This is a genomic window from Nostoc sp. DSM 114160 (assembly GCF_053470305.1).
This window is the reverse complement of sequence record NZ_JBPFGO010000003.1, coordinates 57,672-519,044: the sequence shown is the minus strand read 5'-3', so window position 1 is coordinate 519,044 and position 461,373 is coordinate 57,672. Positions and strand designations below refer to the sequence as shown.

Sequence of the window (461,373 nt, the reverse complement as noted above, 5' to 3'; positions counted from 1 at the left end):
CTTTCCAACAAAATATTTCGGATTTTCTGATAACTTACTGTATTGTGGGATATCCTACCTTGTGGAAAGCCAAATAATGACTATGAATATGCAACGACTCATCAAAAAAACTTCTAATCCAATTCGCAAGATAACAGAAGTAACTCCACCATCGACTGAACCCATTGAGATGCCTGAGAGTCAAGATATTCTTGAATCGGTGGTTGAACCAAATCCACCTGTGTACATTGAAGCATCCGAATCGGACTACATCTGGGAACAGTATCGCCCTTTACGCTCCGTAGGTAACTCTGGCTGGCAACCGTCTGATGTGTGGCGCGAGTTGAGGGTTGATAATTTCTGTGGGTAAGTAATATGAACGCAGAGAGCCATTCGATTTATGGCTGAATAAAATTATACGTTTGTGTAAGTCCTGCTGAAATGTAATTTCTCAGCTACAGCAATAAAGTAGCTCAAATTTCGTAGTCTCATATTTTTGATACTTTATACGTCTCAATTTTAAATAAATATATATTGGACATCTCAAAAAAGGCTACATATCATACTCGTACAGAGATTTGATTGAGGCCTGAGCAATGAGTGAAAAAACAACGTCAGAGAATTTTAGAAGTAAAGCTGTTACACAAGGAGTACAGCGATCGCCAAATCGGGCTATGCTGCGTGCAGTAGGTTTTCAGGATGAAGACTTTAAGAAAGCAATTGTCGGTGTAGCTAATGCCTACAGCACCATCACTCCCTGTAACATGGGAATTAATCAACTAGCACTCATAGCTGAAGCTGGAATTAAACTAGCCGGGGCAATGCCGCAAATGTTCGGCACAATTACTATTAGTGATGGGATTTCGATGGGAACTGAGGGAATGAAATATTCCCTAGTGTCACGAGAAGTAATTGCTGACTCCATTGAAACCGTCTGTAATGGTCAAAGTATGGATGGTGTCATTGCCATCGGTGGCTGTGATAAAAATATGCCAGGGGCAATGATTGCGATCGCACGGATGAATATCCCGGCTATCTTTGTTTATGGTGGGACAATTAAACCCGGACACTACAACAGCCGTGACTTGACTATTGTGAGTTCCTTTGAGGCTGTGGGTGAATACAGTGCTGGAAAAATTGACGACACCGAACTGATGGAAGTAGAACGCCACGCTTGTCCTGGTGCTGGTTCTTGCGGTGGGATGTACACAGCCAATACTATGTCCTCGGCCTTTGAAGCGATGGGTATGAGTTTACCCTATTCTTCCACAATGGCGGCGGAAGATGACGAAAAAGCCGATAGCACTGAAGAATCAGCCAAGGTATTAGTAGAAGCAATTCGCAATCAACTGTTACCCAGGCAGATTATCACGCGCAAATCTATAGAAAATGCTATTTCTGTAATTATGGCTGTGGGTGGTTCAACTAACGCCGTGTTACATTTTCTGGCGATCGCTCGTGCAGCTGGTGTAGAACTTAATCTAGATGATTTTGAAACTATCCGCGATCGTGTCCCGGTTTTATGCGATTTAAAACCTAGTGGTAGATATGTTGCCACAGACTTACATCAAGCTGGTGGGATTCCCCAAGTAATGAAAATGCTATTGGTGCATGGATTACTTTACGGTGACTGTATCACCATCACAGGTAAAACCATCGCCGAAATTTTAGCAGATGTTCCCGATGAACCACCAAGCAATCAAGATGTAATTCGTCCTTGGAATAACCCGATGTATGCCCAAGGGTCACTTAGCCATCCTGAAAGGGAATCTCGCTCCAGAGGGAGCAGTAGCAAAAATTACCGGGGTAAAAAATCCCAACATTACTGGTTCTGCAAGGGTATTTGATTCCGAGGAAGAATGCTTAGATGCCATCCTTGCAGGTAAGATTAAAGCCGGTGATGTAATTATCGTCCGCTACGAAGGGCCGAAAGGCGGCCCTGGTATGCGGGAAATGCTAGCACCTACCTCAGCACTTATTGGTGCGGGTTTAGGTGATGCAGTCGGGTTAATTACTGATGGACGCTTTTCAGGCGGTACTTATGGGATGGTAGTCGGACACGTTGCTCCCGAAGCTGCCGTTGGTGGTGCGATCGCTCTAGTCGAAGAAGGTGATAGCATCACTATTGATGCTAATTCTCGCTTGTTACAAATCAACATTTCTGATGCAGAATTAGCCCGTCGCCGCGCCAAATGGCAACCCCGCCCACCCCGTTATACAAAAGGCATCTTAGCAAAATATGCTAAGTTAGTTTCCTCTAGTAGTGTTGGTGCTGTCACAGACTTGGATTTATTTTATGAGTAGGGAGTAAGGGTAGAGACGCGATATACCGCGTCTCTCTACAAGAGTATAGTTTCTACCTTTTGCCTGGTTATTGAGCGTAGCGATGCACTGCCTCCTACCTCAAAATCCGTAACTTTGTACTTCATGCAAAAGAAAACTGCTGTATGTTTTAAAGTAGAAAGTAGTTGATTGAAAGTGTTTGTTACTACCAATGAAAGTTTTAGGATCAGTCTTGCCAATCCTGCTACTGCTATGCAGTCCTGCTATGGCAGTTGAGCTTAAAGGACAAAATATTGACGGTCAAAAGCTACCTGCTACAGCTTATTACTATGCAACTGGTGGGGTCTACAAAGTTCAGGTGCGCTTTCACAACAAACGAGCCACAATTTACTTTGACGACGGCAACCAAACAACTATACAGTTGAACCAGCGAGCGATCGCTGACTCAAAGAATATTGAAGGTTTTGGAAAACTAGGACAATATCCTCTAAATAGAATATTCAGTGTGGGGTTGGTGTATGACAATAATTGGCTTGGTAGCAATGATAGTCAATTCCAACTGTCTAATCCGCTAGACGGGTTGTGGAAAATTAGTTTGGAGTGAATACTCATTAAATTTTAAAACATTTCTTACTTCTGACAGGCCAACTCAACAATATGTCCTCTGCTAGACTCGAAGTAACTACTTAATTCCTAAAGTAACATATATCTAGGATTCTATTTAATTTTTGAATAACTAAGCCGCTTAAAACCTTACCTGACAAAGATTTACTTTTCAGTATGCGATCGTAATTCAAGTAGGATTACTATATGTATATGAACATAATAATTACATAAATGAAAGTTGGCATTCAAAATACAGTAGAAATTCTAGAGCAAATTCACCAATTAGAGTCCGCACTAGGTCTTAAAAATGAACCCTGCCGTTCTAAATTTTTGATTCATCCTGACTTCACGTCAAAAGTTTTTTTGTTTTTGCATGGTTTTACAGCAGGGCCTTACCAATTCGAGCCGCTTGGTAAAGCCTTCTTTAACAAGGGATATAACGTTCTAATTCCTTTACAACCCGGTCATGGACGCTCAGGTGACTGGAAGTCGCAAAATCCTCCACCCTTGCCAACAGATATTGAGATTTATCAACAATTTGTCATCAAATGGTTGCAGATTGCCAAAACGCTAGGGCAACAAGTTGTGATTGGTGGATTATCAACAGGTGGAACTTTAGCTGCTTGGTTAGCTTTGGAGCATCCTGAAGACATTGACCGCACTTTATTGTTTACGCCTTTTTTAGGTAGCCGCTATTTACTATTCGATCGACTCATCAAAATTCTGCCAATTTACTTTGAATGGTTCAACAAAGATGCACCTGGAAATTTTGGTTATAAAGGTTTTCGTCTCAAGGCTTTACGGATATTTCTCGAATTGGGATATCAGGTTTTAGACAAGGCTCAAGACTGTGTATCTGCCCCAATCTTAATGGCATGTAGTGAGGCAGATCGTGCTGTTAGTCGCTCGAAACAGCAGGATTTTTTCCGAAGAATACTTCAGCAGCAACCGAAATCCTGGTATTACTGTTTCGATGATTCGCTTCACATTGAACACCGAATGATGACAAAATTGGAAGACAATGATTATGAAGAACTGGTAATTATCCTTGCTAAAGCATTTGTTGAGAGTAATTTAACTTGGGTAGAGTTTCAGGAAATGGCAAAGCGGATAGCGCAGGGGCAACCTTATGACCAAATCATCCGAGAACTCAACTTTGATGAACAAGTTTTTCCACAGCTATCTGCAATGATGACTCAAGGTTTTGGCTGTGAGCATCTTAAATGTATCAATCCAGATTCCTAATGAGCATCCCTATTTTGCAAAAAATAGAGAGGTAAAAAATATTTGCAATTTAAAAATATAGTTTAATTATCCATAGATTCAGTTAACAGCTATTAGTGTAGATAATTGGTTTTTCAAGACGCGATGAATCGCGTCTCTACAAACGGTCTTGTCGCATTCTTTTTTTTAATTGGTATTAATTTTGAGTCTGAGCCAGAATCGGTAAGGTAATTACAAATTCTGTTCCAACGCCCAGGGTAGAATTCACAACCAGTGAACCACCATGTTTTTCTACAACAATAGACTGAGCGATCGCTAATCCTAATCCTGTTCCTTTACCTACACCTTTCGTAGTAAATAAGTGGTCAAATATCTTTTGTTTGACTGATTCACTCATGCCTTGAGCATTATCAGCAATACTCACCTCGACTTGTTTATTTTTTAAAGAGGTGGTAATTTTAATCCGATTGGGATTGGCTTGAATCTTTTCAAAACTCTTACCTATATTTGATTCATCTAAGGCATCAATAGCATTCGCTAAGATATTCATAAATACTTGGTTTAATTGCCCAGGAAAGCATTCAATTTTGGGTAAATTTCCGTACTCATTCATTACTTCAATAGCTGGACGTTCTTCGTTAGCTTTCAGACGATGTTTGAGAATTAAAATCGTACTATCAATGCCTTCATGAATGTTAAACGGTACTTTGTAATCTCTATCAGCACGAGAAAAAGTACGCAGACTGGTGCTAATATTCTTGAGCCTATCACACGCTATTGTCATCGAATCAATTATTTTGAGCAAATCTTCTAAGCTATATTCCAAATCGATTTCTTCAGCATGGGTAAAAATTTCATCTCCGGGAGTAGGAAACTTTTGTTCATATAGTTTCAAGTGTTCGATTACATCAATAAATGTTGGTTTAGCTTGTTGGAGACTGGCAGAAATAAAACCAAGAGGATTGTTCATTTCATGAGCGACGCCAGCAACTAAGTTGCCCAACGCAGACATCTTTTCACTTTGGACGATTTGTAGTTGAGCTTGTTGTAAATCTTCTAAAGCTTGCCCAGCTTGCTGATATAGCCGAGCATTTTCTAAAGCAATTGCTGCTTGAGAGGAAAGTAGGTTAATCACCTGTAAACGGTTACTAGTAAATACTCCTTGATTCAATTGATTTTCTAGGTAGAGAATCCCTACCAAATTACCTTGGTTAATAATGGGCGTACATAATACGCTTTGAGGTTGATGTAGGAGCATATATTCTCCAATTACACCAGGAATACTCGTTTCACAATTGTCTATGATGACGGTTTCTTGAGTATTTTTAACGTAATTTATTAGCTTTCGGGGAATATATTGGCAAGCATCTATTAGTTGTGAATCTAGAATGGTTTTGACATCAGTCTGGGAATTTAACTGTTCATCGATAAAAGTAATTGCCCGCACTTGCCAAGTATCTTTTTGAGGAAGAATTAATACAGATGTTTTCGCACCAGAATTTTCTAAGATAATGCGAGTGAGACTGCTAATAAGTGCGTCTAATTCGATACAACTGGAGATAGTTTGAGCTGCTTTGAGAATGCAGGTTAAATCTAGAGCATCAGAAATATTAGTACTGCTAGTAGTGTAACTAGATGTACGAGCAATGCTGGCTATGGTTTCTAAGGGATTTAAGTTGAATTCTTGCTGTTGCAAAACGGGTTTGAGTAATTTGGGATAGCGTTTTTCCAAGTCATCAGTTTTGGCTTTTGCTCCCCAACGGGCATAACTGTAATATGCTTGTTGCAGATATCCTTCTGCGGCTTTTTCTTTACCCCATTCTAGGTAAAATTTGGCAGCAAGTTCGTTAGCGATCGCGGCTTCCTGAACATACTCATTAGCGATCGCTTCTTGGATCGCTATTTCATAATAATCTGCGGCTTGTAAGCGATCGCCAGTTACACGAGCTTGTTCAGCTAAAATTAAATTGTACTTATGCTGATAATTGACTGGCGCATGAGCCGCCCATTCTTGCATTTTTGACTGATTTTCGGCTACTTTCTGAAGATAAAGCTGTTGCTGTGCTTCATTTACCTGAGAACAAAGAGCTAGCAAACTCAAAGATTGATAGAAATTCCGCAAGGGAACAATTAATAAACCTGCTGCTCCCTGCTCATACTGCTCAAATTTTTGGGAATATTCCCAAGCAGATTCATACTCACCAAAAAGATAAGCTAGGAGCGTTTTTGCTAGATAGACATAACAAATACCATTGATATTGTTTGTTTCAATTAAAGTCGGTAACATTTTAACTTCGTGAAAATGCTTACCAATTAAACAACAGGGATTAGCCGCTTCTCCTTGTAAATTTAGCACCGTCTGCCGCCAGATATTTCCCCAAACCAGAGACACCTCTTGTTTGATTTGCTGCATGAGATCGCAATATTTATCAGCCTCCAGCACAGCATTTTCTAGGTTTTCTCCACTCCAAAAGAGAAATTGACAATAGCAATTGGCACAATAGCCTACATATTCTAAATTTCCGGTTTCTAATCCACTCTGCAATCCCTCTAAAAAGAGATTCAATGTGGATTTAATTGAATCTTTCCAATGTTTAATAAACAAACTAAATGTTAAATAAACCCTACTTTTAAGTTCTTTAGTTTGAAATTTTTCTAAAAGTTGTACTGCCAGTTTACCAAACTGATACCCATCTTCAATTGCACCAATACTGCACAAAAATAATCCATAGAGACTATAAGCGACAGCTGCCTGTGGTGAGTTGCCGTACTTAATACAAATTTCGATCATTGTAAAAATTTTGAGCGGCAATAACATCGGTTTGGCTATATAAACTGGAGCAAATAAACCTGATAATATGCGGAGTGCAACTAATTTTTGGGGATCAATGATTTCTGGCATATCTGCCAATGCTGCAATCGATTGATGAACCAACATTTGTTTTAATTGGTCATATTCCTCAAAAATAATTTGAGTGCTACCATCTTCAGGTAACGTCAAATCTAGTAATTGCAGTGCTTCTCTACCTGTGGCTATTGCTTCAATGAATTTATTTTGCGCTGTATAAGATTGGATTTGAATCTCATAGGTACGAACTTTTTCTAATGGAGATTTAGCATTTTTGAGGATAATTTCTACTAATGATTTTGATGACTCAAAGTTTGTATTCAGATATTCAGCCTCAGCCGCAGATTCGTAAACAGCAAGGGACAAATCGTAGCTGCTTTGCCAAGCATTTATCGGTAATAGAAGCATTGCCACTTTTAAATACTCAACTGCTGTTGCATAAGCTGTCGAGTTTTTGGCTTTACAACCCGCTATCAGATTTAACCGGGATAAATGTTCTCGTTCGTCAGCTTTCTCTAATAATTCCAGTCCGTAATTGAATTGGTTAACGATCGCAAAAATTCCTGACTCTTGCTGCTCTTTAGGTGTATTCTGCAACAACAATTGCCCAATTTGCAAGTGTGTTGATTGTTTTTGCGCTTCTGGAATGAGTGAATAGGCAGCTTGCTGGACGCGATCGTGTAAAAATTTATATACAACCATCTCAGACTGTTCTTGAGTAGCTGCTTGATTTTCGGAACCTACAAAAAACTTATAAACCTCACTTTGTGGCAAAATCAACCCTTCTTGCAAAGCCTTCCACAAGCAATCTGCGGTTTCTACCTCCGATTGTTTAGAAACAATCGCTAATGTTTTTAAATCGAACTGATTACCAATACAAGCGGCTAGCTTCAATTGTTGTTGAGTTGATTCTGGTAATCTGCGTAATTGGAAAACCATAAAATCAACAACATTGTCTGCTAGAGTTTGCTGATTTATTTGAGAAATGTCGCATTGCCAACATCCCTCTACATAATTAAATTGAATGAGTCGATCTTGATGTAATGATTTCAGAATTTGAGTTGCAAAAAATGGGTTCCCTTGAGCTTTACGGTAAATCAACTGTGAAAGAGATAATGCCACATTTTCTGCACAATTTAATGTATCGGCTACAAGTTGATTCAATTGTAATTGGTTGAGTGGTTTCAGGGTAATATTATTCACCTTTACGCCTGTTTTGCGAATTTCATCCAACATTACCATCAACGGATGGGCTGGAAATACTTCATTGTCTCTATACGCACCAATTAACAATAAATATCCCTGATTAGCTTCATTCATTAATAATTGCATCAGTTTCAATGAAGCTGAATCTACCCACTGCAAGTCATCTAAGAATATGACTAAGGGATGTTCTTTAGTTGTAAATACTTGGAGAAATTTCTGAAATAATAAATTAAATCGGTTTTGTGCTGCGTTACCTGATAATTCTGGCGCAGGTGGTTGTTTACCAATAATTTTTTCTAATTCGGGAATGACTTCAATAATTACCTGTCCGTCTTCACCTAATGCTTGAATAATTTGATTTTGCCATTTTTGTATTTGGACATCACTTTCTGCTAGTAATTGCTCCATGAAGTTACGGAAAGCTTGGACAAATGCAGAAAAAGGAATATTCCGATTAAATTGGTCAAATTTGCCTTTGATAAAATAACCGTGTTGGCGAACAATAGGTTTATGAACTTCGTTAACAACCGCAGTTTTACCAATCCCTGAAAACCCAGCTACCAGGATTATTTCTGTTGCTCCCAGGCTGACATTTTCAAATGCTTCTAACAGAGTTTCTACTTCTGCTTCTCGTCCATAGAGTTTATCAGGGATAATAAATCTATCGCACACATCCCTTTGAGCAATTGGGAAACTTTCAATTTTACCTGTTGTTTTCAGTTGAGCTAAACAATTTTCTAAATCATACTTTAATCCTAATACACTCTGATAGCGGTCTTCAGAATTTTTTGACATTAATTTGCTAACGACATCCGAAATTACCGCCGGAATTTGTAAGTTAATTACATCTATTGATGAGGCTACCTTAGCAATATGTGAATGCACCAACTCCATTGGATCGTTTGATTGAAAAGGTAACTCACCTGTGAGTAATTCGTAAAAAGTTACACCAAGTGAATAAAAATCAGTCCGATAGTCAATTCCCCGATTCATTCTCCCTGTTTGTTCTGGAGAAATATAAGCTAGTGTTCCTTCTAACACATTAGGACTGATTAGCGTATGCGTTTCTCTTGGTAATAGAGAGGCAATACTAAAGTCGATTAATTTAACTTCTTTGGAATCAGGATTAATTAAAATATTGCTCGGTTTGATATCTTTATGAATGATGCGCTGACTATAGAGTATCTCTAAGGTATTACAGAGTGCGATCGCTATTTGTAAAAACTCTTGTAAAAACCTAATGTCTCGTGTTTGATCGCGAGGAAAATAATTTTTTAGAGAAATGCCACCAAAATCTTCCATCACCAATGCATAGGTATTTTGATACACTTCCAGGCTATAGGTTTGGACGATTAAAGATGAGTTGAGATTTTTGGCAATGGTGTACTGATTGCGAAACTGCACTAGTTCGTTGAAGGAGGGATATGGATTTTTCAGTAGTTTGATCGCTACAGGTAATGAGTCACTTTCTCGATACCCTCGATAAACTATAGTTCTCGAACCATTGTAGATTTCTTCAATGATTTGGTATCCAGAAATATTAACATGAGTGCTAAACATACTGTTAAATCCGAGTAATTTATAAGTTGATTATTCCCAAATTCATAACGGCAGTTTAATGTTAATTAATAAAGATTACTATGGCTTTACTTTTCAGACCATTTATGAAGATAAGCTTTAAATTTTAGTGTACATTACACGCTGCCTTAGCTTTAAAGCATTCAATGCAGAGATAGAATATCTGGCACAAAGCGTCAACGTTCTCAATAGTAAATTAAGAATCTACAAAGGTAAAGTAGGAATTTTTTAACTCAAAAATATGCTTGTAAGGGCTAGGGAAAGTTTAAAGGGAAAAGGTTAAAAACTTTCACCTTTTCCCTTTAAACTTTAAAGAACCAAGTTAACAAGAGCAAACTACTATAGGACTACTATTTGATTTTTGAACAAAATTAGGTATTGTAGTGGCGTGGCAAGCAAAAAAATTGTGCATTAACAAAGTCTTGTGGGATGGGCGTCTCGCCCGTCCGGTGCGGGCTTTTCGGCCCACACCACAAAAAAATTTATTGCAACATTTTAGCCTTGCCGCGCCACTACGTATCTTTTCAGAAATCAAACCGGATTCCTATAGTACTTGCTGGGATTTTTAGTTAGGTTTCGTAGTCTGACTAAAGGCAATTACTTACTCAAATAGGAGAGCCTATTATTGATTGACAGTAGCGGAAGTTTGTTATTCCGCCGACTGTGATTGATAGAATTTTGAAACCAGTCTTCAACTACGGTTATCTGGAATTACCGCATAAGCATCAATTTCAAACAACATACCGTCAAGTGCAAGTCTAGGAACGGGAATAAGAGTGTTTGCTGGTGGTTGATTCCCCCATAAATTTATAATTTCACGTCCTAACGGGATCAATTTATTTTGGTTGTGATCCACTATCAGAACAGTAGTTTTTGCGACATCTTGTGGTTGTGCCCCAACCGCTGCTAAGGCATAACGGAGGTTTTTAAAAGCCTGTATTAACTGCTTTTCAAATTCATTGGAGACAAGATTCCCTTGCAAATCGGAACCAAATTGACCAGAAATATAGACAGTTCTCGCCCTTGATGGTGTCACAGCTATATGGCTATAGCCATTTTGGGTTGGATTATATAATGTTGGTGGGTTCACCAATTTCAACTCTTTGTTGTCTTTAGCGCTCACTTCCTTTTGTGTTCCCACCATCAAGGCGGTTGTTATTCCACTACCTCCAAGCCACAAAAGTGCATTTCGTCGCGAGAAGTTTGCTACTAGCGAATTTACAGCACTGGTAATACATTTAGTCATTAAAGCTCCTTAAATGTGAGTTCTCTATTTTTGCTCATACTTAGTTCTATTATCTATCCAATCATGATAAAAAGCACTAAAAATGTAACATAGTGCAGTGTAATCACTTAATAAATACCTCCTAATAGCTTTCAGGTCGTTTAGCTTTAGATATGGATACAGTTAATACTTATACCAAATCAGGTTGTTAACCCTCCAAAAGCGCATTAGGCGATCGCAGTGCGTAGTATTTTCGTAATAACTTCAGAGCGCAAACAACAGTCGTAGGGGCGCAAGTCCTTACGCCCCTACTTCTTGCTAGGCTTTGTCTTCCTTCCCCTTTTTAAGCTTCTGCGCAAGTTTCTTTTGCAGCCCTCAATATTATGTCTGCTTGATTAGGGATTACCAAGAAATAAATTATTCAATCTTGTGGGGTGGACATCTTGTCCGCCTTAACCATTGGGTGGGCGTCTCGTCCGCCCGCCCCACAAGAAAAATTGAATGTTTTTTTCTTTGGAAGTCCCTTACTTATTAAACTAGTGAGATTTTATATAAGGATATCTAAGTTTCCCGGCTTAGATATCCACTAGCAACATAACCTACATTTAATAGATTGTTAATTCTATTCTAATTACTAATGTCTGTTTTTAAATGTTTCCTTGGGACAGTTATAAATTCGTCCTTAAGTTAGATGTCAAAATGATATATATTTTTTAGCTCGATCCACTTTGCAAATTTAATTAAGATTTTTGTTGTATATGAGAATATTACTTGTTAATAATAACTTCTTAAAAATTCATTAAATAATTTTTTTGATTTTTCCCTTAAGCTTTTATATTGAGACTAACTTCTCAAGCCGATTATCGATCGCAAATATAAATATAAGCTATATGCAGGTGCGTTACACTGTGTGAACGCACCCGAATTTCTAAGAGAAGTTAGGAATACTAGACTTTTCTAAACTCGCTACTAATCTCACTCCAAATTCTTCCTCAAACACTCCTTTTTTATAATTTAAGCTCCAAAGTTCTAAATCACAATTATCATCTGATTGAGTTGGAAAAATTAGCAGATTGACCTGCTTAAGTTGTGGATAATACTTACATTGCACTTGAGCGACTGCACCAATTTGTCGTCTATCTAATGCTACTGCCAATCTTAAAATGGCACTTAATTGACTAACAATTTGTCGCTGTTGTTTAGTCAGCAAACTCTGGTAGTTTTCATGTTTTTTCTTAGGCGGCGATTTGCGATGATAACGCGCTAAATTAGCAATAATTTCAATTTCGGTTTCTGTATAACCGAGTAATTCTCCATTGCGAATTAAATAGTAAGAGTGCTTGTGGTGAGACGAATGGCTGATATAATGACCGCAATTGTGTAATATGGCGGCTGCCCAAAGCATTTGTCGTTCATCAGTTCCCCAATGATGTAGAGTACCTTGAGTTTGGTCAAATAAACTCTCGGCAAATTTTGCCACGCGATCGCTGTATTCTAAATTGATATGGTATTTATCTGCGAGTTTGAGGACATTCCGTTCCCGAATTGAACTTTGGTAGCGTAGTTTATCTTCAATTAAACCGTGGGTTAGCATCCAGTCTACGATTACGCCTTCCCTCAGAGAACGCTCACAAACTGTTACCGATTCACTACCCAAAAGGGTCATTGCTTCTTGTAATATGACTGCGCCAGCGAGGATAACTTCAGGGCGCTTCTCTGGCATACCAGGAATTTCAGCCCTTTCGGAATTACTCAGTTTCCGCAGGCGATTTACCAACTCTTGCAAGTCTTTCAAACTAAATTGGTAGCCATTGAGAGTGGAAGGAATGACACCCGACTTTTCCCGTGCATGAATCATCGCCAGGGTTTCAATTGTACCCGCCGTACCCACCAAACGCGGAGATTCCCCAGACTCTAGGTTTGCTAAAATTTCTTCTACAGAACGTTCCAACATCCCGCGTGCATAAGCTTGCAGATATTGAAACTCAGTGGTGCTGATGGGATCAGTAGTGATTAACTCGCTAGTGAGTCGCACTGCACCAACTTTGGTACTGGTGAGAATCCGGGCTTGCTGACTATCGCCTAAAATTAATTCTGTGGAACCACCGCCAATATCAATAATGGTGTGGGGCTGGTTGTTAAATTCCATCCCCGACAGCACACCAAGATAAATTCGCCGCGCTTCTTCTTGACCAGAAATCAAGTTAACGCTTAAACCCAACTCCGTTTCTATTGTGTGCAAAAAATCTTTACCGTTGGGCGCTTCTCGCACAGCACTAGTTGCCACAGCGATGATTGTTTCAGCGTTGATAGTTTTGGCAACTTCTTGAAAGCGTCTTAAAGCAGCGATCGCCTTTTCAATTATCTCTGGTTTGAGTTCTCCAGTGGTAAGATTGCGATCGCCAAGCCTTACGGTTTCCTTTTCTTTAGCAATAATGCTGAAAGCTGGTAGTGTAGGGTCAATCTTGACTACTACCATGTGTAGAGAATTTGTTCCCAGGTCAATGGCAGCAATAATCCGATGTTGCTTAGATGGTTGAGTAGGACTACTCTCCCAGCTAGAAACTAAATTCAGCATCTAGTTTTCTCTCTTTATAAGAAATGATCGCAAACGGTGATATGTCGGGGTAGCTAGCACTGATATTTATGACAACACACTTGCTCAGGCTGAGTGCTGTTAGTAGATAGCTAGGGTTTAACCCATACTAGCTATGTATATTTACCCTACTACTTATAACCTCAGTGACTATTTAAAGATATTTAAAGTTGCCACTTTCAGTTATGTTTTTACAAATAACAAATAACGTTATTCTATAGATGTAAAGAAGTGTGAATTAAAAAATAAGGCATAGGGAATAGGGAATGGGGCATTGGGAAAAGACAAGGAAGACAAGGAAGAAGGGGGAGACAAGGAAGAAACTGGTTCAATAATTCTCCCTTGTCCCCCTTGTCCCCCTTGTCCCCCTCATCTCCCCCTGCTCCCCTGCCCCCTGCCTCCTGCCTCCTGCCTCCTGCCTCCTGCCCCATGCCCCCTGCCCCCTCAATCCTATGCTAACGACGCCAGAACGCCCCCAGTCACCAATTTGGCTTGTAATTATCCGGCTTTTACGCTGGCATAAACCAGAAGGGCGGTTAATTTTAATGATTCCTGCCCTTTGGGCTGTGTTTTTGGCAGCTTCAGGAAAACCGCCTTTACCTCTGGTTGGTGTGATTATATTGGGTACTCTGGCCACGAGTGCGGTTGGGTGTGTTGTCAACGATTTGTGGGATCGGGATATCGATCCAGAAGTGGAGAGAACACGCGATCGCCCCCTTGCTTCTCGCGCCTTATCTGTGAAAGTTGGAATTGTAGTTGCGATCGTCTCTTTAGCGTGTGCAGCAGTCTTGGCCTTTTATCTTAACCCCCTGAGTTTCTGGTTATGCGTGGCAGCAGTGCCTGTAATTTTGCTTTATCCAGGTGCAAAGCGGGTGTTTCCCGTACCGCAACTGGTGCTTTCCATCGCTTGGGGTTTTGGGGTCTTGATTAGCTGGAGTGCAGTCACGCAAAATCTTTCTCAACCAACTTGGTTACTTTGGGGCGCGACAGTACTGTGGACATTGGGATTTGATACAGTTTACGCCATGAGCGATAAAGAAGACGATCACCGCATTGGTGTTAATTCTAGCGCCCTATTTTTTGGTAATTATGCCCCTCTAGCCATTGGAATTTTCTTTGCTGGCACAATTTTGTTATTGTCTTGGTTAGGCGTAGTTATACATCTACACTTAGCCTTCTGGATTAGCCTTGCAATTGCTACTATCGGATGGGTTTGGCAGTCTCTGCGATTAAGAAAGGGAAACTTACCTAATTCTGCTTATGGTAAGATGTTTCAGCAAAACGTGTGGATTGGTTTTATTTTACTTGCTGGGATGATTGCTGGATCTTTATAAGTAGGCAAGAGGCAGGTGGCAGGTGGTTCAGTTGGAATCTGCGTTTCAAAATGTTGGATTATGCGTTAAAAATTTCCCATGCTATTTGATGCGTTTAAAAATCGTAAATCTCCTAAAATCGAATTCATCAAAACTAATCCAACCTGGCGCGTAGCATGGGGAAACATTAATCCAAATTATGAAGATATAGCTTGGCGAGATGAAAAAATTTCTGTAATTTTACCACACACAACTTCGGAATTTCCGGCAGAGAAATTAGCAATCAGTTCTAGAGGAAGATTTGTTGTGATTGGTGATGTTTGGTTAACTAACCGAGTGCAGTTGCTGCAAAAGTTGGGAATTGAACCGGATAGCTTTCAAGCAAGTTCTCTGCAACTGGTGGCCAATCTTTGGGAACAATGGGGTAATGAAAGTCTCAGCCAACTTGTAGGGATGTTTGCGTTGGTGGTTTGGGATAGAGACAAACAGGTGTTGAGATTGATTCGCGATCGCATCGGTGTTCGTACTCTCTATTATACTACCAGTGGTTCAGTTCGTTGGATTGCGCCTCAACTGAGAACTTTATCACCCCATCGTTCATCCGATTTAGATTTGGTGGCGTTGCGAGATTATCTTTGTTGTGCTTTTATTCCCGGCGAACGAACCCTTTGGGAACAGGTGCGGGAACTACGACCTGGAACCGTTTTAGAATTTCCCGACCACAAAGTTACAGCTTATTGGCAACTTCAAGAACAGATTATCGCAAGCGATCGACCTTTAGCATGGCATGGCGATCGCTTGCGAGAACTTCTAGAGCAAGTTGTTCAAGAATATTTACCACCAGCAAATGAACCCGTTGGCGTTTTTCTTTCTGGTGGTTTGGACTCTAGTAGTATCACAGCTTTAGTAGCAAAATTCCACAAAGCACCAGTCCACACCTTCTCGATTCATTTTGGTTCGGAATGTCCCAATGAATTAGAATTTTCCAGTCTCGTTGCATCCCATTGTCAGACGCAGCACCACATTTTAGAAATTACTTTTCAGGATATGTGGTCGCGTTTGCCGGAAACAATGGCTTATTTAGACGATCCTATTGGCGACCCCACTGACTGTTCCCAACTTTTTGCTAGGACGACTGGCGAGAGAAAGTGTAGAAGTAGTTTTAAATGGTGAAGGTGGCGACCCCTGTTTTGGCGGGCCAAAAAATCAGCCCATGCTAATTAATAGTTTATATGGCTCCGTCACCAATCAAGATGCATTGTATGCTTATTTAATTTCCTTTCAAAAGTGTGCTGTTGACTTACCGCAACTTTTAAAACCAGAAGTTTGGACAGCAGTACAAACAGCGCCTTGGGTTTTTACAGAAGATTTATATTCCCAAGCTAGCTATTTGAATCGTTTGATGGCAATGAATATCAAATTTAAAGGCGCTGACCAAATTCTGACCAAAGTTAGTAACTTGACTCAAGCTGCTCTTTTGCAAGGTCGTTCTCCTCTGTTCGACCAACGAATAGTAGAGTTAAGCATGGAGATACCTCCAGAGTATAAGCTTTCTGGAGTAGAAGAAAAAGCAGTTTTAAAGCAAGCAATTACCTACGGTACATCTTTGGCGATCGCAGATATCTTACCAGACACAATTATTCATCGTCCCAAAAGTGGCATGATGGTACCAGTGCAGTTAGGATTTCGGAAATATTGGCAGCAAGAAGCCAGAGATTTATTGCTCAATCGAAATGCATGTATTACTCCTTACTTAAACCAGTTGCCAATTCGTAATTGGTTAAACTATCAAGGAGATACTTGGAGCCGGTATGGAGTAAAGCTGTGGTTGCTTGCTAGTTTAGAAATTTGGTTACAAGTAAATCAAAAAGCACAGTAGTGAAAGCAACAAAAAGATACGCCATAACTAAGTTGAGTTATGCCTTCGCTATCAATCCTGAGTGAGGGTAAGTACTCAGTAATAATAAAAGTTTTGAATCTTACAGCAGTTTTCATGTATTTGAACCACATCTGTTGGAGGAGCGCAAGACCTTGCGCCCCTACCGCGTGGTCTATTTACCTGAAAATAGTTGTAACTTATCCCAAGGCTTTTCATAAAAGCCGTGAGAAAATCGAAGTCATCTGTCATTTGCCATTAGTACAAATGACTGCGACCGTATCAATATTTCCTGACTTATGTCAGCATTTTTTGTTTTAGAAACCACTGAAAAAACGCATTTTCAAGTGATTGCCGATTTTCTTTTAATTTATTTTTGATTATTTACTGAGCTAATCTCCGTTTGCGGTGTACTCTCAATATACGGTAACTACCAATACTTCTCGGTTAAGGGGAAAGAAAAAACCTTTAACCCAAACCCAGTAACCTTTTGCCAAAACCCGATTCCGAATTAAAAATGCCTAACCGAGAAGTATTGCGATAACTAGCACACTCAACCTTTGAGATCAATTACACCCAGAGGTGAATACCATGAACAATTATGCTCAACAACAGGAATTTATTTTAAGTCAAATCACAAATAAACATTTTCAGCGCCGAGATTTCAGTGGATGTGATTTGAGGGGAATCGACCTGAAAGGAATTAATTTAAATGGTATTAACTTTATCGGAGCAGATTTGCGTGATGCAAATTTGTCTGGCTGTGTTCTAACTCGTGCTAATTTAAGTGGCGCAAATTTGATGCAAGCTAGCTTACGTGAAGCCAATTTGTATGAAGCATCTTTATGTGAAGCCAATTTGACTAATGCTGATTTAACACGAGCAAATTTGTGCGGAACATTCTTATGGCGAGTTAAATTCATAGGTAGTAATCTTTGGGGTGCTTCTTTATGTGATGTAGATTTGAGAGAAGCAGACTTAAGTGAAGCCCAATTAATTGAAGCATCCCTGATTGAAGCTAACTTAAGTTTTGCAAATCTCACACGAGCAAAGCTATGTGGAGCAAAATTACTCGAAGCTAATTTGACTGAGGCTAACTTAACTAGTGCAGATTTGACATGGGCAAATTTAACTAAAGCAAACTTGAATAAGGCAAACCTTTGGAAGACAAATTTGATTTATGCGAAGTTGCGAGATACTATCATGCCTGATGGCACAATTGAGCAACCTCAGATAAACCTCATCTATGTTGAAACCTAGAGTTTTTTAAAAAATATTAAAAGATATACAGCACTTTGCGCGACTAACTGGTACAGTAGCAGCAGTGAGAAAAGATGTTCTGCTACCATTTCCTCTATCTGTTGAGAATAACCAGATAGTTGGCTCGGTTTTCCTCCAGTTGCTACACTTGGCTCTAGTGTCCCTTTTTCTCGTTTTCGGTTCACGAGGTCTTGTACTGTATTTTTATTTACCTTGAATCTTTCTGCTACTTTGCGAATAGATGTATTTCCCGCTTCGTAAACACTAATCATTTTCTCCCGCAGGTCTACTGAGTAGGGTTTCATCTGATTTTTTACTTTTATCTTCTCAACTACTGTACCAAACCGTTACACAAAGTGCTGTATTTATGTAGGTTGGGTGGAATGAAACGCAACCCAACATTACTACCTGATTTATGTTGGGTTACGCTATCGCTGCACCCAACCTACAAAACTACTACCATCGGGGGTAAGGGTGGCGGTGAAGTTGTCGCCTCGGAAGAATTTGGAGCCGTTGACGGTTTGGATGTGGCGGTCAAATTAGCTGTAGCCGTTGATGATGCCTGCTAGGTGTCCTATTTCGTGCAGGATGCTGGTGAGCAGGTCGTATTTGCCGAATGCATCGCCTGTAGTGGCGCAGAAGGCTGTGTCGGTGAGGGTTTGGGTGAATTCGCTGTTGTCTAGGGGGGGGTGGGGTCGATGAACCATCCGATACCGTTGGCGTCGTCGTCGATGAGGATTGTGCCGCCGTTAGGGCGACCAAAGGAGTCGAATTTGGTGATTTGAGCTTCGGCTAGTTGTCCTGTAGGGAGGTCTTCGATTTGGAAGGTTAGCGATTTATTGACGGTGGTGCAGACTTGTCGTCGTTAAGGCAAGTCTATTATTGATTTTTTTGTACAAGCACTACTGGCTGATTCTAATAATTATCTGTCTCCCCCATCTCTACTTTCTAAATATTAGACCTGAATCTTTACGAATTAATAACCAATGACAAATGACAAATGACCAATGCCCAATGACAAATGCCCAATGCCCAATGTCTAAAATTCACGTTGTGAAAAGATCGCAATAGCGATCGCTAACAACATGGCACTATAAAGTAAGCCATAACTAGCATTCATAATCAGTGCAGTAGTGTCAGGTAGTGCTTGCAGACCATAAACGGCATCATTTTTCAAATCTAATCGAGATAAATCTGGCAAGAAAAGGAACAAAGCTTGAGTTAGACGTTCCATACCAGGGTTACGGCTCAGACGACCAAGTTGTACTAAATCTTGAGTAATATTTCCGATTAAATATACCGCAAAGGTTAAAATAGTCGCTAGCAGAGAAGCAGTAAAAACACCAAAGGTAATAGCCACAGCAGTAATTAATGACAACTGCAAAAATAAGAAAATTGCAGCAATTAGAATGCTTCCTGTAGGATGAGGAATATTACCAATTTGCAGAAATAGCAGATAAATTACTGTCATCGTGGCGACAAGCACAGCTAGGACTGCGGATAAACCCAAGTATTTGCCAACGATAATTTCGCTGCGACTAACGGGTTTAGCAATTAATACTAAAATAGTACGTTTTTCAATTTCTTTATTAATTAGTCCCGTACCAATAAATATCGTAATAATTAACCCGATGGCATTCATCGCCGTCATCCCAAAGTCTAAAAACATTTTATCTTCAGCTGTAGCTGCAAATTCAGGAAGGACGCGGAAGGCAGTAGCGAGTACTAGCGCATAAAAACCAATAATATATAGAATGCGATCGCGTACCACTTCCTGAAACACATTCTTTGCCAATACAAAAATTCTGTTAATAGTCATTTGTCATTTGTCATTCGTCATTTGTCATTCGTCATTAGTTATTCTCCCTGCCCCCTGCCCCCTTTCAAGGGCAGGCTTTTAGGCTTTCGATAAATAGTTGAGAATGTTCTCAATTATTGAACGTAGTTTTAAGTTCTCAGACAATGGTTTTGGTTTTAAAATCCCAAAAATTTGTCTAATCAAAAAAACCTGCCCCAGAAAGCCCCCTGCCCCCTGCCCCCTGCCCCCTACTCCGCTACCCCACTCGTCACTGCTGCGGAGGCGGTGAACCAGAAATTAATTTACTGGCGCGATCGCATTCGATTTCTGCAACTGTAATCTTATTCTCGGAATTAGTAGCTGTTGCAACTGGTTCAATGCGACAAGATTTTTTTAAGTAATAGCCCCGTGGGTTAGAACTTGGGCCTATCCAAATACTTAATAAATCTAATATATATCCAGACTTTGTATTAGCTACACGCGGCTCAACGCGCCATAGTTCCTTTTCTTCATATTTACTCAGGTTCTTTTTAATGATTTCCCTACCCAGATTTCCTACCCGCTGTTTCGCATCTAGCAACCATTTTTCTACTTCTGACCAAGGTCTTTGGGCTATTTGATCTACTACTATTGGTTGAAGTCTCTGGAGAATGACAACGCCGTTTCGGGGAATTTTTACTAATTCTTCTGTTCTAGGAACAAAGGTACTATGTTTAAAAGTATCTGCCTGCAAACTGGGATATTGTCGTAACCAATTATCCGTCACAAAGTGAAACTGAATCCAGCAACTTAGCAGCATACTACTAGCAACCAAAATTATGATTCTTTGGCGATCTTGTGGTTTAGGAATGCGAGCTTTTGCATCAGTATCATTTCCTTCAATAAACTCTGGTATTGCCGTAATTAGTGCTGAAATTGTCGGCCAAAAAACGATTGTTCTGGGTGTAATTACATCTCGTTGATCTCCAAATGCAAAAACACTCACTAAGAATCCAGTGATTACTGCCCCGACTGGCATAAAAGTACCAGGAACCCTCAAAGGATCTTCAGTTGTATACCAAGCTGTGCCGGCAATTAAAAATAACCAACCGAAAAAGGCAATTATATCTTTGATATAACCTGTAGCACAATATGAAAGTACCCAAGAAAAAATACTCAAATAAATAAATGTCTGCCAAGAATAAGCTTTGGGTGGAACTAATATTTTTCTAATTCCTGCATAAAGCCCTTCAACAAATTTAAAAGCCCCAAAGAAATCTTTTAGTAGCGTATTCATATTCCTCCGTACACCTGATTAATCAATATTTTTCCTCTGAAATAAACAAGTAGTTTATTGCTATTTTGAACGAAATAATAAAATAATAGTTATTGCAGTATAGCTTAGAGAATTTGCTATTAGTACAGTAGTAACCAAATTAGTATTTTGGAAATTCAGAGTGATAAAACGACGCCGTTGCAAGCGCTGAGATGTTTTAGGTTCTTCTTCCTTTGTCACAAATGATTCATTTAATGAGAATAACAAGACCCTTAAAATGAAAAATTTCATCAAAAACGTAGTAAAAAAAATTATACAAGCAGTTAAAATAATAAAAGGTTGTGTGTTCGTCGATTTGAAATTATTAAAAAATACATAGTTAATTAATTCTGATTTCACCTGTATTGGTAACATTGGTTCTGATACAAAAAATATGAACCAACCAATTACGCTAGAAAACAGATTGATAGAAATTGCATAAAAAGTACTGGTTTTTTTGTCAAATTTTAGTCGAGAATGCAAAACATAAGCTTCGATGGGGATAGCAATCAGTACAAATAAAAAGTCAAACAGAAATCCACCAATGGGAAAAACCCTGGGAAGCATCCAATTGTCAAGCATAAATGTTTAAGGGTAAGGGTTAACTGTAGTGAGTATAACTGGGATAGTAAGGGTGATGGGGGAAATTATCCCATTGTTCTTGTCCTTTACTATGCGAGTGTGCCAGTATTCCTCTATTGAGATTGTTAATAGATCGAACTAACCCTTGTACAGAGGCGTTAGAGGGGCAGTTTCTCTACCTGAGAGTACAAGAGGTTAGGTAAGATTAAAGACTGCCATAGTTATAGCTTTTCCAGAGATGACAAGGAACGGTATTGGAATTCGGACGGCGCAAGTGCGTCAAGAACGGCTTATTGGTCAAATTCACGTCTACGATGGTCTGGGTAAAGGTAAATCTCAAGCGGCTTTGGGGGTGGTTTTGCGCTCCATTGGCTTGGGAATAAATACGCCTAGCAATTCTAATCGTGTTTTACTGCTGCGATTTTTAAAAGGGCCAGAACGTGATTATGACGAAGATGGCGCGATCGCAGCTTTACAACGCGGGTTTCCCCATTTAATTGACCAAGTTCGCACCGGGAGAGCCGAATTTTTTGGCCCAGAAGAAATTACCACTTTTGACCGAGACGAAGCAATGCGGGGTTGGGATGTGGCCAAAGGTGCGATCGCTAGTGGTTTATATTCAGTTGTCGTCTTAGATGAAATTAACCCAGTTCTGGATTTGGGTTTGCTACCAGTGGATGAAGTCGTAAAGACATTAAAATCTAAACCCCAAGAGTTGGAAATCATCGCTACCGGACGCGCCGCACCGCAAAAATTGCTTGATATTGCAGATTTGCACTCAGAAATGAAACCTCATCACCACCCAACAGCCAAAGCCCTCTTCCTGGAAGGGATTGAAATTTATACTGGTGCTGGTAAAGGTAAATCTACTAGTGCTTTGGGCAAAGCCTTACAGGCAATTGGTAGAGGAATTAACCATCCAGGGTCTACCCGTGTATTGATTATGCAGTGGCTTAAAGGTGGTACTGGCTACACAGAAGACGCTGCGATCGCCGCTTTGCAGCAGTCATATCCAGAAGTGGTAGATCATCAGCGTTGCGGTGGAGATGCGATCGTCTGGCGAAATTCCCGGCAAGAATTAGATTATGTAGAAGCCGAACGAGGTTGGGAAATTGCCAAAGTTGCGATCGCCTCTGGATTGTATAAAACTATTATTCTCGATGAACTCAATCCCACCGTTGACTTAGAATTACTCCCCGTAGAACCCATTGTCCAAGCTTTACTCCGCAAACCCCGCGACACCGAAATTATTATCACTGGCCGCTGCCAAAATCCACCCGCGTACTTTGATTTGGCTAGCGTCCACTCAGAGGTTTATTGCCACAAACACTATGCTAATCAAGGTGTAGAACTTAAACGAGGTGTAGATTTTTAAATGGGGAATGAGGGAATGGGGAATGGGGAATGGGGAATGGGGAATGGGGAATGGGGAATGGGGCATTGGGCGAAACAGTTGCGAGTTCCGAGTAAATAAGTGAGTGAGATTCACAACTCAGCACGGGCTAAACGCCCCGCTTCCGCTAACAGCACTGAGCACTCCTGAAGGGCATTGGGCAGATAACTGAATGTTGACACATTAGCGTAAATTTGTACTTTCGGGTAGTAGAATATTTTGCACAAAGCGATCGCGTCCTGTTGCCTTTGCTTGATATAACGCTCGATCGGCTGCGGCAATCATTTCTTCTAAATCAGAATCTGGCTGAGGAATTTCTGTTGTAAACCCAACACTAATAGTTACATGAGAACTAACTTGGGAATTTTGATGAGGAATTGCTAATGTTTGGACAGCACGACAAATTTGGTCGGCAACATGAGTCGCCCCCTCGGTGTCTGTGTTTGGTAAAATCACAGCAAATTCTTCCCCACCATAACGGGCAACTAAATCTCCGGGACGTTTAATAATGTCTTTGATAGCTTGGGCAATTTTCTGAAGACAGCGATCGCCTACCCGATGACCATAGGTATCATTATATAATTTGAAAAAATCAACATCGCAAAGAATCAGAGAAAGCGGACGTTGCTCGCGTTTTAGACGCTGCCACTCTTGGGAAAAATACTCTTCAAACCGTCGGCGATTGGCTACTTGAGTTAATCCATCGATAGTAACTAATCGCTGCAATTCCAGATTTACGGCTTCTAGTTTTTGCTGTAACTGAGATTGCTGAATCAAGCGTTTTACCCGTTGTCGCAAAACTGGCCAGTGAATCGGTTTGGTAACAAAATCCATTGCTCCCACTGCAAATGCACGGTCAACTGACTCTTGATCTTCAAGTCCTGTAATCATTAAAACTGGAGTATGCTTGTTATAATCCAGAAGTTCCAACTGAGTGCAACACTCGAATCCATCCATATCCGGCATTATGGCATCAAGGAGTACTATATCAGGGTGCAGTTGGTTAAAAAGATTTATTGCCTCTATGCCATTTTGAGCTTCCACTATTTGATAGCCTTCCCGCTCTAAGAAATGCCGCAGTATCAAGCGAATAAAAGGTTCATCATCAACAATTAAAACTAAAGATTGGCTTTCTTGAGCAGTGGCTTTCATAGTGCTTCCTTCGCGAGTTCTTTTTCTAAGGCAGTTTTAACTTGTTCATATTCCTGATACAGTAGTGAAAGTAATTCTAAATTGTTTTCTAAGTTACTGCTGCGTGCCTGTACTTCTAACACCTTGCAAACTTGTGCCAAGGCGATCGCTCCAATAGAAGCGCTGCTGGACTTGAGTTTGTGTGCTGTCTTCCATATAGTTTGGATATCCTGACTTGCGATCGCTGTGCTGATATGTTGCACTAGTCTGGCTGTCTCTGTAAGATAACACTCAATTAGTTCAGCAAATGCCACACGATCTCCTCTAAGCATAAGCTGCAAGGATTGGAGGATTTTGGCATCAATTTTGGTACTTTTTAATGTCTGGTTTTGCCCTGACTGTAAGATATTTAACGAAGGTTGCAATTCTGGGCGCATTACTTCCCCTTGTTGTTCGATGGAAGTGAATTCAAAATTTCTTTGGGGTGGACATTTGCTGAGTGCCTGAGCTAACTCTTGTAGTTGAATGGGTTTGCTAATGTAGTCATCCATACCAGCGGCAAGACAAAGTTGGCGATCGCCCCGCATGGCATTGGCAGTTATGGCGATGATATGGGGACGAAAACCTATCCCCCATTCTTGACAGATTCTCCGAGTTGCTTCTAAACCATCCATTTTGGGCATCTGAACATCCATCAACACTACGTCAAATCGCTGTTTTTGCAGAGCTGCGATCGCTTCTAGCCCATTACTGACGACCTCTGCGCCATAACCTATTTTCTGTAGCATCAATAGAGCAACTTTCTGATTAACAACCGTGTCCTCTGCCAAAAGAATTCGCAGTGGCAGTCGATGACCCAAATGCCGATCTACCAAAGGAAAATGAGAAATACTGTTGAGGATCGGCTGATTTCCCAAAACACGAGTCATAACATCGTAGAGTTGAGAGTGTTTGATGGGTTTACTCAAAGAAGCAGCAAACTCGACATCATTAAAGTCAGAAGAAGTTTCTACTTTCGCTAAAGAGGTCATAATTACCAAAGGCAGATTTTGACAACCAGATTGCTTGCGGATTTGACGAGCTAGGTTTATGCCATCCATTTCTGGCATCTGCATATCTAAAATAGCTATATCAAACTGCGTTCCCTGAGCAAGTTTAACTAAAGCTTCTTTTCCAGATTTGGCAGCATAAGTTTCCATCTTCCAAGACTCAGCTTGCAAGCTAAGAATTTGGCGATTGGTTAGATTATCATCCACAATCAATAGTCGCTTGGATGCAAGCAGGGTTGAAGTGCTTACAGCTTGTTCTGGTTGAGCAGCCACTTTGGTAATAATGGTGAAATAAAATGTTGAACCTGGTGAAGAGTCAGGAAATGATAATAATTTTCTCTTATCCCATCTAGGGCTAGAATTACCACCAACAAACCCCTGGCTTTCTACCCAAAGAGTGCCGCCCATCATCTTACTGAGCCGCTTACTAATCGCCAATCCTAGCCCTGTGCCACCGTATCGTCGAGTCATGGAGACATCAGCCTGAGTGAAAGGTTGAAATAATCGCTCTATTTTCTCTGGTGCGATGCCAATACCTGTATCTTTGATTGCAAATTGAATTTCGTAGAGAAGTTGTTCTTTTTCAACAGGTATCGGGGATTGGGCATAAGAGGCAGAGGGGCAGAGGGGCAGAGGAGCAGAGGGGAAAGACTTACTGCTACTTCTTCTCCTGTGCTCCCCTGCTCCCCTGCTCCCCTGCTCCCCTGCTCCCCTGCTCCCCTGCTCCCCTGCTCCCCTGCTCCCCTGCTCCCCTGCTCCCCTGCTCCCCTGCTCCCCTGCCTCCCCTGCTCCCCTGCTCCCCAGTTCAACAGAGAGTAATACTTCTCCAGTTTCGGTAAACTTGATAGCATTATTGAGAAGATTCATCAAAACTTGGCGCAGACGAGTCAAATCACCGACGATCTCAATGGGAACTTGGGGCTGGATCAGATAAACTAGTTCGATATCCTTTTGGGCAGCTTTCGGAGCTAAAAAGGAAATAGCCTCCTCCACACAAGCTCTCAAATTAAAAGGCTGTTCTTCTAATTCCAGTTTGCCCGATTCAATTTTGGAGAAATCTAGAATATCGTTAATGATGGTAAGTAAAGTATCTCCGCTACTGTGAACTATTTCCAGAAAGTCTTGCTGTTGAGGTGTAAGGTCAGTATCCAGCAATAGACCTGTCATGGCAATAACAGCATTCATTGGAGTCCGAATTTCATGGCTCATCATTGCCAAAAACTCACTTTTTGCCCGATTTGCAGCTTCTGCTTGACGTTTTGCCTGCTCCAAGGCAAAGTTTTTCAAAGTAAGTTCTTCACGTTGGCGTGTTTCTTGTTCCAGTAAGTGAGCTTGTGCTAGAGCAATACCTAGTTGAGCCGCCACCGCTTCTAGTAATTCGATTTCGTCTTGTGTCCATTGGCGAAAATAGCTGCATTGATGTAAACCGATCGCTCCATTGGGTTCTCCTTGATAGGAAGTGCGGATTGACAGCATAGACTTCAGCCCAATTTCTCGGCAGATAGGCTGAACCATTTGCAGTAAAGGCTCAACGTAGACATTTGGAGAAGCGATCGCATTTTCTTGGGCGATCATCTGCTCGGCATGAGGATTGTTAGTCATAGGAACTTCCAATTTCAATACAGAGCAGTAACCAGGGAGTGTATTATATTCTGCTACTAAAGGGATTTGTGGTGTGGGGTTACTAATGTAAGAGTGGATTAGACAGCGATCGGCTGCAAATGCTTGTCCAATTTGGGTAGCAGCCGTCTTAAAGATTTTGGTGGTGTCAAGACTTTGACGAATTTCTTGAGTAATTTGTTCAAGTAGTAGGGTGCGATGCAATTGCCGTTGCAGTGCCTCTTTAGCTCGTTTGTGTTCGGTAATGTCGTGATTGATGCCGACAGTCGCAACAGTTTCCCCCTGTTCATCCTGTAGAGGGACTACGGTTGTTTCGCAAATTCCTTCACTGCCATCTTTGCGAATAAAGTGTATTTCCCCTGACCCAGCGTCCTTGCTGGGTGACTGTTGACAAAATGTTGGCGCTTAATGTTGCGGCTACTTCCGGCTGATGCAAAATACTGGGATGTTTAGCTAAAACCTCAGCTTTGGTATAGCCAAACATACCTTCGGCAGCAGGATTCCAATCAATAATACTTCCAGTTAAATCTGTGATAATTACGCCATCATGCATATTTTCAAAGGTGAGGGCTTGCCGACGTAGATTGGCTTCGGCTTGCTTGCGTAAACAAAGCTCATTGTAGACATCGCTAATATCTCTCTGAATACCAATGAAGTGGCTTAACTCACCATTGTCATCATGAATCGGAGAAATACTCAATTCATTCCAAAACAAAGTACCGTCTTTGCGATAGTTGCGAAGAACAACTTTGCAACTTGTTCCAGTTTGAATAGATGAGCGCAATTCATTAAGTGCTGGTTGCTGGGTATCTGTGCGTTGCAAGAATCTACAGTTTTGTCCAATTACATCAGTAGCACTGTAGCCTGTTATTTGCTCAAAGGCAGGGTTGACGTAAATAATGGGATTGTAGGCGATTCTGGCATCGGCAATCATAATTCCATTACTGGTAGCGGCTAGTGCCCTCTCCCTCAGCCTCAAGGTTTCTTCAACCAGTTTCAAATCAGTAATGTCAAACATAAATCCCCTCAGCCCGATCGCAGTTCCGGCTTCCTCAACGACACTAACAATGTCTCGCAGCCAAACAACTCGCCCATCAGCAGCTAACATCCGATATTCCAATTCGTGATTTTCGCACCTAGCAGTTGCTTCTTGACAAAAACGAACAGAGTTTTCCAAGTCATCTGGATGCAGATGATTAACCCAAAAATTTTCCTCGTACCACTCTGCGATCGGATAATTTAACAAGTCTACCGCTTGCGGCCCTACGTAAATAAATCGCCAAGTTTTCAAATCCAATTCCCAAGGGATGACTTTGACAGTTTCTAGCAGCTGTCGCAAACGATTTTCACTGGCGATCAGGGCAATTTCTACCTGTTTCTGTTCAAAAATTCTGTGAGTTAACTCCTGATTGATTGCTGTTATTTGTTGGTTTCTTGCATTCATTGCCAAGCCAAAATAGATTGATAATGTCAACGTGACAACAACTAATAACCATGCAATCAATTCTACTTGTGTTAATAACCCCGGATTTTGGATTAAAAGTCTCTGCCAGAGTAGGAATACAGAGATTGAGAAGAAAATCCCCAGCAACAGGGCAAGTAATTCTTGTTGACGAAAAAATCTCACAGCTTTGAACCAGTAATATCGGTGCTGTTTTTCCACTTATTAACTCTCTAGAATTTTCAGGGCTTATTGCACTAACTTTTACTTTTAAGTAATCTAAAATATCAGTAGCAAGGGGGAATTTACGGAATTTATTTTTAGTTAATATATCAAGATATTTATGTATTGCCCGAAAAACTTAATTATTTCTAATTATAATTACATTTATTTTGATACTAATTATTTATGAATACGCATAGTAAAAAATCCCACCACCTGCGGCACATCTCTCAATACGGTTCGGATAAGCATTTTGAACTCAAAATAGGGTTTGGGGAAAAGGGAAAAGGTTAAGGGTTAAAGGTTTTTTATTCACCTTTCCCCTTTACCCTTTCCCCTTTAACCGAACCGTATTGGCACATCTCCTTGGTAAGGTGAGGTTGGCAGGGGTTAAAACAATGTCCAGCTTCACCAAGAATTAGTATGAGAACTGCTAATTTTTTGTAGTATGACCTCACGTTAATTGAGATGGTAGAAGGTACTAGAAACCAAAAGATCCCCAACTTCTTGAAGTAAGTCGGGGATCTAAGCCTCTGCCTGGAGAGCAAATTAAATATAGTGGTTCGCACAAATTTTAATTAGACTACGCCTGCGATCGCAAGAAAAGGATAATGGAAATTCAAAACCAGATTGTAGAGACGCGATTTATCGCGTCTTGATTTATCGCGTCTTGATTTATCGCGTCTTGATTTATCGCGTCTTGATTTATCGCGTCTTGATTTATCGCGTCTTGATTTATCGCGTTTTGAAAGACCAATAACCCTTAAACCAAGCATATTGGATTAAAAACAAGGGTTAATGCCATTTGCTTGTACTTTAAATTGCAGCTTCTTGGCGTTGACAATCAAAAACAACCATGTAGGAAGCATCTGGTATTTCTTGAGGAAGGTGCCGCATATAGCCATCGGCATCAGAACGGCTGCGGAAGCGAGCAACAATTTCCCGTTGCGTATTAGGAAGTTGACGAGCGATCGCCCAAGAATTCAGGCGTTCTTTATACGCAATAGTTTGATTGTCTGATTGGGAAGTTTTGTTATCCGTATTTTCTGGCATAATTATCTTAACCGTATGAAGTTTAATGAAGGGCCTTAATTAGTTTCTAGGTAGGAATGCACCAACGCTTTTTTTAATGCTGCTGCCACCTTGTTATTCGATTATTAATAAATTGTCAACACTGAGCGCTATATTTTAGACCAATTAAGTTGAAATTTTCAGGTGGCAGTGAGTCTCAAAGCCTTAATTTGCAATTGTTTCCAGGACACAACAATGTTCAAACAGAAAGTTTGGCAATTTTTGGGTTTGCATTATTTGTATGTATACACATAAGTAAAGTCCGCATCAGTGGTAAAACAAACATTAATGTCTGAAAACATACTATTTACAAGTTGAAGAGAAAATAAATAATGTACGCACTCTTAATTTTTCTATAGTCTGATTAGTAAAGCTACATTGCAGGCATTTACATTTTTTATAGTTAGTTGAAAATAATTAAATTTTCAGAGTTTATTGAAATATTCAAAAATTAATTTTCCTTCAGTTTTTGACTAGAGTTTTAGGGACAAACAATAGTGCAATTGTTAAAATTGAAAATTCTTGACTAATTGTCACAAAATAGTTAAAATTTTTTCGACGAAATTCTAGTTATCGATAATGAAAACACCATTTTTAACATCAATAATTAAAAAAATAGCAACAGAAATAGAAGCAGCAGTTTTAATAGACCCAGAATGCACTTTTATGGGATTGATTACATTTAAAAACGGCAATAAAACATTTTTTCGTAATACCAGGTTTAGTATTAATTCTTTTGGTTCAGTAGCAATAGCTAAAGATAAAGCAGTTTCAAACTTTTTTCTGAATAAATTTGGCTATAAGGTTACTGAAGGGAAAACGTTTTTTAGTGACGAATTATGCGAAGAAATAGCTAATCCTAGAAATATAGATGCAGGATTTTATTATGCTCATGAGTTGGGATTTCCTGTAATTGTCAAGCCGATTAACCTTAGCCAAGGAATGTTTGTTACCAAGGTTCACAATAAGCAAGAATATTATCAAGTAGCTAAGAAAATCTTGCGAAAAGCCTCAGGATTTATTGTTGAGCGATTCTATAATGGCAATGATTATAGAATTGTAGTACTTGATGATAAAGTAGTTTCGGCATATCAAAGAATTCCTTTATTTATCATCGGAGATGGTCAATCTACTGTTTTGCAACTTATGGAACAGAAGCAAGAAACTTTTATCAAAAATGGTAGAAAAGAAATTATAGATTTTGAAGATTACAGAATCAAAAAAAACTTGCGAAGACGGAAGCTAAATTTTAGTAATGTTATACCTAAAAATAATATAGTCTATCTTTTAGAGAATGCAAATTTATCAACTGGAGGTGAGGCAATAGATTTCACTGACAATATCCATCCTGATTTTAAAAAATTAGCAGTAAATATTACAAAAGATATGGAATTGAGATTATCAGGTGTGGATATTCTTGCTAATGATATAACCTCACCAATGGAAGATTATACAATTATTGAAGTAAATGGCGCTCCTAGCTTAACTCACTATGCGTCATTTGGTGAAGTTCAGACGAAAAGAGTCGAAAATTTATATCTCCAAGTTCTCAAAATACTTGAAAACGAGAATAACAGAATAAATAATTGATTTTGATTGGAGGCGAAGCAGAGATTGCTCCCCTCCGGAATTCTTTTGCAATTCTAACGATTTCTTCACCACTCCTTATTTAATAGGGATTCAAATTCAGCTTGTAAGGCGGTTATATCCGCCAACCTTGTGACTAGTAAATTATCTTTACCAGCATCATTTAAACGCATTTTCCAATAACGAATACTGTCTGAGTTATTCAACCAAAACTTAATCACGGTATCTACCACTTGATCCAAATTCCAATCCCACTTGGCTGGAACTGATTCTACCGATTCTAAAAACGTATCTAACGTACACGTATGCATTCCCAAGTATTCCACACCTTGGTGGGGTGGTTTTTGCCCGTTTTGTTGTTGCTGATTAAAAAACTGCAAAAGTGGAGATATTCCTACAATATCAAAAGTGTATTTCATGCCACTACTCCCAATTTTATATTACTTACAGAAAATATTTAGTTTTTTCTATTTCTAAAATAATATCTGGAAAGGAACTAATGCATCTACAGAAAGTGCAGTTTTGGGCTATATCATAGGCGTTAAACTTCAGCGATAAATTAGCACTTACAAGCATTGAGTGCTAATATTTATTTGAGAGTTTGATTGATTACTAAAAAGTTTCAGGCATTAATTAAAGGATGCATATATCTTTAATAATTATTTAATTAGTTATGTTACGACTTGTAAAGCCTAGATTCTCCCTAACTCACCTTTTGAGGGCTGGTGATTAGCAATAAAGCGGCTGTGTAATGAAATCAGTAAGCCAACAGATAACCTGGACGCCATCGAGTCTGTCAAGCAAACTGCCATAATTTGAGCGATCGCACCCTAAATGCAGATGGGGTCAATTCAGCAGTCAGTTCTAAAAGTGTCACTTACTAGACTCGGCTTTTGATTGAAGCAGTGATACTATTTAGTTGTGTGAGGAGCAAGTTAAAAATAAAAAGCGCCTGGGGTGGAAACACGGCAACACTCCCAGGCGCTTTTTAATTGGTACACAGAAAAAAGTTTTTGCAGATTCTCCCAAACCGGATTGCTAGACATCGGATGTAGCAATAGCCCAATCAAAATCTAAAATTCCTTAAGCCGCACCAAATTCAGCTTGTAAGGCTTCATCGTTATTATCAGCGATCGTTGCCACAATGGTAATTAGCCGAGACACTTCGCCAGGAGATAACTCTGCTAAGGTGCGTGTCGATATTACAACCACTCGGTTTTCAATAATACCGAAACGCGCTTCAAAAGTACTAGAGCAGTTCAACTCCAAAAGATACCGCATCAACTTAGGTTCATCTTTGGCAGGTAAATTTAGCACCGCAGACCAAACCGTTATTGTGTCTTCATCGGTTGTCCCGTTGAGTTGGACAAATACTTCCACGCTTCCATACTTAAACTTCCAGAGATAACCACCCTCTGGAGTGTGGCTAACCATAGCACTATCATCTTGTTCCAAAGAGTCGATGACATTTTCAATTACCTCAACATGGTTAATGCTTGTCGTCTCGGCGATTAAATCACTAACGGATTCGTTATTACTAGTTAGGGTTTCTGGGTAGCTGGTCATACAGATTTTTTCTCAACATACTCGCTCTACACATACTTTATAACTTGTAGACGTAGTTGTAAGGGCAATCCATGAATTGCCCCTACTGATTGCATGGTTCTTCCGGCTACCATCTGGTACTATTTTGCAAAAATGAGAATGACGATCGCGCTCAACCTACGTCATCATGGGCAAAGCGGTTAAAGAGAAAGTCTAGGGCATAGTTACGCAATTGGTAGTATTGGGGATCTTCCATGATGCGGCTGCGATCGCGCGGACGAGAAAAGGGAATTTCCATAACTTCACCTATTTTCGCGTGGGGGCCGTTGGTCATCATCACCAATTTGTCTGCTAAAAATAGTGCCTCGTCGATGTCGTGGGTAATCATTAGCACTGTACAACGGTTATCGCCCCAAATTTTGAGCAATTCTTCCTGTAATTCTTCTTTGGTGATGGCATCTAGCGCCCCAAAAGGTTCATCTAAAATTAAGACTTTCGGACGAATCGCCAAAGCACGGGCGATAGAAACTCTTTGTCTCATCCCGCCGGACATTTGCATTGGTTTCTTTTCCATTGCATCAGCCAGTCCCACCATTGCTAGATGATCGCGGACGATCGCTCTTTTTTCAGCTTGTGGTTTATTTGGATAAACGGCGTTGACAGCTAAGTAGATATTTTCAAAAGCAGTTCGCCAAGGTAACAGGGCATAGTTTTGGAAGACAACCATTCTGTCTGGGCCTGGCTTAGTAATGGGTTCTCCTTCGAGTAACACTTGCCCGGAGGTGGGAAAGTTAAAACCGGATACCATATTTAACAGCGTCGATTTGCCACAGCCAGAGTGGCCGATGACACAAATAAACTCGCCCTGTTCGACGTTGAGGTTAACGCCGTCGAGTACAGTGAAGGGGCCTTTCTTTGTCGGATAAACTTTGGTAACGTCTTTAATTTCTAGGAAAGGTCTGCGGTTGGTGGTTGCACTGACGAATGGTTTTCCTAGTGTGCTTGTAGCTGTTGAGTTACGGTTTTGCATGGTATTTGGTATTTGGGGATTAAAAAGCAAATGTACGCGATGTGCAAATGAATATTCTGACTTCTCTCTAAATCTCTCTCCTAAAAGGAGAGAGACTTTGAATTTTCCCCCTACCCCTACAAGGGAAGGGGGTTAGGTCTTTTGTTGGTTTTTATACATGACGTGAAAAGTTAGATCGTTAATGGAGTTCAAAGCCTCATTAATGGAGTTCAGAGGTTCATTAATGGAGTTCAAAGCCTCATTAATGGAGTGCAAAGCCTCATTAACGGAGTTCAGAGGTTCATTAATGGAGTTCAAAGCCTCATTAATGGAGTTCAGAGGTTCATTAATGGAGTTCAAAGCCTCATTAACGGAGTCCAAAGCCTCATTAACTGAGTTCAGAGGTTCATTAATGGAGTTCAAAGCCTCATTAACGGAGTCCAAAGACTCGCACGTGATGTTTTACTTCTCCCACTCCCTCTTTCTCTCGCGATTTTTTTATGAGGCGAGTCTCCTTCTTGGTGCATCGAGAACAACTTCCGCGACTGAAAAATCACGTTTAATTTTCAAGCTGTTGAGATATGCGATCGGATCGTCGGCGTTAAAGGGAGTACCATCGAACAGTTGAATCGGTTGGCGAATATAGCTAATATCCAAACCTAATTCTCGTGCGGCGGTGCTGAAAACACGCACGCGACACACCCGTTCCACAACTTCTACCCAATTTCTGGGGAAGGGAGTGTCACCCCAACGCGCCAATTGACTCATAATCCAAATTTGTTCGGTACGGCTGGGGCGGTTAATGGCAGACTCAGAATAAAACTGGTGATGGGCATAGTCCCGCAACGGATGGTCTAAGTCACAGGTGAGATTATCTGGATCTTCGAGTTGAATGTATTCTAAATCAGTGCTGACATACTCTCGCCCTGCTAAAATTTGCCGAATTTCTTGGGCATTTTCGGGATTTGCACAATACACGCAAGCTTCTAACAAAGCTTTGGTTAAGGCAATATGCGTATTTGGATAATTTTCTGCCCAATCTTCCCGCACACCAAGAACTTTACCGGGGTGTCCCAGCCAAACTTCTAAATCGGTAGCAATAGTAAAGCCGACATTTTCCACAGCAGCGCGGTAGTTCCAAGGTTCGCCGACGCAGTAACCATCAATGCTTGCGGCTTTTAAGTCAGCTACCATCTGCGCTGGCGGAATGGTCTTCATGTCCACATCGCTATCGGGGTCAATTCCTCCAGCCGCTAGCCAGTAACGCAACAGCAAGTTGTGCATAGAAGCGGGATGCACTACCCCCATTGTGTGCCGTTGGTCGTGGGTAAGAATCAGGTGATTTCTGAAATCGGATAAGGTTTGTATGCCTTGGTCGTAAAAGCGTTTTGCTAAGGTGATGGCGTTACCGTTGCGAGTCATGGTGAGGGCGGTGACAACGGGCAAAGGTTGGTTATTATGTCCTCCCAAAGAAAGCCACATCGGCATCCCTGAAGGCATTTGAGCCGCATCCAAATAACCACCACTGATGCCATCTTCTATACCCCGCCAGCTACTTTCCCGCACCAGGTTAACTTCATCTAAACCATGTTTGAGAAAGAAGCCTTTTTCTTTAGCAACTGCTAAGGGGGCGCAAGCTGTCAGAGGTAAAAAGCCAATTTCTAAGTTAACTTTTTCTAATCCATGACGGGCAATGTCAGCAGTTTTCCGCGCCCGAATTTTCTTAATCCGTTTCTGCTGATTGAGGAAGTAAATCATCTCACTCCGCAAGCTGTAGTAGCTGGGATGTTCTACTACTTCCATCCGCTTGCGGGGTCTGGGAATATCCACTTCTAGAATGTCGCCGATTTTAGATTCGGGGCCGTTGGTTAACATCACGATTCTGTCAGATAACAGCACGGCTTCATCGACATCATGTGTCACCATCACCGCAGTGACTTCATTTTCTTCGCAAATTTGCATCAATTGTTCTTGCAAATTGCCGCGTGTGAGTGCATCCAATGCACCAAAGGGTTCATCTAGCAAGAGTAATTTGGGACGAATCGCTAAGGCGCGGGCGATCGCAACTCGCTGCTTTTGTCCGCCTGATAACATTCCCGGCTGTTTGTCAGCATGGGGACGCAAACCCACCATATTAATATGTTTTTCGACAATGGCGTTGCGTTCGGCTGCGGGTGAACCTTTCATTACTGAGTCCACAGCGAGGGCAATATTTTCTCTTACCGTCCGCCAAGGTAATAGCGAATAGTTTTGGAACACCACCATCCTGTCTGGGCCGGGTTTGGTGATTCTTTGCCCTTCAAGAGTGACAATACCTTCAGTTGGCAAATCCAAACCTGCAATCATATTTAAGAGTGTGGATTTACCGCAACCGGAGTGACCAATTAGAGAGACAAATTCTCCTTTTTTAATTTGGAGGTCGATTCCTTTGAGGGCGATATATTTGCCACCACCAGTTAATTCAAAAACTTTATCAATTTGGTCAACAGCTACAAACATAAGATATTTGGTATTTGGTATTTGGTATTTGGGCATTGGGCATTGGGCATTGGGCATTGGGCATTGGGCATTGGGCATTGAAGATTAGAGATGATTGGGGATTAAGGATTGGAAAAATCTTTCTTAGTTCCCATTCCCCATGCCCTATGCCCCATTCACTATTTCTGTTCTGCTGGTAAAATCTTGTTTTGTAGCCAAGCCATTGCTTTATCTAGCACTAAGCCAACAACACCGATGTAAACTAGAGCTAAAATTACTTCGCTGACGTTGTTATTTTGATAAGCGTCCCAGATAAAAAATCCGATGCCGACAATACCGGACATGACAATTTCAGCAGCAATAATCGCTAACCAAGCTAAACCGATCGCAATTCTCAAGCCGGTAAAAATATAGGGTAATGCCGCCGGAATCAAAATATTAATGAAATATTCTTTGCGGCTAAGTTGCAGAACTTTGGCGACGTTGTTGTAATCTTGAGGAATTTGGGTAACGCCAACAGCAGTGTTAATTAAGATGGGCCAAATTGCCGTAATGAAAATTACGAATAAGGCGGCTGGTTCGTTTTGCCGTAAAGCTGCTAAAGAAATGGGAACCCAAGCTAGAGGTGGTACAGTCCGCAGTAATTGAAAGATGGGGTCTAATGCTTTGGACATGGTTTTATTCACCCCAATCAAAATACCCAAAGCAATACCAACGATCGCAGCTAGGGTATAACTGATGGCAACTCGTTGTAAACTAGCGAGAATCTGCCAGAATAAACCTTTATCAATGCCACCTCGGTCATAAAAGGGCCAGAAAATCAAAACCCAAGTGTCTTGGATAACCTGTATTGGCCCTGGTAATGTTGCGCCGGGAGTGAAAGCGAAGAGTTGCCAGAGAATGAGGAAGATGGCGATCGCGATCGCTGGTGGTATCAGGTCAGGAAATTGCTTTTGCAGACTTGCTATAAAGCTATTATTAAATCTAGGGCTTGCAGGGCGTTTTTGGGCGAGTGTCATGATGCTGTGTTCTCCGCAAATTTTATTTTTTATTTGTTCTAGACGCGATGAATCTTTAGACGCGATGAATCGCGTCTCTACAAGAGATGAATCGCGTCTCTAAATACTGACTTTTTTGATTTTCAAACTCTTCAAATATTCTTCTGGCTTTTCGGGGTCAAATTTGATGCCATCAAAAAACTCTTCTACACCACGGGATGTATTTGTGGGAATATCAGCAGCGGCAATTCCAGCTTCTTTAGCAGCTTCTTTCCAAATATCTTCGCGGTTGACTTTGTTGACCAGTTCCTTAGCTTTAGCAGCATTATTGGCAATGTAATCTTTTGGCAAGAATCCCCAACGAACATTTTCAGTGATAAACCATAAATCGTGACTCTTGTAAGGATAAGAAACATTACCTTTTTCATCTTTCCAGTAGTAAGCAGCCATTGATTTATCATCAATTTTGCGACCATCGCCCATGTCATATTTGCCTTGGTATGGATCTGCTAGAATTTCGGGTGAAGGAAGGTTGAAATAATTTCGTCCAGCGAGAAGTTCAGCCGCTTCTTTGCGATTATCAAAATTATCTAGCCATTGTTGGGCTTCCATAATTCCTTTTAAAATTGCTTTGGTAGCCTTGGGATTTTTATCAACCCAATCGCCTCTCATCGCGAGGTATTCTTCAGGATGATTTTTCCAAATTTCTGCGGTTAATGCTGCTAGGTAGCCAATTTTGTCTTGCACCAGGCGATAAGGCCAGGGGTCGCCTGTACTAAAGGCATCCATTGTTCCGGTTTTCATGTTGGCTACAGTTTGCGCTGCTGGTACTGTGAGCAATTTGACATCTGCATCTGGGTCTAAGCCACCTGCTGCTAACCAGTAGCGAATCCATAAATCTTGGTTGACGTGGGGAAAGGTAAATGCAGCTGTGAAGGGAGTTGAAGATTTTAATTCCTTGAATAAAGACTTAGCGCTGGCGAGTTGTAAACTAATACCTTTGCCTTGGTGCTTGCTGGCGATCGCAATTCCATTTCCATGCGTAATTAACTGACATAATACATACATGGGAATTTTTTGATTGCCCTTGGTAATTAAACCTTCTGTAATTAAATGTGGCATTGGCATCTGCCATTGACCGCCATCTATACCACCACCGGCAGAACCAATTTCTACGTTATCTCTGGCTGCACCCCAAGAAGCTTGTTTGGAAAGGTCAACATTAGTCATGCCATACTTGGCAAAAAATCCTTTTTCTTTAGCAATAATTAAAGGAGCCGCTTCTACAATGGGAATATATCCTAACTTGACTGTAGTAGTTTCTGGTGTTTGTTCGGGACTAATATTAGCAACCGTTTGAGCAGTTGGCTGTACTTGGGTGCTTCCACCAGTCAGGTTTTCAGGAGGATTACCCAAACAGCCTTTGAGCAATACAGCACTCGCAGATACTCCGGCTGTGAAGATAAATTTGCGGCGAGAAATTTGATTAAAAAATTCTGTCATAAATATCTCCTGAAAACGTAAATGTTATTTTTTATAGCTATGACAATTTAGGCAAAAAACCTTGTGTTTCTTGCATCATTAATGATTAATCAAGCTATATTTGGCCAAGCGATCGCAGCCATTTCATGAATGAAATAGCTACCTATATAAGAACTCGGTTAAATTATTGGCTCTGCTTTTCTAGTGTGATGCAGAGGTATCATTCACCTTGTTGAAATCAGTTTACAGCCTTTGAAGCCGAAATTGTTAACTTGGAATCGAGATTATTAAACAAATATTAGATTGGATGTATAAGTAAAAATTTATCTATTATCCTCAACTATAGGAATAATTTTTAAGATATAAATTCTTATTTATGAAGACTATTGTGTTTACTTGATGATTGATTATCTTCACTTCTTTTGTAACTTAAATTTTAGTAGTAAATTGTCATCTATAAATTTTGATCTATCACAACCATTATGTTATCCCTATAATTTAGGAGCGCAGCGAGATGGTAAGGCTGGGGAAGTTGAAGACCTAAGTAAAGACTCTAAATAGATGTATTTATTATCTAGCGATCGCAATTATCTGCCGTTTCCATACCACGAATAAACCCCGTCTCTTTAAGCAGCAGCCGTAGTTCTGGGTGACGAAGTTTAGTGTTCTTGTTGTTTTCCCACATATCAGAAAAGAAGTCTTACATCAGCGCAATGATGCCACGGTACTTGACGATGCTGGCAAGATAAAACTTATCTAACTACATCCTTGGGGAAAGACGCGATTCATCGCGTCTCTACAACGCAAACAATACAACGCAAACAATACAACGCAAATAATTGGGAGTAGTTCAGGTAGTGTATTCGGCGTTAATTTTTACGTAGTCATAACTCAAATCACAACCCCAAGCTTTACCTACACCATAACCATTGCCAACATTAACGGAGATTAACACCGTATCCTGTTGCAGATAAGCACCCGCAGCTGCTTTTTTCAGATAAGTACTTGCGGCTGCACGGTCAAATTGCAGAGGTTGTCCATTTTCTAACATTAAGAAATCCCCTAGCTTAATTTGCAGGTTTTCTTGCTCAAATGGCACACCTGCACGTCCCGGCAGCGGCGGCGATGCGTCCCCAATTTGGATCGCGTCCAAAGATTGCAGATTTAACTAAGGATGAACCAGCGATGGTTTTGGCTATTTGTCGGGCTGAAAGTTCATTCTGCGCCCCTGTCACTTCCACTTCAATTAGACAGGTTGCGCCTTCACCATCACGAGCGATCGCTTTGGCTAAATGCTGACAAACTGCTGTTAACATCGCCTCTAATTTTTCTGCTTCTGCGCCCCATTCTATAATTGCTGGGGTGCGGGATTGACCATTTGCCAAAGCAATTAAGCTATCGTTGGTGCTGGTATCACCATCCACGGTAATGGAATTAAAACTTCTATCAGCTGCCCTTGCTAACATCTGCTGCCAAAGATGAGGCGAAACCACGGCATCACAAGTAACAAATGCCAACATGGTTGCCATATTGGGGTGAATCATGCCGGAACCTTTGGCAATGCCGCCAATTCGTACCGGGCGTTGGCGCAGCCCGCCGGAGGCATCGCTTATAGTTGTCTCTAAAGCAATAGATTTTGTCACCAAGTCTGTAGTGATAATCGCCCCAGCAGCAGCATCCGAACCTGTTGCTGATAGTGCCGCTACTACCTTGGGAATCCCACTTCGCAAAGCATCCATCTTAATTCTTTGACCAATTACACCAGTAGAAGCCAATAACACAGATTCAGACGAGATGTTCAGGGCTTGGGCTACTGCCAGAGCAGATTCTAGGGTATCAAGGTTGCCTTGAGTTCCTGTGGCGGCGTTTGCTTGTCCAGCGTTGCAGAGGATGGCACGAGCGCTTTGTTTGGCTTGCAAGCGTTGGCGACAATATTCTACACAGGCAGCTTTAACTTGGCTGGTGGTAAATACACCTGCTGCGATCGCTTCCACCTCTGAGAATATCAAAGCTAAATCTGGCAACCCCGAAGGTTTCAACCCTGCGGTAATTCCTGCCGCCTGATACCCCCTTGGTGCTGTGATGCCACCTGTGATTTTTTGCCAATCTGCCATCATTCTTCCTTACAACTATCTGGTTGGATAGGTCAATTTGTACTTTACAAAAGTGCTGAGTTAGGAGTTACGAGTTAAGAGTTATTAGTTTCCCCACTCCCCACTCCCTTTTATTGTGAGTTTATTTGCTGATGGCAATAATAATGCACCAATTGGCGATTGGCATAATTGTTTTTACCTTTCTTATGACGAAAAACAAAAACAAAAAAAGGAGAGTTACTTGGGTTGCTCTGTAGATCGTTAGGATACATCTACTTACTAATCTCTCTAATTTACTTTTTAAGGGTTAATACTTATTTATTGAGATTATTTCTAAAAATTTTTGAACTTTATCCGTAAATACCACGAAAATAAAATAAAAAAGAGAGCTACTTAGGCAGCTCTCCAGATCATCAGGGTGCATCTACTTACCACAGCATATCATTTTACGTATGAGGGTTGTCACCAGTTTTTATATGAAGATTGTGTGAAGCAAGACCGGGAAAATACTTAGTTGGGGAATTGGGCATTGGGTGTGGAGAAGAGACAAGGTAGACAAGGAAGAAAGGGGAGACAAGGGAGAGAATTGTTCAATAATTCCCCCTTGTCCCCCTTGTCCCCCTTGTCTCCTCTGCCCCTCCTGCTTCCTCACCCAGCGAAGCTAGCTTGATAGATCGCTAGGCGTTCAGTTTTTTCTCGACCAATTCATTAGTCAGCTTAGGATCGGCACGTTTGTCTGTTTTTTTGAGAACTTGTCCGACAAAGAAGCCTTTGAGGTTAGTGTTACCGTTGCGATACTTTTCTACTTCTTTGGAGTTGGCGGCGATGACTTCATCGACAATCGGTTCTAGTACACTAGGATCGGTAATTAACTCTTGTCCTGCAAAGGCTTTTTCAGGAGAAATACCACTGAGCAAATCTGGCAACTTTTGTTTAGCTTGAGCATTGCTAATTTTGCCCGTTTCAATGCGAGTGATAATATCTGCTAAATTGGTGGGAGTCAGTCCGATTTGAGTAATAGTGAGTTTTTGCTTATTCAAGTGGGCGGCAATATCTTGAGTAATCCAGTTGGCAGCAGCTTTGGCATTTGCTCCAGATGCGATCGCAGTTTCAAAATATTCGGCTATTGAACGATCTTCTGTCAACACTCGCGCATCGTAAGCCGAAAGTCCCAACTCGCTTTCATAATGATGGCGTTTTTGAGCTGGTAATTCTGGTAATTCGCTACGCCACTTCTCTAATTGTTCATTTGACACCTCAATTGGTGCTAAATCTGGTTCGGGGAAGTAGCGGTAATCGCTAGAACCTTCTTTTACCCGCATACTACTTGTACATTGAGCGCCTTCTTGCCACAGCCGAGTTTCTTGAATGATGCGATCGCCTGCTTCGATGGCGGCGATTTGGCGTTCAATTTCGTAGTCAATCGCCCGTTGGATGGCGCTAAAGGAGTTCATGTTTTTAATTTCTACCTTGGTGCCAAACTCCTTTCGTCCCACAGGACGCACGGAAATGTTGACATCGCACCGCAGAGATCCTTGTTCCATATTGCCGTCACTCACGCCGAGATACCGGACAATCCGACGCAACTCTTCGGCATATTCAGCCGCTTCTAGTCCAGAACGCAAATCGGGTTCGGAAACAATTTCTACTAATGGGATACCTGCGCGATTGTAATCTACCAAAGAATAGGAAGAACCAGAAAGGCGATCGCTACCTGCGTGTACCAATTTTCCCGCATCTTCTTCCATGTGCAGACGCGTAATCCCAATGCGTTTGCGAGTGGGATTACCCTCAGCATCTACCAACTCAATTTCTAGCCAACCGTGTTCTGCGATCGGTAGATCGTATTGAGAAATTTGGTAATTTTTGGGTAAATCTGGATAAAAATACTGTTTCCGGTCAAATTTGCTATATTTAGCGATTTGACAATTTAGTGCCAAACCAGCTTTGACGGCGTATTCTAATACTTTTTGATTGAGTACAGGTAAGACCCCAGGTAAACCCATACAAACCGGGTCAATGTTAGTATTGGGGTCAGAGCCGAATGCCGTAGAGCTATTAGAGAAAATCTTGGTATTGGTACTCAGTTGACAATGGGTTTCTAGACCAATAATCGCTTCATACTCAGTTTTTACAGTGCTAGCAGTCGTCATAATATCACTATTTCGGCATAATCCTTCTTAGGGTACTATTGTAGCGGCGTATTGAGTTGCCCTGAAGACGGTTATTTGGGTGAGCAATGCTTACCTATTGAGCTTAAAAAGGGAGATGCATATCTAAGGTGAAGAAAATCTTAATCATTGGTTCTGGAGGTGCTGGTAAATCTACCCTAGCCCGCGAACTGGGAACCATCTTAGGTTTAGAAGTGATTCACTTGGATGCTTGGTACTGGAATCCTGGTTGGATTGAGACTCCAAAAACTGAATGGCAAAGCATAATTCAAGACCTAACCCGACGAGAATCTTGGATTATGGATGGTAAATATGGCGGTACTCTCGACCTTCGTTTGTCGGTTGCAGACACAGTAATTTTTTTGGATTTTCCCCGGCTTTTATGTTTATCGCGAGTGATTAAACGTCGCTTTATGTATGCAGGACAATCGAGACCAGATATGGCGCGATTAACTTTAACAATATTCCTGTCTTTAACTGGAAGTAAAAATATGAAATTATTTTGGAAGCATTAATTTCTATAATTTCTATATACAAATTAAAAAATGCCTGGGAGTGTTGCCGTGTTTCCACCCCAGACATTTTTTATTCTTAACTTGCTCCTCACACACAAATAAACCATATCACTACTTCTATCAAATGGCAAGTATTTTGAGTGATATTTTCAAAACTGCACAAGCAATCCAATTTTTGACAAATTAAAAAGCGCTTGGGAGTGTTGCCGTGTTTCCACCCCAAACGCTTTTTATTTTTAACTTGCTCCTCACACACCATTAGATAATATCATTGCTTCAATTATAAAGAAAGTATTTAGTGTGACACTTTGTAAACCGCACACTCAATAAGCAATGATTTAGTGTAAAAAGTGACGTACACCAGTTAAGACCATCAGTAAACCCAGTTCGTTAGCAGCAATGATAGAATCTTTATCGCGCAAACTTCCCCCTGGTTGGACAATGGCTGTAATTCCTGCGGCGGCGGCTGTTTTGACTGAATCATCAAAGGGGAAAAATCCATCGCTGGCGAGAGTTGCACCTTTAGCTTTATCTCCAGCTTGTTCTAGAGCTATTTTAACTGAGCCAACGCGGTTCATTTGACCAGCGCCTACTCCTAGTGTAGTGCGATCGCTAGTTACAACAATGGCATTAGATTTAACGTGTTTGCAAACTTTCCAAGCAAACAGCAACTCGGCTAATTCGTCGTCACTGGGTTGACGTTCAGTCACAACTTGCCATTGACTAGTATCAGCAATGATATCATCGCTAGTTTGGACAAGGAAACCACCTGCGATCGCTTTCACTGTATCCTTAGGGCCACTGCTCAAATCAGCTAGAGTCAAAACCCGCACGTTAGATTTCTTAGCCAGGATTTCTTGCGCTTCCGCGTCACAACTTGGTGCAACCACACACTCTAAAAATGTTTTCGTTAACTCGCTAGCCGTAGCCGCATCAATCGGGACGGTTGAGTGCGACAATTCCACCGAAGGCAGAAGTAGAGTCAGCGTTAAAAGCTTTTTGATACGCTTCTGAAATAGTGTTTCCCAGTGCCGTACCACAGGGATTTGTATGTTTGATAATCGTTGCTGCTGGGGTATCAGTGAATTCAGCAATGATTCGGCGTGCGGCTTCTAAATCAACTAAGTTATTGTAACTAAGTTCTTTACCTTGCAGTTTCGTCGCGGCTGCCCATCCCGTTGGAGTAGTACCAGTTTGATACCAGGTGGCGGGTTGATGAGGATTCTCGCCGTAACGCAGAGATTGTAATTGTGTACCGCTAAGAGTGTACTGCTGTGCTTCTGCAAGGTAAGATGCGATCGCTTGGTCATAACTAGCAGTGTGCGAAAATCCTTTTAATGCCGCCTTTTGCCGAAACTCTAGGGAAGCTACGCCGTTATTTTGGCGCAATTCCTGCAAATACTCGTCATACTGTGCTGGATCGCATAATACAGCGAGATGGGCGAAGTTTTTCGATGAAGCCCGTAGCATTGCTGGCCCACCGATATCAATCTGTTCAACAGCTTCAGCTAATGTTACCCCAGGTTTAGCGATCGTTTCCTCAAAAGGATAAAGATTCACTACCACTAAATCAATCGGGCGAATTTGGTTATTTTCCAAATCTGTAATATCTTGGGGAACATCTCGCCGCGCCAAAATTCCACCGTGAATCCGGGGATGTAGGGTTTTGACTCGACCACCTAAAATTTCTGGTGAGCCTGTATAATCTGCAACCTTCGTAACAGGGAGTCCCGCATCTTTGAGTGCTTGGGCAGTTCCCCCACTGCTGATTAAATCAAAGTCGAATTCTTCAACCAAGCTACGGGCTAGGTCAATTAAACCAGTTTTGTTAGATACACTCAGCAGGGCTAGACGCGCCATTGATCGATTCCTTAAAAGTAGGCTAGAAGCGAAGGATCTCAAGTTTTGCATAAGCCTTGGTTCACTTCAAGACCATGAGGAATAATATTGTTGACTCGTGTAATTTATATGCTTACATCCCCCATCAGCACTGTCGGAAATGCTGGAAATAAGGACTAACTAGGCTTAGTCTCTCATATTTGCGATCGCCTAAACTAAAAGTAAGCATCTTTTACCCACATAACATCTATGGTTCAGTCTTCTAATCAACGCCTAACCCTAGAAGAATTTCTCGCACTTCCCGAAGGAGATATTACATACGAGTTTGTTAACGGTGAAGCTGTACCCAAGTATAAAGATAATGAAATGTCACCAAAATTTTTTCATAGCTCGACTACTGGTGCTTTATTTATACTATTGTCTGCATGTGCACAAGCAAAAGGTCGAGTTGTGATTGAATGGGTAATTAAACTAACACGAAATCAACAAGATTGGATGCCTGTGGCCGATCTGACCTATATTTCTTATAACCGTCTTCCTGCTGATTGGCTATTAGACGAAGCTTGTCCTGTCGCACCTGAATTAGTCATCGAAATCATTTCACCTGGTCAAACTTTTGGTGAAATTGCAGAAATTGCGACTGATTATCTGAAAGCTGGGGTTTCTCGTGTTTGGATGGTTGATACAAAAGCTAGAACTGTAACTGTATTTGCGCCATCTTCTTTGCCGATTACTTATCGATCTCATCAAGTAATTACTGATAATTTGCTACCAGAATTAGAAATTACCCCTCATACAATCTTTGAACGGGCTGGATTACTCTAAAATTTCATTAAGAATCAGAATAATTATAGGACTGAGTTGCTTGTGTAATAGTTCTTAAAAAATATTATAAACTCAAGAAGCTTTCAAACTATCAGGAAAACCAGACCATAACTTAGTCAACCGAGGCCAACCAACTAGAGCCAATTTTATTTTATAGCTATCTAACGAATCTAGTCTGCACAGAAGCATTCATCGATTAAGCGTGCATAAGCGATATACATTTATCAGTAAATAATATGAAGAGTATGCGAAGATTTTTATTCGGATATAGACATATAAGTAAATATTCGGTATTTAGTTATTATCAGGTTATTTAGATACTTTCGATTTTCAAGCTAAACACCCACGGACAATAACCCACAACGAGGACATAAAGATTCCTTCTTCTATGCTCTGTCAAGTGTTCCCTATTTTTAAGCTAGTAAGACTTATGCATTGACAAACCAACTAAATTATGGTCTGTGCTTTGTTTTTTTGTGAATCGAATCCACACGCTCATGAATTTGTAAAGTGCCTAAGACTTAGATAGTTCTAGATAGTTAGATAAGTGCTACGTAAAAGCCAATCAAAGGGGAAATCTTCAAAGAAAAATTCGTAACCATCAAGGGTTACATGAAAGAATGTCGAAACGTCAACATTTGGCGGATTTTTGCGCGTTCAAACAGCGCTAACTGCAACTTAAGAACTTAATTTACTCAAAAAATCGATTCAGGTAGGAAAAAATTATGGCAAATATCATTGGAAGCAACCAGAATGATACCCTAGTGGGCACTAACAGCGCAGATACGATTAATGGTAATGGTGACAATACATTTTCATCTCAGGACAATGATTTTCTAACTGGTGGCGGTGGTAAGGATAAATTTGTTTACATAGACAAAACCTCTGTTCAGAACACCGATACTATTAGTGATTTCGGTGGCGTAGGTAAAGGTGTAACTCCCTCAGCAGCAGTCATTGCCGAAGTGGATACCATCCAATTTGAAGGCTATTATTATACTGCCAAAAATCTGCTGCTTACTCAGAATGGCAGCAATCTAGAAATCACCTTTGAAGATGAAGATTATGTGTTAGGTGCAAAAGTCATCCTTCAAAACTTCAAATTAGAAAACCTGGATAATCTGCCAGCAACTTCTTCACGACCTGCTATTGGCAATATCCTGTTTAATGGACAAACCAGTATCACTGACAGTTTTGATGTGTTTAATGCCAACTCCACTCAAACTAACCTATTCAATAAGAACACAGTGACATTTCTCAATGACCTCGACAACAACATTACAGGTTTAGACAACTCAAATGATCTGGTGAATGGTCAGGGGGGTAATGACAAAATCGATGGCAAGAGTGGTAATGACCTGCTACGCGGTGGTACGGGTAATGATACTCTCATTGGTGGTGAAGGGGATGACTCCCTCAACGGTGGTACTGGTAACGATTTGTTGTGGGGTGGTGCGGGCAATGACACGCTTCTTGGTGGTACGGACAATGACACCCTTTTTGGTGGTACTGGTAACGATAGCTTGAATGTTGGTTCTCTGAGTGTTAATTCTTTAGTAGTAGCAGGCGATCAGCTGCTCTGTGGGGGTGATGGCAACGATACTCTCTCTGCGTCAGGCTACGACATTCGTGGCGGAGACTCTTATTACCCTTCTGGCAATAACACCCTCAACGGTGGTGCTGGTGACGATTACTTTATTGTTAACCTTTCACAAGGCAATAACTTGCTGAATGGTGGTGATGGCAATGATACTTTCACCGAGTCCTACAGTCGCAATGATACGGTAGATGGAGGTAAAGGTGATGATTTCTTGTCTTATAACCCCAGTTATTTTGTTACCGAGGGAATCACTTCGACTTTCAATCCTACTACTAACATTGGCTCAATTACGGCAGGTACAAATCAGTTTAGCTATAAAAATATCGAACGATTAGAGATTACAGGTACATCCTACGATGATTTGATTGTGGGGAGCAACGGCAACGATACACTTGACGCAGGCAATAGTGGCAATGATACGGTCGATGGGGGAACTGGTGACGATTTGTTGAGGGTTGATGAGAACAACGGTAAAATCACTTCGAGTTTCAATCCTACTACTAACATTGGCTTAATTACGGCGGGCACAAGACTGGTTAGCTACAAGAATATCGAACGATTAGATATCACAGGTACAATCTACGATGACTTGATTGTAGGGAACAATGGCAACGATACGCTCGACCCGGGATATAGTGGCAATGATACGGTAGATGGGGGAACTGGTGACGATTTGTTGAGGGTTTCTAACCTCGGTGGCACTGAGGGAATCACAACGACATTTGATGCTACAAGCAATACTGGCTTAATTAGGGCGGGTAGCAATCGAGTTAACTACAAGAATATCGAACAATTAGATATCACAGGTACAAACTACGATGACTTGATTGTGGGAAACAATGGCAATGATACGCTTTCTGGGGGAAGTTATGGGAATGATACGATAGATGGGGGCGGAGGTGACGATTTGTTGTCTTATGGCTCCGATGACGGGGGAAAAATAACTTCGACTTTCGATGCTACCACTAATACTGGCTTAATTACGACGGGCAGCAATCGGGTTAGCTACAAGAATATCGAACGATTATATATTGGAGGTTCATTCCAGGATGACAATATTGTTGGGAGCAATGGCAACGATACGATAATAGGAAACGCTGTATATACCTTTTATAACAGTAGCTTTATTAGTGGCAATGACACAATAGATGGGGGTGGCGGTGACGATTTGTTGATCGTCAATGACAGCGGTGGTAGCGATGTAATCACTTCAACTTTCAATGCCACCACTAACCAAGGATCGATTACATCTGGCACGTATCAGATTAGCTACAAGAATATCGAACGATTAGATATCACAGGTACATCCTACGATGACATCCTAACAGGTGGCAACGGTAATGATACCCTCAAAGGTGGTGGTGGTACTGATACCTTTGCTTTCAATAGTTTCAATGAAGGTATTGATGAACTTGATGACTTCAACACTACTAATGAACTGATTCGGGTATCGGCTACTGGTTTTGGTGGCGGGTTATCACCAGGTTCACTTTCAGCTAATCAGTTTAGGATCGGAGCATCTGCAACCACTAGCACTCAGCGATTTATTTACAACGATGTTACAGGTGCATTGTTTTTTGACCAAGATGGCAGTGCGAATGCCTTTACTCAGGTACAATTTGCACAACTATCTGCTGGTTTGTCACTAACCAAAAACAATTTTGTGGTTGTCTAATCGTGATTAGCGCTTTATCACTCTAAGCAGAGAAAATAGGAAATTGTCGGATTGCGAGGTGTCTGAAATAGCAACTCGCATCCGATTTATCAGTGCAATTATAGCCAGCGATCGCGCATAGAATTTTTTACCAGAGGGAGTTTATAAACAATAGATAAACTTTTCTTAGCAAAATCGGTGTGATTCGCATTTTTATTTATCATAAATTACCTTGACGGCGATCGCATTCTTTAGACAAGCAGCAAATGCCGTAAAATACTAAGTCTCCTTGAAGAGATAGGATCTATGTATAAAAGTAGAATTTTAGGAGCAAACCTCTGTCTTTACAAGCTATTACCGTTCCCACAGCGACTTCTCAACCCCCAGCAGGCTTAATTGTCACTTTGCATGGTTGGGGAGCCAATGCTCAGGATGTAGCATCTTTGTTACCCTTGCTCAACTTACCCGATTACCAGTTTGTATTGCCCAATGCACCTTATCCTTATCCCTATTCCCCGATAGGGAGGGCATGGTATGACCTGCGGGGGGAAAATATGTATCAAGGGTTGCCAGAAAGTCGGCAACTGCTAACGGATTTCTTGGAATCTTTAGAAAGTACCACTGGCATACCTTTGTCACGTACCATTTTGAGTGGATTTTCTCAAGGTGGAGCAATGACTTTAGATGTCGGCTCAAAATTACCCTTAGCAGGTTTAGTTGTCATGAGCGGGTATTTACATCCTGACGCACTAACGGCAGCTAAAAGTGCGATTCCGCCGACTTTAATCACTCACGGTAAATATGATGAAGTTGTTCCCCTGCAAGCTGCTTTGAAGGCACGAGAAACTCTAAAGTCTTTAGGAGTGGCGGTAGAATACCACGAATTTGATATGGGGCATGAAATAGATCCAAAAACGTTAGAAGTGCTACGAAATTTCGTTGTAAATACAATTGCTTAGTCAGGATTACGAATTTTTTATAAATTCTGGTACAAATTCTGACAATTTTCACGAACTTAATGACTTCTAATGAGTAATATATATTGGGTGGCTGCGAAAGAGCGCAACTTAACCCATGCTGAAGGCGAGTGCTGCATAAGGGAGGGGCAAGTATTATGACAACTCTAAGCATTTCCCAAAAAGAAATTGCTGCCATGAGTGCAGTGGAAGTAGAAAAACTAGCTACACGTCTGGAACTGGATAATTATAGTAATGCTTTTGAGGGTTTAAATGATTGGCATCTATTGCGAGCGATCGCATTTCAGCGTCCGGAGTTAGTTGAACCCTATATCTACCTCTTAGACTTGGAACCCTACGATGAAGCGTAACAATTTTGGATTTTAGATTTTAGATTGGGGTCAACTGGCTACAATCAGAGATTATCAGGGGTTAATGTATCACTTGCTTAATCCGAAAGTACCAATGCAATCTCCTTTAAATCCAAAATCCAAAATCCAAAATCTAAAATTGAACAGGGTTCTTATTGCTGTAGGTGGCGGTATCGCCGCCTACAAAATCTGTGAATTGGTTTCGACGCTGTTTAAAAGTGGGGTAGAGGTTCGAGTTATCCTCACCCGTTCGGCGCAAAAATTTATCACGCCTCTGACAATATCCACCTTATCTCGTCATCCCGCCTACACAGATGATGATTTCTGGCAATCAACTCACTCTCGTCCGTTACATATTGAGTTGGGTGAATGGGCAGATGTGATGGTAATTGCCCCTTTAACAGCTAATACATTAGCCAAATTAGCCTACGGGATGGCTGATAATTTACTCACAAATACTGTGCTGGCTTCTACTTGTCCCGTGCTGTTAGCACCGGCAATGAATACTGATATGTGGGAACAGCAATCGGTGCAACGGAATTGGCAACAGTTATTAATCGATAGCCGATATCATGGGATGAATACAGCATCAGGATTATTAGCGTGCGATCGCATCGGTGCTGGTAGATTAGCAGAACCTCCAGAAATATTCGCTCACATCCAATCGCTGTTACACACTCAAGGCAAACGAGATTTAGTTGATAAACGAGTCTTAATTAGTGCTGGGGGAACGCGAGAATTTCTTGACCCAGTGAGGTTTATTGGTAATCCTTCCACAGGTAAAATGGGATTAGCTTTAGCGCAAGCATCATTTCACCGAGGCGCAAACGTCACTCTGGTACATGGCCCAGCTAGTTGGGATGTACCATTGGGAGTACAAGCGATTCCCGTTGTTAGTGCCGCCCAAATGCAGCACGTGATGGTGGAATGTTTACCCAACGCTGATATCATTGTCATGTCAGCAGCCGTGGCCGATGTGAAGCCAAAAGATTATAGTACAGAAAAATTACCCAAGCGATCGCTCCCCCAAGCTTTACCCTTGGAACCCGTACCAGATATAGTCGCCCAATTAGCAAAACTCAAACAGCCGCATCAAAGATTAATTGGTTTTGCAGCACAAAGTGGAGATATTGTCAAGCCTGCATTAGAGAAATTACAGAATAAAAAACTCGATGTTATTGTTGCCAATCCCATCGATCGGCCGGATAGTGGTTTTGGTAGCGATAATAATCAAGCGATATTTTTAGATATACAAGGAAATCAAGTAGAAATTGCACCTTGTTCTAAATTAGAAATGGCGCATCAATTATTTGATTTTCTTTCTATAGTCTGAAACCTATGAGACAACTAGCAACCGAATCACCATCCACCTGGCGTTTCATCCCAATGCTTCAGACATCAGGGGGAGTGCAAATGGCGATCGATGCTTGGTTGTTCAACCAATGTGAAAACGGACAGCATCCGCCTACCCTGCGTTTTTATACCTGGTGTCCTTATGCTCTTTCCTTGGGACATCTGCAAAAACAATGGCCTGCCGAGTGGCATAATTTGATTTACCAAGGAAAGGCACTCGATCTAGTTCGTCGGCCAACGGGAGGTAGAGCTGTTCTCCACCAAGGAGACTTAAGCTACGCCCTGATTACCTCAGCGACTACTGGAAAAAGCTGGGGTACTTATGAAAAAATCTGTAACTTTTTGATCCAAGGCTGGCAAACCTTGAATATTGAGTTAAATTATGGTTCGGCTGGACGAGGTTACATTCACAATCCCAGTTGCTTCAACACAGCAACAGCAGCCGACTTAGTTACTGCCGATGGAAGTAAATTTATTGGTAGCGCCCAACGCAAGGGAAGAAATACAATTCTGCAACACGGCTCGATGATTTTATCTACAGACAAAGGTTTATTTCAAGAAATCTTTGAACAACCTGCTCCGTGGAATACCTCACTTTGCAATACACAGGAACAAGATGACTGGATTGCAAAGATTGTGGAGACATTGATAGAAACGGCAAAACAGTACTTTGGCATAGAACTAGTTAGCCAACCATTTACCGATCTCGAATGGCAAGATATCCTCAAATTGCGATCGCTTTATGAAGTGCGCTCGCCTATTCCCAAACTTGAGGTTATGTAAGAAACACGTAGAAAGCTAAAGTTTTTTTGGAGTAATCACACCTTTGAGAGCGATCGCAGATGAGGACATTGAATCTGAGCAAGATTAAACAATCCTGCCAGTTTAGAAAGAGGCTACTAATTTATTTACAATCAAACTCCCACAAAGATGACTGTTAGAATGTATCCCGACGCATTGGCATTGCAAGGGCACACATTAACAATGCGGCCGATGTATTATACCAATTGGAAAAAAGAATGCGACAAATAGACCATTTGTAGAGACGTGATTCATCGCGTCTTTACCCAAGGATATGTTGCAATTATTAATTGAATTGGTATTAGCATTGCAAGGGGACGCATTGCCATTACAAGGGATTACCAAATTTAATTCGCTACGAATTAATGAAATGCTGTACTTAACAAGCCAAGGTTAAGACTGCAACCTTAAACTTGAGTTTATTGAGCTTGCTAAAACCCAGAACAAGCCCGAAAGCTGGCAAAAATAGTGTGATTGACATAGAGATATCAAGCAGCAATTGGGAAAGGAAACTACTACCTTGAATTGAGTATAACCCGTATGCTCTATAGCTTCAAGTCACTTTTATAAATTTTACAATATAAGTAAGACATAAAAATAACGCTTCAATTATATGAAAATCCTCTCATCAGAACTAGTCCATTTAGGATTTGGCAAATATGTGCGTTCTGACCAAGTAACAGCAGTTATACCAATAGAAGAGGAGCGAGGCCCAGGGCGACGAACTTTTGTTCACGTTCAAGGGCAAAACGATCCCATTATCGCCTCTCGCGCTGAAGATACCATTGTGCGTGATTTAGTACAGGAACCACGCGAAGTTACTCAAGCCCGTCAGCAGCAGGAAATTCTTCAAGATTTATTGGTTAATTTGGCCAATGTTAATTCCACTGTGCGCCGAATTAACCGTGATGAAGGCAGTTTGGATCTCGATTTGTTAGAACGACGAATTAAGCAAGTCCTGGAAAATTAATTGCAGAAATCAGCAAACTAAACAACGGAGAAAGATATTGCTGAATACCATTACAGACCAAGTTTCAGTATCAGATACACAAACAAGATCGCCAAGGTTGTGGATACCTGAACGGGTACTGTTTACACCTGCTGCCCTAGATGAAGATTGGGGGCAGCAGATTCTTAAACGTGTGCAGTCACTCAACTTACCAATAGAAGAACTATCACAGAACCGCCTGAAGGGACTGCGCGGTGAATCTGAGCGGGATACTTACAATATCGCCAAGCGTACCTTAGCGGTGGTTACTGCACCCCCTAGTTCTTTTAAACTGAGTCCGATCCCACCTTCTGCGGATTGGCAGTTTCACCTTGCCGAAGGTTGTCCGGCTCATTGTCAATACTGCTACTTAGCAGGTAGCTTGTCGGGACCACCTGTCATCCGCGCTTTTGCCAACTTACCGCAGATATTAGAAAACTTAGCTAACTACGAGCAACAGGGTAAAACTACAAGTTTTGAAGTTAGCTGTTACACTGACCCATTGGGTATTGAGCATTTAACTGGAAGTCTTGCTGAATGTATCCGTCACTTTGGCACTCGTAGCAATGCGCATCTACGTTGGGTATCGAAGTTTGATGCTGTGGATGGATTACTCGATTTACCACACAATGGGCATACTCGCTGTCGAATGAGCGTTAATGCCGCACCGATTTCTGGTAAGTTTGAAGGTGGCACGGCATCCGTAGCATCCAGACTAAATGCATTGCGACGGTTGGCGCTACCACGAGAGCGTGGCGGTGGCGGTTATCCAGTAGGCTTGGTCATTGCGCCAATTATGCCGATAGACGATTGGCAGATGCACTATAGTCGTTTGTTTGACCAAATAAACGAGGCACTGGATTTTGATTGTAACCTTACCTTTGAGTTGATCTCGCATCGGTTCACACCTGGATCAAAAGAAGTGTTACAAACTTGGTATCCGCAATCAAAATTAGAAATGGATGAGGCAAAACGCAGTGTCAAGCGTAATAAGTTTGGTGGGACGAAATACGTTTATGAGAAGGACACAATGAAGACGTTGCGTAGCTTTTTTGAGAGTGAGATTAGTAGGCGCTTTCCAAATGCTGAAATTCTTTATTGGACTTAGAAGAATATTTCGCTCATATAGAGTTTGAGCAAATTAATTATTGCACGAGAGAGCGATTGATATATGATGCGATCGCTCTTTTTTCCGGTTGCTCAGGCACAAAGCGTGCTTAAAAATCTAGGACTAAAGTTTTGACTACGAACTTTTTTACCCCTGACCCTGGGTTTGGCTACGCCCACGCAAAGCGGGATAATTTGGGCAGACGACAGGCGGCGTTATACATTAATAAGTGTATCTGCAATACCGGACTTGTTCTGGCTTAGTCTCAATAGCAAAGGTTTGGAGATGTTTACTTTATCAGAAACTTCTATCCTGGCGGCAATCCTACTGGTAGCTTTAGGCATTTTGGGCTGGGGCTTTTATCGCGCCAGACCTTTTGGTAAACTGGGAATCTTAGCCTGGTTACAGTCGGTGGTGTTGATGACTCCCTGGCTCCTGTTTTTTGGATTGTTTGCCGCAGGGATTTACATCAATATAGCGGGTATATTGTTCTTAGTGGTCACATCCGCCGGATTGTACGTCTACTTGGGCAGACAGTTACGCCAAGCTGGGCAAGATGCCATCCTCAAGCAACGCGCCACAGAAAGACTCGCTGCTGCTTCCTCACTTGAAGCAAATTCCCCACAACCAAAAGTAGCAGAACTGAAACCAGAGATTCCGCCGATACCAGAAGAAGACTTGAATGCAGTTAAAGGTATTTTCGGTATCGATACATTTTTTGCTACAGAAACGATCGCCTACCAAGATGGAGCCATTTTTAAAGGCAATCTACGGGGAGAACCAGAAGAGACTCACAACCGTCTAACTGCAAGTTTACAACAACGCCTTGGCGATAAATATCGTCTGTTTTTAGTGGAAAATACAGACGGTAGACCTGTAGTGATTGTCCTACCGAGCCGTAACGATCCCCGGCCGATGTTGTTATCGCAAAAAGCCTTTGCAGGTGTTCTGTTGATAGCGACCATTGCTACAAGTTTAGAAGCTGCGGGATTACTGCTAAATTTTGATTTTTTTGCCAATCCAGGGCGGTTTCAAGAAGCTTTGCCCATAGGCGCGGGAATATTTGCGATTTTAGTAGCTCACGAAATTGGTCATTGGTTACTTGCCCAGCGTCACCAAATTCGCCTTAGCTGGCCCTTTTTTCTCCCCGCAGTGCAAATTGGTTCTTTTGGTGCAATTACCCGCTTTGAATCTCTGTTGCCCAACCGCAAGGTATTATTTGATATTGCCTTAGCAGGGCCAGCCGCAGGTGGTATTGTCTCTTTGTTAATGTTGGTGACGGGCTTGCTGCTTTCTCATCCAGGTAGTTTATTTCAATTGCCCAATCAGTTTTTCCAAGGGTCGATTTTGGTGGGAAGTTTGGCGCGAGTTGTCCTTGGTTCGGCGTTGCAGTCATCCCTGGTAAGCGTTCATCCCTTAGTAGTGATTGGTTGGTTGGGGTTAGTAATTAACGCTTTGAACTTAATGCCCGCAGGACAACTAGATGGTGGGCGGATTATTCAGGCGATTTATGGACGCAAAACCGCAGGACGAGCAACGATCGCAACTTTAATTTTACTAGCGCTAGTGTCTCTCGGTAATACTCTTGCCATGTATTGGGCGATCGTGATTTTCTTTTTGCAACGAGATCAAGAACGCCCCAGCTTAAATGAAATCACTGAACCTGATGATGCTAGAGCCGCTTTGGGTCTTTTGGCTCTATTCTTGATGATTACTACGCTTCTACCCCTGACTCCCGGCTTGGCTGGGCGTTTAGGAATAGGATAGTGGTGAGTTAAGAATACAGACGCGATTAATCGCGTCTGTACAGGAGTTAGAAGTGAAGTACATGCGATATTTAGAAAAGTTAAACCTGATTTGTAATTATAGTAATCAATTTATTTACCTTTATCTAAAATTATTATTTTTTAGTATTATTTCTCTAAACTTCCTTCTTGGTGGGTGTGAGAAAGAAGATGAAAATAAGGCGCAGCAAAAACAAATATCAAGACTGGAGAAAGAAGCAGAAAAAAATATTATATCTAAAGTTAAGACTCAAAATAACTACTTCTTAAAGCACAAAATTTTTTTTAAACATCCTGACGAACAAGCAACTAAGTATGGCTCATTTCCACCAATTTTTGGAACACAAAAATGCTATCGTTACTATACTCAAACAGATACTAAAGTTTTCTCTCAGACAAGTATTGATGCTGTTTATAGCTATGCCGTTCAAGAGGACTGCGGTGGTATGTTCGGCTTTGAAATTAGGTCGTATGTTGGAGCAGTCTTTGCTGTTTGCATGAATGGGGACAAGCAACTTAAAATGATAAGTATTGTCTGTCGAAACAAAGAAAGTTATGAGCTACCCTCTCAACCAGAATATATAAACAGTGTAGTAAAGTGCCCTGCCAACACAATACAAGTATTACCAATTTAACTAACTCTGAAATTAAAAAATAGAAATATTCTCCAATCAGTTGCTTTTTTACTAAAAAACTTAGTTCATTTCAAGATAAATTATTAAGTTCTTGTCAGTGAACCTTCACTGTAATTAAGTGATATGTTCACCGACAGCTTATGAAGAAAATTAACTGAATGGTTTCCAACCTGCTAGCAAATTCGGGTAAGCTGTTGGTGTGGGGAAAATTTTCTGGAAGGCAGTTTGACGCTCTTGAGGCTTTTCTTTGCTCATGTTCCAGAGGGTTTCATAGAAAAAGAAGGAGACTCCAGCAAAATTGCGATCGCGTACTTTTTGCACTTGTGTTTGAATCTGCTGGATTGGTATGGATCGGTTTTTCAAACCAGCCAAAATGCCTACACTGACTGGAATATGGCTCTTTGCCGCTTTCACTTCTGGATACTCTAATTCGCTGATAAAAACATTCAAATCATCCCGATATATTTGCAAAACTAAGTCTTCAACAATTCCCAGCCGTTCCCACTTCTGCCAGTCTGCTAAAAAGAAGTCGTAGGAAAGACGCTGAGGATTAGGAGCAACGGAAACCAGGCAATTTTTTTTAGTAGCTTTGATAGCTGTAAATACCCGTTTCATAAACTCGGTGATTTTGTTAGCTCTCCAGCGTACCCATTCTGGATCTTTGAAGTTTTTGGAGGGAGCTTTACCACTGTGTTCTTTTTTGTAAAGTGCCACTGTATAGGTATCGTATCCTAATTCTGATGGTAAGCCAAAATGGTCATCAAATTGAATACCATCGATATTGTAGTTTCTAACAATTTCAACGATTAAATCTTGAATAAATTGTTGTACTTCTGGACGAAAGGGATTTAGCCAAACGCGATTATGTGTCCCTTCTTTGACAATCCGAGTCCCATCGCTGCGACTAGTGAGCCATTGGGGACGATTTTTAGCTAATAGAGAATCCGCTGGTGCCATAAAGCCAAATTCAAACCAGGGAATCACTGTTAACCCTTTTTGATGTCCCACATCAACAATTTCTTTGAGGATATCTCGCCCTTGCAATCCGGGTGTGGGATCGAGCGATCGCCCAATAACTTTTTGGGCAACTTTGCTAGGATACAATGTATATCCCCAATTCCAAACCGCCGGATATACGGTGTTAAAATTGAGTTCATCAAGCCGTTGCAAAGATCCCTTGAGGCGATCGCGCTCAAATAACACATCACTATCAATATTTGTTAACCACACTCCCCTTAACTCAGATTTTGGCGTTGACGGCAGATTAATTTGAGCGTTCAAAGGGAACGACAAAATCAGCGTCGCGATCGCACTCAAGGTAAGCATAACGATAAACAAAAAAGACTTTCTACTCTGGCGAATATTCCACCAAGAAGAAAACTCAACACACCACTCTACAAACCTTTTCATCATTATTTAAAATGTCTGTGTCATTGAAGAAAACATTGGCATGATAAATAATATTAATGCTTAACCTTTGTTTCCTGCTCTAAAAACAGATTGCCAATATCAAATAAAAGTTGCATAGTACCTCGATAACCAACTTTGCAGAACTGACCACTATCTAAGCGGTCAAAAATCGGAATCCCTTGACGGTAGAGAGGAATTTTTAAGCGTTGAGCGATCGCCACTCCATGAGAGTTGGTAATTAGCAAATCAGATCCAACCGCCAGTTGCTCAAAGTCTTCCAAATCGCCGATAGTGATGCTTTTAATTGGAAGTTTTTCTAACAGAGGAAAGCGTGTTGTTGTCACTGCTGCGTAAATTTCAACTCCTAGCGATCGTAAAAAAGCAACTGTTGACCAAAGCAAATCAGGTTCTAGCGCCAAAGAAACTCGCTTGCACCCAAAGTAAAAGTGATTTTCCAACATCACATGTTGTAACTGACGGCGTTGACGGCGATATTTCTGTGGTACGCTGACACCACTAATATCCGCCAAAGCTTGCAGAAATTTATCTACTGCTGCTAGTCCCGTCAGTTCACCAAATACCTCATAAGGTATATTGAATCTTTGCTCCAAAATTTGTGCTGCACCCCGCATACTATCACCTAGTACCAAAGTGAATACAGAACTACCAATTGAGCGCAACTGTACTACATTTGTGCCATTAGCTGTTATGGCACTAGAAGAATCTTCTATATGACTATCTAGTACGCTAGAAAGATCGGGTACAACAATAGGTACAAGTCCAAAAGAGGTGACAATCTCTTTGATTTCTTGTACATCCCCTGGTGTGAAGGCAGAACTCGCCAAAATAGTGATTTGTGTGGGACAAGGGTCTTGTTTGAAGCCTTTTTGAGGAATTTCCCTGACTATACTCTCAACTGCACCAGCAAAGCCATCCTGTAATGTACCTTTGAAATCCGGTGTAGAGACAAGCACAATTGGTAAATAATCCAGTTCTGGATGACGGTGACGAATCTCCTTCACAAAACGCCCCATATCATCGCCTCTGGTTTCCACCAGCCCAGTGCTACAAAGACCAATAATTTCTGGTTTGGATCTCTGCACCAAAGTCAAGATTGCTTGTTCAACTCTTTCCTCGCCCCCCAAAATAGTTGCAACTTCGGTCATCGCTGTACTGGAAAGAGGAATTGTCTGACGGAAATGTTGTACTAATACTGCTTTAGTCAAAGCAGTACAGCCTTGAGAACCGTGTAATAAAGGCATGATTCCCTTCAACCCCAAAAAGGCTAAAACTGCACCCACAGTTTGGCTTTGCTTCAGGGGATTAACTGCAACAGATGTACTCGTAACGCTAATAATCGCCATCAAATTTTCTCCTCAGAAGAATTTTCTGCTGACCACGGGGCTGGCTGGTATACTTGCTCCCATACAGGGTTGTAAAAAGCGGCATACAGTTCTCGTGCTATTTCTAAAATTCCTATATAGCCCGCATAGGCATGATTGCGTTCAGTATTAATATCTAAGAATGGAATCCTAGCAGTGAGAGAGGTGTCTTGATGGCGTTTATCAGCAATTAACATATCAACGTGATTTTCGTTAATTATCTGTAGGATTTCTTCAGGACTATTTTGTTCTAAAATTATGCCATCTTGACCCAGCAAACTTTTGACTCTAATTTGATCCTCATCAGTATTATTCTTAGTCAGAATAGCAATAACTTCCATCCCCAATTTTTTAGCAGCAAAGATAATCAACCAACTCTTGAAACTTCCAATAGAAAGGATAATGCGCTTACCCTGTAATCGGGTAATATACAGAGCAAGTTTTTCATCTATTGCAGCAGTTTCTTCTACAATTAGCTTTTCTGTACGTTCCTGCAAATCAGGATTATCCAACTTTGCAGCAATATTCCTTAAACATTGATTGATTGACTCTATACCATAGATAGACTCTTCAATATAGGGAATGCCATATTTTTTCTCCATTCCTTTTGCCACGTTGATGAGTGCTTTGGAAGAGAGTATGACGTTAAGTTGGGCACGATGAGCGTAGCAAACTTCTTTGTACACAGCATCGCCTGTAATTTTTGCCAAAACTCTGATACCTAATTTCTCCAATAACGGTAGAACATTCCATATTGCACCTGCGATGTTATGTTCACCAATCAAGTTGATGTTGTATGGTGTACTAGTCTCTGGTTCAGATGTTCCAATAACGTGTTCTAGCAATGCTTCACCAGCAACACGATTGCCCAAATTTTGGTTCCCAATAAAGCCAGGACAATGTACAGGGATAGTAAGTATTCCTGTTTTCTCGGTGGCATCTTTGCAAACTCCTTCGATATCATCTCCAATCAAAGCGGTGATGCAAGTGGAGTAAACAAATACCGCCGATGGTTTGTAGCGTCTTGCTAATTCTAAAATGCCTTTGTACAGTTTTTTGGCTCCACCGAAGATGATATCGTTCTCATCGATATCGCTGGTAAAGCGTATTTTGTACAGCATCGAACCAGAAGAGAGACTGCTGTAACTTCCCCAAATACTGGCAGCACAGCCGCTTGGCCCGTGAACTACGTGAGCAGCATCGGTGATTGGTACTAGGGTAATCATTGCACTATCAAAAGCACAACTCCCTTGAGTAGTTCCAGGTTGGGGTAATTGTGTGGAGGACTTTTTTTTATGCAGTTTCTGCTGTTGACGAGTATCTTCAGAAGTGGAGTCACTGAGTGAATCGTTGATTTTTTCTGGGGTAGGATTCATTTGTTTGGTGACAATAGGTAGAAGTTATTAGGTGTTAAGTAAATTTTAAATTTTCATAAATTTTTAAGTTATTAACCGTGTATTTAAAATATGCAATAAAAGGGAATGATAAAGAGAATTTTACATCCCCTAAAACATAAACACCAACTAGGTTAGAGAAAGAGAAAACAAAAACACGAATTAGACTATTCAAGTATTAATGTTGCTGTGTAAACCTTGAGAAATTAGTGTTAGCACGGTGAAGTTGAAACAAACAAAATTTAAGATTGGCTATTCGATTACCTCCATTTTAAAAGATTTTTCAGGAGTGATGAGTGCTGAGTCCTGAGTAAGAAGTAATGAATAAGTAATATTAATGAATCTTCCTACTTTTAGCCGAGGCATTCGCTACTCAAAACTAATTTGATGCTTAGTCGGTCTAATTTTACTTTTTACTCAGCACGCACTAAACCTTAGCTATCCGCTAATGTTACTTAGCACTCAGAACTGTTTCGGTGAGAGGGTGGGCTATTTTTTGCCCACCTAATACTTACTTTGTATTTAGCACCGGAGTCTAAACAAGAACCTTACTTTTTCTCGCTACCGGAAACTATTTCTACATTGCCTTTTTTCAGTGCTTCTAAGGCTTCACCTTCAGCATCTTCTTGCTTCTTAACAGCATCGGCTTGGCTAATTAGTTTCGCAGCATTTTCTTCACTTTCAAGGATACCGAATTCAATCAACAAATCTTCTAGCTCATCCATTTCGATGGGTGTGGGAACGGCGAGATTTGTATTGTTGATAATCTTGTCTGCTAGTGTGCGATATTCATTAGCTTGGTTGCTGTCGGGTGCGTACTCGTTCACCGTCATCCGACGCAATTCGGCGTGTTGCACGATATTGTCACGGGGGACGAAGTGAATCATCTGAGTACTTAATCTAGCTGCAAGAGTGCTAATCAGTTCGTCTTCCCGGTCAGTTTTCCGGCTGTTACAAATTAGCCCACCCAAACGTACACCACCAGTGTGAGCATATTTGAGAACGCCACGAGCAATGTTGTTAGCTGCAAACATCGCCATCATTTCACCAGAAGTAACGATGTAGATTTCTTGGGCTTTACCTTCACGAATTGGCATCGCAAAACCACCGCATACAACGTCGCCCAAAACGTCGTAGGATACGAAGTCTACATCTGAGTAAGCGCCGTTTTCTTCAAGGAAGTTAATAGCGGTGATGATACCCCGGCCGGCGCAACCTACACCAGGTTCTGGCCCACCTGATTCTACGCATCTGATATCGCGGAAACCAGTGATTACCACTTCTTCGAGTTCGATATCTTCCACAGCACCCCGTTCAGCAGCTAAATGCAGCACGGTAGTTTGAGCTTTACAGTGCAAAATCAAACGAGTGGAGTCAGCTTTGGGGGTCACATCCGACAATCAAGATGCGTTTACCCACTTCTGCCATTGCAGCAAGGGTGTTTTGGGAAGTGGTAGATTTGCCAATACCACCTTTACCGTAAAAAGCAATTTGTCTAATTTTGTCGTCGGACATGATAATTTATCCTGCAATTGTTTGTTTGGTGGGTCTGTCAGTTGATGAGGCGTTGGCACAAAGTAGTGCTTACCAGAGTGCTGTCAAGTTACAGCAGTAACCTGATGTAGAACGTTGTTGGAGGTGCTCGTTCTACAGCAAAAAGAGTCTGTATCCAGAACATAATTAAGTTTTGGTCAGTTTTCATTGGCCACTAGTCATTGTTTTTTCTCACTAATGACTAGAGCGATAAGACATCACTCAAGGAATATTGCAAGTATTACCATCCACTCATCCAAATGATTTCTCTGACGGTAGTAATACCACGTGAGTTCGACAGACCTCTCCCGGACAGCCTGCCTCTCCTAAAAGGCGAACGCGAGTGCGTCTGGGTAAGGAGAGGGAGGAGTAACCAGTAAGGAGAGTTTTTGCTCCCCTCTCCTGGTAGGAGAGGGGCTGGGGGAGAGGTCAAAATAGCACTCGTCGAACTCACGTTAATACCAATTGGAAAAAAGAAAGCGACAAATAGACCATTTGTAGAGACGCGATTCATCGCGTCTTTACCCAAGGATGTATTGCTATAGATTCCAAACTGGAAACTCAAATTGAAATCCGAATTACGAATTGAGCATCATCAGTTGTTGTAATCTCCTGAAGGTTGCTCATACCTAAAGAGTGGTTGCAGCAGGATTTAAATTTACGCCAAGTTTTCCCTAAACCACACAACCAACCATTGCAATCCACTCTAAACAGTCGCTACAACTTCCCCGATTTTGCTGATATCGTAACCGCCGAGAATTTCAAATTGAGAGTGAACCATGCGATGTCCCAAAGTACTGAGCAACTGTTGTACAGATGCTTCTTCCAAATATTCTTTGAGAATCACCAAATCATATCGTGACTGATGTAGAGGGATAAATCCCAGTCCAAAGGCGGTAGCTACAGATGCCGTACTCATACCAGCATCGGCAACTCCTCTGACTACAGCTTGGGCGACATCTTGGTGAGTTTTGAGTACATTATCAAAGCCCTGAACAGCATCGAACGGTATCTGCTCTTTTTGGAGTGTTTGTTCCAAAAGCATCCGACTACCAGAACCTATTTCGCGGTTGACAATAGTCGCCCCTGCAACTAAATCACTAACTGTTCTAATTCCCATTGGGTTCCCTGACTTTAACAAAAGTCCTTCCTCCCAGACACCAAGGGTAATCAGAACTGCTTCCCTCCCAGCCAGAACATCTCGAACAAAGGGAGTATTATACTCACCAGTCTCAGGATCGTAGAGATGCATCCCAGCGATGTGCGCCTCACCTCTGCATAGACTGTGCAATGCAGCCATGCTATTGGCAAAGTTATATTGAACTCGCAGTTGGGGATGCCAGCGTTCGGTGGCTCTTGCCCATAGTGAAATTACAGGGGCACAACCAGCAATCACAACGGTGTTGTGAAGTGTGTCGAGATTATCGTCTAAAAGACGGACTCGAACTTTATTTGTACCTGTAAGGCTTGTACTTTCTCCGTCAGCCGGAATCATATCTTGGCGAAAAGCATCCTTACCAATCAACGGATAAGCTATCCATTGTCCTCCGACACGAGCCATGCTAACTCGCAGTTGCTGACCGTTAGGAACGGGTTTGGCAAGAACGGCTTCAATTTCAGGTAAATCCCGCTCTAACCAGAATAGATCCTCAACTTGACAGCCAAGCGCTTTGGCCAAGCGAAGTGTTATGGCTACTGAGGGAGCATATTGTCCCGACTCTACACCACTAATAGTCTGACGAGTCACATTAGCGATGTTAGCCAAATCTTGTTGGCTCATGCCTAAGCGAGTTCTAATTGACTTCAAGTTATTACGGAGGGTCACTATCCTGCTTCATTGGCTTTATCTCTTAGTTTCAAAAAGCCGTAGCGGATTTAAACATTGCATCTGCCAAGGCGAAAGTCTGGTCTTTGAGTTTATATCATTTCTCTTGGAAGACTTTTTGTGCTTTCGCTGTCTTGATTCCCCATATAAAAAGACTATCACAGAAATTGCCAATTTGCTTGCGAAGCGCAAATTATTTTTGCAGATGGTTGTTTTTTACCTGCTAGTTTGGCTTAAAAGCGCCAAACTCCAATAAACAGAGCATTTATTTTGCAGTAAATTTTTACCAATTAAATTGGTAAATAGTAGTATTCAATACAGTTTTAGGGATTAGTTTCAGCTTTGATGCTTGATAGACGAGTAACACAAACAGTAGAAAACATACCAACCAATTTCGCTTTTTAGGGTAAATTTTGCCCTGACGAAAAATTACCTATTTGACTAAAGTGAATATGCACATGGCATCAGCAAATAATTGCTGTTTGAAGTTTTTGCACAATCAATTAGGTATTTACCAAAGTATGCAACAGATGGCAACAAAGTAGTGGAGAAAGTAATGATTACCGAAGAAGACTTAGCCCAGCAATTTAACGTAATTATTGAACACACTCACCCACAGGTATGGAACCTGTTAAACCAATGTTATGTGAAGATAATCAATCCTCATCCTCATTTAACAAGAATGAATATAAAAACATGCATCCGCCATACAAAATACATTGGTATTTATTGCCCTGATAGACTAATTAATGCTGTCGTAGAACAAAAAAACCTACTCAAAGAAGTAGCAGAATACTTAGGGCTAGTTGAAGTTGTTTGCTTTAATGCCAATAACTTGATGCGCGATCCACTCTCAAACCTCAAGCAAGCTTATCCCCAGTTGTGGTTAGACTTGCTGTGGATTGTTACTCAAGAACAATAACCTAGTAAACCTGATTTTTTTGCAATATTCAATCTGCAAAAAATCAAAAGTACCAATCTTCATCGCAGCTTCGTTACTTTTGAAGCTTGCCAAAACCTTATGAATCAACCATGCCTACATCCAGATGATTTGCCTTCACCTCAAACAATCAAGCTGAGTGAAATACTATTTCGACAACTTGAAGAAGCAACGAAAAAAAGCTTTTTCCTAGCGTGCGATCGCATGACACGGATTTTGTTATCGAGTTGTCATTGGTATTTCCAAATCAATAGTGGCGTTTTGACGTTGATCCTGATTTGTAATAACATGGAAAGTTATCGCAATATCATGAAAACTGTTCCCCAATTTGCCGATCGCTTAAAACAGTTTGCTAACAGAGCTAAAATTACTGTCAGTTCTCCAATTGACAAGGGTATACCGTGGGTACTCAGCATCGATAATGTCTTACCGGAAGGAGACTTGCCCAGTACTTGATAGATATACCAGAAAAATCGCGATCGCCCCTTTTGCCGGATATTGGCGATCGCGCCAAAATATCAAACCACGGCAAGGTGTGTAAGCGCTTTGTATCTGCTTATTTAACTGATTGAGAGGATAGGGATGAAAATAAAAACAACTTGAGCTAGAAAAAGCCATATTCATTGGTATCTAAATTCCTTGCGATTCCAGTTGGGAGATGTTGGGGAAATATTTGGGGTAAAACTGGGGTAATGTAAAAGGGTCAAGATGTTTACAAAGTAGCTGTGTTAAACAAAAATTATGTCGTCCGCCCGAAGTAGATTTTATCCCAAGACGACGATGGTCTTCTAAATAAGCATTAGCTTCTATAATTGCCATTTGACACACGGGTGTAGATCCGTTTAACGGATTTTGCGTTCCTTTATACCCTATATTGTCAAGTTAGGCACTTATATCTCGCATATAGATAACTTTTACCCTCACCACTGGAGAGCAAAATCTTGGGCATAGAATTACGCAGTTTCGTATTTCTCGACAGCCTGCAACCTCAACATGCAGCATATATGGGAACAGTAGCCCAAGGCTTCTTACCATTACCAGGAGATACATCACTGTGGATTGAAATATCTCCTGGTATCGAAATTAATAAAATTACGGATATCGCCCTAAAATCTGCCTCTGTCCGTCCGGGAGTACAGGTAGTTGAACGACTATACGGACTACTAGAAGTTCATTCTAGCTCCCAAGGCGAAACCAGAGCTGCTGGTCAAGCTATTTTGGCGTTCCTGGGAGTCCGAAGAGAGGAATGTCTGAAACCGCGGGTTATTTCTAGTCAGATTATCCGCAACATCGATGCTTATCAAACCCAATTGATTAATCGCACGCGCCGAGGACAGCTACTACTAGCAGGTCAAACGCTGTATGTATTAGAAGTGGAGCCTGCTGCTTACGCCGCACTAGCTGCCAATGAAGCGGAAAAAGCAGCGAGGATTAACATTTTAGAAGTTCAAGCTGTAGGTAGTTTTGGACGGCTTTACTTAGGTGGACAAGAACAGGATATCCTAGCAGGAGCAGCGGGAGCATTAACGGCTATTGAAAGTGTCGCTGGTCGGGTAAATTCTCTGGGTGGGCGTCAGGAGTAAAGGAGAGAAAATGGCAAATCGAGAGCATCTAACTTTACTCAAAGCAGGTGCAGTTAAATGGATTGAATGGAGAAAGAAAAATCCCCAGATTGAACCAGACCCTGAGCGCCGCGAATTTGCAAGGCGATAACCTTAGAGGTGCAAACCTCCAAGGGGTAAACTTGAGAAGAGTTGATTTGGGTAATGCTTTACTTGTGCGGGCAAACCTCAGTGGTGCTGACCTCAGTAGTGCCAACCTTTATAAAGCCCTCCTGAATGAAGCTAACTTGAATGCGGCTAACTTCAGTGTTGCTAACTTGAGTGGTGCTATACTTACGCAGGCAGATTTGAGTTATGCCAATTTGATTGGAGCTGACTTAAGCGGGGTGGATCTTAGAGATGCTGCGATCGCATCTGCTAATCTAATTGGCACTGACTTAAAAAGCGCTAACTTGAGAGATGCCGATTTAGGTGCAGCAAAGTTGATCAGGGCTAACCTCTCTTTTGCCAACCTGATTGAAGCTAACTTGATTGCGGCTGACCTTAGCGAGGCGAGTTTGTACGAAGCAGAGGTTTTAGGAGCTTATCTTTACAAAGCTGACCTATACAAAGCTAATCTGACCAAGGCTCACCTCAGTGGTGCATACTTGTTGCGGGCTAACCTAAGTCAAGCTAATTTGAGTCAAGCTGACTTGAGTTGGACTAACCTTAGAAATGCGAATTTGGCAGGGGCGAATCTTAGAGGAACTAACCTTAGAGGAGCCGACATTCGAGGAGCTAACCTCAGCGGCGTAAATCTTCAAGAAACAATTATGCCTAATAATAGCGCGATCGCTTTCTAATTTTCTAGCCAATTGAGAACTGTTGTAGGTGCGTGGTTCTTGTTTTAGACATTCTTCCAAAAACACTATGACAAGATTGTTTCCACTTTGCCTTCCCCCCGCGTCCTGGTCGTTCCCAAAGCCCTTCCATACCAAGTTTCTGCCATTTATGCAAAACATCTCTGACTGTTTGCAGAGAAAATCGCAGCGCATCCTCCCTCAACCCCACACAAGGATTATTTGGTTACATTTAGCTTGCCTAATGCGTGAGCTATCTAGGATGGCATTGACACACAGCGATCGCCCGATGGTGTCGTCTACTCACGGATAAAACCCCTTCACTGTGGCCTCGTTGCTGGATAATGGTCTGTGGTATTGTCAAGAGCCATTTCATGTACCGTAAGAATTAAGAAATTTTCAGGCTTCCATCCTTCCCTATAGCGATATCACAGTTTCAGTAGATTCGCCCTGCGCGTGACGAGGGCGAAGATGTAAAGTGATTTCCGTATCGAGTCGCTTGAGGAAAATGAGCAGTTTGCCCTCGCTGAATCTTTGAAACTCTCCTTTCATCAAACGAGATACTTCTGGCTGCGGAATGCCAAGAAGTTCGCTGATTTCACGCTGTTTCAGGTTGCGTTGTTTCAAAAGGCGGAGTACCTGAATCCCTATTTTGCCCCGTGTAAAAAGTTCATCCGCATTCTCCAAACCGAGGTCAGCGAATACGTTGCCACTGCTTTGTTCAAAAATCGGTTCCTGTGTCATTGTTGTTTCTCCCTGGCTATCGCATCCTTATAGCGTTGTTTAATGAGGTCAACATCAGCCTGTGGAGTTTTAATCCCCTGCTTTGATTTCTTTTGAAAAGCGTGCAGGACATAAATTCTCTCTGCAATCTTTACCGCATAGACTGCCCTGTAAGTATCGGTATCGTAGCGTTTGACAATTTCATACACGCCGCTTCCAACCCCTTTAAAAGGCTTGGCATCCATTGGTGTTTCCCCTGCTTGCACCAATTGCAGTGCATAGCCTACTGATGCACGTACCTCTTCTGGAAATGAACGGATATTTTTGAGAGAGTCTCCCATCCAAACCAGAGGTCGTAAAGGAATTTCTATAATATCCTCATCTTCATCCATTTTATATGAAATTTCCTATAAAACCAGTCAGACAATAGCATGAAATGTCCCCCGCACCACCAGAGAGCTAAATTTTATTTACAGTTTTTTCTTTCCCTTTTCCCCAAAACCTGACAAGTATTGCCCTGCCGCCTACTCCTTGCTCTTTAACTCCCCTTCTTCTCTTGCCGTTCTTTGAGTTTCAGCATAATTTGGGCGTGCATCTCGCGGGTAATTGGGTAAAAATACGTTAAAACTAAGCCAAAAATCAGACAAACTGTTGGTATGGGGCCAACGGCAACACGAATAGCAAACAGTGCTGATTCCGGTTGGATGGGTAGTGGACTTCCAGCTACAGATTCTTTGAAACCAGATGCTTGCAAAGCATTTCCCACCAAAAATAGTCCCAAAGCTAAACCAAATTTTTGCAGCAAAACCATGAAGCCATAAAAAATGCCTTCTCTGCGTTGTCCGGTTTGCAGTTCATCTAATTCAATCACATCTGGAATCATTGACCAGGGAATTAGATAAGCTGTGGAGACACCAATACCTGCCATCACAGCCATCACATACATCAAAACTATTTGACCAGGTTGTAAGAAAAATAGCCCGGCTGCTGCTATAATCCACAAACTCATTCCCAGAAAATAAACAACTTTTTTGCCGATTTTTTTACTCAACGCTCCCCAGACAAATAGCATTAACAGAGCAGTTCCTTGGACTGCAATCATGACTGTGGGCACATCTGATTCTTTGAGTCCCATACAATCAACTACAAAATAGGGAATAATGCTGGCTGTTACCTGTACGCCTAGCCAAGAACAAAGATATATACCAATAACAAATAAAAAAGGTCGGTTACTAAAGACAATTTTTAGCTGTTCAAAGAAGGGGAGAGATGCAGGTTCCTCGGTTTGGCTGCGTTTAGCCTCAAAAGCCAAGATGCGATCGCGGACTCCAAAAACGCACCAATATAATCCTAAAATCGAAATTACCGTACAAATGGCTGCTAAAACGAGATATTGTTGTTGGCGATCGCTAATTTGAGAAAAAACAATTTGCGTTAAAATCAACGATAAAATGCTGCCACCAATGGAAAATGTAAACCGATAGCTGTTAAGGCTGGTACGTTCGTCGTAATCTTGAGTTAATTCTGGAGTCATTGCTGTATAAGGCAAATTCACAACTGTGTAAAACGCCTGAGATATCACCCCAATCGCTACGTAATACAAAAACAGCGGCCAAATATTATCACTCTGATTTGCACTAAATCGCGGTACAATCCACTGCAAGAAGAAGAAAACTCCAAAGGGAATAGCCCCATAAAACATCCAAGGAAGACGACGACCCCAACGACGAGATTTCGTTTTATCAGTCAGAAACCCGACAACCGGATCGTTTACCCCATCCCAAATTTTGCCAATCATCAAAATACTCCCAGCTAAACCCGCAGGGATACCAGCGACGTTGGTAAAGAAAACCAGCAGAAAAAAGACGGAGATATTTGCAGTAATTGCTGGGCCTAAATCCCCTGCACCGTAAGCCAGCTTTGTTTTAAGGTCAAGTTTTTCACTGAGAGGATTTCGTTGAACATCACCATCAGCAGCAGAATCATTCATAAAACTTTGCACTCATACTAAAATAAAAAATCTGCAATCGCCTTGAATACTAGCCATCTACCACTCCCGTTAGACTTATGCCAGACCTTTATGTTTCTTGGTCAGATTATCACCAAAAAATTGAACAACTGGCTATTCAGATTTATCAATCGGGTTGGGAATTCAACCAGATTATCTGTCTTGCCAGAGGAGGACTAAGAGTCGGAGATATTCTTTCCCGTATATATCAGCAGCCGCTAGCAATTTTAGCAACCTCATCTTATTACAGTGGCACTGGTAAGCAAGAAAGAAGTAATTTAATTTTCTCCCGTCATTTGACAATGACTGCCGAAAAGTTAGGTTCGCGCATTCTCCTAGTGGATGACTTAGTAGACTCTGGGGTAACACTCCAGCAAACTATACCTTGGCTCAAGCAAAATACTGATTTCCCCATTGAGGAAATTCGCACCGCCGTTCTTTGGTATAAAGCTTGTTCAGTTATAGCACCCAATTATTATGTTAATTATCTACCTGATAACCCCTGGATTCATCAACCTTTTGAATACTACGAGCAGATGAACATCGCAGAACTTGCGGCTAAGGTAAATAAAGTTAGGAGTTAGGAGTTAGGAGTGATGAGTTAACGCGATGTGCAACTTATTCTTAGAACCCCACTTCCATTCCTCTCCCCGAAAGGTCGATAGGCTTTGATTCTTGCTCCCCAACCCTGGCTCTTAAGGGGCTGGGGGTTAGTGGGGGTTAGGTTTGAAAAAAAGTCGCACACGGCGCGAGTTATTAATTCAAAACTCCTAATTTCTAACTCTTAACTTCTAACTCTTAACTTCTAACTCTCCAAACTTAGGACTCCACCACCCTTTTTGTGTGCTGAAATAAGCCACATCTTTATGTTTGGTATCCTTACGAAATTGGGCATTAGAACATCGCAACATGGTCTTACTCTGCCCCTCTTTGATATAACTGTACTCCTCTAGAGGTTTTTTACATACTGGGCAAGGATATGCTGTCGTTTTGACAGGAGGCTTTTGTTGATTTTCAGCTTGGGCTGTTTTAGCTTGTGGTGGCTGCCAAGTTTTGTTAAAGTCGCTCCAAAATAGCACGACATTTTCACAACCTTTTGTGCATTTGAGGAAATATTTCTTTTTTACCTTACTACTCGGAATTTTGGCGAGAAAATTTTTGCATTCAGGGCATCGAGTCTTGGAAGTTTCATATTTGCGCTCAGTTATCACATTAGCTTTACCTTTTGGGGAACTCGCAACTACAGTTTTAGCTTTGGAAAGTGCTGGTACAAAGTAATTCTGATTCCAACTAGTTAAATAATGCTGCCAAGAATTCTTTCCTTCAGAAATGGCATCAAGGGCATCTTCCATTTTCGCAGTGAATTCTGCCTCTAGTAAATCCGGCAGTGCTTTGAGCAAAAAGGCATCAACTTCTAACCCTAACGCTGTCGGTTGCAGATGGTCTTTTTTCAACTCCACATAATTTCGTTTTTTTAAGGTAGCAACAGTAGGAGCATAAGTACTTGGGCGACCAATTCCTTTACGTTCCATCAATTGCACTAATTTTGGTTCGCTATAACGAGGTGGTGGCTGCGTCTGCTTTTTCTCATGTCCAGCATTCTCTAGTTTCAATCCTTGCCCCTGTTGTAGTGAAGGTAAAACACTATCCTTGCTGAGATTGTTCCAGTACCGTGCATAACCATAAAATTCAATCACTTGCCCTCTGGCTGACCACAGTAGAGAACCAGACTGAGTAATCACCAAAGTTTTACGCAATTGGGCAGCACGACACTGAGAGGCAATTGACCGTTTCCAAATCATCACATACAGATTAAACTGATCGTCAGGAAGTTCTAAGCGCAACTGAGCTGAGGGACGAAATACATCCGTGGGGCGAATCGCTTCATGTGCTTCTTGAGCCGATTTGCTACTGCGATGCTTGGCGACTTGCGGCGGTACATTCTGCGGGTCGTTTTGCTCTAACCATTTACGGGCGCTGGCACAAAATTCTGGACTCAGCATCACTGAGTCTGTTCGCATATATGTGATCAGCCCTGCCTCATAGAGCTTTTGGGCAACAACCATAGTTTTATCGGGAGCAAACCTCAGCTTTGAACCGGCTGCTTGCTGAAGGCTCGAAGTTGTAAATGGTGGCGGTGGCTGGCGGTTAACGATTTTTCCTTCAAAATGAATCACCTGATGAGGATGTCGCTGTGCTTCTTCTACTAAACGTGTCGCCTCTGCTTCGGAAAGAACACGCTTAGACTCTGGTGTTTCTGGACTATTACCCACTTTCGCATCATCATGAGTTTCAGTTTCTTGTTCTGCTGCATCTTTTGCAGAATCGACCGTACCTTTGTAAAAAGCCCGAAATCCTTCCGCATAATCTACCCAGACACTCCAGTAATCTTGGGGGACAAACGTCAAAATTTCGTTTTCTCGCTGACAAATCAAGTGCAACGTGGCGCTTTGGACTCTACCAACACTCTTAGCGCCGTTATTCAATGCCCAAACTAAAGGACTACCCTTATAACCCACCAACTTATCTAGACAATCTCGGCACAGCCCAGCCCCAATCAAGTTTTGGTCTAGCTTTCTGGGATTAGCGATCGCACTTTGTACCGCCGATGCTGTAATCTCAGTATAAATTACTCGTTTTGGTTCCCTTAGACCCAGCGTTTCTTTGAGATGCCAAGCAATGGTTTCGCCTTCCCGGTCTGGGTCAGTTGCTAAGACAACTTCATCAACCTGCCTCACCGCAGACTTGAGCTTCTGAATTGTTTCCTTCGCTCGTTGGTCACGCGGGACGTAATTGCACCGAACATTACTACCGTCCATGACGAAGCCCAAGGAATCGTCTCCTTCATTGCTGAGTTCTCGGATATGGCCACAACTGGCTAGAACTTTCCAATCCGAACCCAGAATTTGACTGAGTTTTTTGACTTTTCCGGGAGACTCGACTACAAGCAGGCGTTTGATCATAGCAACTGCGTTCTAGATTTTGAGCAATAAACTGGCAATTGCTTTTGAGCGATCGCCTATTCTCGTTATGTGGATTTTCTAAGAATACTAAACCATAAACGAAGCAAACACATATAACTGAATACGTAATTAAAATGAATTCATTCTATAATTTTTTGTAACACAGTTTTATCAAAGAAGTAAGCATCATGAGATTCCCTAGTTATTTGTTTAACTAAGGATACTTTAAGAGAAATACATCTAGCTTGGAATTTATTATTTTCCATAGCAGGGGATATAGGTACTTTAGTACATAGCCAATCTTGATTTGAATAAAAGTCATACCACTTTTCTAGAGATTCACTGTTCAAGCATTTAACAACTTCTTCAGGTATCCAGTTTGAAAGATAAGCTAATGTTTTTAAAGGACTACCTAAAGTAATAAAGTTTATTTTTTTCAAGCTTGAATGTTTATAATCTGCTAATAAATCAGTAGCTAAAACTGTCCCTAAGCTATGAGATAAAACTGTAATTTTTTCATATTTAGATTCAGTTAATATATCATTTAACACTGAAATTAATCTATGTCTAAGCTTATCTCTTAGACCTCCTAACTCTTTTTGTGTTTCATCTTCAGCATAACGAACTATAAAATCAAGTAAATTAATTAGTGAGTTCGCAGATGTTGGTAACATACTAAGTAAAGCGCTAGTAATTAACCAAACCGGCCAGCTACCAAAAGTTTTACCTAAGTTGCTTAACGTATCAGCCATATCTTTTGGCAGATTAAATCCGAGTGCATTGGGATCATTTCCAATAGCGGTAAGTGCTATAGTCAATGTGCTATATTCCCAAGCTATTATTAAAAATAAAATAGTCAGTATTTGTAAAAAAAATAATTTAGACGTTTTTCCAATTTTAAATAAGGCAAAAAACCAATAAAAAAATAAATAAATTCCTCTCAAAACTCTTTGCCTTATGTTTTTGTCATTTAGATCGTCAATTAAATCTCTCCAATAAATTTCATAAATATCTATATTGTTATTCATGCCAACGGTGTCTTGATAAGTAAATCTTCTTCCAGTTTGACCTGAAATTTTAACCTCTTCTGGCTCTAAATAAATTCGTTGATCTAATCTGTTTGTTAGACCAATTGCTAAATAATGATTGATATAGTAATCCTTTTCCTTGGAAGTGAATGCAGGGACAAAAATGATCGCTTTTTGAGTTTCTTTATCAGTTTCCATATAGTTTTTATAAAAACTTCATTAATCTTTATTTTTTAACTTGACTTAACAATCTTATAATACCCTAAAATCAAGCTGTAAGTAGTTACCATTACTTAAATCTTTACGGTCAAACTGTTAACTAAGCATAACTTAGACTACTTGTCTCTATGAGAAATCTATATATATCAGAGTGTTCGTTAATTGGTATAAAAGGGATGGGGAATTTTGCACAAGTAGTTAAATTAAAGAGTAAAAACCCGGTTTTTTATCAAAACCAGGTTTGTAAGTAATTGTTAATTTATTTCTGAGCAGTACAACAGGGCAATAAAGACTTGTTTACAACATCTTTTATATCCACTGAATTCAATAAATCTTCCCAATATTTTTGAACTTCAGGATCGTTAGGACGCTGGCGGCGTAAATTAGCTAAAGTTCTCAAGGCATCTTCCCAAAATCCGGCTGTGGCAAATAAAACTGCCCGATCTAAGTCTGTGTTTGGTTGATTTAGCTGAAGAGACAAGTTTTCATCTTGCGATCGCACAATTGTACCTTCTACATACGAGTCTTTATCGCGGTTATTAGAATCGCAAATCATCGAAAAAGTCCAATTATATTCTTTACCTATTTGTAGAGATGGCCGATCGACAGGTACATTTACGCTAACAATACCATTCTGCCCAACAGGTTTGAAAGTTCCTTTATATAACGGGTCAATGCTATCACCATCCCGCAAAACAAATTCTAGTGCTTGCACTGTTGTCGAGGTTTGAGGAAGGTAGAAAAAGAATGTGGGACGTTCTGCTGTGGTGCGTTGAGCTTCCTTATCTGTTGGTGTCAGGGGAATAATATATTGTCCAGTTTGAAAGCAACTTCCCCGTGTTCCTGCTGACCTTACTCTACCAGGTCTACCTGGCACAAAGGCGATACGATTTCTACTGCTACCGCGTTGAATGTAACTTGTAACATTTCTAATTGCAGCAGTAGCATATCTATCTCCAGGACGTAGCCGCTCTGCTTGCTGAAAATTCAATAAAGCTTTTCTATAGTTTCTGCGTTTGGTTTCATTATAGCCAGCCAGCATATATTGGGTGTAAGCAGATTTTGCTTGTGCGAGTTGGTATGATGTTGCCAAAACCTGAGTAATGCTTACAGGCTCGAAGGGCAGAAATGCTAAAGCAGCAAGCAGATAGCTTGCCCAAAATCTATGTTTCATAATTGTTTATGTTTACTTGTAGTACATTATTTCGGTATATATAATACAATAGCCTAAGCTTTACAGTGACAAGACTTTATGTGTGCTACTTTCTGGGAAGGCTGAGGTAGTATTGTAATTTTTTTTCACAACAAAATTCCCAACTTTTTTCAGAAGTTGGGAATCTTAACCTTTGGATTTTCAGTAGTCTAAAGTTGATAGACTATTAGCTTTTGCCTATTCCTTAATAGACATCCGGTGAAATTAAAGATGCGCTATCCAGAACCTTTGTAGAGACGTAGTAGTGCTACTTCTCTACATTATTTCTCACTCATATTTTTAATGAGGTACAGCCAATTGTTCATCGGCTACCTGAACATGATCGGTAACAATTTTGCGGAATACATCACCTTCAATTGTTTCCTGTTCTGCTAGCAAATCTACTAAACGCTCTAAAACTACGCGGTTTTCTTCCAAAAGTTCTTTGGCCTTAATGTAGGAATTGCTAACAATTTCGCGCACTTGTGAATCAATTTTGGCAGCAATTTCTTCAGAATAGTCTGATTTATTCATCCAGTCGCGTCCTAAAAATACCTCTCCACTCTGATTTTCTAGTGACAATGGGCCTAATTCTGACATCCCAAAGCGTGTCACCATCTGCCGCGCCATCCCTGTCACGTGTTGCAAGTCATTGCTTGCACCTGTGGTCACTTCTGGCTTCCCAAAAACGATTTCCTCGGCGGCGCGACCACCCAAAGTAGCAGTAATCCTCGATTTGAGTTGGGAACGGGAAATTAACCCCTGTTCTTCGTTGGGAGTAAACCAAGTTAATCCCAGTGCTTGTCCCCGTGGAATCAATGTAACTTTCTGCACAGGATCGTGCTCTTTGAGCAATGTGCCTACTAAAGCGTGTCCAACTTCATGATAGGCAATTAAGCGCTTGCTCTTGCTGTCTACTAAGGCGGTACCTTCCATACCTGCAACAACTCGGTCTACAGCAGCATCAATTTCTAAAAGAGTGACGGCTTCTTTACGTCTTCTAGCGGTGAGAATGGCGGCTTCGTTGAGTAAGTTAGCTAAATCTGCGCCAGTAAAACCAGGAGTGCGGCGAGCGATCGCTTCTAATGATACGCTAGGATCGATTTTCTTATTCCGCGCGTGGACTTTCAAAATTTCTAGTCGCCCTTTGAGATCGGGTGGATCGACCATCACTTGTCTATCAAAACGTCCCGGTCTGAGCAATGCTGTATCTAAAACATCTGGACGGTTTGTGGCAGCAATAATAATGATACCTGTGTTACCTTCAAAACCATCCATTTCGGTGAGCAGTTGGTTCAAGGTTTGTTCGCGCTCGTCGTTACCGCCACCGATTCCAGCGCCCCGTTGTCTGCCTACTGCGTCAATTTCATCGATAAATATTAGACAAGGGGCATTGTCTTTGGCTTTCTTGAAAAGGTCGCGCACGCGAGATGCACCCACACCAACGAACATTTCTACAAATTCTGAACCGGAAATACTGAAGAATGGTACACCGGCTTCACCTGCGATCGCTTTTGCTAGTAAAGTTTTACCAGTACCAGGAGGGCCAATTAACAGCACTCCTTTGGGAATCCGTGCGCCTACAGCCGTAAATCTTTCTGGCTGTTTCAGGAAAGTCACAACTTCTTCGAGTTCTTCTTTCGCTTCTTCAACCCCGGCGACATCTTCAAATTTCACTCCAGTTTTTGCCTCCATTTGGAAGCGAGCTTTGGATTTGCCGAAATTCATCGCTTGGCTAGAAGCATTAGTAGAGCGTCGGAGGAACAATAGCATTAAAGCTACCAGTGGCAAAATCCACATCAAATTTATCAACAGCCCAACAGCAGCTCGACTGTTAGCAGAGGAAACTTCGCCAAAATCAACATTCTTGTCTTTGAGAATATTGACTAACTCTGTGTTTTGTGCTAGGAGTCTTACCTGTTGCGGTGGTGTATTATCTTTTTGCCCCTTGAGATAAACCTTTGCTAGCTGTTCGGTTTCGTCAAGCTCTACTTTCTCGACTTCTCCCGCCTTCACTTTCTTGATCAAATCACCATAATTTAGCGAGGCGGTTTCTGCTTTTTGTGCCATGACAGGAGTATTTCCGAAAATTCCTGGCAACATAATCAAACTAGCAGCAATTGCACCAACCCAAGCAACGCGCTTTGAGGACTGCCTTTTTATCAATGCTTTTTTTCCCGAATTTGTCATAATAATTACCCTTTGTCTGCTGGCACAAGTTAAGCGCTGGTTTTATGCCTATTCTTCTATCAAAAATTGTAATAACTGGAAATTACACTTTTCTTATCTAGTCTAACTTCCACATAAAAGCATTCCCAAGTTTCTTCAGGCTATTACATAAAGTTGAGCGATCGTTATCTAGATTTATGTAGTTGTTAAGACTAGACATTGGCCACAAAAGGCAGAGGTGCAAAGGGGACTTACTGCTCCCCTGCTCCCTTCCTTCCCCAATCTCCAGTAGATATTAATTTGACACATTCTGGCACAAATCGCTAAGATAAACATAGTCATAACGATTCCGTTTTTTAAGAAATCTGATGATAGTAGCTAGTTAATAGTTTGTGGGTTAATTATGGTGAAAATTATTGGCATTGGTGGTAGTTTAAGACCTAACTCTTATACCCAGCTTGCTTTAGAAGTCGCAGCGCAAAGGGTTGAAGCTGTAGGCGCAGAGGTAGAAATTCTCGATTTACGAGAGTTGCAGCTACCATTTTGCACTGGCGCAAAGGAGTATCCAGAGTATCCAGATGTTCAGCGGTTGCAAAATACAGTTAGTCAGGCTGATGGGTTAATTTTAGCGACACCTGAGTATCATGGTGGCGTTAGTGGTGTCCTGAAAAATGCCCTGGATTTGATGAGTTTTGACCAACTGTCTGATAAAGTGACGGGATTGATTAGTGTCTTGGGTGGTCAGTCTAATAGCAACGCTCTAAATGACCTACGGCTAATTATTCGTTGGGTACACGGTTGGGTGATTCCCGAACAAATTGCGATCGGACAAGCTTGGGGTGCTTTCAGTCCTGAAGGCAAACTAGTAGATGAGAAACTCTCTCAAAGATTCGATCAATTTGCTCAGAGTTTAGTTGATAACACTCGCAAGCTGCGGGGTGTGAATTAATTGTAGGGTGGGTCTAGCTTTGCCCACCCTCGTAAACTCAAAACTTAATGATGATGGTGGTGATGATGGCGATCGCCAGCTAGTTGAGGTTTAACTGCTAAAGGTTGCTCTGACAACAACTCTGCTATATGAGCGTCAGCCCATTGCGCCGCCATTGCCAAAAATTCTGGGCGATCGTTGACGCAAGCCATTTGCACGTAGTTCGTACCAGGATGCTGTTTCTCTAAAGCATGGATGATATGGTGTACATCCAATAGAGTTTCGTGGTTTTCTGTGGCAAAGCCAATTGGCATAAAGATTACCACTTTCGCACCCAATTGGATCAGGTTATTTGCCGCTTGCTCGGCATTTGGCTGTGTCCAATCAATTAAGGGCGTGTCATGATTGAGCCAACCTACTGAGATTAACGGATAGCGGTTAATCAACTTATCCCGAACTAAATCGTACATTGCTTCACTTTCGGCAATCCCAGAAGTAAAGCCTTTAGCTTTATGGGGACAGCCGTGATTCATTAAGACAATACCGATTTGAGAAGGTAGATAAGCTCCCGCTAACTCAGCAATTTTCTCTTCAACCAGATGAGCCATTAAATCGATGTAAGCTGGTTCGTTGAAGAAAGAAGGAATGTAGCGCTGTGCTTTAACCCAGTGTTCCTCACCATCAGTCAACTCAACGAGAGCATTGTTAACTTGCTCGATCGCAATCCCACTAGTAAAGATAGAATCAACAACCAGCAGTGGGTAAATTAGCAGCTTCTCGAAGCCTTGGTTTTTGATTTCTGCCAAAACTTGATTGGGTAGGAAAGGCGCACAGAAGTTAAAAGCCTTGAAAACTTGAACCTTATCGCCCCATTTTTCTTGTAAATTCTTCTCGATCCCAGCACGCTGCTGTTCAAAGATGGCATTGTGTGGGGAGATAAAATCGTGGTGTGTGTGTCCCCATTCATGGCGGTCAAATAGCGCCAAAAGCTTTGCCAGAGGCGGATAAATCCAGGTTGGCACCGGTGCAAATTTTGCTGTCAGTAGATTTAAAGCCTGTTCGTTATAGTTGGCGAAATCTTCGTAGCTTTCGACTTCGCCGTAGCCCATAAGCAGTACGGCTACACGGTCTTTACCTGATAGATGCTCGTGGGTGTGTTGTACTTTTTCCGGCGTGGCAACCACAATTAATTCCTCAATATAACCAGAGTGCAGAGAAATATAACGTTAGGGAATAGTTTGCACATTTTCCCTACTTGTAACTTATTATCCCATCCAGGGGGATAGGATAGGTGAGAAAATCAAAATAATACATCAAAAGTAAGATTTTTGTGCGGCATTGGGTATGGCAAATTGAATCAAAGGTACAGTTTTGACCTCTCTCCTAAAAGGAGAGAGGCTTTGAATTTTTCCCCCTTCCCGCGACGAGTTGGGGGTTAGGGGGTTAGGTCTGCGTACCTTATTCAATTAAAAATGTCTATATCCTAGAATAACGAAAGCGTTTAAGATGCTGAAAAGCTGCATTCTCCCTGAAACTTATTTGGTGAAACTTTGTTTCAAATATGTCTATCTAGATTTAAGTCTTCAACAATTCCCAACATCAAGTTGAGACTTTCAAAATATTCTCTTAAAGGCGCAAAGCTTAACACAATTTTATATAAATTAGGGTCAAATATATTATTTTCTACCGCTTCTTCAATGGCTATATATATCATGTCATCAACAAAGGAAATATAAATATTTCTATTGGTTTTCTTGCGAAAGTTAACTATTTTATCCATTAAACTAGTAGACAAAACATAACGTGCTTCTATTTGGTCATCACCATAAACAGTGAACATTTTGGAAAATTCTGGATCTTCTAATTTAATTACCTGTTTCTTAGCATGATTAAGAGCATGAATGTTCGCGTTGATAACCTTTGGTTGAACAATTGTAACAGTTTGCAGACTTTTGTGAAACTTAACTTTACAAAATAATCCTTTAAAGATTGTACTTGTTCGGGTAAATTGATTTTTTAAAACTTCAGATTCAAATTTTTTATATTCAATTTTTCTGCCGCGCAAAATATGATTAATTATATATGGAATTATTTTTAATAATCTAAATATTAAAGCACTAAATGTAAATGGTAAAATCAAAATAAACAAGGATATAACACGTAAAATTGAAAATATAAATATATAAATTATATGAGATTGAATTATTGTTTCATATCTCCTACTCATAAAAAAGATAATATCTAAAAAATTAGTCCAATCATGTTTTAATTCTAATTCTGCACGAATATTCGAGAAACAGATATCAAGACCATTGATTTTACCATAAATATAAACATCATGCTCAATCTTGTTTGGATTGATAAGTCCTTTAAATAGTTGGCTATGTTGAAAAAAATTAATACTATCTTCTTTTGAGTAAGAACTAAGATATTTTAAATTCTTATTTTGATTGACAAAATTAAATATTCTCTCAGATATTTTGTATGTAAAACCCGCGGAAAACCCTTGAAAAATTGCCGAGTAAAAAAATATCCAAGTCCAAAAAATTAAAAAAAAGCACAATAAATAATAGCCAGATGAAAAAAGGAAAATTATAATTATACATATAAATACTACGGCTATTGGTGTAGAGTGATTTTCAAATAACGAAGGTTCTTCAATATAAATATAATCTTTAATATCAAAAGATATCATGGAGAGAAGCTTGAACGTTGTAATTAAAAAAAATAAAAAAAGTAGATGAATAATAATAGATAATAAAGCTTGTTTTCTACGAGATTCAAATACTTTTAATTCGCCCAATAAATTTTTTTGACAAAATATTTTGAATTCTTTTAATGTTTTTGGTGTAAATTTTTCAATAACTGGTTCGGTTTCTCCTGACAAGGTTTCGCTTGATGGTTGTAGCTTAACTTCTGATTCAGTGGGGTTTGATGAAGTTGCAGACACATTAATATCATCTGTAAATAGCTCTGTAAATAAAACTTGCCTTGCCCATTTTCTCGTTGCTTCGTCTTCATTAATCAGGAGTTGCTGACAAAGAGCGATCGCTTGATTAATTTGTCCATTCTCGTAATATGCTTTTATCAGCCATTTGTGTGCTTGCAAATATTGTTTTGTAGCTGGAGAAGCAGCTTGACAAAAAATTTTAAATGCTCGAATTGCTTCTTTATAGCGTTTTTTGGTCAAAGCTTCATATCCAGTATTTATAAGTTCAGTCTCTTGTGCAGGAGTGAGTGAACCTTTAGTTGAATTTAGTGATGATTTTGACTCTGTAACTTTAGCTTCTGGAAGAATTTCGGCAAGATAGTACTGTGCTAATATCTGAGTAGTCTTATGTTTACTGTTACTCAATTCTTTGCATAAGTTAATTGCTTTATCAAAGTGTCCATTATAAAGGTATACGTCTAAAAGTAATACTCGTGCATACAAATATTCTTTTGTATTGGTTTCTAGATTATTTTGGAAAAACTTTTCCAATGTCTGAAGCGCCAAATTGTAATTTTGATATTGTAATAACTTAGCTATTCCATTTAATAATTCTTGATTTGGTGCAGAATTAGATTTTGGCATATTTAAACTTACTTATGGTTTATTTCAATATTTACATTGTTTCTTGCTTGTGGATTAGCTTTAAACTGAAATTTTGATTCATATTTCATTAATAAAGCCATAATATTTGTTGGAAACATTTCTACAGCGTTATTATATTCAGTCACGGCAGAGTTATAAAATCTTCTAGCGGCAGAAAGTTGTTCTTCTACTTCACTTAATGAATATTGTAATTGGATAAAATGGTCGTTTGTTTTTAATTCGGGATAGGCTTCAAATATTACTATAATTTGGCTTAACATTCTCGAAATTTGGTCTTCTACAACAACTCGGCTATTGTCACTTAAATTTTTTGAAGTTACCGTACTTCTGAGCCTGCTAATTTCTATCAATGTTTTTTGCTCAAATTGCATATATATTTGAGCTAAGGTAACAAGTCTAGGTATCAAATCGCTTCTTTTTTGCAGAATCACATTAATCGTAGAAAATGCATTATTAACTTGATTCTTTTTTTGAATTAAACTATTATATGAAACAATACAAACTATTACTAAAATTATAAAACTAATTAAAAAACAAATAAACATTTAATTTAGGAGATTAATCTAATATTATTTATAATCAAGAATAAGAAGCTTTTAGAATAGTATTATTTCGGAAAAATATGTGAAAAAGCTATAATTTACTCAGTAAAAACAAGGTAATATATATCAAAAACACTTGATTTGTGAAAAAGCTCTTTACATCGGAAGAGTCAAAAAATCAAAGGTAGTGTAAAAGATGAGTATAATTATTTGCCCTGGAATTCATGAGCCAGAGTTAACTGAAAGCTTTAGAGTCGAATTGTTAGATTTAGTTTCTCATGGCGCGATACCTGCGGTGAGCTACGCTAACGCACCTAACCCCATAAATATACTCGTTTATCCGGGTAAAGATGTTTTGGTTTTATCACCATTGCACATTTTGCGGTTTTTGCGCGATTGCTTGACCGACTCTTTAGAATCACCAATTATATTCATAAGCTTTAGTGCTGGCGTAGTTGGGGCAATAGGGGCAGCACATTTGTGGCAACTCTTGGGTGGTCGTGTGAAAGCGTTTATTGCTATAGATGGATGGGGAGTACCACTACAGGGAAATTTCCCGATTCATCGAATAAGTCATGATTATTTCACTCATTGGAGTTCATGTTTACTTGGTAGCGGGCAAAATAACTTTTATGCAGAACCAGCAGTCGATCATTTGTCCATCTGGAAATCTCCCCAAACTGTACAAGGTTGCTGGGTAGATTCATCCATCGAGATTATTCCACCCAAAGGTCGTCTGACAGCAAGTGAATTTTTGCTTATGCTGTTAAAGCACTATGAAGCGAATTAATCCGGACAATGGAGTAAGTAAACAGGAGTTAAGAGTGAGGAGTTAGGAGTTAGGAGTTAGGAGTGAGGTGTTAGCGTTTATTCTACCCTCTGCCCCATGCCCAATGCCCAATGCCCCATGCCCAATGCCCCATACCCCATGCCCCATCTACCCAAAGTATCTAATGTTTCCAACTGAACCAGCTGCTGTTAATAACGGGTTTAGCGCACTGCTAAAAAACCGTGGTTTTATGCTCCTGTGGATTGGGCAACTTCTGTCCCAATTAGCAGATAAGGTCTTCTTCGTTTTGCTGATTGCTCTTTTAGAGAACTACCCACCGCTTCCTGGGTTGGCACAAAACTCAATGTACTCAACCTTGATGCTGTCCTTTACAATCCCAGCAATTTTGTTCGGTTCTGCTGGTGGTATCTTTGTTGACCGTTTGCCAAAAAAGCTGATTATGGTCGGCTCAGATGTCGTGCGGGGAATATTAACGCTGTGTCTTCCCTTGTTACCACGACAATTCCTGATTTTGTTAATCCTGACTTTTGCCATTTCCACGGTGACGCAGTTTTTTGCACCAGCCGAGCAAGCAGCAATTCCCTTGTTAGTGAAGCGAGAAAATTTGTTGGCAGCTAATGCACTATTTAGCAGCACCATGATGGGAGCTTTAATTGTTGGTTTTGCCATTGGAGAGCCGATTTTGAGTTTGGCGAAAAGCTGGATGGGAGAAGAATACGGTCAAGAGCTTGTAGTTGGTGGATTATACATATTATCGGCTGCAATTATGCAGCCAATTAAGTTTAAAGAAGACAAACCTCACCGGGAACATCGAGTATCAAATCACCTTTGGGCTGAATTCACAGAGAGCCTGCGCTATCTTAAGAAAAACCCTTTGATCTTGAATGCTATGCTGCAACTGACAACTTTATATTGTGTGTTTGCAGCCTTAACAGTGCTGACGATTCGATTAGCTGAGGAGTTTGGTCTAAAAGAAAAACAGTTTGGCTTTTTTTTGGCAGCAGCAGGAGTAGGTATGGTCTTTGGTGCGGCAATTTTAGGTCACTGGGGTGACAAATTGCATCGTAAGCCTCTACCTTTGATTGGATTTTTGATGATGGCACTAGTTTTAGGAGTGTTCACTTTTACGCACAACTTGTTGCTGGCGCTAGGACTCTGTGCATTTTTGGGTATAGGTGCTGCCTTCATTGGTGTCCCCATGCAAACTTTAATTCAACAGCAAACACCACCGACCATGCACGGTAAAGTATTTGGCTTTCAAAATCATGCCGTCAACATCGCTCTGGCATTACCTCTGGCGATTACTGGGCCATTAACTGATGCTCTGGGCTTGCGATTTGTACTAGTAGGAATCAGTATTGTTGTCGTGGTTGTCGGTGTTTGGGCTTGGAAAAATACCCGCAATGTCTTGCAAGACGTAATTTAATTAATGTAGGCTAATAATCTAGCTTTATATCTAATATATAAAATTCTCAGAATTTAATTGGACTTTTCCATTAAAATGAAATCTTAACTACAGAATTCAGCATTAACTTTAGCTATAGTCTGAGGTTTGACCGTGCGATCGCTTTCCCCAATTAGTCTCCCACAAATCGAGAATCACAAACAGTCTCGTGCTTCTAGTCCGCCAGTCGTGCCCAAACGTGCATCTGGCGGTTTTGCTCTGCTTGACAGCCTTCATCGCCACGGCGTTGATTATATTTTTGGTTATCCTGGTGGGGCAATTCTCCCAATTTACGATGACCTGTATAAGGTGGAAGCAACTGGTGCTATGAAGCACATTCTCGTGAGACACGAGCAAGGCGCAGCCCACGCTGCTGATGGTTATGCCCGTGCTACAGGCAAAGTAGGAGTATGCTTTGGTACTTCTGGGCCAGGAGCAACTAACTTGGTGACAGGCATCGCCACCGCCTACATGGATTCAATCCCGATGATTGTGGTTACAGGACAGGTAGCACGTCCGTCGATTGGTACAGATGCGTTTCAGGAAACTGATATTTACGGAATTACCCTCCCAATCGTCAAGCACTCCTATGTGGTGCGCGATCCCAAAGATATGGCGCGAATTGTCGCTGAAGCGTTCCACATCGCTAGCACTGGGCGTCCGGGGCCAGTTTTGATTGATGTCCCCAAAGATGTGGCTTTAGAAGAATTTGACTATGTACCTGTAAAACCAGGTTCAGTCAAGTTACGCGGTTATCGTCCCACTGTGAAGGGAAATCCCCGACAAATTCATGCCGCGATTCAGTTGATTACTGAAAGTCGCCGTCCGCTATTGTATGTGGGTGGTGGTGCGATCGCAGCTGGTGCTCATGAAGAAATCAAACAACTAGCTGAATTATTCGATATCCCTGTCACCACAACCTTAATGGGGATCGGTGCATTTGACGAACATCATCCCCTTGCTTTGGGAATGTTGGGGATGCACGGCACCGCATACGCTAACTTCGCTGTTAGTGATTGTGACTTACTGATTTGCGTTGGCGCTAGATTTGACGATCGCGTTACAGGTAAATTAGACGAATTCGCTTCCCGCGCCAAAGTAATTCACATCGACATCGATCCGGCAGAAGTCGGCAAAAACCGCATTCCCGAAGTGCCCATCGTCGGCGATGTACGGAACGTCTTAGTAGACTTGTTGCGTCGCTGCAAAGAAGCAGGAATTAAGGCTACACCAAATCAAAACCAAGAGTGGCTGAATCTAGTTAACCGTTGGCGCGAAGAGTATCCTCTGGTAGTGCCGCAGCATCCCGACAGCATTTCACCCCAAGAAGTAATTGTAGAAGTCAATCGCCAAGCACCCCACGCTTTCTACACTACAGATGTCGGACAACATCAAATGTGGGCAGCACAATTCCTCAAGAATGGCCCAAGGCGCTGGATTTCTAGCGCTGGTTTGGGAACTATGGGTTTTGGCTTACCTGCGGCAATTGGCGCGAAAGTGGCGTTTCCTGATGAAGAAGTCATCTGTATTAGTGGTGATGCTAGTTTCCAAATGTGTTTACAGGAACTAGGAACAGCAGCACAGTATGGAATAAATGTCAAGACAATAATTATCAACAACGGCTGGCAAGGGATGGTGCGCCAGTGGCAGCAAGCCTTCTATGGTGAACGCTACTCATGCTCCGACATGGAAATAGGGATGCCAGATGTAGAGTTATTGGCAAAAGCTTATGGCATTAAGGGTATGGTAATCAGCGATCGCAGTCAATTAAAAGATGCGATCGCCGAAATGCTGGCACACAAAGGCCCAGTAATCTTAAATGTCCACGTCACCAGAGACGAAAACTGCTATCCAATGGTAGCCCCTGGTAAGAGCAACGCTCAAATGGTCGGCTTACAGAAGCAAGCACCGAAAGCCGCAGCCGAGCCAGTGTATTGTAGCCATTGCAATGCCAAAAATGCTCCCACTCACAATTTTTGCGCTGAGTGTGGCACAAAGCTGTAACGCTTTTTGATAATTCAGACTAGAGAGGTAGGGGAGCAAGGAGAAGGGGAGCAAGATGCAGGAATTCCCCTAATTCTTGCCCCCTTTCCTCTTACGTAGGTATCCTTTAATCTTCCTAATGATGTTATATTTCTGTTTTAATTGCAGCAAAGCGTTCTGAAAACTACTTTATCAAACTTAGATTTTATTAAAAATTCATATACTTTTTGCTTTAGTTAGTTAAATATGCGAGTGAAAGCTGATTTTATATAAATCAGTTTTCTTTTAAAATTCAGTAACATTCCTCTTTTATTAAAAAGTTAAATATAAATACAATATTAAAAGTTGTGCTGGCTTAGTTGATTAAAAAACGTCAATTATTCCAGGTGTATCTATTTGCTAACTTTTTTCAGACAGATTCAATAGTCTTAAAATAACTGCTCTCTTTCTTTTACAAAAGAGAGTTTAGCTTTCTATTGATTGAGAAAAGTAGATTGTTGTTATCGAATTAATGTACTAAGCATTAATAGTCTGTTCATTTGAAATCGCTGTGTTCAAGTTTATTGGACAACAGCGTTATGACTCTATGGGAAAATTGCAGTTTTCTTTCTAACTGAGAACAAACACAACTTCTTTAAGCTTTGAATACTTCTGAACGCATATAATCAATCGCAATCCCTATGCACCAATATATTTCTCATTTGCTCGTACTGGTATTAGGAACAAGTTCAACTTTCCTTGTTACTCCATCTCAAGCTCAAACTCCGGTAAAAACCAAGAATCAAAATCCTGAAAATGTTACTTCCATATCTTCAAATTCACTTCAGGCTACCCAATTAAGTGATTTTACCAATTCTACTAATAGCAAACCACCTCTTCTTTCTGAGGTAACTAATAACTCTTCTGCTACTAATACCAATATAATAGCAAATAAACCTCGTCCACGAGTTCCTATATTTAGCAGAATTTTTCCTACACCTTCGATGCAGCAATAATTAGCGATTAAACATTTAGTTTACACCAATTTGAAAAAAGAATGCGACAGATAGGCAGCCCTAAACCCTTGTCCTGTCTGAATTCTTAATTTTGAATTTTGAATTTTGAATTTTGAATTGGTATTACTTGCTTGGGTCGATCAAAATTTGCATTCATACATTTTGACCTCTCTCCTTTAAGGAGAGAGGCTTTGAATTATGACTCCCTAATGCTTGTAGGGAAGGGCTGTTTTTGTTAGCTATATATTGGACTCAACTGAGAACCACTATATATATCACGCATACTCTGATTTGCTTTATGCTTGCAGCTGACAGAGCATTAAGCCAAACCATTGATTTGGATCTCTCCACACATGAAGAGGTAATAAACCTTGTGCAGTTAGTTGCTGTTTGATAATATTAAGGTCAAATTTGCGAGAAATTTCGGTGAGGATAGTCTCACCTAGTGCAAAATTAACCTTAAGATTAAGAGCGCGTAATTCTACAATTTGCGATCGCAAGCTGCGTAAATGCATTTCTATTTGATGCTCGCTTTCATTGTAAAATGCTCGGTGTTCAAACTGGGTGGTGTCAAAGTTACCCTCAAACCGCTGATTTAAATGTTCCAGCATATTCAGGTTAAATGCAGCTGTCACTCCCTGGCTGTCGTTATAAGCTGGTTCTAAAATCTGTTTTGGCTTTCGTAAATCTATCCCCAATAAAAAATACTCACCTACTTGTAGAGCATTAGTTATTTGAGAGAAGAACACATCACATTCATCAGGGGTAAGATTACCTAAACTGCTACCAATAAAACAAATCATCCGACTGGGTAATTGCGTCGGTAGGAGTTTTGCAAGGGCTAATTCATAGGTTCCCGCTAGTGCATAAACTTGGAGTAAAGGATAATCTCCCAATAACTGCTTGGCACTATTTTCCAACATACCTGCACTCACATCAATTGGTAGGTAATGCAGAGGATAGCCTAGTTGCTGGTAGGCATCTAGTAAAATGCGGGTTTTACTAGAACTACCACTGCCAAGTTCTACCAATTCACAAACGCCAGTTATCTTGGCAATTTCACCAGCATACTGCTGTAAAATCGTTGTTTCTGTGCGTGTAAGATAATATTCTGGTAAATCGCAGATTTGCTCAAACAGATCGGAACCACGGTCATCATAAAAGTAACAAGGGGGTAGAGATTTAGGTGTTTGAGTTAATCCCTTCACTACATCACTCCCAGCACTAGATGCAACTATTTGAGTCGCTCCTATCAAACGCTCTATCTGCAAGCGTTTTTCAACGCTGCTTTGAGAAATAACCTTGCTATTAACAGCTTTAGATATCGACATGAAACCTCCGTTTGCTTGGCGTAATAGGTTACTTTGATAGCAGACCTTTATTCCAATCAGTGAAACACATAGCCATAGTTAATAAAATCATGTTTGAGCAATATAGCTCAAGCTTTCAAGCTATTTTTCCGCATTTTCCCATTAAAATAGTAGCAAGTAAGTGCCTAAGTGCTATGTTCTTGCAACGATAAAGATTTGATATAGGCAATATACCCTAAGTACCAGCAAATAGCAGATCGTGTCAGAATGAGGTTGACTAAAGAATATGGCTTAGTCATATCCTGGAATAGCGCCAAAGTTTTCGAGCGATATTCATCGTAGGCTGGAGAAATAGCCTTTTTCACACTAAATTTACTCAATTTGAATTTCATAGTCTGCTCCCACACTAATGAAACTCTGGACGATGAGTGAGTGTTCTGGTTTATATAGAATATCTTTTAAAGAAATAGGCGAACCGAGGTAAGCAAGTAAACGGCACATTATGAATATTCCAACTTCTCTTAACACAATTATTAGGCAACAGCCTTACCCGTTTTTATTCGCCATCATTAGTGGTTCCCATTTATATGGCTTTCCCTCACCCGATTCTGATTATGACTTGCGTGGTGTCCATATTTTACCAGTTCAAGAAGTAGTGGGATTACAGACTAAAAATGAAACTATTGAAGTTTCAGAAGTTCGCGAATCTTTAGAGATTGATTTAGTAACTCATGATGTCAAAAAATTCTTTTTGATGCTACTTAAAAAGAATGGTTATGTATTAGAACAATTGTATTCTCCTTTAATATTAATAACCTCACCTGAGCATGAGGAATTGAAAATTATTGCTAAAAATTGTATTACCCGTCATTATAGTTACCATTATATTGGTTTTGCCGCAACACAATGGAAACTTTTTGAGAAAGAAAATGCGCATCGAATTAAACCATTACTTTATGTTTATCGAGTTCTATTAACTGGGATCTATCTGATGCAAACAGGAATAGTTGAGTCTAATTTAATTAAGCTAAATGAGGTTTTTAATTTGCCATATATTTCTGATTTGATCGCCCAAAAATTAGCAGGTACAGAAAAGTCTGTTTTGTCAGATATTAATGTAGCTTTTCATCAAAGAGAATATGAACGTCTGCATAATAATTTACAGGAGGCATATCAATCTAGCTCATTACCTGAAGCACCTTCATGTAATGCAGATTTGGATAATTTGTTAATACGCCTGAGAACAAAGAGCTATAAATTATAAGCTTTTAACTCCTCACTACTAGCATTTTAAAAAAGATAAATTTAAACATTGAAAATTCTGCGTTATTTATAAATAACGGGGTTAATTGATTTGTATGCACCTTGTTGAAATTATGATTGATGAATTGACCAATTTTATTTTTTGGAAAATATTTTTGTTGAAAATATGCTGTAAAGACAAGATAAATGAGCCTCTAAAAAATGAAGTTAAGAGTTAAAAACTCCTAACTCCTAACTTTTTTACAACTTCAAATTCCAAGCAGCAAAAGCTAAAGCACCCCAACCTGCGAGAAAGGCTGTGCCGCCTAGTGGTGCGATCGCTCCCAAGGATTTAATACCGGTTATGCCAAGGGCGTACAAGCTACCTGAGAAAATAGCAATGCCAATGATAAATAGCCATCCACTGGCTACGAGTGTGGGTTGAGGCGACTCGGTACGACTAATTAGTATGGCTACTAAAAAAAGTGCCAGAGCATGATACATTTGGTAACGAGCGCCAGTCTCAAAAATTTCTAGCGATCGCTCACTAATCTTTTCCCGCAGGGCATGGGAAGCAAAAGCACCAGCAGCAACCGACAAACCACCTAAAATGGCAGCTACGCTCAAAAAAATCTGCGTCATTAGACCTAGCTGTAAGTTGAGTATTGTAGTCATTAGTCATTAATCATTGGTCATTAATGAATAACAAATAACAAAGGACGAAAGACAAAGGACAAATGACTAATGACAATTAGACATCAAAATGATATGATACAGCCCCTTCTTCGTTCACTTTAAAATTTGCATTGAATTCTTTAGCTTTTTCATCTAAATATTGTCTGGCGTGGGCTGCGGGTAATTGTGACTGGATGGCAAAGCCTAAAACAGTTACGCGCCCGTGATTTTCTTGTAGCATCTCATAAAAAATCGATTGCAGGCGATCGCTAACTTGTTGATTAATTGCCTTTTTCTCCTGCCGACTTTGACGGTACAATCCCAATGCTAACCACGTGCCCAGTGTTAGGGTAGGGACACCAAAAATTAGACCGCCAACAGCAGCATTATTATCTTCATAAGTGGCATTCGGTGCGTTAAAGTCATACTCACCCGCCGGTATTGAGATGGCTTTAGGTGTAGCGAATTTTTCTAGTGCCGCTGTTGCTGATAGAGTTACAAACATGAATCCGAGTGTCAGTAGCCAACCGGCAGCTAATTTTTCAGCAGTTTTCATAGTTTCACTTCAGATTTACACTTTGCTTGCGATTTTAACCTGACTTTCATAAAGGTTCCAATATATCAATTAACCTGACTTTTCACGTTATGTGGAAAAATCTACCAAAAACCTAACCCCCTAATATCGTTTCCGGTTAAAGACTTATCATTAAGACGGCAGGGGAGCAGAGGGTAGGGGGAAAGAGGGTTTCCTGGTTTTTGCACAAATGCGGGAATTATAACTAATTAGGCGGACATGATATAACTCCCTTCCCGCGTCGGGAAAGGGGAAAATTCAAAGTCTCTCTCCTTTTAGGAGAGAGATTTAGAGAGAGGTTTTCCAGATACCGTGAAAAGTCAGATCAATTAACTCCCAGTTACAGTTTTTTAGCTTTTACACAATATTTTTTGCCTACGCAGACTATGCTCACCACTTATGATTGGAATGGAGTGGCGAGGACGGCGTAAGATTTAATAAAAGCTGAGTTCGGGATAAGCTGAAACTCTACATTAAACTGACTTTTCCCGAACTCAGGTCAATCTTAAGATGTAATTGGATTGTGGTGCACGTTAATACGATCCTTCTGGTGGGGAAATATCAGATCCGACAACCACACCAGTATTATTAGTGGATTTAATCCCCGGTTTAACAGTAGGGGATTGTTGTTTTAACGATTGTAAAACAGAAGAAGAGTTATCTTGCTCAGTTGATATATTGGTATTTGCTTGTTGCTGGGACATCAAAGCTAATCCTCCCATTGCACCTGCAAGAAGAGCTGTATAACCTACATATAAATGCGTCGGACGAATTTCCAATCCCATTCCTTTTTTAGATTGGGACGAAAGAGGCTGAGTTACTGGTATAGCTGCTTGTACTGGCAAAGAAGCAGCTAAAGCAACACCATTAAGTCCTAAAGCATCTCCATAACGTCGGATAAATCCACGTAAAAAAATGTCATCTGGCAATTCTTTTGAGTTGCCGTTTTCTAATGCATCTATCAACTCGGTTCGGATATGAGTGGAAAGCTGGATGTGGTCCAAAGAAAGCCCTTTGGACAAACGGGTTTTCTGGAGTTGTTGCCCGATTTGACGTAAGCACACCATGCGTTGTTGGTCTGCTTGCAAGGCAAGTTCTGCTTGAGAAATTCTCTGATGATTCAGCAATTGCAGTGGTTTTTTCCACAGCGAATTTTCTGCTGCATTTTTAGAGGATTGCTCCTGTTGAGTGCAACACTCTTGCTGTATCTCTGATGAATAATTGACTGTTTCCGTCGCTTGCTTTGTATCTGTAGCTGTTTCAACTTTTTGATGTTGTTGGGCAAATTGTCGAAATGCTAAACCGATCGCTTCTCGACCTACGGCTTTTAATAAATCTTGAGCCTGATCTGTTTCTGAACCTATTAACTTCTGCACAATCGCTAAAGCACGTCGATAAACTCGGCTACGATGCAGTTGTACTTCTATTTCTCCTAAAAGCGATCGCAACTCATCTTGAGAAATTTCAATATTTGGATTGCCCAGAATTTGCAGATAGTGTACAGGAGTAGTAACCATTGTCAAAGCCTTTTATATTAACTCAATCAAAGAAATTTACAATTATATCTTCACTATTTTTCCTCACTTCACCTTGGTTTTCCGGATGTTAATTGTATAATTTAAATTTTTTAATTCATCATCAACACTGGAACAAAGCCATAATAAACGCAGTCACGATCGTAAAAATGATACTGGCATCTCTGTGAGAAAAAACCTTGGATGCCTACCATTTACAAGTAACCGGAATCTCAAGGTAGACTGAGCCTGCCCTGAGTCTAGTCTAATTGAATGCGATCGCGGTAACTAAGTACTGTAAAAATCATCTAGTGCTTTATGACCGTATGGTATGCTCGTGCAGTAAATAATTACTGTTAGCATTAGCCATGAACCCTGAAGCAGTTGATCGCAGCTTTCTCACACCTCTAACTTTTATTCAACGTAATGCTAAAGTTTATAGTCAGAAAGTTTCTATTATATATAATCAAAAACGCTTCACTTACAGGGAATTTGCAGAGCGGATCAATTGTCTAGCCTCAGCACTGCATCATGCTGGACTTGAAAAAGGCGATCGCGTCGCTTTTTTTTGTTTCAATACTCCACCCATGCTAGAAGCCCATTTTGCTGTGCCTTTAATAGGTGGTATTTTAGTATCTATTAATACTCGTTTGGCTTCCCAGGAGGTTGCTTATATCTTAAATGATTGCGGTGCTAAATTTCTTTTTATTGATACAGAGTTAACAAATATAATTCGACCTATTCAAAATAGTCTCAAAACTGTTAAGTATATAATCAATATCAGCGATAATCAAGGATTTGAACCAATAAATGGAGAGGATTATGAAGCATTTATCCAAACTGGTAATCCTACTCCTTTGCCTTGGGTAATTACAGATGAAATGGATACGATTTCTATTAATTACACTAGTGGAACTTCTGGTAAACCCAAAGGTGTAATGTATTCTCATCGCGGTGCATATATTAACTCTTTAGGAGAAATAATTGAAACAACACTAACACCTAACTCGGTTTATTTATGGACTCTGCCGATGTTTCACTGCAATGGTTGGTGTTTTACTTGGGCGGTAACTGCTATTGGTGGTACTCATATTTGTTTGCGTAAGTTTAACCCTGGTAATATCTGGAAGTTAATTCAACAAGAAGGAGTAACTCATTTAAATGCTGCACCTGTAATTTTAATTTCTCTCCTCAATCATCCAGACTGTCCGCAATTATTAGCAAAACCTCTAACTATCACTACAGCAGGCGCACCACCATCACCAATATTAATTGAAAAACTTACTAAAATTGGCGCAAAAATTATTCACGTTTATGGTTTAACAGAAGTTTATGGTCCATATAGTGTTTGTGAATATCAATCAGATTGGAATAATTTAAATATTGAAAAACAAGCAAAACTTGTAGCACGCCAAGGCGTACCTTATATCGGTGCAGATGGTTTGCGAGTTATAGATCGAAATATGAATGATGTCCCGGCGGACGGTGAAACAATGGGGGAAGTGGTGATGCGGGGAAATATGGTGATGACAGGCTATTATAATGACCCAGAAGCAACTGAAAGGGTATTTAGAGGAGGATGGTTTCATAGCGGTGATTTAGCAGTAATGCACCCTGACGGTTATATTGAGGTGCGCGATCGCATGAAAGATATCATCATTACAAATGGGGAAAATGTCTCTAGTATTGAAGTTGAACAATGTCTTTACCGCCATGAAGCCGTGTTAGAATGTGCAGTTATTGCTGTACCTCATGCCAAGCGTGGTGAAGTGCCAAAAGCTTTTGTTACCCTCAAAGAAAACGCGCAAGTTACAGCACAAGAATTAATCCAATTCTGCCGCGATCAAATTGCTGCTTTTAAATGCCCTACGACAATTGAATTTACTACTCTGCCAAAAACTAGTACTGGTAAAATTCAAAAGTATCTTTTACGAGAAAAAGAATGGATAGGTTATGAAAAGAGGATTTATGGCAGTTAGTTGCGATATCTAAATTCACTGCCAAGTTTACCTGATATTGTTATTGAAGGATATAAGCGGCTGAAGTTGCGAATCAGGCAAGGATTCGACAGCGCTAGTCTGTTCTAGATTGAGATTGAGTTAGTCAGTCTCATGCTGGGATGGTTGTTGCTAGATGTTTTTTCAGCTTCCCTGTAACCAACACCAATTAGACAGCTAGGGTCTGCAAAGGCAATTTTATAAAGAATTTTTAAGAAATTAACATTTTTCAGAAAACGAAAGACCTAATGCTGAAGTAATCCCCAAAAGTTCAGAATCATAGATTTTGTAGTTTACACACACCCTAGTGTCTGAAAACCTTACATGGTAAAGTCTCTGATGTACTTCATCCATGTCGAAACCTAATTATTAGTTTTTCAATTTTTTGGAGGAGAGAAAAATGAAGAAGTTCAGCTGTTTGATGATTGTGGGGGCAATATTGTCGATTAGTGCGCCGGCTGTGGCTGAAAGTCGTGCCGTTAATATCAGTATTGGCAGTATTGGTGGTTCCTTAGATAATGCTGCTTTGCGAACAGTTCGTCAGGTTATCGGGTCTGCTGTCGGCACTAGTACCGTCGATAAATTCATTGTATATAGTCCCAGAGCTGGATCTATTCCCATCGAAGGAGGTTTATCTGCTTGTGCTGAAGCTGGCTTCGGGATCAGCAATACAACATTTAATGCTTTTATCCAGCAGTTGCGTTCAATTAATCCCAAACCAGGGACTTTCTACAATCTAGAACTTACCGCAAGCTGCAAACTCAAATAAGACGTTTGTACTCAAGCACGGTAGATGGGCTTCGCACCTCAGCCCATCCATCAAGTTAGGCTCTACGCGATAAACGCAAAACTTCATATTTTTAAATTGGAGATGTAACATCAATGTTGATTTAAATCAGCGTCAAGAAGCGACTAGATTAGTTGTATCAGCCTCTAAACTCAATAGTGCAGATACTTCCAGCATCAAACAAAAAAGAATGTCAAATTGAAGCGCATTTTTGGGAGCAGAGAAAAAATATGTCTAATGTAAGCATTGCAAAAGGTAGCTGTCTGTGCGGAGTAGTAAACGTTTCTACAACCCGTATGAGTAATCAGGTAGAAGCATGTCATTGTAGTATGTGTCGCAACTGGGGTGGAGGACCTTTGTTAGTAGTTGAGTGTGAAAGTGATGATGTTAGCTTCTCTGGTGAAGAATATATCGAAGTTTATCAATCTTCAGAATGGGCAGAGCGTGGATTCTGTAAGAAGTGTGGTAGCCATCTATTTTACAAATTTAAACAAAATAACCAGTATTTCATACCCGTTGGACTATTCGATAGCTGTGAAGGTCTTGTTTTCCATCGTCAGATATTCATAGATGAAAAGCCCAAATATTACTGTTTTGCCAATGAAACCAAGAACCTAACAGGGGCGGAGGTATTTGCACAGTTTGCACCGCAATCAGAGCGCTAAAGATTGGAGTTACTTTTTAGCATATCTGTGATTGTCTGAGCAATTATTGTCAGGAAAGCCTTGGTAAATGCCTTACAGCTATTTTCAGGTAAATAGACCACGCGCTAGGGGCGCAAGGCCTTGCGCCCGACAGGTGTGGTTCAAATACATGAAAACTGTTGTAAGGTCACTTTTACGCAGACATCAAGTCAATTGGAGTACAAAAGAGACCTCTTGGCATTTGTGCTTTTTACAAGAAGGGGAAAAGGGTAAAGGTTAAAGGGAAAAAGGACAATAGACCTCTTGCAAAAGTAACTTTTGCAAGAGGGGAGAAAGGAAAAGGGTTTTTATGAGCCGCTTTCCCCTTTTCCCCACTTCTGCAAGAAGTCTAATACAGAGCCTTTTCCCGACAAATGCCAAGAAGTCTAAGGATTTCTGCTAGTGTATTCCAGGACTCTCCCAAGCTGGCAGCGACACAGGATTTCTACCAATATTTCTTTGTCGCTGCTAAAAATTTAAAACATTTATTGGCTTGTATGCTTTAGCCCAAAATTGAGTCTGAATCCAGTTCCCACTGATGTTTGAGCAATTCTTGATAAGTCGTTTCCCGGATTATCATCTGCTTATAGAGCATAAGCAAAAACTCTTGAGCTTGTTCGCGGGACATTTGTTGCACAACGTCTGCAAAAGTTCTAAGGCGAAATTCTTGTTCTAAAGATAATGTAATGGGTTGATTCATCGCAGGATCAATCGCCCAACTAGGCGAAAACTAAAGGGTCAATGTTGACAATCTTGAGAAGAAGGTTTCATACCTAGCTGCTGTTAGCAGTAATACACTCATCAAGCGACCTACTGGGTATTGCCTTAGTTAGCGGTATCAAACTAAATATGAACTTCTGTTAACTAGTATAACAAAATATTCACAAATCTGAGATGATGGCATATTAATGCTTTAGTACATCCTGTGTCACTGATACCCTAAATATCCGAGTAATCATTTGTAATGAATCCTTACACTATCCTTAATCAGACAGGACTTCAGCGTGTTAGTGATGGCATGACCCGCCCCCTACTAGAAAATTGCGAACCTGCCTCATATATCCTTGTTTTAGTCTGGCCCCAACTTGGGGATTTTGATAGTCTTGAATATGCGTGGTGGTTACAGCGCGAAGCTAAAAAATTGTCAGATGAAAAACTCGCTATTCGTGCAGTGGGAATTGGTAATCGCGCCTCTGGAATAAGATTTTGTGAATATACAGGATTTCCACCGGAAAATTTATTTGTTGAACCTAATGGAGAACTACATCACCAACTCAAACTTTATTCAGGTCTCAATGTTTCTTTCCCTGGACTTTCTCCTGCTCAGAAAGCTTGGCTAAATCTAGTGTTAATGTGTGCAGGCTTTGGAAGTCCTGGAACACTAAGAGAAGTTTTTCGGGGATACAGGGGAGATCGTCAAGCTCCTCAACTCATTGAAGATGATGAAATTATTCAAGGTACTCCTCTACCTGCTTTTAAAGGCTCGTTTTTCCAATTAGCTGGCGGAAGTGGGTTTCAACGTCCCTTTGAATTGGCTACTCTACGGCTACGGAATATGGTTGAAGTTCTCAGCAATTGGCATACTTATGTACCTAATTCTGCTTACTTAACTCAGCGTGGTGGAACTTTTCTGTTTGATACCAAAGGCCAGTTACTTTACGAACATCGAGATCCAGGAATTCTAGGTTTTGCTAGTAATATGAGTCGTCCCCTATCATTTTTATCCTCGATCGAAACGGAATTAGCTGGGCTTGGGAATCAATTTTAATCTCTGCTGTAGTTTTACAGTATCAACATATTTGAAAACCTCTTCAATAAGATTATTGGCTTTTTTTGTATGCTTAAATAAAGTGTTCTATCCCGATCAATCGTAACCTCACTATTTTATCCTGAGCTTGCATCTATTCCCCAATATGATTTTCCTGACGATAGTTACAGAGCCAAAGAAGAACTGATAAACCAGTTAGTTTTAGTTATTGGCGTCAGACATCCATTTGTTACCATCTCTAAACGCTTTGTGAAATCGTCTAAATATGCAAAGACAAAGACAAATCGGTTTCTCCTAATTGCTGGTGGGAGGTCACAATCGTCGGATGCAAGGCATCGCAAAATCAAATAAGGAAATATTATTATCAGGCGATTGATGCTGAATCGAGAAGACTGATAACCCAATCTTCGGTTAAAGAAGACAAGTAGTTTGTTGGGATACAAACCGACTGTAGTATGGGGCATCGGTGAGAGTATAATAAGATAAAGCGCATTTTGTCAATCAGTATTCAGAATGAGTTTTGACTCATTAATTCTGAATTATGCTGAAAATTGAGATAAGTAAAGACTTTCTAAAGACGCTTGAATTTCATTTGTACGAAGTGGTCTTCCAGTAGGAAAATAGATAAAGGAGTAGTAACCATCAAGCTATATGTTTGAAATCATGGTGTTAAATCATTTCTTATTAAAAGAGCCTGCTTCGGTATCTCATCAACATTCCGAGCATATCAATCTACTTTTGTAAATCTAAAATCTGCTCTAAAAGAAGCTCTAATGGGTGTAAAAAATAATTCGTAATTGATAATGACGCTTACGGACTCGCTAACGTAATTCGTAGTTGTAATCACTGCTTGCTCTGTACTCTCTTAATTACGAATTACGCATATAGCAAGTAAGGATAGATAAAATGTCATTTATTATGCAAACTTCTGGAACTCTTACTGGTTTAGATATCTTAGTCGTTGAGGATGATGACGATACTCGCTTTTTTATCACTACTGTCTTGGAAATGGATGGAGCAACAGTTATAGCAGTGATATCAGCAGCAGATGCACGCAATGTATTGTCTGAATTGCAACCCGATGTTTTAATTAGTGATATCGGGTTGCCTGGGGAGGATGGCTACACTTTCATCTCCAAATTTCGTGCGCTTAAAGCAAATAAATGTGGACGAGTCCCGGCTATTGCTTTAACAGCCTTTGCTGATAGTGAGGCTCGTATCCGTGCTTTGGAAGCTGGCTTTGACACTCATGTATCTAAACCGATCGCTCCAGAAGAACTAGTTGAGATAGTGGCTAATTTGGTTGCTTCTTGTAATTGGTAATTATTCTCTTCGGTCTTGATAATCTTCAGAAGATTTTGGATCTAACTCCCAGCGATCGCCATCACGATCCTCTAAAATATCGTTGGTATGCAGAAATTCCGAATCAGCCATTTCTAGCCCTACTGCTGCTTCTAAGTCCTCTGTGACATTTTGATCGGGAGTGGAAGTACTACCACCAACAGCTTCATCTCCAACTGCATCTGCATCTTGCCAATAAGCATCAACATCCCCACCAGTCAGTTCAGGACTAGTTTCTGTGTACTCGTCTCTTTCTACTTTTATTGAGCGTCCGCCAATATTGTATCCTGGCAAGTCTTTCACACCAGTACCGTAGGATTCAGTAATTTCTTGTGGCAAATCATTGGTTTTAATTTTGTCAGGATGATTTTTTTCTGCCATAATACTAGCCATTTTCTGCATTCTCACAATAACGTTTTTCTGTTACAAATTTGTCTAACTAGAGGTGTATAGCTAAGAAAATAATCTATCCCCTGGGTACGACGCTAAACTAGCGATCGCACCATAAGATTGTAGCTATGAATTCATGGTCAAGGAACTTGTAGTTGAAGTTATGAGTGAAAAGTTATCAAACCGAAATTATTCATTGGCGAACTTTTCACTCATAACTATTTCTTGTTTGGCAAAAATAGGCAAACAAAAATTAAATTTTGATGACTAAGTTTAGCATTTAACTCGTGTTCATACTTTTTAAATACATATAATGCTAAACAAACAATTAAACACTCAAACTTATTTGAGTAGTGAAGGCAGATAATATGATTGATAAGTAATTCAAAATTATTTATTAAAAAACTAATCTGTCTGTTTAACTTTTGTTGTAGTTAGTTGAAAGACTAGAGAAGTAAAAACCTAATCCCATTTTATGACTGAACAAAACAATAACTCCGGCAAGAAAAAAGTTGCTATCCTCATTGAACAAGCAGTAGAGGATGCAGAATTTACAGTTCCATATAATGGATTAAAACAAGCAGGAATAGAGGTAGTAGTCCTTGGTTCCCGAATGAATGAAAAATATAAGGGTAAACAAGGCAAACTTAGTATAGAAGCCGACGGTACCACAACGGAAGCGATCGCAGCCGAATTCGACGCAGTGGTGATTCCCGGTGGGATGGCTCCCGATAGAATGCGGCGGAACATCAACACAGTACGTTTTGTGCAAGAAGCTATCCAACAAGGAAAATTAGTCGCTGCTGTTTGTCACGGGCCACAAGTTTTAATTGAAGGCGACTTGCTCAAAGGTAAACAAGCCACTGGCTTTAGCGCTATTGCCAAAGACATGATTAACGCAGGCGCAAAATATCTAGATGAGCCATTGGTAGTTGATGGGAATTTGATTACATCTCGCGAACCTGGAGACTTGCCAATTTTCACCACAGCTATTTTGAGTCGTTTGGGTTATGGTGGCAAAGATGCGGCATTACCAAATGAAAAAGACACAAGTGCTGAATGGTGGAAGCTGGCTGATGCTTGGGGTGGCTCAACTAAAGGTGAGATCGTCAAAGGTTTAAATACTGCCCTTACTGGTGAACGTTATTCGCTAGAAACATTTGAAAACTACTTTGAAAAGGAATCAGATAGCGAAGTAAAATCAGTATTTCAAGAAATAATTGCTAATAAACAGCGCCACATTCAAAAACTGGAAACTTATCTTCAGTTATTGGGTGAAAAACCGTCTTTAGGAGCAAATATTGCTAATCAGTATGCCAAGGTAAAAACTGCCTTGACAGGAAGTGACGATATATATCAGTTACGTTCTGCATTGGGGGATGTGCAAACTGGTATCGGCGATATTGGCAATTTGTGTGCAATGTACACTGACCCAGTAGCAACAGCTATTTTCAAAGAAATTTACCACGATTTATCGAAATACGAACAGCGATTAGTAGAGTTGTATCGGACGCGGATAAGCACTCAGATTCAGCCTCCTAAGCCGACTACAGGAGCTGCTGTGTCAATGTAAGGTTTTTGAATGTAGACGGCTACCGAAGAGGCGCAAATAACACACAGATAGAAAGAAGAGGGTATTTGCGTCTTGATGGTGAATTTACAGTAATGGAGATATAAAAAGTGACTTCAACATCAGGGGATAAATCAAGTACAAACCAGCCAGAAGCTAGTGAAGTAGAGCGTTGGGCATCCCTTATCGGTGGCGGTGCGATGGTGCTGATGGGTTTAAGGCAAGGTTCATTGCGAGGAGCGCTGACAGCTTTAGCTGGTGGCGGTTTGCTTTATCAAGGTGCAACCAAGCAAAGCACAATCCAGAAAGCACAGGAAGCAATAGGTCTAAACCAGCCCATCAAAGTTGAAAAGACGGTAACTATCAATAAATCGGCAGAAGAATTGTATCGCTTTTGGCACGACTTTGAGAATTTGCCTACATTTATGAAGCATCTTAAATCTGTCAAGGTGTACAACGAAAAACGTTCTCATTGGATTGCCAATGCACCTTTGGATAATACAGTAGAATGGGATGCAGATATTCTCGAAGATCGAGAAAATGAATTTATTTCTTGGGCATCTGTAGAAGGTGCAGATGTTGATAATTCTGGTTTTGTTCGCTTTAAAAAAGCACCAGGCGATCGCGGCACGGAAGTCAAGGTTGTTTTGGAGTATAACCCACCAGGCGGAGCATTAGCAGCTACCGTAGCTAAACTTTTTGGCGAAGAACCAGAACAGCAAATTGGTGATGAATTGCGCCGCTTCAAAATGCTAATGGAAGCAGGCGAAATTGCCACCACCGAAGGTCAACCTTCTGGACGCAGCTAGTTATTTGTTCTTTGTCCTTTGTCATTTGTCCTTTGCCTAAAGCGAATGACCAATGACTAATAATTCGGCTTTGCCCTTCGACTACGCTCAGGACAAGCTCAGTACAAGTGACTAATGACCAATGACTAAGGACTAATAATTATGAAAGCAGTCTGCTGGAACGGTGCTAATGATGTGCGGGTGCAGTCGGTACCAGATCCGACAATTCTTAACCCGCGTGATGCGATTATTAAAATTACTTCCACGGCGATTTGTGGCTCCGATCTACATATTTATGGCGGCTATATTCCCACAGTGCAACAGGGTGACATTATTGGTCACGAATTCATGGGAGAAGTCGTGGAAGTTGGTAGAGGAGTCAACAATTTAAAAATAGGCGATCGCGTTGTTGTTCCTTCCACAATTGGCTGTGGTAATTGCCATTATTGCCAACGTGATATGTGGTCATTGTGCGATAATTCCAATCCCAACGGTTGGATTCAAGAAAAATTATTTGGCAATATCACCTCAGCTATTTATGGCTACTCCCATATGTTAGGTGGTTATGCAGGGGCACAAGCAGAATATATCCGTGTACCCTTTGCTGATGTGGGTGTTGTCAAAGTTCCGCCAGATTTGCCGGATGAGATGTTGTTATTCATCTCCGACGCTATCCCCACAGGTTATATGGGTGCAGAGTTATGCGATATCCAACCGGGTGATACTGTAGCCGTTTGGGGTTGCGGTGCTGTTGGACAGTTTGCGATGATTAGCGCCTACATGATGGGAGCCGAAAAAGTGATCGCTATAGATCGCTTTCCCGAACGCCTGGAAATGGCGAAAAAGTTTGCCAAAGCAGAAGTGATTAACTACGAAGAAGTTAATGCTGGCGAAGCGTTGAAAGAGATGACTGGTGGTCGTGGCCCCGATGCTTGCATCGATGCAGTGGGTTTAGAAGCACACGGTGTTGGTTTAGAAGACTTCTACGACCAGACAAAACAAAAGCTCAGATTGGAAACCGACCGTCCCCATGTTTTGCGGGAAATGATGGTCGCCTGTCGTAAAGGCGGGACTCTTTCAATTATGGGTGTTTATGGTGGTTTTGTAGACAAAATACCATTGGGTGCAGCCTTTAATAAGGGTCTAACCTTTAGGATGGGACAAATGCATGGACAAAAATATATGCATTCGTTATTGCAAATGATTTTGGATGGAAAACTCGATCCATCCTTTGTTGTCACCCATCAATTGCCTCTAGAACAAGCACCCCACGCCTACCACATCTTTCAACAAAAAAAGGATAACTGTATCAAAGTTGTTCTTAAACCCTGAATGGGGAATAGTCATTCAGTGTTTTGAATTGTACACCCAAGATAATCTAATTGAGGTTTTTTATGAATCGAGTAATTTCATGGCTGCGGAATATTCGCATTTCCCAAATCGTTGTAGTTTTCCTCGTAGGATTTATGTTCTTACTGGGTCAGGCTTTTAGCTACGTTGATGTAGCACAAGCTGATGTTAAAAGTCCAGAGGGTACTTATTACAAAGGAGCACCAAATGGGCAAGGTGAAATTAGAAACGATACCCAAATCAATAATACCCAAAAATCACAAAATCCAATAAAAGGCGCTGTTGATAATATCCGCGAAAAATTAAACTTGGATGAAAAAACTCCTGAAGCTACAAAAGAGTTTTTCGATCCTAGTACAAATAGAAGCGCAGATAAAACTTCATCATATGAAGGAAGTAGAGAAGGTTATTATCGCACTCCTTCTAGTAACTAACTCAGAGATAGCAGCTAAACGGTTAGCAAATCTTGAGTCGAATACTTGAATAACTTTTTAGCGGTTACTGAGACGCGATAACTATCGCGTCTCAAAATTAAGATAAATCCAGGATTTATCTTAATACGAACGAGCCAGAAATTATAAATAAGGACTAAATATTATGAAAGCAGTTTGCTGGCATGGAGCAAACGATGTGCGGGTTGATACAGTTCCCGATCCCAAAATTCTTAACCCACGCGATGCCATTGTTAAAATTACTTCGACGGCAATTTGTGGTTCAGATTTGCATATTTATGACGGCTACATTCCTACCATGCAAAAGGGCGATATCCTTGGTCATGAATTCATGGGGGAAGTCGTAGAACTGGGAAGTGCGGTTAAAAATGTGAATATAGGCGATCGCGTCGTTGTTCCCTTCACCATCTCTTGCGGTAGCTGCTTTTTCTGCAATCGGGATTTATGGTCACTGTGCGATAACTCTAACCCCAATGCTTGGTTAGTAGAAAAGCAAATGGGACATTCGCCAGCAGGTCTATTTGGCTACTCTCATTTATTCGGCGGTTACGCTGGCGGTCAAGCAGAGTATGCAAGAGTACCTTTTGCCGATGTAGGCTTGTTCAAAATTCCCGATGGTTTAACGGATGAGCAAGTGCTATTTCTAACAGATATTTTTCCCACAGGCTACATGGCAGCCGAGAACTGCAATATTAAACCCGGTGATATTGTCGCCGTTTGGGGTTGTGGGCCAGTCGGACAATTCGCCATTAAAAGCGCATATATGCTAGGTGCAGAACGGGTAATCGCTTTTGACCGGGTTCCCGAACGTTTGCAAATGGCTAAAGAATACGGCAAAGCTGAAGTTCTCAACTACGAAGAAGTGAATATTGGCGAAGCACTCAAAGAAATGACTGGCGGTCGCGGCCCCGATGCTTGCATTGATGCAGTAGGAATGGAGGCACACGGCACAGATTTTATGGCGATGTACGACCAGGTAAAGCAAGCAGTACGTTTAGAAACAGATCGACCGACGGCATTACGGCAAGTAATAGTATCTGCTGCTAAAGGTGGTCACGTATCACTTGCGGGTGTGTACGGTGGCTTTTTAGATAAAATCCCAATGGGTGCTGCCATGAACAAGGGATTAACCTTCAAAATGGGACAAACGAATGTCCACAAGTATCTAAAACCTTTGCTAGAACACATCCAAAACGGTGAAATCGATCCAACTTTTATTATCACCCATACTTTACCTCTAGAACAAGCGCCCCACGGTTACGAGATTTTTAAGCACAAGAAAGATAACTGTATCAAAGTTGTACTCAAACCGTAATGGGGAATAGGGAATAGTTTTTCAATGTCTAATGCTTAATCTTTACTCTCCAATAGCTAATACCTAACCTTCGATGTTTGATTAAATAATCAAAGTTTAAAAGTAGAAAGAGGCAGAAAATATGTCTGATACAACCGTTATCAAAGTAGACTCTAGCCATTCCCCTAAAGGCCAACTCGGTCAGAAATATCTTGCATCTGGCAAAACCATTTCTATGCGCCTATGGGAAAATGAGGAACCGAACGAACCTAAAGAGCCAACAGCACGGGAATATGAAACTGTTGGTTATGTAATTGCTGGTCGTGCAGAATTGCATATTGAAGGGCAAACGATTTTACTAGAACCTGGGAGTTCTTGGGTAGTAGCAAAAGGAGCTAGTCACACCTATAAAATTTTAGAATCATTTACTGCTGTTGAAGCAACTAGTCCACCTGCTCAAGTTCACGGGCGAGACGAAAACTGATTTGCGATCGCTCCCTAAAAACCTATAGCCGCTTTCAATGACATGGAATATAAAGCATTCGTAGGGGAACAATATTCTTGTTCTCCTTTTTACTGTGCTTTGCAGCTTAGAGGTTGTTTTAAAAGTGTTTGGCTGAACCTCCCCTTTATAAGGCTACGGTGTACACACAAGTCTCTCGACCTGCACCTTTGATGCATCGACCTGCACCTTTGATGCATTGACCTGCACCTTTGATGCATCGACCTGCACCTTTGATGCATTGACCTGCACCTTTGATGCATTGACCTGCACCTTTGTTGCATTGACCTGCAAAAATTAACCCACCCTACGTTACATAGCAACTTTAAAAGATTTGTGTGTACGCTGTAGCTTTTATAAGCAAAGGGTTAGAGTGGGGTGCAATGACTGGGGGAATCATAACTAATTACCCGGACTTGATATCTATTTTGAGAATTCTAGATAATACTTATGGCATAAATCTTCTGATAGAGAGACATAATCAGATGAAATTGTATTCTATTAACAATGTCTTTTTAGAGAAAATGCTTCTCAGAAAATCTGGTTTTCTATCAATAATTTTAGTAATAATTACTCAATATTTTTAACAAAAACAAAATGGAGCGAACTAAATGAGGTTTGTCTTAAGACGCCGCAAGCTGGGTCAATTGATGGTCTTCAGCACAGTAGCGGCGACGATCGCTAATTTTGTAGAGAAAGCGGTAGCAGAAACTCAAGTAAAAAAAACTACTCCTATGTTGGCAACTTCCACTTCTGAAACTGTGAAGGTGACGCTACAAGTGAATGGAACACCACATAGTTTACAGATTGAACCGCGTGTTACCTTACTTGATGCACTTCGGGAATATCTAGGATTAATTGGTACTAAAAAAGGTTGCGATCATGGTCAGTGTGGTGCTTGCACGGTACTGGTTGATGGACAACGAATTAATTCGTGCCTGACATTTGCAATTATGCACACCGACGCAAAAATCACAACTATTGAAGGGTTGGAACAAGGAAATAATCTGCATCCGATGCAAGCCGCGTTTCTGTCCCGCGATGCGTTTCAATGCGGCTACTGCACGCCAGGACAGATTTGTTCGGCAGTGGGTTTGGTGAATGAGGGACACGCCAAGTCAGATGCCGACATTCGCGAACTCATGAGCGGCAATATCTGCCGTTGCGGTGCTTATCCAAATATCGTGGCTGCTGTCCGCGATGTCTTAGAGGGAAAAAAAGATGCAGCCGTTTAGCTATAAAAGAGCGGGACAAGCAGAGAATGCCGTGGCTTTGGTTACTCCAGAGGTGGAAGCTGCTTACTTGGCAGGGGGTACGAGCTTAATTGATTTAATGAAGCTGAATGTACAAACGCCAAAACAGTTAGTTGACATTAACCCACTACCGTTAACCAAGATAGAAGTACAGGGTAATGGCGTGCGGATTGGAGCAATGGCAAGCAATAGCGACGTTGCTTATAATCCGATAATTCAGGAGCGTTACCCGGTGCTGTCGGAGGCGTTGCTGTCTGGGGCATCACCGCAACTGCGAAATATGGCAAGTGTAGGCGGAAATTTACTACAACGTACCCGTTGTTATTATTTCCGCGATACTTCAATGCCCTGCAATAAGCGCGTTCCTGGTTCAGGTTGTCCGGCAATTGAGGGTTATAACCGGATTCACGCGATTCTTGGCGGTAGCGATCGCTGTATTGCCACCCATCCTTCTGATATGGCGGTGGCAATGGTGGCACTCGATGCCGTTGTGCAAACACGCGGGCCGAGAGGAGAGCGCAGTATTCCGTTGGTAGATTTTCATCTTCTACCTGGCGAAACTCCAGAAAGAGAAACGGTTCTAGAACACGGAGAGTTAATTGTTGCCGTTGATTTACCTGCTTTAAACTTCGCAAGGCGATCGCACTATTTAAAAGTCCGCGATCGCGCCTCTTATGCCTTTGCGATGACATCGGTTGCGGCAGCATTAGATATTCAAAATGGAATTATTCGCTCGGTACGCATTGCACTAGGTGGCGTGGGCACAAAGCCTTGGCGTGCCTTGGAAGCAGAAAAAGCACTTTTGAACAAGCCAGCCAATCAGGCAACATTTCAAGCAGCCGCGGACGCTGCGATCGCCGGCGCTAAACCTCAAAAATACAACGGCTTTAAAGTCGAACTGACTAAACGCACAATTGTGAAGGCGCTGACAACGGTGGGAGGGATGGCATGAATACAGGGGATAAAAATACAGTTGTCGGCAAACCGCTCAATCGAGTTGATGGATATCTGAAGGTAACAGGCGGCGCACGTTACGCGGCTGAGTTTCCAGTAGCAAAAATGACTTATGGCGTGACAATTCAAAGTGCGATCGCCAAAGGTAAAATTGCCCAAATCGATACCAAGGCGGCGGAACAAGTACCGGGTGTATTAGCAGTAATTACCCACCTCAACGCGCCCAAAGCTGATGGAGAAAAGGGTGGCGGTCGCAAGCTGCAAGTGCTACAAGATAACATTGTCCTGTATAGCGGTCAGCATATTGGTGTTGTGGTTGCCGATACCTTTGAACGAGCGATGTATGCTGCTTCGCTAGTGCAAGTCCGCTATGACCAAGAGAAACCAACCATTAATATGCGGGAAAACCTCACTAAGGCATACTTGCCTAAAGGTAAAATCCCTAGAGAGGAACCGCCCGATTTAGCGCACGGCAATGTCAACCAGGGACTAGCGGCGGCGGCTGTCCGCGTCGAGCAAACCTATACCACCCCAGTAGAAAATCACAATCCGATGGAGCCTCATGCCACAACAGCAGTTTGGCAAGGCGATGAACTGCTGCTGTATGACGCAACTCAGGGAATCTTTCAGGCTCAACAAAAAGTTGCAGGGGTATTAGGAATTGAGCCTGAGAAAGTCCGCATTATGTCTTACTTTGTGGGCGGTGGCTTCGGTTGCAAAGGATCGGCTTGGTCGCATGTGCCAATAGCGGCGATGGCAGCACGGCAGGTTAATCGCCCAGTGAAATTAGTTTTGGGACGCATACAGATGTATGGGCCTGTGGGCTTTCGACCGGAGACAATTCAACAGGTTTCTTTAGGTGCAACCCGCGATGGCAAATTGACTGCTCTGCGACACGCCGGGATTTCGCAAACTTCAACTTTCGATGAATTTATCGAACCTGTTGGTAAAAGCGCCCGGATGCTTTACGCTAGCCCAAATATCGAAACTAGCCACCATCTGGTTGAGATCGATCAAGGAACACCTACCTTTATGCGCGCCCCAGGCGAAGCTTCTGGGTCGTTCGCTTTAGAATCGGCAATGGACGAACTAGCTTATGCACTTAATATCGATCCGGTGGAACTGCGTTTGCGTAACCATGCTGATGTCGATCCTAGTAAAGGACTGCCTTGGTCGAGCAAGTCACTGATCCAGTGCTACAGATTAGGAGCAGAAAAGTTTGGCTGGCAAAAGCGCAATCCTCAGCCTCGTTCGATGCGAGATGGCAACTATTTAATTGGTTGGGGGATGGCGACAGCTACTTATCCTACTAACCGTTCTCCAGCATCAGCGATCGCCCGAATTATGGCAGACGGTACAGCCGTTGTACAGAGCGGTTCGCAAGATATTGGTACGGGAACTTATACTGTGATGACTCAAGTTGCAGCTGAAGCACTCGGTTTACCAGTTGAGAAAGTTCGGTTTGAACTAGGCGATACCAAGATGCCACAAACCCCCGTTTCTGGTGGTTCGCAAACCGCCGCCAGTGTCAGTTCAGCCGTGCATCTAGCGGGAAATCAAGCACGCAGTCAGCTTTTGCAACTAGCACTTGCCGATCGAAAATCACCCCTTTATAGTTCAAAGGCTGAGGATGTGATTGCCGAAAATGGCAGCTTTTTCTTAAAGAATAAATCCTCTGCCAGCGAAACATATCAGGCAATCTTGGCACGGCATGGAAAGAAAATGATTGAAGCGCGTGCAGATGCCAAGCTGGGAGAAGAACAAGAAAAGTTCTCAATGCACTCATTTGGAGCGCAGTTTGCCGAAGTACGCGTTGAGCCTGATTTGGGCGAAGTGCGAATATCGCGCTGGGTGGGAACTTTTGGCGTTGGACGCATCCTCAATGCTAAAACAGCCAACAGTCAGCTGATTGGTGGGATTATTTATGGTATTGGCATGGCGCTAATGGAACACACAGTAACAGACCCCAATCTAGGACGCGTTGTCAACCATGATTTAGCTGAGTATCACGTACCAGTGAATGCAGACGTTCCCGATATTCAGGTGTTGTTTGTCGATGAACGCGATCCACATATCAACCCGCTTGGTGTCAAAGGAATTGGTGAAATTGGCATTACCGGCACTGCGGCAGCGATCGCTAACGCTGTCTATCATGCCACAGGTAAGCGCATCCGCGATTTGCCAATTACCTTAGACAAACTGCTGTAAATATGGCGATCGCAACACTTGTAGAGACGCGATTTATCGCGTCTTGAATTTATAGCGTATTAAAATACCAATCAGTAGAATACTCAAGATTGATGACCAGTCAAGTAAAATTTGGTACTCTTATCTCGGAATCACTGTAATTACGTCCGCGACCGAGATGAGTAGTCGAACAGCCCGATCCTACGCTTTCTTATCGATTGCAGCAGCAATCATCACTATTGCCCTAAAATTTGGCGCTTACCTGCTAACCGGGTCAATAGGTTTGCTCTCAGATGCTATTGAGTCAATTGTAAATCTCGTGGCAGCATTGGTTGCTCTCTGGGCATTGACCTATGCTGATAAACCAGCCGATGCCGAACACGCCTTTGGGCATTCTAAAGCCGAATACTTCTCCAGTGGTGCAGAAGGTGCGTTGATTATAGTGGCAGCCATTAGCATTGCTGTTGAAGCTTGGGGACGCTTGCTGCATCCAGAACCATTAACACAACTGGGATTAGGGTTGGCACTCTCCCTCTTTGCAACCGCAATCAACGGCGTTGTTGCCTTTATTTTGCTACGAGCAGGGCGACGGTTGCGTTCCATTACACTGAGGGCTGATGCTCACCATCTGTTTACCGATGTAGTAACTTCGGCTGGTGTAGTAGTTGGAATCTTTCTCGTCAAAGTAACAGGCACTCTCGTACTCGATCCAATTGTTGCGCTGATAGTAGCAGCAAATATTACTTGGACAGGATTTCGTTTGCTGCGGGAAACCGGTAGCGCCTTACTGGATGCAGCTTTGCCTAAAAAAGAAATTGACGCAATTAAGAGCATCCTTAACGAGTACAAAGGTCAAGACATCCAGTTTCATGCCTTGCGAACCCGTACTGCTGGAACCCGTCGCTTTGTTTCCTTTCATGTTCTCGTGCCTGGATCTTGGACAGTGCAACAAGGACATGATTTGTGTGAGGCAATTGAGCTGGCTATTGTTCGGGTGCTGCCTTCAACCCACGTTACAACTCATCTAGAACCTGTAGAAGATCCAGTTTCTTGGGAAGATTTGGAGTTGGAGCGTTTGAGCAATCAGCAAATGCAAGATATGAAATAAGAGATTAATTGCTAGCGATCGCACTCATAAATTACAACACATAATACTGCAAATGCGATCGCTTCCAATAGGGGGTTACGCCATCGCAACTTGCTTTTTCCGCGAAGGACGCTTGCGGTCTGATTTTTTCTTCAATCCCACAGCTTGGGCTTGATCGCTATCTGAGCCATATTGCCCGCGTACAACTTCTTTCATCGCTAATACGGCATTATGAAATTCCCACTCTGCTAATCGCGCAGCATCAGCAGCAGCACGGTATAAAGCTAGTTTCTCGGTTTCGGTTTGTTGAGAAATCAACATTGCTTGATAAGCTTCCTGTAAATTAGCAGCCGAGGCATCAGCACGAGTTGTATTGTAAGTGCTGACGGTTTGTAAACCGTGGAATGAGTCAATATCTTGACTAATCAGTTGAGGACGCAAACGGTTTGTTGTATTTTGGGGAGGCATATCTGCATACTTAGTAAGTTATACATTTAATGTACCCATTACAACAAAAAAAGCTATCAGTAAGATGAACTTTTCAGATAGGGCAAGGTTAGAAAGGATAGTTTAAGATAACAGGTCGATGTATTGGCATAACAGACCGATGTATTAACATAACAGACCGATGTATTGGCATAACAGACCGATGTATTGGCATAACAGACCGATGTATTAACATAACAGACCGATGTATTGGCATAACAGACCGATGTATTAACATAACAGACCGATGTATTGGCATTGCAGACCGATGCAATTACAAAACCGTAAGACGACACTAAAAACCACGAGGAGCATTAAAATTTCTAACACTCTAAAGCTGAAGTGTCACTAGTGGGAATACAATCAAAAAATTATACAGTTTTTGACCCTGTTGAACAGGGACACCTGTTTGGTGATGTTCCAGCATTGTTCTTGGTAGCGATCGTCCTTGGCTTTTTAGCGCCCCGCAAAGTAGTGTCAAGTACATAAACAGGCTACCCCTACGCTCTATTCTTTACTGTACTTTAGATATGAGGGGGCATGAAAATCGAACCGCAAAGAGCGCAAAGAAAGATAGAAGAAGGAGCGATCGCATCTCTCATAAACTGCAACACCGAATACTGCGAATGCGTAAGCGTAGCCAGCACTTCTCTACGAGACGCTGCGCGAACGACTACGCTCTGTTACCACCGTAGGCATCGCCGAAACGATGAAACCTCAATCATGCGATTGGCGATCGCTAATTTCTAAACTCAATTAAGTTGATTAACTTGCGATCCCTTCCAGCAGGCGGTTACGCCATCGCAACTGACTTTTTGCTTTGGTGACTATTGCTCTAACCAGTTAAGCAGCCCAAGTGAAGTAGCGCCTCCGACAAAGTGAGCGCCAATCAGATTGACATTGGCCAAAACCACAAAAATATCTAGAGACCGAATGACATTTTCAGGTCTATAGACTCCTATTGTTTGAGGCAGAGCTAGCGTTTTCGCTAATACAGCAATAACAGTCACTTCAGATGCTAGAAAAGCTAAAAATAGCCCTATAAAACTAACAATTAGCCCAATTTGTAATACTTGAATTACATCCTGTTTACTTGGATGTAATTCTCGATTAGGCAACTGTAAAAGTTTGTTTAAACGCCTGTAGCGGTTCATCCAGTAGAGCCGGAAACACAGCACTAAAATTCCAATAATGCCCAAAAATACTCCAAAACCCATAACCGAATTTGTCGTTGTTTGGGCAGCGACGTTACGGCTAAATATAGCCAGTAACAAAGCCAAGATAGAAACAGTGCCTAATGCTAACTGTACCCAAAAACTAATTGGTCTTACTACACCGAAAGTGGCTGCAAATTTTCGTTTGGTTGGTACAGGTAAGTATGAATTTAGGTCATTTGTCATCTTTCTTCTCCTAAAACTTACGCCAATTGATCGTTGCAATCGAAACCTCTACGCGCTGCCTACGTAGATACTTATCGAAGAAGGCTTTTACCCGGATTTCTCACCGATGCTCAAGGTCTTTGCTTGTGCATGGGAGCATACTTCGACTCCTTTCGACTTCGCTCAAGGCAAGTCGCTCAGTAACCGGGGGAGCAGAGGAGAGTTATTGTACAAGTTCTTTCCCCTCTGCCCCTTCCCTCTAGCTTGTGAGAAATGCGGGTTTTGCTCTATTGTCTGCGGCAGTGCCAAAGTCACTATACCCAGCACCTTGAGCATAGTTAGCGGATAACGCCCACTAACTATTCTCCCACACCTTTTTTCGTTCACCCTTGTAAATGCATTGGCTTGCATTAGGAATACATCAACTTGCATTATGAATGCATCTATTTGCATTAAGAATGCATCGGCTTGTATTGTGAATGCATCTTGCGGAATATATTTAAAAGCACACCTTAGCTAGAGTCTCTGCATCAGCTAGCAGTGATAATATACGGCTCATTCCTGTTGGTGCTTGTAGGAGACAATTATGGAAATCAGTAGACGCAGCTTGTTAAAAACTGCTTCTGCTTCGGGATTAGTGGCAGCAGGACTTGCAGTTTCGGAAGGATTTTTGCAACCACTCCTCGCCCAAACAGAACTCAACCAGATAATATCCCTGCATTCAATCGAGAAATCTTGAATCCATTTACACAATTTGCACCAGCGGCATCTGCTTCACATTAATCGGCTTTGTTTGTAGTTTACTCAACTGTGCGATCGCGCTTAGTTTTCATTCAACGTTTCAAAAAAATATAGCTTTATCCAAGGAGAACACTAATTATGTCCAATTTCAAAATATTTTCTACTGGTATAGTAGCGATCGCTTTATCTCTGGCGACTGGTTGCACACCGACTACTCCGCACGACCAGACTACATCTGAAGTTCCAGCTGCTGTACCTGTACAAGGAACTGAGAGTCCATCCCCAACTGTATCACCAACTACCTCACCAACTCCATCAGGGCAAAATAACCTCAGTTCGGCAGACAGAAAGTTCATAACTGAAGCCGCTCAAGGTGGTTTAGCAGAAGTCCAACTAGGACAACTAGCATCACAACGTGGAACTAGCGATGCGGTAAAACAGTATGGACAGCGTATGGTTCAAGATCATACCCTGGCAAATAATCAACTCAAACAGTTAGCGACTCAAAAAGGTATCACGCTGCCAACTACTATTGGCGCCAAAAATCAGCAAGTAAAGCAACGTTTATCCAAACTTTCTGGTGCTAGGTTCGATCGCCAATATTTGAATCAGATGCTTCAAGATCATGAAAAAGATGTCTCTCTATTTCAAACTGAAGCTGAACAAGGACAAGATGCAGACGTGAAAACATTTGCCGGTCAAACTCTACCAATTCTCCAAGACCACCTGCAAGAAGTTCGTTCCCTTATTAATCCTGGAAGTTCAACTAGCACCCCAACTCCAACTAGCACCCCAACTCCAACCACTACCCCGTAAGGCAATAGAGTTCAGTTAAGCATTTCTTCTTTCTCTTTATATCGGCTGCGCGTACTCTTGCAAAGAAGCAAGCTACGCGTAGCGTTTTGTAGAGCAGGAGTGGCGTAAAGCGTATGTGGGACAAACGTTTGAGCTTAAATTGACCAATGAGCAATGATGTGCAACGACGAGAGATGTGGTTCAAATACATGAAAACTGCTGTCAGCCCAAAATTTAATTATTAAGAAGAATTTTAAGGAACCACGATGTCTAAATTGTTTAAAGGAAAAATTTCTCGTCGTCAGATTCTGACTACAACTGGATTAGGAGCCGTTTCAGCCGCCGCAATTGGTAGTATGGGCGAAGAGGTTACTGCCCAACAGCCAACAGCACAAGCCACTCCCCGCGGAGGCGAGTTGCCGCCTCAGATTAAGTTTGCGCCCATCTCAGAAAAAACTGAGGTTGATACAGGTGGCCCACCAACTGCATTACCTCCAGAGCGACGTTTGGGATTTGCGATCGTTGGACTTGGCAGACTGACATTAGAAGAAATCATGCCTGCGTTTGCAGAATGTAAACTAGCAAAGCCAACTGCATTAGTTAGTGGTGATGCTGCCAAAGCAAATCTTGTTGCCCAGCAGTATGGCATTAAACCGCAGAACGTTTACAACTATCAGAATTACGACAATCTCCGCAACAATCCAGACGTTGATGTGATTTATATTGTACTGCCTAACAGTATGCACCGGGAATATACGGTGCGGGGTGCAAAAGCTGGAAAGCATATTCTGTGTGAAAAGCCAATGGCAACCACAGTCGAAGATGCTCAACAGATGATCGACGCGTGCAAACAAGCCAATCGCAAGCTAATGATTGCTTATCGCTGCCAATATGAGCCGCACCATCGCGCCATGATTGGGATGATCCGTAACAAAGAATTGGGAACTGTGAAGGTGATTCAGGCAGATAACGGACAAAACCAGGGAGGTGACTTAAATCAGTGGCGATTGAAACGCGCCTTAGCTGGAGGTGGCTCTTTACCGGATGTGGGAATTTATTGCTTGAATGCAACTCGCTATTTAACAGGAGAGGAACCGATCGCAATTAGCGCCCAAATCTTCAGTACTCCCGGCGATCCGCGCTTTAAAGAAGTTGAAGAAAGTGTCACCTTCCAGTTGCGCTTTCCCAGTGGCATACTAGGAATTTGCTCCACTAGCTACGGCTTTCACGAAGGGCGTCGGTTTCGCGTTTTCGGCTCTGATGCTTGGGGACAACTCGATCCGGCGTTCTCCTACAACGGTTTGCGAATGATGATTTCGCGCAAATCGCCAACCAACAGCATGGCAGAAAATATTAGCGAAGTGCGCATAGGCGAGAAGAATCAGTTTGCCTTAGAAATCGATCACATGGCAGATTGTGTGATTCAGAATAAACAACCCCATACGCCTGGTGAAGAAGGTTTGCAAGACCAAAAACTAATGGCGTTGATTTACGAAGCGGCACAAACAGGTAAAACGATTACCTTACCTCGTGTGTCAGGATTAGATACCACTCGTGGCCCCGCTCCTCGAATGCTGAAGTAATATGTGCATACCCCCGCATTTCTCACAAGCTTGAGTGCAGAGGTGCTTCAGAGGCTCAAAGGCAGAGGGGAAAGAACTTGTACACTCTCCTCTGCTCCCCTGCTCCCCTGCTCCCCTGCTCAAGAGCACAAGGTTTTGAGAGATGTGGTGATAAATCCGAGATACCGCAGTCATGACAAACTCTGCTTGGAGTCCGCTTCGTAAATCTTTGTTTCGCGATCGCTGGATTGCCTCGATTGTCTCCAACATTGGCGGTTGGATGGAGGACACAGCGGGAGCTTGGTTAATGACTTCTCTCACCACCTCTCCTCTGTTGGTGGCACTGATGCAAACAGCCGCAACTTTGCCAGTGCTGTTGTTAGGACTACCAGCCGGAGCAACGGCAGATATTTTCGATCGCCGTCGGTTACTGCTGTTTTGGCAAGTCTGGATGCTGGTTGCTGCACTGATCTTGAGTGGATTGATTTTTGCAGGTAAGATTACACCGTGGTCACTGCTGGCGCTGACGTTTTTGCTCAACGTGGGAGCGGCAATGAATGGCCCAGCTTGGCAAGCAATTGTACCAGAATTAGTACCGCGATCGGAACTGATGGCTGCCATTGCTTTAAATAGTGCTGGGTTTAACATTGCCAGAGCAGTTGGGCCTGCGATCGCAGGTTTTATACTGGTGGCGGCAAATGCAGGAGTCGTCTTTTTGATTGATGCCCTCTCCTTTATCGGGGTGATTTACATCCTCTATCGTTGGCAGCGCCAACCGCTTTATGAAAGCGCCCTGCCCGCAGAGCGAGTCTTGGGTTCTGTGCGGGCTGGTATTCGTTATGTCCGTTTTTCTCCCGCCCTGCAAGCCGTGTTAATTCGTGCGGCTGTTTTGACTAGTTGCACGAGTGCGTTGTTAGCCTTGCTGCCTTTGGTAGCACAACAAGATTTGCGACAAGGAGCAGGTGGGTATGGTTTACTACTCGGTTGCTTTGGATTGGGGGCGATTTTCGGTGCAATTTTGTTGCCACGAGTGCGTCAACATCTCACAGCCGATGGAGTTGTGATTGCCGGAACTCTGGTGTTTGCAGTTGCGACATTAATTCTGGCATTCATTCACAACGTACCTTTGGTGTTGCTGGCTTTGCTGGCGGCTGGGATTGCCTGGACAAGTATGACATCCAGTTTGAATATTACAGTGCAGCTTGCGGTTCCCGCTTGGGTGCAGGCGCGGGCACTAGGAACTTATCAGATGGTATTTCAAGGAGGTTCAGCAATTGGTAGTATTGTTTGGGGTGCAGCGGCAGAGCATTGGGGTATGCAGACTGCCTTATTCGTTGCTGCGATCGGCTTAGTCGGGGGAACCTTCACAGCCCAGCGTTATCGTTTGCTATCAGGAAAACTGGATTTAGGCCCAGCATTACGGCGAGCAGAACCGCTAGTAGTAATTGAATTGCAACCAGAAGAAGGGCCGGTTTTAGTCACACTTGAATATTGTATTGACCCAGTTCAAGCAGAGGAATTCATTACAGCAATTCATGCCCTACGGGTGGTGCGGCTACGAGATGGTGCGATTCGCTGGGGCATCTTTCATGATACATCTGTGCCGCATCGCTACTTAGAGACGTTTATCGTCGAGTCTTGGGTAGATCATTTACGTCAATATGAGCGGTTTACGGTGGCAGATCGAGAAATTCGCGAAAAGGTTTTTGCCTTTCATCAAGGCGATGAACCCCCAGTTATTTCTCACATGATTTATGCTCGCTAATCCCAAGAAGCACGAGCTTAAAAAAGACTGAAAACAGGATATTCTTAAACAAACGTGAGTTCGACAGACCTCTCCCTCTCAGCCTCCCTTTCCTAAAAGGCGCTACGGTGTATACACAAATCTGAAATAGAGTACACGTAAGGAGAGTTTTTGCTCCCCTCTCCTTGTAGGCTACCGTGTATACACAACTCCTAAAAACCTAGCTTGATAAGACTTTCCTCGTTCCCAGTCTTCGACTGGGAATGCATTCATTGAGTCTCTGACTCAATGCTAAATTGGAGGCAGAGCCTCAACGAGGAGCATTCCCATGCTCTTCATGAGAACGAGACAAACGAAAGAACAATGGAAAATCAAACTTTTTTTGACTTGTGTATACACCGTAGCTCCTTGTAGGAGAGGGGCTGGGGGAGAGGTCAAAATAGCACTCGTCGAACTCACGTTAAACAAGTTGAATGTCCAGATTGGCTTGAAAACCAATAGGCTTATTTTCAACAATGGCGAATCTAGAATATAAGTTAAGGGTGAATTTTACAAGCTACAAAAAACCTACGCGCAACCCCTGTTAATTAACATCCGCTCATACCTTTGGAGTTGTCATCTCAAATAGTTTCCCAATCTTTGTATACTCAACTGGCCCACCTAAGCGCGTAATCGGCCGCATCCTTACAGTATCAACTAACCCCAAATCTTGGCGGTATAGGTCTTCACGCACATGAAATCGTAACACTCGACCCAATACCATCACATTATTGGTTCCTTCCACTGGAACTATTTGTGTGACTTTACACTCCATTGCCACTGGTGAGCTTTCAATCCGCAATGGTCGGACATCTGTAGCAGGAATAGCTTTTAAGTTTGCTTTTTCAAACTCGTTAACTCCATAGGGAAATTCTGTTCCGGTTTGAGCCATTGCCTGAGACAGTGTTTCATCCACCACATGACACACAAATTCATCAACTTCATGAATATTGCGTAACGTGTCCTTTTCTTTTGGCTCATGTCTACGATATGCAATTGAAAACATAATAGTTGGTGGAAAACCTGCTACTGCATTGAAAAAGGAATACGGGGCAAGATTGGAAATTCCAGAGGCACTAATTGTAGACACCCAGGCAATTGGGCGAGGAGCAACGATGCTTGTCAATAGATGATAAGGAGCAGGGTCTTTCATTTCCTGCGGCACAAATGATAACATAAAATTCTCTATTTCTATATTTTTCAAATCAACCCCTTGCACCTGTGACATAAGCTGCTGTCAAGGGATGTTGGGGGTACTCAAAAATTTGCTCTACTGAACCTGACTCAATCAATTGCCCAACACCTGACTGCACCCAGAACAAAGCAACTCGATCCGCGATGCGCTTGGCTTGCGCTAGGTTATGCGTCACAATCAGCAAGGTATAACGCTGACGCAAACTAGTAATTAAATCTTCAACTATTCCACTGGCAATTGGATCGAGGGCGCTACAAGGTTCATCCAATAACAGGATTTCTGGTTGCAAAGCCAAGGCTCTAGCTATGCACAACCTCTGCTGCTGTCCGCCAGAAAGTGCTAAGGCAGAGGTTTGCAGTCGGTCTTTGACTTCATCCCAAAGTCCAACATCTTTCAGGCTTGTCTCAACGATCGCATCGATTTGTTCTTTACGGATACCATGTTCTCGCAAAGGTAATTCCAGATTTTTCCAAATTGATAAAGGAAAAGGATTAGGCTTTTGGAAAATCATCCCAACTTGCCGCCGCAGCGCGTTCGCATTAGTTTTGGCATTTAGCACGTCTAAACTACCTATACGAATCCGCCCTTGGACTCGACACTGAGGAATCATGTCTGTCAACCGATTTAGACAGCTCAAAAAGCTAGTTTTTCCACAACCAGAAGGCCCCACCAATGCCAAAATTTCCCCCAGATTCACACTCAAATTGACATTAGCAAATGCAGTTTTTTGACCGTATTGCAGAGTTAAGTTCTCCGTTTCAATCAACGGTGCAACAATTTCAGTAGCGATATTTGCCGATTTCATCCAGAAAAAATTCTCCTGTGCAACCAACGATCTGCAATCCATGCTGCTGTACCATTAATCAGCAGCAGTGATACCAGCAAGACTAATGCTGAGGCGTAAGCATTGGCATCTCCGCCAGAGACGTTCATTGATAAATCAAAAATATGAATCGAGAGGGCACGCCCGGAATCCAGCAGTGATTCTGGCATTCTATCTACGTAACCACTAGTAAAAATTAAAGCTGCCGTCTCTGCGATCGCTCGACCAATACCCAGCACCAATCCCACAACCAAACCAGGGACAGCAGCAGGTAACAATAGTTGAAATAACGTTGTCGTGCGAGAAAAACCAAGGGCTGCGGCTCCTAATCTATACTCATTGGGAACAGCGCGAAATCCTTCTTCTGTAGAGCGAATCAAGATTGGTAACACCATACATCCCAAGGTCAATCCTCCCGACAAAATAGAAAATCCCAGCCCCAAAACTTGACAAAAGAAGATGTTGCCAAACAACCCAAAGACTATAGAAGGAACTCCTGCCAGTACATCTAAACTACGCCGCACCAACCCACCAAACCAATTATCCACGGGGGTGAATTCTGCCAGTAAAACGGCTGTACCAACACCAATGGGGATAGAAACCGCCATACACACTGCCATAATCAGAAAAGTGGAAACAAGAATGCTGGCAATTCCCCCTTCTCTGCCAGCATTTTCTGGCTCAGTTGTCAGAAATTCCCACGTCAAGTGTCCTATCCCATGCCAAAGGATATCACTGAGTATCCAAAGGAAGATACCAGTAACTAGGGCAGCAGTTGTCCAAACAATGATTGTTGGCAACCAATCTTTAGGACTTACAACAGGTTCACCCATATATTTTTCCTTGACTGATGATTTCCGCAACAGCAACTAACAGCACAATCATTCCCATCAAGACTAAACCGCTAACAAACAACGCCGACCGATGGTCTCCTGTGGCATAAGCCATTTCCAGAGCAATATTAGCCGTCAACGTGCGGATGGGGTCAAATATACTTTTTGGCATTTGTACCACATTGCCACACACCATCAAAATAGCCATTGTTTCGCCAATTGCTCGACCTGTTTCTAAAATTAAGCCTGTGAATAATCCAGATTTGGCAGCAGGAAGCACGACTCTAGAAATAGTTGCCCATCGGGATAATCCTAAAGCTGCTGCTCCCTGAAGGTAAGAAATTGGGACTTTCGCTAAACTGGCATCGGCTACAAGCGCTATTGTTGGCAAAATCATCACCGTGAGAATGGCAATACCCGCTAGTAGACTTGGCCCCGGTGGATGTATCCTACCAATCATCGGCACCAGCACCACCAATCCCCAAAAACCGTAGACTACAGAAGGAATCCCGGCTAATAGTTCAATTAAGCGACGGTATAACCGAGCCATTACTGGTGGGGCGTAAAATTGACAAAAAACCGCAGATAGAATTCCTATCGGTGTCGCGATCGCTACTGAGCCAACCATTGCCAAAAATGTACCCAATAACATCGGGAAGAGATTATATAATCCGGCGGTTGGGTTCCAAGAAGAGTCTGTAAAAAAACGTGTTATTCCGACATGATTGAGGACTGGTAGAGACTCCAGAATCAGAAAGACGATAATTAAAAGTGCGATCGCTCCGGCGATCGCCGCTAAAAAACGCAGTATCCAAATTAACCAAAAGTCATTTGGAGACGACGACAAAGTTTTGCTTTTGAACAATGTCACTTACCTGTTGTGATTGCGCGAAATCAAGAAATGCTTTTGTCAATCCTTGAGGTTGGGTTTTAGTTACTAAATTAAGTGGACGAGAAATCGGAAAAGTCCCATTCTGGACGTTGGCTGTTGTTGCAGCTATCCCATTTACAGGTAGCAACTTAATAGCTACTCCATTGGCTGCACTATTTTCTGCTGACCCGATCGATACATAACCAATTGCATTCGGGTTTCCTGCTACTGTCTTAATTCCCTGCTGATTGTCACCAATTACTACTTGGGCTTTGATGTCTGTATTTTTCAGTTTGAAATAATGGGTAAATAATTCTAAAGTGGAACGTCCTTCGGCTTTGTTAACAACTGTAATTGCTCCATCTTTACCTCCGACTTGTTTCCAGTTCGTCACCTTCCCTGTGTAAATATCTACAACTTGCTTGTCGTTGAGCGATTTTACTGGATTGTCTTTGTGGAGAATTACCGTCACTCCATCACGAGCGATAGAAAATGTTTTTAAATCGTTTTCTTCTGGCTTTAAGGCACGAGAAACCATACCAACATTAGCGACACCTTGACGAGCATCAGAAACCCCACGCGAAGACCCCCCTGATTGCACATCAACTCGCGCACCTGGATGTTGAGATTCAAAACGCTTGCCAATTTCAGCCGCTAAAGGTGCAATTGTACTGGAGCCTGTGAGTACTAGTTTTCCCTGAAGCTGATTTGTATTATTTGCATCTCGATTTGCTGATGAACAGCCTTGTAACCAAATACAGGTAGCCAACCCAATCGCCAGAGGTAAAATTTGAGAATTTTTCATTATTGCTTTTCAACCCGAAATTGGGTTTTTAGTTAAAACAGAGGACACAACAGCCAAGGTTCAAAGCTTTGCCAGTAGTTACTTCCACTTCTGGAGCCAAGCGGTAGAGAACTGCTTTCCCATCACGCGAGGGCACAACCAACTGGGAGCGACGCAGAACTTGTAAATGATGGGAGAGCAGGCTTTGTTCCAAGCCCAAAATTGCGTTCATCTCCCCCACGTGTTTGGGACTGTCGATCAGAAGTTCTAATACTGCTAGACGAGTTTCATCTGCCAGTACCTTCAGCTTTTCTACGCAGTTAACCTGCTTCTTGCTGCTGTTTTTCATTGCTCTAAAGGAATAGGTTTTTCTTGTTTCCGAAGTTACTTGGCAGCGAATACTCTCGTGTTCAGCGAAAATTAACAACTGCTGCGATCGCAAATAAATAGCAATTCATATGAAATTCGATTCATATTTTAAGGTAGAAAGTGTCACGCTCTACAATTAAAATTAAATTTTTTAACCAAAGCTTGATGTTTACCCCATCTCGTGAGGTTTACTGAGTTTTTATTGGTATAAACTAGAATCACTCGTAAGGGTTTCACTTTTTCTTGATGACACGCTACGCGAACGGGCATCCTACGGCAGGCGTTGGCAAAGCTATCGCTTTTGTGTTTAATAAAAGCAAGTTTGCTAAGTTCCTATATTGAATTTGGACAGTCGTTTATTGAATTCGGGCAGTCGTTTATTGAATTCGGGCAGTCGTTTATTGAATTCGGGCAGTCGTTTATTGAATTCGGGCAGTCGTTTATTGAATTCGGGCAGTCGTTTATTGAATTCGGGCAGCCGTTTATTGAATTCGGGCAGTCGTTGATTGAATTCGGGCAGCCGTTGATTGAATTCGGGCAGCCGTTGATTGAATTCGGGCAGCCGTTGATTGAATTCGGGCAGCCGTTGATTGAATTCGGGCAGTCGTTTATTGAATTCGGGCAGCCGTTGATTGAATTCGGGCAGCCGTTGATTGAATTCGGGCAGTCGTTTATTGAATTCGGGCAGTCGTTTATTGAATTCGGGCAGTCGTTTATTGACCTCTCTCCTAAAACGAGAGAGGCTTTGAATCTTACTCCCCTTCTCTATAAGGGAAGAGGCTGGGGGTTAGGTCTAACAGCCTAACTTCAAAAAGCTAGTAAAGTATCAGGTTTAAATAATCGTGAAGTTGGGAAAAATTTTGTCAGTATTATTGACGAAGTATTTAAGATTTACACCTTATTCAAGGATGCGATTTAAATGACTAAATCGAAAACAACCCGTAAATCTATTCGCGATCGCATCCTAAGTACAGCATCATGTTTGTTTTATCGAGAGGAAATTCGCAATGTCGGTATTGACAAAATCGTTGCTGAATCTGGCGTTGCTAAAATGTCGTTTTACAATCATTTAAAGTCATTGCCAAAACTGTAAGTTAGGGAAAATCAGTATTCCGTGCTAACTTTCATGATAGATAAATGATTAAAGTTGGCAACTATCCTGTGGGGCATGATTTCAGTGGTGTTTTCGCTTATCTTGGATAGCAGAACACCGCGATGCCTGTGGCGGTAAACAACGCACCTCAATCTAACCTATATACTGTAATCGCTAAAAGGCAGCAAATCTAAGGAGTGTTTGACACTAGCAGCGATGCACAATGGCACAGTCATCACATTAGACCCTCTTGCAAAAGTGCTTTTTGCAAGAGGGGGGAAGGGTAAAGGTTAAAGGGGAAGGGGACAATACAGAACCTTTTCCCGACTTATGCAATAAGTCTATTGTTTCCATTGAGACTGCCTACTCAAGTTTAGAAACTGCTAAAAACAGAAACAAATGAACGAATTACAAGCAATTTTAGAAGGCTTCCAGTCAAGTCAAAAAAATGGTGAAATTACTTTTCTTGCTACTGTAGTCAAAACTCAAGGTTCAACCTATCGCCGACCGGGTGCTAAAATGCTGATGACAGATACAGGTCGGACGATCGGAACAATCAGCGCTGGTTGCTTGGAAAATGACGTATTTGAGCATACTCAACAACGAATGTCGGACGGCGAACCAATTGTTGTTACTTACGATAACACCGCCTCGGAAGATATTCTTTGGGGTTTTGGTTTAGGATGCAATGGGACAGTGCAAGTTCTCATCGAACGTCTTGAAAAAGAAAGTTTACCGAATGCGATCGCTTTTATGCAGGAGTGCTTCGATCGAAAACATTTGGGTATTATTGCTACAGTCTTTGCCTTTGAAGGCGAGGTAGATGTGAAACTTGGGTCGCGTTTACTGTTGTATCCTGATGGGAAAACGATCGCTGACATCAAAGATCCACATTTAATTCAATCTCTGCAAATAGATATTCAAGCAGCTTTTACTAATCAAAAGTCTAGTGTAAAAAACTATCAGTTACCTTTAGGCAGTGCAGAAGTTTTTATTGAAGTCATCCAACCACCCACACCTTTAGTAATATTTGGTGCAGGTTATGATGCTGTACCCGTAGCACAGTTTGCTCAAGCATTGGGTTGGGATGTTACTGTAGTCGATTGTCGAGCTAATGAGGCAACTAAAGCGCGATTTCCAATAGCTTGTGACGTGATTCTGACTCGGCGAGAAATTGTCCAAAAACAGGTATTTATAGATGTCAACACAGTTGTTGTAGTGATGACGCATAATTATCTTGATGACCTGGAAATTTTGAAAACGTTGCTGCCATCTCCCGCACGCTACATAGGGGTTTTAGGGCCAAAGGCGCGTACTGAAAGATTGCTTGAAGATTTAGGTTCGCAAGGAATAGTTTATACTACTGAACAATTAACCAGATTGCATGGCCCGATTGGGATTGATATTGGAGCAGATACACCTGAAGAAATAGCGATCGCGATTATTGCAGAAATTCAAGCAGTGCTAACAAACCGCAATGGTAATTTTTTAAGAAATCGCAATCAACCGATTCACCAATGTGATGAAAGCAACTCAAACTTGCTACTTACCACTTAGTTTTTATGACTCCTATAGACAAAGAGAAATCAACCATAGCTATTATGATTCTTGCTGCTGGTGCATCTACTAGGATGGGTACACCAAAACAACTATTGCTTTACCAAGGGCGTAGTTTGCTGCAATATATTATAGACATGGCGATCGCTTCAGTTTGTCAACCTGTGGTAGTAGTACTTGGAGCCAACGCAGAACAGATTCATCCCCAAATTAAACAACTTCCCGTTAAAGTAGTTAAAAACTCGGATTGGGTTTGTGGAATGAGTACCTCAATCAAGAGTGGTATTGAATTGTTAAATAATCTTCCGCAAAAAATAGAAGCAGTAGTTATTACACTTTGCGACCAGCCATTTGTTTCTACCCAAATTATCAATCAACTTGTTGATACATATTATTCGACAAAAAAACCGATCGTTGCTTGTAAATATGGAGATACATTAGGTGTACCTGCTCTATTCAGTCAGACATTTTTTTCAGAACTTGCCACTTTAAAAGAAACTTCAGGAGCAAAAAAAGTTATTAATCATAACCTTAATGAAGTGTTTTCTATTCCGTTTCCATTAGGGGATATCGATATTGATACACCAAAGGATTACGAACAATTGCTATCAATTACTAAAGGAATTTTTGAAGTATCTTGAACAAAAATGCTAAAAGCGAACAAGTAGAGAAGACTGCGCTGACTCCACAATGCAGTGGTTCTCCGACCCAATACTTTTCGGATAAGCCTAACAATCTCTCTTTTGGTCTGGGAAAAGGTTAAAGGGCAAAGGGGAAAAGGTAAATTCAAACCCTTTCCCTTTCCCCTTTCCCCCAAAACCCGAAAAGTATTGTTCCCCGACCTACACAGATAGAAAAATAAAAAAAGTTGGTTTAGTATTTTAAGGCTAGAATTTCTTTCCTAGCCTTTTGTCTTTAAAACATTTTAGCGATGAAGATATAGGACTCCTATTTGATTTTGGAACAAGACTCAGTAGGGATCTATACCTTCTTTCCTGTTCCCTATTCTCTATTCCTTGCGCTGCACTGAAGCTCAAGAAGTGTTCCCTGCCCACGCAAGTAAATTCTCCGAATCAAACCGGATTCCTATATTAGGAAACAATGTTATTTAAGAGCGGCTAAAGTTCGATGTCCAATTATTCCGTCTGCTCTTAATCCCTTAGACTTCTGAAATTTGATCACAGCTGCACGAGTCTTATTATCAAACACACCATTCACACTTGCTGTATAGAATCCTTGCTGTTTTAAAGAATTCTGAACAGTTTTCACTGTCTCTCCTTTGCTGCCTACTGTTAGTACAGTACCAGTACTACGCTTTGCCACACGATTAGACTTGTGCTTGGCACTAAGCTTTGGTACAGCATTAGGCTTTTTCATGGTGTTGCCTTGCTGAGTACTTTGGGCAATGTGCGTAGCAGTAGCCGAATTTTGGCTTTTATTATTAGTTAAAGAGTAAGCAGGTACAGCAGTAGCTAGAGTCAACGCAGGGAGCAAAGCAAGTACTTTCCAATTCATTTTCTTGTTCCTTACAACTGTATGAGATTTTGCAATTTCTATTTGAAGAATCATCTTCATAAGGTACTGTGCCTTAAGTGATTCTCTTCTGTAGATTCTGGTGTGTGGATTTAGTCTGAGACTATTTCCGAAGCCAGAGCTATAGCATCACACGTCGTATTGACAAAGCTATTGCGAAATTGTGACAAAACCATGACTAAATGTATTAAAATTTATGTCGCACGAAATTGCGCTAGTACCGCAAGGCGGAATTCAAAATTAAAAATTAAAAATTAATACGGCGTAAGCATTTCATTGATTTTGAATGGAATGGCACGCTTGTTAAGATACAGCCTTTGCCCCAACTGGTTAAAAGCCTGGATGCTGGGAACGAGGATACAATAAGTCTTTGGGCTTTACAAGCGTGCCATTCGGTTTTGAATGCGTGGTTTATTTCCGCCGCTTTGTACTAGTCTCTTTTATCCTCAGAACCCAACATTTTCAATAATTTTCTAGCAGCTAAAACGCCCATAACTCCTGCGCCAACCACCTCCACTGCTTGAACAACTTTTTTGCCCACATCATGAGGATCGAGATGGTGATGAAAAATCTCTTCATCCACCCATTCAGTTGTTGCTTTAAAGTCATGAATTGGTGTTGGTAATAGTGTTAAATAAGTTCCTTGACGAATTAAATGCCCGGATTCTCCTGCAACTTCAAAAACATTGAATAAGTTAGCAGCAGCATCATTTAACCCTAATTTCAAGAGAGTTCCGCGTATATTTACCTTTAATGGTTTGAAGTCTCCACCTAAAGCTAATGCTTTTAAATTTTGGGCAATATTGGCTCCTTGCTGATAAGCAACTTGGGCTGTTGGCGGTAGTGAATTATCTTGAACTGCGACACAATCCCCGCCTGCAAATACTTCTGGAAAGTCGAGTAGTTGCATTGTGGGAGTAACTAAGAGGCGGTTGTGGCGATCGCGATGTTCTTGAGAAATTGGTAAATCTTTAATTAGTGGGTGAATAGAAGTGCCAGCTGTCCAGATTGCGGTGTATGTTGGCAATGTTTCAATTTGCTCATTGCGCTTATATTCAATCGCATTGGCATGAATAGTAGTAGCTTCTGCTCCCGTAAGTATTTCAATTGGAATCGTGCGTTTTTGTAATTCTTTTTCAGCAATTGGGCGCAGAGGATTGTTAATATCACCATTGAGAATTTCTTGACCGTGATTGAGCAATACCACCCGGATTTCACTAGAATTTCCTCCCATAGCGCTATACCAATGTGGGAGTAAATCAGCTAAGGTAGCTGCCATTTCTACACCACTTGCACCACCACCAACTATAACTATTGTTAGCAGTTGACGACGTTGTTCTGGATCTTCAGTTTTGATTGCTTTTTGCAAACAATCGCCTAAATGCCGGTCGAGAGCGATCGCATCTGCTTCTGTCCAAAAAGGAAAAGCGTGTTCTTTAGCACCTTCCAGATGATGATAAGCAGTAACACTACCTAAAGCTAAGACTAAGTTACTGTAGTTGTATGAGTTTCCCGAAGCTAATTTGACTTGTTGTTGGTGCAAGTCAATCGATTCCACTACATCTTGAACAAAAATTACACCACTACCTTTAAGCAATTCTACAAAACGCGGTACGACTTGAAAAGCATCCATCTCGCCACTGAAATATTCGTAGAGTAAGGGCTTAAAGCAAAAACTTTCATTTCGATCGATCAAAATTACAGAGCGAGGATAATGTTCGTGAGCTAGGTGTAAGGCTGTAAATAAGCCAGTGAAGCCACCACCAAGAATCACAGTTTGATAAACTGGGTTGTTCATAAAATATCTCTTTTACCAAATTCATAACTCACTTTTATATAATTACTCCTTTTGTTAAGGTAAAACTTAAAAAAGTCTAAACTTTTACCAATAGAAAAAGCGATCGACTATGGCGACCACTTTCTCTATAGATTAAAAAATTATTTCTTATTTAGCTATATTGCATCTACGTTTCAGCTACCGAGAGAAGCATTTCCAGACAAATCTGGTATGTTAACTAATCCTAATGGATTTGCCAGGGGTTGATTTCCTTGCGCTTGTGTGTTGAAGTTCAAATTTCCTTGAATCAATCCCGACTGAGGAGATAAGTCGCCGTTATTAACTTGAATGTTGAATATTTCACTGGCTCCATTACCGATCACAGTGTTTATACCATTATCATTACCAATTCCTCCTACTACTAGCATTGATTGTGCATCACTCAATTCTTCTAACAAGCTAGTTTCCAAGTCGGCAATTTTGTTGTTTGTCATAACTTCCTTCGTTCATTAATTCCCAATATTTGAATTTAACCATCTACTACCTACTAATTTAAATCTTATTAACAGGATAATGAAGGTTTACTGCAAAATATACTACTTTTCCTACTTTTCCTACTTTTCCTGCTTGACTAAATAACTACTGTTATAGCTAAAGATGCTATTGCTAGAAAGATTACCCCATATTCGTTTCAGCATTAGCGTACAATTGAAGTGAATGGCACTAAGAAATGTGGTTTAAATTTGCAATTGCTTTTGTAATTCGTGCCGGGGTTTCGTCATTAAGGGGTAAGCTTAAGTGCGAATTTATAAGACTTACGCAAAACTACACGTTGTAGGGACAATTCATGAATTGCCGTTACCTAAAAATCAGGATTTTGGCTATTGTTTGCGTAAGTCATGATTTATTTTTACTTATACCTCTATTAGTTCTTTGTCTTTACAAATGACTAATTCACTATATAAATAAAAATAAGGCAATTAAAAAGACGCTGAGGAACAAAGCGAAAGCAATAGCGTATTCGACTCTACGACTAAAAAATCCCACAGCAGCAATTAGAGCGATCGCTAATCCAATAATGCCAATATATTGCTCTTTTTGTAACCCACGTGCAATGAGTGGGTCTTTACCTGGTGCGGGAGTTTCTTGAACTGCTTTTGGCGCGAGTTCTGAGGCTGGTAATTCTTGAATGAATAAATTCATAAAGTTACTCCTGTAAATACTTGGTAAACTGAAAATTTTTATGCCCGCCAAAGATAGAGAAGCGAGAAAAGGAAGACCCAAACTACATCAACAAAGTGCCAAAATAGAGTTGTCGCACTTGTACCGAAGTGAGTTTTATTATAATTGCCTGGAATGAATGAGCGAATCAGCATAATTATCTGAAGCACTACACCCGCCAAAACGTGTAAACCGTGGAAACCTGTTAGCAAATAGAATGTGGAACCAACTAATCCCGTAGTCAGCTTGAAATCGAGATTTTTCCACTCAATTAATAGACCAATTAAAAAGTAGATTCCCATTGCGATCGTTATCAACCAGAGCCAGCGAAATTTACTCAATTGATTTCGTTTGAGGGCATTTTCTGCTGGTTGAATTACAAAGCTACTAGAAAGTAAAACTACCGTATTAATAATCACGAGCTTAGACAATTCTGGCCCAGAAACCCCAGGTGGTAGCCAGTTATTGGTATTCAGTCGTAAAGCAACATAAGTAAAGATAAAACTCAAAAAAATGATACTTTCCGACAACAGGAATACAGTAAACCCAAACATCCCTTTGCCATGATGATCTTCATGACTTCCGCCACCACTTGGCAGAAAGCGCTGTAACCAATTCGGTAAGCGTCGCCGCCACCGATCGAAACGGATCGGACTTTCATCTATATGGATTCTGGGACGTTGCATGATTTTGGTCATTGGAAATTAAGAATTGGGCATTGGGCATTAGGATTGAATCTTCAATTTTGAATGCGTGAATTTTGAATTTTGAATTGATTTCTCCCCTGCTCCCCATTTTCTAGTGAGACTCATCATTATCAGAATTTTCCACGAATGAATATTTGGGATCGCCATAGTCGTAAGGAGGTCTGTTGACAACAGGAATCTCTTCAAAGTTATCTCGCGGAGGTGGTGAAGAAGTTGTCCATTCCAATCCTGTCGCGTGCCAGGGATTATCAACTGCTCTGGCTCCATATAGCCAAGAACCGACAATGTTAGCAATAAAGGGCAGTGTGGAGACTCCCAGCAAGAACGATCCCAGGCTAGCGATAACATTCCAACCTTGATACTGGGGATCGTAGGAGGATATTCGGCGTAACATCCCCTGCAAACCTAATGGATGCATAGAGAAAAAGGTGATATTGGCAGGAATAAAGGTCAACCAGAAATGCAGTTTACCCCAACCCTCCGCGTACATCCTGCCAGTGATTTTGGGAAACCAATAGTAAATTCCGGCAAAGATTGCCATTGTGATGGTATTAAAAACAATGTAATGGAAGTGACCCACAACAAAGTAAGTATTATTGACGTGGATATCAAATGGCGTGGCGGCAAGCATCACACCAGTGACACCGCCAAAAATAAACATCGCTGCACCTCCCATTGCAAATAGCATTGGTGTCTCTAAGTGCAACTTGCTCCTCCAGATTGTGGCAGTCCAAGCAAATGCCTTAACACCCGTGGGTATGGCAACTAACATTGATGTGGCCATGAAGGTCATCCGCATCCAGCCGGGGGTAGCACTGGCGAACATGTGATGCGCCCAAACGAAGATGCTGACTACAGCAATACCTAAAGAAGCAAGAGCAACTGATCGATAGCCAAATAGAGGATTGCGAGAAAAGGCTGGGAGAACTTCCGCAATAATACCGAAGGCTGGTAGCGCCATGATATACACTGCGGGATGAGAGTAGAACCAAAATAAATGTTGGTAAATGATCGGATCGCCACTTCCTTCAGGTTTAAAAAATTGTGTCCCGAAGGAAAGGTCAAGCAACAGGAGTATCAATGCACCTGTCAAGGAAGGTAAGTTAATCAGCTGTAACAACTGGGCGCTAAAAACTGACCACACAAAGACGGGCATTCTAAAAAATGTCATCCCTGGCGATCGCATCCAAAAGATAGTGGTAACAAAATTGACAGCCCCCATAATTGAAGAGATGCCGATTAGTACTAGGCTAACTATCCAAATAAACTGACCGTTAATCAACTGGCCGGCTGGAGCTTGCAGACTAACTGGTGGATAAGACCACCAACCAGCTTGTGCAGTCCCGCTTGGTAGTAAGAAACTAGACAGTAGTAGAAGACCGGCTGGTGGCAAAATCCAAAAAGAAATAGCGTTGAGCAGGGGAAAAGCCATATCCCGCGCTCCAATCATCAACGGTACTAGGTAGTTAGCAAGACCTGCATTGAAGGGAATAACCCACAGGAAAATCATGATTGTCCCGTGCATGGTGAATAAACCATTGTAGAGGGGGCGGTCAACTAAGTTTGCTTCCGGGGTGAGCAATTCAGCCCGGATAATCATCGCCAACAGCCCGCCAAGAAGAAAGAAAATGAAGGTCATCACCATGTACTGAACACCGATTACCTTATGATCGGTGCTGAAGCTGAAATATTCCCGCCAGTTATTCTCAGGTTCTCTATTGTTGGCTATAGCTTCACTCAAATCATGTGTCATTATTTATCTTCCTTTGATTGGCTACAGCAGGTTGAGCAGGTGCAACGGTGTACCAGCCGCTTTTGAATAATGTCTTTGGTGGTTGAATATTTTCGGCAATTGCCTGATTTTGAGGGTTCGTTTCGCTAGAGACTGTTTGCGCGAGCCACTGATTATACTTATCGAGGGATTCAACGTATACATCTGCCTCCATCAAGGCAAAATAAGCACCACTGAATTGAGAATCTTTCAGTCGATATTTACCTGGGCGAGTGGGTGTAATCACAATGTCAATGTTGCGTCCTGGAACAATATCTTGCTTTAAGCGAAACTCAGGAACGTAGAAGCCGTGGATTACTTTCTCTGCTTGCATATTTAAGCGAGTGCTGCGATCGCTCGGTAAGTGTAATTCCTTACTGGTAAGATTATTTGGATAGTGGAAAGACCAATCCCACTGCCTAGCGAAAACATCAATTGTTTCAGACGCAGGTTTGGGGACATCGCTAACGGTTGCGGCGTAGGCGGGTGCAGATTCTAGGGGCGCGTGCAAATGCACAATTTGGTTTAGACCAAGAATATTTAATTGCTGATAAATATTGAAGCTTTGAAAGGCAATCCATATTACTAACAAAGTTGGCGTCGCTGTCCACAATATTTCTAACTTTCCATTACCTCTAGAAGGGTGTCCCTCAGTGTAGTCTTCCGGGGGGGCGCGGTGAAAGGCGATCGCATACACAATAACACCAACCAGCCCCAGCAAGATAAATGCTCCAATTGAGACTAAAAAGCTGAATAAATCATCTACCCGTTGTGCTTCTGCTGTCGCCTGGGGAGGCATCCAAGAAAATGCCTGTTGTCCAATCCACCGACTGACAATTAGCAGCCCTGCGACATAAAACGCTATCAGTACATATTCAAAAACACTAAACATCACAATTTCATCTAAGAGTACTTCCCACTTGATTATTTGAGTAGTAAATTTGGGTTTTTACCTTCTTGGAGTAACTTCGCAGCCGTAACGTGAATTCCAAACTCTTCTCCCAATTGCGCCCCCAAAGTTCCGTGGACAAATAAGATGCCCAATATTGCAATACCTGCTAATAAGTAACTCCATTGCACCTGCCTAGAAGCATCCTTGCGCCAGCGATAACGTTGTAAACCTCTCCATACTGTCATGGCAACAATGATCCCCAACAATGAAATGCCACCCAAGCCATGCAAAAGCATCGTCCAACCAGCAGTTAACCCCCAAACGCTCTTTTGATCGATTGGTGGATTTGCTAGCAGTAACTCGAAAAAACCAGCTGCAACAGTGAAAAAGGTGATAAAAGCTGCTCCTATGAGGTTATACCAGCCGACATCAAAGAAACCAGAACGCAGGGCAGGCAGACCTAAAAATTTGAAGATTGGTTTTTCTAAAGCAAACAGCGCTCCCGCAATATCAAAAATAATCGCAAGAATGAACAAACCCAATGTAAAATGCACCAGTTGCGGATGTATGGGAATCTCATAAGGTAATCCGTTAGCATTCAGCCTTAATCTCAACTGGTCAATCAGTTGCCAGTTCATGGTGCAACTCCCTGCTTCATTGCTTGCACAACTGGCTCGATATGTAACCCATACACCCAAACCAGCTTGCTTCCTAGATAGACTTGCAAGCACACCAAGCAGACTAAAAACGTTGCTGCACCAAGGTAAGCCGGTGGTACTTTCCGGGGAGTGCGTTTGCGAATCACGAAACGCCAAGCTGTAATGCCAACAACAATAGCCGCCAGCGACCAACCCATCACCGTATGAAAATTCAGTGTTGGTTGGACTGCTGGGTAGATGTTCGCCAGACCCTGCTTCAAACTGACCAAGAATCACCGCTAAAAAAATAGCTGCTGAGGCCACAAACATATTCCAGAAACTCACCTCAAATAACCGCACATTGCGGGTAAAATAACCCAGCACGTCGCACACGAAAGAAAAAAGCACCATCGCAATTACGAAGTGAACAACGATCGGATGTAGAGGGTCAGGGTATGGTAAATTTTGGTTATTCAGAGACAGAGCAGGCATCGCTTTCTCCTTCATGGGTCAAATATATATGCGTTGCATGGAATTGCCATCCGCTTAACGCACCATTCATATTTTCCAGAATACTGCGCTAACGTCACAGTTCGACCAATTAAAAAACATTGACAATTTCCGATATACTGCAATTTTTCAAGTAGCTTTTGAAATAAAATACATAATTACTATTTTTCAGTAATTATTTTCTCCAAAGGTCAAAACTAACTAAAACAACTACATTTTTGATTGGTATCATATCTTGATTAATATTTCCAAAAACTAAAAATTTTCTTTTTGATTAGATGGGATTGCTAATAGCAAGTTTAATCAGACGCTTGAGAGTCGCCTAAAAAATGTTTAACGTTTTATGTAGTTCTCTGATTAACTAAAAAATTTACTCTCATCAATAATCAAACTTGCTTTGAATATACCATAAATCTTTCTTGAGATTGACATAAGCTTGAAAACCACATTTTTACAAATCTTAAAAAGAAAAACATACAATTGTCACAGAAATGACAAAGTATTTCAATATTTTTTACTAAAAAATATGCTGGTTATCTTTCTCTAGATAGATTAGAAAAATCCTAAAGCTTTTTAAAATCATTTAAGAAAGCAAAACTTTTTTGAGCCATAATTTCCTGATTAAAAAATTAAAATTGTCAGGATAATACTACGCGCAAAAAGCAAAAATATTATGAAGGTCTTGGAAATATTGAGATATTCACAACGAATACAAGTTTTAAAAACATCGAAAGCATTATGAGCTATTCCCCTTACCTGCTCAAAGGTCAAAAAGCACTTGTGACGGGTGCTAGTTCTGGTATTGGTCAAGCGATCGCTCGCTATTTAGCTTTATCGGGTGCAGCAGTCGCCGTCAACTATCGTTCGGAAGCTGAATCAGCCCAAAAACTTGTTGATGACATCAAAGCGGCTAATGGTGAAGCATTTGCTATCCAAGCTGATGTTAGCAAAGAAGACGAAATAAAGGCGATGTTTAGCCAGACAATCGAGCAATTCGGCACTATTGATATTTTGGTAAACAATGCAGGTCTTCAAAAAGATTCACCGTTTGTAGATATGACCCTCGAGCAATGGAATAGAGTTATTGAGGTGAATCTGACAGGACAATTCTTATGTGCTAGAGAAGCTGCAAAGGAATTCTTACGTCGGGGTGTCCAGCCTGATATTTCATCTGCCGCAGGTAAGATTATTTGTATAAGTTCAGTACATCAGGTAATTCCTTGGGCGGGTCATGTTAATTATGCTGCAAGTAAGGGCGGTATAAATATGATGATGCAAAGTATTGCTCAAGAACTTGCACCCCATAAAATTCGCGTTAATAGTATTGCGCCTGGTGCAATCAAAACCCCCATTAATAAATCAGCTTGGGATACTCCAGAAGCAGAAGCAAAGTTATTAAAACTGATTCCAGCAAAACGTGTGGGTGATGTAGAAGATATCGCTAAAGCAGCAGTTTGGTTAGCTTCTGATGACTCTGATTATGTCTATGGTACAACTCTATTTGTAGATGGCGGTATGACCTTATATCCAGGTTTTGCAGACAATGGTTAATTGATAATGCCTAAAAAAGTTACTGTTAACCCTGGTTTGATAACAATCAACGATTAAATTTAGCTGGAGGAGACGTTTTGGCACAAGGTCAAACCAACCCAATGGGAAATTACCCATCCAGATGGTGAATTAGAAGTTTCTGCATAATTATTATTGACTCTCATGGCATCTGATTCATCTCATAAAACTATATTTGCAGCGATGGGCGCTAACTTAGCGATCGCTATTACTAAATTTATCGCCGCCTCCATTACTGGTAGTTCCGCCATGATCTCTGAAGGAATTCATTCGCTGGTAGATACTGGCGATCAACTAGTACTTTTGCTGGGAATTAGAAGAAGCCAAAAGCCAGCAGACGATAGGCATCCCTTTGGTTACGGTCTAGAACTTTATTTCTGGACTTTTATTGTTGCTATCCTGATCTTTGCCCTTGGCGGCGGGATGTCAATTTATGAAGGAATCACTCATTTAATTCATCCCAGCCCTTTAGAAAACCCAATGTGGAATTATATTGTATTAGGTATTGCAATATTATTGGAGGGATTTTCTTGGACTGTAGCATTAAAAGAGTTTTTGCCGACTAAGGGGAAACAAAATTTCTGGCAAGCAATCAAAAATAGTAAAGATCCCACAGTATTTACAGTATTATTTGAGGATTCGGCGGCAATTTTAGGCTTATTCGTAGCCTTAATCGGAATCTTCTTCGGACATTTATTTAACAATGTTTATTTGGATGGCATTGCTTCGATTATTATTGGCATTATCTTGGCTATAGTAGCAGTGGTATTAGCCAGAGAAAGTAAAGGATTATTAGTTGGTGAAAGTGCCGATCCTCAAACTATAGCCAATATCCGGTCTTTGTCCAAAACAGAACCAGGAGTGAAAGAAGTTATCCGGGTGCTAACAATGCAGCTTGCTCCCAAAGAAGTGCTACTTAACTTAGAAATCCAATTTGCTCAAAATCTTACAGGTGAGGAAATAGCCTTAACTGTAGAAAGTTTAGAAGTAAAAATTCGCCAAAAGCATCCGGAAATCAAACAAATTTTTATTGAAGCAAAATCTTTAACTGCCGCTCGGAAATTTTCACCAAATTCTCAATAAATTTTTAATCGCATAAATATCAAATACAGCATTTTCTAAATGCACTCAAAGCTTATCGGCACAACAATGCACTATGGTAAAGTTTATTGATCGAGCAAAAGCTTTTGGCTCACCAGGTATTGAGCCGCGATGGACTCATGCGAATAAAGATGGAGTCGGAACAGCTTACTCTACCTCTAGTAACATTTGGTTTACTCTTTGGAGCGGTATTGTCACTGAAATCTACCATCCCACAGTAGACAAACCTCAAATTCGGGATTTGCAGTATTTAATTTCTGATGGGAAAAGCTTTTTCCACGAAGAGAAACGCCATCTCGAATCCAAAGTGGAACCGATGTGGACTCATGGTTTAGGATACCGCATCACTAATTCCGATCCCCAAGGACGTTATGCCGTAATCAAAGAAGTGATTGCCGACCCGCATTTTCCCTGTATCTTACAGCACACCACATTAACAGGAGAGAGCGATTTTATTTCCCAACTCCATTTATATGCTTTGTGTGCGCCGCATCTGGATGTTGAAGGTATGGGTAATAATGGTTACGCTGTGGAGGTTGCTGGACATCGTATTTTGATAGCCGAGAAACAAGGAACATGGCTAGCGCTGGGTGCAACAGTTCCCTTTAGCCGTCTTTCTTGTGGTTACGTTGGTGAAAGCGATGGTTGGACAGATTTAGCTGATAATTTCCAGATGGATTGGGAGTTTGATAGTGCTGTAGATGGCAATCTTGCTTTGACTGGAAAACTAAATTTAGATCGCACTAAAGAGTTTACTTTAGGATTGGCGTTTGGTACAAACTTGCATAATGCAATTTCTACACTATTTCAGTCGCTGAATATTCCTTTTGAACAGCAGAAGCAGCAATACAACGAACAGTGGAAGCGATCGCGCCGCAATATCCGACCGCTAGAAGATGTTTCATACAATGATGGGAAGTTGTATCACAACAGCATTAGTTTGTTGTTAGCACATGAAGACAAACTTTACCCAGGTGCATTGATTGCATCCCTGGCGATCCCTTGGGGTGAAGCCAAAAACGACCAAGACGAAGGCGGATATCACCTTGTCTGGACGCGGGATATGGTTAGCAGTGTATCAGGTTTAGTGGCTGCTGGTGAAACAGAAACAGCAGTGCGATCGCTAATTTATCTTGCAACCAGCCAGCAGGAAGATGGCGGTTTTGCTCAAAATTTCTGGGTTGATGGCGAACCTTACTGGAAAGGTATTCAACTAGATGAAGTGGCATTTCCGATTCTTCTAGCATGGCTATTGCACCAGCAGAAGACTTGTTTAAAATTCGATATTTATCCAATGGTTCTGCGGGCAGCGGGTTATTTAATTCGTAACGGCCCGGTTACTCAACAAGAACGCTGGGAAGAAAATAGCGGTTATTCACCATCAACCCTAGCATCCAGTATTGCCGCCTTAATCTGTGCTGCTCAATTTGTTCGTCAACGTGGCGATGAAGCAACAGCAAAGTTTATCGAAGAATACGCAGATTTTTTAGAATGTCACATTGAAGCTTGGACAGTAACTACTGAAGGAACTTTAGTTCCTGGGATCAAACGGCATTATATCCGAATTACTCCCTCAGATATTAATAATCCTCAAGCCGACGAAAATCCTAACCAAGGAACTCTTTTCATCAGCAGTCAACCTCCTGGTGAACCAGCAGAATTTCCGGCCAAGGAAATTGTCGATGGCGGATTTCTCCAATTAGTACGCTATGGAATTCGCAAACCAGACGATCCGATTATTGTTGATTCTGTCAAAGTAATTGATGCAGTTTTAAAAGTAGATACACCCGTTGGGCCTTGTTGGCATCGTTACAACCACGACGGCTACGGACAGCAAAAAGACGGCAGTCCTTATACTAGTTGGGGTAAGGGACGCGCTTGGCCTCTCTTGACAGGAGAACGAGGACATTATGAACTAGCTGCTGGCGGCGATGTCAAAACATATATTAAGGCGATGGAAGGATTTGCTTCAGATACTTGTTTGCTACCAGAACAGGTTTGGGATGAGGCAGATATACCTGATGTCTATATGTTTTTAGGAAAACCAACAGGTTCAGCGATGCCTTTAATGTGGGCACACGCAGAGTATATCAAGCTGCTACGGTCAACTGATGACGGACAGGTGTTTGATTTTATTCCAGAAGTGGCAAATCGCTATCTAGGCGAAAGAAAGCAGTGTAAATCATTGGAAATTTGGAAGTTTAACCGACAAATCAGCCAAGTAAAAAAAGGTCAGACATTGCGAATTGACGCTTTAGCATCTTTTCAATTGCACTGGTCAGATGATGATTGGCAAACTACACAAGATATGCTTTCTACTTCTACAAAGTTAGGAGTGAATTTTGTAGATATTTCTATTTCTGATAATCAGCAACAGGCAATCAACTTTACCTTTTTCTGGATTGAAAGCAGCAAATGGGAAGGACACAATTATACGGTTAGAATTTCGTAATTCTTAATTTCTAATTTGCCTTTCAATACATTTCGGATCAAAAAGAGCCATTATTATGCAGAATAACTCATCATCCAAACCAACAATTGAATACTGGCACGTCTGGACTGACAACGACGGTATAAGTCATCAATCCCGTTGTCAAATTGAAGACTTTATCGAAAAAGGCATAGCCCCGGATACCTCACCGCAGTGGCTTTCTAATTTGAAGCAGTCCGGTGCTACAATTAGCTTTACTGTGCTACCTGTGGGATGGGTTGGTAACTGGCATGAAAACCCAAAACCCCAATGGATCGTACCTTTGTCGGGACGCTGGTTTGTGGAGACTATGGACGGTCAGCGAGTCGAGATGGGGGAAGGCGAAATTTCCTTTGGAGAAGATCAGGGTACGAAAACAGACGCGCAAGGTCATAAAGGTCACTTATCTGGAACAGTAGGCGATGCGCCAGCTGTTTTAATAATGGTGCAATTTGAAAAGACTCCGACTGTAGAGCAATCTTGTCGATTTAGGTAAGTAAGTTATACCAATTCAAAATTCACGCATTAAGAAAGCCAGACACAACAAAGCCAGTTTTGTAGGTTGGGTGCAGCGATAGCGTAACCCAACATAAAATTTGATGGTAATGTTGGGTTGCGTTTCACTCCACCCAACCTACATAAATATATCTTTAGGACTTACGCATTGACAAAAAAGATTATCTATGTTGTCTAGAAAATGCGATCGCTGCTAAGGTTTGCAAAAATATGCTCACGTACAACTAATGTGAACATATTTCGTTGTACTTCGTACCAATTGCTAATTATTTTTTCAGACCGCATAAACTCCAATCTAACAAAAGCTTGAAGGGAACAAAATATGTGAGTCTTGATTGCATAGGTATCCCTAACCATGAACCGACAAATTCCACATACTTGTTTTATGGCTCGATGAAAGGTTTCTATTCCCCAATGGATATCATGAATTGTGATAAATTCATTTCTGGTTATATCCTTGATTCTTTCCTCATCTGGAACATACAAAATATAGTGCCTAGAGTCTTCTTTCTTGAAGTCTTTCCTAAACAACTTTATAAATCCAAATTCTTTCAGATGAGTTCTTAATCCTGACTCTGGAATCATCAGAGTACTTACCTGGCAATACTTATGCGGCTCAATTGAGACAGTTCTGTTTTTTTCAATCCCGTGAAGTCACCCAAAAAAACCTGGCAGCCTAATTCGTGACTGTTGATGAGATGTGGTCATTTGTTGGCTCAAAAGCGAATAAACAGTGGATTTGGCTTGCAATTGATGCTGTGAGCCGAGAAATTGTTGGAGTTTATATTGGAGACCGTTCCGCTCAAGCGGCAAAACAATTATGGCGATCGCTCCCACCAGTTTACCGTCAGTGTGCAGTTTGTTACACGGATTTTTGGGAGGCATACGAACAAGTGTTACCAAGTAAACGCCCGAAGTGCAGTCAGTAAAGATAGCGGTAAGACTTGTTATATCGAACGATTCAATAATACCGTTAGGCAACGAGTTGCACGCTTAGTCCGTAAAACATTGTCATTCTCAAAATCAATAGACAACCACATTGGGGCAGTCTGGTATTTCGTTCATCACTATAATGCCTCTCTACGACAATAAATCATTACTATGCATCACTACCAAAATATGGATAAACTTTCACTTTGTATTCGGCAATTTGGAGAAGCGGCGAGATTGCATCTTGACGAAGCTATTTTGTTAGGAGAAATGTGCTTGCTCCCAAACTTTTGCCATGAGCCAAATACATATGAAGTTATTAGTGCGTTTGTAAATAGTGTGAATAGCCGAACTTTATACTGGGGTCGTAGCAGCATGGGCGAGATAACAGTGTTTGCTAAACCCATAAATAACAGCTACGATAAAGACCGAATTAGCACTCTTTATATTGCAAACTTATTGAAATTTAGCAGACGTTTATATCCAGAGATGGAACACTATTCATTCGGCAAATTTTGGGATGAACTGGATGTTTATCGCCACTCTGAATTTTTAAATCAAGATGCATTTGAGATGTGGATGAGTAACTTTGGGCATGAGCCAAATTTGGAAATATTTCTTAAGAGAATAATACCTAAAATGTTCGGTCAGCCTAATCAAAATATTTCTTTCTACTGTCTTGTAAATGATGAAAATGAAAACACAGACTTTGCACCATACATTTTTATTGGCAATAGCTGCATTTTAACCATTGCCAGACGATGGATACTATAGTTGTAGCGGCTTGTAAACAGTCAATAACCGTGACTGTGGCGGTATATTCTTCACTTTCAGTAAAGATGTGGGTAACATTCGTTAATAATTAAGGGGAGATAAGGAGTTGTTTTTTGCCTTGATTTTTGGGTACGCGCACTTGTGTGGTAGAGATAGTAACGTTACCAGCGCTATCAGTTGCACTGTAGGTCAAGGTGTAGATACGACCGTTGCCATTACCTGAACGTTCCGCACGTAGGAAGATGCGTCCATCAGAGCGAATCTCAATTTAAAAAACTAAAGTCACAGCGAAACACTTTTCAAACAACCTCTTAGTATACTTTTTTGGTGAAGTAAACTATGCATAAGCTAATCGTCATTTAAATTGCACCATATTCATGGTAATAAAAGCTGCAAACCTCCCTTGCGCTTACGCCATTTGTCGTGCCATCAGATTAGCAAATAAGCCCTTTTGATTCACTAATTCTTCAAACTTACCTTGTTGAACAACTCGACCGGCTTCAATCACATAAATTCGGTCGGCGTTGCGGATGGTGCTGAGGCGATGGGCGATAATTATGCGCGTTACTCCTAACTGGTCTAAGCTGCTACTAACTATCGCTTGAGTACGATTATCTAAAGCACTGGTAGCTTCATCAAAAATTATAATTCTCGGTTTTAAGACTAAAGCACGAGCAATTAATAACCTTTGACGTTGCCCACCAGAAAGATTTGTACCCCCCTCCGAAATAACTGTGTGCATTTCCATTGGCATTGACTTAATATCATCGGCAAACCCAGCCATACGTACTGCTTCCCAGGCTTCTTCCATTGTCACCAATGCGCCACTAGAAATATTTTCAAAAATTGAAGCGCTATTGATGCGGCCATTTTGCAGCACTACACCAATTTGTCTACGCACTGCCGATATATCTAACCCTGATAAGTCCTGACCATCATAGTAAATCGTGCCATCTTTTGGCGTTTCAAATCCCAATAACAGCCTAATAATCGTTGATTTGCCACTACCAGAAGGCCCTACTAAAGCAATCAACTCTCCTGGTTCTGCCTGAATTGTCAGAGCGTCTAAATTAAGGGGACCATCTTCGCGGTAGCGGAAAGTCACGCGATCGACTTTTACTTTACCCGTTAATCGTCCTGGATCGCTTTTGCTCAGGTCGATTTCTGGTTGCGCCTGAAAGATGGGCTTTGCACGTTCCCAAAAAATGCTGATATCTAATATGCTGACTATGGTATTACTCAGCTGAGTTGCCCCAGCGATAAATATGGCAAAGGCGGAATTAAATGCTAAAAATGTACCTGTAGATAATCCTGTTCCGCTTTCAGATGGGGCTTGTGCGATTAACGTAACTGCCAGCCAAAAGATAATTATCGAGCTGACGGTTGGCATGGCAGTGTTAAATATCGCTAAGATATCTTCAATTACCTCTGTACTCAGCTTGAATTGTAGCTGCTGACTATACTTTTTTGCCCAATAGGCAAAAGCACGGTCTTCTGCATTGGTGACTCGAAGTTTGGACACACCAGCAACCATCTGTACAGTAAAACCAAAAATTTCTCCCTCTATTTCTTCTAAAGAACGCAACTTTTGGCGGCTAAGTAAGCCTGAGATGGTAGTGAAGGCGATCGCTACCAACGCTACTGCTACTACAACTAAAGCTAGACTGGAACTGTAGATAAACAGTAGCGCCAGATTTAGTAGAGAGAAGAAGCTGGTAAAAATTGTGCGTAGCACTGTGTCGTTGAGTTTCTGGCGGATTTGAGTGATTGCAGAAACACGAGATTGCAAATCCCCAATTGAATATTCACGAAAGAAAGATACGCGCAGATTAAACAATCTATCCCATAAGGCTGCTTGGGAGTCTAAACTGGCTTTACTTTCTAATCTCAGACCGGCAAAACCTTGGGCAATTTGAAAAATTATCGTTCCAAAGCTGGCAGCTATCAAGCCCAAGCCGATTTGCACTAATAACTCTCTATCTGCATCAGGAATGACGGAATCGATCAGGATAGCAGTTGCCAAGGGGGTTAACATTCCCAACAATGCGCCTACAACGCCTGTAAGGAAGATAACAATCAGTTCTCGAATTTTCCCCTTAAAGGCAAACAGAAGTAAGGCGATCGCAGTTAAATTGTTTTCGGGTACGGGACGATAAAATACATAGGCAAAGGGAGCTAGTTGTTGAGCAGTACGATTGTTTACAGGTATGCGGACGTGCTTCTCTGGGTCAAAGATTTCGTACTTTCCTACCCCTGCTGGTAGCAATGCAACAGGAAAATTATCTTGATTAGTATATGCTAATAGAGGGCCGCTATCTTTTTGCCACCATCGGTCATTGAGCAATACCCGTCGGATGCGTATTCGGGATGCACGGGCGATCGCTTCTAATGGTTCTTTAATCCGCTTCATGTCTTCAGAACGCACAGGTGGCAAAATCTTAATTCCTAATGCCCTTCCCACTGCACCCGCGGCAATCAGCAACGGTGTACCTGACTGCATCAGTTCGGCTTGCTTGGGTTTGAGAACTGAGGCTAACTCTCCTAAAGCATTAACTTTTACCTGAGAGTTAAGTTGTTGCCGTGCTTGGAATTGAGTCCATTTTGCTGCCAATTCTTCCTGTTCTATTTGAGTCAGAATTTCGCAAAAATCGCTGTGTAATTCGCCGAGAGTAACTTGGATCTCGTTCCAGTTGGGAAGTTTTTCAGTGTGGGAAAAAACTGGCACAATCGAAAAGCGTTCGCGTTCGCGCAGCTTATCGTAGAGTCTTGTAGAGAAGGTATCGCCTAAACAACTTTGAATATTTTGCTCCCAAGTCTGCACTAACTTAATAAAACTTTCTGCCTCGTCTTTCTCCTGACTTATCCATTGCTCGCATTCTTGTGTAGGTATTTGCAACAACACAGTATCTTCTATGGATACCGCCAAAAGTTTATGATTATTAGCCGATATCCCAAACAATGCTTCTTTCGCATTGACACTAAATAGATAACGGCGAGTACCCTCAATACCTTGCTCAATCAGAATAGCAAAAACAGCGATCGCACCGGATTCAATTTGCCAAACTGTTAGGGGATTATCTAATACTAGGAATTGATTATCTGTAAGCAGTAACTTGGAATTACTCATCTGGAGTTAAAGGTGCAATGGTTCTTTGGCAAAGGCGTAGGGCATTAAATTGCTCTTCTACTTCTAATGGAATGTTAGTAAAACGAATATAAAAATTATCTGGTTCTGTCGTTTTGTCTAAGACTTTAGCATAGATATCTTCACTTATTTCGGCATTACCTTGCATCAATAAGTTCAGTTTTAGATTAGTAAAGGGCTGTAAAGCTAGATAATTTACTTGAGAGTCATAACATACTTGCGCTCCCTTAGCTGACAGCTTTACTAACTTTCCCTCCATGATAGTGTTATTTACATTTTTTCCATCCAAAACTGTATATTTTAAGGGAATTGCTTCTGGCAGTTCCAAGAATACTTTATCTTCGTCTTCAGCAAGATATAAATTGTATTCTCCAGTAATTCCACCTACTTCATAAATTTTTATCGGTTGTTTCACTCCTTTTGCTTGCACTTCTTTATGTCCAATAATTTTCACAATATAACCAGTCTCATTAATAGTTGATTGCGAAGCAAAAATTTGTCCGCCGACTGTATACGATTCAATGCGATAGGTTAAATTAACTTGATCGCCGATAATTCCATATTTAGTTCGTTTTTCCGAACCAATATTACCGACAACTACTTCTGCTGTATTAATGCCAATACCCATTTCTAGCTTTGGAAATCCCATTTGCTGGATTTTTTTGTTCACTGATTCCATTGCTAATTGCATTGCCACTGCACAAGCGATCGCTCTTGTCGCATCATCTTTTCTAGCGATGGGAGCGCCGAACAAAACTAAAATTCCATCACCCATAAATTCATCAATCGTGCCTTGGTACTGAGTAATAACATCTGCCATATATCCTAAATAAAGGTTAATTATTTTAATTACTTCTTCAGCAGGTAATTTCTCAGATATAGCTGTAAAACCTCTTAAATCAGAAGTGAGAATAGTAATTTTCTTACGTTCGCCACCAAGTTTTAAACCTTCAGGGTTTTCTAATAAATTAGCGACGACTTCATCGGTGAGATAACGACCAAAGGTCTTGCGAATTGCTCCCGCAGTTCTGGCAATATAAGCAGTCACAGCAATTGCCGAACCAATTAATGTCAGTAATGGTGGGACAATAGGAATCCACCAACCTGCTATAAAAGCTAGATAACTACTACCTACAAGACAGCATCCAGCTAGCAAAATACTAATCAAAGGTAATAATGATTTTATTTTATAACTGCCGCTATATCTTTGTTGCCAGATTAGTATTGCACCAATCAGTGACCAAAGAAAAATCCACAACCATTCCTCTAATTTAGTCCATGTTCTGATTAACGGGCGGTCATCTAAAGTAGCACTTAAAATTTGACTGATAGCATGAGCGTGAATAGTTACACCAGCCATTCGTTTAGGCGCTGTTAATATAGTACTGCTGTATGGTGTATAGAATAGGTCTTTGAGACTTTCGGCTGTGGAACCAATCAAGACAATTCGCCCTTTTACTAAGTCCTTGGGTATTCGATTATCTAACACATCCATAATCGATATGTGCTGAAATTCTTCTTGAGAACTCCGATAATTTATTATTACTTGATAACCTTGGTCTTCAGCCCGAATATAACCACCATCATTACCTTGAAATAATGGGTAAACAACGTTACCTGTTTTTACCAAATAATCTTTTGTTTGTCCGACATCAATTTGGCGATCGCTCAAATAAAGATAGGCAAGTTTAAAAGCAAAACTAAACACATTTTCGCCATTTTTGTCTGACAAATACATTAAACTGCGGCGAATTTTTCCATCCCCATCTAAAGGAAAATCATTTGCACCGACTCGATCGAGTTTTTTCAGGGCTGGTGGTGGTGCTACCGCCGAGCTATCTTCACTCTCAGCTACTTTTTGTACGCCAACTAAATTTGGTGTAGATTCAAACACCTTAACTAATGATTGATGTCCAAAACCTACTGGGAAATCTCGATATAAATCCAAACCAATAGCACTGGGTTTTTGCTGTTTTAAATTCTCTAAAACTTGTGCCAGCAACTTGTCAGGCAAAGGCCAATAACTGCGCTTACCAAGTTTTTGCACATCAGATTCATTAATTTCTACAATGACAATCCGCGTATCAACAGGTTCTGGAGAACGTAACAGAAACATTTGATCCAACGCTGCCAATTCCAACATCTGCAATAATCCACTCAAGCGCAGGATAAACACTAATGCTCCCACACTGGGAGCAGCAATAAAGATACCGCGATATTGCCAAAGTTGTTGCTTGATATGACTCCACATAAATTATTTAGTCTTGGGATTCCAGATATCTACTTAAAGGTTTGGAAACTAAATCTTTTAACCCCACTGACTCCAATAATGCTTGCCAATTAGCCATGACTGTGCGATCGCGCGGATCGCTAAGACGTTGCTGTACTAATGTATGTAGCACTTCATACCAAATTCCAGATGCAGCATACACTTGGGAAAGCTGCTTGGGATTTGTTCTCGCTAGCTGCTTTGATAAATCATTAGTAGGTTGGATTCGTTTCTACCCAACCATCGACAGTGATTCCCTCTCCTACTTCCTCTGAATTGTCAGCGATTGACATATACCAGTGATATTTATTACCTACTTTCAGACTTGGTGCTTTTGTTGGCAGAGTAAAACCAATAATTCCTAATTGTTTAGGAAGTTTAAAAGTCGTCTCATAGACTATATCCTCACCATCTAGAAGTGAAAAGCGAGCAGTTTCTACTGGTATCTGCGGTATAAACCAGTAAAATGTGGGACGTTCTGCAAGGGTTAAACCTATTTTATTTAGAGGCATTAAGGCAGTTAAAGTTTCTTTACTTTCTAAATACCGAGAACCGCGACGAGTCGCCCCACCAGAGGTAGTTTGTGGCGCATTTCGATTTGGTGGGATAAACTTTTGACTGATTTGCCAATTCTGAAATTTTTGGAATTTGAGTGCTACTGGTGATTCAGCGATCGCCATTCTGGGCAAACTAGACATTACCAATACTGTCATAGATATAGGAACTGCTGCCATGTTTACAAATTTTTGTATCCAACTCATATTAAGTCCTATTAATTTTCAAGTATCTAACAAAGATAAATATTTGTGATAGCACGAAAAGGCGATATTTAGTTAAATTAACTACCAATGATAAAATCTATATTAACTTTTGTCTAAATACTTTGTTAAAGATTTTACCAAAAATGGAAGTAAGTATAACTTAGCACGCTATTCTATGAATTCATAGCGAATTAACCGAAACAAGCTTCGCGCGCCGATATGCGAAACTCTGTACCCCTAACCTGGAGGAAGTAAAGCGTCTATGCCTTGAAATTTCAAACCTAAATTGGCTACCAATTTGCGAAATTGTGTACTTAGTATAAGTAAGAAGCTAGTTGTCTAGTAACTTTACCCTTTCACAGAAGTCCACCTCTTTTTTGAAAAACCTTGTTTTTACTGACTTTTTACTACTTCTGTCAGCCAGGTTAAAAACTTCTATAAAACTAATAAAAGGCTGGATTTTGCTGTAAAAAATGAATTTCACTCCTAATCAAGCTTAAATTGTATGTTTAAAGAAATGCTGGTTAATACTCCCAATTTTTCTGCCTTTAGGGAAAGTGATATTGATTGGATGTTCAGTGTAGGCAGATGTAAAGAGTATCTTCCTAATCAAATTCTCATTCAAGAGGGTGAAGAGATTATTGATACAGTAGAAATTTTGTTAGAGGGAGCATTAAGCATTTGTGTCTCTCTCACAGGTAATGTCAAAGACGCACAAGAAATCGATCGCGTATCGCCAGGGGAATTTGTAGAAACTTTATCTTTTATAGATAATCGTCCTCCGTCTACTACTTTTATCGCTCTAGAACCCTCACGGATATTAGCAGTGCCAAGAGAATTATTACTCAAAAAACTGGAGCAAGATACAGAATTCGCCGCGCATTTTTATCAAAAAATGGCTGTTTTGCTATCACAGCAGTTGCGGGGACTCACTGATTTTCTTGCCAAAAACAAAGTAGTTCCAGGAGAATCACTGCGAAAGGTTTTGTTTGTGTTTGCTATTTTGAACGATAGCGATATTGATTGGATGATTTCCCAAGGAGTAAGAACTAAAGTTAATCCAGGTAAAGTAATAATTGAAGAAGGGAAACCTGTTGAAGCATTATATATATTATTAGATGGGAAGTTAGGGATTTTTGTTTCCACCCCACAGAATCAAGTTGCCGAAAAAGAAATTGCTCAATCTGTAAAAGGCGAAATTTTAGGGGAAATGTCTTTTGTAGAAGCAACAACTGCCTCTGCCACAGTCAAGGCGATAGAATCTTCTATATTACTAGCTTTACCACAAGAGAAACTAGCTAAACAATTAAAGCAAAATACAGGATTCACAGCCCGTTTTTATCGAGCGATCGCTGTAGTTTTAGTAGATCGGATTCGCGATCGCCTGTTCCGCCGTGGATTTGGAAAATTGGCTTACCAACTAGATCGACTCTTAGCAGAAGATATCGAAGTTGAAGATGAACTCAACTTAGATACATTAGACAACACCGCCTTAGCAGGTGCTAGATTTGACTGGATGATTAAGCGTCTGAATCGACAATCTTGAAGAAGGCAGGAGGCAGGAGGCAGAAGGCAGGAGGCAGAAAGTAGGTAGAAAATAGCTTCATTAGTCTCCAATTCCAGTCTTAATTACGAACTTGTACTGAGCGCAGTCGAAGTATTACGAATTAACAAATGAATGGCTGAAGAACAAGATAGTATATTTCGCAAAGAATCGCTGGAGCGTTTATCTTCTCCAGAAAGATTGGATCGGTTAATGCAAGTAGTCAATCCTGTAGATTGGCTGCCTTTGGCGACGCTGGGTACTTTTGTGTTGTTGGGGTTAATTTGGAGTATTTTTGGACGTATTCCCGTCACAGTCACAGGAAAGGGAATACTTATTCAACCCAATCAAGTTGTCACTTTTGAGTCGCCAATCTCAGGACAGTTAAAAAGTCTAAATGTGAAAACAGGACAATGTATAGATCGAGGATATGTCATAGCAACGATCGATCCGACGGATCTCAAACAGCAATTGCAACTGCAACGCTCAAAACTGGGGCAATTACAAACACAAGAACAAAATTCATCCCTGCTTCAGCGACAACGTACCGCTAAAGAAAAAGAGGCGATCGCTTCTGCTAAAGCTAGTTATATTCAACGTTTGCGGGATACTCAAACTCTCACGCCTGCATTTTATGAAAAAGGTTTAAATGCCATTCGCGAACAGCGCCTTAGTTTGCAGCAACGCCTGAATGATGCTGTAACTGTCGTACCTATACTCAAAGATCGATTACAGAAGCGCCAGCAACTCGTAGATGCGGGAGCCATTGCCAAAGATACATATTTACAAGCAGAGCAAGAATATAAACAGGCAACGCAAACCGTTTCTGATATCAAAGTGCAGCTCAAGCAATTAGATGTACAAGAAACAGAAGCCCAGCAAAGATACTTACAAAATTTGAGTTCTGTAGGCGAACTGCAAGCGCAGTTAAAAGACTTAGAGACTAAGAGCCAACGTATCGATCAAGAAAACGTAGAAAATCTTAATACCAAAATTAATCAAATTCAAGAAGTGAATCGAGCGATCGCGCAACTAGAAAAACAAATATTAGAAAATAGTCAAATTCTTAGCCCTAGTAGCGGCTGTGTATTAGAAGTGGCTGGTTTTGTCGGACAAGTTACTAGTCCGAAAACTCCGCTCGTCACCTTGAACGTCGGTGACAAAAAGACTTCACTAATTGCCGTCTCCTACTTTCGTGTCGAAGATGGTAAACAAATTCAACCAGGAATGCTCGTGCAAATTACCCCCACTTCCGTAAAAAGAGAACGCTTTGGCGGTATTGTCGGTAAAGTTACCTCTGTTTCCCCCTTACCTGTGACTAAAGAAGGCGCAAAGTCTGTGATTGGCAATCCCGATCTAGTCACAAACATCTTGCTAACTGGGGGCGGAGACATAGAAGTGCGAACAGAAATGGAACTAGCTCCATCCAACTTTAGCGGTTATCGCTGGTCTTCTTCCCAAGGGCCAAAATTAAACATTTCTCCCGGAACAACTACCAGTGTCCGGGTTAAAGTAGCAGAGCAAGCACCAATTACTTATGTCTTGCCTATTCTTAGAGAATTTACTGGCATTAACTAAAGTGTTATACCAATTATGTATGAAGATGCACATAATAATACCCCCCTTAATCCTCCCTTTCCAAGGGGGGAAAAAGAAATCTAGTTCCCTCCCCTTTATAAGGAGAGGGTTAGGGTGGGGTAAAACTACGGTATTAGGGGAATGGTCTTGTGCAATTGATTCAGCAGTTAATATCTTTAATTCAAAACCTTAATCCCTTCCGCCAAAAAGCCCCATTATTAGATTCAGAAACGGCAGAAACTCACATCTTTTCTCGCGTCAAAACTCCCACTCTATTGCAAATGGAAGCTGTAGAGTGTGGAGCAGCAGCTTTCGGGATTATTTTAGCCTACCATCGTAAAATTGTGCCTTTAGCAGAACTGCGGCAAAATTGCGGTGTTTCTCGCGATGGTAGCAAAGCCTCTAACATGATCAAAGCTGCGAGAAACTATGGAATGCAAGCCAAAGGTTTTAAAAAGCAATTGGCGCAATTACAAGAACTTCGTCCGCCATATATTGTTTTCTGGAATTTTAATCATTTCTTAGTAGTAGAGGGATTTAAAAAAAATTGGGTTTATCTCAATGACCCAGCTACCGGGCCGAGACGAATTTCCTTTAAAGAATTTGATGAAGCCTATACAGGGGTTGTTCTGGTAATGGAACCAGGCCCAGAATTTCAACGCGGAGGTCGCAAACCGAGCTTAATAGGCGCACTCTTTGACCGTTTACGGGGTTCTTGGGGAGCCATTCTCTATTGTTTATTAGCAGGATTTTTTCTAGTCATTCCAGGGTTAGTTTTACCAGTCTTTAATCAAATTTTTGTTGATAATATTTTGGTAGAAAATCGCACAGACTGGTTGCGTCCATTGGTTTTGGGAATGACAATTACAGTGATTATTCAGGTGTTACTGACATTACTACAAAGACGTTTTTTGAGAAAACTAAATATTAAATTATCGGTGGAAATGTCAGGGCAATTCATCCACCATATTCTTCGCTTGCCAGTGGCGTTTTATGCCCAAAGATTTGCCGGAGAAATTAGCAGCCGAATCAATATCAATACTAAAGTTGCCGAAGTGCTATCCGGACAGTTAGCCAGGACTGTAATTGATACCGTCATGGTAGTATTTTATGCCTTAGTCATGTTTGCTTATGATGGAGTGCTGACTGCGATCGGTATCTGTTTTGCTGCGATTAATATTTTGACTTTGCAGTGGATTTCCCGACAGCGCACAGATATTTATATGCGAATCATCCAAGATAGAGGCAAAGTTGCCGGAACAGAAATTGCTGCCCTTCAAAGTATGGAAACTCTGAAAGCATCAGCGTTGGAATCTGATTTTTTCTCCCGTTGGTCGGGTTACTATACAAAATTTATTAACGGTCAGCAAGAGTTAGGTATTACTAATCAAGTACTAGGTGTTTTACCTGTTTTCTTAACTAGTTTAAGCTCCTTAGCAGTTTTAGTTATTGGTGGTCTACGAGTCATGGATGGGCATCTCAGCATTGGGATGTTGATTGCTTTCCAAAGTTTAATGACTAGCTTTTTGACTCCAGTCAACTCTCTAGTCAATTTCGGCAGTACCTTACAGGAACTAGAAGGAGACTTAAATCGCCTCGATGATGTATTGCAAAACGCAACCGATTCCGAATTGGATAATCATAATTTACATACCTCACAGTATGCTTCAGCTTGCGAACTTAAGGGATATGTCGAATTAAAAAATGTCACATTTGGCTACTCACGGACAGATGGGCCTCTAATTCAAGACCTGAGTCTTCAACTGAAACCAGGACAGAGGGTAGCCCTAGTTGGTAGTAGTGGTTCTGGTAAATCAACAGTTGCCAAATTGGTAGCGGGGCTATATCAACCTTGGTCGGGAGAAATTCTCTTTGATGGTATCCCTAGAGAGCAAATTACTAGGGCGATACTTTCTAATTCTTTGGCAATGGTAGAACAGGAAATTTTTCTGTTCGCTGGCAGTGTCCGAGATAATTTGACTTTGTGGGATGATACAGTGTCTAATTCTCAATTAGTCCGAGCTTGTAAAGATGCAGTTATTCATGAAGTGATTTTAGCTTTATCTGGAGGGTATGAAGGTAACTTACTTGAGGGTGCTGCTAATTTCAGTGGCGGGACAGCGCCAGCGTTTAGAAATTGCCCGTGCATTAGTCAACGATCCCACAATTCTGATCATGGATGAAGCAACCAGTGCCTTAGATGCTGATACGGAAAAAATTATTGACCGAAATCTGCGCTATCGGGGCTGTTCTTGCATTATTGTGGCTCACCGTCTCAGTACCATCCGCGACTGTGATGAAATTATTGTTCTAGAAAAGGGTAAAGTAGTGCAACGCGGTACGCACAATGAAATGTTGCAGCTTGATGGTTCCTATGCACGATTGATTCGGTCAGAGCAGGCAAGTGTTTAAGTAGGTCGGCGCAATTAAAGCTAACTGGCGGAGGCTGTCATTAGTAAGGGTTTTAAGCCCATTTACGTTTCCCAACATATTTTGGTTTATTTCACCGACTTACTTAGCATGGCTTCACGTCTTCTCAACTCTCGAATATTCTTGATCGGCTCAAGACCAAGATATTGCCCCCGAATTCTTAGGCAAAGGTAGTTTAAAGTGTCCCTGCGATCGCTTTCACTCCCCGACCATGAATCGCTTATAGCCTCTAGTTTATTTAACCATTCTAGATGATGCGATCGCGCTTGTGTCTCGTCTTGCAGCAACAGCGATAAAGACTGAACATCAACCGAGGGGGCTGGAAAAAGTTTAGCCAATCGCCGATTATAAGCGTTGCGTCCCAAACGATAAGCAATTGACATGGCTGGTTCCAAGTACTCTATGTAGTGCCAGATCATCATCGGCATGAAAATAGTTTCACCAGGATAAAGTACCGCATCATAAGCGTTGGTATATCGGAGAAAATCCGTTTTCTCGGCTTCTGAGAAATTTTCCAGGAAGATACCACTGGTACGGCAGAGATTAAGCCGATCGATCGCATCTAGCTTTTGAGTTTCACGCGGATGAATCAATACAAATCGCTTTGTGCCAAAAACTTGAAACAACAAAACATTACGTTGATCGGCATCATAGTGCAAATGAGCATAATTATTGCTGGCAGCGACAAACATATTGGAGTACAAGTCGCTTTCATCATTTAAATGTTGGTATGAATTCAGGGGCAATAACTGAAGTAACTTTTGGGGCGTAGGATATTCAACACAGATATCAAGAGTTGTGGGTTGTGCTTGTAGGAAATCAAGATATTCACCTAAATTCATCATTCGGGGAATATCAGCGGATGTCGAATTTAGCAGATTGGCGATGTAATTTGCACAGATTTCAAGTGGGATGTCAGTCAGCCCTGTTTTTACCTTTTCAAGGGTATCCATTGGACGCAGTGGTGAATTTTCAAAGAGATTGGTGATAATTACTGGACGCTGGGGCAGAATATACTCTCGGTAAAAGACATCTGCTGGAGGTGCTTCGATACGGTCGATGTTGTCGAGAACCACGTTTTTTGATTGCTAATATGCCGTAATGCTGCTTTAGGCCAGCTTCTATTGTCAACCTTTCTTTTCTTGATTTAACATCAGTGAACTGTGGTAAAAGTCATTTCATGGCCGACGAATCAACTTCAACTACACAAGCTAGTAGTTCGCCAAGCGAACTTGGCGGGGGAAAGGGTTTAAATCCCTTACCCTTTTCCCTTTTCCCTTTCCCCAGCCCTCACCCAGCATTTTTGGGTTGCCAGACTGCTAGTAGTCAGGACTGGGAAAATGGGAATTGGGTGCAACTTAATGTGGGACTCGTCAGGCATCAGGGTAATGCACTATCGAGTGCCCGTGCCCTGTTTGCCCGACTCGAACCGTTAGTTACTCACTGGCAAAGTAATGATTTGTTGCGCTGTTTCTTCTTTATGAGAAAACCGCCAGATGTCCGGGCGCGCTTTTTTACAACAGTGGATCGGCAACAAGCGATCGCCGATATCTCCGATCTCATGTATGCACTTCGGCGTGAGAATTTGATTAATTTATTTTTCTTTAGTGACTATGAGCCTGAAACTGACCGATTTGGCGGACTAGAAGCCATGAAGTTGGTTCATCAGCACTTCGACGCAGACACTTCATTGTGGCTCATGCTTGACCATCTCGATCGACATAACCTTGGTGTTATCTCCAAAGATTTACTTGTGCCAACTGTGTTACACGATCTCTTTACCCGTACTCTGTCAGATCCGGTAGCTATTCTCGCAACCTGGCACAGTTTAGCGGCTTTAATTTCCACACCTCCTGAAGGCACAATTCCAACAGTTGAACTACTTTCTCTCGAAACTTTGTATGAGTCAAAAGAAGCAGAGATATTGCAAAAATATGCCACAGCTAACGACATACTTGCAGAGGAATTACTTAATCTCCAGCATCTTGGTCAATTGACTCAGGATCTAGTTGACATCTTGGCCGCAGTTGCGATGTTCAATTTTCACCGCCACGGGTTTGATTCGCATCGTTCAGGAAGGCTAATTGAAGCTATAATCCGAAGCCTTGAGGAAAAGAATGCGAAAAGATGAAATTCCTACAATAGACCCTCTTGCAAAATGCAATAAATATATTGAATTCGGGCGGTCGTTTATTGAATTCGGGCGATCGTTTGTTGAATTCGGGCGATCGTTTGTTGAATTTGGGCGGTCGTTTATTGAATTCGGGCGATCGTTTGTTGAATTCGGGCGATCGTTTATTGAATTTAAGCAGTGGTTAGGGTGGGTAAAACCTGTGTGTACACCGTAGCCTGGTAGGAGAGGGGCTGGGGGAGAGGTCAAAATAGCACTCGTCGAACTCACGTTAAAATAACGTGAGTTCGACGGCTCTAAAAACCCCACTTCCATTCCTCTCCCCCACTCTTCGAGAGGCTTTGAAACCCTAATTTTTTCGTTGTCAACTAAGAATATTTCTGCCCCTCTCCGCCTCGGAGAGGGGTTGGGGAGAGGTTCATCGAACTCACGTTATTTTAAGGTTCAAGCGGCACTAACTTGTCAATTTCAATGTTAATTTTTGTATTTTTCTATACAAAAAGGATGTTTTATTAGTTACAAAATTTGACTTAAGCGATCTGGACATTAGCCTATACTTCAAGCAATTATTGTATTGAACAATACTAAAATTTAAGTGATTGTTCTGTTGCCTAGCGATTGGGGAACAATACTTTTGAAGTTAATCACCCAGCTTTCAGATTTAGTTACCTACTTCAAGGGAAAGGCTAAGTATCTTATCTTAAGGAGAGTTGATAATGTCTCAGCAAAGTTTTGTCGAATACTATGAAAATTTTTTAGCTCAACCAGCCAATTCGCCGCTACGTGAAGCGTTGGATGCTACGGAAGCAGGTGAGTTTGCAAGAATCGCTGTTGAACAAGGACAGACAAACGGTTTTGATTTTAACGCTGATGATGTGAAAGCCGTGATGGTTTCGGCTGAAAGAAAGGTTCTAGGTTTGTCAACTACTTCTCCATCTGTGAATATCCGTTCTATTAATAGCGTTAACGGTATTAAAGCAAGACCAGCTAACCGAGAATTGTCAGAAGATGAGTTAGAAAGTGTAGCTGGTGGACTGGCTTCATCCACAGTTAAAGAGACAGTTATGTGTTGCTGGTAGCCTTGGTTTAAAGCTTGCGGTATCTGTGAAGGGAAGGCGTTGCAATTTAGCAACGCTAACCTTTTACTTTAATAGACCTCTTGCAAAAGTAACTTTTGCACTCTTGCGGGAAAAGGGACTCATCTTTATTGGGGAAAGGTTTTTTTATTCCTTTTCCCTTTCTCCCAAACCCAATTTCATACAAATGCCAAGAAGTCTAATGATTGTGATATCGCAATTTTCAAAGGCGCTAATTATAACTTCATGCGTCGCGTGCTTAATAGAACACACCGCTCGACACTTAAGTGCGTTAGAAAATCAGTATCTATTAGTACTCTCAGCAATGGTTGGGAAAGAAACAAGCGAATGTGGCAAAATCTGAATGCTCCTAAGCTGAATCTTAATGGCACATTTCGGACAGAAGAACCTAATTCTACTTGGGAGAAGCTACAAGAATTTCTGATTGCTTTTGGCATCACGCGGGTTGCAGACATTACTGGTCTTGACTGCATTGGTATTCCTGTTGCTCAAGCGATTCGTCCTAACGGAAAAGCCTTTTCTGGTTCTCAAGGGAAGGGAATTTCACTTCAGCTGGCGATGATCTCGGCAGTGATGGAATCTGTGGAGTCTTATCATGCAGAAAACCTCCCCCAACCAGAGATGGTTGCCTCTTATGAGGAAGTCTGCCGACATCACCAGGCAATCGATCCTAGCGTTTTAGAGCCAGGTAAGCGATCGCAGTCCTATCATCCTGCTATACCGCTAGATTGGATTTGTGGAACCGATTTATTTACGGGCGAACCTGTTTACGTACCACAGGCATATCTTGATTTAGACACCACAACTGAAAAACGCGATACTCATCTGTTCAGCACTTCTAGCAATGGACTAGCATCAGGAAACCATTTACTAGAAGCGATCGCTCATGGATTGTTTGAAGTCATTGAGCGCGAAGCTGAGTGGCGTTGGTGGCGCTTACCTTTGGAGGAACGGATTAACTGCTTGGTTGATATTCAAACCATCCAGTCTCCGCTTTTGCAATCTTTACTCTATCAAGTTGAACTTGCCAAGGCAACAGCCGTGATTACTGATTTAACCTCGACTATGGGGATACCTACCTATAAATGCTTGATTAGCGATCGGGAAAACTGGCATGGGACGACCGACAGCAGCAGGGTGGGGATGCCACAGTTCCAAAGAAATTGCTTTAGCACGGGCGATTACTGAAGCGGCTCAATCACGAGTAACGGTGATTGCGGGTAGCCGGGATGACATTCATCCAGAGAGTTATGCCCTTGGACGCATCAGAATGCCAGGTAGCCCAGCGATCGAGTCTAGCAGCAAAAGACCGATCGCCACCCTAATTGATTTTGAAACTCAGCCTGAGCTAGCCTTTACCCCAACGTTTGCAGAAGAAATTCAACAAATTCTAACTTGTCTGAGTACTCAGGGATTTAAGCAAGCTGTCTTTGTCAATCATACGCGACCGGAGTATGGCATTCCAGTGGTGCATGTGATTGTACCGGGTATGCATCTCCCTTCGTCTTTGTAAAATTCAATATGCACTGGAATTCTTTGGAACCTAGTCAAATTCTCGTTTTTCTTGGCCCCACCCTATCTGTTACCCAAGCCACTCAAATCTTACCGGCCCGTTACCTCGATCCTGTCCGTTGTGGTGATATTCTTGCCTATCTGCGGTTACAGCCGCGTGTAATTGCCATTATTGACGGTTTTTTTGACCGTAGCGCTTCCGTTTGGCATAAAGAGATTCTCTGGGCATTAGAAGCAGGAGTGCGAGTATTTGGGGCAAGTAGCATGGGTGCGCTTCGAGCCGCTGAACTTGAAGCCTTTGGCATGGAGGGATTTGGAGCTATTTTTGCAGCCTACCGAGAAAGACACTACATCGGGGATGATGAAGTGGCAATTTTGCACAGTAGCCCTCAATTCCAATACCAACCCTTAACTGATGCCTTAGTAAATATCCGCGCTACAGTTCAGCTGGCGGTAGACAAAAATATTATTGAGCCAGCGATCGCTAGTTTAATTATCAGTTGTGCCAAACGGCAGTTCTTCACTCAACGACATTTGAGCCAAGCAGTGGCTGATGCAGAGGTACAGGGAGGCGATCGCCAGGTTTTAGCCCAGTTTTGGCAATTTGTGCAAAATGGCGGCTATGTGGATCAAAAACAGTCAGATGCCATTGAACTGCTGAAACATCTGGCCGCTATGGTTGGAGAAAGTGGTGGTACTGCTGCTAATCAGCAAGTAAAGTTTCAACTCAACAAGTCCATTTTCATAGAGGAACTTCAGGCTAGAGTTGCTATTCGTCCCTTACGGACAGCATATTCCTGGTTGCCTCTGACTGAAAAATTAAGCCAAGAAGCCCGATTTCTGGGCAGAGTTTACATTCAATTGCGTAATCTCGCTGGGTTAATTCGTTGGTGTGATGCTGTAGCCCAACAACAGAACTTGCAACCTGAAGAAGGCAGGAGGCAGGAGGTAGGGGGTTCGAGTTCTGAAGGTAATGAACTAGAGTTAGATGTGGATGCCTCAGCAATACCAGTTTTAGTTGAACGTTTGGGTCGGATTCAAGCATTGCTCAAACTTCATAGTGCAGACGATACCTTTGCCAAAAAGGTTGAGCAATTGCATCAATTTGTCTTGATAATTGTTGGTAAGGATATCTCCTCAGTTCAGCAAGAGACAATTAACGCAGATGCAGATATTGTAACTGCATTAGCGAGTTGTGAACGTAGATTGTATCGTCAGGTTGCTATTCTCTGGGCTTTAGCCGAACAGACAAACAGCCAATCAAAAGCGAGTTTGAGAAGCAGCATTACTCAAAAAATTACGCAACATTTTTTCCAAGAAAGGGGAGTTACTAACGAGGCTGAATTTCCGGCTTGGTTATCGAGCAATTCCTTCACTCCAGGGGAATTTTCTGAGATGATGGAAGCGATCGCGCGGCTAGAGGGATTTGTCAATGTACCCCGATGGTGGGGGCGAGGCATGAGCAACTATTTCTCAGTTACTGAGTGCTTTCTTCCCGATGCCTTAAGGCTGTCTGGGTTTTATCCAATTTTAAGCAAAAGAGTCCAGTTATCTGAACAAACACAAAGCTGGGAAACCGATCTGAAAAACTGGCGTCAGGTAAATGCCTTTCCCCAGGCATGTAACATTACCCAAGTGGCTTTTTGGCTAGATTTTAGCGAACCAGAAGAATTTGTGAAAGAACTAAGTAAACCTCGTCTATCTTGAAAACCGTAGTTTTGTAGGTTGGGTGCAGCGATAGCGTAACCCAACATAAAATTTGGTGGTAATGTTGGGTTGCGTTTCACTCCACCCAACCTACAAAAATATATTTTTTAAAAACTGAGCGTAGCCGAAGAATTCAAAATTCAAAATTAAAGAAATTTTCATCCGTTTTCAAGGAAACTCCAAAAATGTTTAGCACTAACTTTGATTTTGAGAAATTAATTCAGCCTATCGATACCGTAACCTTTTTCAAAGAATACTGGGAGCGGCAGTGCCTTGTTGTTTCGCGAAAAGAAACAGATTACTATTCAGGTCTGTTTTCCATGAAAGATGTTGACTCACTCATTCGCTTTAGTAATATTCGCTATTCTGACTTTAATGTATCGAAAGTGGCAGATGATTTGTCCAATCAAGCGAATAAATTAGGGGGGAAAGGCTCTATCGATCCCAATGCATCACCTAGTATTTATCAATTTTATGATGCCTATAATCAAGGCAATACCTTGTGTATATTTCATCTGCAACAGCATTGGGAAGCGATCGCCACACTTTGCAGAAATCTGGAACAATATCTCAATCATCCAGCGAATGTCAATCTTTACCTGACCCCTAAAACTGCTCAAGGCTTTCCTCCGCACTTTGATACACACGATGTTTTCGTTCTCCAGCTTTCGGGAACTAAACTCTGGCGCACCTATGATTCCTACTGGGATTTGCCAATGCTAGAAGATGCTCGGCGATTACCACAAGAAGTATTACGGGAGCAACTAAAGGCTCCTAATCATGAAGTTGAACTCAAGCCAGGTGATATGTTATATATCCCGCGTGGTTTTGTGCATGAAGCCAAGACGTTGGATACTTCCTCACTTCATATCACCGTCGGCATCCCTGTTTATCGCTGGGTTGATCTGATTCAAGAAGCTTTCACATCGATTGTGCAGCAAAATGTTGAATTTCGCAAAGCAGTTCCCGTTAGCTTTTTGCGTGACGATGATGCCAGGACGCAGACCAAAAATCAATTGAAAGATTTACTCAAAACCTTCGCTAGTAGCGTTGATATTGATGATGCAGTTGAACGACTAACTATTAAGTTCATTGGCTCACTGTCCCCACTCGCAGATAGCCATTTCAGTAAATTGGACGAGTTGCAACAGATTGACTTGGATACTCACGTTGTCAAACGCCAAGGAATGATTTGCACAACCGTCAGAAAAGGAGATGTGGTGATGATTCAATTTCCCCAAAACAGAGTTGAAGGGCCAGCATACGTTGAGCCAGCTTTCCGCTTCATTGCTGAGTCAGAAGCTGCATTTGAGATCAAATCGCTGCCCGATTTTGCCAGCGACAATAGCAAGATCGTGTTGGTACGCCGTTTGCTCAAAGAAGGATTGTTAACGATTGTTTGAAAATAAAAATAGTCAGGACTTACGCTATTGCATTAGACTTCTTGCAGAAGTGGGGAAAAGCGTAAGGGGTAAAGGGAAAAGCGGCTCATAAAAACCCTTTTCCCTTTAACATGCATCCCTTTCCCCCCTCTTGCAAAAGTAACTTTTGCAAGAGGGTCTATTAGTTCTGAAGGGTAAAAAAGTTCGTAGTAAGGACTTTAGTCCTGGATTTTTAAGCACTGAAGTGCTTACTACAAACTCAGAAATACAGCGTCCTCATATCAAGCCCCATTATTTAGTTCTGAAGTTCCCTTTTCCCTTTCCCCTTTAACCTTTTCCCTACCCGAAGGGTTTGACCACTACGCAGGAAGCCAGGTGTGTAACCAACTATCTCGGCGCTTTGCGAAGTCGTAAAGTAAATCTTGCCGTTGCTCGCGCAAGCAGGAGAGGGCTTGATGTTGGGGCATGGCAGTGCTAGCCAGCCCTTTGAGTATTGCGAGTTGGCGTTGCCAAGTGGCTAAATCTTCCACGGGTTCCACAAAGCGGGCGGATACCTGTTGCCCAGCTAATAATGTGTCATAGGAGTGATCGTCAGAGAAAAACTCTGGCGGATGCAGTGTATAAAATAGGGAATTTCGATAAGATAAGGGCGCTCGCTCGCTAAACAATGCTAATCGCTCTACTGCGCCAGAGATATCTGTGTTTCTATTGGCTGCTTGCCAGAAGGGAGTAGATAAACGGTGATTGAACTTGTAGTGAATTCCGAGAAACCAACGCAGGGCATCCCAACGATCGCCGATTTTGCGGTTGAGTACAGATTTCACGCCCTCATCTTGCTTTGATGCTGGAAAGTTGGTAAGTAGGAGTTCCAATTCGAGAACGATCATGTGGATTGCTGTGGATTCTAAGGGTTCGACAAACCCGTAAGAATTGCCGATCGCCACAACGTTGCCTTTCCAAAAATCCTCATGCCGCCCGGAACGAAACTTTACAAGCCAAGGATCGCCCATCCCCGGATTTTTGGCACGCATTTCCTCTAGGGCTTGATCGGCACTACAAAATGCTGAAGAAAACACATATCCCCGATGATCGGCATCTTCAAAAGGGATATTCCAGCACCAACCATTGTTCATGGTTTCGGCGAGAGTATAAGGTTTAATAGTGCCATTATGAGGGACGGTAGCAGCGATCGCTCGATCGGTGCTGAGGGTATCTTGGTAACTTATGAATTTTGAGCCAAGTTTTTCTAGCAACAACGAGCGAAAGCCGGAACAATCAATATATAAATCGTAAGTTAGTTTACGCCCATCCTCAGCGATCAAATGGGTAATGGTTTCACCATCGGCAGAGATCTGGGCATCAGAAATTTGCACGTCAATATGTTGTATCCCGGCAGCGATCGCTTCCTCTTGTAGGTAACGAACAAACCGCCGATTATCGAGGTGATACGCCCAGCGAATCTGATGAAGTAAAGATAACGGCGTCCCATCGCCCCGATCGAAAATCGGAGCGCGATCGCCACTCATCAGCATTGCCCCTAATGACTGATTGTTCAACGTTGAATCATAGAGAAGCGATTCTAGCAAGCGTCCGCGCTGAAACGGAAATGTAAATTCATAATCACCGGGCAGTCCCCACTGAAACTTAATCCCCAACTTCCATGTAGGAAGCACGCGCTGATAAAAATCAACGATGTCTAGCCCTAAAAAGCGGGGACTATGGAGAAACTTAACCAGTTCTGGAGTAGTTGCTTCGCCGACGCCGATCACCGGGATAGCACTTGATTCTAGCAAAGTTACCTTGATGTCTGGTCTGAGAGCGCGAAAGGCTAAAGCCGTGAGATAACCAGCTGTACCACCACCCAAAATTCCTACCGTTTTACAAGGATCGGCTGCTGCACGGATTGTAGCATTGGGTGAGTTCGGCCAGATGCGACCGATTTCTTGGGCAGCCGCAGCGATCGCATTTCGTTGCAGCACTCCCAATGGTTCATCTAATTGCGATGTACACTGCTGACATTCACCGCTAGGAAGCAGCCGCTTAACAGTTCCATCGCCTTGCCGATTAATTTTTACAACGCTGGTGGCGCGAGTTGCTGTTAAGTTCAAACCTAAGATCGAAATTGCTTCTTCAATACATACCTGCGCTATGGAAGGCAAAAGTGGACTATTTGGCTGGTTAAGGATGGGGGTTGACAGTTGCGGCAAAATATCCTGTAAAACCGATGGAATACCTTCTAAGGTGATGACTCGACAACTAAAACAAGCAGTTGCACCCCGAATCACTGTTGGCCCGATGAGTGCTGTTTCTGGGGAAGCAGTGACAAATAAACACGGTGTGCCACTGGCTAGGGCTGACTTGTTGACATCGAATAGGGCTTGATACGGTACACCTTCCAAAGCGCAGATTACAAAGTCGAATTCTTGAAATTCAAGCCCAGAAACACTCACAGCCTCTAGACTATTTGCAGACACTTTCCAAGAGCCATTGAGAAGTATCCGTTCTTGCTGGAGAGCGAGAAATTCCGGCGTTTGACAGGAAGCAAAATCTGTGAATGAGAAAGCGCGGTGATTTTGAAAACCATGTTTAGCAAAGGCTTGATTGAGAGTATCGAGTAACTGGTGATTGCCGATGATAGCGATCGCCTTTTGGCGTACTTGCTCAGGAACGATTGGCAATTTCCAGTCAGAATTTACGAGTGCAGTTTCAGTTACTACTTCCTCTAAGATATGCAACTGAGTTAAAGCCAAGACAATCTCATGTAAGTAGTTGCGATCGTATGAATTTGCAAGTTCAGCATAAATTGCCTCAAGCGATCGCACCCCATCGATTAGCGCCAGTAGTTCGCGGATGGTGCTGGGGCTAATGCCTTCGAGGGCGAACACTTCGCCGTCCACCCAGCTACAAACCTCACCCGTCTCACTGAGGATTAAATGGGCATTGGGGTTAACGCGAGGCACCTGGGGAATGGTATTTATGAAGTCAGCCATTGACATTTTCTTTCTTTAACAACCTGAATCGCCTCATGGATTGATAAGGCGTTAGTACACTGCTTCGTGAAATAATTTTGGATTTGTCGCCAACGATCTAAATCTAAGCTGTCATTGTGGCTTTGATACTTCGTAGCCACTCGTTGACCCATGAGTAGATTCAGATAACCGTTGTATCCAAAAACACTATTGGGACGGAGCAGAATTTGACCAAGGCTTGATGGGCCATTGCTTTGAAAAAAGTCTACTATTGCTCGTGCATCACCAATATCAGTTTGATGCCAGCAGTGTTGCCAGAATTCTGATTCTATTCGGTGATTGAATTTGAAGTGAATCGACAAAAAATCACGAATATCATCCCACTTTTGGGCGATCGCTCGATTCGCAAGATTAATTAAGGCTGGGGTGGGTTGCTGGTCGGAATCAATCAACACATCGCACACACATTTAATGGTTTCACCAATCATATGTAACCCTGTTGATTCTAGAGGTTCTACGAAACCGGAAGCATTGCCCACCGCGACGACATTATTTACCCAAAATCGTTGATGTCGCCCTGACTTGAACCTCACAATACTATGGCGATCGCTCATCAAAGGATTGTGCCGTTTCATCTCTTGCAGAGCATCATCATCATTGATAAAAGCGGATGAATATACATAGCCACGGTTGACTTTATCCGGCAAATCAATTTGCCAACACCACCCACTCTGCATGGTTTGGGCAGTTGTGAAAGGGTTGATTGCATCATCTCGCATCCATGTGCCTGTGACACCAGAATCGCAAAACAAGCTGCTGGCAAAACTGCAAAAGGGTTCTTGCAGAATCTCTCCTAGCAACGTCGAGCGAAAACCAGAACAATCGACAAATAGATCGCCAGCCAGCATTGTGCCATCATCAAACTTGAGTTGGCGAACATAGCCATTTTCGGCGACTTCAATATTTACAACAGGTTTATCAATAATCTTGATATCAATTTCTGTTGCTCTTCTTTCTAAATAAGAAACGAAACTAACATTTTCAATATGGTATCCAAAGCGTTCATCAACTACGAAATCGCCATTTTCTCTGCGGAAGCAAGGTGACTTGCACTGCTCCATCAACAGTGAATAAAGGCTGGATTCTGTGGTGGAATCAAGGCAATAGTAAGCAGTGCTTTTGCTCAAAACACTGAGTTTATCTGCCAGATGAGTCACAAAAGGATAGTTGAAGTGAGACTGACTAGAATCTCCCCAAATAAACTTAATTCCTAGTTTCCAAATAGGTTGTGTTTCTTCATAAAATTGCTCTCGATTTAATTCTAGATACTTATGCAGAAACCAAGGTATCCAAGCGGTAGTCGCTTCACCCACTCCAATAATCGGAATGGTTGTGGAATGGACGACGACCACGTTCAAAGCTGGCATCTTCACCTTCAACGCTAAGGCAGAAAGAAATCCAGCACTCCCCCCGCCAAAAACTACAACATTGTGTATTGTCTTTTCCACACCTATGGCCAGAAATGTTAATGAGAACTTTAGCGCTTCTGGGTTGAGTTCAATACAGACCCTAACCCCCAACCCCTTCCCTATAAGGGAAGGGGAGTAACATTCAAAGCCTCTCCAATAATAAAAGCTGCTCCTTTTCCCTCTCCTAAGAGGAGAGGGCTAGGGAGAGGTAGGAGAGAAAGTGAGGTCAAAGTGTATTGCATACAAACGAGAAGTGTTATATCTAATCTCAGTAATGCTCTATATTAGAGTATGCAAGCTTAATGGAATTTAGGAATTATTTGCTACCAATCTTAGCAATTGATATTTAGTTCTTAACTTCTTTAAACATTTCCATCTTTTGCTGTTTAAATCGGCTAGGATTTTTTGACAGTACCAGCTACGGAAACAATTCTCATGCGTGTCACTATCTGTGGTCATGCTGCTTTATACATCGAAACGATCGATCAACGCATCTTGCTCGATCCATGCTTTTCGGATACACTCGTCAAGGGTACGCTTACGTACTATCCTGGTCGAGTATTTGAGTTAGACAAACTGCCAAACTTAACAGCTTTGGTGGTAACTCATGGACACTTCGATCACTTTCACCTAGAAACACTCCAGAAACTGCCGCGCGAACTGCCCGTAATTACTGCGGATGAACCGGCATTAGTCGAACAGCTGCAAAAAATTGGGTTCTCAAAAATAATTATCTGTCAGCCTTGGCAAGCGATCGCCCTTGGACAAACTTACTTGCTCCCCACGCCTTCAGACCACGAAGAACCGGAGTTTGGGCTGTTAGTTCGAGATGCAACTGGCACATTCTGGCACATGGCAGATGCAGAAGTAACGGCGGAAATTGGCGAACGAATCACCCAAGAATACGGTGCGATCGATCTAATTTCAACCAAGTATCAGCCAGTAGTGCGTGCCAGCATGGGCTATCAGCACGGTATGGGAGCAACCTTCGATAGACAAGGGGTAGTTAGTTGGTTGGAAGCAGCGTGTGCTTGCAACCCTGGTTTGGTTTTCCCTTATGCTTCCGGTTTGTGCTTTAGTGGTCGCCACGCCTGGTTTAACCGCTATGCCTTTCCCTTAAGTTCAGAAGAAACAGTTCGCTTGTTGCAGCGTCGGCTTGGTTCCCCAGAGCGAGCAATAACGGTGCGTCCTGGTGATGCGATCGAACTGCGATCTGGGCAATCCCCGCAACGACACGAACAATCATCTCATTTTGTTCGGGCAAAGCCATCTTTTGAGTTGCGTTGGGAACCAATCGATATCAGCACTCTTACAGGATTGTCCACACCTGAAGAACGGCGTACTTTGCAACGAAAACTGGATGCATTGCTAGCAGGATCTTTTATTTCATGGCTCAAACAAAAAGTCAAACAAGCTGATAGCAGTTGGGCTAGTTTCCCCGCCGAGCAAGTTGTTTGGCAGTTGGTGGTTCATGCTGGAGATGGAGAACGGCTAAATTATGCCATTGATTTCCGCTTAGAGGATTTTTCCGTGTTAGCGGGTGAGCATCCAGAAGCAAACTTCTTTACCCACATCGCCGGACAAGCTGTTGACGATGTGATGACGGGTAAAATGCCGGGGCTAATTTTTTGGCTGGCGGGTGAAGCTCGTAGTTATGAAAAGGTCGTCTGTGTACGCAATAATCGTTTCGAGTCTCCTAAGTGGCCGAAAACACCCGAAGATTTCCCATCAGACCCACTTACTTATTATCTGCGTCATTTTGGTACTGGAGAAACTTCTCTCGTTGAGTCGGAATTGGCTGATGGTGAGTTGGAGAAAGCATCAAATTCCCTTGAAAGTACCAATGATATTCAGATTCTCACCCGCTTAGGTGAGAACGAAGAAGTGATGAGCAAAAAAGTCCTACTGGCTTATTTAGCAGTTCAAGAAGCAGAGCGTTTGGGGCTGAAGATTTCTGATGCGGAAATTCAAACAATGTCTGACTCTTTTCGAGAGCAGTTTGATTTGCTCGATGGCGAAGATACAGAGCAATGGTTAAAGGAAGCAGGATTGAGTCTTGAAGGATACTCAGCTGTAATGCGAGATTTTACCGCAGTACTGAAGTTGGAGCAACATTACACTAGGGCGATCGCGCCACTGCTCGCCAATCATCGCCGGGTGGCTACAGCTCGCTCGCGGAATTTTAGATTTTAAATTTTGGATTTTGGATTCAAAATCTAAAATTTAAAAAGGTTTGAGAGCAAGATAATTTAAACGCGAGAACAAATCTAAAATCCAAAATCTAAAATTAATTGACAGCAGCCCTGACTTGATTGCTGGGGTCAATCTAAAATCTAAAATCCAAAATCCAAAATTTAAAAAGGTCTCAGAGCAAGGTAATTTCAACGCGAGAACAAATCTAAAATCCAAAATCTAAAATCCAAAATTCTTGATTGATGAATCATCCCAGTAAACAATTTGAGTTTGCCCCTGTTGGCATCTTGCGGGCTGCTGCTTGGCCAATTGAGAGTATTCAAGGTTTTGGCAATCAAGAACTCGCAAGTCTAGCGTTAGCAGCCAGCCGTACAAAGGATGCTGATATCTGGAAAGAATATGCAACAGCCTATCAACAGGTACATGAAGACGATCGCCAGCAGCTTTGGCAGATGACCGCAGCAGATTCATGGTTTATGAAAGCCCTGCTATTATCTAATCCCTCCCTCGTCACGGAGGTGCAGCGTGTAGCTTTCCCAAGGCAGGGAAAACGCACTAAAAAAATTCGCCATCTGGAGACGGCGCTGTATCGTTACCTAGCGCGGGCTGCGGGACGAACTACACCTTATGGTTTATGGGCTGGTGTGAGTTTAGTTGAGTTTACCAAGACAGCACAGCATAATCAAGCAGCGGCTCAGTATTCATTTACACCTGACCTCCGTGCTTTTCAAACAATATTGCGATCGCTAGCTCAACGTTCAATTTATCGTCAACGTGCAACTTGGCGATTGAATCCTACCTTGAAGCGACAAGCAGATGGTTCCTGGCGGTTTTGGGGACGCACTCCAGATGGGTTAGTTGAGCAGCGGGAAATCGAGTCTCAGGAAATTGTAGACATCCTCTTGGAAGAACTGACCAAATTGGAGCTAGGGACATTAGACGAACTAAGCAAAACAGTGGCAGCCTCACCTGGTTGGAACTATACAGCCGGAATACAAGATATTCTACATCTCTTCATTGATGGAGGTGTGCTTTTAGGCGGACTTGACCTACCCCAGCGATTTGAAAATTGTTGGGAAGCATTAGCAGTTGCAGCAGACAAGCTGATTGAGCCGGATCGCGGTCTTTGGAACAGCGCTATCCAAGAATTGCATTCCCTTTGCGATACTCTGGCAGCAAAACTTGATTTCCTGTCTCTAGATGCACTTGCAGATAATTTACAACAAGCAAAGACTTATATTCAAGAACTCGCCCAAGCCCTTGGTGTTTCACTCGTTCAGCTATCCGATCTAGTGCTGCACTGTGATTTAGGGCTACCGTTTCGCATTGCCATCGATGAGGCGCAGCAAAACATTTTACTGGAAACACTCGCAGACTACGAGCGTTGCTGGATTCAGGGCGCGAGTCCAGCTTCAGCAATGCGGATGGCGTTTCGTGAGCGACTGAAACAGGAATTTGCGGCGGGTATTGCACTTGGAAATCTCAAATCTACCTTGGTTTCCGAAATGAGAACAGCTCATCGCCATCCTGAAGTCATCACCCGGTTGGAGGCGTGGGAGCGATCGCTGTTGCAAAATCAAGAGGTAGTCGTTCTCCAATCCAGCAGTAATTCGCCAAAGTCGGCTTTGTCCACAGCTCCTTTTGGTTGCTTGTTCGCGGGTGTATTTGAGTCTTTCCAACTGGTAGTTCACGGGATTAGTGACGATCCGGTGCCAATCTTTGCCCGATTTCAAGACTTACTTAATGGAAATAATTTATTATATTCTTGGTTTCAACAGAAGCTTGACTGTTTAGCCAGCCAACATCAAATTCAGGTTGCAGAATTACAAAGTCCCTTTGAGCCAAACCCAAATGTTTTAGCTCGTCCCAATTTCAACATTCTTCCTATTGAATTGTGGGGCGCGAGTCAAGATAGTTTATCCCTAGTCGATGCAGAAATCTTTCTAGATCCCAAAACACAGTTGCCTTTTTTAAAATTGCGATCGGCTTCACTAAAACCTGTTGCAGTGTTTTGGTTTTCCTTGGCTGCGGTTAATGCTCGCGACCCCATCTCTGAGCAGTTACTTTGGACTACCTTTCAAGATAACCCGATGGCAATCTTTCGCGCTGCCACAGTGCCGATGCAGATTGAACTGACTGTACCTCGTTTTACTCCTCGTATTCAGTTACCAAAAGAAGCGATCGTCCGTCCTCGGCGGACAGTTTTGAGTGGGCAAGTCTTAGCAGAACTCGCCCAATTGACTGAAATAGAGCGCTTTGCCAGATGGCAGCAATTAGCTGCTGAGTATGGCTGGCCGATGCTGCTTAATCTGCAAATAGAGGATAAGCCTTCACTGCTTTTACATCGGGACAGCCCTTTAGCCCTAGAGTCCTTTTTCAAAAAAGACTTACAAAAACACACCCGATGGTTAATTGTAGAAGAGTTAGTCAATCAACCTTGGCTACTTGATTCTAAAGGGCAGCATTATATGGCAGAACTTGCCTTACCCTTTGCTCGTGCCGAACATGGGTGGTCATCGCGTAGAGATGAAATGTCGATTATGAAGGTGGCTGGCTGAAAAAGAAACAGGACTTAGGAAAATCGAACCGCAGAGGACGCAGAGGACACGGAGGAGAATAAGAGTTTTAGAGATGTCTTGCGTAAGTTCTAAGAAAGGAGGAACAGGCGTACAGCTTGGTATTTCGTGCTTTAGACCTAGCGTGTACACACAAATCTTTTAGAGTTACTGTGTAACGTAGGGTAAATTAATTTTTGCAGGTCGATGCAATTAAGGTGCAGGGCGATGCATTAAAGGTGCAGGGCGATGCATTAAAGGTGCAGGGCGATGCATTAAAGGTGCAGGGCAATGCATCAAAGGTGCAGGGCAATGCAACTACGGTGCAGGGCGATGCCAATACAGTTTGGTTAAGGTTTTTTGATTGAGATTCTACATGACAAAGACGCGATAAATCGCCGTCTCTACAACAATCAATTCTTTGTAGAGACGGCGATTTATCGCGTCTCTTGCTTAACCGAACAGGTCGATGCAACTAAGGTACTTGTGTGTACACCTAAGGTACTTTAGATCAGGGCTAATCTTAAATTGTAGACTTTTAATTTTTAATTATTAACTTGCTTATGATACGTCAAAGATTAAGCAGTAACATTAAATTTCAACTCATCTATCAGGACGAAACCAAGTTTGGTAGTGCTGTGACTGGACAATGTGACATCACCATCCGTCGCTACTGCGCCAGCATCACAGCACACCGTAGTCGATATGGTCTTGCAAATGTGGTGGCTCATGCACGTGAATTACTGGCACAGACAATGGTTCCGGGTGGTCTGGCGGATTTGTATCAGCGTCCTAATATCCTCTTGGAAGATTGGCTATATCCCGATCCCAAAGCCGTTAAACCCGTAGCCCTTGAGCTAGAACGCAATATTGGCGAAACTATCGTCATCCCAAAATTATCTTCCAATCTCCTATCTGAGCTTGCTTTGTATCTGGGAGAATGGCAACAAGGAAGTAATGCTCCAACTACAACCATTGCTCGCGAGTTATGGAACGCATTGGGTGATTATGGCGCACTGGTTGAAGTCAACGAATTATCCGTCAAGCCGCAACTAGGCCATGCCACTTTTGTCGGTCACTCCACCCTCCGGCTCAGTGATGGCAACTTTAGCATTCTCTTCGATCCATTTCTGTTGCCCAAGTCTGAAGTTTATCCGCCAAACTACCAACCCCTCAGCTTAGAGGAAATGGGACAACCCGATGCAATATTTATCACCCATTCTCACCCCGATCATTTTGATTTAGGAACCTTGCTGCGAGTTGTTGCTAACACACCAATCTTTGTTCCCGAAGTGAAGCGAGAATCTGTACTGGCAATTGATATGGCGTTGCGGCTGCGTCAGCTTGGATTTGAGAATATTCACACATTACGCTGGTTTGACGAAACTCGAATTGGTGGAATGCGAGTGATTGCCCTGCCCTTCTACGGGGAACAGCCAACGGTTGCTCAAGCCCTCCACCCAGAGATTCGCAATGCGGGCAACACTTACCTCATTGAATACTGCGATCGCCGTGTTGCGCTCACCGCAGATTCAGGGAGTGACTGTCTAGGAGATGTCAAAAAACTCGCAGCCGTAGCCTTAGAGCGTTATGGTTTTCTTGATACTTTATTTGGTGGATATCGAGGTTTCGGACTGTATCCGATTCAGTATCTCTTTTCATCAGTCGCTCGCTATCTTCCTTTTGTGCCGGAGAACAGCTGGCAAGTCCGCCAAAAGATGATGTGCGATGCCGATGATTTAATTGATGTAGCGGAAATTTGGAATGCTAAACGAATTGTACCGTACTCTGATGGCGGTGCGCCTTGGTATTGGCAGCGCGGTCTTGGCCCTTGTCTTGATGGATCGCAAGCACACATTATGGCAGTCGATCCAACCCCAGAGCATGTTTGCCAGGTAGCAAGTGTGCGCTCTGGAACCCGCAAAGATGGAGCGATCGTTTCTCCTGTACCGATTTGCTTGCTTCGCCCTGGAGATGCCCTTGCGTTTGCCCAAGAGGATACGCAAGTAATTCAAAACCAATCTTGGCCATATTCTATGATTATTGACAACTAAAGTTATTCCAAAAATCGATTCAGGTAGGAAAAACTTATGGCAATTATCATTGGAACCAGCGGTAACGACACCCTACAGGGCGCTTCAGATTACTACGATGACACCCTAACTGGTGGCGGTGGCAACGATAACCACTCTTCTCCAACGATTTATTTATAACTCCACTACAGGTGCATTGTTCTTTGACTCTGATGGTAGTGCAGGCGCATTTACTCAAGTACAATTTGCCGAATTATCTCCTGGGTTGTCACTAACGAACATTAATTTTGTGGTTGTTTAATCGTTATCCTTGATGTAATGCGATGTCTGGCGACAAGCCGCTTCTCTACGAGAGGCTTTGCCAACACGTCTGTGCCAATATTTAAAATGTGAGCTAGTTATGGATACCGTAATTACACCAGAAAGAATCGAGTTACCACCTGGCGCAGTGTTGAAGCTTTTGGGAGATTGGAAAGACTATCAAGTATTGAGTCAGCAACTAGGCGATCGCTCCTCGCCTCGCATTAAATATCGCAAAGGAGAAATTTTACTGATGGCACCGCTACCAGAGCATGGAAGAGATGCGAGTTTGCTAGCAGATATTGCTAAGGTTTTGCTGGATCATTTAAACCGTGCATACGAATCATTTACGCCCATTACCATGAGCTTGCCAGAAATTAGTGGTATTGAACCAGACTTTTGCTTTTATATTGAAAATTCCAGAGCAGTAGTAGGCAAAAAAAGAATTAATTGGGAGTCAGATCCACCACCAGATTTAGCAATTGAAATAGATGTGACAAGCTACACTGACGTTAATGATTTCTTGCCTTATCGAGTGCCAGAAGTTTGGATATTAAAGAATAATCAGTTATTAATTTATCGATTGCAGGGAGAAAGTTATGCACTTACAGAAAGCAGCTACTTTCCTAACGTTAGAGAAATTGTGCAGCAATGTCTCCAAAGAGCTAATGAACAAACAACAAGTGAAGTCATTAAGTGGTTAAGAAACTATTTACATGGACAACAGTAGTACAATAGACTTCTTGGCATTTGTCGGGAAAAGGGGAAAAGGTTCTGCAAAAGTCCCTTTCCCCTTTAACCTTTACCCTTTTTCCCAAGAGTGCAAAAAGCACAAATGCCAAAATTACCAATTACGAATTATTATAATCCCTTCGATTTCCGAAACTCCTGGACAACATCTTTAACATTACGTAATTCTCCCTCAACTAAATAGTTTAATTGCCGCATTTCATCTGCTGAAATCTTGCCAGCGAGGGAAGCGATCGCTGTTCTTAATTCGGGATATTTTTTTAAAGTTTCTTGTCGAACAATTGGTGCAGCTTCATAAGGAGGAAAATATTTTTTATCGTCCTTTAGCACCACTACATCCAAGCGGGAAATCTGCCCATCTGTGGAACTACCCGCCACCATATCTACTTGTTTTTGAATCAAAGCACGATACACTAAACCCAAGTCCATAATTTGGGGAGGTTTAGCAAAAAGTAACCCATAGGTTTTAGCTAATCCCGGAAAACCATCTTCCCTTTCCAAAAATTCATAGCCAAAACCGCCGCGCCACTGAGGTGTATATTGAGAAGCTTGGGAGAGAGTTTGAATATTGTTACGCTTGGCATCTTCACCCCGGATAATCATCGCAAAAGTGTTTTCAAAACCCAAGGTTGGCATGACTTCTAAATTAAATCGTTGGGCATAAATTTGTTTTAACTTCTGATAAAGTTCTTTAGGGTCATTAATTGCTTTTTGCTTTAAAATTCCAGTAAAAGATGTGCCTGTGTACTCAATATATGCATCAATTTTTCCAGAAGTAATCGCACTATGACAGATAAAAGAACCACCCAAACGGAAGCGACGATCTACTTTTAAATTAGTTGTCGCCTCAATTTGCTGTGCTAATAGTTCACCTAAAATATCTTGCTCAGTAAAATCTTTGGAAGCAACAACTATATTACCACTGCTACTACTATTTAAATTCGGCGTGCAGGCAGCGATTGCCAATAACAAGGCAAAACTCAAAAAGCAAAGTGTGAAAAATCTCTTCATTAATTTTTAATTTTTAATTTATTCTCTATCCAGCCAATTACAAAGTCAGCCAATAATGCAATTACTGCCGCCGGAACTGCACCAGCTAAAATTAACTGATCGTTCACTACTGATATGCCGCGAAAAATAAATACTCCCAAACCACCAGCCCCAATTGCGGCGGCAATAGTTGCAATACCGATGGCAATTACTGTTGCGACTCGCACACCTGCTAAAATTACTCCCATTGCCAAGGGAATCTCAACTTGCAATAACAATTGTCTATCTGTCATTCCCATACCTCTCCCAGCTTCTCGAATAGCTGGATCGATGCTAGTTATACCTGTGTAAGTGTTACGAATTATCGGCAGCAAAGAATATACAATCAGGGCAACAATTGCTGGTACTGCACCAATGCCGCCAATTATGGGAATAGGAATGAGTAAGCCAAACAGCGCCAAACTGGGAATAGTTTGGAAAATATTCGCGATGCCAAGAATTGGTTGACGGAGATAAGTTTTACGTGTAATTAAAATACCTAATGGAATGCCTACAAGGATGGCAATTCCAATGGCGATGCCTACTAAAAATAGGTGTTCTAGAGTATGCTGAAGAATTTCTGGTGCATACTTAACCAGGAAGAAATTTTTCATAAAGTATCTTGCAGAGAACGCAGACATTCGAGAAAGGCGAGGCTTTCTGGGTGTTGCGATCGCATAAATTCATCTTTTGTCCCCAATACTATCAATTTTCCGCCAGACATTAAACCAATTCTCGATGCCAACACAAAGGCTTCTTGAATATCGTGGGTGACGAAAACAACTGTTTTGCCTAACTCTTGCTGCAAATGCCGAAACTCTTGTTGCAGTTCGAGGCGCGTAATTGGATCGAGTGCGCCAAAGGGTTCATCCATCAACAACACTGGCGGATCTGCTGCTAAAGCCCTGGCTACACCGACTCTTTGCCTTTGTCCTCCCGAAAGTTCGTGCGGATAACGTGTGGCGAATTGTGCTGGTTCTAAGCCTACCAATTGCAACAGTTCATAAACCCGCATTTTAATTTGTTTCGGTTGCCACTTTTCTAAAGACGGGACTAAACCCACATTGCGTTCGACAGTGAAATGGGGAAATAAACCAATTTCTTGAATGACATAACCAATTTTTCGCCGCAGTTTAATTTCATCCCATTGAGTTGTGGGAATACCATCAAATAAAACTTCGCCTTGTGTAGGTGTAAATAGGCGATTGATTAACTTCATTGTCGTGGTTTTACCGCTACCACTGCGCCCAAGTAATACCAGTGCTTCTCCTTGGCGAATGGTAAAATTGAGGTTTGACACCAATGGGCGATGATTGCGGCTAAGGGTGACATCGCGGAATTCGATGGCGGTTTGGTTATTTTGCGGCATGAGTGGCTTTTGGGGGACGCTAGCTATTAGACTTCTTGCAGAAGTGGGTAAAAGGTTAAGGGTAAAAGGGTAAAGGTTTAGAATTTTCCCAAACCCAGTAACCTTTAATATGCACCCCAATATCTTGGCATTTGTTACTTTTGCAAGATGTCTATTGTATTATGTGCTGATTTTGCTAGCGTGCTAACGCCCATTTGCTTTTCCTAATATTAGTCTGAGTGGCGATTTTCTCCAAAGTAGGGAGTACCTAAAGCTTTCGGGGGTGTAGATTTCCCCAGCTTACCTACTAATGCCAATAAAGCGATCGCATAAGGTAGCATGACTAAAAATTGGTAAGGAATATTTACCCCTAATGCCTGAATTCGCAGTTGTAAAGCTTCTGTAGCCCCAAACAGCAAACAAGCCAAAGCACTACCTATAGGATGCCATCTGCCAAAAATTAATGCGGCGATCGCAATAAATCCTTTACCTGCACTCATCCCCTCGGCAAAAAATCTTACTTGTACCAGAGTTAAATAAGCACCTCCGAAACTTGCAAGAGTGCCACTGATCGCTACAGCGATATAACGAACAAATGGTACGGAAATTCCTGCCGTGTCAGCAGCTTTCGGAGATTCACCCACTGCCCGCAATGTCAGCCCAAAGCTAGTTTTAAATAAAAGGTATGTAGTTAAAATAACTAAGATAAATAAGAAATATACTAAAATATCTTGCTGAAATAGTAGCGGCCCAATCAGGGGAATATTGGCTAAACCAGGAATCATAATTGTCCCAATTCCAGGTAACTGCTGCGTACTACTGCCATTAAACACTAATCGAGCTAAAAACGATGTTAACCCAGCTGCGACAAGATTAATTGCTAGCCCAGATACCAATTGATCGACACGCAAAGTTACACACAAAACAGCATGGAGTAGTCCGACTAATCCCCCCGCAATCAAGGATGCCAGGATACCAAGCCAGGGATTATTTGTGTAGAAAGTGGCAGCAGCACTAGTAAAAGCACCTGTAAGCAACATTCCTTCTAAAGCGATATTTAACACCCCCGATCGTTCCGAGTACAATCCTCCAAGGGCTGCAAATGCTAAGGGGACGGCTAGACGTAAGGTAGCTATTAAATAATCAGAGAAGAAGTTGAGATTATCCATAGAGTTATACCATTGTAGAGACGCGATTCATCGCGTCTTTACCCAAGGATATGTTGCAATCATTAATTGAATTGGTAGTATTTTTTTTAAACGCAGAGGAACGCAGAGGGAAGCGCAAAGTATCGCAGAGTTTTCTTTGTGTTCCTCTGCGTTAAACCTTTGCGTCCCCTTTGCGTTTTTACTCTTATTTCTCTTTCGACTGCCAAACCGATCGCAATAAATAACACCATAAACCCCTGAATCGCGTAAACTACAGTTACCGGGACACCTGCACTACGCTGCATCACATTTGCACCACTGCGAAGCGCTGCAAAAAACAAAGAAGTTAAGACTACACCGACTACACTACCACGACTTAAAAAAGCGATCGCAATGGCATCAAATCCATAACCTGGGGAAACTTGTTCAAATAGCCGATATTTCAACCCCATCACCTCGCAACTTCCAGCTAACCCAGCGAAACCACCCGCAGCAGCCATCACCAGCATAATGGTACGTTCAACAGATATGTGGGCATAACGGGCGGCAATCGGGTTAAATCCTACTGCTGTAATTTGATAACCTAGTGGCGATCGCACTAACAATACCCATAAAATACCTGCGGCAATTAAACCGAATAAAATACCAGCATGGGCCAGGCTTTGTGGTAAGATAATCGGCAAACGCGATGTTTTAGCAATTAATGGCGAATAAGGACTAGGCGCACCTGTTGCCATTAATGGATTTTGGACGAGGTAGCTAACTAAATTCACGGCGATATAGTTAAGCAACAATGTAGTAATTACCTCATTCACTCCCCGCATTGCTTTGAGATAACCAGGAATCCAACCCCAAACTGCACCAAAGAAAAATCCTGCTAAAAGTGCTAAGGGAATATGAATCACCGCAGGTAATCCTTGCACGTATAACCCAATTAAAGTACTTCCCAATGCACCCAGATAAATTTGTCCTTCTCCACCGATATTAAATTGCCCAGCCCGCAATGCTATTAATACGCCTAAACTGGTAAACAATAGCGGTGTCATTTTGGTGAGGGTGTTACCAAATCCAAAGTAGGTAGAGAGAGATTCTTGAAATAAGATGCTGTATGCAGTGATGGGATTTGCCCCAGCAATTAGCATCAGGATAGCACCGACGATCAGGGCGGAGGCAATGGCAATTAGCGGTGATAGGATTGGTAACAGGAATTTCATGCAATTAGTTGCGATCTTTAGGTTTGGAGATATGATTTTTTATGCAGTTCATTCACTCCTCAAAGTTGAATCAAATTGAACAATTCATCAGACATCTATCAGGTTAATTTTGTTTTGAGTGTTCTGCTGATTTTGAAATGCTGCAATCTCATCAGCAGTTAAAGTCACAACCTTACCATTTTGCATAATACTAATTGATTGCCCAAGCTTACGATGTCTTTCAATCGCTGCTGCAATTGCGGCTTTGACTCCAGCATCAATTTTGCTTGATAAAAGCTCTAATTCTTGTTCAGCCATTTTCCTGTCCTCTGATTTGATTCCAAATTGCATTTTCATAAACAACAAGTTGTTGACCACGACGATACTCAGCTACTAACCTAGTATCATTGTTAGAGTTATCATAGATAATCCAGCGATCGCACAAAGGTAAGTATAAAGAAATCAAATTTATTCGCCCTTGTTGGTAGCGTCTACGAATAACATCTTCTGGAATCGAGTGTCCACCACTAGCAACCCTTGCTGCTACTCGTTCTACTGCCAAGTCAACGCTTTGTAACCAAAAGTATATCAAGTTAATTGTGTAGCCTTTTGCTCTACAATCAATAATAAAAGGTGCAAAACTTCTAGCTGCTAGCGTCGTTTCAAAAGCAAAATCACTACCGGAATTAGATAACGTCCGCAGTCGCATAATCATTAATCTTCCTGCTTCCATAGCCATTGAATCGGGATTTAATGGAGATAGTCCAGCAGCAATAGCATCTGCATTTACGTATTCAAAACAGTCTAGAAAATTTGGTAACAAACTCATCGATACGGTGGTTTTTCCCGAACCATTTGCACCACCGATGATATAAAGACTCGGCATTTTACTCTCTGGGTGTTCCCCCAGCCATCAACAAACCAATTTCTGCTACCTTCGCCGTGGCTGCATCCAAAATAGCCACAAACTCACCTCTGTAGATTACGGCAATGCGATCGCTCATTGCCATCACTTCTTCTAACTCAGTAGAAATATACAAAATTGCGGCACCGCGATCGCGTTCTGTTAAGATTCGAGACTGCACGGCTACTGTCGCGCCGACATCTAACCCCCTGGTGGGTTGCATGGCAATAATTAAAGCTGGTGTTTGCGCCAGTTCTCGCGCTAACACCACTTTTTGTTGATTTCCTCCCGAAAGCTGACTTACCTTGATATCAATGCTATTCGCCCGAATGTCAAACTCTTGCATTGCAGCTTGGGCACGATTTGCGATCGCTTCTGGTTGTAACAAAAAACGGCGACAAAATGGCAGATATTTAAAAGCTTTTAAAATCAAATTTTGGGCGATGCTAAATTGCAACACCAATCCCATTGTCTGCCTATCTTCTGGGATATAGCCCACTGAAGAATGTTTGGACTTAAACTCAATTTTACCCTGTTTAATAGTTCGCACAAGAGCGATGTCTGCGACGGGCTTTGCCAACGCATCAGCTAATTCTCGCTGTCCATTGCCTTCGACACCAGCAATTCCTAAAATTTCTCCCGCCCGCAGTTCAAAAGATACGTTATTTACAGCAAGAATATTTCTTTCATCAACAACTTGTAAATTTTGCACCGATAAGATGATTTCTCCTGGTAATGTCGGACTTTTATTTAACTGGAAAGCTACTTCCCGTCCTACCATTAATGTTGCTAACTGCTGAGGTGTCGCCGCTTCAGTTGATGTTGTTCCTACTACTTTTCCCTGACGCAAAACTGTGACTGAATCACAGAGATTCATTACCTCTTCTAATTTATGACTGATAAAAATGATTGTATTGCCTGCGGCTGCTAATTGGCGCAAAATAGCAATCAATGATTCTACTTCTGGCGGTGTCAAAACTGCTGTAGGTTCATCAAGAATCAACAACTTTGCTCGACGGTAGAGAACTTTCAGAATTTCTACCCGTTGTTGTGCCCCAACAGATAAATTTTCAACTTTGGCAGTGGGGTCAATTTCTAATTTATAAGCTTGGGATAAGGCGGCGATTTCTTGCTGTTTATCTTCTAGATTTAGCCGCCAAGTTTTCTCCATTCCTAAGATGATATTTTCTGTAACAGTCAATTTTGGTACAAGCATGAAATGTTGGTGAATCATGCCAATCCCTAATTTAATTGCCTCATTTGGTGAAGTGATTTTTATTGGTTGTTCTTGGAGATAAATCTCACCAGCATCAGGTTGATAGAGTCCACTAATAATATTCATTAAAGTACTCTTGCCTGCACCATTTTCGCCTAGTATTGCATGAATGGTTCCAGATGCAACAGAGAGGTTGATGTTGTCGTTTGCAACAAAAGACCCAAAGCGTTTGGTAATATTGTTTAAGCGTAAATAGTTCATATTCGCAAAACTGATAGCTCGTTGAGGACTGTAGTATACCTCTTGCAAAATTTCCTAACATCCACCCCCAACCCCACCCCTTTGTAAAGCTAAGGTGTACACACAAGTCAGATCCAGTTTTTGGGGATAAGCCCCCATTGTAGAGACGCGATTCATCGCGTCTAAAATACTGGCGCATTAGACAGACGCGATAAATCGCCGTCTCTACAAAGACAATTATTCCTGTTTTTAATATAGTCTGCTAAACCTACGTTGTTGCTTTCTTCACACAGCGCGTATCCTTACCAGCCTCTTTGCAATCTTCAAAAACGATTTTTTTATTAACAATCTCTTGCTTTGCATTCAATACCTTTTGCTTAACTGCTTCCGGTATGATTGCTCCGAATTGCCCTAAAAATAATATCTCTGCTCTTTCTAAACCAATTGTATATATTTGTCCTTTGATTTGTTTTTGTTTAGCTAATTCTGCTATGTAAGCAATAGCTAAATCTAAGCGTTTGACAGCGCTGGTTAAAACAGCTTTTGGTGCAACATCTAATTGATCCTTGGTGTTACCAAAAGCATATACTCCTTTTTCACCTGCTGTTTGTAAAACTGCGGCTGAGGCATTATCTAACCATTGATAGATGACATCAGCCCCGGAAGAAATTATTGCCAGAGTCGCTTCTTTAGCTTTAGCAACATCATTCCAATCACCTGTAAAAGTAGAGGTAATTTGGATATTTGGTTTAACAGACTTTGCGCCTAATTCAAATCCCCGCAGTTCTCCCTCAGTAGCGGGAAACTTCTCTCCGGCTATATAAGCTAATTTATTAGATTTAGTCACAGAAGCACCGATAATGCCGCACAAATAACTAGCTTGTAAGTGATCTATTCGTAAAGAAGCAATATTCTCAGTCTTGAGATTACCATTTACTCCCACAAAAAATGTGTTGGGGAACTGTGAAGCGACTTGTTCAATTGCGGCATCAAATTGTCCGCCATGCGCAAAGATCGGATTGTAGCCTTTACGAGCAAAATCTGTTAATACTTCTGTTTGATCTGCTTGTGCTACTTTTTCGACATAGGCGGTTTGGGCGCCTAACTTTTGTTTTGCGAGATTGATTCCTTCATAACCAGATTGATTCCAGCCTTTATCGGTAATCACTCCAGGGAGAGCGATCGCTATTTTAAATCCTTCAGCACCACCCTTTGTTATCGCTGTTGGTGGCGTTTGATTACTACAAGCTTGCAGCAGGAAGCTGGTACCAAACCCTGCTGAACCAAGCAAGATAAATTCACGCCGACTAAAGTTTGTTGTCATATCTCGCCTTCAGATAGCTATTTGAGTTATTTCAACACTCTAAAATCGGAGGTGGTACTTTGGAAACAATTTCTCTGGGATTTATTAAAGACGCGATAAATCGCCGTCTCTACAATAATTAGTCTTTTGTACACACGGCGATTCATCGCGTCTATTGCATTTTATGCAGTTTTAGCATTTTCATCAGATGCTTGTTCTGCAACATTTTTCAAGCGGCTCGATCTGATTTTGCGGATGCGATCGCTATAGCGAACACCACCCGCCATTTCATATTCGCGGCTGTCTTTGCCGTATTTGATCCCAACCACCATCAGCATTTTTTCAGAAAGCTGACTCAAGTTTTTTTCCATCTCTTCAATTTCAGTTTTAGAAGAGTCAACTACAGACAGAGCAGTATTATAAACATCAATTTTGTTGCGTAACTGGTCGATTGACTCGACTAATTTTTCTAGACTATAATCTTCATCAAATTTGACGCTTGGAACAATCGATTTCAGTCCGGCGGATCTTAACTGAGCTTTTTCTAAAATGCGGGATGTGCGTTTTTTACGAGACATAAAACTACTCCTTTAAAATTATTATAGAGCTAGCTTGCCTCAATTAAACTGCATTCTGGTTCAGCAAAACTCGCAGTTTTTGTAATAAATTTTTCAAGTTATAGCAGTAGATTTTCGGAATTTTATTACTAGATATTGGTATTTATATAGATAATTGTCTAAGCTTCATCAAAACTTTAAGGGACACTGCTCCCACAAGTTCTGTAGCTGCTCCCACAAGTTCTGTAGCTGCTCCCACAAGTTCTGTAGCTGCTCCCATAAGTTCTGTAGCTACTCCCGTAAGTTCTGTAGCTGCTCCCACAAGTTCTGTAGCTGCTTCCATAAGTTCTGTAGCTGCTCCCATAAGTTCTGTAGCTGCTCCCATAAGTTCTGTAGCTGCTCCCGTAAATTCTGTAGCTGCTTCCGTAAGTTGGGGAGTGCGTAGGCAAAAATCTTGTAAGCGATCGCTTTATTCTGTCAGAAAAACCGATATAGGCGATGCCTACGGCGGTAAACTACGCAGTCTGTAGAAGGGCGATCGCCATCACAATATAGTTTGAACAAGATATTGTGTAATTTGCCGATCGATTGTCACAATTGGCAAATTCTCTACTTGGCTTTGAGCAATCAAAATCCGATCGAATGGATCTCGGTGGATATTTGGTAAATTAGCAACTTGCAAAACATGGCTCATTTGAATAGGTAAACTTTCAAAGCGATTCATTGCCAGATGAGTTGGAATATATTGTTCTACAGGTTCAGGTAAAGTCAGTTTCCCTAATTTATTTTTGATGACAATTTCCCATGCACTTACCACGCTCAAAAATAGGATGTTACCTGAATCAGCAATTACATTACGAGCATTAGCAGATAACTGAGGGTCATTTGTTACTCACCAAATGAATGCATGGGTATCCAGTAAAGCTCTCATTACTAAGCGAGGTTAGAATTTTCAAAATCACTCAAGATTTCTTCTGGTAAAGGATCGTTGAAATCTGCTGCAATAAATACTTTACCTTTATCTAAGCCTGGAATGCGAGGAGAACTGGTATTCGTAAGGGCGACTAGACGTGCAACTGGAATCCCCTGTTCAGCAATCACGACTTCTTCACCGAGCAATACCTGACTCAGAAGTTCACTAAATTTGGCAGTTGCTTGGGCGACGTTGACAGTAATAGTCATCTGCCTTGGTAGTTAATTCCTAATATTCTTTACGATAACACTAGATGTGTGGGCGATCGCGATCGCAGGTTAGGCAAATCCGCTGCGTTGCACCCCACAAGCGTGGAATTGCATTTGCTCTGAAACACAATCCAAAGACTTTGGGCTTGACAAAAATATAACTGTTAAAATCAGCATAATTTTAGTGTGAGATATTTAGGAGAACAAGTTTTGGCAATTATTACTGATATTGGTACATTAATTAACCATCAGCCTGGAATACACGGCGGTTGTCCGATTATTGCTGGTACAGGTGTGACAGTCCGACGTATAGCTATTTGGTATAAACAAGGTTACAGCGCCGAAGAGATTGCAGAGCAAATTAGTCATTTGACCTTAGCGCAGGTTTATGCAGCTTTAGCTTATTATCATGCTAACCGTGACCAAATTGACGCTGACATTGCAGCAGAAGAGGCAGAGGGAGACAGATTAGAGAAACTGCATAAAATTCAAAAACTTTCATGAGCCGAATTCGTTTGTATATGGATGAGGATTCTACCGCACGTTCTCTAGTTCTGGCTCTACAAAATCGTGGTGTAGATGTGACTACAAGTCTAAATTTGAATAGGCTGGGATATACCGATGAAGAACAGCTAAGATGGGCAACTGAGCAAAGTCTTGTTTTATATAGTTCTAATATCAGAGATTTCTACCGTTTGCACACTGATTTTTTGACCAAAGAACAATCTCATGCAGGAATGATTTTGGTACAGCAGCAACGTTACTCAGTGGGGGAACTAATGCGCGGTATTTTGAGATTAATTGCAGCTAAGTCAGCAGAAGAAATGCACAACCAGGTAGAATTTCTGAGTAGTTGGATTGATGAATAGTATTTAATACGGCTTGGCGATCGCTCATTGAGAGTCTAGACAATTTCTTTGATGATTTTATGATTAACTGCGATCGCTCACTCATGGACACCAAAGAGAGTTTGTAAATTCGATACCTGCTTGATGTTGAGTAGCTGCAAATAGGCGATCGCACTTCGCTTAAAACTATAGATCCCGCATCCCCTTATACCAATTGACCAAAATCAGGCTACAGATGCAAGTTAAATCTAACTCTCTTAAATTACGAATTACGAATTACGAATTACGAATTACAAATTATTTCCACCATCGCCCCACATCCACAATTACACGGGCAATTTCTACCGTTGCTGCTTCGCCACTTAATGCAAAGATAACTGGAAACAATGCTTTAATATCTTGCAGCAAATTAAGGCGAGTGCGAAGGGATAGCTCATGAAGTGTATCTTGCCAAAGGGGGAAAAGTTCCGTAGATGGCATTTGTGACAAACCGGAAGCTAAGACACTCAAGGCATCGGCACGATAATCCTCATCCTGAATCGCCCTGGCAGCAGCAAGGGCTTCTGGCAACAACTCTGGTGGCAGTTTGTCAGTTAAGGCACTCAAGGCATAGGCACGATAATCCTTATCCTGAATCGCCCTGGCAGCAGCAAGGGCTTCTGGCAATAACTCTGGTGGCAGTTTGTCAGCTAAGGCACTCAAGGCATAGGCACGATACTTCTCAAACTGAATCGCCCTGGCAGCAGCAAGGGCTTCTGGCAATAACTCTGGTGGCAGTTTGTTAGCTAAGGCACTCAAGGCATAGGCACGATACTCCTCAAACTGAATCGCCCTGGCAGCAGCAAGGTCGGTCTTATTACGTCCCCGTATAGAATCACAAGACTCCTCATCCTGAATCGCCTTGGCAGCAGCAAGGGCTTCTGGCAATAATTCTGGCGGTAGTTTGTCAGCTAAGACTTTCAAGGCACTGGCACGATTCAACTCATTCTGAATCGCCCTGGCAGCAGCAAGGGCTTCTGGCAATAACTCTGGTAGTTTGTCAGCTAAGGTACTCAAGGCATAGGCACGAAAAAACTCATCCTGAATCGCCCTGGTAGCAGCAAGGGCTTCTGGCAAAACTTCTGGCAGTTTGTCAGCTAAGGCACTCAAGGCATAGGCACGATAATCCTTATCCTGAATCGCCCTGGCAGCAGCAAGGGCTTCTGGCAAAACTTCTGGCAGTTTGTCAGCTAAGGCACTCAAGGCATAGGCACGATTCGACTTATCCTGAATCGCCCTGGCAGCAGCAAGGGCTTCTGGCAATAACTCTGGTGGCAGTTTGTCAGCTAAGGCACTCAAGGCATCAGCACGATTCGACTCATCCTGAATCGCCCTGGCAGCAGCAAGGGCTTCTGGCAATAACTCTGATGGCAGTTTGTCAGCTAAGGCACTCAAGGCATCAGCACGATTCGACTCATCCTGAATCGCCCTGGCAACAGCAAGGGCTTCTGGCAATAACTCTGGCGGTAGTTTGTCAGCTAAGACTTTCAAGGCACTGGCACGATTCCACTCATTCTGAATCGCCCTAGCAGTAAGGGCTTCTGACAATAACTCTGGTGGCAGTTTGTCAGCTAAGGCTCTCAAGGCATTGGCACGATTCCACTCATCCTGAATCGCCCTGGCAGCAGCAAGGGCTTCTGACAATAACTCTGGTAGTTTGTCAGCTAAGGCTCTCAAGGCACTGGCACGATTCCACTCATCCTGAATCGCCCTGGCAGCAGCAAGGGCTTCTGGCAATAACTCTGGTAGTTTGTCAGCTAAGGCTCTCAAGGCTTTAACACGATATTCCTCAGACTGAATCGCCCTGGCAGCAGCAAGGGCTTCTGGCAATAACTCTGGTAGTTTGTCAGCTAAGGCACTCAAGGCTTTAACACGATATTCCTCAGACTGAATCGCCCTGGCAGCAGCAAGGGCTTCTGGCAATAACTCTGGTGGCAGTTTGTCAGCTAAGGCACTCAAGGCTTTAACACGATATTCCTCAGACTGAATCGCCCTGGCAGCAGCAAGGGCTTCTGGCAATAACTCTGGTAGTTTGTCAGCTAAGGCACTCAAGGCACTGGCACGATTCCACTCATCCTGAATCGCCCTGGCAGCAGCAAGGGCTTCTGGCAATAACTCTGGTAGTTTGTCAGCTAAGGCACTCAAGGCTTTAGCACGAAAAAACTCATCCTGAATCGCCCTGGCAGCAGCAAGGGCTTCTGGCAATAACTCTGGTAGTTTGTCAGCTAAGGCACTCAAGGCTTTAGCACGAAAAAACTCATCCTGAATCGCCCTGGCAGCAGCAAGGGCTTCTGACAATAACTCTGGTGGCAGTTTGTCAGCTAAGGCACTCAAGGCTTTAGCACGATATTCCTCAGACTGAATCGCCCTGGCAGCAGCAAGGGCTTCTGGCAATAACTCTGGTGGCAGTTTGTCAGCTAAGGCTCTCAAGGCACTGGCACGATTCCACTCATCCTGAATCGCCCTGGCAGCAGCAAGGGCTTCTGGCAATAACTCTGGTAGTTTGTCAGCTAAGGCACTCAAGGCTTTAGCACGATATTCCTCAGACTGAATCGCCCTGGCAGCAGCAAGGGCTTCTGGCAACAACTCTGGTGGCAGTTTGTCAGCTAAGGCACTCAAGGCTTTAGCACGAAACTCCTCATGCTGAATTGCCCTGGCAGCAGTAAGGGCTTTTTGCAGTGCTAATTGTTGAAGACTTGGTGTTAAATAATTGACTAATTCTGTCAGCGAGTAGATTTTCTCTTGTAGTTCTGGTTTTTGCAGAGCATAAGCTAGTCCTTGTTCGGGAGTCCACATCTTGTTTTTGACCAATGCTACCAGCAGATTTGCTGGTAGATTAGCTGCCAAACTATTCATCGATGCAGTTATCAAAGCATAACGACACTGCAAGCTTAGTGTTGATTCAGTCCGATTCGCTTCTGCTAGTTCCCAGGCACGAGAAATATCTGTGATATAACCGCCAGTTTGTGCCAATTTCTCCCGTACTTCATACCAGCCATTGCTTCCAGTTGCAGACTCTTCCCGTAATAACTTGTGAATCTCTTCTAACTGTCCAGCCTTTTCTAAATGCCAAACTAAATACTGATGAATGTAACCATCATCAAGTAAAGTATGCCATAAACCATTCTGGGTTTTCTGCCGATACTTCTTTAAAAAAGCAGTGTGAACATCAGCAAGGTTTAAACCCAACCCAGCCAAATCTCCTGGGCGCTTTGGTACAGAGGGAGCAGTTAACAAATTACAAGCTAAATCGTGGAATAAGTCATGTAAGCGATAGGTAGGCATACCATCAGCAAGCGGTACTCCTGTTAATAGCAATGCTTTATTCCGTAAATATTGCAACATCTTGGCAGCATCACGCTTATCCATCTGCCACAGCGTTGCTGCCATCATTTTATTAATGTTGACATCCTCCGGCAACACCCCCAACCAAGAGAAATGCTGCTGCTTTTCTGGTGGCATTCTCTTGACACTCAAATTTAAAGATGCGGTTAAACTCAGGCGTTTTAAACTAGCCTCATCAGTAATTTCTTCCGCTTCTGGTCGGTCAAAACTTGTTAATCTGGCTACTTCTTGCTGAATATCCGCCAACAGTTCATTCCAAGTCGTACCACAGGCAACTTCGGCGGCTGCAAGTTCCAATGCTAGGGGAAGATAACCAACGCCTTTGGCTAAATTTTCTGCTGAGTGACGTTCTGTGCCTGTAATCTTGCGTCTTAATTTCTTCGTCAGCAATTCCATTGCCTGGTCTGGTTTCATTATATCCAGACTGTAGGTGCTGGCTGCTAAGGCATCGGCAATAGAACCTTCACGAGTAGTTACTAAAACTTGACAACGTGCCCCACCAAAATTAAATGCTCGTGCATCTTCGGTATTCCAAGCATCATCAACCACCAGCAACACAGCTTTGTCATAAAGCAGAGTCCGCAAATGCATAGAAGTTGCTTCTACACTGGTAGGCTTAAAGCTATAATCTCCTAATGCTTGCACCCAGCCACTAAGTAAGGCCAGCACATTGGGTTGTTGACCTAATGTTGCCCAAAGAATGCCATCACCAAAACGAGATTGTATTTCTGCATTATGGGCTAAAGCCGCAGCTAAAGTAGATTTGCCCACCGAACCCAAACCGTGAATCGCAGTAATTACTAAAGTGCGACTATCAGACGATGAACCATTTAAAAGACGAGTCTTTAAATCATCGCTGTATTCTGGGCGTTCTACAAAGTATGTGGGTAAAGGTGGCGCTTGAAATATACTTGTGTGACCTAACCCCCTAACCCCCTTCCCTACAAGAGAAGGGGGAACATTCAAAGCCTCTCTCCCTGTGGGGGAGAGGTTTGGAGCGGGGTTATTTAATTTCGATTTCTCTGGTCTACTACTTTCCCAAGCTTCATCAAACCGTTTTAAGTTCTTTCCCCTATCTCTTGACCATAGCTTGAGTGTAAAGTGCCATTCCTCAACACCCTTGGTTTGCAGACGGTTATCTTCCAGAATCTTCAAAAAATCCTTGAGCATATTCAGCGCTTCTCGAATTTGCGCTTTAGTTAACTTGCCAGAATATTTATCTTTTTGCGTCAGCAACTCCAATGTGACTAAGGTAGTCTGCACAGTCAGCTTGGGGTTAGCACTGTCTGCTTCTTTCCAGTCAAACTCAATTTTAAAGTTATCCTCCTCAAATTCTCCATCGGCAAAACAAAGCAACGCCTCTAAGAGACGCTTGACTCGCTTTTGAATTTCAGGCCCATAGGTAATTCGTGGCATTACATCCAAAAAATTGAGTAAGAAGTTTGGGGCTACCCCAGATTGAAACTACCACCCCAAACTCATGTAATCCAGATTCTAAGCCATTTTCAGCAAGTTTAGGGTATTTGCATCAGGGCACAACCCCAAAGAGAACCTATATCTATCAACTCTTTGGGGCATAATCAAATGCAAGTCCGTCAAATTCTCGGTAAAACCATTGGTTTGTTGCTGGCAATGCAAGTATTCTTAATTGGTCTACAAGCTAAAAGCCGAATTGACCAAGGTAACTCATCCATTGAGGCGTTGATTTGGATGACTCAACAATATATTTCAGTACTGGTTAAAATTCGCAGCTTGCAAGATAAAAAGGAGAAAAATGGGGAAAGGGGAAAGGGAAAAGGGTAAGGGATTTAAACCCTTTCCACCTTCCCCCTTACCCTTTACCCCGCTTGCGTTTCCTTGATGTACTACTAGTAGTCTGTCAAGCCAAAATTGCTATGTTTGGACTGGGAAAAGGGGAAAGGGGAAAGGGGAAAGGGAAAAGGGGAAGGAATTAAAACATGAGTCCCTTTACCCCTTACCCTTTACCCCGCTTGCGTTTCCTTGACGTACTACTAGCAAACTAGCCAACAAATACTCAGTCTATGTATTTGGCTCTTAAGGCTTGGCTACACTAGTAACATCCTTGTTAAGAACCCCTAAAGCTGTTGACAATTTCGGTTTATTTGGTGCGGAAGCTTTCAGTCCTGCCTTAATCTCATCAGCTTTATCTTCAATTTCTTTGTAGGTAGTGGGAGATTTAGCTTTCACTCCATCCTCAACCTTTGACCAGAAATCTTCAAATTTATCAAATTCCCCTTTAGCTTTGGTAAAATCTCCCGCCTGAACTGCGGTCTTAGTATTGGTCACAACACCCTGTAGACCTTGAAATTCAGTTGTTGTAGCGGGAGTGGCTGCTGCACTAGGGGTGGTTGTCGCAGCCGGAGTGGCTACTGCATTAGGGGTAGTTGTCGCAGCCGGAGTGGCTGTTGTATCAGAGATAGAACTCCCAGCAGGTGGCGTTTGTGCAGTAGGTTCTTCAGCCTTATTGCATCCAACCAAAGTCATCATGCTGATTGCAGCAACTATTAGTACTGGATTAAAACGATTCATTCTAAACTCCTCATCAAAACTCGTTTGTGTAGACTAGTAGTTCGCCAAGTGAACTTGGCGGGGTAAAGGGCAAAGGGGAAAGGGGAAAGGTTTTAAATCCCTTACCCTTTCCCCAGCCCTCACAAGCGCATTTTTGGGTTGCCATACTACTAGTACCGCAAAGCGGAAATCAAGGCTTCTCTGCGAGAGGCTGCGCCACCGGCTTCGCTCAGCCTTGACTTGAGCGCAGTCGAAGGGTCAAAAGTCTTTCATTTTGGGCTTTCTAGCTGTAATGAAATAGTAGGTTTGTTTCCGCCGACTGGTACTAGCGTTCATATTTTACGCTGACTATCAACAAAAATATTACCTAATATTTTTGTCATTCAAATATTAATGCTATCAAGGTAAAAAACTCGATTTTTCTCATTTCATTTGCATTTCAGGTGATATTGAGCCTACATTAGCGTATTGGGAAAAAGTTTCTACTACCGGAAAAATACCATGAAACGTTCATTTCGTAAGTATCATCGTATCCTTGGCATTATCCTATCTGTGCCACTGATGTTAACCGTGCTGACTGGAATATTAACAACCTTTGTCCGCGAGTGGTCTATTGGTATAGGAGTTCCAGCTAGTTTCCTGTTAAGTATCCATACAGGCGAAATCTTTCATCTGCAAGGAATCTACCCAATTTTGAATGGATTAGGACTTTTGGGATTGTTGGTGACAGGATTAAATATGTCTGGTTTATTTGGTAAAAAAACTCGGCAAAACCCTAATAATTAAACTAAGAGTTCGTAATTCGTAATTCCTATTGTGTAAGGGTTTTAGACATTTCAAATGGGTAACTAATTTACGCCGAACTGTACTAGCGAGTAATTTCAAGACTCTATTTCAGCTAATTCTAACCAGCGTTCAGTCGCCACATCGATGGCGTGCTTGAGATTTTCCACCTGATTATAGAGTTTTTGCACTTCGCTATAATTCCCCGGTGAGACATTCGCCAGTCTTTTCTCGGTTTCTGCTTTCTGGTCCTCTAACTCGGCAATTTTAACTTCCAACTGCTCAAATTCTTTTTTCTCCCAATTCGATAATCTCCGCCGCTTGGTATTCTCTACCTGTTTGGGTGAAGCCGCACCATTTGGGATTTCGGCATTTTTGGGCTTCTCTTTAGTAGTAGCAGCTTGTTGCTGTGCTTCTTCAGCTTTCTTATAGTCCAGATAAATCGAGTAATTACCTGGATATTGCCGCAGATTACCGCCTTCTTCAAAGGAAAATACTGTGTCGATGGTGCGATCTAAAAAGTAGCGATCGTGAGAAACTACAATTACACACCCGACAAAATCTTCTAAATAATCTTCTAATACTGCCAAGGTCTGAACATCTAAATCATTTGTCGGTTCATCTAAAATTAAGACATTGGGCGCACTCATCAAAACCCGCAACAGAAATAAACGGCGTTTTTCTCCACCCGAAAGTTTACTAATTGGGGCATACTGCTGATTACCAGGAAACAAAAACCGCTCCAACATTTGGGAAGCGGTAATTTGAGTACCATCAGTAATTTTGACAAATTCTCCTTCTTCTTTGATGTAGTCAATCACGCGCTGATTTTCGTTTAAGGCTGTGAGCAATTCTTCCGAATGCTGGTCAAAATAACCGATGTGAACGGTACTACCAATTTCTGCAATGCCGGAATCTGGCTTAACCCGTCCAGTAATGATATCCATTAAAGTGGATTTACCAGCACCGTTAGCGCCAATAATGCCGATGCGGTCTTCTGGACTAAATTCGTAGGTAAAATTATTAATCAGGGTGCGTCCATTGTATGCCTTAGAAATGTTATCTAACTCAATAACCTTTTTCCCAATGCGACGACCAACTGTCGAAATATCAACTTTACCCTGAACTTGTTTAAATTCAGTATCCCGCAGAGCGTGAGCGCGGTCAATTCTCGCTTTTTGCTTGGTACTTCTAGCTTTTGGCCCTTTTTTGAGCCATTCCAACTCGCGGCGCAATAAGCCTTGATGTTTGCGTTGACTGCTGACGGCAGATTCTTCCGCTAAAGCTTTCTTTTCCAGGTAATATGAATAGTTACCTGTATAGGTGTAAATGTCGCCTCGGTCGATTTCAATAATCCGATTGGTAACGCGATCTAGAAAGTAGCGATCGTGGGTAATCAGAAACAATGCGCCGCGATAACGATTTAAATAACTTTGTAACCATTCTACAGAAAGAGCATCCAAATGGTTTGTCGGTTCATCCATGAGCAAAGCATCTGGTTCTGATAGCAAGGCTGATGCTAAAGCAATGCGTTTGCGATAACCTCCAGATAAAGTACTTATCTTGGCATCAAAGTCAGAAATTCCTAATTTTGTCAGAATGATTTTGGCATTAGTTTCTAATTCCCAAGCACCAGTCGTATCCATCTGTTGCATGACCACAGAAAGGCGAGACATCAGTTGACTATCATCTGGATAGTGAACCAATTTATCAGAAAGTTCTTCATACTCGTGTACTAAAGCCATGTGTTCGCCACTGTCGGCAAAAACTTGCTCTAAAACTGTGTGATTTTCATCTAAATCTGGCTGCTGGGGTAAGTAGATAATTTTAGAACCGGAGTTAATTAAAATTTGACCGCTATCAATGGATTCTAACCCAGCGATCATTTTTAATAGAGTTGATTTACCTGAACCGTTAGTACCAATTAATCCAACTTTATCGGTAGCATCAAGGCTAAAGCTAGCATCTTTTAAAATTTCCTTGATCCCAAAGTCTTTTTTTACTGATTGTAGTGTAATAATACTCATAAGATTGAAGTCATTAATTATTTTTCATTAGTGAGTAGGTAAGGTATTTGCCTTACCTACATTCGCAAAACTCTATACAAATAAGTCCAAGGGAAGGTGTCCATACATTTCGTTGATTCCATCTTCGTCATAAGACTGGCAAGATACTAATACACCACGATGATGTCCATCATAGGAATCAAGATAACACAAGCCGTTTTTGCCATTTAATTTGATATAAACTGGCCCTTCGGGTGTAAGTAAATTGTTTGGTGGTTCGTAACCCAAAGCCAGAGAATAGGTTTTCATTGCCAATATTCCTTCTTCTGCGGTATCAGCACAAATTCCCAAAATTTGGTAATCAGTAAGCTTGGTGAGCAAAATTAAGGCATTACGAATTACTATTTTTTCTGATGAGTTGAGGATAGGGGCAATGTCTAGACAGTTGAATTTGTTCAGGAATTTTTTCGCTTCTTCGGCAGTGAGATTTTGAGGATTGGAGGTTGACATAAACTTCGACTATTTTCTGGTTAGTTTTTCTGTGGTGTTTGAGTTGGGACTAGTACCGCAAGGCAAAAGTCAAAAGTCATACCATTTTGGATTTTAGATTTTAGACTTCGGCTCCTTTCGACTTCGCTCAAGGCAAGTCGCTCAGTCGAACGATTTTGGATTGTGAAACATCTATTGGATAAATGTTTCAGTTTTCCATCTGTCGCAATCATTTTTCAAATTGGTATCACTCATGCTTAAATTTTGTGCTTTCTGGCTGTAATGAAATGGAACGTTTCCACTGACCTGTACTAACCCAACTTATACCATTCTGGATTTTAGGTTTTTAATTGGAAATAGTCCAATGTATTGTAGAATTTGTCTGAGGTCAGAGCAAATTCCATAATTTTAGACCTTGCGATCTCATGCCCACTTCCCTTTTATGGTTGATTTTGGACATTCCCAAGGTTGAATATAAAGGGTACGCCATTTTTTGAGTCATTACCCATAACCAAGACTTTCGGCATCTGAGCGCCACCCGTCTTCCAAGCTTCAATGGCTTCTTTTTGCAGAACCAACTGCCCTCCTTGAGCTTTGAGTGTCTCTGCTAAGAGTCTTTGAGCTTCTGCCCTACCTTTGGCACGATTAATGTCTGCTTGCGCTTCTTGTTCGGCTTCTCGTGCTACATAAACGGCTCTTTGCGCCCGTTGTTCAGCAATTTGTTTTTCTTCGACTGCTCTGGCAAATTCTGGTGAGAATGCTAAATCAACTACGCTAGTATCTAATACAATTATCCCATATTTGTCTAAGCGATCGCCTAAGGCATTATCGAAGTCTTCTTTTAACTCACTTCGTTTGGTAATCGCTTCTTCTACTGTTCTTCTAGCTGCGGCAATTTTAAATGCTTCTTGTGTCTGAGGGGCAATGATTTTTGAGACAATATTCTCTAATGTTCCTTGTTTTCTTCTAACTTCAACTACCTGTATCGGATCGAGGCGAAAGTTAATTGCAAATCTTGCAGATAAATTTTGCAAATCTTTAGTAGAACTCTCCGCTGGCACTTCAAACTTTTGCACCGTCAAATCATACACATCTATTACGGAAATAAAAGGTGGTTTTAGGTGAATGCCTTCTAATAAAGCGCCATCTCTGGCTTTACCCAAGATGCTGATTACTCCTGCTTGTCCTGGGTTAATAATAATAAAGGAATTTAGCCCAATAATCACCAGTATTGCTAACACAATTCCCAAAACTGTGGTTTGCCAATTTCCCAATTGCTGATTTTTCAAATTCCTTTCTCCAATATTTAGTTAGTCATTTGTCATTTGTCACTTGTCATTGGTCATTGGTCATTGGTTATTAATTCTTCTCCCTCACTCCCCCATCTCCCCCATCTCCCCCGGTTACTGAGCGTCTTGCCTTGAGCGAAGTCGAAAGGAGTCGAAGTATGCTCCCCTGCTCCCTAGTCCTTGAATAAACTCAGTTACTAGTTTCTCATTAGTCTGTTTGAATCAATCTTCAGCCTCAGGACTTAAGACTCAAGACTTTGTTCCGTGGTAATATCAGTCACACGAAACCGCAAAAAACCGTGGCTACTGTATTAAAATCTCATCGGGTATCAAGAAGGCGTAAACATTCAACGTATCCTCTCCTGCGTTTGCTGGAGTATGGACACGAGTATCGCAAACAAATTTGGCTGGCGACTATTTATTCTATCCTCAATAAATTTTTCGATTTGGCACCACCTGGCTTAATTGGTGTGGCGGTGGATGTGGTAGTTAAGCAACAGGATTCCATAATTGCACAGTTAGGGGTGCGGGATGTCTTTGGACAATTTTTGATTATTTCCTTCCTGACTGTGGTCATTTGGATACTAGAATCGGTTTTTGAGTACGCCTACGCTCGACTTTGGCGGAATTTGGCTCAGAATATTCAGCATGACTTGCGTTTGGATGCATACAAACATTTGCAAGAGTTGGAATTGGCTTATTTTGAAGAACGCAGCACTGGCGGTTTAATGTCTATCCTCAGTGATGATATTAACCAATTAGAGCGGTTTTTGGATGGAGGAGCGAATGATATTATCCAAGTTTCTGCAACGGTTCTAATTATTGGCGCTGCTTTCTTTATTCTGGCTCCTAGTGTAGCGTGGATGGCCTTGTCACCAATGCCATTTATTCTCTGGGGTTCTTTTGCTTATCAACGACTACTTGCGCCTCGCTATGCTGATGTCCGCGAAAAGGTAGGTTTTCTCAATTCGCGGTTGTCAAACAATATCAGCGGAATTACTACTATTAAAAGTTTCACATCTGAAGCTTATGAAGCTTATCGTTTGGAATTAGATAGTGACGCTTATCGTCGTAGTAATAGGAGAGCAATTACTCTTTCTGCTGCTTTTGTGCCGTTAATTCGGATGCTAATTTTGGTGGGTTTCACAGCATTACTTTTATATGGCGGAATGGCAGCGGTTACTGGAGCTATGTCTGTAGGTACTTACAGCGTATTAGTGTTTTTAATCCAGCGATTGCTGTGGCCTTTAACTAGATTAGGCGAAACATTTGACCAATATCAAAGGGCAATGGCTTCTACTAATCGAGTTATGAATTTATTGGATACTCCTATTGCCATTCATACAGGTAATGTATCTTTACCTATAAATGAAGTGCGCGGGGAAGTGCAATTTAAAAATGTTTATTTTGCCTATAAAGATAGATTCCCAGTAATTAAAAATCTGTCTTTAAACGTTCCGGCGGGGAAAACCATTGCGATTGTCGGTTCAACTGGTTCTGGTAAAAGCACTTTAGTCAAACTTTTGTTGCGGTTGTATGAGGTGCAAGCTGGAAGCATTACTCTCGATGGCATTGATTTGCAAAATTTGAATTTGCAAGATTTACGTCGCTGCATTGGTTTGGTGAGTCAAGATGTCTTTCTATTTCATGGCACTGTAGCGGAGAATATTGCTTATGGTAGTTTTGAGACTAGAGAGCAAGAGATTATCACAGCGGCAAAGATAGCCGAGGCGCACGACTTTATTATCGAATTGCCCCAAGGTTATGAGACAATTGTGGGGGAAAGAGGACAAAAGTTATCTGGTGGACAAAGACAACGGATTGCGATCGCCCGTGCAGTTCTCAAAAATCCCCCGATTCTGATTTTAGATGAAGCGACCTCGGCAGTGGATAATGAAACAGAAGCAGCAATCCAGCGATCGCTAGAACGGATTACAGTAGATAGAACTACAATTGCGATCGCTCATCGTCTTTCCACTATTCGTAATGCTGATTGCATTTATGTCATGGAACATGGGAAATTAGTAGAGTCGGGAACCCACGAGCAATTGCTAGAGAAAGACGGTATTTATTCCGGCCTCTGGCGCGTACAGTCGGGTTTGAAATAAGTTGCGCCTATTGTCTGTGTCTTCATTACGAATTATTTATGTTTTTTGGTAATAGTCAACCAGAATCAGGTGATAACAAGTGGCGTCGCCAGTTGGATAAGTTTGTGAAAGCAAATCAGCAAGAATTGGCGGCGCTGTTTTGGGGATTGTGGTTAGCAAATGGTGACAGTCAGGGTACTGTTGGTATTGATTTGCAACCAACGCCGCATTTTGTTTATTGTCCGAAAGAGCAGATAGAGAATTTAAATAATAAGGTTGAGAATCGGCTTCAGGAAATTTTGGGAATTGTCGAGAATCACAAGCCGGAAGTGGAAGTTGTGATGATTGGGATTGGGAAGGGAGAAATTAAGTTAATTCAGTTTGCACCGGAACCAGCACCACCGATTTGTTTTGAGCAAGTTGGGAAGGATGTAGAGGGGTTATTGGATGTGCTGGAAGAGAGGATGAGGGAGGAGATTGTTTTTTAACGCAGAACATCACGATTCAAGTATTTGTCTCACTTCCTCTAGAGTTTCAGCTATGAGAATAGAACGTTGAATTGCCTTGAGTTCTTCGATATCAGATTTTTGAGAAATTTTTGGCATAAAATTCAATCCTTCATTGCCGAATTTTACTTCTAAGGTTAATTCGATGCTCGATAGCCTATCTTCTCGTTGTGCACCCTGGAATATTTCTTCATACCAGGGCGAAGAACGTAATACTGTCATATCCCACCTCATAATTTGTTGGACTAAGGCACTATCTAATACAAACGTAGCAAAAAATGCTAAGACCGTTTCAAGTTGATTTAATTGTTCATCTGTTTGCAGTAAATGCAATGCTTCTCGGATTGTAGACTCGTTTCGACCACCTTTAAGAATTGGAACAAACGGAAGTAACGAAGGTAAAGGTTGTTCAAAGGCGATGCTAACATCTACTTCCCAGAGATTAATAACGCGGTAATCTTGGCGTACTTGTAACCCAGCAATATTAGACTCGTATTGTGTGGGTATTTCTACATCACTCGTTTTGAGGATATTGATGAGTACGGGATAAGTTGGTAATTTATATTTTTCTTCTGCCAACCCTGCGTATGCACGCATCCGTCTTGGCATTTCGGGTTTATAGCGCAATTGCAATTCATTGAGAACGAGATTTTTTTAAACGTCATCTCGAACAAGCAAATTTAAAAAATCCGCAGCGTTGAGAATATAAATATCCTGGTATTTATTTAATGAAAGTAAGTGTTTATCACCTGTAATAATATGTGTTGCTTGACCGACAACTGCACACTCGACCACCATATCATCATCAGGATCGTCAACAACAACTTTCAGGCTGTTGGGAATTTCTACCAAGCGTGAAAAAGCAAGAATTTGCTCAATATCAATAGCTGCATCTGTCGGAGAACGATTTTGCTTTGTCTGCAACTTTTCGCGTAATTCTAATAAAATCTCTCGACAAGTTACAGATTCAATCTGCCCGTTTCTCGCAAGTTCTAAACAACGATAGGGACTACCTCGCCAACCTAACCCCGAAAAGAGCGTGTTTGTATCGAAAACAACTACATAAGAAATCATTACTTTTCATGCATCAGATTGTCTATGAATTCTTCTCGCTCTTGTTCAGTCATAATATCCCAGTTAAGACCGCGTGTTGTACTCAAAGAGCGCATCTGTAGCTCTCCGTAATCAAGTCTATTTTGCCACCAAGTATCTTGCTCTGCTTTGATGGCTTGCAATATCATACGCTGCTCTGGAATTGCTAGTTGCTTCACCAGTGTTATGACTTGCTCAACATTGAGATTAAGGGTTGCCATCTCTATAGCGCCTCAAGTGGGGAAATTTAAGGCTATTTTAACTAAATTAAAGCGATCGCAATCATCTCTCAACTATCAAAGGCGATCGCTTGTCGGTTTACAATCTAAATAAGAGCAATGTCTTCTCTACGAGACGCTACGCGAATGACGGGCTACGCCTACGCCCTCAAAACACCATCATTCCACCTCAAAACAAGAATATTCTCGTTTGGAACAAGAACGTTCTCACTTCAAACAGAAATGTTCTCGTTTGGAACAAGAACATTTTCGCTTCAAACAGAAACGTTCTCATTTGGAACAAGAACATTCTCACTTCAAACAAGAACGTTCTCGTTTAGAACAAAAACATTCTCATTTGAAACAGAAACGTTCTCGCTAAAAACAGGAATGTTCTCGTTTAGAACGCGAAACTTGCTGATAAAAGCTTGATTGATGGGGTTGGGAACAGGAATTTTGCTATTGTGAGGTGAGGCGATCGCGCAAATTTGCTAAATTTCCACGACAACCAATAGTATGGGGATGATTCGTCCCTAACCCTCGCTCAAAAATATCTAAAGCTTGTTGGTAGAGAGGTTCAGCTTCGCTGAATCTACCTTGGGAAGAGTACAGTCTTGCTAAGTTATTGAGGCTAGCGGCAACATCTGGATGTTTTTTTCCCAGTAATTTACGCCTGAGTCCTAAAGCTTGTCGGTAGAGGGGTTCAGCTTCGCTGTATCTGCCTTGGGAGTTGTAAAGTAACGCTAGGTTATTGAGGCTAGTAGCAACAGATGGATGTTCTTCTCCTAGCAATTGACGCCACATTGCCAATGCTTGGATGTAAAGGGGTTCAGCTTCGCTGTATCTGCCTTGGGAGTTGTAAAGTAACGCTAGGTTGTTAAGGCTAGTGGCGACATTTGGATGTTTTTCTCCCAGCAGTTGATGCCAGAGTGCCAATGCTTGGATAAAAAGGGGTTCGGCTTTGCTGTATCTGCTTTGGGAGTTGTAAAGTAACGCTAGGTTGTTGAGGCTAGTGGCGACATCTAGATGTTCTTCTCCCAGCAGCTTGCGCTTGAGTGCTAATGCTTGGATGTAAAGGGGTTCAGCTTCGCTGTATCTGCCTTGGGAGTCGTAGAGATACGCTAGGTTATTAAGGCTAGCGGCAACATATGGATGTTCTTCTCCCAGCAGTTGACGCCACAGTGCCAATGCTTGCATAAAAAGGGGTTCGGCTTCGCTGTATCTGCCTTGGGAGTCGTAGAGATACGCTAGGTTGTTGAGGCTAGTGGCGACATCTAGATGTTCTTCTCCCAGCAGCTTGCGCCTGAGTGCTAATGCTTGGATGTAAAGGGGTTCAGCTTCAGTGTATCTGCCTTGGGAGTTGTAGAGATACGCTAGGTTGTTGAGGCTAGCGGTGACATTTGGATGTTCTTCTCCCAAGCGCTTTTTAGTGACTTCTAGACATTGTTCATACCAGGGTAAAGCTTGGTTATATAAACCTTGACCATTATAAAATGTACCGATGCCGAAGAAAGGCCAAAATAAATCATCATTACTGAGGTATTGAATAAGATGATTTACTACTTCAGCTATATGGGGAATGCCGGGAGAAAGGGCGTTGATTTGCTTAAGGGTGGGGGTCTTCAGGAATATCTTTAGCAACTGCTACCATTACCTTGCAAAAATTTCGCTTTAATTCCTCTGCCTGTTCTAAACCTGTAAGCTTATATTGGAAAAACTCGCGCAACAGTGGATGTAATTGGTAAACTCCCTCATTTTTACGCTGGAGTAGATGTAAATTCAACAACTTATCATCCCGAATTTCCTCTAACTTTTCCTCGTCTTTCTCCGGTAAACACTGTTCCACTAAATCCCAAGGTATAGGCGCGGGTGCAAATAAACTCAATAAACAGCCCAACTGCTTATCATCGTCGTTTAATTCTTGCCAACTCAACTCAAAGGCTGCTAACACACCCCGTTGTGCTGTCATGTCGCCTTCTGGTTTAACAAGTGCGGGTTGTTCTAATCGCTTTTTCTCCAACCGTTGCAACATTTCTGTTAAAGAAAGGTCTACTTTGCGCTTCAAATATCGCCCCACTAATTCCAAACCCAAAGGCAAATATCCCAACCACTCACACAACTGATTTGCCACAGCTAATTCTTGCTCAATTCGCTGTGGTGTTTCTTTAAAAAATGACTTTAATAACTCCAGCGCCGCTTCTGGTTGCAATACATCCAGAGATAATTGCTTAATAGATGCTCCCAAGTATTGCCGTGTGGTAATCAACACTTTAAACCGGGAAGATGACGAGGGTAAATAAGGCTTAACCTGCTGATATTCCCCAACATCGTCTAACACTAGCAGCACATCGCCCTCACGCCAATGCCGCCAGCAGTATTGCACTTGGGCGAAGACATCCAAACCTTCTGGTAAGTTTAAATCAAGCACACTTCTGGCAAACCGCACAACTTCAATGCCCACATCACCAGATTTTGCCAACAACCAGCAAATTCCACCCTTGTAAGTTTCCCGGTGATTCCTGGCATATTGTAGGGCAAGTTCTGTTTTACCAACTCCACCCATGCCAGCAACAGCAGCTATTACAACCTGTTCATTTTCTTGCAAAAGCTGGTGGAGGTTTTCGAGGTCTTTTTCACGTCCAACAAACTCCACCACCCCACTCAAGGGAATATTTTCGTAAAACGTCGGCTTGGGTTTAGCTTTTCTCGCTTCAGCACGCTGGACACCAGGCTTTTGTTCTCTGAGGCGTTGCCATTCTGCATCGAATTGCTTTAAATTTCCATCTTTATCGCCTTTATCGCACCAAAGCGTCAGCTTAAAATGCCAGTTCTCTGAACCTCGCTTGTGTTCCCGCAAATCTTCTAGAACACCCAAAAACTCAGCAAGTGCTTTCAGTGCTTCTCGAACTTGTTCTTTCTCTAAACCACCAAGTAACGCCAAATCTCTTAGCTGTGTCCTCACAAGTAATTGCTTTGGTGTTTGCCAATTAAAGTCAATTTTAAAACGCTCACGGTTCTCTATCTCATCATTGGCATAAGCCAGCAACCTTTCTAACAGCTGCCTTACCCGCGCTTTAAGAGCTAATTTGTAAACTCAAGTAAAGTACTTGTCTTGCAAGGATTTCAGGAATTTGAGTCAAAAAAATACTTATTCGCTGAAACTCAGACCTAGTAACGAGTTGAGTATCCTTCAGATTTTCTTTACGAATCAGCTCTAACATCATCGCCATAGCTAACACGCGCCATCGGTTACTTTTGCTCAAATTTAGACAAAGTTTCGGGAATCCCCAAACTTAATCTAGCATCCCCAAACTCAAATCTTTGGGTATTCACCCATTACAGCCAACAAACAACTGTATTTGCTTTCACTGACTACCCCAAATCTACCGTTGCTTCAGTATTCCAGGTGAAACAAATGCAAAAAGCAACGAAATCTATCAATATTAAAAAGCTGGTGACAGTTTTACTATTTGTAATTCCCTTAATTGCAGACTGGTTAATCCCAGGTTCGGGTATTTTGATTGAAATTACCTTTCTAATTTGGGAATTGCTGGAACCAGAGGAGACACAAGGGGATGATTTGAAGTAAAAGTAATATGTAGAGTCGAATGTCACTTACTTAAACTGGATTTAGATCCCCGACTTCTTGAAGAAGTCGGGGATCTGGGCAGCTAATAACGCTAAAGTCATACTATGACTACAAAAATCACAACCCAAATGCAAACTGATAAATACCCTTTTGCTCAAGAACTGATTACCGATATGGAAGGTAATATCCGTAAAGTAGTCATAGATTTTGATGACTATCTACGCTTGCTAGAAGCTATTGAAGATGAAGGACTTATCTTAGCAATGAAGGCAGTAGAACATGAAATACCTCTAAATATTGATGAAGCATTAGCACAACTAGAACAAGAGTGATTACCCAATATCTACCCAGCTTTATCAAGGATCTCAAAGCTCTGAAAAGTACACCTTACTATGAGACTATTAGAACCCTTGCTTTTGAAGAAATACCACAAATATTAACCTTTGAAGAAATTACTAACCTCAAAAAACTTCAGGGTTATGAAAATGCTTATCGCATCCGCGTCGGTGATTATCGTATAGGACTTATTTTTGATGGAGAAACAGTCCTATTTCAGCGAGTGCTGCACCGGAAAGATATTTATCGTTATTTCCCGAAATAAAACCATCTCAATTACGAATTACCTTAGCGTAGCGGGGCGTAGCCCATTACGAATTACAAATGCAATTTAATACCCAACTACTACCTCGAATTAATAGTAAATCCCTGAGAGAAAATGGCAAACAATATTATGTAGATGCCAAGGGGAACCGCTTCCCTAGCGTCACCACAATACTTAATGTCACCAAACCCCAAGCAGACAGAGACAGATTATTAAATTGGAAAGCGCGTGTTGGAACAGAAGAAGCCACCCGCATATCTACAAACGCCAGTCGTCGGGGAACCCAAACACACAAACAAATTGAGCGCTACCTCCTGGGGCAAAATCCTGTTTGTCCCGAAGCCAGTCGCCCTTACTGGGAAAGTATTCAGCCAGTTTTAGCAGAAATCGACACAGTAAAACTCGTAGAAGGCTCCGTTTTTCATTACGATTTGAGCTATTCTGGCAAAGTCGATTGTATTGCCAGCTATCAAGGCATTCCCTGTATTTGCGAGTGGAAAACAGCAGACAAACCTAAAGGTTCAATCGAGCATTTATACGAACATCCACTACAACTTACAGCATACATTGGAGCAATTAACAACTATTATCGAGATTATGGCATTCAGCTAAATCATGCTTTGTTGGTAGTCGCAATTCCAGAGATGCCAGCCGAGGTATTTTGGTTTGAACCAGCAGCGATTAAAGATTACTGGCAGCAATGGGAAAAAAGAGTCGCCGAATATTGGGAACGCAGAAGTGTTTGGAGTTGATGAGTGGGATTCTGGTTCAAAGATGCAGTAAGTGCTTTGATTTAAATTGGTGCGATCGCATGATTTTGTAATTCGAGTTTTGTCATAGTTATTACCCCATAGTATGGGTGGGCATTTTAATTCCCACCCTAGTTACCTAAACTAACGCTGGTGTATTTGCACGCTTAACTTGAGGTGTTGCAACCATCCGCATTCCGGCTGGTGCAGCTAAAGTTAACCCACGGCGCACAGGACGCACGGGGACGTTTATTCACTAGCGAAACTTGGAATTCTGACAAAACAGTTGCCAAAACAATTTTCATTTCATACTGAGCAAATGCCATTCCAATACAGCGACGATTACCGCCACCAAAGGGTAAATATTCATAAGGTGAATATTGTCTTCCTAAAAAGCGTTCTGGTTTGAACTGCTTGGATTGTGGGTAAACTTCTTCCCGATGATGCGCTAAATAAATGCTGGGGATTATTACCGTTCCCTCTCGCAGTTCGTAGCCCATAATTGTAATTGGGGTTTTCACAATCCGGGGGAAAGCAGTCATGACAATTGGGTAAAGTCGCAATGTCTCTTGGCAAACTGCTGTCAAATAGGGCAATTTACCTACACTACTCAAATCGGAGTTAACTCCAATGGTGTTGAGTTCCTTTAGTAATTTCTCACGCACTTCTGGTAAACGATCGATCCAGTAAAAAGCCCATGTCAATGCTGAAGCAGTAGTTTCATGTCCCGCAACTAGCAGCGTCATTAACTCATCATGTAATTCTTCATCTGACATCCCTTGACCATCGTCGTAACGAGCCGCCATCATCAAACTGAGGATATCTTGGCGATTTTGATCTAGTTCAGCCCGACGTTCTCGAAGTAAAGCATAAATAAGTTGATCGATTTTTTGCCGTTGTTGCAGAACCCAACCCCAAGGACTCCACGCACCAAAATCTTTTTGCATGAACTGGAAGAAGAAGGCGCTGGACATTACAGGCGAACTAATGAAGTCTAATAAGTCACTTAGCGATCGCCTCAGTTCTTCAAACAGCTGTCCATCATTCAAACCAAATACAACCCGCAGAATAACACGCAAGGTAATTTCTTGCATCGACTCACGGATCTTAAAAGGTTTACCAATTTGCCATTCATGAGTCACCTGTCGGGTTATTTCCCGAATTTCCTCGCCATAAGCGCGCATTCTTTCGCCATGAAAGGGAGGAGCTAATAATTGCCGTTGCCTCTGGTGGCGATCGCCATCCGTTAACATGAAGGAGCGATCGCCAAGCAAAAATTTTAGTCCTATGTTCCCCCTCCCAACCTCAAAATGCCTAGAATCAGCAGTAAAAATCTGCTCAAGTGCTTTAGGTTGACTAAAATACACAAGATGGTTATCAGAGCTACTACTCCTGATCGTGAAAGTGTCACCGTAGATTTGGGCAAAATCATCCACATATTTCACTGGCTGAGTAATAAACTTGATCATTCTTAGCCAGCGCGGCATTTGAGGCCCATTGGGCAGATTGTAAGTTGTTGTCATAGAATTTTAGGGAGTTAATGGCTTCTAAATTTTATTGTTACGACTTTTCATGTTACTTAGGGTTACAGAAAGCGGTATATTCATCATTGGGGACTAGGGACTGGAAACTGGGAACTGAAAAAGAAGACAAAGAGGATAATAATAACTCTTGTACAGACGCGATTAATCGCTCCTGTACAGACGCGATTAATCGCGTCTCTACTCTTAACTCAGCACTCAGCACTCCTAACTCAGCACGGGCTAAACGCCCCGCTACCGCTAACAAAAGGCAGCATCGGAAGTAAGCAGTGCCAAAAATCATCGCTATTCTCAACGGTAAAGGAGGAGTCGGTAAAACGACTACCGCAGTCAATCTGGCTGCAAACTTTGCGAAGAAAAAAAAGGTGCTGCTGATTGATGCAGATATTCAAGGTTCTGCCAGTTGGTGGTTTGGGCGCAGTCAGCAGGGAATGGGATTTGATTTATCTCAAGAAACAGATCCCGCACTTTTAGGTGATTTAGCAAAGATAACAGGTTACGATTTAGTAGTGGTGGATACACCTCCCGCGCTACGCTCTGAAGCATTAGTGGCGGTAGTTGCGATCGCAGATTATCTAGTTTTGCCGACACCCCCATCTGCAATGGATTTAGCAATCCTCGTGGAAACAGTCAAGGAAGCCGTCATCCCTGTGGGAACCCCCCATCGGGTATTGCTCACCAAAGTCGATACTCGCAGTTTGGGGGAAGCACAAGAAGCAAAAAACACTCTAACTCGCTTAGGTATTCCTACTTGTAATACCTTCATCCGTGCCTATAAAGCTCATGAACGAGCAGCACTAGAAGGTGTAGCGATTACTCAATGGCGAGGCGGAAACGCACGGGAGGCGGAATTAGACTACCGCCGTGCAGCTGATGAATTACAGCGTGATTGGAGAAAATAATAATGGCTAGGAAACAAAGTCTCTCTGACTTACTACAAGAAGAGGCGCAAAAATTTACACCCCCAGAAGGTGAATCTGCGATTGAAGTTACAGCAGAAAAAATAGCCGAAGAACAGGCTGCATCTGATGAGGAATCGTTAGGACAACCACTTGAGCCAACTTCTACTAAACGCAGTCCCACTAAAGCTGATTTAGAAGCAACTGTCAAAGAATTGACAAGTAATCTAGAAGCAAGCCATAAAAAGGAAGCATCTCTTGGACAAGAAGTTGCTGATTTGCAATCAAAATTATCTAAACAAAAAACATTTGTATCAGAACAAAAATCATTACTAGAACAGCTAACAAAAGAACTTGATGAAACCAAAAAAACAGCACTGCAACTTGCAGAAGCAAATTCCCAGCTTATAGAAGAAATTAATTCTTTCAAACAAAAAGTAGAACAAAAAGCAATACAAAAAGCAGAAGAGAAATCTAAACTTGTTGTCAAAGAAACTAGCGCGATCAAACCAGTAAAAGACCATTACAATCCACTTAACTACAAAAAATCACATCGCTCATCGGAAACGCTAGCTCAAAATCAACCTCAAAATCAACCGAATGAGTATCCCGATAGTTCTAATGAGATGTGGTTACTTGACTAGAATCAGTTAAAGATTAATGGTACAAATCAAAATCTATGGCACTGCTTCATTTATTCGTCATTCTCGCAGTGCCATTTCTGACGCAATTCATTCTTGTGTTACTGAAGCTTTAATATATCCTCAAGACAAGCGTGCCCATCGGTTCTTTCCTCTCGAACCCGATGATTTTATCTATCCTTTAGGACGTTCAGAGAAATACATCATCATTGAGATTAGTATGTTTGAGGGACGCACTATTGAAACGAAAAAGAAACTAATTAGGTTGTTGTTTTCCCGCTTATCTGAACAAGTTGCAATTGCACCTATAGATATAGAAATCACGATTACAGAAACCCCAAAACACAACTGGGGTATCCGAGGAACAACAGGAGATGAATTAAACCTAAATTACCAAGTGCAAGTGTAAATCTTTGGAGCTTGTAAGGTGGGCATTGTAATGGCATTATAATGCCCACCTAAATGCAAGACAGGTTTGCGTTAGCGTTCGCGCAGCGTTCCGCAGGAAAGCTCACCGTACTCCTTTGGAGAAGCAAGCTACGCGTAGCGTCTCGTAGAGAAGGTATCGCTCTAGCTACATTCCCTAAAATTATGTGAAACATAATTAAAGACAAAAATAGTAGCTATATCACAGAAGCCATTAGCAACAGATACAACACTTTCCAGATCGCCGTTACAGAAAAATTATTGAGATTTGAGCTATCTTTCAACTCGAAAGTCTAAAATATGCTGCGCGGTGATTTGTGGTTGTTCCAAGTGTGGGAGATGACCACAATCTTGAATCCACGTAAGAGTATTGTGTGGAATTGCCCTTTTAAATCTTATGGCATCTTTAGTACCCAAAATTTTATCGGAATCGCCCCACAAAATTAGCGTTTGTTGCAAAATTTTTGATATGGTTGTGAATCTAAAAGCACTGTAACCGCCACTTTTAGTAAAAGAAATCAGAGCTTGATGCCAACTCGGCATTTGTAAATGTAATGCTCCACAACATAACGCATCGATAGAGGCAAGAGTTTGATTTTTATATCCAATGCGAGAAACGCGATCGCGCACTTTCATATTACTCAAAAACTGAGTTGCTAAATAATCTAATGGGGGAAACATGAATTTGCTCAATGGCGAACCACCCGCCAATCCCGCACTGTCAATTAAAACCAGCTTTTTGACTACTTCTGGGTAAGCCAATGTAAAATCAATCGCCGTCGCACCACCCATCGAAGCGCCCACTAAAATTACAGGTTGGTTAATTAAGCTTTTCCAAAAATAATAAAGATGGGTTTTAATTGCAGTTGGGCTATAAGCAATTCCTGAGAGTCTATCTGTAAACCCAAAACCCAACAAATCCACCGCCCAAGTTTCATTATCTTCAGAAAGTAGTGGCAAAAGCCGCCGAAATTCTAACACAGAACTGTCAAAGCCGTGAATTAATAAAATTGGAGTTCCACCACTCCCTTGCTTGACAAATGTTGTAGTTACTGCTTCATTAGTTAAAGGAGTAGCGATCGCAGTTGTTTGAATACTCCGAGCTAGTGCGATCGAAGTAGGTTCTGTGAGTTGCTCAACTGCTGTAGGAAGAAAATTCGGAAACATAAATTTCAGTCGATCGTACTAGTACAGGTCGGCAAAAATAAATCACCCATTCCAAATCAATGAAATGCTTATGCTGTATTCATTTTTAATTTTTAATTCCACCTTGCGCTACTAGCTTGCTTCCACCCATAACTAATTTTGTTAAACAATAAAGTTACACAACCTAAGATACTGAAGTATTATTTGTAATATTATATATAAAACATAAGCTAGGGACTATCAAAATATTCTAACTCCCAACAGACATGATTAATCGCGTCTCTACTCCCCAAAAAAATATGGCATCAAAGAAAGTTTTCCAAAATGTCAAAATGGGGACTAAAGCCACGTACAATTAAAATCGCTTATCCTTAATCCAGGAGCTAATGCCATGCCAATGGCGGTTGGCGTAATTGAAACTTTAGGTTTTCCGAGTGTCTTAGCAGCAGCAGATGCAATGGTCAAAGCTGCCGCAGTTACAATTGTGTATTATGGTCAAGCGGAGAGCGCTCGCTTGTTAGTCGCCGTCCGGGGACAGGTTTCTGAAGTAAATAGAGCTGTTGAAGCCGGAATCGTAGCTGGAGAGGAAGTAAAGGTTGGTACAGTAATTACCCACTACATCGTTCCCAATCCCCCAGAAAATGTCGAAACCATATTACCAATCCATTTCACTGAAGAATCAGAACCTTTCCGCATCTTCTAAGCAATTTTGCTATTCATTATCTGTAGCGAAGCTTCGTACAATTAACTTGTAGCCCCCAGTTTGTTCATACAGGAGATTAATAATGTCATTACAGGCAGTTGGAGCACTTGAAACTAAAGGTTTTCCTGCCGTGCTAGCAGCAGCAGATGCTATGGTAAAAGCTGGTCGAGTTACCCTCGTTGGTTATATCAGAGTGGGTAGCGCCCGTTTTACAGTTAATATTCGTGGCGATGTTTCTGAGGTAAAGACAGCTATGGCTGCTGGTGTTGAAGCCGCAGAAAATGTTTATGGCGGTACACTTGAATCCTGGGTGATTATTCCTCGTCCCCATGAAAACGTTGAAGCTGTTCTACCAATTGGTTACACAGAACAAGTCCAAAGGTATCGAGAATCTGTAGAAAATCCCATTGTTAGATCGAACAATCGATAGATTTAACCTCCTGCGGGGGAATTCAAAACAAAAACTTCCCATAAATGAATTTAAAGAGAAGTTTTTTGTCAGGCTTCTGACTATCAAAACTTTAGAGGATTACATTTCTTCTGTTTTTAGATTTTGCATAAGTTGAATTTGGAAGCAGAGGAAAAGCAACAGTCAGGGGTCAATAGTCAAAACCAATATTGACTGTTGACTGTTCATTTTTATAAATATAAAAGCTTTAAGAATAACTTACTAAGATGAAAGGTGTAGTTGTGACTGAAGCTAGTTTAAAAAAGATAAATTTGCCTATCAATCCTTACTATTATTTTATACAACGACTTCCCAAACATCTTTTGAAACCACAATTACCGTATATACACTTAATTAAATCAATAAATATCACAAAACATAACTTAATGCAATTCAGTGAAAGCCCGATCCTATTTCAAAAGCAGGGAATTTAGCCAATTTCTTCAGGAGAATTAGGGAATCTTCCAGGGCAAAATCTTATGAACACTAAGTATATGGAGATTAAACTAAATATTATACGACGCAAGGGTTTGTACAGAGTTGAAACTTATACTAGTGAAATAACGTCCAATTTTGAGTTAAATTAGATTCGTTCCTCGGATCTGTTACAAAATGTTAGATTTACCCGATCCATTTTGTGAAAAGTGTATCCTCCACACTTTAAGCAGATTTCTGTTCTCAACTAAAAAAACATAACTTTACAAAAAATTTAAATTGGCAGAATGCCCCAAATGCTTGATATATATTGATTTTGGACTTTTTAAAGTAAAAGCGAAACATCAATGTAGAAATTTCTGCATAATTTTAGTGAATTCAGACGTAATAAAAGTAGAATCACTGAGCTATTTTCATGAAACTCATGAAATCTGGGGCAGCTGCCAGTTAAACAATTAGGTGGGACGAATGGGGGTTGTAATGCAAACTTCAAAATTGAGTTTCGAGGAATGCAATCTCATTATGACAATAGATGTGGAAAAACTGGCTCTAGATTGGCAAAAGCGCTTGGCTGTGGAATGTCCAGACCAAAATGAAGCCACAAGGCAAAGCATTATTCTCTGGCTGTTGGGATCTGACTCAAAACGGTTCGATCTGTATAATCCTAAAGAACTAGATATCGCCAAGCAAGCGATGGAATATCGCTGGAGGATTTTACGTCAACGCTACTTGGGGTTGGGGCGAGAACGTGCTTATCGCAACTTGATAACCCGATTGGGGAGTTTAGTAACATTACGGAATAAAATTCAGACTTGGGTTTCCCTCAGCCGCGATCGACAGCGTAGTGTAATGGATGTGTTACAAGAAGTACTCCAAGAGTTACTCCAAAACGACAGCCAGATGCAACAGCAAATGGCTGATATTGCCAAATATACAACCGATAGACGATTGGGAGATGCTCTGCTATTTGCCAGTTTAGAAGAATATTGTCTGCGACCAGTAAGGAATCAACCCCTATTAGCTTACCGATTTGTGAATTATTTGCGTCGCACTCAGCGCGGTGGTTTAACCCAAGTGCCGGGACGTGATTTGGTTCGCCTAGTCTCAGAAGAAGTTCTCACAGACGACAGTGACAATCGAGTTAACTTAGTCGATAATCAGGCGATCGCAGAATATATTGAAGCACAACAACTAGAAGAACAACAAGGGCTGCGCCAGTCAGTACAAAAAGAATTTGAAAATTATTTACAAGAAAATCTCGGCACAGAAGCAGTGGAATGGCTGCGGCTGTATCTGCAAGGGAAGTCCCAAGAAGAGATCGCCAAAAAACTGAATAAGCCAACTAAAGAAGTCTACCGTCTGCGAGAAAAAATTAGTTACCATGCTGTACGTGTTTTTGCCCTCAAAGGCAATCCAGAACTCGTAGACAACTGGCTCTCAATTTCCTTGCAAGAACATAACTTGGGATTAACCCAAAACCAATGGCAGCAACTTGATGAAAAATTGACTCCTCTAGGGCGACAAATCTTAGATTTGCGCAGAGCAGGTAATTCAATAGAAGCTATAGCCGAACAGTTAAAACTCAAAACCCATCAAGTGCTAGGTGAATGGACAAAAGTCTATCTTGCAGCTCAAGCTTTAAGAACGCAAGAGTAGCCTGTAGTGAAAAATGGAGCATAGGGAAGTCGGGAGTGGGAAGCAGGGAAAGAGGGGAGAATAATTAATGCCCAATGCCCAATGCCCAATTTTCAGTATTATCCCCAGCCCCTAATCTAAAATTCATACTTTACTTACATTGACTTAAGTATATATAATTGGAATTTTAACAATTTAACAAAGTATCTTTATTAACTACCTATTGAATTAGAGGCAAAATATAAGTAAACACCAACGAATCAAATCTATGTTGTCTTCAAAGGGCGAACTAAATGATACCGTAGCAAATGGACAGCAAATGCTAACTGCCGCTCAAACTAGGTGGGAGCAAGAAGGCGATCGCGAACAAATATTCCACCTAATCGATCATCTTTTGTCCTTTGAAGCTTGCCTCTACCACCAGATTTTACCCTTTAGATTAGAAGACAAAAGCCTCTTGCTAGGCATGGTTTATCCAGAAGAGAGCGAAGCCCTAGATTACGTTGGTCGCATTTTGTCTTCTATCAATTGCACAATGGTGATTGAGGCGATCGCAGCCGATGCTCACCGCAGAATACTATCAGCCTACCTCAACCACAAGAATATATCCCAGCTAGATGCCCAACAAGTGCATCAGCCAACAGTGGACTTCCCCCCAACAAATAGCCCAGCTACGATTACTGACATACCTAGTCCTTCTTTAGATGCCGACTCAGAATCAAATCAACAACCTGTATTGATGGCGTTTCAGACACAAAAGCGTCAAAATTCTGGACAGCGGGTAGACTTGCCTCCGATCCCAGAGCTAGACCAATCATCTCAAACTACGACGTTCTTCACCCCTATTTCCACAACTCAGTCGGGAGAGGATTTTGAACCCACATCATCAAACAATTTACCTATTTTTCCCACACAAGCTTCCGAACTACTGAATCCCATTGAGTTGCTAACAACACTGCCACCAAAAAAATTATTAGAAGAATTACTAGGGCGAATTTTTGCTGGGGGAATTGGTCGGCTGTACTTAGAAAGACAAGCTTACGAAGGCAGAATACTGTGGAGTGACAATGGAGTTTTACAGTCTGTATTAGACAAACTGCCACTCTCAGTTTTTCAAGGAGTATTGAATGAATTAAAGCGGTTTGCTTCCCTGCCTGTAACCACGCTTACAGAACCAAAACAGGTAGAAAAGGAATACGTGTATCAAAAAAATCGCTTATTATTACGCTTGCGAGTCATGCCGGGAATCTACGGCGAAGAAGCAACACTCCAAGTATTGCGGGGAGCAGCATTAAAATTCTATCAACAACAACAATTGACGCGTATAGGCCGCGATGCTTTAGGAATTTCTCAGCAACTAAGCATTAAGTTACATGAACTACAAGAACAACTTTTACTGAATCCTAGCCTTGATTCTCAGCAATTAGAGGCTTTAGTTACCCTGAATCAATTAGTGAAAAATTTAGACCAACAGATCAAAATATTGGCACTAGATAGCAATCCACCAACAAAGAGTAAATCATCAGTCAGTAAGTGAAAACGCTGATTTCGTTAGCATACATAATTGTTATGTTGTAATGGAATCTCAGACTGATAAAGCTTAGAGATTCATCTTCAAATAAATACAAATTTTGCGAGCGTATTCTGAGTAAGATTACGGTTTAAACAAACTTAAATAGTAGCAAAGTTAGTTTTCCCTCTTAAATCCTATTGTTGCAAATATTTCATGCTAACTGAGGTTTTTAGTGAACTTTTTCCCTTAATGAGTACAGCCAATCCACAGACTTTGGAATGGCTACTCAACGTTGCAATTGAACATGAATATCCATCTGGACGAGCCGTTGTGATGGAAGATGCCTGGGGTAACGCCGTTTATTTAGTGGTTTCTGGTTGGGTCAAAGTCCGGCGTACCGTCGGGGAAGATTCAGTAGCTTTGGCAATTTTTGGGCGTGGCGATTTTTTTGGAGAAATGGCAATTTTGGATGAATCTCCACGCTCAACTGATGTCATTGCCCTTTCACCCGTGAAATTGCTTAGTATCTCCAGAGAGCGGTTTATTCAAATATTGTTTAAAGACCCGCAGTTACATCACCGGATGTTGCAATTAATGGTGCGGCGATTGCGACAAATTAACCAGCGCCTACAAATGCGGTCTTCACCACCAGCAGTCAAACTCGCGCATACTCTAGTGACTTTGGGTGAAAGCTATGGTCAGGAATCAAACTTAGGAAGAGAAATTTTTAACGTTCCCTTTAAAGATTTAGCAGAGGTGACAGAAATCGGCGTTGAAGAAACCACCAAAATTATGGAAAAGCTGCATGAAAAAGGGTGGATAAAAATTGATAGCGTCAACAACATTACTTATCTTGTGAACTTCAAACAGTTGATGAACTTGGCTGGCAAAGTGTGATTGTTTTATTTATTCAACGATACAAATTTTGGCATTAAGAAAGTCAACCGACAAGATGCTTCGGTTGACTTTCTTATTACAGGTGTAAATACTTCACAAATTGAAACTTCATAATGGATGACACCACTCCACCCCTGACAAAAAACGTCACACAGGCACAATTAGCAGCAGCAGAACCTAGTACTGACCCTGAACTGTTGCGGGAACTGGCATTATCTACTGACCAAAAAACCCGTCAGTCCGTTGCAGGTAATCCTAATACTCCTGCTGATGTCCTGTTGAAACTGGGAGCAGAATTTCCGTCTCAATTGCTAGATAATCCAGTGTTTCCATTACTGCTTTTGGAAAATCTCAATTTAGTTGCAGAAATTCCCTTAAATACTTTGCGAAGCATTCTTAGGCTGGAAAATGTTCCTGTGTCTATTCTAGAGAAATTAGCCGATAAATCAGATTACAAAGTACAACTACTAGCGCTAGCCGAAAACCCCAAAAATGAAAAAGTAGTGTTCAATCGGATAAATCAAATCAATGATTCTCTGATTGTCGAATCTGCTCGTCTACACATCAATTTGGCTGGAGAATTAACAGAGGGATACGAGCAAAAAGTTAAAGAGGTAATTCAAGGAGCTATATTTTCTGATCGCAATGTTGATGCTTACGATCTTGTTGTCCCCGCTCAAATTTGCTTTATCCCAGAATTTATTGTTGAATGTTGGGTAAGGGAGCCAATATATGAACATTATTTGTGTAGGAAGATTGCTGATTCTCCTGCTACCTCTGCCAGTATTCTCAAACATTTAGCCAACCATACTGATGGTTATACACGAGATAGAGTAGCCGAAAATCCCAATACTCCCCCAGAGGCTTTACGAAAATTGGCAAGCAAACAGGAAGCAGGAGAACCTCGAATTTTTCTTGGTCGCAATCTAAATACACCTAGTGATGTTTTGGAGAGTTTGAGCAAAGATCGAGATAAAAAAGTTCGTATTAGCGTCGCGGAAAATCCCAACACGCCCCTAACTATACTTCAATATTTAGCAAACGATACAGAGAGAAATGTTGCTGAGGCTGCTACTAGAGCAATACGAGAACAACAAGGAGAATATACTGCTGAAGCAGTCAGAAAAAACCCGAAAACTCCCCCCCATGTGTTAGAAAAGTTAGCACAAAAAGACCCCCAAACTGTCTGCCAACACCCAAATACACCGTCCGAACTGTTTTTAGAATTCTCCAAAAGCCTTAACTCACAAGTTCGTGAATGGGTAGCTAAAAACCCCAACGCACCAGTGAATATTTTAGAACAGTTGGCTGATGATGACTCTTCTACAGTTCGGCAGGAGGTTGCCCGAAATCCGAATACACCATTAAGTCTTCTGTTTAAGCTATTTGCTAGAGACGCATCGTTAAGCGATACAATAGCTTATCAAATGTCAAGAGAACAATATCACTCCCCCCAGGCGAAGAGTATCTTAAATATCCTAACTGAAGAAAGTACCAGCCCCCTAGAAACTATTTTGCAGAGATTAGTAAGGGAAGGAGTAGAGGCGACTCGTCTGTTTTTAGCTCGTCGCGTTGATTTACCTGCTCATATATTGGCACAACTTGCTGAAGCAACAGAGGTTGAGGTGCGCCAAGCTGTAGCTCAAAATCCGAATACACCAATCAGCGTCTTGGAAAAATTAGCCAGAGACGAAGATTGGCGTATTCGGATGCATACCGCTTCAAAAATCAACTTGTCGCCTGAGATTTTAGAAGAACTAGCGGTTGAGAAATCATCTAGTGCAGTGCATGAAAAGGCGATGGTGAATCCCAGTTTACCAAAAGAAGCGGTGGAACGTATTCTTTGCGGACAATATGCAACAGATTACTTGAAACTGAATCCTGATTTTCTATCTCGTCATCCTGATAGCAAGGCTAGGGTAATCAATTACTATGCCAAGTCCGAGTCTTTTTGGGTTCGCTTTATTGCCCTACTTCAACCCCAGATTTCTCAGGAATTACTACACGAAAAAAGCCTTTCTATTTACTGGTTGGAACGATTAGCTGTGGCTCAAAATCCACAAGCCGATCAAAAAATCCTCAATCAGCTGGCAAAAGACGGCAATCAGTTGGTTCGAGCAGCAGCAAAAGCTACATTGCGGGATCTCTCTTAATCCTATATTCGCAGTAGAAGATTTAGGGACTTCCAAATAAAAAAACATCCCAAAATTGAGGCAAAAATTCTCTCTATTTCTTTTCTCTCTGTGTTCTCTGTGTCTCTGTGGTAGCCTACAGCAAGCCACTCTGCGTCTACGTTTATTTAAATAATTTATTTATTGGAAGTCCCTTATTTTTCAAACCGACAATAACCGTACTGCTTCCCCAAAAGGAAACTCCGCCAAAGTTAAACCACCAGGAGTTACCACCCACAACACAGGTAATTCCGGTACTTTATCGGGTAAAATACCATAACCATCTGTTAAATAAATACAAACACCTTGAGTTTGCCCATCCCAACTTTCTGCGACTTTCTCAAAAAACGGTACAAATGATGTGCCACCACCACCTTGAGGTTTTGGCAGGGTCAAATCGAGATTGAGTTTGTATGGCCCGTAAGCTTCTGCATCAACGTAATAAAGCTCACATTTTAAATGAGGATAAGCACTCAAAATTCCCTGCACCTCGCTTAAAAACATCCACATTTGTTCATTATCAATAGAACCGCTAGTATCTACAGCTACATATACCTCGACATTTTCTGCTTGGAGAGTTTCCAAATACAGTCTCCGCCCAATAAAGCGGCGGTCAAATCCTGCAAAGTCAGTAGGAGTCTGTACTAAATAACGCCAAAGGTAACTACGCCAATTAATTTGAGCAGTGGTTAACGCTCCCAATTCTCGTTCTATCCCTGCTGGTAGTAAACCTTGATTAACTGTCCGAGCAATAACAGCAGCTTGTTGCAAAGCATTGCGCCAGTGTGCTTCTAATGCTGCTTTTCTGGCTTCTGACAGACTATCGCTGTTTGTGGAAGAAGTTTCAGCAGTCGGAGGGGCAAAGTCGTTAGGGTGTGCTGTCTTTCCTGCCTGATTTTTGGTGTCATTGTTAGTTACATCTGAAAAGGATGAGGCATCAAAAGGGGCTTGATTGAGTAAATCAGGATGCAGTAATTTTACGGTATCATTAGTATTTTTTAACAGCAACTCATAAATTTCTTCTACACTCAAATGCTCCAGTTTAGCTTCTCGCAGTCTTCCCGGAGGCAGTTCAAATACACCCTGTTGGCTAATAATGCCATTGACTACAATATCTGCGGCAATATTCCACAATTCGGCTTCGCGCACACCCCGACGCGGCACATGCAGCAGTGCAGCGTGTAAAACTTCGTGCAGTAGCAGTCCATCCTGTTGAGTGGTGGGTAAAGAAAGCAAATACTCTGGATTAAAAAATATATCTTTGCCGTCAGTGGCAGCAGTTGGTAGTTGCTGCGAAGGAACGAAGCGAGCAAACAATGCCAGGGTAGCGAAAAATGGCGACTTCATCCGCAAACGCAGCACTGAAGCACTGATAATCTGGGAGCTTTTTTCATAATTCATAATTCGTAATTCGTAATTCGTAATTCGTAATTAAGCCGGAATTGTTGAAGGTGAGTTATCTCTTCGACTTAGCTTATAAACCCATTAGCTGTTGAAAATCTTTCATAAACTGCTGCAATTTTGGGTCTTTCTGGACTAATTGCGCCAAAACGCCCAGATGTCCTTTACTCCGCATGACTCGAAATAAATCTACTGCAAATAACTGCACCCATTCGGCTGTTGCAACTTGACTGAGCCAAATAAAAGCGTTGTAGGCTTGGTTTGCGTCAGCAGCCCGCACTGTTAAACCAATTGCTGTGGCATACTTAGTACTTGGTTCTTCAGGCCAGGGAATGCGATCGCCTTTACCTGCCAAAATAGGTGTCAGATTCGGTAGTGTTTTGTAAAGTTGAATAAAAGCCTGAAACTCAGTCGCAGTAGCCACCCCCACCGCCGGAGTAATATCTAATTCTGCGTGGTGTAGCGCACTTGCCATTTCCCAAGAACGAGGCGAAGGCCAAGCGGGTTGCTGGGGATCGATTTTATGCAACAATGTAGGACGAAAGGAAAGAAAGGCTATTATTTGCTCGTGTACGCCTGTTTCTAAGGCATAAGCTTTAAAGCTGTTAAAATCAGCTTGTGCCTCCAGATGTAAAAACCTATTTGCTAAAGGTGCGGGCATATCAAATACAGCTGCACGGTCTTCTTTTCGGTTGCCAGCAGCCCAGACAAACCAACCTGATGGTACAACATAAGAGCCGATTTTTCGATCTAAAATCAACTGTTGAGCGACTCCCTGCATTGCTGGCGGTGCCATATTTAATTCATCTAAAAACAGGATGCCTTTACCGTTACGAGGCAGGAATTCTGGCGGATACCACTTGGAGATACCATCTTCGGCAACGGGTAAACCGCGCAAATCGGTAGGCGCAAGTTGACTAAGGCGGACATCCACAAAGTCGATATCATACTCTTGAGCTATCTGTCCAACGATGCTGGATTTGCCAATGCCAGGAGGCCCCCAAATCATCGTACTAATTTGCAAGTTTTTACGGATAAGGTTGTTTAAATATGCTTTGAGATCGGCAGGTGTCATGTATTTTTTATTTTCGCTAAACGCTCAGTAGATGGAACCTAGACTTCTGTTGAGAAGTCAAGAATACGGGTATTATATTTGAACATTTATAGGTTCTACCTGAAAACTATATTTTCAAAATGGGGTTTTCCGATCGGGAAATTGGCGCCATCTCACTTACTTTTGACTTGGCCTCATACCGATTTTTGGTGCGTTGGCGTAGTCCGTCGTAGACATCGCAGACAGCTAAATATGGTTGAAATACCCAAATTTTGTCTAGTATTTATGTATTAAAGAAAGCCCTATAACTTTTAGTTATGGAAAAGAAATAAAGTGTAATCTTTATTTGAGAGCAAAGCCCATTAACAATTACCTCAGCAAACAAGATGACTGAAGCAACAGCAATTCGTCCTAATACCTACGTCGAGGAAACTGGGCCAATGATTCATTACCTGGTGGCTATGCCTCAACCAGAAACCCATCTGTTTGAGGTGACTTTACACCTTGTCGATTATCCCTCACCGATTCTTGATTTAAAATTGCCCGTTTGGACACCAGGTTCCTATTTAGTCCGGGAATACGCCAAGAATTTACAGAATTTTGAGGCTTTTGCAGAGGATAAGCCTTTACCTTGGCGTAAGCTTGGTAAAAATCACTGGCAGATAGACAAAATAAATGTTTCAGAATTAACTGTACGTTACCGCATTTTTGCCAATGAGCTATCGGTACGAACCAATCACTTAGATACCACTCACGGTTATTTTAACGGTGCGGCACTATTTTTTAGAATACCTAGCTGGGATAAGCAACCCATTCGCGTCACTATCGTACCACCACAGCCAAAATGGCAGGTAACTACTGCCTTACCACCCGTTGCCGAGGAAACAAATACTTTCTTGGCTAGCGATTTTGATACTTTGGTGGATACTCCTTTTGAGATTGGTTCCCACCAATTGTATAAATTTGAGGTATTAGGAAAACCTCATGAATTGGCAATCTGGGGACAGGGAAATTTCCAAGCCCAGCAGATGATTGCTGATATCCAAAAAATTATTCAAGTAGAAGCGCAGATGTTCGGCGGTTTGCCATATAAACGATATGTGTTTCTGCTACATTTATTTAGCCAAGCTTTTGGCGGTTTGGAGCATAAAGACTCTTGCTCCTTAATTTACCAGCGTTTTGGATTTCGCGCTCAAGAAAAATACGATCGCTTTCTGCAATTAGTTGCACACGAATTTTTTCACTTGTGGAATGTCAAGCGAATTCGCCCAAAAGCATTAGAGGTTTTTGATTACGACCAAGAAAATTACACACCATCATTATGGTTTTGTGAAGGTACTACTAGTTACTATGACTTGTTAATTCCTTTGCGGGCGGGAATTTTTGATGTTCAGTCGTATTTAAATAACTTGGGTAAGGAAATTACCAGATATGAAATGACACCGGGGCGGAAGGTACAACCCGTTTCCGAGTCGAGTTTTGATGCCTGGATAAAACTTTATCGCCCGGATGCCAATAGCGGTAATTCCCAAATTTCTTACTATTTAAAAGGAGAAATGGTATCGTTGCTGCTGGATTTGCTGATTCGCTCTACTCACAACAATCAGCGCTCCCTTGATGATGTGATGCTAAAAATGTGGCAGCAATTTGGGCAAGATGAAATTGGTTATACTCCAGAACAGTTGCAGGAAGTTATCGAATCTGTTGCCGGAATCGATTTGGCTGATTTCTTTAAACGCTACATTGATAGTACTGATGATTTGCCTTTCAATCAGTATTTAGAACCCTTTGGCTTGCAGTTGGTAGCCGAACAGCAGGAAGAACCTTACCTGGGTGTGAGAATAAATACAGAGAATGGGCGGGAGATCGTTAAGTTTGTGGAGACTGGTTCACCTGCACAAGTAGGGGGAATCGATGCAGGTGATGAGTTGTTAGCAATTGATGGGATTAAGATAACAGCAGGTAGCTTAAGCGATCGCCTGAAAGATTACCAACCAAACGATACCATCAAAGTCGCAGTTTTCCACCAAGACGAACTGCGTACTTATTCCATCACCCTGGCGTTACCACATCCAACTCGATATCAAGTAAAGCCTGTTGACCATCCTAACTCCACACAGCAGCAAAACTTTGCTGGGTGGCTTGGGGCTGCGATCGCTACTGTTTAAAAGGGGCATGGGGCATTGGGGATTGGGTATGGGGAAAGGGAAAGGGGTAAGGGGAAAAGGGGAAAGATTAAATTTATTCCTTTTCCCTTTAACCTTTAACCTTTTCCCCTGCTCCCTGCCCCCTGCCCCCTGCTCCCTGCCCCCCTACCCCTCTGCTCCCCAATCCTAAGCCGTTCTCACCGCTCCAGAGTAAATCAAACCCCGTTGCAGATCCAGCGTTATAATCGCCCCATCTCGAATTACCTGCGTTGCCTGCTTCACACCAACAATGACTGGTACACCGAGACGCAAGCCAATTACTGCTGCGTGACTTGTGAGAGTTTCATCTTCGGTAATAATTCCGGCAGCTTTCCGAATTGCCTCAACAAAATCGGCACTAGTGCGGGGTGCAACCAAAATATCTCCAGGATTAAAGTTACTCACATCCATACCAGTATTAGCTACCCGTGCGCGACCACTCACTGAACCTTGCCCCAGCCCAATTCCGTGACCGAGTACTGCTGTTACCACCTCTACCTTAATCAAATCTGTAGAGCCAGAAATCCCCTGGAGTGTGCCAGCGGTCATCACTACTAAATCTCCTTGGGACAGTAACTGAAGTTCCTGAGCCACGTTAATCGCAGCCTGAAATGTCTGACCAGTGGAAGGTAATCCTAGCACCAACAACGGTTTGACTCCCCACACCATTTGTAGCTGCCGCGCCACATTTACATGGGGTGTCACTGCCAAAATCGGTGTTTGGGGACGGAACTTAGAGACATTGCGAGCTGTTGCTCCGGTTTGGGTTAGGGTCATAATTGCCGCTGCCCCTAGTTGTTCGGCAATTTGACCAACAGCTTGACTAATCGCATTGGGAATGGAGCGCCGGGAATCTCTTAAAGAACGTAAGTTTAAGTGTTGGGCTTGTTCCTGCTCCATACGTTCGGCAATTCGTGCCATCGTCGCCACTGCTTCTACAGGGAAGCTACCCACAGCAGTTTCATTGGAGAGCATTACCGCGTCCGTGCCGTCTAAAATCGCGTTTGCCACATCCGAAACTTCAGCGCGAGTGGGACGGGGATTGCTCACCATGCTATCTAACATTTGAGTAGCGGTGATGATTGGAATTCCCAAGCGATTTGCTGTGGCAATTAGTCGCTTTTGGAGTACGGGAACATCTTCTGCTGGCAATTCCACCCCTAAGTCGCCTCTGGCAACCATCACGCCATCACACAAAGCCAGAACCGCTTCCATTTGTTCAATGGCTTCATGCTTTTCAATTTTGGCAACCACTGGCACTAGCTTGCCTGTACTAGAAATTAGTTCTTTAATTTCGATCATGTCCTGGGGATTGCGGACAAAGGAAAGTGCCACCCAATCGACACCCTGATCTAGACCAAACATTAGATCCTCTCGATCTTTTTCGGTCATTGCCTTAATTGACAGGTAAACGCCGGGAAAGTTTACGCCTTTGTTGTTAGAAAGTTTACCAGGTACGGTGACGCGACAATGCAAATCACCTTTGTCCCGGTTTATTTCCTCCACCAGCATTTCTACTCGTCCATCATCGAGGAGAATTTTTGCCCCAACTGGGACTTCTTCGGCTAAATAATCGTAGGTGACGCAACTAATTTCTTGCGTTCCTACCACTGGACGATTTGTCAAGGTGAAGCGATCGCCTTTTGCTAAAACTATAGACCCATTGTCAAACTTCCCCAAGCGAATTTTTGGGCCCTGCAAGTCTTGGAGAATAGCCACTGGCTGATTTAATTCAAAAGCGGTTTGCCGAATTAAGCGAATACTACGCTGATGGGTCGGCATGAGTTCCGTGGGAGAAGTTTAGCCGTAGCGTCGTGGCTCCCGCTTCAATAATCGCCTTGAGCATTTCAGGACTGCTAGTGGCGGGGCCAATAGTAGCGACAATTTTTGTCCGGCGCAGAGAATCTCGTAATTGCATAGGGGCTGAAGTTAGGGAGCTATCTGGGAAGTCATCGTAACTTAAGTGGCATCTCCTTTTCAGTCACTGCTATATCAATCAGATATAAGCAGTTAGATGAGGGTTTATGGGAGAGTGGGGGCTGTGGGATAGACTAGATATAGTACATCAATCTTGTATCCATCCTCCCAACGAAGAAGTTGATTCCATCAACTTCTTGCTGATTGTCATACCCCACTTATCAGTAAAGACTAGGCTTCGTCTGGAATCATAGCGTTATTCATCTGCTGATATGCAAAGCTGTGGATAAATCTTGCTATACAAAAATTTGCAAAACTTTATTATTCAATAATATTTATCGTATATTCGTAATGTCTGCTCAAAAAGGAGTCAATATTAGAGATGATCGCATCGGAGGCACAAAAGCCACTGACAATCCCACCCAAGGAATTTTTAGCGCCTCCTGGTGATTTCAATCCGACGCTGCTGCTGTTTTGTGTTGCTGTATCCATGCTGGTGTTATCCAACTTTGGTTACTGGCTCTGGGAATGGCCGCACTGGCTATGCTTTTGCGTTAATACGATCGCATTACATTGTGCTGGAACCGTAATTCATGATGCTTGTCACCAATCTGCCCATCGCAATCGGGTGATAAATGCGATGTTAGGACATGGCAGTGCGTTGATGCTAGCTTTTGCTTTTCCTGTATTTACGCGGGTGCATTTACAGCATCATGGTCATGTCAATCATCCCAAAGACGATCCAGATCATTATGTCTCTACAGGTGGGCCGTTGTGGTTGATTGCAGTGCGCTTTTTGTACCACGAGGTGTTTTTCTTTCAACGGCGACTGTGGCGTAAATATGAACTATTAGAATGGTTCATTAGCCGCTTAATTGTCGGTGCGATTGTTTATATTTCAGTACAGTACCACTTTTTGGGTTACATTCTCAATTTTTGGTTTATACCGGCTTTTGTGGTCGGCATAGCACTAGGATTATTTTTTGACTATTTACCCCATCGTCCTTTTGCGGAGCGCGATCGCTGGAAAAATGCTCGCGTTTATCCTAACCCAATTCTCAATATCTTGATTATGGGACAGAATTACCACTTAATTCATCATTTGTGGCCTTCTATTCCTTGGTATAATTATCAACCTGCATACTATGTAATGAAACCGCTTTTAGATGAAAAAGGATGTTATCAAACTTCAGGATTGTTGCAGAAAAAAGACTTTTTTGAGTTTGTTTATGACATTTTTTTAGGAATTCGGTTTCATCATCAAAAAGAATAGAGTTGTTCTATGAAGCTCAGTCAAAAATCTGCTATTTCAACAACCACACCTGGAACGATCGTAGCTAGAATACTACGAACACTGGGTATCAAAGGAAGTAAATCAGGCAGGCGATTACTAAACGCGATGAGAACAACAGCAACTCCAGCCTGTTGCAAGTTTTGCTGATACCGTAAGTTTTTGTCTGTTGTAAGGAGAATTGTGAAATTCTCCTTCGCCATTAGTTGCAATAGCTCACCATTCTTTTTGCCTGACCATCCCATCTCCACAACCGTGCGTACCTCATAATCAGTGAGTTCGCGTTTTAAGGTCGTGGAACACATTCATCAAGCAGAATTCGCATAAGCGGTCAGCATTTCCTTTGCTAATTCGAGAGCGGCGATCGCTTGCTCGCGGCTGACACTGGGAAAGTGCTCTAAAAACTCATCAAGTGAGTCACCCGCTTCCAGATAATCGACTAAGGTTTTTAGCGGCACACGAGTATCAACAAAAACAGGGGTTCCCCCCAATATATCAGGGTCGCTATGAACAACACGCGATGTGGATGTCATATAGTTAGTATGCGTGCGACAAATTACCTTCCGATCCTAGCTCTGATTCTCTCGTAAATCTCATCATATATTCCATTGTCACTTCTTACGACTTTATTCTTGAAGCCTTATTTAGCGCAGCCTCATAAAAATTAGTATTACAATTAAATATAAAGGATGGCAATGTATTATCAAATAAATATGCCATCAAATCTGCTCGTGCGTGCTTGTCAACATTCTCTAGTACTTCCTAATATTATTTATTTTTGTCCCAACAATTGATTGCTCTTTATCTTTTATGAGAAATTTAGAGCTATTAATTCTAATAACCTCATACATTTCTGCCACAAACACTGAACCTAAAGTAGCTACCATATCTGCAATAGAAATCTTAAAAACTAATGGAATTTTAAAATTAAAAAATGATTTGGGCATAGTTTTAACATTTAAATACAACTTTTTTTGACTAACGTACCATACTCCAGTAAATTTATTACCTGTTAGAAGTTCTTTAGGTTTAGATAAAAGTAATGTTTGAATCCTGGTTTGTTCATAAGTCATATCATCTTTAAATTCAATAGTTATTTTTTCCGAACCAGTATTAAAACGCCATTTCCCCAAAAGTAAAATCTCTATTTCTAAATCGGAATGCTTACTAATATTCATATATTATCTATCCACAGAATAATTATTTAATTTTTTTCTTAACTTAGGTGAACAGTTGCATGTATCAAAAATGCTTTGATTTCTTACTATCCAAAGATATGGATAGATTTTGTCTAAAAAATTTTTGAATATCATGAATGCAAACTCCTACATTATTAAGATACTCTCACTTAGCAAAGTGCATATGCATAAACTTTCGTAACGAGCGTCTGTTCATCCTCACGCCACAACTGAACTTTTGCATCCGGGTAGGTGACTTAGAGTGCTTCTACTTGTAAGCATCCCCTAATCCTTCCACGCCTGATTCGTTATTAATGCGTATATCGATGTTCTGCTGTAGCTTGTTATTTCCCCTACTTCTCTGTGTGCCAATAACCAGATAATAGACCTCTTGCAAAAATATATTTTTGCACTCTTAGGGAAAAGGGTAAAGGTAAAAGGGAAGAAGGAACAGGACTCTTGTGTTATCCCTTTCCCCCACCCCTTATCCCCTTCTTGGTACCCCACCCTCCCCTTATCCCCTTCTTGAGACCCCACCTTCCCCTTTACCCCAAACCCTTGCGAAGCGTTTTTACTTCAAGCCCATAACTAAAGTTATGGGCTTCCCTTTCCCCTTTCCCCTTTCCCCTTTAACCTTTTCCCTGCCCGAAGGGCGTTGACGCCAATGGCTTTTCGGCCCACCCCACAAAATTGGATAAGGCTACCAATTACCTACAGGTTGAGCAGTTGGAGAAAACATTGAGGGATCGATTGAAATGCCCAATCCTTCAGCTACACGACGACCATAAGAAATATCTGCCCGGAAGAAGTGGCAAAGTTGGCGCATTTGGATGTCTTCCCTTGCTTGAGAGAGACTACCGACAATATTTTTAGCCAGACGCTCTTGCTGTTCAGGAGTTAGTAACCGATACAAATTACCTGCTTGGGTGTAATCGTCGTTTCCTTCACGATGACTGTAACGATCGACTGTGACATCGCCCAAATGACTAGGTGGTTCTGCATAAGCTGGATTTTCTTTGGGCGTACCCTCAGCACTATTCGGTTCATAGTTAGGAACGCTACCGTGGTTGTTTCCCGATGCCATAAAGCCATCTCGCTGATAATGCATCACTGGACATTTGGGCTGGTTGACAGGTAGTTGCTGATAGTTACCACCCAAGCGATACCGTTGAGCATCTGGGTAAGAAAAGATCCGAGCTTGCAGCATTTTGTCTGGAGAGAAACTAACGCCCCCGACCACTGCACTAGGGCTAAAAGCAGCTTGCTCGACTTCGGCGAAATAATTCTCTGGGTTACGATTTAGCTCTAATATCCCGACTTCGATTAAAGGATAATCTGAGTGTTTCCAAACTTTGGTCAAGTCAAAAGGATTATCAGGATGTTTTGCTGCTTGCTCTTCGGTCATCACCTGAATACACATCCGCCACTTAGGATAATCACCTTGAGCGATCGCTTCAAACAGATCGTGAGTCGCATGATCGGGATCTTCACCCTTAATCTTAGCTGATTCTTCCTCCGTCAAGGTTTGATGCCCTTGCAGAGTCTTAAAGTGAAATTTACACCAAACGCGATCGCCATCAGCGTTAATCAAACTGAAGGTATGACTACCAAAGCCGTCCATGTGTCGATAGGTTTTGGGTATTCCCCGGTCTGAAAACAGAATCGTCACTTGGTGAAGCGATTCTGGACTGAGTGACCAAAAATCCCATCTTGCATTATGGTCTTTGCAATTAGTTTGGGGATTGCGCTTTTGGGTGTGGATAAAATCAGGAAATTTCAGGGGGTCGCGGATGAAGAAAATTGGGGTATTGTTACCTGTGATATCCCAGTTGCCCTCTTCAGTGTAAAACTTGATCGCAAAGCCTCTAGGGTCGCGCTCGGCATCTGCTGAACCTTTTTCTCCTCCGACTGTAGAAAAGCGCAAGAGAACTTCCGTTTTCTTGCCAATTTCAGAAAAAAGTTTGGCTTTACTGTAGCGGCTGATGTCATTGGTGACAGTAAAAGTACCGAAAGCAGCCGCACCTTTAGCGTGGACAACTCTTTCAGGAATACGTTCTCTGTTGAAATGAGCCAGCTTTTCTAAGAGGTGGAAATCCTGGATTAATACAGGGCCGCGCGCTCCAGCCGTGAGTGAGTTCTGGTTATCAGCAACAGGAATACCGTCAGCAGTTGTCAAGTTTTGGGGTTCAGTCATGGTTCAAGAAGCTCTCCATGTAAGTTACTTAGATTGCCCACAGTACATTTTACTCAGTAGATTGACGGATGCCTACTGATAGAACAACTAATTCATAGTCATAACGAGTTTATATATAAAACATACTCGATATGATTATGAATTATAAGGAATTTTTTTGTATCTTTGGGAGTAATATTTAGGCTTCCATTCCGAACGAGGACGGGTGAGCATCCTCGTTTGGCTTATGAAAAATTTTTCAACAAGTGGTTAAGCGTCAGGTGGTTTTGGGCTTTATAAATACAAGCTGTTGAAAAATAGTTAAATGAATTCACAAAGCATACTAGCTCTTGCAAAACAAGGTGACGCAAACGCAATCGCGGCGCTGATAAATAACTCTTTAAAAGAAAAACGTATTGTTGCTAAAGTCGCCAAAAAAGACGACTGCTTACAAATCATCTTGGAATCGTCACAAGTCCCGAACCAAGAATTGCTAGTCAGTACTATCCGCAAAGGCTTAATGTCGTTAGCTCCTGAATCTGTTAATCACATCAAGATATATGCGCGTCAATCAGAAGCTAGTCCAGTACTCTGGAGCGAAAGATTTAGCTTAACTAATACAGAAACCCCAACGATACCTGACTTTAGTCCACCAATGAGTGCAGAAGCATCTCAGGATCTCAAAAAAGAGGCTCGAAAGACAGAAAAAGAAATTAGTTTGGTAGTTTGGGGCTTCTTAATTTTCTTGTTTGGCGGATGCACAATTATAGGAGCTTTGTCTAGCAACTCAACCAGTAGCTCTGGTAATTGCTACGAGCAAGCAGGACAGGACATACTCAAACGAGAAAGTAATAAAGCGTTAAACCGTTCTGATGTTGAACGGTATTACGGCGAAATGAGAGGTCGCTGTGGATGAAGGAAATTTGTTATTTTGTTAAACATCCTGAAAAATTTTTCAGGATGTTTGTCGCTATCTTTGAAACGGCAACTGAAGACATCTCACAGGGCAGCTGTGCCTTGAAAAGGCGTACTGATTAATGAGACAGCAGCACACCGTTTTCGATCCTCTGGCTTGGGTGGGTGCGATCGCGTGCGAGTCGTGATTTACTTTAGCACTACCATAGAAATCCGATTTGATTTTTGAATTCAGCCGTTATGGCGCAATCACCCTGACCAGAATTTCTCCACTTGCTACTACTGATTTAAATGTTTGAGAATCAACGAGCAAACATCTGTCGCTTCAATTTGATGTTCATTAACTAGGTGAGTTTGATGGGTGATAAATAGAGGCCCATTCGCAACAGAACTGGTAATATTACCGTGAGAACCACGCACCAGGGAAGCATCCAGAGGGATCACATCCATTAAGTAGCGAAAACCCAGTTGTTTTTTAAGTAACTTGAGAGCAATTTTTCCTTGAGGAAATTTTATTTGCGGATCGAGGAAAAGTTCTACAGGATCGTAACCAGGCTTGCGGTGGATATCTACAGTTCTAGCAAAATCAGGGGCTTTAGCATCATCGAGCCAATAATAATAGGTAAACCAAGCGTCAGACCCCAGCGATCGCCACCAACTCTCCCGATCTCGGATGATCGAGATGGTAGGCTTGTTTTCCCTCTTCATCCAATACCTGCGCTACGCCTTCAGTCGCTTCTAAAAGCGATCGCACTTTCGGGATATACGCCGGATCGTTGACATATACATGAGCAATTTGGTGATCGGCAACGGCAAAGGCAATGCTAGCACCAAAATCGAGTAGTTCTCGCCCTAATTCCTCGCGCACAGCAATTAAACCATTTTCCCGTAGTACCCGGTTCAAATCCACAGCTTTAGAAACTGGGGTAATACCATACTCAGAAAGAATAATTACCTGAGTATTACGTGCTTGAAAATATTCAATTAAATCGCCACAAACAGCATCAATTTCTCGCAAATCTGCTTGAATCTGTGTTTGATTGTTACCAAACTTTTGCAGACAGTAATCTAAATGTGGTAGATAAACTAGTGATAATGTCGGGCTGTAACGTTCCTCAATCCATTTTGCGGAATTGGCAATCCATTGACTAGAACTAATGGTAGTTTTTGGCCCCCAGAAATCGAACAAAGGGAAATTTCCTAAATCAGATTGAATTTGCGATCGCACATCACTAGGATGGGTATAAATATCAGGTAATTTTCTCCCATCTGCGGGATACATCGGGCGCGGCGTAATCGCATAATCTACTGAAGAATACATGTTGTACCACCAAAAAAGGTTGGCACAAGTGAAATTTGGATCGATTGATTTAGCTATTTCCCAAACTTTGGGAGCTTGCACTAGTTTATTAGATTGCCGCCAAAACTTCACTTCACATTCATCGCGAAAATACCAGCCATTAGCGACAATACCATGTTCATTAGGCAATTTTCCTGTTAAATAAGTAGCCTGAACCGAACAAGTTACAGCAGGTAGCACTTTTCCAATAGACGCTACCTGCCCCTTAGCAGCCCAAGAAGATAAAAACGGCGTATTTTCTCCTAGTAAGCTAGGCGTTAATCCCACTACATTTAGAACAACCGTTTTTTGCATAAACTTAATCCTCTCTTATAAGAACTTTAAAAAATAACTAGAGATGCGCTATAGTGCATCTCTACAGATTTCAATCAAAAAACCCAGTTAAAATCCTAATTTACGAATTACGAACTTGTACTGAGCGTCTTGCCCTGACTTGTGCCGAGCGGAGTCGAGGTAGCGAAGTCGTAAAGCCTGCGGCATAGCTACGCTTCGGGCGCAGCCTCTCCAAGAGTTGGGAGCCGAAGTATTACGAATTACGAATTACGAATTAATTTTAATACCCACTCATACTCACGCTGAATAGAAGTTAGCAAATCTATCTTCATTTCTGACGGCAATACATCCCAAGTGTAAGTTTCAATTTCTAAATGGGAGCAAGCGTTGTTTGTTTTAAGTAGCTGTAAAACAGTAGCAATGTCATCTTGTGTAGATCGCAAAATTTGATAATCATGAATAAAAATTGGCACATGAAAGTGAGTGCGCCATTCTTCAGCTAGAGATTGCTCTAAATTTGGTAATGCAGTTATTAAATCAGGATAATGATGGAGTGTACCATCGCTGCGACGTTCTATTACCTGATGAAGATAGGTAGATTCTGCAAAAGGACGTAAGCGTTCAACTATCAAACTCCGCTTCTCAATCTCAGCAGGTATTTTTACTTTAATTGCAGCGCTAATTTGAATTTTACCAATCTTAATTCCTGCTGATTGCAAACGCGTAAATACAGATTGTGGCTGCTCATATTCAACTGAAAAATGGCAGGTATCATAGCAAATCCGAATGTGTTCTAGCAATTTAGTCTCTGCTAAATCCTGCTCAATATTTAACTTATCTGATAAATAACTACCACCTATTGGCAATAACCAATTTTGATAAAAATCAATTACTTCTGAAGTATTTTCAATTAAACCATCAGGCTCAGGTTCTAAATCAATATGAAGGATCTTGCCCGTTTCTTCATAGATGCGAATCATTTCTATAACAACTGATGCTATATTCAAACAACTCTTTTTTATAACTGTCTCAAAAGTTGCTTGGTCTTTTATCCACCAAGGTTTATAGGATAATGGTAGTGTAGAAATTCCGCCATCAAGTCCTTGGGGTAATAGACTAGCTAAAATGTGTGCCAAGTTTAATGTATAATCAGCCCGTTCTTGTGTAGACCAATCTGGTGCATAAACGTGGTCTTTTACTACCTGTCGATGAAATCCGCCATAAGGGAATCCGTTTAAGGTGAAAACATATAAATCTTCTTGAGTCAGCCAAGCTTGAAATTGAGCTAAGTTATTACTTTCTAAAAGTTCTTTTGCAGCAACATCTGCTAACCTCAAGCCAATACCAAAAGGTTCTGTAGGCGATAAACGTGATTTGAGTTCGGGAATATACTTCTTTAAATTGGCAAAAACCTCTAGCCAACTTTCACCAGGATGAATATTACTGCAATAAGTTAAGTGAAAATTATTGTTGTTTGTAATTTTCATTTTCTACCTCTATTCTTTGTATATGTAATCTGTTAAGCTGTTACGCAAATAAAATTGCACATTAACTAGTGAGGGTTGTCCTTTGTCCTTAGAAACACAAATGACTAATGACGGTCTATACTGAAAATATTGGATGCAATATAGAGGCGCATTAACTTATCTTTGGCTTAAACTATTTCGCAAACTACTTGCTACATATTCATAATGAGGGGCGCATAGATGTGCGCCCCTAGAGCCAATTAATGGTATTACTGGGTGTATACATTATGGTATTACTGGGTGTATACATTCAAATTTAAGTAACAGCAAATACTTTTGCTAACTTCATCGAAAATGGTAGCAAAATTAAAACGAATAAACCGTAATACAAACCAGCAAAACCAGATGCAACGGTTGCATCTAAAACTATTAGAGATAAAACGCCTATTTTTACAGCATTGCGGATATTTTCGGCTATTGGTTCCCGCGCCGCTTTGATAAAGTTAGGCAAGATTCTGATAGCTAAGAAAATAGCGAATGGTAGGGCTGCGATCGCTGTATACTCTTCTAATAATCCTAAAGCTAAAACTGCTGTCAAAACTATTGCAATTAGCAGCAGCGCGAGTACTCCCGTAATCTTCTTACCACCGTGAACTTCACCCTGACTAATTGCGGTGATAGCAGCAATATAAAGAACAGGAATCAGCGCTAAATACCAACGTTCTCCGATTATTTCTGGTACAGCACTTACACCTAATAATAAGTTACTGCCACGACACAAACCCATATTTAAAGGGCCGAAAAAAGGATGATGTTTGGCAAATGAGTTATAGAGGAGGCATGAAAGAGTGATAAAAATAGCGATCGCAGCACTCAACAACGATACTTGAAAAGCAGCTATAATCCCAATTGCAAACAGTATACTACCCAATAAAGTAGCATTTTGACGAGATACGCGACCACTAGGAATTGCTCTCTTTGGTCGCTCTTTGGCATCTAATTCAGCATCGAAAACATCGTTAAAAACTATCCCACCACCGTATAAACCAGTTGTAGCTAATAACAACCAAGCTAATGGAATTAAGATGGCAAAAGTTGCTTCGCCATTAATTAATTTGGTAAAAATAATTCCAGAGCCGGAAGCAGCAAAACCTAGAAGAATATCCGCCCAAGCAGTAACAATATTAGCAGGACGCATCAATTCCAGATAACCCCGCCAACTTTGAAAATTTAAGCTTGCAACATTCACTTATCTGCCTCCGTGCCTACTATTTCTCAAAATAAACCGCATATTACAAATCAATTAGATATTTATGCAATTTCTCTTCTTTTGTACAGACGCGATTAATCGCGTCTCTCCCCAATTTTCTATTCAATCAACACAAAATCTGAAACTGATTTGATTCCTGGTTCTTGTCCGCGTAGCACAGAATTCCCACTGAACATTTGACGTTGATCGATAGATTGCGGATTGAGCCAATCTGAAGCTTTCATCTGCCCAGTTTGACTATAAGCAGCTAGGGCATTTTCATAACAAACTGCTCGCACATGTTCTTCAGGAATGCCCCTATCTAACATCAACTGAGCCGTTTTTGGGACTGCCAAAGGATCGCTAATACCCCAATCAGCACTACTATCTACAATGATGCGATCGCATCCATATTTACGGACAACTTCTACCATTCGGGCGTTACCCATCTTCGTCTGTGGGTAAATCGTGAAAGCTGCCCAAAAACCTCGTCCTAATACTTCTTCAACAGTTTCTTCGTTGTTGTGATCGATAACTACTTGTGAAGGATCTAAGCCATATTCAATACAGCGATCCATACTCCGACTAGCACCTGCCTTCTTATTACGGTGAGGAGTATGAATTAGTACCAACATATCGAGTTCTTTGGCTAATTCTAACTGTTGACAAAAGTACTTATCTTCTGCTTCCGTCATATCGTCATAGCCAATTTCACCAATGGCAACAACTCCTTCTTTACAGGCATAAAGTGGTAGCAGTTCCATAACTTCAGCTGCTAGCGCTTCATTATTAGCTTCTTTCGGATTTAGGCCGATTGTGCAGTAGTGTTGGATGCCAAACTGACTAGCACGAAACCGTTCCCAGCCCACAAGACTACTGAAATAGTCTTTAAATGAGCCAGCGTTAGTTCGGGGTTGTCCTAACCAAAAAGCTGGTTCAATAACGGCGACAATTCCATATTCCCGCATTACTAAGTAATCGTAAGTAGTACGGGAACACATGTGAATGTGAGGATCGATATACATCATGGTTTTAATAATTGGGAATTGGGCATTGGGCATGGGGCATTGGGCATTGGGCATTGGGCATGGGGCATTTTCCTTGTCCTTCCTCCTCGTCTCCCTTGTACAGACGCGATTAATCGCGTCTCTCCCCACTCCCTTTTATTTGTAAACAAAGAGGCGTTAGCGTAGCTCGCCGCAGGCATCGCGGCTAAAACTGCTCCAAGTCAGATTACCTTGTTGAATGGATGACTGTAAATCTGGGTAATGAGAAAGTAATGCTTGCGCTTGGGGTAAAGGAGATTCAGCACAAGCTAACGCTGCTGCTTCTTGCTCGTGTATATCCCCATTAGTTAGTACTTTTTCTAAATCTGTGATGATGGCGCTATCGGCAAACCGTCCTACAGGTCGCCAAAGTTCTGGCGTAACTGAGCGTTTAGCTGCCCAACGTTCATGGGCATAGTCTGCCAACATCCTCGCCAATTCTGGGTTAGCACGCCGATCTAGACCCCAAATTAGATGCAACGGACTGCCGACAAACACAGCCTTTAGCACCATCTGATTCCAAGCAGCATTATCTAAGTAATTTGCTGGATAAGGGTTACGTAGTGCTATAGCTTGAAATACATTACTCATATTGCTGCGAATTCCCTCAGCAGTACGATGGCGATGTAACTCTGGGTGTGGTAAAAGTGGCAAACTTTGATAAAGGGCAACTAACTCCCCCATATCGGCAGTGGAGAAGACTCGATCGAGCGATCGCACATAGACTTCAGCATCATCGTGGGGCAAAGCTAAAAGCAAAAGTGTGCGACCCGCTCGATCTACACTCCAATTACCAGGATACCAGCCGGGAATCAGATCCTCTGCTGCTTCCAAGTCCTGGAATGTTAGCTGCAAATCCTGTTTACCTAGATAACGCGGCACAGCACTAAAAGCCGTAAAAAACACTCTCTCAGCAGCGCCGCTAGCAATCTGTGCTTGCTTCTGTTCCAACCAAGTAAAAGCTTTCTCTGAAACAGACTTTAACAGCCAGTGATGCAGTAATTTGTTTACTTTACTCATGAGAAATTTAGGATAAGTTGTCCAACTTCTTTGTGACAACCAAGTATAAAATATAGCACTAAACTCGATTTTTTGGGTTTGAAGCAGTTAGATAATATCTTAACTGGGATCGTAACTTCACTGAATCTATAAAAATCTCCTGACTTTAAAGAAGATACTGTAAAGATACCATTTTGATTAGATAAATTCTCAAATTATCTTACGGAAAAAAATTAGAATTTTATGTAATAACGATCCGCATTACTAACCTCAGATATAAAATAGAAATATTAATATAAATTTAAATTCATGTTATTTTAAAATTTATCTACTAAATGAAATACTTCCAAAGTATGACTAATTTAATAAATAAATTTATTTAGTATTTCATGTAAATCGTGATGACGCGATCGAGTTATCCTGTTGATATTATTGTTAATTTTAATTGAATTGCAATATTCTATCTATTTAAAGTTACCTAAAAAGTAATAATATTCAAATGGCTATTCAACAAAAAAGCGCTCTTAGTCTACAACCAATTAACCAATGTGTCCGTGTTACCTTCAATTATGATGTTCACTTCACTAGAGGTTTATTTGAATTAGATAATCCTTTACTTGCACAAGCGATCGCCGCAGATGGAGAGACAACCCCGAAACAAGTGCTAGCTGTGGTAGATGGAGGCTTTTTACAGTATCAAGATGGGCTGTTAAAAAAATTATCAGCCTATGCCCAATGTTATGAAGATGTATTAACACTGAGCGGTGAGCCGATAGTAGTTCCCGGTGGAGAAGCAGTCAAAAACGATTCTAGATTTATAGAGCAAATTCATCAGCAGATCGATGCAGCTGGATTGTGCCGTCACTCTTACGTTTTAGCAATTGGAGGTGGAGCCGTCCTAGACATGGCAGGATACGCAGCAACAACAGCTCACCGAGGAATTCGGCTACTACGAGTACCGACAACAGTATTAGGGCAAAATGATTCGGGTGTAGGAGTAAAGAACGGAATCAACGCCTTCGGTAAGAAAAACTTTTTGGGTACATTCATGCCACCTTATGCTGTCTTGAATGACTTTGATTTTCTTACTAGCCTCGACGATCGAGATTGGCGATCGGGTATTGCAGAAGCGGTAAAAGTAGCGCTGATTAAAGATGCAGATTTCTTCGATTTCATTATGACTAATGCCGATAAATTGGCTAATCGAGACATGGACATAATGGAAAGGTTAATCTATCGTTGTTCTCAGTTGCACTTAGAGCATATTGCTGGTAGTGGCGATCCCTTTGAAATGGGTTCATCGCGTCCTTTAGACTTTGGACACTGGGCTGCTCACAAATTAGAGCATTTAACTAATTACAGCCTACGTCATGGTGAAGCTGTTGCGATCGGCATCGCTTTAGATACAACCTATTCATATTTAACAGGGCAACTTTTGCAATCAGAGTGGCAAAGGGTTTTAACTACACTCAAAAAATTAGGCTTTACTTTGTACGTATCGGCATTGACAGAGCAGTTAGATCGACTAGATCATCCGCATTGTCTATTTAGGGGACTTACGGAATTCCGCGAACATTTGGGAGGAAAATTGACAATTACCCTTCTCCAAGGAATCGGAGAGGGAATAGAAGTTAACCAGGCGGATTTATCTTTGTATAGAGATGCTATTTTGATGCTGCAAGATTGGGAACTTTTGCATTGATTATCTATTAGATGCAATTAGCAGAAGCGATGTTTAACAACAAGCCCGGAGGTGGAGAGTAAGATTTTCTTCACCTTTGCCCAATTGCGATTATTTTATGCAAATATACCGATCGCTACTTCGTGGTTCCAAATTGCAAAATACTTTTTAGTTCCTCTTCTTCTTCCTTAAGAACGTGGTAAAGTTTCCAAGTTTGTTGGACGTTTAACCAAAACTCTGAGCTATTTCCGAAAAATTTTGATAACCTTATTGCCGTACTAGGTGTAATACCTCGCTTTTGATTCACAAGCAACCTTTTCCCCCAAGAGTGCAAAAAGCACAAATGCCAAGAGGGTCTATTGCCATCAAAAATATCTTCGGTTCCTCGATCCTTAAATGATACGAATCATAATTAGCATGATGACACGGTTATCATGCTACCAAAAACTGAGTCGCATTATAGTCCTCTGATAAATCCTCTCCCTTATCTCCTCAACCCTCCTTGGTGTTCGCAATGAAAACCTCGATGCTCCCAAGCTTGCATATCTACATCAGTAAGTTTTGTCACATTTGAGCATTGCGGTTGAATAATTTGACTTAAAATCGCCCAAAATAGGCTGCGCGTTACATCTAATCCAGTTTTAGTCCAGGATTCCCGATTACCAGGAACACCCAATTCTTGAACAATTTCTGGCTCTAACCAAATACCATGAGCGCCAAAAAGAACCTGTGCCATCCATTTAGCTCTGGGTAAATGACTTGGCGAGGTAATCAACATGACTTTATGCACTCCCCAACGGCGCAAAATTGGAATACCATAATAAAAATTTTCAAAGGTAGAATTCGCACAGTTTTCTAACCAAACGTTTTGTAACTCTGCTAATTCCGCCTCAAAAATTAACCGTATACAGGGATCTGGGGAACCATGAGAAATTAAAATTGGGGTTTGTGGGTATTGTTTTGCTAGTTGGGCAACATAAGTTTCTCGACGAATACTGCCACCTAGCACAAAGAAGGCATCTATCGGCTGCGAAGAAGCAAAAACTAAGGTTATAGTAGTAAAAATCAGCCAAACACCCAGGACAACATACAATCCACCACTGAGTTTTTGTAACAATTGCCACAGATTAGCAGATTTTTTTTTAATAGAAATTAATGATTTGTTGGTAAATTTGCGTTTCATGACTTAAGTAAGAAAAACTGCTTTTATTGCTGTATAACAGTACTGCAATTCAGTGAGCAAAGTGCTATCTTATAAAAGTATTCTAGAATGCAAAGATGACGCTAATAAAAGTGTCACACGCTCAGTATAGCCTTCCGGAGTAGACTAACAAACTGAGAAATGATTGTTAATAACTAATGCGGCATTTTGGGCATCATTTGAGGATAAAAATGATGAAGAACCATAGTTGATTCTGGGGTATAAAAACTTAAAAATTTCTGGAAAGCCTGATTGCTAAACTGTCAACAACACAATTATTCCAGCTAAGTATACATGAACCAATCTGCGAAAAGTTACTCACCGCTCCAAGTAGCCTTGATTGGTGGAGCGATCGCCACAACTGCTACCATATCCGTGTTCGGTCCTGCTTGGACTCGTGGTGTCCGTGCTGCTCTAGCCCTACAAGACAGCCCAAAAGTGATAGTTGACCAAGTTTGGCAACTGGTAAATCATGAATATGTTGATGGCAAATTTAATCAACAAGATTGGCAAGCAACCAGGCAAAGCCTGTTGAGCAAAGATTACTCTTCTAAGGAAGAAGCATACACTGCCATCCGCGAAGCTTTACAAAAATTGGGAGATCCTTACACTCGGTTCATGGACCCCCCAACAATTTGAAGCTCTAACTAGCCAAACATCTGGGGAAGTCTCTGGTATCGGCATTCGGATGGAAGTGAACGAAAAAACTCAGCAGCTCACCGTTGTCGAAGCCATAGAAAATTCTCCGGCGCTGAAAGCTGGAATCAAAGCAGGCGATCAAATTTTGGCAATTGATGGCAAATCCACTCTCAAAATGACGGTGGATGATGCTTCTAAGCTTATCCGTGGCAAAGCGGGTACTCCGATTAAGCTACGATTGGGACGCACAGGCCAAAATGCCTTTGATTTGAAGCTGACAAGGGCAAGTATTGAAGTCCCAACGGTACGCTATACCCTCAAGCAAGAAGGGAATCGCCGCGTTGGCTATATCCGTTTGCGGGAATTTAGCGCCCACGCCGCAGACCAAATGCAACGAGCCATCCGCGATTTGAACACTAAGAAAGTTGATTCTTATGTCTTGGATTTGCGGGGAAATCCTGGCGGTTTGTTGCAGGCAAGCATTGAAATTGCTCGGATGTGGTATGACAACGGCGGAATTGTCAAGACAATAGACCGTGTAGGCAGCAGCGAAGAAACTAAAGCCAATCGCACTGCTCTAACAAATCGTCCTTTGGCAGTCTTAGTGGATGGCAATTCAGCTAGTGCTAGTGAAATCCTTACAGGGGCACTCAAGGATAATAAACGGGCGGTAGTCGTGGGGGGTCAAACCTTTGGCAAAGCCTTAGTTCAGTCAGTTCATGAACTCGCAGATGGTTCCGGCTTGGCTGTCACCATTGCTCATTACTACACCCCAGCAGGAACGGATATTAACCATAAAGGAATTACACCAGATATCAAGCTAGACTTGACAGAGGCACAAGAGCGTCAATTGGCTTCTAATCCCAATTTAATCGGAACTAAGAGCGATCCCCAATATGCTCGCGCGATCGCAATTCTATCAAATAACAACTTTGCCCAACCGCCAGCAAATCAACCGACTCGACCTATGAGCCGCGCCGATAACTTGAAATTTTAAATTGATGCGAATGATTTGTTGCCAGGTGTTTATATAGTAGTATTCCCAAATCCAGATTTTTGGAGTTATGAAAACTGCTTGATATGCCGTTCCAGGATTTTGGTTTGGGAATACTAGCTATTAATCCGATCTCCAAAATCTTAGATTTATGAATCATCAGCCAGTTGATGCAACCACCGCCATTAGCTTTTTACCAATGGTGTCGGTGGTTGTTCCTATTTATAACGGTGAGGCAGATTTACCAGAGTTAATCAATTGTCTGTTGTCTCAAACTTACCCAAAAAACCGGGTAGAATACTTGTTGGTGGACAACAACAGTAGCGATCGCACTCTTACCATCCTAAAAACATCTGCCGAAAATTGCCCAATTACCATTCACCCGTTGAGCGAAACCCAAATTCAAAGCTCTTACGCTGCTCGTAATACTGGGATTCGCGCCGCTACGGCTGAAATTATGGTTTTTACCGATGCAGATTGTCGCCCACAACCGCAATGGTTAAACTCACTAATTCAGCCTTTTGTCAACCCAGAAGTAGTAATTGTTGCTGGTGAAATTTTGGCACTACCAGGCACAACTTTGCTAGAACAACACGCAGACCGTCAAGAAACTTTATCGCAAAAGCATACTCTCAACCATTCCTTTCGTCCTTATGGTCAAACAGCTAATTTGGCGATTCGACGCATTGCCTTTGAAAAAGTGGGTTTATTTCGTCCCTATCTAACTACTGGTGGTGATGCTGATATTTGTTGGCGGATTTTGGAGGAAAACATCGGGCGTTTGGAATTTGCCCCAAATGCGATCGTTCAACACCGCCATCGCGCTACACTTCAAGAACTGCAAAGTCAATGGCGGCGTTATGGACGTTCAAATCGCTATCTGCACGAACTGTACGGTGTAGATTTAATGCGAGAGATGACACCCAGAGAATACGGCTATCGCTTGGCACGTTGGTTATTGAAGGAAGTACCAAGAGATATTAAAAAAGCTTTGGCGAAGCCCGCCCCAGCCATCGCTAGTCAAGCCACTCTTGTAGATTTATTAACTACCCCCATTGGTTTATTCACAGCTAGGGCGCGTACTGCTGGGCAAAGAGACGCCAAGCTACCAGAGAATGCCAAGATAATTGCTCGACTGTAATGAAGAAAAAGGGCGTTGCTGATTTAGATGTGTAAATCTTGGTATAGAAACGTTGCAATTGCTAGTCTCTACAAAGGTTTTGAAATTACGCAAAATCATTTTCATACCTAAATTCAGTAACACCTAAGCAAAAACGTTCTTGTCAATCTAGAAGCATTGAGTGAGAACCTTATACTTTCTTTAGCTCACAAAAGCGAATGTATCTTAAGAAGTATTTTCAAAAGTAGGTAAAGCAAATATGCTGTTATTAATCTTTGAACTTTAGTACTTGATATTTAATAAAATAAAAATTTCAGTAGGTAGGGCTTGTTGCCACTCAGCACTTTGGTTGGCACTAAATAGGGCTAAAATTTGATTGAAGCTACACCAATTTGATTGCTTCGTGATTATTGAAAGATAAATTAGTAAATCAAAAAACCAACTTCTTTAATATTTATAGAGTGTCCGCTCTTTCAAGTAACCTTCTCTCCTTGCCTGCTCAATAGCGTCTGAAGTCTTGAAAAAAGCATGAGGTTTGCTTCCACTGCTTTCTTCATTCACAGTTACGCTTTATAGTTTTGTGAGTTGAGCAACATGAAAGTGGATGGATTCGATCGACAGATAGATAAATTGTGCTCACAGATACAGGAACTATTAAAATACTATGGAACTAAGCTGAATTCACAACAGGAGATGATAACAGAGGCTTTCGAGGAACTTAACACCGCAATGGAAGAATTATTGACAGCTTCCGAAGAGTTAAAGGTAACACGAGCAGCAGTAGAGAAAGAGCGCCAGCGTTACCAAGACTTGTTCGAGTTTGCTCCAGATGGTTACTTGGTAACTGATACCAACGGGATAATCCAAGAGGCTAACCATGTAGCAGCAGCTTTGCTCGGTGTGCAACAAAAATATTTAGTAGGTAAACCATTAATTCTTTTTATTGCTCAACAAGACCGCCAGTCCTTTAACTCTCAAATAAACAATTTGCAAGAGATACGGAACTGGGAAATTCACCTAGAGCCACGGAAAGGAAAGCCTTTCCCTGCTAATGTGAAAGCGTCTGTAGTATACGACCTTGAGAAGAAGCACCTTGGCTGGCGTTGGCTATTGTGCAACATTAGTGAACGCCAACAAGCTGAAGAAATGTTGTACCGAGCTTACAGTGAGTTAGAAATACGGGTGGCGGAACGGACAGCGGAACTGGTAAAAGCAAATCAGAAATTGCTAAATGAAATTACAGAACGTAAAAGAGTCGAGTCACAACTACTGCACCTTGCTTTTCACGATACACTGACGGGTCTGGCAAACCGCGTTGCATTTATGAACCGCCTAAAACATGCGATAAATTATTCAAAACGGCATTCTGATTATCTATATGCTGTGCTATTTATCGACCTAGATCGGTTTAAGGTGATCAATGACAGCCTTGGACACCTAAATGGAGACCAATTGCTGCTTGCTATTGCAAGTAGACTACAAATATGTGTACGCTCCATAGATACAGCGGCACGGCTTGGAGGAGACGAATTTACAATCCTGCTTGAGGGAATCCAGGATGTGTCAGACGCCATCAAAGTAGCTGAACGGATTCAGAAGGAACTGGCATTACCCTTTGAACTTGACGGACAAGAAGTCTTCATTACGGCAAGTATTGGCATCGCGTTGAGTTCGACAGTAGACTATCAACACCCAGAAGAACTGTTGAGGGATGCAGATACAGCAATGTATCGAGCCAAGATGATAGGCAGAGCGCGTTATGAGCTATTCAACTCAGATATGTATGCTGATGCTCTAGCGAGATTGCAGTTAGAGACTGATTTGCGGCGAGCAATTGAACGCGAAGAATTTCGGGTTTATTATCAACCGATTGTTTCGCTCGCTAGTGGCTCTATTTTAGGTTTTGAGGCTCTATTGCGCTGGCAGCACCCAGAGCGTGGTCTACTGAATCCAGCAGATTTTATTTCCCTAGCAGAGGAAACTGGACTAATTTTCTCCATTGGCAAATGGGCTTTGCATGAAGCTTGCCGCCAGATGCAAGTTTGGCGGGTATGTCATCATTCTAAATTACTAGAGAAAATTAGTGTTAATCTCTCCGTCAAGCAATTTTCTCAGCCGGATTTGATAGAGCAGATTGGACAAATTTTGCACTCAACTGGCCTTGATGCTGGCGCTCTAATCCTAGAGATTACTGAAAAGGCAATTGTGGAAAATGGCGATCGAGTAACTACCGCAATTTTACAACTTCGAGAGATGGGCATTGAGTTATCAATTGATGACTTTGGTACAGGCTACTCTTCATTAGGTGGTCTTTATAACTTTCCGATTAGTGTGTTGAAAATTGACCGTTCTTTCATCAGCCTAATGGGCACTAGTAGTAAGAATTTAGAAATTATTGAGATAATTGTCACTTTGGCACACAAGCTAGGTGTGGATGTGCTTGCCGAAGGTGTAGAGACAAAAGAGCAACTATTACTTCTAAGAAAGTTAAACTGTCAATATGCCCAGGGACATTTTTTCTCAGTTCCGTTAAATAGCTCGGCAGCAGAAGCATTAATTATGGAAAATCCTCAATGGTAAGGGTTATTAACAAATTCGTAATTGATAAGAACGCTGTTTTTATTCTCATAGCAATCATGAATCATAGCTACTGAAGACTGCCTTACTATATGGTCTCTTAGTTTGATTCAAGACGAGCCAACTTTCCTTAACGTGAGTTCGACAAGCCCTTTTTTGACCTTTCCCCCAACCCCTCTTGGACACCCAGAGGAAAGCCAAAACCCTAATTTCTCGTTGCTCCTCCCTTGGCCTTAGGACTTACGCATTGACAGAAAAGCGAAAATAACAGGTATCGTTTTCAAGGCTTCTGGCTAGGTTTTTCAATCATATTTTGGCGATGCCTGCGGCGGGCTGCGCCTACGCCAGCAATCAAAAGCGCCCTTCAAAAGCCTAAAACGACCTATTTACGTTAATACACAAGATGCTTCTTTTGTACAGTGCGTAAGTCCTAGACCTGTGGGAGAAGTTCATCGAACTCACGTTTCCTTAGTGGTAGCCAACATGAAACCATCAACTGTTGGGATCTTGCTATAGGGAAATGTTGAAAAACTTTGCGGCCACCCCGTCCCGATGAAGGCACAATCGTTAATGCAGCAACAGAGTTGATGGAGGCACAGATGTGAACTTTAAAAGCTTTTGAGGCGGTAGAGGTGAATTCAAGTTGCTCAATGCCTACCAACTTTCGCTAAATTGGAAAAAGGAAAACTCAAGGGAATTTTAAATGTCAGCACAATTGTTACTGGTGGATGATGAACCAGGGATACGGGAAGCCGTGAAAGACTATTTGCAAGAGAGCGGTTTCAGCGTTCAAGTCGCCAGTAACGCCGTTGAAGCTTGGGAATGGATGCAGCTGAATACACCTGATTTAGTGATTTCTGATGTGATGATGCCTCAAGTGGATGGCTATCAGTTCCTGAAGCAATTACGGGAAGACCCGCGTTTCCAAGCACTCCCAGTAGTATTTTTAACTGCTAAAGGTATGACAGGCGATCGCATTCAAGGCTATCACGCTGGTGTTGATGCCTATCTACCCAAACCCTTCGATCCAGACGAGTTAGTGGCTATAGTCGAAAATTTGCTAGCCCGTCGCGCCGCTAAGGCTGCGAGTTCGGGAGATGACGCTGAAACCCCCGATCTTGCAGAACTAGCCAATCAGATTTCCCAAATTAAAGCATTGTTAACTCAAAGAAATGCTATTTCCCAATCGCCAGCCCCTTTTAAAATTGATTTGACTCCCAGAGAACAAAGTGTTTTAAATTTGGTCGCAGAAGGGTTAATGAACAAAGAAATCGCCCGTCGCTTAGAAACCAGCGTCCGCAATGTAGAAAAATACGTCAGCCGTTTATTTAGTAAAACCGGTACCAATAGCCGTACAGAGTTAGTTCGTTTTGCTCTAGAACACGGTCTTGCTAAATAGGCATTATTGGTCATTTGTCACTTGTACTGAACGAAGTCGTTGGCGCAGCCTCTCTAAGAGTTGTATTTGTCATTGGTCACTTGTACTGAGTTTCGACTGCGCGGTAATCGAGCGAAGTCGAGATTCAACTACCGCATAGTCGTTGGCGCAGCCTCTCTAAGAGTTGTATTGGTCATTGGTCATTGGGAAAGAGGAGGCAGGAGGCAGAAGTTGTTTAATTTTGAATTTTGAATACTTCGACAAGCTCAGTACAAGTTTTGAATTTTGAATTGATTTCTCTCCTACTCCTGGGTAATCGGTAATAGGTAACTGGCTGCTAAACCGTGACCTATTACCAGTAATAGATAAAACATAAGTCTTTTAGCAAATCAGGCACTTAGCTTAAGCAAAAAGCTAAAAGAAAGGTTATTATTTTTACTTTTATCTTTTAGGTTTTCATTTGATTTGCGCCTGTTGTCTAATTCCCCATCTGTAAAGACACAGGGTTTTATTATTCTGCAATGTTTTGATAAAAACTCGGTAAAATGCACCCGGCTGAATTTGCTTTCAGATTCTACCAGTATTCTTTGCTACAAAGTTTTTAATAGCGGAAACTGTTCCTGGGACTTTCTGTTGCTAAATAAGACTTTTACAAGGTAGAAATCAAAATATTTGATGAAATCTACTGACTGCTTAGTTTTTATGGCAACGGGGGTATGGGATCAACATTTGATTTGATGCCCAATTCACGTTTTTCACTACTTAAATTACACCTTTAGGTTGGAGAATTTTCCGCGACATTACGCAAGCGCATTAGCTGACGCCGCATTTGAGGCGAGGCTTTAAACTCAGATACTTCTTGGGCTTTAACGGACGCTTGTAGCGTTTCTAGAAAGTCATCAGAACCTTCGGTTAAAGCATCAAGTAGCACCTGTAAGAGTTGCTCGCGATCGCTCAATAGACTCTTTTCCTCAATCAACCGAAATTTGAGATGTATTTCACACTCATAAACACCTACTTCGAGATTATTTATCTGGCGTGGTAATGCTTTGGAGTTCATAACTATTGAGATTCCTTTACTTGGTTGTCATGAGGGTAAGGAGGTAGATGTCCAGCAAAATTCTTTATATCTCTTTTGAATCCAAAGTGCTTGAATTAAGAATTTTTCTTCATCAATCACCTTTGTATTCCATTTCACTCTCCTGTGGTGTATTTTCAAGCTAGATTTTCAGTGTCTAGATTTTAAGGTTTCTGTGCCAGATGTAGCTTATGGTAAGCCATAACTATTATTCAGTTTTTAAGATTCTACACAATAAAGTTTCTGTAAGAAGTTGTTCAACCTTTTTAAAGGTTTTTACATCAACTTTATCTGAACGTCAATAATAGTTTGACTTGTTACTCAAATTTTAGTGTTTATACGTAAGTAAAACCGCTGAAATTTTTGAAATTTCTTACAGCCAGCGGTCGGTGTAGCGCTATTGCGTGAAATTACTTGATGTACGTTTTTTGCAATAGAAAATTCAGGATAAATTGCTCGGCATAATTATTAATGTCAAAACTTTTGTTCTCCATAAAAAAAGCACACAGATCGAATTATTCTTGCTGAGTACCTTGTTTTACCGCCATTTGGGATTGATTGAGTCTAAAAATCTTAGCAGTAAGTCAGATTTCTAGATTAAATGAAAATACTCTACCAATTAATTTTTACAGAAAAATAATTCAACTACTGTCAGTACTAGCAGTTAAATATATCTTCAACTCATAACAGTAGTAGCAAACTCATCTCTAAAGGTGATATTTTTACTTATGACCATTCAATGTACCCTTTGAAAACAGCATTCAAAGCTTTTAAATTGAGAGCATTCAAGCTCGGATATAACGTCTACAATAATTTCAGTGTAATTCACGCAAATCTTACACCTTTTTATGGATAACCCGATGCTGCTCAAGTCCACAACCCGACATATCCGCATTTTTGCAGGTGAAATTGACCGGGATGGCGATCTAGTTCCTAGTCAACAAGTCTTAACGTTAGATGTTGACCCAGATAACGAATTTAATTGGAATGAAGATGCACTGCAAAAAATTTATCGAAAATTTGATGAACTAGTAGAAGCATCTAGTGGCGCAGACCTCACAGACTATAACTTGCGCCGTGTAGGGTCAGATTTAGAGCATTATCTGCGATCGCTTCTGCAACTCGGCGAAATCAGCTACAATCTTTCTGGCCGTGTTACTAATTACAGCATGGGAATCCCTCAAGTTGCCATTGACGACAAGCAATAAGCCAATGAGTTGGTAGCAGGCTGCCTGAACCCTTGTGTAAAAAGAGTGCTGAGTTCCGAGTTTTGAGTGCTGAGTGGGGCAGAGGGGAGAATAACTCAAAACTCAGCACTCAGCACTATTGAATGCATTGATCGGGTACTTTTGCCAAAATTAATATTTGCTATTCTTTATTCTTAAATTAAAGTTAATTCTTGCTATCCTACTTATAAACTAAATAAATACCAATATTATCTGCCTGTTGATGATGGGGTAATTTAGCAAAAGCAAATCGTGCAGTTATGCTTGGGTTATGCTGTGGTGACAGGGTTGGAGTTAGTTGCTTTGGCGATGGAGAGTCACAGGGCAATAGAAGCTATGATTAGGCTGTAGGGTTGAGTTAGGAGCGTATTTTTTGGATAAGTTTTGTATTAGCACCTGCTGATATCCGCCAGCTAAAATCATCATCTAAAGTCTGGGTATGTCAAGTTTAAGAAAGATGAGCGGTCTAGATTGTCCCTACTAATGCTATTAAAGAAACTGCCAATCGCTGATCGGTGCGAAAACTATGGAAAATGACGCGGCAACGCTCTACTGTCCAAACGAAAATTGTCAGGCTGCCAACCCCCTGACTCACAAGTTTTGCCAGCGATGTTCTACGCCCCTACCCAAAAATTATCTCTGGGCTGTGGTAGATAGCCCAAGTGTGGGTAGCCCTGGAGAAATATTAGCCGATCGCTATTTAATCCTTGATAAATTTGTTCTTTTAGATACGAAGCCTGGTTTATTAGCGCTAACGCCTGAGTTAGATAATTTGCAGCCTCTAAAAGCGTACCTGAGACTAATTCCCTACCGTTTACACGTACCGCAGGTATATGGAGTGCTTTTTGTTGCTGACGGGTCTTCCCACCGAGAAATATTACTCTTAGAAAAACCGCCACTATTAGTAGATGACACTATCCAACAAGTTCATTTGGGCAGCGAGTTAACCACCGCTTGGCGTGATGCAACATCAATGCGCCAACTAAATTGGTTGTGGCAAATAGCTCATCTGTGGCAACCTCTAGTAAGTGAAGGTGTCGCTTCTAGCTTACTTGACTCTTATGTATTACGGGTAGAAGGATCGTTAGTCCGGTTGTTGGAATTGCGTTTTGATGGCGCTATATCACCAGAATTGCCGCAATTAGGTGAATTTTGGCAGCAGTTGGTTAGCAATGCCAAACCAGCGATCGCGGAATTTGTCGATCGCGTTAGCCTTGCTTTAATTCAGGGAGAGATTAATTCAACCGATCAATTAATCGGAGTTTTAGATCGGGGACTGGCTGGGTTAGGGCGATCGCAAACACCCACGATCCAAATTATCACCAAAACCGACACCGGGCCAAGTCGTCAACGTAACGAAGATGCCTGTAGCCCTCCCAGTGGAACTCTAGTGAGCAAACCACCCCAGCCAACAGCCTTAGCAATTGTCTGTGATGGGATCGGCGGACACGAGGGCGGCAATGTCGCCTCAAATTTAGCCATTGAAACTATCCAGCAGCAGGTACAACAACTAACAAAGGTTCCCTACGACCACATAGACCCCTTCACTACTGCTGAATGACCTAGATAAGGCAGTGGCAATGGCCAATGACAAAATCAGTCAGCGCAATGACGGTGAAAATCGCCAAGGGCGTCAACGTATGGGCACAACTTTAGTCATGGCATTGCCTGTTGCTCATGAAATGTATATTACCCACGTCGGCGATAGTCGTGCTTACTGGATTACACGCCACGGCTGTTATCAAGTTACCCTTGATGATGATGTCGCCTCCCGTGAAGTCCGACTAGGTTATGCCATTTACCGCGAGGCAGTACAACAGAGTGCGGCTGGATCTCTGGTTCAAGCTTTGGGGATGGGTTCTAGCACTTCATTGCATCCCACATCGGGAAGATTTATGCTCGATGAAGATGCTGTTTTTCTGCTCACATCCGATGGTTTGAGTGACTTCGATCGGGTAGAGGAGTACTGGGAAACAGAAATTTTGCCGATTTTAGCTGGGGAAGCAAATATAGCAACTGTTGCCGATCGATTAGTCGAAATTGCTAATACTAAAAATGGACACGATAATGTTACCGTCGCTTTAGTTCACTATCAAGTCCAATATTGGGAACCAGAAATCACCATCCAAGCAGTGATTCCCCAGAGCTATTCTGCCAAAACTGTTGATTTAGCATCCAGGGCGACAGATGCGACACTTTTAGGCAGCCCAAACCACAAAACTCAGGTGATCCCAGACACTGAACAGGCTAAAACTCGTCAATTTCCCCTACAGTGGATAGTTCCATTAATATTTGTGGTAGCAGCAGGTTTTTTAGGATTGTTCGTCAAGCAACTGCGAGGAACCTCTCCAATTTTTTCCAATCCCTTACAAACTCAAAATCCTAGCATTGAAACGACACCCGCACCGCCGCGATCGCTAGCTAATCTTTCTCCTGGTTGGGTAATTAAAACCAATAATGACATATCCTTGGGAAACAACCAATCACTCCCCCGTGGGACTTTTTTAGAAGTTATTGAGAAAAAATCAAATCCAAATCCTGCTTCTGGCAGTTTTTTGGTGTCTATGCGAGTCTGTGCCAATAAAAGTACCCAAACTCCAGCTAATCCTAATAACCCAGCTGTAACTACCTCAGTTCCCCCAAATTCAAAACCTTTGCCAGCAACAGTATTGCTAAACTCCTCCCAAGTCAACCGTTTTGGTGTTGTTTTACAATCAGATGCACCAAATCCATGTAGAACTGTGACGCAACCGCCAGTTACCGAACCACCTGACACCAGTCCAACTTAATCAAATACTCGATAAACTGGTAAAAACCTGGAATAATAACAGGTAACAATCACAGTAAAAAACTTACAAGGTCAAAAAAATAGAAAATTTTCACCTTGGAGAATTGTTATCAAAACAGAATAAAGGCGTCAGTCGTCAGAATTCAGAATGAATTATGTACTACTGATGGATGAATAACCGAGTTCAAAACCCTTACCATCTCTCTAATTTGGTGCAACACAATTAATGTCGGGTTTAAATCCCCTACTCATTTATTCTGAATTCTGAATTCTGGCGTATCTGTTTTCTTCTCTTGAAATTATTTTTTTTAGCTTTTAGTTTAATGAATCCATGCCATCCCTGAATTTGGCGATCGCCCGTCTCGTAAATACTGGCACTGACAACTTCGCCATTTGGGTGGTCAAGGCTCCGTATCCCAGTGGCTACGTTTTACGTGACTGTGTATGGCCTGTTGAACTTACCCAAGTCTGGCAAGAATGGCAGCAGATGTTTGCTGGTCATGGCCGCCTAGATATTTCCCCTAACTCAACATCTCAAAAGAGCAATCCATTCCCCATAGATTGGATTTCACCTCCTTCAGGGTCAACCTACTGGCCCCTACAGCAGTCGTCTGATGCAATACTTGGGAATGAATTTATGGCGCTGGGTATTCGACGGGCAAATTCTTGGTAGTCTAGAACGCAGCCGCGGTATTGCTATGGGTCAGCATACACGTTTGCGCTTTCGACTAGAAATTCGCGACCCGGATCTGATCGCTTTCCCTTGGGAAATTATGCAGCGTGAACCTGGTCAATCGGCGATGTCTCTCTCCCAAGATTTGCTATTTAGTCGCACCACCACAGAAGTTGACGCTTTGCCGTATTTGCGAACTGACCAAGCTTTGAGTATTCTGCTGGTTTTAGGCCATGATGACAAGCTGCAACTAGAACAAGAAGCCGCTATCTTACAGCAAGCTCTTGCAGATACGCCTGGTAATTCCCAAAGATATGCACCTTGTGTAGTGAATCAACTCATTCAACCAACTCCACAACAGTTGATTGATGAATTAGAAACCAAAGAATACAATGTTTTCTTTTACGCTGGACATGGTTTGCCAGACCCAGACGGAGGGTTACTGTTTTTGCGACCAGATATGCCCCTCAATGGCATAGAATTGGCGCAAGTATTGACTCGTACAGGTGTGAAACTAGCAGTTTTCAACGCCTGTTGGGGCGCACAACCAGCTGCGATCGATCGTCAAGCTATCCCTGCCAGCAGTTTAGCAGAAGTATTGATTCGTCATGGTGTGCCTGCGGTTTTGGGGATGCGCGATGAAATCGCTGACCACGAAAGCCATAGTTTTATTCAGGCCTTTACCGAAGCTTTGCGATCGCACAAGCCAATTGATGAAGCCGTAGCACAGGCTAGGCAAGAGTTGTTAACACTGTATAAATTTAATCAACCTGCTTGGACTTTGCCTGTTCTCTACCTGCATCCAGATTTTAATGGCGAACTCATTAAGAATCTGGATGAAGGTATTACCGAACTTCCAGATACAGCCATTCCTGATGTCGGTTCCTCGCTTCCGATTGCCAGTTTACGATCGCTGACTCCAAAAGGTAAAACCTGGTTACTGCGTTATGGAGTTACCCGCATCGGCCGCACGAAAGATAATGATATTGTCATTCCCGAACCATCTGTATCCAAACGCCACGCCGAAATCTTCTGCCGCAACACTCTTACAGATGCTACACTAATGCGAACTTATTACTTGCAAGATTTTTCCACCTACGGGACAACCTGGTTTTTAGGCCCTAATGGCTGGCAACAAATCCTCCGAGAGGAAGTCCCTTTGAAATCGGGGATGCAGTTAAAGTTTGGAAGTGCTAGAGGTGAAACCTGGGAGTTTGTGATTGAAGACTCCTAGCAAAGCTATTGCATAAATGAATTTGAGCCTTTAGCATTAACTTTTAAAATCTGTTTTTTTTGGAGAAAAAATCAACAGTTTTTGCGGAAATCTCTTCTTAGAACTTGTAGCTGTCAATACCACCAAATAATCATGAGGGAAGAAAATATGGCTCACAAAATTAACGGCTCAGACACTTTCTCATCTTTGCCATCTCAAGTAGATTTAGAGTTATTAGAAGCGTTACTAGAACCAGAGGATGCTAACTATCCCTGGAATCCATGTGATGAAGAATCAGAAGCTTATTTTCAAGAACTAGAACAACAGTTCGGAATGGAAGATTTGCAGGGTGTTGAACTAATGAGGCGATCGCAAGATTTTTACGGACATCTAGATACACTTTGGTCTAGCATTACTCCGACACCTGAACGCAATAATAACCTACAACAGGCAGTAGTGTTTAACCTTCAAGAAACATTACGTACAAATTTTTCTGCCTGTGTCCCTCAAATATTGCTCAACACCATCGCCACCAAAGCTGCTGAGATATTTGCCGCTCGCCAATTAATCAGCGAGCAACTGGTTGAGTGCGTTCAGACAGTACTACCAGCTTGGGGAACAGAGGATCTGATCGTTTTGGCTCGTCCTTTTGCTTACGCTATGCGAAGTAGGGAATCGCAAAATGTGGCATCTGCACTCGGTAGTCTTCAAAATAGCGAGTGGACAGCTTTATCAGAAGTAGATAAAGCAAAAGTTAGTTTAGCGATCGCTTCTTATGCTTTTACTGAACTTAACAAGTCTCAGCCAGAACTATGAATGGGGAATAGGGAGTAGGAAAAGTTTTCATTCTGCATTGTGTTCGTGTAACCCGCGCTTTGCGTTCACTCGATTCAGAGGTGTCTTTTGCAAAGATGTTGGTTTCCCTTACGCAAGGATATCGAGTCGAAAATCAAGACTTTTTGCAAGAAGTTTAATGATTTTTATTTTTATAGGTATATTTACCCCAGAATAAATTAACAGTACGCTGATTTTCAAATGAGGCCATCTATCCCAAGAGGTAGATACTCAAGCATTGGTTGTTCTCCTCCATCTTCCCCATCTCCCCCTGCCCCCTGCTCCCTGCTCCCCCTACTTTGGGCCAAGAAAACGGGTAGCAAAATTTTGCGATCGCGTTGGTGACAGCGCCCGTGCCTTGAGAATTGCCGCCATCAAAAAGGCGTAAGATAACACTCCAACAACTACCAATAGTAAGGCATTGATTGACCCTGTAGCATTCCAGAGAGCGTGGAGCGCCGAAGCACTCAGATAACCAATAGATAGAATTTGCCAACTTCTACTAGGTTTGAGGACAGCCAACCCGATAAAATAACCCAAATAGCCACTATAAGCCATGTGTCCGGCTACAGAGCCTAAAATTCGCGGAATTAGCAGTTGTAAACCTGCCAGTTGACCGGCAGCCCCTATACCCACCTGTTGCGTGACATTTTGAGTGATATCAGGCACATACTGACCGAGGGTTTCCAAGAGAGTAAAACCAACAGCAGAAGCCGTACCCAAGAGGATACCATCTAGAGGTTCCCAAATGCCGATACGTTCTCGCCAAGGTGAAGACAACATTCTACCGATGGCAAAAGCCCCTAGTACAGGTAATGCCTTGAGTAATTCCTCCATCAACCCAGCGCCAAAAAACATCCGCACCAGTAACTCTGTGAAGGTGATAGATTCTTGGGGTGTGGGCAAGCTTCCAGGTAAAATGCCGCGAAATACAAAAATAAATAGATCCAACAGGGGACTGAGCAAAATCAGGATTGTACCCAATGACGTAGCCATTAGCACCCACCAAGGCTTTTGTTTGCCGCAAAGTTGGTAAACAAAATAGTAGGCAGCGAAGGCGATATAACTTGCGACAATCACTTGATTAGCTTGTGGGCGACCGACTGTAGCGAACATCAGTACCACAAAAATTACGGTCAGTATTCCCGGTACGAGGTAAGCTTTAGTAGTTAAATCTTTACCAGTGGAAATAATTGGAAAAAGCTGGGTGAAGCTAACAGAATCTGGCTGCTTTAATTGTGTGTGGTTGTGGTAGTCCGTCGCCGAAGGCAGTGGTGTAACTTGGTTCACTGTCGTCGCCGGAGTCAGTGAGGTATACTCGTATTCAAAAATGTATTGCGGCCCATCAGCACCTAGAGAAATGCGATCGCCTGGGTGCAATTCCTGACATTCATATAAGCGTTGTCCATTCAAATAAGTGCCATTAGCACTATTCAAGTCACAAAGCACCCAGCTAAATTTGCTATCTGGGGATAGAGAGAGGGGACGAACCACTGCATGACGACGAGATACCATTCGGTACATCATGGCATCCAAGACAACTTGGCAGCTGGGGGTCGCGTCCAATTACCATCTCTTTACTGGGGGGCAGCGAGTAGCGAGATTCTGCTCCCAAAGCTGCCCCATTACCAGACACTAGCCGCAGAAATGCATTATGTCTTGCGTTTTTGCCTGTCATCGATAAGAAGTGCGTTTCTAAACTAATTCTTCACATAATTTGGCAGCAGGACTAACCTTAGCCACATTAGCAGCAGCATTGCTAAATCCACTATAGCTTCACTTCTTGCTAAGAAATTTAAAATTATTGGTGCAAGATTTCAAATTGTTTCACCTCATGTAAAGAAGTATTCCATCTGCTGAGAGTTTGCCCTAAAACTGGCTTGTTCGGCGGCTCAATCAGATTGTCTCGATGCTGTACTTTTGACATCGTAGCTGCAAATTAAACCCACTGCAATTTATTAAAAAATAGTATTTTTTACTGCATTTAGTTCCATTTCAAAAATATATAATTTTTAGTCGTCTGTTGTCAGTTGTTTTTGCCAAAGCTCTTTTGGAGTAGGGAGTAGGGAAAGAAACTGTTATGAAGTGAACCAAAAGATTTCTAGTATCTTGTCTCAAACAACTGTAGTCAATTCTGGGTGTTCAATCTTAGTTCCAAGTACTGTGAGGAATTCTGCTAGCCAATGTGGGTGAGCAGGCCAAGCTGGTGCTGTCACTAAGTTACCATCAACTATTGCCCGATCGACAGGGATATCAACATAGATTCCTCCAGCACTCTTGATATCTGGGCTACAAGCAGGGTAGCCAGTACATCTCTTGCCTTGCAGTACATCAGCAGCTGCTAATAACTGCAAGGCGTGGCAAATGGCAGCAATCGGTTTATTGGCTTGGGCAAAGTGACGGGTGATTTCTAGCACCTGCTGATTGAGGCGGAGATATTCTGGTGCCCTTCCTCCAGGAATGACTAAGGCATCGTAGGTTGTGGCTTCTACTTCTGCAAACGTTGCGTTTAAAGTAAAATTGTGTCCGGGTTTTTCGCTGTAAGTCTGGTCTCCTTCAAAGTCATGAACTGCTGTCCGCACCCGATCGCCAGCTTTTTTATCGGGGCAAACTGCATGGACAGTGTGTCCCACCACTTGCAATGTCTGGAAAGGAACCATCACTTCATAGTCTTCTACATAGTCGCCAACAAGCATCAAAAGTTTCTTTGCGGCCATATATTTGTTACCCTCACCTATTAGTCATCAATAGTTGTTTATAAAGTAAATATTAATTTAGAGTCAGCTTTTTTCGGCGTTAGTTTATGTACGAGTTTTTGATACCTAACATCAATCACTGTGCTGTCATGTATCATTTCAGAGTGGCAACTTAACAAAAATTAATACATCTTCTAGGAACACGACGATAATTCAACGATTACGATCGAATGGTAAATTAAAGCAGATTAAATTCTGCGATCGCTCTCGGAAAATTTTTGTTTTCATGTCCTGGCTGGCTGAGTTTAATCAAAGCAAAACGCTGTAAGGGTGTTAAAGCTGCCCAACGTTGCTGTGTCAGGGTTACACCTATTTCTTGAGCTTTTTCTTGAACCCTAGCTGGTACAGTGGCATCTAGCCATGCAGGATGAGGCTCGATGGGCAATTTTGTCGCTGGTACACCTGTGCGTTGTATGATTAATTGCTCGATATGCTCGCGGTAAGACTGAATTTCTGTTTCTGTAGTGCAAGGTAATTCCACTAAAGCTTGCCGTTCACCTGTCGTCATTTGATTCCAATCAGACAATTTTAGCTTGATACCACAGGTATCTAATTTACAACGCACCTGCATAGGGATGCAACGCAGAGAATCAACAAAGTCTGCTTCAAATTGAAAGAAATCTGTCACGTCGCTTCGCTCCGAATTCAAAATTTAAAATTCAAAATTAATAATTGATCCTGTTGCTTAACAAACCCAAAATTGCTGTACTTTAAAAGTGGTCTGTATTCCATACAATTGAGAACCACTATAGTTTGTTACGCATTTTATTTAGCTTGGATCTTTGGAATTACTGAGACGAATTATTAAATAACTAATTGATAAAGCAAGAATAGCTATACCTAAGCCAATTATATCAATTCCTGGAACTTTTTCTAAGTCAAGAATAATAATTTTTCTGGCAACAGCTATTAAAGAAGTGACAATCACTAATTCAACCTGAAAAACATGTCGTCGGAGATAGGCGGTAATATTTTCTAATATTTCTAAAGCAATTAAAATATTTAAAAATAAACCAAAAATTTTATACAAAGTGGAGTTAAATTGTCCATAAGGAACTGTAAATAACTCTTTAAAAATAAAAATTCCTAAATCTCCGATCGTTACCAAAATTACGACCACCATAAAAATAGATAGAACTTTAGAAACTAGCACTTCTATATTTTCAATAATGTGCATGAAGTTCTCATCTGTGGTAGCTCTTAGAATTCGCCTCATTAGCTTTTTCATCTGCTGCACCCAATTCTCAAATAAAAGAAAATCCCATAGATAAATCTAAAGGATTGAAAAAAATTGACAATTTTTTGTAAGTTTCTATGCTTTTTTATTCTTTATCCATAGCGAAAATAAACTCTAGTAAAATCCCTTGTTACTAAAAATTTACCTCTTTAGATATAGTAATTGGTAACAGTCAAAATTAGAGAGTTATAAAAAATGATAATAACTATTGACTATTGATTATTGACGAAATTACCTGTTGCTGGTTATGAATTACCACTTCTGAGCTACACTTTGCAGCTTACTATTGTGAGGACTGGAGTTGATAATCTTTGATGGGAACTTCCACCGAAATTGGTATCAACTGCACAGCACAGGCTTTTAATTCTGGTTGTAGCGAATCGGGGCAAGATTCTGGATGGGTGAGGGCGTTGGCTTCGGCATTATCTGCCCACAGCGAACCCCAGTGCATAGGGACAAAAACTGTACCAGGTGCGATCGCTTTTGTGACTTTAGCAGGAAACTTCGCTTTACCACGACGCGATCGCACTTCTATATACATACTATCGGCAATACCTAACCGAGCAGCATCACGGGGATGAATTTCGATAAACGGTTCGGGATGCATTTTGCAAATTTTTTCAATTCGACCAGTGCGTGTCTGCGTATGCCAATGTCCGTAAAGTCTTCCAGTAGTTAGTACAAACGGATAATTTGGGTCTGGTGGTTCCGCCAATCCCTTGGAGTAATATGCCCCAAATCGAGCGCGTCCGTCAGGGGTGTGGAAGCGGAGATTGGTGTAGAGGCGTTTGGAGTTAGGAGTAGAGACGCGATTAATCGCGTCTGTACAAGAGTCAGAAGATTCTAATTCATAACTTTTTTCTGGGTGAGGCCATTGAGTCGGCCCTTTTGCTTGTAATTGCGGGTGACTGACACCTGTCATATCGCAGGGGCGATTTTTAGTTAGTTTGACAAACTCAGCATAAACATCAGCAGAGTTAGCAAAGGCAAATTCTTTCTCAAAACCTAATCTCCGTCCAACTTCGGCAAAAATTTCCCAATCGGCTTTAGCTTCTCTTGGTGGTTGGCGAAATGCTTGACACAGAGTTACCGTCCGTTCGGAGTTTGTCATCACGCCAGTTTTTTCACCCCACTGAGCTGCTGGTAGTAGAACGTGAGCGTAGGCAGAAGTTTCTGTGGGATAATATGCGTCTTGGTAAATAGTGAAAGGCGATCGCAACAATGCCTTTTTAGTCCGCTCTAAATCTGGCATACTCACAGCGGGATTAGTAGCTGCAATCCACAGTAATCCGACAGCGCCATTTTCCAACCCAGTAATCATGTCCCAAGCAGTCAAACCGGGATTGGGTGAAATTTGTCCTGGCTTGAGTCCCCAAAACTCTTCAACTTCTGCACGGTGCTGCGGATTTTTCACTACTCGATAACCCGGTAATAAATGCGCCAAACCTCCGGCTTCCCGTCCTCCCATCGCGTTCGGTTGACCAGTGAGGGAAAAAGGGCCGGCCCCAGGTTTGCCAATCTGTCCAGTCATCAGGTGCAGGTTAATAATCGTTCTTACCTTAGCCGTCCCTTCGGAGGATTGATTCACACCCATTGACCACAAAGACAGTACCCGCTCAGATTTACCCCAGTAACGTGCTGCTGTTTCTAAATCTTCAATACTGATTCCACATTGACGAGCTACCACTTCTGGCGGATAGTGGCGAATCACCTCAGCATAAGCCGGAAAGTTGCTGGTGCAGTCGTCCATGAACATCGTATCAATATAGTTCCAGCGCATCAACAAATGGGCAATGCCGTTCAACAAGTCGATATCTGTACCGGGACGAATGGCTAAATGTAAATCAGCGGCTTCTGCGGTTGGTGTGCGACGGGGATCGACCACAATCATTTTGACTTTGCGGTTCTTTTTGTGATATTTCTCCAGTCGATTGAAAACGATGGGGTGACATTCAGCCGTATTAGTACCAATTAAAAATGCACAGTCGGTTAACTCCAAGTCATCGTAACAGCATGGGGGCCCATCTGAACCAAAGCTTTGAATGTACCCAGCCACAGCACTAGACATACATAAGCGAGAGTTGGCATCAAAATTATTAGTACCCAGACAGCCTTTCATAAGTTTCTGGGCTATGTAGTAATCCTCAGTTTGAAACTGACCGGAACCATACATACATAAGGCTTCTGGCCCTTGAGTGAAACGCACGGTTTGAATGCGTTTGGCGATCAGATCGAAAGCTTCATCCCAGCTAACGCGGCGAAACTCTCGCTCTAAGGAGTCTCGCACCATTGGGTAATGTAATCTATTTTTATCTAAAGATTCTGCGATCGTTGCACCTTTGACGCAAACCATACCCTGACTGGATGGATGGGCTTTATCACCCCGCACCCGCCAAGTCGGATTTCCTTGACTATCTCGATTAGTTGCTTTGCCAAGTTGAGCTGGGGGTGAAACTTCTAAACCACAGCCAACACCACAGTAGGGGCAGAGAGTTTTGGTAAATTCACTCATGGCAGTTGTACCATTTTGTTATTTTGATTTTGCAACCTCAGATGTAGCGGCAGTTTGAGAAATTTGTTTGTTATGCAAACTCTTTGAAACGAATGGCACGCTTGTAAAGTCCAAAGGCTTTTGTCGTCTTGTTCCCAGCCTGGAGGCTGGGAATATATTTAAAGTGGGCTTCTGCCTCTTATCAAGCTACTGGAGGCAGAGCCTCCCAGAATGGGTTCCCAGCCTAGAGGCTGGGAACCAGTTATGTATCTTTTTTTAGTGTCATTCGACTAAAGTCTTTAGTACGAACTATGAGAATTTATTTGCCTTATTGCTTACTCTCTGTTTTCAAGACAGGTCTATTCTTCAGTTAAGAAGATAGGGTTTTTCGTTGCGGTTTCTGGTAATTCACCTTCAAATGCAGGGGCAAAGGAACCTTTTGGTTCTTTGAGGAAGAAGGCACACATGAAAGCACAAACTAGTGCAGCTAAACCCATTGTGGAAAATAGTGTGGGAGCGTCGGTTAAGCTGAAAATTGTCAGGTAAACTACGCCGCCAAAATTACCGTAAGCTCCGACATTACCGGCAATTTGTCCAGTGGCTTCTTTTTTAATTAGGGGAACGATGCTATAGGTTGCGCCGCAGCCAGCTTGGGCAAAGTAAGCGGCAATCATTGTCACTGCGATCGCTACTGGAATCGGCCAGTTACTATTAATAAAATGTGCCATCAAATAACTAACACCAATGCCAGCGCTGATAATTGTCATTGTCCATTTTCGGGAGTTAAATTTATCAGAAATTAAGCCACCACTAGGACGAGAAATCAAATTTAAGAATGGATAGGTAGCAGCAATCATTCCAGCGACAACATGTTCTAAAGCAAAGGTTTTTTCAAAGAATGCTGGAAGCATGGAAACGGCTGCCAGTTCGCTACCAAAGTTAGTGATATAAGTGAATTCGAGTAAGGCTACTTGACCAAATTGGAAGCGTTCGGATGGAGCGTAAGTTTTCTTGCCAATTAAAAGTTCTCGGTTTACTTGCCAAGCTTTGTAACTTTGGTAAGCAAATAATCCTGCTAATAGTAACCAAATCAAATACATTTGGCTCAAAGTTAGGAAGTGAATGTTCTTTTGTTCCAAACGCCAAGCCAATAAACCCAAGGCGAAAATTAAACCAAAATTCGAGACAATCATCGCCCAAAAGCTTTTAACACTGGTCACTTCCAGAGAACCATTTTTCTTAGGTTTTTTGTAAATTTTACCTGGGGGCGTATCTTGGACGTTGTTGTAATAAATTACGCCGTAGATAGCTGCAATAATCCCTGTAAATGCGATCGCAAATCGCCAGTTAGAAGCACCACCAGCGAAAAAGTTCGTAGAAACTGCAATTATCGGTAAGGCAAATTCTGCGCCAAAAGCCCCAAAGTTACCCCAACCGCCATAAATACCTTGAGCAATTCCCATCTCCTTCGGCTGGAACCATTCGGACACCATACGGATACCCACAACGAATCCAGATCCGACAATTCCCATCAGCAAACGGCTGATGACTAGTTGATTAAAGTCTTGCGCTAGCGCCGTCGCTAAACAAGGAACAACCGCAAACATTAGCAGCATTGAGTAAGTGATTCTGGGACCAAAACGATCCAGAAGCATCCCAATAATTAGGCGTGCGGGAATTGTAAGAGCAAGGTTACAAATGCCTAAAGTTTTGATTTGTTCTGGTGCTAAATGTAGTTCTCTGCCAATGGTTGTAGCGAAGGGGGCAAAGTTAAACCAACAAACAAAAGTCAGAAAGAAAGCAAACCAAGTCTGATGTAAGATGCGGTAGCGATCGCTAAATGAAAATAAGTTTTTAAGCATTGCAATCTTTCTAATTGAATAAAATACGGAAAAGATGAGCCTTTGAACTCGGAAGTTGCGCCTTTGAACTCGGAAGTTGCACCTTTGAACTCGGAAGTTGCACCTTTGAACTCGGAAGTTGCGCCTTTGAACTCGGAAGTTGCGCCTTTGAACTCGGAAGTTGCGCCTTTGAACTCGGAAGTTGCGCCTTTGAACTCGGAAGTTGCGCCTTTGAACTCGGAAGTTGCGCCTTTGAACTCGGAAGTTGCATCTTTGAACTCGGAAGTTGCACCTTTGAACTCGGAAGTTGCGCCTTTAAGGTTAAAATCTGAGTTTTAACCAATGACAAATGACAAATACTTCGGCTTACCTCGGCTTTGCTACCTCGACTTCGCTCGGCACAAGTCGGTACGAGTCGCTCAGTACAAGTGACAAATGACAAATCCCCAATCAGTTACTAACCACTAAGGCTTCTTTGTTGAGTTTTGCCCCAAACTTTTGGATGAGTAAATCTTGCAATATTGGCTGCAAATCTTCGCATGGGATACCTTTGATGATGCAAGTTCCCAAATGGGCATCTTTGCCAACTTTGCCGCCCATATATATGTCAACACCTTCCAAGGTTTTGCCATTTTTGCGAGTTTTAGTTCCCATCAAGCCGATGTCTGCAACTTGGGGTTGTCCGCAAGAGTTGGGACAACCTGTCCAATGAATTCGCACTGGTTTGGTGAAAGTTAACTCTTCTTCTAAGGCTTTAATCATTGCCAGGGCGCGGTTTTTGGTTTCGATCAGGGCAAAATTGCAAAATTGCGCGCCTGTGCAAGATACTAGCGATCGCGTCAGCAAACCTGGATTGATAGAAAATCTTTCCAGCAAAGGCTCAGTTAAAAATGTTGCTAAACGCGAGTCAGCAATATTGGGTATAACAATGTTTTGCTCAACTGTGAAACGGATTTCGCCAGTACCGTAAACTTCGGCCAGACGGGCAATTTCAAACATATCTTCGGCATACAACCGACCGACAGGAATGTGTAAGCCTGCGTAATTTAATCCTGATTGCTTTTGTTTATATACCCCGATGTGGTCGCGTTTTTCCCAGTCGATCTCGTCTTTAGGTGCTGCGGATATTAATGATTTACCCAAACGGTTTTCTACTTCTGCTCGAAACTTATCTAAACCCCATTCATCGATTAGCCACATCAAACGCGATTTTTGGCGATTAGCACGCGGCCCATTGTCGCGAAAGACTTCCAAAACCGCTCTACATACAGCTACCACATCTTCTGGAGCCACCCAAGCATTCAGCGGAATCGCCGCCTCACAACGTTTAGCTGAGAAAAAGCCACCGACTAAAACGTTAAACCCGAAAATTTTGTGGTGAGAATGGATAGAGGAGAAATTTTGCTCCCCTGCTCCTCGGTCACTGAGCGTAGTCGAAGTGCTGCTCCCCTGCTCCCCTGCTTCCTTAAATGCTGGCACAAAAGCTAAATCGTTAATTTCAGCGTGAACTGAATTGTCTCGTCCACCTGCGATCGCAATATTAAACTTCCGTGGTAAGTTGCTAAATTCTGGGTTTCCTTCCCCTTTATTGGTGAGCATATCTTGAATTTGCTGTACCAACTCTCGCGTGTCGTACAACTCATCTGCATCTAACCCCGCCACAGGATCGCCTGTGATATTGCGGACGTTATCCATCCCTGACTGAACGCTGGTTAAACCAACTGCGTGAAATCTATTAAAGATGTCTGGTAAATCTTCAATTCTGATCCCCCGTAATTGAATATTCTGTCTAGTAGTAATATCAGCGCAACCATCATCACCGTAACGCTGCACTACTTGCGCTAAAACACGCATCTGGCTGCTGGTAAGAATACCGTTAGGCATCCGCAACCGCATCATAAACTTACCTGGGGTAACTGGGCGAAAAAACACGCCTACCCATTTAAGTCGATGATCGCGATCTGTTTCGTTCATCGCCTCCCAACCCAAGGCGGCAAATTTCTCTATTTCACTCTTGATGGCGAGTCCATCTTTTTCTGCTTTTAATTTCTCAAACTTATTAAGGCTAGTGGTAGTTGCTGTGTCTGTCATGAGTTTGAATCTCGTTGCAAATTACTGATACGATCGGTAACTGTGGTCATAATTTCCCAATTCCAATCAGTCCGTAGTTACATCAGGTGTTGTATCTACGAGATTTAGGGAATAAAAACTTAATATTTAACTACGGCTGATTATTTTTACTCAAGAACATTCCAACGCAAAACTTCAAATCCGTGGTTAGTTAAGGAAAATTTGTGACCATTTACATCTTGGGAATTTGTCAAGCAGGTTTAGATAATGTTCATGTAACAATTTCGATACTCATAACTTAAGGTGACTTTTGTGTTAAAATCGTATAAATTGTTACGATTTTTGGAAAAATTTTTCAAAAAATGCATGAATAGTATGCATTACTTGCATTAAAGTCACCCATAAGCGATGCAGCGCCCTTAATCAACGGTATTTGAGAAAACTGAAGTAATTTTGGATCGCCATAGACTAATCTAAAATCCAAAATGGAATGGGAGATGTTAGCTAAAACTTAGATATTATTTCAGCAGTTATGAAACGTCGTGACTTTATTAATTGGGTAGGTTTGGGCTGGATTGCGAGTTCTCTACCTGTAGCGATCGCAGCTTGTTCTTCTCAAACAACTCCAGCATCTAAAGATTGGCAAACAGTAGGTACATCGGCAGATTTAGATAAGACAGGTCAATTGCTGGCAAAAAACTCACCTGCTGGGCCTGTGCTGGTAGTCGGCACATCTAAAGCCGGAAATCTAACTGCTGTTGACCCTACTTGTACTCATGCAGGTTGCACTGTAGCATGGAAAGCAGATGCCAAAAAATTCGCTTGTCCCTGTCATGGTTCGGAATATGGAGCCGATGGTAAAGTGCAAAAAGGCCCAGCAACCGACCCCCTAAAAACTTACGCCGCTAAGATTGAGGGCAATTCTGTTTTAGTTAAGCCAAGCTAGTGGAGGCAGGGGACAGGAGGTAGAAAATTGATAATTCAAGCAAGATATTGTGAGTAATATCAAACAGCTTTTGGTACAAGCCGAGGCAGCACATAATGCCGCTGATTGGTCATCACTAATTCAATATTTGCAACAATTAGTTTTAGGGGTAGATTCGGAAGATCCAGAGATAGTTAAAAATCGAGAATATCTTCTAAAATTAACACTTTCCATCTTAGAAATGGGCGATTTTCAGCAACGCTGGGAAATTACCAAAGTGTTGACTCACTTTGGCAATATTGCTATCCCACCACTCGTTGAAATATTAGAAGATGAAAACGCAGAAGACGAATTGCGCTGGTATGCAGCAAGGACTTTGGGCGAATTTAAACACCCAGAAGCCATCGCGTCAATAGTTGAATTGTTGAAAAATGATGAGGATGAAGAACTCAAAGCGATCGCAGCTACAGCACTGGGGGACAAATGGGTACTGTTGCGATTGCTTCACTAACTGAACTTCTTTTAGACGAAAATACACGATTGTTAGCAGTGCGATCGCTTTGTTGTATTCGGCAACCAGAAACCATCACGCCGCTGTTGAGTATAGTGCAAGATCCACAAGCAGCAATCCGCGCCGCCGCAATTGAAGCCCTCAGCAGTTTTCATGACGAACGCATACCGCCAGTATTGTTGAAAGCTTTGGACGATCCAGCCGCCACAGTGAGGCGTGCAGCAGTGCTTGGTTTGGGTTTTCGCCCCGATTTACATCAAGCATTAGATTTAATAACGAAACTGCAACCCAAACTTTACGACTTTAACCTTGATGTTTGTTGTGCAGCCGCAGTTACCCTTTCTCGAATTGGTAGTGATGACGCTGCTAAATACTTATTTGATTTGCTGATTTCACCTCAGACACCGATAACGCTGCAATTAGAAACCATCCGCGCTTTAAGTTGGGTGGGAACGTTATCGAGTTTGGAATATTTGCAAACAGCACTGAATCAAAGTACATCAGCAACAGTGTGGCAAGAAATTGTCACAGTTTTGGGACGAGTGCAAAAACCGGAGTTAACTACACCAGCGGTAGAAATATTACTGCAAATACTGCGATCCCTTCTCTACGAGACGCTACGCGAACAGCAAGCTTCTCTACGAGATGCTCCGCGAATGCTAACGCAGCATCCGGCCACAGAGGTTGCTAGCATCAAAAGTGCGATCGCTTTATCTTTAGGACAGTTAGGCGAAATGCAGGCAATTGAACCATTGATTTCCCTGTTAGCCGATCCGAATGCATCGGTGAGACTACATGCGATCGCAGCACTGAAAAATCTGGATGGAGAAGCCACACATCAACAATTGCAGCAGTTAGCGAATAATGACGCAATCACACCAGATTTAAAACAAGCAATAGCGATCGCTTTAGCGGAATGGTAAATTTCAGTGTCAACTTTTAATCGCGTAGCGTCTCGTAAAGTCTGCGGCATAGCTACGCTTAGGGCGCAGCCTCTCCTAGATAAGAGAGGATTAAAATCCTGATTACAAACCTTTAATTATTTATGCCGTTCTACTGAACTGGCAAGAAAAGTATTCCTTAAGTCTAAAGTAAGACACATCTGGAGTATGAAGTTATAAGTTTTCAGGTGAAATAAGATTGTGAAGTATTCTTAATAGAGTCTCAACTGCTAGCAGCATCCGGCTGTATAGAGTTTTTAGTTCATTTAGATCGAAATAACTAAAAGCTAATGTCAATAAAGTAATTATATAGGACTCGTATTTGATTTTTGAAAAAAACTCAGTATACATTTATTCCTTCTTCCCTATTCCCTCCCTACGCAAATAATTTCTCCGAATCAAAGCGGATTCCTATATAAACTAACCTAACTTGAATGCCAAATTAATTCTTGGGATATAAGTGGTTTTACTCTTATGGTAGAAGTCTGATGAAAAACTAACACTTATGCTATCTAACAGTAACAAAATGATTCACAATAAGTAATGAATAAAAATAGGATAGATAGAAATAAGTGTAACAATAGTTATTTTCTATTTTGAACAAGCGATTTTGTTCGTAAGTTCTTAATCCTAAATTAGTAATTACTGATTATGAGTTATTTTGCTTAATGTGACAAAGAAAGAACGAGTTGTTAGTAGTATTTTCAAATACTTTCAACTTTTCCAGAAGAAGTTAAGTAAAATACTCTGCAATCTGCCTCGTCATAATTTACCTAATTTAGTAGTGGATTGAAGAGACAATATTGCTTTTGTAAATCAATCAACGATACAAATCTAGAAAATAAAAGGAACCATAAGCATGAAGCCTTTCAATTTATCTAAAGCTGTTTTAGCTACTGTATTTGCCATCAGTTTCGCTTCTGTATCCTTACCTACTTTAGTTTCCGCCCAAAGTGGAGGTTCCGGCAGTGGAGGCTCCGGTAGCGGAAGCTCCGGTAGTAGCACTGGCTCAGGTACTGGAACTGGAACTACAGGGACTGGAACCGGGACAACAGGCACTGGAACTGGGACTGGAACCGGGACTGGCTTAGGTACTGGAACTGGAACTACAGGCACTGGAACTGGGACAACGGGCAGTGGAACCGGGACAACAGGCACTGGCTTAGGTACTGGAACTGGAACTACAGGCACTGGGACAACAGGCACTGGCTTAGGTACTGGAACTGGAACTACAGGCACTGGAACTGGAACTACAGGCACTGGCTTAGGTACTGGAACTGGAACTACAGGCACTGGAACTGGCACAACGGGCGCTGGAACTGGAACTACAGGCACTGGCACAACAGGTGGTGGAACAACGGGCAGTGGAACAACAGGCACTGGTACTGATACCACAGGTGGAACAACGGGCAGTGGAACAACAGGCACTGGCACTGATACCACAGGTGGAACAACAGGTACTGGCACTGATACCACAGGTAGTGGAACAACAGGCACTGGCACTGATGCCACAGGTACTAACAGAAATACAGGTGTCGCAGCTTCCGAAAGAACTAGCGATCGCGGTTTCAATTTTGGTTGGCTAGGTTTACTTGGTCTAGCTGGTTTAGCTGGACTGCGTAATCGCGAAAAAGTTCGGGCTTATAGAGATCCCGATGAAGTAACAGGTTCTCGCTCTAGATAGCATTCACCACATTTTAGGAGGGCACAGCTATAGTTTGTGCCCTCTATGTCTTTTGCAAATCTGATGCGATCGCAGCTGTATCCCTAAGTTGTACAAAAACAACCTGACCTACGGTAACATTCAGGTAATTGAGATGCGAAGTTCAAATGATTACTTTATCTCAATTAGAAACCGCTATATAATCCGTCGCATAACGATCGAGTGAAACACTGATAGTTCGCTACAGTTCAACTATTAGCTTCTGTAATCACAAGAGAATGGCTCAGAACGATACCGTTAAAAATATTATCTAAAAATTCATATATTTCAGCAGAAAATAGTTAATTATTTTTTGGGCGAAATTTACCGAAAAAATCGGTGCAAAGCGCATCATTGACAATAAAGGCGGTCAAATCTGATTTACTTAAATGTTAATCAGAGAAAAAAAGCTGTAACAAACTCTACTAAATTGTGGATAAAAATCCGTTAACTTTATAAAACTGATCAATGTAATTCAGGCTACATAAAAATGCGCCTAGAGCAGTTGCAAGCCTTTCTAGCGATCGCCCAAACCGGCAGCTTTCAACAAGCAGCGCGAACATCTGGTGTCACCCAATCGACGATTAGTCGCCAAATCCAAGCATTAGAAGCAGATTTGGGGATAGAACTGTTTCACAGAAGCACTCATGCCAAACTGACACTAGGAGGCGAACGTTTGTTACCCCGCGTTCGTAAAATTTGTCAAGAGTGGCAGACTGCTACAGAAGAATTAGCCGATTTAATCGCCGGAAAGCAACCAGAACTTTGCATTGCCGTGATTCACTCTCTCTGTGGATCTTACTTACCACCAGTGTTGCAAAAATTTTGTTATGATTATCCAGATGTGCAATTGCGGGTGACTTCATTGGGAAGCGATCGCGCCCTGAAAGTCCTCAAAGATGGATTGGTAGATTTAGCAATTGTAATGAATAATCGCTTTTTAACCACCAGTAGAGAAATGGTGGTAGAAGTACTTTATGATGAACCTATAGAAGTTTTAACCGCAGCCAATCATCCCCTGGCACAATATGAATGCGTCCCTTGGTCGGAGCTAATTCGTTATCCCCAAGTGGTTTTTAAAGATGGTTATGGGATGCAACGCTTAATACAAGATAAATTTGAGCGGATGGAAGCTACACTCCAGTCGGCTTTAGAGGTAAATACCCTAGATGCCTTCCGGGGAGTTGTGCGCCAAGGGAAATTGATAGCTTTGCTACCTCAATCAGCATTACTGGAAGCACGTCTTGACCCTACCCTGGCGATTCGTTCTTTAGCCAGTAATAATACTAGTGGTTTAGCAGATGGTTCCAGTTTGACTCGACGGGTAGTTATGGTGACAACTCAAGATCGTCTGCAAATTCCTCCCATTAAACATTTTTGGCAACTCGTGCAAGAAAATATCCCACTGCAAATTAACCAGCAGCGATCGCCTTCCTCAACTGCGATTTTATTGGACAACGTAAGTTAATTAAAGCAACGCGATCCCAATTTTAAAAATTCCAGCGAAAAAAATAATCTATCGTAGGGGGCACAGCTAGCTGTACGCCCCTACTTCAGTTTAATAAGCATCCATTGGCAGACAAGAACAAACAAAATTGCGATCGCCAAAGGCTGCATCAATGCGACCGACAGCTGGCCAGAATTTATATTCACGAGTCCAAGGCGCAGGATAGGCAGCTTGTTCGCGAGAATAGGAATGCTGCCATTCTCCAGTAATTAAACTTTCGGCAGTGTGGGGTGCGTTCTTCAAAAGATTATCTTGGATATCCACTTTGCCAACTTCTATTTCGGCAATTTCTTGACGAATAGAAATCAACGCATCACAGAAACGATCCAACTCTTGCTTAGATTCACTTTCTGTAGGTTCCACCATGATTGTACCCCCTACAGGCCAGGAGACAGTCGGCGCATGGAAACCGTAATCTATGAGACGCTTGGCAACATCATCGATTTCGATCGCAGCTGATTTTTTGAGCGATCGTAAATCTAAAATACACTCATGGGCAACTAGACCATTTTTCCCCTGATACAAAACCGGATAGTACGATTCCAGTTTCTTGGCAATGTAATTAGCGTTGAGAATCGCCACCTTAGTCGCATGGGTTAAACCATCTGCACCCATCATGGCGATGTACATCCAAGAAATCACCAGAATACTAGCACTACCCCAAGGCGCAGCCGCCACAGCACCAATATGTGAGTGCTGAGTTGAGTCGTTGATAGTAACAACAGGATGTCCGGGGAGGAAGGGCACAAGATGAGATGCAACGCCAATAGGCCCCATACCAGGGCCACCACCACCATGAGGAATACAGAAGGTTTTGTGCAGATTCAAGTGACAGACATCCGCGCCAATATCCCCAGGACGGCAAATTCCCACTTGGGCGTTCATATTTGCCCCATCCATGTAAACTTGTCCGCCATAACTATGGACAACAGCGCAGATTTCCTGAATTGGCTCCTCAAAGACACCGTGAGTTGAGGGATATGTCACCATTAAGGCGGCTAATTCATTGCTGTGTTTTTCTGCCTTCGCCTTCAGGTCAGCAACATCAATATTACCTTGTGAGTCACAGGCAACCGCTACTACCTTCATCCCGCACATCACCGCACTTGCTGGGTTTGTCCCGTGTGCGGAGGTGGGAATCAAACAAACATTACGGTGTGCTTCGCCCCGATTTTCGTGATATTGACGAATTACTAAAAGTCCAGCATATTCGCCCTGAGAACCAGCATTTGGTTGTAGAGAAATTCCCGCAAACCCAGTAATTTCAGCTAACCATGCCTCAAGTTGCTGGAATAGGATTTGATAGCCTTGCGTTTGCGACGCCGGGGCAAATGGATGAATCTTGCCAAATTCCTCCCAACTTACCGGAATCATCTCAGCTGTTGCATTCAACTTCATTGTGCAAGAACCCAAAGGAATCATTGATGTCGTTAGCGACAAATCCTTGCTTTCTAGCTTGTGCAGATAACGCAACAATTCCGTTTCTGAGTGATAGCGGTTAAAAACTGGGTGAGTGAGATAGGTGCTTGTACGGGCAAGGCTTGAGTTTTGTAGAGGTGATTTGCGCTGTGCTGCAATTAAGTCTCCAATTTCTTTAAAACCGAGAAATAGACTATCAGGCGCTGCAAAAATCTCCAAGACCCTCTACCAAATCATCTACTGTAGTTGTTTCATCTAGAGAAATACCAACAGCAGTGTCATCAAAAATTCGCAGGTTAATATTCCTTGCTTGACAAGCTTCAAGAATTACTTCTAGGCTGCGTGTTCCCAATTCCACCCGCAGTGTATCAAAGAAATCTTCAGAACTAATTTTGTAACCTAGATGCTTAAGCCCTGCTGCCAACATTAAAGTTAGCTGATGGATATTCTCAGCAATTCGTTTCAATCCAGCAGGGCCATGATAGACGGCGTACATACTCGCCATCACCGCCAGCAGCACCTGTGCAGTACAAATATTACTAGTAGCTTTTTCGCGGCGGATATGCTGTTCGCGGGTTTGCAATGCGAGACGTAATGCAGGCTTACCTTGGGCATCTTTTGAGACCCCCACAATTCGCCCTGGAACTAGCCGCTTATACTCTTCCTTCGTAGCGAAATATGCCGCATGAGGCCCCCCAAACCCCAAAGGAATACCGAATCGCTGAGTGCTTCCGACAGCAATATCAGCGCCAAATTCCCCAGGAGGGGTCAGTAAAGTTAAACTTAGAGGATCTGCTGCTACCGTCACCAATGCACCCTTAGCATGGGCTTTTTCGATAAAAGCGCGGTAGTCATAAATAGTGCCATCACTTGCAGGGTATTGCAGAACAGCCCCAAAAATTGCTCGCTCAAAATCAAATGTTTGATGATCCCCAACAACGATCTTAATCCCCAATGGTTTAGCACGTGTTTGCAACACATCAATGGTTTGGGGATGGCAATCGCGAGAGACAAAATAGGCATCTGCCTGATTTTTAGAGACACCATAGCTTAGGCTCATCGCTTCTGCTGCTGCTGTGGCTTCATCAAGTAACGAAGCATTGGCAATTTCTAAACCTGTAAGGTCAATAATCAGAGTTTGAAAATTCAGCAGCGCTTCTAGTCGCCCTTGAGCAATTTCTGGCTGATAAGGAGTGTAGGCAGTATACCAACCGGGGTTTTCTAGGATATTACGCCCAATCACAGGTGGGGTAATACTGTCGTAATAGCCCATACCAATGTATGAACGGAAAACCTGATTTTTGGCAGCAACTTTTTTTAACGATGCCAGTGCTGCATACTCGCTTTCTGCTTCAGGTAACTTTAGCGGTTGCTTCAGCCGAATTGCCTGTGGAACTGTTTGGTCGATTAGGGCATCCAGGCTGGAAAACCCCAAAACCTTAAGCATTTGCTGAATATCATTGGAGTTAGGGCCAATGTGTCTTGGCACAAAACTACTTAAATTTTTACTTTTTTCGTCCAGCACTTGCTGCTCATGAGACTTGAGAATAGGGGCGTTCAATACCACAAATTACTCTCCAGACGGTACTATTTCATATTTTGCAATAAATACTCTTAAACTGGGGGCTGGGGACTGGGGATTCGGAAGATATTGGATAGGTGAATAAGAGTAATTATTAATTACCTTCTCCATTCACCTAGTCCCTTACTCTTCCACTCAACACTCAGCACTCAGCACGGGCTAAACGCCCCGCTGACGCTAACAGCACTATTACTCCCCTTCTACTTGGGCGCGATACTCATCTGCTGTCAAGGCATCTTCAACTTCGCCAGGGTCATTGACGCGCACTTTTAAAAACCACCCTTCCCCGTAAGGGTCTTCTGACACTTCTTCGGGAGAACTAATTAAGGCTTCATTCCGTTCTATAACTGTGCCTGTTACTGGTGAATTCAGTTCTTCAACGGCTTTCACTGATTCAATTGTGCCAAAGTTTTCTCCCCTGGTAAGAGCATCGCCAATTTCTGGCAGTTCCAAAAAGACGATATCACCTAATTCATGTACTGCAAACTCAGTAATGCCAATGGTGGCAATTTCACCATCGATTCGCACATATTCATGAGAATCTAAGTATCTGAAATCTTGAGGATATTCAAAAGACATATCACTTCCTCTCCCTTATCAAAAAAACTATTTCCCTAACAGTCATCCAAGTCATATCTGGTAATGAACCTTAGTGTAGTTGAATAACTCACAACACATTATTCCTCAAAAACCTCGACGCTTATCAGTTGGTAACACGATTTTTTGACCGATAAAAGGGACGTTTAACTACAACTGCTGGATAAGTTTTGCCGCGAATTTCGACTTCTAGCTGCTGACCGACAGTTGCTAGCTGGGTGGAAATGTAAGCTAAGGCAATAGGATAACCAAGTGTCGGTGACAGGGTGCCACTAGTAACTTCTCCCACAACTTTACCTGTGGATAACACTTGATAGCCATGACGGGCAATGTTGCGTCCTTGGGTTTGCAAACCTACCAATCGGCGCTTTACTCCAGTGGCTTTTTGTTGTGCTAAAACTTCCCGACCAATAAAATCGCCTTTGGTATCTAAGTGAACTAGCCATCCCAAACCTGCTTCTAAAGGTGTGGTGATGTCATCGATATCTTGTCCGTACAGTGCCATCGCTGCTTCTAAGCGCAGAGTGTCTCTCGCACCGAGTCCACAGGGGATAACACCATTTTTATGGAGAGTTTGCCACAATTCTACTCCCACATTCGGGTCTACCATCACCTCAAAGCCATCTTCTCCGGTGTAACCTGTGCGGGCTAGGAAGGCAGGTTTACCTAGTAGAGTTGCTTCTAAATGTCCAAAGGCTTTGATTGGTTGCAAGTCTTCTTGCACTAATGGCTGGAGATATTTAATCGCTTTTGGCCCTTGGACGGCAATTAAGACTTTATCTGGTGAAAGGGTCTTGGAATTGCACCTTATCCAAGTCAAGGTGTTGCAATAGCCATGCTTTATCTTTACCAGAAGTTGCCGCATTGACTATGATGAATGCTTTTTGTGTACCACTGGTGTCTTCACCTTGATAATAAACAATGATGTCGTCAATAATTCCCGCTTGGGGATTTAACAATACGGTGTATTGTGCTTGACCGGGTTGCAAACGACTCAAATCGGAAGGTACTAGTGGCTGGAGTTGGGAAATCAGGTTTTTACCTTGGAGGGTAAATTTGCCCATGTGGGAAATATCGAACATTCCGGCTGTATTTCTTACAGCCTCGTGTTCGCGGCTAATTCCACTAAATTGCACGGGCATTTCCCAACCGCCAAAGCTGGTAAGGCGTGCTTTGAGTTCTACACCCAATTGATATAAAGGGGTTCGCGCCAGAGATTGGGCGTTGTCTTCTTGATTAGCCACAGGTAATTATTGCGTAGATGCGGAGCAACTTGCCGTTAGGCATCGCACCTCAACATCTATCATCCTACGAGAGATTAGGGAAGAGGTGACAGGGGATAGGGGACAGGAGACAGGTGACAGGGAACAGGTGATAGGAAATAATCTGTACCCTATAACCTGCACCCTATTCCCTTCTGTGAGGTTTAATAGTTAATGGTGGCAATGTTGAGATTTATTAAGAAGAGATTATGAAATATTGGCAACTGTTAGCTAGCTTTGTCTTAGCTATGGTTCTTTTTTTGTTTCCCCTATCGGCGCAAGCAGCAAGTTCTTCCAGTATTACTCGTTCTGTGGGTAATGATGAACTCAAGGCCAAGGATTACTCTGGCCAAAGTTTAATTGGTACTGAGTTTACCAATCTCAAATTAGAGAATGCTAATTTTAGCAATGCTGACTTACGTGGTGGCGTATTTAACAGTAGCGTATTGCAGGGGGTAAATCTGCATGGTGCTGATTTTAGTGAAGGCATAGCCTATCTAACCAAGTTTAAGGATGCTGATTTAAGTGATGCTGTGTTGACTGATGCGATGATGCTGCGTTCTACTTTTGATGGCGTGGATATCACAGGTACCGATTTTACGAATGCAATTTTAGATGGAATACAAGTGAAAAAGCTTTGTGTTAACGCAAGTGGTGTGAATTCTAAAACTGGTGTGGAAACTCGCAAGTCTCTAGGATGTAAGTAAATCCTAACCCCCCTTCGCTAGTGGAGAGGGGGATATTTTTTTAACGAATTACGAACTTGTACTGAGCGTCTTGCCCTGAGCGAAGTCGTAAAGCCTGCCGCATAGCTACGCTTCGGGCGCAGCCTCTCGTAGAGAAGGGAGCCGAAGTATTACGAATTACGAATTACGCGCAGCGATCGCGTAGCGTGCCGGAGGCGATCGCTAATGATATGCTTCTCTTAAAAAGCTGGCATAATTTGCCCGAACCGTCATAGTTGTTGGATGACTTATACCTAAAGTCCGTTCGCAAATTTTCAAAGCTTTCTCAAATAAGGGTTTGGCTTTTCTGTAGCGTCTTGTATGACGGTAAAGCGCTGCTAGATTGTTCAGGCTAATGGCAACATCGGGATGGTTATTTCCCAACAGGCGTTTACTCAGTTCTAAAGCTTGCTCATACAAAGGTTCGGCTTGTTTGTAACTTCCTGTAGATTCGTAAAGTTGTGCTAAATTGTTCAAGCTAGTGGCAACATCGGGATGTGCATCTCCAAGCAGGCGTTTTCTCAGTTTTAATGCTTGCTTGAACAAGGGTTCGGCTTCTCTGTAGCGTCTTGTATAGCAGTACAATGCCCCTAAATTGTTCAGACTCGTGGCAACATGGGGATGTTCTTCTCCCACTAGGCGTTTCCACAGTTCTAAAGCTTGCTGATACAAAGGTTCGGCTTCGCTATAGCGTCCTGTATATTCGTAGATTAATGCCAAATAGCTCAGGCTTGTGGCGATATCGGTATGTTCTTCTCCTAACAGACGTTTTCTCAGTGCTAAAGCTTGTTCAAGCAAGGGTTCGGCTTCCCTGTAGCGTCCTGTAGTTTCGTAGAGTACTGCTAAATTGTTTAGACTAGTGGCGACATGGATATGTTCTGAACCAAGACGATTTTGAGTCAGTTCTACACACCGTTGCAACCAAGGTTCTGCTTGTTGATAAAGTCCTTGACTTTGATAAAACCAGGCTAATTTGGTAAACAAAGTGATTAAATTGTCATCACCTAAATATTCGGATAGGTGAGTTGCAACTTCTGTAATATGCGGGATATGTGGAGTGAAGTTGAGAATATCTTCTGGGTTAAGCTGTTGCGGAATTAGCTTTGCTACCTCTAACATCATGGCTGCAAATTTAGTTTTTGCTTCATCCGCCTCACTTGACTTATCCAACTTCATTCGGAAAAGTTGTCGAATCTGTGGATTTAGAAGATAAATTTCTTTACTTTTCTGTTGTAATAAATGTAATTCTAGTAAATCGGCTATGGCTTTCTCGTTGAGTTCTTGTTTTTTGTCATCCTCTATTGTCTCAACAGATAGAGGAATGTCAGCTAAAGCACACAAACTTAGCAAACAGCCGAAGCTTTGAGCATTTTCATCCAACTGTTCCCAACTCAATTCAAAAGCTTCAACTATACCGTATTCATCAGGCATCAATGAGTTAGCATTGACTACTGGTTCATGTTCCACTCGTTTCTTCTCTAGCCGCTTCAGCAGTGTTTCCAGAGACAAATCTGGCATTTTATCCAAATATCGTCCCACTAACTCTAACGCTAAAGGTAAATATCCTAAAAATTTACAAATTCTTCTTGCAACCCAAGCTTCTTGTTGCAGTCGTTCCCGAACCACTAGCGATTTGAATAATTTCATCGCCGCCAATGGTTTGAGGACAGCCAATTCGCTATTATTATATTTTACGCTCAGGTAAGCTTGTAACTTTTCTAGTTTGTCTTGATTGTTGAAAGTCGCTAACTCAGGATTCTTCTGGGCAAACTTGTTATATACCTCACCCACCCATTTTGTGAAAGCGGCAATATCAACGTTTAATTCGCTGGCAAGTTTAGCTTTAGTTTTACCTAAGTTTTCTGTCTGAAAATATTTTGTAAAAGCTGCCGTTTGCTCCAGAGATAAGCCATTTGTAGCAGCTTCTTTTGCTAGAAAATTAGCCCATTGCATAAACAGCTTGTAAAGTTTATTTTTATTGTAGCTTTGTCTTTATTAGAAAATCTTCTCTGCTTGGGGTAAAAGTACCATTTATATAAAAATATTTAAATTTAGTGGCTACGTACTTTGTGATTTAGGATGAGAATCAAACCACAGAGTCGCAGAGGGCAAGAAGAAAGAGAGAAAAGGAAGCAAAAGCTATTTGAAGTTACAATTGATAGCGATCGCTATTCTTTTGTTTGTTGCTTGAGTAAATTGACCAAACTATCGGATAACCTCAAACCAGCGTCACACCAAGCTGGAATTTTAGGAGATATGCTTGGGATTAGTCCACGTCTTTTCGCTAATATCAGCAAGCCTCCGGTTCCGATAGTATTAATACCTAAAGCTTGACCACAACGCCATGCTACTCTATCGTCAACAATAGCAGGACAGTCGGAATTTTTTAGTGTCAAACTCAATTCATTTAACTGCTGCGGCAATTGGCATTTCTTGGATAAATTCTTTTGGATTTTTACAAAATGCTGAAAATACTGTTTCCTACTTGAAGCGACGCGAACATTTAACTCAACCTACAAATATTATTAACTGAATCAGATTGCGAGTTAAGGGATAATTGGTAATTGGTTTTCCAAAAGAATTCATTTCAGAAATTAGACCGGCTCTAGCGGTATCTAGCAGTTCCGGTGAGTACTATAGTTTGATATGACTGTAATTGTCCAAATAGGGGAGTACGAATAAATCCTGATGTTCTTTGAGTAGTTAAAATGGCTTCGGTTTGGACAGCAGTTTCTCGTGTTCCGATCGCTAGGTTGATAATTGGTATGAGTAAGCTCAGTTTAACTATATTTCCTCCCAAATCAGGGTTTAGTGGTTTGCTAATAATTATCGTCACTAGCGTACCGATATCAGTAGCTAATGTCTGAATTTGATCGCCACTAAAATGCTCAGAAATTTTTTGAGTTTTGTAATCAAGCTGTGGAACTCCATTGATAATTGAATACTTGATGTTAGTATCTTTACCTTCAAGTTCAAATTCATTTGGTCGTTGTACAACAATTGCTTGTGCTGGCTTGGTGGATTTGGCGATCGCAAAAGATAATAGTGATGTCGTGGTTAAGCCAGTCACAAAAGTGAGAGCAGTTTTGAGAACTTGACGACGGGGAAATTTTGAGGATATGTCTTTAAGGTTCATAATCGTTAATTTCAACCATTGATAAAGATATATTTCTCTTTTTAGAAAGAGAAAAAAATTGCGCTATCCGGTATAGAGCGCGACGAGCGCTAATATGATTCTAGATTATTCAGTCAGCAAGATAGCGAAACTATAGGCTTACACCATAGGTACTACCCGACTCGATTCTCGCTAGCACCTCGTTGAGCGACACATTGAACTTGATCGCTCCTAAATCTGGATTTTCTTTAAAGTTGATGTGACAAAGTATTAGGATGAGAAGTTCCCATGAAAAATCAGGTTAATTCTCACAACTTAGACCGATGATTAAGCAATTGTCTAAAAAATCTTGCCAATAATCTTCTGTGTACTGTTCTATTGCTTGTTTTGGAATTTCTATAGGATGCCATGAAAACTTCTTAAACCCAGCTTTTGTTACAGCCCATTCATAAATAGATTGACTCCAGCCAAAGTATTTAATCATAAATGGTGGATTTGTGTGAAGTTCAGTTTCAGAATAAAAGCCTTCTGACAAAGGTTCTTGTTTGAGTACCGTAAGTCCATACTTTGTCGAATTTGATTTCTTACAAGAGAAATTCGGATTAACCGTTATGGCAACAAAACGCCCGTTTGACGCTAGATTTTTGCGAATATTAGAAAGCATCTGTAGTAGACACTCTTTGTTTTCTGCATAATTAAGAAGATAAACCGCAGTAACTAAATCAAAACTGCCAATTTTGTGGAGTTTGGCAATATCTAACACTTGATATTCATTTCCAAGTGGATTTTTCATCTCTTGCTGGCGTGCAACGTTTACCATTTCCTCTGATATGTCTACACCAACAACTTTTGCAGCTCCTTGTTCTTTCAACAATCTGCTATAAAAGCCAGTACCGCAGGCTAAGTCTAGAATGGTTTTTCCTTGAAAATTACCAAGAATTTTAAATAGTGTAAATTTTTCGGCGATCGGCAATGTGGCTACAGTTTTAAACTGCTCGTAAAGACCGCCAATAGTATCATATAGCTCAGTCATTTGATCCTCAATCAATAGTAAATTAGAGTAATTATCTCATTCTCCCTATTCGATGCTGAGGTGCTATGCATTAGTCACATCTTTCTTAATAAAAAAGTGAAATACTAGAAATTAAAATACCAGTTGTTGATTTTTAACTGTTCAGTTAAATAAAAATAAATTTCTGATGACAATATTAAGTGGTGTTGCAGTTCGTAAGCGATCGCACTGGAGCCTTTGAACCTCGAAGTTGCACCTTTGAACTCAAAATGGCTATACAATGTCTACGACGGGCTACGCCTACGCACTTTATTGACTGTACTATTTGGTGTGTAGAAGGCGATCGCTCCTAAAATTTAAACTACAACTGTTGTTTAGCATCAATTTGGTGTGGTTTTGGGAAAAGGGTGCGATCGCTAGCGATATGCTTCTCTTAAAAACCTGGCATAATTCCCCCGAACCATTATTGTATCGGGATGACCTACACCTAAAGTGCGTTCACAAATTGCTAAAGCTTGCTCAAATAAAGGTTTGCCTTCACTGAAGCGTCCTGTAGAACAGTAGAGTCCTGCTAGATTGTTCAGGCTAGTGGCAACATCGGGATGGTTATCTCCCAGTACGCGTTTGTGGAGTTCCAAAGCTTCCTGATACAGACATTCGCCTTCTTTGAAGCGTCCTGTAGAACAGTAAAGTGAAGCTAGATTGTTTAAGCTATTAGCCACATCGGGATGGTTATCTCCCAGCAGGCGTTGTTTCATCTCTAAAGCTTGCTGAAATAAAAGTTCAGCTTGGCTGTAGCGTCCTGTAGATTTATAAAGTGCTGCTAGATTGTTCAAGTTAATTGCAATATCAGGATGGTTGTCTCCCAGTAAGTGCTTTTTTAGTTCTAAAGCTTGCTGATACAGAGGTTCAGCTTCACTGTAGCGTCTTGTAGAACTGTAGAGTAATGCTAAATTGTTCAAGCTATTGGCAACATCAGGATGGTTATATCCCAGCAGGCGTTGTCTCATTTCTAAAGCTTGCTGATAAAGGGGTTCGGCTTCGCTGTAACGTCCTTGATAACGATAGAGTTCTGCCAGATTGTTCAAGCTAGTGGCGAGAATAGGATCATCGTCTCCCAGCAAGTGTTTTATCAATTCTAAAGCTTGCTGATACAGGGGTTCGGCTTCGCTGTAACGTCCTGTAGATTTATGAAGTGCTGCTAGATTGTTCAGGCTAGTGGCAATATCGGGATGTTCCAAACCAAGACGATTTTCAGCTACCTTTAAACACTGCTGCAACCAAGGTTCTGCTTGTTGATAAAGCCCTTGGCCTTGATAAAACCAGCCTAAGCCTGTGAACGGTCTGATTAAATCTTCGTCGCTGAGATATTGGTATAGATGGGTTCCAACTTCTGCAAGATGAGGGATAAACGGATTGAGGTTGAAAATATCTTCACGATTAAGCTGTTGAGGAATTAGCTTTGCCACCTCTACCATCTGCGCTACAAAAGCAGTTTTCACCTCATCTGCATTACTTGACTTATCCAATTTCATTTGGAAAAATTGCCGAATCAGTGGATGTAGACGATAAATTCCTTTATCCTGCCATTGTATTAAATGCAGTTTCCGCAAATCAGCTATAGCTTTCTCCCAAAGTTCTTGTTCATCGTCATCTTTTATCCACTCAACAAAAAAAGGAATATCAGCCAAAGCATACAAACTCAGCCAACAGCCTAAGCTTTGTGCATTCTCATCCAATTGTTCCCAACTCAATGCAAAAGCTTCAGCCACACCATATTCGTACCGCATCAATGGATTAGCCTTGGCGATTGCTTCGTGTTCCAATCGCTTTTTCTCTAGCCGCTTCAGCAGTTTTTCCAGAGACAAATCTGGCATTGTATCCAGATATCGCCTCACTAACTCTAACGCTAAAGGCAAATATCCCAAGAATTTACAAATTTCTCTCGCAACCCAAGGTTCGCTTTTCAGTCGTTCTCTATCAACTAGCGATTTTAATAATTTCATCGCCGCCAATGGTTTGAGAACATCCAAAGGTAATTGTGGCAAAGTTCTATCAAACCCCAGACGGGTTGTCAGCAATACTTTAAATCGGCGTGATTCTGGTGGTAGATAAGGCTTAACCTGTTTTTTGTAGTTGGTGACATCATCAAACACCAACAGCACTTCACCTTTTTCCCAATTCTGCCAGCAGTATCTCAGCCTATCTGCTAATTCCCAGTCATCTGGTGCAATAAGTTTAAATTTTAATTCAGCAAATCTGAGAATCTGAATTCCGACATCTATTCCCTGTGCAGATAACCAGCAAACCCCACCTTGATAATTCTGCAAGCGCTGTTTTGCATATTGGGTAGCGAGTTCAGTTTTCCCGACTCCACTCATACCCGCCACAGCTACAATGGCAACTTGCCGAGATGTTTGTAATGAGGAGTGCAGTTCTTCTAGTTCCGCCTCACGTCCCACAAATTTTTCAAATGGGACAGCAGGGGGAATATTTTGATGAATTTCTTTAATTGTTGATTGGGCATTTTGCCCGCCATTATATTTCGCTGTCAGGCAAGCCCGTAACTTTTCTAATTTTCCCCGACTGTTAGAAGTGGCTAATTCAGGATAACTCTTGGCGAACTTGTCATACACCTCAGCCATCCGCTTTTTAACAGCAGCAACACCGATGTTCAAGTCGCTGGCAACTTTTGCCTCACTAATAGTTGAGTTTTTAGTCTTCAAACGCTCTACAAAAGCTGCCGTTTGCTCTGGAGATAAGCTATTAATAGCAGCTTCATTGGCTAGAAAATCAGCCCATTCCATAGACAGCTTGTGAGATTTCTTCTCGATTCTACTTAATTTCTACCTTCTCTCTACTTTGTCTCGATTTCTAGGGAATCTCCTCTTCTTCTGGCAGAAATACGATTTGCATAGAAACATTTAGAAGAGGTTCAGCCATGAAAACTGCCTTAACAACTCCAGTCAACTCCAATCAAACCACCCAAACTTCGCAATTAATCCCCGCGTCGCCAACATCGGTAGAAAATCCATCTACCTGGATGCGAGATGGATACAGCCCGACTGAAATTATTCTGGCGGCGGCAATTTTAACTTCATTGTCGATTGGGGGAATTGCCTCTGTGATTGTGGCGATTACGGGTTTAGTTAAAACTTTAGTACGCCCGACAAGCGAAAAAACAAAGTAGGGGTACTGGCAAAGGGAAATTCTTCGCTTCGTTGCTATCCCGCCTCGGAATCAATTCCGGGGCTAATGGCCTAAGTCCGTTCAAACGGACTAAATTTTAGTTAATTTGAGTCAGTTTTAACTGACTTATCCTGTTAGCCTGCGATTTGAATCGTAGGTGGGCTGAAGGTTTCGCCCGTAACTTGAGCCTTTGAGCCTTTTAACCTCAACGTTGCACCTTTTATCCTCAACGTTGCGCCTTTTATCCTCGAAGTTGCGCCTTTTATCCTCAACGTTGCGCCTTTTATCCTCGAAGTTGCACCTTTTATCCTCAACGTTGCGCCTTTTATCCCCAACGTTGCGCCTTTTATCCTCAACGTTGCACCTTTTATTCTCGAAGTTGCACCTTTTATCCTCGAAGTTGCGCCTTTTATCCTCGAAGTTGCACCTTTTATCCTCGAAGTTGGGATTTGCTATTCAAAACAACCAGATAAATACTCCATCTCCCCTGCCCCCTGCTCCCTGCCCCCTGCCCCCTGCTCCCTGCCTCCTGCCTCCTGCCTCCTAATACTAAGGTGACTGATTTAACACCCACTTCAACCACTGTTTAAAGGAACTTAAAATATTCAACCTTTGAACTCCAGGCGCACGCGCGGCGGCGAGTCCATCAACGGCGACTAATGCGGCGTATTGCAAGCCCAAAAAACTATCAACTGCGGCATAAGGGCCACCTAAAGTAATCGCTCCCGCAGCATACATTTGACCTTTGTCACTACGCATTTCTACCAATTCAAAATTGTTCGCTACAGTCAATCGCCCCAAGTGATTTACTGGCAGATTGTAATGCTTCACCAAATCTGCTAGTAGGGGATTGGCATCTACTTTGGCATCCAGTCCAGTAGCATCAACAATAAAGTCAGCTAACAATTTCTTTTCCCCAAAGCTTTGTTCTCGGATACGGGTAATAGTCCGGTTTTGGGCATCTCGTTCTACATCCAACACCTCACCGAAGGTAATTTGATACCAGCCTTCGCTTAACCCTTGGGCAGTAATTTGCTGCCAATCTCGGCGGTCGGCGGTGGTAGTTCCACCCCAGTCTGCTAGTAAACGCTTGCGTTCATCGGGGGTGGCTTTTTCTAACATTGCCCGGAGTTCGCCGCCCCAACAAGCTTTCGGCCAGTTAAAAGGTTGAAATTCGTAATGATTTTTGACTAGGCGTTGGGTATTTTGAAATTTGTTACCTTGAGGTTTAGGCGATCGCATTAAATGCAAAACTGCAATATTCCGATTTCGTTTTCTAGCTTCATAAATCCGCTGCACAATCCGCGAAGCCACAATTCCCCGCCCCCGAATCAACACCGTACCACCATGTTGCTCTAGTTGCTCATAAACGCGATCGTGAGCTTCATAAGCATTGACGACATATGTAAAATCTTGATATTTTTCCCTATAAGCTTGCAAATCTGGGAGAAACTGAATTGCTGGATATCCAGTAGCTAAATGTAAATAACGACTAACTAAAAAAGCATAATTTCCCGGGCCGCGAGAATAGGCGACGCAATATCTGCCATCATCGGTTTTGCGAATTACCCTAACTCGCCCATACCGATAAATTTGATTCCAACCAATGCGCTTCGCTTCTCGGTCTATGGAATCAAAGACATTACCCGCACGAGGAGTATAAGTTTCTGCAAATGTTGGTTCAGCAAACACTTGCCATAAATACTTGAATGCTGACTTTATCTCTCCCTTAGCTAAGTCTCCCCAAGCTTCACGCAAGGCATAACTAGGCCAACCCCAAATATTATCGGGACAAGAATCAGAATTAGAACGCAGTCTTTCATATAAAGGAATTTGCGAATTCAGACAGAGGCGCTTGTAACGGGCATAAGGTTCCGCCTCTAATCCCAAAGCCACAATTTTGTCAGCACGTACACCACTAATTCGCAGCAAATCGGCCCAAACAAAGCTACCCAATCCCGCCCCGATCGCTAGATAATCAGATTCATCTACTGGTAATCCCGTAGCATGAAGTGCTTGCACAGAGACTTTTTGTGCCTGAAACGCCAATGGTGGGAAATTACTTGCCACGGGCGTTAGCGGCTGAACTACAGGTAAGCTGGGGTCTGGGCGATTGGTATTTGCGTTGAAGTGAATCGTTGAAGGGGGGCTAGTATCTGGTGCAGAGGCGCTAGCACCAAATGTCACTGCGATTAGATAGGGGCCAATTTGCAACGTATCGCCATTAACTAGAACACTGCGCGTTTGTGGTTGACCATTGACATAGACACCGTTAACGCTACCTTGGTCAATCACTACTAAATGGTCTTGTTCCCAGTCAATGAGGGCATGGTAGCGAGAAACTTCGTTACTGTTAAGCAGCATCCGAGAAACGCGCACTCCCCTGAGTTCAGCAGGTAAGCGAGCAAATTCTCGACCAAAAGCGATCGGCACATTTAATAATGGTTCTCGCCGTTCACCCGTCGCTGGTTCTTCCCAACTCAATTGGATTTGTTCATTAGTCATTTGTCATTGGTCATTAGTCATTTGTCATTGGTCATTGGATATAGGGCATTGGGCATGGGGCATTGGGCATTGGGAAAGAGGAGGCAGGAGGCAGAAGTTCTTTAATTTTGAATTTTGAATTTTGAATTTTGAATTTTGAATTGATTTCTCCCCTGCTCAACTACCCCGTGCTACCAACACACTCACAGCCGCAGCTAAAGATGTTCCACACCAATGACAGCCAATTTGTAGATTCTCTCCTGGGGAAACTTTATGACATTTGGGGCATTCTAAGCCATAAACTCCTGGCGGTGGTGCGGGGGGTGTTTGTGGGTGATGGTGATGTCCGAGATTTACTGCTGGATTGGGTGGTAGCAAAATTGTTGCTGGAATGCTACCTGTGGAAACGCTTCTAACGTTGAGTTTTATTTGTCCTAAAGTGATAGTAGTGTTTTCAGTTAACGGCATTTCACCTTGGACTAATTGCCGTCCATCAACAACGGGGGGATTTTGCGATCGCAAATTCCTGATATAAAAACGCTGTTGTTGGTGATGAAAAAAGATTTCAACGTGCAGTCCAGACACAGTAGGATGACTCAGAACAATATCGCACCGGAGAGGGTCGCGACCAATGCGGACAGTACCAGGATTATGACTTGGCTGTTGTTCGTAAATATTCTGAGTTTTATCTTGGCCTGCATCGTGCCAATGTAAAGTTAGTGCGTTCATTGTTCTAACTTCGTAAGTGGTATTTAGTTACATCAACTTCTTTCTGTGCGATTCCTAACACGATTGAGTAGGTGCAAGCAAGTATTTAGAAAAAACTTCAACAAGCTTTATCTATCCGATGCTAATTTATCAGCAATACGTGTAGTTTCTGGCAGTCGATATTTTGGCGTGCAGCGCAATACATAGTCAATTGCTGTCGGTAAACTAATTCTATGACCACTGGAAATGTACAGAGGTTTTACTCCTGTGCGCGATCGCAAAACTGCCCCAATAGTTTCACCGTTATATATTAGTGGTTGCGTGCTGCCTTTGATTTCTGCCAATTCTTCATGCTTACCTATCAACCTGGACTTAGCTACACCAATTGTCGGCATATCTATAAGTAACCCTAAATGGCTAGCTATACCTAATCTCCGGGGATGAGCAATTCCTTGACCATCACACAGGATAATATTTGGTGTTGTTTGAATTTTCTCCAAGGCATCGAGAACAGCTGGAATTTCCCGAAATGAGAGGAACCCAGGAACATAAGGAAACGTTGTAGGACGATGTGCTAGGCTGGTCTCGATTACTTGCAAATCAGGAAAACTTAGGACTGCGACAGCAGCACGGCTAATTGTCCCATCAGCTTCAAAACCCATATCCACTCCAGCAACGTACTGGATAGGTTCTTGCAGTCGATCCTCAGTAATTACTTGATTTTGCAGCGTTTCTTGGATAACTATGGCTTCTTCTAGCGTCGAAGGCCAAGCACGATCTCGGTAAAACTTCATAATATTGAAAATTGGAATTTAACTGATTAATATTAATTTTGTTAATTTAGCAAGTACAAAAACAAAAGTTTTTGATGGTGAGACAGGGAAAATATATTTTTGTAAAAGTCTGTGAAAGACTATCTTTATATTAAATATTTTAGCCCAGGTTAGCTGATATCTTGCATCACAATGTTACTTAAGGCTGTCAAGAGGGAATCCTAAGAATATAAGCTTATTTTCCTAGATTTTCTCTTTTACTGGTTATGATACAGCCAAATATTCTAAAACTTGCAAAGCAGGGAGATGCAGAAGCGATCGCCTCTCTGATGAACCGCCACTTACACCCCAAAGGGATCAAAGCAAAAGTTGCTTTACAAGATGCTTGCTTGGAGGTAACGCTAGAATCTGCCCAAGTACCAAATCAGCAAATTTTAGTTGCATTTATCCGCAAAGGGTTAACAGCTTTAGGGGCTGCATCTGTTGAAAGAGTCAAAATTTATGGACAACAAACAGGTAAGGGTTTTCCGGCTTGGAGTAAAGAGTTTGATTTGGGCATGGTAGAAGCTGATTTAGAACCAGTAGATAATGAAGAGTCTTATAACAATCCTCAAACTCTAACTATTTGTATTAACTTCAGTGGTGATAATGCACAGGGAATAACAAACCATGATTTTGAATTTATTGCTAATCAAATCAGCACTGATATTTTATCATCTTCTACTAATGTTTTTATTCAAAAAGTAAGTATTAGTAATGGTAGTTCTGTGATTACAAAGGAACGTTAGGATTTAATTTTTCTCACGCATAGATACAGAGATAGAGCATAAAATTCGGGCTTTTATGAAAATTATCATAAATCTATATAAATTTTAAATATAGGACTATAAAGATTTTGAAGATGTTGCTTTCACCTGTAAATGGGGAATTCTGAGATAGAAGAATATTATCTTAGTTGTTTGGATTTATTTATTGGTTATGAAACAGCCGAATACTCAGGAACTTACTAAGCAAAAGCAACAAACGTTTTCCTGGCCTTTATGGTTTCCTTATCCTACTTCTTGGTTAAAAGCATTGATTTTAACTCTATTTTTGAGAGTTATTATATTTATACTAAAGAATCCTGGAAAGTTAGGCTACCGTATCGCATATTTTGTAAACAGTCCTGACTTATTTGCTATATTTACAATACTGTTAATCCTATCTCCAATTCCTATAATTTCTTTTACTCATCACTGTTTACACTTGCTCATTAGTCGATTTATCTCAGAAATTCAAGCACCGGAAATAGGTAGAACACAAGGATTATTACCAGGAATAATGAGTTGGTGGGAAGGATTGTACGCTTGGCTTGTAATTGCAATTTCTACACTGATAGCAGCTTTGTTTTCTACAATACTTCTACCATTCTTTAATCTTAGCCACACCAGACAAATTGAATACTACGTACAAATGCAAAATTTTAATAATAATACAACATTAATATTTGGGTTATTTTATGTTTCTACTGGGGCACTAACTTATCAAATTGAATGTTTGGTAAAACAACGAATAATATCTGCTTATTCTGGTAATCAAAGAACAGATGCAAGTGAAGTAAACCCTGATTTGAATACAGATAAGAAAATAAAAATATTGCCCGAAGAAATGGGGATGCACAAAAGAAAATCAGATGTTTTATCAAATGATAAAAAAACTACAATCATCAATAATCGACGAAAGTATCGTAATTTAAATAAAATTTGGCTGCTCCTTTCTGTGATAGTTTCAATTGCTGTAGGAATATACTTTTCTTCAAAGTTTGTAGAAATACTTCCTCTAACCTCTAAGATTCCAACACAAGTACCATCAAAGTCTGTATTAGTTACACCATCACCAGTGACTTCAGAATCGCCTACTGTGTTACTTGAAACTGATAGATTTCGAGAGGCAGTAAATCAAGCAATTAATGCAGCTAACCTGACTCAATCAGCAAAATCTCCAGATGAGTGGAAGACAGTTGTGAGTCATTGGAAAGGTGCGATCGCACTTATGAAAACTGTGCCATCTTCTAGCCCAAATTATGTAGTAGCCCAGCAAAAAAGTAAAGAATATCAAATAAATCTCAACTACGCTGAGAAAAATTCCCTTGAGAACAAGTAATGCGATTTCGTGCCAGTATTAACATCAAATTACCAGATGCGCTCCATGCATCCACAGCACTGTTGACTCAATGCTTTACTTTTCTAACCAACGATCGGCGCTTTCGTAGTGTTCCTAAACTATCAGTAATTTTGCTTTCTGAGATTAATCCCCCCTAGTTAGAATTTATAATAAAAGTAATTTCGCCCCCGAACCCAATCATGACAGAAGGAAAAACGCGGCGTAATTTCCTAATTACTAGCATTGCTGTGACTGGAGGTATTGTGGCAACTAATGCTTTTGAGCAAAATACTACCAACACTGCAACACCGCCAGCAAATATGCCGGAACGGGTACTAGGACGCACGAAAGTAAATCTGCCTATCTTCGGGTTTGGAGCAGGACAAGTGCCACTATCCGGCGGCGAAGGAAAAGAGGATGATGCTACGGCAATTATTCAAAGAGCGCTGGAACTTGGCATTCGCTACTTTGATACAGCCGCTAGTTATGGGCCGAGTGAAGATTATTTAGGCAAAGTGCTACCACCCCATCGCTCAAAGCTGTTTCTAGCAAGCAAGACCGATCAAAGAGATCGGGATGGTGCATGGCGAGAATTGGAGCGATCGCTTAAACGTCTCAATACAGATTATCTCGATTTGTGGCAGTTGCATCACGTTTCTTTTTCGGAAGAACTCGACACCATCTTTAGTCCATCTGGCGCAATTAAAGCTTTAGAAGAAGCCATAGAACAAAAATTGGTGCGTTTTGCTGGGATCACCGGACATCACGACCCTGAAATAATTGCTGAAGGGTTACGTCGCTATCCTTTCCACACTACACTGATTCCTGTAAATGCTGCCGATAAACATCACCCACGTCCATTTATCCCAGTAGTTCTACCAGTTGCTCAAGAAAAAAATGTCGGTGTGATTGCGATGAAAGTCCTAGCTTATGGTCGGTTGTTTAAATCAGGTGCGTTGACAGGTATGGAGGAAGCTTTAGGTTACACACTGTCTCAGCCTGGGGTTCATTGTTGCGCGATCGCAGCACAGACAGTTCCACAATTAGAAAATAATGTCAAGATAGCGCGGGCTTTTGTACCCCTGAAGGAACCAGAATTAACAGCGATCGCAGGGCGGGCTGCTAATGTCTGGGAAGATAGTACATTCTTCCGTGCTTGGACTTAACCTAACTTGCACATATTACAAAGTGTATTCTTACTAATCACACTGATAATATTGTGCCGCTTGCGACATATTAAATTGTAATAGCTTCTCCTCTGGTAACTTGTATTCCAAACTTGGCTTAAAAGGCGAAATATTCAAACTGCGAATAATTTCTGACGCCACAGCCTTGGCTAATAACGGTGGTACAGAGTTACCAACTTGTCGAAATCCGTGCCATTTGGTTACATGAAATCTAAACCAATCGGGGTAAGAATGCAATCTCGCCGCTTCCCTGACAGTGATACAGCGCGGCGTAGATGGATGAATCGGTCTCGGAGATGTGAAAGAACCTCTATACTTATCTGTTCCGGCTCTTAAAGTATTACAGACACCATCACGATGTAGCTTATGAAAACGACTAATTTTTTCTCTCTCGCCTTGTTGAGTCTCCTGAAAACGTTTAACAGTTTCTGCGGAATGTTTGGTTCTTAAACTTGAAGAAAGTATTCGCAAATCATATTCTCGTTTGTAAGAATAATCATCATCTAGGCATTTGATCCCGCGAAGTATAAGAGCATAGTTACTAGGCTTTTCATAGTCTGCAACAACCCAATCTCTTGTTAGTAACTCTGGATATTTTTCTATTTCAGGTAAATCTCCAATTGCATCCCATACTGTAGGACTCAATGGAATGTCAGATATTTTTTGAGAATTTAAATTATTTGGTAAAGCTTGTTTAGTAATCGGCTGAGGATATTTCGGTAATTCTATATCCTCCCTTGCACCTATCAGAAATAATCTCTCACGTGACTGTGGTACTCCGTAATTTGCAGCGTTAAGAACTTTATAATTTTCTTCTACTTTATAGCCATGAATTCTAAAATCGCTAATTAATGTTTTGAGGATTTGTTTATGTTCGCCAACTGTAATTCCTCGAACATTTTCCATCACAAAGAATTTCGGTTTTAGTTCAAAAACCAGTCGATGAAAGTGAAATACCAAAGAGTTTCGAGGATCGTCAACAGCCCGTTTACCAATTAGGGAAAATCCTTGACATGGTGAGCCACAAATAACCACATCAATTTCGCGATCGCCAACACGAGACTGATTCCTAATTTCTTTCCCGGTTGTATCCACAACACTTTTGCATAACACAGAGCAATAAGGGAAGTTAAACTCATGTGTTGCACAGTGGATCGGGTCGATTTCCACAGACGCTAGCACATCAAAACCAGCTTGCTCAAAGCCAAGAGTCATACCGCCCGCACCAGCAAATAAATCAACTGCGATCGCTCTTTGTTTTTTCATCTCATAAGCCATGACACCTCAATATATTTGGTCGCATTTGCAAAATTTCTTGAGCAGCGCGATCGCAAACCCCAACTTCTCCCAAACTTTGCCGCATTTCTTCATAATCTAGCAAAGTTTGCTCTCTGCGACTGGGATTGAGTAGCAGTTCCATTGCTGCTTGGGTAATATTTTCTGCTGTGGCTTGCTCTTGTAAAAATTCTGGCACAATCGGCTTCATTACGATTAAATTAGGTGGCGATGCGAAGGTTATAGAACCTTTGAGGATTTTCCGAGCTATCCACGCAGTCAAACGACTGAGGCGATAAACTACAACCTGTGGCACATTTAACAGAGCGAGTTCTAGATTGACAGTACCAGATTTGCTAATGGCTAAATCAGCCGCAGCAAAAACTTCCATTTGTTGACTTGATAGAACTGTCGCCCGTAAACCGTAACGCTTAATAGCCTCTTCGATTGGCTGTCTATAGACTTCTAGCGATAGGGGAATCCAGAAACGAACTTCAGGTAATTTAGCTTGAATAGTTTGGGCAGCTTGAAAAATAATTGGTAAAAGATATTTTAGTTCTTGACGGCGAGAGGCGGGGAGGAGTGCGATCGCAATTTCTTCTGGTGCAATCCCCAGCGTTGCACGAGCTGCTTTTCTACTAGGAGCATCTTGCATTCGGTCAACCAAAGGATGTCCTACCCAACTAACTTTTGCGCCTTTCTCGCGAAAGTAACGGGCTTCTTGTGGGAAGATTGCCAACAGCTTATCTGTAAAACCAACAATCCGGTTAGTTCTTCGCAAACTTATTGACCAAGCCCACTCTTGGGGAGCAATGTAATACACCACAGGTAGATCTGGCAGATGCTGTTTCATATAAGTCCCAATTTCCAGATTGGGAGTCATATAATCGATCAGCACTACCAAGTCAGGTGGATTTTGCTTTAGGGAAGCGATCGCCTGACGTTGCACCTGAAGAGTCGGTAAAATATAAGGCAGCCCTTCTAGAATACCCATTGAGCCAATACTACTGGTATTTCCCAGCAGAGTTGCCCCAGCCTCTACCATTTTTTCGCCACCCAGCGCCACAATCTCTAATTCCAACCCAATCGCCGCAGCTTGACGCTTCAGCGCTGAAATTAGTAGCGATCCTTGTAAATCGCCAGATACTTCGCCAGTGCTGATAAATATCCGCATTTGATAATTAAAGTTAGGAGTTAGCTGTTAGAGAAGCAATTAACCCAAGTCTTTCCAGGAGTTAGCAGTTAGGAGTTAGGAATGAAGAGTGAAGAGTTAAAAAATTTAATTTATCAACTCATAACTCATAATTCCTAACTCCTAACTTTTAATTCACGATTCATCACTTGCGCCTTTTTTCCCTTTACTAGGAATCAAGCCACGTCTTCCAGGCATCTGAGAAAGTAGAAGGAAGCGCCGCAGATGCTGCAATTCTTCGCTATCCCCTAATAATTCCAACTGTTCCAAGGCATCCTTAAAAGACAAATCAGAACGGTAGAGAATGCGGAAGGCTTTTTTCAGCAAAAGCAAATCTGCTGAGTCCATACCAGACCGTTTGAGTCCGACAAGATTGAGAGTTCGCACCCGCGCTGGATTTCCCTCCACCAGCATATATGGGGCCACATCTCGATCGATACGTGCCATACCTCCCACCATTGCTTGTCTACCAATATGCACAAATTGATGGACACCTAAAACGCCACTTAGCCTAGCGCGTGACTCTATATGGACATGACCAGCCAACGCCACAGAGTTAGCAATCACTACTTGGTCTTCAATCACGCAGTTATGAGCCACATGGACATAAGCCATCAAAAGATTACCGTCACCAATTATTGTCGCTTCACCAGCACCAGTGGCGCGGTTAATAGTAACGTACTCACGAATCAAGTTGTTATCACCAATTTTGACCCAGGTTGGTTCTCCTACAAACTTCAGATCCTGGGGTTCCATGCCGATGGCCGCACCTGTAAAAATCTGATTTTGCGCCCCAATTTCACAAGGCCCCTCTAGCACTGCATGAGCGCCGATTATTGTTTCAGGGCCCACTTTGACATGCGCTCCAATCACAGCATAGGCACCGACTTGCACTGTATGGTGGAGTTCCGATTTCGGATGAATTACAGCAGTTGGATGAATTAGCGTTTTCAAGGGTGAATCTCCAGAACTGTCTTAATAATCCAGCGCCAGGCGGGGTTTTTGAGGCAGCGCGTTACTCTGGTTAAAAGAGTTATACCGACTACCGCCCCATTGAGGCGACTGGCGTTGTTGAGCGTGAAATATTTCAGTGAACGAAAGTGTCGGTCAAAGCAAGTTAAATGTGTTTGTGAGTGCGTCTCGTAGAGAGGGCGGCGAAAATCAAGAAATTATTCAGATGCTGTTGTGGATTTTTTAACTGTTATCCTGAAACAGGATTCAGTAGGGGCATTTCACGGCTATACCCATACCACGAAAGCAAACTTTTAGCTAACTAAAGAAAACATTAATTCTCCTTCACAAGCAAGTTGACCATCAACTTCGGCACGACCTTGCATCTTACCGAAACGACGTTGTTTTACCCATAACAGTTCCACCGTCATGACTAGTTGATCCCCCGGCACGACCTGGCGACGAAAGCGAACTTTATCGATACCAGCGAAGACGAACAGCCCGCCTTCTACCGAAGACATTTGAGTTAGGACAATGCCTCCAACTTGTGCCATTGATTCAACAATTAGCACCCCTGGCATCAGTGGACGTTCAGGGAAATGTCCTTGAAAATGGGGTTCATTAATAGTGACATTTTTAACCCCAATAGCTTTTTTACCTGGCACGTAGTCAATGATTTTGTCTACAAGTAAAAATGGGTAGCGATGGGGTAGCAATTTCTGAATTTCTTCAGATGTGAAAGTTGTTTTAATCTCCGAACTGATTGTAATCTCATTTATACCCTGTGGTTCGGTAGATGTAGGTGTAGTCGTATCGATGGTATTCACTTCAGTGAGGATTGACATTGGCCGTGTAGTTGATTTTTTATCTAAAAGTTGAGTAGGCAAGCGTATATCCAAAGCCTTAATAATCCTGGATGCAAACTTTAGATCGAATCTAAAATCTAAAATCGTTCGACTGAGCGAAGCCGAAGTCCAAAATCTAAAATTTTCTGAGCCAGTTGAATGTGTAAATTATGACTGGCTTTATACGCTAAAAAATGAGCACGAGGAAAAGTTCCTAGTAAACTCAAATCTCCTACTAAATCCAAGATTTTATGACGGACTGGCTCATTTGCAAATCTCAACGGTGGATTTAGCCAGCCTTCTGGGCCACAAACGAGTGCATTATCCAAACTGCCACCTTTAATTAACCCTGTTTTTTGTAAGTGTTCAATTTGATGTAGTAACCCAAAAGTACGAGCAGGAGCAATTTCCGCAGCAAAGCTAGCAGAAGTTTTTTCTAGTTCAGCGGTTAGCGACCAACTATGCCATTGATTACCAATAGCGGGCAGGTCAAAATCAATACCGTAACTAAACCAGGTTTCTGCTGCTGGAAGGGCAGATACAAAGGCATCCCCTTCATAGACCCCATAAGGGTTCTGTAATAGCCAAGGGAACTTGGTTGTTAGCGGGTTGTGAGACTAAGCCAACTTGGGCAATATTGGCTGTCCACACACTTGCTGAACCATCTAAAAGTGGGACTTCTGGGCCATCAATTTCAATTCGGGCATTATCCACACCCATACTCGAAAGTGCTGCCAACAAATGCTCTACCGTGCGAACATATACCTCACCTTTACCCAACTGAGTTGAAAGAACAGTGTGACTAACTGCTGCAACTTGGGCTGGAATTATTGGCAAATCCGGTAAATCCACCCGCACAAAGTAGCGTCCACTTCCCGCCTCGGCTGGTAATATCCGCACCTGGGTATTTACACCGCTATGCAGTCCCACCCCTCTTTGGGTGATTTGGGCTGCTAGAGTGTGCTGTCGCATAGCCGAAAAGTCAATATATTTCCTTTAGTATTGTTCATCGTCTGTTTTGGTAAAATCCCTGATATTCCCTGAAAAATGTCATTAATCCCTTTATCGGAACAGTATTGAGGTAAATGTAACAATTAGCAAGCTAATCCAGAAAAGTTATGAGTTAACAGTGAAAAGTGAGGAATTAAAACTCATAACTCCTAACTTCTGACTCCTAACTAATTAAAATCTTTCGCCAATACCGAAATTAATCCGGCTATCACCATCATCGTTGATACCGTAGTCAATCCGAATCGGCCCCAGTGGAGATTGGACGCGAACGCCAAGGCCATAACCATAGCCACTGCCATTTTTGTTCAACACTTCAGCAGCCCTAGTACTAGTTCCCAAGTCACTGCCGAGATCAAAAAATAATGCGCCACTAACTACTGAAAAAACTGGAAACCGATACTCAACTGATGCTTGCACATAAGAGCGTCCACTACCTAATGCTCCTTCTTCATAACCCCGGACGGAGTTGCTACCCCCAAGAGTAAAAGCTTCGTAGGGAGGCAAGTCACCAACGATGGTTCCTGCTTGCAGGTTAAATGCTAAGGTTTGTGCCCCTTTGCTAAGGCTAATCAGCTTAATGGGTAAATATTGGCTGTAGCTACCCCGGAATCTGGTCAGGAAGATGTTGCCTAGCCCCACAGGGACTGACTGATCGACTCCAAAGCGCAGATAAGAACCACTAGTGGGTTGCAGGGGGTTATTACGGAGATCGCGCTGTACCCCTACTTGAAACAGTAGTAAATCGTCTTGACCGCCGCTAGAGAGAGTCAATGGAATTTCATCACTGAGGCGGTTTCCAGTATTATCATCAAATACCGCTCCTGTTTTTCTCAGATTGCCATCAGCATCACGGGCGGAAACTCGTTGATACTGTAAACCCGCTGAGGCAGTCCAGACAGAAGTTTTATAAGGGTTGGCAGACAAGGGACGAGTAAAGGTGACACCACCACCTAGACGGAGAATCCGGGGGCGATCCTGAGAATCTACATCGGTGGGATTACCCGGATCAAACGTCCTAATATCTTCATCTTTACCATCGAAAATCAACGAAATAGAACTGCGACGGAAAATATTGGTTGTGTAGGAAGTCCGGTAAGGATCTCCTGCGATCCAGGGATCAGTAAACCGCACGTCAAACAGCAGTTCCCGTTCTCCTACCTGGATTTCTGTCCCCAGTTTTTGGTTCCTACCGTTCAGGTTTTGCTGTTGATAGCTAACTGTTCCAAAAAGTCCGCTAGCAGAACTAATCCCTGCCCCAGCCGCAATAGAGCCGCTGCTGCGTTCAGCTACATTCACTACTACATCCACCTTGCTGGGGTCGGTACCAGGGTCTAGAGACACATTCACATCTTCAAACAGTCCCAGTCCATACACGCGCTGTAGGTCTTTTTGTACTGTGTTGCGATTGAATACTTGTCCTGGCTTTAACTCCACTTCTCGGGTAATAATGTAATCTTGTGTTTTTCCCCGAATTGGTTGTCCTTTCTCGTCTGTCTCCTGTCCATCTTTGTTGCGGAACCGGACTCTAATATTTTCTACTACCCCTTCTGCTACTTGTAAGGTAACAACTCCGCTTTCAGAGACTTGTGGCGCTCCAATCACGTTAGCTAGGACGTAACCTTGGTCTTGATACCGCTTGTTTAACTGCTTGATGCCTTCTTGCAAGTCACGCAAATTGAGAATTTTGCCATACTGCTCCCGAAACACTTCATCCACAGTGTTAGCTGGTAGTACAGAAGGGACACCAGTGCCAGGATTGGCTTGCACTTCTACTTTACTGAGGACGGGATTAGGCTGGACAACAAAGCTTACCCGCACTCCCAAAGGGGTATCTTCTGGCGCTGCTTGGACGTTGGAGAAGAAGCCAGTACCAAAGATAGCGTTAATATCTTCTTGCAGTTGGCTGCGGGTGGTTGTTTGTCCTGGTTGGGTACGAATTACTCTGTAAACTTGGCTTTCCAGTTCTGGTGATAGTTGGCCAGTCTGGGATCTAACTACTACTTCCGATACCAGTACGCGGGGATCATTGGCTTCTGGGGCTGTGTTGGGTTGAGTATTGTCCGGAGTTGTCGGTGGATTAACATTCTGCGGACTGGGAGTAGCGCCTGGAGTTGTCGGTGGATTTACATTTTGCGGACTGGGAGTAGCGCCTGGAGTTGTCGGTGGATTTACATTTTGCGGACTGGGAGTAGCGCCTGGGAATGGAGTATTGCCCGGAGTTGTCGGTGGATTAACATTCTGCGGACTGGGAGTAGCACCTGGGAATAACGTAGGTGTTCTTTGTTGACTAGCTGGGGGGGGAATATCTGGAGTAGCTGATGGTTCTGGAGTTGTGGGTAATAAAGGTTCTGTTGTCGGTGGATTTACATTTTCTGGGACTGGAGTGGTCTCAGGAGTTGGGGAAGGCGTTGGTTGTTGAATTTCTGGCGGTGGAATGTCTGGAGCCGGAGACGGCTGTTGAGTAGGACTGGAATTAATTTCAGGGGTTTGTGCAGTTGTTGGCGTTGTGGAGGTTGGCACAATTACCTTTGGGGTCGCGCTTGCTGCTGGGTTGGCAGGGTAAATTGCGACGACGCGGGATTGGGGACGCTCTGCCTCTATAGTTGCTGTAGATTTAGGTTGAGATTCTAGACTTTTACTAGAGTTAACCTGACCAGTGTCCTTTTCTGAGTGTTGATTTTTTTCTAGTGTCAAAACTTCTGTTGTCTGTTTGGAATTGTTGGCGGTTTCTGCATTCGCACTCAATGAGCCACCCAAAGGGGCTGCAATTGCTACTGCTGCCAGCAATACGGGAGATAAACGCATTTTACTTATATTCCTCTTCACGACCACACACACACCATCACAAGGCAATAATGCCCTTATGCCAAAGGTAAAATTTCAAAACATAATTTTTTTCTTTTGCTTTTTTACTTTACAAGGCAAAAGGCAAAAGGCAAAAGTTAAATATAATTCCTTCTCACCTTTTGGTTTTTACCTGGTTAACTTATAGTTTCTACTGCTTTTAGCACTCTTTGTAAGACCTCCTGGTAGGCATCCTCTACATTTCCTAAGTCTCGGCGAAAGCGATCTTTGTCCATTACCCGGCGGTTTGAGTCCTTTTCTGCGGTATCCCATAAACGACAGGTGTCGGGGCTAATTTCATCTGCCAAGAGTAACTGCTGTTGTGAGTCCAAACCAAACTCTAGTTTGAAGTCTACTAGGGTAATGCCACACCGCTGCCAAAAGTTATTGAGAAATTCATTGATTTGCAATGCAAGATGTGTAATTGCGTCTACTTGTTCCGCAGTCGCCAGTTCTAGCAGGTACAGGCGATCGCGTGTCAACAAAGGATCTCCTAATGAATCGTTTTTATAATAGAACTCAACCAAAGGCTGTTTCAGAATTGTACCCACTGGTAAACCAGTTTGCTGACACAAACTGCCAGCAGCAATATTTCTGATCACTACTTCTAAGGGTAAAATCTTTACTGCTTTCACCCGCATTTGATTCGGGGCAGGACTATCGATAAAGTGAGTCTTTATACCATAAGCCTCCAACTGTTTAAAAAGCTGGCTAGAAATGCTACAATTAATTTTTCCTTTCCCTTCGATGTTGCCACGCTTTTGGGCGTTAAACGCTGTAGCATCGTCTTTAAAATCAGCCAACAAGACTTCTGGATCGTCCGTTGTATAAAGAATTTTTGCTTTGCCTTCGTATAACTTGGAATTAACAGACATGGTGGCAGGTAGTGTTTTAGGCGATGGACAAAAATTGCCCTTTGAGGCTTCACCATTTTATCTTTAGTTATTAACTATTAGCTATTGGTGATTATTTAAGAGGAAGCAGAGGCAGGTTAAAATAAGTAATAACTAATACCAAGACCAATTTTCTCTTCTGCGTCGCTGCTTAATAGCCAGTTGCCAAATATTTATAACTAAATATCTAACTTTTAACAGAGGACAATTTGCTTTCGGATATACTATGTTCGCCTAAGTAGTTTTACGATCGGGATTTTCATGAGTTTTGATAAAATAAGTTACTTAGACATACTAGTATGTGATAATAATTTGTACCTAAAGGTTTCGACTGAAGCTAATTACAATTTCAACTTCATAAATTAAGATGAGATAAATTGATAACCAGGAGGAAAATAAAATATTCTCTCTAGTTACTTTGGCGGAATTTTTTTGTAAGATTTGGAGTACAGAATATTACAAGCTTTATCCTCTAGCCTTAAAATCTGAATCAACTAATTCCTGCATCAACAATTGGAAAAGGAATTGAACAATCTAATTTAACCCAATCTGACAAAAGAAAGATTAGGTTAGCTAGTAATTCAGCTTCAGAAACCCCAAGATAAGGTGAATTGAATAAATGGAAAAAAAAATAGTGAACAAGGATGATTTTCTCTTCCCTCGCGGTCGCTACTACGGTCAAGTGAAGCCAGAAAACTTGGTTTTTAATGCAAATCTCCAGGAATTTGCCCAACGGGTAAGTTACATTTGCAACTTAGAAACAGGCGGAAAAGTGCCTCCAGGTGTAGCTTACGAACAAATAAGGGATCTGTGGAAACAGTTGAAACGTTCAAAAAAAGAGCTAGGAATTGGCGAAGATCCCTTTCAAGATGACCAGGGAGAGACTAAAGATTGAATGGGGTACGGGGCATTGGGAACTGATAAATTACAAATGACCAATGACCAATACTTCGACTTACCTCGGCTCCGCTACCTCGACTTCGCTCGGCACAAGTCGGTACGAGTCGCTCAGTACAAGTGACCCAATGACAAATGACCAATGACTACTTAGTAAGCATTGTCCAAATACCATCCCAGGACTCTGGAGGCGGCGTTTGTTGGTAATTACGCGCACGCTCTAGGTGGATATCAACAGCTTGGTCTTGGGGTTGGATAGATTTGGCGGCTTCAAAACAGGCGATCGCTTGTGAGAAGTTGCGCGATAAATAGGCATCGCGTCCAGTATGATAATGAAACAAAAACTCTTGAGTGTTGGCATCTAGGGGAGTAGTGCGATCGCCAATTAACTCGTAGATATTTACGGCCTGGTGTTTCCCTTTGACTCGGATTTTATCTAACTGGCGCACCCAAATGCGATCGCTGCACAATTGATAAGTAAATTCGCTTAAAACAATATCACAACCGTAATCTTTAGTTACCGCTTCCAAACGCGAACTTAAATTTACACCATCTCCAATGACGGTGTAATCCATTCGTTTGCGGGAACCAATATTACCCGAAACCACATCCCCAGAACTAATCCCAATGCCAATACGAATTTGCGGCTGCGCCTGGATAATTCGCCGTTGGTTAAATTCCTCTAAGCGGCGTCTCATATCTAACGCTGACTGCACAGCCCTCCAAGCATGATTCTCTGTCAATGGTAGCGGCGCACCAAATACCGCCATTAAGGCATCACCAATAAATTTATCGAGAGTGCCTTCGTGGTTAAAAACCGCCTCTACCATCGTTTCAAAATACTGATTGAGCAGCAATACCACCTCAGCTGCACCGAGATTTTCCGTAAGTGTTGTGTAGCCACGGATATCAGAAAACAAGATAGTTACTTCCTTGCGTTCGCCTACCATTAAAGCATCTTCCCCTAGAGCCATAACTTGTTCAGCGACATGGGGCGTCAGGTAGCGGGACATGGTAGTTTTCATCCGTTTTTCCTGAGTAATGTCTTCTAAAACCACCAAACCACCGCGCACACCGCCTTCTGGGTTAGTCAAGGGATTAACAGTAAGATTGATATTGCGCTCTAATGTTTGTACTTGATTAGAAGTGAGAAACTCAGATTTGGGAGTCAGAGGTTGATTCCAAGGAATAAAAAGATCGGGGTTGGTGCGATCGCGCACTGCTAAAATTGAGTGCTGAGTACTGAATGCTAAGTATTGAGTTTCACTTTTAACTCCTAACTCCTCACTCATAACTTGATGCATTCCCAGCATCAAACTTTGCTCTGGCACATAATGTTTAGCTCCAGTTTTTAGACTATCTTCTAGTCGCATTTGGAGATTTTCAATTGGGACAACTTCCCAAACTAGGCGACCAATCAAATTTTGTTCCCACAAAAGCTTGTTGTTTTTACTATTAGCGTCTCCTATCGGACAACCCAGCAACTCTAGGGCTGCATCATTAATCGTGACAATCTGTCCTGCCATATCTGTAGAAATCACGGCATCTGACAGACTTTGCAAAATATCTTTTTGATACTGTTTTTCTAACAGCACATTTTCAAACAGCCGAGCATTTTCTAAGGCAATTCCTGCCTGATTATTAAAAGCCCGCATAAACTCTTCATCAGAAGCAGTAAAACTGCTTTGTTGCTTATTAATTAATTGTGTAACGCCAATCAATTCATTTGCAGAATTAAACACTGGTAAACATAAGATATTGCGAGTTATATAACCAGTTTTTTTATCTGTAGTCGGGTCAAAGCGGGGGTCTTTATAAGCATCAGAAATATTTAAGGCTTCACCAGTGGAAGCTACATATCCAGCAATGCCACGGTTAGCAGGAATGCGAATTTCTATCAAGTTTGTGCCATCTGCTGCTGCTGCAACTTTCGTCCAGAGTTCGTTTAGCTCTTTACGATATAAAAACAGTGTGCTGCGGTCTGCTTGCATTAAAATTCGAGCTTGTTCCATGACTATCTGCAAAGTCGCTTCTAAATCTAAACTTTGCCCCAGTGTCTGAGTTGCCCGCAATAAAGCCGTTGCGCCTCTTTGATTGCGAGCCGCTACATAAAAAGATTGGCAGCTTTCTAGGATAATACCAATCGAAGCGGCAAAGTCTCGAAAACGTTCTTCATCATCATGATTAAACGGAACATTCCCGGTTTTATTAGCTAGTTGCACTACCGCTACAGTCTGGTTTTTGCTACTGATAACGGGCATACATAAAATATTACGGATTTTGTAGCCCATTTGTTTTTCAAGTTCTGGGCTAAATAGGGGATGAGTATAAGTTTCAGATATATTGAGATATTGGCCTGTACTAGCAACATGACCAGGGATACCTACTGTAATGGGAGTGCGAATTTCTAAGAATTTTTGGGTATTATCTTGAGGAACTTTTGACCACAGTTGACCTTTGTCGTAATCAACTAAAAAAATGGCTGTATGTTCTGCTTGGAGAATTTGACCAATTTTGAGTGTGATAGCTTCTAATACTTTCTCCAACATAGTTTCTAGAGCTTCATTATTGATTAGTTCAATAGCTCTCAGAAATTGTTGGAACTCAGCAGTTATAAAGTCGAGTAAGCAAACAAATTCATTAACAGATAAGTCTTTGACGCGACGCAGTAGGGCATGAGCGCGATTAACTTGAGTCAATTCAGTTAATGTAGCCAAGACGCTGCCAGAGTTAGGGAGTGTCACGTTGCTTCGCTCCGAATTAAAAATTCACGCATTCAAAATTAATAATCCCCATAAATAAATGGGCTTGTATCATGAGTCTGTTTTGGTCATCGGAATTTTAGATTTTAGATTTTGGGCATAGGGCGTTAGAGTGCTGTTAGCGATAGCGGGGCGTTTAGCCCGTGCTGAGTTAGGAGTTAAAAGTAGAGACGCGATTAATCGCGTCTGTACAAGAGTTAGGAGTTTTGTTTATCTTCCTCATCTCCCTCATGCCCCATGCCCCATACCCCAATACCCTATTTTGCCAACTGTTCAGAAAATATCACCTTTTGATAGTAATCTTGTAGCTGCCTGGTAGCAGCTGCCCAACCCCAACTTTCTGCTTCCTGGCGGGCATTTTGACGGATGATATCTCGCTGTTGTTTTTGTTCTAAGAGGCGAACAGTAGCAGCGATGGCTCCTTGAATATCTGCTGTTGGCTCAAAAAGATATCCATTTACCCCATCTGTCACAATATCAGGAATTCCCCCGGAACGGGCTGCTACCACGGGACAGCCAGCAGCCATCGCTTCTAGTAGCACTAAGCCTAGTGTTTCTGTGCGGGAAGGAAAGATGAAGGCATCAGCACTCGCAAAGGCAGAACCTAACTCTTGCCCTATAAGATAGCCAACAAAATAAGTGTTTGTGCCAGCAAAGTGTTTTTGCAATGCTTGACGGTGCGGCCCATCTCCAACCAATGCTAACCGTGCTTGGGGAATTGCTTCTAAGATTGGTTTGATGCGCTCAATTTCTTTTTCAGCCGAAAGTCGCCCAACGTAAAGTAATAATGGACTTTCTGGATGATTTTGTGATAGACGCGATCGCATCTCTACACTAGCTAAATCGGGGTGAAATAATTCTGTATCTACCCCACGCTGCCATAAATCTACACGTTCAATACCATGTGCTCTCAGTTCCTCCACCATTGCTGTGGAGGTACATAGATTCAAAGCTGCTTGATTATGAGCGCCTTTTAGCAGTTCCCAAAGAAAACCTTCCAGCATCCCTAAGCCGTAATGCTGGAGATATTGGGGTAAATGCGTATGGTAAGACGCTACTAAGGGTATTTTGAGGATTTTGCTATAAAATATGCCAGATAAACCTAAAACTGCTGGATTTACGACATGAATAATATCTGGCTTAAACTCTTCTAAAGCGTACCCAATGGCTGGGCGGGGAAGTGCCATTTTTAATTCTGGATACAATGGCAGAGGAAAACCAGTAACGCCGTAAACTTTAGCGCCTTTGTGTTCTGTGATGCCTCCATCAGGGGCAATCACCAGCACTTGATTACCACTGCGCTGGAGATGATCGACAGTATGGCGCAGGCGCGTTACAATGCCGTCAACCTTGGGTAAAAAGGTTTCGGTAAATAGGGCAATTCTCATAAAAAACTATTCAGTCCAGGCAGATAATCTCAGCTTTGCTTGCGTTTCGGTATCAAACACAGAATAGACTCTCTCGCGTGGTGTAATCAACTCTGCACAGTCAGAATAACTATAGTCAACGGCAAATTTAGTAGTAGCTGGATGATACGCCTGATAAATAATAACTGGTTAGTCGTCATATTGTGCTAAAATATGACGACTAATTTTAAACCCACGATTTACTGGGGTTTATTCTAATTTCTGTGCCAAGAGACTTTAGGCAAAATTTGTTTGCGATCGACTCGCGTCTGATACTTGATGGCAAAGTTTAACAGAGAATCGAGGAGAGAATCAGAGAGCAAGTGAGGCTGTAAACCTAAATCGAGCAATTTAGTGTTTTTAGCATTGAAATAATGTTCTTCTTTTTCAACTCTGGGATTATCTAAATGATTGATTTCTACCTTCAATCCCATAGCGTTACCAGCTTTTTTCACCATCAATGCCAAGTCACCGACGCTAAATTGTTCGGTAAATTGGTTAAATACGCGGAATTCACCAGCTTCAGCAGGGTTAGCGATCGCTAATTCCACACATCTAACTGTATCCCGAATATCCAAAAATCCGCGAGTTTGTCCACCTTTACCGTAGACAGTTAACGGATGTCCAATTGCTGCTTGAATACAAAAGCGGTTCAGTGCAGTACCAAACACACCATCGTAATCCAGCCGATTAATCAATAGTTCGTCCATCCCCGTTTCTTCGGTTAAGACGCCATAAACTACACCCTGATTTAAATCAGTTGCCCGCAATCCCCAAATCCGGCAAGCAAAGTGGATGTTATGACTATCATGCACTTTGCTTAAATGGTACATTGAACCGGGCTGCTTGGGATAAGGTAGGGTATCCTTGCGTCCATTGTGTTCAATGGTGATATACCCTTCTTCGATATCAATATTGGGTGTACCATATTCGCCCATCGTCCCTAGCTTCACCAAATGACAGTCGGGGAAATCTTCCCGCATAGCGTACAGCAAGTTCAACGTCCCAACTACATTATTGACCTGGGTAACAACTGCATGTTCTCGGTCAATCATGGAAAATGGGGCCGAACGCTGTTCGCCAAAATGCACCAAAGCATTTGGCTGAAATTGCTGTAATGTTTTATGGAGAAACTCGTAATTCGTAATATCGCCGATGAACAAGTCAATCGATTTACCCGTCAAATCTTGCCAGCGCTGGAGACGTTGTTGAATTAGTGCGATCGGAGTGAGAGTTTCGACACCAAGTTCATTATCCCAGTGCCGCCGCACCAAACTATCTAAAATTCCAACTTCATAACCTCGATTGGAAAGGTAAAGAGCAGTTGCCCAACCGCAATATCCATCACCACCAATAACCAGGACTTTCATCTTCACCAGTTTTTACTCGCTGATAGCTAAATCTATCAGGTTTCTGTACCCTCTCAATCATCATTCTGAAAGAGATGTGGATTTTGGGGAAAGTGGGGAGCAAGGGAGCAGGGGAGGCAGGGGAGCAGGGAGCAGGGAGCAGGGGGAAAATTCCTCTCCTCTGCACCCTTCCCCCTGCCCCTCTGCCTCTTCTCAATACCCAATGCCCAATGTTTATCTTTCAAGATTTCGGAATGCGATACTGCTGGGCAATGTAATAAAAGAAACGATAGTAATTTTGAAATTCTTGGCTCTTGCTTCGTCCCTGCCAGTTGTATTTCACTTGACTCTGAGTTAGTGTCAGTGTCATTGAACCTAGTTGTCGATCGACTTCTACAACCAGCACTCCAGAGACTCCTTGGGCAGTTTGAAAGTTGGGTTTTATCTTTTTCACAGATTCTTGCTCTGTAACAATAGAATTTGGTAACTGCTGACTTGCCCACCCTCGAATTTCTACTGAGTTATCCTGTGGTGAAAGAAACGCAACTCCATCATCATTTGCTGGTGCTGCTAAAGAAGTCCAATTACTCGGATATGGAAATTCAAAGCCATAACGGGAGTTGCTATAAGTTTTCCAGGCGATCGCTCCAGCGTTAAAATCATTTGCAGTACAACCCCACAGCATGATTAACAGGGCAATGACTCCGCTAACGCTGGCGGCAAACCGATAAATTTTTCGCCCCAAACTAGAGATTTTATTAGCAGTAGCCATTTACATCACACATTTTGCCAAAGTCACTGATTTCATAGAAATACCAGAAACTCTGATATTGCACTATTCTCAATCAGCTAACTAGTAATCTGCCAGATCAATTTTAAGAGATTCGTAGTGAGCGATTTATCGCTCAATTTCAAGGGCTAGAGCCAATACGGTTCGGTTAAAGGGGAAAGGGTAAAGGGGAAAGGGGAATAAAAAACCTTTAACCGCAAACCCATTTCCCTTTTCCCCAAACCCTATTTTGAGTTCAAAATGCTTATCCGAACCGTATTGGGACTAGAGCCACTAATGATGATGCCAGCAACCTAAAATATAAATAAATGTAACGAAATAGACGCTAAAACGTTTTACTGTCTTGACAACCAATAAAAGAACCGATAACTTGATATACATACCCGGGTAAGACCGTTAAAGAGTTATATGCAAACGCAAACTAAGCAAAAGGTCACTTTGTATTTATCGCCAGAGTTGCACAGAAAACTGAAGATTCGTTCAGCAGTTGATTCCGAGCCAATGTCAGAACTTGCCGAACGTGCCCTTGGTTTTTACCTATCCAATCAAGAATTGGTTGATGAGTTAGAAGATTCTTCTTATGGGCGGACTCATAGAGTTTATTCATGTCCAACTTGTGATAGCTCACTAGTCTTACGTGATGGGGAACTGGTTACTTTAGGCAATCAACCAGGAGTAGTTGGTCAAGAGCATCTTTCTCTTAACGAGATGGATGAAGATGAAACCAATCCCAAGAGTGAGGAAGAGTTAGTTCCTTGCTAACTTGCTAAATAGATATTCACAGATGCGGTTGTCTTTACCAGAAGCAATGTCTCTACTGTCTCTATAAGGTCTCAAGTAGGTCGAAGTATGAACGAAGAGCTCAAGATCCTAATTCAAGCTCAATACCCTTTAATCTACCTTGTTACCTCCGAGGAAGAGCGGGCCGAGCAAGCAATTTCCACTATCGCCCAGTTGTTAAAGCCCCAACGTCGGGTATTTGTTTGGACAGTAACACACGGGATTGTTGAGTACGGTCAACCCCGGAATGTTACCCAACATAATACCGTGTCTCCAGAAGCGGCGATTGAGTGGATTATCCGACAGAAAGAAGCTAGTATATTTATTCTTAAAGATTTACATCCCTTTATAGATGCGCCTGCAACTAACCGATCGCTGCGTGATGCGATCGCTAGTTTCAAAGGTATGCAAAAGAACATCGTTTTGATGTCTCCGATGCAACAAGTACCTATAGAACTGGAAAAAGAAGTTGTCGTTCTCGACTTTACATTGCCAGATATGGCTGAGTTGAATAAAGTCTTAACTCACCATATAGAGCAAAATCGCGGTCGGCGACTGACAACAGAAGCCAGAGAAAAACTTCTCAGAGCTGCTTTGGGTCTAACTAAAGATGAAGCGGAGAAAGTCTACCGTAAGGCACAGGTAACTAAAGAGCGTTTAACGGAAGATGAAGTAGACATAGTTTTATCTGAGAAAAAGCAACTAATTCGGCGCAATGGCATCTTAGAATACATTGAAGAAGATGAAACTATTGATGCTGTAGGTGGCTTAGAAGAGTTAAAAAGATGGCTCAAGCAACGCTCTAACGCTTTCACAGAAAGAGCGAGAGAGTACGGTTTGCCTCAACCAAAGGGGATGTTAATTCTAGGAGTTCCCGGTTGCGGTAAGTCATTGATTGCTAAAACTACTTCCCGGCTGTGGGGTTTACCACTGTTGCGGTTAGATATGGGGCGAGTCTACGACGGCTCAATGGTGGGACGAAGTGAGGCAAATCTGCGAAACGCCCTGAAAACAGCAGAATCTATTTCCCCAGCGATTTTGTTTATCGATGAATTAGATAAATCCTTTGCTGGTAGTGGAGGTTCATCTGATTCTGATGGGGGGACTTCAAGTAGAATCTTCGGCTCTTTCCTGACTTGGATGCAAGATAAGAAATCACCAGTGTTCGTGATGGCAACAGCCAACAGAGTAGAACGCTTACCTGGCGAGTTCTTGAGGAAAGGACGATTTGATGAAATTTTCTTTGTCGATCTGCCCACACCAGAAGAACGGCAGCAGATTTTCAATATTCATCTGACCAAGCGCCGTGAAGACATCTCTCGATTTGATCTTGAGCAACTAGCCAAGATGTCTGATGGCTTTTCTGGGGCAGAAATAGAGCAAGCGATCGTTGCGGCAATGTATGAAGCTTTTGCCCAAGATCGGGAGTTCACCCAACTAGATATTATTGCTGCACTGAAGGCAACCTTGCCGCTGTCTCGAACGATGCAAGAACAAGTAACGGCTCTGAGAGATTGGGCCAGACAGCGCGCACGCCCCGCAGCATCCTCCGTAGCTGAATATCAGCGAATGGAGTTTTAAAAGCTTTCCTCTGCCATCCCAGGGGGAAAGGCTAGCAGAAGATGCTAGCAGTTATAACAAAAGCCGCATCCTGTTAAGCGCGGCTTCGCCCAAAACAAACCGTTGTCGTTTTTCTCAATCTTCTCATTGGAGGAAACCCAAATGTCTCACTTTAGCACCCTGCGTACCAAAATCACCGATGCCGAAATCCTCAAGGCTTCCTTGCGCGACCTCGGTATCAGCGTAAAGACTGAAGCTGATGTCCGTGGTTATAACGGTCAGCGTGTCCGTTCGGACATCGTTGCCGTGTTGGAAGGCGAATATGACCTCGGCTGGTCTCGCAATGGCGATGGTTCTTTTGACCTAATCGCTGACCTGTGGGGCGTTGCTAAGAAGCACAACCAAACCGAGTTGATCAACTCAATCAACCAAAAGTATGCCGTTAACAAAACTTTGGCTGAAGTGAAACAGCGCGGTCTGCAAAACGCCAATGTGAAGTTGGTATTGCAATAACAATTTCTCTGCGCGTTCCCAAAGCTGCACGGGTTAACCATATAAATAGCGGTTAGCCCGCTTTTTTATCGGGACTGAGTGTATTTCTCAGTCCCGATTTTTGATGAGTCTTGGCACAGATAATAAGCTTGGCTGACCTGTTGCATCTATTGAATCTGTATGGCGTATATATACAAAGCACTCAAAGAATAAATGGGGCTTCCTAAAAAAGGAACACGGACAATCTCTGTACATGAAACAACTTATAAGTGGGTTGTTTCACCTGATAGTGGCTATATGTGGCTAAAATACTTACGTTCATGATGAAGCTGGAAATTGGCGTTGTTTCATACAGCAACGTTCAATCAGTCCTTCTCTAGTCAAATCAGTTATTTTGTTAGCTTTAAAACGCGGGTGGAAACCAACACTGCGTGGGTTAGGAGCTTTTAGCTTTTGGGCTGACGAAGAGTTCCCGATTGCTCAATTATCAATATCACCAGGTATCCCCCTTCAAGAAATTGCCTGGGAGATTGTCAGTGAGCTGAGATACGACATCAGCATGGACACGAATTGGCGTTATCGATTATTCCATGCTTCTATTAAGCAACGATTTGAGATTCCTTTTGAAAATGAATATGGGCTAAAGTTTGCAGCATTTCTTGATGGTTGGACAGAAAATGGTTTTTGGATCATCGGTATTGAATCAATAAATTTTCCACATATTGTCATGTACACAACTAATGGTGTTTTATAGATATTGTTTCCGGTTAGCTCACTTTTTTATGACTTCAAATCTTCACGCCATGTAAAAATAATTTGCTCGTCAGCTTGCCTAAATTCAATATTAAATTTATCAAATACAACTTCTCGCCCTAAAAGCAATTGTTCTCCGCCTGTATTGGTTTGTAACCATGCTACAGGAGTAATAAAATTGTGTTCATCAATTGTCATTTCGACATTACGTAAAACGTACTCAACTCTGCCACCTATAGTTTCTGCCAACAAAGTTGATTCTGAATCAGCTAAAGCATAGCTCAAATCTTGACCAACTTTTAATGAAATTAAACTTAATTCAGCGCCTGAATCTACTAACATTGTTGTATTAGATTCTATATCTCTGTGTTTTAAAATAACACTATAATTTGGTTGCCAATCATGACGAGCGACGCTGCGGAAGCGAATTGGCAAAATTTATATAGAAGCAGTGCGACGAGGAACTAGGTAAATTAAAAAAGGTTGTTTTGTAGCATTAGCTAATGCTAAAACTTCGCGTAAGTTTTCGCTGTGAGTAATTATTCCATTTGCATTGTAAGCAATATATTGATTTTTATATAAATCTAATAACATCTGGCGGTTACGATTTAACCACTTGAACATTTCATCTGTTTCTCTTTTAGAGGGAGTTGTGTTCATATATTTAATGTTGTCCGTGGATGTAGAATATCTCTGGCAGTATTTTAATTGTCTGGTGCAAGAGGTGAGCTACCAAACCTGACTTAAATCTAAATCTAAAATCAACTCACCACTAGAACTAAATCCTACACCTGTATAATTTTGCTTGTTTCTGGTAATGTCAGATCGCACCACCGAAGATCCACTTTTGCACCTATAGCTTAGACTTAAATAAAAGCTTAGTATCGATGAATCAAAGTCTAAGTGCTACTCCCAGCCTGGAAAAACACACTCATAAAAATCTTGTTGTTACCAAACAGCAGCTATTTGGGAAGCAACTAATTGTCCTTGTCTTGGAAATGCTTCTGGCATTACCTCTGGGTTTACTCCTCGCAAAGTTCCAAATTGGTAGGATTGCCTGGATATTTGGCGGAATTGCCGCGGGTACAGTGGTTCTCCAAGGGTGTCGAATTTTTTATCAATATTCTCCCCAACCTAATCGCACTGCTAGAAAAGTGGGAATGGCACTTGTCGGCTTAACTGTCGGCGCTTCCAATGCCCACGCTAATCTAGCGAGTGTTGCTTCCGGTATTCCTATATTTATTTTTCTTACCCTGTTTTTGCTGCTGAGTGGAGGCTGTATCGGTTACATTTACTCCCGCGCCAGCAAAACCAACCTATTTACAGCAATGCTGGCTACAGTTCCTGGTGGTGTAGGAATTATGGCTGCGATCGCAGCCGATTACAATAAAAATGTGAGCTTGGTTGCCTTAGTTCAGGCGATTCGCGTCACCTGTGTAGTTGTTCTAATTCCCTTCATCGCTAGGACATCAGTTGGTAATGATTATCCGCAAACACTTCCAATCAAAGCTGCTTGGCTCAATCTCGATCCGTCTCAACTAGAATTACTCTTGTTAGTACTGGTAATTACTGGATTAGTAGTTTATCCAGCTATATTATTTAAAATACCTGCTGGCGATTTCTTTGGTGCATTGTTGATTGGTATTGGGTTTAATCCTTTGCTACATTGGCTGCCTTTTGTAGGTGATATTAGCTTTAGTCCGCCGCCAATAATAAATTTATTGGGTCAAATGCTCCTGGGAATTACAATTGGTGAATATTGGGGAGACAAACCTAACTTGAGAAAGCGGACTGTTGCCTATGCCTTGATGTCTGTGGGGATGACTCTCGTAGCTGGAGCGATCGCTGCTATACTTGCAATGCAATTAACTTCTTGGGACTGGTTAACCTGTCTTTTAGTCACAGCGCCAGGAGGATCGGCAGAAATGATCTTGGTTTCCCTGGCATTAAATCATAATGTTGAAATTGTCACAACTGGTCATTTAGTACGACTAATCGCGATTAATAGTTCTCTACCGCTTTGGCTATTTTTGTTTCGCCGTCTGGATAAGCAACTTTCTGAACCAGTTTAATTTTATGAAAAATAAAGGTCAAATCACCCAATTTTGCTCTATTGGAACTTTCCTTGCTCAAATCTAGGACTATCTAATCTATTTAGGAAAAACGAGTTTCTTCAATAAAGGAGATGCCATCAAAAATACCATCTTTAAAAATTTGGGTACTACGAACTCGGTGATTTTCATCAAGTAAAGTCATTGTTTCTATAAATCTAATCAGCACGTTATCTTGAGTTTTCGTTACCCGAAAGCAAATTGTGTCCTGACCAGCATCCCAAGCGATGGACGAAAAGTCAGAATAATTGCTAGAAAACAATTTCAGAATTCTATCTTCAAAGTATCCTTCAAAATTAAGCTGGAGGTGAGAGCCATCTGAATATTCATAATTGTTAACCTGTCGGTACTGGCTTCCCTCAATCAAGATGGTAAAACTACCGAAAAAGCTGCGGGAAAAATGTCCGCCTTTATCAGTTTTGATATACTCACCTTTCCAAGTGCCAATATGACGTGTAAAAATTTCTGGAACTTTCTCCAGATCGACAGATATCGCCGAGGTGATGGTATTTTCGCTCATTACAGGATCGTTACTCATTAATTTTAGATAAAAACTAATTTTACTTTAAGTTTCGCCTTGGCTAACGACGACCAATTTTCTGGCTCATTTCCCGACTGGTGCGTTGATATTCATGGACAATGGGTAATCTTTCCGTCTGATAATTTTCCAAAGCTTCGGCAATACTACCACTAGACTTGATATGTTGCGTTAAAGCCAAACCATCTTCCCAACCTGAAGTCATGCCTCTAGCGCGAGTCGGACTTTTGGCGTGAGCCGCGTCACCAATTAAAATAACGCGACCATCATACAATTGAGGCAGGGGATCGATGTCATAGGAATAACGACAGATAATATTTTCCACAGGAGTTAACTCAATTACATTTCGTGCATCCTCTGGGAGTTTGGCTAATTCTTCGGGAGGAATAGATATATCAGTCGGTTGTAGTGCGCCTATTTCAGAACCCGTTTGCTCTTTTTCTATAAAGAAACCCCAATGAGTCAGATTTCCCCCAATATGAAAGAAATTTGCATAAATTCCCCGACCGCGTACATAAACAAAAAAGTTTCCTTCTGGACAGAAGCTATTATCTGTCACAATCCCTCGCCAAACTAGATCGCCTAAATAGCATAGTTTTACATTCGGAACCACAAACTGCCGAACCTTAGAAAGAATGCCATCAGCACCCACGATCAAATCCCCTTCCCAGTGACTTCCATCTTTAAAGTGTGCGATCGCACTATTCTTAGTCTGCGTTATCGAAGCTAATTGAGCGTTAAAATGAATATTATTAAGGGGTAAAGTATCAATAATTGCTTCTAAAATCGCTTTCCGGTGTACGAGCATTCCTGGTAATTCATCTTCAGCATAGGTGACGGTTTCTGAATTGATGAATCCACCTTTAAGGTTGCGAAACTCAAAGTATTTTACAGGATCGCCTGAGTTAATAATTTTTTGGCTGATTTGAGGATTTCCTTGATGAAGTGCTTGCATACCTGATTGGACAATAAGAATACCACATCCATCGGTACGAACTACGGGCGCTTTTTCAAACAAGTCAACTTGAAACCCTTCTTGAATAAGCAAACTGGCAAGATAAGCTCCTGATGTCCCTGCGCCGATAATACCTATCTTGCTGTTGGAAGAAACCATCTGTGACTCTCTTGATTTAATCTTGTTTAGATGATACTTGATTGAGATATTATCTTAAATAGTAAGCCAAAAAGTTGTTTATGAAGGGCGATGCCTGCGGTGGTCACTGAGCTTCTTGCCTTGAGTTTCGACTGCGCTCAACTACCGCGAAGCCGAAAGGTGTCGAAGTGCGGGCTACGCTTACGCTAATAATCAGATGTATTTAACTGAAATGATAAGGCTCCTTATAACAAGCTCAATAATACATCCAGCTAAAAGCAAATAAATTTCATATTTAATTAATATCTCATTTAAGCTGGCGGTTGTATCTTTTGAAATTCTTTAATTGCTTCGATATGGGCTTGATTTACCTTCGTATGCTCCTCTACTGCTTCTGAATATACATCTGTTGAAGGTTCTTCTATTAGTCTGTGCGCCAAATCTTGAAATTTCTGCGCGTGTTCGTGCATGGTTTTTCCATAGGCTTCGATACGTTCTTTTTGTTCGGGATCGATTTGGTCATCTGTTTCTAAACTCTTACCCAACTCTTGTATCTCTTTGCTATGCTCAATTGCTTTTTGAGCATGTTTTTGTGCTGCCTTTATAGTCTGCTTTGAAATTTCATGCATAATATTAATCCCAACTTTCGTCTTAAAAGAACTATAAAATACTCTAAAATAAAATTCCTCTACCCCTTTGCTTGTTTCAAGCAAATTTCGCCTCTCGATCTGAACAATCAAATAGATGTAAACCTAACCGTTGGGAAAGTTCTTCACACACCTTTACCCCCCGCACACTATTACCACGCACATCCAGCAGTGGCGAAAAAACTCCAATGCCCATCTTATTGGGTACAACGGCAATAATACCACCAGAAATACCGCTTTTCGCCGGAATCCCAATTTTATAAGCCCACTCACCTGCAAAGTTGTACATCCCGCAGGTATACATCACACTCAGAATATCTTTAATATAACGCTTATCTACCGCCTGTTCTTTGGTAATCGGGTTAATACCTCTGTTAGCCAGAGTAGCCGCCATCACTGCTAAGTCTTGACAATTCACCATCACAGCACACTGCTGGAAATAAAGATCCAGCGCCTCTTCAATATTCCGGTCAATCATGCCAAAGTTGAGCATCAAATGCGCCATTGCACGGTTGCGATGTCCTGTACTTCGTTCTGAGGTAAAAACTGAAATGTCAACGAATACGTCGCGGCCAATATATCGGCGAAACATATCCAGCATCCGGTTGAGGCGTTCGGTGGGGCCGGAACCTTTGATTAAGCTAGTGGTGGCGATCGCACCTGCATTTACCATTGGATTATAAGGTCGCTTTGATTGCTCATCCAAAACAATCGCGTTGAATGCATCTCCCGTCGGTTCAACGCCAACTCTAGTTAAAACATAATCCAGTCCATGATCTTCTAAGGCAAGTCCATAAGCAAACACCTTAGAAATTGACTGAATGGTAAAAAGTTGCTCGTAGTCCCCAACTTTATAAACCTGACCGTCTACTGTCACAATGCAAATGCTGAACAAATCCGGGTTTGCCTTTGCCAGTTCGGGAATGTATTTCGCTACTGCACCCTCTTGCACACACTTGTACTGGGAATGTAACTCGTTGAGAACAGCTTTTAATGGCGATGGTTCTATTTCTATATCTCCTGGATGTGCTTGGTTTGTCATTAGGCTGATGGCATTTCCCAAAATACCTACTATATATAGAAGAGGTGCAGCTGTACATCCCTACAGTTACAAAGATTTTGTCAAAAACAGCTTGCTCTAAAAAATCATACTTGAGCAATTACTGAAGATAAACAAGATAAGATGTGATTTATGCTACATGCAACATCTGTTGTTTAAGCGATCGCAAAGTTTTCTTAATTTTTAAGTCATTAATCCTGAAAAATATTTCTTTGGGTATTGTCCTTTTTTTTATACTCAGTAATACGGTCATGTAAAGTTATATTTATCACTAGTATCAGTTTAGTCATGGAGAATAAAAGTAATGATTGATGTAAGTAGAAAAAACTTTGAAAAAAGATATCAGACTCAAACTAATTTGCATAATTTTTTAAGATGTAACTGAGATCGTGACTTATTCATAGTGAAATCTAAATATTTCATTAAATAAATTATTTTAGGTATTTATGCCGATGCCATTTAATTAAAGTTATATTACCTTCTTATAGGAAATAGCCAAAAACAATGTGATCTAGAATACACGAATAGTTGCGAGCCTTTAGAAGTGATGTGAATAGGGTATCGCTACTTTAGTGTGAAATAAGCGTAAAGTTTTTTTAAGAAATTTTTGACTTACACAAAAAAGCGTTACATAGCCGAAGTCCGCTTTTGAGAAAGGTTTCGACCTTCAAATTGGAATGGGAATTTGAGAAAGTGGCCCATAGTTACGCTAAAACCCTGATCCCCAAGCTAAAAGGTTCGTGTTAGTCTGTTGCAGTTATAAAGAACAAAGTGAAAACGGAACGAGTTCGAGTTTTTCAAAAGGGAAATCACTTTCATTAGCGATAAATCCCGCAAGTTATAAAACTTTAAGTTCTACAGTCGCTTTCAAAAACGGACGCATGAATCAAAGACATTTGTGGACTATTGTTGCCCTGTTTATGGCTGTTTTGGGAGTACCCTCAGTCGGTTGCACTCAAACCACCAAAGGAAATGCGCTAGCATCCCAAAAATCACCTGCCCCTGATGTGGTTAAGGTGGGAGAGTACCAATCAACAGCAGGGAAACAAACCTTGGATGCTGTGATTACAGAAATTCATCCTCACAACATTAAAGGACGTAAGGCGGCAACCCTTTTTATCAAAAATATACCTGTTCTCACCTTTTTGAGTTCTGTATCAAATACAAATCTTGAGACTAAAAAAGTTGGTGCAATTGGCAATACTGGGGGCGTACAAGGGTACGCCCTTATTGCTAGCAATTCATCAAATGCATTGAATACTGGGAACGCAACAGATGCGAGTAACCAGATTAGCTCCACTGACGATGACCCGGTTCAGATAGCTGGTGTAGTAGCAGCTAAGATCAACCAGTTGAATCGAGAAAACGTGGACGGGAGTAAAATTACCGTCAGTTGGAAAGCAGGGGAAAAATCTACTGCCAATCAAGCGCAAAACAAAAGCGTCCCTGCCCAGCAAAATGGCGATCGCTATGTAATTAAAATTAATGACGAAGAGTTGGTCGAAATCAGCGAAGGTACGCGATTAGCAGGTACTACCAACGATCTAGCGCAAGATGCATTGCAAGCAACCAATCGCTTGCGGAGACTACTAGGCAATGCATCTCCCCTAAAAGAGATTGCAAATTTACCAGTTCGTCAACAAATATCAATATCAAAACTGCCTCAACAGGTTGCCGTTGGAGTAGTGCGAGCCACCCTGAGAGGCATGGCTTCTTATTACGGCTATGACGGTTCTGGTAATCGCACTGCTAGCGGTCAGAGATTTAATCCCGAAGCAATGACTGCCGCTCATCGTAGTTTACCCTTTGGTACGCAAGTTCGTGTAACTAACACTCGCAACGGTCGTTCCGTAGTGCTGCGGATTAACGATCGAGGCCCATACATTCGGGGTCGAGTCATTGACGTGTCTGCCGGCGCGGCTCGAATTTTGGGAATGATGGGCAGTGGCGTAGCGCCAGTGCATATTGAGGTATTGGGGAAATAATCTAGGGACTGGGGACTGGGGATTAGGGGCTGGGAACTAGGAAAAAGTATTTTCAATCCCCAATACCCAATACCCAATCCCCAATCCCCATTACCCCTTATCCCCAGAGGGGGCCCCCGCCTTCCCCAATCCCAGTTCCGTATCACTTAATTCCCCTAGTTCAATCAATTCCCTCTATTTCGGATATAAACTAACGGGGGAGGGATCGATAAGAACTAGGGGTATTTTTGTGCGCCTGCTGACAACAGTCGCAGCTTTACGCTGCTATTTAACTAAACGCTGCTCAGAAAACAAGCTAATTGCAGTTACTGAGGATCTGAGACTAGATGAGATGACTGGCTGGTATCAGACGGCAGTCGGTCTGGTGCCAACGATGGGAAATTTGCATCAAGGTCATTTAAGCTTGATCCAACGGGCGCGGCACGAAAATTCTACGGTGATTGTGAGTATTTTCGTTAATCCCCTGCAATTTGCTCCTAATGAGGATTATCAACGCTATCCCCGCACTTTAGAGCAAGACCAACAACTTTGCGAACAAGCTGGGGTAGATGCCATTTTTGCACCGACTCCGGAAGCAATGGCTGTTCCCCAGAAGAGTATACAAGAATCAAAGGTTACACAAGTTATCCCCCCATCTGCTATGGTCGCAGGTTTGTGTGGTCGTTCTCGGCAAGGTCACTTTCAGGGTGTCGCTACGATTGTTACCAAACTTTTCAATTTGGTACAGCCTGACCCGTGCCTACTTTGGTGAAAAGGATGGTCAGCAACTAGCAATTATTAAACGCTTAGTGGCTGACTTAAATTTGCCAGTAGAAATTGTTGCTTGTCCAACAGTACGGGAAGCGTCGGGTCTGGCCTTCAGTTCTCGCAATCAATATTTGACGGCAACGGCAAAAGAGCAAGCAGCGGTATTATATCGGGGTTTGCGACAAGCTCAAGCTGCATTTATTGCAGGCGATCGCAATAGTAACAAGTTGATAGCAGTGGTACAGCAAGAAGTGGCAATGGTCAGCACGGCCTGTGTGGAATATATTGAATTGGTTGAACCGACTACGTTGATGTCTTTAGAAAAAGTTGAGGAGGAAGGAATGTTGGCGATCGCAGCTCGTTTTGGTGCTACACGTTTGATTGACAATATTATATTGCGCGATCGTCAACCCATTATCGCCATTGATGGTCCAGCCGGGGCTGGAAAATCCACAGTGGCGCGGCAAGTGGCAGCAAACCTGAATTTAGTGTATTTAGATACAGGAGCGATGTACCGTGCTGTCACTTGGTTAGTACTGCAAAAGGGTATTGCTATTGACGATGAGTGTGCGATCGCCGAATTAGCTAATCAGTGTAAAATTGAACTGATTCCCACCCAGGATTTACATTCGTCCGTGCAGGTTTGGATTGATGGTGCTGATGTTACCCAGGCAATTCGCACGATTGAGGTAACATCAAAAGTATCGGCGATCGCAGCACAAAGCGCTGTCCGTCAAGCACTGGTTAAACAACAGCAAAGCTGGGGTAAAAGAGGTGGTTTAGTTGCTGAAGGTCGGGATATCGGTACTCACGTATTTCCCGATGCCGAAGTTAAAATCTTCTTAACCGCTTCTGTAAGCGAACGCGCCCGTCGCCGCCAACAAGACTTTAACACCCAAGGTCAACCTGAAGTGAGTTTAGAGCAGTTGGAACACGACATCGCCGAACGTGACTGGAAAGATAGTACACGCAAGGTTTCTCCTTTGCAGAAAGCAGCAGATGCGATCGAACTTCAAACTGATGGTTTGGACGTGTCTGAAGTCACGGCACAAATCGTTAACTATTACCAACAGCGTTTATCTCAGTATTAATTGCTGCTATTTGCTGTTAGTTTTTTAGTGTTCAAAGGATGGTGAGTGATTATTCACTTACCATCCTTAAAACTGTATTTAAAAATAAATATAGATAAGTTAACTATCGGTTATTTTAATTTGAAAATTAACACTATAGTAAGTGTAAATATTTATTAAATAAATTTAAACTTCTTTAATTACTAAATCATCTCGCTTTCGACTGATTTTTCAAATCGTAATTAATCTTACTAAAGATAGAAGTATTAAAGTTTTAATTGCTAAATGCTATTTAGTTATTAGCCTTTAGTTATAAAATATTAGTCATTTTTATTTATAATCAGGAATTGCTAGCGATTTGACTTATCAACCAAGTACTTTGTTTCTGTCTTCACTTTGGTAGTAGAATGACGATGTTAAGTTTTATGTTTCACTAATCAAAGGCATAAAACCCCTAAAAATAAAAGCTATTAATTTCCCAAACTTCTGCAATAGCTTACAAACTAGAAACCGGTAAAGAGAGGATTTGACACAATGGCATTTGTACAGCCCCCACTACCCTTTGAAAAAGATGCTCTAGAGCCTTTTGGCATGAAAGCTGAAACTTTTGAGTATCACTATGGCAAGCATCACAAAGCTTATGTAGACAACCTCAACAAGCTCACTGAAGGTACAGAACTTGCTGATAAGTCCCTAGAAGAAGTAATCAAAATTTCTTTCCAAGACTCCTCTAAGGTGGGAATCTTCAACAACGCTGCCCAAGTTTGGAACCACACCTTCTTCTGGAATTCTTTGAAACCACAAGGTGGTGGTACACCCACAGGTGAACTCGCAGCCAAAATCGATAAAGATTTTGGTAGCTTTGACAAATTCAAGGAAGAGTTCTCTAACGCGGCTGCAACTCAATTCGGCAGCGGGTGGTCTTGGCTGATCGATGATGGTGGTACGCTAAAGGTGATCAAAACACCAAATGCAGAAAATCCCCTAGCTCATGGTAAGAAGGCACTCTTAACCTTGGATGTTTGGGAACACGCCTACTACATTGACTATAAAAACGCCCGTCCAGCTTTCATCAAGAATTTTCTAGATAACTTGGTCAACTGGGACTTTGCTGCTGAAAACTTGGCTAAAGCTTAATTACTTGCCTAAAGAAAGGCAGAGGGCAGGAGGCGGGAGGCAGGAGGAAAGAATTTATTCTGAATTCTGACTCCTGACTCCTGAATTCTGTTAGATAAATCAAAATATATGGATAGCAAAGAACTAGCGCAATACATCGAAGCAACGAATAGCATCTCTAAACCTTGGGTATTGATACAACTGCGTCTCAAAAAATTGCAAGAACGTCGAGCCACTCTGACAAACGATGTTTATACCAAAGAATTAGAAGATATTTACCAAGACTTGATGAAATTAGGTGAATGGTGGCGCGGTATTGAAGATGAGGTATTTTAAAGTGAGGAGTTATGAGTTATGAGTTTTCCTAACTTTTAACTCCTAACTCTTAACTTAAAACACAACCTGATGGCTCAAGCTCTCGATCAAGTCGATTACGATACTCTCGATGCTGCAAAACGACGCTTCATCGATGCTGCAAAACGCACACTTGGCTTTGCAAGCTCTTATGGCATCGTCCCCGCGTCAGGGTCTAGGAGCAAGTGCTAATGCTTTCAGCTTCAATCTCGCTCCGTTTCTAGAGGCGGGGGCTAGAGAACTTTCGATGACACTTGTGCCGGAAGGACTAGGCACCGCAGACGATACCCGCCCTGACGATCTTTCCGAAGAAGAACTTCGACGATTCTGGTGGAATATTGGAATCAAGATTATCTCGTGTCTGACGAATGATGCCGCAACTTCAGGTATGCAGACTATACTTCTCGGTCTTTATCTGCCTTCGAGTACTCCTGAAACAATTTTTACTCCCGCTTTCCTTGATGGGTTTCTTGATGGCGTAGTTGAGGGCTGCAAACGAGTCGGGTGTGTGTATCTCTCAGGGGAAACTCCTCAACTAAAAACCAAGATGATTCCAGGGCGGCTCGATATCGCCGGCTCGGTTTTTGGGGTTATGCCCGCTGGTGTTGCTCCCATTAATAGCTCGCGTCTGGATGCCGGAAATACTATTGTTCTCGTGGAAAGTTCAGGCCCCCATGAGAACGGTTTTACCCCACTGCGAAAGCTTGCCGAGTCGCTTCCTGATGGCTACAGAACAAAACTTCCGAGTGGGCAGGAGTTCTGGGAAGCGATGAATGCTGCTTCCTATCTCTACACGCCCCTTGTACAGGCAGTGCTTGGCGAAGGAATTCGTCCCACAGCGATGGAGAATATCACTGGTCATGGCTGGCAAAAGCTGATGCGGTCGGTGAAGCCGCTTCGGTACGTTATCAAAACAATGCTCCCAGTACCAGAGATATTTACATTTGTTGAGAGTCATCTTGAGGGCGGGGCCGAGATGATGCTTTCGGTGTTCAATTACGGTGCAGGATTCGCATTCTATACAGAGTCTGAACAGGATGCAGAAAGAATTGTCCTGCTTGCAAGAGAACATCAACTTTCGGCTGCGATCGCTGGAAGAGTTGAAGCGTCTCTTTCCCGCGAGGTAGTGATAGAACCTCTTGGAGTCACCTTGAAGGGAGATTCTTTTGGAATTGCGCGAGGGGTATGATACAACCCAAATGTAGGCATAGCCCGTCGTAGACATCTTAGTTTTCTCGAAGCTATTTTAGACTCACTTATGCGATGCCTGCGGTGGTCACTGACTTGTACTGAGTTTCGACTGCGCTCAACTACCGCGCAGCCGAAGTAGCTTTGTCGTACCCCTCCTCTTAAGCAAGCTACGCGCAGCGTCTCGTAGAGAAGTGCTGGCTACACCTACGCTAAAATCATTATTGGTTAGAAAAAAGCTGTAATTACTGATAAAAGTAATATTTTTTACACACTAAATCAATTTGCATTTTCGGCTTATTTGAGATAATTACTCTACTAAACCTTTATTTTTTAAGCCATTTAACACAGATGTTATAGGCGCATTGATGAATTTTGAATGTAATATTTAGTACTGCTTAAGAATAAAGTAGTTTGTATTACCCATGACTACTGAGATTAAGATTTGCTAACGTAGTCTTAACATATTGAAAAATTTGCTGAGAAAGCTGAGAAAGTAGCAGCCGATACTAATTTTTAGTGTTGGTTCTTTCTCATCCAGAGATGTGGCATTTTGGTGTGTTAACGATAGATATTTTTCTTCAGAGGGGGTTATGGTTGTAAATTTGGCCCGTACTACAACTTCGGCAGAGCTTTTAAAGCAAGTATTCCGTAACATTGATGCATATAGTTGTCCAAAGTTATTCAACTTTCATATGCACACTGTCTACTCAGATGGTAAGTTGCAGCCGAGTGCATTGATGGAGCAGGCGATCGCTATTGGGTTAAAAGGGTTAGCTATCACCGATCATCATGGTATTATCGGCTATCAAGCGGCCCTTGCTTGGTTAGAAGATTGGAAGTGGAATAATCCTCATGTAACCACTCCTCACCTGTGGAGTGGCGTGGAAATCAATGCCAGCCTTTTGAATATAGAAGTTCACATTTTGGCTTACGCTTTTGCCATAGAACACCCTAGTATGAAACCCTATCTGCAAAGAAGGCCGACTACAGGGCAAGAATATCAGGCAAGTAACGTGATTGCCGCTATTCATGAAGCTGGGGGATTGGCAGTTCTGGCTCATCCAGCTCGTTACAAGCGATCGCATTTTGACTTAATTCCAGCTGCGGCCCAAAAGGGCATCGATGGTGTGGAAACTTTCTACGCCTACAATAACCCTAACCCTTGGAAACCCAGCGTATTGGAATCAGAACAAGTGCAAAAGTTGGCTGATGAATACTTTCTTTTCAATACCTGTGGTACTGATAGCCACGGTTTGAGTCTGCTACAACGCTTGTAAAGATGAATCAATTTTTTTGAATCTCCTGGTTCAATCTGCCAGGAGATTATCTTTTTTTAGATGCTCAATAGTCAATTTGTTTTAAAGTTAACGTGAGTTCGATGAACCTCTCCCGGACAACTTCCCTCTCCCACGGGGGTCAAGGGAGGAGCAACGAAAAATTAGGGTTTTGGCTCTGCTCTCTGTGTCCAAGAGGGGTTGGGGGAGAGGTCAAAAAAGGGCTTGTCGAACTCACGTTAAAGTTAATTTCAAGAGACGCAATAGCAAAGTAAATTTGTAAAGTTATTCTCAGAAACAAGGCAGGAAGCAGAAGGGAAGAGGATTTGACTTGTTTCTTTGGTCCATAACGGAAGCGATCGCCTCCGTAAACAGCTTCTATCACATCGACAACGCGATCGCAGGAAAGCGAATCCTTCATAGTCCCGTCTTCATTAAACTCCTGATATGCTTTAGCCACTGACGATTGATTGGGGATCGCGAACATCCGCACTACAAATAATAGACCTCTTGGCATTTGTGCTTTTTGCACTCTTGGGGAAAAGGGTAAAGGTTAAAGGGAAAAGGGACTTTTGCAGAACCTTTTTCTTTTCCCGACTTATGCAAGAAGTCTAATATTTATCGAGCAGTTGTAAATTCTTTATTTACAGACTCAATTAATTGAGTGACCCGTTCTTTGATTTCATCGCGGACTCTCGGAAAAATTTCTGGTTGTTCTGCTGGATCGTCTAACTGCCAGTCTTCAAATACTTCCCGCACAACCCATTCAGGCGGCAAATTCACACCACAGCCACACAAAGAAATTACTACATCAAAGTCTTTCGCTTGGAAATCACTTAGGGGTTTAGAGTGTTGATCGGTAATGTCGATACCGATTTCTTTCATAGTTGCAATCGCTTCTGGTCTGACCTGACTTGCTTCTAACCCAGAGCTAATCACTGCAATCTTTCCCTTACCAAGAGTTTTAGCAAAACCTTCCGCCATTTGGGAACGGGCAGAATTCTTTTTGCAGACAAACATCACACGTTTCATGGTTCAACTCCTTTGAATAATTTGGCTAAATTTAAAAGCTTCTCGATTCAGATGGCAAAAAATAACGTTTTTCAAACCAGAAAGCCACATTAACCAGACCAATCAATACAGGCACTTCCACCAGAGGCCCGACGACGGCGGCAAAAGCAACACCCGAATTAATGCCAAATACTGCGATCGCAGTGGCGATCGCTAATTCAAAATTATTTCCTGCCGATGTAAAGGCGACACTTGCGGCTCTAGAATAGTCTGTTTTAACGCGCCTAGCCATGTAAAAGCTGACCAAAAACATGATGATGAAGTAGACGATCAACGGAATTGCAATCTTCACTACATCAAAGGGGATTTGAACAATCAAATTCCCTTTCAAGCTGAACATAACCACGATTGTAAATAATAAAGCAATCAGTGCGATGGGGCTGATTTTAGGCACAAATTCCTCGTGATACCACTGCTTACTTTTCACCTTTACTAAGAAGTAACGAGTGAAAAATCCAGCTAAAAACGGAATACCAAGATAGATAAACACACTTTGGGCAATCTCAGCAATACTGACATGAACAACACTACCTTGTAAGCCAAATAGTGGCGGCAGTACAGTAATGAAAAACCAGGCATAAGGACTATAAAAGATGACTTGAAAGATGCTGTTAAAGGCAACCAATCCAGCCGTGTACTCTGTATTAGCTCGTGCCAAGTCACTCCATACAACTACCATTGCAATACACCGGGCTAATCCAATCAAAATCAATCCCGTCATGTATTCTGGATAACTGTGTAAGAAGATAGCTGCCAGAGCAAACATCAAAATTGGCCCAACGATCCAATTCTGAATTAGTGAAACACCAAGAATTTTTCCGTTGCGAAATACATCGCCTAATTCTTCATACCGCACCTTGGCTAAGGGCGGATACATCATCAGAATTAACCCGATGGCGATCGGTATATTGGTTGCTTCCACCTGGAACTGATTGATAAAGGCTTCTACTCCAGGAAAGAAATAGCCTAGACCAACGCCGATCGCCATTGCTAAAAAAATCCACAAGGTTAGAAAGCGGTCAATAAAGGAGAGGCGTTTTGAAGTTTTTTTGTTCATTACAATTAACCCCATACATGAATGCAGGAGCTTTCAGCAGGAATTTCAGATTATTCAATCCAACATCCAAAATTGAAAATCTAAAATTCGTGAGTTATATCAAGAGTATATCTCCATCATTTCAAAAAAAATTGATTTATCAATGCCTATAAAACTAAAATTAAACAAAATATGACAAAAAAAATTGATGAATATTTAAGGTTCGCAGGGGGGACGAATAGGTAATATGGGGCTAAAACGGCGGAATTCTGCTAAATATAGCTCTAAGGCAGCAAACTGCGGTAGATTGAGGCTGTAGTAAATCCAGCGCCCTTCTTGACGAGCGCGAACTAAACCCGCTTCTTTCAGGGTTTTGAGGTGAAAAGACAGTTTAGATTGAGTGGTTCCCAGGTGGTCGCATAGGTCACAGACGCATAGTTCTTGAGAGCGCAGCAGTTCTAATACCTGAATCCGTAGAGGGTCAGACAGGGCATGAAAGCCAGCAGCGATCGTATCAGGAGTGAAGGTGCTATTAAAAGCCATCAACTTTTCTTGAAGTATTTCTTTATGGTAAAGTCTCAATCATCGGTTAAATAATACCTTAACTAAAAAGAAAAGGTCAGTCTATAGTCGATTCTTGGTGGGAATCACAATCATTGAGAAATAGGGTACCTCGGCTGGATCGACTTCATCTAGGGGGATGATGCGTTGCTGTGATGTTGATGCCCGCTCAATATATCTTGCCCGTGATGCTAGGCCTAATTTATGCAAGATATCTCGTACTTTGGTAAAGTGACGACCTAGTTTCATAATTGCGGCGGCGTCGGTCATCAGCAGATGTGTAGTCAGTTCTTCTGCTGGCAACGGGGCGGGTAAGACTGTGAGAATATCAGTATAGTATGTGAAAGGTACACCCAAGGCTACCGGACAAGCCATCAGCGAGGAAACTCCGGGGACAACTTCTGTTTCGTACTGGTCGCATAACCGCGTGAACACGTACATGAACGAACCATAGAAAAATGGATCGCCCTCGCATAATACTACAACATCTCGACCTGCTGCTAAATGGTCAGCGATTGGTTGAATTTCCTGGTCATAAATAGACTGGGCCTTTTCTGGTTCCAAAGCGCGGGGGAGGTGAAATAGTACTTCGATTTGATTGCCAGGAAGATACTGCGCCACGATCGCTCTAGCAATACTTTCTTTATCTGTGGCTGATTGATAGGCTACCACAGGAGCCGCACGTAATAGCCGCAGTGCTTTGATGGTCAATAGTTCGGGATCGCCTGGACCGATACCAATTCCATAAAGACGACCTTTGGGTTGCATATTCATTCTTCCTCCGTTGCCAGGGCGTTAACTGCTGCTGCCGCGATCGCACTTCCACCGCGCCGACCGTGTAAGGTTAAAAATGGTACATTTCTGCTATCTGCTGCCAGTGCGGCTTTTGATTCTGCTGCACCGACAAACCCCACTGGAAAGCCTAAGATAATTGCAGGTTTGGGCGCTCCTTCATCGAGCATTTCTAACAATCGGAACAGGGCTGTGGGCGCATTTCCAATTGCGATTACCGAGCCTTTTAGGTGCGATCGCCATAATTCAAGAGCTGCCGCCGACCTGGTAGTACCCATACGCTGGGCAAGTTCTGGTACTTCTGGCTCGTTGAGGGTACAGATAACTTGATTGTTTGCAGACAACCGCCGTCTGGTAACGCCATCGGCAACCATGCGGCAATCGCACAGTATTGGCGCTCCATTTGCCAGTGCTGCTCTTGCGGATTGTACTGCTGTTGGTGAATATCCCAAGTCAGTGACAATATCCGTCATCCCACAGGCATGAATTAGACGTACAGCAACTTTTGCTACATCGGGTGGCAACACATCTAAGTTCGCTTCTGACCGGATGATTGCAAAAGAATTACGGTAAATTTCGTTGGCATCTCGGATATAGTCGGGCATTCAATTTGGGATTTTAAATTTGGGATTAATATATAAAAATCAAAAGGCTTAGATTGCCGACTTCTCTAAAAAGTTGGGAATCTTTTTGTTCGCAATTGATTGAGGGATTATATTAAATAATTGCTGTAATTGTTCCAGTGCAAATCGATTAGCAAATTCTCCAAAGGACTCATTAGAATTTAAGCGTTGAATTTTATATACATATAGCATCCGCCCTATTAATGCAGGTAGTTCGGCAAAAGTTACATATTGATATAGTTCGCGTCCGAATTTCTGATTGCTGTCACCAACATAAACGTGATAGCCTTCCACAGTTCTATTTTCAGCCTCAATGGTGACGCCGAGGAGAGTAATATCACTTTTGCTGTGCTGGGCACAAGATTTTTCGCAGCCAGTGAAGTGGATATTAACTGGGTAATCGAGAGTAACGCGAGTTTTAAGATACTCTGCCAATGCCAACGCATGACTTTTAGTGTCAGTGGCAGAAGCAGCGCAACCTTTTTTTCCCGAACAGGCAACTAATCCACCCTTGATGTTGTTTGCAGAGGAATCTAATTCTAATAAAGCAATTTCACTTTGGACATCAGCAACCCATTGCTGAGGAATATCTGTAAGGAGCAAATTTTGCCAAGGGGTTAGCCTAAGAGTTCCACTACCGTATTTTGCCGCTAAATCTGCTAAACCCCGCATCTGTCTACTTTCCAATCGACCAAGGGGCAAGACGACACCAATGTAAAATAAGCCTTGCTGACGTTGGGGATGAATGCCAATATGCTGATATTTCTCCCCCTTCCCTTGTAGGGAAGGGGGTTGGGGGGTTAGGTCTTTTCTGATTTCAGTGTACAAAAGAGAAAAAGGTAAACGCTGCTCAACTTCTTGGAGATAATTTTCACAACCCAAAGTATTCAATAACTCTCTCAAACGTGGCCGGCGCTTACTCGTAGTATGACTATAAGCTAGATAGACATCTGCCAAAGCTGCTAAGACGGGCAAACATTTTTCTGGTGGTAGTAAAATTCCTGTATCGCTGGGGGGTTGACCCTTCTCACCAACACTGAGAGAGAGCCGAAAATAAACATTATCGTTAAGTAAGACAGCTGCAAAGGCGATATCATTCAAGCGATCGCCCACCTGAATTATCCCACCACCATCAAAGCAAACGCTAAATTTGGCCGACAGTCTCGAAAGCGCCGGATGTGCAGCAATATAATCATCCCAACCTTGAACAAAAGGGCGAGTATCGATTAATTCCTGGGGGTCGATACCAGCAGTTGGACTGGTCATAATATTGCGGATTTGGTCTACAACAGTATTGTCAGAACCCAATCCCATATTTTGGAGGTATTTCAGAACCTCAGCATTTATCCCCGTGCGGATTTCACGGACTTGCAGGTTAGCTCGATTAGTCACATCTAGATAGCCGCCACCGTACTGTTCTGCTATATCTGCGATCGCACGGCACTGCTGACTAGTAATAATTCCACCTGGTATTCTAACGCGAGATAATATCCCATCTGCGGCAGGAGTAGCATAAAACAAGCCGGGACAAGTGGCAAATCCAGAAACCAATTTTAGAACTCCTTCCCCGTGCAACGCAGGGAGTAGACGGTGAGTGTGTCTTGAGGACATCCTGAGAGTTGGCATTCTGACTTGGGTCATCCCATCACAGCTGCGGCACAGTCCCGGAATTTCACCGGAGTTTCCCAACTCTCAGCTTTAGTAATTTAGACTTTGTTGAGGTTATAGATATCAACCAGACATCATCCAGATAATCATTTTACATTACTATGGCGATAAATTTTAACTGAGCTTATCCACTACCGATCGCAAGATATAGTTCTTGAAGCTAATCTATAAATTGAATTTAGTCATGGCTCAGGCAGGAATGCTTGCAATACGGTTCGGTTAAAGGGGAAAGGGGAAAGGGGAATAAAAAACCTTTAACCGCAAACCCATTTCCCTTTTCCCCAAAGCTAATTCTGAGTTCAAAATGCTTATCCTAACTGTATTGGGAATGCTTGAGCCTTTTTGCTGAAAAACTTGCTTTAGAAAAAGTTAGGCGATCGCCGCTTCACGAGTAGCAACTTTGCTAAACTGATTTACTGGACGAGGTAAACCAAGATTTTCGCGCAGGGTTCGTGCTTCATACTCTGTACGGAACAGACCGCGACGTTGCAATTCAGGAATTACCAAGTCTACAAACTCATCCAATCCTCCCGGCAACCAGGGCGGCATAATATTAAAGCCATCTGCCCCGCCATTGACAAACCAATCTTCTAGCTGATCGGCAATTTGTTCTGGTGTGCCTAGAATCTGACGATGCCCACGCGCTCCAGCTATCGACAAATACAGTTGTCGAATCGTGAAATTTTCTCTCTTAGCTAGGTCAATCAGAAGTTGCTGACGGCTTTTACCCCCGTTAGTCTCTGGTAGCTCTGGCAACGGCCCGTCCAATGGATAGCCGGATAGGTCAAATCCACCGATCATTGAGCCAAGCAAATTTAAGCCGACCACCGGATCGATCAACTCCTGAATTCGATCGAATTTGTCCTTAGCTTCTTGCTCAGTTTTGCCGATAACTGGGAATACACCTGGCATAATCTTAAGATGCTCAGGTGAGCGCCCGTATTCAGCCAGTCTCCCCTTCACATCTTGATAAAAAGCCTGAGCTTCTGCCAAGGGTCTGCTGGGCAGTGAAAATTACCTCCGCCGTTTGTGCAGCCAGATTCTTACCATCCTCGGAAGACCCAGCTTGAATAATCACCGGATAACCCTGGATAGGACGCGCCACATTTAGGGGACCGCGTACTGAAAAATGTTCGCCTTTGTGGTTGGGAACGTGCAGTTTATTTGGATCGAAGTAAATACCCGATTCCTTATCATGTAAGAAGGCGTCGTCCTCCCAACTATCCCAGAGTTTCGTGACTACATCCACAAACTCTTTCGCACGCTGATAACGTAGGGTATGTTCCATGTGCTTTTCCCGATTGAAGTTCAGCGCTTCAGCTTCAGTAGCAGAAGTTACAAGATTCCAACCTGCACGGCCACCGCTAAGATAATCTAATGATGCAAACTTGCGGGCGAGGTGATAAGGCTCGTTGTATGTAGTCGATACTGTCGCTGTCAAACCAATGTTTTCCGTTACTACAGATAAAGCCGACAACAGGGTGAGAGGTTCAAAGTGGACGAGTTTGCCATTTCGGCTCAAAAGGTCGGCGCTTTGATTGCGGTCGCGCACAGCCACACCGTCGGCAAAGAAAATCATGTCAAATTTGCCGCGTTCTGCCGTCTGTGCCAGCTTTTTATAATGCTGAAAGTTCAAACCAGCATTAGCTTGCGCTTCGGGGTGTCGCCATGATGCTACGTGATGACCAGTACTGGGCAAGAATGCGCCTAGTCTAAGTTGAGGTTTTTTCGTACTCATGCTTTTTTCTGTAAAATCGTTGTGTTTTTAAACGCATAGGCACGCAAAGTTAAGCCAGTGCGTTGCGCGGGTTCCCCGCGTTGTAGCAACTGGCGTAGCGCAGAGGAATGCAGAGTTTTGCCGAATTTATGCAATGTTGTACTAAGGTGTTATGAGTTAAATCACGTTAGTTTTTGGATTTTGAATTGCTTACACTGGCTGGGGTTTGAGTAAATCTGTTTTGGTAACAAATTCACTGAATGTACTTGCAACCTGCTGCGGTAATGCGATGCCTGGTGTTTGCACTGGTAAGCGAGGAAACAGTAATTCTGCGACTCGATAGGCTTCTTCGAGATGGGGATAACCTGAGAAAACGAAGGTATCAATTCCTAAATCGGCATATTCCAGCATCCGCGCTGCAACTGTGTCTGGATCTCCGACTAAGGCAGTCCCAGCGCCGCCACGTACTAAGCCAACACCTGCCCATAAGTTGGGGCTAATTTCTAGGTTTTGGCGTTCGCCTTTATGCAGTTGAGCCATCCGGCGTTGTCCTTCTGATTCCGATTCAGAAAACCGCTGATGTGCAGCTGCTATGGTTTCATCATCGACATACTGAATCAGTTCATTAGCTGCATCCCAAGCTTTTTGCGTAGTTTCGCGGACTATGACGTGCATCCGAATCCCAAAACGTACCGTTCTACCTTGTTCTGCTGCTAATCGGCGTACTTTTGCAATCTTTTCGGCAACTCGATCTGGTGGTTCACCCCAAGTTAAATACACATCAATGTGTTTGGCAGCAACTTGGAGCGCCGCATCTGAAGAACCGCCAAAATACAAGGTGGGATAAGGCTTTTGTACGGGAGGAAATTGGAGTTTTGCGCCTTGAACTTTGAGATGGCGACCACTATAGGTTACTTCTTCACCTTGCATGAGCGATCGCCAAATTGTCAAAAACTCATCTGTCAGTTCATAACGCTGGTCACGATCTAAGAAAATCCCATCTTTTGCAAGTTCTTTGGTGTCGCCACCAGTGACAACATTCAGAATAATTCGACCATTAGAAATCTGGTCAAAAGTCGCAGCCATTCTCACTGCTAAAGAAGGCGACATAATTGCCGGACGAAAGGCTACAAGAAACCGTAAGCGTTCTGTAACTGAAATTAATGAAGTAGCGACAATCCAAGTATCTTGTTTTTGTCCGGTACCAATCAACATCCCGCCATAGCCCAATTTATCAACAGCTTGGGCGATTTGCTGCATATAGGGGTAAGTGGCTGCTCGTCTGCCAATTGTAGTACCTAAATAACGTTCATCTCCCTGGGTCGGCAAATACCAAAAAACTTCCATTTTCTTATCTCCTGGCGCTATTTCTGGCTAATGGTTTCCGGTGTTATCGCTGCATATTGTTCGCTAGTCAGCATCGCTTCCTTAATATTGATGGGTTTAGGAATCACTTTTTCTTTGGCAAATAAATCTGCAATTTTCTGTTGTTTTTCCATAATTTCAGGCGTAATTGGTCTTATACCGTAAGTTCGCCTTTCAACCATTGTTGTTAAAATATCTTCATCAATTTTGAGGTGAGGAATAGTCAGTTTTACAACTTGCGATCGGTTTTTTTCAGCCCATTGACCTGTGTTATCTATCTCCTCAAGAACTAATCGCACTAATTTCGGGTTTTCTGTGGCAAATTTTCGCGCTGCCATGTAATATCCGCCCTGAGTAGAAATGCCACTAGCATCTCTCAAAACACGAGCATTTGCTTTTTTTTGGGCCACGGCTAAATAAGGGTCCCAAGTTACCCAGGCATCAATTTTGCCTTGAATAAAAGCATCACGGGCTTCTGAAGGAGGGAGGCTAATAGCTTGAATATCACTATATTTCAAACCAGCCTCTTCCAAAGCTTTTATTAATAAGTAATGGGAAGCAGAACCCTTTTGAAAAACTACTTTTTTACCTTTGAGATCGGCTAAACTCCGAATCGGTGAATTCTTTTGAACGATAATTCCGCTTCCTTTACCAGTACTGGGTTTATTACTAGCAATATAAACTAAAGATGTGCCAGCCGCTTGGGCAAATATCGGGGGAGTCTCGCCTACAGAGCCAATATCAACCCTGCCTACATTCATTGCTTCCATCAGTTGTGGCCCGGCGGCAAATTGCGCCCATTCCACAGAAATACCTAAAGGCTTTAGACGTTTTTCAATCGATCCTTTAAGTCTGAAAATATCCCCAGAACTTTGATATCCCATTCGGACAACTTTGGTTTTCAAACTAGTGGTTTGATTTGCTGAATTTGGGTTTTGGACTGAGCAACTAATTAAGGTTGTTGAGATTGTTAATAATCCAGGTAAAAGGAATAATGAAAAACGTTGAAAAATCTTAACTTGTGGCTGTTTGAAAACGGGAATCATGGACGTGATACTTTGTTTTTTAATTTGCTTTTGGACTTATTTGGCTATGCCTATGTTCGGTTGTAGAGGCGCACATCTCATAGGTGTCAACTTAAGCTAAAAGCTTTGTCAAATCTCGTTTCTAGCCTCTGGGCTGGAAATGCTCTTCAATTGCGGCTCTGCCGCCAGCAAGGGAGGCGGAGCGTCTAGGACAGCATTCCCAGTCTCAGACTGGGAACGAGACAATATCTAAAAGCTTTTTTTCGGCTGGCTTTCACGTTAAGTTAACACCTATGCGCACATCTGTACGCCTCTAGTGTTGTATTGCTCGTAACCTCAAGATTTAAACTTTTTGAAGCTGAAGGTTCTTTTGGAACAGTTCTTGAACATTTTTCCAAGCATCGGCAGCAGCTTCGGCATTGTAGCTGGCGCGATGATTGCAGAAAAAGCCATGTCCTGCACCGGGATAACGGAAGATAGCATGAGTAATCTGATTTTTCTTCAATTCAGCCTCAATCTGTTCTGTATGTTCTAAGGGGATTCCCTGGTCATCAAGACCAAAGAAGGCGTAAATGGGGCCTTTAATCTCTGGAGTGCGGGTGATGGTTGGTTCTCCACCGCCGGGAGTTGAGTTGGGAATCCCGCCACCATAGAAGGAAGCTGTAACTTTAATATCTGGTAAGGTGGCAGCTAGATAAACAACATGACCACCAAAGCAAAAACCAATAGAGCCGATCGCATCTCCTTGCACATTTGGTAAAGTTCTTAGATAGGCGATCGCAGCTTTAATATCACTCAATATTTCCTCGGCTGTTGTCTGCTCTTTATACCCTCTCCCTTGTTGGACATCTTCAGGAGTGTATCCCCCCTCAAAACCGGGAGCGGTGCGTTGAAATAAAGTCGGTGCGATCGCCACATACCCCTCTTTGGCAAATTTCTCAGCAACTTCTCGAATGTGAATATTAACCCCAAAAATTTCCTGAATCACGATAACGGCTGGGAAGGTTCTTTTTTGTGCTGGTTCAGCCAAGTAAGCATCAATTTGCAAATCTCCGTTAGGAACTTTAACTTGAGCAGTGCGAATTTCTGTGTTTGTCATCTTAGGATTAGCCTGTAATTGCTTTCAGGACGCGATGTTTTATGGTAATTTTTGTACAATACTACTTAAAATATATCGATTTGCCGTAGTTTTAAGAGTAGTATTTCACAAACAATGTGCAAAGGCAAGTCCTTTGATTTAGAGATGTAGATGAATATAAGACCATACCAAGAATCTGATGCTGAATTAGTCAGTGCTTTGTGGGATGAGGTGTTTCCTAATAACCCGTCGCACAGCAGCCCAAAATTGGTAATCAGTCAGAAGCTTGCTGTACAGCCAGAGTTGTTTTTCGTTACTGAGATTAACTCTGTGATTGTAGGGACTATCATGGCAGGATATGACGGGCATCGCGGTTGGCTATATACAGTTGCAGTCAGTCCTCAGTATCAACGGCAGGGTATTGGTAGCAAGCTAGTGCAGCACGCAGAGAAGGTATTAATAGCGATGGGATGCCTCAAAATCAATCTCCAAGTTCGTGTCTCCAACGCAGAAGTAGTTGAGTTTTATAGAAAACTTGGCTATCTCATTGAAGAACGCATCAGTATGGGAAAGCTTGTCGTATAGATGTTTGGTGAGTTTGAACAGAAAAACTTTAAAAATACGCCAGGATTACAGCAAAAGGTGATTGTAGGCATACCAAATTTAACCCAAATTAGGAGAAAAATTTATGAAGCTTAATGCAGTTCATCATATTCAAGTAACCTATCCTCTGGAAGTGGAGGATGCAATGCTGTTTTTTTATAGTAAAGTTTTAGGATTGACTGAAATTGCCAGACCTGATGTCATCAAAAATGATTCAGGAGCGTGGTACAAATTGGGAGATATTGAACTGCACGTTAGTAGAGAGAAAAACGCCAATAACCAAGCATCAAGACGGCATTTTTGTTTCCAAGTCGATAACTTGAACGCCTTTGAAGAACACCTAAAAGAGTATGGGATAGAAATTATTCCCGATCGACGACCACTTCCAGGATGCGTGCGGTTTTTCCTCCGAGATCCCGGTGGGAATCGTATAGAGATTGCAGAGTTCGTTAAGAGTACTTTTGCACAGCGACAAACAATCGATTTGATAGCCTGAAATTCTTACTGTGAAAACAATCGACACCATTTAACGTTCGCGCAGCGTCTCGTAGAGAAGTTACGATGGTTTTCAAGGTTCTGGCGAGTGGTGTCGATGAGTTCAACAAATTTGGAAAAAAAATATAGCATCTTATACCAATTCTGTATGAAGATGCGCTAAACCATATTAGGAGTGAAGTATAAGAAAAAAAACGAACCGCATTGCGCAGCGTCTCGTTAGAAAAGGGCGCAAAGTACACAAAGAAAAAAAATTTGGCGCAGCCTCGCAAAGAAATGGTACTATCTGACTTGTCAAAATTTTGTCAATCTAAATTCTGATTTCTGAATTCTTTTTCAAATCAACAATTTTCTCCTGATGTTTCACACGCACCAATACTCACCCAGGTGCTAGAACCATCTTGCCAATGTTCTTTCTTCCATATAGGGGCATTGTGTTTGAGCGTATCAATAGCATATTGGCAAGCTTCAAACGCCTCACTCCGATGAGGAGAACCCACAGCTACTAAAACGCTGATTTCCCCAACTTGCAAACGTCCAACACGATGATAAATCGCGACTCGATTCACATCAGACATAGATAAGCGAATATCAGCAGCAATTTGATAAAATATCCGCAACGCCATCGGTTCATAAGCTTGATACTCTAGAGCAATCACAGGTTTACCATCGGTTTGATTGCGAACCATACCACTCATCACAACCACAGCACCACTGGCTGGATCGTCGGATTTGGCGTAGATTTCTTCCAGAGACAATGGTGCAAAGGTAATGGCAAAACTATCTTCGGCTCTTGGTTTAACAGCAGAGGTAAGTGTAGTTGTCATAACTGCGTTGATATTATATGGGTTTTTTCTATTGTCTCTGAAGAAAAGACTTCTTGGCATTTGTTGGGAAAAGGGGAAAGTGGGGTCCCAAGAAGGGGAAAAGGGGAAAGGGGAAGGGGAAGGGGAAAAGGTTCTGCAAAAGTCCCTTTCCCCTTTAACCTTTACCCTTTTCCCCAAGAGTGCAAAAGTGCTTTTTGCAAGAGGTCTATTAATCTGCACCATCTAGACGATCGCAGTCATATCTACCTTTAATTTCTTGATTGAAAAAGCTGCCAATTGAATCCGAGGAATGTAAATCTTCCCAAGTATCCTCGTCTACGCCTAAGTACTGATAAACCGCTCCACTTTGAAACTCAACTTGCAAAATCTGTTCGTTGCGATCGTAGCCTACAGCCATAGCCATTGATGAGACAACTGGTAGCATGACAATAGGTTCTTCTTCAAAAGGTAATGCAGTCGTTTCGGCAATCGCTTCGTTTAGTTCTTGCAATCCTTCATAAGCTTGTATCGGTGCCGGAATTTCCAAAAACTCTAGTTCGTTGCCTCGGTCGAGCAACAACTGCAAATATCCATCAGAATGAGCGATCGCTACTAAACTGCTCAAGTCTACCTTAGATAGCTTCATTTATTTTGTACTCTCCTATTAGCGTAGTCGGGAGTGGTAAAGTTTTATGCAATATCAAGCGCTTTTATAGTACATTTATACTAAACAAGCGCTTAAGTGTCAAGTTTTTCCTTCTAAGAAAGAATTTTAGGTATGTAGAGACGCTTTAGCAAAGCGGCACGCAGTGTTTTTCTCTGACATCCGGGTAAATACCCATGATATCAAGTCCGGTTAATTACTTATGATTACCGCATCTGTGCAAAATTCCGAAAAGCCTCTTTTCACTCGCTCTCTGGTCTAAAAGGATGTTTGAAAAGTCTGTAGTAGTGTATGCTCGTGAATTCTGAATTCTGCTGTAAGTACTTGACAATTTCAACCAATCTTTGTTGTATCTAGACTCAACTGAGTTTCCATTGCTGTTTGTATCACTCAATGAGCTCACCCTTTTGGGTGAGTCATATATCAACCGATCAGATGACCTGACTGAAGGAAGTTGAGATTAATAATAAAGAGGACTCTATTACTAAGGAACACCGATCGCATTTTACCTAAATATAACTTATGAAACTTGCTACCTTAATAAATTCTGCACTGATTTTTGCTTCTATCACTCTTGTACCTGGAATTGCTGGCGCTCAAACAGCTACTACGAACAACAATGAAACAATAGCTGTTAACTCTAATAATTTATCCACGAACTCGACTTCTGCGAATTACCTCCAGCCTTTGAATCTAGTTCATTTTGCTTATCAAGGAGGTCTGCAACAACACGGTATTCCTAGTGGAGAAGCGCTAGTACTTAAAACTTTGAATAGAAATATTCTTGCGAAAGATTTGGTTAAAGCTGCTGTGAATGCAAATAAATTACCATCACAAGTTTTAAACGATCAAAATTATTTAAGTGCTGTTAATTCAGAACTCAACGTATTGCCAGATTATGCTGCTGCTGATTAATTTGGTTTTTCTCATATCTTTTGAGAAAGCTAAGTTTTTCAGTATGGTATATTTGTATGCTTGTTACTAAGGATAGATAAAAGCTTTTTATACATAGCGATCGCTGTGTATGAAAACTATATAAGAAAGCTTGATATTCAAGAATAATTTCTAAATTTTGACATAAGTTGCACTTATCCTGTGCTAAAGCCACAGAAAATTGTATAATCGTCAGCTTATGGAGCAAAAATTTCTATAGAGAATGACAGAAGTAATAAGATCCGGGGGACTAAATAATATTGAGTCCATTGAGTATGAAGAGCGGTGTTTAGAAAAAGCCAGAGAAACAGGCGATCGCAATCGGGAAGTGATTTCTTTGGCAAGTTTGGGCAATGCTTACCAGTCGCTAGGCGAGTACCACCTAGCAATTGAGTTTTATCAACAATGGTTAGATATAGCGAAAGAAATAGGCGATCGCTTAGAAGAAGCCAAATCTTTATCTGGGTTGGGTAACGCTTACCAATCACTGGGCAAATACCAGCGAGCGATTGAATATTATCACCAGTGGTTGAGTATTACCAGGAAAATAGGCGATCGCACTGGGGAAGGTCTTTGCTTGGCAAGCTTGGGTAATACTTATGAATACCTGGGTAAGTACGAGCAAGCGATAGAGCTTTACCAACAATGGTTGAGTATAACGAAGAAAACAGGCGATTGGACAGGGGAATGCATCTGCCTGGGAAGTTTGGGCAACATTTATGAATCGTTGGGATCTTACCAACTCGCAATTGAATTTTACCAACAATGGTTAGGGCTGGCGAAATTCATCAGCGATCGCAATGCTGAAGGCATGGCCTTGAGTGGATTGGGCAGTGCTTATAAGGCTTTAGGAAAGTACCAAAGGGCGTTGGAGTTTTATCAGCATTCATTAGAGATTAGAAGCGATCTTAATGACCCAAACGGAGAAGCAAATGCCTGGTTTAATTTGGGTTTGGTGTTAGAAAAAATCAATCGAGAATCAGAAGCGATGGATGCCTTTTGCAATGCTCGTGAAATTTATCGTGCAATGGGACTCGATGCCAGCCTGCAAGATTGTAACCATGCCATTGAGTTTCTTTCTCAAAATATTGCAAGCGCATCATCTACTTTCTGGTTGAGGAGATGGTTAAGTCATTTGTCGCAGTCGATCAAAACTGGTTCTAAATAAAGAGTGCTGAGTTTTGAGTTAAAAGATTCTTTCTATTGACTCAGAACTCACCAGGATACTTATTGAATACTGCAACTGAGTTCTTGCGATCGAAAGAAAGCACAGAAAACGGGTCTTTTCGATTCCCCATTTCCATCCCAGGAGTGCCTACAGGCATTTGCGGAACAGATAAACCAACAACATTTGGCTTTTCTTGAAGCAGACGTTTGATGTCGTCTGCTGGGACGTGTCCTTCAATAACATATCCATTAACAATTGCCGTGTGGCAAGATGACAAGTCATCCGGCACGTTGTACTTTTGTTTGACTGTTTCGATGTCAGGCTCAGAAAAATCTGTGATTTTAAAACCCTGTGTCTTTAAGTGCTCAATCCACCCGCCACAACAGTTACAATCGGGACTGCGATATACAGTGGCATTTAGCACTGTTGATTTTGATTGTGTCTGTTGCTCCTGGATGTGACTACTGCTGAAAACAGCTTGAGCATGACTTATAGGAGCAGTGCTTCCCAAAATGCTCAACACCCCTAATGTTAGAACCACTATTTGCACAATGGCAGGCATCAAAATGGGAAGTAACCATTTTTGCCAGCAATAAATCAATTGTTTGTGTGACATCTGATACTTCCTAAATATATATTGCTATTGTATCTATCCCGCCTCGGAATAAATTCCGAGTCTCATAACGAAAGTCCTCTTTTAGAGGACTAAACAAGAAATTTAGTTTAGTCCTCTAAAAGAGGACTTTCGCTTATCAGCCCGGAACTTTAGTTCTGGGCGGGATATTTGCTCAATGTGGGACTTTCACGTGACATACTCACGCTTACCTGATTACAGGTAAGCGTGAGTATGTCACTATGGAACGAATCCAGGCAATCTATAAGTAAATATTATAGCTATGATAGTTTTTTTTCTATGTAATATATGCTTTATTGAAAAATTTCTAAGATCCTTTAATGGTAGAATGTTATAAAATCATGACATTAGGCAATATTTTATTAGACTTGTTAATTTAGCGTTAGTAGGTCTATGTAAATGTTGCTCTTAATGTCTTGAATAAATAATCTAGTCGATGCCTTATCTACAATTTGGAAAGGTACTACTGTGTGCATTGTTATCTTTAAGTATATCAACCGAAAGATACTATTTTTGCTAACAAACTTGAGATAGATGTGTTTGTTTATTTCGGTATTGATAACTAGCTACAGTATAATGTCACAACTCATATTTTCTAAGTTGATGCTTATTTATTATTGTGGAGTTTATGAAAGGAAATTGCCCAAAAAAACGAACTAATTCTACTTATTTAAGATTATTCCATTACAAAAATCTTCACTTGAAATTGAATAATTACTGGTTTAAGGTAAGTGGAACCTGGCGCTCGTGTCCTCTAACATATCCTATAGAGAAACCTCATCACAAACATATTTTTTGGAGTTGGCTTGGTAGTTTCTTAGCAATCGCAGCAACGGCTTACCTGTCTGTGAAAACACATTCTCCTCTGCTTATGGCTCCGTTTGGTGCTACCAGTGTATTGATATTTGGTGTACCAGACAGTCCTTTGGCTCAACCCCGTAATGTGATTGGTGGTAATCTCGTAGCTGCCTTAGTCAGCCTAATTATTTTACATCTTTTTGGTTCGTCACCTTGGACAATGGGAATGGCAGTAGCAACAGCCATTGGGATGATGCAGCTGACTAGAACTGTACACCCACCTTCAGGAGCAGTTGCCTTAGTCGTGATGATGACAAAAGCTCCTTGGCAATTTCTATTAACACCTGCTTTACAAGGTTCTATTATTTTGGTGCTTTGTGCTGTGGTTTTTAATAATCTGGCACAAGAGAGGACTTATCCCAAGCACTGGCTGTAAGAAAACCTTAATCGAACCGTATTGAATTCTATTCTGGTTTTTTGTGCCAATGCCCATCATCGCCTTTTTCGTAATCGCGCTTTACCGCACTCCAAGCGACTCGAAAGGCACGTTCTTCTCCACCATATTGTTCTTGAGCGCTGTTAAATGCAGCTCGGAAAATTTCTTGGGCGTGTTTGGGTAAGTTTTCTTTGACTGAATCTGGTAAGTCTGCAATTTGTTTGTAAGGCATAACTTTTATTTCTCCAGTTTCATGTTTGTGCTTTGCTTTAGGGTGGAAAACCATGTTTGATTCTGCCTTCATCAGCAGCATATGGCTGACAGCGATACCTGCGGTGAGCTACGCTAACGCACACCACTTGCATTAGTTAAAAGCCAGCCACGGGCGATCGCTGAATTTCAATGCAGTGCTTTCAGTTACTCAATACCGCTAACAACTGCCGCAATTTCGGACAATAATTACACGTTTTAAATAATTCCTCATTGAATTCTTAACTACGAATTATTAATTACTTAAAGGCGTGATGTTGTCAAAAAACTAATTGTTTGTGGCTTGAAACTCGATACACTATCCCAATAATTAACCTGGTTAATATTTACCTTCAGCAAAGCAATACCAGGTTCATCTAGTCCCTTAGGAAACCAGGTTTGAAGTTCCGGCTTCCATAGCTGTCGCATTTTGTTGCGCTCTTTCACAAGTTGTGCTGTACCTGAGATAGAAACGTATCGCTGCTGTTCGGGTGAAGAGAAACTAATATTGACTTGCTCGTGATGTTCTATTTCAGTCACCTTATGGGAATCAGAATAAGTAAAGAACCAGAGTATGCTATCAGAGTTAATCTCACCACTCTTTGACATCGGGTAACTATGCAAGCTGCCATCATCATCGACTGTAGTAAACATCCCATAATCAATATCTTTGATGAGTTCACGCAGTTTTTGAATCTGTTGCTCGCGGTCAGTAGAAGTTGCCATTGTTTGTACTTTTTTCTCTATTTATCTATTTGTTTGTTGTCTAGGTTGCAATTTTTGATTACAACCATATTTAATTTTGATAATGTTATTTTTTAGTATTACCCTTTTTAGTTTAAATTGCGTGAGCCTAAAGGTGGAATTATAATAAAAGTAGCTTTTTTAGTTATATCTATAGAGATATTTGTTGAGAATGACTATTCTGTGCATACACAACTTTTAGGTATAGTCAGGTTAATTTTGCGCTTATTTCTTTAGACATAAATTTAATAAATTTTCTACTAAATTCAAAGTGCTTCTGTAACTTTGGCTGATAAAGTCATAATTTAGCAGACATATAGGAATCCGGTTTAATTCGGAGAATTTACTTGCGTGGGTAGGGAACAGGAAAGAAGGCATAGATCCGTTTGAAAAAGTCAAATGCCATTTAGCTTGTGGAAAACACTGAAATGAGTAACTAAACTGGTGTTTGAGAAAGCATTTAAGCCTTTTGCTTCCGGAAAACACCAAAATGAGAAAGCATTTAAGCCTTTTGCTTGCGGAAAACACCAAAATGAGAAAGCATTTAAGCCTTTTGATAAAGCATTTAAGCCTTTTGCTTGCTGAAAACACCGAAATGAGAAAGCATTCGAGTATTTTGAGAAAGCATTGAAACCTTTTGAGAAAGCATTTCGGTATTTTGAGAAAGTATTTTAATATTTTGATAAAGCAATTAGGCTTTTTGATAAAGCAATCAGCAAATATACCTGACGATTAAAAATCACGGCTGTACATAGCCTGCTTCCGGTTCGCCTTTAGAGGTTGTTTGAAAAGTTGCAAAGTATACTATAAAACCCACTTCTATTCCTCTCCCCGTTGGCGTCAACCTGCCGTTAGCCAAGCGGAGAGAGGCTTTGAAACCCCCATTCCCTTGTGAGTGTTGGGGGGCTAGGGGGGTTAGGTTTCCGAGGCTTCAGATGTGATGAAAAATACTTGTTCATTTTAATCCTAATAACCCAGCTGTAACTACCTCATACCATTTCACAAAAAATATGATACAGATGCAAACGCCCAAACCTATGCTACTTCTTACTTTCTTAATTTTGAATACTTCGACTACGCTCAGTACAAGTTTTGAATTTTGAATTGGTATCAGTTCCCCCAAATTCAAAACCTTTGCCAGCAACAGTATTGCTAAACTCCTCCCAAGTCAACCGTTTTGGCGTTGTTTTACAATCAAACGCACCAAATCTATGTAGGTAGAACTGTGACGCAACCGCCAGTTACCGAACCACCTGACACCAGTCCAACTTAATTAAATACTGGATACAACTACGGGTTTGAGTACTGTATAATTTCAATAATTTTATTAATAACCTCTGTTAATTTTTCAAGTTTTATTTGACCTGCTTGATATAAAATAATTTGTTTATCAGCAGTAAAAACTCGATTTGGTCTAATATTACTTGGCTGATTTAATTAACCGTAGCTAAAATCACTATTATCTAATTGAATGGCATAGATATCGCCAACAGCTTGGCTAGTAATTTGGCAAAGTATCAGATCGTCTCTCTGAAAAGTAGCAATAACTAAAGCAGGTCTGCGTTTTGTACCAGTTAAGTCTGAAAATGGAAATGGAACAATAACAACATCTCCTTTTACAAATCCTGCCATGCTGTATCTTCTTCTGGTCTTAACCAATCTTTTCGCAGTGATGATTCACTCATAATAGTGATTTCTAAGATTTTATCTTTTTGATACTTTGCTTGTAAGAATTGAACAAAATCTAAAATTTCCTGTAACAGAGGTTCAGGTAATTTTTCTAGTTCTTGTGTAATCTGTTCTTTAAGCATAATTGTCTGATTCTGTATTTGGGCAATATCTAAAATAATATTTATCATATCTGTTTTTGAATAAAAATATAAAATCAAACAAATCCTGCAACTGTAAAATGTTATATAACACCAGTAGCGATCGCAGCTAGTGACAATCGTTATTACATTTGCGATCGCAACTCATAATTGCCTTAAAATTAGGGTAATAGAGTATTACTACTTTAAGATGATGTTAAATTTATACCTTCTGAATGAGCCTCTTCAACCCATAGCAGGAGTATCACTTTCCATTCAGCGTCTAATATAAGCAACTAGGAAATCAAATTGCAGTATATCTGCCTTTTAAACTATGGACTGGAAGTATAGGTGGAAAAATGGTTATCGACCAAGCCGAGACGAAGCAGCAAAAAATCCTCATTTGTTAGATGAGAGCCAGTTCGAGAACGAACAAGACCGAAAGCTTGCTGAAGAAACTGCAAGGAAGCATTTGGGCGTACCTGCACCAACTTTAGACGAAGATCAATCAATACTACCTCATGCAGCTTTGCCTAATGACAAAATTTAATCCAAAGACATAGGCATTTTTTGCTTATGTCTGTTCCATACCATTATCAAGTTTAACAAAATGCAGATTTCGCAACTTCTCAATCGATTAAATAATAAATTTACTCAGTTACTCACTCAGACTGTAGCTTTAGGTGTAGGTGCTATTGTTCTATTCTCAACTACTAATGCTAATGCTGCCGAGCAAGTTATTTTAAAGTATGGTACTTTTCAGGGGCAAGTATCTGTTGAAGAATTAAGTCAGTTTACAGAAACTGGCAAGACTACCCCAACATTAAGAGCTTATTTACAGGCGGCGCAACAAGACCCCGCAGTAGCTCGTAAGGCATTGAAAGCCCCAATAAAAGCTGATGCTGCTTTTTTGAATAGTTTACTAGCTAGTTGGGCAGGGCCAATTTTAGTTAACCAAATTGGTGAGGTAGTTCATCCTCCCGCAGGACAATTAGACCAGCAAGCATTGCGAAGTGCTTTAAGTACATCTATTCAACAAAATGGTGAAGTGACATTACTTGGAGCCATTCAGAATTATCCAAATACTTCTGTTGAACTTGAAGGAGATCGTCTTATTTCTGTTTATGAACGTCTCAGCAATCTTGCAGAACTATTATAGGGTAATTTAGAGACAATACAGTTGCGATCTGATGATTGATTTAGTATCTCAATAGTCGTAAATTTTAATCACGATCGCAACGAAGTTAATACTGATGAGTCTATCTTAGGGTTCATACTGTGTTAATTAAAAATTCCCTAACCTAAATGTAGAGTTTAGTCTAAAAATAGGAAAGGGATTTTTATGACAACCGATGTTTCTAAAAATACTAACAAAAATGTGAATGGGTCACTGATAACAGGTGTTCTCTTGAGTATTTTAGGGGTGATTGCGATCGCAGCGCCTAATCTATCGACCATATTCGCCGAAACTTGGATTGCGGTGATTTTGATTTTCGCCGGATTTACAAAACTAGTTTATGCCACTCAAACCCGCCAGCAGGGAGGTTTTATTTGGAAACTTCTATTGAGCGGACTCTATATTGCAACCGGCATAATGTTGTTTGTTTATCCTTTTACAGGTGTACTCACACTAACTTTGTTGCTTGGCAGCTTTTTACTGGCTGAAGGTACATTCGAGTTAATTCTGGCATTCCGGTTACGTCCCCAAGAAAACTGGACGTGGATACTCGGTGATGGGATTATTACATTGGTCTTAGGCGCAATGATTTGGTTCCAGTGGCCCTTCAACGCACCCTGGCTTCTGGGTACACTAGTTGGCGTCAGCATTATTTTCACTGGCGTTTCGCGCGTCATGCTATCTTTGAATGCGCGTTCTACCTCAAATCCTACTAATGAAGCTGCAAATCCTACTTAGTAGATAGGAGTGGGGAGTGGGGGGCAATACTGCTCGGTTAAAGGGGAAAGGGTAAGGGGAAAAGGATTGGAAGGCTCGATATATTAAGATAAGGTTTTTTCCCCTTCCCCATTTCCCATTCCCCCTTCCCCATTTCCCATTCTCAAACTTAAGTAGTTAAAGTTTACAAGACGACATTGCAGCAGCGATGCCTATGGCTGGCTATGCCTACGCCAACAAAATTGCTAAATTAACAAAGGAAATCAAAATCAAGGCCAGCTAGCTGCAATCAACAATGGTATCTATTGCTACTCCATTCTCGGATATTCAAAACCATTGGGCACGCTCATTTATAACAGCCTTAGCCCAACGCGGTATTGTCAGTGGGTTGCCTAATGGCACTTATCGCCCTGATAATTCACTTACCCGTGCTGAATTTGCCGCAATTATTGCCAACGCATTTGGGACAGTTTCCAAGAAGCGGCAGTATGTTTCCTTTGTTGATGTACCCACGAATTATTGGGCAGCAGCAGCCATTAAAACAGCTTACGAAAAAGCATTTATTAGCGGTTTCCCTGATAAAACTTTCCGTTCAGCTAACCGAATTACTAGGGTAGAAGTCTTAGTTTCCTTGGTAGCAGGCTTAGAAATTGCTACCAAGGTAAAACCTGACCTGCTCTCAAAACTTTCACAGATTTATCAGGATTCTGTACAGATTCCTGAGTATGGTAGAAATCATGTAGCTATTGCCACCAGCGCTGGATTGGTAGTTAGTTTCCCAAATATTAAATTACTCAATCCTAATCTCGCAGCTACTCGTGCAGATGTGGCAGTGATTATTTATCAAGCTTTGGTGTATTTAGGTCAGGCAGAAAAAATTGCCTCTAGTTACTTAGTACAGCCGCCAATCTTAACACCAACTCCAACTCCAACACCAACTCCAACTCCAACTCCAACGCCAACTCCAATACCAACTCCAATTCCAACACCGACACCAATACCAACTCCAACGCCCACACCTATCGGTAGCGTTAGGGTAAATCATAGCCGGGAATTCCGGGGAGCATGGGTAGTATCTGTGTGGAATGGTGATTGGCCTTCCAAACCGGGGCTTTCTGTTGCTCAACAAAAAGCAGAACTTACCGAGATTATTACTAAATTACAAGCGCTAAACTTCAATGCTCTGATTTTCCAGGTGCGACCAGAGGGAGACGCTTTGTATGAATCTCGATTAGAGCCTTGGAGTGCTTGGATTACAGGAACTCAAGGTAAAGCACCAGAACCATTTTACGATCCTTTAGCGTTTGCGATCGCAGAATGTCATAAGCATAATCTTGAACTCCATGCTTGGTTTAACCCTTACCGCGCTAGCACTTCCACCGACCCAGCGAAAACAGTCCGTCCCCACATCGCAGCTACTAATCCAGAAAGCGTTTATTTGTGGAAAACACAACGCTGGATGGACCCCAGGACTAAAAATAGTTCAGGATAGGGCGTATAACGTAATTCTCGATGTAGTGAAGCGCTACGATGTTGATGGCATTCACTTAGATGATTATTTCTATCCATATCCTATTGAGGGACAGTCTTTCCCCGATGATAAAACCTATGCTGCATATAAAGCAGCTGGTGGTACACTCAGCCTTGGCGACTGGCGACGGGACAATGTTAACAAAATGGTACAGCGCCTCTGGCAAGGGATTAAAACAACCAAACCCGACGTTAAATTTGGTATCAGTCCTTTTGGGATTTATCGCCCCGGTCAACCCGCGGGTATCACTGGATTGGATGCTTACAATGTGCTGTATGCCGACTCAAAAAAATGGTTAGAAGAAGGTTGGATTGATTATATTGCTCCTCAACTTTACTGGCGCACAGACCAACCACAACAAAGTTATCCAGCGTTGCTACAGTGGTGGACACAAGTAAACACAAAGCAAAGACACGTTTATGCTGGTAACAATTTGACAGAACCAAGCAACAAGAGTCGCGAAAGTGATGAGATTGAAAAGCAGGTGAAAATTAGTCGTAGCCAAGCTGGACGGTTGTCACTAGGGAATATCTTCTTTAATCTCAGTGTTTTGACAGAAAATAGTCAGGGTATTGCTGATAAATTTCAAAGTCTGCTGTATAACAAACCTGCCTTACCGCCAACTTTGCCTTGGCAAGATACAACACCACCATCTCCACCCATTGGACTACAAGTCAATAACCGCAAATTAAGTTGGCAGCCTGGAGATAATCAGCCAGTTCGTTCCTGGACACTTTATCGGCTGAGTGGCGATACTTGGACAATTCAACGAATTTTATCTGCTGGCACAACCTTCGCTACCGTCCAACAAGCCGGAACCTATGCCGTGTGTGCAGTGGATAGATTAGCCAACGAGAGTGCGGGAACAGTTATTACAGTTAGTTGAACAACAGTGTTGCCCAGATTCCTGATAACTTTTGTGGAGACAAGTAACGAATAGGGGTCTGACTCTTCAAGATAAAACCAGTCTGACAATAATACTGTAACTGCGGCATTAAAACCATCATCACCCGCTTAAACACTGATGCTGGAAATTTTTTGAATAATTAACTCTTATAAGCAAAAAATAGTTTTAACCTTTTCATAACTTAAGATTAACCCAAATTTATCCGGTATCAGCTCTAGAATTTCTGAAGTAAACATTGTACAAAAAAGCTAGGACGTACAGGATGTAAATTACATGACTCGAAAAGCCAGTAAAGTGTTTATACAGTCTGGGGTAATTCCTTACAGAGTGAACAATGGTAAAGTTGAAATCTTGCTAATTACAACTCGTGACTTTCAACACTGGGTGATTCCCAAAGGAGATATTCCTAATGGCATGAGTCCACCTGATTCCGCAGCCAAAGAGGCGTGGGAAGAAGCAGGGATAATTGGGCAAGTGGATGCAAATGAACTAGGAACTTACAAGTACCGCAAACAAGGCAAAATTTACTGCGTCAAGATGTATTTACTATCAGTTGATATGCTGAGTGAAGATTATCCAGAAGCAACTAAAAGAAAACGGCAGTGGGTAGAAGTGAAGAAAGCTATTAGGCGAGTTAAGTTTAATTCACTCAAACGAATCTTGAAAGGTTTTTTCCAGGTCGAATCTCAATTTTGTTCGTTACGATGTTAAGTAATAACCACAATAAATCAAACTACATTATACAATATAAAATTAATTAAAGGTTTGGAGCCGTTGACCACAAACCTTTGCTTATTCACACCTACTTACTTAAATCCATAGTAAAGCTATCCAAGTTTTTATACCGACAATTCCATCAGCTTGCAATTTTTTAGATGTTTGAAAACTAACAATTGCATTCTTAACTGACTCAGAAAAACGCCCATCGATGGCATCAGTATATAAGCCAATATCTTTTAATTGCTGTTGTAATTGTTTTACTCTTAGCCCAGAATCTCCTAGCTGCAATCCATTAAATCTATTCAAATCGGCTCGACCACTAACACCAGTTACACCAGATATATCACCTTCATATTGATGGATTAAGTATTGTCCTTGCCAAGCACCAGGAATAGTTGGGTTTCGAGTTCCGTAGTGGGCAATCCATAACGGATAAGTAGCAAAATCAGATGGATTACCAAGTTGTTCCCAAAAACTGGGGAAGGTATAAATAATTGGTTTGATTGGTTTTTTTGTTTGTTGCAAAAGGGCTTTTTCCACCTCTGCTAACCACAACTTCGCTCCATTAATTACAGCTTGGCTACTTCCTTTGTCAGTTACCTCTACATCCAGAACTGGTGGTAAGTCTCCCGGTTCTAATTTGCCCAAAGTTTTTAAGAATTCCTTTGCTTGCTGCACCGGATCGGATGTATGAGGGTGAAAAAAATGATAAGCACCGCGAATCAGACCAACAGCTTTCATAGTTTGCCAGTGATGAGCAAAAAGAGAGTCTTTGATGCTAGCTCCTTCTGTGGCTTTGACAAACGCAAAAGTTTTACCAGAGTTTTTTACTGCCGTCCAATCTACTCTGCCATCTTGATCGGCAACATCAATTCCTTCCATAAAATTTTTTAACCTTTTTGATCAGTACAATCCTGAACTTATCAGAGGCTTTGATTAAATTTATGCTTTTTTTGGGTATTTGAGTAAATTACAGAAATTTACTAGGGTTGGGTGTTAACGGCTCGTACTGGAGTCACTCTAACTTTGCCTGTACAAGGCTTGATTTGTTCTGTAAGGGTCAAGTGCTCGTAAGCATTAGGAGGTGTGATTTGAATTTTACTAGACATTGGGCAGTTTTGATCTGGGGAATTAATGTGGTTGTATGCTATCTGAAATGAGGCTTGTTTTCCAGGAGCCAGAATTACTTGTTGTCGAGGTTGCTTACTCGAAAAGTAAGTATCCTTGGAGCGAATAACTTTAATCCCCTGCAAAGGTTGATCTTTTGCATCCAGTAGTCCCAGTCCCGGATAACCATAGAGGGTGCAAGGGGATGAGCCGTTATTGGTGAAGGCGTAGGTGAGTGCAACATTCCCAACGCCAGCATCTTCGGAAATTCGGCGCACTGATAATTGGCTAGTTTCACAGCGCGTCGGATTTGTGGCAGTAGTGGCTTCAGGGGTAGAATGCTCTATAGGTTTTGCAGTCGGTGTAGGTGTTGAGTTCAACACAGCTTCTTTCGTCGGCTGTTCAGTGATTGTTGGCAAAGCTTGCGGCTGTTTTGTAACAGAGGAAGAACCGACACAGCCAGTTGTCATTGCAGTTAGGAGCAATAACAGACTGCTTTCCACAATTAGAATTCGCATATCTTCTTTTTTTGTAGTGAACTACTTACACTGATGCTTCATATACAGTATAAGTTTCCAAATTTACAAGGGTTATGCACGTCTGCTCCAATGACTTGTTCTGCTGCATCATTAGACCTCTTGCAAAAATATATTTTTGCAAGAGAGGGAAAAGGGAAAAGGTTAAAGGGAAAAGGTTTTGAATTTCTTTACTCTTTTACCCTTTTCCCCCGCCCCTTATCCCCAGAGCAGGGTGGTTTCATACAACGAGAGAAAAACTAAAAATAGATTTCAAAGCCTCTCTCCGCTTGCCTAACGGCAGGCTGACGCCAACGGGGAGAGGAATGGAAGTGGGGTCAAAATCTATGGTTATATATGAGAAATCAAGACTTATGTATTTTTCTTTTTTCGTATGAAACCACCCTGGCCCCTTATCCCCTTCAGGGGCCCCACCTTCCCCTTTACCCCGACAAATGCCAAGAAGTCTATTACATAACAAATTCAACAGCTTATCCATCTTTTCGGGCAACGTGAACAGCAGAAAGAAACGAGAGGTTTACACTGTCTCCAAAGTTCCTCAGCTTTTCTTGCAATTGTGCAAATAGCAACTCCTTCGCCTTTGGCTCCAGTGTACTCATGGTACTTAATAGCTTAAAGAAGTCATCAATGCTGTACGTCACCTCACACGCGATTTGCTCAGTTACCAACTCCTTAAAATAACCAGAGTCTAGAATGTCTTGTTCAAACCCTCTCAAAATTTCTGCTTGAGTTTCTGCACCTTCATAGCGGACAAGTGAAGGAGCATAAACTTGATACACTTGCTCGATCGCTTGGTAAACTTCATATTTCAGTTCAGGTCTCAGATTCCATAGTAGGATGAGAAACCCGTTGTCGCGTAATGCTGTCGCTGCCTTGGCATAGCGAATTTCTGACGGTATCCAGTGAAAGGCATTAGCAGATAGAACGGCATTGAACTGTTTTGCTTTTAGTTCCCACTCCTCAAATGAGGTGTTGTGGATTGCAACGTTTGGATAGGTTGCACAATGGCGTTGTGCCAAACGACAAAAATCTTGGTTTGGCTCAATACACGTCATTGAAAAACCAAATTGAGCGTAAGCTACTGTCGCATTTCCTGGACCACAACCGACCTCAAGAATCGATGCATCTGAGTCAAGTTGGGCTAAAACGACAGACCGCTCGATCAGTTCCTTTGGATATTTTGGTCTAGCGTTGTAATAAATATCAGCTACGGGAGAATACCAATTCCTTCGCTGTTCTAAATCTATAGAAGCTCTGGCATTTATTTCTTGTTTAGAGTCTTGCATAATTATCTGTTGCTTCAATCAAAACGCTATACTGCTTTTCACAATTAGAATTCCCATATTTTCTTTTTTTGTAGTGAACTAGTTACACTGATACATCATATACATTGTAAGTTTCCAAATTTACAAGGGTTAGCGTTGCTGTTCATATATATGTATTGGAAGATGCAAGAGGTAAATTATGAAAGATGAAAGAAAGTTTATCGAGCGTAGAAAGTTGCTTAAGAGATATGCTGCTGGCGAGAGAGATTTTGCTGGAATTAGAATCAGTTCCTCCGGGCTGGATGGAGAAGATTTGCGGGAAATTGACTTGAGCGGAGCCGATTTGATAGGTGTTGATTTGAGTGGCTCCAACCTGAGCTATGCTAACTTGAGTGGAGCCAAAATGCTTTGTGTTAACCTCACTAATGCCAATCTCAGTTATGCGAATCTGCGAGGAGTTGACTTAAGTGGTGCTGATTGCATAGGGACTGACTTTTCCAATGCCAGTTTGAATGATGCTATCTTTACTGCTGCTGTATTTGATGGGGCTAATCTCTACAGGGCGGCGATTGGTGGTACTGCCAAATTCATAAAAACTGATTTTAGAGGAGCCAAAAATTTCCCCCCTCTCGGAGAAGGTGTTTTGGTGTATAAAACTTTTAGAGAAGATGGAAGTTTCTTCAAAGCCCCTAATTGGATTGAGTGAGGTGGAGAGAGTAATAATTAAGTGCAAGCTTATAGGGAAACATATTGACAAAACGCGATCTTTGCTTTCGACTTTTGAATAATGTAGGGAAATAGATTTATGCTTCGTTCAGATCGCCCATTTACATAACTAGCAACTTGAGTTAGTAACAGAAATTCTACGAATGTATGATTAACTGTACTTAGTAAGTATGATTGTTTGAGCTAAAAAATTATGAGATTTTTCAATTTTTGTCAGATCAGTCTTCCACTGGTCGGTTTTGCCTTACTAGGATGGATAGCGCCAAGAGCTAATGCAGCGCTTTTAGTCGGGAGTTATTATAATAACTCCGTTCTGCGCTACGACGAAAAAACGGGAGAATTCATTGATGACTTCGTTCCTTCCGGTAGTGGCGGACTAAAGGGAGCAACTGGTTTAACTTTTGGACCCGATAAAAATCTCTATGTTAGTAGTATTTTGAGCGGTAGTATCCAACGTTACGATGGTAAAACAGGGAATTTCATTAGTACCTTTGTTCCTTCAGGTAGTGGTGGACTAGATTCACCTGAAGACTTAGTTTTTGGACCTGACAACAACCTCTACGTTACCAGTATTAACAGCCGCACTAGTAATAATGTTCTACGCTACAATGGGCAAACAGGAGAATTTATCAATGCCTTTGTCCCCTCCGGTAGCGGCGGACTCACTGCACCTTTTGGTTTGAGCTTTGGTTCAGACGGGAACCTTTACGTAAGTAGTAGTCTGACTGATAGTGTTTTAAGGTATAACGGGCAAACAGGAGCTTTTATTGATACTTTTGCTACAGAGGAAAAAGGGTCGGAACCTGATGGCTTGAGCTTTGGACCAGACGGTAATCTCTACGTCGCTAACTTTCGGACTAATAATATCTTGCGCTATAACGGTAAGACGGGAGCTTTTATCGATACTTTTGTCCCATCTGGTAGTGGCGGACTTAACGGCCCTGTAAAGCCAATCTTTGGTACTGACGGCAACCTCTACGTTAGTGGTTTAAATAGTAACAATGTATTACGTTACGACGGCAAGACAGGAGCTTTTATTGATACCTTTGTCCCTGTCGGTAGAGGTGGGTTGAATGGGGCTGGCTTTTTGGCTTTCACTGAAAATAGCACTGTTGTTCCTGAACCTAGAATGGATCTAGCTGTATTGGCACTTGGTGCTATGCTAGGAGCAAGCAAGGTACTTAGCCGTAAGCAGAAAGCCACATCATAAAAATCCAGCAATTACTAAAGCTTGAGTAGGAACCCCAGGCGATTTGAGCATTTTGATTCCAAATACCCAAAAATTTAAATCTAAATTGAATTTACTACAATTTGGAGAGGAAGTAGCAGCTAATGGCTGTACTTACCCTCCAAATAATGATTATTTTTACTATTTTTGGTGATTTTATTTTTTTTAATTCCTTGATACAAATTAAATATTATCTGTTGCCTCAATCAAAGCACTGCAAATTCCTGGTTCACTCATCGAATGTCCGGCATCAGGAACCACTATAAATTCGGCTTCTGGCCAAGCTCGATGTAATTCCCAAGCTGATATCATTGGGCAGACTACATCATAGCGTCCCTGAACAATTACAGCCGGAATATGGCGGATGCGGTCTACATTTAAGAGTAATTGATCTTCTGTTTCCAAAAATCCTTTATTCATAAAGTAATGGCATTCAATACGTGCGAAAGCTGAAGCAAATTCACTTTCGCCAAACTTTTGCATAAGTTCTGGATCGAAGAAAAGTCTACTGGTACTAGCTTCCCAAATTGACCAAGCACGCGCTGCTGTTAATTGAATTTCTAAATCTGGATTGGTCAAGCGTTTGTAATATGCTGCGATTAAATCGTCACGTTCATCTATGGGAATTGGTTTGAGATATTCTTCCCAAGCATCAGGAAAAATATAGCTAGCACCCTCTTGGTAGAACCAGCGCAACTCTTTTTGTCTCAGCATGAAGATCCCACGCAGAATTAATCCTGTGCATCGAGAGGGATGGGTTTGACTGTAGGCTAATGATAAAGTGCTACCCCAACTACCACCGAAAACCGCCCACTTTTCTATACCTAAATGTTGGCGCAGTTTTTCAATATCACTGACTAAATCCCAAGTGGTGTTTTCTCGTAATTCTGCATGGGGTGTACTTTGACCACAACCACGCTGGTCAAACATGACTAACCGCCATTTTTCTGGGTGGAAATATTGCCGATAAAAAGCTGGACATCCACCACCAGGGCCTCCATGCAGCAAAACGATGGGTTGACCCTTGCGGGTTTCCTGACTCTTCAAAATGGATAGTATGAAGGTCGGAAACTTGTAAACTACCTTCTAAGTAAGGCTCGATCGCTGGGTAAAGTTCTCGCATTTTCGATATTTTATCAGTAATGTTGTGATGGCGATCGCTATGTATCAATACGGTTCAGATAAGCATTTTGAACTCAAAATAGGGTTTGGGGAAAAGGGAAATGGGTTTGCGGTTAAAGGTTTTTTATTCCCCTTTCCCCTTTACCCTTTCCCCTTTAACCGAACCGTATTGCGCTATGTCTTGGTGAAACAACATTTTTTACCTTGGAACTGGTACTTGATTAATTACCGACGCAATTACCGCATCCATTTGTAAACCATCCAGCATCGCTTCTGGTTTCAATATGAGACGATGACGTAGTAACGGTGATGCAACTGCTTTTACATCATCTGGCGTTACAAAATCCCTTCCCGCTAACCATGCTATGGCTTGAGATGTCTGCAACCAAGCACCGCTAGCGCGGGGTGATGCACCCAAAGTTAGATCGGGATATTGACGCGATATTGTCACCAATGCCAACAAATAATCAACGATCGCTTCTGATACTTTAACTTCTTTGACTGCTTGTCGTGCTTGCAAAATGTCGGCTACTGTTGCGATTGGTTTCAAACGGCTAATATCTAAACGTCGTGCTGCAAAACCCGCCTGACGATTGAGTAACATTTGCTTTTCAGCAGCTCGATCGGGGTAATCTACCATCAGCTTAAATAAAAATCTGTCTAACTGGGCCTCTGGTAAAGGATAAGTACCCTCAAATTCTAGGGGGTTTTGGGTTGCAATTACCCAAAATAAATCTGGTAAAGGCAAACTTTCACCATCCAGTGTTACCTGCATCTCTTCCATTGCTTCTAGCAGCGCCGCTTGTGTCTTAGGCGGAGTACGGTTGATTTCGTCTGCTAGCAATACTTCAGTAAATATTGGCCCTTTTTTCAAAGTGAAATTGCGGCTATTCAAGTCAAAAATATTTGTACCAGTAATATCTGAAGGTAAAACATCTGGTGTTAATTGAATTCGGCGAAACTCCCCTTGAATTAACTGCGCCAACACTTTTACGAGTAGGGTTTTCCCAGTTCCCGGTACTCCTTCTAAAATTACGTGCCCACCCGCTAGCAGTGCTACTAAGAGTTGCTGTATTAAACTAGATTGTCCGACAATTACTTGATTAAGACCTTGACCAAGCCGAATTAAAATAGGATGCGTTTCACTCATATTTTTTATTGATAAATAACCAACGCAGAGTACAATTCCAAAAAAAGATGTTGCATATTTGCGGGATGATTTTACTATTTTTGTGGGATGAGCCGAAAAGCCCGTCCTTTGTATTTTCGGGCGGGCAGGATGCCCACCCCACAAGAATCATCCCTTAATTCAGCAACGCCCAAAAAAATAATTACGAATTACGAATTAATCTAATGGTTCGCCATTTTCCCAACCAGCTTAACAGGTCTCGTTCACTGATGGGTTGTTTGCGAGATTGTAGCTTTAAAACTGCATCTAGTTCTGCTGCACTTGCACCTGTTTTTTCCACCCAGAAATCGATCAAGGCTTGACGTTCTAAAAGTACTTGCCCTAATCCCAAGACTTTTTGGAGTTGTAGTTGTTCTTGTTTACCTACCATTTCAACAACAAAGTCGGTGGTATCAGCTTTCTGCAACACTCCAGCTAAAGCTTGGATGTATGCTTCGCTATTATCTACAACTGGTGTATCTAAAGCTACTGGCTTACCAAAGCGGCGATTCTGCGCCCAAACTAGCACTAATAGCAGGATACCTACCTGTATCAATATTGGAAGTAAGGGAGTTTTGGCAAAAAAGCTAGATAAATCTCCTTCGCTTTCTTTCTTCCTGATATCGGCATCTTTATAGCCGTGCATATATTCATCGACAAAGACTGTGTTACTTTTTTCAGTAACTAAACTAGCTAAATACTTGAAATTACTTAAATAATCTTGGTAGGCGTTGGCAGCTAAATAAGGAGTAGTAGAAAAAATCACCTTTCCTTTTTTGTAATTTTGTTTCCAGACAACAGCACCAAAGCGATCGCCTAAATTAACTTGCTGAGAGTTAGCTTTTTTATATCGTCTACGTGTATCAATTTTAATATGACCTTCAGGAGATTTTTGCATAGTGCTAAACTCCGCTTCTGTAACCCGCGCCTTTGCACCCAAAATTACCAAAGTATTCCCTTTCTCTACCCATTCCCGCTCTTGACTATCTAGTGTGGTTTCTCTGGGATAGCCGCCTACTTGTAGGAAGGTAACTGGGCTGTTCTCTGGCTGAATATCACTAAAAGGCTTTTGCCAACGCTTGATAGAAATTCCCTGTTGTTGCATAAAAGCGTACCAAGCACCATAGCCATCAGAGTTACGGTTATAGGTAGAGCCAGCGTTAATTTTAGTATTATTGGGAGCCGCGAACAAACTAAGTAAAACGATCGCCGCGAGTGCGATCGCTCCCATCCAAGCAAGGCGATTTGGACGTTTCATTTTCGACTTTCATAGCCTTTGAATATCACTGTTAATACTTACTTATTTTTCAGTTAAAGTCAAAATATACTTTCTTTAACTTCTTGCAGCGATCGCATGTTTGATGAATGCTTCTAAATTTTGGGTAGCAGTGGGATTGTCAAACAGAACGTTGCTTGAGAGTTTTAGGGCTTCACGAACTGAGTATCGCCAATCAATATCTTTGGCTAATCGCACTGCAATCTGAATATATTGCGAGGGATCATCTGCAATTGTTTGTGTTACAGCGATCGCTTGCAAAAAACCATAGGAATGACGCCCCCGCATAAACTCACCAGGACAAGTGACAATTGGTAAATGACAGGCGATCGCATCCAGTGTTGTGTTACCACCCGCCCAGTCGAAGGTATCTAAATAAATGTCTGCCAAAGAAAGCAAGTCAAAGTAATCATCACGCGGTAGGGGGGACAGGAGAGAATACACAATAGTCAAGACTATCTAACCCGACAGCCGCGAATGCTCGTTTTAGACGTTCTTGAGAAATCCCAGAGCGAAGGAACATAAACTGAGCATTGGGAACTTGACGGGCAATTTCTGCATAAACGTAATCGTACTGTGGTAGATATTTATAAGCAGCTTGACTAGAGATGTAGACGATCGCATCTTCTCGTAATCCAAAAAATAATCGGTTGCGGCTAACTAAGTCAACTTCGATCGTAGGATAGGAAATCCCAACACCAGGCAAACGTACAAGGCTTTCGCTATAGTGATATTGGCCATTCACAGGCTCCATCAGTTCGCTAGATAAAAAATAATCAATGGTGGGTAATCCAGAAGTGACAGGTTGCCCCCAAGCCATACATTGAATCGGCGCTAAACGCAGTCCAGCAATGCATAGTGTTGTGGCATCCATTCCTAATTCTGGAAAAATTAACACATCAAGGCGATCGTCAATAACTTGTTGACAAATCTGTTCTAAATTATTCGGCAAATGATAAAACTTCGTACTATGAGACTGAAATAATTGAGTAGCAGCATCAATTTGATGCCCGATGTGATATGAATAAATTTCAAAATTTTGATTATCTGCATATTTAAGCCAGTTTAAGAACAAAACTGTTCCACTCCAGCTACATAAAAAATAGGAAAGATAGCCAATTTTAATTCTGCGATTGTTACTAATAGAAGAAATCGGAGATACCTGACTCCATTGCGGATAATTTGCCGCCATAATTTGGTGAACTAGCTGTCCATATTGCTGCTGTAATATCAGGTCATTTTTTGCCTGATATGCAAGAAAAAAGTTTGTATGATGGCTGATTCCGATAAAAGCTTTTTTCTGTTCATCTGGGCTATTCATGGTTATTTCTTGAATCAATTTTGCTAGCCCATCTTGAAACCATACTCGATAGGTATCAATCTCTTGAGGAGTATGATAAGTTTCTGGCAGCATAAGATAGCTCAACATCTTAAATACATAGTTTTCAGGAAACTTTTCTGTAACCTGTTGAGCGAAGTTACGAGCTTCCAGATAGTTCTGGCTTTGCTTTAGACGAATAATCAGCCAGTAATAGAGTTCTTCTGCTTGAGGGCAATTGCTAATACCATTTTGCAATGTTGCGATCGCCGCTGGCATCTGACCAGTTTTATAAAAAACATCACTTAACTTCAGATAATAGTTAATCTGGTGCGGACAAGTAGATAAATACTTGCTGTAATATGAGATAGCGTTTTCAGGCAATTCACTATCTGCGAAATAATCACCCCATCTTTGCCAAGATTCTAGCCGAGCCGCTTCATAAATAGTTGGCTGTTCAATTTCTGACAAATCACATTTAGGAATTTGTGCAATTTCTGGCTGCTGAATAATGTAGCGATCTTCATTATTAATTGGGATACGAAAATTAATTAATGATTTAATAATAGACCATTCTTGGGTGGTTAACTGACCCGTAAGCCCTACATTTAGGTCTTCCGAGACAGCTTCTTCTAAACTAAGTTTCAAAACTGTCTCAAAAAGTAATGAGTTAGCATTATCTTGTAGTTCATCCGATAAACTTTGGCTGTAAATTAGCAGTGTTATATCTTGTCTCGCTGGATGTGTGAAAAGAGTTCTGAGAACATTCGTCAAATCTTCTGCGAGCGCAGTTTCTAAATTAGACCAGTCAGGAAAGATAATCAAGTTAATATTTCTTAATTCATTAATTAACATAGCGTTGCAATTACTAATGATACGATCGCCTTCGCCTATTAAACTCGAAAAACCCTTTGAGCGGTGTCTATGGACGAGAATGAAAAACGAATCCTTGACTCATGGCAGATGAATGCTAACAGGACTTACGCAACTGGCACAAAAAGGGGGTAAGGTGCAGCCCTAGCCAGCGACAATTCAACTCAAACCAAGCACATAAGAATACTTGGGCGTTTTAGTTGCTGAATTAAATAATTAGAAAGCAAATTATGCTTGATTTGATAAATAGTTTGACCAGTTTGATAGGCTAAATTCTTTAATCTAATCCAAACCAACATTGCACAAGCAATATGATTTCTTTGAAGCCTAGCTTTACGACATTGACAAGATTCAATGCCTGTTAGTTGTTTAATCTCTCGGTGAAACTCCTCGATTTTCCAACGAATTTTACACACCTCTTGTACAACATCCGTGGAGCTTTGAGATAAATCGTTAGTGGCGATATAATCCGTTCTGTTGGTAGAAACAGTAACCCGGAATAGTTTCACTTTTTTCTTAGCTGGGAACCCTTTAATTTTAATTATCTTACCACAGTCTAGTTCTTCAGGACTCCATTCTAATAATTCAATACGTTTATATTTGTCTTGTCCAAATGTATCATCAACTAACCGATTATTTTTTAAAGGGCAATAATATATTTTCTCGATTGCATCAATATAAAGCATTAAACTATGTACGGCATACCATGTGTCCATCAAAACAGTATCGAATGGTAAAAGCTTATGATATACAAGGTTTTGCAGCATGTCTTTCACATGGTCTATCTTGGTTTTACCATCGACATCAGGATTAAAAATGCGGTAATCGATTACCCAAAATTTTTGAAGAGTAGGGTTGACATACACACAGCTAACTACACCAATACCTTTGAGGACACCATGTTCATTACCACTATATTGTTTTCTGACTGTTTCTATTTCTTTAGAATACCTTTTATCTAAAACGCTATCATCAAATATTATGTAACCATTAGCATCAGGTTCAATTACCTCTTTCACGTTATCCCATAATAACCGAGGTGTTAATTTTTCTCTGTTTAAATAATAGTTAATTGCATCATGGCTAATACTTTCTAAATGCTCTGCCAAATTAGTCATTGTATAATTAATCTGACTACTTAATAAGTATTGGCAGTAATCAAGCTTAGTAAATTTCATTACCGTAAGCAACATTTATCTAATACAACCTCTACCTATTTTCTCATGAATCTTTCATGCTTTGCCTCCAATACACCTGCCTCTATTACGAATACAAGGCTTTCGGAATTAAATTCAAATAATACTCATGTACTAGCTAGCGGCGATCGCTCTGTGCCAGTTGCGTAAGTCCTGGCTAAATTATGGACACAAGCAGTTCGTAATCAACAAATTGAAAGCCGTGCGATCGCCACAGATGCCGCTATAGTTAAAGCGATAACCCAACTTAATCCCAGAACATTCTTAGATATTGGATGCGGTGAGGGATGGTTGTCTCGACAGCTATTTTCTTTAGGAATTGATGGCTGGGGTGTTGATTTTTGCGCCGATCTCATCGAGACAGCAAAGGATAGTGGTGATTCTCGCTTTGTTGTCTGTTCGTACTCGGATCTTGCATCACAAAGATTTAGCACCATTAACTATTTCTCTTGCTTGATTTGCAACTTTTCAATTTTAGGCGAATGTGCTGTTGATGAGATCGCTAAGGCAGGTCATAGCCTGTTAGAAGACAAAGGCAAAATAATCATTCAAACACTTCATCCGATAATTGCTTGCGGTGACTCTCCATACTCCAATGGGTGGCGCGAAACTTCATGGCAACCAAATGCAGATCGGCCATTCTACCCTACTCCTTGGTATTTCCGAACCCTAGAATCATGGATTAACGAATTCCATGCTTTGAATTACCGATTGCTAAATTTATATGAGCCATTCGATCCCAAGACAAATAAACCGATTTCCATTATTTTTGTCTTTGAACGAGAGTAAAGTATTAATTAACCGGACTTGATATTAAAACGACTGCCCGAATTCAATAAACGATCGCCCGAATTCAACAAACGACCGCCCGAATTCAATAAATGATCGCCCGAATTCAATAAACGACCGCCCGAATTCAATAAACGATCGCCCGAATTCAATAAACGATCGCCCGAATTCAATAAACGATCGCCCGAATTCAATAAACGATCGCCCGAATTCAACAAACGACCGCCCGAATTCAATATATTTATTGCATCTAGCTTTAGTTTTACCCCACCCTAACCCTCCCCTTGCAAAGGGGAGGGAACTAGATTTCCGATTTCCCCCCAATGCATCGGGGGGATTAAGGGGGGTAATTTGAGTTGTGTATACACGGTAGCCGCCTCGGAAAGGGGTTGGGCAGAGGTTCATCGAACTCACGTCAAGTTACTAATTCCATGCTGAAGCAAAACTAAAGCTCCCCTTCTAACTGTTGAGCTACCAGTCTGGCAAATAACCCTGGTTGAGTAATCAATTCCGAAAAAGTACCTACCTGTACGACATGACCAGCGTCAATCACATAGATGCGATCAGCATTACGAATTGTGCTGAGGCGATGGGCAATCACCACTCTAGTAGCGTTTAACTTGGCTAAACTTTCAGTCACAATTGCCTGGGTACGGTTGTCTAAAGCACTGGTCGCCTCATCCATCAAGATAATTTTAGGCTTGGAAACCAGCGATCGCGCAATCAATAATCTTTGCCGTTGTCCACCGGAAAGATTACTACCACCCTCGGCGACGATCGTATGCATCCCCATTGGCATTTGCTTGATATCATCAGCAAAGCCTGCCATTTGTGCGGCTGACCAAGCTTCTTCTAGGGAAACTAAAGCTCCGGCGGTGATATTATCAAAAACCGATCCTGTACCGATTTTACCATTTTGCAGTACCACTCCTAACTGTCTTCGCACAGCTTGGAGTTCCATCTCTGCTAAATCTTTGCGATCGTAATAAATGTTCCCTGTTAATGGAGTTTCAAAGCCCAATAACAACCGCAATATCGTTGATTTTCCACTTCCAGAAGACCCAACGATCGCGATAAATTCCCCTGGTTCGGCATGGAGGCTGACATCATTGAGGATTAAGCTGCCATTTTCCGAGTAGCGAAAGCTGACACGATTTAGGGCAATGCGACCGCTTAATTGACCGGGATTAACCTTGGTTGAGTCATATTCCGGCTGCGATCGCCAAATCGGTTTTGCTCGTTCCCAGATTGGTACAATACTCCAAATTTCCGATACAGTATTGCTCAGGTCAATTACTCCTTTGATAAAAATCGCCAAAGCATAGTTAAAAGCAACGAATGTACCCAGTGTTAGGCGTGTCTGCATCAACAACATGGCAAACCCAAACAGCAGTATAGAACTTACCAAAGGAAGTGCTTCGTTAAATATAGAAATACCATCTTTAATCTCTTGCCAACTTGCCTTCAGCCGGATTTGCTGGCTATACTTTTTTGCCCAAGCGGCAAATGCGCGTTCTTCCGCCATTGTGACTCGCAGTTTGGCAACACCGTTGATTAGTTGTACCGTGAGTCCCTGAATTGCGCCATTGAGTTCTTGCTCTTTTTGCGATTTCTTCACCAAAAGGAAACTTGCAACAGTCGTAACCACAGCGGCAAATAGTGCTAAACCCACGCCCACAAGCGCTAGTTGCCAACTGTAAATAAACATCAGCACCAAGTTGAATAAGGCAAAAACTCCACTCAACAACGTTCTTTGGGTAGCACCGCTAAGTTTTTGATGAATTTCCCTCACCGCCATAACGCGGTTGACCAAATCTCCAGAAGTATACTGACGAAAAAAGCTAGGACTTAATCTGAGTAACCGATCCCAAATGGCTGGCTGTAATATGCTATCAGTGGCGCTTTCAACTCGCAGAGTAATAATGCTTTGGGCAACTTGAAAAGCTAACTGTCCAAAGGCGACTGCAAACATCACCAATCCAATCTGCCAAAGCATTGCGCGATCGCTATCGGGAATGGCATGATTGATTAAAATTGCTGTTGCTTGCGGTGCAACCATCCCCAATATTGTGCCTAGTAGCCCTACCACTAAAATACTGGCAATGTCTTTTTCATAACCCTTGACCCCAAAGCGCAGCAGGTCGATGGCGTTGAGGGCAACTTGGGGTAATGGCCGATAGAGAACGTAGGCTAATGGTGAGAGTGTTTTTGCTACTGATTCATTAACAGGTGTGCGAGTCCGCGCTACGGGGTCAAAGATTACATAATCCCGATTATCTGTAGGTAATAACGCCACTGGGCGTTCCAACTGAGTATAAGCTAACATCGCTCCTTGGTCTTGACGCCACCAGCCATCTGCTAAAGTTATCCGCCGAATCCGAATTTGCGATGCTTGTGCGATCGCAGCTACAGGGTCTTTAATAGAATTCAAATCCTCTGCTGGTGGACGAATCTCTATCCCCAGCGTCCGTCCAACTGCCCCAAATGCTACCAATAAGGGCGGCCCTTCCTGAGAAAAAACCGCCTCCTGTTGTGGCTGCAATACCGTTGCTAAATCAGAAAGTGCCCCCTCTATTACTTGCTGATTAAATTGTTCGCGTTCCTGAAACTGCCGAAATTCTGCTTCTGCTTCTTTGTTTGCCAGCAAACTGAAGTAGTGAAAGAAATAAGTCTGCAAACTGGCTAAACCTGCCAAAAGTTCCTCGGAATTTTCTAAATCTGCCGTTGGCAACATTTCTCCGATAACTGCATCTTCTGCCTCCAGCCACATATCACTCGTGAGTGGAAACGCTGGTGAAGCAGAATTCAACGTTAATTCCTCAACTCCCATCCAGTGAGTATTGCCTTGCTGCAACTTCACCCATACAAGTGTTTGTTGCGTCCACTGTAGCGTTTCATCGGGCGATAATGAAAAATCTCGCCCTAATGTCTGCACAAGGTTTAATGGCGTAGTCAAAACTGTCTGCTGGGCGCTAAGAGATTGTCCTAAATGATTTACCCAACCTTCTAAAAGTTCTATGGATTGAGAGTCAGCCGCCGTGATTCCCTTAACCAAATCAACCATTGACATCTGGCATAATTGGGTAGGTTCAATTGCGATCACGACAAAACTCCATTGGCTTTGTGCTATTACTTCCGGTAACAAGACTTCACCAGCGTTGACATGAAACAAATAGCGGCGATGCTCCTTTGGTAAACTGTTCTGAATAGTCGCAAACACTGCCAATGTTCCAGACTGCACTATCCAGAATGTTTCTGGATCGTTCAACGGTACTGGTTCGTTTGCTTGAAAGGAGTACAGTTTAGAAGAAGGATTTACTTGCCGACTATTCATTGATCAACTAATAGAATATTTGATGGGCTAGAAGTCTTTTCCTATAGGCTTTACAATTTAAAAAATGCTATTGATGTAATTTGATACTCCCTGATGACCATCTCCAAAGTCTTGTATAAATTCATCAGTTACTCTATTTGCACAACTATCTATTTCTTCAGAAAGTGAATTTTGATGCAGTATTTGATGCGCTGATTTACGTAAAACCTCAAATAATTTAGAACTGTAATCAGAGTCTTCGCTCAAGAAAGTCCACAGTTCTTTACCAATCAAAGTTTGCATTTCCCAATCAGGCAGTATTTGTTTTAATAGTCCAATTGTTACTGTTTTGCTTGTCCTTTTACCATAAGTAAATCCTATATACGCTTTATCTCCTTCTTTAACCTTTTCTTGAATTTTTTCAGCCCAGTAAACTACTTGGTCTTTATCCATATTGTTTGGTCCGCTTTTTATTTGCAGCCAAAATTTTTCGCCATCACTCGTAGTTTTAACCAAATCCCATCCTGATTTATTAGGAGCTTTTTCAACAGTATCAGAACTAGTAAGTAACAGGTCTTCTATAAAAAATCCCATAGATGTAACGATTGAGCGAGTAGCCGCCATATAAACATTTAATCTGACAACTGCATCTGGAGTATCTAAATTAAGCGCTCTAATTAAAAATGGGTTAGGATTTAAGTTTTTTAAAGATAGGTTTCTAACCATATTTAGTTGTTTTTGAGTGAATCCCCTACTAATAATGGCTAAATAATTTTCGGCAATTGTAAGTTCTGCCAATAAAGAGCCTGATTCCCTATATCTAGACAAATTAGTAATTTCTGCGTCTGTTAACTTTAAAACGTCTTTATCAGATATACTCTTGATGTTTTTGATATTTTCTTCTTGAAATTCTAAGAAATCTTTGATATCTGCAAAATATGAGGCAAGAGAATGTGCTTTGTTGAATGTTAAACCTACCTCATTTTTTAGAGCGTATGCTAACATTTCATGAAACTGTTCGGACACTTTATTTTATCCCAAATCTAATAATCTAATAAAACTAAATCTTGAAAAAGCTAAGTTAAAAAATTGAAAGCTGTTCAAAAATATTTTTTGATTCTGGTTTTTCATTTTTGATTATTTTAGATAAATATTGTCCGATTGCGTGAGACAATTTAACCGGAACAGAATTACCTATTTGTCTATATCTAGACGCTAGAGAACCATAAAATACCCAAGTATCAGGAAAAGTTTGAATTCTTGCATATTCTCGTACACTCAGAGGTCGTAATTCAACAGGATGACACATATCCGTAGCTTTCTGATGTGGGCTTGTTGTCACCGTAGGAGAGGGTTTATCCCAAGACAATCTTCTATAAAATCCAACTTTGCCACCTCCAGATTTGTAAGCACCTCCCATTGCTTCAGGCTTTAATTCATCTGGTAAATGTCTCCAGTTTTGACCTTCTTTCAATAAAGCAAGATATTTTAGACGTTGTTTTGAATAAGGGATGTATTCTGGATGTGGGTCGGATAAATTAGACAGAGCATCTCTAAGAGTTCGCCATTTCCGAAGTCCTTTTAAGCCATTTTTATCATGAGTGGGTTTAGGAAAAGTTAAAAGTTCACCATTTTTTTAACCAATAAATATTACTCTTGCTCTCGTTTGCGGTACACCATAATCAGCAGCTTGCACTAGCATAGGAGGAGCAACTTCATAACCGATTGCTTTCATTTGGGCTAATACAACCTTAAGGGCTGCACCCTCAATTTCATCTGGTTCTAAAGGAGGGTATCCAACACCTCTTTGATTATGAGGGGTCTATGGCGAATCGGAGATGAAAGTAATCCTTTGACGTTCTCCATTAAAAAAAAGCGAGGTTGAATTTCTTTCACAATGCGAATGAAATCCATAAATAAACTTCCTTGTGGATCTATAACAGAACCACGCTTACCCGCAGTGCTGAATGGCTGACAGGGCGGGCCTCCTGTTACTAGGTCTACTTCAGCAGGTAAAAGAGGTCTACCAAGTTTTAAAACACGTCCTCCCTCTTCTAGCAATGTTTGTGCTGAAATCTGCCTAATATCTCTTGGTACAGCACTTTCTCTAAGGTGAGGGCGGTTCAATATAATAGTTTTTGTTGCATCAGCATCTATTTCAACTACGCTGACAGTATAAAAACCTGCTTCTTCTATACCCAAATCAAGACCGAAAGCTCCTGCAAACAGAGCAATGGATATTAATTGGTTATTAATCACTTTTTCCTCAGATTTTCAAAATCAATTTTACTCACATTTAAACCTAATAGATTTTTATAATTCCCACAAACAAAATTGTCTGAGTGGGTATTTATTACATTGTCGTCTAAGTTTTTTACAAATACTACCTTGCCTCTGCTGCGTGAAGTAAGCGAATATAAGTTCCGCCTTGCTGCCATAATTCCTCATGGGTGCCACGCTGCACGATTTTACCTTGCTCTAGCACAATAATTTCATCACAATCGCGAATTGTGCTGAGGCGGTGGGCTACTACAATACACGAACAACCACGCTGTTGCAAGTTACGGTTAATAATCAACTCGGTTTCTGCATCTAGGGCGCTGGTTGCTTCATCCAATACTAAGACTGTGGGATTTCTCACTAAAGCGCGGGCAATTTCTAAACGCTGGCGTTGTCCACCACTGATATTCATACCGCCTTCAATCAACTCAAAGTCATATTTTCCAGGCATAGATGCGATCGCATCATGAATCGCTGCATCTTGGCAAGCCTGCACCAAATCGGCTTCTGGTATAGTTGAATCCCAAAGAGTGATGTTTTCTCGCACAGTCCCAGCAAATAAAAAGATATCCTGTTCAACCATTGCCAACCAGTTAGCCAGAACAGAACGCTTAATTTGCGATCGCTCTACACCATCAAAGCAGATTTCTCCATCCCAAGGTTGATAAAGCCCGCAAATTAATTTAGCAACTGTCGATTTACCAGAACCACTCCCCCCCACAAGCGCTATTCTTTGCCCTGGCTTGACAGTCAAACTCAAATTCTCAATCAACGGAGATTCCACACGACTATAGCCAAAAGTAACATTTCGTAACTCAACATTACCCTGTAATTGCCAGAGTGATGAAGAAATAATTTCTCCCCCTGCTCCCTGCTCCCTGCTCCCTGCTCCCTGCTCCCTGCCCCCTGCTCCCTGCTCCCTGCTCCCTGCCCCCTGCTCCCTGCCCCCTGCTCCCTGCCCTGAGCGAAGTCGAAGGGCTGCCACCTGCTTCCCCTCTACTTCCAAATCAATGGGATTTTGCAATACATCATCAAGGCGGTTTAAATCAGCTTCTAAAGTTTGGAGTGTACTGCCAAAATTGACGAGGCTATTGACTGGCTCTAAGAAACTCAGTGTTAAACTTTGGTAGGCAACCAGCATCCCAATACTGAGATTGTTTTTCATTACCTGTAAACCACCAACCAGCAAAATAGAAGCTGTGGTTAAGGCTGTCAAAATTGTGGGTAATGTGGTGAGAATTTGAGTTTGTAAACCTAATTGTTGTTGGGCGTTGAGCGCTTTAGCATAATAACCCGCAAACCGAGCAAATAAATCTGACTCTAGCCCAGAAGCTTTGATGGTTTCTATTGTTTGGATGCCGCTAATCGTTACTCCACCCACCTTGCCATATTCCTGAGCTAGGCGCATATTTGCATCTACACGAGTTTGCGATAAAAATAAGAGGGCGAGAATGTTGATTAAAGCAAAACCGACTGCGATCGCACTCAGCAATTGGTCATACTGAATCATAATCAGCAGGTAAAAGACCATCATCACCGCATCAATTACTGTAGTTGCCAAAGGCCCTGAGAGTACTTCTGCCACCCGGCCATTCAGTTGCACTCGGTTACTGATTTCCCCAGCAAAGCGTTGATCGTAAAACCCAATGGGCAATCGCAGAATATGCCAGAGAAACTGTCCAGATGTGCTGACTGACAGCTTAACCATTAATCGCCGCAAGTAGGTAAGCCGCAGTCTGGCAAGGAATGCCCGTAATAAACTAGTTAACAGCATTCCTAACAGCAAAGGTCGTAACCAATCTTGTCGATCTTGGATTAAAATCTCATCGATAAATACTTGAGAAAAGGCTGGCACAGCTAACCGAGGCAATGTTAGCAATAAACCAGCTAGCAAGCAAAATAAGATAGTAACTTGTGAGTTTTGTAAGCGGCTACTTAAGGCTGAGACAATGTGATTTTTTTTGCCTCCCTTCTGAAAATCCGCTCCTGGTTCCATTGTCAGCACAACACCCGTGTATGCGCGATCGAACTCTTCCCAACTCACTGTTCTGCGACCATTGGCAGGATCGTTGAGGTAGACACGTTTTTTGCTGTATCCTTCTACCACGAGAAAATGGTTAAAATTCCAAAAGGCAATGTAGGGGAGGCGGGTAGTTTTGACGTTTTCCAGAGACAGTTTTAAACCTTTAGCATTGAGTCCATAATTTTTTGCAGCTTTGACAATATTAAAAGCTTTACTCCCATCCCGCGAAACACCGCATTCTTCACGCAGTTTAGCCAGTGGCACAATCCGCCCGTAATAGCTCAGAATTATTCCCAAAGCAGCCGCACCACATTCGACCGCTTCCATTTGCAAAAGTGTAGAAGTGCGGACACGATTTGGTTTAAATTTTGGGATTGGGAATGGGGCATTAGGCATGGGGCATGGGGCATTGGGCATTGGGCATTGGTATTAGATAGAACTTGAACGTTGAGCTTTTGAGGGTGGAAGTTGAGCTTCTGAGGGTGGAAGTTGAGCTTCTGAGGGTGGAAGTTGAGCTTCTGAGGGTGAAAGTTGAGCTTCTGAGGGTGAAAGTTGACCTTCTGAGGGTGGAAGTTGAGCTTCTGAGGGTGAAAGTTGACCTTCTGAGGGTGGAAGTTGAGCTTCTGATGGTGAAAGTTGACCTTCTGAGGGTGAACCTTCAAGTTTTAACCTCAATGCCCAAATTAACGCGATGTGCAACTTATCCTTAGAACCTCTCCCCCACAGGGAGCAGGGAGCTACGGTGTACACACATCTTGGTAATGAAGCTCAAACCCTGGATTTACCCCCCTTAATCCCCCCTTGCTAAGGGGGGAAATATCTGCTTCTCCCTTTTGCTAAAGGGGAAATATCCGGTTCTCCCCCTTACCAAGGGGGAGTTAGAGGGGGTGAAAAGGACTTGTGTGTACATCTTAGGCACAGGGAGGAGAGGCTTTGATTCTTGCTCCCCTTCCCTTGTAGGGAAGGGGTTGGGGGTTAGGTCTGAAAGAAAGTTGCATACGGCGTAAACTAATAAATTCCCGTCCAAGAGCGCAGCATAGGAATAATATAAGAAATCGGTGCTTTTTCTCCAACCTTTACTTGAACTGATGTAGTTGTCCCAGAAGATATTTTTAAGGCTGGGCCATCAGAGGATGACCATTTGTAGCCACTGACTGATGTAGGGTTTTCTTGGAGTTGGATAAAAGCTTGCACCTGATTTTCACCTTTACCTGCAAGACTGGCGGCAATTTCTTTGTTACCAACGATCGCTGTAATATCTTGTGTACTTACCGGAAATGAAGAAATATTTGCAACGGTTCCGACAATACCACCTTCGCGCTCGCGTTTAGCAAAGCTGGGAGTCACTTGTACAGCCATCCCTGGCTTGATTTGCTTACCATCTTTATTCGCAAAGTAAACAAGACTCATAAGTTTTGAATTTGGCTGTTCAGCTTCAATTGACCCCAAGCGACTACCCGGATTCATCATTTGTCCAGGGACAGCGCTCAGTTCGAGAATGTGACCATTATATTTGCTAATAATTCTACTTTCTTGAGATAGTTGCAGTTGTAATTGGGCAATTCGCCGCTTTACTTCCCGAATTTGATTTGTTTTATCAATTGATTGCTTTAAGTCTTGTTCGCGTAGTTTAGTATTTTGAGTATTAATATCTTTAATTTTGGTTTTAATTTCGTCAATTCTATTAAGATTTTCCAGATATTCGCGTTGCGTGGTAGTTTCTTGGATTTCCAGATCCTTGAGTTGCACGTCAATATCTGACAGTTCGCTTTGAGTATTAAAATATTCTTGTTCGGCTTGCACCAGCATATCTTGGCTGATTACATGCTGCTCAAAAAGGTGACGACGGTTATCAACCCGTTTTTTAAGAGTTTTGAGTAAGTAATTAATTTGTTGTTTGCGGGAATTAATGCTTTGGCGTTTTTGAGCGATCGCTCTCAATGTTTGATCGCGTAGTTTCGGCGCACTTTGCTCTCGATGCAAATTATTTTCCAAATCCATTCTCTGTTGTCCAAGAGTAATGATTTGTTGGTCAATCAGCAGCTTTTGTAACCTGTCAGTCTCTTGATTCTGGGTTTGCAGTTGTTGCAATTTTACTTGCTCTTGCTGCAACTGCTGTTTCAAAGCTGATTGGTCGATAATACCCAGTACATCACCTTGTTTAATAATATCCCCCGCCTTTACCTTCAGAGTTAGTAACGGGCCAGAACTGGGTGCTTGAAATTCCACAACATGGTGCGGTTTAATCAAGATACCTTGACCTGTCACCGTGAGCGGAATTCTGCCGAACACACTCCAAAGGCCAGCTACAGCAACCACAAAACTCAAAGTAGATAAAGTTAACCAAGCTTGAGGCTTGACAACTTGTATTGCTCGATCCAGTTGTTCTGGTGAAGATAAGCGCTCTAAGGCTTCTTGGCGATATATGTGGCTGTGTTTTAGTTGCATTGTTCTCCTTTTTCCTGAGAGCGCTTAGAGCTTCAAGTCTTCTAGACTTCTAAGATTAAAGTGCGATCGGGGAGAACTAGGGGAGAATTAAGAGAGGCGATCGCTTATATTACTTCAACAAAGCACAAACATCACCAATACCTTGCTTCTCTACCAGAGGCTACGCCAACGCTCGTAATGAAGTAAAATCCTAGTACTTACGTAAGTCCTGATATTATTGGCAAGCCAGGTTTACAAAGTTTGCTCCGGACGCGACGTTGCATAATCCGGAAGACCATACGCTCAAAATCACGATATTCATGAAGCAGTTTACGGTAGTCTTCCCCCCTTTACCTCATAAATGTTCTGTCTTCGCTGTATAACCAGTAGTTGCACTGGAACAGAGGTTTACACTATTATTTATGATAAAAAGTGCAATGCTGTCCGGTGAACTCCAAGCCGTTATGTCATATGTACCACAGCTAAATTTGTTCGCTAAACTTTTCAGTGAAGAGGTCGTGTTCATATGTCATTAGAGTATGGTGTTCTAGCTGGCAAAGTTGATGTATTCAAGCGTGAAGATAACCAAGATACGCCACATCTCCAAATTCGGGTTATTGATCGCAATAATCAGGCATGGCGGGTTCCTGTTAACGTCTTATCTGGAGATCGATCACTTTTGATATTCCATCGTGTAGATCCGCTCCAGGGACACCCAATTTTAGCGAGTCTATCGGATCTTGAGCCTGGATTTATTTCCCTACCATCCAATTCTCGTTCTGTATCCCGCGCCTTAGATTTTTTCCGCTCTCCATTATTTGATTGGCCTACAGGTGTAGAAGTAATACCTTCTGGACCAGGTGAGAATGACGATTTACAAGATAGTCTGATTACTGATTTAAAAAGTCTCAAGTCACAAAATGGTGATATTTTTGTCTTCGGTGCTAAATTTCCTGAACAAGGTCAACCGTTTAATCCTAGACCGATCGATCAAGAATTTGGCACCAACCAAGGCATTCATGATGTCCACATGAATCAAGGTAATCCTCCTGGTCGTTTCGAGAGAGACAACGGTGTCTTCCAAGATGGTGGAATAATTTTAAAATTCTCCAATCGATATGTTGGTCTGTTTCTCCGTTTTCAGACCCAATGGTTGCCCACAGATGATCGTACTGGAAATCGTATACCCAACAACTCCAGACCTATTCCAGCCGGATCGAATATTCCCCCAAACCAAAATGAGAATGGCACACCCTCAAACGTATCAAACCCAGATATTTACGTTGAGCGGGCATTAGTAAACCCAATTGGCAGCGATCCAGGCAAAGAAGTGGTTGTCATCGGCAATGCTTCATCTTCAGATGTTGATTTAACCGGATGGAGTATTGTCGATCGCAATAATCTTGCAGAAACGCTTTCTGGTGTATTGGGATCGGGTGAATCACGACGCATCCTGCTATCTGGAAACACGGCTCAACTCGGTAACAAAGGCGGCACAATCCGCCTAAAGGATGCCTCTGGTCATCAAGTCCATGCCGTTAGCTACTCCAAAGAAGATGGCAGCACCGAAGGTCGCTATGTGAGATTTATCACGTAGTTTGAGTCCCTTAACTCCTTCAATCCAAATTGCCATGAGAGTAAAACTTACTAATCAAGGACTCACCGTTTAGGGCATTGCCGGAACCTATTAACTAATTGGGAAGCTGGAGTCCTTTCAGTGATGATTTGCCTTGTAGTCTTTTGTCTGTCTGCTATTAACTGGTTAGGAGCTAGACGTGAATTCAGTTACTCGTTAGATAGAGCAACAAGTTTTTTAATGGAGGAAGGGGTCAAATGAGCAGTCGCACGTACGCTTGCTCATTTACCCCCATAAGGTAAGAACATTTTGGGCAATAATTTACTCTAGACCAATTGCTCTCGTCACCAGTCTTTCCTCCAGTCCCATCATTTCAAGTCTAAATCCAACTGCCTCAGTCACACAAAAACCAACATAGCGTTAAAAATTTTGAGATGACTAGCTTTTGTAAAAAAGTTCGCCTAACGCCTTCAAAAGCTTAATTATCCCTTTGCTTAAGAAACTACTTAAAGTTTTTGTTTTAAGTCGTAGCCTTTATCAGCAGCCAACACCTTGAGAGGGCTAGTTCTGACCCTATTAGCGTAAACTAATAGGGTGTAGTCAAAAACGGTTTTTGGATACGAACAACAAGCTCAATCCCACAATAATATTGAAGGCAAATCATTGTTAGCCAGACGCAGCAATTGATAACCAATTCCAGATATACCGGGTAAAAAGCCAGGATTAAATACAGAATTGGGTAAGTTGGGGAACAGTTGATAAGCTCCAGTTCGCTTGGCTCTAGCCACAACATTTGTTGCATTCTGGTGAGCAATTTGATGCCAATCAGGACGGGAACAGATTTTTGCACCGACTAACAGCACTTCCGCTCGACCGAAGTTACCACAGCACAAGTGATCGATCGCCTGTAAGCCAAAATTTTGAGTAGTTTGGAGAGCAATTTCAATTTCTTGTTGAATTTCCGGCGTTTCCACGATTCTCAAACTGCCTAAGCGTCCCAAACCAATGCCGGCTGCACCATGACACCACTTATTTGCAAAGTCGGGTTGTCCTGGTTGTCCCATTCTGCGGAAGTCGGGCCAGTTGGCGGTGGACTGGCAAAAGACGCTACGCTCATACTCAATTCCTGCTAAACCTGCTGCTAAGTACTTGTCCTCTGAGGTGGCGGCATAAAGTCTGAGCAAGGCATAGGAGATGCCTGCGGCTCCATGAGAGAAGCCAGTTAAAGGCTTGTCCCAATAAGTATGCCAAGCTTTGGGCGCACCATTGTGGCTAACTTGACGGTTGATTAAATGTTGTCCACAGGCGATCGCTTTTTCTAAAACGGTTGCTTCTCCTGTGGCTTGATGCAGGGATAATAGCCCTAAAATTGCCCCTGCTGCTCCACTCATAATATCCAAGTGTTCGTCGGCAGCAATTAGTTCTGGTGTCATCAAATCGGCTAATACTTGAGCCTCTGATAACAGCGTTGCATCGTTGAGAAATTGACTAATTTTCACCAGGCTATAGATCATTGACCCTAAACCTGTTGCACCCCCAACGCCCATGAAACGAGCCATGCGTTCCCAAGTTTCGGGATCGATGGTGTGGATTTGGCGACGCAGAGATTGCACTGTCCTCAATGCTAAATCGCGGTAACGGGAATCTCCAGTTACTTGACTTAGTGCGGCTAAAAACAGGGCAACTCCAGAGCGTCCGTCAGAGAGACAATTATTCAATACTTGCAGTTGATATCGTTCAGCGCGAGGCACAAAGTCTAAACCAATCCAGTTAACGCTGCCATCAGGGTCAGAAATGGCTCTAGTTTCCAGTTGAGTGGCGATTTCTTTGGCTTGGGCAATCAATTGTTCCGAATTCAGCAACGGTAACGATTCGCTTTGCCATTGCCCACCTTGGCGGCTGTAGGTGGTTGCAATCTTAGCATCGAAGGAGCCTTGAATAATCGCTACTTGTCGAGCTAAGTCGGTTTCATCTAGAGATTGTAACTGGTTGAGCAGGTCTTGATAACTGGATTGCTTGAAGTAGTTGGGAATGGTTGATGAACCGTTTAAACTCAGTTCATCAACCACCGCGCTAGCCGTGAAGAAAGGAATATCCAATTGTTCCATTGCTCGGAGTTCTGCGCTCAAAACAGGGAAGGCGTTCGGTCTATTTTGAGCAACTAGAAAAGCACGACTGAGAACATCGAGTTGAATACTGTAATCTACGCCGTGTTTGAGGTAATCGGGTGCTAAAGCTTTTTGGAGGATGATGCCATAGATGCGGGTGTTGCGGAAGATAAAGCGCACCTGCTGATTTTGCATAGCAGATAGCAAACTTTGGCGTGAAATTAAGAAATCTTTGTGCGCCATCAAAAAGCGATACATCTGCTCAAACCCAGTGGTGATTTGCTGCTGATAATCGTTTGGAGATAGAACAACTTCACCCAAAAACGGCACATTTTTTCCCATCGGCAAGGTTACAGACTCAGAGGACAGATGCATATTATCTGTATTAATATTCTGCCAGCGCGGCACTTTCCGGCGAGATAGTCGGGGATCTGTGCTGCCTAGACCGCTAATATCATAAGCGACACTGCGATCGCCACTAAAGTCCCAACGCGGTAAAAGTCCGGTGCGGAGTACGGAATCCCAAAATTGTTGTGTGGCGGTTGTTTCTAAATCTTGGGTAAGCGGTGAGTCTTCAATGAGATTCGGTTCGTGGTGCAGCAACGTTTCCATATCAATCAGCACCAGATGTTCGCCATTGGCAATTAAGTTTTCGTAATGGCAATCTGTGGCTCTGAGGGCATAAAGCACACACAATAACATCCCAGAACGCTGATAGAATCGTTTCGCAGCTGCTTCATCCACACAAGGCAACTGTTCAACATGTTCTACCCAACCGTAGCCGTTGCGTTCCAGTACTTGAATTATTTTAAAATCTAAAAGATTGCTGTGTTGATTGCACCAATCCAAAAATTGGTTAAAGACAACTTCTAATCCTAAATCTTTGGGTTTATAAACAAGTTTAAGTCCAGACTCAAAGGTGAGCAAAATCACCGTTCGTCCGCGTTTGTGTGGATCGGAAATGGATGTTTGAATTTCAGCAACTTTGTTTTGAGAAAATGGGACAATTCTTTCATCAAAAGTTCGTTGAATATCTGTCCTATCTGCAACTAAACGTTCGAGAAATTCAGCAGTAAACTCAACCCAAAAATTGACTGCTGTTGCCACTAACCGACCGAGAACTGGATACTTCTGGAAGAAGGTCAGCATTCCATCTTCTAGGAGTTGATTGACGAACTTAATGTAGTGAGTATTATTATTTTCTGTTTCCAGCCCCAGCAAACCGAGCAAGTTTTGACCAAAGGGACGCACCTGAGAAAATTCAAAATCTAATGTCTTTATGCATAGTCCTGCTAATCGTTGCAATAGACCACGTTCTAAAGAACTGTAAGCGTCGTGGGAAAGAATCGATAAGGGAAGAGACTCGTGGGTGAATTGACTGCCGCACCGAGTTAGTAATTGCTGTCTGGCTACTAAGATAGCAGGCAAAAGGATATCTTCAAAGGCGATCGGATTTTGTGAATCGATTGGTAGAAATACTTCGGTTGCAGAATTGAATCCTGTAGCGGTTTGGATGATTTGCTGTAAGGTTTCTGCCCACTCAGGCAAAGGTCGATCGCCAAGCAACTCGATAGTTCCCAATTTGGAACTAACAGTATCGAGGTCTAGCCCTTCCCACTGTAAGCGTTTGTGCAATGTATCCAATTTACCTTCTGCTGCAACTTCGCACCAGCGATCTCTACGACGGTTAATTTCTTGTTCGTTGACTCGATCGCCATTAATTGCAAATCTGCTTTCATCAAGGCGTTCCCAGATAAAGCTAGCATTGGCTGCGATCGCCCTGAAATTGTCTGATATTTTCTGTTGAGATAAGCGAACAACTTGTTGAACCATAGCTAGATTTCTGATATTGGGAGTTAAAACAGAAGAATCAATGGGATAAGGCAGAAGGTAGGAGTCAGAATTATATTTTCTTAAAGTTACGTGAGTTCGATGAACCTCTCCCTCCCAACCTCCCTCTCCCACGGGGAAAGGGAGGAGCAACGAGAAATTACGGTTTTGGCTCCCCTCTCCGTGTCCAAGAGGGGTTGGGGGAGAGGTCAAAAAAGGTCTTGTCGAACTCACGTTAAAGTTGGTAAGAATTATGAATTAAATTTCCTCTTTACCTTCATAAAAAAGTAAAGAAGCAATTCAATACTTGTCAGATTTTGAGGAAAAGGAAAGGGAAAATAAAAAACCTTTACCCTTTAACCTTTACCCTTTCCCCCCTCTTGTAAAAAGCACAAATGCCAAGAGGTCTATACTTTTTTTAACAGCAACCACCGTGTCCACCACCGCAGGAATCGGTATGACATAGTTTGGGCGCACTTTCAGCCATCATCCCGCCGCTAACACTGAGTAATTCTTCTTCGCTCAATTCGTTGGAGTCCACAAAGGTCAACTCTGCCAGTATTTGAGCTATGCTTTCGGCTGTGAAAGTATAACCTTTTTCTGCACTGGCAATTAGCAACAGTTTGATGGCTTCTGTTTGAGTAACTGCTGCTTGCATATTCTCGCGTAGTTGGCTATTTTGGAGTAAGCTTTGAATTTGTGACAACATAATTGTATTTTCTCCGAGTTGGTGATAGTAATTGTTAATGGAATTCCCTCATTTTCTTGATTAAAAAAGTAAAGAGGGAACTGTTATGCAGTATCTCTTTGGGCATTGAACCTCAGTATTAGATATGGAAATTATCCAAATTAAAATATTGGAGATGTTGAATCTAAAAAACTCTTTTAGAGAAGCAACCTGACCTGTGGTGGTTACAATGCCAAAGAAAAACAGAAGCCGTTTTTAGCAGCAGCCTGCGTGTCCGCCACCACAGCTAGCTGTATGACATAGCTTGGCTGCACTATCAGCCATCATTCCACCACTAACACTAAGTAATTCTTCTTCACTCAGTTCGTTGGAATCCACAAAGGTTAATTCTGCCAGCATTTGAGAAATAGTTTCAACTGTGAAGTTATAACCTTTTTCTGCACTCGCGATCGCTATCACTCTGATAGCTTCTGCTTGGTTAGCTGCTGCTTTTACTTGCTGTTGTAATTGTGCGTTTTGCAGCAATTCTTTAATTTGGTGTAGCATAGGTTTGTTCTCCATTTTTATTGACTTATTTATACGGCAGAGATTGCGCGCTTGTTTGGGGCGGTGTTCTCTGCTTTTCTGATTTGAATTTAGAAAGAAATAGGGGAGAACTAGGGGAAATAGTTACGATTGCGAAAAAATTTTTCAGCACAGATTAATTCGGGAATGACATCGATATCCATCGAAATGCGCTGTGTATTTCTGCCTGACAATTGATTGTCCAGGTTTTACTGTAGATCCTCCCCTTTGGAGTCAACGCCCTTCGGGCAGGGAAAAGGTTAAAGGTTAAAGGGGAAAGGGAACACCATAACTTTAGTTATGGACTTGAAGTAAAAACGCTTCGCAAGGGTTTGGGGTAAAGGGAAAGGTGGGGTTCCAAGAAGGGGATAAGGGGCAGGGGGTACTGGGTTTGGGATTTAAAACCTTTCCCCTTTCCCCTTTCCCCTTTACCCCGCTTGCGTCACGAAAGCGAACTACTAGATCCATCCAAATTAGTGTTGTAACTGATCCGTTGCGGTCTGCCGATCTCGATATTGTTTGCTTCAAAGGCTAGCCGCACCCGTAAACGGAACTCTCGCCCAACGCGCCATTGTTCCATCGCTGCCGTTTTAATCCAGACGCGCACTAACATACCTGTGTGGGAGAGGTCATCAATGCCTAGCACTTCAGGCAATTCTGGTAGGCGATCGCGCCATTCTGGTTCGCTATACAATTGCTGGGATACTTGCCTGAGAATCTCTAAAACCTGCTTCGGGTCGTTTTCATAGGCCACCACAATCGAAAAGTCTACCCGCGACCCAAAGGCGGGTTAAGTTGTTGACATCAGTGATATTGCTATTAGGAATGGTAATTAGCTTACCTTCGCCATTGCGTAGTTGAGTCACGCGCAGGTTGAGATTTTCCACCAGGCCGCTTTTATTCCCAATCTCAATCACATCTCCCACAGCAAATTGATCCTCCAGCAAAATCAAGCAGCCATTGACCAAATCTTTCATCAAACTTTGGGAACCAAGGGAAATTGCAATACCGATTACAGCACCCCCTGCCAAAATTGAACTAGTGGGTACATTAAAAATGTCTAGAGTCCGCAAGATACCGAAGGTAATGAAAACAAAGGTGATTAATCCTTTTAGTGCCCCGGAAACTGTTGCAGCTCGCAGGGCAATCCGTTGCATTTCACTCAAGGGTAGAGAGGGATGGGTTGTCCAGACATCGGTGATGTAGTCAATTAAGCTTTTGCCAATACGAATGACAACACTGATGAAAAACCAAATAATCAGCAGCGCCAGGGGACGGGCTAAAGCGTCAGTCGACCATCTCATCAAGTAGGGGACGCGAGATATGATGACCACAATCCCGATGTACCATACGAGAATAAACGCCCAAAACAGGAGCAAGGTAAGAAAAGAATAGATCCCCAGTTGGCGCTTGAGAGTGAACTGTCGCTGGATGATTTCCAGAAATTGCGATCGCCCATCGGTGATGGTGTGTACTTCTGGTTCGCTGGTGTCGATTGCCTGAGAGCGTTTGACCGCAGACTGTTTTGCCTCAGCTATATGCTCTTGATAACGAGCTTGCAATACCGTCTGTTTGCGAATTAGAGTTCGCCGCAGGAACCAGAACACAACACTACCCAACACCAAGCCGATGCTGATTTGTAGTGCTTGCCCAACCCGTTGAGACAATACCTGAGGTGAGAAGAGTCGCTCGATGCGTTCCACTTCTGCTTGTAATATCTTTTGCCACTCCTGGGCCAATTCCTCCAGTGTTTTCCCATAGTAGTCTGCATCTGGCTCTGTCACTGTCACCAGCCTTAAAGAATGGGTCGTTTGATCGTCATTGAGCTGGAGGATTAGGCGATTATTCAGGGTGGCAACAGAAATTATGGGAGTTTGTTTGGCTTTGTTGGCTCTATCGAGCGCTCGCATCAGCCGTTGGGTAATTTCTTCAGCACGTACTTCCACAGGAAGACTTCCCTCTGGCGGTTCGTCGCGATTAAAAACAGTGGGAGAGACAACCTTAAACAAAAGGTTTTTGTCTAGTGGTGAATTCACGTCGGCAATTTCATATTCACCGAGACGGGTGACGCCTTTAGGGGGTTTGTGCGGATTGTTAGAAGCGGCGGTGGGTAACGAGGGCAGTTGACTGTGGGCGATCGCACCCCAGCCAAACACCATTGCGATCGTCACCACAATGATTAGCACAAACCGAATTGTTAGACGCTGCAAGCGATTAAACGAGAGTATAACCATAGAGAACTATTGCCCAACTGAATATTAGTTTCTCAGGAGGGGTTTGAATCCTATAAGTGAAAAAACCTCCTGCCTCCTGCCTCTCTCTGTGCAGGGGTTTTCGGACTTAACGGGAAAAGTCAGATTTAGCAACAACTCCAGACAATCTCAAGGATATCAGCGATCGCTTCGCTCTTTGTCAGGAGGAATAAAACATTGAACCAAACTCAGTCATAGAGGCACGACCCTAGTGGATGGAGAAACTCATGCTGGGTGAATATGGGTGGATATATTAAGCAAAATAAGCTACTAAGTAGGTAGACATAATTAAATATAAAATAAACTCCTAGTTTGTAGTGAGCGATTTATCGTTCAATGCAAGGATTATCAGGACTAAAGTCCTTACTACAAACTTTAAATTTATTTATGCCTGGATACTTAACTACAATAAGCCAGATTGCTTAATCCCGGAGTATTCGCTAAGTCAGTATTGACTATCCAACCATTACCAGATAATTCTCCAGGGAAACTTCTGGAAAGGTCGATTTCTACCCAAATATAATTCTCAGATTTGTATGACTTAACTATATTACCTGTAACCAAGTTCACAAACACAACTGTATTTGGCGAAAGTGTTGTAATAAAAGGTTCTCTTGTACTTGGTTGGCGACGTATAGTTTCCTGTCGTACAATTTGCCGACATACACTGCCAATAGTAGGTTTATTCCATAGATTTTGAGCGTTGTTATTCGGCTGACAAAATTTCAGTACAGCAGTTTGAATAAACCCTGAAGTCGGAGCTTTAATTCTGACAAATCTATCTCCACTAACTGGTATATATGCTAAAGTAATCTTTGTTTTTGGCGACAATATTCTGATAGCGTTGGATGATGTTGAAGGTTCTTTGAAAACTGGAGTACTTATTTTAGTTACACGACAACTTGACTGTGAAGAATTAAAGGGAGCCTGTGTGATTTGAGCAAATACAGGTACACTCAGAGCAAACGTAGCAATATTTACTAGAGTAAAAATATACAAGAACTTCTGAAATTCCACGTTTTTTCCTCAACATCACTTACGAAAAACTGTACATTAAATTCGGAACTTCTAAACTCTGATATTAAAAGAGCCTAACCAAATTATTTTTAACTATTAGAATATCATATAATGACTTATTACTACTAATTACCAACTATCTGCCATTTCTTAATTATGAATAAATCCAAGAATAGTAAAATATTTGAACAGTTTGTGAATACAGTGATGGGGGTAAAACCTGAGAATAAACCACAGTCTCTAAACACATCAATAGCTACTACACAAGAACTAGATATCAAGGCAGTTTTAGTTTATACACTAGGGACTATCCTACAAATATTAGTTATGATTTTGGTGTTGTTGGGAATGGAAAAATTAGTAATGCTCATCGATAATTCTTCTTTTCCCAGTTGGTTTAGCACTTTATTGACTGGATTATTTTTTGCTCTATTAAGTATCCGTTCTCGAATTTTTTCTCTTTTAGATAATACCCGTTCTCGTCAGACTTATGACCAGGTAATCAGACCAAGATGGTCTCCTCCACCTTTAGCATTCCCCATAGTTTGGATGATAATTGCTGTTTTGCGGGTAATTTCTTCTGTATTGATTTGGCAGCAAATGAATCACCAGTTTTTAGTGTTGCCTTTAATTTTGTTTGTGGTACATCTGGCTTTAGGGGATACTTGGAATACGATTTTTACTGTCGAACGGAGATTAGGTGCTGCTGTACCTGTAGTTATTTTAGGCCCTTGGTTATCTGCTGTAGTGGTGACGGCAATTTATTGGCAAACTAATCCTATAGCAGGAATGACTTTATCATTTTCTTGTGTGTGGTTAACTGTAGCTGCTGTCTTGGTATTTAGAATTTGGCAATTAAATGGCTCTGAGCCATTGTATCCTTTAAAACTAACAATTTTGGATCGATAAATATCTAAAATTAACCATGAGATGAAAGCTAGTACCGCTTTGCGTAATTCGTAATACTTCGGCTCCCAACTCTTGGAGAGGCTGCGCCCGAAGCGTAGCTATGCCGCAGGCTTTACGACTTCGCTACCTCGACTCCGCTCGGCACAAGTCAGGGCAAGACGCTCAGTACAAGTTCGTAATTCGTAATTACCATTTTGTAAGGGTTTTAGAGGATGTCTGAAAACTTTTTGGTGTTGTATTCGAGACTTGTAGATCCCCCTAAATCCCCCTTAAAAAGGGGGACTTTGATTCCAGTTCCCCCCTTTTGAAGGGGGGGGTAGGGGGGATCAAGCGAAATATTTAATACTTCTCAGACATCCTTTTAAACAGTTCAAACGGGTAGCTAATTTACGCCGAACTGTATTAGCAAAAATATTACTTGACTTTGGATTACCGCATTCAACATTCTCTAAAACAATTTTATCTAGATATTTTTTCTTAATCATAAATAATGACAAGCATCGCCAGTTCTAAATAGTGCCGAAAGTAACACCTTGTTGTTTGAGCCACTTTCGGTATGCTATAGAATAGCGATCGCTCGATAAATGCACTTCTGCTTGCAAATCTAAAGGTAAGCGTCGGGGTTGCTGGGACTCGACAATGGCAATATCTTGACTAGCAACTTGATTTTGAATATCTAGATACACTTCCACTTTTAATTCGCGATCGCTGTTTACCATTAACCAATATTGCGCTACGCACTCATCTTCATCGACTGGCGTAATTGTATAGAAGATATTTAAACGCCGATCTCCAGGCCCAAGTTTAAAGTATGCCACGAGCGGACGGAAAATGCGGTAATCGTAAGTGTTAAAAATCAGTGGTGCTGACAGAGGATTACCGGAATTAAAATCTAGTTCCCACAAACCACATTTGAAACTAATCCCATCTGGAAGAGACTCTAATTCATAGTGCGTCAACTCAGGATGACTGGCGTGGGCAAATAATCCCGAATGCAAAATTGGGAAGTGTGCCGGATCGATGAAATTTTCCAGTACCCGCAAAGGGCTAGAGTGATAGTAGTAAGGGCCACAGAAAATCTTTTGATAGACCGGATCGTACCACTCAGAAAACAAAGCTATATCTTGTTTTGGTGTCCCTAAACAAACCCAGAGCAGATCGTAACGCTCTTGAATTTGGTAAGTTTTAACACAAGCTTGAGCGGGGGGCGATTGTTCGGGATTAGCGGGAACTAGTACACATTTTCCCTCGCTATTAAAGGCTAAACCGTGGTAAGGACAAACAAGAGTTTCTTTATTAACATATCCTAGAGAAAGACGAGCACCACGATGAGGGCAAAGGTCTTGCCAAGCTAAAACTTTGTCCCCATTATGCCAAAGCACTATATTTGAGCCTAATAAGCGCTTGTGCAGAACTGTTCCAGGTTGGAGGTCTTGCGATCGCGCTATTACATGCCAATCATTCAGCAAAATCTGGTCTTGCACCATGAGTATCGACACCGATTAGACAATTTTGGATTTGAGATTTTGGACTTCGACTTCGCTCAGTCGAACGATTTTGGATTGACTCCATAGATAAATCTAGGGACTTGGGAATTTTAGTGAATCTAGATAAGCGTGTTGGGTTTCGTTCCTCAAACGCCACGTGCTTCAAGTCGGGGAACCCGCCCAACGCAGTGGCTCCCCAACCTACAAATATCATAAGTGTTTAACCGAACATGATATAAGTCCTAAAAGAACGTGAGTTCGACGAGTGCTATTTTGACCTCTCCCCCAGCCCCTCTCCTACCAGGAGAGGGGAGCAAAAACCCTCCTTACTCGTTACTCCTCCCTCGCCTTTTAGGAGAGGGAGGCCGGGAGGGAGAGGTCTGTCGAACTCACGTTAAAAGATATGCCAACCGAGAATTAGCTCGGAAAAACTTAGGCGATCGCACCTTGCCGATCGCAGATTTGCAAATAACAACATTTATTTTTATAAATCACGGTGAAAGAGGAAGTCGAACGGTAAATGTACTACCTAGCCCAGGTTGACTTTGAACGTGAATATTACCTTTGTGTGCTTGGGCGATCGCGATCGCAATGGCTAATCCCAATCCCGAACCGCCAGAGGTGCGAGAGCGTAGGCGCAGCCCGCCGTAAGCATCGCGATCTACTCGGTAGAAGCGATCGAAAATTCGCTGTTGATGTTCTGGGGCAATACCAATTCCTGTATCTTGAACTTTAATTATGGCGTAAAGCTCGTTTTTTTCCCAAAAAACCGTGACTTTTCCACCGCTAGATGTCGCTTGAATTGCATTGACAATTAAGTTAGAAATTAAACGATAAAGCTGATCTTCATTTCCCATCACATACAATTTTTCTGAGACTTGCACCTGCTTAGAGAGATTGACCTGAGTCTCTACCGCCAAAAATGCTAATTCCTCAATTAAATCGCTAATGATATCATTCAAACAGCAAGGCTGATATTCTCCTGTTAGTTGTTTCTGGTCTATCTTCGTTAATAACAGCAAATCTCCAACTAATTGTGATAAGCGCCGATTTTGACGTTTGAGTACATCTAAAATTCCATCATTGGCTTTTGGTTCTTGCTGTAACTTGATAGCAGCTTCAATAGTAGAGTACATTGCTGCTAAAGGTGTGCGAAACTCATGGGCAGCATCAGCAGTAAATTGTTGCATTTGTTGGTAAGAAAGATATACAGGTTGCATTGCCCTTCCTGCCAACCACCAACTAGACAAACCAACGAAAATCATGGAAATTGGCAATCCCAATACCAAAGTTAATCTTAAATAAGTAAGATGTTGGTCTAAATCAGTGATGCTACGCGCTACTTGTAGATAACCCGAAACCTGATTTTGAGTATACAAAGGTAAAGTGATTTCGCGGTATCGAGTGCCAGATGAATCTGTTAATATCTGCCAATTATGTAATGTTGAGGCAATCGGTAACTTGTCAAATTCCATGCCGCCACTGGCAAAAAGTTTTCCTGAGCGATCCAATAAACGGATATAGTAATTAACTGGATTTGCTGCTTCTGCGATTGATTTGTTAATGGATGTTTTTTTAGGCAAACAATTAGTCTGAGCCACACATAATTCTAAATAAAATTCTTTATTCAGGCGTTGTAATTGTCCGGGTTGTCGCCAAGCTGGTTCAATACTTTTATGAAGTGCATTTGCGACTGATTGCAATCCCTGGTCTATGGTTTCATAGTAGGTATGGGCAACCACACTATAAACTCCCAAACTAGATAGCCCTAAAATACCGCCCATGACAAGAGTATACCAAGCCGCAAGCCGCAACCGAGTTTGGTGGAAAATGGGATTGCTTTCCATATTTTTAAACCCTTGCTGAAAGTATTGCTGTCAAGTTAGCAAAAATCAGCAGCATGAATAGATCCGCCGATATATTGGCTACGGTATACACACAAATCCTGGATTTACCCCCCTTAGTCCCCCCTTGTAAAGCTACGGTGTACACACAAGTCCTAAAAACCTACCTTGATAAGACTTTCCTCGTTCCCAGTCTCCGACTGGGAATGCATTCATTGAGTCTCTGACTCAATGTCAGATTGGAGGCAGAGCCTCAACGCGGGGCATTCCCATGCTCTGCATGGGAACGAGACAAAACGAACGAGACAAAACGAGACAAACGAGCTGCGTAGGTTGGGTTGAGGAACGAAACCCAACATTTCCGGGGCTTTGTTGGGTTGCGCTTTGCTTAACCCAACCTACAAATTTTCTTAACTTATAAAGGGGGGAAATAAGAAATCTTGTTCCTTTATAAGGGGAGCCACTGCGGTCTTGGGGTTTCCCCAAGTGGAGGAGGCAGTGCGGTCTTGGGGTCTCCCCAAGTGGAGCAACTGCCGTCAAGTGGCGTGAGGGTTAGGGTAGGGTAAAACCCTCAAGAGGTCTAATGTTTAGGCGATAGCCTACACCATAAATAGTTTCAATTAAAGATTCGCTGTCTTCTTCTCCTAATTTGCGTCTCAATAAGCGAATTTGTGCTGCTACTACATTGCTAACTGGTTCTGCACCAATTTCCCAAAGTTGATTGATAATTTGGTCGCGGCTGATAATTTGGTTAGGATGCCTGATAAAATATTCCAATAATTGAAATTCTTTGGTGGTTAGTGAAAATACTTGCTTTTCACCATGAGCATACTCACGAATAAGTTGATGAGTGCTGTAATTGAGCGTCAGACAACCTACTTGTAAGCGTCGGGGTTGGACTTGAGGTGTCAGCGTTGCTCCGACATAAGAGGCTCGCCGTTGTAATGCTCGCAATCTTGCCAACAGTTCTGCCATATCAAACGGTTTAACTAAATAATCATCCGCACCGCTATCTAGACCAATTATCTTTTCTTCCATCCGGTCTTTAGCTGTTAGCATTAATATCGGTAGAGTTAATTGGCGATCGCGCAACCATTTACACAACTCTATCCCCGATACTCCAGGCAGCATCCAATCAAAAATCGCCAGTGTATATTCAGTCCAGCCAGTTTCTAGATATTGCCATGCCTGATTACCATCTAGAAACCAGTCAACTATATATGCCTCATGGCTCAGAACTTGTTTGATTGCTGCACCTAAATCTGCTTCATCTTCAACTAATATAAGCCTCATTGTCAACCCATTGCTAAGAGGTTGTTTGAAAAATAGTTGGCTGTAATTTTAATTACATTATTACCCCCCTTAATCCCCCCTTGTAAAGGGGGGAAACAAGAAAAATCTGGTTCCCTTATCTCAAATATCCGCCGAGTTGACAGCTTATGCCCTTGCAAAGGGGGGAAACAAGAAAAATCTGGTTCCCTCCCCTTTACAAGGGGAGGGTTAGGGTGGGGTAAAGGATGTACTTCATTTAGATGCAAAATGCTGTATGCCATCATTATTAATTTGGAATAGGTTTTAATCGCCCCTGGAGTGAGAAAAGTCTATTTACCAGAGGGAAGCTTTAGTTCGATATTTAATTTGTTTCCTATTTCCATAACATTGTTTGCAAAGTCTGTCATACCTGCGATCGCGCCAGCAGCTACACTAGCAGCAGTTAGTAAAGCTACTAAACGCTTTTTGAGTTTGGGTACATTGCGTTCTTTTTCTGGCTTTTGAATTTCTGCTTCTACATCATCAATATCAATGATAATGTCTTCGCGGGTAATGTCTTTGCTGATTACTTCCGGGAATTGGGCGGCAGTTTGGCGCAGGTTGCCGATTAGTTGCAGAATTTCGCTGATGTTTGCGCCGCTTGTTTGGTTGAAGTTAGAGGCTTGCTGTCTGGCGTTGTCTTTGACTTGGTTGGCAACGTTGCCGATGTTTGCGCCTTGAAAGTTGTTTGTGAATTGAGGATTTTCTGACACAGCATTTGCCTCGGCTTTATTATTATTATTAATTTTAATTTTTCTGCTGACAGCTAGTTTAGCAATATCTCGCATATCTTCGTATGCAGTCCTATCATCTAAATCATTATCTCTTTTTTGTGATTTGCGACGCGATTCTAATGATTCATAGCCATCTAAAAGTTGACGCAAATCGAGTTTTAATCTTAGTTTGCCAATGGTGATTGTGCTTTCACCCATTGATTCTTGTCCCAAAAGTTCTTGGTAGTCGAGGGGTGGATGTTTGGGATGGTTGGGGACGGGAACCCATTCGGTGATTTCGAGATTGGGAAGACTTTTGTGGATTTTTTGAAAGATATCGCGGAGAATGCCGAGAAATAAGCGGCGGGTTTCTTTACGTCCGCTAATGGTGATGAAGATTTTTTTGTCTTCGGGATCGGCTTTGATGCGAGCGATGTTGTAGATTTCGTTGTTTTCTTGATATTGCAGCATTACGCCACTGCGCCAATAGATTTGGTTATGAATTTTTTCGTGGCTGATGACGATGAACCGGGAAATGATGCTTTCGGGGAGAACTTTGTAATGGTATTGAAATTCCAGGGTTTCGCCGTGGAGTTCTGTTTTGTCTGGTTGGTCTTTAGGCAGAAGTCCCGGAATCAGGAATTGTGGTGGTTTACAATCTAGTGCAAAGCAAAGCTCAAATTCTTTCATCAGCCCGATCAGATAGCCGTGACGCTCGGTGGGATATCGCTCTGGATTGAGGATGCGGATGAGATCGGCGGGGGTGAAAATGCCTTTGGTTTGAGTTTTGAGGTTTTCATCGCTCAGGAGCGTGTAAATACCTTCTGTCACCCAGTTGGGTTTAAGGACGTTGGTATCTTTGAGGATGGGATGATCGCGGAAGTTGAGAACTAAGCCGAGTCGGTGCAGCAAGTCGATTAGTTGCTCTTGGTTTTGTTCTTCGGGAATCTCTTTTTGGTGGCAGATGCCGATATAGCGGTTGTAGGTGATGAAGTCTTCAGTCATGGATTCGAGTTTTTGTTTAACCTCAAACCATGTCAGGGGTAAAAGGTCGTAGACTTCTTTGAGGTTGGCGACTTGCTGCAAAATGGCGGTGCGGAGTTCATCAATGCCGCTATTATCCTGGCAGGAAGTTTCGATAATCGCTTGGATGTTAGGATATTTTTCGCGTAATGCTTTACGGTTGATGTCGAGGGGTTGTTCGTCCTTTTTGTTGCCAACGATAATCACGGGGGACTGTCCGCCGAAGCTTTCGATTAGTTTCAGCCAATATTCGATGCGATTTTCTTCTTCGCTGGTGCGACAATTACAAACGAGGAGATAGAGGCTACGCTTAGTCAGAAAAAACTGATGGGTGGCATGATAAATTTCCTGTCCGCCAAAGTCCCAAACATTGAGGCGGATATCTTTGCTATTAACCTGCACGTTCCAAGTTTCTACATTGAGTCCGTCGGTTTGGGATTGATTTTTGTCATATTTATTGCGGATTAGTTGCTCGATAAGGGATGTTTTACCGACGCTGCCTTGTCCGATGAGCAAGAGTTTGGCTTCGTTGAGTGGACGCACTTCACCGCTTCGGAGTAATCGCAAGTAATTGAAAATGTCTTCAACTGAACCAATATTATGAGAAAATCCTAAAATCTCTGGTATAAAAATACGATGATCAGAAGATCCTAAAATCTCTGGTGAAATAGGAAGCGGATTTCTCCGTAAATCTAGTTTTTTCAATTTCGGCAAACTTTCGATCGCCTCTGGAATCTGGGTTATTTGGTTGCCACTGAGGTAAAGGTGCATCAGATTGGTTAAATTAGCGATCGCCTCTGGAATCTGGGTTATTTGGTTGTCACTGAGGTAAAGGTGCGTCAGATTGGTTAATTTAGCGATCGCCTCTGGAATCTGGGTTATTTGGTTGGAATAGAGGACAAGCTCTCTCAGATTGGTTAAATTAGCAATCTCCTCTGGAATCTGTGTTATTTGGTTGGAATGGAGGTAAAGCTGCGTCAGATTGGTTAAATTAGTGAGCGCCTCTGGAATCTCGGTAATTTGGTTGTCAATGAGGTAAAGCTCCCTCAGATTGGTTAAATTAGCAATCTCCTCTGGAATCTGGGTTATTTGGTTGCTACCGAGGACAAGCTCCCTCAGATTGGTTAAATTAGCGATCGCCTCTGGAATCTCGGTAATTTTGTTGTCACGGAGGTGAAGCTGCGTCAGATTGGTTAATTTAGCAAGCGCCTCTGGAATCTGGGTTATTTGGTTGTAACTGAGGTCAAGCTGCGTCAGATTGGTTAATTTAGCAAGCGCCTCTGGAATCTGGGTTATTTGGTTGTAACTGAGGTGAAGCTGCGTCAGATTGGTTAAATTAGCAAGCGCCTCTGGAATCTGGGTGATTTGGTTGCGATCAAGGTGAAGCTGCGTCAGATTGGTTAAATTAGCAAGCGCCTCTGGAATCTGGGTGATTTGGTTGCGATCAAGGTGAAGCTGCGTCAGATTGGTTAAATTAGCAAGCGCCTCTGGAATCTCGGTTATTTGGTTGTCACGGAGGTGAAGCTGCGTCAGATTGGTTAAATTAGCGATCGCCTCTGGAATCTCGGTTATTTGGTTGTCACTGAGGTAAAGGTGCGTCAGATTGGTTAATTTAGCGATCGCCTCTGGAATCTCGGTTATTTGGTTGTCACTGAGGTAAAGGTGCGTCAGATTGGTTAATTTAGCGATCGCCTCTGGAATCTCGGTTATTTGGTTGTCACTGAGGTAAAGGTGCGTCAGATTGGTTAATTTAGCGATCGCCTCTGGAATCTCGGTTATTTGGTTGTCACTGAGGTAAAGGTGCGTCAGATTGGTTAATTTAGCGATCGCATCAGGTATTTCAGTTAGCTCTACTCGAATTAAGATAAGTTCCTCTAAATGTATTATTTGCGTTACCACATCGGGAATGCTCTCTAAAGGATTGCCACTAATATCCAACTTATGCAAATTAGGCAAACTCAATAGTTCGAGTGGAAGCGTTTTTAAATTATTGCCTGAAACCCTTTTGAGATAGCGGTTTCCTACGTATTCATAACCTTCAACCTGCTTTCCCAAAATCAAAGACTCAAGCTGCTGCAACTTACCAATTTCTACAGGTAAATGAGTCAACTCCTGCCCCGACAAGTCTAACTCTTGCCAACCCTCAGCCACAGCGCGATCTATCAGTACCAACAACTCATCCTGCGTCATAATTCCAAGGAAAAGGGTGAGGAAAGAAGATTGATAAAGATTATCTTAACTGATTAGGGAAAAATGCTACATTATCACTTGTTAGCGATCGCGCTGACTATCAGTTTGAATTGCTTTCTGTAAATCAGCCGCTTCATCATCACTCAAAATACCCACAAATTTTGCTAGAGGATGATGACTACGCGTTGTCTGAACCCGATGCAAAAAATCTAACATTACTTTGACTAACTCATCTGGAAGCTCTGCAATTTCTTGGATAAGCTGCTCGCGGCTAGTCATACATTTGCCCTCTTTAGCAAAGTTTATCGTCAATATTATAACGAATAGAGATGTGGCGATCGCACATCTCTAAATTTGGTTTCTAGCTATCTCTGTGATTATACCTGCAATCAATTATTTGGCATTGTTTACAAAATCGAGCGATCGCTAAGTCAGAAAAACTTCATCCACCAAAGATTTGCGGTGCGTTAGGCTGGCGTGACAAAGCTAAATTGTGGCAATCATGGCGATGCCTACGGTGGGTCACTGAGCGCAGCCGAAGTGTTGGCTACGCTTACGCATTTGTTGATTTGGAGTTCGCAATTGTTGATTTGGAGTTCGCAATTGCTGATTTGGCGATCGCAATTGTTGATTTGGAGTTCGCAATTGCTGATTTGGAGTTCGCAATTGTTGATTTGGCGATCGCAATTGTTGATTTGGAGTTCGCAATTGCTGATTTGGCGTACGCAATTGCTGATTTGGCGTACGCAATTGTTGATTTGGCGTACGCAATTGCTGATTTGGAGTTCGCAATTGTTATTTTTGAGTCAAGCAAACGCTCCCCTTACCAAGGGTACGGTGTATATACAAGTCTGAAATAGCCGATCGACGAGGGTTTTACCCCACCCTAACCCTCCCCTTTACAAGGGGAGGGAACTGGATTTTCCGGTTTTCCCCCTTTACAAGGGGGGACTAAGGGGGGTAAAAGGTTACGGTGTTATATACAAGTCTGAAATAGCCGATCGACGAGGGTTTTACCCCACCCTAACCCTCCCCTTGCAAAGGGGAGGGAACTAGATTTTCCGGTTTCCCCCCTTTGCAAGGGGGGATTAAGGGGGGTAATTCAATATTAAGTTTTAACCATGATAACCGTACAGTTACTCTTGCGAGAAATATTCTCGGCAATATTTCCTTGAATCGCTTGTTGCAGTAAACTTTCACGGCTAGCTCCCAGGACAATCACATCACTGTTGTCAAGTTTTGCACAATTAAGAACAGCATCAGAAACCGAATTGGCACGAACGGGAGTAGTCATCACTTTACCACTAACTCGGCGTTGCAGAAAGCGAGCAGATTTATCTAGTAATGTTGTGTCAGGAATCGAGTTAGTCGGCTGGAAAACTTGACATAGCTTGATTTGGGGTGATGTACTTAAAGAAGCAAGAGCAGGTAATAACTTAATTGCTTGACTGGAGTTAGGGCCCCCTGCCATTGGCAACAACCAACGGTCGAAGGATCTTTTATCATCTAATTTAGCCAAGATCACATCACAACCTGCCTGTCGAATTATGGTATCCACCACTCGGCTAAAAACTCTACCAGGAGTTGATGTACTGCCTTTCCATCCCATCAGCACCAAGTCAATGTGTCGTTCTTTGACAGTCTCCAAAATTGCCCCAGCAACATTATGGGCAACTCTGATCTGGGTGTGAACGGGAATCCGCAAATTCTCTCCTAAAGTTATTGCCCGTTGCAAAAGTTGAAGACTTTTGCTGATTTGCACTGGTGTTTCCGATGGGATGCGGCTAGACGAAACGATAATCACTTGTAGGCATTCTATTTCGTAATTGCGATCTTTGGCGATCGCAACTGCCATGTCTAGTAAAGTCTCGGCTGTTTGCGGATGTGAAAGTGGTACTAACAACCTTCCTTTGCCTGTAGCCGGAGCGTGAGTTTGGTAAACTACATAAGAAGGTGCTGATTTACGTTCTATTTTTTCGTTACCACTGAGTCGCTCTGCTTCTACACGGATAATATCACTACGAGTAATAATTCCTATGAGCTTGCGATTTTCGGTAACGGGTAAGCAGCTGAGGTGATAATGATTGAGTATATGCAGTACATGAGCCAGTGTTGCTGTGGGATTTACTGTCACTGGCTCTGGTGTCATAATCTCGCCGATAGTTGTATCTTTGCCTGACTGTTGGGAAGCAATATTAATTAAATCTTGCTGAGTCACAATACCCACAACTTTACCTTTTTCTAAAACTGGAAAGTTGCGATGGTGAGAGTTGGAAAATGCCTGTACTGCTTCATCAGTACTCATTTGGCTAGAGAGAGTTTCCACCCGCCGTTGCATCACATCTACAGCACTCAGTTGTGCCAGAAGCCCCTCTGTGCTAGGCTCTTTGGTAATGTGAATCCCTTTCCACTCTAGTAAAAGGTCGTAGAGCGATCGCCGATCGATTTTTTCTGCTACTAAATAGGCAACCACAGACGCAATCATCAGCGGTAGCACCAGATTGAAATCTGTTGTCATCTCAAACACAATGACAACTGCGGTAATTGGTACTTTGGAGACGGCGCTAAAAAAGGCAGCCATGCCCACATGAGCATAAACTGTGGCAGCACTCATTCCCAGTAAACTGTGTTCCACAGCACCCACTAAGTAACCAAGGGCAGCTCCCAAGGCTAAGGTAGGAACTAGTAAACCCCCTGGCGCTCCAGAGCCGTAGGTAAAAATAATTAAGGTAAACTGAACTAAAAAAGCGATCGCGGCAAATGACCAATTAGCACTACCCACAAGCAAAATTTCTCTCAGTCCAGCATGATCGCGAAAGACAGCAGGTAAAAAGGCGATCGCCACACTACTGACTAACCCAGCAATTCCAATTCGCCAGGATAAACTCAACCTTACCAGACGGCGGTTAATTGCTAGACTCTCAAGAATACCTTTATTAAACAGAATGCCTAAAAGTCCCGCCAGCACTCCCAAAATCAAGTAGAAAGGGATTTCTTGAGCGAAAAAAGTTGTATCGGGAAGACCTAAATTTGCATGATTCAGATCCAGGCTGTGACTACCATAGAGCCGAGAAATGACTGAAGCGATGAAAGAAGCCAAAATCGCAGTACCAAGAGTAATACCTGAGACATCTTGGAGTAATTCTTCCACGACAAATAGTACACCTGCGATCGGTGCATTAAAAGCCGCAGCTAACCCAGCCCCCGCTCCGGCGGCGATTAGTTGGCGACGATGCTCTGGTGAAGTCGGTGCCCAGTTACTAAGTTGATTTGCCAAGGCTGCCCCAATTTGGACAGTTGGCCCTTCTCGTCCTAAAGGCATTCCCGAACCCAAGACTAATGTAGCGCCAATCAACTTGACCAAAGCAATCCGTAGATTTAATGGCATTGGCACGCGAGCCAATACGGCTTTGACTTCAGACATCCCACTACCTGATGCTTCCGGTGCGAAGCGCTCTACTAGCCAACCAGCTAAAAGTCCCCCTATTAATCCAATACCTGGTAGCACCAAGTAAGCAGGTAAAAGGTAAGAAAAACGCACTCGCAATGCGCCTGCCCAATCCACTGCCTGTCCTAACAGAACTGCCGCTAACCCAGAAACTAGACCAATCAGGCAAGCTTCCACGAAAGCCAACCGTTTGGGTCGAAGCAACTGACGCCAAAGCCTCAACCAGAGAATTTTACCCTTGACTAACATATTTTTAGCGATCGCTTGTCATCAATGAAGGTAGCATAAACGTCTGAAATGTCTTACCGTTCACTCTATTCATAGCTTTTCGTAAAAAAATGAAATCAGAATGAAATTTTTCTCTGCCTAAAGATAGATATGCTTTTTGCACTCTTGGGGGAAAAGGGTAAAGGGACTTTTGCAGAACCTTTTCCCCTTCCCTTTTCCCGACAAATGCCAAGAAGTCTAGTTAAACCTCATCTATGTTGAAACCTAGAGTTTTTTAAAAAATATATTTTTGTAGGTTGGGTGGAGTGAAACGCAACCCAACATTACCACCAAATTTTATGTTGGGTTACGCTATCGCTGCACCCAACCTACAAAACTACGGTTTTCAAGGTAGACGAGGTTTATTATAATATTTTATATAAAATTGACCATGAGTTTATTAATATCACAGATATTTTGCCAATCCGTGAGATGATTCAAAACTGGGTAAAGTCTTTCGGGTTTGCGTTAGGATTTACGCATAAAGATTTTCTAAAAAAATTGAGTGTAAATTTACTATTAACGCTGCCAATCATACATTAATCGTCCATAGCGATCGCGCACAAGTTCCCATTCCCCATGACGATATCGTGGTCCGTGATAACGTATAGAGCGATAGTGTCGTCGATAATAATGTCGTCGATTCCACTGGCGTTGATAATAATATTTTCCAGTCCGATGCCGTCTATGATAACGTCGTCGAGTCCGTCGGTGAGCTAACAAAAACTCTTCATTTTGCTCTCCAATTAATTTTTTTTGTGCGTCAATACTCTGTTCATTTAGAACTGTGTTGAGAGTGTTCTCTTTGGCTTCAACCAAAGTAGGTGGATAAATGAAGGCTAATAACAGGAAGACAATTGAGGATAGCTTTTTGAAACGGTTCACGTCTTTGCTTTTCCTAAACTATTGGTAATAATTTTATTTAATACTTAAGTTTAGTAATTATATAGTTCAGAATTTACAAACTTGAGTTACGCAAACGTAATTAAAGGTACATTTATAGGACTAGTATTTGATTTCTGAAAACATACTGAGACTGAAAGCACATATCTCAATCCCAAAAATCAAACCGTAACTTTTACTTATAGAGGCTTACGGCATCTCGATGTGATTCATGATGAATTAGAACATGGTGCTGAACTGATGTTTGAAGAAAAAATTGGTATACATGAAAGCGAGTTACAACAAATGTTGACTCCAAAATCTCAGCTAGCTATCTTTCATCCGTTAAAACCAATAGATCCATCTAAGCCAGACTATAGCAGTAAAGAAATTATGGATGAAGTCACAAAAATGATGAGTGGCGATGGTGTTATTGAAAGACTTTAAATGCTTCAACCCAACAATGTATTCGCCATCCTAAACTTTTATAGAGCTAATGTCATAAATACGCTGTTCGGATCGTCAATAGACATCTTGCAAAAGTAAATTTTGGAAGATGTCGGAGAAAGGTTAAAGGTTAAAGGGTAAATGGAAATTAATTCTATCCCCTTTCCCCTTGACCCCTTCCCCTTTCCCCCACTTTTGCAAGAAGTCTAATGCTCTCCTTAGCCATAATTAATTAGTTTTTTGCAGATTGCTAATTGTCAAAAATATTTCATCATCAGCGATCTGGCTATTATAATCAATGTTAATTTGAGTTGGATAACCAAGTACTGGATCGTATTGTACAGTCAAGTTTGCGGCTTTACGAATCAGCGCATCCCTGATGATATTAAAGAGTTTAGTAATTGTATTATATTGTTGAAATAATTCTGCCTCAGCCGGCTTTTGAGTTGCTTTATAAGTAATAGAACTTGTGACTCGATTACGTACTTTAATAATCACTGGTTCTGTGGCTTTAGGTAAACAATTGCAACTTCTAGTGAATTCATAGCGGTAATTAGAGATTTTTTGCCGTTTCCATAATCGGTAATTAATCTTAAATTGTTCTAAGGTTAAACTACTAGGCGCGGGGGTTTTGGCTACCTGTATAGAAGGAGGTTGAGATATTACAGGTGCACTAAAACCCAAAGATGCCACTAAAACAGCACTAATTGCAATTGGGAAGCGCATATAAATCCATTTTTAACTCCAACTGCTCACTTTAACCTAGCTTCAACATGATTGCCAAAACATTGAAATTATTTGTGACACTCAAAGCTAGTATGGTATTACGCAAAGAAAATTGCATATTGTTTTTAGAAACACAAATGACTAATAACTAATGACTAATGACAGTCTATATGGAAAATAGGGCAATATATAGGCGCATTAGCTTATCAGCTGTATATGTTTTCTGAAGTTAAAAAATGTCTCATGTTAGCCGTACCTTTGGCAGTGGCACAACTGGCTCAATCTGCAACTGGTTTTGTCGATACGGTAATGATGGGCTGGTTGGGAAGTCAAACCATTGCATCTGGAGGTTTGGGAACTGCGATCTTTACTTTTTGTCTGTTGATTGTTGCTGGTATCGTTTCTGCTGTCAGTCCGTTAGCTGCCCAAGCATACGGAGCCGGAAATAGAGAAAAAGTTGGCACAATTGTCCGGCTTGGACTAGGGATATCTCTGGTGCTAGGAATACCAATTACATTGCTGCTTTACAATGGAGGTGCTTTACTACTTTTACTAGGACAGGATGCTAACACAGTAGCACTAGCAGAGATTTTTTTAAGAGCGATCGCACTGGGTTTTATTCCTGGTTTGGGCTTTGCAGTACTTAAAAGTTTTCTTTCTGCTCTGTTGCAACCGCAATTAGTGATAGTGACTGTGGTTTTGGGTACTCTGTTCAACATCACAGCTAACTATGTACTGATGTTTGGCAAACTGGGATTCCCGGCGCTGGGTTTAGCTGGTATCGGTTGGGCAAGCACGTTTTCACTTTGGAGTATGTTTGTTGGTTTGACAGTTTATATATGTAATCAGCCTCGCTTTGCAGTTTACGGTATTTTTCGACCTTCGTCTCACGAAGCCTTTCCTCTAGAGCATCGCCGGATCGTTGGCGAGATTTTTCAGGTTGGATTGCCCATCGGGGGGCTGATTGCGGTCGAAGCCGGACTGTTTACCGTTGTCACTTTATTGATTGGACAATTGGGAACAAATGCCCTGGCTGCCCATCAAATTGCTTTACAAACAATTTCGATGTCATTCCAGATGGCACTAGGCATTTCTCTAGCGACAACAATTCGTGTTGGACTGTTAGCCGGACAGAATGACCTAGTTGGCACTCGTCTAGCTGGATATGTAGGCATTGCCATTGCAGCTTTAGCTATGGGTGTAGTAGCCATTGCATTTTGGCTAGTACCAAAGTCGATTATTTCTCTTTATATTGACATCAACAATCAGAACAATGCAGATGTGGTTGCCCTCGCAGTGAAATTGCTAGCAGTCGCGGCAATTTTTCAAATAGTTGACGGCGTACAAGTTACTGCCGCAGGAGCATTACGCGGACTCAAAGACACTCGAATCCCAATGTTAATTGGCATTTTTGCTTATTGGTGTGTTGGTTTATGCACTGGTTATACTTTTGGGATCTCGTTGGGGTCTGGAGCTATTGGTCTTTGGTGGGGATTGGCTATTGGTTTAGCCAGCGCTGCAATCATCCTAACTTGGCGGTTTAGCACCAGGAAAACTAATAACTATTGAAGAAGTTAGGAGTTAGGAGTTAGGAGTTAGGAGTCAGGAGTCAGAATTCTGTTTTGATAAACACAGATTAAGTTAAAGGCAAAAGTCCTCAAGCAACTAAATTATAGTAAATTAGGTTGAATGAAACAACAAATCTCAGGTAACGGATTAACTAAATTTCAAGTACTGATTATGGCGATCGCATCTGGAGTGTGTGTTGCTAACGTTTATTATAATCAGCCAATTCTCAAAGATATTGCATCTTCCTTTCAAGTTAGCGAAAGTGAAGCGGGTAGCATATCTGTGCTTTCGCAAGTTGGTTACGGTTTTGGGCTTTTCTTTTTAATCCCCTTGGGCGATAAAATCAACAAAAAAACATTAATTCTTTCCTTGCTTATATGTTTGTTTTGTTTGTTGATAGCCATGACGTTTTCACAAAATATCGTCCAGGTTTGGATATTGAGCATAGCAATTGGAATTACAACAGTCTCCGCTCAGGTTATTCTGCCCTTAGCAGCAAGTATCGATAGAGTAACTACAGGACAAACTGTCGGCAGTATTTTTACTGGTATATTGATTGGAGTTTTAGGAGCAAGGGTTTTTAGTGGATATATTGCTGAAAGTTTGAGTTGGCGTTATGTATATGGATTTTCAGGAGTAATGATTTTAATTGTTACTGTCTTGCTAAAGATTTACTTGCCTTATGTAAATAATGAGTACACTGGAGATTATTTTGATTTATTAAAATCAACGCTGCAACAATTAAAACGTTTTTCTTTATTGAGAGAAGCATCTTTAATTGGGGGATTAATGTTTGGTGTTTTTTGCTCATTTTGGACAACGTTGACTTTCCATTTAAGCGGAGCGCCTTTTAATTTTCAATCTGACACAATTGGGATGTATGGCTTTGTGGCGATCGCTGGTGCATTAATGGCACCAATTTTTGGTAAATTAGCCGATAGAGGTAATTCCCAACGTTCCTTAACTATTTCTGCATCTCTGGTGATTGCAAGTTTAGTAATTGCTAAAATTGCTTCTAGTTCAGCGCTGGCGATCGCAGTTGCTGTATTGTTACTAGATGTAGGCGTACAGGCAATTCAAGTCACCAATGTGGCAAGAATATACACTCTTGATGCTCAATCGAATAGTCGCATCAACACAGTGTACATGACTACCTATTTTATCGGTGGTGCTGTAGGTACTAGCATTGGTCTATTATGCTGGCATTTTGGGGGCTGGAATTTGGTGACTTGGCAGATGTTAGTTTTTACTTTGCTTGGATTTATTGTTATAGTCAGACCCAAAATCACTACAGCAAGCATAAATAAAAAATAATCATGGCGATGCTGTAAAATCTGCGATTCAAGACTCAGATTTTACCCTAGCATTGCTTTTTGCCAAATTTTCTAGTGGGATGGGTGTCCCCACCCGTCCCAGATTTAGGGCGCTCATGTTGCCCACCCCACAAGATGGGTAATTTATTTCTTGTAATTCCCGATAACAACGTAGATTACGGAGTCACCTTGTTTTCTCTTCACCACTTTAGAGTGTCAAGAAAGGTTGTGATTTTAGTCTACATAATCTGTTGGTAATTGCGAATCAGGAGTGTTATTTGAAACTATTGGACGGCTACCATCTATCTCTAGGGAATCCTGAACTTTAAATTTACTCTTGGCGATCGGACGTTGACCATCTATGTCAAGAATTTCCTCAACTTCTATATCACTAGGGTCAATTGGACGCTCACCGTCTACAGGTAGCGTCTCATGTTCTTCAAAATTACTCTTAGCGATCGGGCGTTGACCGTCTATATTAATTGTTCGATCGCTATGATTTTTATCTTTCGCAATTGGGCGTTGACCATCTATATCAATTGTTTCCTCAATCTGAATGTTACTTGGATCGACTGGACGATGACCATCTACATTAATTGTTTTAGTTGACTTTTGAGATTCATTAGATAATGAAGTTATATTAGTTTTATCCACTTTTTTATCTCGATTTAAATTATTATTACTCTCAGTTTTGTTTTTGTTATCCATGTTTTTTATTGTTATTTTAGACTATTTATCTGCTATAGATATCATTTTAAAACCTGTTTATTTCTCTAGCTAAAGAGACTAATTTGAGTAAATAGCAGGAAAATTTGTTTCTATAAAAATATACTGAAGTAGAATCAAAAAATCCTCTACCACAGCACAGAATATATCTCTAACTTTAGAGGTATTTTTCATCTTTCAAAAAATACTTAATTAAATTGCTGGAGGAATGTGAGATTCTATAACTGGTAGGAGCCATCTTTTAGGGTCTTTTTTGTGCTTTCACGCAAACATCTAAATATTTTTATGCAAGTCGTCTAGTACAACAAAGCAAAAGTAAAAAGTCAAAAGTAAAAAGAAAGAATTCTTATGCTGCAAGCTTTTTACCTATTTCAAACGGTATCCCTATTTCCGCCGCTTTGTACTAGTTTCATTTTCATTCCAAATCAATATCGGTGCTATAACAACCCAGGAAACTTATTCTTATAGTGTAAATACAAAGCAGTTTTTTGTATTTTTTTATACTATTAAGTAGCAGTAAAAACCTTCGTATTGAATCATATAAAATTCTCAGTAGTTATAACAAATTATACATAAACTTTATAAAAATATTGACAAAATATTTTTATTTTGCCAAAACATTTATATCAACAATCAGCTATTAGCAATCATTACGTCATTTTCTAACTAAGGGAGAATGCATACCGCATTTTCACTTAATTTTATACTGCTTAGTTTTATTTACTAAGTATTATCTCTAAATTTATTCCTTTACCAATGAGACTATATGAGCATTCGTTTTTTCCATATTCCTTTAAAGAAAATAATCCACTTTTCTATGCTCGCTCTAGCTACGACTGTAGCACTTACAACCGTTGAACCTAGTCGCAGTAGTACTACATCTGGGTATCAATGGAATCAAGTCTCTATAGGAGGAGGAGGCTATGTTACCAATATTTATCTGCATCCTTTAGAGAAGAATTTAGCCTACATTAGAACCGATATAGGTGGCTTCTATCGTTGGAATTCGTTAGAGAAGAGATGGATTCCATTAATAGATCACTTTGGTTCTGATAAAAGTAACTACTATGGCGGAGAAGGATTAGCGCTTGACCCGAACAATCCAAATGTTGTCTATATTGCAGCAGGCAAATATACTGGGGCTGGCTTAGGAACAATCTTCAAATCGACCAATAAAGGTCAAACCTGGAACAAACTGAACATAGATTTGCCAATGGGTGGCAACGAAACTAAGCGATGGACGGGGGAAAGACTGGGAGTTAATCCATTTAATTCTAATATCATCTTCTTTGGTTCGCGTTTGGATGGGCTATGGAAGTCGGTGAATGCTGGTCAAACATGGAAAAAAGTAAGTTCTTTCTCTGGAAAACCTAATGCATCCATTGGTATTACAGGAATTTTGTTTAGCAAAAAGAATGCTGGCTTGGTTTATGCAAATGCCTATGGAGACGGAATATATAAGTCTAGCGATACAGGTGTTACCTGGAGCAGAATAGCCGGAAGCCCATCAAAAGTAAATCGAATGGTGCTTAATAGCAATGGAGTGCTGTATGTAACGCACACTTCAGGAGTTAGCAAATATGCAAATGGGGCTTGGAGCAATATTACACCGACTAACATCAAAACTATTTCATTTAATGGCCTTTCTGTAGATCCTAATAACTCCGATCGCGTTTTAGTTACTTATGACCAATACCATGAAAGTACTAATTACTCTAGAGTCTTTCAATCTACTGATGGTGGCGCTACATGGCAACAGAAAAGCCATTCATTGAATCCTCAAGTACCTTGGTGGCCAAACTGGTATTTTGCTTCTGCGGCCTCAGCGATTGAATTTGACCCAAATATTGCTGGCAAAATTTGGTTAACAGACTGGTATGGAACTTGGCAGACAGACAATATCAATGCTAACAAGCCTATGTGGTCTAACTATGAAAAAGGACATGAGGAAACAGTTGCTTTTGAACTTATCTCACCTCCAAAAGGCTCACTATTGTTAAGCGGTTTGGCTGATGTAGAAGGCTTTAACCACGGCCAGAAATTAGATACTTACCCATCTACTCAATTGGGTGGTAGTAACGGCCCTTGGTATCAAGAAACATACAGCATTGCCTACAGTGAAAAAGATCCCTTACGTATGGTACGTGTTGGCGGACATCGAGGGTTCAACACCTTTACAGGAGGAACTTCCACAGATGGCGGACATACCTGGAAGAACTTTTCCTCATTTCCGCAGAACATTATGCCACTACGGGTAGCTATGTCTGCAACTAATCCAAGTTTGTTTGTAGCGATCGCCAGCGAGAAACAACCTATACGTACAACTAACGGTGGAGTTTCTTGGAGTGGAGTATCAGGTTTACCCAACGGGCCCAAGGGACCGTGGTATTGGGGTCAACCATTGGCATCAGACAAAGTAAATGGCAATATTTTTTACTACTACAACGATGGCAAAGTCTACCGCAGTCAGGATGGAGCTGCATACTTCAGTCTTGTCAACTCAACACTTCCTAGCGAAGATTGGTCAATGCTCAAAACAGTTCCAGGGGTGAGTAACGAAGTTTGGATAAGTCTCAATTCAAATGGACTTTATCGTTCAACCAACGGTGGTACGAAGTTTGCCAAAATAGCTAGTGTGGAGAAAGCTTATTTATTTGCCTTTGGCAAACCACAAACAGGAAGTACAATTCCAGCACTATATTTATATGGCAAAATCATTGGTATGGGAGGAGGAATTTTCCGTTCTTTGGATAGAGGGCAAACATGGACAAACATTTCTAATCCTCTATATCCCATCGGCAATGTCCCGAACGTGATGGAAGCTAGCAAACAGCAATTTGGACTAGTCTTCATTGGCACCGACGGTAAAGGAATCTACTATGGAAAACCAAATTAATATAGATACATTGCATTCCCTACAGAATTGGATGTCACTACCTGGGTATCGCTGTTGTCGCAAGAAGTTATAAGTTTAAGATAACGTAGACGCTTTGGCTTGCCGCAGGCTACCGCAAAGGAAGAGAGATGAGAAGAGAAGAGTTTGATGTGGGTGAGTATGTCGATCTGATGGGGTTGTTGTTGGATTTAAAGATCGAAGATGAGTATCGTGATGGTGTGGTGGCAAATTTTGAGAGAATTAGAGCGATCGCTAATCTGGTAAATTCTTTCGCTTTACCAGAGGAAATTGAAGTTGCACCAGTTTTTGAACCATAATTGCTTCGAGAATAGCTATGTTGATGTTTTAGTGAAGCAAAAATTATTGCTGACTGCTATTACTCAAAAAGCTAAACGTGCTATCTCTTAATATTTCAGCATGAATTTTGATTCAGCCGATGCCATAACCATATCAACTGCTGTACGCGAAGGTAAAACTAGCGCTGTGGAGGTTACGAAAGCTGCGTTAGCACGAATAGCAACGCGAAATCATCTATTCAACTGTTTTACCACTATAACTGCTGAGACAGCTTTAACAGATGCAGCACTAATTGACAGGGAAATTGCCCAAGGGAATAATCCGGGAATGCTGGCTGGTGTGCCTTTTGCGGTGAAAAATCTCTTTGATATCGCTGGTTTAACAACTCTGGCGGGATCGAAAATTAATGCAAAAAATCCAGCCGCAAGCCTTGATGCAACAGCTATAGCGAAGTTGAAGCAAGCGGGTGCTATTTTGCTTGGTGCTTTGAATATGGATGAGTACGCTTATGGGTTTGTAACAGAAAACTCCCATTACGGTGCTACTCACAACCCCCATGATTTACAGCGAGTTGCTGGTGGTTCATCGGGTGGTTCGGCGGCGGCGGTTGCGGCTGGGTTAGTACCGCTGACGCTGGGTTCTGATACTAATGGTTCAATTCGCGTTCCGGCGGCGTTGTGTGGCGTTTTTGGTTTCAAGCCAACTTATGGAAGATTATCTCGTGCTGGAGTAGCTTTATTTTCTAGTAGTTTTGACCATGTTGGCCCTTTTGCGCGTTCGGTGCAGGATATCGCTACGGTGTTTGATGTGCTTCAGGGAGAAGACGATCGCGATCCCATTTGTACAAAGCGTCTACCTGAATTATGTTTACCACAACTCAAACAAGATATTTCTGGTATCAGAATTGCCATTGCAGCTGATTATTTCACCAAAGGTGCAGAACCGGCAGCTTTAGCAGCAGTACAAAAAGTAGCTGATGCAATAGAAGTTACTGAATACGTAATCATACCAGAAGCACATCGCGCCCGTGCCGCAGCCTTTGTAATTACAGCTAGCGAGGGCGCAAATCTGCATTTGGATAAGTTGCGATTGCATCCTGAAGATTTTGATCCAGCAACACGCGATCGTTTTTTGGCTGGGGCGTTAATTCCTAGTAGCTGGTATCTCCAAGCACAACGGTTTAGAAGATGGTATCGCGATCGCGTTCGGGAAGTTTTTCAAAATGTCGATGTCATTATTGCCCCAACTACACCAATTTCTGCACCATTAATTGGTCAACAAACCATGATTTTGGATGGCGAAGAAATTCTTGTCCGTCCTCATTTAGGGCTATTTACTCAACCATTATCTTTTATTGGTTTACCCGTTTTATCAGTACCAATTCAGTGCCAAAATGCATTACCTTTAGGTGTGCAATTGATTGCAGCACCATATAATGAAGCGTTAATTTTACGGGTTGCGGCTGCGTTAGAGGCAAAGGGTGTAGTTTCAGCACCAGTAATTTTAAACGCTCTTAACTCAGAGGTTGTTTGAAAAATCTAATTTATTACATACAAAAACGCGATAAATCCATCACAAAGACGCGATAAATCGCCGTCTCTACAATTATTAGTGCGCTGCTAATTCTTTGAAAATAATTGTTTTGTTTTCACGCCCTACTTAATCCTGGTTATATCCCCGAAAAGACTTAGTATCAAACATCCTCTAACTTAATTGATTGCGAAACTTACTAATACTAATAGTTAATAAGACAACAGCAATACTAAGCAATGCCAGAATGTGCATCCATAACACATCTAAACCAACTCCTTTAAGTAAAATTCCTCGAACAATGGCAATGTAATGACGTAAGGGATTTAGTAGAGATAGGACTTGAAAAAAGGGGGGCATGGCTTCAATAGGGGCAAGCACACCAGAAGTCTGCAATATCGGCATATTGACGAAAAATGACATCAATACCACCTGTTGTTGCGAACTGGAAAACATCGCCAACATAATACCTATACTGATCCCAACCAGCAAATAGATAATTGACAGCCCAAAAAATAGTAGAAAATTTCCACGCAACGGTAAACCAAAGACCAGTTGTCCTAAAGTCAAAGCTAGCAGAATATCTCCCATGAGCAAAAACGCTAAAGGCAAAATTTTGGAAAGCAAAATTTCCCAGTTTGCGGCTGGTGTCATAAGTAATTGCTCCAAAGTTCCGCTATCTTTCTCTCGTACAACAACGACTGATGAAACTAGTGTTCCAACAAGCGTTAACACTAAACCCATGACTCCTGGCACAAAATACCAGCTACTTATTAGTCCTGGATTATATAAAAATACCACTTGGAATGATATCGGAAAATTCAGTTGGGTTTGCCCAAAGTTACGATTATAATTTTGAATAATCTGAGTCATGTAGCCATTGGCAATGCCTGCTGCGTTTGCATCCACTCCATCAATGAATACTTGAATTTCAGCTTCTTTTGTTGCCAGCTTTCTAGGAAATTCTGGTGGAATAATCACCCCTAGATTGAGTTTACCTTCTTCTACTTGACGGCTCAAATCTTTCTCAGATGTTGGTACAGATTCGATGTTAAAAATACTATTAGAGGTCATTGCCTGAACAAGTTCCCGACTAGCACTTACATTCGCATAATCAATGACACCCAATTTTAAATTATGTACATCGGGATTTAGTGCAAATCCATAAAGTAATAATTGCATCGTTGGTGGTACAATCAACAGAATAATTAACTGCTTATCTCGTAAGATTTGATTGATTTCTTTGCGAAGTAATGCCCAAAACGAGCTATTAAATAGTCGAAAAAAAAACATATTGGTTAGTAGCTGCAACATTTGAGAATAATAAGTTTAATAAGGTAATTGCATCTTACCTAAAGCACGGCGTGTTATATTAAAAAACACCAATCCAAAAACAATTAGTACGATTAAATCAAACCAAACTCCTGCCCATCCAATACCCCTAACAAATGAATCACGAGTGATATCTATAAAATAGCGGGCGGGAATTATGTTAGGCATAAGTGACAGGGGAAAGGGAATGTTGCTAATAGGATAAATAAAACCAGAGAGTAATAGAGAGGTAACAAAACCGATCACAGAGACACTTTGTACAGCAGCATTTTGGTTACTGCTTCGTACTCCAAATAGCAAACCAAATAAAACACTGTCTGTAAGAAAAAGGAGAGTTCCTATTAACAAGGTAATAGAATTGCCTACTAAGCTAACCTGGAAAATTAGCGAACCTAGACCCATGACTGTGAATGCTTGAAGGATAGCTATCACTAGGTAAGCTAGTCCTTTACCAAGTAACAGTTCAGTTGCACTTATACTAGAAGCGTAAAGTTGTAAGATGGTGCCTTTCTCCTTTTCTCTCACCATTGAAATCGCTGTCAGTAAAGAGGGAAAGATCCATAAAACCACAGCGTAGACTCCCGGTACAATATACAGAGACTCTAACCGACCGGGGTTAAACCATAAACGAATTCGAGGTGTGACGCTGTTATTAGATGTTATCAGTCCTTGCTCCTGCATAAAAAAATTCGTCACTCTCTGAATGCTATTTTTTATGACACGAGCATTATTGACATCTGTACCATCAATCAGTACTTGCAGCGTAGTATTTTTACCAGCTTGCACATCTCGGCTGAATTGAGGAGGGATAATGACTGCTGCCTTGGCAATGCCACGGTCGATAGCATCCCGCACCGGATCGTTTCCCGACCATTGGGTGGGCATAAACTGATTGGTGGCGTATAGTCGCTCAATATAGCTATTGCTAATGTTTGTGCGGTTAAAATCTTGCACGATTAAGGGAATATTTTTACTTTCTAACCGGATTGCAAACCCAAAAATGAGTAACGTTATAAATGGCAGTATAAATGCTAACGCTAATGTCAGGCGATCGCGCTGAAACTGTACTAGTTCTTTGGTAAACTGAGCAAAAATCCGTTTCATAAAAGCTATGCTAATTTCATTCTGAATTCTGACTCCTGACTCCTGAATTCTTACATTATCCCTAACTAAGACAATACGATATGTGTTGTCACCAGAGCTAAGATAAATACAAAATCAACTGCCGAACCAACTAGAGAACCAAAAAACTTTGTCGGTAAAGCATTGCCAAACAACATTACCACTGTTCCCACAAACATCCAAGGCCATTGGATTTCACGCCAAATGTAGAATCCTGCCACACCAACTAACAAAGCGATTAAAATTGTCAAAAATCGTTCAATTAAAACTTTAGACCAGGGTTTGAAAGATTTAATCGAAGAAACTTCTAAATACAACAAAGATTAGTAGTGGGTTTACGAATAATGTACCCGCGAACTACTCTCGCTTCTTATATCCTGTGAAAAGTCAGGAGTAATAACGAATAGCGTACTCCTACGGTGAAACAAGCTACGCACAGCATCTCGTTGGCGCAGCCTTTCATAGAGAAGAGAAGAAAGAAATATTTAACTAAACTGTATTGTACTATACTTCATCAAAAGCACCTGGATAAACAACCTTGCCTTGATACTGCTTTTGATAGTTTTGCAGTGCTTTCACCATGAAAAATTCCTCTGGTACTGGAAAGGGAGACTCGATTTCATAAACAACAGAAGGCTGAAAACCAAAGCGAGTATAGAAGTGGGGATGACCTAGTACAATTACTATGGCTTCTTTGTTTGCCTCTGCTATTTCTAACCCTGCTTTTATGAGTGCGCTGCCAATTCCTTGTCTTTGAAACTGTGGACGAACTGCTAAAGGCGCTAAACCAAGTACCTGGAGTGTTTCTTCACCCACTAGATCGATGTAGCTGAATAAAATATGACCGACTACAATATTTTCAACCTCTGCAACTAGAGAAAGTTCTGAAATATAACGGTCAGAATTGCGAATTTTCTCTACAAGTTTAGCTTCGTTTTCCTGCCCAAAGGCTAATGTATTTACCTCAGCTATTGCTGTGTAATCTGACAGAGTTTCACAACGAATATCAATCATTTTAAGAGGTTGTTTTAAAAGTGGTATGTTGTGATTTTAATCGAATTATTATCCCCTTATAAATCTATCGTGTATACACAAGTTGAATTACCCCCCTTAATCCCCCCGATATATTGGGGGGAAAAAGAAATCTGGTTCCCTCGCCAATATATTGGGGAGTTACTGCGGTTTTGGGGTTTCCCCAAGTGGAGCAACTGCCGTCAAGTGGCGTGAGGGTTAGGGTGGGGGAAAAAATATTTAATACATCAATTATGACTTTTTAAACATCCTCTAAAACTAATTCCATAAAAATCCAGTCGGCTCGATGTTCTAGGGGAATCTCGGTTTTTTCCAAATACGGCTCAATATTCTGAAAGCCAAATACACGATGAAGTGCATGTGCTTATTTTGCCAACGGGGCACTGTCTAAACGTATCCTTGAGTAACCAATGTAGGCGGCTTAAAAGTTGGGTGTAAATGTCTCAATTTTATCAAAAGATTATAAGTTCATTTGAGGGATTTGCTAATGCGATCGCAGAATTGTTTGCTCAGGCTCCAAAATGAACAATTCTATTTTTACTTTATGTCAATAGGCTATCAGAAGGAATGCAAAAACGCCTTTAGAGAGAATCGGCAAACAATGAGAGTGTGGTAATCTCCAGTTCAATATTTCTTTGGCTGCATAGTATCACTTCACTGAAAAACTGGAGGTAGGGAACAGAATGGAAATTGATTTTACAACTATTTTAGGGCTAGTAGCAGGAGTACTGACTACACTCGCATATCTCCCTCAACTTATTAAAACTTGGCAGTCCAAATCAGCCAATGACCTTTCTTGGAGTATGTTAATTATTCTTTGTGTAGGTATTATTTTATGGTTGATTTATGGTTTTTCTGTTCATGATATTCCTTTGATTGCTGCTAACATTGTTACCTTACTTATTGCATCGGTGATTTTAGTGCTGAAGATTAGGTACAGCTCAGGTACAGATGAAGAAGGCAAGAAACAGGAAGCACAAGGCAGAACCGAAACTACATAGATTAAGAGTTGAAGGCAGGAAACAAAAGTCAAATGCCAAAGGTAGAGACGCGATTAATCGCGTCTCACAAGAGTCATCTTGGCATTTGTGGGGAAAAGGGTAAGGGGTAAAGGGGAAAGCGGCTCATAGAAACCCTTTTCCCTCTCTTGCAAAAGTTACTTTTGCAAGAGGTGTAGTCTCTATCTGGATAATTTTAAGCAAAGTTTATACCTCCGCTAAATAATTGCATAAAAATGCACAAGTTATGACAATTACTAAAGTTGATTTCGCGCTTTGAGTTGCAGATATCGCTCAACTAACCGATCGGCAATTTGATTTGCTGGTGCATCTAGAACCAATACACCTTTTTGTTTCAATTGGGCATAAGCTACTTGTCTTTGCATTAATAAATCTAGTGCTACTGCACGGGTATAAGCACCTGCAACATCATCTGTAAAGGTGTGTGCTAGACGATCGATTTGTGGATCTCGCAAAGTCACGCAAAATGGCAGGTAGCGGGGTGCTAACTTGGAGAGTGCAGCTAGGAGTTCTGTAGAGGCAGTAACATCAACTAAATCGGTAATCACTACTACCAGCGCCCTCCGAGTTTGTCGCTGCACAACATTTGTTACCGCCCCCAAATAATCAGATTCAAATAATACCGGTTGAATTGGAGTTAAACGATCGATTAACTGATTCAAATGATGTTGACCGCGTTCTGGGGGAATCCACGTATGCATTTGGCGGTCAAATACACCAATACCGACGCGATCGCCTCGATGTAAACCTGCTAAAGCTAAGGATAAAGTTGCATTCAATCCCCAATCAAATCGCTGCAAATTCTGCACTTTTGCCGTCATCAGCCGACCGCGATCGAGTAATATCAGTAATGTTTGTTCCTGTTCTGGTTCTAGAACCCTGACCAGTGGCATGGCATTACCATAAGCCCCAACCCGACGGGCAGTAGCTTTCCAATCAATAAACCGCAAATCGTCACCTGTGCGATAGTTTCGCAGTTCGGCAAACTCTGTACCAATACCAGTTTTGCGAGATTGGCGCATCGATCCCGATGATTGCAGTGTCAGACGAATGGTGAGCGATCGCAATCCCACTAAATCAGGATAAACTTTCACTGGCAGACTTTGGGGAATTTGCCAATCATCCCAAGCTAGTCCCCAAAACCCCAACTGTCGGACTTGAATATTTCCCCAAGGAAACTCTCCCCGTTGTGTTGGGTGGACAGTATACGTTAATTCCTCAGTGCTGTTACTGGGAACAATAGCGCCCAGTGCAGGTGCAGACACGCCAAATCCTGTTGGGTAATAGTCGCGGATTTCAATTTGGGCGTCGGTATTTTGTGATGTCACCTTTAGCACTACGGGATTATCTCGCCCAATGGATAATCGTGACGGTAATTCGCGGGTAATTTGCACGCGAGAACGCCGCACCCGCAAACCATCTGCAACCATCAGTCCGAGAATGATGGCATTAAATAGCACAGCGATCGCGATGGTTGCTTTAATGCTGATAAATAAGGATAGAATCGGGGCGATTGCTATACCCAAAACTAATAATAAATAAACTCGTTTGGAAGGAACCATTTTTTAGAGTGAGAAGTTAAGAGTTAGGAGTTAGGAGTTAAGTATCTGACTTTTCACGCGATGTGGAAAAACCAACGCGAAACCTAACCCCTCAACCCCCTTCCCTACTAGCGTTGGGGGAGAATTCAAAGCCTCTCTCCTACAAGGAGAGAGGAATGGAAGTGAGGTTTTCCAGATCCCGTGAAAAGTCAGGTTAAGTATAAGGTGAATTCAATGTAACCGAAATAAGAAGACTTGCTAAATTATTTTATTTTTTTCTTGTAGAAAAATAACTACCTAATGTACTATTTTTTTGGGGTAAAGTAGCAAATTATATTTTGGACGGGTGTATGAGAATCTTGCTAATCGAAGATGAAGAAATTTTAGCAAGTGTCTTGTTGAAGTCTCTAACTAAGCAACACTATGTTGTTGATGTCGTACAAGACGGACAAATGGGTTGGGAATACACGCAAAGTACGAACTATGACCTGTTATTAATAGATGTAGGATTACCAAAACTAGACGGAATTACATTGTGTCAGCGATTGCGTTCTGGTGGTTGCTTCACTCCGATTCTTTTGATGACGGCGAGAGATGGTAGTAAAGAGCGAATTCAGGGGCTTGATGCAGGTGCAGACGATTATCTGATCAAACCTTTAGATTTAGAAGAACTGCAAGCACGGATACGAGCGCTGATCCGTCGAGGCGATCGCCCCTGTACTCCTATACTGGAAGTAGGCGCGCTACGACTAGATCCCAGTAGTTGCGAAGTCACATATAACAACAAACTCCTGGAATTAACAGCCAAAGAATATAGTTTGCTGGAGCTATTTTTACGGAATCCGTCGCGTGTTTTTAGTCGGGGGGATATCATTGAGCATTTGTGGACTTTTGACGATCCACCCCAAGAGGAAACTGTAAAATCTCACATCAAATACTTACGACAAAAGTTAAAAGCAGCCGGAGCAGTAGATTGGATTGAAAATGTTTATGGTTTGGGATATCGGCTGAATCCTGGAAGAGTGGCAGGGGGGCAGGGAGGCAGAGGGGCAGAGGGGCAGGGGAGCAGAGGGGCAGGGGAGCGGGGGGAGGAAGAAAAATCTCGAATTTCTAATCGTGATGTTGAACAGCAGTTTCAGCAAGCGATGGGTGGCTTGTGGAAGCAATATCAGGGATTGATGGTGCAGCGGTTGACGGTATTGCAAGAATTGGCGACTGCATTATCTGGTAAAACGCTGACTGGGGAGTTACGTAAATCGGGAGAACGAGAGGCGCACAAATTAGCTGGTGTCTTGGGAATGTTTGAACAAGACAATGGCACTCTGCTAGCGCGGGAAATTGAACAGATTTTAGGGAAAGATGGTGATTTGTCAGTAAGTGAAAAGCGGCAATTGCTGGGGCTGATTGAAGGTTTGGGTAACATCATTAATCTGATGGGGCAAAATGTAGACGATCAAACTTCAGCTGCGATCGCACCTGAAATTAGTACCCGATTGATATTAATTGACCCGAATCTGCAATTAGGTTCTCAGTTGCAACAACTGGTTGAGTGCATGGGAATATGCTGGCAGCAAATTAGCAACTTAGAGGATGCAAAAAACTTTCTACAAACCACATCACCAGATTTAGTAGTGCTAAATATAGATGATATCGGCTGGCGTAAAGAAAGTTTAGCACTACTAAGGGACTTAGCAACGCGTACCCCACCCGTACCCGTTCTGGTGCTGGCTACAACTGATGAGTTAGTAGAACGCGTAACTTTTGCTCAGTACGGGGCACGGGGTTTTTTGGTCAAGCCTGTAACAGCTGCTCAAGTTTGGGATGTGTCGTCCCAAATATTACAACGTACTCGTTCTTTGCGGGTAAATATACTGGCAGTAGATGACGACCCGCTGATTTTAGCAGCACTGCGCCCAATGTTAGAGCCGTGGGGTATGCGGATGACAGGATTAGAAAATCCGCTACGTTTCTGGGAAGTATTGCAATCTACTAAACCGGATTTGTTGATTTTGGATGTGGAAATGCCTCATATAAATGGTATCGAACTTTGCCGAGCGGTTCGCACCGATCCTCAATGGCAGGAATTACCGATTGTGTTTCTGACTGCTCACCGAGAAATGGAAACTGTGCAGCAAGTGTTTGCTGTTGGGGGAGATGATTATGTGATTAAACCTGTTGTCGGTGCAGAACTGTTGGCACGCATTACCCATCGCTTAGAACGCAGTCGTTTACTACAATCGCTTTCTACTAAAGATCCCTTAACTGGACTAGCAAATCAGTTTCAGTCTAACCGCGACTTGCAGCACCTAATTGCTCAAGCCGAGAAAAATCAGCAATCTGTTTGTTTGGCGATTTTAAGCGTGACTGATTTGCGTCAAATTAATATTAAGTATGGTCATCAGGCTGGAAATCAGGTATTGCAAAGATGGAGTCGTTTATTCCAATCGGCATTTTGCAGTGGTGAAGTACTAGGTTATTGGGGTAATGGTGAATTTGTCGTGGGAGTTTCTGGGTTAACAAAAACAGAAGTAAACCATCGCCTCAGTGAGATTTTAACTACTCTGCGCCAGCAAATATTCACAGCCTTCGATGGCGATCGCTTTCAGGTAATATGTAATTTCACTGTAGCCGAATACCCGAATGATGGACTAACGATACAATCTTTATACCAAGTAGCCGCTAGGCGTAATATCGTGTTCGGTTAAAGATTTATCATTAAGACGCCAGGGAGCAGGGAGCAGGGAGCATCTCGTTCCCATGCTCTGCATGGGAATGCCCCTCCTTGAGGCTCTGCCTCCAGTATGGTATTGAGTCAGAGACTCAATGAATGCATTCCCAGTCTGAGACTGGGAACGAGGAAACTGAAAACCGCTATATTTTGAAATGCCTACACATTTGTTACTTTGGCGCTCGCATTTGTTACTTTTGCGAACGCAATTGCTGATTTGGCGATCGCATTTGTTACTTTTGCGAACGCAATTGCTGATTTGGCGATCGCAATTGCTGATTTGGCGATCGCATTTGTTACTTTTGCGAACGCAATTGCTGATTTGGCGTTCGCAATTGCTGATTTGGTGTTCGCAATTGTTGATTTGGCGTTCGCAATTGTTGATTTGGCGATCGCAATTGCTGATTTGGCGATCGCAATTGTTAATTTGGCGTTCGCAATTGCTGATTTGGCGTTCGCAATTTTGTAAAATGAAGAAAATATGTAGTTTTGCTGTAGTCGAATATTTCAGTCAGAGACTAACGATACAATCACTATACAGATTTATTAGTATCATCTTTAGCACATGATTATTAATTTGTACAGTAGTTAATTAATAAAAATTACGAATTACGAACTTGTACTGAGTTTCAACTACGCTCAACTACCGCATAGCCGAAGTATTACGTAGCTTGCTTCTCGCATGAAGGCGAGTATTACGAATTATTTAACAGGAGTCTTGATGAATACACTACAGCTAGAGCAGGTAGAGCAATTGCAAGCCACTGCGAAGAAGATGGAAGTAACGCTGGGTACGATCGCTGATGCTGTAGTCTGGGTAGGAGAAGACGGACTCATTCAATGGTGCAATTCTCGCTTTGAGTCTATAGTAAACCAATCTCACGCTACTGTCTGCGGTGCGAAGTTAACTGACTTATTACCCCTGACACAATTAGGACAACCAGTTGCTTTATCATGCTATCCTGATGCGCAAATACTCAATGGCGAGTATGAAACAACAAATTATCAGTTGCAGCAAGACGAGCAAATAACACTACAAATTTCTGGTAGCTCTACCGGAATGACTGGCGATCGCTGTGCCATACTGGTGATTCGGGATATCACGCTGACGCAACGAACTCAAGAATCCTTGCAAGAGATTGAGGAGCGATTGCAGACATTAATTAACGCAACACCCGATATTATCTGTTTAAAAGACGGTGAAGGAAAATGGCTGCTGTCAAACCAGGCTAACCTAGAATTTTTAGAGCTACAAGGCGTTGATTATCAAGGCAAAACAGACTCAGAACTGGCAGAATTTAGCAATTTTTATCACGATGCTTTGCTCAACTGCAATAAAACAGATGAACGAGCTTGGCAATTGGGATGTGTGCATCGAGTAGAAGAAGTTGTTCCTCGTCCTGATGGGACAGTGAGCAGTTTAGACATGATTAAAGCTCCCCTATTTCACCAAGATGGTAGACGCAAAGCTCTGGTGGTTTTAGGGCGGGATCTGAGCGAACGCAAACAAACCCAAGTAGCTTTAGAAAATTCTCTGTCTTTATTAAGCGCTATCTTTGAATCGATTCAAGATGGTATATTAGTAGTTGATAGCTCAAGTAAAATTGCTAGTTATAATCAAAAGTTCTTAGAAATGTGGTCAATTCCACCAGAACTTTTGACGGAACCAGATCGTACTCTGCGACTAGCGTATCTGGCAAACCAATTAAAAGATCCTGATGGATTTTTGCAACGAGTCCGAGAATTATATTCACAGCCGGAATTAGTTAGTTACGACTGGCTAGAACTAGAAGATGGCAGAGTATTTGAGCGCTACTCTTGTCCTCAGCGCATCGGCGAACAAATTATTGGTAGAGTGTGGAGTTTCCGCGACATCACCCAGCGCCAAAGGGCAGAAGCAGCACTGCGACAAAGTGAATTACAATACCGCAGTATTTTTGAAGCAATTAATGATGGACTATTTATTACTGAAATAGAGACTGAAAAAGTCGCCGAAGTTAATCCGGCGGCTTGTCAGATGCACGGTTACTCTTATGAGGAATTTCTCACTTTACATCCATCTGCTTATATTCATCCAGACTCGCATTCTGTTTTTCTAGAGTTTGTCGAGAAAACCCGATGTGGCGAGCAATTTTATGGACAAGCTGTTGATATCTGCAAAGATGGCAGTTTAATAGATGTAGAAGTCAAAGGAACGACTTGCATTTATAATGGCAAGCGACATATTTTAGCAATAGTCCGGGATATCACAGATCGCAAACGCACCGAAGAGGCGTTACGCCAAAGCGAAGCTCAGTACCGCGATTTGGTGCAAACAGCCAACTGTATCATTCTGCGTTGGGATGGCAATGGTGACATTATATTTTTAAATGACTACGGTCAAAGGCTTTTTGGTTTCGATATAGATGAAATTATCGGAAGCAATGTTATCGGTACAATCGTTCCCGAAACGGAAACTTCTGGGCGCGATTTGCAGACATTAATGGTTGATATTTGTCAGCACCCAGAAAATTATCTATTTAACGAAAACGAGAACTTATGTAAAAATGGCGATCGCGTCTGGATTGTCTGGGCGAATAAACCCATTTTAGATGCCCAAGGAAACTTAATCGAAATTCTTTCAGTCGGTACAGATGCCACAGAACGCAAACGCGCCGAAGCAGCTCTCCAGGAAAGCGAGTTAAAATTCCGTAGCATTGTGGAAAATGCCAACGATCTGATATTTGTGCTTTCGCCAGAGGGAATTTTTACTTATCACTCGCCAAATGTGACTGCAATCATGGGCTACAGCCTAGAGGAAATCGAAGGTCATTCTGTGGTGGAGTTTACCAAACCGGAAGACTTAGCAACTAGTGCCAGTGCCTTACAAAGGGCGATAACTGGTGAAAAGCTGACTAATATAGAAGTGCGATTGCGACACCAAGATGGTAGCTGGCGATGGTTCAACTTTAACACTTCCACAATTAACACTCCTAGCGGTGTTGCGATCGCCGGCGTGGGACGCGACATCACAGAACGCAAGCAAGCAGAAGAAGCCTTGCGTCGTAGTGAAATGAAATACCGCAACATCTTTGAAAATTCTCAAGTGGGGATTTTTCGCACCTGCCAAAAAGATGGATTGATTATCGATGCGAATCAACGTAGTGCTGAGATATTAGGTTTTACCTCTGCTGCTGACTTAATTGGCAAGTATTTCACAACGGATTTATATGTCAATCCAGAAGATCGGGTGCAAATGTTAGCAGAGTTAGAACACTCCGGCGAAGTTCGCAATTTTGAAGTAGCACTGCGACGCTTGGACGGATCTGTTGTTTGGGTACTGTTATCACTTCGTCTCAACGCCGAAGAATCCTGTTTGGATTCTGTTTTTACAGATATTAGCCAACGCAAACAGCAAGAACAAGCTTTACGCTTAATTGTTGAGGGTACAGCCGCGAAAACAGGCAATGAATTTTTCAATTCTTGCGTTCGTTACCTTGCCGAAGTCTTGCAGGTTCAATATGCCTTAGTAACTGAGTTTGATGACGAGCCAAAAACAAGAGTCCGCACTTTGGCATTTTGGTGTAATGGGGCTATTAACGATAACTTGGAATATGATTTACAGGGTACTCCTTGCGAACACACCTTGCGAGGGAAGATGTGTCACTACCCGCAAGCAGTGCAAACTAGTTTCCCAGAAGATGCCGATTTAGTAAGGATGAATGCCGAGAGTTTTTTTGGCGTTCCTCTCACCAGTTCATCCGGCGAAATCATCGGACATCTAGCAACGATCGATGTTAAACCCATGAAACCCGATCCGGGACGGGAACTGATTGTGAAAATATTTGCCGCCCGTGCCGGTGCTGAATTGGAACGCAAACAAGCAGAAGCAGCCTTACAGCAAAGCGAGTTAAAGTTTCGCACTATTGTTGAAAAAGTTAACGATGTGCTGTTTGTTCTTGATGCCAATGGGGTTTTCAACTATATTTCTCCCAATATCTTGAAGACTACCGGATTTGCCCCCAGCGAAATAGAGGGTAATTCTTTGGCATCTTTTACTCATCCCGACGATCTGCCAAAATGGCTGCAAGTTGCCCAGAGTATTCTGGCAACAGGCGAGGGAATTTCCGGGACTGAATACCGCGCTAAACATCGGAATGGAAGCTGGGTTTGGCTAACTAGTAATGCAGTCCGCACACAAGATGCCCAAGGTAATTTTCAGATTGTCGGCGTAGCTCGTGATATCAGCGATCGCAAACAAGCAGAAGCAGCTTTGCAACGTCGAACTCAAGCCGAAAGTTTAATCAGCAACGTTTCTCGGCAATTTATTGACCAAGATTTAGCAACAGCAATTAATTTTACACTGCGAGCGATCGCTGAATTTATTGATGCCGAACATAGTTGCATCTTTGAATGCTCCCAAGATAAAAGTGAATTCAACCTGATCCATGAATGGTGTGGTGAAGATGTTGCACCATTAATTGATATTGCCAGAGGTTCGCCTGTGGAAGTTTTCCCTTATTTCTACGAGCCGATTCTCCGTGGTAGGCATCGGCAAATCTCTTGTGTGGAAGATTTACCGCTACATTTACCTGAGCGACAACTTTTTGAAAGTATGTCGTTTCAATCTATATTAGCTGTGCCAATGGTTCATGCTGGCAAAGTGGTTGGGTTTGTTGGTACAGCGATGATTCACTACTCAAAAACCTGGAACCAAGAAGATATTAATTTATTAAAACTGGTAGGTGAAATAATTGCGATCGGTCGAGCTAGACACCAGGCAGAAGAAGCGCTGAGAATTGCCAAAGAAGCCGCCGAAACTGCCAACCGAGCCAAGAGTGCTTTCCTGGCTAATATGAGTCACGAACTCCGCACTCCTCTAAATGCAATTTTGGGTTTTTCCCAATTAATGGAGCGAGACATTAGCCTCAACTCAAACCAGCGCGAATCATTAGCTACTATTAATCGCAGTGGAGAACACTTGCTTAACCTGATTAACGATGTCTTGGAAATGTCCAAAATTGAAGCTGGACAAATCATTTTCAACCCCGAAGACTTCGACCTATATCTGCTGTTGCAAACATTACAAGAGATGTTCCAAGTGCGGACACAGGCAAAGCAATTGTTTCTCAAATTTGAAATGGCTCCCAATCTCCCGCGTTACATCCAAACAGATGAAGGTAAACTCCGCCAAGTTCTCATAAACCTTTTGGGTAACGCCGTCAAGTTTACTCAGACTGGGGGAGTAACGTTGCGGGTAAGAATGGGGAGTGAAGACTGGGGACAAGGGGGACAAGGGGGACAAGGGGGACAAGGGGGACAAGGGGGACAAGGGGGACAAGGGGGACAAGGGGGACAAGGGGGACAAGGGGGACAAGGGGGACAAGGGGGAATTATTGAACAACTCTCTCCCTTGTCTCCCCCCTCTCCCTTGTCTCTTCTCCATGCCCAATGCCCAATGCCCAATGCTCAATGCCTACACTTTGAAGTCGAAGACACTGGACGGGGAATAGCAGCAGCAGAAATGAATAACCTGTTTCAGCCTTTTGTCCAGACAACAAGCGGTATTCAAACTAAGGAGGGAACTGGACTCGGACTGACTATCAGCCGTCAATTTGTGCGGTTGCTGGGAGGCGATATTTACTTAACGAGTAGCGTTGGACAAGGGTCTATTTTTAGCTTTGATATTCAAGTGAATTTAGCCGCAGCTTTGAAAGCTGCACCAAAATTGAATAAGGGACGCGTACTCAAGCTAGCAGCAGACCAACCATCTTACCGTATTCTCGTAGTAGATGACCGTAAAGAAAACCGCGATCTGATTGTGCAACTTCTTGGTAGCATTGGTTTTGAAATTCAAGCTGCGACTAATGGACAAGAAGCGATCGCAATTTGGCAAACTTGGCAACCTCACCTAATTTGGATGGATATGCGGATGCCTGTAATCAACGGCTACGATGCCACTAAAGAGATTAGAGCCAAGGAAAAAAATACAACTAGAAATTTCCGCACCGTAATTATTGCCCTAACTGCCAGTGCTTTTGAAGAACAACAGGCAAGTATCTTAGCCGCAGGTTGTGACGATTTGGTTCGTAAGCCATTCCGAGAGCAAGTGATTTTTGAAAAGATCGCTGAATATTTGCAAGTACGTTATATATGTTCAGAAGAAAGCAATGAAGATGCAATAGGCAACAATTTAGAGAAAACTCAATCTACTATCTTGGATCTTCGCTCTGCAATTACCATTATGCCTACCCAATGGCTAACAGAACTGAATCAGGCAGCCGTTGAAGTCGATGCTGAAAGGATTTTGCAACTAATTGAGCAAATTCCCCAAACTCATTCTGCTTTGGCAGAAAAATTGGCAAATTTAGTCCGCAACTTCTGTTTCGATGAAATTATTGACTTAACTGAAAAAAATACCAATTATGAATAACAAAACTAAATTCTTGACTTTTGTCACCGTAATGCTAACAGTTTCTTCTTTGACTATTAGCACAGTTGTTGCCAAGGCGAAACTAACGAATCAGTCAAAACTGTTTATTAACGGTATTGGCACAGTAAAAGTTGGCATGACTGTCTCTCAAGCGGCAAAGGCTGCTGGTACTAAGCTAGTAGGCGATTCCCCAAATAATAATTGCTATTATGTTAAGCCAGAAAAGGAACCCAAAAATCTTTCGTTCATGGTGACAAAAGGTCGAATTTCGAGAGTAGATGTGAGGCAAAATAATCAGATTACTACCTTCAAAGGTGCAAAAATTGGCGACACCGAGGCGCAAATCAAGTCTCTTTATCCAGGACAAATTCAAGTCACACCTCATAAATACGTCCAAAACGGACATTACCTAACTTTCATCCCGAAAGACCCTAGCGATCGCAACTATCGCCTAGTCTTCGAGACTGATGGTAAGCTTGTCACTGAGTTCAGAGCGGGTAAATTGCCAGAAGTCGAATATGTTGAGGGCTGCTCTTAATTTGGCTGATTACAGCTATTTTCAGGTAAATAGACCACGCGGTAGGGGCACAGGATTGCTCATTAATGTCAACTTAACGCCAAACCCCTTGTCCGCCGGAAATTAAAATTCCCGTCTCATAGCTAAAGTCATCTGAAGATGACTAAATATCGCCAAAAATTTCCAGTCTTTCAGTAGACTTAAGCTAAAAGCCAAAAAATTTATTTCCGGGCGGGGATGTAAGCCAACAGATAACCTATTTCCAGCTGAAGTTAACACATATCAGTAATGCTGTGCCCTGAGGACAGATGTGGTTCAAATACATGAAAACTGCTGGAAGAAGGGTTTGCAAGTGTCAAAAAACGCACATTTAGGGGGATGATATAAAATGTCATCTTCGTTGTCATAATTTAGGAGCTTTATGACGATCAAATCTTCAAATTCGTTTTTAGCAGTAGCACTGGCGATCGCTTCTTTGAGTTTTCCTGTATCCGTCAAAGCCGATACCGTGAATGCTCGTTGCGATGTATTCCCAAAAGGAGAAGACCGCGCCACATCTTCTGGCCCTTGTACCTTTTCCCAACGTCAGGGTGCGGTTAGCATTCAACTAGAAAATGGTAATAGCTATGACCTGCTCCCTTCGGGTAATCGGCCCGGCAATTATCGCGATCGAAATGGTGATGCTGCCTATCGACAAACTGGACTTGGCGATCGAGGACAGATTTATCGTCTCGCCAATGAGTCGATTTTTGTCTATTGGGATACATCTGCCAATCGACAAAACTCAGGTAACAGAAATGGTAGGGCTGCTGCTAGGCGTCAGCCGGAAGCGGGTACTACCGTTTCTCGGTTGAGCGATTTAGTGGGGGCAAGGGCAGGACAGGCAGAAAACACAGTGAAAAAACGGGGCTATCGATGGGTCAAGAGTGATGGTTCGGGCTATAGCTACTGGCTAGAAGGCAAAACCAATTACTGTGTAACAATCCAAACAGATCAAGGACGCTACCAATCGATCGTTTACACGGGGAATTCAGAGGATTGTAAGAATTAGTTGCTATCTGGACAAACAATCCAATTTAGAGGTGTATTTTTATCCCGCTTTTGTCACTTTCAAAGAATCCAATCGCTCAAACGGTCACAGGGCTTTAATTTCTACTTTTTGTCTATAAATTTTAGTTTCTGTTAGAAAATAAAGCCTCAAACCTAGACTAAATTCAAGTCTCAGAATTTGGCTGAGATTATTGTTTTTCGAGAGTGACAAAAGAGGGTTATATCACAGTTGAAGGTGCGGAATGTGAGATAAAAACTGCGAAGACATGGGTTTGATCTTTTTCTTTATGAAACCCAACAATACAGCAGACTAGAAACGAGTTCTGCCACTGCTCCAGTCACCTGAATCGCAAGTACCACGGAAATGCTCAATTCCATTAATGGCAATCCGTCCACTGCGTCGATCGATCTCAACACGCGGATGATTTAGTCCATTTACTTGGTATTTTCCCGTGATTTGCTCAGGTGTGACACGGAGATCCTTAAGGTTCCACCATCCATCAGTACCACCTGAATTAATTGGCGGGATGAGCCTTCCGCCCAGATGAATTTTTCCCTGCATATTACGAATCTCGACTTGAACTTCAGAATCGAACTCGTTTGTCGAAGACTCTACACGATTTTGCTGTTCATAGCGATGACGACGTGAGTTCCATTCATAGCTATTGCGGTTTTCAACACTTGGTTTGCGACCTTCACCGTAGCAGATTAAGGTCAGTCTTTGCCGCATTGAATTGTCACTGTTGCGCTCAGATGCGCCTTGCTCCCGGAGATAGGTATCGATCGCAGTTTGAGCTTTACCAATTTCTCTTGAACTACAGGAACGACCATTTTGAACTAGCTCCCCTTGAGGACTAAAAAGGACAGTGCAACCGCTTCCTCGTGTCATCCCCGTTACACTTAAATTACCGTTGTCTACAGTGTCAATTATCGCTTGAGCATTCACAGAACTAGCGAATGTAAGCGTAAGTAAACCCAGCGCGATCGGCGTTAAAGCCCGCAATGTTTTCATTGTTATATTGATTGTTGTTTTGAATAGATATGAATTATGGGATTACTCTATCACCAAGAGGTTGAATGGTAAAGTCAGTAAACCTAAAAGTTTTGCCAAGCCAAAAAGAATAGCCTATAATACCGTTTTTGGATAATTAAGTTATTAGCTTTACTTATAAAACGAGTTCCTGACAAAAAAATAAAAGACCATATTTTGAGATCCAATTTTTGAATTTCAAATAAGCAAAGTCCCTCTCTCAAGCTTGGGAAAGGGATTTAGGGTGAGGGCTGATATTACTCCTCATTTATCGACTTTATTTCTTCTGGTAGTAAAGTAGTTTCATCTTTAGGACGTTCGCCATCTACGGATTTGGCTGTAGTTGTATAGGGTTTGATAATTAGACTGACACCAATCGTCCAACCTAATGCAACCATCCAACCTGCAAGAATGTCACTAGGAAAATGAACCCCTAGATAGAGACGACACCACGCAATCGCGATGATGTATAAGCTGCCGAATATGAGAACTAACCAGCGCCAAGAGGTAGCCCAAGTTAAGAATAATAAAATTGCTACCAGTGTTACACTCGTCATTGCATGAGCGCTGGGAAATGCAAAAGTAGACTCAGGGGCAATGGGACTGCCACAATTGTGGACGCACTCGATGCATTAATTGCTTTGCGGTGCGGTTGATGATGACGCTTCCTGCTGAGGCGGTGAGTAAATAAGCTAGCGATCGCCAGCGTTTTTGCAGTAGCAATATGAGTGCGATCGCACCCAAAATCACCATTGCCGTCCCAGGCAAGCCAATTGTAGCTAGGGTGACAGCTAAAACATCTAACTCTGGGTTTTCTGTAGAATGAACTGCTAACAAAATCGGTACATCCCACGGAAAGCCCGCTTGATTCTTCCATATATTCACTGTCAGGATTTCAAAAATCTGCAAAGGCAAATAGACTCCGAGCAAAAGGAGTAAGAGCGATCGCCAACGAGCAATCAACAGGTTTTTGAGAAAATCAAGCGGCGATTGACTCTCTTTATTGATTTGTTTCTCTTTTTCCATGTCTAAATTTAAAAGGCGATCGATGACTTCAGTGATTACAAACTACTGGAAACTTGAGAAGTTCCACAATGTTTACAGTACGACAAATGCTTATAAGTAAGATTATGACAGTTATGGCATTCAATGTACTGATAATAACCGCAGTGTGGACAGTAAGTATCAAGTCGAATTTTCTTGGCACAATTGACACATCTTGATTTTTGAACTCTGCTAGCTGCTTGGACTTTAGCGTTAAAGACAAATTTTTGAAAAAATTGGATAATTCCAAAACCAATAACTGGAATCAGCAAGATATAAACATAATTTATCAGGAAAAGTAAACCGCCAAAAATGGCACTGACTATCTCAAATAAAAATTTGAATATTGCACCTATTTGCAGAAATTCAAATATTTTAACGATTAATGGGATAAAAAAGATAACTAGCAAATGCCAGCTAATTAGCGAGACGAGTCCATATCCTCTTCTTTGCGCAAATTTATGAACTGATAAGCCAATGAGAATCAGTGGTAAAAGAAAGAGGGACTGAAAACCAAGTTGGATACTTGGATACCAAAATGACGCCTGATGATAGCCTTGCTCGACTTCTTGAAATCGATTGTCATTTTTAAGAAAGGCTATAAAACTAATGCTTTCTGGTTTGGCGAGTAGTTCATTTTTAAGAGTAGAAATTTCTTGTTGAAGAGTAGAAATTTGGCGATTATTTTCTTCTAATCTCTGTTTAGCTTTTTCAGCACTGACTTGATTAATTGATTGTTCGCGATTCTGTCCGGCAATTTTTTCTAAGAGCGTTGAGTCATACTGAGATTTAATCGTGCTATTTGCTTGTTCGAGTTTACTAATTTTTGCTTGTTTTTGCTCGATAGTTTGGATAATTTGCTGCTTTTCAGAGTTCTTAATCTTATCTTTGTAATCGCCATATTGCAAACACGTTTGAGAAACCTTACCTAGATGTCCTGCTTCGGCTTGTTGATAGTTTCCCCGAAAACTAAATTGATTGTTGGTGTAAGATGACAATGAAAGTCTAACAATTTCATAGTCTTTATCTTGATTAGTTTTTGCTCGGTAATTTTGCCACTCTGAATAACATGGATAAGCCTCAGTTGGACTGATATGCCATCTGCTAATATCATCGAGTCCGGTAAAAACATTAATTAAGATAAAAATATCAACTATAATAATGACAATCAAACTGACTTTATTCAGTGGTTCATTGTTGATTGTTCTTGAATTACTAAAAAATTGACTCAAAATTTGGCGAATTCTGGCAAACATATTCTCTTTTCAGTAAATCTAAATTTAATCCGAATCAATTTTATGCGATCGCTAGTAACTAGCTAGACAAAAATACATCTACCGATCTGAAGATTTGTTAACTGCTGATAAAAACAAAATTCCCGACAACTTTTACGAAGTCAGGAATCGGTGTTTTTCAATTCTCACAAATCAGGCTGCGGTCAAAAATATCATAACTTTCACCTGAAGTTGACACAGTTGATGACTGTGTACCCCAACTCAATACCGTTCGGTTAAGAGGATGTTTGAAAAGTATTTTTGGTAACATCTAAATCTCAGAAACCTAACCCCCCTAGCCCCCCTTCCCTACAAGGGAATGGGGGTTTCAAAGCCTCTCTCCGCTTCGGGGAGAGGTTTGGAGAGGGGTTTATAGTATACTTTGTGACTTTTCAAACAACCTCTAAGAATATTCGTCGCACCTGTGTACTCGATCGCAATGCGACAAAGTTTAAAGTACCTCAAAACGACTTCGGAGTACCTCAAAACGACTTCGGAGTACCTCAAAACGACTTCGGAGTACCTCAAAACGACTTCGGAGTACCTCAAAACGACTTTGAAGTACCTCAAAACGACTTTGAAGTACCTCAAAACGACTTTGAAGTACCTCAACACGACTTTGAAGTACCTCAAAACGACTTCGGAGTACCTCAAAACGACTTTGAAGTACCTCAAAACGACTTTTAGACTCGTTCCCAGCCTCCAGGCTGGGAATGTATTCAAAAGAGGTTCTACCTCTTGTCAAGCTATGGAGGCGGAACCTCCCAGAATGAGTTCCCAGCCTGGAGGCTCTTAACCAGTCAGGATAAAGGCTGTATCTTAACTTAGTGCCATTCGGTTTAGGGGGAGTTGCAAAAAAATTGTAGGTTGAGGAGCCACAGCGCTCTTGCGGGTTCCTCGCGTTGTAGCAAGTGGCGTTGGAGGCTTTGCCAAAGCCAACATCCTGATATATGTTGGGTTGCGCTCCGCTCCACCCAACCTACGTCTAATGCACTATTTCAAGCTTGCCACGCTACTACACATTTCTATTTTTTAGGCAAAACCTATGCAGTATTGCAACCCTACTCAACCCTATTTAGCAGCGAAGTAGGCTTCTAATGCTTCAGAACCACCAATTAATTTACCATCGATAAATACTTGGGGAACTGTTGTTGCACCTGCAACTGCTTTTAGCGATCGCGTGGTGATATCCTTACCCAAGGTAATTTCTTCGTAGTTGATGCCATGTTCCTTGAGCATTGCCTTAGCACGGGCACAAAAGGGACAACCCACTTTCGCAAACAGGGAAACTACTTCGGGCTTAACTGCTTGGGGATTGATGTATCTGAGCATTGTCTCAGCATCCGACACCTTAAAGGGATCTCCTGGCTCCTCTGGTTCAATAAACATCTGGTTAATTACACCATCTCTCACCAGCATAGAATAACGCCACGATCGCTTGCCAAACCCCAGGTCTGATTTATCTACTAATAGACCCATCCCTTCAGTAAATTCACCATTTCCATCAGGAATTAGTGTGATATTTTCTACTTCTTGATCCTTTGCCCATTCGTTCATCACAAAGGCATCATTAACAGAAATACAGATAATGTCATCGACACCATTCTGTTTGAAAATTGGAGCTAATTCGTTGTAACCAGGAAGATGAGTAGATGAACAAGTCGGAGTATAAGCACCTGGTAAAGAGAAGACAACTACTGTCTTATTAGCAAATAGCTCATCAGTTGTCACATCCACCCATTGGTTGTCCTTGCGAGTATGAAAAGTGACATTGGGTACTCTTTGTCCTCGGCGATTGGGTAACATAATTTTGCTTGCCTTTAGTAATCAATTCCAGTCATAACCTATCATGGGAGAACTGGTACAATGTAACTATCAATCGTCTAAGAAACTTCATTAATGAATGGAGCGATCGCTGCTACAAATTCAGTGGTTGATTCATAGGGTAAAACATTACGTCCGTTTATTTTTATACCTCTATTTTTAGGGAAACAACCAAGATAATGAGCCAAGCGTTCATCTGGCGTTTCTTTTTTATTGTCTTGGCTAATACTCGATGCAGTTTCACCCATAACTATTAATGTTGGTTGATGAATCGAGGCCATAAAACTAGTATAATCATCTCGCCAAAACCCTGCTAAAAAAGAAAACACTGCATGGCGGCTTGCAGGGTTTTCTGCACCTGCAAGCAATGTATTTAACCACTCTGCATCCACCGCAGTTTCAGAAGCAAAGAGTTGACGAATCGAAAAAGAACGTAAAAATTTGGGAGTGCGTGCATAGCGATAAAAAGCACTGCCAAAAGGCGAATCTAACACATTCCAAAGGAATTTCTCTTGCCATTTTGGTGGTTTATTTGTCATCAAAGCCCACGTTGGCGGCCCAGCAAGTACCAATCCGGCAATTAAATTTGATTGCTTTTGGACTAATTGAATAGCAACTGGCAATAAAGCGCCTTGTACTACTAAAATAACCGGTTTTTGGACTACTGTTTGTAAAAAAAACTGCAACTGTTCTGCCCAATCACTAGGAGTGTAAGCTATACGGGGCATATCACTTTCACCACATCCTAGTAAATCAGGGTTATAAATTGAATTACGCTGACCTGTACTATACCACTCGCGACAAAATCGTTGCCAAAATCGCCGCGACAATCCCACGCCAATCGGATGAATTAATAGTAAGGGAATGCCCTCAGATGTTGTATTAATTGGTTGATGTACTTCGTAGGCACAACGATAATTCTGCCAACTGTAAAACTGGCTAGGAGATGCTGTCAAATTAGTTGTGTTAGCTACAGCAGATGGTTGCATAATTCCTAGTTTTTAATACGTGCTAAAAAATCATCTGTGGATGAATCAATTTGTATCCAGCTTCTTTGAGCTTTTCATTCGATACCCAAGCATTATATGGGCGAGTACTCTTGATAGATGTATCCCATTCTACTTTGGGTAAATTATGTTTTTCAAATAAGCTATCTAGCAAGTCTCGGCTGGTAAGATGTGCATCATCTACCAGATTGTAAATTCCTTGCAAACGACGCTGACGGGCAAATTCTATCGCACCAACAATATCATCTAGATGAATCCAATTTGTGGTATCCTCACCATTGCCCGGACGGGTTGTACCAGAATATCTACCAAATATTTTCAACAATTCTCTACCATTTCCATAAATCCCTCCTAAGCGGAATATACAAACACGGAGATTTTCGCTAGATGCCGAGAGCAATACTTCTTCTGTTTTGCAGAGGATTTGGGCATTTAAATTAGCAGGTGCAAGTGGTGTTTCTTCATCTACCCATACACCATTTCTGTCACCATATACGGCATAACTACCTGTGTAGATTAATTGTTTTACACTCTTAATCTGCTGTAAGCACGAAACTAAAGTTTGGGCAGTTTGTAGATAAGTTTTTTCATAAACTTCTCCATTTTTTGCCCCAACACTCAAAAGTACAACTTCTTGATTGTGCAAAACTGATTTTAGACCATCTATGTCATTACCACTGGTAACTACAACTCTTTGAGATACTGATTGTAGGGCGGGGACACGCTCAGGAGAAGTTGTAGTTACACTAACAACAAAATTCATATCTTGCTGCCAATATTGAGCAACTTTATAACCAACATAACCACAACCAATGATTGCAACGTTCATGACAAATTAGACACAAATAAATTAAACTACTCATTGAGACGATTTTCTCAATTTAGACTGTCTGGAAGTAAATAATTTTAACAGTCCAGAGCTAACAGTCAATAGTACAAAAATTTTGATTTAGTGACAAATGACAAATGACAAATACAACTCTTGGAGAGGCTGCACTTCGACTACGCTCAGTGACCACGCCAACGACTTCGCTCAGTACAAGTGACAAATGACAAATGACTATTTCGCTAATTCTTTCTCAATTATGGCAATTATTTCTGGTGAATTTGGCTGGACACTACTATTAAATCGAGCTATCACTTCACCTTGCTTATTAACTAAAAATTTTTCAAAGTTCCAAGCAACAGCTCCCGTTGGCTCAACAGCTTTAGTAAGTCGCTCATAAAGTGGATGCTGCTGTGAACCTTTGGCATGAACTTTATCAAATAGTTCAAAGGTAACACCATATTTACTCGTGCAGAATTGCACAATTTCTTCATTGCTTCCTGGTTCTTGCCCACCAAAATCGTTACAAGGAAACCCTAAAATACGTAAACCTGCTTCTCCATACTTTTGGTTCAACTTTTCTAACCCCTCGTATTGAGAAGTATAACCGCAGAAGGAAGCCACATTTACAATTAAGAGTACCTTATCGGTGTAGTCGTTTAATTGCTTATCTTCACCGTTGATGGTCTTGACTGCAATATCCGAAATTGTGTTATTCATCTGAAATCTGATTGATAGGGAATATTGCCAAGTCTCCCATATTACAGGTACTTTAAACTCGGTTTCTTTAAGGAAATTACGTTTGTTAGTCTTGTTGTAACAATTCTATGTGAGTTGTGTAGTTGCAAAACCCTGTATCTTGCAGAAATAGCTCGAGAAAGCTATTCTTTCAGCATAAATACGTTACATTTACGTTGCTTTTAATACCGAATTTTGAATGCGGTGATGAATCGATCTAGGTTGAAAGCTACAAAGAATTGACTCTTTGTATCAAAAGTTAACAACATCCTGAATTCTCCAATTTATGATTTTGGAAAATAGGTAGCTAGAAAGAATATAGTTACTTTTTTGTTGCATCATGAATTATATTTCATTACAAAAACTAAAAAACTGTATTTTATGATACAGTTTTTTAGTTTTGATAGTGAATAGAGCTAAAAATCACATTGTTAGCTTAAAAGAGGCATTTTAGGGTAGTTCTTTCTACCTGATTTTTTATTGACATTATTCCAGACAATTTTGGGCGCTTTTTCAGCTAATTTTTTTTAAAACATTTAAAGATTAAGTTAAAAAGACTTGACTCTTCCAGAAAATACATCATAAATTTCTTACGAAGAACTATAAAAAATATTTACAGATGTGCCAATAGTTTCTTAAACTCCTACTAAGGTTATTTGAGTTTCTGGTTTTTCAACAATTTGTCTAAATAAAAAATATCAAAACCCACTGGATCTAATTTCGGAGAGTATTTTTTTCTGCTTAACCTGCTTTTTACCTCTTTTAAGGATGATTTGGAGGATAATACTCAAATTCATGTACAAACAAAAATCGAAAACCAAAAATAGGCATTCGTCTGCAAGAAATTACATTATCAATTCACAATCTAACTCTAAAGTCAAGCTATTTAATTTGATTCAGCGACTTTCTCCCAGTTGGCAAGCTTGTTTACCTATCGCTTGTCTGATTGTGTTGGGTTGGGGTTATGCCGCAGTTGCCCAAACTCCAGCCGCAGCGCCAACGACAGCAGAACTCAAAATTGCTATTGACACCCTGTGGGTAGCGATCGCTGCTTTTTTAGTGTTCTTCATGAACGCTGGTTTTTGTATGTTAGAAACTGGCTTCTGTCGCCAGAAAAATGCTGTCAATGTTCTTTCCAAAAACTTGATTGTATTTGCTCTGTCTACCGTTGCCTTTTGGTCAATTGGTTTTGCCTTCATGTTCGGTGATGGCAATGACTTCATTGGATTGAATGGGTTTTTCTTAAAAGGAGCAGATAACAGTCCCGCTACAGCAGACGCTTATAAAGGTGTGTTCAATGCCATTAATTGGGCTGGTGTACCTTTAGCAGCCAAGTTTTTATTCCAGCTAGTGTTTGCTGGAACAGCAGCAACAATCGTTTCTGGTGCAGTAGCCGAACGGATTAAGTTTGTTGACTTCCTAATTTTTAGCCTTTTACTTGTAGGTATTGCCTATCCGATTACCGGACATTGGATTTGGGGTGGTGGTTGGCTAGCAGATAGAGGCTTTTGGGATTTTGCCGGTTCTACGGTGGTTCACTCTGTAGGTGGCTGGGCAGCTTTGATGGGAGCAGCATTTCTTGGCCCCCGTCTTGGTAAATATCAAGACAAGCAAGTTGTAGCAATGCCCGGTCACAACATGAGTATTGCTACTTTGGGCTGTTTGATTTTGTGGTTGGGCTGGTTTGGTTTCAACCCCGGTTCTGTCATGGCTGCCGATCCTGGTGCGATCGCTCATATTGCTCTAACTACTAACATGGCTGCTGCTGGCGGTGGAATTGCTGCCACTATCACAGCTTGGTTGTACTTAGGTAAACCAGACTTGTCAATGATTATCAATGGTATTTTGGCTGGTTTGGTTGGGATTACAGCATCTTGTGCTTACGTAGGTGTCGCTAGTTCTTTAGTAATTGGCTTCATTGCTGGGGTACTGGTAGTTTTCTCTGTAACATTCTTTGACAAACTTGGCATTGACGATCCAGTGGGAGCTACCTCAGTTCACTTAGTTTGTGGGATTTGGGGAACCCTAGCAGTTGGTCTATGGTCTGTTGGCCCTGGTGCTTTTACCTGGTATACACTTGGCCCAGAAAAAGGTTTATTTTCAGGTGGTGGCTTTGGACAGTTTGGTGTTCAGTTGCTGGGCGTTCTCTCAGTAGGTGGGTTCACTGTTTTAGTCAGTAGTATTTTTTGGTTGGCACTAAAAGCTACTTTAGGTATTAGAGTATCTAAAGAAGAAGAATTAGAAGGTTTGGATATTGGCGAACACGGTATGGAAGCCTACAGTGGATTTCTTAAAGAAGGTGATGCAATGGTATTTTCTGATGAACAAACCTCAAGTGGGAGATATTAGGGAAAATATTTCTTTAGCTCACGCTCTGGCATATTCTGACAGCAGTTTGTCATGTATTTGAACCACACCTGTCGTAGGGGCGTAAGGCCTTGCGCTCCTACCGCGTGGTCTATTTATCTGAAAATAGCTGTAATTTGAGCGACCAATACACTATTAGTTGATTGAATTGATTTTGCTTCTCTACCGAAGCGGGGAAAAGTAGGGGGTATAAAACCTCCTGTCCGGTTGTTGAGTTTCGACTACGCTAAACTGCCGCGTAGTCGAAACACTGCCTCCTTCAATAATTTAGCGATCGCATTTTACCTTGTGAAAATTTTATGCTTAAAGGCTTAAGAGCTAGTATGCTGCTATTGGCAGTGATGGGAAATTTAGCATGGTCATTTAATGCCAAAGCAAATTTTAACGGCAAACTGACCGTGGAAATTGATGGTTTGAAAAATAAAAAAGGACAAGTTTGTGCCAGTATATTTGCTAGCAGTGAAGGATTTCCTAGCGATGGCGATCGTGTCTTACAAAAACAGTGTACCAAGATTACTGAAAATCCCTTACCACTTACCTTTAATAACTTGAAAGCAGGTAGTTACGCCGTTGCTGTCTTCCACGACCAAAATAATGACCGCACCCTCAATACCAATCTTTTTGGTATACCAAGGGAAGGGTTTGGATTTTCCAGCAATCCAGAAATTCGCACAAGAGCGCCTAAATTTAGCGAAGCAGCATTTTTAGTAGTAGGGCCAGATACTAATATCCACATCCAGTTAAAATATTTTTAAGCTGACAGCAGATTCAGCTTGATACACTGCCAATACTTTTCCCCAAAACCCGACAAGTATTGGTACACCATCAATCTCTATTGTTGTGAATCACGATCAGAATCTTCCTGTAGACTCTGTTGCTCTGGCAAGTCACGTATTCGTATTCGATTCATCTGATTTAAAGCATATCGTGCTGTTGCTTGCACATCGGCATCTGGGTCTTCTAGCGCATGGTGCAACATCTGAGTCATTTGACCCATCATGTCATAAACGCGCGTCAGGTCACGGATCGCATTTTGCCGCACTTGTGGACTTTCATCTTGAATTGAAATTGCTAAAGCACGGTTCATTGGTTTGAGTGTGCGGATGCCAATTTCTGACAAAGCTGCCAAAATTAAGCTGCGTTCTTGAGAATCAGCATCAATTATCAGGTCAACCAGATGTTGAATTGCCCGCGAATCTCCCTGCTGGCCCAAATCCCAAATAGCCTTGCGCCGCTTGGTTGGGTCAGAACTGCGTAAATCTTGAATTAATTCCTCAACGATATTGAGTTTAGCAAGACGGGAAGTTTTTTCTGGTAACAGTAATTGTGCGGAAAATGTTGGTGGTGGAGGAGGTGTTTGTAAATGAGTGACAGTCTCCAGTAAAGGTGGTGTAATCGGTTCTTTGTTAGCTTCACTCAAACTTTTAGGTTCTGATATTTCGGACTTTTGCACTTGCTTTCTCTTTTGAAACAACCTCAGCAGATAAAAAAGTGCGCCAGTACATCCTAGAACTCCAATGGCAAATAGTAACCACCAGACAAAACCTCTCTCAGGTGCTTTGGGATTTGTAGAAGTCGGAGCAATAGAAGTAACTTTTGGAGAGGTAACTTTTGAAGAGGTGAACAACTGCTTTTTCGCCTCTATTGCTGCTTGCAGTTTCTCCTGAGTCGCCGGGCCAGCAAGCCCATCTAATTTTAAACCTTTTACTTTCTGGAATTTAGCGACAGCGATTTCCGTATTGGCGTTATACTGTCCATCTACTACATCCCTGTAGTACCCCAACTGCTTTAATTGGGTTTGTAGTCTCTGCACATCTGATTTTCGACTACCATATCTCAAAACAGCTGGACTAGCAGTAACTGTTGGACTAGCTTGTGCAAGTTCTAAAATTTCAGGTGCTAGGTTAGGTGAAGCTGAACTTGAGCGATTTGGGTAAAAACCCACGCAAGCAAAACAGGTAAATATCAGAATTGAGGAAGGGCATAGCCTCATATTGCAAGTTTCAGCTTGAAGGTGCTTTTCAAATCTTCGATACCACAATAGCTTCTAGACGACCAAATGTTAACTGTCATTTTTAATTGAGAATTAGGTATGGGGCAGAAGAGGCAGAGGGGCAGAGGGGCAGAGGGGAAAGACTTACTGCCACTGCTCCCCTGCTCCTCGACTCCCTCATCCTCTACTTAATTACTAATTACGAATTATTTTAACAAGTTAGGGTAATATTTCTGGTTCCGATTCTTTAACTGCGAGGCTGATGGGGTTCAATTTTTTAGCAGATGCTTCTAAAACTGGTTGCTGTATATTAGCTATCTCGCCGACAGTAACTGTGTCGTTTTGTCCTGCTAAAGTATCGCGTTGGTTAATGAGATAGATGCTGATTAAAGTGAGAAATACTCCTACCCACTGCAACGGACTGAGGACTTCTGAGAGGAAAAGATTGCCGAATAGTAGCGCAAAGACGGGTGTTAGGAAGGTGAGAGAACTAAGACTCGTGAGACTGCCACTAGAAGCAAAGTAGAAGAATAACCCATAAGCGATCGCACTGCCGAATACGGTAGCATAACCCAAGGCCATGAAATCAGTTCCTCCCAGATTTTCCCACTGCTGGGATTCAACAACTGATGAAATTCCCCATAGCGGCAATCCGCCCAAAATCATGTGCCATCCCGTAGCACTTACAGGGTCAGCATGTCGGCACACAAATCGAATCAACACTGTTCCCACTGCCATTGATAGTGCTGCTAATAGCATTAACCACTCGCCACTAGCAAACAAATCTTGCCAGTTGCCGATTGTCATATTTGCGCCTGAGTCGAGAAAATGTAAAATCCACTCATCAGGTAAGCCAATTAAAGTAATGCCTGTGACTCCCAAGCCTAGCCCCAGCCATCCCCAAAAACCAATCTGTTCTTGGAATAGCCACAACGACAGCAAGGCAACAGCCAAGGGTTGCGAGTCAATCATCACAGACCCCAACCCTGCACTAGTTCTGACTAATCCCTCTGCCAAAAAGCCTTGAAACAGCGTCCCATCTACTAGGGCAAATAAGGCAATCCACAGCCATGCAGCCCAACCCTTCGGCTGGGGTTTACCCATGAATGCTGCTGCAATCAGAATTAACATCCCTGCTGGTATCAGACGCACACCTGCCATGAATAGCGGTGTGGTGTGGGGTATCACTCCTTTCATCGCTACCATTGCCGTCCCCCATAGGAAAAAGGGGGAGATTAACAACAGGGGGGCGAAGGGAAGTCGAGATGCACTGAGTTTCAGTTGCATGGGTTTGCTGATGCCTTTGTTAAACAAGCGCAAAAATTGCTTTACCCAATTTTACCGAATTATGTAGTTTTGCGATCGCAAAGAGCAATGAAGGAAAAATCCACACTACAAGTCCGTAAGGCTATTTATTTTACACATTGAGCAAGAATTCGTTTCATATATATATTAAGTATGGCTTTGGCTAAAATCATAGTGTTTTTATTAAACGCAGAGGAACGCTGAGGGTTTTGGAGGATGATTTGCTTTATAACTCTTTTTCTATTTTGGCGATCGCTGTACTATACCAATAAAGGCATCTTCTAAAGAAAAAGGAATCGGACGTAAAGAATTGATGGTAATTTGATTAGCTTTTAAAAGTTGAGTTAGTTGATTTATTTCCTGTTCGGGGCGATCGAGAACAATGTGTAAACTATCAGCGAAAATCGAGACGCGCCAAGACTCAAAGTGTTGTTTTAGTATTTTAGAAGCTACTTGGTTTTGATTGACAATAATTTCTATTAATTGTCCCGGCTGCGAGGCTTTGACAGAACTGGGTGAACCTTCAGCGACGGTTTCTCCTGCAACCATAAAACTCATGCGGTTGCACTGTTCAGCTTCTTCTAGATAGTGCGTTGTCACTAAAATAGCTGTACCGTTGCGGGCGAAATCATTAATCAGCTTCCAAAACTGGCGACGCGCCAACGGATCTACCCCTGATGTTGGTTCGTCTAAAAACAAAATATCTGGTTCGTGCATCACGCAAGCACCGAAAGCAACTCGCTGCTTCCAACCACCTGGTAGCTGCCCTGTAATCATATTTGCTTGTCCTTCTAAGCCGCAGGTAGCGATTACCCAATCAATTTTTTCCCGTCGAAGCTTGCGAGGTACGCCGTAAACTCCGCTATAAAATTCGAGATTTTGCAGAATAGTTAAATCGTCGTAAAGAGTGAATTTTTGACTCATATAACCAATGCGTCGCCGTAAGTCTGCACTACGTAGATTTCCTGTCTCACCACCCAAGGAAATTTCACCGCCACTTGCTCCTAGTAATCCACACAGCATCTTAATGGTGGTGGTTTTGCCAGCACCATTAGCACCTAACAACCCAAAAATTTCCCCATAGCGAACTTCGACGTTGACATCTTTAACGGCTTGGAACTTGCCAAAAACACGGCTGAGGTTGCGAGCATATATTGCTAGCGCTGAGTGCTGAGTGCTGTTAGCGGAAGCGGGGCGTTTAGCCCGTGCTGAATTGTCCCCCTGCTCCCCTGCTCCCTGCTCCCTGCTCCCTGCTCCCTGCTCCCTACTCCCCCACTCCCCTGCTCCCCTCTTCCGATAACGAGGAAATGGAAAAAATTGCGGTGCAGAACCTTGTTGTCGCAAGCGCATGACAAAAACGTTTTCTAATGTGGGTTCGCCATATTCGATACTGGGAGAAGGTAAGTGATGTTGTTGCAGTAGTTCGCGGACTTGGGTTTCGCCAGAATTTATATCTTCAACGAGGACATCCAAGCGATCGCCAAAAGTTTGCACATCTACTATATTTGTCTGAGTAGCCTGGGAGAGTATTTCTTCTGTAGCTTCTAGGTTGGCTGTTCGCACTTCTAAGCGATGCAAGCCTAAGTTAGCCCGTAAGTCTGCGGGTGTGCCAATTTCATGAATTTGCCCACTGTACATCAAAGCCACGCGGTGACAGCGTTCAGCTTCATCTAAATATGGTGTCGCAACTACAATTGTCATCCCCTCGGCTGATAATTCCCCCAGCACATCCCAAAACTCCCGCCGGGAAACTGGATCGACACCTGTGGTAGGTTCATCTAATAACAATACTTCTGGTTGCGAAACCAAAGCACAACACAGCGCCAGCTTTTGTTTCATTCCACCAGAAAGTTGTCCCGCCAAGCGATCGCCAAATCGCTCTAAATTCATTAATTTTAAATATTTATTGCGGCGTTTTCTTAATAAATCATCTGTTACTTGCCGCAACCCTGCTGCATAACGCAAGTTTTCATCAATACTCAAATCCAAATACAGCGAAAACTGTTGAGTAAGATAACCTGTTATTAATCGGGCATCTCGTGCAGGTTGATTAAATATTTGCACCTCTCCTGCGGTTGCTTCCATCACACCGCCCAAAATGTGAAATGTACTAGTTTTCCCCGCACCATCAGGGCCAATTAGTCCAAACATTTCACCTTTGTAGACACTCAAATCAATTCCTCGCACAGCAGCTAAGTTTCCATAGTGCTTGTGCAAACCGCGAATTTCAATTGTTGTAGTTGTGGTTAGCAAACTAGATGATGGAGGTAAGTTTCGAGAGAAAGTAGTAATTTGCTGTTTCATTCCCTTCAGCGTCCTAGCTTGAAAAGTGGTGTAATGGTTTCAGAGGATGGAGTGTACACGAAGATACCTTTTTCATAGTTGGCAATGAAATTTTTTAATCGGGACTATCTTAAAAATGCTAAATATTTCCCCCCTGCTCCCTGCTCCCTGCTCCCTGCTCCCTACTCCCCTGCCCCCTGCTCCCTGCTCCCCTGCTCCCTACCCCCTACCCCCTGCCTTCAAATTAATTTCGGCATCTGCTGGCATCCCCATTTTGGCGCAGGGTAAATCTGATTCCCTATAAGGTTTTTCGGGGTTAAAGCAGCTATCAGGGTTTTGAACTTTGATCCGAATTCCTACTACTTGCCTGACTCGATCTTTTTGAAAGTAAATATTTTCTGGTGTAAATGAAGCTTGCGGATCGATGGAGATTACTTTACCTTCTAATGGTTTTTTTGGTGCAGAATCAATGAAGATTTTTGTTGTTTGTCCTAGACGCACTTTGCCAATATCGCCTTCGGGAATAAAACCTCTAAAATACACTGTTTTGGGGTCAACAATTGTCAAAATATTAGTCTGACTGCTAACTATTGCACCTGGTTCGACATTACGGGCTGTCACTACTCCATCTAAAGGACTAACTACATTTAAATCTTTTTTGGAGTCTGCAATCTGGGTAAGGATTTGCTGATTTGATGCTTGGGCATCTTTCACTTTGGCACGGGCAGAGTTGACTTTTGCCTGTGCAGATTTAAGTTGAGCATAACTTTGCTGTTGCTTTCTAACTAAAGCTGTTAACTGGGCGTTGCGAATATCAGGATTGAAACCTGTAGTATTAACTTGAGTTAACGCTCCTGATGTAGCCTTTAATTGCTGGCGTTCGGCATTAACTGCTGCAACTCGTGCTTCTAGGGTTGCGATCGCGGTATCTAGAGTAGTTTGGGCTTGATCGAATTGTTGTTGATTGACTGCCCCTTCTTTTACCAATTGGGCATAGCGATCGCGGTTGATTTTTGCTAAATTAACTTCTGCTGCTGCCTGTTTAACTTGTGCCTGTGCTTGCACTAATGTGGCTTGGGCTGCTGCGACATTTGCTTTTGCCTGCTCAATTCTTCCTTGGGTATCTCCTTGAGACTGCTGTAAATTCAGTTTGGCTTCGTTAATTTGGCTGTTAATTTCTTGAATTTCTCTACTGACTCGCTCTACATCTGAAATTGCCTGTTGTTCATCATACCTAGCAGATGTCACTCTCGCTTGACTACCAAGTAGTTGTTGTTGCAGCAATCGATCGTCTGTGTCGTCTAACTTAATTAACTCTTGCCCCTTTTTAACTGCTGCCCCTTCCCGCACGGCAATTGTCTCAATTCTTCCAGAACGCTTGATCCCGATCTCGGTTTCATAACCCTCAATCCGTCCACTAACTTGCAGTACATTTGGTGATACTTGCGGTTGAGAGCGCCACACCGCGTAGCCAATACCACCAGCCACCAGCAGCACCCCAATCGGTAAAAGGATCGGTTTCTTGCGGTTTTGCTGCTTCGATACTGCATCTTTGAAATTTTCCGGGGATGTTGGGATAGTCTGAGTCATGGTATCACCCTGGATTGTGAAAAATATTTTGTAAATTGAAAACTTTGAATTCTGTGTCATATACTAGACTGTCTAGTATGATAAGACAAGATATAAGTCAAAAAGTTTACTTTTCATGCCTATAAACCCTACTTTCCACCTAGAAAATACTTTACCTGCGATCGCTCCCAAGCAGGAGCAAATCTTGCAAGGAGCTATACAGGTGTTTTTGAAGGAGGGTTACGCTAGAACAAGTATGGATCGTGTTAGCGCGGCGGCTAAAGTATCTAAGCAAACAATATACAGTCACTTTCAAGATAAAGAAGGGCTGTTTAAAGCATTGATAGAACGGTTGACCCTCGCTTGTTTTCAAAGTATTGTTTGCACAGAAAATTTACATAGCGAACCAGCGATTTTTTTGCGTCAAATTGCTAAAATTTATTTAACCGAAGTCGCTGATAATCCCGATTATTTGGCATTATTGCGTTTGATTATCACCGAGTCACAAAACTTTCCAGAACTAGCCAAACTTTATACTCAAACCGTTGTGCTACGCGGTCGGCAAATGCTGAGTCAGTATTTCGGATCTCATCCAGAATTAAGAATCACCGATCCAGAAGCAATGGCTCATATTTTTTTTGGTTCGCTGGTATCCTACGTGATTTTACAAGAGATGTTGTATGGAAAAGAACTTACATCTTTATCACGCGATCGCTTGCTAGATAGCTTAATAAATGCGGTTATGAGCCAGTCCTTAAATATGGTTACTCAGGGATAATGGGTGTATTTGTTTGAGATGATCGAGTGAAATCACAAGTAAAATATTATGCTTAGTCAATTACCGAATTGCATTACTAGCCCTTCATGGTGGCAACTGATCGGATGGATTGCCGATCCGATTGGATTTCAGCAAAAGTATAGTCAAGAGTATGGAGATATTTTTTCCATGCAACTAGCTGGACTCGGTTCTTATGTAATTCTTAGTCATCCCCAAGCCATTCAAGAAATTTTCAGTCAAGATTCTAAATTTGATATTGGTCGTGGTAATAAACTTGCAGAGCCTCTGATTGGGCGAAATTCTCTCATGTTAATAGATGGTCCCCGGCATCGACGAGAACGAAAATTATTAATGCCTCCCTTTCATGGAGAAAGGCTACAGACTTATGCTCAACAAATCTGCTTAATTACCGAGCAAATCGCCAGTCAATGGCAAATCAATCAACCTTTTGTGGCTCGTTCTGCCATGCAGAAAGTTAGTCTAGAAGTAATTTTACAAATTGTCTTTGGTTTAAGTGAAGGGGAACGCTATCAACTAATTTTACCTCTACTAACTAGTTGGTTGGATATGACTGATTCTCCTTTGCGCTCTAGTATGCTATTTTTCCGATTCCTACAACAAGATTGGGGAAAATGGACTCCTTGGGGGCAGATGAAAAGTAGACAAAACTATATTTATCAGCTACTTCAAGCAGAAATTGAAGAGAAAAGAACAAAGAACAATCACCAGGGTGATGTTCTGAGCTTAATGATGGCAGCACGGGATGAAAATGGGCAAGCAATGACCGACGATGAATTAAAAGATGAATTGCTGACAATTTTATTTGCTGGACATGAAACTACTGCAACAACGCTAGCCTGGGCTTTCTATCAAATTCACCAAAATCCAGATGTCCTCTCAAAATTGCAGCAGGAACTCGACAGCTTGGGAGAAAATCCAAACCCGATGGAAATTGCTCAACTTCCTTACTTAAGCGCAGTTTGCCAAGAAACCCTGCGGATGTATCCAGTCCTTCCAGGGCTTTTCCCACGCATTACCAAATCATCCATAAATATTGCCGGATATCAGTTTCCTCCTGACACAACTTTAATGCCAAGTATCTACCTTTTGCATTACCGAGAAGACTTGTATCCTAATCCTCAACAATTTAATCCCGAACGTTTTTTAGGACGCCAGTATTCCCCTTGGGAGTTCATTCCTTTTGGTGGTGGAAGTCGGCGCTGTTTAGGATATGCCCTAGCTCAGTTAGAAATTAAATTAGTCCTCGCAACAGTTTTATCTAATTATCAACTTACTTTAGTAGAAAATAAACCTATTAAACTGCAACGACGTGGATTTACCCTTGCTCCGAATGGTGGAGTTCGGATGATGGCTATTAAAAAACTTATTTAACGTGAGTTCGACGGCTCTAAAAACCCCACTTCCATTCCTCTCCCCCACTCTTCGAGAGGCTTTGAAACCCTAATTTTTTCGTTAGAAACTAAGAATATTTCTGCCCCTCTCCGCCTCCAAGAGGGATTGGGGAGAGGTTCATCGAACTCACGTTAGTTTAGCTGTATATTATTCAAATTTTTCTAGAGTGAAATCATAACCAGCTTCTTTGACTAGTCTGGTAGATTCATCCTTGCTTTCAAATTGTTGCATTTGAGTACGAAAAGCTTCATCATTAACTAGCTTTTCATAGAAAGCTCTGACATTTTTAAGAGACATAATTTTCTCCTTAAATAACTACTTCAGGTAGAGCAACTTCATGCATTAACTCGGATGGATTATAATTGTCGGTTATAACTTGTGGACAACGCAGACAAGCTGCTTTGCCTTCTTGCTGCCACCAACGGCAATCTCTTCGTATAAAACAGGGAGGAAGTTCTTCTACTACAGCAGGTAATTTTTCTGCAACTCTCGTTGCTAGACGACAATCTTTACCGTCAAAATGCTGACAATCTTTTGATGCACAAGGGGCAGCAGTGCGAAAAATTTCAGTGGGTGTAACTGGGCTAGCTTTTGCTAACAGTTCATCTGTAACAGGTAGTGGCTGCTTGAGATAAGTTACACGCGCTTGGCTCGCTTTTTTGCCAACTATACCAAAGACTATACTGTCTGCCAGTTCTGGTCTAGCACTAGGACACAGTGTAGTCTTATCAACAGGAATTTCCATGATTTGAAGCTTTAGCGAAGATGATTTTTTACTCAATCAGGACTTACGCAAAAATAATTGAAAAGCCTATTATTCCGTAGTGGTAATTCATGAATTACTGCTACTTACGACATATTTTGCGTAAGTCCTGTCAATATCTAAGCTTTAGTATCTGTTGCAATCAGTCCTACGATTATTGGAGGAGGACAAACAGATTTAAAACCTGCGATCGCAGGTTGAGTTTTACCTCCTACAATATTTGCCACTTCTTCATCAGATAAACTTGATAAACCTTCGCTTGCATCTGGAATTTGATTTCTACGTGCTAACGCATTGTTTACTGCTTCATTAATCAAATCATGAATTTCAGTTTGATTGTTGTACTCTCTGTTTTCTCTTTTCATCTTGATTATTCCCACTCACTAATTTTATTTTCAGTTTACTGCTCATTGGGGAGTATGACAAAATAAAATAATCACATAATATATTGAAGATAAAACTCTCAATAAATGCTTTATTTACTTCGCCACATTCTACTTAGAGGATGCTTAGAAAGTATTTTTAATAACATCAAAAAATTGGTAATTCCCCCCCTAGTTTACTGCGAGATCGTGAGAGTTGAAAAGTCTCTCCCCTTTAAGGGGAGAGATTTAGAGAGGGATTTTTAATATACTTTACGACTTTCTAAACAACCTTTAAGGTTTCATAAAATATTAACACTAAAATTCTATTATTTTGTTGTAACTTAAAATCTTCCTACCTTTCCCACTTTTCCCACTTTTTCCGGTTTTTAAGTATTCAATTTTCCCAGTTTTTCAGTGTTAACGTTAACAGATAACTTCTTTAATAAGGGCAAGCACACATGATTTCATCAACCCATTGTTGGATAAAAATGTTGTTGAGAAAATAGCCTATCTAATACATTTGAGTTTAAGTGTATAATTAGCAGCTTCTTCTCCAAAGCTAATAGAAAGCATATCTGTATGAATAATACCTGGATTGAGGGGTATAGCTGCCATACCATTCGGCAATTCTTGTGCCAAAGAACGAGTTAATCCTTCGATTGCCCACTTAGAAGCGCAGTATGGTGCAACGCCTAGCTGAAGTCGAACGTCCCCAGCCAGAACTAAAGTTAACAATAATACACCGTTTCTTTTTCACCTTTGGTGTACCTTGTTAATTCTGTGCAATTTAGCGTTGCATAATTGAAGTATGAATTTGAGCGATCGCATGATTCATACTTCGATTCAGCAACGCCGAAAATAAAATCAAAAATATTGGCAAAATTCAAATCACACTTCAATTGGTACAGGTTTCTCCATAGCTCACGCTTGGATTAAAAGCAGCCGACGATCAAATCCAAGGGCGTAACTTTCTGTACGGATGCTTACTTCACCCCGGATACAGAAGAAGGCCGCCCTAGAAATGCCTGTTTGATAGGAGCGCATGGTTAGGCCTTTGGGGTGGACGATGGAAGTGGACAGACTTCCATAGCTTGAATCAAGCCGTGTTCAAAGGTGAATCGATGGCCCACGTGTTCATCGGCAAGAACTGCGTAAGCCTTGTCACGCACGACCTGATGCACATCGACCAAAATGCGCCCGCCCTCCTCCAAGTAAAAGGAAACCGGCTCGACGTGCGGATCGATCTCGCTCCATTGCTCCGTCCAGTAAGCGCGAACTTCTTCAGGCCCACGGACAAAACCGCCTTTGAACGCTCTCGGCCAAACCACGTCCAAAGTCATGAGGGCAAGGGCAGCGTCAATGTCTCGCGCGTTGAAGGCTGCGTAAGCCGCACGGAGCAGTTCGATTAGGAGTGCTCTTTGATCTGACATAAGAGGTATGGTGAACCAGATGCAGTAAGGACTAACAATTTATTGTACAGAGTTTAGCTGAAGCTTTTTTATCGACACTATCATGCCTGATGTCAGGTTTATTTCCAGGATTTCCCATTTTTAATTCTTCTATTGTAAGGAAGGTTGTTTTATATATATAGGACTCATATTTGATTGGGTGAAAAAACTCAGTACACCTTAGAAAGCTTTCTTTCCTGTTCCCTATTCCCTATTCCCTGCCTATCGCGCTTGCGCTGCGCTTCTCTGCGAGACGCTTTGCGAACGCGCACCACAACAAGTAAATTCTCCAAATCAAACCGGATTCCTATAGTCTCCACCTTTGTATCTTTGAAGCAGTAGGTGTTCGATACCGATACGGCTAAGGCTCTCACTTTCACTATTGAGGGTTTGTAGTAAGCACTTTAGTGCTTAGAAAATAAGGACTAAAGTCCTTACTACAAACTTGCTTACCTCTCAATTTCAACTTGACATACTACCTGAAAATCATTCTTTTCGACTATTATTTGCGTAAGTCTTATTCACTTTTTGCTGTCTGGCTGAAGACTCGATAGTATAGTGACGTACTCGTTTCCTTTAAGGGAAACAGCAGATAGGTGAGAGGATTTATTGCCACAATAATATTTCGGAAGTCACGCCGCGCCAAAAATAAGATCGCACGAGCAACTTGCTGTGCAGACATCACTCCATAAGGATTCAGTTGACTCTTAAACGGGCCAAGAATTAACTTGCGAATGACACAATCCCCATCCAAACGCTTGAGCGTAACAATATCTCCTAGCGCTCTTTTGCTGAGTTCATAAAGCGGACTCAGTGCTGGAGAAACCTCAGCCTCAGAAGTGTTTACCCAAATTTCCTTGGTTGCTTTTGCTTGTGGCCCTGTTACAGTTGTCAAAAATATATCTATCAACCGCAATGCTGAAAAGGTATTCACTTCATAAGAGGAATTGATAGCCTCGGATGTGCGGCTGGCGTAGACATTGACTCCATGATTGATAATTAAAATATCTACTTTCTCTAAACTATCCTTCAGATTAGCTTCATTGCCCAACTGCCAGGAAACCACTTTTACCCCAAGCTCTACTAATTTTTCTGGATTAGTAGTTAATGCCACGACTTTAGCATTATTCTTGACAAGTTCAGCCGCCAACGCTTGCCCCAACGCTCCTGATGCTCCAGTTAAAGCGATGGTTTTACCTTTGAGAGACAGTCCTGTACCCAGAATTTTATCAACTAAGGGAAAGACGCCACTGTAGTAGGCGTTAACATCATCAAAATGATGTCGCCAATGGTAAGACCGATTCACCCACCAAATGGATGGAATTGCCTCTAAAGGGCCGGGTAGGTGGTTGTAATCTGTATCAATTTTTCCTTGAAAATATCGCACAGACGCGCCATACAAAAAGGTGCAAGCGTAAGCTACTCCTAGCCATAACCCCATTTGCTGGACAATTAAGGCAACGACTACCAATACCACCAGCAGTAGACTCGACTCTAAAATGTCGTGATAAAGCTGCGATTCTTGATAAACTTTCAGAGAAACTATCGATAAATCGCGGCGATAAGCCATGTGGTGCTTGTTGTGCCATTTAGCAAGCCAATTGACTTGGTGACACAAAGCATGGTAGCTGTCTCTCAATATCTCAGCAAGTAAAAGTGAGAAGAGTGCCCAACTAGCAAACTGTAAGCTGGCATTTAGCCAAACCCAATTAATTTGTAAGCTTGTCTCAATTCCTATCAAGTTTTCAGCTAGCATTTTTATCATGTTTGTCTATACTCGTTTTTGTTAATCATTCTTCACGATCTGATAAAGGTACGTTCAGGTCGAGTTTAGAGCAAATTCAAATCAAAGGGAATGGGGGACAAGGGGATAAGGAGAAATAAGCAATGCCTAATTACGAATTAGTTACAACGTATTCAGGTAAATTCTGCCCCTGCACTTGCAGCCACATCTGCCAAATCTTGTTGAGAAGTCTGGGCTATAACTTCTAATGCAATTCGAGTGTGCATGACCCTAACAAGTTGTATCTACGCAATTGCCCTACCAGTGGAGTGACAATCTCTGCAACAGGACAGCCAAAAAGTCTATGAATATTCATAATTCACCTGACGCTGAACATCAAGGGGACACTATGACTAAAATTTTAGTGATTGAAGATGAGCCAGAAAGCCGAGATATATTTTTAGACAGTTTAGAAGCAGAAGGGTTTGAAGCGATCGCATCTAGTGGTCAGATAGCTGGCAGGATGAACTTAAATCTACTTACGCCCTAGCAAGAGGTGTAATATAACAACAATTAGCAGCAAAATTACAACAGGATATAGGTTTTGCTTCTCGATTTTATCGGGTGATTGCTACCTTGCTTGCAAATCGATTACAGGAAATGTTCAGCCGGCTCGGTTATGGCAGATGCATTTATAGCAAAGGTCAATCACTGGATCAAAATGTTGAATATGAGGATGAACTGGATTCTAATATTTTAGATAACATGGCACTGGCTGGAACAAGATTTGATTGGATGTTAAGCTCACTCTTTAATGTATAGTCAAGGAAATCCCGTTATCTTTGGGTTTTAAATTGAGAATAAACGGAACAGCTTTCAATACCCAATCGGACACGGGTGTATAATTAGCAGCTTCTTCTCCAAAGCTAATAGAGAGCATATCTGTATGAATAATCCCCGGATTTAGGGGTATAGCTGCCATCCCAGTCGGCAATTCTTGCGCCAAAGAACGAGTTAATCCTTCTATTGCCCACTTGGAAGCACAGTATGGTGCAACTTGGGCTGAAGTAGAACGTCCCCAACCAGAACTAAAGTTAACAATAATACCCCGTTTATTTTTCACCATTGCTGGTACGAAATGGCGAATTATATTTGCTACTCCTTTGATATTGATATCTATCAGATCGGAAAATTCTTCAGATGGTATTTCCCACAAAGGTGCTAGGTAATTAGTAATTGCCGCATTATTAATTACTATATCTGGCGGTGCATATTTTTGAAGTATGTCTTGGGCCCATTTTTTTACAAGCTGTTCATTTGCCACGTCTACAGATGTGAAATCATTGGGCGCACTAAACTTTTGGCGTATTTTATCAATAGCATCTGATGAACGGGCGCAACCAATAACAGTATGTCCTTGTTGAATAAAACCCTCGGTCATGGCATAACCTAGACCTTTGCTTATGCCTGTAATCAATATGAGTTTAGTCATATTATTGAATCTGTTAAAAATAAATTGTAGTTTTTAGAAACTAAGTAGCTGCTAAACTTTGACCCATTTCAACACATCAGGATCTTTATCATAACGATAGGTAAAGCCGTCTCTGGCAGTAATCGATTCGCCTTTGCTTGCCTTACTTCTAATAGTTTTAATGGAATAAAAAGTTAATTCAGCCATTTCCTGATGAGAAAATCCTTCACTTATGACTTTTTGAGTTAATCTTTCTAATTGATTTTGGGATTCATTATTAGGTAAACTGTCTGTGCTAACGCGGCTCTTTTCTACAGAGGTATAGATAGCTGTTTTTTGAATCCGATAATCTTTCACAGTCAAAAGTTGCCAACTGGAATCTTGTGTAAGCTCTAGAACCCATTGATGATAATCAAATAGACTTTCCCTATGCCCAACGCTGATAAACGTTGTTTTCGTTTCTTGTAATTGTCTATATAAATTACCTTCGTTCTTTAAATCTAAAGCACTTGTTGCTTCATCTAATATCGTGAAATGAGGATGAGTCACTAATAGGCGTGCGAAAGCAAGGCGTTGTTGTTCTCCTAGCGATAATATGTTTTCCCAAGGAAGCTCTGTATCAAAACTATCAACTCGACTTAGCAAGTTTTGCAGGTTTACTTGTTGCAATACTTCTTTGAGTTCTGCATCGGTCATTTGACGATTTCTATTAGGATAAAGTAACTGTTCGCGCAAAGTTCCCAAAATTATATAAGGACGTTGAGGTAAAAATAAAACTTCTTCTAGGGGAGGTCGCACCAAACGACCAGTCCCTGCATTCCACAAACCTGCGATCGCTCTCAATAAAGAACTTTTACCTCGACCACTCGGCCCAACAATCAATAAACCTTCTCCCGGTTGAACAGACAATGATAAGTCTTCAACGATTAGCTGCTCGTAGTTGGGCGTTTGTAAGGTAACATCCTCAAAAGCCAGACGGTTTTCTTCGATTGTTTTGATGTTACTGACATTTTCTGGTTGTTTAGTTACTGTTTCTAAAGCATCTGAAAAATTAGCTAAACGCTCAACATAACTCGAAAATCGTCCAGAAGTTCCAAATTCATCTATTAATGTTGCCAGACCATTAGCAAACATACTGCAAGCTACAACTGCTTGGCTAACTTGTCCGAAATCAATTTCACCTCGAATATATACAGGTGCAAATATTAAATATGGAAAAATTTGGATTACAGAGCGGTATCCTCTATTAAAAATATCTTTATTTCTTTCCCAATTAATCTTGCTTTCAGAATTTTGAAAAAGATTATTAAATCTTCGCTGAATGATATTTAATTCTTGGTTTTCTCCCCGGAAGAAAGCTATAGATTCAGCATGATTACGAACATGAGTTAGGCTATATGTATAATCAGCTTTAGATTCAAGTTCTTCTTGAGTAATCTTATCTAATTCTTGACTCAAGTAAACAGCAATCAAATTGCCTATAATCGTATAAGTAAGTAGAAATGCAACAGCAAATTGGGAAATTGACCAAAGAATTATTAAAAAAGTCGCCATTTCCAGGATTTTTTCTAACAAAGTAGCTGAAAAATTGAGAGCAGTCCTGGCAATAGGTTCGATTTCTTGAGATAGACGTTGGTCTGGGTTATCAATATCGGAGCTAAAATTGATTTTATAATAAGCGCGATCGCTAAAATATTTTTTTAAAATCTGCTGATTGAGCCATTGATACCAATCAAGGGCAATTTTTTTTCTGACAAATTTAGTAAATCCTGTCAAGAACGTGATTAAGAGCAGCCCAAGGGCGTAAAGTGATAACGTACTAAAAAACTTAGAAGTATCTTTATCTTGAATAATGATATCGACTAAATAGCGATCGACAAAGCTATTAAAGGCAGTTACGCCCACAAGCCCAATTATTAATAAGATTAGGAGAATGAGCATCCCCCATGTTTGAATTACATCTGAAAATGCTCTTTGCCCTGGCTCTATTGGAAACCAGTAAGGACTAGCGATCGCTTTTACATCCTCCCAAAATTGAGTAAAATTAGAAAGGAAAGAAGTATTTTTTGAAGGTTGATTAGAAATAACTTGAGCTTGCATATTATACCTCTTATAAAAATAATTTTTAGGATGATAAATTTTTGTAAAATATTGTTTTTTATTTCATTAGCTATAGCTAGAAAATAAAAAAATGCAGTATTAATCCTGATTATTTAAACAAAATCATCATATCATAAAATAATTTTGCTATATTTCTAGTTATAGAAATATAGCAAAGCAATTCAATGATAAATTCCCAGCATTTCTTTTGTTCTGGGATGAAAAATTACGAACTCCAAACTTCAGGATTGACAATGTAAGGCGGCTTCTCGCCTTGAAGCACTTGAAGTATTTGATTAGCTGCGGAAAGTGCAGCAGCCATACCAGCTTCAGGTGTCACTCCAGCCAAATGAGGGGACAAAATTATATTGTCAAACTCATATAAAGGATTATCAAGAGATGGGGGTTCAGGCTCAAACACATCAATTGCAGCCCCTGCTATCAACTTTTCGCGTATGGCTGTAACCAAATCTCGTTCGCGAACTACCTTTCCACGAGATGTATTGATCAAGAAAGCAGTAGGCTTCATTTTTTTGAAAGCTTCTAAAGCAAACATTTCATAAGTTTCATCAGTTAACTCAGGATGCAAAGATACAAAGTCAGATTCAGTAAGTAGGTAGTCTAAATCTTGTACTAAGGTTGCACCGGCTGCTTCTGCTTTACTGATTGGGACATAAGGATCGTATGCTAAAACTCGCATTTGAAATGCTGTACTACAAATTTGAGCAACAGCACTACCAATCCTTCCTAAACCGACAATACCAAGGGTTTTTGCTTCGACTTGAATTGGTTGTACCTGATTACGAATCAAGTAGTTTCCTGTTTTGACACACTGATTGAGAAAAGTAAGCTTTTTAGCAAGTGCTAAAATCATGGAAATCGTGTGTTCTGTAACAGCAGTTGTTGATAACCCAGGATTATTAACTACGACAATTCCCTGTTGTGTTGCAGCCGCAATATCAATTGCATCAGTGCCAAATCCAGAGGTACTAATAACTTTTAAATTTTTTGCTAATCGAATCGCTTCGGCATCTAATTTAGCAGGATAACGGACAAATACGCCAGATACGTCTTGAATAGCTTCATGGATTTGATGCTGCGTTGGTTCTTTGATAATCTCGATATTAGTGTATTCTTCTAGAAGCTTTTCACCTGTTTCGTGATACATTCTCCCAATTAAAAGAATCTTGTGATTTTTAGTAGTCGCTGGGAAAGTTTGAGGAAAAATAGCTGTCATCTTAATTAACCTTAACTTATTTGATACAAAGATGTTTTAGACTCAACAGTTGATGAATGAAATTGCTGAGATAATTTCATTGTTTCTGTCAGCAAACTAGAATTAGATGTGGCTGACTCTAATAGCTGAGATAAGTTTTCGGCAATGGTAGTTAAAGGGTCGATCGCTTGAATAGAATCAATGCCATTAAGCTTGAGATATTTGGCGAGGATATGAAATTCTGTACAACCAGAAATAAAGGAACGAGTATTATATTTATCTAACAACTTTTGAACGTCTTCAAGAATTGTTAGTGGGTTTTGTCCTCGTTTTAGTACTTTAAAAATCATCTCATGAATCAAGCGATGATCTTTTTCATCTGGAGAAATAATCCGATTCGCAGCAGTACAACCTCGCTCAAATAATTTTTTTTTGTAAGTACCTGTACCTGCAAATAAAAGGGCAGGCTCATCATGTTCTTGTAGTTGTTGGTCTGCAATTTTAATTAAGGAAATTACTTTATTAGTCTGATCCTCTGGAAGATGAGCCAAAGCATAATGAGCAGTACAACAACCAATCACTATACGATCGACTAATTGATTAAGTTTTTCTAAATGTATTTGCACAAAATCAATGAATTCTCTTTCATTTCCGCTATGAACTGAAGTTGTTCGATCTGGTGCAGAGGGAAGTGAGAAAACAATAACGTTGGGTGCTTCTTGTTCGTTGTCGATATACTGGTTGTATTCATAAATGGTTTTAAGGAATTCAACCGTAATTACAGGCCCCATTCCGCCTAAAACCCCAAGCACTGGTAGTTTTTTATTCATAAACTTTCTCCAAAACAATGATGACTATGATTTAGCCGTGTAGATGACTAAAAATTAAAATTGGTAGCGAAAAGATTGTTATCTTCTCCTTCGGGGTTCTCTGTGCGATCGCACAGCTTCAATAATGGCGTGTCAGGAGATTTTACTACTTCTTCTAGAAGACCTTCTAACGACTTGATAATTAAGGAAATACGTTCGCTGGCAAATATATCTGTGTTATAGATTAACTTCAGATATAGTTCTACTTCGTCTACAAAAGTGAATTCTAGATCGAACTTAGCAGTGACAATTTTTTGGTCAATGAAGTTAACAGTAATTCCATCTAACGCTAGGTCTACATTTTGATTATTTTGCAGTACAACTGCAATATCAAATAGGGGATTCCGGCTAGGATCGCGTTTGAAATTTAAATCTGATACTAGTTTGTCAAAGGGATATTCTTGATTATCGTATGCTTCTATTGTTGTTTGTTTCACTTTTGCAAGTAAAGTAGTAAAACTATCGTCTGCTGCTATTTGATCGCGTAAAACTAAAGTATTAACATAAAAACCTATTTGTTCTTCTAAATCAGGATGATTTCGTCCAGCGATGGGAGAGCCGACTGTAATCTCATTCTGTTCGGTATAGCGAAAGAGAAAACTTTTGACTAAAGTCAGTAAGCCCATAAACAAACTGGCTTCTTGAGTCTTGATTAATAACTCAAAATCCTTGATTGATTCTGGTCTTGGCTTCCAAATAATCGCAGTTCCAGAGAAACTTTGCACTGCTGGTCGAATGCGATCTAAAGGTAAGTCAAGACGCGCCGGAGTAGGAGTTAATTTAGCTAACCAGTAATCGCGTTGTGCTTGTAGTTTCGACATTTGCAATTGCTGGTCTTGCCAGTAGCTATAGTCTTTATAATGAATCCTCAGAGGTGGCGGTAATTCTACATTTTGTTGTCCGTAGGCATGATAATGTGCGAGAAAATCTTTAATTAAAACGCCTGCTGACCAACCATCTGAAATGATGTGGTGCATATTAAATAGAACTATATAACTCTGTTGACTGAGTTTTAGTAAGTTAACGTTGAGTAAAAGTCCTGTTTCCAAATCAAAAGTAGTTTTGGCATTGTTTTGAATAGCTTCAGCAATAATTTCTGATTGTTTTTCATACTCCATTAAGTCTATTTGTGTGACTGCAAAATTCATTTGCTCGTGTACGACTTGACGCGGTTCATTATTTATTAAGGTAAAGGTAGTACGCAAAATTTCGTGGCGTTGGATCAAATGTTGAAAAGCATTTTCAAAAGCAGCAATATTTAAATCACCGTTGAATTGATAAGCACTGGGCATTCCGTAGGCATTATGGTTGCGATCGAGGAATTCTAAAGCCCAAAGACGGCGCTGCCCATGAGACATAGGATAAGATGTTTGCTGAGTTATTGCTGGTATGGGTTCTTGATAGTCATATTGAGTTTTAGATATTAAAGTTGCTAATCCGACAATTGTAGGAACTTTAAAGAATTCAGCCAATTTGACTGACACATTTAATTCTTTATGAACGTGAGTGATTACTCTCGAAAGCAGCAAAGAGTGTCCACCAATTTCAAAGAAGTTATCAAAAATACCGATGGGATGCTTAGTGAGAATTTTTTCCCAGATATTAACTAGCTTTGACTCTAAATTATTCCGAGGAGCAGTATAAGCTATTTGTGCGATCTTACCTGTTCTTTGAAGTTCGGCAAGCGATCGCAAGTCAATTTTGCCATGTCTAGTTAAAGGAAATTGCTTTAAAAAGATAAAGGAAGTAGGAATCATGTAAACTGGCAGAAAATCCGAGAGGAATTTTCTGATTTCTGAAATTTTTATCTCTTTATCAGTTTGACAATAGGCAGATAACTGAGTTTGATTATTTAACTCTGTCGGTAACACAATTGCTCTCTCAATCTGGGCATAACGGCTAAGTTGGTATTCAATTTCACCTGGATTTATCCGATAGCCATTTACCTTAACTTGATTATCTTTTCGCCCCATAAATTTAATCACACCTGGGGCAATTTGTTTACCTAAATCTCCCGTTCTAAAGAGAATTTTTTCTGGATTTAGAAAACTAGATTGAAATTTTTCCTTGGTGATTTGGGGAAGATTGCGATAACCAGCGGCTAATGCTGCACCTTCTACGCAAATTTCACCTACTATATGCAAAGGTACGGTGTTATTAAATTCATCCAGGACAAATAATCGATTGTTATGGAAAACCTGACCAAGAGGTACGTCTGTATTTAAATTTTCGTCGATTGGATATTGAGATACTCCTACACAAGTTTCTGTGGAACCGTAGACATTGCTAATAATTTTCGCTGGGAAGCGTTTTCGTAAAGCGATCGCAGTTTCTCGGTCTAATTTTTCTCCGCCGCAAGAGATATATTTTAAGCTGGGGATAGTTTCTTCAAGTTCGAGTACAGCTAAAATTTCTCGATAAATAGATGGCGTTGTGTGCAGTGCGTTGATTTGGTTTTCTTGTAAAAAGGAGACTAAATGCTCTATATGCTGTACTTCATACATATATAAAGCAGCACCTATGGTTAAAGGTAAGAATATATTACGAAAAGATGGATCGTGGGTGACAGGTGCAGTGAAAATATAGCGCCATTCAGGATGTTTCTCTAAGTCAAATGTGAGTCGTAAACTCCGAATTACATTCAAAATAGAAATGTGACGACCCATGACTCCTTTGGGGTTTCCTGTGGAGCCAGATGTGTATAAAATGTAGGCAATTTGGCTAGAGTCTGGTTTAAATTTAGGCTCAGTGTTATTAAAATCTGCCAAAATATTATCGATTCGATCCAAACAAATTGCTTCGATTTCTTGAGGTAATTGGGAGACAAAGTTACTCTCCGTGAGACAGAGATTACAGCCACTATCTTTTAAAATAAAATCGATGCGATTACTAGGATATTGGGGGTCTATCGGTACATATGTTGCTCCAGTTTTAAAAGTAGCCAAGATGGCGATAATTAAGTTTTGATTGCGCCCGATCGCGAGTGCGATCGCTTTTCCGCAACCAATGTGATACTTCTCATGTAAGTAATTAGTTAAACGATTTACCTTCTCATTCAATTCTCTATATGTTAAAGTCGTTTCTCCAACTATTAATGCAGGTGCATCGGGTGTAGATTTGACTTGAACAATAAAGTCATCAATAATTGTAGAATTTGGGGGTAATTCTATTGTTTTCCCTGTTAATTCTGCCAATAATTGTTCTTGTTGCACTTGTGTTAATAAAGGCAACTCAGAAAGCAAACCATTAGCATTTTTAATTACCCCTTGCATCAAAATTTCAAAACTTTCTAGAAACTGTTTGATAGTTTCTGGTTTAAACAGTTCTGTATTGTAGTTGCAATAGATAATAAGTGCGTCATTGACTTCGATGAAATTAAAGCCTAAATCGAAGGGAGTGTAACCAATTGGCTCTGCTGGTAGCGATACTTGTAGTCCCTTAAACTCAGGTAGAGTTAAACTAGGGTCCATATTAAAAGATACGGATATCAGGGGAGAACGAGAAAAATCTCGTTGTAATTGTAAGGCTGCTAATAATTCTTCTAAGGCGTGACTTTGGTGTTTAAAAGCGGCTATGAGTGTTTCTTTGGTATGACGGAGATGTGCAACAAAAGAAGTAGTAATATCTGTCTGAATCCGAACTGGTAAAAATTGCGAACAAAAGCCAACTAATGTTTCGCTGCCTTCAAATTGTCGTCCAGAAATCGGAATACCAATTACTAAATCATCATGACCGGAAATTCGACGCAGAAAAGCTGTGTAAGCAGCGAACATTGTCATAAATAATGTCGCTTGATTTTTGCGTCCTACAGTCTGCAAATTTTGCCACAGTTGAGGAGCAATAATTTTACTTTCTCTACCGCCTGTGTAAGTTTTGACAGCAGGACGGGGAAAGTCTGTAGTCAGCTCAAATACGGGGATTTCTCCCTCATAAGTTTTCAACCAAAAATCACGATGCTCTTGCATCTGTGAACTTTGTGCTTCTTGCTGTCGCAAAGCTAAATATTGACGAAATTGCATTGGTGGCGTTAAAGAGTCTGTAACAACACCAATTTTTGCTGAATAAAGTTTGCCAATTTCATTCAAAATTAGCCCTAATGACCAACCATCTGCAACGATATGATGAGTTTTTAAAGATAGCAGATAATGTTCGGGTGCTAAACGCATCAGTACAGCTGCAAATAAAGGAGCGATACTTAAGTCAAAAGGTTTTTGAGATAACTCAGTTCTTAATACTAAAGCAGTTGCTTCGGGATTATCTTCATCCATCAAATTGATTAACGGTAGGTCAATTTTGACACTACTGATAACTTCTTGGAGTTCGCCTTGTTCTAAGATTTGGGTTCGCAAAGCTTCATGGCGATTGACTACTTCATTAATCGCTTGCTGCAAAGATGAAATATCTAAAGAACCACGCAATTCTAAAGAAGTAGTAACGTTATATGATGCGGAAGCGGTTGTATCTAATTCTGCCAATAACCAAAGCTGACGTTGCGCTTCATTGGTAGAAAATTTCTGGTTTAAATTATTCCTACCATCTTCATCGTCAGAGCGATCGCTTGCTTCTCTTTTCTTTGCTTGTGGTGGTTTGGCATTTTCAAAAAAACTTGCTTGTTGAAGTTCTATAATCGCTTCTTTGACAGCAGCAACTACTTTGTCTATATCTTCATTAGTATGACTAGTTGAGAGAAAACAAACTCGTTTTTCCCATGTATACACACCTTTGAGATTTAGCAAGTAGTAAAAGAGTGGTAATTCGATTGGTTGTAAGAAAATACTATAAGCGCCAAAAGATTCAAAGCGAAACAAAGAGCCAAAATGAACAATGCGGATAGGAATTCCTGTTTCTTGAAAGAACTGATTAACTTCAGTAGCTAATCGATTAGTTAATTGATTTACTCTTTCTTGAAGCGTTGCGCCTTGTTCGCGTAAATGTAAAAGTACTGCACGACAAGCAGCCAAAGCCAAAGGATGACGACAGAAAGTACCGCCATAAGCAGTTAATTCTGTTTGCGGATGGGAATCATCTCCATAACTCCAGAAACCGCCATCAATTGTATCTAAGAAATCTGCTTTGCCACAGATCGTACTAATAGGCAAACCACCACCAATTGCCTTACCATAAACTACTATATCTGCGTCAACATCAAACCATTCCTGCGCTCCTCCTGGAGTAATGCGAAATCCAGTAATAATTTCATCAAAAATTAGGGCAATTTCTTTTTCATGAGTCAATTTTCGTAATTTTTGCAGAAATTCTTTAGGCTGTAAATCGGGTTTACGGCTTTGCACAGGTTCTACTAAAACTGCTGCTAAATTATCAGCTTGAGTAGCAATTATTTCTAGACTTTCTTCGGCTCCATATGTAAGAACTATGACATCTTCAACCATTCCTGATGGTGTCCCAAGACTCAATGGTTGAGCTGTTCCCGCTTCTTCTCCAACTCGCGCTAAAATGCCATCAAAAGTACCGTGATAAGAACCAGCAAAAATCACAATTTTTTGGCGTTTTGTCCGAGAACGAGCAATACGAACTGCTGCCATAATCGCTTCTGTACCAGTATTACTAAAAGCGACTCGCTCCACACCTGTCATTTCACAAATCAAAGCAGCCGTTTCTGCTGCAATATTAGACTGCATTCCTAATCCGATTCCGTGTTGCATTTGTTGCTGAATTGCTGACAACACAAAATCAGGACTATGCCCAAAAAAGTTAACACCAAACCCCATTGCTAAGTCGATGTAATCATTGCCATCGATATCACGAAAATACGCCCCTTGGGCTGATTCTGAAACAATGGGATACTGAAATTCTTTTAAAGCCATACGGAAGTCAATGGTAGGTTTAACATCAACCATTGTCTTGCGGCTATTTTGCGAATATGCCTTGGATTTCGCTGTTTTTTGGTTATAAATAATCTCTAACTTTTGGATAAAAGCTTGCTGTTGTTCTGTTAAAGATTTATTCTCTGCTAGCTTTAAGGCTAATGGGTTTAAATTTGGAGAATTAATTTTTTTGGTAGGAGTTGCAGTTTCTATTTTGCTTGTTTTAGGAGTAGGTACAATTTCTGTCTGACTAAACAAAACTTCTGATGTATTGCTCGGTGCGACAGATACAGATTGGAGTATTTCTAATTGCTTGATAATAGTTTTTTCATGTATATCTTTGAGTTCTTTCAAAGATTGCAATTGAGCCATCATCAAAGCTTCTTTGCCAGAGGTTGGTGTTGATACAGCTACTGTTTTTGCTTGGTTATCAATAGCGCTTTCAGCAGAGGTGGAAGCAATAATTAACTCTTGTCCATTGTAGATGCTGGTATTATTCTGTTTAGAAAAACTATCCGCAGTAGCAAAACCGCAGCGTTTTAAAACAGCACACCAACTTTCTCCACTTAACAATGGAGTATCTATACGTAACTCTTTGTCTTGAAAGCGCCACCATCCTGGTGTGAGTCCAAAGGTTAAATCAAGCCAGGAATTATTTTCTACTGTTTCTAGCAGTACCAAGTAACCACCAGGTATTAGTAGTTCTCGAATATTATTTAGTGTTTCTGTAATATTTCGGGTACTATGAAGCACATTAGCAGCAACAACTATATGATAAGAATGTGCTGTAAGCCCTTGAGAAACTGGTGATTTTTCAATATCTAATTGATGGAAGTTGAGATTATCTCTGTGTTTAAATTTTTGACGCGCTTTATTGAGGAGAACAGGAGAAAGTTCGGTGAAAGAATAATTAGTATCATTGAGATTTAAATTATTAATAATTGCTTCCGAAGTCGCACCTGTACCACCTCCCACTTCGATAATGTGGTAAGGGCGATCGCTACTAGAAAAACTCTTTAAAATTGAGTTAATTGCTTGGGCTACTCGTTGATTCATCAAACGAGATACCGGAGAATTACCATATATACTTTCTGCATGAACTACTGAACCTGCTGGGAAAATTAACTCTAAAGGATCTATATTTCCTTTCAATACTTCTGCTAGATTTTCTCCACAGCGTTGCAGCATTTCTAACTCAGGTTTTGCTGCTGGACAAGTAGTTTGCAGATTTTCTATAGCTTCTGGTAAAGAAAAAGGTGTAGGTAGGTTTCGTACTATCCAGATGTTACCTTGATTTTGAATAATTCCAGCTTGTTCTAAAGTTTTTAAATAACGAGTAATTAAAATATGATATTTTGGAGCAATAGGCAAAATTTGTAATAAGTTTTCTGTTGTCCAAGTTTCTGCTATTTTTAGTCTCTTACCTAATACTTCTAAAGCTTTCAAGATATAGGCAATACTAATCGGTTGTAATTGGGAAATTACCCACAGATAATTATTTAATTCTGAGTCAGAATTAGATACTTTATTAGAATTTTTGTTTAGTATAGTAGCTACTGAAGATGTTTCTAATGGTTTTGGTTCAATAAAATCAGATAGATAATTAGCTATTTCAGCAATTGTTTGCAAATCGGTAAATAATCGATCTATCTTAACTTTAACGCCAAACTTCTCTTCAACTTTACGAGCAAAGTCAGTCAAAATAATTGAATCTGCCCCTAGATTTAATAAAGTTTCATCATCTCTAATGTCATTTTCATCTTCTTTGAGCAACAGAGCTAAGATAGACTTTAACTGATTGCCGATTTCTTGCTGATGTTTTTGGATATTTGAAACTTTTGCTACAGTCATCTTGGTCTCCATTAACTCGTTTTCTACGGGCATTTCTTTGATTGAACTTGATTCGACTGAAATAGCAGATTTAAATTCAAACCTTTTTCGTTGAAAAGGATAGTTTGGTAATTGAATATTTCTGTAACCGTAATCTTCATTGAATTTTTCGGCGTTAAAATTTACTCCATGAATGTAGAGTTGGGCTAGTGTTGATAACATCGTCTGCCAGTTATCCAAACCTCTATTGAGAGAACTCAGCCAGATAACTTCATCGTGATAACGGCGACCTTGTTCTGCAAGTATTGGTCTTGGCCCCACTTCTAAAAACAGGTTGTATCCTTTGTTTAACGCCGTAATCAGACTTTGCAAAAATTGCACGGGTTGACGGCATAGTTGTCTCCAGTAGCTTGCATCGGGCGCATTTGCTAAAGGTTGTCCGTCAATGCCTGAAATTAGCAAAACTTGAGGATGATTGTAGGAAATATTACGAGCGGCAGTTTCAAATTCATCTAAAATTGACTCCATTAATGGAGAGTGAAAAGCACCGTCAACTGATAGTAATTGAACAGCTATTTTTTGGTGTTTGCAGTTAACAACAATCTCATCAACGCTATTACTTTCTCCAGAGATGACAATTTGTTGAGGATGGTTAATAGCTGCAATTGAAACTGTCTTACTATAATTTTGAATTAAAGAAATTACTGTAGCTTCATCTGTAAAAATTGAAGCCATTTTTCCTGTAGGCGCAGTTTGCATTAATTGCCCGCGTTTCACAATTAATTCTAGACCTGCTTCTAAACTAAATACTTTTGCAATACAAGCTGCGACATATTCACCAACACTATGACCAATTAGTAAACTTGGTGTAATTCCCCAAGATTGCCAAAGCATAGCAACTGAATATTCAAGAGCAAATATAGCTGGTTGAGCGTATGCAGTTTGATTGAGTAAATCTGTGCGATCGCCAAATAATATATCTTGTAGTGGATACTCTAAATAATTCGCTAAAATATCTGCACATTTGTCAATATATTTACGGAATGTAGGTTGGGTTTGGTAAAGTTGATGGCCCATACCTGCATAACAAGCTCCTTGGCCAGTGAAGAGAAAGGCAATTTTTGGCTGTTTTTCTCCTGCGAAACGTTGATAAAAAGTCAAATTATCAATGGTTTTTTCGTCAGCAAAAGCTACTAATTTTTGTTGCAATTCTGGTAATGTATCTGCAACGATCGCCAATCGTTCAGCTAAAGGCGATCTACCTATTGCCGCACTATGACAGATATCGCCAATTTCTGGATGAGATTCTAGGTGGATGTAAAAACGTTGTGCTAGTTCTTTTAAAGCCGTTTCTTGATGAGCGGAAATCATCAATAGATGACTAGGACGTTGTAGCTTAATTTCTGGTATGTTTGCAACAGGCGCTTGTTCGATAATTACATGAGCATTCGTTCCAGAAAAACCGAAGGAACTCACCCCTGCAATGCGGACTTGGCCATTGTTCGCCCAGGGTATGGTTTGACTAGGAATTTCGATCGGGTATCCTTGCCAATTAATCAGAGGATTAGGTTCTTGGAAGTGGAGATGAGGCGGAATCTCACCATGTTGGAGGGCAAGAATTGTCTTGATTGTGCCTGCTATCCCGGCGGCGGCTTCGAGATGTCCGATATTAGTCTTCACTGAACCGACGTAAAGTGGTTGCGATCGCTCTCCATAAACAGCGGCGATCGCATTCATCTCAATGGGATCGCCTAAAGAGGTTCCCGTGCCATGTGCTTCTATATACCCGACTTCCTGGGGTTTGACTCTGGCATCAGCTAAGGCTTGACGAAGTAAATCTTGTTGGGCGGGGCCGCTGGGAACTGTTAACCCGGCGGCTGCACCGTTATGATTGACCGCAGATCCTCGGAGGAGGGCGAGAATGCGATCGCCATTTTTTTTCCGCCACAGATAAGCGTTTGAGTACTAAAACTCCGCATCCTTCGCCCCGCACATATCCATTTGCAGCTGCATCAAAAGTTTTGCAACGACCATCGGGAGACATCATCCCCGACTGGGAAAGGTTAATCGTAATTGCCGGATTTAAGAGCAGATTTACCCCAGCTACTAAAGCTAATTCGCATTCATGATTTCTTAAACTGCGAATAGCTTGGTGAATGGCAACCAGTGAAGAAGCACAGGCTGCATCAATAGACATACAAGGGCCGCGCAGGTTTAAAAAATAAGATAGCCGTCCGGCTGCGGCACTCAGGGCGTTTCCCGTACCAAAAAAAGAATCGATTTCATCGTAGTTGCTTTTGTAGACTGTCATCGCGTGGTCAACACTAGTTATACCGACAAATACACCCACGCGATCGCTTGCTAAATTAGTTGGTGGTAAATTAGCGTTTTCTAAAGCTTCCCATGTCACCTCAAGTAGTAACCTTTGTTGGGGGTCCATTGAGGTTGCTTCGCGGGAAGATATAGAGAAGAAACGGGCATCAAATTCTGTAATATCCTCTTGTAAAAATCCTCCATAACGAGTGTTCATTTTGCCGGGAGTAGGTTCGGGAGCATAAAATTTTGAGATATCCCAACGGCTTTTAGGAACTTCTACAATTGCGTCAAGTCCGGCTTTACAGTAATTCCAATAAGCTTCAGGAGAATTTATGCCTCCAGGGAAACGACAACCCATCCCAACAACAGCAATTGGCTCGCTTTGCCTGGTTTCTAATTCGGTAATGCGAGCCTGCATTGCCTCCATTTTTGTTAAGGTTGATGCTATGAGTTTTTTATAATCTGTAGTTTGAGCCATGCTTCTATCCGCAATTTTTTTATTTTATATAAATATCTAATCGGGTTTTTCTCCTGAAAATAAAAGATAGTCATCAAAAGCCATAAACCACCCCCTATCTCTCGACCAAGCTTCAAGTCCTGGATTATCTTTCTGGAGATCGATCGCTAAATCGTGTTTACTAATTCCTTTACCTACTTCGGCAAAGTAACGCACAGCAGCCGGCCAAACATATTCGCTAATTGATACAGCTTGGATATTTACAAATCCATGCTTTTTGAGTTTTTCAACATAAATATTTCGGTCATAT

369 protein-coding genes, 34 pseudogenes and 1 riboswitch (1 of these 404 cut by a window edge) are annotated in these 461,373 nt (G+C 41.7%); of the genes and pseudogenes, 176 read left to right on the top strand and 227 right to left on the bottom strand.

The genetic code is table 11. The features are described 5' to 3' along the window. The first annotated feature begins 76 nt into the window (after positions 1 to 76). The 4 genes and pseudogenes from NSTCB13_RS27450 (at position 77) to NSTCB13_RS27435 (ending at position 4,113) form a co-directional block, all read left to right on the top strand. Positions 77 to 349 (top strand): hypothetical protein, encoded by a 273-nt coding sequence (locus NSTCB13_RS27450; protein ID WP_445627182.1) that lies wholly within the window; start codon positions 77 to 79, stop codon positions 347 to 349. A gap of 226 nt (positions 350 to 575) precedes the next feature. Further along, positions 576 to 2,283: pseudogene (gene ilvD, locus NSTCB13_RS27445) on the top strand (dihydroxy-acid dehydratase). Positions 2,284 to 2,473: 190 nt separating this feature from the next. Beyond that, the gene (locus NSTCB13_RS27440; RefSeq protein WP_448274496.1) at positions 2,474 to 2,866 is read left to right on the top strand and encodes a hypothetical protein; all 393 of its coding nucleotides are present in this window, start codon (positions 2,474 to 2,476) and stop codon (positions 2,864 to 2,866) included. 233 nt (positions 2,867 to 3,099) lie between these two features. Beyond that, positions 3,100 to 4,113, top strand: a complete 1,014-nt coding sequence (locus NSTCB13_RS27435) for an alpha/beta hydrolase (protein WP_448274495.1) — start codon at positions 3,100 to 3,102, stop codon at positions 4,111 to 4,113. A 175-nt stretch (positions 4,114 to 4,288) separates the two neighbouring features. Here the strand turns inward: NSTCB13_RS27435 and NSTCB13_RS27430 are convergent, their stop codons facing one another. Next, on the bottom strand, positions 4,289 to 9,706 hold the full coding sequence (locus NSTCB13_RS27430) for a trifunctional serine/threonine-protein kinase/ATP-binding protein/sensor histidine kinase (RefSeq protein ID WP_448274494.1): 5,418 nt from the start codon (positions 9,704 to 9,706) through the stop codon (positions 4,289 to 4,291). A gap of 401 nt (positions 9,707 to 10,107) precedes the next feature. Here NSTCB13_RS27430 and NSTCB13_RS27425 point away from each other — a divergent pair, with 401 nt between their 5' ends. Next, the gene (locus tag NSTCB13_RS27425) at positions 10,108 to 10,293 is read left to right on the top strand and encodes a hypothetical protein (protein WP_448265940.1); all 186 of its coding nucleotides are present in this window, start codon (positions 10,108 to 10,110) and stop codon (positions 10,291 to 10,293) included. 122 nt (positions 10,294 to 10,415) lie between these two features. Here NSTCB13_RS27425 and NSTCB13_RS27420 read toward each other — a convergent pair whose 3' ends face one another. Then, the gene (locus NSTCB13_RS27420; protein WP_448274493.1) at positions 10,416 to 10,970 is read right to left on the bottom strand and encodes a RidA family protein; all 555 of its coding nucleotides are present in this window, start codon (positions 10,968 to 10,970) and stop codon (positions 10,416 to 10,418) included. Between the two features lie 907 nt (positions 10,971 to 11,877). Beyond that, positions 11,878 to 13,527 (bottom strand): Ppx/GppA phosphatase family protein, encoded by a 1,650-nt coding sequence (locus NSTCB13_RS27415; RefSeq protein WP_448274492.1) that lies wholly within the window; start codon positions 13,525 to 13,527, stop codon positions 11,878 to 11,880. Positions 13,528 to 13,997: 470 nt separating this feature from the next. Between NSTCB13_RS27415 and NSTCB13_RS27410 the strand changes: the two genes are divergently transcribed. The 4 genes from NSTCB13_RS27410 (at position 13,998) to NSTCB13_RS27395 (ending at position 17,994) form a co-directional block, all read left to right on the top strand. Continuing rightward, complete coding sequence (locus NSTCB13_RS27410) at positions 13,998 to 14,879, top strand: 4-hydroxybenzoate solanesyltransferase (protein WP_448274491.1); 882 nt, start codon at positions 13,998 to 14,000, stop codon at positions 14,877 to 14,879. A 78-nt stretch (positions 14,880 to 14,957) separates the two neighbouring features. Continuing rightward, complete coding sequence (locus NSTCB13_RS27405) at positions 14,958 to 16,031, top strand: asparagine synthetase B family protein (protein WP_448274490.1); 1,074 nt, start codon at positions 14,958 to 14,960, stop codon at positions 16,029 to 16,031. Further along, positions 15,952 to 16,737, top strand: a complete 786-nt coding sequence (locus NSTCB13_RS27400; protein WP_448274489.1) for an asparagine synthase-related protein — start codon at positions 15,952 to 15,954, stop codon at positions 16,735 to 16,737. Before NSTCB13_RS27405 ends, NSTCB13_RS27400 begins: the two co-directional genes overlap by 80 nt. A 588-nt stretch (positions 16,738 to 17,325) precedes the next feature. Then, a complete protein-coding gene (locus NSTCB13_RS27395) occupies positions 17,326 to 17,994 on the top strand; it encodes a pentapeptide repeat-containing protein (protein ID WP_445627191.1) in 669 nt (222 codons plus the stop codon). Here the strand turns inward: NSTCB13_RS27395 and NSTCB13_RS27390 are convergent. Next, positions 17,991 to 18,299, bottom strand: a complete 309-nt coding sequence (locus NSTCB13_RS27390) for an IS630 transposase-related protein (RefSeq protein WP_445627192.1) — start codon at positions 18,297 to 18,299, stop codon at positions 17,991 to 17,993. The genes NSTCB13_RS27395 and NSTCB13_RS27390 overlap by 4 nt on opposite strands. A 78-nt stretch (positions 18,300 to 18,377) precedes the next feature. Between NSTCB13_RS27390 and NSTCB13_RS27385 the strand changes: the two genes are divergently transcribed. Further along, positions 18,378 to 18,563, top strand: coding sequence for a hypothetical protein (locus NSTCB13_RS27385; RefSeq protein ID WP_445627193.1), 186 nt, complete (start codon positions 18,378 to 18,380; stop codon positions 18,561 to 18,563). A 470-nt stretch (positions 18,564 to 19,033) separates the two neighbouring features. Here the strand turns inward: NSTCB13_RS27385 and NSTCB13_RS27380 are convergent, their stop codons facing one another. The 3 genes from NSTCB13_RS27380 to fraC form a co-directional block, all read right to left on the bottom strand. After that, positions 19,034 to 19,813: an ABC transporter permease gene (locus NSTCB13_RS27380; protein ID WP_448274488.1), complete on the bottom strand. Its 780-nt coding sequence runs from the start codon at positions 19,811 to 19,813 to the stop codon at positions 19,034 to 19,036. A gap of 247 nt (positions 19,814 to 20,060) precedes the next feature. Beyond that, positions 20,061 to 21,068, bottom strand: a complete 1,008-nt coding sequence (gene fraD, locus NSTCB13_RS27375; RefSeq protein ID WP_448274487.1) for a septal junction protein FraD — start codon at positions 21,066 to 21,068, stop codon at positions 20,061 to 20,063. A 60-nt stretch (positions 21,069 to 21,128) separates the two neighbouring features. After that, on the bottom strand, positions 21,129 to 21,668 hold the full coding sequence (fraC, locus tag NSTCB13_RS27370; RefSeq protein WP_445627196.1) for a filament integrity protein FraC: 540 nt from the start codon (positions 21,666 to 21,668) through the stop codon (positions 21,129 to 21,131). A gap of 238 nt (positions 21,669 to 21,906) precedes the next feature. Between fraC and NSTCB13_RS27365 the strand changes: the two genes are divergently transcribed. Continuing rightward, positions 21,907 to 23,043: a cob(I)yrinic acid a,c-diamide adenosyltransferase gene (locus tag NSTCB13_RS27365; RefSeq protein WP_094351432.1), complete on the top strand. Its 1,137-nt coding sequence runs from the start codon at positions 21,907 to 21,909 to the stop codon at positions 23,041 to 23,043. 201 nt (positions 23,044 to 23,244) lie between these two features. Here NSTCB13_RS27365 and NSTCB13_RS27360 read toward each other — a convergent pair whose 3' ends face one another. The 4 genes and pseudogenes from NSTCB13_RS27360 to NSTCB13_RS27345 all read right to left on the bottom strand — a co-directional run bounded on the left by NSTCB13_RS27360 (position 23,245) and on the right by NSTCB13_RS27345 (position 29,577). Next, a complete protein-coding gene (locus NSTCB13_RS27360; protein WP_445627197.1) occupies positions 23,245 to 24,213 on the bottom strand; it encodes a diguanylate cyclase domain-containing protein in 969 nt (322 codons plus the stop codon). Further along, a pseudogene (locus NSTCB13_RS27355) lies at positions 24,210 to 27,065 on the bottom strand (response regulator); the annotation flags it as partial. The gene NSTCB13_RS27360 and the pseudogene NSTCB13_RS27355, both read right to left, overlap by 4 nt. Positions 27,066 to 27,134: 69 nt before the next feature. After that, a pseudogene (locus NSTCB13_RS27350) lies at positions 27,135 to 28,305 on the bottom strand (PAS domain-containing protein); the annotation flags it as partial. Between the two features lie 1,035 nt (positions 28,306 to 29,340). After that, positions 29,341 to 29,577 carry a hypothetical protein gene (locus NSTCB13_RS27345; RefSeq protein ID WP_322660092.1) on the bottom strand — a complete coding sequence of 79 codons (237 nt, stop codon included), beginning with the start codon at positions 29,575 to 29,577 and terminating at the stop codon, positions 29,341 to 29,343. Between the two features lie 597 nt (positions 29,578 to 30,174). On the opposite strand from NSTCB13_RS27345, the gene NSTCB13_RS27340 reads away from it, so the two are divergent. After that, positions 30,175 to 31,185 carry a cyanophycin synthetase gene (locus tag NSTCB13_RS27340; protein WP_445627199.1) on the top strand — a complete coding sequence of 337 codons (1,011 nt, stop codon included), beginning with the start codon at positions 30,175 to 30,177 and terminating at the stop codon, positions 31,183 to 31,185. Between the two features lie 65 nt (positions 31,186 to 31,250). Here the strand turns inward: NSTCB13_RS27340 and NSTCB13_RS27335 are convergent, their stop codons facing one another. The 8 genes and pseudogenes from NSTCB13_RS27335 to gatB form a co-directional block, all read right to left on the bottom strand. After that, positions 31,251 to 31,601 carry a hypothetical protein gene (locus NSTCB13_RS27335; protein ID WP_445627200.1) on the bottom strand — a complete coding sequence of 117 codons (351 nt, stop codon included), beginning with the start codon at positions 31,599 to 31,601 and terminating at the stop codon, positions 31,251 to 31,253. Between the two features lie 664 nt (positions 31,602 to 32,265). Beyond that, positions 32,266 to 32,748, bottom strand: a complete 483-nt coding sequence (locus tag NSTCB13_RS27330; protein ID WP_445627201.1) for a YbjN domain-containing protein — start codon at positions 32,746 to 32,748, stop codon at positions 32,266 to 32,268. A gap of 151 nt (positions 32,749 to 32,899) precedes the next feature. Then, positions 32,900 to 33,757, bottom strand: a complete 858-nt coding sequence (locus NSTCB13_RS27325; protein ID WP_445627202.1) for a nitrate ABC transporter ATP-binding protein — start codon at positions 33,755 to 33,757, stop codon at positions 32,900 to 32,902. A gap of 477 nt (positions 33,758 to 34,234) precedes the next feature. Then, a complete protein-coding gene (locus tag NSTCB13_RS27320) occupies positions 34,235 to 36,271 on the bottom strand; it encodes a nitrate ABC transporter ATP-binding protein (protein ID WP_448274486.1) in 2,037 nt (678 codons plus the stop codon). Positions 36,272 to 36,393: 122 nt separating this feature from the next. Further along, positions 36,394 to 37,233: a nitrate ABC transporter permease gene (gene ntrB, locus NSTCB13_RS27315; RefSeq protein ID WP_448274485.1), complete on the bottom strand. Its 840-nt coding sequence runs from the start codon at positions 37,231 to 37,233 to the stop codon at positions 36,394 to 36,396. A 99-nt stretch (positions 37,234 to 37,332) separates the two neighbouring features. Then, positions 37,333 to 38,715 (bottom strand): CmpA/NrtA family ABC transporter substrate-binding protein, encoded by a 1,383-nt coding sequence (locus NSTCB13_RS27310; RefSeq protein WP_448274484.1) that lies wholly within the window; start codon positions 38,713 to 38,715, stop codon positions 37,333 to 37,335. An 829-nt stretch (positions 38,716 to 39,544) separates the two neighbouring features. Next, positions 39,545 to 40,808 (bottom strand): annotated as a pseudogene (argJ, locus tag NSTCB13_RS27305) (bifunctional ornithine acetyltransferase/N-acetylglutamate synthase). A gap of 656 nt (positions 40,809 to 41,464) precedes the next feature. Next, a complete protein-coding gene (gatB, locus tag NSTCB13_RS27300) occupies positions 41,465 to 42,940 on the bottom strand; it encodes an Asp-tRNA(Asn)/Glu-tRNA(Gln) amidotransferase subunit GatB (RefSeq protein WP_448274483.1) in 1,476 nt (491 codons plus the stop codon). Between the two features lie 128 nt (positions 42,941 to 43,068). On the opposite strand from gatB, the gene NSTCB13_RS27295 reads away from it, so the two are divergent. Next, positions 43,069 to 43,473, top strand: a complete 405-nt coding sequence (locus NSTCB13_RS27295) for a hypothetical protein (RefSeq protein ID WP_445627208.1) — start codon at positions 43,069 to 43,071, stop codon at positions 43,471 to 43,473. A 338-nt stretch (positions 43,474 to 43,811) separates the two neighbouring features. On the opposite strand, the pseudogene purH reads toward NSTCB13_RS27295, so the two are convergent. After that, positions 43,812 to 45,333 (bottom strand): annotated as a pseudogene (gene purH, locus NSTCB13_RS27290) (bifunctional phosphoribosylaminoimidazolecarboxamide formyltransferase/IMP cyclohydrolase). A gap of 228 nt (positions 45,334 to 45,561) precedes the next feature. Here purH and NSTCB13_RS27285 point away from each other — a divergent pair. From NSTCB13_RS27285 to NSTCB13_RS27235, 11 genes are all read left to right on the top strand, one after another. Continuing rightward, complete coding sequence (locus NSTCB13_RS27285) at positions 45,562 to 46,137, top strand: Uma2 family endonuclease (protein ID WP_448274482.1); 576 nt, start codon at positions 45,562 to 45,564, stop codon at positions 46,135 to 46,137. A gap of 725 nt (positions 46,138 to 46,862) precedes the next feature. Beyond that, positions 46,863 to 49,412, top strand: coding sequence for a beta strand repeat-containing protein (locus NSTCB13_RS27280; protein WP_448274481.1), 2,550 nt, complete (start codon positions 46,863 to 46,865; stop codon positions 49,410 to 49,412). Between the two features lie 332 nt (positions 49,413 to 49,744). Beyond that, entirely contained in the window at positions 49,745 to 50,350 is a 606-nt protein-coding gene (locus tag NSTCB13_RS27275; protein WP_448270119.1) for an alpha/beta hydrolase, read from the top strand. Between the two features lie 155 nt (positions 50,351 to 50,505). Further along, positions 50,506 to 50,718 carry a protein IsiD gene (gene isiD / locus NSTCB13_RS27270; protein ID WP_322698325.1) on the top strand — a complete coding sequence of 71 codons (213 nt, stop codon included), beginning with the start codon at positions 50,506 to 50,508 and terminating at the stop codon, positions 50,716 to 50,718. A 94-nt stretch (positions 50,719 to 50,812) separates the two neighbouring features. Beyond that, positions 50,813 to 52,051, top strand: coding sequence for a bifunctional phosphopantothenoylcysteine decarboxylase/phosphopantothenate--cysteine ligase CoaBC (coaBC, locus tag NSTCB13_RS27265; RefSeq protein WP_448274480.1), 1,239 nt, complete (start codon positions 50,813 to 50,815; stop codon positions 52,049 to 52,051). Between the two features lie 5 nt (positions 52,052 to 52,056). Next, positions 52,057 to 52,854 (top strand): lipoyl protein ligase domain-containing protein, encoded by a 798-nt coding sequence (locus tag NSTCB13_RS27260; RefSeq protein WP_448274479.1) that lies wholly within the window; start codon positions 52,057 to 52,059, stop codon positions 52,852 to 52,854. 631 nt (positions 52,855 to 53,485) lie between these two features. After that, positions 53,486 to 53,842, top strand: a complete 357-nt coding sequence (locus NSTCB13_RS27255; protein ID WP_104900334.1) for a hypothetical protein — start codon at positions 53,486 to 53,488, stop codon at positions 53,840 to 53,842. Positions 53,843 to 53,945: 103 nt separating this feature from the next. Then, positions 53,946 to 54,968: a spore photoproduct lyase family protein gene (locus NSTCB13_RS27250; RefSeq protein ID WP_445632163.1), complete on the top strand. Its 1,023-nt coding sequence runs from the start codon at positions 53,946 to 53,948 to the stop codon at positions 54,966 to 54,968. Positions 54,969 to 55,099: 131 nt separating this feature from the next. Continuing rightward, on the top strand, positions 55,100 to 55,231 hold the full coding sequence (locus tag NSTCB13_RS27245) for a hypothetical protein (protein WP_448274478.1): 132 nt from the start codon (positions 55,100 to 55,102) through the stop codon (positions 55,229 to 55,231). A 22-nt stretch (positions 55,232 to 55,253) separates the two neighbouring features. Beyond that, positions 55,254 to 56,735 carry a site-2 protease family protein gene (locus NSTCB13_RS27240; protein ID WP_445632164.1) on the top strand — a complete coding sequence of 494 codons (1,482 nt, stop codon included), beginning with the start codon at positions 55,254 to 55,256 and terminating at the stop codon, positions 56,733 to 56,735. 61 nt (positions 56,736 to 56,796) lie between these two features. Further along, the gene (locus NSTCB13_RS27235) at positions 56,797 to 57,387 is read left to right on the top strand and encodes a hypothetical protein (RefSeq protein ID WP_448274477.1); all 591 of its coding nucleotides are present in this window, start codon (positions 56,797 to 56,799) and stop codon (positions 57,385 to 57,387) included. A 150-nt stretch (positions 57,388 to 57,537) separates the two neighbouring features. On the opposite strand, the gene NSTCB13_RS27230 is transcribed toward NSTCB13_RS27235, so the two are convergent. From NSTCB13_RS27230 to NSTCB13_RS27210, 5 genes and pseudogenes are all read right to left on the bottom strand, one after another. After that, positions 57,538 to 58,797, bottom strand: coding sequence for a glycoside hydrolase family 10 protein (locus NSTCB13_RS27230; RefSeq protein ID WP_448275026.1), 1,260 nt, complete (start codon positions 58,795 to 58,797; stop codon positions 57,538 to 57,540). A gap of 53 nt (positions 58,798 to 58,850) precedes the next feature. Further along, a complete protein-coding gene (gene nifN / locus NSTCB13_RS27225) occupies positions 58,851 to 60,161 on the bottom strand; it encodes a nitrogenase iron-molybdenum cofactor biosynthesis protein NifN (RefSeq protein WP_448274476.1) in 1,311 nt (436 codons plus the stop codon). Beyond that, positions 60,161 to 61,555 carry a nitrogenase iron-molybdenum cofactor biosynthesis protein NifE gene (gene nifE / locus NSTCB13_RS27220; protein WP_448274475.1) on the bottom strand — a complete coding sequence of 465 codons (1,395 nt, stop codon included), beginning with the start codon at positions 61,553 to 61,555 and terminating at the stop codon, positions 60,161 to 60,163. The genes nifN and nifE overlap by 1 nt, the downstream gene beginning before the upstream one ends. A gap of 566 nt (positions 61,556 to 62,121) precedes the next feature. Next, positions 62,122 to 63,088 (bottom strand): annotated as a pseudogene (gene nifH / locus NSTCB13_RS27215) (nitrogenase iron protein). 724 nt (positions 63,089 to 63,812) lie between these two features. Further along, positions 63,813 to 64,886 carry a substrate-binding domain-containing protein gene (locus tag NSTCB13_RS27210; protein WP_448274474.1) on the bottom strand — a complete coding sequence of 358 codons (1,074 nt, stop codon included), beginning with the start codon at positions 64,884 to 64,886 and terminating at the stop codon, positions 63,813 to 63,815. Between the two features lie 601 nt (positions 64,887 to 65,487). Between NSTCB13_RS27210 and NSTCB13_RS27205 the strand changes: the two genes are divergently transcribed. Next, the gene (locus tag NSTCB13_RS27205) at positions 65,488 to 65,853 is read left to right on the top strand and encodes a hypothetical protein (RefSeq protein ID WP_445627220.1); all 366 of its coding nucleotides are present in this window, start codon (positions 65,488 to 65,490) and stop codon (positions 65,851 to 65,853) included. Positions 65,854 to 65,952: 99 nt separating this feature from the next. Further along, entirely contained in the window at positions 65,953 to 66,327 is a 375-nt protein-coding gene (locus tag NSTCB13_RS27200; RefSeq protein WP_094353382.1) for a hypothetical protein, read from the top strand. Here the strand turns inward: NSTCB13_RS27200 and NSTCB13_RS27195 are convergent. Together NSTCB13_RS27195 and NSTCB13_RS27190 are read right to left on the bottom strand one after the other, a co-directional pair. Next, the gene (locus NSTCB13_RS27195) at positions 66,298 to 66,495 is read right to left on the bottom strand and encodes a hypothetical protein (protein ID WP_448274473.1); all 198 of its coding nucleotides are present in this window, start codon (positions 66,493 to 66,495) and stop codon (positions 66,298 to 66,300) included. The two genes, NSTCB13_RS27200 and NSTCB13_RS27195, sit on opposite strands and share 30 nt — an antisense overlap. 6 nt (positions 66,496 to 66,501) lie before the next feature. After that, entirely contained in the window at positions 66,502 to 66,690 is a 189-nt protein-coding gene (locus tag NSTCB13_RS27190) for a hypothetical protein (protein WP_448274472.1), read from the bottom strand. Between the two features lie 122 nt (positions 66,691 to 66,812). Here NSTCB13_RS27190 and NSTCB13_RS27185 point away from each other — a divergent pair, with 122 nt between their 5' ends. Continuing rightward, positions 66,813 to 67,454: a hypothetical protein gene (locus NSTCB13_RS27185; RefSeq protein ID WP_445627222.1), complete on the top strand. Its 642-nt coding sequence runs from the start codon at positions 66,813 to 66,815 to the stop codon at positions 67,452 to 67,454. Between the two features lie 10 nt (positions 67,455 to 67,464). Next, positions 67,465 to 68,275 (top strand): annotated as a pseudogene (locus tag NSTCB13_RS27180) (pentapeptide repeat-containing protein). A gap of 414 nt (positions 68,276 to 68,689) precedes the next feature. On the opposite strand, the gene NSTCB13_RS27175 reads toward NSTCB13_RS27180, so the two are convergent. From NSTCB13_RS27175 to NSTCB13_RS27165, 3 genes are all read right to left on the bottom strand, one after another. Further along, positions 68,690 to 69,016, bottom strand: coding sequence for a helix-turn-helix domain-containing protein (locus NSTCB13_RS27175; RefSeq protein WP_445627224.1), 327 nt, complete (start codon positions 69,014 to 69,016; stop codon positions 68,690 to 68,692). Further along, positions 69,013 to 69,387 carry a type II toxin-antitoxin system RelE/ParE family toxin gene (locus NSTCB13_RS27170; protein ID WP_445627225.1) on the bottom strand — a complete coding sequence of 125 codons (375 nt, stop codon included), beginning with the start codon at positions 69,385 to 69,387 and terminating at the stop codon, positions 69,013 to 69,015. Before NSTCB13_RS27170 ends, NSTCB13_RS27175 begins: the two co-directional genes overlap by 4 nt. 146 nt (positions 69,388 to 69,533) lie before the next feature. Beyond that, on the bottom strand, positions 69,534 to 70,985 hold the full coding sequence (locus NSTCB13_RS27165) for an MFS transporter (protein WP_448274471.1): 1,452 nt from the start codon (positions 70,983 to 70,985) through the stop codon (positions 69,534 to 69,536). A 77-nt stretch (positions 70,986 to 71,062) separates the two neighbouring features. On the opposite strand from NSTCB13_RS27165, the gene NSTCB13_RS27160 reads away from it, so the two are divergent. Then, positions 71,063 to 71,587, top strand: a complete 525-nt coding sequence (locus NSTCB13_RS27160; RefSeq protein ID WP_448274470.1) for a phosphoribosyltransferase — start codon at positions 71,063 to 71,065, stop codon at positions 71,585 to 71,587. Positions 71,588 to 71,794: 207 nt separating this feature from the next. Here NSTCB13_RS27160 and topA read toward each other — a convergent pair whose 3' ends face one another. The 4 genes from topA to ftsH all read right to left on the bottom strand — a co-directional run bounded on the left by topA (position 71,795) and on the right by ftsH (position 78,595). Further along, positions 71,795 to 73,966, bottom strand: a complete 2,172-nt coding sequence (gene topA / locus NSTCB13_RS27155; RefSeq protein ID WP_448274469.1) for a type I DNA topoisomerase — start codon at positions 73,964 to 73,966, stop codon at positions 71,795 to 71,797. Positions 73,967 to 74,106: 140 nt separating this feature from the next. Then, positions 74,107 to 75,192 (bottom strand): alpha/beta hydrolase, encoded by a 1,086-nt coding sequence (locus NSTCB13_RS27150; protein ID WP_448274468.1) that lies wholly within the window; start codon positions 75,190 to 75,192, stop codon positions 74,107 to 74,109. A gap of 280 nt (positions 75,193 to 75,472) precedes the next feature. Beyond that, on the bottom strand, positions 75,473 to 76,387 hold the full coding sequence (locus NSTCB13_RS27145) for a DUF928 domain-containing protein (protein WP_448274467.1): 915 nt from the start codon (positions 76,385 to 76,387) through the stop codon (positions 75,473 to 75,475). Between the two features lie 318 nt (positions 76,388 to 76,705). Continuing rightward, positions 76,706 to 78,595 carry an ATP-dependent zinc metalloprotease FtsH gene (gene ftsH / locus NSTCB13_RS27140; protein ID WP_448265907.1) on the bottom strand — a complete coding sequence of 630 codons (1,890 nt, stop codon included), beginning with the start codon at positions 78,593 to 78,595 and terminating at the stop codon, positions 76,706 to 76,708. A gap of 382 nt (positions 78,596 to 78,977) precedes the next feature. Between ftsH and NSTCB13_RS27135 the strand changes: the two genes are divergently transcribed. Then, a complete protein-coding gene (locus NSTCB13_RS27135; protein ID WP_448265906.1) occupies positions 78,978 to 79,523 on the top strand; it encodes an NADPH-dependent FMN reductase in 546 nt (181 codons plus the stop codon). Positions 79,524 to 79,567: 44 nt separating this feature from the next. On the opposite strand, the gene NSTCB13_RS27130 is transcribed toward NSTCB13_RS27135, so the two are convergent. The 3 genes from NSTCB13_RS27130 to NSTCB13_RS27120 all read right to left on the bottom strand — a co-directional run bounded on the left by NSTCB13_RS27130 (position 79,568) and on the right by NSTCB13_RS27120 (position 83,642). Then, entirely contained in the window at positions 79,568 to 80,686 is a 1,119-nt protein-coding gene (locus NSTCB13_RS27130; protein WP_448274466.1) for a ferrochelatase, read from the bottom strand. 371 nt (positions 80,687 to 81,057) lie between these two features. After that, positions 81,058 to 83,076, bottom strand: coding sequence for a DUF3137 domain-containing protein (locus NSTCB13_RS27125; protein WP_448274465.1), 2,019 nt, complete (start codon positions 83,074 to 83,076; stop codon positions 81,058 to 81,060). Positions 83,077 to 83,084: 8 nt separating this feature from the next. Next, positions 83,085 to 83,642 carry a LemA family protein gene (locus NSTCB13_RS27120; RefSeq protein ID WP_448274464.1) on the bottom strand — a complete coding sequence of 186 codons (558 nt, stop codon included), beginning with the start codon at positions 83,640 to 83,642 and terminating at the stop codon, positions 83,085 to 83,087. A 193-nt stretch (positions 83,643 to 83,835) separates the two neighbouring features. On the opposite strand from NSTCB13_RS27120, the gene NSTCB13_RS27115 reads away from it, so the two are divergent. From NSTCB13_RS27115 to NSTCB13_RS27100, 4 genes are all read left to right on the top strand, one after another. Further along, entirely contained in the window at positions 83,836 to 84,429 is a 594-nt protein-coding gene (locus NSTCB13_RS27115; RefSeq protein ID WP_448274463.1) for a hypothetical protein, read from the top strand. 163 nt (positions 84,430 to 84,592) lie between these two features. After that, on the top strand, positions 84,593 to 85,855 hold the full coding sequence (locus NSTCB13_RS27110) for an MFS transporter (protein WP_448274462.1): 1,263 nt from the start codon (positions 84,593 to 84,595) through the stop codon (positions 85,853 to 85,855). A gap of 126 nt (positions 85,856 to 85,981) precedes the next feature. Next, positions 85,982 to 87,877 carry a biosynthetic-type acetolactate synthase large subunit gene (ilvB, locus tag NSTCB13_RS27105; RefSeq protein WP_448265902.1) on the top strand — a complete coding sequence of 632 codons (1,896 nt, stop codon included), beginning with the start codon at positions 85,982 to 85,984 and terminating at the stop codon, positions 87,875 to 87,877. 659 nt (positions 87,878 to 88,536) lie between these two features. Beyond that, entirely contained in the window at positions 88,537 to 88,851 is a 315-nt protein-coding gene (locus NSTCB13_RS27100) for a hypothetical protein (protein ID WP_448274461.1), read from the top strand. Between the two features lie 296 nt (positions 88,852 to 89,147). Here the strand turns inward: NSTCB13_RS27100 and egtD are convergent, their stop codons facing one another. The 3 genes and pseudogenes from egtD to NSTCB13_RS27085 form a co-directional block, all read right to left on the bottom strand. Beyond that, positions 89,148 to 90,182: an L-histidine N(alpha)-methyltransferase gene (egtD, locus tag NSTCB13_RS27095; protein ID WP_448274460.1), complete on the bottom strand. Its 1,035-nt coding sequence runs from the start codon at positions 90,180 to 90,182 to the stop codon at positions 89,148 to 89,150. A 164-nt stretch (positions 90,183 to 90,346) separates the two neighbouring features. After that, entirely contained in the window at positions 90,347 to 90,553 is a 207-nt protein-coding gene (locus NSTCB13_RS27090; RefSeq protein ID WP_448274459.1) for a hypothetical protein, read from the bottom strand. Between the two features lie 19 nt (positions 90,554 to 90,572). Next, positions 90,573 to 90,662 (bottom strand): annotated as a pseudogene (locus NSTCB13_RS27085) (ergothioneine biosynthesis protein EgtC); the annotation flags it as partial. A gap of 1 nt (position 90,663) precedes the next feature. Here NSTCB13_RS27085 and NSTCB13_RS27080 point away from each other — a divergent pair. Beyond that, positions 90,664 to 91,425: a nucleotidyltransferase domain-containing protein gene (locus NSTCB13_RS27080; RefSeq protein WP_448274458.1), complete on the top strand. Its 762-nt coding sequence runs from the start codon at positions 90,664 to 90,666 to the stop codon at positions 91,423 to 91,425. Positions 91,426 to 91,664: 239 nt separating this feature from the next. Here the strand turns inward: NSTCB13_RS27080 and NSTCB13_RS27075 are convergent, their stop codons facing one another. The 3 genes from NSTCB13_RS27075 to NSTCB13_RS27065 all read right to left on the bottom strand — a co-directional run bounded on the left by NSTCB13_RS27075 (position 91,665) and on the right by NSTCB13_RS27065 (position 94,169). Next, a complete protein-coding gene (locus NSTCB13_RS27075) occupies positions 91,665 to 92,045 on the bottom strand; it encodes a DUF423 domain-containing protein (protein ID WP_448275024.1) in 381 nt (126 codons plus the stop codon). Positions 92,046 to 92,154: 109 nt separating this feature from the next. After that, complete coding sequence (locus tag NSTCB13_RS27070) at positions 92,155 to 92,634, bottom strand: hypothetical protein (RefSeq protein ID WP_322712904.1); 480 nt, start codon at positions 92,632 to 92,634, stop codon at positions 92,155 to 92,157. 551 nt (positions 92,635 to 93,185) lie between these two features. Continuing rightward, positions 93,186 to 94,169, bottom strand: coding sequence for a helix-turn-helix domain-containing protein (locus tag NSTCB13_RS27065; protein WP_448274457.1), 984 nt, complete (start codon positions 94,167 to 94,169; stop codon positions 93,186 to 93,188). 365 nt (positions 94,170 to 94,534) lie between these two features. On the opposite strand from NSTCB13_RS27065, the gene NSTCB13_RS27060 reads away from it, so the two are divergent. The 3 genes from NSTCB13_RS27060 to NSTCB13_RS27050 all read left to right on the top strand — a co-directional run bounded on the left by NSTCB13_RS27060 (position 94,535) and on the right by NSTCB13_RS27050 (position 97,615). Then, positions 94,535 to 96,145: an acyl--CoA ligase family protein gene (locus NSTCB13_RS27060; protein ID WP_448274456.1), complete on the top strand. Its 1,611-nt coding sequence runs from the start codon at positions 94,535 to 94,537 to the stop codon at positions 96,143 to 96,145. A gap of 418 nt (positions 96,146 to 96,563) precedes the next feature. Further along, positions 96,564 to 96,932, top strand: coding sequence for a hypothetical protein (locus NSTCB13_RS27055; protein ID WP_445627245.1), 369 nt, complete (start codon positions 96,564 to 96,566; stop codon positions 96,930 to 96,932). 248 nt (positions 96,933 to 97,180) lie between these two features. Further along, positions 97,181 to 97,615: a GFA family protein gene (locus NSTCB13_RS27050; RefSeq protein ID WP_448274455.1), complete on the top strand. Its 435-nt coding sequence runs from the start codon at positions 97,181 to 97,183 to the stop codon at positions 97,613 to 97,615. A 520-nt stretch (positions 97,616 to 98,135) separates the two neighbouring features. On the opposite strand, the gene NSTCB13_RS27045 is transcribed toward NSTCB13_RS27050, so the two are convergent. Then, entirely contained in the window at positions 98,136 to 98,333 is a 198-nt protein-coding gene (locus tag NSTCB13_RS27045) for an NblA/ycf18 family protein (RefSeq protein WP_445627247.1), read from the bottom strand. A gap of 264 nt (positions 98,334 to 98,597) precedes the next feature. On the opposite strand from NSTCB13_RS27045, the gene NSTCB13_RS27040 reads away from it, so the two are divergent. Both NSTCB13_RS27040 and NSTCB13_RS27035 read left to right on the top strand, forming a co-directional pair. Continuing rightward, positions 98,598 to 99,401 carry a peroxiredoxin-like family protein gene (locus NSTCB13_RS27040; RefSeq protein ID WP_448274454.1) on the top strand — a complete coding sequence of 268 codons (804 nt, stop codon included), beginning with the start codon at positions 98,598 to 98,600 and terminating at the stop codon, positions 99,399 to 99,401. A gap of 906 nt (positions 99,402 to 100,307) precedes the next feature. After that, positions 100,308 to 100,724 carry a response regulator gene (locus tag NSTCB13_RS27035; protein ID WP_445627249.1) on the top strand — a complete coding sequence of 139 codons (417 nt, stop codon included), beginning with the start codon at positions 100,308 to 100,310 and terminating at the stop codon, positions 100,722 to 100,724. Here the strand turns inward: NSTCB13_RS27035 and NSTCB13_RS27030 are convergent, their stop codons facing one another. Then, positions 100,725 to 101,135 (bottom strand): DUF6335 family protein, encoded by a 411-nt coding sequence (locus NSTCB13_RS27030; protein WP_448274453.1) that lies wholly within the window; start codon positions 101,133 to 101,135, stop codon positions 100,725 to 100,727. A gap of 472 nt (positions 101,136 to 101,607) precedes the next feature. On the opposite strand from NSTCB13_RS27030, the gene NSTCB13_RS27025 reads away from it, so the two are divergent. The 6 genes from NSTCB13_RS27025 (at position 101,608) to NSTCB13_RS27000 (ending at position 107,070) form a co-directional block, all read left to right on the top strand. Then, positions 101,608 to 102,705 (top strand): DJ-1/PfpI/YhbO family deglycase/protease, encoded by a 1,098-nt coding sequence (locus NSTCB13_RS27025; RefSeq protein ID WP_448274452.1) that lies wholly within the window; start codon positions 101,608 to 101,610, stop codon positions 102,703 to 102,705. Between the two features lie 107 nt (positions 102,706 to 102,812). Next, the gene (locus tag NSTCB13_RS27020) at positions 102,813 to 103,511 is read left to right on the top strand and encodes an SRPBCC family protein (RefSeq protein ID WP_322693198.1); all 699 of its coding nucleotides are present in this window, start codon (positions 102,813 to 102,815) and stop codon (positions 103,509 to 103,511) included. Between the two features lie 141 nt (positions 103,512 to 103,652). Further along, a complete protein-coding gene (locus NSTCB13_RS27015; protein WP_445627253.1) occupies positions 103,653 to 104,822 on the top strand; it encodes a zinc-dependent alcohol dehydrogenase in 1,170 nt (389 codons plus the stop codon). A 62-nt stretch (positions 104,823 to 104,884) separates the two neighbouring features. Next, the gene (locus tag NSTCB13_RS27010; protein WP_448265892.1) at positions 104,885 to 105,274 is read left to right on the top strand and encodes a hypothetical protein; all 390 of its coding nucleotides are present in this window, start codon (positions 104,885 to 104,887) and stop codon (positions 105,272 to 105,274) included. Between the two features lie 163 nt (positions 105,275 to 105,437). Then, positions 105,438 to 106,607 (top strand): zinc-dependent alcohol dehydrogenase, encoded by a 1,170-nt coding sequence (locus NSTCB13_RS27005; RefSeq protein ID WP_448274451.1) that lies wholly within the window; start codon positions 105,438 to 105,440, stop codon positions 106,605 to 106,607. Positions 106,608 to 106,728: 121 nt separating this feature from the next. Next, positions 106,729 to 107,070 (top strand): cupin domain-containing protein, encoded by a 342-nt coding sequence (locus tag NSTCB13_RS27000; RefSeq protein ID WP_445627256.1) that lies wholly within the window; start codon positions 106,729 to 106,731, stop codon positions 107,068 to 107,070. Between the two features lie 153 nt (positions 107,071 to 107,223). Here the strand turns inward: NSTCB13_RS27000 and NSTCB13_RS26995 are convergent, their stop codons facing one another. After that, positions 107,224 to 107,382 carry a hypothetical protein gene (locus NSTCB13_RS26995; protein WP_448274450.1) on the bottom strand — a complete coding sequence of 53 codons (159 nt, stop codon included), beginning with the start codon at positions 107,380 to 107,382 and terminating at the stop codon, positions 107,224 to 107,226. A 317-nt stretch (positions 107,383 to 107,699) separates the two neighbouring features. On the opposite strand from NSTCB13_RS26995, the gene NSTCB13_RS26990 reads away from it, so the two are divergent. From NSTCB13_RS26990 to NSTCB13_RS26975, 4 genes are all read left to right on the top strand, one after another. Next, on the top strand, positions 107,700 to 108,323 hold the full coding sequence (locus tag NSTCB13_RS26990; protein WP_099103683.1) for a (2Fe-2S)-binding protein: 624 nt from the start codon (positions 107,700 to 107,702) through the stop codon (positions 108,321 to 108,323). Beyond that, positions 108,310 to 109,293 (top strand): FAD binding domain-containing protein, encoded by a 984-nt coding sequence (locus NSTCB13_RS26985; protein ID WP_448274449.1) that lies wholly within the window; start codon positions 108,310 to 108,312, stop codon positions 109,291 to 109,293. The genes NSTCB13_RS26990 and NSTCB13_RS26985 overlap by 14 nt, the downstream gene beginning before the upstream one ends. After that, complete coding sequence (locus tag NSTCB13_RS26980) at positions 109,290 to 111,503, top strand: xanthine dehydrogenase family protein molybdopterin-binding subunit (protein WP_448274448.1); 2,214 nt, start codon at positions 109,290 to 109,292, stop codon at positions 111,501 to 111,503. The genes NSTCB13_RS26985 and NSTCB13_RS26980 overlap by 4 nt, the downstream gene beginning before the upstream one ends. A 157-nt stretch (positions 111,504 to 111,660) precedes the next feature. After that, positions 111,661 to 112,590: a cation diffusion facilitator family transporter gene (locus NSTCB13_RS26975; RefSeq protein WP_448265887.1), complete on the top strand. Its 930-nt coding sequence runs from the start codon at positions 111,661 to 111,663 to the stop codon at positions 112,588 to 112,590. 75 nt (positions 112,591 to 112,665) lie between these two features. On the opposite strand, the gene NSTCB13_RS26970 is transcribed toward NSTCB13_RS26975, so the two are convergent. Continuing rightward, complete coding sequence (locus NSTCB13_RS26970) at positions 112,666 to 113,037, bottom strand: hypothetical protein (RefSeq protein WP_448270107.1); 372 nt, start codon at positions 113,035 to 113,037, stop codon at positions 112,666 to 112,668. A 369-nt stretch (positions 113,038 to 113,406) separates the two neighbouring features. On the opposite strand from NSTCB13_RS26970, the gene NSTCB13_RS26965 reads away from it, so the two are divergent. Then, positions 113,407 to 113,544, top strand: a complete 138-nt coding sequence (locus NSTCB13_RS26965; protein ID WP_448274447.1) for a hypothetical protein — start codon at positions 113,407 to 113,409, stop codon at positions 113,542 to 113,544. 51 nt (positions 113,545 to 113,595) lie between these two features. Continuing rightward, positions 113,596 to 113,805 (top strand): hypothetical protein, encoded by a 210-nt coding sequence (locus NSTCB13_RS26960; protein WP_448274446.1) that lies wholly within the window; start codon positions 113,596 to 113,598, stop codon positions 113,803 to 113,805. A gap of 77 nt (positions 113,806 to 113,882) precedes the next feature. Here the strand turns inward: NSTCB13_RS26960 and NSTCB13_RS26955 are convergent, their stop codons facing one another. Next, positions 113,883 to 114,455, bottom strand: a complete 573-nt coding sequence (locus NSTCB13_RS26955) for a DUF3611 family protein (RefSeq protein WP_445627262.1) — start codon at positions 114,453 to 114,455, stop codon at positions 113,883 to 113,885. A gap of 565 nt (positions 114,456 to 115,020) precedes the next feature. Here NSTCB13_RS26955 and NSTCB13_RS26950 point away from each other — a divergent pair. The 4 genes from NSTCB13_RS26950 to NSTCB13_RS26935 all read left to right on the top strand — a co-directional run bounded on the left by NSTCB13_RS26950 (position 115,021) and on the right by NSTCB13_RS26935 (position 119,297). Beyond that, positions 115,021 to 115,173 carry a twin-arginine translocation signal domain-containing protein gene (locus NSTCB13_RS26950; RefSeq protein ID WP_445627263.1) on the top strand — a complete coding sequence of 51 codons (153 nt, stop codon included), beginning with the start codon at positions 115,021 to 115,023 and terminating at the stop codon, positions 115,171 to 115,173. 140 nt (positions 115,174 to 115,313) lie between these two features. Further along, the gene (locus tag NSTCB13_RS26945; RefSeq protein WP_448274445.1) at positions 115,314 to 115,991 is read left to right on the top strand and encodes a DUF4142 domain-containing protein; all 678 of its coding nucleotides are present in this window, start codon (positions 115,314 to 115,316) and stop codon (positions 115,989 to 115,991) included. Positions 115,992 to 116,236: 245 nt separating this feature from the next. After that, on the top strand, positions 116,237 to 117,553 hold the full coding sequence (locus tag NSTCB13_RS26940; RefSeq protein ID WP_448274444.1) for a Gfo/Idh/MocA family protein: 1,317 nt from the start codon (positions 116,237 to 116,239) through the stop codon (positions 117,551 to 117,553). Between the two features lie 172 nt (positions 117,554 to 117,725). Next, complete coding sequence (locus NSTCB13_RS26935) at positions 117,726 to 119,297, top strand: MFS transporter (RefSeq protein ID WP_448274443.1); 1,572 nt, start codon at positions 117,726 to 117,728, stop codon at positions 119,295 to 119,297. A gap of 577 nt (positions 119,298 to 119,874) precedes the next feature. Here NSTCB13_RS26935 and NSTCB13_RS26930 read toward each other — a convergent pair. The 6 genes from NSTCB13_RS26930 to NSTCB13_RS26905 are packed head-to-tail and all read right to left on the bottom strand — an operon-like array spanning position 119,875 to position 124,170. Then, on the bottom strand, positions 119,875 to 120,492 hold the full coding sequence (locus NSTCB13_RS26930; protein ID WP_448274442.1) for a flavin reductase family protein: 618 nt from the start codon (positions 120,490 to 120,492) through the stop codon (positions 119,875 to 119,877). A 28-nt stretch (positions 120,493 to 120,520) separates the two neighbouring features. After that, complete coding sequence (locus NSTCB13_RS26925; protein ID WP_448274441.1) at positions 120,521 to 121,315, bottom strand: phosphate ABC transporter ATP-binding protein; 795 nt, start codon at positions 121,313 to 121,315, stop codon at positions 120,521 to 120,523. Next, positions 121,312 to 122,166: a phosphate ABC transporter permease PstA gene (gene pstA / locus NSTCB13_RS26920; RefSeq protein ID WP_448274440.1), complete on the bottom strand. Its 855-nt coding sequence runs from the start codon at positions 122,164 to 122,166 to the stop codon at positions 121,312 to 121,314. The genes NSTCB13_RS26925 and pstA overlap by 4 nt, the downstream gene beginning before the upstream one ends. After that, complete coding sequence (pstC, locus tag NSTCB13_RS26915) at positions 122,159 to 123,037, bottom strand: phosphate ABC transporter permease subunit PstC (RefSeq protein WP_448274439.1); 879 nt, start codon at positions 123,035 to 123,037, stop codon at positions 122,159 to 122,161. Before pstC ends, pstA begins: the two co-directional genes overlap by 8 nt. Further along, positions 122,994 to 123,842 (bottom strand): phosphate ABC transporter substrate-binding protein, encoded by an 849-nt coding sequence (locus NSTCB13_RS26910; RefSeq protein ID WP_448274438.1) that lies wholly within the window; start codon positions 123,840 to 123,842, stop codon positions 122,994 to 122,996. Before NSTCB13_RS26910 ends, pstC begins: the two co-directional genes overlap by 44 nt. A gap of 28 nt (positions 123,843 to 123,870) precedes the next feature. Continuing rightward, positions 123,871 to 124,170: an ArsR/SmtB family transcription factor gene (locus tag NSTCB13_RS26905; protein ID WP_448274437.1), complete on the bottom strand. Its 300-nt coding sequence runs from the start codon at positions 124,168 to 124,170 to the stop codon at positions 123,871 to 123,873. A 303-nt stretch (positions 124,171 to 124,473) separates the two neighbouring features. Between NSTCB13_RS26905 and NSTCB13_RS26900 the strand changes: the two genes are divergently transcribed. From NSTCB13_RS26900 to NSTCB13_RS26885, 4 genes are all read left to right on the top strand, one after another. Further along, the gene (locus tag NSTCB13_RS26900; RefSeq protein ID WP_448274436.1) at positions 124,474 to 124,995 is read left to right on the top strand and encodes a hypothetical protein; all 522 of its coding nucleotides are present in this window, start codon (positions 124,474 to 124,476) and stop codon (positions 124,993 to 124,995) included. Between the two features lie 114 nt (positions 124,996 to 125,109). After that, positions 125,110 to 125,283, top strand: coding sequence for a TetR/AcrR family transcriptional regulator (locus tag NSTCB13_RS26895; RefSeq protein WP_445627274.1), 174 nt, complete (start codon positions 125,110 to 125,112; stop codon positions 125,281 to 125,283). A gap of 399 nt (positions 125,284 to 125,682) precedes the next feature. Further along, positions 125,683 to 126,840, top strand: a complete 1,158-nt coding sequence (locus NSTCB13_RS26890; protein ID WP_448265873.1) for an XdhC family protein — start codon at positions 125,683 to 125,685, stop codon at positions 126,838 to 126,840. 5 nt (positions 126,841 to 126,845) lie between these two features. Beyond that, positions 126,846 to 127,481, top strand: a complete 636-nt coding sequence (locus NSTCB13_RS26885; RefSeq protein ID WP_448265872.1) for a nucleotidyltransferase family protein — start codon at positions 126,846 to 126,848, stop codon at positions 127,479 to 127,481. 463 nt (positions 127,482 to 127,944) lie between these two features. Here the strand turns inward: NSTCB13_RS26885 and NSTCB13_RS26880 are convergent, their stop codons facing one another. From NSTCB13_RS26880 to NSTCB13_RS26840, 9 genes and pseudogenes are all read right to left on the bottom strand, one after another. Next, positions 127,945 to 128,355 (bottom strand): peptidoglycan-binding domain-containing protein, encoded by a 411-nt coding sequence (locus tag NSTCB13_RS26880; protein ID WP_448265871.1) that lies wholly within the window; start codon positions 128,353 to 128,355, stop codon positions 127,945 to 127,947. Positions 128,356 to 128,803: 448 nt separating this feature from the next. Beyond that, entirely contained in the window at positions 128,804 to 130,171 is a 1,368-nt protein-coding gene (locus NSTCB13_RS26875) for an NAD(P)/FAD-dependent oxidoreductase (protein WP_445627278.1), read from the bottom strand. A 173-nt stretch (positions 130,172 to 130,344) separates the two neighbouring features. Beyond that, positions 130,345 to 130,644 (bottom strand): hypothetical protein, encoded by a 300-nt coding sequence (locus NSTCB13_RS26870; RefSeq protein WP_448265869.1) that lies wholly within the window; start codon positions 130,642 to 130,644, stop codon positions 130,345 to 130,347. A 463-nt stretch (positions 130,645 to 131,107) separates the two neighbouring features. Then, the gene (locus NSTCB13_RS26865; protein ID WP_445627280.1) at positions 131,108 to 131,353 is read right to left on the bottom strand and encodes a hypothetical protein; all 246 of its coding nucleotides are present in this window, start codon (positions 131,351 to 131,353) and stop codon (positions 131,108 to 131,110) included. 38 nt (positions 131,354 to 131,391) lie between these two features. Further along, positions 131,392 to 132,057 (bottom strand): cytochrome c oxidase subunit 3, encoded by a 666-nt coding sequence (locus tag NSTCB13_RS26860; protein WP_445632167.1) that lies wholly within the window; start codon positions 132,055 to 132,057, stop codon positions 131,392 to 131,394. A gap of 112 nt (positions 132,058 to 132,169) precedes the next feature. Then, positions 132,170 to 133,831, bottom strand: a complete 1,662-nt coding sequence (gene ctaD, locus NSTCB13_RS26855) for a cytochrome c oxidase subunit I (RefSeq protein ID WP_448274435.1) — start codon at positions 133,829 to 133,831, stop codon at positions 132,170 to 132,172. Then, positions 133,821 to 134,741, bottom strand: coding sequence for a cytochrome c oxidase subunit II (locus NSTCB13_RS26850; RefSeq protein WP_448274433.1), 921 nt, complete (start codon positions 134,739 to 134,741; stop codon positions 133,821 to 133,823). Before NSTCB13_RS26850 ends, ctaD begins: the two co-directional genes overlap by 11 nt. 32 nt (positions 134,742 to 134,773) lie before the next feature. Then, positions 134,774 to 135,379 carry a DUF2231 domain-containing protein gene (locus tag NSTCB13_RS26845; RefSeq protein WP_448274431.1) on the bottom strand — a complete coding sequence of 202 codons (606 nt, stop codon included), beginning with the start codon at positions 135,377 to 135,379 and terminating at the stop codon, positions 134,774 to 134,776. Further along, a pseudogene (locus NSTCB13_RS26840) lies at positions 135,376 to 135,871 on the bottom strand (DUF2231 domain-containing protein). The gene NSTCB13_RS26845 and the pseudogene NSTCB13_RS26840 overlap by 4 nt, the downstream one beginning before the upstream one ends. A gap of 756 nt (positions 135,872 to 136,627) precedes the next feature. Here NSTCB13_RS26840 and NSTCB13_RS26835 point away from each other — a divergent pair. The 4 genes from NSTCB13_RS26835 to NSTCB13_RS26820 all read left to right on the top strand — a co-directional run bounded on the left by NSTCB13_RS26835 (position 136,628) and on the right by NSTCB13_RS26820 (position 141,525). Next, positions 136,628 to 137,440: an SDR family oxidoreductase gene (locus tag NSTCB13_RS26835; protein ID WP_445627285.1), complete on the top strand. Its 813-nt coding sequence runs from the start codon at positions 136,628 to 136,630 to the stop codon at positions 137,438 to 137,440. 162 nt (positions 137,441 to 137,602) lie between these two features. Further along, positions 137,603 to 138,541 (top strand): cation diffusion facilitator family transporter, encoded by a 939-nt coding sequence (locus tag NSTCB13_RS26830; protein WP_448265866.1) that lies wholly within the window; start codon positions 137,603 to 137,605, stop codon positions 138,539 to 138,541. A gap of 73 nt (positions 138,542 to 138,614) precedes the next feature. After that, the gene (locus NSTCB13_RS26825) at positions 138,615 to 141,011 is read left to right on the top strand and encodes a glycoside hydrolase family 15 protein (protein ID WP_448274429.1); all 2,397 of its coding nucleotides are present in this window, start codon (positions 138,615 to 138,617) and stop codon (positions 141,009 to 141,011) included. A 55-nt stretch (positions 141,012 to 141,066) separates the two neighbouring features. After that, on the top strand, positions 141,067 to 141,525 hold the full coding sequence (locus tag NSTCB13_RS26820) for a cupin domain-containing protein (RefSeq protein WP_448274427.1): 459 nt from the start codon (positions 141,067 to 141,069) through the stop codon (positions 141,523 to 141,525). Between the two features lie 194 nt (positions 141,526 to 141,719). Here the strand turns inward: NSTCB13_RS26820 and NSTCB13_RS26815 are convergent. After that, a pseudogene (locus NSTCB13_RS26815) lies at positions 141,720 to 142,199 on the bottom strand (IS701 family transposase); the annotation flags it as partial. Positions 142,200 to 142,228: 29 nt separating this feature from the next. Between NSTCB13_RS26815 and NSTCB13_RS26810 the strand changes: the two are divergent. Beyond that, a pseudogene (locus NSTCB13_RS26810) lies at positions 142,229 to 142,637 on the top strand (IS1 family transposase); the annotation flags it as partial. 27 nt (positions 142,638 to 142,664) lie between these two features. Then, a complete protein-coding gene (locus NSTCB13_RS26805; protein WP_448265863.1) occupies positions 142,665 to 143,249 on the top strand; it encodes a hypothetical protein in 585 nt (194 codons plus the stop codon). 409 nt (positions 143,250 to 143,658) lie between these two features. Here the strand turns inward: NSTCB13_RS26805 and NSTCB13_RS26800 are convergent, their stop codons facing one another. From NSTCB13_RS26800 to NSTCB13_RS26785, 4 genes are read right to left on the bottom strand one after another with little or no spacing between them, the layout of a single operon-like run. After that, positions 143,659 to 146,376, bottom strand: a complete 2,718-nt coding sequence (locus tag NSTCB13_RS26800) for an NHLP bacteriocin export ABC transporter permease/ATPase subunit (RefSeq protein ID WP_448274425.1) — start codon at positions 146,374 to 146,376, stop codon at positions 143,659 to 143,661. Next, positions 146,369 to 148,645 (bottom strand): CHASE2 domain-containing protein, encoded by a 2,277-nt coding sequence (locus NSTCB13_RS26795; RefSeq protein ID WP_448274423.1) that lies wholly within the window; start codon positions 148,643 to 148,645, stop codon positions 146,369 to 146,371. The genes NSTCB13_RS26800 and NSTCB13_RS26795 overlap by 8 nt, the downstream gene beginning before the upstream one ends. A gap of 7 nt (positions 148,646 to 148,652) precedes the next feature. Further along, positions 148,653 to 148,889: a DUF928 domain-containing protein gene (locus NSTCB13_RS26790; protein ID WP_448275023.1), complete on the bottom strand. Its 237-nt coding sequence runs from the start codon at positions 148,887 to 148,889 to the stop codon at positions 148,653 to 148,655. Next, entirely contained in the window at positions 148,876 to 149,424 is a 549-nt protein-coding gene (locus NSTCB13_RS26785) for a DUF928 domain-containing protein (RefSeq protein ID WP_448274421.1), read from the bottom strand. The genes NSTCB13_RS26790 and NSTCB13_RS26785 overlap by 14 nt, the downstream gene beginning before the upstream one ends. A gap of 505 nt (positions 149,425 to 149,929) precedes the next feature. Here NSTCB13_RS26785 and NSTCB13_RS26780 point away from each other — a divergent pair. The 3 genes and pseudogenes from NSTCB13_RS26780 to NSTCB13_RS26770 all read left to right on the top strand — a co-directional run bounded on the left by NSTCB13_RS26780 (position 149,930) and on the right by NSTCB13_RS26770 (position 154,957). Next, positions 149,930 to 150,970, top strand: a complete 1,041-nt coding sequence (locus NSTCB13_RS26780) for a cyclic nucleotide-binding domain-containing protein (protein WP_448274419.1) — start codon at positions 149,930 to 149,932, stop codon at positions 150,968 to 150,970. Positions 150,971 to 151,102: 132 nt separating this feature from the next. Continuing rightward, a complete protein-coding gene (locus NSTCB13_RS26775; RefSeq protein WP_448274417.1) occupies positions 151,103 to 152,545 on the top strand; it encodes an NHLP bacteriocin system secretion protein in 1,443 nt (480 codons plus the stop codon). A gap of 281 nt (positions 152,546 to 152,826) precedes the next feature. After that, positions 152,827 to 154,957, top strand: a pseudogene (locus NSTCB13_RS26770) (NHLP family bacteriocin export ABC transporter peptidase/permease/ATPase subunit). Between the two features lie 86 nt (positions 154,958 to 155,043). Here the strand turns inward: NSTCB13_RS26770 and NSTCB13_RS26765 are convergent. Continuing rightward, entirely contained in the window at positions 155,044 to 156,051 is a 1,008-nt protein-coding gene (locus NSTCB13_RS26765; protein ID WP_448274415.1) for a cupin-like domain-containing protein, read from the bottom strand. Between the two features lie 104 nt (positions 156,052 to 156,155). Here NSTCB13_RS26765 and NSTCB13_RS26760 point away from each other — a divergent pair, with 104 nt between their 5' ends. The 7 genes from NSTCB13_RS26760 (at position 156,156) to NSTCB13_RS26730 (ending at position 162,825) form a co-directional block, all read left to right on the top strand. Next, the gene (locus tag NSTCB13_RS26760) at positions 156,156 to 157,106 is read left to right on the top strand and encodes a thiopeptide-type bacteriocin biosynthesis protein (protein ID WP_448274413.1); all 951 of its coding nucleotides are present in this window, start codon (positions 156,156 to 156,158) and stop codon (positions 157,104 to 157,106) included. Between the two features lie 41 nt (positions 157,107 to 157,147). Next, complete coding sequence (locus NSTCB13_RS26755) at positions 157,148 to 157,294, top strand: hypothetical protein (RefSeq protein ID WP_448274411.1); 147 nt, start codon at positions 157,148 to 157,150, stop codon at positions 157,292 to 157,294. 528 nt (positions 157,295 to 157,822) lie between these two features. Next, positions 157,823 to 158,185 carry a hypothetical protein gene (locus NSTCB13_RS26750; protein ID WP_445627298.1) on the top strand — a complete coding sequence of 121 codons (363 nt, stop codon included), beginning with the start codon at positions 157,823 to 157,825 and terminating at the stop codon, positions 158,183 to 158,185. 345 nt (positions 158,186 to 158,530) lie between these two features. Continuing rightward, positions 158,531 to 159,391 carry a YcaO-like family protein gene (locus NSTCB13_RS26745; protein ID WP_448274409.1) on the top strand — a complete coding sequence of 287 codons (861 nt, stop codon included), beginning with the start codon at positions 158,531 to 158,533 and terminating at the stop codon, positions 159,389 to 159,391. Beyond that, positions 159,318 to 159,716, top strand: coding sequence for a YcaO-like family protein (locus NSTCB13_RS26740; RefSeq protein WP_448274407.1), 399 nt, complete (start codon positions 159,318 to 159,320; stop codon positions 159,714 to 159,716). Before NSTCB13_RS26745 ends, NSTCB13_RS26740 begins: the two co-directional genes overlap by 74 nt. 8 nt (positions 159,717 to 159,724) lie before the next feature. After that, on the top strand, positions 159,725 to 161,422 hold the full coding sequence (locus NSTCB13_RS26735) for a TfuA-like protein (RefSeq protein ID WP_448274406.1): 1,698 nt from the start codon (positions 159,725 to 159,727) through the stop codon (positions 161,420 to 161,422). A 185-nt stretch (positions 161,423 to 161,607) separates the two neighbouring features. Then, on the top strand, positions 161,608 to 162,825 hold the full coding sequence (locus tag NSTCB13_RS26730; RefSeq protein WP_448274404.1) for a cupin domain-containing protein: 1,218 nt from the start codon (positions 161,608 to 161,610) through the stop codon (positions 162,823 to 162,825). Between the two features lie 338 nt (positions 162,826 to 163,163). Here the strand turns inward: NSTCB13_RS26730 and NSTCB13_RS26725 are convergent, their stop codons facing one another. Further along, the gene (locus NSTCB13_RS26725; protein ID WP_448274402.1) at positions 163,164 to 165,794 is read right to left on the bottom strand and encodes a tryptophan halogenase family protein; all 2,631 of its coding nucleotides are present in this window, start codon (positions 165,792 to 165,794) and stop codon (positions 163,164 to 163,166) included. Then, positions 165,779 to 167,281, bottom strand: a complete 1,503-nt coding sequence (locus NSTCB13_RS26720; protein WP_448274400.1) for a tryptophan 7-halogenase — start codon at positions 167,279 to 167,281, stop codon at positions 165,779 to 165,781. Before NSTCB13_RS26720 ends, NSTCB13_RS26725 begins: the two co-directional genes overlap by 16 nt. Positions 167,282 to 167,677: 396 nt before the next feature. Here NSTCB13_RS26720 and NSTCB13_RS26715 point away from each other — a divergent pair, with 396 nt between their 5' ends. The 7 genes from NSTCB13_RS26715 (at position 167,678) to NSTCB13_RS26685 (ending at position 175,053) form a co-directional block, all read left to right on the top strand. Next, positions 167,678 to 169,435 (top strand): MBL fold metallo-hydrolase, encoded by a 1,758-nt coding sequence (locus NSTCB13_RS26715; RefSeq protein WP_448274398.1) that lies wholly within the window; start codon positions 167,678 to 167,680, stop codon positions 169,433 to 169,435. Between the two features lie 242 nt (positions 169,436 to 169,677). Then, on the top strand, positions 169,678 to 171,993 hold the full coding sequence (locus NSTCB13_RS26710) for a lantibiotic dehydratase (RefSeq protein WP_448274396.1): 2,316 nt from the start codon (positions 169,678 to 169,680) through the stop codon (positions 171,991 to 171,993). Between the two features lie 194 nt (positions 171,994 to 172,187). Then, complete coding sequence (locus NSTCB13_RS26705) at positions 172,188 to 172,358, top strand: hypothetical protein (protein ID WP_448274394.1); 171 nt, start codon at positions 172,188 to 172,190, stop codon at positions 172,356 to 172,358. 195 nt (positions 172,359 to 172,553) lie between these two features. Next, complete coding sequence (locus NSTCB13_RS26700) at positions 172,554 to 174,044, top strand: MBL fold metallo-hydrolase (RefSeq protein ID WP_448274392.1); 1,491 nt, start codon at positions 172,554 to 172,556, stop codon at positions 174,042 to 174,044. A gap of 36 nt (positions 174,045 to 174,080) precedes the next feature. Next, the gene (locus tag NSTCB13_RS26695) at positions 174,081 to 174,203 is read left to right on the top strand and encodes a hypothetical protein (protein ID WP_448274390.1); all 123 of its coding nucleotides are present in this window, start codon (positions 174,081 to 174,083) and stop codon (positions 174,201 to 174,203) included. Then, positions 174,163 to 174,324: a hypothetical protein gene (locus NSTCB13_RS26690; RefSeq protein ID WP_448274388.1), complete on the top strand. Its 162-nt coding sequence runs from the start codon at positions 174,163 to 174,165 to the stop codon at positions 174,322 to 174,324. The genes NSTCB13_RS26695 and NSTCB13_RS26690 overlap by 41 nt, the downstream gene beginning before the upstream one ends. Before the next feature lie 99 nt (positions 174,325 to 174,423). Then, the gene (locus tag NSTCB13_RS26685) at positions 174,424 to 175,053 is read left to right on the top strand and encodes a Uma2 family endonuclease (RefSeq protein WP_448274387.1); all 630 of its coding nucleotides are present in this window, start codon (positions 174,424 to 174,426) and stop codon (positions 175,051 to 175,053) included. A 131-nt stretch (positions 175,054 to 175,184) separates the two neighbouring features. Here the strand turns inward: NSTCB13_RS26685 and NSTCB13_RS26680 are convergent, their stop codons facing one another. The 13 genes and pseudogenes from NSTCB13_RS26680 to NSTCB13_RS26620 form a co-directional block, all read right to left on the bottom strand. Next, positions 175,185 to 176,084: a glycine betaine ABC transporter substrate-binding protein gene (locus NSTCB13_RS26680; protein ID WP_448265843.1), complete on the bottom strand. Its 900-nt coding sequence runs from the start codon at positions 176,082 to 176,084 to the stop codon at positions 175,185 to 175,187. Further along, the gene (locus NSTCB13_RS26675) at positions 176,084 to 176,716 is read right to left on the bottom strand and encodes an ABC transporter permease (RefSeq protein WP_445627309.1); all 633 of its coding nucleotides are present in this window, start codon (positions 176,714 to 176,716) and stop codon (positions 176,084 to 176,086) included. The genes NSTCB13_RS26680 and NSTCB13_RS26675 overlap by 1 nt, the downstream gene beginning before the upstream one ends. Beyond that, positions 176,713 to 177,471, bottom strand: coding sequence for an ATP-binding cassette domain-containing protein (locus NSTCB13_RS26670; RefSeq protein ID WP_445627310.1), 759 nt, complete (start codon positions 177,469 to 177,471; stop codon positions 176,713 to 176,715). Before NSTCB13_RS26670 ends, NSTCB13_RS26675 begins: the two co-directional genes overlap by 4 nt. A gap of 209 nt (positions 177,472 to 177,680) precedes the next feature. Continuing rightward, positions 177,681 to 178,619, bottom strand: a complete 939-nt coding sequence (locus NSTCB13_RS26665; RefSeq protein WP_448274385.1) for an ABC transporter permease — start codon at positions 178,617 to 178,619, stop codon at positions 177,681 to 177,683. Positions 178,620 to 178,705: 86 nt separating this feature from the next. Then, the gene (locus tag NSTCB13_RS26660; protein ID WP_448274383.1) at positions 178,706 to 179,812 is read right to left on the bottom strand and encodes an ABC transporter permease; all 1,107 of its coding nucleotides are present in this window, start codon (positions 179,810 to 179,812) and stop codon (positions 178,706 to 178,708) included. Between the two features lie 87 nt (positions 179,813 to 179,899). Next, positions 179,900 to 180,109, bottom strand: a complete 210-nt coding sequence (locus tag NSTCB13_RS26655; protein WP_445627314.1) for a hypothetical protein — start codon at positions 180,107 to 180,109, stop codon at positions 179,900 to 179,902. Further along, positions 180,102 to 180,677 (bottom strand): zeta toxin family protein, encoded by a 576-nt coding sequence (locus NSTCB13_RS26650; protein WP_448274381.1) that lies wholly within the window; start codon positions 180,675 to 180,677, stop codon positions 180,102 to 180,104. Before NSTCB13_RS26650 ends, NSTCB13_RS26655 begins: the two co-directional genes overlap by 8 nt. A 1-nt stretch (position 180,678) precedes the next feature. Then, entirely contained in the window at positions 180,679 to 182,172 is a 1,494-nt protein-coding gene (locus NSTCB13_RS26645; protein WP_448274380.1) for an ABC transporter ATP-binding protein, read from the bottom strand. A 247-nt stretch (positions 182,173 to 182,419) separates the two neighbouring features. Further along, entirely contained in the window at positions 182,420 to 183,475 is a 1,056-nt protein-coding gene (locus tag NSTCB13_RS26640) for a BMP family protein (protein WP_445627317.1), read from the bottom strand. 161 nt (positions 183,476 to 183,636) lie between these two features. Then, positions 183,637 to 184,032 (bottom strand): hypothetical protein, encoded by a 396-nt coding sequence (locus tag NSTCB13_RS26635; RefSeq protein ID WP_448274379.1) that lies wholly within the window; start codon positions 184,030 to 184,032, stop codon positions 183,637 to 183,639. A gap of 142 nt (positions 184,033 to 184,174) precedes the next feature. Next, complete coding sequence (locus tag NSTCB13_RS26630) at positions 184,175 to 184,396, bottom strand: hypothetical protein (protein WP_448274377.1); 222 nt, start codon at positions 184,394 to 184,396, stop codon at positions 184,175 to 184,177. Between the two features lie 159 nt (positions 184,397 to 184,555). Beyond that, positions 184,556 to 184,879, bottom strand: a pseudogene (locus NSTCB13_RS26625) (type II toxin-antitoxin system VapC family toxin); the annotation flags it as partial. Positions 184,880 to 184,944: 65 nt separating this feature from the next. Next, positions 184,945 to 185,193, bottom strand: coding sequence for a type II toxin-antitoxin system Phd/YefM family antitoxin (locus NSTCB13_RS26620; protein ID WP_448274375.1), 249 nt, complete (start codon positions 185,191 to 185,193; stop codon positions 184,945 to 184,947). Between the two features lie 210 nt (positions 185,194 to 185,403). Between NSTCB13_RS26620 and NSTCB13_RS26615 the strand changes: the two genes are divergently transcribed. Both NSTCB13_RS26615 and NSTCB13_RS26610 read left to right on the top strand, forming a co-directional pair. Beyond that, positions 185,404 to 185,697 carry a DUF433 domain-containing protein gene (locus tag NSTCB13_RS26615; protein WP_448274374.1) on the top strand — a complete coding sequence of 98 codons (294 nt, stop codon included), beginning with the start codon at positions 185,404 to 185,406 and terminating at the stop codon, positions 185,695 to 185,697. Beyond that, complete coding sequence (locus NSTCB13_RS26610) at positions 185,694 to 186,062, top strand: DUF5615 family PIN-like protein (protein ID WP_448274372.1); 369 nt, start codon at positions 185,694 to 185,696, stop codon at positions 186,060 to 186,062. Before NSTCB13_RS26615 ends, NSTCB13_RS26610 begins: the two co-directional genes overlap by 4 nt. A 276-nt stretch (positions 186,063 to 186,338) precedes the next feature. On the opposite strand, the gene NSTCB13_RS26605 is transcribed toward NSTCB13_RS26610, so the two are convergent. Then, positions 186,339 to 190,841 carry an NB-ARC domain-containing protein gene (locus tag NSTCB13_RS26605; protein ID WP_448274370.1) on the bottom strand — a complete coding sequence of 1,501 codons (4,503 nt, stop codon included), beginning with the start codon at positions 190,839 to 190,841 and terminating at the stop codon, positions 186,339 to 186,341. A gap of 168 nt (positions 190,842 to 191,009) precedes the next feature. On the opposite strand from NSTCB13_RS26605, the gene NSTCB13_RS26600 reads away from it, so the two are divergent. Further along, positions 191,010 to 191,228: a hypothetical protein gene (locus tag NSTCB13_RS26600; protein ID WP_448274369.1), complete on the top strand. Its 219-nt coding sequence runs from the start codon at positions 191,010 to 191,012 to the stop codon at positions 191,226 to 191,228. A 252-nt stretch (positions 191,229 to 191,480) separates the two neighbouring features. Here the strand turns inward: NSTCB13_RS26600 and NSTCB13_RS26595 are convergent, their stop codons facing one another. Beyond that, positions 191,481 to 191,975, bottom strand: a complete 495-nt coding sequence (locus NSTCB13_RS26595) for a DUF4363 domain-containing protein (protein ID WP_448274368.1) — start codon at positions 191,973 to 191,975, stop codon at positions 191,481 to 191,483. A 480-nt stretch (positions 191,976 to 192,455) separates the two neighbouring features. Here NSTCB13_RS26595 and NSTCB13_RS26590 point away from each other — a divergent pair, with 480 nt between their 5' ends. Then, positions 192,456 to 192,740, top strand: coding sequence for a peptidase (locus tag NSTCB13_RS26590; protein WP_174708855.1), 285 nt, complete (start codon positions 192,456 to 192,458; stop codon positions 192,738 to 192,740). Between the two features lie 95 nt (positions 192,741 to 192,835). Here NSTCB13_RS26590 and NSTCB13_RS26585 read toward each other — a convergent pair whose 3' ends face one another. From NSTCB13_RS26585 to NSTCB13_RS26575, 3 genes are all read right to left on the bottom strand, one after another. Continuing rightward, positions 192,836 to 194,764 carry an ABC-F family ATP-binding cassette domain-containing protein gene (locus NSTCB13_RS26585; protein ID WP_448274366.1) on the bottom strand — a complete coding sequence of 643 codons (1,929 nt, stop codon included), beginning with the start codon at positions 194,762 to 194,764 and terminating at the stop codon, positions 192,836 to 192,838. Positions 194,765 to 194,836: 72 nt separating this feature from the next. Continuing rightward, on the bottom strand, positions 194,837 to 195,253 hold the full coding sequence (locus NSTCB13_RS26580; RefSeq protein ID WP_445627324.1) for a DUF1824 family protein: 417 nt from the start codon (positions 195,251 to 195,253) through the stop codon (positions 194,837 to 194,839). A gap of 419 nt (positions 195,254 to 195,672) precedes the next feature. After that, positions 195,673 to 196,521: a prohibitin family protein gene (locus tag NSTCB13_RS26575; protein WP_322713057.1), complete on the bottom strand. Its 849-nt coding sequence runs from the start codon at positions 196,519 to 196,521 to the stop codon at positions 195,673 to 195,675. A gap of 299 nt (positions 196,522 to 196,820) precedes the next feature. Here NSTCB13_RS26575 and NSTCB13_RS26570 point away from each other — a divergent pair, with 299 nt between their 5' ends. Both NSTCB13_RS26570 and ccmS read left to right on the top strand, forming a co-directional pair. Then, complete coding sequence (locus NSTCB13_RS26570) at positions 196,821 to 198,629, top strand: ABC transporter ATP-binding protein (protein ID WP_448274364.1); 1,809 nt, start codon at positions 196,821 to 196,823, stop codon at positions 198,627 to 198,629. Between the two features lie 38 nt (positions 198,630 to 198,667). Then, on the top strand, positions 198,668 to 199,096 hold the full coding sequence (gene ccmS, locus NSTCB13_RS26565) for a beta-carboxysome assembly chaperone CcmS (RefSeq protein WP_448274363.1): 429 nt from the start codon (positions 198,668 to 198,670) through the stop codon (positions 199,094 to 199,096). A 9-nt stretch (positions 199,097 to 199,105) separates the two neighbouring features. On the opposite strand, the pseudogene NSTCB13_RS26560 reads toward ccmS, so the two are convergent. The 3 genes and pseudogenes from NSTCB13_RS26560 to NSTCB13_RS26550 all read right to left on the bottom strand — a co-directional run. After that, positions 199,106 to 199,762 (bottom strand): annotated as a pseudogene (locus NSTCB13_RS26560) (Rpn family recombination-promoting nuclease/putative transposase); the annotation flags it as partial. Between the two features lie 6 nt (positions 199,763 to 199,768). Further along, the gene (locus NSTCB13_RS26555; RefSeq protein WP_448274361.1) at positions 199,769 to 200,188 is read right to left on the bottom strand and encodes a putative toxin-antitoxin system toxin component, PIN family; all 420 of its coding nucleotides are present in this window, start codon (positions 200,186 to 200,188) and stop codon (positions 199,769 to 199,771) included. Then, positions 200,188 to 200,427: a hypothetical protein gene (locus NSTCB13_RS26550; RefSeq protein ID WP_448274359.1), complete on the bottom strand. Its 240-nt coding sequence runs from the start codon at positions 200,425 to 200,427 to the stop codon at positions 200,188 to 200,190. Before NSTCB13_RS26550 ends, NSTCB13_RS26555 begins: the two co-directional genes overlap by 1 nt. Before the next feature lie 208 nt (positions 200,428 to 200,635). On the opposite strand from NSTCB13_RS26550, the gene NSTCB13_RS26545 reads away from it, so the two are divergent. Further along, the gene (locus NSTCB13_RS26545; RefSeq protein WP_448274357.1) at positions 200,636 to 200,806 is read left to right on the top strand and encodes a hypothetical protein; all 171 of its coding nucleotides are present in this window, start codon (positions 200,636 to 200,638) and stop codon (positions 200,804 to 200,806) included. Between the two features lie 77 nt (positions 200,807 to 200,883). Here NSTCB13_RS26545 and NSTCB13_RS26540 read toward each other — a convergent pair. Both NSTCB13_RS26540 and NSTCB13_RS26535 read right to left on the bottom strand, forming a co-directional pair. Next, positions 200,884 to 203,080, bottom strand: a pseudogene (locus tag NSTCB13_RS26540) (tetratricopeptide repeat protein). Between the two features lie 150 nt (positions 203,081 to 203,230). Beyond that, a pseudogene (locus NSTCB13_RS26535) lies at positions 203,231 to 203,470 on the bottom strand (hypothetical protein); the annotation flags it as partial. Positions 203,471 to 203,839: 369 nt separating this feature from the next. Between NSTCB13_RS26535 and NSTCB13_RS26530 the strand changes: the two are divergent. From NSTCB13_RS26530 to NSTCB13_RS26515, 4 genes are all read left to right on the top strand, one after another. Further along, positions 203,840 to 204,013, top strand: a complete 174-nt coding sequence (locus NSTCB13_RS26530) for a hypothetical protein (protein WP_445627334.1) — start codon at positions 203,840 to 203,842, stop codon at positions 204,011 to 204,013. A gap of 104 nt (positions 204,014 to 204,117) precedes the next feature. Continuing rightward, positions 204,118 to 204,345 (top strand): hypothetical protein, encoded by a 228-nt coding sequence (locus NSTCB13_RS26525; protein ID WP_322713050.1) that lies wholly within the window; start codon positions 204,118 to 204,120, stop codon positions 204,343 to 204,345. Further along, a complete protein-coding gene (locus tag NSTCB13_RS26520) occupies positions 204,342 to 204,614 on the top strand; it encodes a type II toxin-antitoxin system RelE family toxin (RefSeq protein WP_448274355.1) in 273 nt (90 codons plus the stop codon). Before NSTCB13_RS26525 ends, NSTCB13_RS26520 begins: the two co-directional genes overlap by 4 nt. Positions 204,615 to 204,673: 59 nt before the next feature. Then, positions 204,674 to 205,366, top strand: a complete 693-nt coding sequence (locus tag NSTCB13_RS26515; protein ID WP_448274353.1) for a PD-(D/E)XK nuclease family protein — start codon at positions 204,674 to 204,676, stop codon at positions 205,364 to 205,366. Positions 205,367 to 205,502: 136 nt separating this feature from the next. On the opposite strand, the pseudogene NSTCB13_RS26510 reads toward NSTCB13_RS26515, so the two are convergent. Then, positions 205,503 to 206,886, bottom strand: a pseudogene (locus NSTCB13_RS26510) (cytochrome P450). Positions 206,887 to 206,903: 17 nt separating this feature from the next. Here NSTCB13_RS26510 and NSTCB13_RS26505 point away from each other — a divergent pair. From NSTCB13_RS26505 to NSTCB13_RS26490, 4 genes are read left to right on the top strand one after another with little or no spacing between them, the layout of a single operon-like run. After that, positions 206,904 to 207,170: a hypothetical protein gene (locus NSTCB13_RS26505; protein WP_445627339.1), complete on the top strand. Its 267-nt coding sequence runs from the start codon at positions 206,904 to 206,906 to the stop codon at positions 207,168 to 207,170. Positions 207,171 to 207,173: 3 nt separating this feature from the next. Further along, positions 207,174 to 207,806 (top strand): ParA family protein, encoded by a 633-nt coding sequence (locus NSTCB13_RS26500; RefSeq protein ID WP_322671549.1) that lies wholly within the window; start codon positions 207,174 to 207,176, stop codon positions 207,804 to 207,806. Positions 207,807 to 207,808: 2 nt separating this feature from the next. Next, positions 207,809 to 208,447 carry a hypothetical protein gene (locus NSTCB13_RS26495; RefSeq protein ID WP_445627340.1) on the top strand — a complete coding sequence of 213 codons (639 nt, stop codon included), beginning with the start codon at positions 207,809 to 207,811 and terminating at the stop codon, positions 208,445 to 208,447. A 16-nt stretch (positions 208,448 to 208,463) separates the two neighbouring features. Further along, positions 208,464 to 208,853 carry a tautomerase family protein gene (locus NSTCB13_RS26490; protein WP_448274351.1) on the top strand — a complete coding sequence of 130 codons (390 nt, stop codon included), beginning with the start codon at positions 208,464 to 208,466 and terminating at the stop codon, positions 208,851 to 208,853. A gap of 290 nt (positions 208,854 to 209,143) precedes the next feature. Here the strand turns inward: NSTCB13_RS26490 and NSTCB13_RS26485 are convergent, their stop codons facing one another. Further along, the gene (locus NSTCB13_RS26485) at positions 209,144 to 210,037 is read right to left on the bottom strand and encodes an alpha/beta fold hydrolase (RefSeq protein ID WP_448274349.1); all 894 of its coding nucleotides are present in this window, start codon (positions 210,035 to 210,037) and stop codon (positions 209,144 to 209,146) included. A 370-nt stretch (positions 210,038 to 210,407) separates the two neighbouring features. Here NSTCB13_RS26485 and NSTCB13_RS26480 point away from each other — a divergent pair, with 370 nt between their 5' ends. The 6 genes from NSTCB13_RS26480 (at position 210,408) to NSTCB13_RS26455 (ending at position 217,800) form a co-directional block, all read left to right on the top strand. Continuing rightward, positions 210,408 to 210,719 carry a BMC domain-containing protein gene (locus NSTCB13_RS26480; protein ID WP_445627343.1) on the top strand — a complete coding sequence of 104 codons (312 nt, stop codon included), beginning with the start codon at positions 210,408 to 210,410 and terminating at the stop codon, positions 210,717 to 210,719. An 82-nt stretch (positions 210,720 to 210,801) separates the two neighbouring features. Then, positions 210,802 to 211,149, top strand: a complete 348-nt coding sequence (locus tag NSTCB13_RS26475) for a carbon dioxide-concentrating mechanism protein CcmK (RefSeq protein ID WP_445627344.1) — start codon at positions 210,802 to 210,804, stop codon at positions 211,147 to 211,149. 921 nt (positions 211,150 to 212,070) lie between these two features. Further along, on the top strand, positions 212,071 to 213,258 hold the full coding sequence (locus tag NSTCB13_RS26470; protein ID WP_448274347.1) for a HetZ-related protein 2: 1,188 nt from the start codon (positions 212,071 to 212,073) through the stop codon (positions 213,256 to 213,258). A gap of 247 nt (positions 213,259 to 213,505) precedes the next feature. Further along, positions 213,506 to 214,774: a GspE/PulE/PilB domain-containing protein gene (locus tag NSTCB13_RS26465; RefSeq protein WP_448265819.1), complete on the top strand. Its 1,269-nt coding sequence runs from the start codon at positions 213,506 to 213,508 to the stop codon at positions 214,772 to 214,774. A 189-nt stretch (positions 214,775 to 214,963) separates the two neighbouring features. Beyond that, a complete protein-coding gene (locus NSTCB13_RS26460; RefSeq protein WP_448265818.1) occupies positions 214,964 to 215,647 on the top strand; it encodes a Crp/Fnr family transcriptional regulator in 684 nt (227 codons plus the stop codon). 113 nt (positions 215,648 to 215,760) lie between these two features. Further along, positions 215,761 to 217,800, top strand: coding sequence for a hypothetical protein (locus NSTCB13_RS26455; RefSeq protein ID WP_448265817.1), 2,040 nt, complete (start codon positions 215,761 to 215,763; stop codon positions 217,798 to 217,800). A 180-nt stretch (positions 217,801 to 217,980) separates the two neighbouring features. On the opposite strand, the gene NSTCB13_RS26450 is transcribed toward NSTCB13_RS26455, so the two are convergent. Both NSTCB13_RS26450 and NSTCB13_RS26445 read right to left on the bottom strand, forming a co-directional pair. Continuing rightward, positions 217,981 to 219,219, bottom strand: a complete 1,239-nt coding sequence (locus NSTCB13_RS26450; RefSeq protein ID WP_448274345.1) for a vWA domain-containing protein — start codon at positions 219,217 to 219,219, stop codon at positions 217,981 to 217,983. A gap of 73 nt (positions 219,220 to 219,292) precedes the next feature. Then, complete coding sequence (locus NSTCB13_RS26445) at positions 219,293 to 220,294, bottom strand: ATP-binding protein (RefSeq protein ID WP_448265815.1); 1,002 nt, start codon at positions 220,292 to 220,294, stop codon at positions 219,293 to 219,295. Between the two features lie 365 nt (positions 220,295 to 220,659). Between NSTCB13_RS26445 and NSTCB13_RS26440 the strand changes: the two genes are divergently transcribed. Beyond that, complete coding sequence (locus tag NSTCB13_RS26440) at positions 220,660 to 222,441, top strand: M61 family metallopeptidase (protein WP_448265814.1); 1,782 nt, start codon at positions 220,660 to 220,662, stop codon at positions 222,439 to 222,441. A gap of 165 nt (positions 222,442 to 222,606) precedes the next feature. On the opposite strand, the pseudogene pyk reads toward NSTCB13_RS26440, so the two are convergent. After that, positions 222,607 to 224,377 (bottom strand): annotated as a pseudogene (pyk, locus tag NSTCB13_RS26435) (pyruvate kinase). 381 nt (positions 224,378 to 224,758) lie between these two features. Between pyk and crtR the strand changes: the two are divergent. Then, on the top strand, positions 224,759 to 225,649 hold the full coding sequence (gene crtR, locus NSTCB13_RS26430) for a beta-carotene hydroxylase (protein ID WP_448274344.1): 891 nt from the start codon (positions 224,759 to 224,761) through the stop codon (positions 225,647 to 225,649). A gap of 20 nt (positions 225,650 to 225,669) precedes the next feature. On the opposite strand, the gene NSTCB13_RS26425 is transcribed toward crtR, so the two are convergent. The 4 genes from NSTCB13_RS26425 to NSTCB13_RS26410 all read right to left on the bottom strand — a co-directional run bounded on the left by NSTCB13_RS26425 (position 225,670) and on the right by NSTCB13_RS26410 (position 229,039). Then, entirely contained in the window at positions 225,670 to 225,972 is a 303-nt protein-coding gene (locus tag NSTCB13_RS26425; protein ID WP_445627352.1) for a hypothetical protein, read from the bottom strand. A gap of 3 nt (positions 225,973 to 225,975) precedes the next feature. Next, on the bottom strand, positions 225,976 to 226,200 hold the full coding sequence (locus NSTCB13_RS26420; RefSeq protein ID WP_445627353.1) for a DUF433 domain-containing protein: 225 nt from the start codon (positions 226,198 to 226,200) through the stop codon (positions 225,976 to 225,978). Between the two features lie 219 nt (positions 226,201 to 226,419). Continuing rightward, positions 226,420 to 226,845, bottom strand: coding sequence for a hypothetical protein (locus tag NSTCB13_RS26415; RefSeq protein WP_448274342.1), 426 nt, complete (start codon positions 226,843 to 226,845; stop codon positions 226,420 to 226,422). 700 nt (positions 226,846 to 227,545) lie between these two features. Then, the gene (locus tag NSTCB13_RS26410) at positions 227,546 to 229,039 is read right to left on the bottom strand and encodes a catalase (protein ID WP_445627355.1); all 1,494 of its coding nucleotides are present in this window, start codon (positions 229,037 to 229,039) and stop codon (positions 227,546 to 227,548) included. A gap of 304 nt (positions 229,040 to 229,343) precedes the next feature. On the opposite strand from NSTCB13_RS26410, the gene NSTCB13_RS26405 reads away from it, so the two are divergent. Further along, positions 229,344 to 229,934 (top strand): hypothetical protein, encoded by a 591-nt coding sequence (locus NSTCB13_RS26405; RefSeq protein WP_448265810.1) that lies wholly within the window; start codon positions 229,344 to 229,346, stop codon positions 229,932 to 229,934. 278 nt (positions 229,935 to 230,212) lie between these two features. Here the strand turns inward: NSTCB13_RS26405 and NSTCB13_RS26400 are convergent, their stop codons facing one another. The 6 genes from NSTCB13_RS26400 to NSTCB13_RS26375 form a co-directional block, all read right to left on the bottom strand. Continuing rightward, positions 230,213 to 230,641 carry a hypothetical protein gene (locus NSTCB13_RS26400; RefSeq protein ID WP_448274340.1) on the bottom strand — a complete coding sequence of 143 codons (429 nt, stop codon included), beginning with the start codon at positions 230,639 to 230,641 and terminating at the stop codon, positions 230,213 to 230,215. Next, entirely contained in the window at positions 230,568 to 231,587 is a 1,020-nt protein-coding gene (locus tag NSTCB13_RS26395; protein ID WP_448274338.1) for an alkaline phosphatase family protein, read from the bottom strand. Before NSTCB13_RS26395 ends, NSTCB13_RS26400 begins: the two co-directional genes overlap by 74 nt. A gap of 239 nt (positions 231,588 to 231,826) precedes the next feature. Next, entirely contained in the window at positions 231,827 to 233,053 is a 1,227-nt protein-coding gene (eboE, locus tag NSTCB13_RS26390; protein ID WP_445627357.1) for a metabolite traffic protein EboE, read from the bottom strand. A 295-nt stretch (positions 233,054 to 233,348) separates the two neighbouring features. Continuing rightward, positions 233,349 to 234,281 carry a UbiA-like protein EboC gene (eboC, locus tag NSTCB13_RS26385; protein ID WP_448274336.1) on the bottom strand — a complete coding sequence of 311 codons (933 nt, stop codon included), beginning with the start codon at positions 234,279 to 234,281 and terminating at the stop codon, positions 233,349 to 233,351. A 119-nt stretch (positions 234,282 to 234,400) separates the two neighbouring features. After that, the gene (locus tag NSTCB13_RS26380) at positions 234,401 to 235,363 is read right to left on the bottom strand and encodes a TatD family hydrolase (RefSeq protein ID WP_448274335.1); all 963 of its coding nucleotides are present in this window, start codon (positions 235,361 to 235,363) and stop codon (positions 234,401 to 234,403) included. A 102-nt stretch (positions 235,364 to 235,465) separates the two neighbouring features. Next, a complete protein-coding gene (locus NSTCB13_RS26375; RefSeq protein ID WP_448274333.1) occupies positions 235,466 to 236,347 on the bottom strand; it encodes an EboA family metabolite traffic protein in 882 nt (293 codons plus the stop codon). Between the two features lie 478 nt (positions 236,348 to 236,825). On the opposite strand from NSTCB13_RS26375, the gene NSTCB13_RS26370 reads away from it, so the two are divergent. Continuing rightward, the gene (locus NSTCB13_RS26370; RefSeq protein ID WP_448265804.1) at positions 236,826 to 238,028 is read left to right on the top strand and encodes a 3-dehydroquinate synthase; all 1,203 of its coding nucleotides are present in this window, start codon (positions 236,826 to 236,828) and stop codon (positions 238,026 to 238,028) included. Between the two features lie 463 nt (positions 238,029 to 238,491). Here NSTCB13_RS26370 and NSTCB13_RS26365 read toward each other — a convergent pair whose 3' ends face one another. Continuing rightward, a complete protein-coding gene (locus NSTCB13_RS26365; RefSeq protein WP_445627362.1) occupies positions 238,492 to 239,190 on the bottom strand; it encodes a YdcF family protein in 699 nt (232 codons plus the stop codon). Between the two features lie 312 nt (positions 239,191 to 239,502). Between NSTCB13_RS26365 and ctpB the strand changes: the two are divergent. The 4 genes and pseudogenes from ctpB (at position 239,503) to NSTCB13_RS26345 (ending at position 245,937) form a co-directional block, all read left to right on the top strand. After that, positions 239,503 to 240,844 (top strand): annotated as a pseudogene (gene ctpB / locus NSTCB13_RS26360) (carboxyl-terminal processing protease CtpB). 148 nt (positions 240,845 to 240,992) lie between these two features. Then, positions 240,993 to 241,982, top strand: coding sequence for a glycosyltransferase (locus NSTCB13_RS26355; protein WP_445627364.1), 990 nt, complete (start codon positions 240,993 to 240,995; stop codon positions 241,980 to 241,982). A 672-nt stretch (positions 241,983 to 242,654) separates the two neighbouring features. Next, entirely contained in the window at positions 242,655 to 244,541 is a 1,887-nt protein-coding gene (locus NSTCB13_RS26350) for an EAL domain-containing protein (protein ID WP_448274332.1), read from the top strand. A gap of 700 nt (positions 244,542 to 245,241) precedes the next feature. Further along, positions 245,242 to 245,937, top strand: a complete 696-nt coding sequence (locus NSTCB13_RS26345; RefSeq protein ID WP_445627366.1) for a response regulator transcription factor — start codon at positions 245,242 to 245,244, stop codon at positions 245,935 to 245,937. A gap of 754 nt (positions 245,938 to 246,691) precedes the next feature. Here NSTCB13_RS26345 and NSTCB13_RS26340 read toward each other — a convergent pair. Further along, positions 246,692 to 246,976, bottom strand: a complete 285-nt coding sequence (locus tag NSTCB13_RS26340; RefSeq protein WP_094350942.1) for an Npun_R1517 family heterocyst differentiation transcriptional regulator — start codon at positions 246,974 to 246,976, stop codon at positions 246,692 to 246,694. A gap of 866 nt (positions 246,977 to 247,842) precedes the next feature. Here NSTCB13_RS26340 and ndhM point away from each other — a divergent pair. From ndhM to NSTCB13_RS26320, 4 genes and pseudogenes are all read left to right on the top strand, one after another. Further along, positions 247,843 to 248,202, top strand: a complete 360-nt coding sequence (gene ndhM, locus NSTCB13_RS26335; RefSeq protein WP_445627367.1) for an NAD(P)H-quinone oxidoreductase subunit M — start codon at positions 247,843 to 247,845, stop codon at positions 248,200 to 248,202. Between the two features lie 544 nt (positions 248,203 to 248,746). After that, positions 248,747 to 251,009, top strand: a pseudogene (locus NSTCB13_RS26330) (protein phosphatase 2C domain-containing protein). Positions 251,010 to 251,339: 330 nt separating this feature from the next. Continuing rightward, positions 251,340 to 252,915: pseudogene (locus NSTCB13_RS26325) on the top strand (CHAT domain-containing protein). A gap of 147 nt (positions 252,916 to 253,062) precedes the next feature. Further along, positions 253,063 to 253,710, top strand: coding sequence for a hypothetical protein (locus tag NSTCB13_RS26320; RefSeq protein ID WP_448265802.1), 648 nt, complete (start codon positions 253,063 to 253,065; stop codon positions 253,708 to 253,710). 312 nt (positions 253,711 to 254,022) lie between these two features. Here the strand turns inward: NSTCB13_RS26320 and NSTCB13_RS26315 are convergent. The 7 genes and pseudogenes from NSTCB13_RS26315 to NSTCB13_RS26285 all read right to left on the bottom strand — a co-directional run bounded on the left by NSTCB13_RS26315 (position 254,023) and on the right by NSTCB13_RS26285 (position 262,074). Continuing rightward, positions 254,023 to 255,406: pseudogene (locus NSTCB13_RS26315) on the bottom strand (PrsW family glutamic-type intramembrane protease). Between the two features lie 123 nt (positions 255,407 to 255,529). Next, the gene (locus NSTCB13_RS26310; RefSeq protein ID WP_335002856.1) at positions 255,530 to 255,655 is read right to left on the bottom strand and encodes a hypothetical protein; all 126 of its coding nucleotides are present in this window, start codon (positions 255,653 to 255,655) and stop codon (positions 255,530 to 255,532) included. Positions 255,656 to 255,842: 187 nt separating this feature from the next. Beyond that, positions 255,843 to 256,445, bottom strand: a complete 603-nt coding sequence (locus tag NSTCB13_RS26305; RefSeq protein ID WP_445627372.1) for a DJ-1/PfpI family protein — start codon at positions 256,443 to 256,445, stop codon at positions 255,843 to 255,845. Positions 256,446 to 256,662: 217 nt separating this feature from the next. Further along, positions 256,663 to 257,112, bottom strand: coding sequence for a nitrate reductase associated protein (locus tag NSTCB13_RS26300; protein WP_448274331.1), 450 nt, complete (start codon positions 257,110 to 257,112; stop codon positions 256,663 to 256,665). Between the two features lie 141 nt (positions 257,113 to 257,253). Further along, positions 257,254 to 257,712 (bottom strand): phosphate-starvation-inducible PsiE family protein, encoded by a 459-nt coding sequence (locus NSTCB13_RS26295; protein WP_445627374.1) that lies wholly within the window; start codon positions 257,710 to 257,712, stop codon positions 257,254 to 257,256. A 292-nt stretch (positions 257,713 to 258,004) separates the two neighbouring features. Further along, on the bottom strand, positions 258,005 to 260,233 hold the full coding sequence (locus tag NSTCB13_RS26290; protein ID WP_448274330.1) for a molybdopterin oxidoreductase family protein: 2,229 nt from the start codon (positions 260,231 to 260,233) through the stop codon (positions 258,005 to 258,007). 338 nt (positions 260,234 to 260,571) lie between these two features. Further along, positions 260,572 to 262,074, bottom strand: coding sequence for a NarK family nitrate/nitrite MFS transporter (locus NSTCB13_RS26285; protein ID WP_448274328.1), 1,503 nt, complete (start codon positions 262,072 to 262,074; stop codon positions 260,572 to 260,574). Between the two features lie 42 nt (positions 262,075 to 262,116). On the opposite strand from NSTCB13_RS26285, the gene NSTCB13_RS26280 reads away from it, so the two are divergent. Beyond that, a complete protein-coding gene (locus NSTCB13_RS26280; protein WP_448274327.1) occupies positions 262,117 to 262,392 on the top strand; it encodes a hypothetical protein in 276 nt (91 codons plus the stop codon). Between the two features lie 111 nt (positions 262,393 to 262,503). On the opposite strand, the gene NSTCB13_RS26275 is transcribed toward NSTCB13_RS26280, so the two are convergent. Further along, positions 262,504 to 264,144, bottom strand: coding sequence for a ferredoxin--nitrite reductase (locus tag NSTCB13_RS26275; protein WP_448274326.1), 1,641 nt, complete (start codon positions 264,142 to 264,144; stop codon positions 262,504 to 262,506). Positions 264,145 to 264,655: 511 nt separating this feature from the next. Here NSTCB13_RS26275 and NSTCB13_RS26270 point away from each other — a divergent pair. The 4 genes and pseudogenes from NSTCB13_RS26270 to NSTCB13_RS26255 all read left to right on the top strand — a co-directional run bounded on the left by NSTCB13_RS26270 (position 264,656) and on the right by NSTCB13_RS26255 (position 269,670). After that, the gene (locus NSTCB13_RS26270; protein WP_322709271.1) at positions 264,656 to 265,069 is read left to right on the top strand and encodes a QcrA and Rieske domain-containing protein; all 414 of its coding nucleotides are present in this window, start codon (positions 264,656 to 264,658) and stop codon (positions 265,067 to 265,069) included. A gap of 49 nt (positions 265,070 to 265,118) precedes the next feature. Next, positions 265,119 to 266,482, top strand: a pseudogene (locus NSTCB13_RS26265) (HEAT repeat domain-containing protein). A gap of 877 nt (positions 266,483 to 267,359) precedes the next feature. Further along, on the top strand, positions 267,360 to 268,184 hold the full coding sequence (locus NSTCB13_RS26260; protein WP_448274325.1) for a WGxxGxxG-CTERM domain-containing protein: 825 nt from the start codon (positions 267,360 to 267,362) through the stop codon (positions 268,182 to 268,184). A 508-nt stretch (positions 268,185 to 268,692) separates the two neighbouring features. Then, positions 268,693 to 269,670 (top strand): LysR family transcriptional regulator, encoded by a 978-nt coding sequence (locus tag NSTCB13_RS26255; protein WP_448274324.1) that lies wholly within the window; start codon positions 268,693 to 268,695, stop codon positions 269,668 to 269,670. A gap of 90 nt (positions 269,671 to 269,760) precedes the next feature. Here NSTCB13_RS26255 and gcvP read toward each other — a convergent pair. The 3 genes and pseudogenes from gcvP to gcvT all read right to left on the bottom strand — a co-directional run bounded on the left by gcvP (position 269,761) and on the right by gcvT (position 274,551). After that, positions 269,761 to 272,695, bottom strand: a pseudogene (gene gcvP, locus NSTCB13_RS26250) (aminomethyl-transferring glycine dehydrogenase). A gap of 204 nt (positions 272,696 to 272,899) precedes the next feature. Next, positions 272,900 to 273,289 carry a glycine cleavage system protein GcvH gene (gcvH, locus tag NSTCB13_RS26245; protein ID WP_289797706.1) on the bottom strand — a complete coding sequence of 130 codons (390 nt, stop codon included), beginning with the start codon at positions 273,287 to 273,289 and terminating at the stop codon, positions 272,900 to 272,902. A 124-nt stretch (positions 273,290 to 273,413) separates the two neighbouring features. Beyond that, a pseudogene (gene gcvT / locus NSTCB13_RS26240) lies at positions 273,414 to 274,551 on the bottom strand (glycine cleavage system aminomethyltransferase GcvT). Positions 274,552 to 274,778: 227 nt separating this feature from the next. On the opposite strand from gcvT, the gene NSTCB13_RS26235 reads away from it, so the two are divergent. Continuing rightward, on the top strand, positions 274,779 to 275,276 hold the full coding sequence (locus NSTCB13_RS26235; RefSeq protein ID WP_322693396.1) for a pentapeptide repeat-containing protein: 498 nt from the start codon (positions 274,779 to 274,781) through the stop codon (positions 275,274 to 275,276). Positions 275,277 to 275,477: 201 nt separating this feature from the next. Here NSTCB13_RS26235 and NSTCB13_RS26230 read toward each other — a convergent pair whose 3' ends face one another. After that, entirely contained in the window at positions 275,478 to 277,247 is a 1,770-nt protein-coding gene (locus NSTCB13_RS26230; RefSeq protein ID WP_448274322.1) for a tetratricopeptide repeat protein, read from the bottom strand. Between the two features lie 215 nt (positions 277,248 to 277,462). Then, the gene (locus tag NSTCB13_RS26225) at positions 277,463 to 277,690 is read right to left on the bottom strand and encodes a DUF3368 domain-containing protein (protein WP_448274320.1); all 228 of its coding nucleotides are present in this window, start codon (positions 277,688 to 277,690) and stop codon (positions 277,463 to 277,465) included. Between NSTCB13_RS26225 and NSTCB13_RS26220 the strand changes: the two genes are divergently transcribed. After that, complete coding sequence (locus NSTCB13_RS26220; protein ID WP_448265792.1) at positions 277,684 to 277,827, top strand: hypothetical protein; 144 nt, start codon at positions 277,684 to 277,686, stop codon at positions 277,825 to 277,827. The two genes, NSTCB13_RS26225 and NSTCB13_RS26220, sit on opposite strands and share 7 nt — an antisense overlap. Before the next feature lie 72 nt (positions 277,828 to 277,899). Here the strand turns inward: NSTCB13_RS26220 and NSTCB13_RS26215 are convergent, their stop codons facing one another. After that, positions 277,900 to 278,430, bottom strand: coding sequence for a hypothetical protein (locus tag NSTCB13_RS26215; RefSeq protein ID WP_448274319.1), 531 nt, complete (start codon positions 278,428 to 278,430; stop codon positions 277,900 to 277,902). A 280-nt stretch (positions 278,431 to 278,710) separates the two neighbouring features. Continuing rightward, positions 278,711 to 279,442: a class I SAM-dependent methyltransferase gene (locus NSTCB13_RS26210; RefSeq protein ID WP_448274318.1), complete on the bottom strand. Its 732-nt coding sequence runs from the start codon at positions 279,440 to 279,442 to the stop codon at positions 278,711 to 278,713. A gap of 179 nt (positions 279,443 to 279,621) precedes the next feature. Here NSTCB13_RS26210 and NSTCB13_RS26205 point away from each other — a divergent pair, with 179 nt between their 5' ends. Next, positions 279,622 to 279,774 (top strand): hypothetical protein, encoded by a 153-nt coding sequence (locus NSTCB13_RS26205; protein ID WP_448274317.1) that lies wholly within the window; start codon positions 279,622 to 279,624, stop codon positions 279,772 to 279,774. Between the two features lie 63 nt (positions 279,775 to 279,837). On the opposite strand, the gene NSTCB13_RS26200 is transcribed toward NSTCB13_RS26205, so the two are convergent. After that, positions 279,838 to 282,228, bottom strand: a complete 2,391-nt coding sequence (locus NSTCB13_RS26200) for a tetratricopeptide repeat protein (RefSeq protein WP_448274316.1) — start codon at positions 282,226 to 282,228, stop codon at positions 279,838 to 279,840. Between the two features lie 134 nt (positions 282,229 to 282,362). On the opposite strand from NSTCB13_RS26200, the gene NSTCB13_RS26195 reads away from it, so the two are divergent. Next, complete coding sequence (locus NSTCB13_RS26195; RefSeq protein WP_335085518.1) at positions 282,363 to 282,611, top strand: hypothetical protein; 249 nt, start codon at positions 282,363 to 282,365, stop codon at positions 282,609 to 282,611. 548 nt (positions 282,612 to 283,159) lie between these two features. Here the strand turns inward: NSTCB13_RS26195 and NSTCB13_RS26190 are convergent. The 3 genes from NSTCB13_RS26190 to nfi all read right to left on the bottom strand — a co-directional run bounded on the left by NSTCB13_RS26190 (position 283,160) and on the right by nfi (position 286,596). Further along, positions 283,160 to 285,115 (bottom strand): FHA domain-containing protein, encoded by a 1,956-nt coding sequence (locus tag NSTCB13_RS26190; protein ID WP_448274315.1) that lies wholly within the window; start codon positions 285,113 to 285,115, stop codon positions 283,160 to 283,162. Between the two features lie 156 nt (positions 285,116 to 285,271). Continuing rightward, positions 285,272 to 285,823 carry an FHA domain-containing protein gene (locus NSTCB13_RS26185; protein WP_448265787.1) on the bottom strand — a complete coding sequence of 184 codons (552 nt, stop codon included), beginning with the start codon at positions 285,821 to 285,823 and terminating at the stop codon, positions 285,272 to 285,274. A gap of 107 nt (positions 285,824 to 285,930) precedes the next feature. Next, the gene (gene nfi, locus NSTCB13_RS26180) at positions 285,931 to 286,596 is read right to left on the bottom strand and encodes a deoxyribonuclease V (RefSeq protein WP_448274314.1); all 666 of its coding nucleotides are present in this window, start codon (positions 286,594 to 286,596) and stop codon (positions 285,931 to 285,933) included. Between the two features lie 245 nt (positions 286,597 to 286,841). On the opposite strand from nfi, the gene NSTCB13_RS26175 reads away from it, so the two are divergent. The 4 genes from NSTCB13_RS26175 to NSTCB13_RS26160 all read left to right on the top strand — a co-directional run bounded on the left by NSTCB13_RS26175 (position 286,842) and on the right by NSTCB13_RS26160 (position 289,883). Continuing rightward, entirely contained in the window at positions 286,842 to 287,363 is a 522-nt protein-coding gene (locus tag NSTCB13_RS26175; RefSeq protein ID WP_448274313.1) for a hypothetical protein, read from the top strand. Between the two features lie 190 nt (positions 287,364 to 287,553). Further along, positions 287,554 to 288,717 carry a hypothetical protein gene (locus NSTCB13_RS26170; RefSeq protein WP_448265785.1) on the top strand — a complete coding sequence of 388 codons (1,164 nt, stop codon included), beginning with the start codon at positions 287,554 to 287,556 and terminating at the stop codon, positions 288,715 to 288,717. Next, complete coding sequence (locus NSTCB13_RS26165; RefSeq protein WP_445627397.1) at positions 288,717 to 288,875, top strand: type II toxin-antitoxin system VapC family toxin; 159 nt, start codon at positions 288,717 to 288,719, stop codon at positions 288,873 to 288,875. The genes NSTCB13_RS26170 and NSTCB13_RS26165 overlap by 1 nt, the downstream gene beginning before the upstream one ends. Positions 288,876 to 288,917: 42 nt before the next feature. Then, the gene (locus tag NSTCB13_RS26160; protein ID WP_445627398.1) at positions 288,918 to 289,883 is read left to right on the top strand and encodes an aldo/keto reductase; all 966 of its coding nucleotides are present in this window, start codon (positions 288,918 to 288,920) and stop codon (positions 289,881 to 289,883) included. Between the two features lie 33 nt (positions 289,884 to 289,916). Here the strand turns inward: NSTCB13_RS26160 and NSTCB13_RS26155 are convergent, their stop codons facing one another. From NSTCB13_RS26155 to purC, 7 genes and pseudogenes are all read right to left on the bottom strand, one after another. Next, positions 289,917 to 291,182: a DNA cytosine methyltransferase gene (locus NSTCB13_RS26155; RefSeq protein ID WP_448274312.1), complete on the bottom strand. Its 1,266-nt coding sequence runs from the start codon at positions 291,180 to 291,182 to the stop codon at positions 289,917 to 289,919. Further along, positions 291,172 to 292,353: a lipid-A-disaccharide synthase gene (lpxB, locus tag NSTCB13_RS26150; protein WP_448274311.1), complete on the bottom strand. Its 1,182-nt coding sequence runs from the start codon at positions 292,351 to 292,353 to the stop codon at positions 291,172 to 291,174. The genes NSTCB13_RS26155 and lpxB overlap by 11 nt, the downstream gene beginning before the upstream one ends. 153 nt (positions 292,354 to 292,506) lie before the next feature. After that, a complete protein-coding gene (gene lpxA / locus NSTCB13_RS26145) occupies positions 292,507 to 293,325 on the bottom strand; it encodes an acyl-ACP--UDP-N-acetylglucosamine O-acyltransferase (RefSeq protein ID WP_448265782.1) in 819 nt (272 codons plus the stop codon). 311 nt (positions 293,326 to 293,636) lie between these two features. Continuing rightward, positions 293,637 to 294,167 carry a 3-hydroxyacyl-ACP dehydratase FabZ gene (gene fabZ, locus NSTCB13_RS26140; RefSeq protein WP_445627401.1) on the bottom strand — a complete coding sequence of 177 codons (531 nt, stop codon included), beginning with the start codon at positions 294,165 to 294,167 and terminating at the stop codon, positions 293,637 to 293,639. 98 nt (positions 294,168 to 294,265) lie between these two features. Then, positions 294,266 to 295,139 (bottom strand): annotated as a pseudogene (gene lpxC / locus NSTCB13_RS26135) (UDP-3-O-acyl-N-acetylglucosamine deacetylase). Between the two features lie 210 nt (positions 295,140 to 295,349). Then, positions 295,350 to 297,983, bottom strand: a complete 2,634-nt coding sequence (locus tag NSTCB13_RS26130; RefSeq protein WP_448265780.1) for a BamA/TamA family outer membrane protein — start codon at positions 297,981 to 297,983, stop codon at positions 295,350 to 295,352. Positions 297,984 to 298,159: 176 nt separating this feature from the next. Further along, positions 298,160 to 298,897, bottom strand: a complete 738-nt coding sequence (gene purC / locus NSTCB13_RS26125; RefSeq protein WP_445627404.1) for a phosphoribosylaminoimidazolesuccinocarboxamide synthase — start codon at positions 298,895 to 298,897, stop codon at positions 298,160 to 298,162. A gap of 637 nt (positions 298,898 to 299,534) precedes the next feature. Between purC and NSTCB13_RS26120 the strand changes: the two genes are divergently transcribed. Then, entirely contained in the window at positions 299,535 to 299,810 is a 276-nt protein-coding gene (locus tag NSTCB13_RS26120) for a DUF7219 family protein (RefSeq protein WP_445627405.1), read from the top strand. Between the two features lie 148 nt (positions 299,811 to 299,958). On the opposite strand, the gene NSTCB13_RS26115 is transcribed toward NSTCB13_RS26120, so the two are convergent. The 4 genes from NSTCB13_RS26115 to NSTCB13_RS26100 all read right to left on the bottom strand — a co-directional run bounded on the left by NSTCB13_RS26115 (position 299,959) and on the right by NSTCB13_RS26100 (position 306,101). Continuing rightward, entirely contained in the window at positions 299,959 to 302,556 is a 2,598-nt protein-coding gene (locus NSTCB13_RS26115; RefSeq protein ID WP_448274310.1) for a GAF domain-containing protein, read from the bottom strand. A 275-nt stretch (positions 302,557 to 302,831) separates the two neighbouring features. Beyond that, positions 302,832 to 303,962 (bottom strand): glycosyltransferase family 4 protein, encoded by a 1,131-nt coding sequence (locus NSTCB13_RS26110; protein ID WP_448265777.1) that lies wholly within the window; start codon positions 303,960 to 303,962, stop codon positions 302,832 to 302,834. A gap of 233 nt (positions 303,963 to 304,195) precedes the next feature. Beyond that, positions 304,196 to 305,350 (bottom strand): NAD-dependent epimerase/dehydratase family protein, encoded by a 1,155-nt coding sequence (locus tag NSTCB13_RS26105; protein ID WP_334999430.1) that lies wholly within the window; start codon positions 305,348 to 305,350, stop codon positions 304,196 to 304,198. A gap of 220 nt (positions 305,351 to 305,570) precedes the next feature. Further along, the gene (locus NSTCB13_RS26100; protein ID WP_448274309.1) at positions 305,571 to 306,101 is read right to left on the bottom strand and encodes a hypothetical protein; all 531 of its coding nucleotides are present in this window, start codon (positions 306,099 to 306,101) and stop codon (positions 305,571 to 305,573) included. A 426-nt stretch (positions 306,102 to 306,527) separates the two neighbouring features. On the opposite strand from NSTCB13_RS26100, the gene NSTCB13_RS26095 reads away from it, so the two are divergent. The 4 genes from NSTCB13_RS26095 to NSTCB13_RS26080 all read left to right on the top strand — a co-directional run bounded on the left by NSTCB13_RS26095 (position 306,528) and on the right by NSTCB13_RS26080 (position 309,705). Continuing rightward, positions 306,528 to 306,881: a hypothetical protein gene (locus NSTCB13_RS26095; protein ID WP_322693424.1), complete on the top strand. Its 354-nt coding sequence runs from the start codon at positions 306,528 to 306,530 to the stop codon at positions 306,879 to 306,881. 87 nt (positions 306,882 to 306,968) lie between these two features. After that, a complete protein-coding gene (gene ycf46 / locus NSTCB13_RS26090; RefSeq protein WP_322671475.1) occupies positions 306,969 to 308,480 on the top strand; it encodes a stress-responsive protein Ycf46 in 1,512 nt (503 codons plus the stop codon). A gap of 141 nt (positions 308,481 to 308,621) precedes the next feature. Further along, positions 308,622 to 308,972, top strand: coding sequence for a DUF1257 domain-containing protein (locus NSTCB13_RS26085; protein WP_094350625.1), 351 nt, complete (start codon positions 308,622 to 308,624; stop codon positions 308,970 to 308,972). 373 nt (positions 308,973 to 309,345) lie between these two features. Beyond that, positions 309,346 to 309,705: a hypothetical protein gene (locus tag NSTCB13_RS26080; RefSeq protein WP_448274308.1), complete on the top strand. Its 360-nt coding sequence runs from the start codon at positions 309,346 to 309,348 to the stop codon at positions 309,703 to 309,705. A 26-nt stretch (positions 309,706 to 309,731) separates the two neighbouring features. On the opposite strand, the gene NSTCB13_RS26075 is transcribed toward NSTCB13_RS26080, so the two are convergent. Both NSTCB13_RS26075 and NSTCB13_RS26070 read right to left on the bottom strand, forming a co-directional pair. Further along, complete coding sequence (locus NSTCB13_RS26075) at positions 309,732 to 310,139, bottom strand: retropepsin-like aspartic protease (protein ID WP_448274307.1); 408 nt, start codon at positions 310,137 to 310,139, stop codon at positions 309,732 to 309,734. Between the two features lie 3 nt (positions 310,140 to 310,142). Further along, positions 310,143 to 310,364 carry a DUF5678 domain-containing protein gene (locus NSTCB13_RS26070; protein ID WP_448274306.1) on the bottom strand — a complete coding sequence of 74 codons (222 nt, stop codon included), beginning with the start codon at positions 310,362 to 310,364 and terminating at the stop codon, positions 310,143 to 310,145. Between the two features lie 227 nt (positions 310,365 to 310,591). On the opposite strand from NSTCB13_RS26070, the gene NSTCB13_RS26065 reads away from it, so the two are divergent. Then, the gene (locus NSTCB13_RS26065) at positions 310,592 to 311,776 is read left to right on the top strand and encodes an AbrB family transcriptional regulator (RefSeq protein ID WP_448274305.1); all 1,185 of its coding nucleotides are present in this window, start codon (positions 310,592 to 310,594) and stop codon (positions 311,774 to 311,776) included. An 82-nt stretch (positions 311,777 to 311,858) separates the two neighbouring features. Here the strand turns inward: NSTCB13_RS26065 and NSTCB13_RS26060 are convergent, their stop codons facing one another. The 4 genes from NSTCB13_RS26060 to glsA form a co-directional block, all read right to left on the bottom strand. Then, positions 311,859 to 312,353: a hypothetical protein gene (locus tag NSTCB13_RS26060; protein ID WP_445627413.1), complete on the bottom strand. Its 495-nt coding sequence runs from the start codon at positions 312,351 to 312,353 to the stop codon at positions 311,859 to 311,861. Between the two features lie 43 nt (positions 312,354 to 312,396). Continuing rightward, a complete protein-coding gene (locus NSTCB13_RS26055) occupies positions 312,397 to 313,467 on the bottom strand; it encodes an FAD-dependent monooxygenase (RefSeq protein ID WP_448274304.1) in 1,071 nt (356 codons plus the stop codon). A gap of 290 nt (positions 313,468 to 313,757) precedes the next feature. Next, positions 313,758 to 314,159 carry a hypothetical protein gene (locus tag NSTCB13_RS26050; protein WP_445627415.1) on the bottom strand — a complete coding sequence of 134 codons (402 nt, stop codon included), beginning with the start codon at positions 314,157 to 314,159 and terminating at the stop codon, positions 313,758 to 313,760. Further along, positions 314,152 to 315,135, bottom strand: coding sequence for a glutaminase A (gene glsA, locus NSTCB13_RS26045; RefSeq protein WP_445627416.1), 984 nt, complete (start codon positions 315,133 to 315,135; stop codon positions 314,152 to 314,154). The genes NSTCB13_RS26050 and glsA overlap by 8 nt, the downstream gene beginning before the upstream one ends. 899 nt (positions 315,136 to 316,034) lie before the next feature. On the opposite strand from glsA, the gene NSTCB13_RS26040 reads away from it, so the two are divergent. The 6 genes and pseudogenes from NSTCB13_RS26040 (at position 316,035) to NSTCB13_RS26015 (ending at position 322,893) form a co-directional block, all read left to right on the top strand. After that, positions 316,035 to 317,138 (top strand): septal ring lytic transglycosylase RlpA family protein, encoded by a 1,104-nt coding sequence (locus NSTCB13_RS26040; RefSeq protein WP_445627417.1) that lies wholly within the window; start codon positions 316,035 to 316,037, stop codon positions 317,136 to 317,138. A 229-nt stretch (positions 317,139 to 317,367) separates the two neighbouring features. Further along, positions 317,368 to 318,976: pseudogene (locus NSTCB13_RS26035) on the top strand (bifunctional pantoate--beta-alanine ligase/(d)CMP kinase). Positions 318,977 to 319,489: 513 nt separating this feature from the next. Beyond that, positions 319,490 to 320,092: a superoxide dismutase [Fe] gene (locus NSTCB13_RS26030; RefSeq protein WP_335002524.1), complete on the top strand. Its 603-nt coding sequence runs from the start codon at positions 319,490 to 319,492 to the stop codon at positions 320,090 to 320,092. 108 nt (positions 320,093 to 320,200) lie between these two features. Beyond that, positions 320,201 to 320,407 carry a hypothetical protein gene (locus NSTCB13_RS26025; protein WP_322680752.1) on the top strand — a complete coding sequence of 69 codons (207 nt, stop codon included), beginning with the start codon at positions 320,201 to 320,203 and terminating at the stop codon, positions 320,405 to 320,407. A 109-nt stretch (positions 320,408 to 320,516) separates the two neighbouring features. Continuing rightward, positions 320,517 to 321,614 (top strand): AIR synthase related protein, encoded by a 1,098-nt coding sequence (locus NSTCB13_RS26020; RefSeq protein ID WP_448274303.1) that lies wholly within the window; start codon positions 320,517 to 320,519, stop codon positions 321,612 to 321,614. Between the two features lie 592 nt (positions 321,615 to 322,206). Then, positions 322,207 to 322,893 (top strand): PHP domain-containing protein, encoded by a 687-nt coding sequence (locus NSTCB13_RS26015; protein ID WP_448274302.1) that lies wholly within the window; start codon positions 322,207 to 322,209, stop codon positions 322,891 to 322,893. A 364-nt stretch (positions 322,894 to 323,257) separates the two neighbouring features. On the opposite strand, the pseudogene NSTCB13_RS26010 reads toward NSTCB13_RS26015, so the two are convergent. The 11 genes and pseudogenes from NSTCB13_RS26010 to NSTCB13_RS25960 all read right to left on the bottom strand — a co-directional run. Then, positions 323,258 to 323,383, bottom strand: a pseudogene (locus tag NSTCB13_RS26010) (arsenical resistance protein ArsH); the annotation flags it as partial. Positions 323,384 to 323,508: 125 nt separating this feature from the next. Next, entirely contained in the window at positions 323,509 to 323,922 is a 414-nt protein-coding gene (arsC, locus tag NSTCB13_RS26005; RefSeq protein ID WP_448274301.1) for an arsenate reductase, glutathione/glutaredoxin type, read from the bottom strand. A 31-nt stretch (positions 323,923 to 323,953) separates the two neighbouring features. Then, positions 323,954 to 325,018 (bottom strand): ACR3 family arsenite efflux transporter, encoded by a 1,065-nt coding sequence (gene arsB, locus NSTCB13_RS26000; protein ID WP_448274300.1) that lies wholly within the window; start codon positions 325,016 to 325,018, stop codon positions 323,954 to 323,956. Positions 325,019 to 325,213: 195 nt separating this feature from the next. Next, positions 325,214 to 325,540 (bottom strand): ArsR/SmtB family transcription factor, encoded by a 327-nt coding sequence (locus NSTCB13_RS25995; protein ID WP_445627423.1) that lies wholly within the window; start codon positions 325,538 to 325,540, stop codon positions 325,214 to 325,216. Positions 325,541 to 325,621: 81 nt separating this feature from the next. Beyond that, a complete protein-coding gene (locus tag NSTCB13_RS25990; RefSeq protein ID WP_448274299.1) occupies positions 325,622 to 326,326 on the bottom strand; it encodes a precorrin-2 C(20)-methyltransferase in 705 nt (234 codons plus the stop codon). Between the two features lie 2 nt (positions 326,327 to 326,328). Then, a complete protein-coding gene (locus NSTCB13_RS25985) occupies positions 326,329 to 326,955 on the bottom strand; it encodes a precorrin-8X methylmutase (protein WP_448274298.1) in 627 nt (208 codons plus the stop codon). 48 nt (positions 326,956 to 327,003) lie between these two features. Continuing rightward, entirely contained in the window at positions 327,004 to 328,599 is a 1,596-nt protein-coding gene (gene cobG / locus NSTCB13_RS25980; protein WP_448275021.1) for a precorrin-3B synthase, read from the bottom strand. Further along, positions 328,586 to 328,669, bottom strand: a riboswitch (adenosylcobalamin-variant (AdoCbl-variant) riboswitch). It overlaps the preceding gene by 14 nt. A gap of 341 nt (positions 328,670 to 329,010) precedes the next feature. Beyond that, positions 329,011 to 330,379, bottom strand: a pseudogene (locus NSTCB13_RS25975) (LLM class flavin-dependent oxidoreductase). Between the two features lie 189 nt (positions 330,380 to 330,568). After that, entirely contained in the window at positions 330,569 to 331,705 is a 1,137-nt protein-coding gene (ssuD, locus tag NSTCB13_RS25970) for an FMNH2-dependent alkanesulfonate monooxygenase (protein ID WP_448274297.1), read from the bottom strand. A gap of 17 nt (positions 331,706 to 331,722) precedes the next feature. Beyond that, entirely contained in the window at positions 331,723 to 332,769 is a 1,047-nt protein-coding gene (locus tag NSTCB13_RS25965; protein ID WP_448274296.1) for a sulfonate ABC transporter substrate-binding protein, read from the bottom strand. A 322-nt stretch (positions 332,770 to 333,091) separates the two neighbouring features. After that, positions 333,092 to 333,847, bottom strand: a complete 756-nt coding sequence (locus NSTCB13_RS25960; protein WP_448274295.1) for a dienelactone hydrolase family protein — start codon at positions 333,845 to 333,847, stop codon at positions 333,092 to 333,094. Positions 333,848 to 333,997: 150 nt separating this feature from the next. On the opposite strand from NSTCB13_RS25960, the gene NSTCB13_RS25955 reads away from it, so the two are divergent. Further along, positions 333,998 to 334,411 (top strand): GNAT family acetyltransferase, encoded by a 414-nt coding sequence (locus tag NSTCB13_RS25955; RefSeq protein ID WP_445627432.1) that lies wholly within the window; start codon positions 333,998 to 334,000, stop codon positions 334,409 to 334,411. Positions 334,412 to 334,514: 103 nt separating this feature from the next. Beyond that, positions 334,515 to 334,925, top strand: a complete 411-nt coding sequence (locus tag NSTCB13_RS25950) for a VOC family protein (RefSeq protein WP_445627433.1) — start codon at positions 334,515 to 334,517, stop codon at positions 334,923 to 334,925. Positions 334,926 to 335,265: 340 nt separating this feature from the next. Here NSTCB13_RS25950 and NSTCB13_RS25945 read toward each other — a convergent pair whose 3' ends face one another. Further along, the gene (locus tag NSTCB13_RS25945; protein WP_448274294.1) at positions 335,266 to 335,751 is read right to left on the bottom strand and encodes a molybdenum cofactor biosynthesis protein MoaE; all 486 of its coding nucleotides are present in this window, start codon (positions 335,749 to 335,751) and stop codon (positions 335,266 to 335,268) included. A 208-nt stretch (positions 335,752 to 335,959) separates the two neighbouring features. After that, positions 335,960 to 336,376, bottom strand: coding sequence for a KTSC domain-containing protein (locus tag NSTCB13_RS25940; protein WP_445627434.1), 417 nt, complete (start codon positions 336,374 to 336,376; stop codon positions 335,960 to 335,962). A gap of 540 nt (positions 336,377 to 336,916) precedes the next feature. Between NSTCB13_RS25940 and NSTCB13_RS25935 the strand changes: the two genes are divergently transcribed. Together NSTCB13_RS25935 and NSTCB13_RS25930 are read left to right on the top strand one after the other, a co-directional pair. Then, positions 336,917 to 337,309, top strand: a complete 393-nt coding sequence (locus NSTCB13_RS25935; RefSeq protein WP_445627435.1) for a hypothetical protein — start codon at positions 336,917 to 336,919, stop codon at positions 337,307 to 337,309. Between the two features lie 241 nt (positions 337,310 to 337,550). Beyond that, complete coding sequence (locus NSTCB13_RS25930; RefSeq protein WP_445627436.1) at positions 337,551 to 338,495, top strand: tetratricopeptide repeat protein; 945 nt, start codon at positions 337,551 to 337,553, stop codon at positions 338,493 to 338,495. 40 nt (positions 338,496 to 338,535) lie between these two features. Here the strand turns inward: NSTCB13_RS25930 and NSTCB13_RS25925 are convergent, their stop codons facing one another. Next, positions 338,536 to 339,111, bottom strand: coding sequence for a DUF411 domain-containing protein (locus tag NSTCB13_RS25925; protein ID WP_445627437.1), 576 nt, complete (start codon positions 339,109 to 339,111; stop codon positions 338,536 to 338,538). Between the two features lie 724 nt (positions 339,112 to 339,835). Here NSTCB13_RS25925 and NSTCB13_RS25920 point away from each other — a divergent pair. Beyond that, a complete protein-coding gene (locus NSTCB13_RS25920) occupies positions 339,836 to 340,363 on the top strand; it encodes an HPP family protein (RefSeq protein WP_448274293.1) in 528 nt (175 codons plus the stop codon). A gap of 28 nt (positions 340,364 to 340,391) precedes the next feature. On the opposite strand, the gene NSTCB13_RS25915 is transcribed toward NSTCB13_RS25920, so the two are convergent. Next, positions 340,392 to 340,595 carry a ChaB family protein gene (locus NSTCB13_RS25915; protein WP_334841609.1) on the bottom strand — a complete coding sequence of 68 codons (204 nt, stop codon included), beginning with the start codon at positions 340,593 to 340,595 and terminating at the stop codon, positions 340,392 to 340,394. A 281-nt stretch (positions 340,596 to 340,876) separates the two neighbouring features. Next, entirely contained in the window at positions 340,877 to 341,338 is a 462-nt protein-coding gene (locus tag NSTCB13_RS25910) for a pyridoxamine 5'-phosphate oxidase family protein (RefSeq protein ID WP_445627439.1), read from the bottom strand. Between the two features lie 462 nt (positions 341,339 to 341,800). Between NSTCB13_RS25910 and NSTCB13_RS25905 the strand changes: the two genes are divergently transcribed. Continuing rightward, positions 341,801 to 341,941 carry a hypothetical protein gene (locus NSTCB13_RS25905; protein ID WP_448274292.1) on the top strand — a complete coding sequence of 47 codons (141 nt, stop codon included), beginning with the start codon at positions 341,801 to 341,803 and terminating at the stop codon, positions 341,939 to 341,941. 852 nt (positions 341,942 to 342,793) lie between these two features. Here NSTCB13_RS25905 and NSTCB13_RS25900 read toward each other — a convergent pair. Both NSTCB13_RS25900 and NSTCB13_RS25895 read right to left on the bottom strand, forming a co-directional pair. Further along, a complete protein-coding gene (locus tag NSTCB13_RS25900; RefSeq protein WP_445627440.1) occupies positions 342,794 to 342,988 on the bottom strand; it encodes a hypothetical protein in 195 nt (64 codons plus the stop codon). Then, positions 342,973 to 343,215: a DUF2281 domain-containing protein gene (locus NSTCB13_RS25895; RefSeq protein WP_445627441.1), complete on the bottom strand. Its 243-nt coding sequence runs from the start codon at positions 343,213 to 343,215 to the stop codon at positions 342,973 to 342,975. Before NSTCB13_RS25895 ends, NSTCB13_RS25900 begins: the two co-directional genes overlap by 16 nt. 283 nt (positions 343,216 to 343,498) lie before the next feature. Between NSTCB13_RS25895 and NSTCB13_RS25890 the strand changes: the two genes are divergently transcribed. The 5 genes and pseudogenes from NSTCB13_RS25890 to NSTCB13_RS25870 all read left to right on the top strand — a co-directional run bounded on the left by NSTCB13_RS25890 (position 343,499) and on the right by NSTCB13_RS25870 (position 348,207). Then, positions 343,499 to 343,714 (top strand): bromodomain-containing protein, encoded by a 216-nt coding sequence (locus NSTCB13_RS25890; protein ID WP_445627442.1) that lies wholly within the window; start codon positions 343,499 to 343,501, stop codon positions 343,712 to 343,714. A 60-nt stretch (positions 343,715 to 343,774) separates the two neighbouring features. Continuing rightward, positions 343,775 to 344,323 (top strand): alpha/beta hydrolase, encoded by a 549-nt coding sequence (locus tag NSTCB13_RS25885; protein ID WP_448274291.1) that lies wholly within the window; start codon positions 343,775 to 343,777, stop codon positions 344,321 to 344,323. Between the two features lie 183 nt (positions 344,324 to 344,506). Further along, positions 344,507 to 345,079, top strand: coding sequence for an HdeD family acid-resistance protein (locus NSTCB13_RS25880; RefSeq protein ID WP_445627444.1), 573 nt, complete (start codon positions 344,507 to 344,509; stop codon positions 345,077 to 345,079). A 274-nt stretch (positions 345,080 to 345,353) separates the two neighbouring features. Next, positions 345,354 to 347,475, top strand: a pseudogene (locus NSTCB13_RS25875) (glycoside hydrolase family 10 protein). Positions 347,476 to 347,769: 294 nt separating this feature from the next. Further along, positions 347,770 to 348,207: an NUDIX hydrolase gene (locus NSTCB13_RS25870; protein WP_335002491.1), complete on the top strand. Its 438-nt coding sequence runs from the start codon at positions 347,770 to 347,772 to the stop codon at positions 348,205 to 348,207. Between the two features lie 99 nt (positions 348,208 to 348,306). On the opposite strand, the gene NSTCB13_RS25865 is transcribed toward NSTCB13_RS25870, so the two are convergent. The 3 genes from NSTCB13_RS25865 to NSTCB13_RS25855 all read right to left on the bottom strand — a co-directional run bounded on the left by NSTCB13_RS25865 (position 348,307) and on the right by NSTCB13_RS25855 (position 351,145). Further along, positions 348,307 to 349,098 carry a GH25 family lysozyme gene (locus tag NSTCB13_RS25865; protein WP_445627446.1) on the bottom strand — a complete coding sequence of 264 codons (792 nt, stop codon included), beginning with the start codon at positions 349,096 to 349,098 and terminating at the stop codon, positions 348,307 to 348,309. A 101-nt stretch (positions 349,099 to 349,199) separates the two neighbouring features. Beyond that, positions 349,200 to 349,841, bottom strand: coding sequence for a DUF4232 domain-containing protein (locus NSTCB13_RS25860; RefSeq protein ID WP_445627447.1), 642 nt, complete (start codon positions 349,839 to 349,841; stop codon positions 349,200 to 349,202). A gap of 488 nt (positions 349,842 to 350,329) precedes the next feature. After that, positions 350,330 to 351,145, bottom strand: coding sequence for a class I SAM-dependent methyltransferase (locus NSTCB13_RS25855; RefSeq protein WP_448265754.1), 816 nt, complete (start codon positions 351,143 to 351,145; stop codon positions 350,330 to 350,332). Positions 351,146 to 351,323: 178 nt separating this feature from the next. Here NSTCB13_RS25855 and NSTCB13_RS25850 point away from each other — a divergent pair, with 178 nt between their 5' ends. Continuing rightward, a complete protein-coding gene (locus NSTCB13_RS25850) occupies positions 351,324 to 351,830 on the top strand; it encodes a pentapeptide repeat-containing protein (protein WP_448265753.1) in 507 nt (168 codons plus the stop codon). Positions 351,831 to 352,043: 213 nt separating this feature from the next. Then, entirely contained in the window at positions 352,044 to 353,060 is a 1,017-nt protein-coding gene (locus tag NSTCB13_RS25845; RefSeq protein WP_448274290.1) for a Vgb family protein, read from the top strand. Between the two features lie 201 nt (positions 353,061 to 353,261). On the opposite strand, the pseudogene pip reads toward NSTCB13_RS25845, so the two are convergent. The 6 genes and pseudogenes from pip to NSTCB13_RS25815 all read right to left on the bottom strand — a co-directional run bounded on the left by pip (position 353,262) and on the right by NSTCB13_RS25815 (position 360,013). After that, positions 353,262 to 354,201: pseudogene (gene pip / locus NSTCB13_RS25840) on the bottom strand (prolyl aminopeptidase). Positions 354,202 to 354,399: 198 nt separating this feature from the next. Continuing rightward, on the bottom strand, positions 354,400 to 355,350 hold the full coding sequence (locus NSTCB13_RS25835) for an AAA family ATPase (RefSeq protein WP_448274289.1): 951 nt from the start codon (positions 355,348 to 355,350) through the stop codon (positions 354,400 to 354,402). A gap of 181 nt (positions 355,351 to 355,531) precedes the next feature. Then, entirely contained in the window at positions 355,532 to 356,626 is a 1,095-nt protein-coding gene (locus NSTCB13_RS25830) for a DUF4350 domain-containing protein (protein WP_448274288.1), read from the bottom strand. A 75-nt stretch (positions 356,627 to 356,701) separates the two neighbouring features. After that, entirely contained in the window at positions 356,702 to 357,034 is a 333-nt protein-coding gene (locus NSTCB13_RS25825) for an O-linked N-acetylglucosamine transferase family protein (RefSeq protein ID WP_448274287.1), read from the bottom strand. 22 nt (positions 357,035 to 357,056) lie between these two features. After that, complete coding sequence (locus NSTCB13_RS25820; protein WP_448274286.1) at positions 357,057 to 358,817, bottom strand: O-linked N-acetylglucosamine transferase, SPINDLY family protein; 1,761 nt, start codon at positions 358,815 to 358,817, stop codon at positions 357,057 to 357,059. Positions 358,818 to 358,999: 182 nt separating this feature from the next. After that, entirely contained in the window at positions 359,000 to 360,013 is a 1,014-nt protein-coding gene (locus NSTCB13_RS25815; protein WP_448271396.1) for an IS701 family transposase, read from the bottom strand. On the opposite strand from NSTCB13_RS25815, the gene NSTCB13_RS25810 reads away from it, so the two are divergent. Both NSTCB13_RS25810 and NSTCB13_RS25805 read left to right on the top strand, forming a co-directional pair. Beyond that, positions 359,984 to 360,181, top strand: coding sequence for a hypothetical protein (locus tag NSTCB13_RS25810; RefSeq protein ID WP_448273232.1), 198 nt, complete (start codon positions 359,984 to 359,986; stop codon positions 360,179 to 360,181). The genes NSTCB13_RS25815 and NSTCB13_RS25810 overlap by 30 nt on opposite strands. 141 nt (positions 360,182 to 360,322) lie before the next feature. Next, entirely contained in the window at positions 360,323 to 360,820 is a 498-nt protein-coding gene (locus tag NSTCB13_RS25805; RefSeq protein ID WP_448274285.1) for a class I SAM-dependent methyltransferase, read from the top strand. An 8-nt stretch (positions 360,821 to 360,828) separates the two neighbouring features. Here the strand turns inward: NSTCB13_RS25805 and NSTCB13_RS25800 are convergent, their stop codons facing one another. The 7 genes and pseudogenes from NSTCB13_RS25800 to NSTCB13_RS25770 all read right to left on the bottom strand — a co-directional run bounded on the left by NSTCB13_RS25800 (position 360,829) and on the right by NSTCB13_RS25770 (position 370,884). Then, positions 360,829 to 361,056, bottom strand: coding sequence for a hypothetical protein (locus NSTCB13_RS25800; RefSeq protein ID WP_448274284.1), 228 nt, complete (start codon positions 361,054 to 361,056; stop codon positions 360,829 to 360,831). Positions 361,057 to 361,265: 209 nt separating this feature from the next. Continuing rightward, positions 361,266 to 364,154 (bottom strand): NHLP bacteriocin export ABC transporter permease/ATPase subunit, encoded by a 2,889-nt coding sequence (locus NSTCB13_RS25795; protein WP_448274283.1) that lies wholly within the window; start codon positions 364,152 to 364,154, stop codon positions 361,266 to 361,268. 57 nt (positions 364,155 to 364,211) lie between these two features. Further along, positions 364,212 to 365,159, bottom strand: a complete 948-nt coding sequence (locus tag NSTCB13_RS25790) for a PmeII family type II restriction endonuclease (RefSeq protein ID WP_448274282.1) — start codon at positions 365,157 to 365,159, stop codon at positions 364,212 to 364,214. Between the two features lie 55 nt (positions 365,160 to 365,214). Continuing rightward, positions 365,215 to 366,392, bottom strand: a pseudogene (locus NSTCB13_RS25785) (DNA cytosine methyltransferase). A gap of 124 nt (positions 366,393 to 366,516) precedes the next feature. Continuing rightward, positions 366,517 to 368,832 carry an NHLP family bacteriocin export ABC transporter peptidase/permease/ATPase subunit gene (locus NSTCB13_RS25780; protein ID WP_448274281.1) on the bottom strand — a complete coding sequence of 772 codons (2,316 nt, stop codon included), beginning with the start codon at positions 368,830 to 368,832 and terminating at the stop codon, positions 366,517 to 366,519. Between the two features lie 33 nt (positions 368,833 to 368,865). Beyond that, positions 368,866 to 369,111, bottom strand: a complete 246-nt coding sequence (locus NSTCB13_RS25775; protein WP_448274280.1) for a hypothetical protein — start codon at positions 369,109 to 369,111, stop codon at positions 368,866 to 368,868. Between the two features lie 333 nt (positions 369,112 to 369,444). Next, on the bottom strand, positions 369,445 to 370,884 hold the full coding sequence (locus NSTCB13_RS25770; RefSeq protein ID WP_445627459.1) for an NHLP bacteriocin system secretion protein: 1,440 nt from the start codon (positions 370,882 to 370,884) through the stop codon (positions 369,445 to 369,447). Between the two features lie 505 nt (positions 370,885 to 371,389). Between NSTCB13_RS25770 and NSTCB13_RS25765 the strand changes: the two genes are divergently transcribed. Then, complete coding sequence (locus tag NSTCB13_RS25765) at positions 371,390 to 372,460, top strand: DUF2278 family protein (protein WP_445627460.1); 1,071 nt, start codon at positions 371,390 to 371,392, stop codon at positions 372,458 to 372,460. A gap of 611 nt (positions 372,461 to 373,071) precedes the next feature. Here the strand turns inward: NSTCB13_RS25765 and NSTCB13_RS25760 are convergent. From NSTCB13_RS25760 to NSTCB13_RS25735, 6 genes are all read right to left on the bottom strand, one after another. Next, entirely contained in the window at positions 373,072 to 376,380 is a 3,309-nt protein-coding gene (locus NSTCB13_RS25760; protein ID WP_448274279.1) for a type 2 lanthipeptide synthetase LanM family protein, read from the bottom strand. A 415-nt stretch (positions 376,381 to 376,795) separates the two neighbouring features. Then, the gene (locus NSTCB13_RS25755; RefSeq protein WP_448265739.1) at positions 376,796 to 377,086 is read right to left on the bottom strand and encodes a Nif11-like leader peptide family natural product precursor; all 291 of its coding nucleotides are present in this window, start codon (positions 377,084 to 377,086) and stop codon (positions 376,796 to 376,798) included. 234 nt (positions 377,087 to 377,320) lie between these two features. Continuing rightward, complete coding sequence (locus NSTCB13_RS25750; protein ID WP_445627463.1) at positions 377,321 to 377,611, bottom strand: Nif11-like leader peptide family RiPP precursor; 291 nt, start codon at positions 377,609 to 377,611, stop codon at positions 377,321 to 377,323. Between the two features lie 460 nt (positions 377,612 to 378,071). Further along, a complete protein-coding gene (locus tag NSTCB13_RS25745; RefSeq protein ID WP_448274278.1) occupies positions 378,072 to 378,386 on the bottom strand; it encodes a hypothetical protein in 315 nt (104 codons plus the stop codon). Further along, a complete protein-coding gene (locus NSTCB13_RS25740; protein ID WP_448274277.1) occupies positions 378,373 to 379,863 on the bottom strand; it encodes a mechanosensitive ion channel family protein in 1,491 nt (496 codons plus the stop codon). The genes NSTCB13_RS25745 and NSTCB13_RS25740 overlap by 14 nt, the downstream gene beginning before the upstream one ends. A 417-nt stretch (positions 379,864 to 380,280) precedes the next feature. Further along, complete coding sequence (locus NSTCB13_RS25735) at positions 380,281 to 380,898, bottom strand: hypothetical protein (protein WP_448274276.1); 618 nt, start codon at positions 380,896 to 380,898, stop codon at positions 380,281 to 380,283. A 156-nt stretch (positions 380,899 to 381,054) separates the two neighbouring features. Between NSTCB13_RS25735 and NSTCB13_RS25730 the strand changes: the two genes are divergently transcribed. Beyond that, positions 381,055 to 381,807, top strand: coding sequence for a TspO/MBR family protein (locus NSTCB13_RS25730; protein WP_448274275.1), 753 nt, complete (start codon positions 381,055 to 381,057; stop codon positions 381,805 to 381,807). Between the two features lie 509 nt (positions 381,808 to 382,316). On the opposite strand, the gene NSTCB13_RS25725 is transcribed toward NSTCB13_RS25730, so the two are convergent. The 9 genes from NSTCB13_RS25725 to NSTCB13_RS25685 form a co-directional block, all read right to left on the bottom strand. Next, positions 382,317 to 383,294 (bottom strand): aromatic ring-hydroxylating dioxygenase subunit alpha, encoded by a 978-nt coding sequence (locus NSTCB13_RS25725; RefSeq protein ID WP_448274274.1) that lies wholly within the window; start codon positions 383,292 to 383,294, stop codon positions 382,317 to 382,319. Further along, on the bottom strand, positions 383,266 to 383,508 hold the full coding sequence (locus NSTCB13_RS25720; protein WP_448274273.1) for a hypothetical protein: 243 nt from the start codon (positions 383,506 to 383,508) through the stop codon (positions 383,266 to 383,268). The genes NSTCB13_RS25725 and NSTCB13_RS25720 overlap by 29 nt, the downstream gene beginning before the upstream one ends. 277 nt (positions 383,509 to 383,785) lie before the next feature. Further along, positions 383,786 to 385,141 (bottom strand): two-component system sensor histidine kinase RppB, encoded by a 1,356-nt coding sequence (rppB, locus tag NSTCB13_RS25715; protein ID WP_448274272.1) that lies wholly within the window; start codon positions 385,139 to 385,141, stop codon positions 383,786 to 383,788. Between the two features lie 549 nt (positions 385,142 to 385,690). Continuing rightward, positions 385,691 to 386,431 (bottom strand): two-component system response regulator RppA, encoded by a 741-nt coding sequence (gene rppA / locus NSTCB13_RS25710; RefSeq protein ID WP_448274271.1) that lies wholly within the window; start codon positions 386,429 to 386,431, stop codon positions 385,691 to 385,693. A gap of 308 nt (positions 386,432 to 386,739) precedes the next feature. Next, positions 386,740 to 390,375 (bottom strand): leucine-rich repeat domain-containing protein, encoded by a 3,636-nt coding sequence (locus tag NSTCB13_RS25705; protein ID WP_448274270.1) that lies wholly within the window; start codon positions 390,373 to 390,375, stop codon positions 386,740 to 386,742. Between the two features lie 81 nt (positions 390,376 to 390,456). Further along, entirely contained in the window at positions 390,457 to 390,654 is a 198-nt protein-coding gene (locus NSTCB13_RS25700) for a hypothetical protein (protein WP_448274269.1), read from the bottom strand. A gap of 243 nt (positions 390,655 to 390,897) precedes the next feature. Beyond that, a complete protein-coding gene (locus NSTCB13_RS25695; RefSeq protein WP_445627473.1) occupies positions 390,898 to 391,104 on the bottom strand; it encodes a hypothetical protein in 207 nt (68 codons plus the stop codon). Between the two features lie 379 nt (positions 391,105 to 391,483). Further along, positions 391,484 to 394,072: a chloride channel protein gene (locus tag NSTCB13_RS25690; RefSeq protein WP_448274268.1), complete on the bottom strand. Its 2,589-nt coding sequence runs from the start codon at positions 394,070 to 394,072 to the stop codon at positions 391,484 to 391,486. 537 nt (positions 394,073 to 394,609) lie between these two features. After that, positions 394,610 to 394,975, bottom strand: coding sequence for a hypothetical protein (locus tag NSTCB13_RS25685; RefSeq protein WP_448274267.1), 366 nt, complete (start codon positions 394,973 to 394,975; stop codon positions 394,610 to 394,612). 159 nt (positions 394,976 to 395,134) lie between these two features. Between NSTCB13_RS25685 and NSTCB13_RS25680 the strand changes: the two are divergent. Then, a pseudogene (locus NSTCB13_RS25680) lies at positions 395,135 to 395,419 on the top strand (hypothetical protein); the annotation flags it as partial. A gap of 228 nt (positions 395,420 to 395,647) precedes the next feature. Here NSTCB13_RS25680 and NSTCB13_RS25675 read toward each other — a convergent pair. Next, positions 395,648 to 396,145: a DUF6174 domain-containing protein gene (locus NSTCB13_RS25675; RefSeq protein ID WP_448274266.1), complete on the bottom strand. Its 498-nt coding sequence runs from the start codon at positions 396,143 to 396,145 to the stop codon at positions 395,648 to 395,650. Between the two features lie 243 nt (positions 396,146 to 396,388). Here NSTCB13_RS25675 and NSTCB13_RS25670 point away from each other — a divergent pair, with 243 nt between their 5' ends. Both NSTCB13_RS25670 and NSTCB13_RS25665 read left to right on the top strand, forming a co-directional pair. Further along, the gene (locus tag NSTCB13_RS25670) at positions 396,389 to 397,714 is read left to right on the top strand and encodes an MATE family efflux transporter (protein ID WP_448265726.1); all 1,326 of its coding nucleotides are present in this window, start codon (positions 396,389 to 396,391) and stop codon (positions 397,712 to 397,714) included. Positions 397,715 to 397,834: 120 nt separating this feature from the next. Continuing rightward, entirely contained in the window at positions 397,835 to 399,028 is a 1,194-nt protein-coding gene (locus tag NSTCB13_RS25665) for an MFS transporter (protein ID WP_448274265.1), read from the top strand. 233 nt (positions 399,029 to 399,261) lie between these two features. On the opposite strand, the gene NSTCB13_RS25660 is transcribed toward NSTCB13_RS25665, so the two are convergent. Then, positions 399,262 to 399,735: a hypothetical protein gene (locus NSTCB13_RS25660; RefSeq protein WP_448274264.1), complete on the bottom strand. Its 474-nt coding sequence runs from the start codon at positions 399,733 to 399,735 to the stop codon at positions 399,262 to 399,264. Positions 399,736 to 400,570: 835 nt separating this feature from the next. On the opposite strand from NSTCB13_RS25660, the gene NSTCB13_RS25655 reads away from it, so the two are divergent. From NSTCB13_RS25655 to NSTCB13_RS25645, 3 genes are all read left to right on the top strand, one after another. Then, positions 400,571 to 402,649: a hypothetical protein gene (locus tag NSTCB13_RS25655; RefSeq protein WP_448274263.1), complete on the top strand. Its 2,079-nt coding sequence runs from the start codon at positions 400,571 to 400,573 to the stop codon at positions 402,647 to 402,649. Positions 402,650 to 402,777: 128 nt separating this feature from the next. Continuing rightward, the gene (locus NSTCB13_RS25650) at positions 402,778 to 402,966 is read left to right on the top strand and encodes a DUF4089 domain-containing protein (protein ID WP_448274262.1); all 189 of its coding nucleotides are present in this window, start codon (positions 402,778 to 402,780) and stop codon (positions 402,964 to 402,966) included. Positions 402,967 to 403,066: 100 nt separating this feature from the next. Next, complete coding sequence (locus tag NSTCB13_RS25645; protein WP_448274261.1) at positions 403,067 to 404,479, top strand: AtzE family amidohydrolase; 1,413 nt, start codon at positions 403,067 to 403,069, stop codon at positions 404,477 to 404,479. 171 nt (positions 404,480 to 404,650) lie between these two features. Here NSTCB13_RS25645 and NSTCB13_RS25640 read toward each other — a convergent pair whose 3' ends face one another. The 4 genes from NSTCB13_RS25640 to NSTCB13_RS25625 form a co-directional block, all read right to left on the bottom strand. Then, positions 404,651 to 405,769, bottom strand: coding sequence for an ABC transporter permease (locus NSTCB13_RS25640; protein ID WP_448274260.1), 1,119 nt, complete (start codon positions 405,767 to 405,769; stop codon positions 404,651 to 404,653). Between the two features lie 36 nt (positions 405,770 to 405,805). Continuing rightward, on the bottom strand, positions 405,806 to 406,912 hold the full coding sequence (locus NSTCB13_RS25635; RefSeq protein ID WP_448265720.1) for an ABC transporter permease: 1,107 nt from the start codon (positions 406,910 to 406,912) through the stop codon (positions 405,806 to 405,808). Positions 406,913 to 406,977: 65 nt separating this feature from the next. Beyond that, a complete protein-coding gene (locus NSTCB13_RS25630) occupies positions 406,978 to 407,250 on the bottom strand; it encodes a hypothetical protein (RefSeq protein ID WP_448274259.1) in 273 nt (90 codons plus the stop codon). Positions 407,251 to 407,434: 184 nt separating this feature from the next. After that, entirely contained in the window at positions 407,435 to 407,944 is a 510-nt protein-coding gene (locus NSTCB13_RS25625; RefSeq protein ID WP_448274258.1) for a GNAT family N-acetyltransferase, read from the bottom strand. Positions 407,945 to 408,645: 701 nt separating this feature from the next. Between NSTCB13_RS25625 and NSTCB13_RS25620 the strand changes: the two genes are divergently transcribed. Further along, positions 408,646 to 408,963 carry a SemiSWEET family sugar transporter gene (locus tag NSTCB13_RS25620; protein WP_445627494.1) on the top strand — a complete coding sequence of 106 codons (318 nt, stop codon included), beginning with the start codon at positions 408,646 to 408,648 and terminating at the stop codon, positions 408,961 to 408,963. 254 nt (positions 408,964 to 409,217) lie between these two features. Here NSTCB13_RS25620 and NSTCB13_RS25615 read toward each other — a convergent pair whose 3' ends face one another. Beyond that, positions 409,218 to 410,543: a DUF58 domain-containing protein gene (locus NSTCB13_RS25615; protein WP_448274257.1), complete on the bottom strand. Its 1,326-nt coding sequence runs from the start codon at positions 410,541 to 410,543 to the stop codon at positions 409,218 to 409,220. A gap of 329 nt (positions 410,544 to 410,872) precedes the next feature. On the opposite strand from NSTCB13_RS25615, the gene NSTCB13_RS25610 reads away from it, so the two are divergent. The 5 genes from NSTCB13_RS25610 (at position 410,873) to NSTCB13_RS25590 (ending at position 421,230) form a co-directional block, all read left to right on the top strand. After that, positions 410,873 to 413,227, top strand: coding sequence for a response regulator (locus NSTCB13_RS25610; protein WP_448274256.1), 2,355 nt, complete (start codon positions 410,873 to 410,875; stop codon positions 413,225 to 413,227). A gap of 198 nt (positions 413,228 to 413,425) precedes the next feature. After that, complete coding sequence (locus NSTCB13_RS25605; protein WP_448274255.1) at positions 413,426 to 413,719, top strand: hypothetical protein; 294 nt, start codon at positions 413,426 to 413,428, stop codon at positions 413,717 to 413,719. Positions 413,720 to 413,971: 252 nt separating this feature from the next. Further along, positions 413,972 to 419,662 (top strand): PAS domain S-box protein, encoded by a 5,691-nt coding sequence (locus NSTCB13_RS25600; RefSeq protein ID WP_448274254.1) that lies wholly within the window; start codon positions 413,972 to 413,974, stop codon positions 419,660 to 419,662. Then, positions 419,655 to 420,200 carry a hypothetical protein gene (locus NSTCB13_RS25595; RefSeq protein ID WP_445627499.1) on the top strand — a complete coding sequence of 182 codons (546 nt, stop codon included), beginning with the start codon at positions 419,655 to 419,657 and terminating at the stop codon, positions 420,198 to 420,200. Before NSTCB13_RS25600 ends, NSTCB13_RS25595 begins: the two co-directional genes overlap by 8 nt. 400 nt (positions 420,201 to 420,600) lie before the next feature. Further along, the gene (locus NSTCB13_RS25590; protein ID WP_448274253.1) at positions 420,601 to 421,230 is read left to right on the top strand and encodes a hypothetical protein; all 630 of its coding nucleotides are present in this window, start codon (positions 420,601 to 420,603) and stop codon (positions 421,228 to 421,230) included. A 309-nt stretch (positions 421,231 to 421,539) separates the two neighbouring features. Here NSTCB13_RS25590 and NSTCB13_RS25585 read toward each other — a convergent pair whose 3' ends face one another. The 3 genes and pseudogenes from NSTCB13_RS25585 to NSTCB13_RS25575 form a co-directional block, all read right to left on the bottom strand. After that, entirely contained in the window at positions 421,540 to 422,241 is a 702-nt protein-coding gene (locus tag NSTCB13_RS25585; RefSeq protein WP_445627501.1) for a hypothetical protein, read from the bottom strand. A gap of 275 nt (positions 422,242 to 422,516) precedes the next feature. Continuing rightward, positions 422,517 to 423,285, bottom strand: a pseudogene (locus NSTCB13_RS25580) (phosphatase PAP2 family protein). 35 nt (positions 423,286 to 423,320) lie between these two features. After that, a complete protein-coding gene (locus tag NSTCB13_RS25575) occupies positions 423,321 to 424,559 on the bottom strand; it encodes a hypothetical protein (RefSeq protein ID WP_448274252.1) in 1,239 nt (412 codons plus the stop codon). A 402-nt stretch (positions 424,560 to 424,961) separates the two neighbouring features. On the opposite strand from NSTCB13_RS25575, the gene NSTCB13_RS25570 reads away from it, so the two are divergent. After that, positions 424,962 to 425,264, top strand: coding sequence for a hypothetical protein (locus NSTCB13_RS25570; protein WP_448274251.1), 303 nt, complete (start codon positions 424,962 to 424,964; stop codon positions 425,262 to 425,264). A gap of 384 nt (positions 425,265 to 425,648) precedes the next feature. Here the strand turns inward: NSTCB13_RS25570 and NSTCB13_RS25565 are convergent, their stop codons facing one another. From NSTCB13_RS25565 to NSTCB13_RS25550, 4 genes are all read right to left on the bottom strand, one after another. After that, entirely contained in the window at positions 425,649 to 426,383 is a 735-nt protein-coding gene (locus tag NSTCB13_RS25565; protein WP_448274250.1) for a glutathione peroxidase, read from the bottom strand. 77 nt (positions 426,384 to 426,460) lie between these two features. Next, a complete protein-coding gene (locus NSTCB13_RS25560; protein WP_448274249.1) occupies positions 426,461 to 427,390 on the bottom strand; it encodes an alpha/beta fold hydrolase in 930 nt (309 codons plus the stop codon). 22 nt (positions 427,391 to 427,412) lie between these two features. After that, positions 427,413 to 428,237 (bottom strand): SDR family oxidoreductase, encoded by an 825-nt coding sequence (locus NSTCB13_RS25555; RefSeq protein WP_448274248.1) that lies wholly within the window; start codon positions 428,235 to 428,237, stop codon positions 427,413 to 427,415. Between the two features lie 231 nt (positions 428,238 to 428,468). Then, positions 428,469 to 428,954: a glutathione peroxidase gene (locus NSTCB13_RS25550; protein ID WP_445627507.1), complete on the bottom strand. Its 486-nt coding sequence runs from the start codon at positions 428,952 to 428,954 to the stop codon at positions 428,469 to 428,471. An 813-nt stretch (positions 428,955 to 429,767) separates the two neighbouring features. Between NSTCB13_RS25550 and NSTCB13_RS25545 the strand changes: the two genes are divergently transcribed. Together NSTCB13_RS25545 and NSTCB13_RS25540 are read left to right on the top strand one after the other, a co-directional pair. After that, entirely contained in the window at positions 429,768 to 431,321 is a 1,554-nt protein-coding gene (locus tag NSTCB13_RS25545; RefSeq protein ID WP_448274247.1) for an ammonium transporter, read from the top strand. A 317-nt stretch (positions 431,322 to 431,638) separates the two neighbouring features. After that, the gene (locus NSTCB13_RS25540) at positions 431,639 to 432,094 is read left to right on the top strand and encodes a DUF2141 domain-containing protein (protein WP_448274246.1); all 456 of its coding nucleotides are present in this window, start codon (positions 431,639 to 431,641) and stop codon (positions 432,092 to 432,094) included. A gap of 77 nt (positions 432,095 to 432,171) precedes the next feature. Here the strand turns inward: NSTCB13_RS25540 and NSTCB13_RS25535 are convergent, their stop codons facing one another. The 4 genes from NSTCB13_RS25535 to NSTCB13_RS25520 all read right to left on the bottom strand — a co-directional run bounded on the left by NSTCB13_RS25535 (position 432,172) and on the right by NSTCB13_RS25520 (position 438,510). Beyond that, a complete protein-coding gene (locus tag NSTCB13_RS25535) occupies positions 432,172 to 433,332 on the bottom strand; it encodes a peptidoglycan-binding protein (protein ID WP_448274245.1) in 1,161 nt (386 codons plus the stop codon). A gap of 219 nt (positions 433,333 to 433,551) precedes the next feature. Beyond that, positions 433,552 to 434,619: a DMT family transporter gene (locus NSTCB13_RS25530; protein ID WP_445627511.1), complete on the bottom strand. Its 1,068-nt coding sequence runs from the start codon at positions 434,617 to 434,619 to the stop codon at positions 433,552 to 433,554. A gap of 258 nt (positions 434,620 to 434,877) precedes the next feature. Continuing rightward, positions 434,878 to 436,941, bottom strand: a complete 2,064-nt coding sequence (locus tag NSTCB13_RS25525; protein ID WP_448274244.1) for an ATP-binding cassette domain-containing protein — start codon at positions 436,939 to 436,941, stop codon at positions 434,878 to 434,880. Positions 436,942 to 437,139: 198 nt separating this feature from the next. Next, positions 437,140 to 438,510, bottom strand: coding sequence for an HlyD family secretion protein (locus NSTCB13_RS25520; RefSeq protein ID WP_445627513.1), 1,371 nt, complete (start codon positions 438,508 to 438,510; stop codon positions 437,140 to 437,142). Between the two features lie 115 nt (positions 438,511 to 438,625). Between NSTCB13_RS25520 and NSTCB13_RS25515 the strand changes: the two genes are divergently transcribed. Both NSTCB13_RS25515 and NSTCB13_RS25510 read left to right on the top strand, forming a co-directional pair. Then, entirely contained in the window at positions 438,626 to 439,267 is a 642-nt protein-coding gene (locus NSTCB13_RS25515; protein WP_445627514.1) for a TetR/AcrR family transcriptional regulator, read from the top strand. Positions 439,268 to 439,315: 48 nt separating this feature from the next. Next, positions 439,316 to 440,659: a cytochrome P450 gene (locus NSTCB13_RS25510; protein WP_445627515.1), complete on the top strand. Its 1,344-nt coding sequence runs from the start codon at positions 439,316 to 439,318 to the stop codon at positions 440,657 to 440,659. 168 nt (positions 440,660 to 440,827) lie between these two features. Here NSTCB13_RS25510 and NSTCB13_RS25505 read toward each other — a convergent pair whose 3' ends face one another. The 6 genes from NSTCB13_RS25505 to NSTCB13_RS25480 all read right to left on the bottom strand — a co-directional run bounded on the left by NSTCB13_RS25505 (position 440,828) and on the right by NSTCB13_RS25480 (position 445,021). Further along, the gene (locus NSTCB13_RS25505) at positions 440,828 to 440,977 is read right to left on the bottom strand and encodes a Nif11-like leader peptide family natural product precursor (protein WP_445627516.1); all 150 of its coding nucleotides are present in this window, start codon (positions 440,975 to 440,977) and stop codon (positions 440,828 to 440,830) included. A gap of 10 nt (positions 440,978 to 440,987) precedes the next feature. Beyond that, positions 440,988 to 441,425, bottom strand: a complete 438-nt coding sequence (locus tag NSTCB13_RS25500) for a nitrogen fixation protein (protein WP_445627517.1) — start codon at positions 441,423 to 441,425, stop codon at positions 440,988 to 440,990. Positions 441,426 to 441,562: 137 nt separating this feature from the next. Then, on the bottom strand, positions 441,563 to 441,808 hold the full coding sequence (locus NSTCB13_RS25495; protein WP_445627518.1) for a hypothetical protein: 246 nt from the start codon (positions 441,806 to 441,808) through the stop codon (positions 441,563 to 441,565). A 507-nt stretch (positions 441,809 to 442,315) separates the two neighbouring features. Further along, complete coding sequence (locus NSTCB13_RS25490; RefSeq protein WP_445627519.1) at positions 442,316 to 442,543, bottom strand: SDR family NAD(P)-dependent oxidoreductase; 228 nt, start codon at positions 442,541 to 442,543, stop codon at positions 442,316 to 442,318. Positions 442,544 to 442,854: 311 nt separating this feature from the next. Next, complete coding sequence (locus tag NSTCB13_RS25485; RefSeq protein WP_445627520.1) at positions 442,855 to 443,238, bottom strand: nuclear transport factor 2 family protein; 384 nt, start codon at positions 443,236 to 443,238, stop codon at positions 442,855 to 442,857. A 535-nt stretch (positions 443,239 to 443,773) separates the two neighbouring features. Beyond that, positions 443,774 to 445,021 (bottom strand): bifunctional sterol desaturase/short chain dehydrogenase, encoded by a 1,248-nt coding sequence (locus NSTCB13_RS25480; protein ID WP_448274243.1) that lies wholly within the window; start codon positions 445,019 to 445,021, stop codon positions 443,774 to 443,776. Between the two features lie 367 nt (positions 445,022 to 445,388). Here NSTCB13_RS25480 and NSTCB13_RS25475 point away from each other — a divergent pair, with 367 nt between their 5' ends. Further along, positions 445,389 to 445,529: a hypothetical protein gene (locus tag NSTCB13_RS25475; RefSeq protein ID WP_448265696.1), complete on the top strand. Its 141-nt coding sequence runs from the start codon at positions 445,389 to 445,391 to the stop codon at positions 445,527 to 445,529. 261 nt (positions 445,530 to 445,790) lie between these two features. On the opposite strand, the gene NSTCB13_RS25470 is transcribed toward NSTCB13_RS25475, so the two are convergent. The 7 genes from NSTCB13_RS25470 to NSTCB13_RS25440 all read right to left on the bottom strand — a co-directional run. Then, positions 445,791 to 446,471, bottom strand: a complete 681-nt coding sequence (locus NSTCB13_RS25470) for an SDR family oxidoreductase (RefSeq protein WP_448265694.1) — start codon at positions 446,469 to 446,471, stop codon at positions 445,791 to 445,793. A 51-nt stretch (positions 446,472 to 446,522) separates the two neighbouring features. Then, positions 446,523 to 448,550, bottom strand: coding sequence for an ABC transporter ATP-binding protein/permease (locus NSTCB13_RS25465; RefSeq protein ID WP_448274242.1), 2,028 nt, complete (start codon positions 448,548 to 448,550; stop codon positions 446,523 to 446,525). Positions 448,551 to 448,776: 226 nt separating this feature from the next. After that, positions 448,777 to 449,787, bottom strand: coding sequence for a hydroxyacid dehydrogenase (locus tag NSTCB13_RS25460; RefSeq protein WP_448274241.1), 1,011 nt, complete (start codon positions 449,785 to 449,787; stop codon positions 448,777 to 448,779). An 11-nt stretch (positions 449,788 to 449,798) separates the two neighbouring features. Then, entirely contained in the window at positions 449,799 to 450,596 is a 798-nt protein-coding gene (locus tag NSTCB13_RS25455; RefSeq protein ID WP_448274240.1) for an aspartate/glutamate racemase family protein, read from the bottom strand. A 47-nt stretch (positions 450,597 to 450,643) separates the two neighbouring features. After that, on the bottom strand, positions 450,644 to 460,213 hold the full coding sequence (locus NSTCB13_RS25450) for an amino acid adenylation domain-containing protein (protein WP_448275020.1): 9,570 nt from the start codon (positions 460,211 to 460,213) through the stop codon (positions 450,644 to 450,646). Further along, on the bottom strand, positions 460,176 to 461,084 hold the full coding sequence (locus NSTCB13_RS25445; RefSeq protein ID WP_448274239.1) for a beta-ketoacyl [acyl carrier protein] synthase domain-containing protein: 909 nt from the start codon (positions 461,082 to 461,084) through the stop codon (positions 460,176 to 460,178). The genes NSTCB13_RS25450 and NSTCB13_RS25445 overlap by 38 nt, the downstream gene beginning before the upstream one ends. 36 nt (positions 461,085 to 461,120) lie before the next feature. Next, a protein-coding gene (locus NSTCB13_RS25440) for an SAM-dependent methyltransferase (RefSeq protein ID WP_448274238.1) crosses the window boundary here: on the bottom strand, positions 461,121 to 461,373 show its end. The gene runs 677 nt beyond the window's last position; the window shows 253 of its 930 coding nt (coding positions 678–930); the start codon falls outside the window, past its right edge — the gene reads right to left on this strand; it ends in the stop codon at positions 461,121 to 461,123.

Excerpts from the sequence above, each read along its gene's own strand:
- NSTCB13_RS25660 (WP_448274264.1), bottom strand. The coding sequence starts at position 399,735 with ATGGATAACAAAAACAAAACTGAGAGTAATAATAATTTAAATCGAGAT.
- NSTCB13_RS25540 (WP_448274246.1), top strand. The coding sequence starts at position 431,639 with ATGCTTAAAGGCTTAAGAGCTAGTATGCTGCTATTGGCAGTGATGGGA.
- NSTCB13_RS26355 (WP_445627364.1), top strand. The coding sequence starts at position 240,993 with ATGAATCATCAGCCAGTTGATGCAACCACCGCCATTAGCTTTTTACCA.
- NSTCB13_RS25740 (WP_448274277.1), bottom strand. The coding sequence starts at position 379,863 with ATGGTTATACTCTCGTTTAATCGCTTGCAGCGTCTAACAATTCGGTTT.
- NSTCB13_RS26820 (WP_448274427.1), top strand. The coding sequence starts at position 141,067 with ATGCAGAATAACTCATCATCCAAACCAACAATTGAATACTGGCACGTC.
- NSTCB13_RS26975 (WP_448265887.1), top strand. The coding sequence starts at position 111,661 with ATGAGTAGTCGAACAGCCCGATCCTACGCTTTCTTATCGATTGCAGCA.
- NSTCB13_RS25690 (WP_448274268.1), bottom strand. The coding sequence starts at position 394,072 with ATGTTAGTCAAGGGTAAAATTCTCTGGTTGAGGCTTTGGCGTCAGTTG.
- NSTCB13_RS26805 (WP_448265863.1), top strand. The coding sequence starts at position 142,665 with ATGGATAAACTTTCACTTTGTATTCGGCAATTTGGAGAAGCGGCGAGA.
- NSTCB13_RS26515 (WP_448274353.1), top strand. The coding sequence starts at position 204,674 with ATGCAATTTAATACCCAACTACTACCTCGAATTAATAGTAAATCCCTG.
- NSTCB13_RS26170 (WP_448265785.1), top strand. The coding sequence starts at position 287,554 with ATGAAACAGCCGAATACTCAGGAACTTACTAAGCAAAAGCAACAAACG.
- NSTCB13_RS25520 (WP_445627513.1), bottom strand. The coding sequence starts at position 438,510 with ATGACTCAGACTATCCCAACATCCCCGGAAAATTTCAAAGATGCAGTA.
- NSTCB13_RS25445 (WP_448274239.1), bottom strand. The coding sequence starts at position 461,084 with ATGGCTCAAACTACAGATTATAAAAAACTCATAGCATCAACCTTAACA.
- NSTCB13_RS27325 (WP_445627202.1), bottom strand. The coding sequence starts at position 33,757 with ATGCAAAACCGTAACTCAACAGCTACAAGCACACTAGGAAAACCATTC.
- NSTCB13_RS25720 (WP_448274273.1), bottom strand. The coding sequence starts at position 383,508 with ATGATATTTGTAGGTTGGGGAGCCACTGCGTTGGGCGGGTTCCCCGAC.
- NSTCB13_RS25500 (WP_445627517.1), bottom strand. The coding sequence starts at position 441,425 with ATGGAAATTCCTGTTGATAAGACTACACTGTGTCCTAGTGCTAGACCA.
- NSTCB13_RS25590 (WP_448274253.1), top strand. The coding sequence starts at position 420,601 with ATGACGATCAAATCTTCAAATTCGTTTTTAGCAGTAGCACTGGCGATC.
- NSTCB13_RS26475 (WP_445627344.1), top strand. The coding sequence starts at position 210,802 with ATGTCATTACAGGCAGTTGGAGCACTTGAAACTAAAGGTTTTCCTGCC.
- NSTCB13_RS26310 (WP_335002856.1), bottom strand. The coding sequence starts at position 255,655 with ATGTCAAAAGTACAGCATCGAGACAATCTGATTGAGCCGCCGAACAAG.
- NSTCB13_RS26775 (WP_448274417.1), top strand. The coding sequence starts at position 151,103 with ATGGCTGAAGAACAAGATAGTATATTTCGCAAAGAATCGCTGGAGCGT.
- NSTCB13_RS26825 (WP_448274429.1), top strand. The coding sequence starts at position 138,615 with ATGGTAAAGTTTATTGATCGAGCAAAAGCTTTTGGCTCACCAGGTATT.
- NSTCB13_RS25510 (WP_445627515.1), top strand. The coding sequence starts at position 439,316 with ATGCTTAGTCAATTACCGAATTGCATTACTAGCCCTTCATGGTGGCAA.
- NSTCB13_RS27135 (WP_448265906.1), top strand. The coding sequence starts at position 78,978 with ATGGTGAAAATTATTGGCATTGGTGGTAGTTTAAGACCTAACTCTTAT.
- NSTCB13_RS26255 (WP_448274324.1), top strand. The coding sequence starts at position 268,693 with ATGCGCCTAGAGCAGTTGCAAGCCTTTCTAGCGATCGCCCAAACCGGC.
- NSTCB13_RS25760 (WP_448274279.1), bottom strand. The coding sequence starts at position 376,380 with ATGGTTCAACAAGTTGTTCGCTTATCTCAACAGAAAATATCAGACAAT.
- NSTCB13_RS27080 (WP_448274458.1), top strand. The coding sequence starts at position 90,664 with ATGAATATTCCAACTTCTCTTAACACAATTATTAGGCAACAGCCTTAC.
- NSTCB13_RS26340 (WP_094350942.1), bottom strand. The coding sequence starts at position 246,976 with ATGAACTCCAAAGCATTACCACGCCAGATAAATAATCTCGAAGTAGGT.
- NSTCB13_RS27100 (WP_448274461.1), top strand. The coding sequence starts at position 88,537 with ATGCACCAATATATTTCTCATTTGCTCGTACTGGTATTAGGAACAAGT.
- purC (WP_445627404.1), bottom strand. The coding sequence starts at position 298,897 with ATGTCTGTTAATTCCAAGTTATACGAAGGCAAAGCAAAAATTCTTTAT.
- egtD (WP_448274460.1), bottom strand. The coding sequence starts at position 90,182 with ATGTCGATATCTAAAGCTGTTAATAGCAAGGTTATTTCTCAAAGCAGC.
- NSTCB13_RS27260 (WP_448274479.1), top strand. The coding sequence starts at position 52,057 with ATGAGACAACTAGCAACCGAATCACCATCCACCTGGCGTTTCATCCCA.
- NSTCB13_RS25830 (WP_448274288.1), bottom strand. The coding sequence starts at position 356,626 with ATGAAACGTCCAAATCGCCTTGCTTGGATGGGAGCGATCGCACTCGCG.
- NSTCB13_RS26870 (WP_448265869.1), bottom strand. The coding sequence starts at position 130,644 with ATGACAAACAACAAAATTGCCGACTTGGAAACTAGCTTGTTAGAAGAA.
- NSTCB13_RS25555 (WP_448274248.1), bottom strand. The coding sequence starts at position 428,237 with ATGAACGTTGCAATCATTGGTTGTGGTTATGTTGGTTATAAAGTTGCT.
- NSTCB13_RS26085 (WP_094350625.1), top strand. The coding sequence starts at position 308,622 with ATGTCTCACTTTAGCACCCTGCGTACCAAAATCACCGATGCCGAAATC.
- NSTCB13_RS26185 (WP_448265787.1), bottom strand. The coding sequence starts at position 285,823 with ATGAACGCACTAACTTTACATTGGCACGATGCAGGCCAAGATAAAACT.
- NSTCB13_RS27405 (WP_448274490.1), top strand. The coding sequence starts at position 14,958 with ATGCTATTTGATGCGTTTAAAAATCGTAAATCTCCTAAAATCGAATTC.
- NSTCB13_RS25455 (WP_448274240.1), bottom strand. The coding sequence starts at position 450,596 with ATGAATAAAAAACTACCAGTGCTTGGGGTTTTAGGCGGAATGGGGCCT.
- NSTCB13_RS25900 (WP_445627440.1), bottom strand. The coding sequence starts at position 342,988 with ATGGCAGGATTTGTAAAAGGAGATGTTGTTATTGTTCCATTTCCATTT.
- NSTCB13_RS25700 (WP_448274269.1), bottom strand. The coding sequence starts at position 390,654 with ATGACTAGCCGCGAGCAGCTTATCCAAGAAATTGCAGAGCTTCCAGAT.
- NSTCB13_RS26550 (WP_448274359.1), bottom strand. The coding sequence starts at position 200,427 with ATGGCAACCCTTAATCTCAATGTTGAGCAAGTCATAACACTGGTGAAG.
- NSTCB13_RS26030 (WP_335002524.1), top strand. The coding sequence starts at position 319,490 with ATGGCATTTGTACAGCCCCCACTACCCTTTGAAAAAGATGCTCTAGAG.
- NSTCB13_RS26020 (WP_448274303.1), top strand. The coding sequence starts at position 320,517 with ATGCTGCAAAACGACGCTTCATCGATGCTGCAAAACGCACACTTGGCT.
- NSTCB13_RS26525 (WP_322713050.1), top strand. The coding sequence starts at position 204,118 with ATGACTACAAAAATCACAACCCAAATGCAAACTGATAAATACCCTTTT.
- fraC (WP_445627196.1), bottom strand. The coding sequence starts at position 21,668 with ATGCTTGACAATTGGATGCTTCCCAGGGTTTTTCCCATTGGTGGATTT.
- topA (WP_448274469.1), bottom strand. The coding sequence starts at position 73,966 with ATGATCAAACGCCTGCTTGTAGTCGAGTCTCCCGGAAAAGTCAAAAAA.
- fabZ (WP_445627401.1), bottom strand. The coding sequence starts at position 294,167 with ATGTCAATCCTCACTGAAGTGAATACCATCGATACGACTACACCTACA.
- NSTCB13_RS26055 (WP_448274304.1), bottom strand. The coding sequence starts at position 313,467 with ATGGTTTCTTCCAACAGCAAGATAGGTATTATCGGCGCAGGGACATCA.
- NSTCB13_RS26165 (WP_445627397.1), top strand. The coding sequence starts at position 288,717 with ATGCGATTTCGTGCCAGTATTAACATCAAATTACCAGATGCGCTCCAT.
- NSTCB13_RS27280 (WP_448274481.1), top strand. The coding sequence starts at position 46,863 with ATGGCAAATATCATTGGAAGCAACCAGAATGATACCCTAGTGGGCACT.
- NSTCB13_RS26345 (WP_445627366.1), top strand. The coding sequence starts at position 245,242 with ATGTCAGCACAATTGTTACTGGTGGATGATGAACCAGGGATACGGGAA.
- NSTCB13_RS25860 (WP_445627447.1), bottom strand. The coding sequence starts at position 349,841 with ATGCGAATTCTAATTGTGGAAAGCAGTCTGTTATTGCTCCTAACTGCA.
- NSTCB13_RS26440 (WP_448265814.1), top strand. The coding sequence starts at position 220,660 with ATGACTGAAGCAACAGCAATTCGTCCTAATACCTACGTCGAGGAAACT.
- NSTCB13_RS27045 (WP_445627247.1), bottom strand. The coding sequence starts at position 98,333 with ATGAATCAACCCATTACATTATCTTTAGAACAAGAATTTCGCCTTAGA.
- NSTCB13_RS27345 (WP_322660092.1), bottom strand. The coding sequence starts at position 29,577 with ATGCCAGAAAATACGGATAACAAAACTTCCCAATCAGACAATCAAACT.
- NSTCB13_RS25675 (WP_448274266.1), bottom strand. The coding sequence starts at position 396,145 with ATGCGCTTCCCAATTGCAATTAGTGCTGTTTTAGTGGCATCTTTGGGT.
- NSTCB13_RS26955 (WP_445627262.1), bottom strand. The coding sequence starts at position 114,455 with ATGACAAATGACCTAAATTCATACTTACCTGTACCAACCAAACGAAAA.
- NSTCB13_RS26445 (WP_448265815.1), bottom strand. The coding sequence starts at position 220,294 with ATGACACCTGCCGATCTCAAAGCATATTTAAACAACCTTATCCGTAAA.
- NSTCB13_RS26935 (WP_448274443.1), top strand. The coding sequence starts at position 117,726 with ATGACAAACTCTGCTTGGAGTCCGCTTCGTAAATCTTTGTTTCGCGAT.
- NSTCB13_RS25780 (WP_448274281.1), bottom strand. The coding sequence starts at position 368,832 with ATGCCTAATGCCCCATTCCCAATCCCAAAATTTAAACCAAATCGTGTC.
- NSTCB13_RS26640 (WP_445627317.1), bottom strand. The coding sequence starts at position 183,475 with ATGACAACAAACTTTAGTCGGCGTGAATTTATCTTGCTTGGTTCAGCA.
- NSTCB13_RS26860 (WP_445632167.1), bottom strand. The coding sequence starts at position 132,057 with ATGCAACGTCCCAGAATCCATATAGATGAAAGTCCGATCCGTTTCGAT.
- NSTCB13_RS25845 (WP_448274290.1), top strand. The coding sequence starts at position 352,044 with ATGAGATTTTTCAATTTTTGTCAGATCAGTCTTCCACTGGTCGGTTTT.
- NSTCB13_RS27070 (WP_322712904.1), bottom strand. The coding sequence starts at position 92,634 with ATGAAAACTGCTGAAAAATTAGCTGCCGGTTGGCTACTGACACTCGGA.
- NSTCB13_RS26410 (WP_445627355.1), bottom strand. The coding sequence starts at position 229,039 with ATGACTGAACCCCAAAACTTGACAACTGCTGACGGTATTCCTGTTGCT.
- NSTCB13_RS26175 (WP_448274313.1), top strand. The coding sequence starts at position 286,842 with ATGATACAGCCAAATATTCTAAAACTTGCAAAGCAGGGAGATGCAGAA.
- NSTCB13_RS25885 (WP_448274291.1), top strand. The coding sequence starts at position 343,775 with ATGCAGATTTCGCAACTTCTCAATCGATTAAATAATAAATTTACTCAG.
- NSTCB13_RS27410 (WP_448274491.1), top strand. The coding sequence starts at position 13,998 with ATGCTAACGACGCCAGAACGCCCCCAGTCACCAATTTGGCTTGTAATT.
- NSTCB13_RS26655 (WP_445627314.1), bottom strand. The coding sequence starts at position 180,109 with ATGGCTGAACAAGAATTAGAGCTTTTATCAAGCAAAATTGATGCTGGA.
- NSTCB13_RS25610 (WP_448274256.1), top strand. The coding sequence starts at position 410,873 with ATGAGAATCTTGCTAATCGAAGATGAAGAAATTTTAGCAAGTGTCTTG.
- isiD (WP_322698325.1), top strand. The coding sequence starts at position 50,506 with ATGACAACTCTAAGCATTTCCCAAAAAGAAATTGCTGCCATGAGTGCA.
- NSTCB13_RS25820 (WP_448274286.1), bottom strand. The coding sequence starts at position 358,817 with ATGTTAATTAATGAATTAAGAAATATTAACTTGATTATCTTTCCTGAC.
- NSTCB13_RS26875 (WP_445627278.1), bottom strand. The coding sequence starts at position 130,171 with ATGAACAACCCAGTTTATCAAACTGTGATTCTTGGTGGTGGCTTCACT.
- NSTCB13_RS27385 (WP_445627193.1), top strand. The coding sequence starts at position 18,378 with ATGAAACGCAACCCAACATTACTACCTGATTTATGTTGGGTTACGCTA.
- NSTCB13_RS26155 (WP_448274312.1), bottom strand. The coding sequence starts at position 291,182 with ATGGCTTATGAGATGAAAAAACAAAGAGCGATCGCAGTTGATTTATTT.
- NSTCB13_RS26700 (WP_448274392.1), top strand. The coding sequence starts at position 172,554 with ATGATACGTCAAAGATTAAGCAGTAACATTAAATTTCAACTCATCTAT.
- NSTCB13_RS25565 (WP_448274250.1), bottom strand. The coding sequence starts at position 426,383 with ATGTTACCCAATCGCCGAGGACAAAGAGTACCCAATGTCACTTTTCAT.
- NSTCB13_RS26945 (WP_448274445.1), top strand. The coding sequence starts at position 115,314 with ATGTCCAATTTCAAAATATTTTCTACTGGTATAGTAGCGATCGCTTTA.
- NSTCB13_RS26885 (WP_448265872.1), top strand. The coding sequence starts at position 126,846 with ATGACTCCTATAGACAAAGAGAAATCAACCATAGCTATTATGATTCTT.
- NSTCB13_RS26285 (WP_448274328.1), bottom strand. The coding sequence starts at position 262,074 with ATGCTTAAAAACTTATTTTCATTTAGCGATCGCTACCGCATCTTACAT.
- NSTCB13_RS26470 (WP_448274347.1), top strand. The coding sequence starts at position 212,071 with ATGGGGGTTGTAATGCAAACTTCAAAATTGAGTTTCGAGGAATGCAAT.
- NSTCB13_RS26270 (WP_322709271.1), top strand. The coding sequence starts at position 264,656 with ATGAAACGTCGTGACTTTATTAATTGGGTAGGTTTGGGCTGGATTGCG.
- NSTCB13_RS25890 (WP_445627442.1), top strand. The coding sequence starts at position 343,499 with ATGGACTGGAAGTATAGGTGGAAAAATGGTTATCGACCAAGCCGAGAC.
- NSTCB13_RS27030 (WP_448274453.1), bottom strand. The coding sequence starts at position 101,135 with ATGGCTAGTATTATGGCAGAAAAAAATCATCCTGACAAAATTAAAACC.
- NSTCB13_RS26395 (WP_448274338.1), bottom strand. The coding sequence starts at position 231,587 with ATGCAAAAAACGGTTGTTCTAAATGTAGTGGGATTAACGCCTAGCTTA.
- NSTCB13_RS27015 (WP_445627253.1), top strand. The coding sequence starts at position 103,653 with ATGAAAGCAGTCTGCTGGAACGGTGCTAATGATGTGCGGGTGCAGTCG.
- lpxB (WP_448274311.1), bottom strand. The coding sequence starts at position 292,353 with ATGCGGATATTTATCAGCACTGGCGAAGTATCTGGCGATTTACAAGGA.
- NSTCB13_RS26235 (WP_322693396.1), top strand. The coding sequence starts at position 274,779 with ATGAAATATTGGCAACTGTTAGCTAGCTTTGTCTTAGCTATGGTTCTT.
- NSTCB13_RS27360 (WP_445627197.1), bottom strand. The coding sequence starts at position 24,213 with ATGAAAGCCACTGCTCAAGAAAGCCAATCTTTAGTTTTAATTGTTGAT.
- NSTCB13_RS26425 (WP_445627352.1), bottom strand. The coding sequence starts at position 225,972 with ATGTGTTCCACGACCTTAAAACGCGAACTCACTGATTATGAGGTACGC.
- NSTCB13_RS27200 (WP_094353382.1), top strand. The coding sequence starts at position 65,953 with ATGAATCAACCATGCCTACATCCAGATGATTTGCCTTCACCTCAAACA.
- NSTCB13_RS26610 (WP_448274372.1), top strand. The coding sequence starts at position 185,694 with ATGAGCCGAATTCGTTTGTATATGGATGAGGATTCTACCGCACGTTCT.
- NSTCB13_RS27090 (WP_448274459.1), bottom strand. The coding sequence starts at position 90,553 with ATGAAATTCAAATTGAGTAAATTTAGTGTGAAAAAGGCTATTTCTCCA.
- NSTCB13_RS27210 (WP_448274474.1), bottom strand. The coding sequence starts at position 64,886 with ATGAGCCAACAAGATTTGGCTAACATCGCTAATGTGACTCGTCAGACT.
- NSTCB13_RS25550 (WP_445627507.1), bottom strand. The coding sequence starts at position 428,954 with ATGAATAACACAATTTCGGATATTGCAGTCAAGACCATCAACGGTGAA.
- NSTCB13_RS25865 (WP_445627446.1), bottom strand. The coding sequence starts at position 349,098 with ATGGAAGGAATTGATGTTGCCGATCAAGATGGCAGAGTAGATTGGACG.
- NSTCB13_RS27365 (WP_094351432.1), top strand. The coding sequence starts at position 21,907 with ATGACAAGGAACGGTATTGGAATTCGGACGGCGCAAGTGCGTCAAGAA.
- NSTCB13_RS25620 (WP_445627494.1), top strand. The coding sequence starts at position 408,646 with ATGGAAATTGATTTTACAACTATTTTAGGGCTAGTAGCAGGAGTACTG.
- NSTCB13_RS27415 (WP_448274492.1), bottom strand. The coding sequence starts at position 13,527 with ATGCTGAATTTAGTTTCTAGCTGGGAGAGTAGTCCTACTCAACCATCT.
- NSTCB13_RS27055 (WP_445627245.1), top strand. The coding sequence starts at position 96,564 with ATGAAGAAGTTCAGCTGTTTGATGATTGTGGGGGCAATATTGTCGATT.
- crtR (WP_448274344.1), top strand. The coding sequence starts at position 224,759 with ATGATCGCATCGGAGGCACAAAAGCCACTGACAATCCCACCCAAGGAA.
- ftsH (WP_448265907.1), bottom strand. The coding sequence starts at position 78,595 with ATGACAAATTCGGGAAAAAAAGCATTGATAAAAAGGCAGTCCTCAAAG.
- NSTCB13_RS26695 (WP_448274390.1), top strand. The coding sequence starts at position 174,081 with ATGGCAATTATCATTGGAACCAGCGGTAACGACACCCTACAGGGCGCT.
- NSTCB13_RS25750 (WP_445627463.1), bottom strand. The coding sequence starts at position 377,611 with ATGCTACACCAAATTAAAGAATTGCTGCAAAACGCACAATTACAACAG.
- NSTCB13_RS26200 (WP_448274316.1), bottom strand. The coding sequence starts at position 282,228 with ATGGAATGGGCTGATTTTCTAGCCAATGAAGCTGCTATTAATAGCTTA.
- NSTCB13_RS27060 (WP_448274456.1), top strand. The coding sequence starts at position 94,535 with ATGAACCCTGAAGCAGTTGATCGCAGCTTTCTCACACCTCTAACTTTT.
- NSTCB13_RS27440 (WP_448274496.1), top strand. The coding sequence starts at position 2,474 with ATGAAAGTTTTAGGATCAGTCTTGCCAATCCTGCTACTGCTATGCAGT.
- NSTCB13_RS27165 (WP_448274471.1), bottom strand. The coding sequence starts at position 70,985 with ATGAATGATTCTGCTGCTGATGGTGATGTTCAACGAAATCCTCTCAGT.
- NSTCB13_RS26830 (WP_448265866.1), top strand. The coding sequence starts at position 137,603 with ATGGCATCTGATTCATCTCATAAAACTATATTTGCAGCGATGGGCGCT.
- NSTCB13_RS26130 (WP_448265780.1), bottom strand. The coding sequence starts at position 297,983 with ATGCGTTTATCTCCCGTATTGCTGGCAGCAGTAGCAATTGCAGCCCCT.
- NSTCB13_RS27240 (WP_445632164.1), top strand. The coding sequence starts at position 55,254 with ATGTTTACTTTATCAGAAACTTCTATCCTGGCGGCAATCCTACTGGTA.
- NSTCB13_RS27040 (WP_448274454.1), top strand. The coding sequence starts at position 98,598 with ATGAATCCTTACACTATCCTTAATCAGACAGGACTTCAGCGTGTTAGT.
- arsC (WP_448274301.1), bottom strand. The coding sequence starts at position 323,922 with ATGAAACGTGTGATGTTTGTCTGCAAAAAGAATTCTGCCCGTTCCCAA.
- NSTCB13_RS26970 (WP_448270107.1), bottom strand. The coding sequence starts at position 113,037 with ATGCCTCCCCAAAATACAACAAACCGTTTGCGTCCTCAACTGATTAGT.
- NSTCB13_RS26465 (WP_448265819.1), top strand. The coding sequence starts at position 213,506 with ATGTTGTCTTCAAAGGGCGAACTAAATGATACCGTAGCAAATGGACAG.
- NSTCB13_RS26785 (WP_448274421.1), bottom strand. The coding sequence starts at position 149,424 with ATGAGTTGGATACAAAAATTTGTAAACATGGCAGCAGTTCCTATATCT.
- NSTCB13_RS25600 (WP_448274254.1), top strand. The coding sequence starts at position 413,972 with ATGAATACACTACAGCTAGAGCAGGTAGAGCAATTGCAAGCCACTGCG.
- NSTCB13_RS26605 (WP_448274370.1), bottom strand. The coding sequence starts at position 190,841 with ATGCCACGAATTACCTATGGGCCTGAAATTCAAAAGCGAGTCAAGCGT.
- NSTCB13_RS26750 (WP_445627298.1), top strand. The coding sequence starts at position 157,823 with ATGTCTCAGCAAAGTTTTGTCGAATACTATGAAAATTTTTTAGCTCAA.
- NSTCB13_RS25940 (WP_445627434.1), bottom strand. The coding sequence starts at position 336,376 with ATGAAGCTATCTAAGGTAGACTTGAGCAGTTTAGTAGCGATCGCTCAT.
- NSTCB13_RS25850 (WP_448265753.1), top strand. The coding sequence starts at position 351,324 with ATGAAAGATGAAAGAAAGTTTATCGAGCGTAGAAAGTTGCTTAAGAGA.
- gcvH (WP_289797706.1), bottom strand. The coding sequence starts at position 273,289 with ATGTCTTTTGAATATCCTCAAGATTTCAGATACTTAGATTCTCATGAA.
- NSTCB13_RS26685 (WP_448274387.1), top strand. The coding sequence starts at position 174,424 with ATGGATACCGTAATTACACCAGAAAGAATCGAGTTACCACCTGGCGCA.
- NSTCB13_RS27310 (WP_448274484.1), bottom strand. The coding sequence starts at position 38,715 with ATGACAGAATTTTTTAATCAAATTTCTCGCCGCAAATTTATCTTCACA.
- NSTCB13_RS26665 (WP_448274385.1), bottom strand. The coding sequence starts at position 178,619 with ATGGATAATCTCAACTTCTTCTCTGATTATTTAATAGCTACCTTACGT.
- NSTCB13_RS26405 (WP_448265810.1), top strand. The coding sequence starts at position 229,344 with ATGAATTCACAAAGCATACTAGCTCTTGCAAAACAAGGTGACGCAAAC.
- NSTCB13_RS27205 (WP_445627220.1), top strand. The coding sequence starts at position 65,488 with ATGATTACCGAAGAAGACTTAGCCCAGCAATTTAACGTAATTATTGAA.
- NSTCB13_RS26960 (WP_448274446.1), top strand. The coding sequence starts at position 113,596 with ATGAAAATCGAACCGCAAAGAGCGCAAAGAAAGATAGAAGAAGGAGCG.
- NSTCB13_RS25855 (WP_448265754.1), bottom strand. The coding sequence starts at position 351,145 with ATGCAAGACTCTAAACAAGAAATAAATGCCAGAGCTTCTATAGATTTA.
- NSTCB13_RS26845 (WP_448274431.1), bottom strand. The coding sequence starts at position 135,379 with ATGAACTGGCAACTGATTGACCAGTTGAGATTAAGGCTGAATGCTAAC.
- NSTCB13_RS26120 (WP_445627405.1), top strand. The coding sequence starts at position 299,535 with ATGGAAAAAAAAATAGTGAACAAGGATGATTTTCTCTTCCCTCGCGGT.
- ccmS (WP_448274363.1), top strand. The coding sequence starts at position 198,668 with ATGTTTTTTGGTAATAGTCAACCAGAATCAGGTGATAACAAGTGGCGT.
- NSTCB13_RS26780 (WP_448274419.1), top strand. The coding sequence starts at position 149,930 with ATGTTTAAAGAAATGCTGGTTAATACTCCCAATTTTTCTGCCTTTAGG.
- NSTCB13_RS26070 (WP_448274306.1), bottom strand. The coding sequence starts at position 310,364 with ATGAACACAACTCCCTCTAAAAGAGAAACAGATGAAATGTTCAAGTGG.
- NSTCB13_RS27390 (WP_445627192.1), bottom strand. The coding sequence starts at position 18,299 with ATGAAACCCTACTCAGTAGACCTGCGGGAGAAAATGATTAGTGTTTAC.
- NSTCB13_RS26675 (WP_445627309.1), bottom strand. The coding sequence starts at position 176,716 with ATGAAAAATTTCTTCCTGGTTAAGTATGCACCAGAAATTCTTCAGCAT.
- NSTCB13_RS26585 (WP_448274366.1), bottom strand. The coding sequence starts at position 194,764 with ATGAGTATTATTACACTACAATCAGTAAAAAAAGACTTTGGGATCAAG.
- NSTCB13_RS25595 (WP_445627499.1), top strand. The coding sequence starts at position 419,655 with ATGAATAACAAAACTAAATTCTTGACTTTTGTCACCGTAATGCTAACA.
- NSTCB13_RS25560 (WP_448274249.1), bottom strand. The coding sequence starts at position 427,390 with ATGCAACCATCTGCTGTAGCTAACACAACTAATTTGACAGCATCTCCT.
- ctaD (WP_448274435.1), bottom strand. The coding sequence starts at position 133,831 with ATGACACATGATTTGAGTGAAGCTATAGCCAACAATAGAGAACCTGAG.
- NSTCB13_RS26735 (WP_448274406.1), top strand. The coding sequence starts at position 159,725 with ATGCACTGGAATTCTTTGGAACCTAGTCAAATTCTCGTTTTTCTTGGC.
- NSTCB13_RS26480 (WP_445627343.1), top strand. The coding sequence starts at position 210,408 with ATGCCAATGGCGGTTGGCGTAATTGAAACTTTAGGTTTTCCGAGTGTC.
- NSTCB13_RS27170 (WP_445627225.1), bottom strand. The coding sequence starts at position 69,387 with ATGGATGAAGATGAGGATATTATAGAAATTCCTTTACGACCTCTGGTT.
- NSTCB13_RS27235 (WP_448274477.1), top strand. The coding sequence starts at position 56,797 with ATGCGATATTTAGAAAAGTTAAACCTGATTTGTAATTATAGTAATCAA.
- NSTCB13_RS25705 (WP_448274270.1), bottom strand. The coding sequence starts at position 390,375 with ATGACGCAGGATGAGTTGTTGGTACTGATAGATCGCGCTGTGGCTGAG.
- NSTCB13_RS26910 (WP_448274438.1), bottom strand. The coding sequence starts at position 123,842 with ATGAAAAATTCTCAAATTTTACCTCTGGCGATTGGGTTGGCTACCTGT.
- NSTCB13_RS26595 (WP_448274368.1), bottom strand. The coding sequence starts at position 191,975 with ATGAATCGTTTTAATCCAGTACTAATAGTTGCTGCAATCAGCATGATG.
- rppB (WP_448274272.1), bottom strand. The coding sequence starts at position 385,141 with ATGGAAAGCAATCCCATTTTCCACCAAACTCGGTTGCGGCTTGCGGCT.
- NSTCB13_RS25525 (WP_448274244.1), bottom strand. The coding sequence starts at position 436,941 with ATGAAACAGCAAATTACTACTTTCTCTCGAAACTTACCTCCATCATCT.
- NSTCB13_RS27285 (WP_448274482.1), top strand. The coding sequence starts at position 45,562 with ATGGTTCAGTCTTCTAATCAACGCCTAACCCTAGAAGAATTTCTCGCA.
- NSTCB13_RS26795 (WP_448274423.1), bottom strand. The coding sequence starts at position 148,645 with ATGTGGAGTCATATCAAGCAACAACTTTGGCAATATCGCGGTATCTTT.
- NSTCB13_RS25530 (WP_445627511.1), bottom strand. The coding sequence starts at position 434,619 with ATGCAACTGAAACTCAGTGCATCTCGACTTCCCTTCGCCCCCCTGTTG.
- NSTCB13_RS27145 (WP_448274467.1), bottom strand. The coding sequence starts at position 76,387 with ATGAAACATAGATTTTGGGCAAGCTATCTGCTTGCTGCTTTAGCATTT.
- NSTCB13_RS26260 (WP_448274325.1), top strand. The coding sequence starts at position 267,360 with ATGAAGCCTTTCAATTTATCTAAAGCTGTTTTAGCTACTGTATTTGCC.
- NSTCB13_RS26320 (WP_448265802.1), top strand. The coding sequence starts at position 253,063 with ATGGCTCACAAAATTAACGGCTCAGACACTTTCTCATCTTTGCCATCT.
- NSTCB13_RS26635 (WP_448274379.1), bottom strand. The coding sequence starts at position 184,032 with ATGTCTCGTAAAAAACGCACATCCCGCATTTTAGAAAAAGCTCAGTTA.
- NSTCB13_RS26865 (WP_445627280.1), bottom strand. The coding sequence starts at position 131,353 with ATGAATTTATTCATTCAAGAATTACCAGCCTCAGAACTCGCGCCAAAA.
- NSTCB13_RS26990 (WP_099103683.1), top strand. The coding sequence starts at position 107,700 with ATGAGGTTTGTCTTAAGACGCCGCAAGCTGGGTCAATTGATGGTCTTC.
- NSTCB13_RS26930 (WP_448274442.1), bottom strand. The coding sequence starts at position 120,492 with ATGTTATCATTTGTGCCGCAGGAAATGAAAGACCCTGCTCCTTATCAT.
- NSTCB13_RS27035 (WP_445627249.1), top strand. The coding sequence starts at position 100,308 with ATGTCATTTATTATGCAAACTTCTGGAACTCTTACTGGTTTAGATATC.
- NSTCB13_RS25475 (WP_448265696.1), top strand. The coding sequence starts at position 445,389 with ATGACTAAAATTTTAGTGATTGAAGATGAGCCAGAAAGCCGAGATATA.
- NSTCB13_RS26420 (WP_445627353.1), bottom strand. The coding sequence starts at position 226,200 with ATGACATCCACATCGCGTGTTGTTCATAGCGACCCTGATATATTGGGG.
- NSTCB13_RS25515 (WP_445627514.1), top strand. The coding sequence starts at position 438,626 with ATGCCTATAAACCCTACTTTCCACCTAGAAAATACTTTACCTGCGATC.
- NSTCB13_RS26370 (WP_448265804.1), top strand. The coding sequence starts at position 236,826 with ATGGCTATTCAACAAAAAAGCGCTCTTAGTCTACAACCAATTAACCAA.
- NSTCB13_RS27435 (WP_448274495.1), top strand. The coding sequence starts at position 3,100 with ATGAAAGTTGGCATTCAAAATACAGTAGAAATTCTAGAGCAAATTCAC.
- NSTCB13_RS26105 (WP_334999430.1), bottom strand. The coding sequence starts at position 305,350 with ATGAAAGTCCTGGTTATTGGTGGTGATGGATATTGCGGTTGGGCAACT.
- NSTCB13_RS26380 (WP_448274335.1), bottom strand. The coding sequence starts at position 235,363 with ATGCCCAATGCCCAATGCCCCATGCCCAATGCCCAATTCCCAATTATT.
- NSTCB13_RS25895 (WP_445627441.1), bottom strand. The coding sequence starts at position 343,215 with ATGATAAATATTATTTTAGATATTGCCCAAATACAGAATCAGACAATT.
- NSTCB13_RS25910 (WP_445627439.1), bottom strand. The coding sequence starts at position 341,338 with ATGGCAACTTCTACTGACCGCGAGCAACAGATTCAAAAACTGCGTGAA.
- NSTCB13_RS26350 (WP_448274332.1), top strand. The coding sequence starts at position 242,655 with ATGATAACAGAGGCTTTCGAGGAACTTAACACCGCAATGGAAGAATTA.
- NSTCB13_RS26710 (WP_448274396.1), top strand. The coding sequence starts at position 169,678 with ATGAATCATCCCAGTAAACAATTTGAGTTTGCCCCTGTTGGCATCTTG.
- NSTCB13_RS26530 (WP_445627334.1), top strand. The coding sequence starts at position 203,840 with ATGCAAAAAGCAACGAAATCTATCAATATTAAAAAGCTGGTGACAGTT.
- NSTCB13_RS25460 (WP_448274241.1), bottom strand. The coding sequence starts at position 449,787 with ATGACAGCTATTTTTCCTCAAACTTTCCCAGCGACTACTAAAAATCAC.
- NSTCB13_RS25995 (WP_445627423.1), bottom strand. The coding sequence starts at position 325,540 with ATGGCTTTTAATAGCACCTTCACTCCTGATACGATCGCTGCTGGCTTT.
- eboE (WP_445627357.1), bottom strand. The coding sequence starts at position 233,053 with ATGAAAATTACAAACAACAATAATTTTCACTTAACTTATTGCAGTAAT.
- glsA (WP_445627416.1), bottom strand. The coding sequence starts at position 315,135 with ATGACAAACCAAGCACATCCAGGAGATATAGAAATAGAACCATCGCCA.
- NSTCB13_RS26600 (WP_448274369.1), top strand. The coding sequence starts at position 191,010 with ATGCAAGTCCGTCAAATTCTCGGTAAAACCATTGGTTTGTTGCTGGCA.
- NSTCB13_RS26940 (WP_448274444.1), top strand. The coding sequence starts at position 116,237 with ATGTCTAAATTGTTTAAAGGAAAAATTTCTCGTCGTCAGATTCTGACT.
- NSTCB13_RS26040 (WP_445627417.1), top strand. The coding sequence starts at position 316,035 with ATGAATCAAAGACATTTGTGGACTATTGTTGCCCTGTTTATGGCTGTT.
- NSTCB13_RS26295 (WP_445627374.1), bottom strand. The coding sequence starts at position 257,712 with ATGAAAAAGCTAATGAGGCGAATTCTAAGAGCTACCACAGATGAGAAC.
- NSTCB13_RS26305 (WP_445627372.1), bottom strand. The coding sequence starts at position 256,445 with ATGGCCGCAAAGAAACTTTTGATGCTTGTTGGCGACTATGTAGAAGAC.
- NSTCB13_RS25770 (WP_445627459.1), bottom strand. The coding sequence starts at position 370,884 with ATGCAACTAAAACACAGCCACATATATCGCCAAGAAGCCTTAGAGCGC.
- nifN (WP_448274476.1), bottom strand. The coding sequence starts at position 60,161 with ATGGCGATTATTAGCGTTACGAGTACATCTGTTGCAGTTAATCCCCTG.
- ssuD (WP_448274297.1), bottom strand. The coding sequence starts at position 331,705 with ATGGAAGTTTTTTGGTATTTGCCGACCCAGGGAGATGAACGTTATTTA.
- NSTCB13_RS26060 (WP_445627413.1), bottom strand. The coding sequence starts at position 312,353 with ATGAGTAACGATCCTGTAATGAGCGAAAATACCATCACCTCGGCGATA.
- NSTCB13_RS26015 (WP_448274302.1), top strand. The coding sequence starts at position 322,207 with ATGGTTGTAAATTTGGCCCGTACTACAACTTCGGCAGAGCTTTTAAAG.
- NSTCB13_RS25665 (WP_448274265.1), top strand. The coding sequence starts at position 397,835 with ATGAAACAACAAATCTCAGGTAACGGATTAACTAAATTTCAAGTACTG.
- NSTCB13_RS25575 (WP_448274252.1), bottom strand. The coding sequence starts at position 424,559 with ATGTTTGCCAGAATTCGCCAAATTTTGAGTCAATTTTTTAGTAATTCA.
- NSTCB13_RS26890 (WP_448265873.1), top strand. The coding sequence starts at position 125,683 with ATGAACGAATTACAAGCAATTTTAGAAGGCTTCCAGTCAAGTCAAAAA.
- NSTCB13_RS27190 (WP_448274472.1), bottom strand. The coding sequence starts at position 66,690 with ATGGCAATTATAGAAGCTAATGCTTATTTAGAAGACCATCGTCGTCTT.
- NSTCB13_RS26025 (WP_322680752.1), top strand. The coding sequence starts at position 320,201 with ATGGATAGCAAAGAACTAGCGCAATACATCGAAGCAACGAATAGCATC.
- NSTCB13_RS26160 (WP_445627398.1), top strand. The coding sequence starts at position 288,918 with ATGACAGAAGGAAAAACGCGGCGTAATTTCCTAATTACTAGCATTGCT.
- NSTCB13_RS25545 (WP_448274247.1), top strand. The coding sequence starts at position 429,768 with ATGTACAAACAAAAATCGAAAACCAAAAATAGGCATTCGTCTGCAAGA.
- NSTCB13_RS25930 (WP_445627436.1), top strand. The coding sequence starts at position 337,551 with ATGACAGAAGTAATAAGATCCGGGGGACTAAATAATATTGAGTCCATT.
- NSTCB13_RS26190 (WP_448274315.1), bottom strand. The coding sequence starts at position 285,115 with ATGACTAATGAACAAATCCAATTGAGTTGGGAAGAACCAGCGACGGGT.
- NSTCB13_RS25585 (WP_445627501.1), bottom strand. The coding sequence starts at position 422,241 with ATGAAAACATTGCGGGCTTTAACGCCGATCGCGCTGGGTTTACTTACG.
- NSTCB13_RS26495 (WP_445627340.1), top strand. The coding sequence starts at position 207,809 with ATGGCTAGGAAACAAAGTCTCTCTGACTTACTACAAGAAGAGGCGCAA.
- NSTCB13_RS27420 (WP_448274493.1), bottom strand. The coding sequence starts at position 10,970 with ATGACTAAATGTATTACCAGTGCTGTAAATTCGCTAGTAGCAAACTTC.
- NSTCB13_RS25730 (WP_448274275.1), top strand. The coding sequence starts at position 381,055 with ATGAATAAATCCAAGAATAGTAAAATATTTGAACAGTTTGTGAATACA.
- NSTCB13_RS25645 (WP_448274261.1), top strand. The coding sequence starts at position 403,067 with ATGAATTTTGATTCAGCCGATGCCATAACCATATCAACTGCTGTACGC.
- NSTCB13_RS25535 (WP_448274245.1), bottom strand. The coding sequence starts at position 433,332 with ATGAGGCTATGCCCTTCCTCAATTCTGATATTTACCTGTTTTGCTTGC.
- NSTCB13_RS25945 (WP_448274294.1), bottom strand. The coding sequence starts at position 335,751 with ATGACAACTACACTTACCTCTGCTGTTAAACCAAGAGCCGAAGATAGT.
- NSTCB13_RS25915 (WP_334841609.1), bottom strand. The coding sequence starts at position 340,595 with ATGCCTTACAAACAAATTGCAGACTTACCAGATTCAGTCAAAGAAAAC.
- NSTCB13_RS26905 (WP_448274437.1), bottom strand. The coding sequence starts at position 124,170 with ATGAAAAACAGCAGCAAGAAGCAGGTTAACTGCGTAGAAAAGCTGAAG.
- NSTCB13_RS26835 (WP_445627285.1), top strand. The coding sequence starts at position 136,628 with ATGAGCTATTCCCCTTACCTGCTCAAAGGTCAAAAAGCACTTGTGACG.
- NSTCB13_RS25880 (WP_445627444.1), top strand. The coding sequence starts at position 344,507 with ATGACAACCGATGTTTCTAAAAATACTAACAAAAATGTGAATGGGTCA.
- NSTCB13_RS25835 (WP_448274289.1), bottom strand. The coding sequence starts at position 355,350 with ATGAGTGAAACGCATCCTATTTTAATTCGGCTTGGTCAAGGTCTTAAT.
- NSTCB13_RS27335 (WP_445627200.1), bottom strand. The coding sequence starts at position 31,601 with ATGAAATACACTTTTGATATTGTAGGAATATCTCCACTTTTGCAGTTT.
- NSTCB13_RS26680 (WP_448265843.1), bottom strand. The coding sequence starts at position 176,084 with ATGAAGAGATTTTTCACACTTTGCTTTTTGAGTTTTGCCTTGTTATTG.
- NSTCB13_RS27120 (WP_448274464.1), bottom strand. The coding sequence starts at position 83,642 with ATGTTTATTTGTTTTTTAATTAGTTTTATAATTTTAGTAATAGTTTGT.
- NSTCB13_RS27025 (WP_448274452.1), top strand. The coding sequence starts at position 101,608 with ATGACTGAACAAAACAATAACTCCGGCAAGAAAAAAGTTGCTATCCTC.
- gatB (WP_448274483.1), bottom strand. The coding sequence starts at position 42,940 with ATGACGACTGCTAGCACTGTAAAAACTGAGTATGAAGCGATTATTGGT.
- NSTCB13_RS27175 (WP_445627224.1), bottom strand. The coding sequence starts at position 69,016 with ATGACACAGGAACCGATTTTTGAACAAAGCAGTGGCAACGTATTCGCT.
- NSTCB13_RS26290 (WP_448274330.1), bottom strand. The coding sequence starts at position 260,233 with ATGAGTGAATTTACCAAAACTCTCTGCCCCTACTGTGGTGTTGGCTGT.
- NSTCB13_RS25815 (WP_448271396.1), bottom strand. The coding sequence starts at position 360,013 with ATGAAATTTACTAAGCTTGATTACTGCCAATACTTATTAAGTAGTCAG.
- NSTCB13_RS26460 (WP_448265818.1), top strand. The coding sequence starts at position 214,964 with ATGCTAACTGAGGTTTTTAGTGAACTTTTTCCCTTAATGAGTACAGCC.
- pstA (WP_448274440.1), bottom strand. The coding sequence starts at position 122,166 with ATGGGTGAACCTGTTGTAAGTCCTAAAGATTGGTTGCCAACAATCATT.
- NSTCB13_RS27150 (WP_448274468.1), bottom strand. The coding sequence starts at position 75,192 with ATGGAAACTGATAAAGAAACTCAAAAAGCGATCATTTTTGTCCCTGCA.
- ntrB (WP_448274485.1), bottom strand. The coding sequence starts at position 37,233 with ATGACACTCGCCCAAAAACGCCCTGCAAGCCCTAGATTTAATAATAGC.
- NSTCB13_RS25625 (WP_448274258.1), bottom strand. The coding sequence starts at position 407,944 with ATGATTGATATTCGTTGTGAAACTCTGTCAGATTACACAGCAATAGCT.
- fraD (WP_448274487.1), bottom strand. The coding sequence starts at position 21,068 with ATGAATACGCTACTAAAAGATTTCTTTGGGGCTTTTAAATTTGTTGAA.
- NSTCB13_RS26630 (WP_448274377.1), bottom strand. The coding sequence starts at position 184,396 with ATGGGAGCAGCTACAGAACTTATGGGAGCAGCTACAGAACTTATGGAA.
- coaBC (WP_448274480.1), top strand. The coding sequence starts at position 50,813 with ATGCAATCTCCTTTAAATCCAAAATCCAAAATCCAAAATCTAAAATTG.
- NSTCB13_RS25615 (WP_448274257.1), bottom strand. The coding sequence starts at position 410,543 with ATGGTTCCTTCCAAACGAGTTTATTTATTATTAGTTTTGGGTATAGCA.
- NSTCB13_RS27160 (WP_448274470.1), top strand. The coding sequence starts at position 71,063 with ATGCCAGACCTTTATGTTTCTTGGTCAGATTATCACCAAAAAATTGAA.
- NSTCB13_RS27010 (WP_448265892.1), top strand. The coding sequence starts at position 104,885 with ATGAATCGAGTAATTTCATGGCTGCGGAATATTCGCATTTCCCAAATC.
- NSTCB13_RS27320 (WP_448274486.1), bottom strand. The coding sequence starts at position 36,271 with ATGCCCAAATACCAAATACCAAATACCAAATATCTTATGTTTGTAGCT.
- NSTCB13_RS26450 (WP_448274345.1), bottom strand. The coding sequence starts at position 219,219 with ATGAATTATGAAAAAAGCTCCCAGATTATCAGTGCTTCAGTGCTGCGT.
- NSTCB13_RS25925 (WP_445627437.1), bottom strand. The coding sequence starts at position 339,111 with ATGTCACACAAACAATTGATTTATTGCTGGCAAAAATGGTTACTTCCC.
- NSTCB13_RS27255 (WP_104900334.1), top strand. The coding sequence starts at position 53,486 with ATGAAAATCCTCTCATCAGAACTAGTCCATTTAGGATTTGGCAAATAT.
- NSTCB13_RS26065 (WP_448274305.1), top strand. The coding sequence starts at position 310,592 with ATGAATCAAAGTCTAAGTGCTACTCCCAGCCTGGAAAAACACACTCAT.
- NSTCB13_RS26455 (WP_448265817.1), top strand. The coding sequence starts at position 215,761 with ATGGATGACACCACTCCACCCCTGACAAAAAACGTCACACAGGCACAA.
- NSTCB13_RS26590 (WP_174708855.1), top strand. The coding sequence starts at position 192,456 with ATGAAACGTTCATTTCGTAAGTATCATCGTATCCTTGGCATTATCCTA.
- NSTCB13_RS27125 (WP_448274465.1), bottom strand. The coding sequence starts at position 83,076 with ATGCCAAAATCTAATTCTGCACCAAATCAAGAATTATTAAATGGAATA.
- NSTCB13_RS25960 (WP_448274295.1), bottom strand. The coding sequence starts at position 333,847 with ATGACAAACACAGAAATTCGCACTGCTCAAGTTAAAGTTCCTAACGGA.
- NSTCB13_RS27000 (WP_445627256.1), top strand. The coding sequence starts at position 106,729 with ATGTCTGATACAACCGTTATCAAAGTAGACTCTAGCCATTCCCCTAAA.
- NSTCB13_RS25950 (WP_445627433.1), top strand. The coding sequence starts at position 334,515 with ATGAAGCTTAATGCAGTTCATCATATTCAAGTAACCTATCCTCTGGAA.
- NSTCB13_RS26100 (WP_448274309.1), bottom strand. The coding sequence starts at position 306,101 with ATGGCTACTGCTAATAAAATCTCTAGTTTGGGGCGAAAAATTTATCGG.
- arsB (WP_448274300.1), bottom strand. The coding sequence starts at position 325,018 with ATGAACAAAAAAACTTCAAAACGCCTCTCCTTTATTGACCGCTTTCTA.
- NSTCB13_RS27430 (WP_448274494.1), bottom strand. The coding sequence starts at position 9,706 with ATGTTTAGCACTCATGTTAATATTTCTGGATACCAAATCATTGAAGAA.
- NSTCB13_RS25485 (WP_445627520.1), bottom strand. The coding sequence starts at position 443,238 with ATGTCAGATCAAAGAGCACTCCTAATCGAACTGCTCCGTGCGGCTTAC.
- NSTCB13_RS25755 (WP_448265739.1), bottom strand. The coding sequence starts at position 377,086 with ATGTTGTCACAAATTCAAAGCTTACTCCAAAATAGCCAACTACGCGAG.
- NSTCB13_RS26580 (WP_445627324.1), bottom strand. The coding sequence starts at position 195,253 with ATGTCAACCTCCAATCCTCAAAATCTCACTGCCGAAGAAGCGAAAAAA.
- NSTCB13_RS26375 (WP_448274333.1), bottom strand. The coding sequence starts at position 236,347 with ATGAGTAAAGTAAACAAATTACTGCATCACTGGCTGTTAAAGTCTGTT.
- NSTCB13_RS25955 (WP_445627432.1), top strand. The coding sequence starts at position 333,998 with ATGAATATAAGACCATACCAAGAATCTGATGCTGAATTAGTCAGTGCT.
- NSTCB13_RS25670 (WP_448265726.1), top strand. The coding sequence starts at position 396,389 with ATGTTAGCCGTACCTTTGGCAGTGGCACAACTGGCTCAATCTGCAACT.
- NSTCB13_RS27115 (WP_448274463.1), top strand. The coding sequence starts at position 83,836 with ATGAGTATAATTATTTGCCCTGGAATTCATGAGCCAGAGTTAACTGAA.
- NSTCB13_RS25725 (WP_448274274.1), bottom strand. The coding sequence starts at position 383,294 with ATGGTGCAAGACCAGATTTTGCTGAATGATTGGCATGTAATAGCGCGA.
- NSTCB13_RS26895 (WP_445627274.1), top strand. The coding sequence starts at position 125,110 with ATGACTAAATCGAAAACAACCCGTAAATCTATTCGCGATCGCATCCTA.
- NSTCB13_RS27230 (WP_448275026.1), bottom strand. The coding sequence starts at position 58,797 with ATGAAAAGGTTTGTAGAGTGGTGTGTTGAGTTTTCTTCTTGGTGGAAT.
- NSTCB13_RS25870 (WP_335002491.1), top strand. The coding sequence starts at position 347,770 with ATGACTCGAAAAGCCAGTAAAGTGTTTATACAGTCTGGGGTAATTCCT.
- NSTCB13_RS26490 (WP_448274351.1), top strand. The coding sequence starts at position 208,464 with ATGGTACAAATCAAAATCTATGGCACTGCTTCATTTATTCGTCATTCT.
- NSTCB13_RS25495 (WP_445627518.1), bottom strand. The coding sequence starts at position 441,808 with ATGAAAAGAGAAAACAGAGAGTACAACAATCAAACTGAAATTCATGAT.
- NSTCB13_RS27450 (WP_445627182.1), top strand. The coding sequence starts at position 77 with ATGACTATGAATATGCAACGACTCATCAAAAAAACTTCTAATCCAATT.
- nfi (WP_448274314.1), bottom strand. The coding sequence starts at position 286,596 with ATGAAGTTTTACCGAGATCGTGCTTGGCCTTCGACGCTAGAAGAAGCC.
- NSTCB13_RS25765 (WP_445627460.1), top strand. The coding sequence starts at position 371,390 with ATGTCATTAGAGTATGGTGTTCTAGCTGGCAAAGTTGATGTATTCAAG.
- NSTCB13_RS25650 (WP_448274262.1), top strand. The coding sequence starts at position 402,778 with ATGAGAAGAGAAGAGTTTGATGTGGGTGAGTATGTCGATCTGATGGGG.
- NSTCB13_RS25935 (WP_445627435.1), top strand. The coding sequence starts at position 336,917 with ATGAAACTTGCTACCTTAATAAATTCTGCACTGATTTTTGCTTCTATC.
- NSTCB13_RS26880 (WP_448265871.1), bottom strand. The coding sequence starts at position 128,355 with ATGAATTGGAAAGTACTTGCTTTGCTCCCTGCGTTGACTCTAGCTACT.
- NSTCB13_RS26645 (WP_448274380.1), bottom strand. The coding sequence starts at position 182,172 with ATGAACTATTTACGCTTAAACAATATTACCAAACGCTTTGGGTCTTTT.
- NSTCB13_RS26365 (WP_445627362.1), bottom strand. The coding sequence starts at position 239,190 with ATGAAACGCAAATTTACCAACAAATCATTAATTTCTATTAAAAAAAAA.
- NSTCB13_RS26095 (WP_322693424.1), top strand. The coding sequence starts at position 306,528 with ATGCAAACGCAAACTAAGCAAAAGGTCACTTTGTATTTATCGCCAGAG.
- NSTCB13_RS26275 (WP_448274326.1), bottom strand. The coding sequence starts at position 264,144 with ATGACAGACACAGCAACTACCACTAGCCTTAATAAGTTTGAGAAATTA.
- rppA (WP_448274271.1), bottom strand. The coding sequence starts at position 386,431 with ATGAGGCTTATATTAGTTGAAGATGAAGCAGATTTAGGTGCAGCAATC.
- NSTCB13_RS26980 (WP_448274448.1), top strand. The coding sequence starts at position 109,290 with ATGAATACAGGGGATAAAAATACAGTTGTCGGCAAACCGCTCAATCGA.
- NSTCB13_RS26555 (WP_448274361.1), bottom strand. The coding sequence starts at position 200,188 with ATGATTTCTTATGTAGTTGTTTTCGATACAAACACGCTCTTTTCGGGG.
- NSTCB13_RS26925 (WP_448274441.1), bottom strand. The coding sequence starts at position 121,315 with ATGAAATCGGCAAATATCGCTACTGAAATTGTTGCACCGTTGATTGAA.
- nifE (WP_448274475.1), bottom strand. The coding sequence starts at position 61,555 with ATGAATCCTACCCCAGAAAAAATCAACGATTCACTCAGTGACTCCACT.
- NSTCB13_RS26740 (WP_448274407.1), top strand. The coding sequence starts at position 159,318 with ATGGGACGACCGACAGCAGCAGGGTGGGGATGCCACAGTTCCAAAGAA.
- NSTCB13_RS27380 (WP_448274488.1), bottom strand. The coding sequence starts at position 19,813 with ATGACTATTAACAGAATTTTTGTATTGGCAAAGAATGTGTTTCAGGAA.
- NSTCB13_RS26230 (WP_448274322.1), bottom strand. The coding sequence starts at position 277,247 with ATGCAATGGGCTAATTTTCTAGCAAAAGAAGCTGCTACAAATGGCTTA.
- NSTCB13_RS26660 (WP_448274383.1), bottom strand. The coding sequence starts at position 179,812 with ATGAAATTCCTGTTACCAATCCTATCACCGCTAATTGCCATTGCCTCC.
- NSTCB13_RS26850 (WP_448274433.1), bottom strand. The coding sequence starts at position 134,741 with ATGTTTAGTGTTTTTGAATATGTACTGATAGCGTTTTATGTCGCAGGG.
- NSTCB13_RS26110 (WP_448265777.1), bottom strand. The coding sequence starts at position 303,962 with ATGAGAATTGCCCTATTTACCGAAACCTTTTTACCCAAGGTTGACGGC.
- NSTCB13_RS25635 (WP_448265720.1), bottom strand. The coding sequence starts at position 406,912 with ATGAAACGGATTTTTGCTCAGTTTACCAAAGAACTAGTACAGTTTCAG.
- NSTCB13_RS26760 (WP_448274413.1), top strand. The coding sequence starts at position 156,156 with ATGGCCGACGAATCAACTTCAACTACACAAGCTAGTAGTTCGCCAAGC.
- NSTCB13_RS25505 (WP_445627516.1), bottom strand. The coding sequence starts at position 440,977 with ATGTCTCTTAAAAATGTCAGAGCTTTCTATGAAAAGCTAGTTAATGAT.
- NSTCB13_RS26195 (WP_335085518.1), top strand. The coding sequence starts at position 282,363 with ATGAAAACTGCCTTAACAACTCCAGTCAACTCCAATCAAACCACCCAA.
- NSTCB13_RS27195 (WP_448274473.1), bottom strand. The coding sequence starts at position 66,495 with ATGAATATGGCTTTTTCTAGCTCAAGTTGTTTTTATTTTCATCCCTAT.
- NSTCB13_RS25470 (WP_448265694.1), bottom strand. The coding sequence starts at position 446,471 with ATGACTAAACTCATATTGATTACAGGCATAAGCAAAGGTCTAGGTTAT.
- NSTCB13_RS26620 (WP_448274375.1), bottom strand. The coding sequence starts at position 185,193 with ATGACTATTACTGTCAACGTCGCCCAAGCAACTGCCAAATTTAGTGAA.
- ndhM (WP_445627367.1), top strand. The coding sequence starts at position 247,843 with ATGGATAACCCGATGCTGCTCAAGTCCACAACCCGACATATCCGCATT.
- NSTCB13_RS26505 (WP_445627339.1), top strand. The coding sequence starts at position 206,904 with ATGGCTTCTAAATTTTATTGTTACGACTTTTCATGTTACTTAGGGTTA.
- NSTCB13_RS26400 (WP_448274340.1), bottom strand. The coding sequence starts at position 230,641 with ATGAAGAGGGAAAACAAGCCTACCATCTCGATCATCCGAGATCGGGAG.
- NSTCB13_RS27050 (WP_448274455.1), top strand. The coding sequence starts at position 97,181 with ATGTCTAATGTAAGCATTGCAAAAGGTAGCTGTCTGTGCGGAGTAGTA.
- NSTCB13_RS26215 (WP_448274319.1), bottom strand. The coding sequence starts at position 278,430 with ATGAACCTTAAAGACATATCCTCAAAATTTCCCCGTCGTCAAGTTCTC.
- ycf46 (WP_322671475.1), top strand. The coding sequence starts at position 306,969 with ATGAACGAAGAGCTCAAGATCCTAATTCAAGCTCAATACCCTTTAATC.
- NSTCB13_RS25640 (WP_448274260.1), bottom strand. The coding sequence starts at position 405,769 with ATGTTTTTTTTTCGACTATTTAATAGCTCGTTTTGGGCATTACTTCGC.
- NSTCB13_RS25990 (WP_448274299.1), bottom strand. The coding sequence starts at position 326,326 with ATGCAACCCAAAGGTCGTCTTTATGGAATTGGTATCGGTCCAGGCGAT.
- NSTCB13_RS27005 (WP_448274451.1), top strand. The coding sequence starts at position 105,438 with ATGAAAGCAGTTTGCTGGCATGGAGCAAACGATGTGCGGGTTGATACA.
- NSTCB13_RS26415 (WP_448274342.1), bottom strand. The coding sequence starts at position 226,845 with ATGAATATTAGTAAGCATTCCGATTTAGAAATAGAGATTTTACTTTTG.
- NSTCB13_RS27110 (WP_448274462.1), top strand. The coding sequence starts at position 84,593 with ATGTTTCCAACTGAACCAGCTGCTGTTAATAACGGGTTTAGCGCACTG.
- NSTCB13_RS26800 (WP_448274425.1), bottom strand. The coding sequence starts at position 146,376 with ATGAGTAATTCCAAGTTACTGCTTACAGATAATCAATTCCTAGTATTA.
- NSTCB13_RS26210 (WP_448274318.1), bottom strand. The coding sequence starts at position 279,442 with ATGACTGAGCTATATGATACTATTGGCGGTCTTTACGAGCAGTTTAAA.
- NSTCB13_RS25655 (WP_448274263.1), top strand. The coding sequence starts at position 400,571 with ATGCTCGCTCTAGCTACGACTGTAGCACTTACAACCGTTGAACCTAGT.
- NSTCB13_RS25985 (WP_448274298.1), bottom strand. The coding sequence starts at position 326,955 with ATGCCCGACTATATCCGAGATGCCAACGAAATTTACCGTAATTCTTTT.
- NSTCB13_RS26650 (WP_448274381.1), bottom strand. The coding sequence starts at position 180,677 with ATGCCGAGTCTTTATATCATCGGTGGTGCAAATGGTTCGGGAAAAACC.
- NSTCB13_RS27340 (WP_445627199.1), top strand. The coding sequence starts at position 30,175 with ATGAAAACACCATTTTTAACATCAATAATTAAAAAAATAGCAACAGAA.
- NSTCB13_RS25465 (WP_448274242.1), bottom strand. The coding sequence starts at position 448,550 with ATGCAAGCTCAAGTTATTTCTAATCAACCTTCAAAAAATACTTCTTTC.
- NSTCB13_RS26950 (WP_445627263.1), top strand. The coding sequence starts at position 115,021 with ATGGAAATCAGTAGACGCAGCTTGTTAAAAACTGCTTCTGCTTCGGGA.
- NSTCB13_RS27065 (WP_448274457.1), bottom strand. The coding sequence starts at position 94,169 with ATGGTTACTACTCCTGTACACTATCTGCAAATTCTGGGCAATCCAAAT.
- NSTCB13_RS27075 (WP_448275024.1), bottom strand. The coding sequence starts at position 92,045 with ATGACGCAGATTTTTTTGAGCGTAGCTGCCATTTTAGGTGGTTTGTCG.
- cobG (WP_448275021.1), bottom strand. The coding sequence starts at position 328,599 with ATGCCAACTCTCAGGATGTCCTCAAGACACACTCACCGTCTACTCCCT.
- NSTCB13_RS26485 (WP_448274349.1), bottom strand. The coding sequence starts at position 210,037 with ATGTTTCCGAATTTTCTTCCTACAGCAGTTGAGCAACTCACAGAACCT.
- NSTCB13_RS26745 (WP_448274409.1), top strand. The coding sequence starts at position 158,531 with ATGTGGCAAAATCTGAATGCTCCTAAGCTGAATCTTAATGGCACATTT.
- NSTCB13_RS27330 (WP_445627201.1), bottom strand. The coding sequence starts at position 32,748 with ATGACCAGCTACCCAGAAACCCTAACTAGTAATAACGAATCCGTTAGT.
- NSTCB13_RS26670 (WP_445627310.1), bottom strand. The coding sequence starts at position 177,471 with ATGCCGCAAAATAACCAAACCGCCATCGAATTCCGCGATGTCACCCTT.
- NSTCB13_RS26715 (WP_448274398.1), top strand. The coding sequence starts at position 167,678 with ATGCGTGTCACTATCTGTGGTCATGCTGCTTTATACATCGAAACGATC.
- NSTCB13_RS26985 (WP_448274449.1), top strand. The coding sequence starts at position 108,310 with ATGCAGCCGTTTAGCTATAAAAGAGCGGGACAAGCAGAGAATGCCGTG.
- NSTCB13_RS27395 (WP_445627191.1), top strand. The coding sequence starts at position 17,326 with ATGAACAATTATGCTCAACAACAGGAATTTATTTTAAGTCAAATCACA.
- NSTCB13_RS26730 (WP_448274404.1), top strand. The coding sequence starts at position 161,608 with ATGTTTAGCACTAACTTTGATTTTGAGAAATTAATTCAGCCTATCGAT.
- NSTCB13_RS26725 (WP_448274402.1), bottom strand. The coding sequence starts at position 165,794 with ATGGCTGACTTCATAAATACCATTCCCCAGGTGCCTCGCGTTAACCCC.
- NSTCB13_RS25965 (WP_448274296.1), bottom strand. The coding sequence starts at position 332,769 with ATGATTCCCGTTTTCAAACAGCCACAAGTTAAGATTTTTCAACGTTTT.
- NSTCB13_RS25480 (WP_448274243.1), bottom strand. The coding sequence starts at position 445,021 with ATGATAAAAATGCTAGCTGAAAACTTGATAGGAATTGAGACAAGCTTA.
- NSTCB13_RS25795 (WP_448274283.1), bottom strand. The coding sequence starts at position 364,154 with ATGAATAGTCGGCAAGTAAATCCTTCTTCTAAACTGTACTCCTTTCAA.